Origin of the sequence: Streptomyces sp. NPDC021212 (genome assembly GCF_044332925.1) — a bacterium.
Lineage (GTDB): Bacteria > Actinomycetota > Actinomycetes > Streptomycetales > Streptomycetaceae > Streptomyces.
In genome coordinates, this window is sequence record NZ_JBIRPZ010000002.1 from 1 (window position 1) to 363,408 (window position 363,408).

General features: G+C 71.3%; 326 protein-coding genes, 13 pseudogenes and 1 riboswitch. Of the genes and pseudogenes, 143 read left to right on the plus strand and 196 right to left on the minus strand.

Going from position 1 to position 363,408, the window contains the following annotated elements:
* The 5 genes and pseudogenes from ACH4SI_RS04145 to ACH4SI_RS04165 form a co-directional block, all read right to left on the minus strand.
* A pseudogene (locus tag ACH4SI_RS04145) lies at positions 1–461 on the minus strand (electron transfer flavoprotein subunit alpha/FixB family protein); the annotation flags it as partial.
* Positions 462–545: 84 nt separating this feature from the next.
* Positions 546–1,331 (minus strand): electron transfer flavoprotein subunit beta/FixA family protein, encoded by a 786-nt coding sequence (locus ACH4SI_RS04150; RefSeq protein WP_398292387.1) that lies wholly within the window; start codon positions 1,329–1,331, stop codon positions 546–548.
* Positions 1,332–1,532: 201 nt separating this feature from the next.
* A complete protein-coding gene (locus tag ACH4SI_RS04155) occupies positions 1,533–2,039 on the minus strand; it encodes a flavin reductase family protein (protein WP_398292389.1) in 507 nt (168 codons plus the stop codon).
* Between the two features lie 56 nt (positions 2,040–2,095).
* A complete protein-coding gene (locus ACH4SI_RS04160; RefSeq protein WP_373689202.1) occupies positions 2,096–2,179 on the minus strand; it encodes a putative leader peptide in 84 nt (27 codons plus the stop codon).
* A 94-nt stretch (positions 2,180–2,273) separates the two neighbouring features.
* Entirely contained in the window at positions 2,274–2,645 is a 372-nt protein-coding gene (locus tag ACH4SI_RS04165) for a TlpA family protein disulfide reductase (RefSeq protein ID WP_398292391.1), read from the minus strand.
* Positions 2,646–2,836: 191 nt separating this feature from the next.
* Between ACH4SI_RS04165 and ACH4SI_RS04170 the strand changes: the two genes are divergently transcribed.
* Entirely contained in the window at positions 2,837–3,568 is a 732-nt protein-coding gene (locus ACH4SI_RS04170) for a lysophospholipid acyltransferase family protein (RefSeq protein WP_398292393.1), read from the plus strand.
* A 70-nt stretch (positions 3,569–3,638) separates the two neighbouring features.
* Here ACH4SI_RS04170 and ACH4SI_RS04175 read toward each other — a convergent pair whose 3' ends face one another.
* The 3 genes from ACH4SI_RS04175 to ACH4SI_RS04185 form a co-directional block, all read right to left on the minus strand.
* A complete protein-coding gene (locus tag ACH4SI_RS04175) occupies positions 3,639–4,700 on the minus strand; it encodes a threonine aldolase family protein (RefSeq protein WP_398292395.1) in 1,062 nt (353 codons plus the stop codon).
* Positions 4,697–5,482, minus strand: a complete 786-nt coding sequence (locus ACH4SI_RS04180) for an SDR family NAD(P)-dependent oxidoreductase (RefSeq protein ID WP_398292397.1) — start codon at positions 5,480–5,482, stop codon at positions 4,697–4,699. The genes ACH4SI_RS04175 and ACH4SI_RS04180 overlap by 4 nt, the downstream gene beginning before the upstream one ends.
* A gap of 71 nt (positions 5,483–5,553) precedes the next feature.
* Positions 5,554–6,954, minus strand: a complete 1,401-nt coding sequence (locus ACH4SI_RS04185; RefSeq protein ID WP_398292399.1) for a DUF6421 family protein — start codon at positions 6,952–6,954, stop codon at positions 5,554–5,556.
* A gap of 261 nt (positions 6,955–7,215) precedes the next feature.
* Between ACH4SI_RS04185 and ACH4SI_RS04190 the strand changes: the two genes are divergently transcribed.
* The gene (locus ACH4SI_RS04190) at positions 7,216–7,899 is read left to right on the plus strand and encodes a glycerophosphodiester phosphodiesterase (protein ID WP_398292401.1); all 684 of its coding nucleotides are present in this window, start codon (positions 7,216–7,218) and stop codon (positions 7,897–7,899) included.
* A gap of 18 nt (positions 7,900–7,917) precedes the next feature.
* Here the strand turns inward: ACH4SI_RS04190 and ACH4SI_RS04195 are convergent, their stop codons facing one another.
* The gene (locus ACH4SI_RS04195; protein WP_398293869.1) at positions 7,918–8,451 is read right to left on the minus strand and encodes a GNAT family N-acetyltransferase; all 534 of its coding nucleotides are present in this window, start codon (positions 8,449–8,451) and stop codon (positions 7,918–7,920) included.
* 150 nt (positions 8,452–8,601) lie between these two features.
* On the opposite strand from ACH4SI_RS04195, the gene ACH4SI_RS04200 reads away from it, so the two are divergent.
* Positions 8,602–8,994 (plus strand): VOC family protein, encoded by a 393-nt coding sequence (locus ACH4SI_RS04200; RefSeq protein WP_398292403.1) that lies wholly within the window; start codon positions 8,602–8,604, stop codon positions 8,992–8,994.
* A gap of 111 nt (positions 8,995–9,105) precedes the next feature.
* Here ACH4SI_RS04200 and ACH4SI_RS04205 read toward each other — a convergent pair whose 3' ends face one another.
* Both ACH4SI_RS04205 and ACH4SI_RS04210 read right to left on the minus strand, forming a co-directional pair.
* Complete coding sequence (locus tag ACH4SI_RS04205; protein ID WP_398292405.1) at positions 9,106–9,429, minus strand: AzlD domain-containing protein; 324 nt, start codon at positions 9,427–9,429, stop codon at positions 9,106–9,108.
* On the minus strand, positions 9,414–10,091 hold the full coding sequence (locus tag ACH4SI_RS04210) for an AzlC family ABC transporter permease (RefSeq protein WP_398292407.1): 678 nt from the start codon (positions 10,089–10,091) through the stop codon (positions 9,414–9,416). Before ACH4SI_RS04210 ends, ACH4SI_RS04205 begins: the two co-directional genes overlap by 16 nt.
* A gap of 96 nt (positions 10,092–10,187) precedes the next feature.
* On the opposite strand from ACH4SI_RS04210, the gene ACH4SI_RS04215 reads away from it, so the two are divergent.
* The 5 genes from ACH4SI_RS04215 (at position 10,188) to ACH4SI_RS04235 (ending at position 14,264) form a co-directional block, all read left to right on the plus strand.
* Complete coding sequence (locus ACH4SI_RS04215) at positions 10,188–10,784, plus strand: helix-turn-helix domain-containing protein (RefSeq protein WP_398292409.1); 597 nt, start codon at positions 10,188–10,190, stop codon at positions 10,782–10,784.
* Between the two features lie 126 nt (positions 10,785–10,910).
* Positions 10,911–11,498 carry a DUF5134 domain-containing protein gene (locus tag ACH4SI_RS04220; RefSeq protein ID WP_398292411.1) on the plus strand — a complete coding sequence of 196 codons (588 nt, stop codon included), beginning with the start codon at positions 10,911–10,913 and terminating at the stop codon, positions 11,496–11,498.
* A 108-nt stretch (positions 11,499–11,606) separates the two neighbouring features.
* Positions 11,607–12,542: a M56 family metallopeptidase gene (locus tag ACH4SI_RS04225; protein WP_398292414.1), complete on the plus strand. Its 936-nt coding sequence runs from the start codon at positions 11,607–11,609 to the stop codon at positions 12,540–12,542.
* Positions 12,543–12,609: 67 nt separating this feature from the next.
* On the plus strand, positions 12,610–13,299 hold the full coding sequence (locus ACH4SI_RS04230; protein ID WP_398292416.1) for a phosphatase PAP2 family protein: 690 nt from the start codon (positions 12,610–12,612) through the stop codon (positions 13,297–13,299).
* Complete coding sequence (locus tag ACH4SI_RS04235; RefSeq protein WP_398292418.1) at positions 13,296–14,264, plus strand: pirin family protein; 969 nt, start codon at positions 13,296–13,298, stop codon at positions 14,262–14,264. Before ACH4SI_RS04230 ends, ACH4SI_RS04235 begins: the two co-directional genes overlap by 4 nt.
* Before the next feature lie 137 nt (positions 14,265–14,401).
* On the opposite strand, the gene ACH4SI_RS04240 is transcribed toward ACH4SI_RS04235, so the two are convergent.
* Both ACH4SI_RS04240 and ACH4SI_RS04245 read right to left on the minus strand, forming a co-directional pair.
* On the minus strand, positions 14,402–15,046 hold the full coding sequence (locus ACH4SI_RS04240) for a DedA family protein (protein WP_398292420.1): 645 nt from the start codon (positions 15,044–15,046) through the stop codon (positions 14,402–14,404).
* The gene (locus ACH4SI_RS04245; protein ID WP_398292422.1) at positions 15,043–15,768 is read right to left on the minus strand and encodes a class I SAM-dependent methyltransferase; all 726 of its coding nucleotides are present in this window, start codon (positions 15,766–15,768) and stop codon (positions 15,043–15,045) included. Before ACH4SI_RS04245 ends, ACH4SI_RS04240 begins: the two co-directional genes overlap by 4 nt.
* 132 nt (positions 15,769–15,900) lie before the next feature.
* Here ACH4SI_RS04245 and ACH4SI_RS04250 point away from each other — a divergent pair, with 132 nt between their 5' ends.
* The 6 genes from ACH4SI_RS04250 to ACH4SI_RS04275 all read left to right on the plus strand — a co-directional run bounded on the left by ACH4SI_RS04250 (position 15,901) and on the right by ACH4SI_RS04275 (position 21,414).
* Positions 15,901–17,052 carry a sensor histidine kinase gene (locus ACH4SI_RS04250; protein ID WP_398292424.1) on the plus strand — a complete coding sequence of 384 codons (1,152 nt, stop codon included), beginning with the start codon at positions 15,901–15,903 and terminating at the stop codon, positions 17,050–17,052.
* Positions 17,049–17,696: a response regulator gene (locus tag ACH4SI_RS04255; RefSeq protein WP_398292426.1), complete on the plus strand. Its 648-nt coding sequence runs from the start codon at positions 17,049–17,051 to the stop codon at positions 17,694–17,696. The genes ACH4SI_RS04250 and ACH4SI_RS04255 overlap by 4 nt, the downstream gene beginning before the upstream one ends.
* A 139-nt stretch (positions 17,697–17,835) precedes the next feature.
* Positions 17,836–18,342: a nitroreductase family deazaflavin-dependent oxidoreductase gene (locus tag ACH4SI_RS04260; protein ID WP_398292428.1), complete on the plus strand. Its 507-nt coding sequence runs from the start codon at positions 17,836–17,838 to the stop codon at positions 18,340–18,342.
* Between the two features lie 148 nt (positions 18,343–18,490).
* Positions 18,491–19,552 carry a DUF3500 domain-containing protein gene (locus tag ACH4SI_RS04265; RefSeq protein WP_398292430.1) on the plus strand — a complete coding sequence of 354 codons (1,062 nt, stop codon included), beginning with the start codon at positions 18,491–18,493 and terminating at the stop codon, positions 19,550–19,552.
* A 330-nt stretch (positions 19,553–19,882) separates the two neighbouring features.
* Complete coding sequence (locus ACH4SI_RS04270; RefSeq protein WP_398292432.1) at positions 19,883–20,977, plus strand: cation diffusion facilitator family transporter; 1,095 nt, start codon at positions 19,883–19,885, stop codon at positions 20,975–20,977.
* A gap of 47 nt (positions 20,978–21,024) precedes the next feature.
* A complete protein-coding gene (locus tag ACH4SI_RS04275; RefSeq protein ID WP_398292434.1) occupies positions 21,025–21,414 on the plus strand; it encodes an aldehyde dehydrogenase family protein in 390 nt (129 codons plus the stop codon).
* A gap of 21 nt (positions 21,415–21,435) precedes the next feature.
* Here the strand turns inward: ACH4SI_RS04275 and ACH4SI_RS04280 are convergent, their stop codons facing one another.
* Positions 21,436–21,795, minus strand: coding sequence for an ArsR/SmtB family transcription factor (locus tag ACH4SI_RS04280; RefSeq protein WP_398292437.1), 360 nt, complete (start codon positions 21,793–21,795; stop codon positions 21,436–21,438).
* A gap of 215 nt (positions 21,796–22,010) precedes the next feature.
* Between ACH4SI_RS04280 and ACH4SI_RS04285 the strand changes: the two genes are divergently transcribed.
* Complete coding sequence (locus ACH4SI_RS04285) at positions 22,011–22,895, plus strand: DNA/RNA non-specific endonuclease (protein WP_398292439.1); 885 nt, start codon at positions 22,011–22,013, stop codon at positions 22,893–22,895.
* 20 nt (positions 22,896–22,915) lie between these two features.
* On the opposite strand, the gene ACH4SI_RS04290 is transcribed toward ACH4SI_RS04285, so the two are convergent.
* The 10 genes and pseudogenes from ACH4SI_RS04290 to ACH4SI_RS04335 all read right to left on the minus strand — a co-directional run bounded on the left by ACH4SI_RS04290 (position 22,916) and on the right by ACH4SI_RS04335 (position 31,518).
* On the minus strand, positions 22,916–23,878 hold the full coding sequence (locus ACH4SI_RS04290; protein ID WP_398292441.1) for an LLM class flavin-dependent oxidoreductase: 963 nt from the start codon (positions 23,876–23,878) through the stop codon (positions 22,916–22,918).
* Between the two features lie 214 nt (positions 23,879–24,092).
* Positions 24,093–24,308 (minus strand): hypothetical protein, encoded by a 216-nt coding sequence (locus ACH4SI_RS04295; protein ID WP_398293971.1) that lies wholly within the window; start codon positions 24,306–24,308, stop codon positions 24,093–24,095.
* Positions 24,309–24,388: 80 nt separating this feature from the next.
* Positions 24,389–24,568, minus strand: a pseudogene (locus ACH4SI_RS04300) (GDSL family lipase); the annotation flags it as partial.
* 63 nt (positions 24,569–24,631) lie between these two features.
* Positions 24,632–26,205 (minus strand): annotated as a pseudogene (locus ACH4SI_RS04305) (FAD-dependent monooxygenase).
* 173 nt (positions 26,206–26,378) lie between these two features.
* Positions 26,379–27,503, minus strand: a complete 1,125-nt coding sequence (locus ACH4SI_RS04310; RefSeq protein WP_398292444.1) for an FAD-dependent oxidoreductase — start codon at positions 27,501–27,503, stop codon at positions 26,379–26,381.
* Positions 27,500–27,835: a hypothetical protein gene (locus tag ACH4SI_RS04315; RefSeq protein ID WP_398292446.1), complete on the minus strand. Its 336-nt coding sequence runs from the start codon at positions 27,833–27,835 to the stop codon at positions 27,500–27,502. The genes ACH4SI_RS04310 and ACH4SI_RS04315 overlap by 4 nt, the downstream gene beginning before the upstream one ends.
* Positions 27,832–28,823, minus strand: a pseudogene (locus ACH4SI_RS04320) (ATP-binding cassette domain-containing protein). Before ACH4SI_RS04320 ends, ACH4SI_RS04315 begins: the two are co-directional and overlap by 4 nt.
* A 75-nt stretch (positions 28,824–28,898) precedes the next feature.
* Entirely contained in the window at positions 28,899–29,741 is an 843-nt protein-coding gene (locus tag ACH4SI_RS04325; protein WP_398292448.1) for a DUF4097 family beta strand repeat-containing protein, read from the minus strand.
* Positions 29,742–29,825: 84 nt separating this feature from the next.
* Positions 29,826–30,344 carry a hypothetical protein gene (locus ACH4SI_RS04330; protein WP_398292450.1) on the minus strand — a complete coding sequence of 173 codons (519 nt, stop codon included), beginning with the start codon at positions 30,342–30,344 and terminating at the stop codon, positions 29,826–29,828.
* 271 nt (positions 30,345–30,615) lie between these two features.
* Positions 30,616–31,518, minus strand: coding sequence for an EamA family transporter (locus tag ACH4SI_RS04335; RefSeq protein ID WP_398292452.1), 903 nt, complete (start codon positions 31,516–31,518; stop codon positions 30,616–30,618).
* Positions 31,519–31,588: 70 nt separating this feature from the next.
* Here ACH4SI_RS04335 and ACH4SI_RS04340 point away from each other — a divergent pair, with 70 nt between their 5' ends.
* The gene (locus tag ACH4SI_RS04340; protein ID WP_398292454.1) at positions 31,589–32,449 is read left to right on the plus strand and encodes a LysR family transcriptional regulator; all 861 of its coding nucleotides are present in this window, start codon (positions 31,589–31,591) and stop codon (positions 32,447–32,449) included.
* Positions 32,450–32,581: 132 nt separating this feature from the next.
* The gene (locus ACH4SI_RS04345) at positions 32,582–33,214 is read left to right on the plus strand and encodes a TetR/AcrR family transcriptional regulator (RefSeq protein ID WP_398292456.1); all 633 of its coding nucleotides are present in this window, start codon (positions 32,582–32,584) and stop codon (positions 33,212–33,214) included.
* Here the strand turns inward: ACH4SI_RS04345 and ACH4SI_RS04350 are convergent.
* A complete protein-coding gene (locus ACH4SI_RS04350; RefSeq protein WP_398292458.1) occupies positions 33,205–34,686 on the minus strand; it encodes an LVIVD repeat-containing protein in 1,482 nt (493 codons plus the stop codon). The two genes, ACH4SI_RS04345 and ACH4SI_RS04350, sit on opposite strands and share 10 nt — an antisense overlap.
* A gap of 136 nt (positions 34,687–34,822) precedes the next feature.
* On the opposite strand from ACH4SI_RS04350, the gene ACH4SI_RS04355 reads away from it, so the two are divergent.
* Together ACH4SI_RS04355 and ACH4SI_RS04360 are read left to right on the plus strand one after the other, a co-directional pair.
* Positions 34,823–35,497 carry a DUF305 domain-containing protein gene (locus ACH4SI_RS04355; protein ID WP_398292460.1) on the plus strand — a complete coding sequence of 225 codons (675 nt, stop codon included), beginning with the start codon at positions 34,823–34,825 and terminating at the stop codon, positions 35,495–35,497.
* 171 nt (positions 35,498–35,668) lie between these two features.
* On the plus strand, positions 35,669–37,012 hold the full coding sequence (locus tag ACH4SI_RS04360) for an FAD-dependent oxidoreductase (RefSeq protein WP_398292462.1): 1,344 nt from the start codon (positions 35,669–35,671) through the stop codon (positions 37,010–37,012).
* Positions 37,013–37,018: 6 nt separating this feature from the next.
* Here the strand turns inward: ACH4SI_RS04360 and ACH4SI_RS04365 are convergent, their stop codons facing one another.
* Positions 37,019–37,390 (minus strand): ArsR/SmtB family transcription factor, encoded by a 372-nt coding sequence (locus ACH4SI_RS04365; RefSeq protein ID WP_398292464.1) that lies wholly within the window; start codon positions 37,388–37,390, stop codon positions 37,019–37,021.
* 128 nt (positions 37,391–37,518) lie between these two features.
* Between ACH4SI_RS04365 and ACH4SI_RS04370 the strand changes: the two genes are divergently transcribed.
* The 6 genes from ACH4SI_RS04370 to ACH4SI_RS04395 all read left to right on the plus strand — a co-directional run bounded on the left by ACH4SI_RS04370 (position 37,519) and on the right by ACH4SI_RS04395 (position 43,833).
* Entirely contained in the window at positions 37,519–38,634 is a 1,116-nt protein-coding gene (locus ACH4SI_RS04370; RefSeq protein ID WP_398292466.1) for an NADH:flavin oxidoreductase/NADH oxidase, read from the plus strand.
* Between the two features lie 140 nt (positions 38,635–38,774).
* Positions 38,775–39,866: a WD40/YVTN/BNR-like repeat-containing protein gene (locus ACH4SI_RS04375; protein ID WP_398292468.1), complete on the plus strand. Its 1,092-nt coding sequence runs from the start codon at positions 38,775–38,777 to the stop codon at positions 39,864–39,866.
* Between the two features lie 67 nt (positions 39,867–39,933).
* Positions 39,934–40,611 (plus strand): uracil-DNA glycosylase, encoded by a 678-nt coding sequence (locus ACH4SI_RS04380; protein WP_398292470.1) that lies wholly within the window; start codon positions 39,934–39,936, stop codon positions 40,609–40,611.
* Between the two features lie 39 nt (positions 40,612–40,650).
* A complete protein-coding gene (locus tag ACH4SI_RS04385; RefSeq protein WP_398292472.1) occupies positions 40,651–41,538 on the plus strand; it encodes a phospholipid scramblase-related protein in 888 nt (295 codons plus the stop codon).
* A gap of 22 nt (positions 41,539–41,560) precedes the next feature.
* Positions 41,561–42,643 (plus strand): N-acetylglucosamine kinase, encoded by a 1,083-nt coding sequence (locus ACH4SI_RS04390; RefSeq protein WP_398293871.1) that lies wholly within the window; start codon positions 41,561–41,563, stop codon positions 42,641–42,643.
* Positions 42,644–42,831: 188 nt separating this feature from the next.
* Positions 42,832–43,833: a hypothetical protein gene (locus tag ACH4SI_RS04395; protein WP_398292474.1), complete on the plus strand. Its 1,002-nt coding sequence runs from the start codon at positions 42,832–42,834 to the stop codon at positions 43,831–43,833.
* Between the two features lie 103 nt (positions 43,834–43,936).
* Here ACH4SI_RS04395 and ACH4SI_RS04400 read toward each other — a convergent pair whose 3' ends face one another.
* Positions 43,937–44,980: a lactonase family protein gene (locus ACH4SI_RS04400; protein WP_398292476.1), complete on the minus strand. Its 1,044-nt coding sequence runs from the start codon at positions 44,978–44,980 to the stop codon at positions 43,937–43,939.
* Positions 44,981–45,118: 138 nt separating this feature from the next.
* Positions 45,119–46,600, minus strand: coding sequence for an FUSC family protein (locus ACH4SI_RS04405; protein WP_398293873.1), 1,482 nt, complete (start codon positions 46,598–46,600; stop codon positions 45,119–45,121).
* A gap of 259 nt (positions 46,601–46,859) precedes the next feature.
* On the opposite strand from ACH4SI_RS04405, the gene ACH4SI_RS04410 reads away from it, so the two are divergent.
* The 6 genes from ACH4SI_RS04410 to ACH4SI_RS04435 all read left to right on the plus strand — a co-directional run bounded on the left by ACH4SI_RS04410 (position 46,860) and on the right by ACH4SI_RS04435 (position 51,483).
* Positions 46,860–47,363, plus strand: a complete 504-nt coding sequence (locus ACH4SI_RS04410; RefSeq protein ID WP_398292478.1) for an Lrp/AsnC family transcriptional regulator — start codon at positions 46,860–46,862, stop codon at positions 47,361–47,363.
* Positions 47,364–47,479: 116 nt separating this feature from the next.
* Positions 47,480–48,031, plus strand: coding sequence for a hypothetical protein (locus tag ACH4SI_RS04415; RefSeq protein WP_398292480.1), 552 nt, complete (start codon positions 47,480–47,482; stop codon positions 48,029–48,031).
* On the plus strand, positions 48,031–49,179 hold the full coding sequence (locus ACH4SI_RS04420; RefSeq protein ID WP_398292483.1) for a hypothetical protein: 1,149 nt from the start codon (positions 48,031–48,033) through the stop codon (positions 49,177–49,179). Before ACH4SI_RS04415 ends, ACH4SI_RS04420 begins: the two co-directional genes overlap by 1 nt.
* A 12-nt stretch (positions 49,180–49,191) precedes the next feature.
* Positions 49,192–49,686 carry a hypothetical protein gene (locus ACH4SI_RS04425; RefSeq protein ID WP_398292485.1) on the plus strand — a complete coding sequence of 165 codons (495 nt, stop codon included), beginning with the start codon at positions 49,192–49,194 and terminating at the stop codon, positions 49,684–49,686.
* A gap of 51 nt (positions 49,687–49,737) precedes the next feature.
* Positions 49,738–50,445, plus strand: a complete 708-nt coding sequence (locus ACH4SI_RS04430) for an HAD family hydrolase (protein ID WP_398292487.1) — start codon at positions 49,738–49,740, stop codon at positions 50,443–50,445.
* 78 nt (positions 50,446–50,523) lie between these two features.
* Positions 50,524–51,483, plus strand: a complete 960-nt coding sequence (locus tag ACH4SI_RS04435; protein WP_398292489.1) for a D-alanyl-D-alanine carboxypeptidase family protein — start codon at positions 50,524–50,526, stop codon at positions 51,481–51,483.
* A 148-nt stretch (positions 51,484–51,631) separates the two neighbouring features.
* Here the strand turns inward: ACH4SI_RS04435 and ACH4SI_RS04440 are convergent, their stop codons facing one another.
* The 5 genes from ACH4SI_RS04440 to ACH4SI_RS04460 form a co-directional block, all read right to left on the minus strand.
* Positions 51,632–52,750 (minus strand): hydantoinase/oxoprolinase N-terminal domain-containing protein, encoded by a 1,119-nt coding sequence (locus tag ACH4SI_RS04440; protein ID WP_398292491.1) that lies wholly within the window; start codon positions 52,748–52,750, stop codon positions 51,632–51,634.
* 107 nt (positions 52,751–52,857) lie between these two features.
* Positions 52,858–53,982: an XdhC family protein gene (locus tag ACH4SI_RS04445; RefSeq protein WP_398292493.1), complete on the minus strand. Its 1,125-nt coding sequence runs from the start codon at positions 53,980–53,982 to the stop codon at positions 52,858–52,860.
* Positions 53,975–56,113, minus strand: coding sequence for a xanthine dehydrogenase family protein molybdopterin-binding subunit (locus ACH4SI_RS04450; RefSeq protein WP_398292495.1), 2,139 nt, complete (start codon positions 56,111–56,113; stop codon positions 53,975–53,977). Before ACH4SI_RS04450 ends, ACH4SI_RS04445 begins: the two co-directional genes overlap by 8 nt.
* A complete protein-coding gene (locus ACH4SI_RS04455; protein ID WP_398292497.1) occupies positions 56,110–57,102 on the minus strand; it encodes an FAD binding domain-containing protein in 993 nt (330 codons plus the stop codon). Before ACH4SI_RS04455 ends, ACH4SI_RS04450 begins: the two co-directional genes overlap by 4 nt.
* The gene (locus ACH4SI_RS04460) at positions 57,099–57,698 is read right to left on the minus strand and encodes a (2Fe-2S)-binding protein (protein WP_398292500.1); all 600 of its coding nucleotides are present in this window, start codon (positions 57,696–57,698) and stop codon (positions 57,099–57,101) included. The genes ACH4SI_RS04455 and ACH4SI_RS04460 overlap by 4 nt, the downstream gene beginning before the upstream one ends.
* A 246-nt stretch (positions 57,699–57,944) precedes the next feature.
* On the opposite strand from ACH4SI_RS04460, the gene ACH4SI_RS04465 reads away from it, so the two are divergent.
* Positions 57,945–58,532, plus strand: coding sequence for a TetR/AcrR family transcriptional regulator (locus ACH4SI_RS04465; protein WP_398292502.1), 588 nt, complete (start codon positions 57,945–57,947; stop codon positions 58,530–58,532).
* Here the strand turns inward: ACH4SI_RS04465 and ACH4SI_RS04470 are convergent.
* Positions 58,529–59,320 carry a LysR substrate-binding domain-containing protein gene (locus ACH4SI_RS04470; RefSeq protein WP_398292504.1) on the minus strand — a complete coding sequence of 264 codons (792 nt, stop codon included), beginning with the start codon at positions 59,318–59,320 and terminating at the stop codon, positions 58,529–58,531. The two genes, ACH4SI_RS04465 and ACH4SI_RS04470, sit on opposite strands and share 4 nt — an antisense overlap.
* A 73-nt stretch (positions 59,321–59,393) precedes the next feature.
* Here ACH4SI_RS04470 and ACH4SI_RS04475 point away from each other — a divergent pair, with 73 nt between their 5' ends.
* Positions 59,394–59,798, plus strand: a complete 405-nt coding sequence (locus tag ACH4SI_RS04475) for a DUF5997 family protein (protein WP_398292506.1) — start codon at positions 59,394–59,396, stop codon at positions 59,796–59,798.
* A gap of 19 nt (positions 59,799–59,817) precedes the next feature.
* Here ACH4SI_RS04475 and ACH4SI_RS04480 read toward each other — a convergent pair whose 3' ends face one another.
* Positions 59,818–60,609 (minus strand): class II aldolase/adducin family protein, encoded by a 792-nt coding sequence (locus tag ACH4SI_RS04480; RefSeq protein ID WP_398292508.1) that lies wholly within the window; start codon positions 60,607–60,609, stop codon positions 59,818–59,820.
* Positions 60,610–60,758: 149 nt separating this feature from the next.
* Here ACH4SI_RS04480 and ACH4SI_RS04485 point away from each other — a divergent pair, with 149 nt between their 5' ends.
* Positions 60,759–62,402, plus strand: coding sequence for a PucR family transcriptional regulator (locus tag ACH4SI_RS04485; RefSeq protein WP_398292510.1), 1,644 nt, complete (start codon positions 60,759–60,761; stop codon positions 62,400–62,402).
* Between the two features lies 1 nt (position 62,403).
* On the opposite strand, the gene ACH4SI_RS04490 is transcribed toward ACH4SI_RS04485, so the two are convergent.
* Together ACH4SI_RS04490 and ACH4SI_RS04495 are read right to left on the minus strand one after the other, a co-directional pair.
* Positions 62,404–64,719, minus strand: a complete 2,316-nt coding sequence (locus ACH4SI_RS04490) for a glycosyl hydrolase family 95 catalytic domain-containing protein (protein ID WP_398293876.1) — start codon at positions 64,717–64,719, stop codon at positions 62,404–62,406.
* A 174-nt stretch (positions 64,720–64,893) separates the two neighbouring features.
* Entirely contained in the window at positions 64,894–65,202 is a 309-nt protein-coding gene (locus tag ACH4SI_RS04495; protein WP_398292512.1) for a hypothetical protein, read from the minus strand.
* A gap of 156 nt (positions 65,203–65,358) precedes the next feature.
* Here ACH4SI_RS04495 and ACH4SI_RS04500 point away from each other — a divergent pair, with 156 nt between their 5' ends.
* The 4 genes from ACH4SI_RS04500 to ACH4SI_RS04515 all read left to right on the plus strand — a co-directional run bounded on the left by ACH4SI_RS04500 (position 65,359) and on the right by ACH4SI_RS04515 (position 70,953).
* Complete coding sequence (locus tag ACH4SI_RS04500; RefSeq protein ID WP_398292514.1) at positions 65,359–66,642, plus strand: SGNH/GDSL hydrolase family protein; 1,284 nt, start codon at positions 65,359–65,361, stop codon at positions 66,640–66,642.
* Between the two features lie 136 nt (positions 66,643–66,778).
* Positions 66,779–68,074: a hypothetical protein gene (locus ACH4SI_RS04505; RefSeq protein ID WP_398292517.1), complete on the plus strand. Its 1,296-nt coding sequence runs from the start codon at positions 66,779–66,781 to the stop codon at positions 68,072–68,074.
* A gap of 150 nt (positions 68,075–68,224) precedes the next feature.
* Positions 68,225–68,845, plus strand: a complete 621-nt coding sequence (locus ACH4SI_RS04510) for a DUF4255 domain-containing protein (RefSeq protein ID WP_398292519.1) — start codon at positions 68,225–68,227, stop codon at positions 68,843–68,845.
* Positions 68,842–70,953: an ATP-binding protein gene (locus ACH4SI_RS04515; protein ID WP_398292521.1), complete on the plus strand. Its 2,112-nt coding sequence runs from the start codon at positions 68,842–68,844 to the stop codon at positions 70,951–70,953. Before ACH4SI_RS04510 ends, ACH4SI_RS04515 begins: the two co-directional genes overlap by 4 nt.
* 73 nt (positions 70,954–71,026) lie before the next feature.
* Here ACH4SI_RS04515 and ACH4SI_RS04520 read toward each other — a convergent pair whose 3' ends face one another.
* Complete coding sequence (locus ACH4SI_RS04520; protein WP_398292523.1) at positions 71,027–72,571, minus strand: helix-turn-helix domain-containing protein; 1,545 nt, start codon at positions 72,569–72,571, stop codon at positions 71,027–71,029.
* Positions 72,572–72,896: 325 nt separating this feature from the next.
* Between ACH4SI_RS04520 and ACH4SI_RS04525 the strand changes: the two genes are divergently transcribed.
* Positions 72,897–73,514, plus strand: a complete 618-nt coding sequence (locus tag ACH4SI_RS04525; protein WP_398292526.1) for a LuxR C-terminal-related transcriptional regulator — start codon at positions 72,897–72,899, stop codon at positions 73,512–73,514.
* A gap of 37 nt (positions 73,515–73,551) precedes the next feature.
* Here ACH4SI_RS04525 and ACH4SI_RS04530 read toward each other — a convergent pair whose 3' ends face one another.
* Entirely contained in the window at positions 73,552–74,898 is a 1,347-nt protein-coding gene (locus ACH4SI_RS04530; protein ID WP_398292528.1) for a ricin-type beta-trefoil lectin domain protein, read from the minus strand.
* Between the two features lie 359 nt (positions 74,899–75,257).
* Between ACH4SI_RS04530 and ACH4SI_RS04535 the strand changes: the two genes are divergently transcribed.
* From ACH4SI_RS04535 to ACH4SI_RS04600, 14 genes are all read left to right on the plus strand, one after another.
* A complete protein-coding gene (locus tag ACH4SI_RS04535; protein ID WP_398292531.1) occupies positions 75,258–76,865 on the plus strand; it encodes a phage tail sheath family protein in 1,608 nt (535 codons plus the stop codon).
* Between the two features lie 66 nt (positions 76,866–76,931).
* Entirely contained in the window at positions 76,932–77,375 is a 444-nt protein-coding gene (locus ACH4SI_RS04540; protein WP_398292533.1) for a phage tail protein, read from the plus strand.
* On the plus strand, positions 77,375–77,875 hold the full coding sequence (locus ACH4SI_RS04545; protein ID WP_398292535.1) for a hypothetical protein: 501 nt from the start codon (positions 77,375–77,377) through the stop codon (positions 77,873–77,875). The genes ACH4SI_RS04540 and ACH4SI_RS04545 overlap by 1 nt, the downstream gene beginning before the upstream one ends.
* A complete protein-coding gene (locus ACH4SI_RS04550; protein WP_398292537.1) occupies positions 77,872–78,033 on the plus strand; it encodes a DUF6760 family protein in 162 nt (53 codons plus the stop codon). The genes ACH4SI_RS04545 and ACH4SI_RS04550 overlap by 4 nt, the downstream gene beginning before the upstream one ends.
* Positions 78,034–78,040: 7 nt before the next feature.
* Positions 78,041–81,118 (plus strand): hypothetical protein, encoded by a 3,078-nt coding sequence (locus tag ACH4SI_RS04555; protein WP_398292539.1) that lies wholly within the window; start codon positions 78,041–78,043, stop codon positions 81,116–81,118.
* 52 nt (positions 81,119–81,170) lie between these two features.
* Positions 81,171–81,608 carry a phage tail protein gene (locus ACH4SI_RS04560; RefSeq protein ID WP_398292541.1) on the plus strand — a complete coding sequence of 146 codons (438 nt, stop codon included), beginning with the start codon at positions 81,171–81,173 and terminating at the stop codon, positions 81,606–81,608.
* On the plus strand, positions 81,608–82,333 hold the full coding sequence (locus ACH4SI_RS04565; protein ID WP_398292543.1) for a LysM peptidoglycan-binding domain-containing protein: 726 nt from the start codon (positions 81,608–81,610) through the stop codon (positions 82,331–82,333). The genes ACH4SI_RS04560 and ACH4SI_RS04565 overlap by 1 nt, the downstream gene beginning before the upstream one ends.
* Before the next feature lie 82 nt (positions 82,334–82,415).
* Positions 82,416–84,323: a VgrG-related protein gene (locus ACH4SI_RS04570; protein WP_398292545.1), complete on the plus strand. Its 1,908-nt coding sequence runs from the start codon at positions 82,416–82,418 to the stop codon at positions 84,321–84,323.
* Positions 84,324–84,389: 66 nt separating this feature from the next.
* Positions 84,390–84,860 (plus strand): GPW/gp25 family protein, encoded by a 471-nt coding sequence (locus ACH4SI_RS04575; RefSeq protein ID WP_398292547.1) that lies wholly within the window; start codon positions 84,390–84,392, stop codon positions 84,858–84,860.
* Positions 84,860–86,890 carry a putative baseplate assembly protein gene (locus tag ACH4SI_RS04580; protein ID WP_398292549.1) on the plus strand — a complete coding sequence of 677 codons (2,031 nt, stop codon included), beginning with the start codon at positions 84,860–84,862 and terminating at the stop codon, positions 86,888–86,890. Before ACH4SI_RS04575 ends, ACH4SI_RS04580 begins: the two co-directional genes overlap by 1 nt.
* A gap of 1 nt (position 86,891) precedes the next feature.
* A complete protein-coding gene (locus ACH4SI_RS04585; RefSeq protein WP_398292551.1) occupies positions 86,892–87,458 on the plus strand; it encodes a phage tail protein in 567 nt (188 codons plus the stop codon).
* Positions 87,455–88,699 (plus strand): NADase-type glycan-binding domain-containing protein, encoded by a 1,245-nt coding sequence (locus ACH4SI_RS04590; protein WP_398292553.1) that lies wholly within the window; start codon positions 87,455–87,457, stop codon positions 88,697–88,699. The genes ACH4SI_RS04585 and ACH4SI_RS04590 overlap by 4 nt, the downstream gene beginning before the upstream one ends.
* A gap of 88 nt (positions 88,700–88,787) precedes the next feature.
* Positions 88,788–89,513, plus strand: a complete 726-nt coding sequence (locus tag ACH4SI_RS04595; RefSeq protein ID WP_398292555.1) for a DUF4157 domain-containing protein — start codon at positions 88,788–88,790, stop codon at positions 89,511–89,513.
* 9 nt (positions 89,514–89,522) lie between these two features.
* Positions 89,523–90,749, plus strand: coding sequence for a hypothetical protein (locus tag ACH4SI_RS04600; RefSeq protein ID WP_398292557.1), 1,227 nt, complete (start codon positions 89,523–89,525; stop codon positions 90,747–90,749).
* On the opposite strand, the gene ACH4SI_RS04605 is transcribed toward ACH4SI_RS04600, so the two are convergent.
* From ACH4SI_RS04605 to ACH4SI_RS04615, 3 genes and pseudogenes are all read right to left on the minus strand, one after another.
* The gene (locus ACH4SI_RS04605; protein WP_398292559.1) at positions 90,734–91,363 is read right to left on the minus strand and encodes a LuxR C-terminal-related transcriptional regulator; all 630 of its coding nucleotides are present in this window, start codon (positions 91,361–91,363) and stop codon (positions 90,734–90,736) included. The two genes, ACH4SI_RS04600 and ACH4SI_RS04605, sit on opposite strands and share 16 nt — an antisense overlap.
* Positions 91,364–91,464: 101 nt before the next feature.
* Positions 91,465–92,439 (minus strand): annotated as a pseudogene (locus ACH4SI_RS04610) (AAA family ATPase); the annotation flags it as partial.
* 20 nt (positions 92,440–92,459) lie between these two features.
* Positions 92,460–92,597: an Ldh family oxidoreductase gene (locus ACH4SI_RS04615; RefSeq protein WP_398292561.1), complete on the minus strand. Its 138-nt coding sequence runs from the start codon at positions 92,595–92,597 to the stop codon at positions 92,460–92,462.
* A 100-nt stretch (positions 92,598–92,697) separates the two neighbouring features.
* Here ACH4SI_RS04615 and ACH4SI_RS04620 point away from each other — a divergent pair.
* Positions 92,698–94,217, plus strand: a pseudogene (locus ACH4SI_RS04620) (non-reducing end alpha-L-arabinofuranosidase family hydrolase).
* A 31-nt stretch (positions 94,218–94,248) separates the two neighbouring features.
* Here ACH4SI_RS04620 and ACH4SI_RS04625 read toward each other — a convergent pair.
* On the minus strand, positions 94,249–94,932 hold the full coding sequence (locus ACH4SI_RS04625; protein ID WP_398292563.1) for a TetR/AcrR family transcriptional regulator: 684 nt from the start codon (positions 94,930–94,932) through the stop codon (positions 94,249–94,251).
* 102 nt (positions 94,933–95,034) lie between these two features.
* On the opposite strand from ACH4SI_RS04625, the gene ACH4SI_RS04630 reads away from it, so the two are divergent.
* Genes ACH4SI_RS04630 through ACH4SI_RS04640 form a run of 3 tightly spaced genes read left to right on the plus strand, consistent with a single transcriptional unit; the run spans position 95,035 to position 100,037 of the window.
* A complete protein-coding gene (locus tag ACH4SI_RS04630) occupies positions 95,035–96,621 on the plus strand; it encodes a methylmalonyl-CoA mutase (protein WP_398292565.1) in 1,587 nt (528 codons plus the stop codon).
* Between the two features lie 12 nt (positions 96,622–96,633).
* On the plus strand, positions 96,634–98,229 hold the full coding sequence (locus ACH4SI_RS04635; RefSeq protein ID WP_398292567.1) for an acyl-CoA carboxylase subunit beta: 1,596 nt from the start codon (positions 96,634–96,636) through the stop codon (positions 98,227–98,229).
* Positions 98,230–98,285: 56 nt separating this feature from the next.
* Complete coding sequence (locus ACH4SI_RS04640; protein WP_398293878.1) at positions 98,286–100,037, plus strand: acetyl/propionyl/methylcrotonyl-CoA carboxylase subunit alpha; 1,752 nt, start codon at positions 98,286–98,288, stop codon at positions 100,035–100,037.
* 6 nt (positions 100,038–100,043) lie between these two features.
* On the opposite strand, the gene ACH4SI_RS04645 is transcribed toward ACH4SI_RS04640, so the two are convergent.
* Together ACH4SI_RS04645 and ACH4SI_RS04650 are read right to left on the minus strand one after the other, a co-directional pair.
* Positions 100,044–101,513: an ATP-binding protein gene (locus ACH4SI_RS04645; protein ID WP_398292569.1), complete on the minus strand. Its 1,470-nt coding sequence runs from the start codon at positions 101,511–101,513 to the stop codon at positions 100,044–100,046.
* Positions 101,510–102,244 (minus strand): response regulator transcription factor, encoded by a 735-nt coding sequence (locus tag ACH4SI_RS04650; RefSeq protein WP_398292571.1) that lies wholly within the window; start codon positions 102,242–102,244, stop codon positions 101,510–101,512. Before ACH4SI_RS04650 ends, ACH4SI_RS04645 begins: the two co-directional genes overlap by 4 nt.
* 147 nt (positions 102,245–102,391) lie before the next feature.
* Here ACH4SI_RS04650 and ACH4SI_RS04655 point away from each other — a divergent pair.
* From ACH4SI_RS04655 to ACH4SI_RS04665, 3 genes and pseudogenes are all read left to right on the plus strand, one after another.
* Positions 102,392–103,756 (plus strand): annotated as a pseudogene (locus tag ACH4SI_RS04655) (ferric reductase-like transmembrane domain-containing protein).
* A 165-nt stretch (positions 103,757–103,921) separates the two neighbouring features.
* Positions 103,922–104,119, plus strand: coding sequence for an FMN-binding protein (locus ACH4SI_RS04660; RefSeq protein ID WP_398293880.1), 198 nt, complete (start codon positions 103,922–103,924; stop codon positions 104,117–104,119).
* A 43-nt stretch (positions 104,120–104,162) separates the two neighbouring features.
* Positions 104,163–104,342, plus strand: a pseudogene (locus ACH4SI_RS04665) (FAD:protein FMN transferase); the annotation flags it as partial.
* On the opposite strand, the gene ACH4SI_RS04670 reads toward ACH4SI_RS04665, so the two are convergent.
* The 5 genes and pseudogenes from ACH4SI_RS04670 to ACH4SI_RS04690 all read right to left on the minus strand — a co-directional run bounded on the left by ACH4SI_RS04670 (position 104,273) and on the right by ACH4SI_RS04690 (position 107,473).
* Positions 104,273–104,437 (minus strand): hypothetical protein, encoded by a 165-nt coding sequence (locus ACH4SI_RS04670; protein ID WP_398292573.1) that lies wholly within the window; start codon positions 104,435–104,437, stop codon positions 104,273–104,275. The pseudogene ACH4SI_RS04665 and the gene ACH4SI_RS04670 overlap by 70 nt on opposite strands.
* Before the next feature lie 550 nt (positions 104,438–104,987).
* Positions 104,988–105,171: pseudogene (locus tag ACH4SI_RS04675) on the minus strand (helix-turn-helix transcriptional regulator); the annotation flags it as partial.
* A 211-nt stretch (positions 105,172–105,382) separates the two neighbouring features.
* Positions 105,383–106,246: an alpha/beta fold hydrolase gene (locus ACH4SI_RS04680; RefSeq protein WP_398292575.1), complete on the minus strand. Its 864-nt coding sequence runs from the start codon at positions 106,244–106,246 to the stop codon at positions 105,383–105,385.
* Between the two features lie 60 nt (positions 106,247–106,306).
* The gene (locus ACH4SI_RS04685; protein ID WP_398292577.1) at positions 106,307–107,128 is read right to left on the minus strand and encodes an alpha/beta fold hydrolase; all 822 of its coding nucleotides are present in this window, start codon (positions 107,126–107,128) and stop codon (positions 106,307–106,309) included.
* Positions 107,129–107,209: 81 nt separating this feature from the next.
* Positions 107,210–107,473, minus strand: coding sequence for a VOC family protein (locus ACH4SI_RS04690; protein ID WP_398292579.1), 264 nt, complete (start codon positions 107,471–107,473; stop codon positions 107,210–107,212).
* A 459-nt stretch (positions 107,474–107,932) separates the two neighbouring features.
* Here ACH4SI_RS04690 and ACH4SI_RS04695 point away from each other — a divergent pair, with 459 nt between their 5' ends.
* Positions 107,933–109,288 carry a trypsin-like serine protease gene (locus ACH4SI_RS04695; RefSeq protein WP_398292581.1) on the plus strand — a complete coding sequence of 452 codons (1,356 nt, stop codon included), beginning with the start codon at positions 107,933–107,935 and terminating at the stop codon, positions 109,286–109,288.
* A gap of 265 nt (positions 109,289–109,553) precedes the next feature.
* Here the strand turns inward: ACH4SI_RS04695 and ACH4SI_RS04700 are convergent, their stop codons facing one another.
* The 4 genes from ACH4SI_RS04700 to ACH4SI_RS04715 all read right to left on the minus strand — a co-directional run bounded on the left by ACH4SI_RS04700 (position 109,554) and on the right by ACH4SI_RS04715 (position 115,205).
* Complete coding sequence (locus ACH4SI_RS04700) at positions 109,554–112,778, minus strand: BTAD domain-containing putative transcriptional regulator (RefSeq protein ID WP_398292584.1); 3,225 nt, start codon at positions 112,776–112,778, stop codon at positions 109,554–109,556.
* Between the two features lie 513 nt (positions 112,779–113,291).
* Positions 113,292–113,798 carry a hypothetical protein gene (locus ACH4SI_RS04705; RefSeq protein WP_398292586.1) on the minus strand — a complete coding sequence of 169 codons (507 nt, stop codon included), beginning with the start codon at positions 113,796–113,798 and terminating at the stop codon, positions 113,292–113,294.
* 465 nt (positions 113,799–114,263) lie between these two features.
* A complete protein-coding gene (locus ACH4SI_RS04710) occupies positions 114,264–114,473 on the minus strand; it encodes a hypothetical protein (protein WP_398292588.1) in 210 nt (69 codons plus the stop codon).
* Between the two features lie 330 nt (positions 114,474–114,803).
* On the minus strand, positions 114,804–115,205 hold the full coding sequence (locus tag ACH4SI_RS04715) for a cupin domain-containing protein (RefSeq protein ID WP_398293883.1): 402 nt from the start codon (positions 115,203–115,205) through the stop codon (positions 114,804–114,806).
* A gap of 484 nt (positions 115,206–115,689) precedes the next feature.
* On the opposite strand from ACH4SI_RS04715, the gene ACH4SI_RS04720 reads away from it, so the two are divergent.
* The gene (locus ACH4SI_RS04720; RefSeq protein WP_398292590.1) at positions 115,690–116,913 is read left to right on the plus strand and encodes an MFS transporter; all 1,224 of its coding nucleotides are present in this window, start codon (positions 115,690–115,692) and stop codon (positions 116,911–116,913) included.
* A gap of 206 nt (positions 116,914–117,119) precedes the next feature.
* Here ACH4SI_RS04720 and ACH4SI_RS04725 read toward each other — a convergent pair whose 3' ends face one another.
* From ACH4SI_RS04725 to ACH4SI_RS04735, 3 genes are all read right to left on the minus strand, one after another.
* Positions 117,120–118,550: a BTAD domain-containing putative transcriptional regulator gene (locus tag ACH4SI_RS04725; protein ID WP_398292592.1), complete on the minus strand. Its 1,431-nt coding sequence runs from the start codon at positions 118,548–118,550 to the stop codon at positions 117,120–117,122.
* An 84-nt stretch (positions 118,551–118,634) separates the two neighbouring features.
* Complete coding sequence (locus ACH4SI_RS04730) at positions 118,635–118,778, minus strand: hypothetical protein (protein ID WP_398292594.1); 144 nt, start codon at positions 118,776–118,778, stop codon at positions 118,635–118,637.
* A 475-nt stretch (positions 118,779–119,253) separates the two neighbouring features.
* Positions 119,254–119,673 (minus strand): YjbQ family protein, encoded by a 420-nt coding sequence (locus tag ACH4SI_RS04735; RefSeq protein ID WP_398292596.1) that lies wholly within the window; start codon positions 119,671–119,673, stop codon positions 119,254–119,256.
* Between the two features lie 101 nt (positions 119,674–119,774).
* Here ACH4SI_RS04735 and ACH4SI_RS04740 point away from each other — a divergent pair, with 101 nt between their 5' ends.
* The 5 genes from ACH4SI_RS04740 (at position 119,775) to ACH4SI_RS04760 (ending at position 123,783) form a co-directional block, all read left to right on the plus strand.
* Positions 119,775–119,858, plus strand: a complete 84-nt coding sequence (locus ACH4SI_RS04740; RefSeq protein ID WP_361476881.1) for a putative leader peptide — start codon at positions 119,775–119,777, stop codon at positions 119,856–119,858.
* A gap of 100 nt (positions 119,859–119,958) precedes the next feature.
* The gene (locus tag ACH4SI_RS04745) at positions 119,959–120,774 is read left to right on the plus strand and encodes an ABC transporter permease (RefSeq protein WP_398292598.1); all 816 of its coding nucleotides are present in this window, start codon (positions 119,959–119,961) and stop codon (positions 120,772–120,774) included.
* Positions 120,747–121,514 (plus strand): ABC transporter ATP-binding protein, encoded by a 768-nt coding sequence (locus tag ACH4SI_RS04750; RefSeq protein ID WP_398292600.1) that lies wholly within the window; start codon positions 120,747–120,749, stop codon positions 121,512–121,514. The genes ACH4SI_RS04745 and ACH4SI_RS04750 overlap by 28 nt, the downstream gene beginning before the upstream one ends.
* A gap of 56 nt (positions 121,515–121,570) precedes the next feature.
* A complete protein-coding gene (locus ACH4SI_RS04755) occupies positions 121,571–122,608 on the plus strand; it encodes an ABC transporter substrate-binding protein (RefSeq protein ID WP_398292602.1) in 1,038 nt (345 codons plus the stop codon).
* Positions 122,608–123,783: an LLM class flavin-dependent oxidoreductase gene (locus tag ACH4SI_RS04760; protein WP_398292604.1), complete on the plus strand. Its 1,176-nt coding sequence runs from the start codon at positions 122,608–122,610 to the stop codon at positions 123,781–123,783. The genes ACH4SI_RS04755 and ACH4SI_RS04760 overlap by 1 nt, the downstream gene beginning before the upstream one ends.
* Before the next feature lie 28 nt (positions 123,784–123,811).
* Here the strand turns inward: ACH4SI_RS04760 and ACH4SI_RS04765 are convergent, their stop codons facing one another.
* From ACH4SI_RS04765 to ACH4SI_RS04780, 4 genes are all read right to left on the minus strand, one after another.
* On the minus strand, positions 123,812–124,105 hold the full coding sequence (locus ACH4SI_RS04765) for a DUF1330 domain-containing protein (protein ID WP_398292606.1): 294 nt from the start codon (positions 124,103–124,105) through the stop codon (positions 123,812–123,814).
* Positions 124,106–124,193: 88 nt separating this feature from the next.
* A complete protein-coding gene (locus tag ACH4SI_RS04770; protein WP_398292608.1) occupies positions 124,194–124,688 on the minus strand; it encodes a hypothetical protein in 495 nt (164 codons plus the stop codon).
* A 335-nt stretch (positions 124,689–125,023) separates the two neighbouring features.
* Positions 125,024–125,245 carry a DUF397 domain-containing protein gene (locus ACH4SI_RS04775; RefSeq protein ID WP_398292610.1) on the minus strand — a complete coding sequence of 74 codons (222 nt, stop codon included), beginning with the start codon at positions 125,243–125,245 and terminating at the stop codon, positions 125,024–125,026.
* Between the two features lies 1 nt (position 125,246).
* The gene (locus tag ACH4SI_RS04780) at positions 125,247–126,077 is read right to left on the minus strand and encodes a helix-turn-helix domain-containing protein (RefSeq protein WP_398292612.1); all 831 of its coding nucleotides are present in this window, start codon (positions 126,075–126,077) and stop codon (positions 125,247–125,249) included.
* 234 nt (positions 126,078–126,311) lie between these two features.
* On the opposite strand from ACH4SI_RS04780, the gene ACH4SI_RS04785 reads away from it, so the two are divergent.
* Together ACH4SI_RS04785 and ACH4SI_RS04790 are read left to right on the plus strand one after the other, a co-directional pair.
* Positions 126,312–126,623 carry a hypothetical protein gene (locus ACH4SI_RS04785; RefSeq protein WP_398292614.1) on the plus strand — a complete coding sequence of 104 codons (312 nt, stop codon included), beginning with the start codon at positions 126,312–126,314 and terminating at the stop codon, positions 126,621–126,623.
* A gap of 7 nt (positions 126,624–126,630) precedes the next feature.
* Positions 126,631–127,710 carry an NAD(P)-binding domain-containing protein gene (locus ACH4SI_RS04790; protein ID WP_398292616.1) on the plus strand — a complete coding sequence of 360 codons (1,080 nt, stop codon included), beginning with the start codon at positions 126,631–126,633 and terminating at the stop codon, positions 127,708–127,710.
* 78 nt (positions 127,711–127,788) lie between these two features.
* Here the strand turns inward: ACH4SI_RS04790 and ACH4SI_RS04795 are convergent, their stop codons facing one another.
* The 9 genes from ACH4SI_RS04795 to ACH4SI_RS04835 form a co-directional block, all read right to left on the minus strand.
* Entirely contained in the window at positions 127,789–128,808 is a 1,020-nt protein-coding gene (locus tag ACH4SI_RS04795; RefSeq protein WP_398293885.1) for a LacI family DNA-binding transcriptional regulator, read from the minus strand.
* 120 nt (positions 128,809–128,928) lie between these two features.
* Positions 128,929–130,437, minus strand: coding sequence for a glycoside hydrolase family 28 protein (locus tag ACH4SI_RS04800; protein WP_398292618.1), 1,509 nt, complete (start codon positions 130,435–130,437; stop codon positions 128,929–128,931).
* Positions 130,438–130,568: 131 nt separating this feature from the next.
* On the minus strand, positions 130,569–131,597 hold the full coding sequence (locus tag ACH4SI_RS04805; RefSeq protein ID WP_398292620.1) for a LacI family DNA-binding transcriptional regulator: 1,029 nt from the start codon (positions 131,595–131,597) through the stop codon (positions 130,569–130,571).
* A gap of 4 nt (positions 131,598–131,601) precedes the next feature.
* Positions 131,602–133,038: a BNR repeat-containing protein gene (locus ACH4SI_RS04810; protein WP_398292622.1), complete on the minus strand. Its 1,437-nt coding sequence runs from the start codon at positions 133,036–133,038 to the stop codon at positions 131,602–131,604.
* Positions 133,039–133,057: 19 nt separating this feature from the next.
* On the minus strand, positions 133,058–133,396 hold the full coding sequence (locus ACH4SI_RS04815; protein WP_398292624.1) for an L-rhamnose mutarotase: 339 nt from the start codon (positions 133,394–133,396) through the stop codon (positions 133,058–133,060).
* 11 nt (positions 133,397–133,407) lie between these two features.
* Positions 133,408–134,493 carry a rhamnose ABC transporter substrate-binding protein gene (gene rhaS / locus ACH4SI_RS04820; RefSeq protein WP_398292626.1) on the minus strand — a complete coding sequence of 362 codons (1,086 nt, stop codon included), beginning with the start codon at positions 134,491–134,493 and terminating at the stop codon, positions 133,408–133,410.
* Between the two features lie 64 nt (positions 134,494–134,557).
* Positions 134,558–135,520 (minus strand): ABC transporter permease, encoded by a 963-nt coding sequence (locus ACH4SI_RS04825; RefSeq protein WP_398292628.1) that lies wholly within the window; start codon positions 135,518–135,520, stop codon positions 134,558–134,560.
* Positions 135,517–136,551, minus strand: coding sequence for an ABC transporter permease (locus ACH4SI_RS04830; RefSeq protein ID WP_398292630.1), 1,035 nt, complete (start codon positions 136,549–136,551; stop codon positions 135,517–135,519). The genes ACH4SI_RS04825 and ACH4SI_RS04830 overlap by 4 nt, the downstream gene beginning before the upstream one ends.
* The gene (locus ACH4SI_RS04835) at positions 136,548–138,074 is read right to left on the minus strand and encodes a sugar ABC transporter ATP-binding protein (RefSeq protein ID WP_398292632.1); all 1,527 of its coding nucleotides are present in this window, start codon (positions 138,072–138,074) and stop codon (positions 136,548–136,550) included. Before ACH4SI_RS04835 ends, ACH4SI_RS04830 begins: the two co-directional genes overlap by 4 nt.
* 235 nt (positions 138,075–138,309) lie before the next feature.
* On the opposite strand from ACH4SI_RS04835, the gene ACH4SI_RS04840 reads away from it, so the two are divergent.
* The 12 genes from ACH4SI_RS04840 to ACH4SI_RS04895 all read left to right on the plus strand — a co-directional run bounded on the left by ACH4SI_RS04840 (position 138,310) and on the right by ACH4SI_RS04895 (position 157,135).
* The gene (locus ACH4SI_RS04840; protein WP_398292634.1) at positions 138,310–141,528 is read left to right on the plus strand and encodes an alpha-L-rhamnosidase; all 3,219 of its coding nucleotides are present in this window, start codon (positions 138,310–138,312) and stop codon (positions 141,526–141,528) included.
* Between the two features lie 32 nt (positions 141,529–141,560).
* The gene (rhaI, locus tag ACH4SI_RS04845) at positions 141,561–142,721 is read left to right on the plus strand and encodes an L-rhamnose isomerase (RefSeq protein ID WP_398292636.1); all 1,161 of its coding nucleotides are present in this window, start codon (positions 141,561–141,563) and stop codon (positions 142,719–142,721) included.
* Between the two features lie 108 nt (positions 142,722–142,829).
* Positions 142,830–144,869, plus strand: a complete 2,040-nt coding sequence (locus tag ACH4SI_RS04850) for a bifunctional aldolase/short-chain dehydrogenase (protein WP_398292638.1) — start codon at positions 142,830–142,832, stop codon at positions 144,867–144,869.
* A 203-nt stretch (positions 144,870–145,072) separates the two neighbouring features.
* A complete protein-coding gene (locus tag ACH4SI_RS04855; protein WP_398292640.1) occupies positions 145,073–146,623 on the plus strand; it encodes a rhamnulokinase family protein in 1,551 nt (516 codons plus the stop codon).
* Complete coding sequence (locus ACH4SI_RS04860; protein ID WP_398292642.1) at positions 146,614–147,366, plus strand: (Fe-S)-binding protein; 753 nt, start codon at positions 146,614–146,616, stop codon at positions 147,364–147,366. Before ACH4SI_RS04855 ends, ACH4SI_RS04860 begins: the two co-directional genes overlap by 10 nt.
* 29 nt (positions 147,367–147,395) lie before the next feature.
* On the plus strand, positions 147,396–148,868 hold the full coding sequence (locus ACH4SI_RS04865) for a LutB/LldF family L-lactate oxidation iron-sulfur protein (protein WP_398293887.1): 1,473 nt from the start codon (positions 147,396–147,398) through the stop codon (positions 148,866–148,868).
* Positions 148,865–149,521 (plus strand): lactate utilization protein C, encoded by a 657-nt coding sequence (locus tag ACH4SI_RS04870; protein WP_398292644.1) that lies wholly within the window; start codon positions 148,865–148,867, stop codon positions 149,519–149,521. The genes ACH4SI_RS04865 and ACH4SI_RS04870 overlap by 4 nt, the downstream gene beginning before the upstream one ends.
* 109 nt (positions 149,522–149,630) lie before the next feature.
* The gene (locus tag ACH4SI_RS04875) at positions 149,631–150,221 is read left to right on the plus strand and encodes a hypothetical protein (RefSeq protein ID WP_398292646.1); all 591 of its coding nucleotides are present in this window, start codon (positions 149,631–149,633) and stop codon (positions 150,219–150,221) included.
* Positions 150,221–154,861, plus strand: coding sequence for a putative T7SS-secreted protein (locus ACH4SI_RS04880; protein WP_398292648.1), 4,641 nt, complete (start codon positions 150,221–150,223; stop codon positions 154,859–154,861). The genes ACH4SI_RS04875 and ACH4SI_RS04880 overlap by 1 nt, the downstream gene beginning before the upstream one ends.
* A gap of 731 nt (positions 154,862–155,592) precedes the next feature.
* Positions 155,593–155,844: an aldo/keto reductase gene (locus tag ACH4SI_RS04885; RefSeq protein WP_398292650.1), complete on the plus strand. Its 252-nt coding sequence runs from the start codon at positions 155,593–155,595 to the stop codon at positions 155,842–155,844.
* Complete coding sequence (locus ACH4SI_RS04890) at positions 155,823–156,296, plus strand: aldo/keto reductase (RefSeq protein ID WP_398292652.1); 474 nt, start codon at positions 155,823–155,825, stop codon at positions 156,294–156,296. The genes ACH4SI_RS04885 and ACH4SI_RS04890 overlap by 22 nt, the downstream gene beginning before the upstream one ends.
* 122 nt (positions 156,297–156,418) lie before the next feature.
* Positions 156,419–157,135: a haloacid dehalogenase-like hydrolase gene (locus ACH4SI_RS04895; RefSeq protein WP_398292654.1), complete on the plus strand. Its 717-nt coding sequence runs from the start codon at positions 156,419–156,421 to the stop codon at positions 157,133–157,135.
* A 5-nt stretch (positions 157,136–157,140) separates the two neighbouring features.
* Here the strand turns inward: ACH4SI_RS04895 and ACH4SI_RS04900 are convergent, their stop codons facing one another.
* Complete coding sequence (locus tag ACH4SI_RS04900) at positions 157,141–158,031, minus strand: aminoglycoside phosphotransferase family protein (protein WP_398292656.1); 891 nt, start codon at positions 158,029–158,031, stop codon at positions 157,141–157,143.
* Positions 158,032–158,314: 283 nt separating this feature from the next.
* On the opposite strand from ACH4SI_RS04900, the gene ACH4SI_RS04905 reads away from it, so the two are divergent.
* From ACH4SI_RS04905 to ACH4SI_RS04935, 7 genes are all read left to right on the plus strand, one after another.
* Positions 158,315–158,470 carry a hypothetical protein gene (locus tag ACH4SI_RS04905; RefSeq protein WP_398292658.1) on the plus strand — a complete coding sequence of 52 codons (156 nt, stop codon included), beginning with the start codon at positions 158,315–158,317 and terminating at the stop codon, positions 158,468–158,470.
* Positions 158,471–158,509: 39 nt separating this feature from the next.
* Positions 158,510–160,111, plus strand: coding sequence for a penicillin-binding transpeptidase domain-containing protein (locus ACH4SI_RS04910; RefSeq protein ID WP_398292660.1), 1,602 nt, complete (start codon positions 158,510–158,512; stop codon positions 160,109–160,111).
* A 138-nt stretch (positions 160,112–160,249) separates the two neighbouring features.
* Positions 160,250–161,497, plus strand: coding sequence for an ROK family protein (locus ACH4SI_RS04915; RefSeq protein ID WP_398292662.1), 1,248 nt, complete (start codon positions 160,250–160,252; stop codon positions 161,495–161,497).
* A 175-nt stretch (positions 161,498–161,672) separates the two neighbouring features.
* Entirely contained in the window at positions 161,673–162,929 is a 1,257-nt protein-coding gene (locus tag ACH4SI_RS04920) for an ABC transporter substrate-binding protein (protein WP_398292664.1), read from the plus strand.
* A gap of 20 nt (positions 162,930–162,949) precedes the next feature.
* Positions 162,950–163,933, plus strand: coding sequence for a carbohydrate ABC transporter permease (locus ACH4SI_RS04925; RefSeq protein WP_398292666.1), 984 nt, complete (start codon positions 162,950–162,952; stop codon positions 163,931–163,933).
* A gap of 41 nt (positions 163,934–163,974) precedes the next feature.
* Positions 163,975–164,790, plus strand: a complete 816-nt coding sequence (locus ACH4SI_RS04930; protein ID WP_398293889.1) for a carbohydrate ABC transporter permease — start codon at positions 163,975–163,977, stop codon at positions 164,788–164,790.
* A 12-nt stretch (positions 164,791–164,802) separates the two neighbouring features.
* On the plus strand, positions 164,803–167,724 hold the full coding sequence (locus ACH4SI_RS04935; RefSeq protein ID WP_398292670.1) for a glycoside hydrolase family 2 TIM barrel-domain containing protein: 2,922 nt from the start codon (positions 164,803–164,805) through the stop codon (positions 167,722–167,724).
* Between the two features lie 24 nt (positions 167,725–167,748).
* Here ACH4SI_RS04935 and ACH4SI_RS04940 read toward each other — a convergent pair whose 3' ends face one another.
* The 4 genes from ACH4SI_RS04940 to ACH4SI_RS04955 are packed head-to-tail and all read right to left on the minus strand — an operon-like array spanning position 167,749 to position 170,795.
* On the minus strand, positions 167,749–168,501 hold the full coding sequence (locus ACH4SI_RS04940) for an amino acid ABC transporter ATP-binding protein (RefSeq protein ID WP_398292672.1): 753 nt from the start codon (positions 168,499–168,501) through the stop codon (positions 167,749–167,751).
* A gap of 17 nt (positions 168,502–168,518) precedes the next feature.
* Positions 168,519–169,169, minus strand: coding sequence for an amino acid ABC transporter permease (locus ACH4SI_RS04945; RefSeq protein WP_398292674.1), 651 nt, complete (start codon positions 169,167–169,169; stop codon positions 168,519–168,521).
* Positions 169,169–169,909, minus strand: coding sequence for an amino acid ABC transporter permease (locus ACH4SI_RS04950; RefSeq protein WP_398292677.1), 741 nt, complete (start codon positions 169,907–169,909; stop codon positions 169,169–169,171). Before ACH4SI_RS04950 ends, ACH4SI_RS04945 begins: the two co-directional genes overlap by 1 nt.
* 49 nt (positions 169,910–169,958) lie before the next feature.
* Positions 169,959–170,795 (minus strand): transporter substrate-binding domain-containing protein, encoded by an 837-nt coding sequence (locus ACH4SI_RS04955; protein WP_398292679.1) that lies wholly within the window; start codon positions 170,793–170,795, stop codon positions 169,959–169,961.
* 217 nt (positions 170,796–171,012) lie between these two features.
* On the opposite strand from ACH4SI_RS04955, the gene ACH4SI_RS04960 reads away from it, so the two are divergent.
* Together ACH4SI_RS04960 and ACH4SI_RS04965 are read left to right on the plus strand one after the other, a co-directional pair.
* Positions 171,013–171,861 carry an IclR family transcriptional regulator gene (locus tag ACH4SI_RS04960; RefSeq protein WP_398292681.1) on the plus strand — a complete coding sequence of 283 codons (849 nt, stop codon included), beginning with the start codon at positions 171,013–171,015 and terminating at the stop codon, positions 171,859–171,861.
* Between the two features lie 48 nt (positions 171,862–171,909).
* Positions 171,910–172,704, plus strand: a complete 795-nt coding sequence (locus ACH4SI_RS04965; protein WP_398292683.1) for a maleylpyruvate isomerase family mycothiol-dependent enzyme — start codon at positions 171,910–171,912, stop codon at positions 172,702–172,704.
* Here ACH4SI_RS04965 and ACH4SI_RS04970 read toward each other — a convergent pair.
* The 7 genes from ACH4SI_RS04970 to ACH4SI_RS05000 form a co-directional block, all read right to left on the minus strand.
* Positions 172,691–174,616, minus strand: a complete 1,926-nt coding sequence (locus ACH4SI_RS04970; RefSeq protein WP_398292685.1) for a DUF2264 domain-containing protein — start codon at positions 174,614–174,616, stop codon at positions 172,691–172,693. The genes ACH4SI_RS04965 and ACH4SI_RS04970 overlap by 14 nt on opposite strands.
* Positions 174,613–175,671: a rhamnogalacturonan acetylesterase gene (locus ACH4SI_RS04975; protein WP_398292687.1), complete on the minus strand. Its 1,059-nt coding sequence runs from the start codon at positions 175,669–175,671 to the stop codon at positions 174,613–174,615. The genes ACH4SI_RS04970 and ACH4SI_RS04975 overlap by 4 nt, the downstream gene beginning before the upstream one ends.
* Positions 175,672–175,842: 171 nt before the next feature.
* Positions 175,843–176,298, minus strand: a complete 456-nt coding sequence (locus ACH4SI_RS04980) for a peroxiredoxin (RefSeq protein ID WP_398292689.1) — start codon at positions 176,296–176,298, stop codon at positions 175,843–175,845.
* A 74-nt stretch (positions 176,299–176,372) separates the two neighbouring features.
* A complete protein-coding gene (locus tag ACH4SI_RS04985; RefSeq protein ID WP_398292691.1) occupies positions 176,373–177,569 on the minus strand; it encodes a Gfo/Idh/MocA family protein in 1,197 nt (398 codons plus the stop codon).
* 14 nt (positions 177,570–177,583) lie between these two features.
* Positions 177,584–178,963 carry an ABC transporter substrate-binding protein gene (locus tag ACH4SI_RS04990; RefSeq protein ID WP_398292693.1) on the minus strand — a complete coding sequence of 460 codons (1,380 nt, stop codon included), beginning with the start codon at positions 178,961–178,963 and terminating at the stop codon, positions 177,584–177,586.
* Positions 178,964–178,972: 9 nt separating this feature from the next.
* Positions 178,973–179,920 carry a carbohydrate ABC transporter permease gene (locus tag ACH4SI_RS04995; protein WP_398292695.1) on the minus strand — a complete coding sequence of 316 codons (948 nt, stop codon included), beginning with the start codon at positions 179,918–179,920 and terminating at the stop codon, positions 178,973–178,975.
* Between the two features lie 16 nt (positions 179,921–179,936).
* On the minus strand, positions 179,937–180,833 hold the full coding sequence (locus ACH4SI_RS05000) for a carbohydrate ABC transporter permease (protein ID WP_398292697.1): 897 nt from the start codon (positions 180,831–180,833) through the stop codon (positions 179,937–179,939).
* 174 nt (positions 180,834–181,007) lie between these two features.
* On the opposite strand from ACH4SI_RS05000, the gene ACH4SI_RS05005 reads away from it, so the two are divergent.
* A complete protein-coding gene (locus tag ACH4SI_RS05005) occupies positions 181,008–182,177 on the plus strand; it encodes an ROK family protein (RefSeq protein WP_398293891.1) in 1,170 nt (389 codons plus the stop codon).
* A 46-nt stretch (positions 182,178–182,223) separates the two neighbouring features.
* Here the strand turns inward: ACH4SI_RS05005 and ACH4SI_RS05010 are convergent, their stop codons facing one another.
* The 4 genes and pseudogenes from ACH4SI_RS05010 to ACH4SI_RS05025 form a co-directional block, all read right to left on the minus strand.
* Positions 182,224–182,532 carry a hypothetical protein gene (locus ACH4SI_RS05010; RefSeq protein WP_398292699.1) on the minus strand — a complete coding sequence of 103 codons (309 nt, stop codon included), beginning with the start codon at positions 182,530–182,532 and terminating at the stop codon, positions 182,224–182,226.
* Between the two features lie 36 nt (positions 182,533–182,568).
* Positions 182,569–183,837, minus strand: coding sequence for an amidase (locus tag ACH4SI_RS05015; RefSeq protein WP_398292701.1), 1,269 nt, complete (start codon positions 183,835–183,837; stop codon positions 182,569–182,571).
* A gap of 46 nt (positions 183,838–183,883) precedes the next feature.
* Positions 183,884–184,717, minus strand: a pseudogene (locus ACH4SI_RS05020) (family 16 glycosylhydrolase); the annotation flags it as partial.
* Between the two features lie 143 nt (positions 184,718–184,860).
* Positions 184,861–185,280: an ankyrin repeat domain-containing protein gene (locus ACH4SI_RS05025; protein WP_398292703.1), complete on the minus strand. Its 420-nt coding sequence runs from the start codon at positions 185,278–185,280 to the stop codon at positions 184,861–184,863.
* A gap of 210 nt (positions 185,281–185,490) precedes the next feature.
* On the opposite strand from ACH4SI_RS05025, the gene ACH4SI_RS05030 reads away from it, so the two are divergent.
* A complete protein-coding gene (locus tag ACH4SI_RS05030) occupies positions 185,491–185,685 on the plus strand; it encodes a hypothetical protein (protein ID WP_039936790.1) in 195 nt (64 codons plus the stop codon).
* Between the two features lie 7 nt (positions 185,686–185,692).
* Positions 185,693–187,297 (plus strand): hypothetical protein, encoded by a 1,605-nt coding sequence (locus tag ACH4SI_RS05035; protein WP_398293893.1) that lies wholly within the window; start codon positions 185,693–185,695, stop codon positions 187,295–187,297.
* Between the two features lie 17 nt (positions 187,298–187,314).
* Here ACH4SI_RS05035 and ACH4SI_RS05040 read toward each other — a convergent pair whose 3' ends face one another.
* The gene (locus ACH4SI_RS05040) at positions 187,315–188,877 is read right to left on the minus strand and encodes a PLP-dependent aminotransferase family protein (RefSeq protein WP_398292707.1); all 1,563 of its coding nucleotides are present in this window, start codon (positions 188,875–188,877) and stop codon (positions 187,315–187,317) included.
* Between the two features lie 195 nt (positions 188,878–189,072).
* Here ACH4SI_RS05040 and ACH4SI_RS05045 point away from each other — a divergent pair, with 195 nt between their 5' ends.
* Positions 189,073–189,693: a YitT family protein gene (locus tag ACH4SI_RS05045; RefSeq protein WP_398293895.1), complete on the plus strand. Its 621-nt coding sequence runs from the start codon at positions 189,073–189,075 to the stop codon at positions 189,691–189,693.
* 256 nt (positions 189,694–189,949) lie between these two features.
* Complete coding sequence (locus ACH4SI_RS05050) at positions 189,950–190,327, plus strand: RNA polymerase-binding protein RbpA (RefSeq protein ID WP_009713547.1); 378 nt, start codon at positions 189,950–189,952, stop codon at positions 190,325–190,327.
* 72 nt (positions 190,328–190,399) lie between these two features.
* Here ACH4SI_RS05050 and fxsA read toward each other — a convergent pair whose 3' ends face one another.
* Complete coding sequence (fxsA, locus tag ACH4SI_RS05055; protein ID WP_398292709.1) at positions 190,400–191,005, minus strand: FxsA family membrane protein; 606 nt, start codon at positions 191,003–191,005, stop codon at positions 190,400–190,402.
* Positions 191,006–191,133: 128 nt separating this feature from the next.
* Between fxsA and ACH4SI_RS05060 the strand changes: the two genes are divergently transcribed.
* The 6 genes from ACH4SI_RS05060 to ACH4SI_RS05085 are packed head-to-tail and all read left to right on the plus strand — an operon-like array spanning position 191,134 to position 194,959.
* Complete coding sequence (locus ACH4SI_RS05060; protein WP_398292711.1) at positions 191,134–191,298, plus strand: hypothetical protein; 165 nt, start codon at positions 191,134–191,136, stop codon at positions 191,296–191,298.
* Positions 191,295–191,750 carry an MrpF/PhaF family protein gene (locus tag ACH4SI_RS05065; RefSeq protein ID WP_398292713.1) on the plus strand — a complete coding sequence of 152 codons (456 nt, stop codon included), beginning with the start codon at positions 191,295–191,297 and terminating at the stop codon, positions 191,748–191,750. The genes ACH4SI_RS05060 and ACH4SI_RS05065 overlap by 4 nt, the downstream gene beginning before the upstream one ends.
* Entirely contained in the window at positions 191,747–192,028 is a 282-nt protein-coding gene (locus ACH4SI_RS05070) for a Na(+)/H(+) antiporter subunit B (protein WP_398292715.1), read from the plus strand. The genes ACH4SI_RS05065 and ACH4SI_RS05070 overlap by 4 nt, the downstream gene beginning before the upstream one ends.
* Positions 192,025–192,768 carry an MnhB domain-containing protein gene (locus tag ACH4SI_RS05075; RefSeq protein WP_398292717.1) on the plus strand — a complete coding sequence of 248 codons (744 nt, stop codon included), beginning with the start codon at positions 192,025–192,027 and terminating at the stop codon, positions 192,766–192,768. The genes ACH4SI_RS05070 and ACH4SI_RS05075 overlap by 4 nt, the downstream gene beginning before the upstream one ends.
* A 27-nt stretch (positions 192,769–192,795) precedes the next feature.
* Entirely contained in the window at positions 192,796–193,140 is a 345-nt protein-coding gene (locus tag ACH4SI_RS05080; RefSeq protein WP_055556990.1) for a sodium:proton antiporter, read from the plus strand.
* 4 nt (positions 193,141–193,144) lie between these two features.
* Positions 193,145–194,959 (plus strand): complex I subunit 5 family protein, encoded by a 1,815-nt coding sequence (locus ACH4SI_RS05085; protein WP_398292721.1) that lies wholly within the window; start codon positions 193,145–193,147, stop codon positions 194,957–194,959.
* A 12-nt stretch (positions 194,960–194,971) separates the two neighbouring features.
* On the opposite strand, the gene ACH4SI_RS05090 is transcribed toward ACH4SI_RS05085, so the two are convergent.
* The 5 genes from ACH4SI_RS05090 to ACH4SI_RS05110 all read right to left on the minus strand — a co-directional run bounded on the left by ACH4SI_RS05090 (position 194,972) and on the right by ACH4SI_RS05110 (position 200,813).
* The gene (locus tag ACH4SI_RS05090; protein WP_398292722.1) at positions 194,972–195,163 is read right to left on the minus strand and encodes a Rho termination factor N-terminal domain-containing protein; all 192 of its coding nucleotides are present in this window, start codon (positions 195,161–195,163) and stop codon (positions 194,972–194,974) included.
* An 86-nt stretch (positions 195,164–195,249) separates the two neighbouring features.
* Positions 195,250–195,972, minus strand: a complete 723-nt coding sequence (locus tag ACH4SI_RS05095; RefSeq protein WP_398293897.1) for a polyprenol monophosphomannose synthase — start codon at positions 195,970–195,972, stop codon at positions 195,250–195,252.
* Positions 195,973–196,307: 335 nt separating this feature from the next.
* On the minus strand, positions 196,308–198,047 hold the full coding sequence (lnt, locus tag ACH4SI_RS05100) for an apolipoprotein N-acyltransferase (protein ID WP_398292729.1): 1,740 nt from the start codon (positions 198,045–198,047) through the stop codon (positions 196,308–196,310).
* A gap of 600 nt (positions 198,048–198,647) precedes the next feature.
* Complete coding sequence (locus ACH4SI_RS05105) at positions 198,648–200,294, minus strand: amidohydrolase (protein WP_398292731.1); 1,647 nt, start codon at positions 200,292–200,294, stop codon at positions 198,648–198,650.
* Between the two features lie 78 nt (positions 200,295–200,372).
* A complete protein-coding gene (locus ACH4SI_RS05110; RefSeq protein WP_009713557.1) occupies positions 200,373–200,813 on the minus strand; it encodes an Lrp/AsnC family transcriptional regulator in 441 nt (146 codons plus the stop codon).
* A gap of 217 nt (positions 200,814–201,030) precedes the next feature.
* On the opposite strand from ACH4SI_RS05110, the gene ACH4SI_RS05115 reads away from it, so the two are divergent.
* Positions 201,031–201,405: a hypothetical protein gene (locus ACH4SI_RS05115; protein WP_398292735.1), complete on the plus strand. Its 375-nt coding sequence runs from the start codon at positions 201,031–201,033 to the stop codon at positions 201,403–201,405.
* Between the two features lie 71 nt (positions 201,406–201,476).
* Here ACH4SI_RS05115 and ACH4SI_RS05120 read toward each other — a convergent pair whose 3' ends face one another.
* Positions 201,477–202,649 (minus strand): acyl-CoA dehydrogenase family protein, encoded by a 1,173-nt coding sequence (locus ACH4SI_RS05120; protein ID WP_398292737.1) that lies wholly within the window; start codon positions 202,647–202,649, stop codon positions 201,477–201,479.
* A 348-nt stretch (positions 202,650–202,997) separates the two neighbouring features.
* On the opposite strand from ACH4SI_RS05120, the gene ACH4SI_RS05125 reads away from it, so the two are divergent.
* The 4 genes from ACH4SI_RS05125 (at position 202,998) to adh (ending at position 207,657) form a co-directional block, all read left to right on the plus strand.
* Positions 202,998–204,251, plus strand: coding sequence for a glycoside hydrolase family 18 protein (locus tag ACH4SI_RS05125; RefSeq protein WP_398292739.1), 1,254 nt, complete (start codon positions 202,998–203,000; stop codon positions 204,249–204,251).
* 260 nt (positions 204,252–204,511) lie between these two features.
* Complete coding sequence (locus tag ACH4SI_RS05130) at positions 204,512–204,667, plus strand: hypothetical protein (protein ID WP_398292741.1); 156 nt, start codon at positions 204,512–204,514, stop codon at positions 204,665–204,667.
* Between the two features lie 46 nt (positions 204,668–204,713).
* Positions 204,714–206,066, plus strand: a complete 1,353-nt coding sequence (locus ACH4SI_RS05135) for a GAF domain-containing protein (RefSeq protein WP_398292743.1) — start codon at positions 204,714–204,716, stop codon at positions 206,064–206,066.
* 67 nt (positions 206,067–206,133) lie between these two features.
* Positions 206,134–207,657 carry an aldehyde dehydrogenase gene (gene adh / locus ACH4SI_RS05140; RefSeq protein ID WP_398292745.1) on the plus strand — a complete coding sequence of 508 codons (1,524 nt, stop codon included), beginning with the start codon at positions 206,134–206,136 and terminating at the stop codon, positions 207,655–207,657.
* Between the two features lie 64 nt (positions 207,658–207,721).
* Here adh and ACH4SI_RS05145 read toward each other — a convergent pair whose 3' ends face one another.
* Positions 207,722–207,958 carry a DUF3311 domain-containing protein gene (locus ACH4SI_RS05145; protein ID WP_398292747.1) on the minus strand — a complete coding sequence of 79 codons (237 nt, stop codon included), beginning with the start codon at positions 207,956–207,958 and terminating at the stop codon, positions 207,722–207,724.
* 86 nt (positions 207,959–208,044) lie between these two features.
* Between ACH4SI_RS05145 and ACH4SI_RS05150 the strand changes: the two genes are divergently transcribed.
* The gene (locus ACH4SI_RS05150; RefSeq protein WP_398292749.1) at positions 208,045–209,544 is read left to right on the plus strand and encodes a sodium:solute symporter; all 1,500 of its coding nucleotides are present in this window, start codon (positions 208,045–208,047) and stop codon (positions 209,542–209,544) included.
* Between the two features lie 19 nt (positions 209,545–209,563).
* Here the strand turns inward: ACH4SI_RS05150 and ACH4SI_RS05155 are convergent, their stop codons facing one another.
* The 12 genes from ACH4SI_RS05155 to ACH4SI_RS05210 form a co-directional block, all read right to left on the minus strand.
* On the minus strand, positions 209,564–210,820 hold the full coding sequence (locus ACH4SI_RS05155) for an MFS transporter (protein ID WP_398292751.1): 1,257 nt from the start codon (positions 210,818–210,820) through the stop codon (positions 209,564–209,566).
* Complete coding sequence (locus ACH4SI_RS05160) at positions 210,817–212,076, minus strand: GNAT family N-acetyltransferase (protein ID WP_398292753.1); 1,260 nt, start codon at positions 212,074–212,076, stop codon at positions 210,817–210,819. Before ACH4SI_RS05160 ends, ACH4SI_RS05155 begins: the two co-directional genes overlap by 4 nt.
* Before the next feature lie 35 nt (positions 212,077–212,111).
* Complete coding sequence (locus tag ACH4SI_RS05165; protein WP_398292755.1) at positions 212,112–212,804, minus strand: aspartyl/asparaginyl beta-hydroxylase domain-containing protein; 693 nt, start codon at positions 212,802–212,804, stop codon at positions 212,112–212,114.
* Between the two features lie 49 nt (positions 212,805–212,853).
* The gene (locus ACH4SI_RS05170) at positions 212,854–213,507 is read right to left on the minus strand and encodes a class I SAM-dependent methyltransferase (protein ID WP_398292758.1); all 654 of its coding nucleotides are present in this window, start codon (positions 213,505–213,507) and stop codon (positions 212,854–212,856) included.
* Entirely contained in the window at positions 213,504–215,651 is a 2,148-nt protein-coding gene (locus ACH4SI_RS05175; protein WP_398292760.1) for an aminotransferase class V-fold PLP-dependent enzyme, read from the minus strand. Before ACH4SI_RS05175 ends, ACH4SI_RS05170 begins: the two co-directional genes overlap by 4 nt.
* The gene (locus ACH4SI_RS05180) at positions 215,633–216,817 is read right to left on the minus strand and encodes a phosphonoacetaldehyde reductase (protein WP_398292762.1); all 1,185 of its coding nucleotides are present in this window, start codon (positions 216,815–216,817) and stop codon (positions 215,633–215,635) included. The genes ACH4SI_RS05175 and ACH4SI_RS05180 overlap by 19 nt, the downstream gene beginning before the upstream one ends.
* Positions 216,814–217,977 (minus strand): thiamine pyrophosphate-dependent enzyme, encoded by a 1,164-nt coding sequence (locus tag ACH4SI_RS05185; RefSeq protein ID WP_398292764.1) that lies wholly within the window; start codon positions 217,975–217,977, stop codon positions 216,814–216,816. Before ACH4SI_RS05185 ends, ACH4SI_RS05180 begins: the two co-directional genes overlap by 4 nt.
* On the minus strand, positions 217,974–218,873 hold the full coding sequence (locus tag ACH4SI_RS05190) for an isocitrate lyase/phosphoenolpyruvate mutase family protein (RefSeq protein WP_398292766.1): 900 nt from the start codon (positions 218,871–218,873) through the stop codon (positions 217,974–217,976). Before ACH4SI_RS05190 ends, ACH4SI_RS05185 begins: the two co-directional genes overlap by 4 nt.
* A gap of 16 nt (positions 218,874–218,889) precedes the next feature.
* Positions 218,890–220,080 (minus strand): pyridoxal phosphate-dependent aminotransferase, encoded by a 1,191-nt coding sequence (locus ACH4SI_RS05195; protein WP_398292768.1) that lies wholly within the window; start codon positions 220,078–220,080, stop codon positions 218,890–218,892.
* Positions 220,077–221,189 carry an Ldh family oxidoreductase gene (locus ACH4SI_RS05200; protein WP_398292770.1) on the minus strand — a complete coding sequence of 371 codons (1,113 nt, stop codon included), beginning with the start codon at positions 221,187–221,189 and terminating at the stop codon, positions 220,077–220,079. The genes ACH4SI_RS05195 and ACH4SI_RS05200 overlap by 4 nt, the downstream gene beginning before the upstream one ends.
* A 93-nt stretch (positions 221,190–221,282) precedes the next feature.
* Positions 221,283–222,431: a glycerate kinase gene (locus tag ACH4SI_RS05205; protein WP_398292772.1), complete on the minus strand. Its 1,149-nt coding sequence runs from the start codon at positions 222,429–222,431 to the stop codon at positions 221,283–221,285.
* Positions 222,428–223,321 carry a TauD/TfdA family dioxygenase gene (locus ACH4SI_RS05210; RefSeq protein WP_398292775.1) on the minus strand — a complete coding sequence of 298 codons (894 nt, stop codon included), beginning with the start codon at positions 223,319–223,321 and terminating at the stop codon, positions 222,428–222,430. Before ACH4SI_RS05210 ends, ACH4SI_RS05205 begins: the two co-directional genes overlap by 4 nt.
* Before the next feature lie 193 nt (positions 223,322–223,514).
* On the opposite strand from ACH4SI_RS05210, the gene ACH4SI_RS05215 reads away from it, so the two are divergent.
* The 4 genes from ACH4SI_RS05215 (at position 223,515) to ACH4SI_RS05230 (ending at position 226,459) form a co-directional block, all read left to right on the plus strand.
* Positions 223,515–225,077, plus strand: a complete 1,563-nt coding sequence (locus ACH4SI_RS05215) for a sodium:solute symporter (protein WP_398292777.1) — start codon at positions 223,515–223,517, stop codon at positions 225,075–225,077.
* Positions 225,074–225,664: an RNA polymerase sigma factor gene (locus tag ACH4SI_RS05220; protein WP_398292779.1), complete on the plus strand. Its 591-nt coding sequence runs from the start codon at positions 225,074–225,076 to the stop codon at positions 225,662–225,664. Before ACH4SI_RS05215 ends, ACH4SI_RS05220 begins: the two co-directional genes overlap by 4 nt.
* Positions 225,661–225,966, plus strand: coding sequence for a hypothetical protein (locus ACH4SI_RS05225; RefSeq protein ID WP_398292781.1), 306 nt, complete (start codon positions 225,661–225,663; stop codon positions 225,964–225,966). The genes ACH4SI_RS05220 and ACH4SI_RS05225 overlap by 4 nt, the downstream gene beginning before the upstream one ends.
* A gap of 115 nt (positions 225,967–226,081) precedes the next feature.
* Positions 226,082–226,459 carry a DUF779 domain-containing protein gene (locus ACH4SI_RS05230; protein WP_398292783.1) on the plus strand — a complete coding sequence of 126 codons (378 nt, stop codon included), beginning with the start codon at positions 226,082–226,084 and terminating at the stop codon, positions 226,457–226,459.
* A 78-nt stretch (positions 226,460–226,537) separates the two neighbouring features.
* On the opposite strand, the gene ACH4SI_RS05235 is transcribed toward ACH4SI_RS05230, so the two are convergent.
* The 3 genes from ACH4SI_RS05235 to ACH4SI_RS05245 all read right to left on the minus strand — a co-directional run bounded on the left by ACH4SI_RS05235 (position 226,538) and on the right by ACH4SI_RS05245 (position 229,998).
* Positions 226,538–228,715 (minus strand): putative bifunctional diguanylate cyclase/phosphodiesterase, encoded by a 2,178-nt coding sequence (locus ACH4SI_RS05235; protein WP_398292785.1) that lies wholly within the window; start codon positions 228,713–228,715, stop codon positions 226,538–226,540.
* Between the two features lie 365 nt (positions 228,716–229,080).
* On the minus strand, positions 229,081–229,683 hold the full coding sequence (locus tag ACH4SI_RS05240) for an Hsp20/alpha crystallin family protein (RefSeq protein ID WP_398292787.1): 603 nt from the start codon (positions 229,681–229,683) through the stop codon (positions 229,081–229,083).
* 12 nt (positions 229,684–229,695) lie between these two features.
* Positions 229,696–229,998: a UBP-type zinc finger domain-containing protein gene (locus ACH4SI_RS05245; RefSeq protein WP_398292789.1), complete on the minus strand. Its 303-nt coding sequence runs from the start codon at positions 229,996–229,998 to the stop codon at positions 229,696–229,698.
* Between the two features lie 178 nt (positions 229,999–230,176).
* Between ACH4SI_RS05245 and ACH4SI_RS05250 the strand changes: the two genes are divergently transcribed.
* The 4 genes from ACH4SI_RS05250 to ACH4SI_RS05265 all read left to right on the plus strand — a co-directional run bounded on the left by ACH4SI_RS05250 (position 230,177) and on the right by ACH4SI_RS05265 (position 236,109).
* The gene (locus ACH4SI_RS05250; protein WP_398292791.1) at positions 230,177–231,871 is read left to right on the plus strand and encodes a PucR family transcriptional regulator; all 1,695 of its coding nucleotides are present in this window, start codon (positions 230,177–230,179) and stop codon (positions 231,869–231,871) included.
* A gap of 80 nt (positions 231,872–231,951) precedes the next feature.
* A complete protein-coding gene (locus ACH4SI_RS05255; protein ID WP_398292793.1) occupies positions 231,952–232,599 on the plus strand; it encodes an endonuclease in 648 nt (215 codons plus the stop codon).
* A gap of 273 nt (positions 232,600–232,872) precedes the next feature.
* Positions 232,873–234,039: an acetyl-CoA carboxylase biotin carboxylase subunit family protein gene (locus tag ACH4SI_RS05260; protein ID WP_398292795.1), complete on the plus strand. Its 1,167-nt coding sequence runs from the start codon at positions 232,873–232,875 to the stop codon at positions 234,037–234,039.
* A 39-nt stretch (positions 234,040–234,078) separates the two neighbouring features.
* A complete protein-coding gene (locus ACH4SI_RS05265; RefSeq protein WP_398292797.1) occupies positions 234,079–236,109 on the plus strand; it encodes a hypothetical protein in 2,031 nt (676 codons plus the stop codon).
* 206 nt (positions 236,110–236,315) lie between these two features.
* On the opposite strand, the gene ACH4SI_RS05270 is transcribed toward ACH4SI_RS05265, so the two are convergent.
* Positions 236,316–236,768 (minus strand): MarR family winged helix-turn-helix transcriptional regulator, encoded by a 453-nt coding sequence (locus ACH4SI_RS05270; protein ID WP_398292799.1) that lies wholly within the window; start codon positions 236,766–236,768, stop codon positions 236,316–236,318.
* A 180-nt stretch (positions 236,769–236,948) separates the two neighbouring features.
* On the opposite strand from ACH4SI_RS05270, the gene ACH4SI_RS05275 reads away from it, so the two are divergent.
* The gene (locus ACH4SI_RS05275) at positions 236,949–237,137 is read left to right on the plus strand and encodes a hypothetical protein (RefSeq protein WP_398292801.1); all 189 of its coding nucleotides are present in this window, start codon (positions 236,949–236,951) and stop codon (positions 237,135–237,137) included.
* Here ACH4SI_RS05275 and ACH4SI_RS05280 read toward each other — a convergent pair.
* Positions 237,112–237,390 carry a hypothetical protein gene (locus ACH4SI_RS05280; RefSeq protein WP_398292803.1) on the minus strand — a complete coding sequence of 93 codons (279 nt, stop codon included), beginning with the start codon at positions 237,388–237,390 and terminating at the stop codon, positions 237,112–237,114. The two genes, ACH4SI_RS05275 and ACH4SI_RS05280, sit on opposite strands and share 26 nt — an antisense overlap.
* A 31-nt stretch (positions 237,391–237,421) precedes the next feature.
* Here ACH4SI_RS05280 and ACH4SI_RS05285 point away from each other — a divergent pair, with 31 nt between their 5' ends.
* Positions 237,422–238,186, plus strand: coding sequence for an amidohydrolase family protein (locus ACH4SI_RS05285; RefSeq protein ID WP_398293899.1), 765 nt, complete (start codon positions 237,422–237,424; stop codon positions 238,184–238,186).
* A gap of 578 nt (positions 238,187–238,764) precedes the next feature.
* Here the strand turns inward: ACH4SI_RS05285 and ACH4SI_RS05290 are convergent.
* From ACH4SI_RS05290 to ACH4SI_RS05300, 3 genes are read right to left on the minus strand one after another with little or no spacing between them, the layout of a single operon-like run.
* A complete protein-coding gene (locus ACH4SI_RS05290) occupies positions 238,765–239,673 on the minus strand; it encodes a M56 family metallopeptidase (RefSeq protein WP_398292805.1) in 909 nt (302 codons plus the stop codon).
* Entirely contained in the window at positions 239,670–240,038 is a 369-nt protein-coding gene (locus ACH4SI_RS05295) for a BlaI/MecI/CopY family transcriptional regulator (protein ID WP_398292807.1), read from the minus strand. Before ACH4SI_RS05295 ends, ACH4SI_RS05290 begins: the two co-directional genes overlap by 4 nt.
* The gene (locus ACH4SI_RS05300) at positions 240,022–240,579 is read right to left on the minus strand and encodes a hypothetical protein (RefSeq protein ID WP_398292809.1); all 558 of its coding nucleotides are present in this window, start codon (positions 240,577–240,579) and stop codon (positions 240,022–240,024) included. Before ACH4SI_RS05300 ends, ACH4SI_RS05295 begins: the two co-directional genes overlap by 17 nt.
* Before the next feature lie 132 nt (positions 240,580–240,711).
* On the opposite strand from ACH4SI_RS05300, the gene ACH4SI_RS05305 reads away from it, so the two are divergent.
* The 4 genes from ACH4SI_RS05305 (at position 240,712) to ACH4SI_RS05320 (ending at position 243,243) form a co-directional block, all read left to right on the plus strand.
* The gene (locus tag ACH4SI_RS05305) at positions 240,712–241,164 is read left to right on the plus strand and encodes a DUF6153 family protein (protein WP_398292811.1); all 453 of its coding nucleotides are present in this window, start codon (positions 240,712–240,714) and stop codon (positions 241,162–241,164) included.
* A gap of 86 nt (positions 241,165–241,250) precedes the next feature.
* Positions 241,251–241,961: a DUF305 domain-containing protein gene (locus ACH4SI_RS05310; RefSeq protein ID WP_398292813.1), complete on the plus strand. Its 711-nt coding sequence runs from the start codon at positions 241,251–241,253 to the stop codon at positions 241,959–241,961.
* Positions 241,962–242,098: 137 nt separating this feature from the next.
* Complete coding sequence (locus ACH4SI_RS05315) at positions 242,099–242,959, plus strand: F510_1955 family glycosylhydrolase (protein WP_398292815.1); 861 nt, start codon at positions 242,099–242,101, stop codon at positions 242,957–242,959.
* A 143-nt stretch (positions 242,960–243,102) separates the two neighbouring features.
* Positions 243,103–243,243, plus strand: a complete 141-nt coding sequence (locus ACH4SI_RS05320; RefSeq protein ID WP_398292818.1) for a hypothetical protein — start codon at positions 243,103–243,105, stop codon at positions 243,241–243,243.
* A gap of 30 nt (positions 243,244–243,273) precedes the next feature.
* On the opposite strand, the pseudogene serA reads toward ACH4SI_RS05320, so the two are convergent.
* The 4 genes and pseudogenes from serA to ACH4SI_RS05340 all read right to left on the minus strand — a co-directional run.
* Positions 243,274–244,864 (minus strand): annotated as a pseudogene (gene serA, locus ACH4SI_RS05325) (phosphoglycerate dehydrogenase).
* A gap of 132 nt (positions 244,865–244,996) precedes the next feature.
* Positions 244,997–246,322 carry an MFS transporter gene (locus tag ACH4SI_RS05330; RefSeq protein WP_398292820.1) on the minus strand — a complete coding sequence of 442 codons (1,326 nt, stop codon included), beginning with the start codon at positions 246,320–246,322 and terminating at the stop codon, positions 244,997–244,999.
* The gene (locus tag ACH4SI_RS05335) at positions 246,322–247,467 is read right to left on the minus strand and encodes a PLP-dependent cysteine synthase family protein (protein ID WP_398292822.1); all 1,146 of its coding nucleotides are present in this window, start codon (positions 247,465–247,467) and stop codon (positions 246,322–246,324) included. Before ACH4SI_RS05335 ends, ACH4SI_RS05330 begins: the two co-directional genes overlap by 1 nt.
* 1,662 nt (positions 247,468–249,129) lie before the next feature.
* Positions 249,130–249,276: pseudogene (locus ACH4SI_RS05340) on the minus strand (peptidase C39 family protein); the annotation flags it as partial.
* A 378-nt stretch (positions 249,277–249,654) separates the two neighbouring features.
* Between ACH4SI_RS05340 and ACH4SI_RS05345 the strand changes: the two are divergent.
* Positions 249,655–249,840, plus strand: coding sequence for a helix-turn-helix domain-containing protein (locus ACH4SI_RS05345; RefSeq protein WP_398292824.1), 186 nt, complete (start codon positions 249,655–249,657; stop codon positions 249,838–249,840).
* 102 nt (positions 249,841–249,942) lie between these two features.
* On the opposite strand, the gene ACH4SI_RS05350 is transcribed toward ACH4SI_RS05345, so the two are convergent.
* The 3 genes from ACH4SI_RS05350 to ACH4SI_RS05360 form a co-directional block, all read right to left on the minus strand.
* Complete coding sequence (locus ACH4SI_RS05350; RefSeq protein WP_398292825.1) at positions 249,943–252,585, minus strand: NACHT domain-containing protein; 2,643 nt, start codon at positions 252,583–252,585, stop codon at positions 249,943–249,945.
* Positions 252,586–254,789: 2,204 nt separating this feature from the next.
* The gene (locus ACH4SI_RS05355; protein WP_398292827.1) at positions 254,790–255,389 is read right to left on the minus strand and encodes a DUF5710 domain-containing protein; all 600 of its coding nucleotides are present in this window, start codon (positions 255,387–255,389) and stop codon (positions 254,790–254,792) included.
* Between the two features lie 540 nt (positions 255,390–255,929).
* Entirely contained in the window at positions 255,930–256,706 is a 777-nt protein-coding gene (locus ACH4SI_RS05360) for a hypothetical protein (RefSeq protein ID WP_398292829.1), read from the minus strand.
* A 41-nt stretch (positions 256,707–256,747) separates the two neighbouring features.
* Here ACH4SI_RS05360 and ACH4SI_RS05365 point away from each other — a divergent pair.
* Both ACH4SI_RS05365 and ACH4SI_RS05370 read left to right on the plus strand, forming a co-directional pair.
* Positions 256,748–257,689: pseudogene (locus ACH4SI_RS05365) on the plus strand (type IV secretory system conjugative DNA transfer family protein); the annotation flags it as partial.
* Positions 257,686–258,060: a tyrosine-type recombinase/integrase gene (locus tag ACH4SI_RS05370; RefSeq protein WP_398292831.1), complete on the plus strand. Its 375-nt coding sequence runs from the start codon at positions 257,686–257,688 to the stop codon at positions 258,058–258,060. The pseudogene ACH4SI_RS05365 and the gene ACH4SI_RS05370, both read left to right, overlap by 4 nt.
* On the opposite strand, the gene ACH4SI_RS05375 is transcribed toward ACH4SI_RS05370, so the two are convergent.
* Complete coding sequence (locus tag ACH4SI_RS05375) at positions 257,966–259,360, minus strand: peptidase C39 family protein (RefSeq protein WP_398292833.1); 1,395 nt, start codon at positions 259,358–259,360, stop codon at positions 257,966–257,968. The two genes, ACH4SI_RS05370 and ACH4SI_RS05375, sit on opposite strands and share 95 nt — an antisense overlap.
* Positions 259,361–259,526: 166 nt before the next feature.
* Between ACH4SI_RS05375 and ACH4SI_RS05380 the strand changes: the two genes are divergently transcribed.
* Both ACH4SI_RS05380 and ACH4SI_RS05385 read left to right on the plus strand, forming a co-directional pair.
* Positions 259,527–260,159, plus strand: coding sequence for a uridine kinase (locus tag ACH4SI_RS05380; protein WP_398292835.1), 633 nt, complete (start codon positions 259,527–259,529; stop codon positions 260,157–260,159).
* Between the two features lie 407 nt (positions 260,160–260,566).
* Positions 260,567–262,465, plus strand: a complete 1,899-nt coding sequence (locus ACH4SI_RS05385; RefSeq protein ID WP_398292837.1) for an AAA family ATPase — start codon at positions 260,567–260,569, stop codon at positions 262,463–262,465.
* A gap of 8 nt (positions 262,466–262,473) precedes the next feature.
* Here ACH4SI_RS05385 and ACH4SI_RS05390 read toward each other — a convergent pair whose 3' ends face one another.
* From ACH4SI_RS05390 to ACH4SI_RS05440, 11 genes are all read right to left on the minus strand, one after another.
* A complete protein-coding gene (locus ACH4SI_RS05390) occupies positions 262,474–263,628 on the minus strand; it encodes a hemolysin family protein (RefSeq protein ID WP_398292839.1) in 1,155 nt (384 codons plus the stop codon).
* Positions 263,625–265,025, minus strand: a complete 1,401-nt coding sequence (locus ACH4SI_RS05395; RefSeq protein WP_398292841.1) for a hemolysin family protein — start codon at positions 265,023–265,025, stop codon at positions 263,625–263,627. Before ACH4SI_RS05395 ends, ACH4SI_RS05390 begins: the two co-directional genes overlap by 4 nt.
* Positions 265,026–265,223: 198 nt before the next feature.
* Entirely contained in the window at positions 265,224–265,679 is a 456-nt protein-coding gene (locus ACH4SI_RS05400) for a PH domain-containing protein (RefSeq protein WP_398292844.1), read from the minus strand.
* A 53-nt stretch (positions 265,680–265,732) separates the two neighbouring features.
* Positions 265,733–266,581 (minus strand): ATP phosphoribosyltransferase, encoded by an 849-nt coding sequence (hisG, locus tag ACH4SI_RS05405; protein ID WP_391175666.1) that lies wholly within the window; start codon positions 266,579–266,581, stop codon positions 265,733–265,735.
* A 46-nt stretch (positions 266,582–266,627) separates the two neighbouring features.
* Positions 266,628–266,912, minus strand: a complete 285-nt coding sequence (locus ACH4SI_RS05410; RefSeq protein ID WP_009713585.1) for a phosphoribosyl-ATP diphosphatase — start codon at positions 266,910–266,912, stop codon at positions 266,628–266,630.
* A gap of 35 nt (positions 266,913–266,947) precedes the next feature.
* Positions 266,948–267,421 (minus strand): 6,7-dimethyl-8-ribityllumazine synthase, encoded by a 474-nt coding sequence (gene ribH, locus ACH4SI_RS05415; RefSeq protein ID WP_398292847.1) that lies wholly within the window; start codon positions 267,419–267,421, stop codon positions 266,948–266,950.
* A gap of 38 nt (positions 267,422–267,459) precedes the next feature.
* Complete coding sequence (locus tag ACH4SI_RS05420; protein WP_398292849.1) at positions 267,460–268,812, minus strand: bifunctional 3,4-dihydroxy-2-butanone-4-phosphate synthase/GTP cyclohydrolase II; 1,353 nt, start codon at positions 268,810–268,812, stop codon at positions 267,460–267,462.
* On the minus strand, positions 268,809–269,486 hold the full coding sequence (locus tag ACH4SI_RS05425; protein ID WP_398292851.1) for a nicotinamide riboside transporter PnuC: 678 nt from the start codon (positions 269,484–269,486) through the stop codon (positions 268,809–268,811). Before ACH4SI_RS05425 ends, ACH4SI_RS05420 begins: the two co-directional genes overlap by 4 nt.
* Positions 269,483–270,091, minus strand: coding sequence for a riboflavin synthase (locus ACH4SI_RS05430; protein WP_398292853.1), 609 nt, complete (start codon positions 270,089–270,091; stop codon positions 269,483–269,485). The genes ACH4SI_RS05425 and ACH4SI_RS05430 overlap by 4 nt, the downstream gene beginning before the upstream one ends.
* 1 nt (position 270,092) lies before the next feature.
* Positions 270,093–271,190 carry a bifunctional diaminohydroxyphosphoribosylaminopyrimidine deaminase/5-amino-6-(5-phosphoribosylamino)uracil reductase RibD gene (ribD, locus tag ACH4SI_RS05435; RefSeq protein WP_398293901.1) on the minus strand — a complete coding sequence of 366 codons (1,098 nt, stop codon included), beginning with the start codon at positions 271,188–271,190 and terminating at the stop codon, positions 270,093–270,095.
* A 202-nt stretch (positions 271,191–271,392) separates the two neighbouring features.
* Positions 271,393–271,523: riboswitch (FMN riboswitch) on the minus strand.
* Between the two features lie 343 nt (positions 271,524–271,866).
* Positions 271,867–273,171, minus strand: coding sequence for an alginate lyase family protein (locus tag ACH4SI_RS05440; protein ID WP_398292855.1), 1,305 nt, complete (start codon positions 273,169–273,171; stop codon positions 271,867–271,869).
* Positions 273,172–273,328: 157 nt separating this feature from the next.
* Here ACH4SI_RS05440 and ACH4SI_RS05445 point away from each other — a divergent pair, with 157 nt between their 5' ends.
* A complete protein-coding gene (locus tag ACH4SI_RS05445; protein ID WP_398292858.1) occupies positions 273,329–274,555 on the plus strand; it encodes an MFS transporter in 1,227 nt (408 codons plus the stop codon).
* Here the strand turns inward: ACH4SI_RS05445 and ACH4SI_RS05450 are convergent.
* On the minus strand, positions 274,552–276,027 hold the full coding sequence (locus tag ACH4SI_RS05450; RefSeq protein WP_398292860.1) for a hypothetical protein: 1,476 nt from the start codon (positions 276,025–276,027) through the stop codon (positions 274,552–274,554). The two genes, ACH4SI_RS05445 and ACH4SI_RS05450, sit on opposite strands and share 4 nt — an antisense overlap.
* 170 nt (positions 276,028–276,197) lie before the next feature.
* Between ACH4SI_RS05450 and ACH4SI_RS05455 the strand changes: the two genes are divergently transcribed.
* Positions 276,198–277,583, plus strand: coding sequence for a uracil-xanthine permease family protein (locus ACH4SI_RS05455; protein ID WP_398292862.1), 1,386 nt, complete (start codon positions 276,198–276,200; stop codon positions 277,581–277,583).
* A 434-nt stretch (positions 277,584–278,017) separates the two neighbouring features.
* Here the strand turns inward: ACH4SI_RS05455 and ACH4SI_RS05460 are convergent, their stop codons facing one another.
* On the minus strand, positions 278,018–278,863 hold the full coding sequence (locus ACH4SI_RS05460) for a helix-turn-helix transcriptional regulator (RefSeq protein WP_398292864.1): 846 nt from the start codon (positions 278,861–278,863) through the stop codon (positions 278,018–278,020).
* 144 nt (positions 278,864–279,007) lie between these two features.
* On the opposite strand from ACH4SI_RS05460, the gene ACH4SI_RS05465 reads away from it, so the two are divergent.
* Positions 279,008–279,892: an NAD-dependent epimerase/dehydratase family protein gene (locus tag ACH4SI_RS05465; RefSeq protein WP_398292866.1), complete on the plus strand. Its 885-nt coding sequence runs from the start codon at positions 279,008–279,010 to the stop codon at positions 279,890–279,892.
* An 86-nt stretch (positions 279,893–279,978) separates the two neighbouring features.
* Positions 279,979–280,680 carry a DUF5995 family protein gene (locus ACH4SI_RS05470; protein WP_398292868.1) on the plus strand — a complete coding sequence of 234 codons (702 nt, stop codon included), beginning with the start codon at positions 279,979–279,981 and terminating at the stop codon, positions 280,678–280,680.
* A gap of 6 nt (positions 280,681–280,686) precedes the next feature.
* On the opposite strand, the gene ACH4SI_RS05475 is transcribed toward ACH4SI_RS05470, so the two are convergent.
* From ACH4SI_RS05475 to ACH4SI_RS05490, 4 genes are all read right to left on the minus strand, one after another.
* Positions 280,687–282,396, minus strand: a complete 1,710-nt coding sequence (locus ACH4SI_RS05475) for a flavin monoamine oxidase family protein (RefSeq protein WP_398292871.1) — start codon at positions 282,394–282,396, stop codon at positions 280,687–280,689.
* 52 nt (positions 282,397–282,448) lie between these two features.
* The gene (locus ACH4SI_RS05480; protein ID WP_398292873.1) at positions 282,449–283,249 is read right to left on the minus strand and encodes a carbon-nitrogen hydrolase family protein; all 801 of its coding nucleotides are present in this window, start codon (positions 283,247–283,249) and stop codon (positions 282,449–282,451) included.
* 175 nt (positions 283,250–283,424) lie between these two features.
* Positions 283,425–283,880, minus strand: coding sequence for an Lrp/AsnC family transcriptional regulator (locus ACH4SI_RS05485; protein ID WP_009713600.1), 456 nt, complete (start codon positions 283,878–283,880; stop codon positions 283,425–283,427).
* A gap of 10 nt (positions 283,881–283,890) precedes the next feature.
* Positions 283,891–285,363: an amino acid permease gene (locus ACH4SI_RS05490; RefSeq protein ID WP_398292876.1), complete on the minus strand. Its 1,473-nt coding sequence runs from the start codon at positions 285,361–285,363 to the stop codon at positions 283,891–283,893.
* Between the two features lie 368 nt (positions 285,364–285,731).
* On the opposite strand from ACH4SI_RS05490, the gene ACH4SI_RS05495 reads away from it, so the two are divergent.
* Together ACH4SI_RS05495 and ACH4SI_RS05500 are read left to right on the plus strand one after the other, a co-directional pair.
* Positions 285,732–285,908: a hypothetical protein gene (locus tag ACH4SI_RS05495; RefSeq protein WP_398292878.1), complete on the plus strand. Its 177-nt coding sequence runs from the start codon at positions 285,732–285,734 to the stop codon at positions 285,906–285,908.
* Positions 285,905–286,744, plus strand: coding sequence for a DUF2637 domain-containing protein (locus ACH4SI_RS05500; protein ID WP_398292880.1), 840 nt, complete (start codon positions 285,905–285,907; stop codon positions 286,742–286,744). Before ACH4SI_RS05495 ends, ACH4SI_RS05500 begins: the two co-directional genes overlap by 4 nt.
* A gap of 85 nt (positions 286,745–286,829) precedes the next feature.
* On the opposite strand, the gene ACH4SI_RS05505 is transcribed toward ACH4SI_RS05500, so the two are convergent.
* From ACH4SI_RS05505 to rpe, 4 genes are all read right to left on the minus strand, one after another.
* Positions 286,830–288,293 carry a GuaB1 family IMP dehydrogenase-related protein gene (locus tag ACH4SI_RS05505; protein ID WP_398292882.1) on the minus strand — a complete coding sequence of 488 codons (1,464 nt, stop codon included), beginning with the start codon at positions 288,291–288,293 and terminating at the stop codon, positions 286,830–286,832.
* Positions 288,294–288,841: 548 nt separating this feature from the next.
* Positions 288,842–289,630 carry an SDR family NAD(P)-dependent oxidoreductase gene (locus ACH4SI_RS05510; RefSeq protein ID WP_398292884.1) on the minus strand — a complete coding sequence of 263 codons (789 nt, stop codon included), beginning with the start codon at positions 289,628–289,630 and terminating at the stop codon, positions 288,842–288,844.
* Between the two features lie 386 nt (positions 289,631–290,016).
* A complete protein-coding gene (locus ACH4SI_RS05515; RefSeq protein ID WP_398293903.1) occupies positions 290,017–291,006 on the minus strand; it encodes a sugar-binding transcriptional regulator in 990 nt (329 codons plus the stop codon).
* A 112-nt stretch (positions 291,007–291,118) separates the two neighbouring features.
* Positions 291,119–291,817, minus strand: coding sequence for a ribulose-phosphate 3-epimerase (gene rpe, locus ACH4SI_RS05520; protein ID WP_398292886.1), 699 nt, complete (start codon positions 291,815–291,817; stop codon positions 291,119–291,121).
* 172 nt (positions 291,818–291,989) lie between these two features.
* Between rpe and ACH4SI_RS05525 the strand changes: the two genes are divergently transcribed.
* Positions 291,990–293,066 (plus strand): serine hydrolase, encoded by a 1,077-nt coding sequence (locus tag ACH4SI_RS05525; protein ID WP_398292888.1) that lies wholly within the window; start codon positions 291,990–291,992, stop codon positions 293,064–293,066.
* On the opposite strand, the gene ACH4SI_RS05530 is transcribed toward ACH4SI_RS05525, so the two are convergent.
* Positions 293,038–295,257: an NADP-dependent isocitrate dehydrogenase gene (locus ACH4SI_RS05530; protein WP_398292890.1), complete on the minus strand. Its 2,220-nt coding sequence runs from the start codon at positions 295,255–295,257 to the stop codon at positions 293,038–293,040. The two genes, ACH4SI_RS05525 and ACH4SI_RS05530, sit on opposite strands and share 29 nt — an antisense overlap.
* Before the next feature lie 258 nt (positions 295,258–295,515).
* On the opposite strand from ACH4SI_RS05530, the gene ACH4SI_RS05535 reads away from it, so the two are divergent.
* Positions 295,516–296,739, plus strand: coding sequence for a hypothetical protein (locus tag ACH4SI_RS05535; protein ID WP_398292892.1), 1,224 nt, complete (start codon positions 295,516–295,518; stop codon positions 296,737–296,739).
* A gap of 27 nt (positions 296,740–296,766) precedes the next feature.
* Positions 296,767–297,543, plus strand: a complete 777-nt coding sequence (locus tag ACH4SI_RS05540; RefSeq protein WP_398292894.1) for a hypothetical protein — start codon at positions 296,767–296,769, stop codon at positions 297,541–297,543.
* 10 nt (positions 297,544–297,553) lie between these two features.
* Here the strand turns inward: ACH4SI_RS05540 and ACH4SI_RS05545 are convergent, their stop codons facing one another.
* The 3 genes from ACH4SI_RS05545 to fmt form a co-directional block, all read right to left on the minus strand.
* Entirely contained in the window at positions 297,554–299,002 is a 1,449-nt protein-coding gene (locus ACH4SI_RS05545) for an RsmB/NOP family class I SAM-dependent RNA methyltransferase (protein ID WP_398292896.1), read from the minus strand.
* Positions 299,003–299,055: 53 nt separating this feature from the next.
* A complete protein-coding gene (locus ACH4SI_RS05550) occupies positions 299,056–300,957 on the minus strand; it encodes an ABC transporter ATP-binding protein (RefSeq protein ID WP_398292899.1) in 1,902 nt (633 codons plus the stop codon).
* 139 nt (positions 300,958–301,096) lie between these two features.
* Entirely contained in the window at positions 301,097–302,026 is a 930-nt protein-coding gene (gene fmt / locus ACH4SI_RS05555) for a methionyl-tRNA formyltransferase (protein ID WP_398292901.1), read from the minus strand.
* 224 nt (positions 302,027–302,250) lie between these two features.
* Between fmt and ACH4SI_RS05560 the strand changes: the two genes are divergently transcribed.
* Positions 302,251–302,772 carry a hypothetical protein gene (locus ACH4SI_RS05560; RefSeq protein WP_398292903.1) on the plus strand — a complete coding sequence of 174 codons (522 nt, stop codon included), beginning with the start codon at positions 302,251–302,253 and terminating at the stop codon, positions 302,770–302,772.
* Positions 302,773–302,837: 65 nt separating this feature from the next.
* On the opposite strand, the gene ACH4SI_RS05565 is transcribed toward ACH4SI_RS05560, so the two are convergent.
* From ACH4SI_RS05565 to pyrR, 14 genes are all read right to left on the minus strand, one after another.
* Positions 302,838–304,988, minus strand: a complete 2,151-nt coding sequence (locus tag ACH4SI_RS05565; protein ID WP_398292905.1) for a primosomal protein N' — start codon at positions 304,986–304,988, stop codon at positions 302,838–302,840.
* An 87-nt stretch (positions 304,989–305,075) separates the two neighbouring features.
* Entirely contained in the window at positions 305,076–306,284 is a 1,209-nt protein-coding gene (gene metK / locus ACH4SI_RS05570; protein ID WP_398292907.1) for a methionine adenosyltransferase, read from the minus strand.
* 309 nt (positions 306,285–306,593) lie between these two features.
* Positions 306,594–307,811: a bifunctional phosphopantothenoylcysteine decarboxylase/phosphopantothenate--cysteine ligase CoaBC gene (gene coaBC / locus ACH4SI_RS05575; protein ID WP_398292910.1), complete on the minus strand. Its 1,218-nt coding sequence runs from the start codon at positions 307,809–307,811 to the stop codon at positions 306,594–306,596.
* A gap of 118 nt (positions 307,812–307,929) precedes the next feature.
* The gene (gene rpoZ, locus ACH4SI_RS05580) at positions 307,930–308,190 is read right to left on the minus strand and encodes a DNA-directed RNA polymerase subunit omega (RefSeq protein ID WP_020867048.1); all 261 of its coding nucleotides are present in this window, start codon (positions 308,188–308,190) and stop codon (positions 307,930–307,932) included.
* Positions 308,191–308,248: 58 nt separating this feature from the next.
* Positions 308,249–308,815 carry a guanylate kinase gene (gmk, locus tag ACH4SI_RS05585; protein WP_398292912.1) on the minus strand — a complete coding sequence of 189 codons (567 nt, stop codon included), beginning with the start codon at positions 308,813–308,815 and terminating at the stop codon, positions 308,249–308,251.
* Between the two features lie 39 nt (positions 308,816–308,854).
* Complete coding sequence (locus ACH4SI_RS05590; protein ID WP_009713618.1) at positions 308,855–309,178, minus strand: integration host factor; 324 nt, start codon at positions 309,176–309,178, stop codon at positions 308,855–308,857.
* Between the two features lie 204 nt (positions 309,179–309,382).
* Positions 309,383–310,240: an orotidine-5'-phosphate decarboxylase gene (gene pyrF / locus ACH4SI_RS05595; RefSeq protein WP_398292915.1), complete on the minus strand. Its 858-nt coding sequence runs from the start codon at positions 310,238–310,240 to the stop codon at positions 309,383–309,385.
* A gap of 352 nt (positions 310,241–310,592) precedes the next feature.
* Complete coding sequence (locus ACH4SI_RS05600) at positions 310,593–311,693, minus strand: quinone-dependent dihydroorotate dehydrogenase (protein WP_398292917.1); 1,101 nt, start codon at positions 311,691–311,693, stop codon at positions 310,593–310,595.
* Between the two features lie 91 nt (positions 311,694–311,784).
* Entirely contained in the window at positions 311,785–315,096 is a 3,312-nt protein-coding gene (gene carB, locus ACH4SI_RS05605) for a carbamoyl-phosphate synthase large subunit (RefSeq protein ID WP_398292919.1), read from the minus strand.
* Complete coding sequence (carA, locus tag ACH4SI_RS05610) at positions 315,089–316,228, minus strand: glutamine-hydrolyzing carbamoyl-phosphate synthase small subunit (RefSeq protein WP_398292922.1); 1,140 nt, start codon at positions 316,226–316,228, stop codon at positions 315,089–315,091. Before carA ends, carB begins: the two co-directional genes overlap by 8 nt.
* Positions 316,225–316,803 (minus strand): hypothetical protein, encoded by a 579-nt coding sequence (locus tag ACH4SI_RS05615; RefSeq protein WP_398292924.1) that lies wholly within the window; start codon positions 316,801–316,803, stop codon positions 316,225–316,227. The genes carA and ACH4SI_RS05615 overlap by 4 nt, the downstream gene beginning before the upstream one ends.
* The gene (locus ACH4SI_RS05620; protein WP_398292926.1) at positions 316,800–318,095 is read right to left on the minus strand and encodes a dihydroorotase; all 1,296 of its coding nucleotides are present in this window, start codon (positions 318,093–318,095) and stop codon (positions 316,800–316,802) included. Before ACH4SI_RS05620 ends, ACH4SI_RS05615 begins: the two co-directional genes overlap by 4 nt.
* A gap of 2 nt (positions 318,096–318,097) precedes the next feature.
* Positions 318,098–319,078, minus strand: a complete 981-nt coding sequence (locus ACH4SI_RS05625; RefSeq protein WP_398292928.1) for an aspartate carbamoyltransferase catalytic subunit — start codon at positions 319,076–319,078, stop codon at positions 318,098–318,100.
* A gap of 145 nt (positions 319,079–319,223) precedes the next feature.
* Entirely contained in the window at positions 319,224–319,808 is a 585-nt protein-coding gene (gene pyrR, locus ACH4SI_RS05630; RefSeq protein ID WP_398292930.1) for a bifunctional pyr operon transcriptional regulator/uracil phosphoribosyltransferase PyrR, read from the minus strand.
* 221 nt (positions 319,809–320,029) lie between these two features.
* On the opposite strand from pyrR, the gene bldD reads away from it, so the two are divergent.
* Positions 320,030–320,530, plus strand: a complete 501-nt coding sequence (gene bldD, locus ACH4SI_RS05635; protein ID WP_014056259.1) for a transcriptional regulator BldD — start codon at positions 320,030–320,032, stop codon at positions 320,528–320,530.
* Between the two features lie 124 nt (positions 320,531–320,654).
* Here the strand turns inward: bldD and nusB are convergent, their stop codons facing one another.
* From nusB to rpsD, 14 genes are all read right to left on the minus strand, one after another.
* Positions 320,655–321,116: a transcription antitermination factor NusB gene (gene nusB, locus ACH4SI_RS05640; protein ID WP_398292932.1), complete on the minus strand. Its 462-nt coding sequence runs from the start codon at positions 321,114–321,116 to the stop codon at positions 320,655–320,657.
* Between the two features lie 2 nt (positions 321,117–321,118).
* A complete protein-coding gene (efp, locus tag ACH4SI_RS05645; RefSeq protein WP_055557542.1) occupies positions 321,119–321,685 on the minus strand; it encodes an elongation factor P in 567 nt (188 codons plus the stop codon).
* Positions 321,686–321,781: 96 nt separating this feature from the next.
* Positions 321,782–322,888 (minus strand): M24 family metallopeptidase, encoded by a 1,107-nt coding sequence (locus ACH4SI_RS05650; RefSeq protein WP_398292935.1) that lies wholly within the window; start codon positions 322,886–322,888, stop codon positions 321,782–321,784.
* Positions 322,889–322,974: 86 nt separating this feature from the next.
* Positions 322,975–323,862: an AAA family ATPase gene (locus ACH4SI_RS05655; RefSeq protein WP_398292937.1), complete on the minus strand. Its 888-nt coding sequence runs from the start codon at positions 323,860–323,862 to the stop codon at positions 322,975–322,977.
* Between the two features lie 277 nt (positions 323,863–324,139).
* Positions 324,140–325,246 carry a 3-dehydroquinate synthase gene (gene aroB / locus ACH4SI_RS05660; RefSeq protein WP_398292939.1) on the minus strand — a complete coding sequence of 369 codons (1,107 nt, stop codon included), beginning with the start codon at positions 325,244–325,246 and terminating at the stop codon, positions 324,140–324,142.
* Positions 325,243–325,725 carry a shikimate kinase gene (locus ACH4SI_RS05665; protein WP_398293905.1) on the minus strand — a complete coding sequence of 161 codons (483 nt, stop codon included), beginning with the start codon at positions 325,723–325,725 and terminating at the stop codon, positions 325,243–325,245. Before ACH4SI_RS05665 ends, aroB begins: the two co-directional genes overlap by 4 nt.
* Positions 325,726–325,772: 47 nt before the next feature.
* A complete protein-coding gene (gene aroC, locus ACH4SI_RS05670) occupies positions 325,773–326,957 on the minus strand; it encodes a chorismate synthase (RefSeq protein ID WP_398292941.1) in 1,185 nt (394 codons plus the stop codon).
* Positions 326,958–327,122: 165 nt separating this feature from the next.
* The gene (locus tag ACH4SI_RS05675; RefSeq protein ID WP_398292943.1) at positions 327,123–327,968 is read right to left on the minus strand and encodes a shikimate dehydrogenase; all 846 of its coding nucleotides are present in this window, start codon (positions 327,966–327,968) and stop codon (positions 327,123–327,125) included.
* A gap of 8 nt (positions 327,969–327,976) precedes the next feature.
* Positions 327,977–329,761, minus strand: coding sequence for an endolytic transglycosylase MltG (mltG, locus tag ACH4SI_RS05680; protein ID WP_398292945.1), 1,785 nt, complete (start codon positions 329,759–329,761; stop codon positions 327,977–327,979).
* Positions 329,762–329,852: 91 nt separating this feature from the next.
* A complete protein-coding gene (ruvX, locus tag ACH4SI_RS05685; protein ID WP_398292948.1) occupies positions 329,853–330,317 on the minus strand; it encodes a Holliday junction resolvase RuvX in 465 nt (154 codons plus the stop codon).
* 2 nt (positions 330,318–330,319) lie between these two features.
* Positions 330,320–333,007 (minus strand): alanine--tRNA ligase, encoded by a 2,688-nt coding sequence (gene alaS / locus ACH4SI_RS05690; protein ID WP_398292950.1) that lies wholly within the window; start codon positions 333,005–333,007, stop codon positions 330,320–330,322.
* On the minus strand, positions 333,007–333,336 hold the full coding sequence (locus tag ACH4SI_RS05695; protein ID WP_361474997.1) for a DUF6167 family protein: 330 nt from the start codon (positions 333,334–333,336) through the stop codon (positions 333,007–333,009). The genes alaS and ACH4SI_RS05695 overlap by 1 nt, the downstream gene beginning before the upstream one ends.
* Before the next feature lie 8 nt (positions 333,337–333,344).
* Positions 333,345–333,791, minus strand: a complete 447-nt coding sequence (locus ACH4SI_RS05700; RefSeq protein ID WP_398292953.1) for a DUF948 domain-containing protein — start codon at positions 333,789–333,791, stop codon at positions 333,345–333,347.
* A gap of 242 nt (positions 333,792–334,033) precedes the next feature.
* A complete protein-coding gene (gene rpsD / locus ACH4SI_RS05705; protein ID WP_398292956.1) occupies positions 334,034–334,645 on the minus strand; it encodes a 30S ribosomal protein S4 in 612 nt (203 codons plus the stop codon).
* A gap of 193 nt (positions 334,646–334,838) precedes the next feature.
* Between rpsD and ACH4SI_RS05710 the strand changes: the two genes are divergently transcribed.
* Complete coding sequence (locus ACH4SI_RS05710; protein ID WP_398292959.1) at positions 334,839–335,585, plus strand: DUF2470 domain-containing protein; 747 nt, start codon at positions 334,839–334,841, stop codon at positions 335,583–335,585.
* Between the two features lie 43 nt (positions 335,586–335,628).
* On the opposite strand, the gene ACH4SI_RS05715 is transcribed toward ACH4SI_RS05710, so the two are convergent.
* The 4 genes from ACH4SI_RS05715 to ACH4SI_RS05730 all read right to left on the minus strand — a co-directional run bounded on the left by ACH4SI_RS05715 (position 335,629) and on the right by ACH4SI_RS05730 (position 339,964).
* Positions 335,629–336,996: a replication-associated recombination protein A gene (locus tag ACH4SI_RS05715; RefSeq protein WP_398292962.1), complete on the minus strand. Its 1,368-nt coding sequence runs from the start codon at positions 336,994–336,996 to the stop codon at positions 335,629–335,631.
* Between the two features lie 62 nt (positions 336,997–337,058).
* The gene (locus ACH4SI_RS05720; RefSeq protein WP_398292965.1) at positions 337,059–337,706 is read right to left on the minus strand and encodes a vitamin K epoxide reductase family protein; all 648 of its coding nucleotides are present in this window, start codon (positions 337,704–337,706) and stop codon (positions 337,059–337,061) included.
* A gap of 261 nt (positions 337,707–337,967) precedes the next feature.
* Positions 337,968–339,230 (minus strand): histidine--tRNA ligase, encoded by a 1,263-nt coding sequence (gene hisS, locus ACH4SI_RS05725; RefSeq protein ID WP_398292968.1) that lies wholly within the window; start codon positions 339,228–339,230, stop codon positions 337,968–337,970.
* 14 nt (positions 339,231–339,244) lie between these two features.
* Positions 339,245–339,964 (minus strand): MBL fold metallo-hydrolase, encoded by a 720-nt coding sequence (locus tag ACH4SI_RS05730; protein ID WP_398292971.1) that lies wholly within the window; start codon positions 339,962–339,964, stop codon positions 339,245–339,247.
* 156 nt (positions 339,965–340,120) lie between these two features.
* Between ACH4SI_RS05730 and ACH4SI_RS05735 the strand changes: the two genes are divergently transcribed.
* Positions 340,121–340,981 carry a peptidylprolyl isomerase gene (locus ACH4SI_RS05735; RefSeq protein ID WP_398292973.1) on the plus strand — a complete coding sequence of 287 codons (861 nt, stop codon included), beginning with the start codon at positions 340,121–340,123 and terminating at the stop codon, positions 340,979–340,981.
* Positions 340,982–341,195: 214 nt separating this feature from the next.
* Entirely contained in the window at positions 341,196–342,425 is a 1,230-nt protein-coding gene (locus tag ACH4SI_RS05740) for a DUF349 domain-containing protein (RefSeq protein WP_398292975.1), read from the plus strand.
* A gap of 99 nt (positions 342,426–342,524) precedes the next feature.
* Here ACH4SI_RS05740 and ACH4SI_RS05745 read toward each other — a convergent pair whose 3' ends face one another.
* A complete protein-coding gene (locus tag ACH4SI_RS05745) occupies positions 342,525–345,059 on the minus strand; it encodes a RelA/SpoT family protein (protein ID WP_398292977.1) in 2,535 nt (844 codons plus the stop codon).
* Positions 345,060–345,238: 179 nt separating this feature from the next.
* On the minus strand, positions 345,239–345,586 hold the full coding sequence (locus tag ACH4SI_RS05750) for a hypothetical protein (RefSeq protein WP_398292979.1): 348 nt from the start codon (positions 345,584–345,586) through the stop codon (positions 345,239–345,241).
* Between the two features lie 435 nt (positions 345,587–346,021).
* On the opposite strand from ACH4SI_RS05750, the gene ACH4SI_RS05755 reads away from it, so the two are divergent.
* Positions 346,022–346,222, plus strand: coding sequence for a hypothetical protein (locus tag ACH4SI_RS05755; RefSeq protein WP_398293907.1), 201 nt, complete (start codon positions 346,022–346,024; stop codon positions 346,220–346,222).
* Here ACH4SI_RS05755 and ACH4SI_RS05760 read toward each other — a convergent pair.
* The 14 genes from ACH4SI_RS05760 to pgsA all read right to left on the minus strand — a co-directional run bounded on the left by ACH4SI_RS05760 (position 346,212) and on the right by pgsA (position 358,992).
* Positions 346,212–346,784, minus strand: a complete 573-nt coding sequence (locus tag ACH4SI_RS05760; protein WP_398292981.1) for an adenine phosphoribosyltransferase — start codon at positions 346,782–346,784, stop codon at positions 346,212–346,214. The two genes, ACH4SI_RS05755 and ACH4SI_RS05760, sit on opposite strands and share 11 nt — an antisense overlap.
* A complete protein-coding gene (gene secF, locus ACH4SI_RS05765) occupies positions 346,781–347,908 on the minus strand; it encodes a protein translocase subunit SecF (RefSeq protein ID WP_398292983.1) in 1,128 nt (375 codons plus the stop codon). Before secF ends, ACH4SI_RS05760 begins: the two co-directional genes overlap by 4 nt.
* A gap of 1 nt (position 347,909) precedes the next feature.
* Positions 347,910–349,667, minus strand: coding sequence for a protein translocase subunit SecD (gene secD, locus ACH4SI_RS05770; RefSeq protein ID WP_398292985.1), 1,758 nt, complete (start codon positions 349,665–349,667; stop codon positions 347,910–347,912).
* A 148-nt stretch (positions 349,668–349,815) separates the two neighbouring features.
* Positions 349,816–350,334, minus strand: coding sequence for a preprotein translocase subunit YajC (yajC, locus tag ACH4SI_RS05775; protein WP_398292987.1), 519 nt, complete (start codon positions 350,332–350,334; stop codon positions 349,816–349,818).
* Positions 350,335–350,539: 205 nt separating this feature from the next.
* Complete coding sequence (ruvB, locus tag ACH4SI_RS05780) at positions 350,540–351,643, minus strand: Holliday junction branch migration DNA helicase RuvB (RefSeq protein ID WP_398292989.1); 1,104 nt, start codon at positions 351,641–351,643, stop codon at positions 350,540–350,542.
* Positions 351,644–351,710: 67 nt separating this feature from the next.
* Positions 351,711–352,331, minus strand: coding sequence for a Holliday junction branch migration protein RuvA (gene ruvA / locus ACH4SI_RS05785; protein WP_398292992.1), 621 nt, complete (start codon positions 352,329–352,331; stop codon positions 351,711–351,713).
* Positions 352,328–352,888, minus strand: a complete 561-nt coding sequence (ruvC, locus tag ACH4SI_RS05790; RefSeq protein ID WP_398292994.1) for a crossover junction endodeoxyribonuclease RuvC — start codon at positions 352,886–352,888, stop codon at positions 352,328–352,330. Before ruvC ends, ruvA begins: the two co-directional genes overlap by 4 nt.
* 163 nt (positions 352,889–353,051) lie before the next feature.
* The gene (locus ACH4SI_RS05795; protein ID WP_398292996.1) at positions 353,052–353,804 is read right to left on the minus strand and encodes a YebC/PmpR family DNA-binding transcriptional regulator; all 753 of its coding nucleotides are present in this window, start codon (positions 353,802–353,804) and stop codon (positions 353,052–353,054) included.
* Positions 353,805–353,868: 64 nt separating this feature from the next.
* Complete coding sequence (pdxT, locus tag ACH4SI_RS05800; protein ID WP_398292998.1) at positions 353,869–354,471, minus strand: pyridoxal 5'-phosphate synthase glutaminase subunit PdxT; 603 nt, start codon at positions 354,469–354,471, stop codon at positions 353,869–353,871.
* A 91-nt stretch (positions 354,472–354,562) separates the two neighbouring features.
* Positions 354,563–355,495: a pyridoxal 5'-phosphate synthase lyase subunit PdxS gene (gene pdxS, locus ACH4SI_RS05805; RefSeq protein WP_398293000.1), complete on the minus strand. Its 933-nt coding sequence runs from the start codon at positions 355,493–355,495 to the stop codon at positions 354,563–354,565.
* Positions 355,496–355,672: 177 nt separating this feature from the next.
* The gene (locus ACH4SI_RS05810) at positions 355,673–356,215 is read right to left on the minus strand and encodes a hypothetical protein (protein ID WP_398293002.1); all 543 of its coding nucleotides are present in this window, start codon (positions 356,213–356,215) and stop codon (positions 355,673–355,675) included.
* A gap of 46 nt (positions 356,216–356,261) precedes the next feature.
* Positions 356,262–357,422: a glycosyltransferase family 4 protein gene (locus tag ACH4SI_RS05815; protein WP_398293004.1), complete on the minus strand. Its 1,161-nt coding sequence runs from the start codon at positions 357,420–357,422 to the stop codon at positions 356,262–356,264.
* Positions 357,419–358,327, minus strand: a complete 909-nt coding sequence (locus tag ACH4SI_RS05820; RefSeq protein ID WP_398293006.1) for a phosphatidylinositol mannoside acyltransferase — start codon at positions 358,325–358,327, stop codon at positions 357,419–357,421. Before ACH4SI_RS05820 ends, ACH4SI_RS05815 begins: the two co-directional genes overlap by 4 nt.
* On the minus strand, positions 358,324–358,992 hold the full coding sequence (pgsA, locus tag ACH4SI_RS05825; protein WP_398293008.1) for a phosphatidylinositol phosphate synthase: 669 nt from the start codon (positions 358,990–358,992) through the stop codon (positions 358,324–358,326). The genes ACH4SI_RS05820 and pgsA overlap by 4 nt, the downstream gene beginning before the upstream one ends.
* A gap of 204 nt (positions 358,993–359,196) precedes the next feature.
* On the opposite strand from pgsA, the gene ACH4SI_RS05830 reads away from it, so the two are divergent.
* Positions 359,197–361,407, plus strand: coding sequence for an elongation factor G-like protein EF-G2 (locus ACH4SI_RS05830; RefSeq protein ID WP_398293011.1), 2,211 nt, complete (start codon positions 359,197–359,199; stop codon positions 361,405–361,407).
* A gap of 197 nt (positions 361,408–361,604) precedes the next feature.
* Entirely contained in the window at positions 361,605–363,260 is a 1,656-nt protein-coding gene (locus tag ACH4SI_RS05835) for a hypothetical protein (protein WP_398293013.1), read from the plus strand.
* Positions 363,261–363,408 lie beyond the last annotated feature (148 nt).

Genomic DNA, 363,408 nt, shown 5'->3' on the forward strand with positions numbered 1-363,408 from the left:
TTGGGCTTGACCGTGATGACCGGCGTGCCCTTGGAGACCCGGGACTTGGTGGTGTACGCGGCCGCGAACACCGACTGCGTCGCCACCGGACCCTCGGCACCGGCCTCCAGATCAACGGCGTCGGTGATGATGCCCGACCCGATACGGACCGCCAGACGGGCCGCGATCTCCTTGCCCTCCGCCGAGGAGGGGACCAGGACGGCGGCCGGGTTCACGGCCTCATACGCCGCCTGGAGCGCGTCCACCTTCGGTACGACGAGGTAGTCGGCGAACTCCGGGGCGTCGGCGGTCAGCACCCGCACCGCGCCGTACTCGGCGAGGGTGGCGGCGGTGTCCGCGGCACCGGCGCCCAGGGCGACGGCGACGGGCTCGCCGACGCGGCGGGCCAGGGTCAGCAGCTCCAGGGTGGGCTTGCGGACGGCACCGTCCACGTGGTCGACATAGACGAGGACTTCAGCCATGGGACTTCTTCTCTCCTGCGAATGCGAGGGGGCGGGGGGCGGCGGTGGCGGTCAGATGAACTTCCGACCCGCCAGGCTGCCTGGTCAGACGAATTTGCGCTCCGCGAGGAAGGCGGCGAGCTGCTTGCCGCCTTCGCCCTCGTCCTTGACGATCGTGCCCGCCGTGCGGGCCGGGCGCTCCTCGGCGCCGTCGACCTTCGTCCAGGCGCCCTCAAGACCCACCTCCTCGGCCTCGATGTCTAGGTCGGACAGGTCCCAGGAGGTCACCGGCTTCTTCTTCGCCGCCATGATCCCCTTGAACGACGGGTAACGGGCCTCACCCGACTGGTCGGTCACCGACACCACCGCCGGAAGCGACGCCTCCAGATGCTCGGTCGCGGTGTCACCGTCCCGGCGCCCCTTGACGATGCCGTCCTCGACCGAGACCTCCGACAGCAGCGTCACCTGCGGCACACCCAGCCGCTCGGCCAGGATCGCCGGCAGCACGCCCATCGTGCCGTCCGTGGACGCCATACCGCACACGACCAGGTCGTAACCGGCCTTCTCCACAGCCTTGGCCAGCACCAGCGAGGTGCCCAGCGCATCCGTGCCGTGCAGATCGTCGTCCTCGACGTGCACGGCCTTGTCGGCACCCATCGACAGCGCCTTGCGCAGCGCGTCCTTGGCGTCCTCCGGACCCACGGTCAGCACCGTGATCTCCGCGTCGTCCGCCTCGTCCGCGATCTGGAGGGCCTGCTCGACCGCATACTCGTCCAGCTCCGAGAGCAGGCCGTCCACATCGTCACGGTCGAGCGTCAGGTCCTCGGCGAAGTGCCGATCGCCGGTGGCGTCGGGCACGTACTTCACACAGACAACGATCCTCAAGCTCACGCCGGCTCTCCTACTGCATCGTCTCTTCCGGGCTGCCTTGTGCTGGCAGCATAGGCGCCCTCGGGGGCTCTTCCCGGTCGGTTGGCGGCCGGGGGCGGCCCATGCACCGAACGAAATATTACTCGCCAGTACACCCAGGGTGTTCCCCGTACGCAACCCGGTTGAACTGTGACCTTGCCAACGGATGATCAGCGGGACGGATCAGTCGCGCAGCGCGTTGAAGCTCCCCTGGTGGTACAGGAGCGGACGGCCGGCGCCCGCCGGGTCGCCCGCGACCACCTCGCCGATCACCACGCGATGGTCCCCGGCGGGTATCCGGGCCACCACCCGGCACACCAGCCACGCCAGCACCCCGTCCAGCACCGGCACCCCCTCGGGCCCGGTGCGCCAGCCGGTGCCGGGACCGAAGCGGTCCGCGCCGCTGCGCGCGAAGGTCGCGGCCAGCTCCCGCTGGTGCTCGCCCAGGACGTGCACGCCGACGTGCTCGGCCTCGGCGATCACCGGCCAGCTGGAGGAGCCCTTGCCGACACCGAAGGAGAGCAGCGGCGGCTCGGCGGCGACGGAGGCCAGGGAGGTCGCGGTGAAGCCGACGGGGTGCGTCCCGTGCGCGGTGATCACCGCGACACCGGCGGCGTGCCTGCGGAAGACGGAGCGGAAGAGTTCGGGGGCGCTGAGCCTGGGCGCGCCGAGGCTGGGCGAAGCGGTCATGAACGTGTCCTTCTGCGGTGGGGTGCGAGCGGGGGGAGCCGTACTGTCGTCGTCGCTCACCCGCCCGGACACCGCGCACTCGCGGTCCGCACGAGATCCACGTGTACGCGTCCGTAGAGAAGAAGAAGTCCAGGCCGCATGACGTCACCTTGACGATGCCCGCAGCGCACCGTCAAGTACGGACCGGTGGGCGGAAGTCCGCCACGGGGTCATCTGTCGTGATCTCACGCCGGATCAGACCGCTTCGCCCAGGGCGGCGATGACGTCCGCGGTCCGCGGCTGTCCGGCCGCCCGGCGCACGACCCGGCCGTCCGCGTCGAGGACCAGCACGGTGGGCGTCCGCACGATGTCCAGCATCCGTACGAGTTCCAGATGCGCCTCGGCGTCGATCTCGACATGGGCCACGCCATCGACCATGTGGGCCACCTCGGCCAGGACCCGCCGGGTGGCCCGGCAGGGCTGGCAGAAGGCGCTGGAGAACTGGACGAGGGTGGCCCGGACGCCCAGATCCGCTCCGAGCTGGGCGGCTTCGAGCCGTCCGCCCTGGTCCGCCTCGCCCTGTCGCTGCTCGTTTCGCACGCTGCCCTCCGCATCGGATGCCGTCATAGGGTGCAGCGACATGGGCCTTTAGGGGATTCCCCAGAGCCCGACGTGATGAGGATCTCGCGACCGGGCGGGGACCCGCGCTAGCACAGAGAGATGACATAGGGCACCATCTGCCAGAAGCCGGGAAACCTACGGCTGCGTAACTTCCGCCGGGAGAGCCCTCCCAGGGAAAACGATGAAGGGTCCCCTCTATGGCAGAGCTCGTCTACCCGCCGGTGATCGGCGCGGCCCGCACCATGTTCAAGGTGCTGGACCTGCGTATCGACATGAAGGGCACCGAGAATGTCCCGGAGCGGGGTGGCGCGGTTCTGGTGAGCAACCACATCGGCTATCTCGACTTCGTGTTCGCCGGGTTCGCCGCCCGTCCGTCGAAGCGGCTGGTGCGATTCATGGCGAAGGAAGCGGTCTTCCGGCACAAGGTCTCCGGGCCGCTGATGCGGGCCATGAAGCACATTCCGGTGGACCGGGCCGCGGGCATGGACGCGTACAAGCACGCCCTGAAGGCCCTGCGCTCCGGCGAGATCATCGGCGTCTTCCCCGAGGCGACCATCTCGCGCTCGTTCGCCCTGAAGAACTTCAAGTCGGGCGCGGCCCGGCTGGCCCAGGAGGCGGGCGTACCGCTGCTGCCGATGGCGCTGTGGGGGACGCAGCGGTTGTGGACCAAGGGCCACAAGCGGGCGCTGGGCCGCAACCACTTCCCGATCACGATGCGCGTCGGTGAGCCGATGGAGGCCGACCCGACGGAGCCGTCGGACACGCTCACCGAGCGGGTGCGGGGGCGGGTGCAGGAGCTGCTGGAGGCGGCGCAGCGGGCGTACCCGGTGCGGCCGAAGGGCCCGGACGACACCTGGTGGGTCCCGGCCCACCTGGGCGGTACGGCCCCCACCCCGGCGGAGGCCATCGCCCTGGACCGCGGGCGGTGATCCCCGGGGCCCCGGAAATCCTCTTGGGCCCCGGCGGCCGTGCACCGCTGGGGGCGGCCGCCGGAAGCGCCTAGCGCCTCATCTCCTCCCGGAGGGCCGCCACGAAGCCGTCGACGTCCTCTTCCCGGGTGTCGAACGAGCACATCCACCGCACGTCGCCCGCCGCCTCGTCCCAGAAGTAGAAGCGGTACCGCTTCTGGAGGCGTTCGCTCACGTCGTGCGGCAGCCGGGCGAAGACCGCGTTGGCCTGGACGGGGTGCAGGATCGTGACGCCGTCGACCGAGCGCACCCCCTCGGCGAGCCGCCGCGCCATGGCATTGGCGTGGCGCGCGTTGCGCAGCCACAGGTCACGGGCGAGCAGGGCCTCCAGCTGGACGGAGACGAACCGCATCTTGGACGCCAGCTGCATGGACAGCTTGCGCAGATGCTTCATGGCGCGCACCGCGTCCGGGTCGAGGACGACGACGGCCTCGCCGAAGAGCATGCCGTTCTTGGTGCCGCCGAAGGAGAGCACGTCCACGCCCGGCACATTGGTGAACGACCGCATCGGCACGTCCAGTGCCGCGGCCGCGTTGGCTATCCGGGCCCCGTCGAGATGGACCTTCATGCCGCGCTCATGGGCGTGCTCGCAGATCGCGCGGATCTCGTCGACCGTGTAGACCGTGCCCAGCTCGGTGTTCTGGGCGATCGAGACGACCTGCGGCATCGCCCGGTGCTCATCGTCCCAGCCGTACGCCTCGCGGTCGATGAGGTCGGGGGTGAGCTTGCCGTCCTCGGTGGGCACGGTGAGCAGCTTCAGCCCGCCGACCCGCTCGGGCGCACCGCATTCGTCGACGTTGATGTGCGCCGTGTCGGCGCAGATGACCGCGCCCCAGCGGTCGGTGAGCGCCTGGAGCGCGACGACGTTGGCGCCGGTGCCGTTGAACACCGGGAACGCCTGCGCGTAGGGGCCGAAGTGGCTGCGCATGACGTGCTGGAGATGCGCGGTGTAGTCGTCCTCGCCGTAGGCGACCTGATGGCCGCCGTTGGCGAGGGCGAGCGCGGCGAGGATCTCCGGGTGGCCGCCCGCGTAGTTGTCACTGGCGAAGCCGCGTACCTCGGGGTCGTGGTGACGGCGGGCGTCGGTGCTCACGGCTTGGGGGTCAGCCACTGGCGGGTTCCGTTCACTTCCCGGGCGGGCCGCTCCCAGACTCCGGTGATGGCCTCGGCCAGCTCCGTGACGTCGGTGAAGCCCGCGAACTTCGCGTTGGGGCGCTCCGCGCGCATGGCGTCGTGCACCAGCGCCTTGACCACCAGGATGACAGCCGCGGCCGGGGGGCCGCTCTCGCCCCCCAGCTTGCGGAAGGAGTCGCCGAGCGCAAGCGTCCACGCCTCGGCGGCGGCCTTGGCGGCGGCGTACGCGGCGTTGCCGGCGGTGGGCTGGGACGCGCCCGCCGCGCTGATCAGCACATAGCGGCCGTTGCCGGTGCGCCTAAGGGCGTCGTGGAAGGCGAGCGAGGTGTGCTGGGCGGTGCGGATCAGCAGATCGTGCAGGGTGTCCCAGTCGGCGAGCGGGGCGTCGGCGAAGGTCTTGCTGCCGCGCCAGCCGCCGACGAGGTGGACCAGGCCGTCGACGCGGCCGAACTCCTTCTCGGTCCGGTCGGCCCAGGCGCGGGTGGCGTCGAGGTCGAGCAGGTCGACGGTCTCGCCGGTGACGACCGCGCCGCCGTGGGCGTAGCGCGCCGCGTCGACGGCCTCGGCCAGCCGCGCGGGGTCGGAGTCGGAGGCGACGACGGTGGCACCGGCCTCGGCGAGGCGGAGCAGCGCGGCACGGCCCGCCGGGCCCGCCGCACCGGCCACCGCCACCACGGCGCCGTCCAGCGGTGTCCTGCCGCTCGGCTCGTTGGGGGTCGGGCTCGACGTCGGTGTGGTCATGCTCGCTGTCTCCTCGTCATCCGGTGCGGTGCGTTCGTCCGGTGGGCGGCGTGGGCGGTCCGCCGCGGGGCTCACGCCGCCGCTCGTAGGTCGTCCTCGCCGGCCGTGATGCCCTTGGTGGAGGCGACCACGTCCCGCAGCTTCTTGGCGAGCGCCTCGTAGAACATGCTCAGCGGAAACTCGTCGGGGAGCACGTCGTCGACGAGCTTGCGCGGCGGCTGCGTCAGGTCCAGCGCGTCGGGGCCCTTGGCCCAGACGGAGCCGGGGTGCGGGGCGAGATAGGTCGACACCAGCTCGTACGCCTTGAACCAGTGCACGAGCTTGGGCCGGTCGATGCCGTCCCGGTACAGCTTCTCGATCTCGCCGCACAGCTGGTTGGTGACCTGCGAGGCGCGCGACCAGTCGATGTGCAGGGTGTTGTCCGTCCAGCGTACGACGTCGTGCTGGTGGAGGTAGGCGAAGAGCAACTGGCCGCCGAGCCCGTCGTAGTTGCGGACCCGCTCGCCGGTGACGGGGAACCGGAACATCCGGTCGAAGATGACGGCGTACTGGACGTCACGCGCCTGGGCGAGCCCCTCCGCGTCGAGCTTCACGGCCTCCTTGAAGGCGGTGAGGTCGCAGCGCAGCTCCTCCAGGCCGTACATCCAGAACGGCTGGCGCTGCTTGATCATAAAGGGGTCGAACGGCAGGTCGCCATGGCTGTGGGTGCGGTCGTGGACCATGTCCCACAGGGCGAACGCCTCCTGGCAGCGCCGCTGGTCGGCGAGCATGTCCCGGATGTCGTCGGGGAGTTCGATGCCCAGCGCCCGGACGGCGGCCTCGCTGACCCGGCGGAAGCGGGCGGCCTCGCGGTCGCAGAAGATGCCGCCCCAGGAGAAGCGCTCGGGGGCCTCGCGCACGGCGATGGTCTCCGGGAAGAGCACCGCCGAGTTGGTGTCGTAGCCGGGGGTGAAGTCCTCGAAGGCGAGACCCAGGTAGAGCGGGTTGTCGTAACGGGTGCGCTCCAGCTCGGCCAGCCAGTCGGGCCAGACCATGCGCAGGACGACCGCCTCAAGGTTGCGGTTCGGGTTGCCGTTCTGCGTGTACATGGGGAAGACGACGAGGTGCTGGAGGCCGTCGGCGCGCTGCTTCGCGGGCTGGAAGGCGAGCAGCGAGTCGAGGAAGTCGGGGACGCCGAAGCCGTCGTCGGCCCAGCGGCGCAGATCGGCGACGAGCGCGCGGTGGTATGCGGCGTTGTGCGGGAGAAGCGGGGCCAGCTCCTCGATGGCCGCGATCACCCTTTCGAGCGTGTCGCGGGCGCGGTGACGTGGTGGCGCCCCCTCGGCGTCGAAGTCGATGGAACCGTCCTTGGACTGCCAGGGGCGAATCGTTTCTACAGCGCCTTTGAGGGATGGCCAGGCCGGGTGTTCGATCACACGCTCCGCAGGCAGAATGCCACCGTCCGCTATCACGGACGAAAGAATTTCCGTCATGACGACTCCTTCACCGGAGAACCTTCTGTATAGACACCGTATCCGTGGATGATCCCCCACTCAAGGCCGGGCAACGGAAATCGTCCTGCGTCACCTCCGCACCACCGCCGTTTTTCCTGCCCCATCCGCCCCGGACCATGCCACGGCCCCGCTTGAGCGGTCCTGCCGGAGGCGGCCGTTAGGCTGAGCGCCGGTCCGGCCAGCCCGTGCCTCCACACAGCCGAAGAGCGACGAAAAGCCCGACAGAAGAGCGAGATCACGTTGACCTTTCTCACCATCGGACACCGCGGAGTAATGGGCGTCGAACCGGAGAACACCCTGCGCTCCTTCGTCCGGGCCGAGCACGAGGGCCTCGACGTCATCGAACTGGACCTCCACCTCAGCAAGGACGGCGCGCTCGTCGTGATGCACGACGCCGAGGTCGACCGCACGACCGACGGCAAGGGCCCGATCAGCGACTTCACCCTCGCCGAGCTGCGCGAGCTGGACGCCGGGGACGGGGAGCGGATCCCGGTCTTCGAGGAGGTCGTGGACGCGGTGAAGGCGCCGCTGCAGGCCGAGATCAAGGACGTGGCCGCCGCACGGGCCCTGGCCGACGTGCTGACCGACCGCGATCTGCTCGGCCGGGTCGACGTGATCTCCTTCCACGACGAGGCCCTCGCCGAGATCCGCACCCTCCTGCCCAGCGCCCGCACCGCCCTGGTGGCCAGCCGCTACGGGCTCGACGCCATCGACCGGGCACACGCCGTCGGCGCCGGGATGCTGGTGCTCAACATCCGCCGGCTGACCCTGGAGCTGGTGGAGCGCGCCCACGCCGCCGACCTCAAGGTCATCGGCTGGACGGTGAACACCCCGGACCATCTGAAGCTGGCCCGCGGCCTCCGCCTCGACGGCGGCACGACCGACTTCCCGGAGATCCGCCGGGCGGCGCGCTACACGGCGTGAGCGCCGCTGTGACCACGCTCAGCCCAGCGGCTTGATCAGCAGCTCGAACTCGAGGTCAGGGCGGTGCGGCACGCCGAAGCGCTCGTCGCCGTACGGGAACGGGGTCATCCGTCCCGTACGGGCGTAGCCGCGCCGCTCGTACCAGGCAATCAGCTCCTCGCGGGCGGTGATCACGGTCATGTGCATCTCGCGGGCGGCCCACTCGGTCGCCGCGAACCGCTCGGCTTCGGCGATGATCATCTTCCCGAGGCCGCCGCCCTGCAGCCCGGGCCGCACGGCGAACATGCCGAAGTAGGCATATTCGCCGCGGCGCTCCAGCTGGCAGCAGGCGATCAGCTCACCGCCCCGCTCGACGACCGTCATCCGGCTGTCCGCGCCCCGTACGACGGCCCCCACGCCCTCGGGATCGGTGCGCTGCCCGCCCAGGATGTCCGCCTCCGTCGTCCATCCGGCCCGGCTGACGTCCCCGCGGTACGCCGACTCGATCAGCGCGACCAGCGGCTCGATGTCGGCCTCGGTGGCCCCTCGGTAGGTGAGCTCGGCGGTGTTCATGGCGGGCGTGTTCACGGCGGCGGTGTCCTTACAGGTCGACGGGCGGCACAGGTCGACGGGCGCCGGGCGGCGGGCGGCCGGAACCGGCGGATGACGTGAAGATGACCCTAACCCTGCCCCGCCCGGCGCGGGGTGCGTAGGGTCGCGGTCATGGTGCACCCACTGAGCAGCCGCACACTGCTGCGGCCGACGGATCCCGAGCGCTCGCGGGCCTTCTACGGCGAGGCGCTGGGCCTGGCGATCTACCGCGAGTTCGGGACCGGCCCCGAGCGCGGCACGGTCTTCTTCCTGGGCGGCGGCTTCCTGGAGGTGTCCGGCCGCTCCGAGACCCCGCCCGCGCCGGGGCTCCAGTTGTGGCTCCAGGTCGCGGACGCGGAGGCGGCCCACGCGGAACTGGCGGCCCGGGACGTGGAGATCCTGCGGCCGCCGAAGAAGGAGCCGTGGGGACTGATCGAGATGTGGATCGCCGACCCCGACGGGCTCAAAATCGTTATCGTGGAGGTCCCGGAGGATCACCCGATGCGCTATCGGCCGGGGATCTAGCAGCGGAGCACCGACCCCGACGGCGTGCGCATCGCGGTCGTGGAGGTCCCCGAGGACCCCAGCCCCTGCGCTACCCCGCCCCTGACGCCCCCCGCCGCCCCCCAGGGGCCTCTAATGCACACCGAGCAGGCGCAGCCCGGCAGCGGTGGCGGCCGCGGCCAGGACGACGACCAGGAACGGCGCCTTGCGCCAGGCGAGCACTCCGGCGACCGCGACCCCGGCCGGACGGGCGATCCCGGCGGGGCCGTGGTCCTCGGTGAGCGCCGTCGTCGCCGCGACGGCGGCCAGCAGGACGATGGCGGCGGTCTCCATCAGCTTCTCCGTCCGCGGCGGAAGCGTGATCCGGCTGCGCAGCAGCGGTCCGGCGATGCGGAGGGCGTACGTACCGGCCGCGAGCGCGAGGATCGCGGCGGCCAGCGTCAGGGGGCCGGGCACGGGCGCTCCTTCTCGGGATCGTTCGTCCTCCCCGGTACGGCGGCGAGCGCCACCCCGGCCAGGGCGAGCAGGACGGGCACTCCGGCGGGCAGGAACGGGGTGGTGGCCAGGGCGATGGCGACGCCCGCCGGGACCGCCAGGCGCTTGTCCCGGTCGCGCAGCGCGGGCAGGACCAGGGCCAGCAGGATGGCCGGGAACATCGCGTCGAGCCCGAACAGGTCGGTGTCGTCGATGACCGTGCCGATCAGGCCGCCGGCCACCGCACCCAGCGGCCAGCAGAGCAGGACGCCCAGACCACAGGCCCAGTAGGCGGCGCGCTGCCGCGCGATGCCGTCCTGGGCGAGCGCGAAGACGACGCTCTCGTCGTTCATCAGATGGCTGCCGAGGAGACGCCGCCGGCCGCGGCCGAGGACATCGGGCAGGGCCAGCCCGAACGGCAGGTGGCGGGCGTTGACCACCAGCCCGGCCAGCACCGCCGCGATGGGGCTGCCGCCCGCGGCGACAAGGCCGACGAACAGGAACTCCGAGGCTCCGGCGAGCACCAGCACGCTCAGTGCCGCCGGAACCCACAGCGGGAGACCGGACGCGACGGCGATCGCCCCGTACGACAGGCTGGTGACGCCGATGGCCAGGCAGACGAGCGCGATGTCCCGTAGCAGCACACGATCGAGCGTTCTCCATATCGAATGCATGACGCATAGAATGAACACCGCGGGGCTCGTTCGTCAAACCGAACACATCACGTATGGAGCGAACGGATGGCACAGGAAGTACCGGCAGCGACTTCGGCGGCCTCGGCGGCTTCGGCCAAGGTCCCGATGGACTCGATCGCGGCCGTACTGCGACGCGAGCGCGGCCGGGCCGGGCTGTCGCTCACCGAGGTGGCCCGGCGCGCCGGAATCGCGAAGTCCACGCTCTCCCAGCTGGAGTCGGGCAGCGGAAACCCCAGCCTGGAGACCCTGTGGTCGCTGTGCGTCACCCTGGACGTGCCACCCTCGCGGCTCCTCGACCCGCCGCGGCCCCGCGTCCATGTGATCAGGGCCGACGAGGGGGTGACGCTCGCCTCCGCGCAGGCCGACTACCAGGCCGCCATGCTGTCCGCGGGCCCGCCCGGCGCGCGCCGGGACATCTACCGCCTCACCGCCGAGCCCGGCGCGGTGCGCGCCTCCGATCCGCACATGCCCGGCGTCGTGGAGCACGTCGTGCTGGCCACGGGCCGGGCCCGGGTCGGCCTCGCCGACGACCCGGTCGAGCTGCGCCCCGGTGACTACGTCGCCTATCCGGGCGACCTGCCCCACATCTTCGAGGCGCTCGAACCGTCCACGCGGGCGGTACTCATCTCCGAGCACAACTGACCCGTCCGTACCGCCCGCCGGGCGTCCGCGCGCTCCCCCGCTGCGCCCGTGCGCTCCCGTAGGCCGGTTCGCGCGCGGGCAGTCTCCCGGCAGACGTCCGCCGCGTTCCGGACCGGGAGGTGTGCCGTGCACGGACCTCCGCTGATCGGCTGGCTGCTGGTCGCGCTGTGCGCCGCCACCGGCACGTACTGCCTGCTGAATACGCGCGGCGAGCCGCCCGGGCCGGGCCGCCGGGTCGCGCGCGCGGAGGCGCTCATGGGGTGGGGGATGGCGGCGATGGCCGTGCCGTCCGCCGCCCTGGACCCCCGGCCGTGGGGCCCGCCCGTTTTCGCGGCGGTGTTCGGCGTCGCGGCCGTACGGGCGGTGGGGCACCATCATCTGCACCACGCCATAGGGGCGTTGGCGATGGTGTACATGGCGTGGGCGATGATGACGGCCTCCCCGGGCGGCCACGGCCATGACGCCGCGATGGCCGCGAGCGGAGACATGGCGGCGGGCGGCATGGCAGGCGGCATACCGGTGCTCACCGGCGCGCTCCTCGCCTACTTCGCGGTCTACGCGGTCCGATCCGGTCTGCGGCTGCTGCCGATGACGGACGGCGCGGTGGCGGCGGTCGGCGCGCCGTCCGCCGACTGGTCGCGGCGGCCCGAACTGCGCCATGCGTGTCGGCTCACGATGGCCATAGGGATGTTCGCGATGCTGCTGACGCTCTGAGCCCTCCGCCGGGCATGCCGGGCGACGACGCCAGGCAAACCGTGGCGTACGTCACTTCGCCCGCGCGGACGTACCCGGGCCGACCGCGCCGACCATAGGGTGACGGCCATGATGGTCCCGCTCGCGCTGATGGGCCTCGGCGCACTGGTGGCGGCAATGGCGCCGCGCCTGATGTCCCGTTCCACATGGGTCGACCGCGAACCCGTACTCGCACTGTGGGTATGGCAATGCGTCGTCGTCGGAGTGCTGCTGTGCTGCGCGCTCACCATGGCACTCACCGCCGCGGCGGCCTCCGAGGCCGTCCGCGGGAACGTCTTCGCCCCCGCGCCCAACGGCGTCGTGGAGGCGTACGCGCTGTCCGGCTACGGCCCCTGGGCGGCACCCGTCGCCCTCGCCCTGGCCTTCGGCGCCGTATGGTCCGCCGTCATGCTGACCCGCGAGATCGGCCGCGCCCACGCCTGGCGCAGGCAGCACCGCGCCGAACTCCTCGTCCGCTCCCCCGTCTTGCCCGGCGAGGAGCCCGCCGGGGAGCGGCTCGTGGTCCTGGAGGGCGACAAGCCCGACGCCTGGTGGCTCCCGGGCGCCACGCCCCAGCTGGTCATCACGACCGCGGCCCTGCGCCGACTCAAGGGGCGCCGGCTGGACGCCGTGATCGCCCATGAGCAGGGCCACGCGCGAGCCCGCCACCACTGGCTGCTGCACTGCGCCGCCGCGCTCGCCGGGGGATTTCCGCAGGTGCCGGTGTTCGCGGCGTTCCGGGACGAGGTGCACCGGCTGGTCGAGCTGGCCGCCGACGACTCCGCGTCACGGCGGTTCGGGCGGACGACGACCGCGCTGGCGCTCGTGGAACTCAACGAGGACCGGGGGGTGTTCGGCCCCTGCCCCAGCGGACTCACGCAGGTCCCGCAGCGCGTGGACCGGCTCCTGGCCCCCGCGGCGCGCTTCTCCCCCGTACGCCGTCTGCAGCTCACCGCCGCGGCCGCGCTGGTCCCCGTCGTCCCGCTGCTGGTCACCCTGATCCCGGCGCTGCGGGTGCTGGGCTGACCCGCCGAGGTACGGCGCCCTCTCGCGTGCTGGCCCCGCGCACCCGGCATCGGCGATCATCGACACCATGCAGCCGCAGATCCACCACCCCCACGCCCTCCGCATCGCAGCGGTGCTCAGCGTTCTCTCCGTCGCGCTGCTCGCTCTCGTCGCCGCCCGCTGGGGGCCGCTGACGGGCGCGGACCGGGACATCGTCGTCCCCCTGCACCGCTCCGCGCTCGACCATCCCGGCTGGACCGAGACCAACAGAGTGCTGACGGACTGGTTCTGGGACCCCTGGACGATGCGCGCCCTGACGGCCGTGATGGTCCTCTGGCTGCTGCTGCGCCGGGAGCGGACGCTCGCCCTGTGGATCGTCGTCACCGCGGCCTCCGGTACCGCCCTCCAGCAGGGCGTGAAGGCACTCCTCGACCGCCCCCGCCCGCACTGGGCGAATCCGGTGGACTCGGCGCACTACGCGGCCTTCCCCTCCGGCCACGCCCTCACCGCGACCGTCACCTTCGGACTGCTGCTGTGGATGCTGAAACTGCACGGCGCGCCCGCCCCCTGGCAACGCCTGGCCACCGCCGTGGCCGCCGTCTCCGTGCTCGGCGTCGGAGTCACCCGGCTGTACCTGGGCGTCCACTGGCCCACCGATGTCCTCGGCGGCTGGCTGCTGGGCGCGGCGCTGGTCGCCTGGGCGGTCGCCACCTGCCCGTACTCCGTTATCCACAGGGACGAGCGGAAATCCTCCTCCGATGGGAGAGTTCGTCCATGAGCAATCTCGATCCGCGCCCCACGGCGACCGTGTGCGGCGGCCGTGCCGACGTCACCGCGCGGCCGGTGCGCGAGCTGCTGACCTCCAAGCAGGTTCCGCTGGGCGAGTCCACCGTGGTGCGCCGCCTGCTGCCGAACCTGGGCCGGCGCATGATCGGCGCCTGGTGCTTCGTCGATCACTACGGCCCGGACGACATCGCCGACGAGCCGGGCATGCAGATCCCCCCGCACCCCCACATGGGCCTGCAGACGGTGAGCTGGCTGCACGACGGCGAGGTGCTGCACCGGGACAGCCTCGGCAGCCTGCAGACCCTGCGCCCCGGCGAGTTGGGGCTGATGACCTCGGGCCGGGCCATAGCGCACTCCGAGGAGTCCCCCCGCGCCCACGCCCCGCTCCTGCACGGCGCCCAGCTATGGGTGGCCCTCCCCGACAGCGATCGCCACACAGCCCCGACCTGGGAGCACCACGCCGCCCTGCCGCAGATCACCGGCGGCGGAGGCCTGCGCGCCACCGTCATCCTCGGCGACCTCGACGGCGCGGCCTCGCCCGGCACCACCTTCACCCCGCTGATGGGCGCCGACATCACCCTGGCGGCAGGCACCGACGCCCACCTGCCGGTTCGGCCCGACTACGAATACGCGGCCCTCACGATGTCCGGCGAAGCCGAGGTGGACGGCGTCCGCCTGGCCCCCGGCTCACTCCTCTACCTCGGCTGCGGCCGAAGCGAGCTTCCCCTGCGGGCGGACGTGGACAGCGCGTTCATGCTGCTGGGCGGCGAGCCGTTCGAGGAGAAGATCGTGATGTGGTGGAACTTCATCGGCCGCTCCCACGACGACATCACCCAGGCCCGCGAGGACTGGGCGGCGGGCCGCCGCTTCGGCGAGGTGCAAGGCTACGACGGTCCTCCGCTCCCCGCCCCCGACCTCCCTCCCGTCCCCCTCAAACCCCGCGGACGCACGCGCTGACCTGGGCTTTCATCAGAGGCGAGGAGTTCCGACCGCTTGATCATCCCCGGGGTCGGTGACGAGTCCCGGGATTGGCCGCCTGTGACAGCCTCTGGCAGACCTTTTGCTGACCCAATGCCGACTTTCCTGACTACCCGTCAGGGACACTTGATCCGTCGGCTGAAGCGACGGCCTAGGTGTCGCGAACGCCTGGACCGCCGCCTTCGGAACACGACCACGCCCCCGGCCGCGATCACGCCTGCCGCGGCGAGCGCGGGGCCACCGAGCGCGAGAACCCGGTGCAGAGATGTCGCGGCGGCATACCCGGCGCCAACCTCGGCTGTGGCCCACACGCAAGCGCCGGCGACGCTGTAGGGAGCGATCCGGTGGTACGGCAGGCGGGTGGCGCCCGCGAAATGGGGCGCCAGGGTGCGGACCACGGGAAGGAAGCGGGCCAGGAAGACGGCTCGGCCACCGTGGCGGGTCATCAGTGCCTCGGCGTGCCGCCAGGCCGTTCCGGGGATTCGACGGCCCAGGCGCCCCGCACGCAGCTGATGGCCCAGGAGTCTTCCCGTGCGGTGGGCGAGGAAGTCACCTGCGATCACCGCGCAGGCCGCAACCGCGATGACGGGAAGGAGGCTGACGTGACCGGTGCGGGCCAATGCGCCGGCGGTCAGCAACAAGGTGAGCGTGGGGATGAAGGCGCCGATCAGCAGGACCGACTCGGCCAGGACGGCGAGGACCACCACCGCGTACGCAGAAGTGGGGGAAGGGTGGTCGAGGAGGCCGGGAAGCGCGTTCACCGCCTCGCTCCGGTCGGGGGATGCTCCTGCTCACGGTGGGAGGCGAGGGGGCGTCGCAGGTGCCAGACGTGGGCCGGGGGCAGGTTGGCCCACACGGTCCAGCAGCCGGTGGCATAGCGGCGCTGGTAGGAGCCCATGACCTCGCCGACCGCCGCGTGCCGGCGTGCCTCGGCGCGAGAGGCCAGCAGAGCGCGGGCCTTGAGCGTGCCGCGGTAGGCGAAGTAGGTCAGTGTGCCGCCGGGATGCAGCAGTTCCATGTAGCGACTCATGATCGTCTCGACCTGGTGGGGGGCGAAGTTGGTCAGCGGCAGACCGGAGACGATCACGTCGTAACGCTGAGCGGTGTCGAGTTGCTCGATGAAGGTCTGGTGCACCCGCACCTGCCGGGGCCTGCCTGCCAGATGCGGGTGCGTGGCGACAAGGTGGCGCAGCCGTGCGGTGAAGCGCGGGTTGGCGTCGACGATGTCCAGGCGGCTGCCCGAGGAGAGCTGTGGAATCAGAGCGCGGGTGACCGCCCCCGTGCCCGCACCGGCTTCCAAGATGGCCAGCGGGCGGGGGCCAAGCACCCGTACCGGGTCGGTCAAGGCGCGGGCCAGGGCCGGACCGCTGGGGGCTATGGCACCGGTGGTCCGTTGATCACGAGCCGCTTCGAGCAGGAACATCCAGCCTTCGGCATGACGCCGCGCGAGGACGCGGTCGTGGGAGGTGGTCCGATCGTTCATGGGAATTGACGCTAGGCAGCCGCGCCCGGCACTGAATCCGCCGTTCTACGACGGTGTCCCCCTACGAAAGTAGAGGGCGAGGATCGCCGATCGTCGGACGGATCGGGAGAGGGGCTGCCTAGGATTGTGTGGGTGAGCAGAAGCACGGTCTCGGGATGGGCAGCACTCGTCGGGCGCGTGGGGCTCGTGGTGTTTCTTGTGCTGATCGCCGGGTTGAACGGTGCATCGATCAGTGGCGGTCGGTACCGGGCCCCGATCATCGCGTCGGCAGTGGTCTGCGGTGTGGCCCTGCTCGTGCCGAGGCTGCGATGGCCTCTCGCACCGTTTTTGGTCACCGCGGTGACGGTGTGGTGGGGATGGCTCACGGTGTTGCTGCTGGCGATCGTCATGTTCGACCTGGCCCTGGCTCGCAGGATGCGGGTGGCGGTGGGTTGCACTGCCGTCGCGCTGGGCGCCAACCTCATCGGTTACCCGGAAACCCGGCTGTGGGCAGAGCAGAGGTATGTCTCAGCACTGGCCTTCATGCTCTTGGCCTTCGTCGTCGGGCTGTGGCTCGGTAACCGTCGGCGCCTGGTCCGGGCACTGGCCTCCGAGGTCGAGCATCTGCGCACCGAGGCGCAGTTGCGCGAGGAAGCGGCCCGCGCCGCGGAACGTTCCCGCATCTCCGCCGAGATGCACGACGTCCTGGCCCACCGGCTGAGCCTGATCGCCCTGCACACCGGTGTCCTGTCCACCAGGAAGGACACGTTGCCCGGACCGGTCGGCGAACGGCTCGGGTTGCTGCGGGAAACGTCCGTCGAGGCTCTCGCCGACCTGCGCGATGTGCTCGGGGCTCTGCGCGAGCCCGACTCCACTCGGGCAAGCGCCACGCGCACACCCATGGTGAGAGAGGTACAGGGCCTGGCGGACGAAGCCCGCGCCGCCGGTCAGCACATCGAGTGGACCACGGACGGTCTTCCCGAACACGCCCCCACAACCCACCGGCTGGCCGTCTACCGCATCGTCCAGGAAGGGCTGACCAACGCCCGCAAGCACGCCGACGGTGCCCCGGTGACCGTACGCGTCGACTACCGGCCCCCGGCCACACGCGTCGAGATCACCAACCCCCCTGGTAGTCCCCGCGCGGACACCGTCGGCAGCGGATACGGACTCGTCGGCCTCCGCGAACGCGTGACCGCCCTCGGTGGCCACCTGAGCGCCGGACCGGCCGGTGCGGGCGCCTGGCGGATGACCGCCCGCATCCCCCACCCGTCCAGCATCGAACAGAACGGCACCCCCACATGATCCGCGCCATGATCGTCGACGATGACGCGCTGGTCCGACTCGGCCTGGCCGACCTCCTCGACGGCGACGAGGGCATCGAGACCGTCGCTCAGGCCGCGGACGGCCTCCAGGCCATCGAACAGGCCACCGCGCACCGCATCGACGTCGCGCTCGTCGATGTACGCATGCCCCGCATGGACGGCATCAGCGCCACCACCCGGCTCCGCGCCCTCCCCCACCCCCCGAAGGTGATCACCCTCACCACCTTCGACCTCGACGAATACGTCTACAACGCCCTCGCCGCCGGAGCCGACGGCTTTCTACTCAAAGACACCGACCCCGCCGAAATCCTGCGCGCCGTCCACCTGGTGGCGGCCGGTTCCGCCATGCTCCACCCCACCGCGGCCCGCCACCTCCTCGACCGCTACCACGCCACCACCCAGCCCAAAGCCACCGCCGCCCAGGCCCGGCTGGAGCGGCTCACCCCCCGCGAACGCGACGTGCTCGGCCTCCTCGCCCGGGGCGAGACCAACGCCGATATCGCCACCCGCCTCACCATGCGCGAAAGCACCGTCAAAGCCCACGTCAGCCGCATCCTCGCCGCACTGGAGGTCACCAACCGCGTCCAAGCGGCCCTCCTCGCCCGCGACGCGGGACTCAACTGACCCCCCTGACCCACCGGCGCGTCTCTTGCCATTGTCGGGGTCATCCGGTTCTCTATGGGGCCACGGCCTCCTGCCGCGCTCCGGCCCACCCGCGGACCTGCCCGTTCCTGACCACTGCGCCGAACGGAATCGAGAGGACATGCCCGAACAGGACCCCGCCTCGCCGATGACGGTCCAGCGCCCGAAGGGCCTCGACTCACCGGTCGTGACGAAGATCATGAAGCTGATGTCCCGGCTGAACGTCCTCGTCTACCGCGCCACCGGGGGCCGGATCGGCGGCACCTGGCGGTTCGGCAGCGCCTTCCCGCGCGGTGTGCCCGTCTGTCTGCTCACCACCAAGGGCCGCAAGACCGGGCGGCTGCGTACCCTGCCGTTGCTGTGTCTGGTCGACGGCGACCGGGTGGTGCTCGTGGCCTCTCAGGGCGGCCTGCCCAAGCACCCGCTCTGGTACCTCAACACGCAAGCCGATCCCCGGGTCACCCTCCAACGGCGAGGCACCATCCGCAGGATGCGCGCCCGCACGGCCGGCCCTGCCGAGCGAGCCGAACTGTGGCCTCGCCTCGTCGCGATGTACGCCGACTTCGACAAGTACCAGGCGTGGACCGCCCGGCAGATTCCCGTCGTCATCTGCGAGCCCGCCCCGTAGGCCGGCCTGCCCGGCCCGGCCTTCGCCGCACTACCCGTCCTCGCCGACAGCGACCTGGACCGGGCGTCGTTTCTGCCGAGGAATCCGGAGAACCCGTACCGCTGATGAGCATCAAGACCACGGTCAGCCGGGAGATCCCCGAGGAGAAATGATGACGGGACGGAATCCGGCCGAGCGCATGGCCGAGGCCGCGAAGACCTGGCTGGACAGCCTCGACGACGAGCAGCGCGCGGCGGCCGCGCTGCCGTGGCCGTCCGAGGAGGAGCGCCACCGCTGGAACTACACCCCGACCGACCACGGCGGTCTCCCGCTGCTCCGGATGCGCCCCGCGCAGCAGCGCCTGGCGATGCGCCTGGTCGCGACCGGCCTCTCCGAGGCCGGCTATGTGACGGCCTCGGCGATCATGGGCCTGGAGAACGTCCTGGACCGGGTGGAGGGCTGGCAGGCGAACTGGGGGCGGGAGCGTGGCCGCGACCCCCAGATGTACTGGCTGCGGATCTTCGGCGAGCCGAGCGCGGACGGCCCGTGGTCCTGGCGGTTCGGCGGCCACCATGTGTCGGTGCAGCACGCGGTCACCGACGGGCGGGTAGTCGGCAGCACCCCGTGCTTCCTCGGGGCCGACCCCGCGGAATCCCCGCTGCTCGGCCCGCACCTCCTCCGCCCGCTCGGCGCAGCGGAGGACCTGGCGCGGGACCTGGTGCGCTCCCTCGACGAGGAGCAGTCGGCCCGCACCCTCCTCTCCCCCATCGCCCCGGCCGACATCGTCGGCGGCAACCAGCCGCGCATCGGCGACGGCGACCTGGTGATGCCGCTGCCGGAACTGACGCGTGGGCGGCCGGAGGACCACCAAGCCGTCGAGCTGACCACGGCGCCGAAGGGGCTTCCGGCCGCCCAAATGTCCGGTGAACAGCGGGATCAATTGCGGGCGCTGCTGGATGTGTACCTCGGCCGCATCCCCGAGGAACTCGCCGAGCGCGAGGCGGCGAAGTTCGCCGACGACAAGCTCCACGACGTGCACTTCGCCTGGGCCGGCGGCATCGAGAAAGGGCAACCGCACTACTACCGCCTCCAGGGCCCCCGCCTGCTGGCGGAGTACGACAACACCCAGCGCGACGTCAACCACATCCACACGGTCTGGCGCGACCCCGAAGGCGACTTCGGCGACGACGTTCTCGCCCGACATCTCAGGGAGTTCCACGGCCGCCGGTAGCGCTGTCGCCAGGCTGCACTCCGCGGTGCTGCCCTCAATCTCGCGGTCGCGGCCGCGTGGCGGTGGCCGGCACTGCTCGCCGCGTGGACCGCGTTCGGCGCCGCGTGCTCGATGGTGCTCACCCCACCGGCCTTCTGATCCACCGCTCGGCGCCCGGCGGCACAGCCACAGCCATGTCGTCGACGACCTCCACGCCACCCGACCCATGGCCTGGCCGCCCCGTCGCCACTCCTTGACAGCGAAACCATTCTGTGCGATTCAATAGGTGCTTTGGTGCACTCGTATGCACATGAGAAAGCAACGGCGACGTCCCTGGAAGGTGAGCCATACGTGAAGGCCCACGAACACCCCCACACACCGGCTCACCGCGACGGGCACGGGCACGGCCACGACCATGGGCACAGCCACGACCACGACCATGGCCACGGCAAGAGCCCGTGGTCGCGCTGGAAGCACCAGGTCACCCACCTGGTGAAGCCGCACTCGCACGAGGCGGCGGACAAGGTCGACTCCGCGATGGAGTCGTCGGCCGAGGGCATGCGCGCGCTGTGGCTCTCCCTGGCCATCCTGGGTGCCACCGCGGTGTTCCAGACCGTGGTCGTCCTCACCTCCGGTTCGGTGGCGCTGCTGGGCGACACCATCCACAACTTCGCCGACGCGATGACCGCGCTGCCGCTCGGCGTCGCGTTCGTCCTCGGGAGGCGCGCGGCGAACCGCAAGTTCACCTACGGCTACGGCCGCGCCGAGGATCTGGCCGGGATCGTCATCGTCCTCACCATCGCCGCCTCCGCGGCCGTCGCCGCCTACGAGGCCATCGACCGGCTGATGAACCCGCGCGACATCTCCCATCCGGGCGTCGTGGCCATCGCGGCGGTCGTCGGGTTCATCGGCAACGAATGGGTGGCCCGCTACCGCATCGGCGTCGGCCGCAAGATCGGCTCGGCGGCGCTGGTCGCCGACGGGCTCCACGCCCGCACCGACGGCTTCACCTCGCTGGCCGTGCTGGCCGGAGCCGGCGGCGCCGCACTCGGCTGGCGGCTGGCCGACCCCCTCGTCGGGCTGCTCATCACCGCCGCGATCCTGCTCGTCCTCAAGGACGCGGCACGCGAGGTCTTCCGCCGCCTCATGGACTCCGTCGACCCCGCCCTCGTCGACACGGGAGAGGCCGCGACACGCGACGTACCCGGCGTACTGCGCGTCTCGGAGCTGCGGATGCGCTGGATAGGCCACAAGCTGCGCGCCGAGGCAACGGTCGAGGTGGACGGCGGACTGAGCGTGCAGGAGGCGCATGCCGTGGCGGTCGAGGTCGAGCACGCGCTCATCCACGCGGTACCACGGCTGACCGCCGCGCTCGTGCACACCGACCCGGCCCTCGGACCGGGCGTACATGATCCACACCTGAAGCTCGCCCACCACACGACGTGAAGGAGGGCCCCGGCCGCGCCGCCGGGGCCCCTCCCAACGACGCCGTCGTGCGTACCGGAGGGCGCCGCGACGGCGCGTTCCACTGGCCGACCGCGCTCACGAACGTGCCGGCCGACGCGAAGGTGATGACCGAGGAGGTCTTCGGCCCGGTGCTCGTGGTCGAGCCGTTCGACACGGTGCACGAGGCCGTCGTCCGCGCCAACGACACCCCCTACGGCCTCCAGGCGGGTGTCTTCACCACGGCGCTGGAGAGCGCCCTGGACATCGCGGAACAGCTGCGGGTGGGCGCAGTGATGATCAACGACAGCAGCGACTTCCGGATCGACGCCATGCCCTTCGGCGGGCCCAAGCGATCGGGCGTCGGCCGTGAGGGCGTGCGCTACCCAGTGGAGGCCCCGACCGAGCCCAAGATCGTCGCCGTACGCCGCGGCGCGTGACCGCTCACGAACCGCCCGGCCTCAATCGTGGGACGGGGCTCCGGTGATCATGTGATCGGCGTGGTTGACGGCCTCGACGACCAGGCGGCGCAGATGGCCGTCGTGGAGGGAGTAGACCGAGCGGCGCCCCTCCTTGCGCACCTCGACCAGCCCGGCCAGCCTCAGCTTGGCCAGATGCTGGCTCACCGCCGGGCGGGCCGCTCCGCTGGCCGAGGTCAGGGTGTTCACATCGGCCTCCCCCCGGGCGAGGGACCACACCAGATGCAACCGGGTCGGATCGGAGAGCAGCGAGAAGACATTGGCGGCCGCGGAGAACTGCGCCGCACCGCTGGGATGGGTATGCGCTGTCGCCGCAGTCGCGGATTCTTCACTCACCGGCATGCACCCATCGTAGAGCGCGCCCCTGATGCGGCGGCCATGATGTCCCGCCCATGGCGGCGCCCAAAAGATATACATGTGCATTCATAAGCACATAGTCGTAGCCGAGAACCGCACGCCGTCCAACGCCCTCGTCAGCCCGGCCGCCCTTCGACCAGCCGGGTGAGTCCGCCCGCCGGGCCCGTATGTGAGCCAAGGCTGCGCGGTACGACAATAATATGTCCACACATCCTGACCCGAATTCGCACACGGAGGCCGCCGGCCGCGAGTCCCTGGCGGATCGCAAGGGCTACAACGACCGCTTCCTGGGGCCGGCCGTACCGCTGCCCGCACCCGCCGATTCGGGCATCAAAACCGTGATCCTCCCCTACACCAACTTCAGCGTCGTCTTCCGTCCGGACCGGCGGCTGGCCGCCGCAACAGCCGTCACGATCGACGGCGCGAACCTCGTCGATGTGCCACGCACCGACGACTGGCGCTTCGACCCCCGCCTCCCCGAAGCCCAGCAGACCGGCGACCCCGTCTACCAGGACAACCCCCTCGACAAAGGCCACCTGGTCCGCAGGCTCGACCCGGTATGGGGCCTGCAAGCCTCCACGGCCGACCAGGACACGTTCCACTACACGAACGCCGCGCCCCAGATGAACGTCTTCAACCAGGGCAAGCAGCTGTGGCAGGGCCTGGAGAACTTCCTGCTCGAACACGCCGAAAACTTCGCCCGCAAGCTGACGGTCTTCACCGGGCCCGTGCTCGAGGACTCCGATCCGCCCTACCGGGGCATCCAGGTGCCGCTCCGGTTCTGGAAAGTCGCGGCGTTCATGCAGGACGGGGACCTGGCGGCCAGCGCCTACGTGCTCGACCAGAGCCCCGACCTCACCAAGGCCGCCGCGGCCGAGGCCATGGCGGAAGCCGCGCGAGTAGGAGACCCTCCCCCGCTCGGCGCCTTCCGCACCTTCCAGGTGCCCGTCCTGGACATCGCCCGGATCACCGGCCTGAACCTGGGCCCGCTGCCGGCCGCCGACCGGCTCCCCATCGGAGTGCGCACAGCACGGCCCTGGACCCTCCTGGAGTCCTACGACGACATCGCCATGGACGAATCATGAGCCCGGGAAAGGCGCCCTGTTCACAGCACCGCGGCCAGCGAGTCCAGTGACGCGAGGCAGTCGGTGCCCACCGGGGTGAGGACGGCGCTGCCGACGCCCGCGGCGAAGAGGTCCGTCAGCCGGGACCGTGCCTGGTGCGGCGTGCCCGCCACGGCGAGCTGACGTACCCACTCCTCCGGCAGGGACCGGGCGAACTCCCGCGGGCTGTCGCAGCGCGAGCGCAGGGAGACGAGGTCGTCGTGGAAGGGCAGTGGGGTGATGTGGGGGCGCCAGTCGGGCTCGCCGACCACCGCGAGGGCGGGGCGGACGGCCTCGTATGCGGCGGCGGGATCCTCGTCGACCGACGCGACGTTGTAGGCGACCATGCGGTGCGGACGGTCGGGGGCGATGTGCGTGAGGGCCTGTCGTACGTAGGCGGGCGTCACCGGTTCCGCGAGCAGGGTGCCGTCGGCCACCTCGCCGGACACGGCCAGCGACCGCGGGCCGCGCACGCCCGCCAGGACGGCGGGGACCTGCGCCGGGAGGGCGCTCGCGTCCAGTCGCAGCCCGTCGACGCGGACGTAACGCCCGTCGTGATGGACGAGTTCACCGCTCAGCAGGCGCTTCAGCACGGTGATGTATTCGCTCAGGAGGGTGAGGGGGCTCGCCGGCCACACACCGAGGTCACGCATCCAGGACGGCATGCCGTGCCCGACGGAGATGTCGATGCGGCCGGGGTGCAGCTGGGCGAGGGTGGCGATCTCCATGGCGGCGAACGCCACGTTACGGGCGGCGGCAGGCAGCAGCCCGACGCCGACGCGGATCCTGGTCGTGGCGCCGAGGACGGTCGCCGCCTGGGCCAGTCCTCCCCGGTAGCCGAGGTCTTCGACGACCCACAGTTCGCCGAAGCCGTGCGTCTCCGCGCGCTGGGCGAAGGCGACGATGTCGCCCGCCGGGATGTCGCGGGGCATGAGGACGCCGATCGTGCCGTCCTGTGTCGTCATGGTGCTCCCTCGTTCGTCGGGTAGCCGACGGTTGCGCCGGCCGGTCTCGCATGGTCCCTACCCGTCAAGGGCTGCTCGGGTACGGATCGTCGGGCAGGCATTCGCGGGCTCCGCGGGAGCGCACGCGAATGCCTGCCGGAAGGTGTGCGAGTGAGTGTTCGCCGTCAGCCGGCTCCTCGCGATCGCCGGTGTCGCGGGTGATCGCGAGGACCGGTCACGCGACGAGGCGCAGCCAGGCCGCCGCGAGTGCGGCGTGGCCGGCCGGCGTCGGGTGTACGCCGTCCGCGGCCCAGTACTCCGGCCCGGTCGTCGCGGCGAGTTCGGCGAACATGCCGTCGGCGGCGAGCAGTTGCGCGCCGTACGTGCGGGCGAGCTTGCGCACGGCCTGGATCTTCGGGTCCAGGTCGATGCGCCATTCGTCTCGCTCCATCTCTCCGATGAGCGCGGCATCGGCCTCGATGACGCCGTGGATCGGCTCAGGAACGGCTCGATGGGGATCAGCCGCGTGCCCGCCTCGGCGAGGGGCGCGAGCAGACGGTCATAACGCGCTTCGAACTCCTCCACGGGGATCACGTACCCCTGCGGGTCCAGCGTGTGCCAGCCCATGTCGTTGACCCCGACGAGGATCGACACCACGTCCGGGCGCGCGTCGAGTACGTCCGTCTGCCATCGCGCTTCGAGATCCCTCACCTTGTGGCCCCCGATCCGAATCGCCGGTGCACATCACGGTGCTTCCCGGCCGGAGAGTGATCGTCATGTGTGCTCCTTGAACTCCGGTGAGGAGAGGAAAGGAAAGGGGACGAGACCGGTCTGGCTTTCCGGGCCACCGAACCAATGACCGGCGGCCCGCTCGAACGCCTCACGATCGGGGGTGCGCTCGCCTGCCCAGGCGACCACGCCGTCGGGTCGGACGAGCACGGCGCCCAACCCGAGGTCGTTCCTCGCCGGACCCGCCGCATACCGCATCCGACTCCCCCAGCCCCTCGCGGAACCGCGCAGGCATCCGTCGGTGCTGAAATCGAGCGCGACGCCCCGTCCGTCCCGCATCAGGTCGCCGAGGCGAGTGCCGTTTTCGAGGCGAAAGTCCGGGGCGTTGCGGCCGACCAGTGGGTGCTCGCCGCCGAGGTCGTAACGGATCGACGATCCCGAGATCCTCTCGAACACGTAGGTCGAGCCGTCACGGGTCCCGATCAGGTCGCGAAACACTCCTTGGACCGCCTGGCCATGCGGGTCCGGCCGCATGGCCGCCACTTGGGCGCGCGACCAGTCGAGCACCGCCGCGCCGGCCGGACGGCGCTCGCGGGTGTAGGTGTCGAGCAGCCCGTCCGGCGCGTGCCCGTGCACGGTCGCCGCGAGCTTCCAGCCCAGGTTCATGGCGTCGCCGATGCCGGTGTTGAGCCCCTGCCCGCCAACGGGCGAGTGGATGTGAGCGGCGTCGCCCGCGAGCAGGACGCGTCCCCGCCGGTAGGTCGTCGTCTGCATCGCCCGATCGGTGAAGCTCGAGGCGAGACGCACCTCGCTCAGCGTCACGTCGGTGCCGGACACCCGGCGCAGAACCGCCTGGAGATGTCGCGCGTCGGCAGCTGCGAGCGATCGAACGCGCCGCCGTCGAAGTCCATCATGCTGATGTGCCCTTCGGAGGGCTGGAGGTACATGCCTGTCGGCGTCAGGTTGAACCCGAGGCGCAGCTTCTCGGCATCGGCGACGGTGGCGTGCATGGTGTAGCCGGTGAACTGCGGCCCGGTGCCGACGAATTCGAAGCCCGCGAGGCCACGCACCGCGCTGCGTCCGCCGTCGCAGCCGACGACCCAGCGCGCCGGATACTCGTCCTCGCCGGCGTGCGCGACCACGCTCTCCTCGTGCTGGGCGATGGCTGAGACCGTGACGCCGTGCCTGATGTCCACGCCGAGCCGGGATGCCCGCTCGGACAGCAGCGTCTCGACCGCTTCGAGGTAGGTCAGCACGCCCTCCATCGCCGGGCCGGGAAGCCGGTACGGCAGGGCGGCGACGTCGACCTGTGCCGGATCGAGCATCATGCCCGCGAAATGGCCCACGCCACGAAGGCGTGACGGCTCGTGCGCGTCGGCGTCCGCGCCGGGATCGCCGTCGACGCCCGATGCCGTCAGCAACTGGTGCAGCATCCCACGGCGGTGGAACGCCTCGACCGATGCGGCGGACAGGCCCCGCATCCCGAGCGGCTTCGCCTTGAACGGGGAGCGGAGCTCCGGCTCCCGCTCGAGCACCAAGACGGAGCAGCCCGCAAGGCCGAGTTCGCAAGCGAGTAACAGACCGACCGGGCCGGCGCCCACGATCACTACATCATGCACAAGAGATCCCCTTCGCAAACCCACAGCCGGATGCGCACCCGGCAGGACCTCTCGAAAGGTGTCAGACCCCGCCAACATCGGACCGACAGTCCCCGATACGGCACCGACACCGGACTGACAGCCCCGACATGCCGCCGACACCACCACGATCGCCGGACACCCGCACCCGGCCACTAAGGGTGTTCGCCGAACGCGGTGACCAGGCTGTGGGGTGCGTTGTCGCCGAACATGACCTCGTAGAGGTCATCACCTTCGGTGGCGGCTTCGGCGCTGCGGGGGAACATGGCCTGCTCGTACTCGGCGAGCGCGGTCTCGATGTCATCGGGGTGCGCCGCGAGGGCCTTGCCGAGTTCGGCGCCGTCGTACATGGCCAGGTTGGCGCCCTCGCCATTGGGGGCCGAGACGTGGGCGGCGTCGCCGAGCAGGGTCACCCCCGGTACCCGATCCCACCGGTGCCCGACCGGCAGGGCGTTGAGGAGGCGCAGGACCGGCGCGGTGTCGCCGTCGGTGATCAGCGCGGTGAGTTCCGGTGCCCAGCCGTCGAACTCGGCCGCGATCCGTGCGGTGGCCGCGGTGGAATCGGTGAAGTCGATGGCAGCGAACCACTCCTGGGACCGGTCGAGCATCACGTAGGTGTGCAGGGTGCCGCCGCGCTCCCGGTGACCCAGGAATCCCTTTCCCGGCGCGAGCGCGAACAGCGACCCGCCGCCGGCCGCTTTCGCACTGGCCGGGTGCCGGGTGTCGGCGTCGAACAGGTAGGTCTCGACGAACGACATGCCGGTGTACTCAGGCGTGGCGGCGGAGAGCAGCGGCCGGACCCGTGACCACGCGCCGTCCGCGCCGATCAGCAGACTCGTGGCGACGCTGCTGCCGTCGGCGAAGGTCACCTCGTGGCGGCCCTCGCCGAGGGAACGGGTGATGCTGACCTTGTGTCCCCACCGAACGGTGCCGACGGGGAGCGAGTCGAGCAGGATCTGTCGCAGCTCGCCGCGCTGCACCTCGGGGCGTCCGCCCGTGCCGTCGTCGGGTGTGTCGACCAGGACGGTCCCGTCCCGGTCGAGAATGCGCATGGACTGGCGGCCGTCCAGAATGAGGCCACGGAACTCGTCCATCAGGCCGGCCGCCTCGAGGGCGAGCTGCCCGTTGTAGTCGTGGATGTCGAGCATGCCGCCCTGCGCACGCGCCGTCGGTGAGGCCTCCGCCTCGTAGACCGTGGCCGGGATGCCGTGGACGTGGAGGACGCGGGCGAGCGTGAGGCCGCCGAGTCCGGCGCCGATGATCGCGACCGGAGTGGTCATGGTGATTCCTTCCTGGTGCGCTGATGGCAGGCGCCAACCAGCTCCAAGGTCCCGGCAGCCATCGACAGATCACCGATGGATCGCCGCCCGCCGCCGACAGCCCACCGACACCGACCTCGGTAGCCGGGGGGCAGGTAGTTCACGTACACGTCCCGGCCGCCGCCGCCCATTCCGACGCCGATTGAGCCTCCGAAGGCGTATGCGAACAGCAGAAGCATCAGGATCGGCATCATGGCGCTGCCGAACCCCACGGCCGGATAGCGGATCGCGTGCTTCAGGTTGCGCCGTAGCATGATCCTCGAGTCGTGCACGGCGTAGGCGAGGGTGCTCATCGCAGGGTCTCCTTGACGTGAAGCGGGGCGGCGTCGTTGCTGTCGCCGGTCAGGGCGAGGAACACGTCGTCGAGGTCGGGGGTGTGCACGGAGAAGTCGGCGGCCCGGATACCGGCGGCGTCGAGCCGGTCGAACAGGGCGCGCAGCGCGTCGAGGCCGCCGTCGCCCGCCACGCGCAGGGCGAGGTTCTCCTCGTCGCGGGTCGCGCCGGAGAAGGCCGCGGCCGCGCGCTCGTACGCGTCGGGCTCGGTGAACCGCAGCCGTACGTGGCTGCCGGGGATCTGCGCCTTGAGCTCGTCGGCGGTGCCCTCTGCGACGATCCGGCCGCCGTCGAGCACGGCGATCCGGTCGGCCAGCTGGTCGGCCTCTTCGAGGTATTGGGTGGTGAGGAAGACGGTGGTGCCGCTGGCAACCAGCGAGCGCACGGTCTCCCACATGGTGCGACGGCTGCGCGGGTCGAGCCCGGTCGTCGGCTCGTCCAGGAAGATCACCTGGGGGTCTCCGACCAGCGTCATGGCGAGGTCGAGCCTGCGCCGCATACCGCCGGAGAAGGTCGCGGCCCGGTTGCCCGCGACGTCCGCGATGTCGAACCGCTCGAGCAGTGCCGTGGCGCGCTTCTTGCCCTCGCGCTTGCCGAGGCGCAGCAGGTCGGCCATGAGAAGCAGGTTCTCCTCGGCGTTCAGCAGGTCGTCGAGCGCGGCGAACTGCCCGGTGACGCCGATCGCGGCGCGCACCCCGTCCGGTGACGTGGCGACGTCGTGGCCCGCGACCTGGGCCTGCCCGCCGTCGGCGGCGATGAGCGTGGAGAGGATCTCCACGGTGGTGGTCTTGCCGGCGCCGTTGGGCCCGAGCAGCGCGAACACGGACCCGGCCGGGATGCGCAGATCGATGCCGTCGAGCACGGTCTTGTCGCCGTACGACTTGCGCAGACCGATTGCGGAGACGGCGGCGGGCGACCGTGACCCGCCGGGGCTTTGGATGTGGGCATGACAGATGCCCTGGAGCCCTCCCCTATGAAGGCTGAGGTGATCAGTGGAGTGTGGGTGAGCCGACGGGGTGGCGCTCAGGGCCGGGCGCGGCGCACGTCGATGGTGCCCCAGCGGGTCCGGGCGCGGATCGTGACGCTGTCCTCGGTCTCCCCCGGCGCCTCGGAGGAGGCGAGCGTGTTGCGCACCTGCCCTCGCTCGGAACTGGCGTCGAGCCAGGCGGCGGTGCCCTCGCGGACGCCGACCTCGATGCCGCCGTAGCCGGTCTCCAACTGGACGGTGCCGCAGGAGACTTCGCCGACGCGAAGGGTGCCGTGGGCGGTGGTGGCGGTGACCGAGCCCTCGGCACGCTCGATGTCGATGCCGCCGTGGGCTCCGCTCACCCGCAGGTCACCGGTCACGGTGCCGACGGTCGTGGTGCCGTGCGAGTTCTTCAGTACGGCGGGGCCGTCGACGATGCCGACGCGCAGGCTGCCGGTGCTGGTGGTGATCTCGGACGTGCCCTCGATCCGGTCGACGGCGATCGAGCTGTGGGAGACGGTCATCTGGAGCGGCCCTGTCGTGTCGAGGCGGACATCGCCGCCCGAGGTCTTCACGCTGACCTCACCGAGCCGGCCCTCGCCGAGCACCGGGGTCCAGGAGCCGGTCACGTCGAGGCGCGAGCCCGTGGGCAGGTCCACCGTCACGTCGACGGCGCCGGAGGGCCCGATGAGGCGGCGCTCCTTCGTCCTGACGGTCAGCACGCCGCCCGCGTACGTGACCTCGGTCTGCTCGGCGGCCCGCACGTCCTTGTCCCGCTTCGAGCTGCTGGGCCGCACCTCGACGACGGTGTCGAGGCGGTCGCTCGCGGTGATCCGGAGGGACCCGGCGCCGATGTGCGCGTTGACCGCGATCGGTTCGGGAGTGTCGAAAGAAGGCATGGCTGTACCGTCCTCATGGGTCCTTGGGGCGTCCCCGCTGGTGGGACGCGGTGTGGGTGAGGTGCCTTTCGGGGGCGGGCGCGGTCAGCGCACCCAGCCCGTGAAGCTCTGTCCGACGGTGCGGGTCTTCTCCGCCGTACGCGGCCGTGCGCCGCCGTCGACCGCGGCCGACACGGCCCGCACCAGCCACGCGTTGACCGACAGGCCCTCGCGGCTCGCGGCCTCCTCGGCGCGCGCCTTGAGGTGGGCCGGAAGACGCAGGTTCACGCGGGCGGTGCCGCCCTCGTCGCCGTCGGCGGCTGCCTGCGCCTGGTGCGGTTCGACGGGCGCGGCGGCCGCTTCCATGGGGCCGCTGTCGGCGGGTGGCAGCGTCACCACGAAGTCGGGGTCGAGCCCGCGCAGCCGTACGTCGACCGAGCCGGGGGCGAGCTCGCGGGTGATCTCGTCCATCGCGGCGGAGAGCACATTGAGCATGGTCAGCCGGGTCGCCGACTCCAGCGGAGCGGTGAGCCGATCGGCCAGCTCGCGGGCTTCTTCCCCGCCAGCCTCGGCGGCCACCGCGAGTTCACGGCGGAGGATGTCGACATACGGGGCGAGGTCCATGACGCCATGATGGCACCATCGTGGCGCCATAGGCAAGTCCGGGTGACACCATGCACGCTCACACACCTTGAGGAACGCGGAATGGCACCGGATGGCACCGCGTGGCGCCATCCGGCACCATGTGGCACCACAAGGGAGACCCGCCTCCGACTGGAGCATTCCGTGGCCGACCCCGGATTCAGGGGGTGCTTGGCACACTATTTGCTGTGCCGGGGTGGCGGCCGGGGCGGGGCGCGTGGAACCCCGCCCGGCTCCTGCGTTGCGTTTCGGCTCAGCGGTGGCCCGTACGTACGGCACCCGCGCTCGCCGTGACCACCATCGCGATCGCGGCGCACTGCGGCAGCGACAGCCCCTGGTCCAGCACCAGGTAGCCCGCCGCAGCGGCGGCGGCCGGGGCCAGGCTCGTCAGGACCGCGAAGGTCGCCGCGGGCAGCCGGCGCAGGGCGAGCAGTTCCAGGGTGTAGGGCACGCCCGAGCTCATCACCGCGATCGCCAGGCCCAGGCCGAGCGCCGCCGGTTCCAGCAGCGCCCCGCCCGATGCCGCGACGCCCAACGGCAGGCTGAGCAGCGCGGCGACCGTCATCGCGATCGCCAGGCCGTCCAGGCGCGGGAAACGGGCGCCGGCGCGGGCGTTGAGGACGATGTACGCGGCCCACATCACCCCTGCGCCGAGCGCGAAGGCCACGCCCGAGGCGTTGAGCTGTCCGAAGCCGCCGTACCCCAGCAAGTACACCCCGGCCAGGGCGAGACCCGCCCACAGCAGGCTGACGGCGCGGCGCGAGGCGACGACCGACAGCAGCAGCGGTCCGAGCACTTCGATGGTGACCGTCGCGCCCAGGGGGATACGGTCGATCGCCTGGTAGAAGAGGATGTTCATCCCGCCGAGCGCGAGCCCGAACCCGCAGCCCACCGCCCAGTCGGTGCGCGTGTGGCCGCGCAGCTGGGGCCGGGTGACGACCAGGAGCAGCAACGCGGCGATCGTGATCCGCAGCGCGACCGTGCCGAGCGCCCCGGCCCGCGGGAACAGCAGCGCGGCGACCGCCGATCCGAACTGCACGGACACGGTGCCGGCCAGCACCAGGCCGACGCCGCCGAGCGTGCCGCGGCCGTGGGCGTGGCGCAGGAGGACAGGAGCGGTCGTCGTCTCTGAGGAGCTGTGCACCGGGGATGTCATGGCCCTCACGCTAGGAACCCGGCACACGCCGTGTGAAATGCGGATTTCCCCGCGGTTATGCTTCTCGGACATGACCATCGAGCTGCGGCACCTGCGCGCCTTCCTCGCCATCGCCGAGGAGGGCAACGTCACGCGTGCCGCCGCCCGCCTCCATCTGAGCCAGCCCGCGCTCTCCCGCACGCTGCGCCAGGTCGAGGATCACTTCGGCGCCCGCCTCGTGGACCGCTCGACCCATCACCTGGAACTGACCGCGGAGGGCCGTACGTTCCGCGACAAGGCCCGCGCCGCACTGGCCGCCGTCGAGACCGCCCTCGACCCCCGGGGCCTGCGGAGCCGGCCGCTACGGCTGGGCCACCCCTGGGCGGCGCTCGGCGACCACACCGTCCCGCTGCTGCGCCGCTGGGACGAGACGCACCCCGGCACTCCGCTGGAGCTGCTCCGCATCGACGACCGTACGGCGGGCCTCACCCAGGGGAAGGTCGACGCGGCCCTGCTGCGCGGCGAGGTCACCGCGGCCGGGCTCCGCACGGAGCTGCTGATGTCGGAGGAGCGGGTGGTGGTCATGCCGGCGGACAGCCCGCTGGCGGCCCTCCCCCGGGTCACCCTGGCGGACCTCGCCGCCCATCCGATCGCCGTCAACACCGTCTCCGGCACCACGACGATGGACCTGTGGCCGCCGACGGCCCGGCCCGTCGCGACGATCGAGGTGACCAACACCGACGAGTGGCTCATCGCCATCGCGGCGGGCCGCGCCGTGGGCATCTCCACGTCGGCCACGCCGAGCCACCACACCCACCCGAAGCTGGTCTTCCGCCCGCTCATGGACGCGCCGGCCATTCCCGTCGCCCTCGCCTGGCGCGAGGGTCTTGGGCACCCGGCCATCCCGAACCTGGTGGCACTCGCCCACCAGGTCATCGGTCGGCGGAGCTGAAACCACCGGTTCGGACGATCCCCCGCGTCGCCCGAACCGGCGGCGGTAACAAGCCATCCTCAGTGATCGTCGGACAGCGTCCTGCCACCTGAGTATATTGGCTCGCAGCCAGCCAACGCAGGAGTTAACAGGATGTCCCCCCGCAGCCCGTCGGTCAATGAGGAGTTGCGCCGCCGTTCCCAGGCCCGCCTGTTGCAGGCGACGGTCGAACTGGTCGGTGAGCGCGGCTACGAGGCGACGACGCTCGCCGACATCGCCGACCGGGCGGGGGCCGCACGCGGGCTGGTCTCGTACTACTTCCCGGGCAAGCGCCAGCTGTTGCAGACCGCCGTGCACCGGCTGATGCACGTGGAGCTGGCCAGGGCCCTGGAGCGCGAGCCGCGCCCGGAGGGTGCGGACGCCGGCCGCGAGCTGCTGGCGCGCGCGATCGACGCGATCCTGGGGCTCGCCGGGGACCAACCACGGCTGATGCGTACGCACATGGCGGGGATCCTCATGGCGGAGGGGTTCATCCAGTGCCCGGAGCAGCAGCGGCTGGCCGCCCTGCTGCGCGACACGGTGACCCGCTACGGCTCCCGGGACCCGGAGGCCGACTACCGGCTGCTGCGCGCGCTGTTGATGGGCGCGGTGGTGGCGGTGCTGCTGCCGGGGGCGCCGATGGAGCCGGAGCGGCTGCGGGCGGAACTGTTCCAGCGGTACGGGCTGGACTGGGAGTTGGGTGTCCCGCCGGGCGGGGAGCCGCCCGGCGGGAGCGGTCAGCGGTAGTCCGGCTGCGTCTGCACGTTCAGCTCGGGCAGCCGTACCGACCGGGCGCTGTCCGTGCGCCGGTCGTCGATCTTCAGGACGTCGAAGCCCTTGGCTATGTCGTTCGAGTAGATGTAGCCGTTGTAGTAGTACGCGGACCAGGCGCCGCCGGTGACCAGCGTGTCGGACGAGAGCGGGCCGCGTTCGAAGTAGCCGATCTCCCGGGGGTGGTCGGAGTCGGTGAAGTCCCAGACGGACACGCCGCCCTGGTACCACGCCTGGACCATGATGTCGCGGCCCTTGGCGGGGATCAGCGAGCCGTTGTGGGCGACGCAGTTCTCGGTGTCGGCCTGGTGACGCGGGATCTTGTAGTAGCTACGGAATTTCAGCTTCCGCTTGTCGCCCTTGCCGACGATGTCGTAGATCCCGTCGGCGCCGCGCGTCGGGCCGGTCGCGTCGTTGCAGGTCGCGGCCCCGCCGCCGCCCAGCTCATCGGTGAACACGACCTTGTTTCCACGCTCGTTGAAGGTCGCCGAGTGCCAGAAGGAGAAGTTGACGTTGTCCTCGACCCGGTCGATGACCCGTGGCTTCGCGGGGTCGGCGATGTCGAGGAGGATGCCGTCGCCCATGCACGCGCCCGCCGCCAGCTTCAGCTCGGGGAACGTGGTGAGGTCGTGGCAGCCGGTGGTCTTGCTGACGCCCGGGTTGGTCGGGGCGCCGGGGTTGCCGCCGTCCGGGAAGAGGACGGGAAAGTCGATGACCGCGGCCTTCTCGGGCGCCTTGCGGGGCACCTTGATGACGGAGATGCCGTCGTGCGGCGGCTGGCAGTCCGGGAAGGTCTCGCTGGGCGCGTACGAGGAGACGTAGATGTAGACGTTCCGGCGGTCGGGCGCCAGGGTGTGGGTGTGCGAACCGCATGAGGTCTCGACGGCGGCGACGTACCGCGGGTTGCGCTTGTCGCTGATGTCGAAGACCTTCATGCCCTCCCAGGAGGACTTCTCGGTGGCGGGCTGCGTGGTGCTGTTGCAGGAGTTGTCGCTGCGCGAGGAGTCGGTGGACAGGAAGAGCAGGTCCCCGGAGACCGAGACGTCGTTCTGCGAACCGGGGCAGAGCACCTGGCTGACGATCTTCGGGCTCTTCGGCCGGCTGATGTCGTAGACGACGAAGCCGTCGTAGTTGCCCGCGAAGGCGTACTTGCCCTGGAAAGCCAGGTCCGAATTGGTTCCCTTGAGGTCCTGCTTGGGGATGTTGGTGAGGTGACTGACGTTGTCGCTGTGAACGATCTCGTCCACCCCGGGGATCTCGCCGTTCTCGATGGCGGCCCTGGTGCCGGATGCCTGATCGTTCGTCACCCGCTTGCTGTGCGGCGCGTCACCGGGGTCCGGTGTCGCGGCCGCGGGACTCGCCGCCAGCAACGAGGCCACCAGGCCGAAGGCGGCGACGGCCGCACCGAGATATCCGCGCCGCTGCGGGGATCTTTCCCACGGCTTCACTGCGTCCTCCCTTATGCCCCTTGCCCGCTCGGAGTTGAACGGTCCATCGGGACGTGGGCAGTATCGCGCCTCTCATGTACACCACAACAGACGGCACCCATGGTCGTCACCGAATTCCCGACTCTCCCTGGAGGCAATGGTGTTGCACCGGCGTACGAGGCTTCACGCCGCATCCCTCGCGTTCGCGGCGACCGCCGTCGCCGCGGCGCTCGCCCTCACCGGCTGTGAGTCGGAGGACGGCAGGGCCGACACCGGCAAGGGGAAGGACGGGAAGCCCGCGGTGATCGCCCCGGGGCGGCCGGGCGAGGCGGCGAAGAAGCTGTCGGCCGAGGAGGCGGCGAAGGCGGGCGAGGACGACTCCCCGAACGCGGCCGACCGCGCCTATGTCGCCATGATGATCGAGCACCATCGGCAGGCCCTGGTCATGACCCGCCTCGCCCCGGACCGCGCGAGATCGGCCAAGGTCAGACGGATGGCCGAGCGCATCGCGGCGGCGCAGGGGCCGGAGATCGACGCGATGCGGGGCTGGCAGAAGACCACCGGCGGCCCGACGGCCGGCGAGCACCACCATGGCGGGACGGCGGACATGCCCGGCATGGCCACGCCGAAGCAGCTGGACGCGCTGCGCGCCGCCGAGGGCGCGGACTTCGACGCGCTCTTCCTCAAGCTGATGATCGCCCACCACCGGGGCGCGGTCTCCATGGCCACGGACGTGCTCAGCCGCGGCAACAACATCCGGGTGGAGGAGATGGCCACCGATGTGATCGCGCAGCAGAGCAGCGAGATCCAGCGGATGCGGCGGCTGGCGTGAGCGGCTGCTGTGAGCTGCTCGCCTGAGCGGGCCTCGTGAGCGGCTTGCGCCGGCGTCCCACGTACACCAGGAGCCCCTTCCGTCACTCGTCTTCGTCGCCCGGCGCGTAGTGCCGCACGCCGTCGCCCGCCGGGTGCGATGCTGGAGACAGCCTGCGGAAGGAGTTCCTCCGTGCTTCGCGTCGCCGTCGTGGGATCCGGGCCGAGCGGCGTCTACGCCGCCCAGGCCCTCGTCCAGCAGCAGGCCGTGCCCGAGGTGTCGGTGCATGTGCTGGACCGGCTGCCCTGCCCGTACGGGCTCGTGCGCTACGGCGTCGCCCCCGACCACGAGAAGATCAAGTCGCTGCAGAACACCCTGCGCGCGGTCCTAGAGCACCCGCGGGTCAGCTTCCTCGGCAATGTGCACGTGGGTCCCCCGCCGCTGGTGCCCGAGCGGCTGCTCGGGCTCTACCACGCGGTGGTCTACTGCGTCGGCGCGGCGACCGACCGGCGGCTCGGCGTGCCCGGCGAGGAGCTGCCCGGCAGCTTCTCCGCCACCGAGTTCGTCTCCTGGTACAGCGCCCATCCGGACGCCCCGGGCGACGCCTTCGCGCTCGGCGCGCGCTCGGCCGTCGTCGTCGGGGTCGGCAATGTCGCGGTGGACGTGGCGCGCATCCTGGCCCGTGGGGCCGAGGAATTGCGGCCCACCGACGTGCCCCATCTCGCCCTCGGCGCGCTCGCCGACAGCCGGGTCGCCGATGTGCACGTGGTCGGCCGCCGCGGCCCGTCGCAGGCGAAGTTCACCACCAAGGAGCTGCGCGAGCTGGGCTCGCTGACCGGTGCCGATGTGGTCGTACGCCCCGAAGAGCTGGCGCTGGACCCGGCGTACGGCGACCCCTCGGGGCTGCCCGCGGCCAACCGGCGCAATGTCGAGGTGCTGCGCGACTGGGCGCGGCGCGAGCCCATGGGCCGTCCGCGCCGCATCCATCTGCGCTTCTTCCTGCGGCCCGCGGCGCTGCTCGGCGAGGGCGCGGTGCGCGCCGTGCGGTTCGAGCGGACCGCGCCGGACGGCCGGGGTGGGGTGGGCGGCACGGGCGTCTTCGAGGACATCGAGGCGCAGCTGGTGCTGCGGTCGGTGGGCTACCGGGGCGTGCCGCTGCCCGGGCTGCCGTTCGACGAGCGGCGCGGCACCGTGCCGAACGAGGCGGGGCGGGTGCTGCGCGGCGGTGTGCCCGCGCCCGGTGAGTACGTGGCGGGGTGGATCAAGCGCGGGCCGACCGGGGTGATCGGCACCAACCGTCCGTGCGCGAAGGAGACGGTCGCCTCGCTGCTCGCCGACGCGGACGTGCTGGCGGCGCGGCCGGTGGCCGAGGACCCCCTCGCCGCGCTGCGCGCGGCGGGTGTGGAGCCGGTCGAGTGGACCGGCTGGCTGCGGATCGAGGCGGCGGAGGCGACGCTCGGGGAGGCGCTGGGGCGTACGAAGGTGAAGATCCCGGACTGGACGGAACTGCTGGACGCGGCCCGTGCGGAGGACTGACCGGGCTCAGCCCTGGTCGCCCGCCCGGTCTTCCTGGCGGGCGACGGCGGTCAGAACGCTGTCGAGCAGCCCGGGGAACAGCGCGTCGAGGTCCTCGCGGCGCAGCGCGTTCATCTTGGCGGTGCCCCGGTAGATCTGGTGGATCACTCCGCATTCGCGCAGCACCCGGAAGTGGTGGGTGGTGGTCGACTTGCTGACGGGCAGGTCGAACACCGAACAGGACAGGTCGCAGCTCTCGTCGGCCAGGGTGCGCACGACCCGCAGCCGCATGGGGTCGGACAGTGCGTGCAGCACGTCCTCCAGGCGGATCTCCTCGCGCCGCGGATGCTCCAGCGAACGGCCGGTCGCCTGCGCCTGAGGGGTGATCTGCGTCTGCACGACTGCTGCTCCTCGTCGCGTCGTTCCGGGATCCTCATTGTACGAGGACAATCGTAGTTTGACACCCACCGTACTACGACGGCTATCGTACGAGGCATCCATGGTGGAGACATGAGACGGAGCCTGCCGTGAGCGCCCTTTTCACGCCCTTTTCCCTGCGGTCGCTGACCATCCCGAACCGGATCTGGATGGCGCCGATGTGCCAGTACTCCGCCGAGGTCTCGGGACCGGCCGCGGGCGTGCCCGGTGACTGGCACTTCTCGCACTACACCTCGCGGGCCACCGGCGGCGCCGGGCTGATCCTCGTCGAGGCGACCGCGGTCGGCCCCGAGGGCCGGATCAGCCCGGCGGACCTGGGGATCTGGAACGACACCCAGGTCGAGGCGTTCCGGCCGATCACCGCGTTCCTCAAGGAGCGCGGTACGACGCCCGGCATCCAGCTCGCCCATGCCGGGCGCAAGGCATCGACCGACCGGCCGTGGCGGGGCGGCGCGCCGCTCGGGGTCGGCGAGGAGGGCTGGCGGCCGGTGCTCGGGCCCAGCCCGGTGCCGTTCGACGCCGGGCACCCGGTCCCGGAGGAGCTGACCACCGCGCAGATCGAGGAGGTCGTCGGACAGTTCGCGGACGCGGCGCGGCGCGCGCTGGCGGCGGGTTTCGAGGTCGCGGAGATCCACGGCGCCCACGGCTATCTGATCGGCGAGTTCCTCTCCCCGTACAGCAACCACCGCACCGACGAGTACGGCGGATCCTTCGAGAACCGGTCGCGCTTCGCGCTCCGGGTCGTGGACGCGGTGCGTGCGGTGTGGCCGGACGAGCTGCCGCTGTTCTTCCGCGTCTCCGCCACCGACTGGCTCACCGAGACCCGCCGGGACCGGAACGCGGACGCCGACGAGCGGGACGGCTGGACGGCCGACGAGACCGTACGGCTCGCCGCGGCGCTGCGGGCCCGCGGCGTGGACCTGCTGGACGTCTCCAGCGGCGGCAACGCGGCGCGGGTCCCGATCCCGACGGGCCCGGGCTACCAGGTCCCGTTCGCCTCGCGCGTCCGGGCCGAAACCGGGCTGCCGGTCGCCGCGGTCGGACTGATCACCGAGCCGGAGCAGGCCGAGAAGATCGTGGTGACCGAGGAGGCGGACGCGGTGCTGCTCGGCCGCGCGTTGCTGCGCGACCCGTACTGGGCGCGGCGCGCCGCGCGCGAGCTGGGCGCGGACGTGCCGGTTCCGCCCCCGTACTCCTGGGCCTGAGACACCCGCTCCTACCTGCGGGAAGACGCTTCCACGGGCCGTTGTCGGTGGTGGGGTGCAGACTCTGTGATGCCGGACACATCCTTCATCGCATCTCTTTCCCCCTCCCCTCCCGCTACGTCCCAAGGAGTGAGTCCGTCATGGACGATGTTCTGCTCGCCGTCGGCACCCGCAAGGGTCTCTTCCTCGGCCGCCGCCGCTCCGGCCCGGACTGGGATTTCACCGGGCCGCACTTCCCCATGCAGGCGGTGTACTCCGTCGGCATCGACACCCGCCGCTCCGGTGCGCCGCGGCTGCTGGCCGGCGCGGACAGCTCCCACTGGGGCCCGTCGGTCTTCCGCTCCGACGACCTCGGGGAGAGCTGGCACGAGCCCGCCCGGCCCGCGGTGCGGTTCCCGGAGGGGACCGACACCTCGCTGGAGCGGGTGTGGCAGCTGCACCCGGCCGGACCCGCCGCGCCCGGGGTGGTCTACGCGGGCACCCAGCCGGGCGCGCTGTTCCGCTCCGAGGACGGCGGGGAGACGTTCACCTTCGTGCGGAGCCTGTGGGACCACCCGCAGCGGGCCGAGTGGGGCGCGGGGTTCGGCGGCCAGGCGGTGCACACGGTGGTCACCGACCCTCGGGACGCCGACGCGGTGACGGTGGCCGTCTCGTCGGGCGGGGTGTACCGGTCGGCGGACGGCGGGGCGAGCTGGGCGCCGTCGAACAGCGGCCTCAGGGCGGAGTTCCTGCCCGATCAGTATCCGGAGTTCGGGCAGTGCGTGCACAAGATCGCGCAGGACGCGGCCGACCCCGACCGGCTGTATCTGCAGAACCACGGCGGGGTGTACCGCAGCGACGACCGCGGGGCGCACTGGTCGGAGATCGGCCAGGAGCTGCCCGCCGACTTCGGGTTCGCGGTCGCCGCCCATCCGCGGCGCGGCGGAGTCGCCTATCTCTTCCCGGTGTCCGACGGCTCGGACCGCTATCCGCCGGACTACCGCTGCCGGGTGTTCCGCACCCAGGACGCGGGCGCGTCCTGGGAGGAGCGGTCCGCCGGGCTGCCGGGCGAGCCGCACTACGGGGTGGTGCTGCGGGACGCGCTGCGTACGGACGACGCGGACCCGGTCGGGGTGTACTTCGGCAATCGCAACGGGGAGGTGTACGCGAGCGCGGACGAGGGTGAGAGCTGGCAGCAGATCGCCCGGTACCTTCCCGATGTGCTCTGTGTGCGAGCGGCGGTGATCGGTTGAGATCGATGCGGCCGTGACCGGGTGAGACGGCGCGCGGCCACGGGCTGAGCCACTAGAGTGACGCGGTGTGGCTGCACGACCGTTGAACGAAATTGTGGAACCGGGCTGGGCCAAGGCACTTGAGCCCGTGGAAGAGCGCATCGCGGCGATGGGCGACTTCCTGCGGGCCGAGATCGCGGCGGGCCGCACCTATCTGCCCGCCGGACCGAATGTGCTGCGCGCCTTCCAGCAGCCCTTCGACGAGGTGAAGGTCCTCATCGTGGGCCAGGATCCGTATCCGACGCCCGGTCATGCGGTGGGGCTGAGCTTCTCGGTGGCGCCGGAGGTGCGCCCGCTGCCCGGCAGCCTGGAGAACATCTACCGCGAGCTGCACACCGACCTCGGTCTGCCGCGCCCGTCCAACGGCGACCTGACGCCCTGGACCAGGCAGGGCGTGCTGCTGCTCAACAAGGCGCTCACCACGGCGCCGCGCCGTCCCGCGGCACACCGTGGCAAGGGCTGGGAGGAGGTCACCGAGCAGGCCATCCGGGCGCTCGCCGCGCGCGGCCGCCCGCTGGTGTCCATCCTGTGGGGCCGCGACGCGCGCAACGTGCGGCCGCTGCTGGGGCCGCTGCCCTCGGTCGAGTCCGCGCACCCCTCTCCCATGTCGGCCGACCGGGGATTCTTCGGTTCGCGCCCGTTCAGCCGGGCCAACGAGCTGCTCGTGCAGCAGGGAGCGCAACCCGTCGACTGGCGCCTTGCCTGAGCGCTTCTTTCCAGGTGGGCGACGGGTAGTCTGCCCGCCATGACGACACATCCGAACACCCCTGCGGGCTGGTACGCGGACCCGCAGGGCACCCCTAACCAGCTGCGCTGGTGGGACGGTGCCCAGTGGACCGAGCACACCCACCCGGGGCAGCAGCCGGGCCAGCTCCCGCCGCAACAGGCCGCCCAGCCGGGGCAGCAGGGCCACCCGGGGTACGCCGCCCAGCCTGGGCAGCCAGGGCAGCCGGCTCAGCCGCACCCCAACCCGGCCAAGGTCCAGCAGCAGGTGCAGCAGCAGGCGCACGTCGCCCCGGCCGCCGGGGGCGGCGGCACGCTGTTCACCGAGCCGGTGCTGGTGGTGAACCAGAAGGCCAAGCTGATCGAGCTGACCAATGAGTACAGCGTCTTCGACCAGCACGGCCGCACCATCGGGTCGGTGGTCCAGGTCGGTCAGAGCACGCTCAAGAAGGTCGCGCGGTTCGTGTCGAGCCTCGACCAGTTCATGACGCACAAGCTGGAGATCCGGGACGCGGCCGGGCAGCCGCATCTGGTGCTCACCCGGCCCGCCAAGTTCATCAAGTCCAAGGTGCTGGTGGAGCGCCCGGACGGCCAGCCGGTCGGCGAGATCGTCCAGCAGAACGCCATCGGCAAGATCAACTTCGGGATACAGGTCAACGGCCAGCAGATCGGCGCCATCAAGGCGGAGAACTGGCGGGCCTGGAACTTCGCCATCGTCGACCACACCGACACCGAGATCGCCCGGATCACCAAGACCTGGGAAGGTCTGGCGAAGACCATGTTCACGACGGCGGACAACTACGTCCTGCAGATCCACCGTCAGCTGCCGGACCCGCTGCTGAGCCTCGTGGTGGCCACCGCCCTGACCGTGGACACCGCGCTCAAGCAGGACGCGCGCGGGTTCGGCTGAGCCGGTGGACGATGCGACACATGTGCTCGGGATCGACTCGGGCGGATCGGGCGTACGGGTGGCTGTGGCGTGCGCCGAACCCCGGCTCGGCGGCGCCGCGGAGACGCCGCTGACCTGGTCCTCCGCCGCCCCCGCCGCCGTCGGCGACCGGGGCATCGACGCGGCCGGGCTGCTGGAGCGGGTGCTGCCGGCCGCCCATGAGCTGCTGCGCCGGGCCGGGACGCGGCGGCCGGCGGCCGTCTGCGTGGGCGCCGCGGGGATGGCCTCGCTCGGCGACGATCTGCGGGCGACGCTGCCGGGCGCGCTCGCGGAGGAGTTCGGGGTGCGCCGTCTCGCGCTCGCGGCGGACGCGGTGACCGGCTATGCCGGGGCGCTCGGCCAGCGGCCCGGCGCGGTGGTCGCCGCGGGCACGGGCATGATCGCGCTGGGCGCGGTGCCGCTGCCGGAGCCGCTGCCCTTGGCCGGGGGCGCGGCACCCGACCGTACGGGCGGCCCGGACGGGCCGGACGATCACACGCCCGGCGACCGTACGGCCGTGGGGCGCGCGGCGCCCGGGTGGCGGCGGGCCGACGGGTGGGGGCATCTGCTGGGCGACTGCGGCGGCGGGGCCTGGCTCGGGCGGGCCGGTCTGGAGGCCGCGATGCGCGCGTACGACGGGCGCGAGGGCGGCTCACGGCCGCTGCTGGCCCGGCTGGAAGCGGTCTTCGGCCCGGCCGCCGAGCTGCCGGGACAGCTGTATCCGCGGGCCGACCGGCCCGCCGTACTGGCCTCCTTCGCGCCGGAGGTCGGCCGGTGCGCCACCGAGGCCGATCCGGTCGCGGAGGCGATCCTGCGGGACGCCGCCCGCCACATCGCCCAGGCCGCGAAGGCGGTCTGCCCCCGGCCGGAGCCCGGTGAGGTCGCGCTGACCGGCGGCCTCTTCCGCATGGGCGCGCCCCTGCTGGCGCCCCTGCGCGCCGAGTTGGCCGCACGGCTGCCGGGGGTCCGGGTCACGGAGGCGACCGGGGACCCGCTGGACGGCGCCCTGCGCATCGCGGCGGCGCTCGCCGCCGGGGAGCTGCGGCTGCCGCCGGCCGCGGGGCTGCTGAGTATCAGCACCGAGTGATGAACGACGGCAACGGCCGATAACCGGGACGGCGGTTCCGGATGACGAACACCCTATCGGCTGTACGGGCAGCTCTGTTCGCCCACCGCACAGCAACGAACAGCAAGGCTCGGCAAAAGGGGACAGAAAACGCCCAGTCGCCCCCCTCCCGAACAGCCAACCCTATAGAGCGACTAACATGCGGCGCCATGAGCTCCCCCACAGGGCCCGCGTCCGGCCTGCCAGTACGAATGCCGCGTCCCCGCCAGCCCGGACGGCACCGCCGCCCGGAGCCGGCGGCCGCACCCCTGGGCGCACCGCCGCTGGTGCTGGCGGTTCCGGGGGCCGCGGAACCCGCCACCCGGAGCCTGGCCGAGGAGGTCGTGAGCATCGCCCGCTCCGAGCTGCCCGGCCTCGACGCCCACGTCGGCTATGTGGACGTGGAAGGTGAGAACGAGGAGTTCCCGCAGCTCGAGGCCGTGCTCGCGCGCGCCGCCCAGGACCGCAGCGAGCGGCTGCGCCAGGCACGGGAGGCCGCCAAGGCCACCGCCGCCGCCACCGCGGAGGCGATCGCCGCGGCCGAGGCCGCGGGCGAGGAGATCCCGGAGATGCCTCCGCCGCCCTCCGTCCCGACCGACGGCCCGTCGGCCGTGGTGGTCCCGCTGCTCGCGGGCCCGGACAACGCGCTGCTGCGGCGGATACGCCAGGCCGTCGTGCACAGCGGCTCGGCCGCCGACCTCACCGACGTCCTCGGCCCGCACCCGCTGCTCGCCGAGGGGCTGCACGTCCGTCTGTCGGAGGCGGGCCTCGCCCGCGCCGACCGGGCCCGCCTCTTCACGGTGGCGACCGCCGCGGACGGCATCATCCTGGCCACCGTGGGCGGCGGCGAGGCGGCCGACGCCGGTGGGATCACCGGCATGCTGCTCTCCGCGCGCCTCGCCGTGCCGGTGATGGCCGCCGCGCTGGACGAGGACGGGGCCGTGGTCCGCGTCGCCGAGCAGCTGCGCTCCGCCGGTTCGGCCCGGCTCGCGCTCGCGCCGTACCTCATCGGCCCGGAGGTGTCCGCCGAGCTGACCAAGGCGGCCGCCGAGGAAGCGGGCTGCGCCGCGGCCGAGGCGCTGGGCGCGTACCCGGCCGTGGGCAAGCTGGTGCTGTCGAAGTACGCGACGGCGCTGGGCATCACGCTTCCGGCGTCCTCGGGGCTGCGCTGAATCGTCTCGGCACCCGGGGAGATGGCGATGCGCGGGGCGTGCGGCCCCGCGCCCGCCCCGCCTCCCCCGGCGGGCCCCTGCGGCCCCCTCCGGCCCCCTGCGGTCAGCCGAAGAGCACGCAGGACGCGGCCGATGCCTCGATCGAACCGCCACGGCCCGGCACCCCGGTGGTGGGGTCGAGGCCGAACCAGGTGACCTCGCCCGAGCGTTCGTTCGCGACGTAGAGACGGCTGCCCGAGGGATCCAGGGTCAGGTCACGCGGCCAGTGGCCGCCGCAGGGCGTGGTGGTGACCAGCTCCATGCGGTCGCCCGGGGTGTCGAGGGCGAGCGTCGCGACGCTGTCATGGCCGCGGCTCGCGACCCAGACGAAGCGTCCGTCCGGGGAGACCACCGCCTCGGAGGGGAAAGTGGCGGTTTCCGTGCCAGGCGGAACGACGCGGGTCTCGCCGAGCGGTTCGAGGGTGCCGGACGCCGCGTCCCAGCGGCACACCGTGACCGTCGGATCCAGCTCGTTGACGACGTAAGCGCGGTCGCCACGCGGATGGAACGCCAGATGCCGCGGCCCGCTCCCCGCCCGCAGCCGGACCTTCCGGTGCGCCCGCGGCCCGGCGGCCTCGTACACCCACACCGCGTCGGCGCCGAGGTCGACGCTCAGCAGCCAGGCTCCGGACGGGTCGGGCAGCACCTGGTGGGCGTGCGGCGCGCTCTGCCGCTCGCGGTCGGGGCCGCTGCCCTCGTGCCGCAGCACCGTCGTCGGCTCCCCGAGCCCGCCGTCGTCGCGGACCGGCAGCGCGCTGACGCTGCCGGAACCGTAGTTGGCGGTGAGCAGATGCCCGGCGGCGAGCGCGAGATGAGTGGGCGCCGCGCCCTGCACGGGGACGGGGCCGCCGAGGAGGGTGAGCGGGCCGTCGGGGTCGTCGCCGGCCCGGAAGGCGGCGGCCGCGCCGTCGTCCGTCTCGCTCACGGCGTAGAGGACGTCCCCGCCGGGTGAGAGCGCGAGGTAGGAGGGGTTGGTGACCTCGTCCGTGGCGTACCGCGGTGTCAGCGCGCCCGTGTCGCGGTCGACGTCCACGACGGTGACCCCGGCTCCGCCCGCCTCGGTGAACGACCCGATGTACGCCCTGTACGCCCGTTGCTCCGTGCTCACCCCGTGCCGCCTCTCCAGCGGTTCCGCTTGCGGCCGACGCTAACAGCCCGGTCCGGACCAGGACTCTGGAATGGCCGATTCCGTGGCGGACGCGCCGTCGGCGCGCCCCGGTTGGGGGAATCGCGGCCGGTACTGCGCTCAGGCCCGCAGCGGGTCCGCGAGCCCCGTCAGGGCGGCCTCCAGGCCGTGCAGATGGGCCAGGGCGCGGTCCGTGGCCGGGTGGTGGGGCGACGGCCCGGCAGCGGGCGCGGGGGCGGCGGCCGACGGGGTGACGGGGGCGGTCAGGCGGCTCACCGCCGCCTCGACCCGCGCGCACGCCGCGGTCAGCCGGGCGTCGTGGGACGCCACCGGGTCGGCGGCGAGCGCGGCGAGGCCGCGCGCCTGGCGGGCGCAGTCGTCGAGGGCCAGCATGACCCGCCGGGCCCGGGCCCGGCGGGCGCGCAGCGGGCTGAGCGGGTGCAGCAGCGGGGCGATCGACATCCGCAGGCCCCGCAGCGCCGACTCCAGCTCGGCGACGTGCGGCGCGGGGGCCGCGGCCGGGTCGCCCGCGAGCCGCCGTGCGGCGTCGGCGGCGCAGTGCCGTACGGACTCCAGGGCGCGCCGGATCCACGCGTCCGTCGTGGCGTGGGTGGTCACCGGGAGCACGAGCGCCACGGCCAGGGCCGCCCCGGCCGCGCCGACGGCGGTCTGCTCCAGGCGCAGCGCGAGCAGCCCGGGGTGCAGCACGCCGAGCAGGCCGTACAGCAGCCCGGCCATGAGCGTCACGAAGAACACCATCCAGCTGTACGACAGCGGCGCGGTGTAGAAGATCCCGAAGACGCAAGCCGCGACCAGGACGGCCGTGGGCGCCGGGGCCCCGTGCAGCGGTACGGCGACGGCGAGCCCGGCCGCGATGCCGCCGGCGGTGCCGAGGACCCGGCGGAAGCCGCGTACCAGCGTCTCGCCGCGCGAGGCGGTGTTGACGAAGATCCACCAGGCGGTGCCGACGGCCCAGTACCACCGCTCCCCGGAGACGGCCTGGCCGACGGCGAGCGCGAACGCGCAGGCGGCGGCCGCCTGGAACGCCTGCCGGGTGGCGGGCCGCGCCAGGCCCTGCCCGGCGGGCGGCGCGGGCGCGGCGGCGGGCGCCCCGGGCGTGCGCCGCTCGACGCACCACACCCCGAACCGGACGAGAGCGGCGACCGCCACGCCCAGGGACACCGCGACCGCCAGCACGGGCAGCTCCCGCCGCTCCGCCTCCAGGAACTGGGCCGCGAAGAACATCATGAACGCGAAGATGCCGAGGGCGTTGCCGCGCGGCCCCCACCGCCGGGCCGCGACACCGCAGAAGACCACCGCGAGAAAGGCGGCGTCGCGCCCGGCCGGATCCCGGTGCAGTACGGCGGCCAGCGCCAGCACCGGGAGGCCGACGGCCGGGAGCAGCGCGGTGGTGACGGCCTGCCGCCGTACCGTCGGGTCCGCCACCGTGAAGAGCGCGAGGAGCGCCGCGAGGCCGCCCACGACCGCGGCGGACAGGGGCAGCCCGGCCCACGCCACCGCGGCGACCGCCGCGCCGACGCCGAGGACGGCGCGCGCCGAGATCCGCAGCCGCCGCAAGCCCGGATCCGGGGCGGCGAACATCGTGGCGCACAGCCCCGCCACCGTCCGAAAATCGCGCAGCACCGCCGTGACCTGTCCTTTCACGTCGATAAGTCCGGGCATGACAAAGGCGCTGCGGGGACCCGGATGCGGCTTCCTTGCCGTCCGGCGCAGCCCAGCGCAACGCCATCTACCCACAAGAGAAGCACCCCGCCGCCATCGGCTCAAGCGATCGCCGTATCGCTGGGCCATTGGTACAGTCACCGGGCGAATGGACCGACCATGAGGGAGCCGATGGCCCATGTCCGCACCGGGGGACGCGGTGGACGCGCTCGACGCGAAGATCCTTCGGCTGCTGCTGGAGCAGCCGCGCACCAGCGTGCGTGAGTACGCCCGGCTCCTGGGCGTCGCCCGTGGCACCGTGCAGGCGCGGCTGGACCGGCTGGAGCGGGAGGGCGTGATCACCGGCTACGGGCCGTCGCTCTCCCCCGCCGCGCTCGGCCATCCGGTGCTGGCCTTCGTGCACATCGAGGTCACCCAGGGCCATCTGGACGACGTGGGCGACGCGCTGGCCACTGTCCCGGAGATCATCGAGGTGTTCTCGACCACGGGCGCCGGAGATCTGCTGACCCGGGCCGTGGCGCGGGACAACGAGCATCTGGAGGACGTCGTGCAGCGGGTGATCCGGCTTCCGGGGGTGGTCCGCACGCGCACCGAGATGGTGCTCCGGGAGCGGGTGCGCCATCGGATGCTGCCGCTGGTCGACGCCGTGGGGCAGACCGCCGGGACCCGCCGCCGGTCCTGATCACGTCGTTGACTTGCCGCCCCCTACCGTGTGCGCGACGCCGTACCCTCCCACAGTCAGACCGAAGATCGGCTTAACATATAGACAGCTTTGCCGTGCTCAAAACCGGGGGATCCATGAGCAACGAGGACCTGCCCGAGCCGAAGGACAGTGAGCTGCCGCTACCGCCGGGCAAATCTCCGGTCCGCGACGGCTTCTTCGCACCACCACCTCTGGCTTCCCAACCGGGCCGGAGCAACATCTACGACCCCACCGCACCCGCCCCCAAGCGGCCCCTTGCCCCCGGTGTGCAAGGGCCGGTGCCGCAGAACCTGGCGATCGCGCCCAGCGTGCTGCGCGGTGCGGCCGGCAAGGCGGACGAGGTCTACGACACGCTCCACAAGCAGGCGGCGTCCCTGGAGGAGCCGACGGCCACGGCGGCCAAGGCGGTGGACGGCCTCCAGGCGCAGAGCGCGCTGAAGCGTTCACACAAGCACTGGGAGGAGCAGGCGGGTACGGTCACCGCCTGGCTCGCCCACATTTCCGAAAGCCTGCGCCTGGCGGCCAACACGCATGTGAAGCAGGACAAGGACACGGGAGACTCTTTCGGCGGGGGAAAACAGAGCCCCTATCTCAAGGACCAGAGTCTGCCCCAGGATCCTTCGACTTCCTCCATTTGGAGGTACTGATGGTTCACTACTACGAGGACTTCTACCAGGATTTCAGTACGGCCGACTTCGCCGCCCTGGACACTCTGGCGACGAAGTGGAAGGGCGTCCACGAAAAGATCAAGAACCTCGACGACAAGATCCACGACGAGGTACTCAAGCCCCTACGGGACAAGGGGTATTGGGAGGGCATGGCCGCCCCCTACGCCTGGGCGCAGATCGACGATATCCAGCGGCAGGCGACCGCCGCCGCCAAGGTCGTCGACGCGGTGCGCAGGTCCATCGAAGATGGCGCGGGAGAGCTGAAGGCGATTCAGAAACGGCTGCACGAGGCGGTGAAGGGATTCGGCGAGGAGGGAATGTACGTCGGGCCGAAGGCCAAGGTGATCCTGGGGAGCGCCTGCGATGTACAGGAAAACCTCTCCGACAAGGAGGGCAAGAAGCTCGACGCCGCCCAGAAGAAGCTCGATCTGATCCTCCGCGACGCATTCGAGGCCGACCAGAACCTGTCCGTCACCCTGATGGACAATATCGGCACCGACCTGTGGTTCAACACCAAGAAGCTCCGCACGGACATCAACCACACCGGCGGCATCAGCACGGACCGATTCGACGAAATCGGCCGCGAGCTGAACGGCCTGGACCCCACCCCGGGGAAGAACCACCTCACCCCCCGCACCCTCCTGGCCAACTGGGTCGCCGGGACGGGGGACGACCAGTACCAGTTCTCCCAGCACGACCCGTTCGTCAAGCAGCTCCGCGAGAGCGAGAGCATGAGCAAGATCCGGAGCGAGACCGTAGAGGCGTGGAACGGGGGCCATGCGGAGGGCAGGCTGCACCACAGGATCGCCGGGAAGTCGTTCCTCGGACAGGTGGGTACGTACGCGGGTGACATGGCCGGGCTGTCCGGAATAGACAACCTCTGGGGCGGCGACACCAACGAGGCGCAGTCCCTGCTCGGCTCCTACGACATCGACTACGAGGTCAAGGGCACCGACGCCGACGGCAAGCTGATCGTGCAGTACACCGTGAAGAACGACACCAACATGGAGTCGTTCATGCCCGGCTACCAGAAATGGCAGGAGGGCTTCAACCACGACAGCGGGCCCACAGCGGACATCAAGGAACGGATGGTCTGGACCGAGCGCATCGATCCGGCCGAGCACTGACAGGCTGATCACGTGACGAAGACCGAGGAGCCAGGACGCTTCCGGAAGCTCTGGCGCAACCGCCCGCTCCGTTTCACGCTGATCGGGATGGTATGCCTGATGTTTCCGGTGGGGTGCATCGGGGTGCTGAACGCCGTGTCGGGGGAATGTCCGCGACCCAACGCCAAGGTGTCCGAGACCGCCCTGCCCGGGGCCTACCGAGGCCCCGACGGCATGCGTGTCACTCTCCACCCCGATGGGCAGCTCGCGGTGCGCCACTGGCCGTACGACCCCTTCCTGGACGACGAACGCCGCTTCGACGGCCGCGGCAGCTGGGCCTACGAGGCGACGGAGGCCACCAACGGGGAGCGCATCCCCGAAGTGGAACTGAGCTTCGACGGGGGCAGCCTCGACGAGGACGTGCCGACGGAGGACCAGCGCCTGGTGGTGAGCGGCACTCCGCAGGAGCCCGTGCTCTTCGAGCAGGACGACCCCGACAGCTGCCCCGACGCGGAGTTCCGGCGCTAGCCGATCATGCCGGGTGCGGCGCGCCGGTCCGTACCCGGCATGCTGGTGCCCATGGACATCAGCACTTCCGCGCCGTGTCTCCCTTCCGTGATCTTCGACCTTGACGGCACGCTCGTGGACAGCGAGCCCAACTACTACGAGGCGGGCCGGCGCACCCTCGCCCGGTACGGCATCACGGGCTTCACCTGGGAGGAGCACACCCAGTTCATCGGGATCGGCACCCGCGAGACCCTGGAGACCCTGCGCGAGCGGTACGCGATCGACGCGCCGGTGGACGAGTTGCTCGCCGTCAAGAACGGCCACTACCTGGAACTGGTCCGCACCGCCACCACCGTCTTTCCCGAGATGCGGGCGTTCGCCGAGCGGCTGCACTCCGCCGGGCATTCGATCGCCGTCGCGTCCGGCTCCTCCCGGCCCGCGATCGAGGCCGCGCTGACCGCCACAGGTCTGGACGCGCTGCTGCCGCTGTATGTCTCCGCGGAGGAGATCGGGCGCGGCAAGCCCGAACCGGATGTGTTCCTGGCGGCCGCGCGCCTGCTGGCCACCGATCCGGCCGACTGTGTGGTGGTCGAGGACGCCGGGCCCGGGGTGGAGGCGGCGCGGCGGGCCGGGATGCGCTGCATCGCCGTTCCGTACCCGGCGAGCCCCGAGGACCCGGGCGACGGTTCGTGGTACGACTCCGCCGGGCTGATCTTCCGTGGCGGGCAGCGGGAGTTCGACGCGCGGGCGGCCTACGACTGGGTGATGTCCAAAAGGTGACACCTTGACACATCGCCATTTCTCCTGCGGTGAGACGATGCGGGCGCCCAACCCATCATGTGAGGAGAGCGAAGGCGTATGGGAAGACATGGGGGTGTAGCGGTCCGCCGCTGGGGAGCGGCGGTCATCGCATCCACGGCGGCGCTGGCCGTCGCCTTACCGGCGGGCGCCGCGCAGGCGGCACCGGCCGCCCCGGCGGCGCAGGCCGCCGCCGGACCGTCCGGCATCAGCGCCAAGGGCGCGTATCTGCTCGACAGCGGCGCGAACAAGAAGCTGTGGAGCAAGGGCCCGGACGCCAAGCGCCAGATGGCGAGCATCACCAAGCTCATGACGGCGGTCGTGGTGCTCGACACCCGCGGGGTGAACCTCAACAAGAAGGTCACCGTCAAGCAGGCGTACCTGGACTACATCAGGACCAGCGGCGGCAGCGCGGCGGACCTGAAGAAGGGCGACAAGCTCAACGTCAGGCAGCTGCTGTACGGCATGCTGCTGCCGTCCGGCTGTGACGCCGCGATGGCCCTCGCCGACACCTTCGGCAGCGGGAGCACCACCGCCAAGCGCACCAAGTCGTTCATCTCCAAGATGAACAAGAAGGCGGACGCGCTGGGGATGACCAGGACCCGGTACGACTCGTTCGACGGCATCTCCACGCACGGCTCCAACTACACGACCGCGCGCGACCTGTCGAAGCTGGCGCGGCACGCGCTCGGCAACGCCACCCTGCGCAACGTCGTCAAGACCGTCGACACCGAGCAGAAGGCCCCGGCGGCCAACGGCCGGACCAGGTACTACTACTGGACCAACAGCAACAAGCTGCTGGGCTCGTACAACGGCGCCATCGGCATCAAGACCGGTACCGGCACCGCCGCCGGCAAGTGCATCGTGTTCGCCGCCAAGCGCAGCGGCCGGACGGTCGTCGGGGTGCTGCTCGGCGACAGCAAGCGGTACCCGGACGCGAAGAAGATGCTCGACTGGGCGTTCCACACCCGCACCACGGTGACCTGGCGCGAGCTTCCCGCCGGCACCCCACAGGACTGACGTGACGCACGCCCGGCGCCCCCGCGGGGGCGCCGGGCGTGCGTCACGTCGCTCAAGGGGCGCCGCTCAGGAGACCCCGCTCAGGCGCGCTGCGCGAAGTCCCGCCAGGGCTTGCCCGCGACCGGCTCCGTGTCGACCCACAGGGATGTCACACAGTGCGGGCAGACGTAGGCGACGGCGGTGAGCGCGTCGTGGACCCGTACGGAACGCCGAGCCCTTGCCGAACCGGCCCTCGTAGGTGTCGATGAACCGCTCGACCAGGGCGTTCACGCCGTCGCCGGTGACCGGGCCGCATGCGAAGCCGACGGGTGGTGTGGGACATGACGGGACGCTCGTCCAGCACCAGCCCGACGTCGAAGCTGGTGCCGCCCATGTCGGTGGTGACGATGTTGCGGTGCTGGTCGCGGCTGCCCAGGGACTGGGAGGCGACCACCCCGCCGACCGGCCCGGACATCACGGCCGCCGCCGCGCGCTTCTCCGCCTCGGCGAAGGTCGCGAGCCCGCCGCCCGACTGCATGAGCAGCGGTCCGGTCCGCAGGCCCGCCGTGGCCAGGGTGGATTCGAAGCTGTCCAGCGACGCCCCCAGCAGCGGGCGCAGGCCCGCGTTGACCGCGGTGGTCAGGGTGCGCTCGTACTCCCCGATCCGCGGCAGGAACTCACTCGACAGCGTGACGCTCGCCCCGGGCACCTCCTCGGCCACGATCTCGCCGACCCGGCGCTCGTGCGCGTCGTTGGCGAAGGACCAGAGCAGCGAGACGGCGAACACCTCGGCCCCGGCGTCCCGCAGCCGCGCCACGGCGCGCCGCACGTCGTCCTCGTCCAGCGGGCACACGACCCGGCCCGCGTAGTCGATGCGCTCGGTGACCTCCTCGGTCAGCGAACGGGGCACGGCCGGAGGCTGTTTGACCAGCGTGCGGAACCGCTTGATCTCCTCCTCTTCGAGTCCGGTCCCCTTGAACCCGCGCATGGTCGTCAGGGTGTCCCCGAAGCCACGGGTCTGGATCAGGCCGACCTTCTTGGTGCGGCCTTCGAGCATGGCGTTGGTGGCGATCGTGGTGCCGTGGGCGAACATCTCGACGTCCGCGAGCAGTTCGCCCAAGTCGACGCCGCGCTCCTCGGCGGCGTCGACCAGGGTGCCCAGCACCCCTTCGGCGGGGTTGTCGGGAACGGTGGAGGATTTGTACCGGCCGACGCGTCCGGTGCCGTCGATCACGACGGTGTCGGTGAAGGTGCCACCGATATCGGAAGCCACGTAGTACGAAGGCATCCGGGAAGGATCACTCCGTGGCATTCAGGCGATACACGACGTGACGAGCCTTTCCGTCACGCCGGATCGCTGTCAACCAGAGATGATCTTCATCGGGTGCCCAGGAGTCACGCGGCCACGTGTGCCCCCGCCTCCCCGTCGTGGTGGATGGGCGTCCCCGAGCCGGTCAGCGGCACGCCCGTGCCACCCCGCCGCGCCGCGACGATCTCCGCCGCGATGGACAGGGCGGTCTCCTCGGGCGTACGGGCGCCGAGGTCGAGGCCGATCGGCGAGCGCAGCCGGGCCAGTTCACGGTCGGTGAGACCGGCCTCGCGGAGCTTGCGGGTGCGGTCCTCGTGGGTGCGGCGCGAACCCATCGCGCCGACGAACGCTACCGGCAGCCGCAGGGCCTCCTCCAGCAGCGGAACGTCGAACTTGGCGTCATGGGTGAGCACGCACAGCACCGTGCGGCCGTCGGTCGCCGTGCTCCGCAGATAGCGGTGCGGCCAGTCGACCACGATCTCGTCGGCCTCGGGGAAGCGCACCCGGGTGGCGAAGACGGGGCGGGCGTCGCACACGGTCACGTGATAGCCGAGGAACTTGCCCGTGCGCGCCAGCGCCGAGGCGAAGTCCACCGCACCGAAGACGATCATCCGGGGCGGCGGCACGCTCGACTCGACGAACACCGTCGGACCAGGATCCTCCGGCAGGGTGAACGCGCCGGTGCGGCCCGCGGCCAGCAGTGCGCCCGCCTCGTCCGCCGCCGTACGGTCCAGCTCCGGAGCGCCGCCGAGGCCGCCCTCGTACGAGCCGTCGGGGCGGACGAACAGCGCCCGGCCGAGGAGTTCGGCCGGGCCCCGGGACACCCGGGCGACCGCGGCCGTCTCCCCGCGGGCGGCGGCCGCGAGGGCCGCCGCGAACACCGTCCGGCCCGGCGCGTCCGCCCGCACCGGCGTGACCATGACCTCCAGCACCCCGCCGCAGGTCAGCCCCACCGCGAAGGCGTCGTCGTCGCTGTATCCGAACCGCTCCAGGACCGTCTCGCCGTCCTGGAGCGACTGGACGCAGCGGTCGTACACCGCCCCCTCCACACACCCGCCGGAGACCGAGCCGATGACCGTGCCCTCGCCGTCGACGGCGAGGGCGGCGCCGGGACCCCGCGGCGCGCTGCCACCGACGGCCACGACGGTGGCGACGGCGAAGTCCCGGCCCTCCTCGACCCACCGGTTCAGCTCGGCGGCGATGTCAAGCATCCCCGTCCCCACCCGGGGCGGTGCCCGCCAGCAGGACGCGGTCGGGACGGATGGGCAGGTTCCGGTGGCGTACCCCGGTCGCGTGCCAGACGGCGTTGGCGATCGCCGCCGCCGCTCCGACGATCCCGACCTCGCCGATGCCCTTGATGCCGACCGGGTCGTCCGGGTCCGGGTCGTCCACCCAGCCCACCTCGATGGGCGGCACGTCGGCGTGCGCGGCGACGTGGTAGCCCGCGAGGTCGGGGCCGACGTGGCCGCCGAAGGCCCGGTCCCTGACCGCCTCCTCGTGCAGCGCCATGGACAGGCCCCAGACGATGCCGCCGCGGAGCTGGCTGCGCGCGGTCAGGGGGTTGACGATCTTGCCCGCCGCGAAGATGCCGAGCATGCGGCGCACGCGGACCTCGCCCGTGGTGGTGTCCACGGCGACCTCGGCGAACTGCGCTCCGTAGGAGTGCCGTTCCTTCTGGGCGAGGGCGCCGATGGCCTCGGCCGTGTTCGACCGCGCGGTGATGCCCTGCTCCGGGATGCCGCCGCCGAGGGCCAGTTGCTCGCGCAGCTCCTTGGCCGCGGAGGTGACGGCCCAGGCCCAGGAGCGGGTGCCCATGGAGCCGCCGGCGATCATCGCCTGGCCGAAGTCGCTGTCCGCGATCCGCATGTGGACGCGGCCCGGCTCCACCTCCAGCGCGTCCGCCGCGATCTGGGTCAGCGCGGTCCTGGCGCCGGTCCCGATGTCGGCCGCGGTGATCCGGACCGTGAAAGTGCCGTCCACCTCGGCGGTCACGGCCGCCGTGGACGGCATGGCGTTCGAGGGGAACGTGGCCGCCGCCGTGCCGGTCCCGAGCAGCCAGCGGCCCTCGCGGCGCAGCCCGGGACGCGGGTCGCGGTCCGCCCAGCCGAACCGGCGGGCGCCCTCCTCGAAGCAGTCGATCAGCCTGCGGGTGCTGAACGGCAGCCCGGATACGGGGCCCGCCTGGGGTTCGTTGCGGGCCCGCAGCGCGATCGGGTCCAGGCCGCACTTCTCGGCGAGTTCGTCGAGCGCGGACTCCAGCGCGAACGAGCCCGGGGCCTCGCCCGGCGCGCGCACGAAGGTCGGCGTCGGCACGTCGAGGGCCACCACGCGGTTGACGGTGTGGTGCGCGTCGGCGTCGTACATGGCGCGCCCGTAGTCGGCGCTGCGCTCGATGAATTCGTGCACGGTCGAGGTGAGGCTGAGGGCCTGGTGGTCGAACGCGCACAGCCGCCCGTCCGCGTCGGCGCCGAGCCGGACCCGCTGCACCGTGGGGCTGCGGTAGCCGGTGATGGAGAACATCTGGCGGCGCGTCAGGACCACCCGGACCGGGCGGTGCAGGACGGTCGTGGCCATCACCGCGGCCACCTGGTGGGGGCGGAGCCCCTTGGAGCCGAAGCCGCCGCCGACGTGCTCGGACCTCACCCGCACCGTGCCCGGGTCGAGGGAGAACATCTTCGTCAGCTCGTCGGCCACCCACATGCTGCCCTGGTTGGAGTCGACGATCTCCAGCCGGCCGCCCTCCCAGCGGGCGGTGGCCGCGTGCGGCTCCATCATGGCGTGGTGCTCTTCCGGAGTGGTGTACTCCGCGTCCACGACGGTGGCCGCCGCGGCGAGCCCGGCCTCGAGGTCCCCCTTCTCGGTCTCGGCCCCGGCGTCCTCCGGCTTGTGCGCACCGGGGTGCCCGGCGGAGAACGCGACGTCGTGCGGCTCCTCGTCGTAGTGGACGACCAGCGCCTCGGCAGCCTCCCTGGCCTGCTCCGGCGTCTCCGCGACGACGAGCGCCACCGGCCAGCCCACGAACGGCACCCGGTCGTTCTGGAAGAGCGTGACGGTCGGGTCGGGCTTCCCCAGCAGGCCGACGTACTCGCCGTCGACCTGGGGCGCGTTCCCGTGGTGCAGGACGGTGACGACGCCGGGCATCGCCTCGACGGCTTCGGACTCCACCGAGCGGATGCGGCCACGGGCGATGGTGGACACCACCAGCCAGCCGTGGGCCAGGTCGGCGAAGGGGATCTCACCGGCGTAGCGGGCCGCTCCGGTGACCTTCTCCCGGCCTTCCACGCGGGTGCGCGCGGCTCCGACGGACGGGGTGACGGCGGCGGTTCCGGTCGTCGTGGTCATCGGACGGCCTCCTCGGAGAGTTCGGTCAGTATGGCCACGACGAGGTTGCGCATCAGCGTCACCTTGTATCCGTTGCCGGGCAGGGTCTCGGCGGCCGCCAGTTCGGCGTCCGCGGCGGCGGCGAACGCCTCGCCGGTCGCCGGGCCCCCGGTCAGCACCCGCTCGGCCTCGCGGGCGCGCCACGGCCGGGACGCCACCGCGCCGAAGGCGAGGCGCACTTCCTGGACGACACCGTCCCGGATGTCGAGGGCGGCGGCGATCGAGCCGATGGCGAACGCGTAGGAGGCGCGCTCGCGCACCTTGCGGTAGCGGGAGTGGGCCGCGACCGGGGTGGGCGGCAGCGTGATGCCGGTGATCAGCGCGCCGGGCGGCAGGGCGGTCTCCAGGTGCGGGGTGTCCCCCACCGGCAGATAGAACTCGCCGAACGACAACTCGCCCGGCCCGCCCGCCGTTTCGTAGTGGACGACGGCGTCGAGGGCGGTCAGCGCCACGCCCATGTCCGAGGGGTGGATGGCCACGCAGTGCTCGGAGGCGCCGAGGATCGCGTGGTTGTGGTTCTCGCCCTCGACGGCGGGACAACCGCTGCCGGGAATCCGCTTGTTGCACGGCTTGGCGGTGTCGGTGAAGTAGCCGCAGCGGGTGCGCTGGAGCAGGTTCCCACCGACCGTGGCCATGTTGCGCAGCTGGCCGGAGGCTCCGGCCAGCACGGCCTGGGCCAGCGCCGGGTAGCGCGTACGGACGTCGGGGTGGGCGGCGAGGTCGCTGTTGGTGACGGTCGCGCCGATCCGCAGACCCCCCTCCGGCGTGGCCTCGATCCGGTCCAGGGGCAGGTCACGCACGTCGATGAGCCGCGCAGGGCGCTCCACCCCGGTCTTCATCAGGTCGACGAGGTTGGTGCCGCCGCCGAGGTAGCGCGCGTCGGGGTCGTCGCCGAGCAGGGCCACCGCCCCGGAGACGTCGTGCACGCGCTCGTATCCGAATTCCCTCATACCGCTGCTCCCGCTTCCGCCGCGCCGATTCCGTCGATTCCGTCGCCCGAGCCGCCGGGCCGCGCGGCCTCCGCCGCCCGCGCGACCGCCTCGACGATCGAGACGTACGCGCCGCATCGGCACAGGTTGCCGCTCATCCGCTCCCGGATCTCCTCCGCGGTGAGCGGCTGCACTTCCGCCTGGGGTTTCACATCCTGGGTCGCGGCGCTCGGCCAGCCCGCCGCGTGTTCTTCGATCACGGCGATGGCCGAGCAGATCTGCCCGGGGGTGCAGTAGCCGCACTGGTAGCCGTCCAGGTCGAGGAACGCCTGCTGCACCGGGTGCAGGTCCTCCCCGTCGGCCACGCCTTCGATGGTGGTGACTTCACGCCCCTCGGCGGCCACCGCGAGCTGGAGACACGAGACGGCTCGGCGACCGTCGATCAGCACGGTACAGGCGCCGCACTGACCTTGGTCACATCCCTTCTTCGTGCCGGTCAGATCGAGGCGTTCGCGCAGGGCGTCGAGCAGGGTGGTGCGATGGTCGACGGGCAGCGTGTGCTTCTCGCCGTTGATGTTCAGCGTGATGGCGCTGGACGTCGAGGGGGCTGGGGCCATGATCAGCCTTCTTTCGCGTAGCTGGTGCGCGTCGAGCGAGATGATCGGGGCAGACGACGGTGCGGGAGGTCCCGGGAAGGTCCGGGCAGAACGAACGGTGGCGACCGGCACCCGGCCATTCGCTCTGGCCAGGCGCCGGTCGCTATGGTAGCTCTAAGCGGACAGCTGTCCGGTGGCTTTGAATCTATCGGACAGCTGTCCGGTCGAACAAGGGCGGCCCGGCGGCGATTCCCGAGAGGAGGACGAGTGCGGGAGCGGAAGGACAACCCACTGCGCTCGGACGCGCAACGGAATCGCGAGCGCATCCTGGAAGTGGCCCTGGTGGAGCTGACGCGCTCGGCGTGCGCCCCACTGAGCACGATCGCGAAGAAGGCGGGCGTCGGGCAGGGCACCTTTTACCGCAACTTCCCCAACCGGGAGGCCCTTGTCCTGGAGGTCTACCGCTACGAGGTGCAGCAGGTCGCCGACGCCGCGGCCCAGCTGCTCCGGACCCGCGCACCGGACCGGGCGCTGCGGGAGTGGATGGACCGCCTCGCCCAGTACGCCATGACCAAGGCGGGCCTGGCCGCCGCGCTGCACAAGGCCACCAGCGCGCACGGCGGCCTGGTCAACCTGGCACGCGGCCCGCTGACCTCGGCCGTCACGCTCCTGCTGACGGCGAACGAGGAGGCCGGGACCATCCGTCCGGGGGTCACCCCCGACGACTTCATGCTCGCCATCGCCGGACTCTGGCAGATCGATCCGCACGGGGACTGGCAGTCACGCGCCGGACGGCTTCTGGACCTGGTCATGGACGGCCTGCGCTCCGGCGCGCCGGGCCCCGGACCCGGCTAGGAACGGCGGCGGGGCCTGCCGCGCCTGCCGCCGCTCTTGGGGGCCGCGGAACGGCCCCGCGGGTTCTTCCCGGCCGCCTTGCCGGACCCCGGCTTGCCCGCCGCTGTCTTGCCCGCCGCCTTGCCGGAGGCCGTCTTCCCCGCCGCGGGCTTGCGCTTCGGCTGCGCCGGGGGCGGCGTGCGGCCCCGGGTGCTGTTGACGGTCCGCCCGCGGACGATCCCGATGAAGTCCTCCACCAGGTCGGTGGTCGCGTCCTCCGGCCACGACAGCGCGACGCTCGACTCGGGCGCGTCCGTGACCGGCCGGTACGTGAGATCCCTGCGGTGGTGCAGCCGGGCGAGCGACTGCGGCACGACCAGCAGCCCCACCCCGGCCGCCACCAGCTCGATGGCGTCCGCCGTCGTGGCGGGGCGCTCGATCGCGGGCCGCCCCGGCGGCCGCTCCCAGCCGAGCACGTCATCGAGGGGGTGCAGCACGATGTCCTCGGCCAGATCGTCGGCGGACACCTCGTCGACCGCCGCCACGACGTGGTCCTTCGGCACCACGACCACCGTGGTCTCGGTGTAGAGGGGGATCGCGCTGAACACCGTACGGTCGACCGGCAACCGCACGAGCCCCGCGTCGGCGCCGCGGTCGCGCAGCACCTCGGGCGCTTCGGCGGCGGTCACCGGGACGAGGGCGAGCGGGACGTCGGGCAGGCGCTCGTTCCAGATCCGCACCCACTTGGCGGGCGTCACCCCCGGGACGTACGCGAGCCGGAACGAAGGGGATTCTTCCGAGCCTGTCACCCCGCCAGGCTACCGGTCGCACGGCCCCGGGCCGTGGTCCGGGGCCGCCTACGCGCTCGATACCCTTGACACCATGAAGTCGCACCAGACCACCCAGACGATGAAGCCCGCGACCGCGGCGAAGAAGCTGGGTGTGTACCTCCAGGCCACCCCCGCCGAGTTCCAGGAGGGTGTCGTCTCGCGGGCCGAACTGAACGCCCTCCAGGCCGATCCCCCCGAGTGGTTGCGGGAGCTGCGCCGCAACGGCCCGCACCCCCGGCCGGTGGTCGCGGCGAAGCTGGGCACCTCCATCGCGGGTCTCGCGCGCGGCGGCATCACCGACCCCCTCACCACCGAGCAGATCGACGCCCTGAAGGCGGAGCGGCCCGAGTGGCTGGAGAAGGAGCGCGCCACCCAGGCCGAGGTGCGGAAGGAAGCGGCGCGGATCAAGGAGAAGAAGGCGGAGCGCGCCGCCGAGTCCGGCCAGCCGCACTCCTGACCCTTCTCTCCGTCCTTTCTCAGTCCTTGCAGTCGGGCGCGATGCGTTCGACGAGCCGGAGCATCGCCGACCAGGCCAGGTCGTACGCCTTGTCGTCCCGGAGGTCGGAACTCTCGTCCTCACCACCGAGTTGACGGGCGGTCAGCTCGCAGATGTCCGGATGAGGGGTGATCGGTTTCGCGCCCCCGGCCGTCGCCGCGACCTGGATCTCGCACGCCTTGTCCAGGTAGTACATGCGCAGGAACGCCTGGCCGGGGGTTTCCCCGACGGTCAGCAGGCCGTGGTGGCGCAGGATCATCGCCGGGTGGCCGGCGAGATCGGCGACGAGCCGTCGTTGTTCGGCGAGGTTGAGGGCGACGCCCTCGTAGTCGTGGTACCCGAGCCTGCCGTAGAACTCCATCGAGATCTGGTTGAGCGGCAGCAGGCCGTCCTCCTGGGCGGCGACGGCGCAGCCCGCCCTGGTGTGGGTGTGCAGGACGCAGTGGGCGTCGGCCCGGGAGGCGTGGACGGCGCTGTGGATGACGAACCCGGCGGGGTTGACGGGGTGAGGGGTCTCCTCGACCGGGTGGCCGGACAGGTCGATCTTGACCAGGTTCGACGCGGTGATCTCCTCGAAGAGCAGACCGTAGGGGTTGATCAGGAAGTGCTGTTCGGGGCCGGGCACGCGGGCGCTGATGTGCGTGAAGATCAGGTCGGTCATCCGGAAGTGCGCCACCAGGCGGTAGACCGCGGCGAGCTCGCGGCGCAGCCGTCGTTCCTCCGCGGAGGTGTTCCCGGCGGCCTGGTCGGTGCGGCGGGGCGAAGCGGTCACTGAGTCAATTCCTTCGGTCGTGGGGTGATACATGACGCTATCCAGGTGCACACTGGCGCTGAACCCGAGGATTCGGCCGATGGGCGGCCGTCCATTGGACGAATCCGACACCCCGGCGCGGGGCCGGAGGATGAGAGGATCCCTGCCTTGTGATCGAGCGCGAACCATGCCGTACGACGGGCGCCGACCCGGCCGCCGATGAGGCCGCCGATGAGGCGTCCGTCCCCCTCGGCGTGCTGCTCGCCGACCCCTCGCTGGGTTTGCGCCAGGTCGCGGGCCCCGCCGAGGACCGGCGCATCGGGACCGTCGGCACCACCGAGATCGAGGACCCCACGCCCTACCTGGTCGGCGGCGAACTCCTCCTCACCGCCGGAGTGCGGCTGCCGCAGGACGCGGACGGCGTCGACACCTACGTGGCGCAGGTGGTGGCCGCCGGGGTCGCCGCCCTCGGCTTCGGTGTCGCCCCGGTGCACGAGGAGGTGCCGGCCGCTCTCATCGCCGCGTGCGACCGCCATGGGCTGCCGCTGCTGCGGCTGCCGCGCCACACCCCGTTCGTCGCCGTGGGCCGGGCGACCTACGCCGCCATCGCCGAGGCCCGCAACCGCGATCTGAAGACGATCTCCCGAGCGCAGTCGGCCCTCGCGTCGGCCGCCGCCCGTCCGGACGCGCTGCAGGCCGTACTCACCCAGCTCAGCACCCACACCGGCACCTGGGCGGTCCTCTTCGACGGCCAGGGCAACGAGCTGTTCCGCGCGGGCCGGCGCCCCCCGGAGCCCGCCCCCGGCCGCTTGCGCGACCTCGCGGTGCGTACGACCGCCCGTACGGCCGCCCGCCCCGCCACCGGCCGGGCCGCGGGCGGGCCGCCGCCTCCCGCGGCGGCGGCCGACCACCACGACGGTGTGCATCTGACCGTACACACGCTGCCCGGCGCCGACGGCACCACCACGCCACTGGCCCTCGGCCAGGCCGCCGCCACCGCCCCGTCGCTGGTCCACCGCCAGGTGACCAGCACGGCGACCGTCCTGCTGGCCCTGCTCACCAGCCCTCGGCACGCCCTGAGCACCGACAGCCACGGTGTCGGAGCCCTCGTACGGCTCATGCTCGGTGCCACCCCGGCCGAGGTGGCACCCGCCCTCGTACCCTCGGAACACCCGGCGCACGACCACTGGGTCGTCGTGCACGGTCGGCAGGATCCCCGCGGGCCCGCGCGAGCGCCCCGGCCGGGCGCGGACCCCGCACAGCTCGCCGCGCTCGGCACGGCCCTCGGCACCCCGTACGTGCACATCGACGGCCCGGCCCTGCGCGCCCTCGTCCCCGGCGCACCGGGAACCCGCGCGGCCGCGCCCGCGCAGGCCGGCGCCCTCGGGTGGACCCTCGGCTTCAGCAGCCCCTCCCCCGCGGACGAGCTGCCCCGCGCCGACGCCCAAGCCGGGCAGGCGCTGCAACGCGCGATCGCCGCCGGTGCGGCGGCCGTCGTGCACGAGGCCACGGCGCCGGCCGTGCACAGCCTCGTCCCGCCCGCCGCCGCCCGCGAGTTCGCCCGGGCCCGCTTCGCCGCGTTCGACGGGGCCGGTACGCCGGGTGGCTCCGTACTGCTGGGCACCCTGCGCACCTGGCTGACGTTTCACGGCAGTTGGGACCGTACGGCCACCGAGCTACAGGTCCACCGCAACACCGTGCGCCACCGCATGACGCGGGTCGCCGACCTCCTCGGCGCCGACCTCCAGGACCCGGCCGTCCGCATGGAACTCTGGTTCGCCCTGGAGTGGCATTCCGGCGAGGGGGACGGATAGCTCAGTCCGGGAGCCCCCACGGCTCGGCGTCGCCGACGGCCGGTACGTCGCGCGGCCCCGGGTCCGGATGGGCGCCGCGCGGGGCGACGAGCGCCGTCCCCTCCCGGCCGAGCGGGATCTCGATCCGGCCCGGCCCGGTCTCCCGGTACCGCAGCCGCCGGCCGCGCTCGTCCGTTACGTCCACGGCACCGCGGATGCCGTGGTCCAGCACCAGTGGCGCGCCCGCCTCGCTGTGGACGCGCACCCACCGGGTGCGGCCGCCCGACCGGTCGGCGTCGATGAGGAACGCGCCCTGGGCACGCAGGGACTGGAACGAAGCGTCGGGCCAGCGCCGCGACACGGAGGGGAAGACCCGAACGACGCCGCCGTGGCTCTGCACGGCCATGTCGAGCACCGACTGCGTCGCCGTCAGGGGGCTCTCGATGCCGAGGTTTCCGCCCTCGACGTACATGGTGTTCGGGGTCATCCAGGCGTTGTTGATGACGTTGCCGCCGGTGAAGAAGGTGAGGAAGTCGAGGGCCTCCTCGGGGCGGTTCATCCGCGAGGCCATCGACGAGGCGGCGGCGTAGCTGTAACCGGCCCACAGGGCACGGTCCTTGATCCAGTGGTCGAAGGTGGTCCGCATGATGTCCCGGTCGCCCGGCCGGTCCCGGTCCAGCTCGTGCAGCGGATACAGCCACAGCATGTGGGAGAAGTGGCGGTGGGATTCGGTGAGCGGTTTCCCGGCGCCGATCATGACGCCGGTCGCGTCGCGCGGGTAGTCCACCAGGCGTTTCAGGATCTCGCGCCAGCGCGCGGCGCGCGGATGGTCCGTACGGAGGATCCGCAGGCAGTCCAGGAGCGTGGCGCAGCCCCAGCGGAGCAGGGAGAGGTCGTAGGTGCAGTCCTCGGCGTCCGCCCACTCGGGTGAGCGGGTGAGCGGCAGGTGCAGCTTTCCGTCGGAGCCCTCGTGGAGGAAGTGGTCGTAGAAGTTCACCGCCTTGACCAGGATCGGGTAGAGGACGTCGCGCACGATGCGGGTGTCCATGGTGTGCCGGTAGCTGAGCCAGACGTTGTGCATGGCCCAGATGAGGTTGCCGTTGTTGTCGGTCTTGGTGGCGGTGCCGGGGATGCCGACGGTCTTGGCGCCGGGGCGCAGCATCCAGTCGGAGGGGTGGGCGAGGGCGTAGGTCTGCCCGTCCTGGTACTCCGGCGGGACCGAGAGCGGCAGATTCTTCTCGAAGTCCTTGAAGGTGGAGGTGACGGAGTCGAGTTCGAGGTGGTTGGACCCCTGGATCAGCCAGGTGGCGATCTGCACGTTGAGGTTCCACCAGACGGCGGTCCAGCTGCCGCCGGTCTCCGGGTACCACGGCCCCCACTCGGACATCGAGGGCCCGCCGGCCCGGGTGGCGCAGGCCGCCTTGTAGAGCTGGATCCAGTAGAAGTCCTGGAGGCGTTTGTCGGGTACGGACAGCAGGCTGCGCCGGTAGAAGCGGTGCCACCAGGCGCGGTGTTCGCGCACCAGGCCGTCGGGGTCCGCGGACAGTGTGCGGGCCACTTCGGCGACGGCCAGCTCCGTGGTGCGCGACAGGTCGCCGGGGTACCGGTAGACGATGTGTGCGGCCAGCAGCCTGCCGGTGCCGACGCGCCGTTCGCGCCAGGCGGTGGTCCACCCGCCGCCCGCGACGAGCGGCTGCTCCACGTATCCGGTGTCCCCCGCGGAGCCGGTGCGCGGGTCGGGGTTGCCCGTGTAGTCGGCGGGCTTGTCCTTGGTGCGCGGCGAGGCGGCGGGCAGCCACGTGAACGACCAGGCCGCTTCCCGCTCGCCCGCGCTGGGCCGGGTGGAGATCAGCAGCGCGGTACGGGCGTTGTGCACCAGCATCGAGAAGCGGACGCTGCCCCGGGTGGTGGTGACGGTGCCGCGCAGCTCGGCGTCCCAGAGGTCGAGGGTCCAGTCGACGCCGGTCACCTCGCCGGCCAGGGTGAGGTCGAAGTGGCCGATGGGCAGCCGGGAGAAGCCGTACGGGGCGCGCCACTGCGGTCGCTGGTCCTGCACCTGGCTGTGGCTGACCATGACTTTCACGGAGTTGGGCGTCGCGCCCCGGTAGACCTGCGCGCCGAGGAGTCCGTTGGCGAGGAACGGGCCGTCCTTCCAGTCGCCGGGCATCCGGCGCCACCGCAGCGCCGCGGCCCTGGCCATGCGTTCGGCCGTGTCCTCCGACCCGCCCGAGTGCTGGGGCGCGGCCCAGGCGGTGGCGGATCCGGTCAGTAAGCCCGCGGTGCCGACGGCGGCCGCCGAGCCGATCACACCTCTTCGAGAGATCCCGTTCCCTGTCATCGGGGTCACGTATGTGCCTCCCATGCCTGGTGATGAACTACCCGGCATGGTGCAGGGGTTGGAGCAGCTAGGGAAGACCTCCGACGTATCGGAACTGGACGCGTTTCATATGCGCAGGTGAATGAGGCGTGCGCGATCGCATCGCGACGAGAGGGGTGCCAGTCAACCGATCTCTCAGACGCTGACCATGAAGAGGAGAGCGACCACGCCCCCGAAGCCGAGACCGCCGAGAGCGGTTCCGGCGATGGCCGTCCACAGACGGCCCGCGCCCCGGCGGGCGTGGTGGATGCCCATGACACCGAGGGCGACGGCGAGGCCCCCCGCGATGGGCACCAGGGGGAGGGTGAAGGACAGCAGGAGGGACGGCAGTACACCGACGATGGCGAGGACACCGACGACGGAGAAGACACCGAGGACCACGGCGGTGGGCCCGAGCGCGACGGCGGGCGTGTCGGTGCGGCGGGCCGTAGCCGGTACAGGCATGAGCGTCCTCCTTGCGAAGCCCCCGGAGGGGGATCATCGACGTACCGATCGTAGCTGGGGTACCTCGGCGCTCCAGTGGGCAGGGTCGGTGCGTCAAGTCCCCCTGATGGAGAGGACGTTGCAGTGCGAGGAATTCTTCGAAGACTTGGTCCGCCGGTGGCGGTTCTCCTCGTCGTGGCGCTGGTGTCCATCGCCCAGGGTGCCGCGCGGAGCCGGACGGGCGGCGCGTCGGCCGACGAGGGAAGCGGGCCCGGTCCTGGCAGCCACTGGGTGGGGACGTGGACGTCCATGCCGCAGCTGACCGAGCCGGGCAACATGCCGCCCCCGCCGTACACCCAGGACGGCGTGGTGTTCGCCGACAGCACCCTGCGGCAGACCGTTCATGTCTCGGTGGGCGGCCGCCACCTGCGGCTCCGCTTCTCCAACGCCTTCGGCGGGGCGCCCCTGCCCCTCTCCCGCGTCTCCGTGGCCCTTCCCGCGGGCGGCAGGGCCGGCGCGAGTGGGATCGAACCGGGCACTTCCCGGCCCGTCACCTTCGACGGGCGCCCCGCCACGACGGTGCCGACGGGCGCCCTGATGGTCTCCGATCCGCTGGACTTCCGGCTGCCCGCGGGCTCGAACCTCACCGTGACGGTGTACCTGGCCGCCGGACAGCAGTCGACCGCCCTCACCTCCCACCCCGGCTCGCGCACCGCCTCCCACATGGTGCGCGGCGACCAGGTCGACGCGGCGGACCTGAGCGGCGCGGCCTCGGTCGAACACTGGTACTTCCTGAGCGGCATCGAGGTGTGGTCACCGGCGCGCACCAGGGCCACCGCCGTGCTGGGCGACTCGCTCACCGACGGACGCGGCTCCACCAGCAACCACAACGACCGCTGGACGGACCAGTTGACGGCCCGTCTGCGCGCCGACCACAGGACGGCCGATACCGCGGTGCTCAACCAGGCGGCCGGCGGGAACCGGATCCTCCAGGACGGTCTCGGCCCGAACGGCCTGGCCCGGCTGGACCGCGACGTCCTGGCGCAGAGCGGTGTCACCTCGCTGGTCGTCTTCGAGGGCATCAACGACATCGGGACCGCCCCCACCACCCCCGACGCCCAGCGGGACGTCGCGGACCGGCTCATCGCCGCCTACGGCCAGATCATCGTGCGCGCCCACGCGCAGGGGATCCGCGTCTACGGCGCCACCCTCACGCCGTTCGGCGGCAACACCCCCTACGACGACGCGGCCGGCCACCGCGAAGCGACACGGCAGCGGGTCAACGACTGGGTACGGACCAGCGGCCGCTTCGACGCGGTCGTCGATCTGGACCGGGCGACCCGGGACCCGGCCGATCCGCGACGGCTGCGCCCGGACCTCGACACGGGCGACCATCTGCACCTCAACCCCGAGGGCTACCGCGTGATCGCCGACGCCTTTCCACTGCGCCTCTTCCTCTGAATGCGGGGCAGCGCCCGTTGCCCGCGTGGCCGCCCCCGCGTTCCTTGTCGTCCCTCGTTCCCGTCCCCTACCACTGGAGGGTCCTGCGCCTGTCGGCGGAGGACGAGCGAACGAACGGCGAATCAGGAGCATGCGCATGCAGACCGACCGCACGGTCGAGGCCGGGACGTCCAGTGGGCAGGGGCGGCTGTCGCGCCGGTGGTTCCTGGGCGTCTCCGGTGCGGCCCTCCTCACCGCGGGCTGTAAGGACACCGAGGCGAAGGGCGAGGGCACCGGAGGGAAGGGCGAGAGCACCGGGAACACCTCCGGGCACCGGGCCGTCGTCCCGAGCGGCGCCCTGGGCGCCAACTTCAACGAGGACCCCTCCACCATGGACTTCTCCATGCTGGAGGGCCTCTCCGCGGGCTGGCTGCGCGGCTTCGTGCCCATGCCGCAGCTCGACGAGACCGCCGCCGGACAACAGGCCGCGATCAAGGCGCTTCTGAGCGCGCACGACAAGGGGTACGGCACGATCCTGTCGCTGAAGTTCCCCTACAACCACCGCCCGATGCCCGCCGTGGACAGCTCGGAGATGGACGCCGAACTCGCGCGGGTGGACAAGGTGCTGGACGCCGCCATGGACAAGGCGGACATCCTCGCGCTCGCCAACGAGCCCTTCATCGAGAGCCTGAAGAAGGACCACGACGACGGGACGCTGAACGCCTTCTACGAGAAGGTCGCGCAGCACGTCATCGCGTACCGAAAGAAGCACTTCGGGAAGCGCTGCCGGACACGGCTGTACATGGGCTCCCTCAACCATCTCGACAGGCCCGACTGGCGTACACCGGCGACCGATCGGTGGATGGAGTTCACCCGGAAGACCCCGGAGATCGAGGGCGTGGACATCCACCCGCATGTAGCTGCCATCGAGGACTCGCAAAAGTACCTGGACTACATCCTTCCCACGCTCCGCCACGACCAGAAGTTCCTGGTCACCGAGTTCTCCCTGGTCCTGTGGTGGGAGCAGCACCTGCGCGACACCATCCCCGCCGAGTTCGCCCGGCGGTACCAGCTGCCCGCGGACACCAAGGTGTGGCAGGTCATCAAGCAGGCGACCGAGCTCCCCTTCTCGCAAGCGAAGTGGCAGGACTTCCTGTCCATGAGTCCGTGGTACGAGACCCACAAGCATTACCTGCGGAACCAGATGAAGAAGTTCCGTGACACGGGACAGCTCGCCGTGGCCACCTACGGCGTGGCGCAGGCACCGGCGATGGTGAAGGACTTCGGGCCCGGCAAGCAGCCGTGGCTGCTGAACAGCCTGTACTCCAACCTGACCGTCAAGGAGGGCGAGGACGGGAAGCCCGCGCGGAGCTATGGCTTCTTCGACGACTTCCGTGCCCTGCAGCGTGCCGAGGACCGCCGCCCGGTGCGCACGGCCGAAACGACGACGTGAGCCGCACGCGGGGACACCGGCCGCTGCCCCCGATGGGGAACGTGCGCACATGGTGAACCCCGTGGAGGTCCCGCAGGATGGCTGCCCGCGGACCGGTGCCACGGTCCGGGGGGGGGCAGGACGTACCACCGGCACGAGGAGCGGCAGCACGTGATCCACGAGATCGATGAGGCGATGCGCGGCCTCCTCCGCTCACCACTGTCGGGTTCGGGCGCCGAACTGGTCCTGGACGCGCCCACCAAGGACTGGGCCGCGCGGCGCACCGGGCCCGCGGTCAACGCATATCTGTACGACATCCGGGAGGAGCTGTCACGCCGCGAGCGGGGCCCGATGGCGCTGCGGGACGATCGCGGTGTCGTGGTCAGGCACCGGCAGCCCTACCGGTGGTTCCGGCTCTCCTACCTGGTCACGGCGTGGACGGCCAACCCGCAGGACGAGCACCGGCTGCTGTCGGCCGTACTGGCGTGTCTGCTGCGCAACGAGTTCCTTCCACCGGACGCGCTGGGCGGCGTGCTGGCCGAGCTGGGCGTCCCGGTGCCGGTGAGCGCGGCGGTACCACCGGCGGAGTCGCGTTCCATCGCGGACATCTGGTCCGCCCTGGGAGGAGAGTTGAAGCCGTCCCTGGACGTGGTCGTGACGACCCCGTTCCCGGTGTCGCCCGAGTTCGAGGCCGCTCCCCCGGTCACCCAGGCAGGGGTCCGGGTCCGCAGCACGACCGGCTCTCCGGACGACTCGGCCCTGCGCACCGGCCCCCGCACGGAGCTGCCATGACGGCGGCCGCGGGTACCGATCCGGCCGGTCCGCTGCTGTCGCGGCTGGCGCTGCTGCGTGAGCGGATCGCGGCGCTCGTGGCGCGGCGCGGCGAGGGCGACCCCACGGCGGGCGACCCGATGCGGGGCCTGTACGTCTCGCCCGAGGCGGCCCACCACCTGCTGCACGCGCCGCCGGTGCGGGAGCAGGTGGCGGACGACGACGCCTACGCACCGGTCCTGCGCGGGCAGGCCGGGGGCGAGGAGCACGCGGGGCGGGACCGGGTGGCCGAGGTGGCGGAGCGGTTCGGGCTGCTGCCGCTGGACGTGCACATCCTGCTGGTGGCCGCCGCGCCCGAGGTGGACCGGTCGCTGGAGCCGCTGTACGGCTACCTCAACGACGACGTGGGCCGCCGGCGCGCCTGCGTCTCCCTCGCCGTCGAACTCGCGGGGCTGCCCGCGCACTCGGCCGCCGCCCGGGCGCGTTTCCACCCCTCCGCTCCGCTGCTGCGGCACCGGCTGCTGGACGTCGCCGACGAGGACCGGCCGCTGCCCGGACGGGCGCTGAGGGTGTCGGAGCGGGTGGTCGCCCATCTGCTCGGGGACGACGCCCCGACCGGGGAACTGCTCGGCGCCGTGGAGGCGTTCGACGCCCCCGGCGGGGGGCGGGAGCGGCAGCGCGCCTCCGGTGAGGGGTTCTTCCCCCGGCTTGCCGGGCTGGCCGCGCGGGTCAGGGACGAGGGCTCCGCGTCCCTCCCGGCAGTGGTCCACGTACGCGAGACCGGGCCCGCTGCGGTGTCAGGGCCGGTGATCTCGGCGCTGAACGGCGCCGGGCTGCCCGTGCTGCGTCTCGATCCGTCCTCCCGGACCGCCGATGAGGTGGCGGCGCTGGTCGGTCCGCTGCTGCGGGAAGCGCGACTGCGGGGTGCGGGCGTGGTGGCGGGGCCGCTTCCGCGGGAGGCGGGGGCGCTGGTGCGGGCGCTGTGCGCCGCGGCGCCCGGCGATGCTTCGGACGGGCCCGCGGCGGTGCCGGTGCCCGTCGTGCTGTTCGGCCCGCACCCGTTCGACCCCGGCTGGACCTCCGTGCCCGTACCGCCCTTCGACGCCCCGGACACCGGGGCGGCCCCGGACGCCTGGGCGGACGCGGTCCCGGCGGAGGAGACGGCCGGGTTCGATCTCGCGTCCGCCGTCTCCGCCTACCGCCTCGACCCGGAACGGGCCGGGCGCGCGGTGACGGCCGCGCGGGGGCTCGCCGCGCTGGACGGCGGGCGGCTGACCGCCGACCACGTGCAGCGTGCGGCGCGCCAGCAGTCCGCGCCCGCCCTCGAACGCCATGCCCGGCGCGTGGAGCCCGGCGTGGACTGGTCGGACCTGGTGCTGCCCGCCGAGCCGCTGGAGCGGCTGCACGAGCTGGTGTCCCGGGCGCGGCACCGGGACCGGGTCCTGCGGGAGTGGCGGCTGCGCCCCGGCGGCGGGCGCGGACGCGGTGTGGTGGCCCTGTTCACGGGTGACTCGGGGACGGGAAAGACGCTCTCGGCGGAGGTGGTGGCCGCCGAACTGGGGCTCGACCTCTACGTCGTGGACCTGTCGGCGCTCGTGGACAAGTACATCGGAGAGACCGAGAAGAACCTCGAACGTGTCTTCACGGAGGCCGACCGGACCGACGCCGTCCTGCTGTTCGACGAGGCGGACGCGGTGTTCGGCAAGCGCGGTGAGGTGAAGGACGCGCACGACCGGTACGCGAACCTCGAGAGCGCGTACCTGCTCCAGCGTCTGGAATCCTTCGACGGCATCGCCGTGCTCACCAGCAACTTCCGGGGGAACATCGACGAGGCGTTCACTCGGCGCCTCGATCTCGTCGTCGACTTCCCGTTCCCCGACGCCGAACACCGCCTCGCCCTGTGGCGGGGCTTCCTGAAGGACGCCCCGTGTGCGCCGGATCTGGAGCTGCGGGCTTGCGCGGCCGAGTTCGAGCTGGCGGGCGGCGGCATCCGCGGAGCGGCGGTCACCGCGGGCTACCTCGCGGCCGCCCGCGGCGGCCCGCTGAGCACGGACGACCTGCTGGAGGGCGCGCGGCGCGAGTACCGGAAGGCGGGACGCCTGGTCGTGAGCGGTGGCGCCCTGTACTGACCTTTGGGGCCCGACAGCATGCGCTCAGCGGTGCGGCCGTCCGATGGACCCCGCACACCGCCCCGGGCCGTGTCTACACGGCGGCGGCACGGGTACGAGCGGGTCCGCTGCCCGATGCGGCGCCCGCCGATGCGATCCCCGGTACAGCCCCTGGTGCGGCGCCCGGTGCGGAGCGCTCTTCCGGGAGCGGGGGCGGTGCACCGGCGTGATGGTCCGCCGCGGCGACGAGATGCGCCTGTTCCCGTCTCAGCCAGCGGCGGGCCAGTGCGATCTCCTCGGCGTGGGCCTCGCGGGACATGCCCGCCGCCAGCAGCCGCCGGAGGTACCCGTGTAACGCCATGCGCAGGGCCGCGGTGCCGGGCTCGGCCAGTCGCTCGCGGGCGTAGAGGCGCAGCAGGTCGTGGAGCCGGTACCGGCCGGACGTGGTGGCGGGCTCCACGAGCCCCAGGTCCGCCAGCTCTTCCAGCGCCGCCACCGCGCTGCGCCGGTCGCACCCGGCGGCCGCCGCGATCACACAGGCGTCGAAGTCCGGTATCTGGACGAGGCCGAGCCGGTCGAAAACCGTCCGCGTAACCGGGCTGAGCTTGTGGCGGGAGCGCGCGAACGCGGCGGAGACCTCCAAGTCGCCGGAGCGCAGCCGGGTCAGCCGCCGCCCTTCGTCGCGCAGCTCCTCGGCGAGCGGAGCCAGGCCCCACGAGGGTCGCGCCGCGAGCCGGTTGGACACGATGCGCAGCGCGAGGGGCAGATGTCCGCACAACTCCGCGAGGTCCCGGGCAGCGCCGGGTTCGGCCCGGAGCCGGGCGCCGCCCACGCCCTGGCGCAGCAGGTCGTGGGACTCCTCCGGGGTCATCGGGCCGGGCCGCAGACGGACGACGCCATGCAGGCCACTGAGCGGGCGGCGGGAGGTGACCAGGGCGAAACTGCGCGACCCCACCGGTAGCAGGGGGCGCACCTGGGCCTCGTCCGCCGCGTCGTCGAGGAGGACGAGGACCGACCGCTCGCGGGTCACCGACCGGTACAGCGCTTCCCGTTCCGCCCCGTCGGCGGGAATGTGCTCGGCGGGCAGTCCCAGCGCCCGGAGCAGGGAGCCCAGCAGACGTTCCGGGCTCGGCGGCGCGTCGCGCGTGCCCCCGAGGTCGAGCGCCAGCTGTCCATCGGGGAACAGGGGCGCGGCCTCCTCGGCGGCCCGTACGGCCAGCGTGCTCTTGCCGGTGCCCGGCTGACCCGAGACGACACAGGCAGCCGTCTCGGCCAGCCCGCCGCCGGACGCGCGCTCGGCGAGGTCGCGCACGGTGCGCAGCTCGGCGGTGCGGCCGGTGAAGCCGGCGAACCGGCCCGGAAGGGTGCAAGGGGCGGCGGGTTCGGGCACGTCCGGCGCGTTCCGCCGCCCCGTCAGGGCGCGGTACTCCCGCTCGTCGAGACTCAGCGCGTCGGCCAGCATGCGCAGGGTTCTTCGCTGGGGGCTGCGGCTGCGGCCGCTCTCGATGTCGCGAAGCCCGCGGACGCTGACGCCCGCTTCCTCCGCGAGTTCCCGCTGGGTGAGACCGACGGCCTCACGCCACTCACGGACCATGTCGCCGAGGGGCACGCGTGCCGCGCCCGCTCCCCCGGCCCTCATCCCTTCGTGTCCCCCTGTGCGTTCGTGCCCGACCATGTGTCCCTCATCCCACCCCGTCGCGACGATTTGCTGACACCTCGCCGGTGTTCGTCCCACCGAACAGGTGAGTTCTCGTGAGCGTAACGCGATCACATGCCGCCTCCCCTGACGCACCACGCCGACCGGCAGTCATCTGCGGTTTTCTGCCGCAGACTGCCGGTCGCACTGCCTGCTCGTTGTAGTGCCCATGTGGTTGCCTGGCCATGTCCCGGCAGGGCCACGGGACTCGATCCGAGTGGAAACACAACAACAAACGGGGAGAGTGAACGGAGCGATGTCGACACATATGACGTCACCGCCCATCGAGGTGGCGGTCCACGCCGCGGACCCGGTGTCCCGGGCCGGAGCGATGGAACTCATCCGCCACCAGCCGGATGTCGAGGTGAAGGCGCGAGGCGACGCATCGGTGGCGGTGCTGCTGGTGGAGTCCCTCGACGAGGAGATCCTCGGCACACTGCGCCGCCTGGTCCGCAACGGGGCCCGCGTGGTCCTCGTCGCCCGCGGCCTGCGCGAGGCGGACCTGCTCACCGTGGTGGAGTGCGGGGTGTCCGCCATCCTGTGGCGGCACGAGGCGACCGGGGAACGCCTGTCCCGCGTGGTCCGCTCGGCCCACCGCGGGGACGGCGACCTTCCGCCCGACCTCCTCGGACGGCTGCTGGAGCGGCTCGGGCAACTCCAACGCAGCGCCTCACAGGGAACCTCCGCCCCGGCCACCGGCCTGACCTCCCGTGAGGTCGATGTGCTGCGGCTGGTGGCCGAGGGCCTGGAGACCCGGGAGATCGCGTCCAAGATGGCGTACTCGGAACGCACGGTGAAGAGCGTGCTGCACGATCTGATGGCGCGGCAGCTCCTGCGCAATCGCGCGCACGCGGTGGCGTACGCGCTGCGCGAGGGCTACATCTGAGGGTCCCGGGGCGGACTCGCCACGAGGGCCGGGGCCCTCATGCGGAAAAGTCCCACTTCTGGTTGTCGTGCCCGGTGCAGTCGAACAGCTCGAGCTTCGTCAGGTTGTCGTCCTTGCCCCCGGTGGGATCCACGCACTTGCCCGACTGCGGATTCACCAGGGTGCGCTCCTTGGTGTACTGGAACTGCTGGGCCGGCTCCCCGTTGCAGCGGGCGAGCTGCACGGCCGTGCCGTTCTCCCGGCCACCGCCTGCCGCGTCCATGCACTTGCCCAGCGACCGCAGGGTGCCGTTCTTCTCCATGGTCCACTTCTGCCCGTCCGGACCGTTCTGCTTGCAGTCGAAGATCTGCAGTTGCGGGAGATGGTCGAGGTCGGCGCTGCCGGGGACGTCGATGCACCGCTTCGACGTCACGCCCACGATCGTGCCCGTCTTGGGCTGCTCTTCCTTCTTCTTGTCGCCACCCGCGGCCGGTGGCGGGGCCGGCGCCGGGGCTGCGGGAGGGGGCGGTGTGGTCTTGGGCGTCTTCGGAAGCTCCTGCTTCTTGTCGCCGCCGTCGTCGCCACTGTCGCCGCTCTCGCCGCCCTTGTCGTCGCCCTCGTGCACGGGCTCGTGCGTCGCGGCCGCGACCTGCCGCGCCTTGCTGCCGGGAGTCCGGTCGACCGCGAGCCACAGCCCGACGAACGCCACGGCGAGGACGAGGGCGAAGGCCCCGACGCTGAACAGCCAGCGCGGGAAGACCGGCCGCTGGACGAACGTGCCCGCGACATCGATCGGGGTGGCGGCCGACCGCTGCACCGCGACGGTCAGGGCGTGGCTCTCCTTCTGCCCCGTCCACATGATGTTCGAGGGCCGCAGTCCCACCTTCACGAACGCCGCACGGCCCGGCTCGATCTGCACGGCGCCCGGCCGCACGTCGAACTCCAGCGCGCTGCCCTGGTCCCGGCCGGAGAGGGAAGCGGTCAGCTTGGTATTGCCGTAGTTGTCCACCGCCAGCTTGGGCCTCGCCCGGAACCGGCCGCGAGTGGTGGGCGGCAGCAGCTCCGCCTTCGCCTCCACGAACGGCGCGATGGTGAGGTTGCCCTCCACCACCGTCGTCAGCTCGGGGTTCTCGGTCGGCACGATCTGCACGCCGTACGGGTTCGCGCCGGCGTGGGCCTCGGGCGAACGCGGCGGGGAGAAGGTCAGCTCCACACTCCCCGTCGCCCCCGGGTACAGCCGCAGCGTGGCCGGTTCCACCGAGCACCACAGGCTCGGGTCCCCGACGGGGACGACACGGTACTCCTCGACGACGTCCGCCGTGTTGCGCAGCCGCAGCGTGACCGTGGTGCTGCCACCCGCCTCTACCGGGGTGGATTCGGGTTCCAGGGAAGTCCAGATGCTCACGCCCCGCACGCTAGGAGGCGGAGGCGGCGCCGTCACCGCACGCGGGGGAAGCACCGCGGGAAGCCCGCGGGGACCACAGGGGCAGCGGAGCGCCTTCGGCGTGGTGGCGCGGCCTCTCCCTCCCTGGCCGGGGCCGCCGCCGTGATCACGCGGGGCCGTGATCACGCGGGGCGGGGCCGGGCCCCTCGTCCACACCGCCGCGAGGACGAACCGCCGTCGTCCGGGCAGCGGCTCCTTCCCTCGGGGACGCCCGCCGCCGCCCCGGACCCTGCACGGCCACCCCTCCCCCCCCGCGTCCGCCGAACACCGACGCTGGGCTGCGCAGTCTCGTACACCGCCTTGTCCTTCAAGGAGCATGCATGCCCACGTACCTGTCCCCCGGCGTCTACGTCGAGGAGGTCGCCGGCGGCTCACGTCCCATCGAGGGGGTGGGCACATCCGTCGCCGCCTTCGTCGGGCTGGCACCGACAGGCCCGCTCAACGAGCCCACACTGGTCACCAACTGGTCCCAGTACGTGGCGGCGTTCGGCGAGTTCACGGACGGGTACTACCTCGCGCACTCCGTCTACGGCTTCTTCAACAACGGCGGCTCCGCGGCGTATGTGGTGCGGGTCGGCGGCGCCACGGACGGCCAGAGCACTCCGGCCGAGGGGCGCGGTGCCACCTCCCAGAACGCCCCCGCGCAGATCACGGCGGGCGAGCCGGCCACGCTCGGCGCGTTCAAGGTGGCGGCCCTGGCCGCCGGTTCGGCGAGCGAGGACGGCTCGCTGCGCGTCGAGGTGACGCACCCCGAGGGGGACGGGCCCGCGGACCGCTTCACGCTCACGGTGAAGGACGGTGACCGTACGGCCGAGACGTTCGAGGTGAGCGCGAAGAAGACCTCGCGCACCTACGTCGTCACGCAGGTCAAGGAGCGGTCCAAGCTCATCGCCGTGGAGGAGGCGGCGCAGGGCGGGCAACTCGCCCGGCCCGACGCGCAGAGCGCCGTCCTGGCCGCTCCCGCGAAGGCCAAGGCCCCCGCGCCGGCGCGCGGCGGCGCGCCCGCGCAGGAGGGGAGCGCGAGCGCGTCGCAGTACATCGGCGATCCCGCCGACCGCACCGGTTTCGGTGGCCTGGAGGCCCTGGACGAGGTCAGCATGGTCGCCGCGCCGGACCTGATGGCGGCCTACCAGAGCGGAGCCCTGGACCTGGAGACCGTCAAGGCCGTCCAGCTCGCGATGATCTCGCACTGTGAGCAGATGGGCGACCGGATGGCGGTCATCGACCCGCCCCCCGGGCTCAACGCCCGCCAGGTGCGCGAGTGGCGGCAGGACACCGCGGGCTACGACTCCCGGTACGCCGCCCTCTACTACCCCTGGATCAAGATCTTCGACCCGTCCACGGGCCAGGGCCGCACCGTCCCGCCGAGCGGCCACATCTCCGGCGTGTGGGCGCGCAACGACTCCGAGCGCGGTGTGCACAAGGCCCCGGCGAACGAGATCCTGCGCGGCGCCGTCGACCTCGAACTGCAGATCACCCGGGGCGAGCAGGACCTGCTCAACCCCGTCGGCGTGAACTGCGTCCGCGCCTTCGCGGGCCGCGGCATCCGTATCTGGGGCGCGCGCACGCTCTCCTCGGATCCGGCCTGGCGGTACCTGAACGTGCGCCGGTACTTCAACTACCTGGAGGAGTCGATCCTCGTCGGCACCCAGTGGGTGGTGTTCGAGCCCAACGACCAGGCGCTGTGGGCCCGGATCCGGCGCAACATCTCCGCGTTCCTGGTGAACGAGTGGCGCGAGGGCGCCTTGTTCGGCGCGAGCCCGGAAGAGGCCTTCTACGTCAAGTGCGACGAGGAGACCAACCCGCAGGAGTCCGTCGACGTGGGCCGGGTGGTCTGCGAGATCGGCATCGCGCCGGTGAAGCCCGCCGAGTTCGTGGTCTTCCGGCTGGCCCAGTTCTCCGGTGGCGGCGGTGAGCTCGACGAGTAACGGCCGACGGCCGACGAGCCGTGGCACCCACCGCCCCACCCACGACGAAGCAGAGGAAGCCCCAGCATGTCCCTCCAGCCCGGTGACGCCCTCACCTCGCACAACTTCGGCCTGCAGATCGACGGCGTGATGGTCGAGTACCTGCAGGAGGTGAGCGGCCTGTCCATCGAGCAGGACGTCATCGAATACCAGCAGGTCTCCGCCAACGGCAAGCCCGTCACGAAGAAGCTGCCCGGTGTGAAGAAGGCCGGTGAGTGCACGGTCACCCGCGGTATGACGTCCTCCGCCGCGTTCACCCAGTGGATCAACAACTCCATCTCGGGGAACATGGGCAGCGCCCGGAAGAACGCCTCCATCATCATGATGGACTACCAGAACGCGCCGGTGAAGCGGTACAACCTGCGCAACGCCTGGTGCAGCAAGGTCGAGGCCGGTGGCGTCAAGGCCGGGGACGCCTCCGCGCTCACCGAGCAGGTCACGATCGTCTTCGAAGAACTGGTCATCGAGTGATGCGTCGCTCGGCACCCAGGGGGGCGGCCGCGGCCGCCCCCGCCGCCCCCTCCTCCCCGGAGCTTCCGGTCGACCCGGCCTCCCCCGCCGAGGCGCCCGCCCAGCCCGCTCCTTCCGCTCAGCAGGAAGCGCTGCGGACGGAGTTCGCCTTCGAACTGCCGCGCGGCTACATGGACGAGAGCGGCACCGTCCATCGCTCCGGGACGATGCGCCTGGCCACCGCACGGGACGAGCTGATCCCGCTGCGCGACGTGCGGGTGCAGGAGAACCCCGCCTACCTGTCCGTGGTGCTGCTCGGCCGGGTCATCACCCGGCTGGGCACGCTTCCCGTGGTGCACGACGGCACCGTGGAGAACATGTTCGCTTCCGACCTGGCCTTCCTCCAGGACTTCTACCGGCAGATCAACGCCGAGGGCCACACCCGCGCGGCCGTGGCCTGCCCGCACTGCGAGGAGTCCTTCGAGGTCGAGCTGGCCGGGAGCCGCCTGGGGGAATCGTGACGTACGCGGCCGAGCGCATCCACGAGGAGGTCGCGTACCTCGCCTACCACTTCCACTGGAGCATGGCGGACATCCTCGACCTCGAACACCGGGACCGCGGCCGGTACGTGGAGCAAGCCGCGGCGCTGGTCGCCCGCGCCTCCGAGGGGAGCCGGTGACCTGACCATGGGCATCAGGGACGTATGGAACAGCCTGCGGCGTGGCACGCCCGCGGGGCACGGCGGCACGGAACCGGCGGCGGCCGGTGCGGAGTCGCCCGTGGAGGACGCGGCCGGCGGCTCCGGAGCCCGCACCAGGGGTGCGTGGGCCACCGCCGGGCCGGTACAGCGCGTGCTGAGCGCGCCGCGGACCGTCTCGGCGCCGGACTTCGCGTCCCGGCTCAGCGCGCACCAGAACCCGTCGTTCCGCAGCGAGCCCGCCCACGTGGTCGCCCGTACGGCACCGTCGGGCATCATCCACGGTCTGGTCACGCCGAGCCCGCGCACCTCCGACGTCCCGCCGCCGCCCCTGCCGGTCGTACCGCCCCCCGGCACCGAGGACGGCGGCGGCGACGCGGCCGGAGGGCCGTCGGGCCCCGGCCTGCCGGGCACGCGGCCGACGGTGCGGCGACGCACGGCCGAGCCGTCGCTCCCCGGCCCGGCCGGTACGCCGCGGCCGAGTGCCGTCCCGGAGACCCGCCGAACGACACCGCACCCGGCCGCCACGGGCGACGCCCCCGTGCAGCGGACGCCCGCGCCCGGCGACGTCACGGGCAGCACGGCACCACCCACGGCCGGGGCCCCCACGGCACACCACCGCAGCAGCGGCTCCCCCGCCGCACGTCCCCGGTCCGCAGCCGGCCACGGCGGTCCATCGCAACGCGACGGCGCGTCCCCGACCAGGCCGGGTGCCGCCTCGGGCAGGACGGGGACCTCGCAACCTTCCGGCACCCCGGGCGGTGCGCGTCCTACCCCACGGCCCGCAGCCGCCACGGGTGACACCACCGTGCGGCGCTCGCCCGCGCCCGGCGACGCCGCGGGCAGCCGGGAAGCTGCCGTCGAGCCGTCGGCTCCTTCCGGGGAACCGCATGCCTCCGGGGCCCCGAGGCGCAGCGAGCCCACCGCCCCGGTGGCGCACCGCGCACCGGGCACCCGCGCTTCCGGGCCCTCCATGACCACCGCGCCACGCCAGGTGACGCCGCGTCGGCTCGGCGCCGTCCAGCGGGCGACGACAGCACCGAAGGTCGAGCGGCAATCCGCGGAACCCTCCGCGGACGGCCGCGCCGGAGCGGGCTCCGCCCGCGCGGGTGCGGCGCGCACTCCGTTCACGGGCCCGACGCCCGAGAACACCGACGGATCCGACACCGCCCCACCACCGGCCGAACCGGTGCAGCGGGCAGCGGCAGCGAAGCCCACGCCCGGAGACGGCGATCCCGCACCATCGGCACGCGCCGACACGCCCTCACCGAATCCGGGCGAGCGGACACCGACGACACCGCCCCCCACCCAGCCGGCACCGTCCCCGCACACCCCGATCCAGCGAGCCACGGCACGGCCGAACGCCCAGCCGCAAGAGTCCGCGGAATCCTCGGCGGATGGCCGCGCCGGAACGGGTCCCGCCCACGCGGGTGCGGCGGGCACCCCTTTCACGGGCCCGACGCCCGAGAACACCGACGGATCCGACACCGCCCCACCACCGGCCGAACCGGTGCAGCGGGCAGCGGCAGCGGCAGCGGCAGCGGCAGCGGCAGCGAAGCACACGCCCGGAGACGGCGATCCCGCACCATCGGCACGCGCCGACACGCCCTCACCGAATCCGGGCGAGCGGACACCGACGACACCGCCCCCCACCCAGCCGGCACCGTCCCCGCACACCCCGATCCAACGGGCCACGGCACGGCCGAACGCCCAGCCGCAAGAGTCCGCGGCCGGCCGTAGCGGGGCGAGCCCCGCCACCGGGGGCCCGGAGCGTGCTGCCGCGAACCCCGTCCCGGGAGGCCCGGACGCCGCCTCGCGACCGGCCGAACCGGTGCAGCGGGCGGCGACGACGGCGAGGCCCCTGCCCGGCGGCGTTCCGCTGCCCACGGCAGACGCGGGCAACACGCCGTCGCCGAGCCCGGGTGAGGAGGCACCGCGGTCGGAAACGCCGACGCACGCCCCGATCCAGCGGGCCACGCCGCCCGGCCCGGCCCGGCAGGTGCCCGGTCCGGTGACGCCGCGTCGTACGGACACGGCCCCGGGCAGCGGCCCGGCCACCGCGGGGCCCGCTGCCGCGCCGCGCGTCCAGCGCAGGCGGGCGGGGCTCGGCGCGCCGCTTTCCAGTGCCCCGGCGCCGCCGGAGGCCGCGTCGGCCCCTCGCGCCGCCCCCGTACCGCCCACGGCCGGGACCCCGCGTCAACGCCCGCTGTTGGGCGATCCCGTCGCCGCGGAACCCGCTCCCCGGACGCCGAAGCAGGACTCCGGGCCGGTGACGGCGCAGCGCCCGGCCTCCCCGGCCGCGGGGCAAACACCGAACGGCGCGGCGGGCGGGCGCCCGGCCGTCACGCCCCCGGTCCAGCTCCGCCGGATGCCCGGCGTCGCACGGACACCGGAGGCTCCCTCCGCTCCGTCCGCGCCGCTCGCGACGGCGCGCGCCCTGACGGCACCGGACTCCGCGACACCCGCCGGGCCCGGCCCGTCGTCGCACGCGCCGGGCGGCGGACCGGCACCTGCCGTGAGGCCTCGTGCGGCGCGGCGCCCCGCCGCTTCGGCCGGGCAGGAGCAGGGTGCTCCCCGTACCGCCGCACCCGTCGTACGGCCCGGTCCGGTGACGTCCGGCCCGCGTTCGTCTCCCGCGCCTCGTGCGGAGGCCGCCGCGGCGGCGGCTCCGGCGGCCGTGCGGCGGAGCGCAGGCGCCCTCGGCGCGCTGCCCACCGCCGCGCCCGCGCCGAGGGCGGGAACCGGGGCGGGCGCGTCTGCACCCGCGCCTGCCCCGGTGCAGCGCCGGACCGCACCGCCCCCGGCGGCCGCACCGGCCGCGCCCACCGCCGTGCAGCGGCAGGCCACACCGCCCCCGGCACCTCCGCCGCGCCCGGCGGCGGCCCCCGGCACGTCGTCGCCGGCGGACCGGCCCGCCGCACACGCGGCCGCGCCCGCGCGGCAGCAATCCCCGGCGGAGCTGGACGAGTTGGCGCGGCGGCTGCTCGGGCCGCTGTCCCGGCTGCTGCGGGCCGAGTTGCGGACCGACCGCGAACGGGTGGGGCGTCTGCGCGACCCCCGCCGCTAGCCCGCCCGCCACCTCAGCACCACCACCCACCTCCCGGAGAAAACAGTCACCGATGACCACCACCCAGGACCCCGGCTCCACCATCTACTTCAAGCTGACCATCGACGGCCAGAACCTCGGGCTGTTCAACGGTTGCGAGGGCCTGTCGTCCGAGGTGCAGGTGGAGCAGCGGGAGGAAGGCGGCAACAACGGGTTCGTGTGGCAGCTCCCGTCCCGGGTGACGTTCTCCTCCATCCGGCTGACCCGTCCGCTCACGCCGGACACCGCGAAGGTGGCCGCGTGGATCTCGTCCGTGGCCACCGGGATACGACGGCCCACCGCGCAGATCGCCGCGTTGCGCGCGGACGGTTCGCTGGTGGCCCAGTGGGGTCTGGTGGATGTGCTGCCGATCCGCTGGCAGGGGCCGACCCTGGATCCGGCCAGCCCGGCCGTGGCCACCGAGACGCTGGAGATCACGCACCACGGCTTCACCGACGCCGGAGGGGCCTGATGCCCGCGATCGGTTCCCGTGGCGGGGGCGCCAGCCTGGTCCGTGCCTCGCTCGCCGTGCACCAGCCGCCGACCAGCCTGGAAGCCGGGATCGGCGGGCGGGTCGGGCAGGTGGAGTTCCAGTTCAACCCGAGCCAGCTCCAGTTGACGCGGTCGGCGTCGTGGAGCGCCCAGCCGTCCGTGGGCTACGCGCGGGGCGCGCCACCGGAGTTCGTGGGCGCCCAGCCGGCGTCGCTGGAGCTGGAGGTGTTCCTCGACGCCTCGGCGAAGCCGGGGGCGTCGAAGGTGCAGAAGCAGGTGGACCTGCTCCTGTCGTGCTGCGAGGTGTATCCGCCGTCGCTGTCGACGAACCGCCCCTCACCGCCCTGGGTCAGGTTCTCCTGGGGTTCGTTCAACACCGTGCAGTTCGTGGCGCACGTCGACAGCGTCAGCGCCACGTACACCCTCTTCAGCCCCACCGGGGAGCCGACGCGGGCGACCTGCCACCTGACGCTGACGGAAGTGCCGCTGCCGACGAAGGGGCAGAACCCGACCTCGGGCGCACTGTCCGCACGGCGGGTGCACCGGGTGGTGGCCGGGGACACCCTCCAGTCGCTGGCCTGGCGGGAGTACGGGGACGCGACGGCGTGGCGGGTGATCGCGGAGGCGAACGGGATCGACGACCCGATGCGCCTCGCCAACGGCACCGAACTGCTGCTGCCCGCGATCGACGACTCCGGGGGGTGATCCCGGTGCCGTTCCGCCCCGACGCCCGCGACACCCGAAGCGCGCGCACCGCCCGAAGCCCGAGAGAGGAAAGACCACTGCGATGAGCCAGAAGACGTACACCAGCGTGCTGCACGTGGAGGTGGAGGGCGCCAAACTCCCCGACGGGCTGGCGCGGTTGCTGGTCGACGGCTGGGTGGACGCCAGCGTCAACGTCCCCTCGGCCTTCCAGCTCACGTTCAGCAACGTCGGCAGCGACGTGCTGAAGACGTTCCCGCAGCTCTCCATGGGCGCGAAGGTGGCGCTGTTCCCGGTCACCGACGGGCGCAAGGGCAAGGCGATGCTGACCGGTGAGATCACCGCGATGGAGGTGGACAAGGACGGGGCCGGCAGGTCACTGGTGGTGCGCGGTTTCGACCCGGGCCACCGGCTGCTGCGCAATCGCCGGGTCGAGGGCTACCCCAACATGACCGCCGGGGACATCGCCCGCCGCCTCGCGACGCGCAACAAGCTGACCCCGGGGCGCATCGACAGCACGCGCTCGGTGTACGAGCTGGCCACCCAGCCCAACATCACCGACTGGGACTTCCTGTCCCGGCTGGCGCAGGAGAACGACGTCCATCTGTACTTCGACAACACCGGCAAGATGTGCTTCACGGACCTGGTGTCCGCGTCCGGTGCGCCGTCCGACTCCACCCCGTCGTCGCGCAGCCCGTACGTCCTGGAGTTCGGCACCAACGAGCTGCACAGCCGGGTCGGGGTCACCTCCGCCGGGCAGGCGCGGACCGTGCGGGTCCGGGGCTGGGACGTAAAGACGAAGCGGCCGCTGCGGGGCCAGGCGAGCGCGGGGACCACGCAGGAGGCGCGTACGGACCTCACCCCGGCCAAGGCCACGGCCCGGTTCGGAAAGGCGGAGCTGGTCGGTACGGACGTGCCGTACGGGACGCAGTCCCAGGTGGGGCACGCGGCGCGGGCGCTGGCCGAGGACGTGGCGTCCTCCTTCACCGAGCTGGAGGTGGCGGTCACCGGCAATCCGGATCTGCGGCCGGGCGTGCCGGTGGCGTTGAACGGCGCGGGGTTTCCGTTCGAGGGCAAGTACACGGCGACGGGTGTGCGCCACGTCTTCGCCAGTGGCAGCCCGTACACGACCTGGGTGTCGGTGACGGGCCGTCAGTTCCGTTCGCTGTACGGGCTGGCCTCGGGCGGCGGCGGGGCCGAGGACGCGCAATCGCTTCCCGGTGTGGTCAACGCGATCGTCACCAACATCACGGATCCGCTGCGGATGGGCCGCGTCAAGCTGCGTTTCCCGTGGCTCTCCGACACCTACGAGAGCGACTGGTGCCGGGTGGCCCAGTTCGGCGGTGTGCGCGGTGGCGGGCTGCTGCTGCCGGAGGTCGAGGACGAGGTGCTGGTGGCGTTCGACCGCGGTTCGCTGGAGCATCCGTACGTCCTTGCCGGGCTGTACAACGGGAAGGACAAGCCGACCGACGACCCCGACGGCGTGCAGCCGGTGGACCGTACCCGGGGCCGGGTCAACTACCGCAGCCTCGCCTCGCGCAACGGCCACATCGTCGAGCTGCTGGACCGGCAGACCCCGCCCAAGCAGGGCATCCGGCTCCAGACGGGGAACGGCAAGGTCACCGTCCACCTGGACCAGACCCGGACGTCGGTGACGATCAACAGCAGGGGCGAGGTGTCGATCGAGGGCACCCGGTCCGTCCAGGTCAAGAGCGGCGGAAACCTGAGCCTGCGGGCCGGGGGCGCGGTGAACATCCGCAGCGGTGGCGCGGTCAACATCCAGGGCGGTGGCGGAGTGAACGTCCGGGCGGGCGGCCAGATCGGCATCCAGGCCGGCGCCGCGCTGAACATGAGCGCGGGCGCCGCGGCCACGCTGCAAGCGGTCGGCACCCTCCAGCTCTCGGCGACCGTCTCGGCACAGCTCCGGGCGGTCTCCGTGATGCTCCAGGGCGCGGTCACCGCGAACGGGATCCCGGTCCCGCCGATCCCGTGACGGGGCCACGGAACGAGCGGCGGCAGGCGAGGCGCGGCGTGTACGGATCGGAAGGACGGAGCGGACATGGGTGAGCAGTTCGTCGGCGCGGGCTGGGGTTTCCCGATGCGCACCGACGCGTCCGGGGGCATCGCCCTCGTACAGCGCGAGCGGGAGGTCGAGGAGGCGATCCGGCTGGTGCTGTCCACCGCGCCCGGGGAGCGGCCGATGCGGCCGGAGTTCGGCTGCGCCATCCACGACCTGGTGTTCGCGCCGGTCAACGAGGCGACGGCGGGCCGCATCCGCCACGAGGTGCGGGCCTGCCTCGACCGGTGGGAGCCGCGGATCGAGGTGAGCGAGGTGGGCGTCGCCCCCGCGCCGGACGAGCCCGCCGCGCTGCTGATCGACGTCCGTTACGAGATCCGCGGCACCAACAACCCCCGCAGCCTGGTCTTCCCCTTCTACGTCATCCCCTCGCACGAGGGCCCGGACGACGAGGAGCCGGGCGGCGAGGGACCACGCGACGAGAACAACACCGCTTTGGAGAACCACCGCTGATGGCCCTGCCCTCCCCCCACCTGGACGACCGGCGCTTCCAGCAGTTCGTCGACGACGCCAAGCGGCACATCCAGCGGCGGTGCCCGGAGTGGACCGACCACAACGTGTCCGACCCGGGCGTGACGCTCGTGGAGACGGTGGCGGACATGGCCGACCAGCTCGTGTACCGGCTCAACCGGGTGCCCGAGAAGAACTACCTGGCGTTCCTCGACCTGATCGGTGTGTCCCTCTTCCCGCCCGCCGCCGCCCGCGCGGACATCACCTTCTGGCTTTCCGCGCCGCAGCCCGAGACGGTGCGCCTGCCCGCCGGTACGGAGGCGGCGACGGTGCGCACCGAAATGGAGGACGCCGTGGTCTTCGCCACGGAAGAGGACCTGCCGGTGGTGCCGTGTGAGCTGTCCCGGGTCCAGACGCAAGGCGGCACCGGGCAGCCGCCCTCCGAGTGCACCTCGGACATCCTCGACGGCCAGGACGTGATGGTCTTCGCCGAGGCCCCGAGGCCGGGTGACACGCTGCTGCTGGGGCTCGACACCGCCGTCCCCTCGTGCGCCGTCGTCCTCCGTCTCGACAGCCGCGTCGACGGTGTGGGCGTGGACCCGCGCAATCCGCCGCTGGTGTGGGAGGCGTGGACACCGGAGGGGTGGCACCCCTGTGAGGTGGAGGAGGACTCCACCGGTGGTCTGAACCGCCCCGGACAGGTGGTGCTGCACATTCCGGCAGGCCACGAGGTCTCGCGCGTCGGCCGGTTCGACGCGGGCTGGGTCCGCTGCCGCGTGGTGGCGGCCGACCCGGGCATGACGTCGTACACCACGTCGCCCACGGTCCGCGACGCGTCCGCGTTCACCATCGGCGGCACGGTGCGGGCGGTGCACGCCGAAACGGTGGCCGACGAGCCGCTCGGTGAGTCCACCGGCGTGCCGGGGCAGCGCATGCTGCTTTCGCGCACCCCGGTGGCGGCCGGTGATCCGCCGCTGCAGCTGGAGGTGTCGGACGGCGCGGGCTGGCAGCCGTGGTCCGTGGTGCCGCACCTGTCCGCGTCCGGCCCCGACGACCGGCACGTCACGCTCGACCACGCGACCGGCGAGGTGGCGTTCGGCCCCGCGGTGCGCCGGCCGGACGGCACCCTGCGGCAGTACGGGGCCGTCCCGCCCAAGGGCGCGACGATCCGCGCCACCCGCTACCGCACCGGCGGCGGCAGGATCGGCAACGTGGCCCGCAACTGCATCACCGTGCTGCGCAGTTCGATCCCCTACGTGGCGAGCGTGGACAACCGGGAGGCGGCGCGCGGCGGTGTGGACGCCGAGACCGTCGACGAGGCGAAGGTACGCGCGCCGATCACGCTGCGCGCCCAGGACCGGGCCGTCACGCGGCGCGACTACGAGGAACTGACCCGGCAGGCGGCCCCCGAGGTGGCCCGTATCTCCTGCCAGGCCGCGGATCCGGCCGCGGCGGGCGGTACCACGGGCACAGGCGGCGCTGACGGTACGGCCCTGCGGGGCGGGGCGGACACCGGCGGAGGCGACGCCGGGGAGAACGCCGTGCGCGTCCTGGTCGTTCCCCAGGCGGTCCCGGACCTGGGCGGGCGGCTGCGCTTCGAGCAACTGGTGCCCGGCGACGAGCTGCTGGAGAAGATCACCCGCTTTCTCGACGAACGCCGCGCGATCGGAACCCGCCTGGCCATCGGCCCGCCCTACTACCAGGGCGTGACGGCGGTGGTCACGCTGCACGCCTACCGCAGCGCCGACGCCGACACCGTGCGCAGGGCCGCGCTCGACGCGCTGTACGCCCACCTCGACCCGCTGACCGGCGGCGTGGACGGCACCGGCTGGCCGTTCGGGCGGCAGGTGCAGGCGGGCGAGTTGTTCGCGGTGCTCCAGCGCGTACCGGGTGTCGAGCTGGTGGACGAGGTGCTGCTGCACCCGGCCGACCCGCTCACCGGGAAACGCGGTGACGCCACCGACCGCATCCGGCTGTCCGGTCCGTCGCTGGTCTTCCCGTTCGACCACCGCGTCCGCGTGATCGGAGGCTGATGTGAGAGGCGCACTCGAAGGGCTGGAGTCGCCGCACCCGCTGGGTGAACGGCTTCCGTCCGTCTTCGCCGACGACGATTTCGCCCAGCGCTTCACCGGCGGACTCGACGCCCTGCTGGCGCCGTTGCTCAACGTCCTCGACTGTCTGGACGCCTACTTCTCCCCCGCCCTGGCGCCCGAGGACTTCGTGGACTGGCTCGCGGGATGGGTCGGCGCCGAACTCACCGGGGACGAACCGGAACCCCTGCTGCGGCACACCGTCGCCACGGCGGTGGACCTGCACCGCAGGCGCGGCACCAGGAGCGGGCTGCGGGACGCCGTCCAGACGGCGTTCAACGCCCGGCCCGAGATCACCGAAAGCGGCGGGGCGTCCTGGTCACCCCGCCCGCTCGGCCCCTTCCCCGGCGATCCCCGCCCCGGCGTCCATGTGGTGCTGCGGGTGCCGGACCCGGACGCCGTCGACGTGACGCGACTTGACGACCTGGTGGCCGCGGCCCGGCCCGCACACCTGCCCTACACCGTGCGCGTGGAACACGCGGAGAGCACCGAGAGGAATACCCCATCGTGAATGCCAGTCCCCACCGCACCTGCACGGAGTGCGGCGCGGCCCGTCAGGACAACCAGTCGTTCTGCGACGAGTGCGGCGCCTTCCTCGGCTGGGAGGAGGACACCGCGCCTCTGCCCGGGGCACAGCGGGAGCAGAGGCCGACACCGCCCGCACCGGACCGGGACGCGCCCGGGGCCGGCCGGCCCCAGGACACCACGCCCGCCGCCCCGCACAACGCACCGCACGCCGCCGCCACCAGGGCGGACGACACGACCGGCGACACACCGGCCACCGCTCCGGAGACCGCGGCCGGTGCCGCCCAGGCCACCGCCCCGGACGCCGCGACGCCCGGACAGGACGCCGACGAACGGGCTCGTGCCCTGATCGTTCCCGTGGCGGACCCGTCGGCGCCGGAGCCCGCCGCCGACCAGATCGCCCCGGTCCTCCCCGGAACGCCGCGGGCCGACGCGCCGCGAGCCCGCGCCGTGGCCCCCGAGGAGGCACCGCGGAACGGCATCGCGTGCCCGTGGTGCGACACCTCCAACCAGCCCCACCGGCACTTCTGCCGCCAGTGCGCCATGCGGCTCGCCGAAACACCCGCCCAGCCGGTGCGGCCCCGGCTCCCCTGGTGGCGCCGCCTGCTGGGACTGCGCGGCGACGAGACGCCGTTCGCCGGCGACCGGCCGCGGCTGCGCCGGGGCGTGAGCGGCGTAGTGTCCACGGTGGTGGGTCTCCTCGTCGTCACGGCCGTGGTCATCGGCGCGGTGATCTGGACCAAACCGGCCGTGTCCGCCGTTCAGGACCACTTCTCCAAGCGCGCGCTCATCCACCCGAGCACCGTGACGGCCACGCACTCCGACTCCAGTCACCTCCCGGAGAAGGCGGACGACGGCAAGTCCAACACCTGGTGGGGGACCGGCTACTCGGGCGACTCCGCGGGGCAGGCCTGGGAGGCCAACTTCTCCGGACCGACCCGGCTCCTGGACGTCGTCATCACCCCGGGCGTCTCCACCAAGCCCGACGAGGGCCGCGACCAGTCACGTCCGCGCCAGATCGAGATGCAGCTGACGCGGTCCGACGGGAAGACCGAAAAGCGCGAGCTGAACCTGAACGACGGCGAGGTGCAGAGCTTTCCCCTGCGCGCCCAGGACGTGGTCAGGGCACGGCTCCAGATCAAGTCCGCGTACGCGGAGCCGGACAAGCAGGTCGCGGTGGCGGAGGTCGAGTTCTTCGGACCGTCCACCAACGGCAACACGGCGTGAGAGCCGCCCGAGTGACCCACCCCGGTGGCGGGGCACCCCGCCCCGCCACCGGGTGACCAGGTTCCCACCCCACGGAGACGCACCCACCATGCACGCACGGGACACCGCCAAGACCGCCGACGACGCCACCCGCGCCCCCGCGCCCGAGGTGGCCCGGACCAGGCCCGGGATCACCTCGGCCCAGTCGCTGGCCGCCCTCCAGCGCACCGCGGGCAACGTCGCCGCCGTCCGCTCGCTCCAGCGGGCCCAGGAGCAGGCCGAGGAGCAGGAGCGGCACCAGCACGGCCCCGGCTGCGACCACGGCGCGGTGCAGCGCTCGGCCGTCCCCGACGTGCTGAGCAGCGAGGGCAAGGCCCTGGACGAACCGATACGCAACGAGATGGAATCCCGTCTCGGCGCCGACTTCTCCGGCGTCCGGCTGCACACCGACAGCGCCGCCCGCGCCTCCGCGGCGGAGATCGGCGCCCGCGCCTACACCTCCGGCAACCACGTCGTGCTCGGTGACGGCGGCGGCGACAAACACACCCTCGCCCACGAACTCACCCACGTCATCCAGCAGTCCCAGGGCCCCGTCGCGGGCACCGACAACGGATCGGGGCTCAAGGTCTCCGACCCCTCCGACCGCTTCGAGCGCGAGGCCGAAGCCAACGCCACCCGCGCCATGGCGGGCCCGGTCCCACGCGACACAGCCCCCACGGAACCCGCTGGGCACCACCGAACCGCAGGTCCGGCCGACATCCAGCGTGCGCCGGGAAACGGGCCCACGGACAAGCCCGGTGGCGCACGAGAGGCGACCGCGAACCGCACCGCCTAGAACGACCTGGTGCGGAATCCCGAGCAGTTCCTCAACCGTTCCGCCCTGGCCCTGGACTTCACGGTGGGCATGACCGAGCGCACACCGGGACTGCCCCTGGACTTCGCCGCGTTCGCGAAGCGGATGGGCAGCCGGCCCCGGCACTGGTTCGTCCTGGTCCCCGACCGCCGGCGCACCAGGGAGGGTATGCCCGCGTACGTTCTGACCCCGGCCGTGGAGAAGTACGTCGAGGAGTTCGGCGGCAGTGACGACCTGCTCTCCCCCCTTGTGGGGCACCCCGCGCTGCCCGCGGTTCTGCCCCCGAAGGGATACCTCGCCTCGTCGTACGTCCCCTATCTCTCAGCGGGTCCGAAAGCCCCCGACACGTCCGTCGGCCACACCGAGATCCCGCACGACGCCGGGGCGCAGGGCCACGGTTCCGAGTTCGTCTTCACAGCCACGATGAACGGCTGTGCCTTCGCCGTGACCGGCAGCGCGCGGCAGGGCCACTTCACCGCATGGCACTATCAGTCCCCCAGCAGCCTCAGCAACCGAGGCCCGGCCAAAGACTTCCGACGGGACCGCGCCCCCACCGACTGGTTCGGTCCCGAGGAATACGAGAGCCCCGTGCAGAACGGGCTCTTCGAGACGACCGACATGCTGTGGAACGGCCCGGCCGGCTGGGAGGTCCTCAGCCAGGAGACCCATGTCAGCTCGCACGACATGGGCGACGCCCAGATCAAGTCGACGCGCCGCCGTCCCTTGCGCTTGACCGCGGGAGGTGAGGCCCAGTACACCGCGAGGATCTACGCCGGTCTCGCGAGGAATCAGCTCAAAGAGTTCATGCGGCTCCTCGCGCAGGCCAAGGGCAACAGCGGCGAGCAGTCCGCGGAGTTGGACAAGAACGTCTTCAAGCCTCTTGAGATCACCATGGCGAGAGAGCCTTTGGAGGTCGAGGACTGGGAAAGCTTCGCGGCTCTCTACAAGGTCGCGGACATGCTCCTACGGCAGCGCTTCGAGGTGCGGGACCGGGTCGGGGAATGGGTGGAGGCCCACCTCGGCGACGACACCGCGGCGCGCGGCGGCAAGTTCGCACTGGGCGGCGAGGAAAAGCTCCGCAAGCGCCGGAAGGGTGTCTCCGACCTGATCGCCGAGTTCTCCAAACTGTCCTGGATCAAGAGTCTCCTGGAGGAAGCGGCGGACCACCCCGCCGACCCTGCCACCGGGGCGGGCCCCCAGGGTCACCCCCGCGGGTAGGCGAGAACCGCCAGCACTCGGCGATGCGTCGCGTCGGCCGGGGGAAGGTCCAGCTTGCCGAGGATGCTGCCGATGTGCTTGCCCACGGCCGCCTCGGACACCACCAGTTGGCGGGCGATCGCGCCGTTCGACCTGCCCTCCGCCATCAGGGCCAAGACCTCCCGCTCGCGCGCGGTGAGCCGCTCCAGCGGGTCGCGGCGGCGGCGCAACAGCTGGCGCACCACTTCGGGATCGACGACCGTGCCGCCGTCCGCCACCTCGCACAGGGCCTCCACGAACTCCTCGACCCGCCCGACGCGTTCCTCCAGCAGATAGCCGACGCCCGTTCCGTCGCCGGAGTCCAGCAGCTCCGCGGCGTAACGGCGCTGCACATACTGGCTGAGGACCAAGATGGGCAGGGTGGGCCGCGTCTCGCGCAGCCGCACCGCCGCGTGCAGTCCCTCGTCCCGGAGCCCGGGCGGCATGCGGACGTCCGTGAGGACGATGTCGGGGGCGTGTTCCTCGACCGCGGCGCGCAGCGCCGGAGCGTCGCCGACGGCCGCGACCACGTCGTGGCCGCAGCGGCCGAGCAGTCCGATGAGCCCTTCCCGCAGCAGCACGCTGTCCCGTGACACCCACGACGGCCGCCACCACCACGACCCCGGCAACCCAGCCGACGGTCCTCTTGCCGTAGCTCTCTGACATGCTTTCAGGAAGCCTTCCCATTTGCGGCGTCTCAGGGCCGATGCACCGGGGCGGCCGCACCAGGCCGGAAGGCCAGTTGTCCGTCCGCAACCTCCACCCGGATCCGGTCCCCGGCGGAAAGAGCGCCGTCGAGAAGCATCCGGGACAGCCGGTTGTCGACCTCCCGCTGGATGGTGCGGCGCAACGGCCGGGCTCCGTACTCGGGTTGGTGGCCGTGCCGCGCGAGCCAGTCGATGGCCTCCGGGGCGAACTCGACGGCGATGTCCTGGGCGTGCAGCCGCCGCCGGGTCTCCTCCAGCATCACGTCGGTGATCCGGCGCAGCTGCTCGTCGTCGAGCTGCCGGAAGACGACGATCTCGTCGATGCGGTTGAGGAATTCGGGGCGGAAGTGCTCGCGCAACGGGCGCAGGACCCGCTCGCGCCGGGCCTGCTCGTCGGACTCGGCGTCCGTGGCGCCGAAACCGAGAACGGCACCCCGTCCGCCGATGGCCTCGGAGCCGAGGTTGCTCGTCATCACGACGACGGTGTTGCGGAAGTCGACCGTGCGGCCCTGGGCGTCGGTGAGCCGGCCATCGTCGAGCACCTGGAGCAGGGTGTTGAAGACATCGGGGTGGGCCTTCTCGACCTCGTCGAGCAGCAGCAAGGAGTACGGGCGGCGGCGCACGGCCTCGGTGAGCTGTCCGGCCTCCTCGTGGCCGACGTACCCGGGCGGGGCGCCGACCAGGCGGCTGACGGTGTGCCGCTCCTGGTACTCGCTCATGTCGAGCCGCACCATCAGCTCTTCGCTGCCGAACAGCGCCTCGGCCAGCGCCCGCGCGAGCTCGGTCTTGCCGACGCCGGTGGATCCGAGGAAGAGGAAGCTGCCGATCGGGCGGCCGGGGTCGGCCAGTCCGGCCCGGGAGCGCAGTATCGCCTCGGCGACGGCGCCGACGGCCTCGTCCTGCCCGATGACGCGCCGCCGCAGGTGCTCCTCCAGGCCGAGCAGGCGGTCCTTCTCCTCCTGGGCCGCGTGTGCGCCCGGATCGATCAGCCGCGGTCGACCTCCTGTGCGTACTGGGGCAGCCGCAGCACTCCGTGGCTCGCGTGGCCGGACAGCTCGGCACGGACGAGGTGACGCGCCACCTCATCGGCCACGTCGTCGTCCGCCCCCAGTCCGACGGCCACGGCCCGGATCCGCGGTGCGGGAGCACTTCCTTGACCGCCGTGTTCATGTCACTATTCGTGGGAGCGCTCCCATAACGCTCCCACACCCCCAAGGAGAGACATGGCTCTCACACCACGACGCGGCCGACGCCGAGCCCCGCTGCTCGGGTTAGTGGCCGCCACCGTCATGACGACGGCCGGGCTGGCCGGAACCGCGGGTGCCGCGACCGGCTCCGTGAAGGCTTCCACCCTGGGTGCTCAAGCGGCCCAGTCCGGGCGGTACTTCGGGACCGCCGTGGCCGCCGGCAAGCTCGGGGACGCCACGTACGCGACCATCCTGAACCGCGAGTTCACCATGGTCACCCCGGAGAACGAGATGAAGTGGGACACCATCGAGCGGTCCCGCGGCTCGTTCAACTTCGCCCCCGCCGACCAGATCGCGAACCAGGCCACCTCACACGGACAGCGACTACGGGGACACACCCTGGTCTGGCACTCCCAGCTGCCGAGCTGGGTCAGCTCCATCGGCGACGCCAACACCCTGCGCAGCGTGATGAAGAACCACATCACCACCACGATGACCCACTACAAGGGCAAGATCTACGCGTGGGACGTGGTGAACGAGGCGTTCGCCGACGGTGGCGGCGGCCAGCACCGCCCCTCGGTGTTCCAGAACCTGCTGGGTGACGGCTTCATCGAGGAGGCCTTCCGCACCGCCCGGTCGGCCGACCCGGCGGCCAAGCTCTGCTACAACGACTACAACATCGAGGACTGGAGCGCCGCGAAGACCCAGGGCGTCTACCGCATGGTGCGCGACTTCAAGGCGCGCGGGGTGCCCATCGACTGCGTCGGCTTCCAGGCCCACTTCGGCACCGGCGGCCCGCCGGCCAACTTCCAGACCACGCTGTCGAGTTTCGCCGCCCTCGGCGTGGACGTGCAGATCACCGAGCTGGACATCGCGCAGGCCCCGACGGCCGCGTACACGAACACGGTCAGGGCCTGCATGAACGTCCCGCGCTGTACCGGCATCACCACCTGGGGCATCCGGGACAGCGACTCCTGGCGCTCCGGGGAGAACCCGCTGCTCTTCGACCGCAACGGCAACAAGAAGGCGGCGTACAACGCCACGCTGACCGCGCTGGGCGGCACACCCACGGCGACGTAGGCCACCGCCTCACCGGCCGCCGCGCTGCCCACCAGCTACCGGTGGAACTCCAGCGGGATCCTGATGTCCCCGAAGCCGGACGCCACCCACAACATCGCCGGGTTCAAGGACCCGACGGTGGTCCACCACAACGGCAAGTGGCACGTACTCCGCCATGCCGGACGTCATCAAGCAGAACATCGGCTGCGGCTACTGGGTGGACATGTGGGTGATCTGTGACAGCGCCCTGTTCGAAGCGAGCAACATCTACAAGGTGCAGGGCGGCAACCAGTATCTGCTGATCGTCGAGGCGATCGGGTCGGACGGCACACGCTACTTCCGGTCCTGGACCTCGGGCAGCCTCGCGGGCTCCTGGACACCGCCAGCCGCCTCCGAGAGCAACCCCTTCGCGCGGGCCGGACCCCAACGCCGGCGGCGACTACAACAGCCTGCCGTGGCGGCTCGGCCTCCTCACCCAGACCAACTCCACCTGCTGACCCACCGAGAACACCGGCCCGGAGGCGCGGTTCACTTCTCCGGGCCGTCCTCGACGAGGCGTCGCAGTGAGGGGAGCAGGGCTTCAAGGTCCTGACTGGTTCTGAAGGCGACGACCGTGGTTCCGGCGCCGGTATCGGCCGGAGAGCCGGGCGCCGGAAAGAGGGCGAGCACCTCGCGCATTGCCTCGTCCATCTCGGCGACCGGGTCGGAGGACTCTCCCCGGAGCCATCGCCGCAGTACGTGGTTGTGGGCGGCGACCACGTTCGCCGCCATGAGTTCGGCCCGCAGCGACGCCGACTCCGTGGGGTCGCCCATCCAGTCCGCGATGAACTCCCTGAAGAGCCGCTGGTAGCGGGCCACGCTGGCGATCTCGCGGTCGCGGAGCGCGGCGACCTTGCTGGTGAGCGCATACCGTCGGCGCGCGAGGTCGCCCTCCTCGAGGTAGTGCAGCAGTACCAGGCGGACCGCGTCGGAGACGGTGACCAGGGCGGTGCTGTGGCTGGAGGTGGCCAGCCGGTCACGGATCAGCTCGAGCAGCCGGTCGTGATCGGGGAAGATCACTTCTTCCTTGGACCGGTAGTGCCGGAAGAACGTCGTGCGCCCCAGCCCGGCCCGTTCGGCGATGTCGTCGACTGTCGTCTGCTCATATCCACGCTCGTCGAAGAGGGCGAATGCGGCGTCCGCGAGGCGAATCCGCGCAGGTGGCTTGCTCATGAGTGCCCATCCTTCCCTGTCCCGGGCCCCAGAGGCCACTTGCCACCATCCATGGTACTGAGTACCGTCATAGCGACATCGAGTACCAGGAGGGAGTCCGGCGTGGATACCGTTGCGCAGAGCGAGTCCGGTCTGCCGATCCAGCCGCTCTACGACGGCTCGGCGCTGGAGGGCTTCGACGCGGACGCCGAGCTGGGTGCTCCGGGGAGGTTTCCGTACACCCGTGGTGTGTATCCGACGATGTACACCGGCCGACCGTGGACGATGCGGCAGTACGCCGGATTCGGCACGGCCAAGGAGTCCAACGAGCGCTACCACGAGCTGGTGGCCGCGGGCACGGGCGGCCTGAGCGTGGCCTTCGACCTCCCCACACAGATGGGCTACGACTCCGACGAGGCCATCACCCGCGGTGAGGTGGGCAAGGTCGGCGTGGCGATCGACTCGATCGAGGACATGCGGACGCTGTTCCAGGGCCTGCCGCTGGACAAGGTGTCGACGTCGATGACGATCAATGCCCCCGCCTCGACGCTGCTCCTGCTGTACCAGCTGGTCGCGGCCGAGCAGGGCGTCGCGGGACATCAGCTCACCGGCACGATCCAGAACGACGTGCTCAAGGAGTACATCGCCCGCGGCACCTACATCTTCCCGCCCCAGCAGTCGCTGCGGCTGATCAGCGACATCTTCGCCTACTGCCATCAGGAGCTGCCGCGCTGGAACACGATCTCCATCTCCGGCTACCACATGGCCGAGGCCGGGGCCACGCCGGCTCAGGAGATCGCCTTCACCCTCGCCAACGCGAAGGAGTACGTGCGCGCCGCGATCGCCGCGGGCCTGGACGTCGACGACTTCGCGCCGCGTCTGTCGTTCTTCTTCGTGGCCCGGACCACGTTGCTGGAGGAGATCGCGAAGTTCCGCGCCGCCCGTCGCATCTGGGCGCGCCTCATGCGCGACGAATTCGGCGCCAAGAGTCCCAAGTCGCAGATGCTGCGCTTCCACACGCAGACCGCCGGCGTGCAGCTGACCGCACAGCAGCCCGAGGTCAACCTCGTCCGGGTCGCCCTCCAGGGCCTCGGCGCGGTCCTCGGCGGGACGCAGTCCCTGCACACCAACTCCTACGACGAGGCCATCGCCCTGCCGACGCAGAAGGCCGCCCGGCTCGCGCTGCGCACGCAGCAGGTCATCGCCTACGAAACCGACGTGACCAAGACGGTCGACCCCTTCGCCGGGTCCTACGTCATGGAGTCGTTGACCGATGACGTCGAGGCGGCGGCCCTCGATCTGATCCAGGCCGTCGAGGATCGCGGCGGCGCGGTGGCGGCGATCGAGCAGGGCTTCCAGAAGTCCGAGATCGAGAAGTCCGCGTACAAGATCGCGCTGGAGATCGACAACCAGGAGCGGACCGTTGTCGGGGTCAACACGTACACCCTCGGCGAGGAGGAACCCTACGAGCCGCTGCGCGTCGATCCGCAGATCGAGGCCGACCAGTGCGAGCGCCTGGTCGCCCTGCGCGAGGAGCGCGACAACGACGCCGTCGAGCGAGCGCTGGACGCCCTGCGCGACGCCGCGCGAGGCACCGACAACGTGCTGCACCCGATGCGCGAGGCCCTGCGGCGACGCGCCACGGTCGGCGAGGTCTCCCACGCACTGCGCGACGTGTGGGGCACGCACGTCCCGCACGACACCTTCTGACCGGAGCCCGGGGTGGAACAGCCAGTGAACGACATCAACACGCATACGACAGCGGGCAAGCTGGCGGATCTCCGGCGCCGCATCGAAGAGGCCACGCACGCCGGTTCCGCGCGCGCGGTGGAAAAGCAGCACGCGAAGGGCAAGTTGACCGCGCGCGAGCGGATCGACCTGCTGCTGGACGAAGGGTCCTTCGTCGAGCTGGACGAGTTCGCCCGCCACCGCTCGACGGACTTCGGGATGGCGGCGAACCGCCCGTACGGCGACGGCGTGGTCACCGGCTACGGCACCGTCGACGGCCGCCCCGTGGCGGTGTTCAGCCAGGACTTCACGGTCTTCGGCGGGGCGCTGGGCGGGGTCTTCGGCGAGAAGATCGTCAAGGTGATGGACTTCGCGCTGAAGAACGGCTGCCCGGTCATCGGCGTCAACGACTCCGGCGGCGCGCGCATCCAGGAGGGCGTCGTCTCGCTCGGCGCGTACGGCGAGATCTTCCGCCGCAACACCCACGCCTCCGGCGTCATCCCGCAGATCTCGCTGATCGTCGGCCCGTGCGCGGGCGGTGCGGTCTACTCCCCTGCCATCACCGACTTCACGGTCATGGTCGACCAGACCTCGCACATGTTCATCACCGGGCCCGACGTCATCAAGACCGTCACCGGCGAGGACGTGGGCTTCGAGGAGCTGGGCGGCGCCCGTACGCACAACAGCACCTCGGGCGTGGCGCACCACATGGCGGGCGACGAGAAGGACGCCATCGAGTACGTCAAGGCGCTGCTGTCGTACCTGCCGTCCAACAACCTCTCCGAGCCGCCGTCCTTCCCCGAGGAGGCGGACCTGGAGACCTCCGACGAGGACCGCGAGCTGGATGCGCTGATCCCGGACTCGGCGAACCAGCCGTACGACATGCTCACCGTGATCGAGCACGTCCTGGACGACGGGGACTTCCTGGAGGTCCAGGCGCTGTACGCGCCGAACATGGTCACCGGCTACGGCCGCGTCGAGGGCCACTCGGTGGGCATCGTCGCCAACCAGCCGATGCAGTTCGCCGGCACCCTGGACATCAAGGCGTCCGAGAAGGCCGCCCGCTTCGTGCGCACCTGCGACGCCTACAACATCCCCGTCCTCACCTTCGTGGACGTGCCCGGCTTCCTGCCGGGTACCGACCAGGAGTGGGACGGCATCATCCGGCGCGGCGCCAAGCTGATCTACGCCTACGCCGAGGCCACCGTCCCGCTGATCACGGTCATCACCCGCAAGGCGTTCGGCGGCGCGTACGACGTGATGGGCTCCAAGCACCTGGGCGCCGACCTCAACCTGGCCTGGCCCACCGCCCAGATCGCCGTCATGGGCGCCCAGGGCGCGGTCAACATCCTGCACCGCCGCACCCTCGCCGCGATCGAGGACCCGGCCGCGCGGGAGGCGAGGCGCCAGGAGCTGATCGCCGAGTACGAGGACACCCTCCTCAACCCCTACGCGGCGGCCGAGCGCGGCTACGTGGATGCGGTGATCATGCCGTCCGAGACCCGCCGCCACATCGTCCGCGGCCTGCGCACGCTGCGCGACAAGCGCGAACAGCTGCCCCCGAAGAAGCACGGCAACATCCCGCTGTGAGGAGCCTCCGTGAGCAAGGTCGTACGCGGCAACCCCACTACCTCGGAGGCGGCATGCTGAGCAAGGTGCTCATCGCCAACCGTGGCGAAATCGCTGTCCGCGTCGCCCGTGCGTGCCGGGACGCCGGGATCGGGAGCGTGGCCGTCTACGCCGAGCCGGACCGGGACGCCCCGCACGTCCGCGCGGCGGATGAGGCATACGCCCTGGGCGGTGACACTCCCGCCACCAGCTACCTGGACATCGCCAAGGTCCTGCGGGCCGCGGCCGACTCCGGCGCGGACGCCGTGCACCCCGGCTACGGCTTCCTCTCCGAGAACGCCGAGTTCGCCCAGGCGGTGCTGGACGCCGGGCTGATCTGGATCGGCCCGCCGCCGCACGCCATCCGCGACCTGGGCGACAAGGTCGCGGCGAGGCACATCGCCCAGCGCGCCGGCGCGCCGCTGGTGGCCGGCACCAAGGACCCGGTCGCCGGAGCGGAGGAGGTCGTGGCCTTCGCCGAGGAGCACGGCCTGCCGATCGCCATCAAGGCCGCCTTCGGCGGTGGCGGCCGCGGGCTGAAGGTCGCCCGCACGCTCGAAGAGGTCCCCGAGCTGTACGACTCGGCCGTCCGCGAGGCGGTCGCCGCCTTCGGGCGCGGCGAGTGCTTCGTGGAGCGCTACCTGGACCGCCCCCGGCACGTGGAGACCCAGTGCCTGGCCGACAAGCACGGCCACGTCGTCGTGGTCTCCACCCGTGACTGCTCCCTCCAGCGGCGCCACCAGAAGCTGGTCGAGGAGGCCCCCGCACCGTTCCTGACCGAGGAGCAGAACGCCGATCTCTACCGCGCCTCCAAGGCCATCCTGAAGGAGGCCGGGTACGAGGGCGCGGGCACGTGTGAGTTCCTGGTGGGGCAGGACGGCACGATCTCCTTCCTGGAGGTCAACACCCGTCTCCAGGTCGAGCACCCGGTCACCGAGGAGGTCACCGGCATCGACCTCGTCCGGGAGATGTTCCGCATCGCCGACGGCGAGGAGCTGGGCTACGACGACCCGCCGGTGCGCGGCCACTCCTTCGAGTTCCGTATCAACGGCGAGGACCCGGGCCGCAACTTCCTCCCGGCTCCGGGGACGGTGGCCGTGTTCGCCCCGCCGTCCGGCCCCGGCGTCCGGCTGGACGCGGGGGTCGAGTCCGGCTCGGTCATCGGCCCGGCGTGGGACTCCCTCCTCGCCAAGCTGATCATCACCGGCGCCACCCGCGAGCAGGCCCTCCAGCGCGCCGCCCGCGCCCTGAACGAGTTCACCGTCGAGGGCATGGCCACCGCCATCCCCTTCCACCGGGCCGTGGTCGCCGATCCCGCCTTCACCAGTGACCCGTTCACGGTCCACACCCGCTGGATCGAGACCGAGTTCATCAACGACATCGAGCCGTTCGCCGCACCGGGCGAGGAGGACGCCGAGGCCGATGTCCGCGAGACGGTCGTGGTGGAGGTCGGCGGCAAACGCCTGGAGGTCTCGCTGCCCGCCTCACTCGGCATTCCCCTTGCCCGTGCCACGACGGCCGGTGGCTCCAAGCCCAAGCGGAAGGCCGCCAAGAAGTCCGGCTCCGCCGCCTCCGGCGACGCCCTCGCCTCGCCGATGCAGGGCACCATCGTGAAGATCGCGGTGGTGGAGGGCCAGGAGGTCGCGGAAGGCGACCTGGTCGTCGTCCTGGAGGCCATGAAGATGGAGCAGCCGCTGAACGCGCACCGCTCCGGCACCATCATGGCGCTCTCCGCCGAGGTCGGCGCCTCGATCACCTCCGGCGCCGTGATCTGCGAGATCAAGGACTAACCTCGTCTAAGCCCGGACCGGAGCGGGCCCCGCGGTACGGCGCGGGAGCCGGGCCCGGAAGACGGTGGCTCCCGGCCCGCTGGTCAGCGTGATCGTGCCGCCGTGTGCCGCGACCACGGCACGGACGATCGCCAGCCCCAGCCCCGTACCGCCGCCCGCCCGCGACCGGCCGGGATCGGCGCGGGCGAACCGGTCGAACACCTCGCCCTGGAGCGTGCCCGGGACGCCCGGCCCGTCGTCCGCCACCGTCAGCTCGGCATCGCCGTCCGCCACCGCGAGCCGCACCGTGACCCGGGTGCCGGCCGGGGTGTGGACCCGGGCGTTGGCCAGCAGATTGCCGACCACCTGCTGGAGCCGGTGCTCGTCGCCGAGCACGGTCACCGGCTCCTCGGCCAGCTCCAGCGTCCAGCGGTGGCCGGGACCGGCGGCCCGCGCGTCGCCCGTCGCGTCCAGCACCAGCCGGGTCAGATCGACCGGCCGGCGGGCCAGTGGCCGCCCCGCGTCCAGCCGGGCGAGCAGCAGCAGATCGTCGACGAGCGTGGACATCCGCTCCGACTCGGCCTGGATCCGCTCCAGCGCGTGCCGCACCTCGTCCGGCACCGGCCCCGGGTGGCGCAGCGCCAGCTCGGCGTGGCCGCGGACGGAGGCCACGGGGGTGCGCAGCTCGTGGCTGGCGTCCGCGGAGAAGTGCCGCAGCCGTTCCTCGCTCGCCTGGCGACGGGCCAGGGCGTCCCCGACATGGCCGAGCATCCGGTTGAGGGCGGTGCCCACCTGCCCCACCTCGGTGCGGGGATCGGTGTCCGGTACGGGCGGCGGCATGGCCACCTCACCACTGGCGAGCGGCAGCTCGGCCACTCCGGCGGCGGTCGTGGTCACCCGTCGCAGCGGCCGGAGCGACAGCCGTACCCACAGCGCCCCGGCCACCCCGGTGACCAGCAGTGCGCTGCCGAAGACCACGGCTTCCACGGCCTCCAGCCGGTGCACGGTCTCCTCCACCGGGCGCAGCGGCAGCCCGGTGATCAGGACGTCGCCGTCGTCCCCGCTGACCGCGGCCACGCGATAGCCGCCGAGCGCGGACAGACGCACGTCGTGGCCGGCGCCGTCCACCGGCACCCCCGCGAGGACCCGCCGGTCGGCGCCGGTCAGCGGTACAGGGGCGTCCGTATCGTCGCGCACCACCGCCGCGTCGGTCGTCGTGCCGTGCAGCAGCCGGGCCCCGAAGGTGCGGTCCGACTGGCCACGGGTGTCGGGCCGGTTGTCGGCGTCCGGGGGCCGCTCACCGTGCTCCAGGCTGGCCGGGAACCGGCCACCGGCCGCCGTGAGCTGCTGGTCCAGCCGGCGCACCAGAAACCCCTCGAGGGCGAACACCGTGGTCAGCCCAACCGTGAGGGACGCCACCGCCAGCAGCACCACGAGCCCGGCGGTCAGCCGGGCGCGCAGCGTACGCGGCAGCCATCCGCGCGGCCGGCGTCTCACGCGGCCTCCGCCTTGAGCACGTAGCCGACCCCGCGCACGGTGTGGATCAGCGGCGCCCGCCCCGCGTCGATCTTCTTGCGCAGATAGCTGATGTACAGCTCGACCACATGGGCCTGGCCGCCGAAGTCGTAGCTCCACACCCGGTCCAGGATCTGCGCCTTGGACAGCACCCGCCGCGGGTTGCGCATGAGGAACCGCAGCAGCTCGAATTCGGTACGGGACAGCTCCACGGCCACGCCCCCGCGGGTCACCTCCCGGGCCTGCTCGTCCATCACCAGATCGCCGACCACCAGCCGGTCGTCGCCGGGCTCCCGCGCCATCCCGGCCCGGCGCAGCAGCCCGCGCAGCCGGGCCAGCACCTCCTCCAGGCTGAACGGCTTGGTCACGTAGTCGTCGCCGCCCGCCGTGATCCCCGCGATCCGGTCCTCCACCGCGTCGCGCGCGGTCAGGAACAGCACGCACACGTCCGGCAGCTCCGCCCGCAGCGCGCGCAGCACCGCGAGCCCGTCGGTGTCCGGCAGCATCCAGTCGAGCACCACCGCGTCCGGGTGGAACGCCCGCGCGGCGGCCAGCGCGGAGACGCCGTCGGCGGCGGTACGGACCTCCCACCCCTCGTAGCGCAGCGCCCCCGACAGCACCTCGGTGAGATCGGGCTCGTCGTCGACGACGAGGACGCGGACCCGGGTCCCGTCGGGCCGCAGCAGGAAACGGCTGGTGGTGTGCGCATCCATGATGAGTCCAGCATCCCTCGCACCGAACCGTGCCGAGGTCCGCCCTTCCTCTGAGTTTCCTCTGAATGTTCGGCGCCCGGCCCCGCTCATAGGGTCCTCAGAGCTTCGCCGGGGAGTCTGGCCGGGCCATTCGCCGAGAGGACTCCCATGACCACGACGACACCGCCGGTCCCGGCCATGACCCGCCCCTCCCGGTCGGCACCGCGTCGGCCCAGCCCCGTCCCGGCCCTGGCGCACCTGCTGATCTGGGGCGGGGCCGCCGCCGTCCTGGCGCTGTAGTGGAGCGACACCACCTCCGTGGTCGGCGCCGCGGGCTGGCTGACGGGCGCCGGACGGATCACCGGGCTGCTGGCCGGTTACGCGTGCGCGGTCCTGCTGCTGCTCATGGCGCGCGTACCGCTGCTGGACCGCTCGGTCGGCACCGACCGGCTGGCCCGCTGGCACGCCATGGGCGGCCGCTACACGATCTCGCTGGCGTGCGCCCACGTCCTGCTGATCATCTTGGGTTACGCCCTGGAAGCGCACACCGGCATCGTCGACCAGACCACCGCCCTGGTCCTCCACTACCCGGACCTGCTCAAGGGCACGATCGGCTTTCTGCTGTTCCTGATCACCGCGATCATGTCCGCACGTGCGGTACGCCGCAGGGTGGCGTACGAGACCTGGCACTTCCTGCACTTCGCCACCTACCTGGCGGTCTTCCTGGTCTTCGGCCACCAGCTCTCCAACGGCGCCGACTTCACCGGCAACCGCCCCGCCCAACTCGCCTGGTACGCCCTCTACATCGGGGTGGCGGCGCTGCTGGCCTGGTACCGGTTCGCCGTCCCGGTACGCCGGGCGCTGCGCCACCGGCTGTACGTCGCCGAGGTCCGGCCCGAGGCGCCGGGCGTCGTGTCGGTGTACCTGTCGGGCAGCGGGCTGGAGCAACTGCGCGCCGAGTCCGGCCAGTTCTTCCGCTGGCGATTCCTGGCCCGGGGCATGTGGTGGGCGGCCAACCCCTACTCCCTGTCCGCCGCCCCGCACCCGGCGTACCTGCGCATCACGGTCAAGGCGTCCGGAGGCCACAGCACGGCCCTCGCCCGGCTGGAACCCGGCACCCGGGTGCTGGCCGAGGGGCCGTACGGGGCCTTCACCGCCCGTCGCCGGCGCTCCCGTAAAACCCTGTTGCTCGGCGGCGGCGTCGGCATCACCCCGTTGCGGACCCTCTTCGAGACGCTGCCAGGTGAGGTGACGCTCGTCTACCGGGCCCGGCGCCCCGAGGACCTGGCGCTGCGCGCGGAGCTGGACGCGCTCGCCGCCGCGCGCGGGGCGGCCGTCCATTACGTCGTGGACGAGCCCGCCGCGTACTCCTCCCCGCTGACCCCGGAGGCGCTGCGCGGTCTGGTGCCCGACCTCGCCGAGCGCGACGTCTATCTGTGCGGGCCGCCCGCGATGACCGGGGTCGCGCTCACGGCCCTGCGCGGGGCCGGGGTGCCGCGTCGGCACATCCACCATGAGTCGTTCTCGTTCTGACCGCTACGAACAGGAGCCGGGCCGTGCGCAAAGCCGCCGTGACCACCGTCTCGACAGTGGCGGGAGTGATCCTTCTGCTGTCCCTCAAACCGCACCAGAACCCCACCGTGACCGCGGCGGAGCCGTCACCGCCATCGCCGTCCCATCACGCTCTCGCACGGCAGAATCGCCAAGGTCACGGCGCTCCGGACACCGTCCGACCGCCCCCGGTCCCAGCAGATCGCCGCCTCCGCCGTGCCGCAGCTGACCCGTGAGGCGCTGAGCGCCCAGAGCGCGCACATCGACGCGGTCTCCGGCGCCACCTACACCAGCGAGGGCTACACCCGGTCCCTGCAGAGCGCACTGGACGAAGCCGGTGTCTGAGGCGTCCGCCCCCGCGCGCGGACTGCGCCACGTCGAGCACGCCATGGGCACGGTGTTCTCGTTCGACCTCCGCGACCCGGTCACCCCGTCCGTCCACCGGGCCCTGAAAGCGGCCGTGACCTGGCTGCACCACGTGGACGACGTCTTCTCCACCTACCGCCAGGGCAGCGCGATCAGCCGCCTCGGCCGCGGCGAACCGGTCCCAGCGCCGTACCGGACCGAGGTGGCCGAGGTGTTGGCGCTCTGCGAGGAGGCGGCGGCCGCCACCGGCGGCTGGTTCAGCCACGCCCCGGGTGGCCGGCTCGACCCGTCCGGCATGGTTCTCCGCCGCAGCCAGGACGGCCGAGAGCGCCGCGTTCCGTTCCTCGCTCCGCACGGCCGAATCGCTCCCAGCGAGTGCCTCCGGCCAGGGGCCACCGCCGTCGTGTGCGTCGCTGCGTACTTCCCCAGCGGACGGATACGGAAGCTGCTCGGCGTCCAGGGACACTGCCGACCGCTCGCGCGCTGCGGCCTCGCAACGGGCCAGCACGGCGAGACGGTCCACCTTCCGGTGTTCAGCTGCGGCAGGGCTGTCAGTACGACGACCGACCCTGTTCGTCTGGAACCGCTGCACCGTCGACGGCTCGCGTCGAGAACCGCACCCGCGCCGCCCGGCCCTCGCGTCTCGGAACAAAAAATGGCACTCTCGTACACTCCTCGCTTCCCCTTCGTCGGCTCGATACGCCGCCTGCTGGAGCCCAACCTGCCTCCTCGGGAAACGGGCGCCTACCTGCTGAGGCGTGGCAACGGCTGCCTGTGCGCCGCCGGAGCGGACCTTCTCGACCCAAAGCCGTACCCATGGCTGTCCGCGGAGCCGCCGTCGGCGCCGTCACAGGTATCCCTCCCGCAGCGCGAACGCCACCGCGTGGGCCCGATTGCGCAGCTGCATCCGGGTCATCAGACCGTGCAGGATGTTCTTGACGGTCCGCTCCGAGTACGCGAGCTTCCCCGCGATCTGGCAGTTCTCCAGCCTCGGCCACGAACCGCAGTACCTCCACCTCGCGGTCGGCGAGCACGGTGGTGTTCATGTGATGAAGGGCAGGCATGCCCGCACGCACGGGAGGGCCGCCGCACGCGGATGCGCAGCGCATACCGGCGTGCGCCCTGTGGACCTGCGCACGGAACGGTGTCTGCTTCCGCACCCGGCAGCAGTGGCCGGCCGGGGCGTTCACGGTGCGGGGCGCCGAGGCCGGTACCGATGCCGGCCCAGTCGCCCGGCCCGGTTCAGAGGTTGGCTGTCAGGAAGGTGCGGATCAGTGCTGCCGCCTCGTCGAGTGCGCTCTCGAGGAGGAAGTGGCCGCCGTCGAGGAGGTGGATCTCGGCGTTCGGCAGGTCGCCCGAGAAGGCGAGCGCGCCTTCAGGGCCGAAGATCTCGTCGCCGCGTCCCCAGACGGCGAGCAGGGGCACCTGGCTCTCGCGGAACCAGCGGTGCACAGCGGGGTAGAGCGGCACATTGGTGGCGTAGTCGAGGAACAACTTGAGCTGGACGAGGTCGTTGCCGGGGCGGGACAGCAGCGCGTAGTCGCGCTGCCAGGTACCGGGATCGACCAGGGTTTCGTCGGCGACGCCGTTCAGGTACTGCCAGCGGGTGACCTCCGGGGTGAGCGCCTGACGGGCGCCCGCCTCGGTCTCCGGGCTCTGCTCGTTCCAGTAGTCCCGGACGGCCTTCCAGAACGACTCCACGAACCCTTCCTGGTAGGCGTTGCCGCTCTGGCTGATGACGGCGGTGACAGCCGCCGGGTCGCGCAGCGCGAGCCGCCAGCCGATCGGGGCCCCGTAGTCCTGTACGTACAACGCGTACCGGTCGACACCGAGCTGTCCGAGCAGGTCCTGGGTGAGATCGGTGAGCGCGTCGAAGGTGTAGTCGAACTCGGTGACCGGCGGCGCGTCGGAGTGCCCGTACCCGAGGTGGTCGGGGGCTATCAGGTGCCACCGGTCGGCCAGCAGCGGAATCAGGTTGCGGAACATGGACGAGCTGGTCGGGAAGCCGTGCAGCAGGACGAGCGTGGGGGCGTCGGCCGGACCGGCTTCGCGGTAGAACAACCGCCGGCCGCGGACGTCGGCGTAACGATGGTGGATTTCTGCCATGGTTTTCTCCTCTGGTAGCGGTCTGGGCTCTGGTCTTCTCGACCAGCGGGATCAGTTCGGTCAGGACCGTATGAAGGCCAGCAGGTCGGCGTTGATCGTGTCGGCCTGCGTGGCCGGCATTCCGTGCGGGAAGCCCTCGTACGTCTTGAGCGTGCCGTTCTGCACCAGTTCGGCTGTCCGTGGCGCCGTGGCGGCGTAGGGAACGATCTGGTCGTCGTCGCCGTGCATCACCAGGACCGGGACACTGATCTTCTTGAGGTCCTCGGTGCAGTCCTCCTGCGCGAACGCCGAGACGCAGTCGTAGTGGGCCTTCGCGGCGCCCGCCATGCCCTGGCGCCACCAGTTGTCGATGAGCGCCTCGGACGGCTCGACGCCCGGCCGGTCGAAGCCGTAGAACGGGCCTGATGCCACGCCACGGAAGAACTCGGCGCGGCCCGCGGCCAGTCCGGCCTGCAGGCCGTCGAAGGCTTGCTGGGGCAGGCCGTCAGGGTTGCTCGGCGTCTGCCGCATGGACGGCGTCACGGCGCTGATCAGGGCCACCTTCGCCACCCGGGCGTCGCCGTGGCGGCCGATGTAGCGTGCCACCTCGCCGCCTCCGGCGGAGTGCCCGACGTGGACGGCCTCCCGCAGGTCGAGCTGCTCGGTCAGGGCGGCCAGGTCGTCGGCGTAGTGGTCCATGTCGTGACCTTCGCCGGCCGCCGACCGGCCGTGCCCGCGCCGGTCGTGGGCGATCACCCGGTAACCGTGACGCAGGAAGAACAGCATCTGGGTGTCCCAGTCGTCGGACGACAGCGGCCACCCGTGGCTGAAGACGATCGGCTGACCTGAACCCCAGTCCTTGAAGAAGATTTCCGTGCCGTCCGAGGTCGTGACCGTGGGCATGCCACACCTCACTCACTATTTGTTGGCGGAAGAATGTGCGGGGCATGGCGTGAACCTGCGGGACAGCCGGCTCACACCGGGTCAGATGTCGAGGGCGACGACTTCCAACTGAATGTTGTCGATGTCCCGGAAGACGATGGCCGAGAAGACGAACGGCTCTGTCCTGCTCTGAATGCCGGAGTGTGCGACGCCGATACTGTCCAGCCAGTCCGCCCACGCCTGAAGCCCTTCGCGCCCCTCCACCCGCAGCGAGACGTGGTCGAGTCCGGTACGCGCCTCGTCGAACTCCTCGTCGTTGTTGTTCTCGTTGGTGCATCCCGCCGATGGGCGGAGCGGTCGAATCACCCTTTTCCGGCCTCCTTCCCTTACAGGGCGGAAAATCCGCAGCTACGAAATGCGGCGGTTCGTATTCGCAGTCTCTTGGTTCTCACGTTAGGGATATCTACTTGATTGCGAGTGAGTGCCTTGTGGATCGACGACTGAATATTCTGTGGCGGTGTACGCCCGCAGCCTCCGCGGCAGGTCCCACTGCTCGTCATCTGGGGAAGGGTGACCCGATCCTCGGACGCGCCGGGGCGCTCGCCTTCGCCACCGACCTGCCGGGACGGCGCGGTTCACAGATTGGTCACTGATCATCCACTGCTCCCCCCTAGCGTGGTCAGCGGTGGCAGACGCTCTCCACAGGGATGTCGGGTGGTAAGCACATCAGCCGATTCTTCGTTTTCGCGGCACGGAGTTCGCGGAGGCGGAAGACCCATTGAATGGGCGCCTTCAGGTGAATCCGAAAACCCGAACGGAGTATTAATGCTACGCAAGATTACGGTCATGGTCGGCTCCTTCACGTTATCCGCCCTGACGCTTTTTCCCGGGGTGGCGTCGCAAGCCGCTGACTTTTCCGAAGCGCCACGGGTCGCGCAGGTCGATATGGCTGCCGAGGAAAAGCTGCGCTCGGACGGTCTGGCCGCATACAAACTCATCGAGGAGCTCCCTGAATCCGACCGTTCCAACTACTCGGCCCTCTACACCGACATCAAGACTGGAAACGTTTCGATCTACTGGAAGGGGGAGAGGCCGGAGAGGCTCGTCCAAGGTATCCAGGCGCGCGGTCTCGATGACCGCGTGGTAATCAAGTCGGCCCCTTATAGCTATGACGAACTACAATCGGCTGTCCGGGACGTGGTGGGCTCCAGCGCCCCTGTCGAACTTTCGGTCGGGGGCAAGCATTTTTTGTCATCCGCACAAGTCGTTCAAGGCGCCCCGAAGGAGGATGGATCGGGGATCTCCCTTACCATAGAGTCCGCGTCGGTCCCTGCAGGGGAGAAGCGTTCCATGGCAACTCTTGAGGAGGGAAATGTTCGGCTGGGCAAGAAGGAAATGCCCATAACCGTCTCTTTCGGGGAAAGGCCGAAGCAGCTGGACCTTCGAGATAGTGTGCCTGCTCGTGGCGGCGCCGGAATCAAGGTCCCCGGCACGTCGGAAACCACCAATGCCAGTGAATGCAGCACCGCGTTCTCCGTCTTCAATTCAGCCGGGCAGCGTCGGATGATGACTGCTGCTCATTGCGCCCGGAAGGGGCAACAGGTTTCGTACTGGAGTGGGGCGGGTTACGGTGTGGTTGAGACGTCCAACAAGGGGAAGGACGTCGCCATCTTCGACAACCGCTACCAGGGTGATCCGATGATTCCCTTCATTGTAGGCGGCGCGGCAATATACAATACCCGGCAGGAAGCCTATCCAGTTGTACGCGGCGCCGGGACCAAACGCGAGGATCCCGTTATCAATGGGACGCTGGCCTTCGTATCTGGCGCCCAGACAGGTGAACAGGGCTCAGGCCGCATAGCCTCCAAGGGGTCATGCGTCACATACCAGGGCTGGGAGAGGGTATGTGATTTGTATGTGATTTCCCAGGTGGTTAATCCCGCATGGGCACTTGCAGGTGAAGGTGATAGTGGCGGTGCCGTATTCTGGAAGCAGTCGCGTGTGGGCGGCGGCTATGAAGCGATAGCACAAGGAATTCTCTCCGGCGCCTCTGGTGGAACCAAGGAAGAGTGCCCCCACAACGGGTGGAATGACGGCCGCATCTGCAGCACGATTGTCTTTGCCGAGGATCTGCGCAAAGCAATGGACGTCATCGGTGTCAGTCGTGTGGACACCCTCTGAGCTCGACCTGGCCTGAGGGTCCGTCAGCTCGCTGACGGACCCTTTCTGCTTGTCCGGACCGTGTCCACGTATGTGGCCCTCTCGGGAAGCGGTCCCGCCAGGATGTTCGCGTAGGCGTTGGTGATCTCGTCGACGCCCGAGCCCGCCGTACGAGTGGGATCGGCCCGGGTGGGGCAGGCCCTCTCGATGACAAGTGGACACCTACTGAAATCGTCACCGGCCAGCCGGGGAACGGCTTGGGACCCGGCGCGGACGCGGTGCGCGATCACCGGCCGACGGGCTTTTCCATCTCTGCCATGAACGTTTCGGCACGGCGAGCGAACAGGTGAGCCCCGCGTTCGGTGGACAACTCCCGGGCCTTTTCGGCGGCGGCCCGGACAACGGCGGCCGGTTCCCCGCGAGCCTGCAGCAGCCGCGCCCGCAACAGAAGGATCAGGCCCTCCGGATAGCGTTGGCCACGGGTTTCGAGGAACAGGTCGGCCCGGTCAAGTGCGGCGGCGGCCTCGTCTGTCGCCCCGCCCGCCAACCACATCTCACCGAGCAGCCCGTACCACGTGGCGACACAAGAACGCGGCGGGTTGAGGAGGTTCGCCGTGATGATCCGCTGGGCCTCCACCGCGGCGCCGACCGGATCGTCGCCGGTCATGGCCAGCGCCCAGCAACGGGCCAGCCGTTGGTAGGTGCCGAGGAAGACGAAGGAGAAGTCGGGGTCCACGGCGATCCCCCGTTCCGCCCCGCGTAGCGCCTGAACCGGATCACCGACGTTCGATGCGATCCTCGCCGCGAAGGTGGCCCAGATCGTGATCAGGTACGGGTCCTCGCCCGCGACGTCCTTCAGCACGTCGAGCAGAGCCCGCGCCCCCTCGACGTCACCGTGCAGCGCGGTTACCTCCGCGATCATCCCGGTCATGAGCAACTGGAGGTCGTGCCGGACCGGATTCTCCCCGCGCTGGGCGAGATCGAGGACTACGGCCCTGGACCGGTTGAGGTACCCGAATGCCTCTTCGATGTTGCCGACGTCCCATTGGTGAATGCCCCATGCCTGCAGGCCACAAGCGAGCACGAACGGATCGGAGGACGTCTCGCCCTGCTCCAGCAACCGGCGCGCGAGCGGACCGCTGCGGTCGAGCTCGATGGCCTGGGCGTGGGCGGCCCAGCGGGAATAGAGGAAGCCTGCCGCCTCTGCCTCCCGGCCGAGGCCACGGGCCACATGCTCGGCTCGCTCCAGCAGGTCGAGCGACGAGAAGCCGTACATCGACCGCATCCCGACAACGGCGGTGAGCTGCGACAGGGCCGTCAGCTCCAACTCCGTGAGGCCCGCCGTCCGCGCCACCTGCGCGGCCGACCGCAGCTGGCGCTCGGCAGCCTCCAGCGCGGATTTGCCCGCCGCGCGCCGGCCCGCACGCACCAACGTGGCCGCGGTGCGGGCGGGGTCAGCGAGCGGGCCGGCAGCCCACAGGTGATGGGCGAGGCGCTCGGCGACGGACTCGCTGTCGGGGCCTGTTCCGTCCAGAGCGTCCGAGACGCGCAGGTGCAGCCGGCTTGCCCGCGATGGCGACGTCGTCGCGGAGACAGACTCACGGACGAGGTCGTGTGCGAACCGGAACGCGAACGGATTGTCCGGCCTGGACTCGAGCAGGCCGAGTGCTTGCACGGCCTCAAGGCGTTCCAGGCAGCTCTCGGCGTCGAGACCGGCAACGCGGACGAGCAGGCCGAGTTCGACGTCGCGGCCGATGAGCGCGGCGATCTGCAAGAGGTCCCTGGCGTCGCCGTCGAGGCCGGCCATCCGGTCGAGGACGACATCCCGCACGGTGGCCGGCACCCCGGCCCGGGCTGCGGCGTCGTCGGTGAGCGCGTCGCCGTCGGCGAGCAGCCTGGACAGTTCCCGGACGAAGAAGGGGTTGCCTGCGGTACGCGTGTAGATGCTATGGGCAACGCTGGGGCCGGTCTTCCGGCCGGATTCGCGGCGGACCAGTTCGGCCACCTCGTCCGGGCCGAGCAGGCCGAGCCGGAACCGGCGGTGGCCGGGGGCCCGGCTGACCGCGGCGAGCATCCGGGACAGCTCCGAGCCGGGTGCCGGTGCGCGGTCGCGCAGCGCGCCAAGGACCACGGTGTTGGCCGGTAGCCGGGCCGCCACGTGCCCGAACAGGTGCAGAGAGGTACCGTCCGCCCACTGGAGATCGTCGATCACGAGCACCACCGGCCGCTGGGCCGAGGCCTGGCCGATGACGGCGACGACCCGCTCGAACAGGCGGAACCGGAAGCCACTGTCCGGCAGCACAGGTGCGGCAAGGACGTCATCGCGCGGTTCGAGGAGGCGGCCGAGCTCACCGGCGAGCCACTCCTTCCGGGCAGGGGAAGGCAGGCCGTCGAGGACCGTGCCGATCGCCTGCACCCACGGCCACATCGAGGGAGTCCCGTCGCCGTCCAGGCAGCGGCCCCACACGACGAGCGCCCCGCGCAGGTCTGCCTCAGCGGTGATCTCCTCCAGCAGGTGGGTCTTCCCCACGCCCGGCTCGCCCTCGACGACACCGATCGCTGTACCGCCGGTGAACGCCGACTCCATGGTCTGCCGCAGCACAGCGAGTTCCTCGGCCCGACCGACCAGGCTTCCTGCCGTACTCGCCTGCGCGCCGCCCCCGGTGTTGTCCGTACCCGTCACGGTCGCCGACGGCGGAGTGGGCATCAACACCCGCCGATGTGCGGCCTGAAGCGCTGGACCAGGGTCGATACCGAGCTCTTCGGTGAGACGTGCACGGACCGCGCTGAACAACGACAGTGCCTCCGCCTGCTGCCCGGCCGCGGCAAGGGTGGAGATGAGGCCGGCCTGAACGGGTTCGTGCAGGGGCGCCAGCGACGCGGCCAGGTGCAACGCGGGGAGCACCCGCTCCGGCCGGGCCAGCGACACCGCGAGTTCAGCCGCTGCCGCGCACGCGTCGTACCACTCGGCATCGAGGGCCGTGAAGATCGGTATCGCGGTGGGCCCGTGGGTCAGGCCGTCGCCTGCCGGACCATGCCATAGACCCAGCGCTTCAACATAGTTGTCGAACGCCGCATCGTGATGCCGCTGCGCGAGGGCGGTTTTTGCCCTCGCCACGCACTCGCGAAAGGTGACCAGGTCGAGCATTCCGAGGCCGGCGGTGAACAGGTAACCGTTGCCGCGGCGATGGAGGTACGAGCCGGTGCCGCGGGCAGGAAGTCCGGGTTCGAGCAGGCGCCGTAGGGCGCCGACGTATTTGTGGATGATATTCAGGGCGCTGGCCGGAACGTCGTCGGCCCACATCAGGTCGATCAGCTCGGTGATGCTGACCGGCCGGCCTGCGCGGGCGAGAAGCAGGGCGAGCAGATAGGCCTGCTGTCGCGGGCCTGCGTCCAGTTCGACACCGCCGCGCCAGGCCCGTAACGGACCAAGGATCTGCAGACGTAAGGAAACGTCATCAGTCGGCCGATCGTCGCCGCCGGACAGAACAGAACGGATTGCCACAGTCACGCCTACAGCCCCCGGGTACACCGATACGGATTTGTTTACCGTGCGAAGTGCGTCTGCTCGAGACCTCTGCAGGACAGAGCTTGAACGCAAGGATCGATTCAGCAGAGCCGTCACTCCTCAGGTCGAACCCACGTGTGACGACGCCAAGGCTCGGCTCGCAGGGCCGCGCACGGCAGTGCGGAGGGGATGCGCGTCAGGCGCGCGGGGGCGGTCGAACACCCACCGGAATCACCGCATCCGGACAGCAGCAGCGTCCTGCTCAGTGCTGCGCCCCTTCCGCAAGACGTACATGAATGCGACATCTTGTTCCTCCTGTTGATGTTCACACGGTGGCTGGAGGCCCGGTGTGAGGGTGTGGCGCATCGGGCCGGAACGGCGTGGGCCGCTGCCTGACCAAGGCAACCGGTTGGGTGTCTACGGCCCGTTTACGGATCGTAGACGTCCGCTTCGACGCGTATTTCGCGATACGGGCCAGGCGGGACACGGACTGCGGGCCGTAGGGTCAGACGACCGTCAAGGCCTCGGCCGGGACGCCCGTACAACCGGGAAGACCCCGCGCCATACCGTCGCGGGACACACAGCACGACGGACAGGATGAGGCACCGGACACCCCAGATCCCCCGTGGCAAGGGTGAGACCGTCGTGGGCATGGCCCTGTGCGGTCCGGTCGCCCAGCCGACACGCCGCGTCCACGGCGGCGCGGCGCACGGCTTCCTTCTCCCGCCACAGGCCACGCCAGTGCAGATGGTGGCCCATGGACCAGCTGAGTTGCCAGGTGTGGACGTCGTACCGGTGGGCGGCGGCCTGTTCGACGGTCGCGAGCAGCACCGCCTGCTCGGCGGCGAACCAGGCCGTGGCCTTCGCCGTGTCTCCGGCGAATTCCTCGGCGCGCGCCCCGTCGGCTGCAGAGGCCAGGGAGAGCAGTAGCCGTGAGGAGGTCAGCGCGGCCGCCTCACGGGCGGTGTGCAGATAGTGGTCGAACATCCGGTGCCGGGCCGCCCTCGTCTGCTGGGGCGGCACGACGGCTTCGGCCAGCTCGGTGGCGTAGGCGCGCAGCAGGTCGTGCGAGGAGTAGCGGCCGGGGACGCATCGTCCACGAGGTGGGCCTGGATGAGTTCGGACAGCAACTGCCGGGTGTGCGGGACGGTGAGCCGGGCCAGGCCGGCCGCTGCGGCAGTGCGATGTCGGGGCCGGGGGGGCAGGCCGAGCAGCCGGAACAGGCGGGCGGCATCGGGGGTGAGGGCGTCAGCCCCGGCAGGCGAGGCCGACTTCTGCGCCAAGCGTGTGGAGCACCAGGAGTTGAAGCGACTCGCCCGGCCCGGTGGTGTGCCCGCTTCCGCACGCAGGGCCAGGCTTCACATCGCTGACAGCGGCAGGTCCTGCCCTTCCTCGTTGCCACCCCCGGGCCGTGCCCGGCCTCGGGCCCGCTGTAGGCCTCGCCGAACTCGTCGCCGGTCTCGCGTGCGGCACGTAGCGCCACGCGCATCAGATTCTCCCGTGCTGGATGTCGCCGGCCCGCTGAAGATAAGGCTGCGGGGTGATGGCGAGTTGACACGCGGTGGTGCCGTGCCCGGCCTCGGCCGCCACCCGGACTGCCTCGGCCGGCGCGTCCAGCTGTCCCGCGAACCACGTGACCGCCTCGTCCTGTGTCGCCGGGCTTTCCGGGACGACGCCGGCCGGCGTCGTCGGCGGCACCGCAGGCCGGTGATGCGGTTCCCCGCACGAGCTGCGCGTAGATGCTGCTGTGCAGGTAGCACTGCAGCAGGCGGGTGAGCACCGCCTGGCGGTCCGCCGCCGGGTCGGTTGCGAGGAAAAGCCCTGCCGTGTACGCGCGCACGAGCACGTGCGACGTGCGGCGGCCAACAGACTTTCGCCCGGCTGAAACTTCGGCAGCCGTGATGAGATGAACTCAAAGAGTTGTGAACGATCACTGAACCGTCGTGACGGACGCGCGTCGGTCCGGCGGCGCCGAACCGGCGCACGTCCCTTTCATCGTGCCCGGATCAGCTCATGCGAGGCGGCCGATCACTGGAATCCGCACCCGGGATTCTCTGCGTCGACCGACAACGGGGAGCCGGTCGGCAGGATGTAGAGGACCTCCAGTACCACCGGGGTGGAACCGCGGTTGATGCCTATATGTACTTGATCCGCACCGCTCGGCTCCTGGATGAGGCTGCCGCGCGGATAGACCCCGTCAGGCTTGCACGTCGCGTCGAAGTGGCTCAGCGTGCCCTCCTTGACCCGGCCGTAGAGGGTGCCGGTGTGGTAGTGCCACCCGGTGGCCTGACCTGCCGGGATCGTGATCTCGCGCAGGATGTAGTCGGTGTCGCCGACCGTCTTCTGGGCGATGATCGTGCCGACCACGCCGGGCCCTGGCGGCGTCGCCTGCGCGGGCGTGCCAAGAACCAGCGATGCGCCGGCCGCCATCGTGGTGACGGCGGCACCGATCGCCTTCCGTTCGCTGAACAAGGCATTCCTTTCGCTCTTTCGATCACGCGCGGCCGGCCGAGGCTGCCTGCAGAGATGTCCGATCAGAGAACAGCCTCGGCCGCACCGATCACCGGTGTCACCAGTCAGGGGACTTCGTCATGATTCACCTCCCTCGTGATCGGAGACATAAAGGAGCCAGGGTGCGTCAGAACGACGTCCGATCAGAGAACAGCCTCGGCCGCACCGATCACCGGTGTCACCAGTCAGCGAGCTTCGTCATGATTCACCTCCCTCGTGATCGGAGACATAAAGGAGCCAGGGTGAAAGCGTCAGAACGACTCGAAATCCTGGCGTCCGCCCGAACCGCGTTCTATTGAACAGGCCGCGACTTCCCTCCGACTGGATCGGAACTTGCCGTCAGTGAATACATGCCGGGCGGCCGGAAGTGGATTTTCACTTCGTTGTGGAACCGTTCGATCCCATGTCGCTGATAGGCAATAGAGAGTTTCGCGCGATCGCGGTGGCCGAGACGCTGTCGGTGGTCGGCGACCAACTGTCGCGGGTGGCGCTCGCCCTGCTGGTCTTCGAGCGGACCCGGTCCGCAGGGCTCAGCGGACTGACGTACGCACTGACCTACCTGCCCACCGTCGCCGGAGGATTTCTGCTCTCCCCGCTGGCCGACAGGAGGCCGCGGCGCGAGGTCTCCGTCACGATCGACGTGGTGCGGGCGGCGATCGTCCTGGCGATGGCTGTTCCCGGTGTCCCGTTGGGCGCATTGTGCTGCCTGGTCGCCGTGTCATCGTTCCTGAGCGGGCCCTACACCGCCGCGCGCCTGGCTCTCCTGCGCGACGTCCTGCCACACGAGCAGTACGGCGCCGGCATGGCCGTGCGGCAGTCGCTGTCCCAAGGCGGGCAGCTCGTCGGGTTCTGCGTCGGCGGTTTCATCGCCACGGCGTTCGATCCGGCCACGTGTCTCCTCGTCGACGGGCTCACCTTCGGGGCGGCGGCGCTGGTGGTGCGGTTGTTCGTGAGGTCGCGCCCGCCCGTGACGACCGCCTCGGCCGCCGGCAGCGCGGCCTCGACGTTCGGGTTCATCTGGCGGTCGCCGGCGCGGCGCGCGATCCTGCTGTCCACCGTCACCGGTGTGTTCCTCACCGCGCCCAAGGCGCTCGCCGCGCCACTGGTGTTCGAGCTGGGGCTCGGCGGCGGCTGGGCCGGGCTGTTCATGGCTTCGGAGGGTCTGTTCTCCGTGGTTGCGCTGGCGGTCTTCGCCAAGTACGTGACCGCGGATCGGTACGCGCGGATCTTCCCGGTGGCCTGTCTGGCGCCGTGCGTACCGTTGCTGCTGGTCTTCACGGCGAGCGACCCCCTTCTGATCATCCTGGCCTTCGGCTTCAGCGGAGCCATGTGGGCCGTGCTGACCGTGGTCGCGGCGTCCTCCTTCGTCGACCTGCTCCCCGACGACCAGCGCGGCCGCGGCATGGGAATCGCCGGATCGATGAACGCGACGGCGCAGGGCGTGGGAGCGTTCCTGGCCGGGGTGGCCGCGGACCGGGTCGGCGCCGGCTGGTCCATCAGCCTCCTCGGCCTGGCCGGCATCCTCTTCGCACTGCTTCCCGCGTTCCTGTGGCGTTCCGCCCCCGCGGTGGGCGGTCAGGTGAATGAGGTCCAGGTCTCCACCACGCGGAGTCGCACCGACTCGTAGAGCGGACGGCTTCCCCGGGTGGAGTCAGAGGGTCGTCAGGTCCTCGGCAGGGGCAGGCCGGGACGCCGTAAAACCGCCGGGAAGAACCCCGCGCGCCATACTCGTCGGTCCTCGGCCCCGTGGGCTCCTTGTTTCCCGGGACGGCACGACGGCACCCCGACATGGCACATACGCGACCCGTCCGCGTGACCTGAGCGGCCGATGGATCAGGTGACCGCGCTCCACTTCTGGTTCTGGGCGCCCGTGCAGGTCCAGAGCCGGAGCGGTGTACGGTTGCTTCCGCGCGGGTCCGTGGCCTCCACACATTTGTGAGCCTGAAGGTTGACCAGGTCGTGGGCGGGGTTGAGCCGGAACCTCTGGGAGCCGCTGCCGTTGCAGTCGGCCAATTGGATGGCCGCGCCGTTGTCTGTCGAACCGCCCGCGACGTCCAGGCACTTGCCCGAGATCCGGATGAGCCTGTCCTCGGACACGATCTGCCAGAACTGTCTGTCGCTGCTCGAGCAGTCCAGGATCTGCAGCGGCGCGCCCCCGAGGGTACCGCCGTCAATGCACCTGTCGGAGGCGTGACTTTGTATTGCCACGCCTGAAGCAGGTTTGGAGGGGGAAGGGCTCGCTGTCGAAGAACCCGCTGTCGAATCGCCCTCGTCGGAGTCCGAGCCCGGTACGAGGAAGGGGATGCACGCGAGCAGGGCCGTCGCCAGGCCGGAGCCGGCCAGCAGCATCCAGCGGAGCCGACGGGTACGGGTACCCGGACCTCCGGTTTCCTCTCCTGAGGAGTCCCGGCCAACGAACACCGTCGTACCGGCGGGCAGCTGGTCAGGAACGGCCGGGACCGAGGCGGACACGGGGTCGGGCTCGACCGGAACCGGGGGAGCGAGGAGACCGGCGTCGGCCTGTAAAACGCGCTGGTACGTCGCCTGAAGCGCCGGCCCAGGATCGACGCCCAGCTCGCCCGCGAGCAGCGTCTGCGCCTCGCGGTAGGTGGCGAGGGCCGCGGCCTGCCGCCCTGAGCGGTACAGGGCGAGCATCAGCATGTCCCGGAACCGCTCGTCCAGCGGATGCTCGGCGACCAGACCGGTCAGCTCCGAGACCGCCTTCTCATGGCCACCCAGGTCCAGTTCGACCGCCAGCCGGGCCGCCTCCGCCGACAGACGCAACTCGTTCAGCCGCTGCCGCTGGCTGTCCGCGTACTCGCCCCGGATACCGGCCAACGCCGCCCCCTGCCACAGACCGAGCGCATCACCCAGGCACTCCGCCGCGCCTTGGGCGTCTCCCGCACCTCGCGCCCGCTCGGCCTGGGCGAACAGCTCCCGGAAGACGCTCAGATCCAGCTCGGCCGGCGAGGTGAGTTGATAGCCGTCCCCCGCGGCACGGATCATGGACGATGGCGTGTCCCCGGCGGGCTCCAACACCTTCCGGAGCCGGTGAATGTAGGTACGCAGAATGCCACGCGCGGAGGCCGGCGCTTCGGTCCCCCACACCGCGTCGACGAGTCTGCCCACCGACACCTGCGAGCCTTCGGCCAGCAGCAGCACGGCCAGCACCGCCCGCTGCTGGGGCGGGCCGAGCGCAATCTCGTCCTGGCCACGCCACGCCCTGACCGGTCCCAGAAGCGAGAACCGTAATCGCTCTTTCAACTAGCGCCCTCTTTCAGGGATGCTTGTCCGAAGCTGGCAGGCGCGGTCAGGTTTCGGGGGGCAACCGCGCGGATCACCCGAAGTCTAAACCTTGACTCCGTCGGGGACCTTGGTGTTCGGCTGCCAGTGATCATGGTGGTGCGTGGCTTTTCCGACCGCGATGCCGCCGAGGCCGTGCGCTACCGCATCGCCCTCGAGTACGCACTCGGCCTCGGTCTCGACGTCCACGGTTCCGGTATCGGCGCTGGATGGCCCGCAGTTCCATCTGCGCGCCCCAAGCCTCCATGGTGAAACGGTTCTCGTCGACCAGGTCGTCCAGATGCCAGGGACCGTCATGGCCGTAGGTGACGAGCAGCTTCCCTTCGTCACCCATCTTGTAGCCAGTGTTCAGGCAGTCCACGACATTGCGGCCGAGCCGGTCCGCGGCTGCAGCCACCAACCCGTCGTATGGGCCCCTCTCATCGCGCAGCCAAGGACCCAGCTACGGCCGGGTCATCGGGTCAGTGGCGCCCGACACTTCCCAGTCGTCGGCCCAGCCGGTGATGTGGCCCCCCCGACAGGCCCGGCGACGGTCAGCACGTCCTCGCGTTGCCGCTCCGGAGACGACGTGACGAGCTTCATCCGCGACCCGTACCGCGCAAGACTTCTCCTTTCCACCACGCAAGGTGCGGAGATTCGGCGGCCACACTCAGGACGATCCAGCTCAGCCGAGGAAGGTCAGCCGGACCTGACGGTTGGGGTTGTCCCGGTTGGTGTCGACCAGGCACACCGACTGCCACGTGCCGAGCGCCAGGCTGCCGCCGAGGACCGGGAGGGTGGCGTGGGGCGGGACGATGGCCGGGAGGACGTGGTCGCGGCCGTGGCCCGGGGAGCCGTGGCGGTGGCGCCAGCGGTCGTCGGCGGGGAGGAGGTCGCGAAGGGCGGCGAGGAGGTCGGTGTCGCTGCCCGCGCCCGTTTCCAGGATCGCGATACCGGCAGTCGCGTGCGGGACGAAGACATTGAGCAGGCCATCGGCGCCCGGGGCCACCTCGCGCAGATACGCCTCACAGTCGGCGGTGAGGTCGGCGACGGTCTCGCTGGTGCCGGTGGTGATGTCGAGCGTGTGGGTGCGGAAAGTAGCCATGACTCCATCCTCGCAAGGGCGCGCTTAAAACTCCCGCAACAAAGGTCCGAGGGGCAAGACACGGTTGACCGATTCTGGACGGCCTCGCTAGCTTCGGGGCCATGTCTACGTCAGCCCTGCTCACCACGCGCGGTCACATCGACCTGCTGCGGGTGGCGTCCGCCGCGTGTCCCGGCGCCTGCTGACCGTTTCTCACCCCTCTCTCCCCCTTCTTCTCGTTTTCGTCGTGCCGCGCTGACCCACGTGCCGTGCGGGCGCCGAGGCGTCCCACTTCATGGAGTCCCCATGTCCTCCCCGGTTCTTCTCGAACCGGTCGTGCCCCTGTCCGCGCGCCGCCGCGCCGTACCCCGCTGGCTGCGCCGCACGACCGGTCCCTTGTTTCTGCTGGTGCTCTGGCAAGTGTCCAGCGCCACCGGTGTGCTGCCCTCCGACACACTCGCCGCGCCCGGCACCATCGCCAGTACCGCCGCCGGACTGATCCAGGACGGCACGCTGCCGCACGCCATGCTGGTGTCGGTGCAGCGGGTGCTGAACGGCCTGGTGATCGGCGGAGTCGTCGGTGTCGGGCTGGCGCTGATCTCCGGTCTGTCGCGGCTCGGTGAGGACCTGGTCGACGCGACCGTGCAGATGCTGCGCAGCATCCCGTGGGTCGGGATGATCCCGCTGTTCATCATCTGGATGGGCATCGGCGAGGCGCCGAAGATCGCGCTGATCGCGCTCGGCGTCGCCTTCCACCTCTATCTGAACGTGTACGCGGGCATCCGCGGCGTGGACGACCAGCTCATCGAGGCCGGGAACTCACTCGGGCTCGGGCGCTGGGGGCTGATCCGCCATGTGGTGCTGCCGGGGGCGCTGCCCGGGGCCATGACCGGGCTGCGGTACTCGCTGGCCACCGCGTGGCTGGCGCTGGTCTTCGGCGAGACGATCAACGCGGACGACGGGATCGGCTTCCTGCTCAACCGTGCGCGGGAGTTCTTCCAGACCGACGTCATCGTGGTCTGCCTGATCGTCTACGCCGCCCTCGGCCTGCTCGCCGATTTCATCGTCCGCACTCTGGAGAGGCTGCTGCTGCAATGGCGACCGACCTTCACGGGCAAGTGACACACCGGGAGACGACTGACGCCGCCGTAAAGGTCGGGTCGCTCACCCGCTCCTTCGACGGCCGCGCCGTCATCGACAACCTCGAACTGACCGTTCAGAAGGGCGAGTTCGTGGCGCTCCTCGGCCGCAGTGGCTGCGGCAAGTCGACGCTGCTGCGCGTACTGGCCGGGCTCGACCGGGAGATCGAGGGCGAGGTGCTGGTGCCGCAGCGCAAGGCCGTCGCCTTCCAGGCGCCGCGGCTGATGCCGTGGAAGAGGGTGTGGCGTAATGTGCTGCTCGGGCTTCCCGGCCGCCCCGGGCGGGAGGTCGCCGAGAAGGCGCTGGAGGAGGTCGGTCTCGGCCACCGGACCGACGCCTGGCCCAAGACCCTGTCCGGTGGCGAGGCGCAGCGCGCCTCGCTGGCCCGGGCGCTGGTGCGCGAACCCGATCTGCTCCTGCTCGACGAGCCGTTCGGCGCGTTGGACGCGCTCACCCGGATCACCGCACAGCGGCTGGTGGCCGACTTGTGGCAGAGCCGCGGCTGCGCGGTGCTGCTGGTGACGCACGACGTCGAAGAGGCGTTGCTGCTCGCCGACCGGGTCCTGGTGATGGACGGCGGTGTCATCGCGCACGAGGTCCGGGTGGACCGGGACCGGCCGCGTGACATCGGCGACCCGCTGATCGCGCGGCTGCGGGCCGAACTGCTGGACCGGCTGGGCGTGGAAACCCCGGAGCCGGCCGAGGTCGAGAAGGTCGCGTAACACCGCCCCCCCCTGCTTTCCCCCCGTACCAACCCTCACGAACGGAAACCGCTGACATGAGACGGCGATTCGCCCCGGCCCTGCTCATCTCCCTCGCCCTGCCGCTGTCCGCATGCGTCAGCTCGAACGCACAGAACGGGTCCTCCGGCTCCGGCGGCCACGTCGACGGCAAGGGCGATGTGACGCTCAACGTCGGCGACCAGAAGGGCAATGACGAGGCGGTGCTGAGCGCCGCCGGTGAGCTCAAGAACCTCCCGTACAAGATCAAGTGGTCGACGTTCACCTCCGGCCCGCCGATCCTGGAAGCCGTCAGCGCCAAGGCCGTGGACATCGGCGGCGTCGGCAACACCCCGCCCGTCGTCGCCGCGGCCGCGAAGTCCAAGATCAAGATCGTGGGCGCCAAGCACGGTACGGCCGACGGCGAGGCGATCGTGGTGAAGAAGGGATCGCCGCTGAAGAAGACCGCCGACCTCAAGGGCAAGACGGTCGCGGTCGCGCAGGGCAGTTCGGCCCACTTCCAGCTCGTGGCCTCACTCCAGAAGGCCGGGCTCTCGATCAAGGACGTCAAGGTGAGCTACCTCCAGCCCGCCGACGCGCTGGCGGCCTTCAAGAGCGGCAAGGTCGACGCCTGGGCCATCTGGGACCCGTACACCGCCCAGGCGCAAGACCAGGCGGACGCGCGGATCCTCACCACGGGCAAGGGGGTGACCAACGGCCTCAACTTCCAGGTCGCCAACCCGTCCTCACTCGACGACAAGAAGAAGACGAAGGTCATCAAGGACTACCTGGAGCGGCTGCGGCGCGCCCAGAACTGGGTCTACAAGCACCCCGAGGCGTGGGCCAAGGTCTGGGGCAAGGAGACCGGGCTGCCGTACAAGGTGGCGCTGGACTCCGTGAAGCGGACCAACGGCACCCGGGTGTACACCGCCGTCGACAAGCCTGCCATCGCCTCCGAGCAGCAGATCGCGGACACCTTCGCCAAGCTGAAGCTCACCCCGCGCCGCTTCAACTTCGCCGACTACGTGGACACGCGCTTCAACGGCGGTCTGCCGCCGTCCAGCACCGCGCCGCGCACCTTCGGGAAGGGCTCCTGATGTCCGTCCGCCTGCACTGGTTCCTGCCGACGGGCGGCGACGGGCGCACCCTTGTCGACCGGCACGCCTACAGCGGCGGTGGCCGCTCGGGCGTCACCCCGGTGTCCGGCGTCCGGACGCCGGACATCGACTACCTCACGCAGATCGCCAAGGCCGCCGAGCATCTGGGGTTCGAGGCGGTGCTCACCCCGACCGGCACGTGGTGCGAGGACGCGTGGCTGACGACGGCCGCGCTCGCCCAGCACACCGAACGGCTGAAGTTCCTGGTGGCCTTCCGGCCGGGGCTGATCTCACCAGTGCTGGCCGCGCAGATGGCCGCGACGTACCAGCGGATCACCCGCGGGCGGCTGCTGCTCAACATCGTCACCGGCGGTGACTCCACCGAGCAGCGGCGCTTCGGCGACCATCTCGACCACGACCAGCGGTACGCCCGCACGGCGGAGTTCCTGGAGGTCGTACGGGGTGTGTGGGGCGGCAAGCCCTACGACTTCGACGGCGAGCACTACCAGGTCGCGGGCGGGCTGACCGCGGTGCCGCCCGACCCACTGCCGCAGATCTTCTTCGGCGGCTCCTCCCCGGCCGCCGGGCCCGTCGCCGCCCGGCACACGGACGTCTATCTGACCTGGGGCGAACCGCCCGCCCAGGTCAAGGAGAAGATCGACTGGATCCGGGGCCTGGCGGAGCGGGAGGGCCGCGAGGTCCGCTTCGGCATCCGGCTGCACACCATCGCGCGCGACTCCTCGCGCGAGGCATGGGCCGTCGCCGACCGGCTGCTGGACGACCTCGATCCGGAGGCGATCGCCGGGGCCCAACAGGCCCTGGGACGCAGCGAGTCGGTGGGACAGCAGCGGATGCTGGCGCTGCACGGCGGCTCACGGGACCAGCTGGAGATCTCGCCCAATCTGTGGGCGGGGGTCGGGCTGGTGCGCGGCGGCGCGGGTACGGCCCTGGTCGGCAGCCATGCGGAGGTGGCCGACCGGATCGAGGAGTACCACGCGCTGGGCATCGAGCACTTCGTGCTGTCGGGCTATCCGCACCTGGAGGAGGCGTACTGGTTCGGCGAGGGCGTGACCCCGGAGCTGGCGGCGCGCGGCCTGCTGGCGGACACCCCCGCGGACGGCCGCCCGGCCCCGGGGACAGGCGCCGCGCCGCTGCTGGTCGCCGGGGGCCGGTAGGCCCCATGGATAGGCGGCCGGTTGTCGGTCAGGGCCCGCCGTCGACGAACAGCAGCCTGCGGTCCAGGGCGTCCTTGCGGATCTCCAGCGCCTCGGCGTACTCCGGGGACGCGTACCAGCGGCGGGCCTCGGCCATGGAGTCGAACTCGAGGATCACCATCCGCCGCTCGTCCGGCCACTCCCCCTCCACCGCGTCCGGATGGCGGCCCCGGGCGAGGAAGCGGCCGCCGTACTGGGCGATCGAGGCAGTGGCCAGCTCTCGGTAGGCAGCGACGCGCGACTCGTCGACCACATCGACCTCGGAAATGACATACGCAGGCATTCCGCCCCCATGCCTCTCGCCGGACAGTTTTCCTGGAAGGTACCACCGGCCCGGCCGAAGGGATCACGCTGTCGGCATCCGTCCCGGCCTAGCCGTCGGTGATCGAGCGTACGTTGGCCCGCAGCGTGTCCAGGTCCCGTCGGACCACTTCGTAAGCGGCCTTGTTCCGGCCGATGTCGGCCCGCTGACGCTTCGCCATCACGGACCACCACACCCCGAGGGTGTTGTGCTTCCGCTTGCACTCGATGTCCGCGACGGCAGTGCCCACTTCCCGCTGGGTATGGGCGGTGTTGCCGTCGCGGCCCCGGCCCCAGGCCTTGTCCTCCTGCGCCGCTTCCGGGTCCCCGTACCGCTTGAAACCCTTGTCCACGACGCAGTCCGACCAGGTCGCGAACGCCTTCCGCATGCGCGGTTCCTTGGCCACCGCCTTCTCCAGCCGCTCCGCGCGGCGGCTGGGATACGCCCACATATGGGTGGCGTCTGCGACCCCCTTGAGCAGCCGCCGGTCTCCCTGCCCAGCGCAGCCGCCCTTCGGGGCAGCGCCGGACCGGCCGTACAGGGCCGCGTACTCCTTGTCCGTCATGGCGCGGCCCTTCGGCCCGGCCCCGCCCAACGGCCTTTCCTCGGAGCCCAGCCGTACCCCCACCGTTTCGCCCGGTCGAGGTCGAGCGGCCCCAAGGGCGTCTCGCTCAAGCGGAGCGTCAGGAGCGGCGCCCCCGACGACCCGAAGCTCTTCGGGGGCTTCGAGTCCAGGGGAAAGTCGGTGCCGAGCTTGTACCGGTCGACGGGCAGCGGCGGCAGATCGTCCGCATCCTTGACCTCCGACACCTTTCCACCTCCGGATGGGGAGGAACCGGAGCCGCAGCCCGCCACGACCGCCATCAGCAGCAGTGGGGGCGACGTGCCACCGCACCAACCTCATGCCTGATGGGCCCTTCTGACGTCGCTGACGAATGCGGCCCAGGCGGCGGCCGGGACGACCAGGGCGGGGCCGGTCTTGTCCTTGGAGTCGCGGATGCCGACCTCGGCGGTGAGGGTGAGGTGGGCGATCTCGACACAGCCGGTGCCGTTCGCTTCGCTGTAGGAGGACTTGAACCAGGCCGCCTCGGGTGCGACGTCGGTTGCTATGCCGTGGGTCATGTCAGATCTCCCGTGCTAGTCGTTGCAGGAACGCCGGTGTCTCGCCAGGAGCGAGAGCCGCGGCCCGCAGGTTTTCGAACCTGCGGGAGAAGGACCAGATCGTCGTTTCCTTGTCGCTGATGTCGGATCCGTCGACGGCGTCGCTCTGCACCACGGACGGCAGCGGGGAACCGAACTCCCACAGGTTGAAGTTCGTGTGCGGCCGATAGGCGGGTGTGGCCATCGGGACGATCTGGACCGTCACATTGTCGAGCCGCAGCAGGGTCTGGATCTCCTCGTATTGCTCGCGCATCACTTCGGGGCTGCCGACCACGCGGCGCAGCGAGGCTTCGTCCTGGATGACCCAGAGTTCCATGGGGTTGTCCCGGCGCGTCAGGGCCTTCTTGCGTTCCATCCGGATCTGGATGTGCCGTTCGACGAACTCGGTCGTCGTCTCTTCGACCGGCTTGGCGGACTGGAACAGTTCCCTCGCGTAGCGATCGGTCTGCAACAAGCCGAAGACCACGTTCGGTTGCCACGTCCGGCTGGTGCGGGCGCCGCTCTCCAAACCGATGTGCATCCCCATGCCGGACGGCAGCACACTGCGGTAGACGGACCACCAGCCCCGGTTGAGGGAATCACGGTGGATCTGCATGAGGAAGTCGATGTCTTCCTCGTCCTCGACGCCGTACCGGTCCAGGAGGGCTTTCAGGTCTGCGGCCTTGGGCAGGGCCGAGAGCCCGTTCTCGACGCGGAACAGCTTCGTGGTGGAAAACGTCAACCCGTCCACCGCCTCCGCGAGGGTGAATCCGGCCTTGTCCCTCAACCGCTTGAGCTCCCAGCCGAGTTGCATGCGACGGACCGTCGGTCCTGTTGGTGCTGCCACGAGTATGCCTTTCGTCGGGTCGAGCCTGCCATGCCGTGATGCGGGTCCTGAGTCTGGCAGCGGGAGACCCGCACATCAGGCCAATTGCCCACTCGGTCACATATGCCATCTGAAGCGGAAATTAGCTGTCATCTTGCGCGCCAGCTTCCGCGCCCCCGAAGCTGATTCCGCCATCACATCCCCCTCCCATGGAGCCGCGCCATGCCCTCCCCACGCCCCCGCCTCCTGCCCTGGCCGAACGAGAACGGCAAGCCCTGCTACCTCGTCGGCGACGACTCCGGCGCGGGCTACATCTCACGGCTCGCCGACGAGATGGAGACCGTGCAGCTCCGCACCGGAGCCGAGCTGCTGGCGCACGCGCGCCCGCTCCTCCAAGACCGCAAGACGCACACCGGTGAGCTGCGCTTCGTGGGACATCGGCTCGCCGAGGCGCTGCATGACGCGCTGCGGGTGGCGGAGAGCCGGGGCATGCGGCTGGAGGACCGGGAAGAACCGGCGCCGGAGCCGAGTTAGTAGAAGCATGAACAACGTGGACGTCGTGGTCGTGGGCGCCGGGCAGGCGGGGCTGTCCGGGGCGTATCACCTGCGCCGGGCGGGGTACGAGCCGGGCGCCGGGTTCGTGGTGCTCGACCACTCCCCCGCCCCCGGCGGGGCGTGGCAGTTTCGGTGGCCGTCGCTGACGTACGGCAAGGTGCACGGGATGTACGACCTGCCCGGCATGCGGCTGGCCGGCGACGATGCCGACCCCGGGCGGCCGTCGTCCGAGGTGATCCCGGCGTACTTCGCACGCTACGAGCGCGCCTTCGACCTGCGGGTCGTACGGCCTGTGCACGTCACCGCCGTACGCGGCTCCGGCGACGGCAGGCTACGGGTCGAGACCTCGGCCGGGACGTGGTCCGCCCGTGCGCTGATCAACGCCACCGGCACCTGGGACCGCCCCTTCTGGCCGCGCTACCCGGGGCAGGAGACCTTCCGGGGGCGGCAGGTGCACACCGCGCAGTACCCGGGTCCGGAGGCGTTCGCCGGGCAGCGGGTGATCGTCGTCGGGGGCGGTACGTCCGGTGTGCAGCATCTGCTGGAGATCGTCGAGGTGGCGGCCTCGACCACCTGGGTCACCCGGCGCCCGCCGGTCTTCCGCAGCGGGCCGTTCGGCCAGGACCAGGGGCGGGCCGCCGTGTCGCTGGTGGAGGAGCGGGTACGGCGGGGGCTGCCGCCGCAGAGCGTGGTGTCGGTGACCGGGCTGCCCATGACGGAGGCGATGGAGCGGGCCCGGGCGCGGGGCGTGCTGGACCGGCTGCCGATGTTCGAACGGATCACCCCGGACGGGGTGAGCTGGGCGGACGGCCGCACGGTGGCGGCGGACGTCATCCTCTGGGCCACCGGTTTCCGCGCCGCGATCGACCACCTGGCCCCGCTGCGGCTGCGCGAGCCGGGCGGCGGCATCGCCGTCGAGGGGACCAGGGCCGTCCGCGACCGCCGCGTGCACCTGGTCGGCTACGGGCCGTCGGCGAGCACGATCGGCGCGAACCGGGCGGGCCGGGCCGCCGTACGGGAGATCCGGGCGCTGCTGGACTCGGCCCCCGTCCCGGTCGCGGTCTGACACGTACGCGGACGCCGCCGGCGCGTACGGCGAGGGGCCGCCCGTCGCGGGCACCACGCCCCCGGAGCAGCCCACGGCTTACGCGCCCGGCTTGGCCCCCAGCGTCGAGTCCCGTACGACCAGTTCCGGCTGGAGGACGATCCGCCGGTGGCGGTGGGCGTCGGCGTCCTCGCCCGTCTCCTCGATCAGCAGCTCCGCCGCCGTACGCCCCATCCGGAACGCGGGCTGGCGCACCGAGGTCAGCGGCACCGCCGCGGCGGCCGCGAACTCGATGTCGTCGTAGCCGACCAACGCCACTTCGCCCGGCACCGACACCCCGGCCGCGAAGAGCGCCTGGAGCACACCCAGCGCCAGCAGGTCGTTCGCACAGAACACCGCCGTCGGACGGGGTGAGACGCCCAGCAGCCGCGCCCCCGCGTCGCGGCCGGCCGCCACGTCCAGCCGCTCGGCCTCGATGTGCAGCAGCGCCTCCGCTGGCAGGCCCTCCTCGGCGAGCGCGGCGAGCGCCCCGGCGCGGCGGTCCTGGCACTGCGGCAGCTGCATCGGGCCGCTGACGTACAGCAGGCCGCGGTGTCCCTGGGCGAGCAGATGGCGGACGGCGAGCGTGCCGCCCTCGATGTCGTCCACCGACACCGAGCAGCCCTCGGTGCTGGGCACCTCGCGGTCGACGAGCACGAAGGGGATGTCGTGTCGGCGGAAGTTTTCCAGGTTGGCGCCGGTGGCGTCGGCGGGGGTCACCAGGACGCCGCGCACCCGGTGCTCGGCGAAGAGCGAGAGGTAGTCGGCCTCCTCGTCGGGGCTCTGCGCGCTGTTGCACACCATGACGCCGAGGCCCGCGTCCCGGGCGGCGCGCTCGGCGCCGCTGGCCACGTCCACGAAGAAGGGGTTCGCCATGTCGAGCACCAGCAGCGAGATGATCCGGCTGCGCCCGGCGCGCAGCTGGCGCGCGGATTCGCTGCGTACGTAGCCGAGCCGCTCGATCGCGGCCTGCACCCGGTCGCGGGTGGCCTCGGCAACCATCTCCGGCCGGTTGATCACGTTCGAGACGGTGCCGACGGACACTCCCGCCTGCCGTGCGACGTCCTTGATCCCCACCATGCGTCCCACGACCTCGGCCTCCGCCTTTCCGCGACCCACCTCGGCCGCGGGACCCATGCTATGGCGTGCGCGGCGCGGATTTCCTCCACCCCGCCGCGGGTGCCGGTCCGCGGAACCGTTCTACGGGCAGTTCTCGGTGGAGCCGGAGGCGCTGATGCGCAGGGCGCCGCCGGAGGTGTTGGCGCCACCGGTCTGGCAGTAGCCGCTGACGTTCTGGAACATGAGGTCGGCGGGGCTGTCGTCGCCGCGCTGCGCGGTGAAGTGGTCCAAGCGCAGCCCGCTGCCGCCGCTGGCGATGACCGCCGGACGGCCGTCGTCCTTCGCAAACCGCACCGAACTGTCGGTGAAGGTGACGCGGTCGGTGTTGTGGAGGTACCAGCCGAAGGCGGGGCGGGTGCCGATGCTCTTCGGGTTGTAGTCCTTGGCGTCGTTGCCGGGCACGCTGGTGGACATGGTGTCGTTGCCGCCGGGCACGGTCAGGTCGACCCCGGTGAAGGTGACGTCGGTGATGTGGTTGCTGCCCGACTCGCCCCACAGGGTGGGGCTGAAGGAGGGGCTGTTGCCGGTGCCGGTGACGTTGTCGTAGGTGATGTCGCTGATGTGGCCGACGCCGGGGTTGTTCCCACAGCGTTTTCTCGTCCCGATCTTCTGCATGATGGGCGAGTGGACGTTCTTCATGGTGATGTCGCGGTAGTGGACGTCGGAGATGTCGCCGCCGTCCATGGACACCATGCCGAGACCGGACTTGTCCGCGCCGTTGATGCTGATGCCCTGGAAGTCGTAGTCCGTGAAGTCGCCGCAGGTCTCGGAGCCGAACATCAGGGCGTTGCAGCACTTCGCGGAGAGCTTGCTGTCCCGCACCTTCACATGGCCGTTGGGGAGCTTGGCGCCGAGGGCGTAGTCGCTCTTGAAGACGAGCGCGTCGTCGTTGGCGGCGATGTTCGCGTTCGTGATGGTGGCGTTGGTGGTGCTGATGACGTTCCAGCCGTCGCGGTCGCTCGCGGTGTCGATCGTGAGGTGGTCGGAGGTCACCCCGTCACAGCCGTTGATGAGCGCCGCGAAGTGGCCGCCGCGGCGCAGGGTGATCCCGCTGAGGGTCAGCCCCTTGCAGCGGGTCAGCGAGATGATCTTGTCGGCCTCCCCGGAGTCCGGGTTGCCGGTGATGAGGTTGCCGGCGCCGTCGATCGTGCCGGAGCCGGTGAAGCCGATGTTGGTGAGCTTGTCGCCGTAGAACATGGCGTTGTGGAAGTGGCTGTGCCCGTAGTCCTGGTAGTCGTCGTACGGGTTGGACTCGGGCTTGTCGTACGTGTCCGCGCTGGACCCGAGGATGGTGGCGCCGGAGTCGAGTTGGAGGGTGACGTTGCTCTTCAGGTGCACCGTGTTCTTGGACTTGTACTGCCCGGACGGGAACTCGACGGTTCCGCCGCCCGCGGCGGCGGCCGCGTTGATGGCCTTCTCGACCGCGCCGGTGTCATTCGTCGACCCGTCGGCCTTGGCCCCGTAGTCCTTGACGTCGAAGGTGGCGGCCCCGGGGTGCGGGGCGGGGGCCGCGGCGGCCACGGTGCTCGCCTGAACGGGCCCGAAGACGACGGTGAGCACGAACACCGCTAATGCGGCGATTTTTCTCATCGTTCCTTCTCCTTCGCATATCGGGGGTGATTGCTTCAAGGAGATCCGATGTATCTGCTCGATAGGTTCAGACCATGCTGGAATGTACTCAGCGCGCCGAAGCTGTCAATGGATGCCGGGAAACCGCGTGGTCAGCCGCGTAACCGGGACAGGCTCGATCCGCGGACGACGAGTTCGGGGCGGAGTACGATCCGCTGATGACGATGGTCATCGGATCCCTCCCCCGTCTCTTCGAGCAGCAGCTCCGCCGCCGTACGCCCCATCCGGAACGCGGGGCGGCGCACCGAGGTCAGCGGGACCGCCGCGGCCGCCGCGAACTCGATGTCGTCGTAGCCGACCAGCGCCATCTCCCCCGGCACCGACACCCCGGCCGCGTACAGCGCCTGCAACACCCCCAGCGCCAGCAGGTCGTTCGCGCAGAACACCGCCGTCGGGCGCGGCGCCATGCCCAGCAGCCGCGCCCCCGCGTCCCGGCCGCCCGCCACGTCCAGCCGCTCCACCTCCACATGGCGCAGCGCGGCCTCGGCGACGCCCTCCTCCCGCAGGGCGGTCAGCGCGCCGGTGCGGCGGTCGCGGCACTGGGCGAGGTGCATCGGGCCGCTGACGTACGCCAGCGTGCGATGCCCCTGGGCGAGGAGGTGGCGGGCGGCGAGCGTGCCGCCCTCGATGTCGTCCACCGACACCGAACAGCCCTCGGTGCTGGGCACCTCGCGGTCGACGAAGACGAACGGAATGCCGTGGCGCCGGAAGTTCTCCAGGTTGCCGCCGGTGGGATCGGCGGGGGTGACGAGGACGCCGCGTACCCGCTGCTCGGTGAAGAGCGAGAGGTAGTCGGCCTCTTCCTGGGCGTTCTGGGCGCTGTTGCACACCATCACCCCGAGGCCCGCCTCGCGCGCCGCGCGCTCGGCACCGCCCGCCACGTCCACGAAGAAGGGGTTGGCCATGTCCAGCACGAGCAGCCCGACGATGCGGCTGTGGCCCGCGCGCAACTGGCGCGCCGACTCACTGCGGACGTACCCCAGCCGCTCGATGGTGGACAGCACCCGGGCCCGGGTCTCCTCGGCCACCGAGTCCGGGCGGTTGATGACGTTGGAGACCGTGCCGACCGACACCCCGGCCTCCTTGGCCACCTCCTTGATCCCTACCGCATGGGCTCGCAACCCCCTACCCCGGCAGCCGGAAGTCGATGACGCGGAGGGCCGAGGGCGTGGTGCCGCTCGACTTCCGCTGGTACATGAACGACAGCACGCCGTCCTGGGCGAGGCGGGTGTCGTCCACGACGACCTCGCCGAAGGCGTTCAGCCCGCTGCCGTCGAAGAGGGTCTTCCAGTCGGTGTATCCGGACGCGCTGGACGCGGCGACGATGCGGCCGTACGGCATGACGGCGTAGGCGTTGTCGTACTTGTCGAAGGCCAGGTGGGTGCGCTGGCTGGAGTTCAGCGCCACCGGGATCTCGGTCTTCTTCCAGGCGCCCGCGGCGTCCTTGAAGAGGTGGAAGGCGCGGCCGTTCGCCGTCCGGTCGGCCACGTAGTCGGTGGTGCACTGGCCGAAGCGGCCGGGGACGTAGCTGATGACGGCGTGCGGGAGCCCGGCGGAGTCGGTGGCCTGGCTCTCCTGGTTCATCAGCGAGTGGTCGGGGCCCAGGGGATCGACGACCGTGCCGGTGTCGTTCACGGTCACCTTGTCGGCGCCGCCGGTGGTGCCGACGACGGTGCCCGCCGCGTTGCGCCACGTGCGGCCGCGGTCGGTGCTGTAGACGTAGCCGGTGTCGTGGTTGGTGAGGCCACCGGCGTTGCACATCACGGCGTTGTTCTGCTCGCGCCAGGTGTAGAAGGCGTGCAGCCGGCCGTCCGAGCCGTAGTCGATGCCGTGCAGATACATGTTGCGGGCGGTGCTGGAGCCGTGCTCGCTGGTGTACGTACCGGTGGACGCGGACCATTCGCCGAGCGCGGTCCACTTGGTGCCGTCGTACTCGGCCAGCGCGTTGCGGCCGTTGCCGGAGACGCCGACACGGTAGCTGAGCTGGAGACGGCCCTCGGGGGTGGCCACGAACTGCGGATACGTGAACTGGGAGGTGAGCGCGAGCCCGTCCAGGGTGGTCTGCACGGCGCCGAACTGCGCGCTGTTCCACGGGTGTCCGGCGGGGTCGTCCAGCAGCCCGGCGACCGACTTCACGTAGAAGAAGCCGCTGCTGTGCGAGTCCATGTTGAGGTGCAGCCGGCCGTCGACGCGCGAGATCCCCATGGAGATCACGTTGTGGGAGTCGTCGGCGGTGAGCTTGTGCGGCAGCCGGACGGTCCCCCAGTCCGCCCGGCCCAGCGCGCGGCGGCCGATGACGGCGGTGCGGTCGCCGGTGTACCAGACGGCGTACTGGTAGCCCTTGTAGGTGAGCAGCCCGTTCTTCTGGAACGCGTTGTTGTTGACCAGGCCGTTGTACGACTCGAAGTAGAGGGCCTGGGAGTCGAGCTGGGTATCGGCGACCTTGCTGACCGCCGGGCCGGGGGCACGCGGGGCCGCTGCGGTCGTGGCCGCCGCGTTTCCGGCCGGGGTGGCGGCGGTGAGGAGGGCGGTGGCCAGCACGGCGACGGCCAGGGGTCTCATATCCGTATGTCTCCGTGTCCTAGGCGAGGTGGAACACTTCGGTGAGCGGTGTCATGGCCTCATCCGGCTTGGCGCCGTCCAGGGCCTCAAAGCCCCCCTCATTCTCAAAAAATGGCGCCATCTCCGCCTGCCACCGCGCGTTGACGTCGGTGGCCGCCATCGCGGCCTGCGCCGCCGCGAAGTCCTCGGTCTCCAGATAGCCCACCAGGAGCCCGTCCTCCCGCAGGAAGAGCGAGTAGTTGTGCCATCCGGCGGCCGAGAGCGCGTCCAGCATCTCCGGCCACACGGCCTCGTGCCGCTCGCGGTACTCGGCCAGCCGCTCCTGGCGGACCTTCAGCAGAAAACACACACGCCGCATCGTCGGCCGCCTCAGAAGTGGAACTTGTCGATGTTGGACTTGTCGAAGACGGTGGGCGGGCCGAGGATGATCTCGCCGTCCTTGCCGACGGTGTACTCCCCCAGCTGCCCGGCCTTGAACTTCTCCCCCTCCGCGCCGGTGATCTGCCCGGAGGCGAGCGCCGCGGCGGCGTACGAGCCCAGGTAGCCCAGCTTCTTGGGGTCCCACAGCGCGAACTGCTCGACGGTGCCGTCCTTGACGTACTTGCGCATCTGGTTGGGCGTGCCGAGGCCGTTCAGCACGACCTTGCCCTTGTAGGAGGAGTCGCTGATGTAGCGGGCGGCCGCGGCGATGCCGACCGTGGTGGGCGAGATGATGCCCTTGAGCCCCGGGTACGCCTTCAGCAGGCCCTGGGTCTCCTGGAACGACTTCTGGTCGTCGTCGTCCCCGTACACCGTCTTGACCAGCTTCATGTTCTTGTACGCGGGCTTCTTCAGCTCGTCCTTCATGAACCCGATCCAGGTGTTCTGGTTGGTCGCGTTCTGGGTGGCCGAGAGGATCGCGATCTCGCCCTTGTAGTCGAGCTGCTTGGCCAGGTGCCGGACCTGGCTGCGGCCGATCTCCTCCGAGCCGGCCTGGTTGATGAACAGCTGGCGGCAGGCCGGGGCGGTGTCCGAGTCGTACGCGACGACCTTGATGTTCTTCTTCATGGCCTGCTTGAGCGGGCCGCACACCGCGTTCGGGTCGTTGGCGGCGATGAGGATGGCGTCCTGCCGCTGCTGGATCAGGGTGTTGATGTACGACACCTGGGAGGAGGCGCTGGCGTCGGACGGGCCGACCTGCTTGCCCTTGCCGCCGAACTCCCGGGCGGCACCGATCCCGGCGGTGTCCAGGATCTTCAGGTACGGGTTGTTGATCTGCTTGGGCAGGAAGGCGAGCTTCAGGCCCTTCTTCAGCGGGGCGTCGGGGTTGGCATTGGCCTGCGATCCGCTGTCGGCCTTACCGCTGTTGTCGGTGTCCTTCTTGGTGGTGCCGCCGCAGCCGGCGAGGGTGACGGCGAGGGCGCAGACCGCGGCGGCGGTGGCGGCGCGGTGCCGCGAGGAATGGCGCTGGATCATGGCTGACCTTTCACCTGTATCAACATCTGAAAGTCAAAATCTGAAATCTGTCATCTGTCGACCGTCATCCGCCGACTGTCCGCTGACGCCAGGCGCTCACGGTGGTGATCATGCGCGGGGTGAGGACCGACGCCACCAGGAGCAGTCCGGTGACGATCACCTGGACCTCGTTGGCCACGTCGTTGAGCGTCAGCAGGTTCTTCAGGACGCCGATGAGCAGCACCCCGGCGACCGCGCCGAACAGGGTCCCCTTGCCGCCGTCGAAGTCGACGCCGCCCAGCAGGACGGCGGCGATGACCAGCATCTCGAAGCCCTGGCCGTTGTCGGCGCGGGCGCTCCCGTACCGCAGGGTGAACACCACCCCGGCGAAGGCGGAGACGAGCCCCGCCACGACGAACAGCAGCAGCTTGATCCGCTTGACGCGGATGCCCGCGAAGTACGCCGCGTCCTCCTGGGCGCCGATGGCGAACAGCGACCGGCCGAGCCCGGTGGAGTGCAGCACCACGGCGGCGACGACGGCCAGCACGATGAACAGCGCCACCGGATAGGTGAGGAAGGTCCCGGGCACGGTGGTGGTGTCGACCGCCCACTTCGCGTACGTCTCCGGGAAGTCGGTGATGGCGTTCGAGCCGAGCACCACCGACGCCAGCCCCCGGTACAGCGCGAGGGTGCCGATGGTGACGGCGAGCGACGGCAGTCCGACCCGGGTGACCAGCCAGCCGTTGAGCAGCCCGCCGGCCACGCCGACCAGCAGCACGACCGGCACGATCGTCTCGAACGCCCAGCCCTTGTCCCACAGTTCACCGGTCAGCGCGCTGGACAGACCGAGCATCGAGGCCACCGACAGATCGACCTGCCCGGCCACCACCAGCAGCGTCATCGGCAGCGCCATCAGCGCGACCTCGGCGATGTCGTTGAAGGCGAAGGCGAGGTTGTCGCGGCTCGCGAAGCCGTCGGTCGTGGCGAGCCCGGTGACGAACACCGCCACCAGCAGCACCCCGACCGCGGTGTCCCACCTCAGCTTCATCGTGCGCTCCTCTTCCTCAGCGCACGGGTCATGCGCACGTTCACGATCCGGTCCACGCTGATGGCGGCCAGCAGCAGCGCACCCGCGATGGCGTCCGCCCAGAACGAGTCGACCTTCAGCACGGCCAGCGCGCTGCCGATGGTGGTGAGCAGCAGCGCCCCCAGCGCCGCGCCCCACACCGTGCCGGTGCCGCCGACGATGGCGACACCGCCGACCACGACCGCGCTGACCACGGTCAACTCCCAGCCGTGCGCGTTGTCCGCGACGACGGTCCCGAAGCGGGCCAGCCACAGCGCGCCGGCGAAACCCGACACGGCACCGGAGAAGAGGTACGCGCCGAGCACCCTGCGCCGGATCGGCACACCGGCGAGCCGGGCGGCCTCGGGGCTGGAGCCGATGGCGTACAGCTCGCGGCCGCTGCGGTACGTCCGCAGGAAGTACGCGGTCCCGGCGAGCACCGCTACGGAGATCAGCGGCAGATACGGCAGCCCCAGCACGCTGCCGCTGCCCAGGTCCAGCACGGACTGCGGCACGTCGGCGGCGCCGATCTGCTCGCCTTGCGCCCACCAGTAGTCCAGGCCCTGGATGATGTAGAGCATCCCGAGGGTGACCACCAGCGCGGGCACCCGGCCGAAGCTGACGAGCGATCCGCTGACGAGGCCGCAGACGGCGCCGACGACGACGCCGAGCAGCAGCACCGTCAGCAGCCCGTGGTCCGTCCCCGAGACGAACTTCCCGCAGGCGAAGGCGGACAGGCCCACCACGGACCCCACCGACAGGTCGATGTTGCGGGTGATCACCACGACGGACTGCCCGACCGCGAGCAGCACCAGGATCGCGGAGTTCAGCAGCAGGTCCTTGATGCCCTGGCCGCCCAGGAAGCGGGGCTCGGCGGCCCAGGTGAACAGCACCAGCAGCACCAGCGCGCCCGCGATGCTGATCTCCCGCGCCCGGAAGACGGCGTCGACCAGCGAGCGCGCCGAGCGTTCCGTGTCCGGCGCCGGTGCGGGTTTGTCGACCGTGACCGTCATGCCGCCCTTCCCTTCGTGCCCAGCCCGGTGGCCGCGGCCATCACCGACTCCTCGGTGGCCTCGGCGCGCGGGATCTCGGCCACCAGCCGCCCCTCGTGCATCACCAGCACCCGGTCGGCCATGCCGAGCACCTCGGGCAGATCGGAGGAGATCATCAGCACCGCGAGCCCGTCAGCCGCCAGCGACGACAGCAGCCGGTGCACCTCGGCCTTCGTCCCGACGTCGATGCCGCGCGTCGGCTCGTCCACGATGAGCACCGCCGGCTCGGTGGCCAGCCACTTGGCGAGGACGACCTTCTGCTGATTGCCGCCGGACAGCACCCCGACGTGGTCGCCGAGGCTGCCGTACTTCAGCTGGAGCCGTACCGCCCAGTCCGACGCCCGCCCGCGCTCCAGCGCGCGCTTGACCATCCCCGCGCGGCCCAGCCGGTCCAGGCCGGTCAGCCCGATGTTGCGCTCGATGGACATCTCCATGACCAGGCCGCGCTGGCGCCGGTCCTCGGGGACGAGCGCGAGCCCGGCGTCCATCGCCGCGGTCGGCGAACCGGGCCGCAGCACCGTGCCGTCCACCCGCACCTCGCCCGCGTCCGCCCGTTCCACCCCGAAGACGGCCTGCGCGACCTCGCTGCGCCCGGCGCCGACCAGCCCCGCGAGCGCGACGATCTCCCCGCGCCGCACATCGAACGACACGTCCCGGAAGACGCCCTCCCGGGTCAGCCGGGACACGGACAATGCGGTCTCCCCGACCCGGGTCGGCTGCTTGGGGTACAGCTCCTCCAGGTCCCGGCCCACCATGCGGCGTACGAGGTCGTCCTGCGTGAGCCCGTCCAGCGGCTCCGATGCCACCCAGCGCCCGTCCCTGAGCGTGGTGACCCGCCGGCACAGCTCGAAGATCTCCTCCAGCCGGTGCGAGATGAACAGCACCGCCGCGCCCTCCGCGCGCAGCGCCTCGACCACCGCGAAGAGCCGGGCGGTCTCGCTGCCGGTCAGCGCCGCCGTCGGCTCGTCCATGATCAGTACGCGGGCGTCGAAGGAGAGCGCCTTGGCGATCTCGACGATCTGCTGGTCGGCGATGGACAGCCCGCGCGCGGGCCGGTCCGGGTCGAGGTCGACACCGAGCCGCGCCATGAGACCGGCGGTCGCGGCCCGCACCGCCTTGTGGTCGATCCGGCCGAACGGCCGCCGGGGCTGACGGCCCATGAAGATGTTCTCGGCGATCGACAGATCGGGGAAGAGCGTCGGCTCCTGGTAGATCACGGCGATGCCCACGTCACGGGCGTCGGCGGGACCGTGGAAGACCACCGGCCGCCCGTCCAGCAGCACTTCACCCGCGTCCGGCCGGTGCACTCCGGCCAGCACCTTGATGAGCGTCGACTTGCCCGCGCCGTTCTCCCCGGCAAGGGCGTGCGCCTCACCGGCGAAGAGCTCCAGCGAGACGTCCCGGAGGGCCCGTACGGCGCCGAAGGACTTGTTCACCCCCTTGAGGGCGAGGACCGGAACTCCGGTCTGATCGGACTGGCTCACGGAGTCTCCTGATGCGTGCCGATGATGCGTGCCGAAATTGCCGAGTGTCGCGCGAATGAAATGTTTCAATGCGGATTCCGGGAAGCTAGCCCCGCGCCATGCACCCGTCAAGGGGGTGTGCGGCAGGTAAATCCCCTGCCTGCGCGACCACTTGACGCACCCCGGACACCGGCCCTACGGTCCAGGCGCCTGTTCGATTGAATCGTTTTCATCCAGCCGTCCCTGGAGGAAGCTCGTGATCAGCAGACGCCACCTGCTCGCCACCACCGCTGCCACCGGTACGGCCCTCACGGGTCTGCCCGCACTCGCCCCGTCCGCCGCCGCGCAGAGCACCGCGGAGAACCGCCCCACCGCCGGACTGCGGATCCGGAGCACGACGGTGGAGTACGCCACCCACCCGCTGGGCCTGGACACACCCCACCCCCGGCTGAGCTGGATCCTCGAATCCGACGCCCGCGGCCAGTCGCAGAGCGCCTACCGCATCCGGGTCGCCACCTCCCCGGACCGGCTCGGCGCCCCGGACGTCTGGGACAGCGGCAAGCGGACGTCGAACCAGTCGGTCCTGGTCCGCTACGACGGCCCGGCTCTGCGCCCGCGCACCCGCTACCACTGGTCCGTCCGCGTCTGGGACGACCGCGGCCGCCCCTCCCCGTGGTCCGCCCCCGACTGGTGGGAGACCGGGTTGCTGGGTGCGAAGGAGTGGCGGGCGCGCTGGATCACCGCGCCCGCCGCGGTGACCGCGCCCCCGTCGCTGGACGGCACCACCTGGATCTGGTTCCCCGAAGGCGATCCGGCCGCCGACGCCCCCGTGGCCACCCGCTGGTTCCGCACCACCGTCCGGGCCACCGCCACCGTCCGGCGCGCCCGCCTGGTCGTGGCGGCCGACGACGGCTTCAACGCCCATGTGAACGGCGCCGAGGTCGCCGTCCGCGAGGCGCTGGGTGTGGCCAAGGCGTGGGCCCACCCGGTCACCGTCGACATCACCGAACACCTGCGGCACGGCGCGGCCACCCTCGCCATCGCGGCCACCAACGCCGAGCAGGGCCCGGCCGGTCTGCTGGCCACCCTGGAACTCACCCACGAGGACGGCACCACCCACCACCACACGGACCGGACCTGGCGCACCACCAACAACAGGCCGCCCACCGACTGGACCTCCCCCGACCACGACGACAGCGGCTGGACCACCGCCGAGGAACTCGCCCCCTGGGGCAGCGGACCCTGGGGCCGGATAGTGCCCCAGCAGTCGCCCGCCCAGCTGCGCCACACCTTCCGGCTCGCCGGAAAGCGCATCGCCCGCGCCCGGCTGTACGCCACGGCGCTCGGCCTCTACGAGGCCCGCCTCAACGGCGTCCGCGTCGGCCACGACCAGCTGACCCCCGGCTGGACCGACTACCGCAAACGCGTGCAGTACCAGACGTACGACGTCACACACGCGCTGCGGCGCGGCGCCAACGCCCTCGGCGTGACCCTCGCCCCCGGCTGGTACGCCGGAAACGTCGCCTGGCTCGGCCAGCACCAGTACGGCACCCACCCCGCGCTGCTCGCCCAGTTGGAGGTCACGTACGCCGACGGCAACACCGAGCGCGTCACCACCGGCCCCGAGTGGCGCGCCGCCACCGGCCCGCTGGTGGCCGCCGACCTGCTGATGGGCGAGGCGTACGACGCCCGCCTGGAGACCGCGGGCTGGACCTCACCGGGCTTCGACGACACCGGATGGCAGCCCGCCACCGCCGCCGCGGACATCACCACCGAGGTGGTGGCCCAGGTCGACGCGCCGACCCGGGTGGAACGCGAGCTGACCCCCCTCAAGCGCACCGAACCGGCCCCCGGCGTCCACCTCTTCGACCTGGGCCGGAACATGGTCGGCAGCGTCCGCCTCACGGTCTCGGGACCGGCCGGCCGCACGGTCCGGATCCGCCACGCCGAGGTGCTGAACCCCGACGGCACCGCGTACACCGCCAACCTGCGCACCGCCCACCCCGTCGACACGTACACCCTGAAGGGCGGCGGCACCGAGACCTACGAGCCGCGCTTCACCTTCCACGGCTTCCGCTACGTCGAGGTCACCGGCTACCCCGGCACACCGCCCCTCGACGCGGTGACCGGCCGGGTCATGCACACCGCAGCCCCGTTCACCATGTCCTTCCGCACCGACGTGCCGATGCTCAACACGCTCCACTCCAACATCACCTGGGGCCAGCGCGGCAACTTCCTGTCCGTCCCCACCGACACCCCGGCCCGCGACGAACGGCTCGGCTGGACCGGGGACATCAACGTGTTCTCCGGCACGGCCGCGTACACCATGGAGTCGGCCCGCTTCCTGACCAAATGGCTCCAGGACCTGCGCGACGGACAGGGCAGGGACGGGGACTTCCCCGATGTGGCCCCGGTCGTCAGCGGCCTCGGCAGCGGCACCGCGGGCTGGGGCGACGCCGGGGTGACCGTCCCGTGGAACCTGTACCAGCGTTACGGCGACATCCGGGTGCTGCGCGAGAACTGGCCCGCCATGCGCGCCTGGGTCACGTACCTGGAGAAGCACAGCTCGGGCCTGCTGCGCCCCGCCGAGGGCTACGGGGACTGGCTCAACGTCGACGCCGAGACCCCCAAGGACGTCATCGGCACGGCCTACTTCGCCCACGCCACCGACCTCGTCGCCCGCACGGCACACGTCCTCGGCGAGGCCCCGGGCCCCTACGAGGACCTGCTGGCCCGCATCAAGAGCGCGTTCACCGCCGCGTACGTCTCCGCCGACGGCAAGGTCAAGGGCGACACCCAGACGGGGTACGTCCTGGCGCTGTCCATGGACCTGCTGCCCGCCGCCCTGCGCCGCCCGGCCGCCGACCGGCTCGTCGCCCTGATCGAGGCCCGCGACGGACACCTGTCCACCGGCTTCCTCGGCACCCCGCGGCTGCTCCCGACGCTCACCGCGACCGGGCACACCGACCTCGCCCACCGCCTCCTCCACCAGCGCACCTTCCCCTCCTGGGGGTACCAGATCGACCGGGGCTCCACCACGATGTGGGAGCGCTGGGACTCCATCAAGCCGGACGGCGGCTTCCAGGACGTCGGGATGAACTCCTTCAACCACTACGCCTACGGCTCGGTCGGCGAGTGGATGTACCAACACATCACCGGCATCGCCCCCGCCGCCCCCGGCTTCCGCCGGATCCTGATCCGGCCCCGCCCCGGCGGCGAGGTGCGTTCCGCCGAGGGCCGCCACGACTCCCTCTACGGGCCGATCGCCACCCGCTGGGCACAGCGGGACGGGGAGTTCACGCTTCAGGTCTCGGTACCGGTCAACACCACCGCCGAGGTCTGGGTGCCCGCGCGCCGCGAAGCCGACGTGACCCAACGGGGCGCCCGGTTCCTGCGGCTGGCCGACGGCTGCGCGGTGTACGCCGTGGGCTCGGGTTCGTACCACTTCTTGACGCGTGCCCACGGGCGCGATTAGGTTTCTTGAATCGTTTCACATCGAGGAGACCCATGTCTGACGTTCCGGCCGTGAAGGCGGCCCTCAAGAGCCAGGCGGTCGAGACGCCGTCATGGGCGTACGGCAACTCCGGAACCCGTTTCAAGGTATTCGCCCAGCCCGGTGTCCCCCGCACCCCGCAGGAGAAGCTGGACGACGCCGCTCAGGTGCACGCCCTGACCGGCGTCGCCCCCACCGTGGCCCTGCACATCCCCTGGGACAAGGTCGACGACTACGCGGCACTCGCGAAGTACGCCCAGGAGCGCGGGCTGAGGCTCGGAGCGATCAACTCCAATGTCTTCCAGGACGACGACTACAAGCTGGGCTCGGTCACCCACCCCGACCCGGCGGTCCGCCGCAAGGCCGTGGGCCACTTGCTGGAGTGCGTCGACATCCTGGACGCCACCGGCTCCCGCGACCTGAAGCTCTGGTTCTCGGACGGCACCAACTACCCCGGCCAGGACGACATCGCCGCCCGTCAGGACCGTCTCGCCGAGGCCCTGAGCACCGTCTACGACCGTCTCGGGGACGACCAGCGCATGCTGCTGGAGTACAAGTTCTTCGAGCCCGCCTTCTACACCACGGACGTCCCGGACTGGGGCACCGCCTACGCCCACTGCCTGAAGCTCGGCCCCAAGGCCCAGGTCTGCGTCGACACCGGCCACCACGCCCCGGGCACCAACATCGAGTTCATCGTCGCCCTGCTGCTGCGCGAGAAGAAGCTCGGCGCCTTCGACTTCAACTCCCGCTTCTACGCCGACGACGACCTCATGGTCGGCGCCGCCGACCCGTTCCAGCTCTTCCGCATCATGTACGAGGTCATCCGCGGCGGCGGCCTCACACCGGACATCGCCTTCATGCTCGACCAGTGCCACAACATCGAGCCCAAGATCCCGGCGATCATCCGCTCCGTGATGAACGTCCAGGAGGCCACCGCCAAGGCCCTCCTGGTCGACCGCGACGCCCTCGCCGCCGCGCAGCGTTCGGGCGACGTCCTCGGCGCCAACGCGGTGCTGATGGACGCGTACAACACGGACGTACGCCCGCTCCTGGCCGAGGTCCGCGAGGAGCTGGGCATCGGCCCCGACCCGATGGCCGCGTACCGGGCGTCCGGCTGGGCGGAGCGGATCGTCGCGGAGCGCGTGGGCGGTCAGCAGGCGGGCTGGGGCGCGTAGCGCCTGCGGCGTGCCGTATCCCCACCCCGAGCCCCCGGGGCTCCGCGACAACCAGCGGCGGCGGGCGTCCCGGCAAGTCCGCCGCCCCATCACACACATGAGGACGACATGACCGCAGAACTCCACCCCCAGGCGGCCACGCTGCTGGAGCGGAGCCACCGGCTCGGTGCCGATCCGCGCAACACCAACTACGCGGGCGGCAACACCTCCGCGAAGGGCACCGACACCGACCCCGTCACCGGCCAGGACGTCGAGCTGATGTGGGTCAAGGGCTCGGGCGGCGACCTGGGCACCCTCGCCCCCGCGGGCCTCGCCGCGCTCCGCCTGGACCGCCTCCGCGCGCTCACCGGCGTCTACCCGGGGGTGGAGCGCGAGGACGAGATGGTCGCCGCGTTCGACTACTGCCTCCACGGCAAGGGCGGCGCGGCGCCGTCCATCGACACGGCGATGCACGGCCTGGTCGACGCCGCCCATGTGGACCACCTCCACCCCGACTCCGGCATCGCCCTCGCCTGCGCCGCCGACGGCGAAGCGCTCACCAAGGAGTGTTTCGGCAACCAGGTGGTCTGGGTGCCCTGGCGCCGCCCCGGTTTCCAGCTGGGCCTGGACATCGCCGCCATCAAGAAGGCCAACCCCCAGGCCATCGGCTGCATCCTCGGCGGCCACGGCATCACCGCCTGGGGCGACACCTCCGACGAGTGCGAGGCGAACTCGCTCCGCATCATCCGCACCGCCGAAGCGTTCCTCGCGACACGCGGCAAGGCGGACCCGTTCGGCCCCGTCGTCCACGCTCCCCTCCCCGAGGCCGAGCGCCGCGCCCGCGCCGCCGCCCTCGCGCCCGTGATCCGCGGCCTGGCCTCCACGGACCGCCCGCAGGTGGGCCACTTCACGGACAGCGACACCGTCCTGGACTTCGTCTCCCGCGCCGAACACCCCCGCCTGGCGGCGCTGGGCACGTCGTGCCCTGACCACTTCCTCCGTACGAAGGTCCGCCCCCTGGTCCTGGACCTCCCCCCGGACGCCCCCCTCGACGAGACGATCGACCGGCTCAAGGCGCTCCACGCCACCTACCGCACCGACTACGCGGCCTACTACGAACGCCACGCCACCCCGGACTCCCCCGCGATACGCGGCGCGGACCCGGCGATCGTGCTGATCCCCGGCATAGGCATGTTCAGCTACGGCAAGGACAAGCAGACGGCCCGGGTCGCGGGCGAGTTCTACGTCAACGCGATCAACGTGATGCGGGGCGCCGAGGCGGTGTCGTCGTACGCGCCCATCGAGGAGTCGGAGAAATTCCGCATCGAGTACTGGGCGCTCGAAGAGGCCAAGCTCCAGCGCATGCCGAAGCCCAAGCCCCTCGCCACCCGCGTCGCCCTCGTGACCGGCGCGGGCTCGGGTATCGGCAAGGCGATCGCGCACCGCCTCGTGGCAGAGGGCGCCTGCGTCGTGGTGGCGGACCTGAACGCCGACTCAGCAGCCACAGTCGCCACCGAGCTGGGCGGCCCGGACAAAGCAATCCCCATCACAGCGGACGTCACAAACGAAGAAGACATCAAGGCGGCCTTCAGCGAAGCGGTCCTGGCCTTCGGCGGCGTGGACCTCCTGGTCAACAACGCCGGGATCAGCATCTCCAAACCGCTCCTGGAAACCACCACCAAGGACTGGGACCTCCAGCACGACATCATGGCGCGCGGTTCCTTCCTCGCCTCCCGCGAGGCGGCCCGCGTGTTCATCGCCCAGAACATGGGCGGCGACATCGTCTACATCGCCTCGAAGAACTCCGTCTTCGCGGGCCCCAACAACATCGCGTACTCCGCCACCAAGGCCGACCAGGCCCACCAAGTACGCCTCCTCGCAGCCGAGTTGGGCGGACACGGCATCCGCGTCAACGGAGTCAACCCCGACGGCGTCGTCCAGGGCAGCGGCATCTTCGCGGGCGGCTGGGGCGCACAGCGCGCAGCCGTGTACGGCGTGCCCGAGGAGAAGCTGGGCGAGTTCTACGCCCAGCGCACCCTGCTCAAGCGCGAGGTGCTCCCGTCCCACGTGGCGAACGCGGTCTTCGCGCTCACCGGCGGCGACCTCTCCCACACCACGGGCCTGCACATCCCGGTGGACGCGGGAGTCGCGGCGGCGTTCCTGCGCTGACGCGCGCGTGAGGGGGACGGGGTCGCAGGGGTGGGGTCCTGGACACCACGTGTATGTGTGGCGCCGTGGACTTCCGGCCCACCCCACGTCTCCGAGCACCGGCGCCGTAAACAGACGGTCCAGGGCCCTGCCCCGGAGGCCCCGGCCTCCGCCCATACGGAACCACCGCAACCACAAACCGCCCACCCCACCACGAGGTCAACGTGTCCACAGAACACCGCTTCGCCGCCGTGGACCTCGGTGCGTCCAGCGGGCGCGTCATGGTCGGCCGGGTCGCCCCGGACACGCTGACGCTCCACGAGGTGCACCGCTTTCCCAATGAACCGGTGCGCCTCTCCGGCACCCTGCACTGGAACATCCTGTCCCTCTACCAGGGCGTCCTGACCGGCCTCAAGGCAGCCGCAACGGCAACCACCGAGGCCACCCCCCTCACCAGCATCGGAATCGACAGCTGGGCAGTCGACTACGGCCTCCTCGACGCCACCGGGGCGCTCCTCGCCAACCCCGTCCACTACCGCGACCCCCGCACCACCACCGGCACCGTCGCGGACACGGTCTCGACAGCGATCCCACCCCCGGCCCTCTACGCGGCCACGGGCCTCCAGCACCTCCCCTTCAACACGATCTACCAGCTCGTCGCCGCCCAGGGCACCCCCGCCCTGGCCGCCGCCCACCGCCTGCTGCTGATCCCGGACCTCATCTCGTACTGGCTGACGGGCGAGGCGGGCACGGAGCTGACGAACGCGTCGACCACCCAGCTCATCGACCCGCGCACCCGCACCTGGTCCACCCAGGTCGCGGACGCCCTCGGCATCGACCTGTCCCTCTTCCCACCCCTGCGCCACCCCGGCACCCCCGCCGGGACCCTGCGCGCGGACGTCCTCGCCGAAACCGGCCTCCCGCACCCCACCCCCGTGACGGCGGTCGGCTCGCACGACACCGCATCCGCCGTCGTCGGTGTCCCCGCCACGAGCCCCCGCTTCGCGTACATCGCCACCGGCACCTGGTCGCTGGCGGGGCTGGAGCTGGACGCGCCGGTCCTGACCGAGGAGAGCAGGCTGGCGAACTTCACCAATGAGCTGGGCGTGGACGGCACGGTGCGCTATCTGCGCAACATCATGGGCCTGTGGCTGCTCCAGGAGTGCCTGCGCACCTGGGAAAACACCGGAACGGCCAAAACCGACCTCCCGGCCCTCCTCGAAGCGGCGGCCGAGGCCACCCCGCTCCGCTCCGTCGTGGACGCGGGCGACCCCGCGTTCATCGCCCCCGGCGACATGCCCGACCGCATCGCCGCCGCCTGCCGCCGCACCGGCCAGCCCGCACCCCGCAACCCCGCCGAGACGACCCGCTGTGTCCTGGATTCCCTCGCCCTGGCTCACCGCCGCGCGATCGAGGACGCCGTCCGCCTGTCCGGCCGTACGGTCGACACCGTGCACATCGTCGGCGGCGGCGCGCACAACACCCTGCTGTGCCGGCTCACCGCCGATGCCTGCGGCCTCCCGGTGGTCGCGGGCCCGGCCGAGGCGGCGGCCCTCGGGAACATCCTGGTGCAGGCGCGTACGGCCGGAACGGTCGGCGGCGGGCTGTCCGACTTGCGCGCGCTGCTTCACAGCACCCAGCCGCTGAGGCAGTATGAGCCCAGGGGTGATCATTCGGCGTGGGACAGGGCAGCCTCCCGCCTGGAAGCAGCTTCCCGTCTGGAAGGCGCACAGGTCACCGAGACTCAGGCAGCCGAGGAGGAACGGTGCGGGTAGCGCTCTTCATCACCTGCGTCAACGACACGCTCTATCCGCGCACCGGCCAGGCCGTGGTCACCCTGCTGGAGCGGCTGGGCGTGGAGGTGGGATTCCCGCCCGAACAGAGCTGCTGCGGCCAGCCACAGTTCAACACGGGCTACCGCCACGACACGGAACCCCTCCTCCGCCGCTACGCCACCGCCTTCCGCGGCTACGACTACATCGTCACGCCCTCCGGTTCGTGCGCCGCGATGGTGCGCGACAACTATCCGAGGATGGGTGCGAAGGCCGCCGCCGAGGGACGTGGCGAGGAGCTGGCGGACCTGGCGGCCACCGTCGTCCCGAAGACGTACGAACTCACCGAATTCCTGACCGGCATCCTCAAGGTCACGGACGTCGGCGCGTACTACCCCCACACCGTGACGTACCACCCCACCTGCCACGGGCTGCGCATGCTCGGCCTGGGAGACCGGCCGCGCGCGCTCCTCACCGCGGTCAAGGGGCTGGACCTGGTGGAGCTGCCGGGGGCGGAGGAGTGCTGCGGTTTCGGTGGCACGTTCGCCGTCAAGAACGCGGCGGTGTCGGCGGCGATGGGCGCGGACAAGGCGCGCAACATCACGGCGACCGGTGCGGAGGCGGTCTGCACCGTCGACAATTCCTGCCAGATGCACATCGGTGGCACGCTCGCCCGCCAGGGGTCGGCGGTCCGCCCGGTGCACATCGCCGAGATCCTGGCCAGCACGGAAGGAGACGTCTGGTGAGCGGAACCCACCAAGCCACCTACCTGGGGATGCCCGCCTTCCCGGCGGCGGCCGACGCCTCCACCCGCAACACCCAGCTGCGCGCCAACCTGCGCCACGCCACCCACACCATCCGCGCCAAGCGCGCCACGGCCGTCTCCGAGCTGGACGACTGGCAGCGGCTGCGCGCCGCGGGCGCGGCCATCAAGGACCGTACGCTGCGCCATCTCGACCAGTACTTGGAGCAGTTGGAGAGCACGGTCACGGCGGCCGGGGGCCAGGTGCACTGGGCGGCCGATGCCGACGAGGCGAACCGGATCGTCACCGAGCTGGTGCGGGCCACGGGCGAGCGCGAGGTCGTCAAGGTCAAGTCGATGGCGACGCAGGAGATCGGGCTGAACAACGCCCTGTCGACCGCCGGGATCACCGCGTACGAGACCGATCTCGCCGAACTGATCGTGCAGCTCGGCGACGACCTCCCGTCCCACATCCTGGTCCCGGCGATCCACCGCAACCGCGGCGAGATCCGCGACATCTTCACGGAGCGGATGGCCGAGTGGGGCCGCCCGGCCCCGGAGGGGCTGACCGACGCGCCCGCCGACCTGGCCGAGGCCGCGCGCCTCCACCTGCGCGAGAAGTTCCTCAACGCCAAGGTGGGGATCTCCGGCGCCAACTTCATGATCGCGGAGACCGGCACCCTGGTCGTCGTCGAGTCCGAGGGCAACGGCCGGATGTGCCTGACCCTCCCGGAGACGCTGATCTCCGTCGTGGGCATCGAGAAGGTGGTCCCCACCTTCCAGGACCTGGAAGTCTTCCTCCAGCTCCTCCCCCGCTCCTCGACCGCGGAGCGGATGAACCCGTACACCTCCACCTGGACCGGCACCACGGACGGCGACGGCCCGCGCACCTTCCACCTCGTCCTGCTGGACAACGGCCGCACCGACACCCTCGCGGACACCGTGGGCCGCCAGGCGCTGCGCTGCATCCGGTGTTCGGCGTGCCTGAACGTGTGCCCGGTGTACGAGCGGGCCGGCGGCCACGCCTACGGCTCGGCGTACCCCGGCCCGATCGGGGCCATCCTCACCCCGCAACTGCGCGGCACCCAGAGCGAGTTGGACGCCTCGCTCCCGTACGCCTCCTCCCTGTGCGGCGCGTGCTACGAGGTGTGCCCGGTGGCCATCGACATCCCCGAGATCCTGGTCCACCTGCGCGAGCGGGTGGTCGAGGGCGGCCCGGCGTCGGTGCGCGGCACCCGCGCGGTCGTCAAACCCGCCAAGGGCCACGCCGCGGAACGGGCCGCCATGCGGGCCGCGGGCTGGGCCCTGGACCACCCCGGCGTGCTGCGCACCGGCCAGCGCCTGGCCGCCCGCACCCGCCGCTTCCACCCACGCCGCCTGCCCGGGCCGGGGCGGGCGTGGAGCGACACCCGGGAGCTGCCGAAGGTGCCGGCGGAGTCGTTCCGCGACTGGTGGCAACGCACGCGGGGCGCGACGCAGTCCGCCGACACAAGGAAGACCTCATGAGCGCTCCGTCCGACTCCCGAGCCCTGGTGATGGCCCGAATCCGCCGCGCCCTGGCCGACGTTCCGCGCGCCGAGACGCCGTCCGAGGTCGCGGTCGACCGTACGTACCACCGCGCACACGGCGACCGCACCACCGACGAGACCGTCGACCTCCTCGCCGAGAACCTCGCCGACTACCGCGCGATCGTCCACCGCACCACGGCCGCCGACCTGCCTTCTCTCATCGCGAACCTGCTCACCACACGCGGCGCGACGAGCGTGGTCCATCCGTCCGGCCTGCCCGCCGAGTGGCTGTCGGCGACGGACGTCGTACGACTGACGGACTCCCCCGACCAGACGCCCCACGATCTGGACGACGTGTCCAGCGTGATCACCGCCTGCGCGGTGGCCATCGCCGAGACCGGCACCATCGTCCTGAACGCCGACACCGACCAGGGCCGCCGCCGCATCTCCCTCGTTCCCGACCACCACATCTGCGTGATCCGCGTCCCGGCCCAGGTCGTGGACTCGGTCCCGCAGGCCCTCGAACGCCTCGACCCGGCCCGTCCGTTGACGTGGATCTCGGGCCCCTCGGCGACGAGCGACATCGAACTGGACCGCGTGGAAGGCGTCCACGGCCCCCGCACCCTTGAGGCAGTCCTCGTAGTGGACTGAGACGCTCGCCACGCATTCGAACACGCCGCATACCCTCCGTCGCTCGCGGTGACCAAGTGTCGTACGGTGCTGGTTGGATGGAGGCCGTGTCGAACGGGGAGGGCGAGCGGTGAGCGGCGACGGCGGCGGCGCCAAGGGCGGCAACGTAGACCTGGCCCTCGACAAGGATTCGCAGGCCGAGATCGTCAAGGGCCTGCGGTCGGCGATCGGCGAACTGAAGGAGATCGCCTCGGCGTCGGACGCCGAGCTGGGGGCGGGGTTCGAGGAACTGTCCATGACGTCCATGGAGGCCGGACACAACGGCCTGGCCAAGGACTTCGAGGACTTCTGCGAACTGTGGGACTGGGGTGTGCGCGGCCTGATCGAGGACGCCGGCAAGCTCGCGGAGAAGGTGGGGCTGGCGGCCGGCTCGCAGTGGGAGCAGGAGCAGTACATCCAGGGGACGTTCAAGGTGGCCGCGAACTCGATGCTGGGCAATCCGCACCTGGATGAGAAGACGGTCGTGAAGAAGGACATGGGGGAGCTGATCTCGGTCGACACCTGGACGCCGGACTACAGCGAGGAGTCCTTCGACAAGAGCGCGGCCGACTCCGAGAAGGCATGGGACGCCGCCGGTGAGGAGACGTCCCACAAGGCATCCGGCCTTCAGCACTTCGTCGACCAGGCTGCCGCGGAAAGCGCCAAGAGGGGAGCGCGCTGATGGGTTTCGACCTGATACCCGACTCCGTCGACAACGCCCTCGAGAAGGGCACCGAGGCCCTCGGCGACGGCATCGAATGGGCCGGTAACAAGACCGCGGACGGTCTGGACAAGGTCGGCTGGGAGAGCGGGGCGGACGCGGTCCGTGACACGTCCCGTTCCGCCGCGAACTACCTGGGCGCGAACGTCGCCGAGATGCGGCTCGGGGAGACCGAGGACCCCAAGAAGCTGATCTACGGCAGCGTGCAGAGGATCCGCTCCACGGTGAAGCATCTGAAGGACTTCCAGTCGGCGTTCGAGAGAGTCGGCGACGGTCTGAAGGCGCTGGACTCCTCCCACTGGAAGGGCGAGGCCGCCGACGCCTTCCGGGACGAGGTGTCGGTCAAGCCGAAGGGGTGGTTCAAGGCCGCGGACGCGTGCAAGAAGGCCGCCGGGGCGCTGGAGGACTTCGCCGGGACGGTGGAGTGGGCGCAGGGCCAGGCGCAGGAGGCGATCGACGCGTACAAGGCGGCCAAGACCGCCTCGGAGAACGCCCGTTCCGCACACAACGACAAGGTGGACGCGTACAACGCCGCCGCCAAGGCGTACAACGCGAAGGTGGACGACGGCAAGGACCCGGGCACGAAGCCCACCAAGCCGGGCGAATTCCACGACCCGGGCGCGGCCAAGGCGGAGGCGGCGCAGGAGAAGCTGGACGAGGCGCGGCGCCAGCGGGACGAGGCGGTCATCGCGGCACGCAAGGCGGTCCAGCAGGCCAAGGACGCGGCCCCACCCAAGCCGTCGTACGGCAAGCAGTTCAGGGACGGCCTGGAAGGGCTGGACGCGGACGCGATGCACTTGACCGGCGGAGTCATCAAGGGCGTCGCGGGGCTGAACTCGTTCGCGCGCAGCCTGAATCCGATGGACCCGTACAACGTGACCCACCCCGCCGAGTACCTCACGGGTCTGAACAGCACGGCGGCCCAGCTCCACACGGCGGCCAGCAACCCGGGCGCGACCCTCAAGACCATGTTCAGCGAGTTCTCCAAGGACCCCTCGGAAGGTTTTGGCCGGGCCCTCCCCGAGTTGTTCGGCACGAAGGGGCTCGGTGCCGTTCGCAAGGGCGCCAGGCTGGGTAAGTCCGGTGGTCTCCTGAACAAGGCCCGCGAAGCGATAAAGGGCCGCAAACGCGGCCATAACACCACCGAGCACAAGGATAAATGCAGCGACGGAACCGACCCGGTCGACCTGGCGACGGGGAAGATGTACCTCCCGCAGACGGACGTCGCCCTGCCGGGTGCGCTGCCGCTGGTGTTCCGCCGCCAGGTGGAATCCGGCTACCGGGTCGGTCGCTGGTTCGGGCCGTCCTGGTCGAGCACGGCGGACCAGCGGCTGGAGATCGATGCCGGGGGTATCGTCTTCGTCAGCGAGGACGGTCTGCTGCTGGAGTATTCGCACCCCGCACCCGATGTCCCGACCTTCCCCGAGGCGGGCCCCCGCTGGCCCCTCGAACGCGACCCCCACGGCGACTACACCCTCACCGACCCCGCCACCGGCCGCGTCCGCCACTTCAACGGCCCACGGGACGTGAACCCCGGGGGCGACGGGATCGCACCGCTGGAGCAGATATCCGACCGCTCCGGCCATTGGATCACCTTCGAGTACGACGCCGAGGGCACCCCGACGGCCATCGCGCACAGCGCCGGATACGAGCTGAAGCTCAGCACAGCCGAGGGCCGGATCACCGCCCTCCACCTGGCGGGCGCGGCCGAGGACGGCGGCGATCAGGAGCTGATCCGCTACGCCTACACGGACGGCAACCTCACGGGCGTGACGGGCTCCTCCGGCCTGCCCCTGCGCTTCGAATACGACGAAGAACGCCGCGTCATAGCGTGGATCGACACCAACGACCGCCGGTACGACTACGCCTACGACAACCAGGACCGCTGCATCGCCGAGGGCGGCGAGGCGGGCCACGTGTCCATCCACATCTCGTACGACGAGGTGGATCAGGCCACCGGCCACCGCGTCACGAAGGTCACCACGCCCGAGGGCCACACCACGCGGTATCTCGTCAACGAAGCGGGAAAGGTGGTCGCCCAGACCAACGCCCTGGGCCACACCACCCGCACCACGTACGACCGCCACGACCGCGTCCTGTCCCGCACCGACCCTCTTGGCCGCACCACGGCCTTCGCCTACGACGAGGCGGGCCACCTCACCCGGATCACCGCCCCCGACGGCAGCGAGTCGGCAGCCTCGTACAACGACCTCGGCCTGCCGACGTCCATCACCGGCCCGGACGGTGCCACCTGGACCCAGACGTACGACGAGGCGGGCCGCCGCACCTCGACCACCGACGCGGCGGGCCACACGACCCGCTACGCGTACGACGCGTACGGCCACCTGTCGACCGTCACCAACGCCCTGGACGAGACCACTCTGGTCCGCTGCGACAAGGCGGGCCTGCCAGCAGAAATCACTGACCCGCTAGGAGCGGTGACCCTCTACGAGCGCGACCCCTTCGGCCGCCCGGTGAAGATCACCGACGCCGTCGGTTCCACGACCCACCTCAGCTGGACGGTGGAAGGCAAGCTCACCCGCCGCACCAACCCCGACGGCTCCACGGAAACCTGGACGTACGACGGCGAAGGCAACTGCACCACCCACACCGACGCCATCGGCGGTACGACGACCTTCGAGTACACCCACTTCGACCTGCTGGCGGCCCGCACCGGCCCGGACGGCGTCCGGTACGAGTTCGAGCATGACGCGTCCCTACGTCTCACACAGGTCACCAACCCGCAGGGCCTGACGTGGCACTACGCCTATGACCCCGCTGGCCGCCTCACCTCCGAGACGGACTTCGACGACCGCACCGTCACGTACGAACACGACGCGGCCGCCCAGTTGATCCGTCGCACGAACCCCCTGGGCCAGAGCGTCACGTACGAGCACGACACGCTAGGCCAGATAACCCGCAAGAGTGCCGAAGACCAGGTGACCACCTTCACCTACGACCCAGCAGGCCGCCTGACGTCGGCTGCCGGCCCCAATACCGAAGTGGTCTACCAGCACGACCGCCTGGGCCGGATCAAGTCAGAAATGATCAACGGCCGCGTACTGGCCCACTCGTACGACCCCCTCGGCCGTCGCACCCGCCGCGTCACCCCGACCGGCGCGACGACGACGTACGCGTACGACGCAGCAGGCAACCGCACCGCGCTGACGGCGGGCGGCCACACCCTGGCCTCCGAACACGACGAGGTGGGCCGCGAGACGTCACGCCGCGTAGGCGACTCTCTGACACTGACCAACGCCTGGGACCCGCTAGGCCGCCTGACCGAACAATCCCTCACAGGCACCTCCAACGAGTCCCCCATCCAACACCGCGCCTACACCTACCGCGCAGACGGCAACGTCACCGCCGTAAACGATGACCTGTCCGGTCGACGCTCCTTCGACCTGGATGCCGCAGGCCGCGTAACAACTGTTTGCGCCAACGACTGGATCGAGACCTACGCCTACGACGAGGCGGGCAATCAAACCCAAGCGGCCTGGCCCACCAACGGTGCACCCCAGGAAGCCACCGGCCCCCGCACCTACACCGGCACCCGAATCACCCGCGCCGGCGCCATCCGCTACGAACACGACGACGCGGGCCGCCTCACCCTCCGCCAGAAGACCCGCCTCTCGAAGAAGCCGGACACCTGGCACTACGCCTGGGACCCCGAAGACCGCCTCACCACCGTCACCACCCCCGACGGCACCCCCTGGCGCTACCTCTACGACCCCTTCGGCCGCCGCACCACAAAACAACGCCTCGCCGCCGACGGCGAAACCGTCCTGGAGCAGACCGACTTCACCTGGGACGGCCCGACCCTAGTCGAGCAAACAACCACCACCCCAGATCTCCCCCACCCCGTCACCCTCACCTGGGACCACGACGGCCTCCGCCCCATAGCCCAGACCGAACGCATCACCGAGGCCACCACCCAGCGCGAAATCGACGCCCGATTCTTCGCCATCATCACCGACCTCGTCGGCACGCCCACCGAACTGGTCGATGAATCGGGCACCATCGCCTGGCACACCCGCTCCACCCTCTGGGGCACCACGACCTGGGCCGCCAACAGCACGGCCTACACGCCCCTCCGCTTCCCGGGCCAATACTTCGATCCGGAAACCGGCCTCCACTACAATTTCCACCGCTACTACGACCCGGATTCCGCCCGCTACCTCTCCCCCGACCCCCTAGGCCTAACCCCCGCCCCCAACCCCGCCACCTACGTCCACAACCCCCACACCTGGGGTGACCCACTCGGCCTCGGCCCCTGCCCTCCGAAGGAAACTGTTCTCGAGCCATTCGATCACTTCGAACAGGCACGCAATAAGGCTCTTGATCTGCTTGGGAATGTAGATTCCGGTACCCGAGTGCCGCTTGTAGGCCGACTCGAGAAAGCAACATCGACCTACGGCAAGGTCGTTGGGTTCACAACAAGAGCTGATGGAGTATTCAAACAGTTCAGAATGGACTTCGACCCAGAAAAGGGTCCACACATCAATATCATGATCGGCAAGGGTGTATCTGGCCAGAAGTGGGCTGTGCCATGGAATGGCTCAGAAGCTGACTTCATCAAGATACTTGAGAGGAACACATGACAAAGGGAAGCTCGTACGGAACTCGCCGAGACCTTCTTCCAAAATTCATGAGGCACAACACAGGAGATGGAGGTTCAATTAAGATTCTAGATCTCCATGAAACCCGGGAATTCGAATCGATCAGCTTGAATCGGTTCCCCCATAAATCTGCAGGGACAATCGAATGGGAGGATGCTCATTACATCGATCGCTCATTCTTTACGGACGAAGAGGACGGTGCACGGAAAGTAAGCGAGCTACTTGCGAGTCTACTGCGACCCGAATCGGAAGTAACGATCTTCTGGGGTACGCTACTAATGCCGTCAGTAACCCTTTCCGCAAAAACTGCGGCCGACCACTCGCATGAAATCCTAGAGGTGGGTCCAGATTTTTGGATATTCTCTTCCGATCGACAACTCCTCTTCGAATTTCTCCAGGACGGGCAAGTAACTGTCGCCAACATTCCCTGAGGAGACGAATAAAAATAACCGTAAAACCCACAACCCTTAAATACTTGGGCCTGAGGCGTCGATAAGGTTGGGTACATCCATGCCGGGGACGAGGCAGGGAAGTACATCAAGATCCAGGAACTGCCTGACTCCCCCACTGAACTATCTGATCTTGATGGCCCGCGATCAAGACTTCCGGGATGGCTGCGGCGACTACCTTCCTCCCTCAGGCCGGCCTCGGGAAGAGGTGACGCTGTCGACGAAGTCGGCAGACTGCTGGTCCCGCAGGACGCAGCGGGCCGGATGGACGAGAGCTTAGCGGTGCCCGCCACGCACCGCCGGGTGTGGGACTTTACGCGGGACGGTGTGCTGCGCAGCGTGGAGGACTCGCTTGAGCGGATGGGCGTCGACCATATCGACCTGCTGTTCCTGCACGATGCTGAGGAGCGTTTCGATGATGCGTTACGCGAGGGCTATCCGGCTCTCGCGGAACTGCGTGCCCAGGGGGTGGTGGGGGCGATTGGCGCGGGGGGATGTACAACCCCGGCAAGCTGACCCGGCTGGTCCACGAGTCGGATGTCGATGCAGTGATGCTCTCCGGCCGTTACACGCTTCTGGACCAGAGCGCCCTCGACGAACTGCTGCCCGCGTGTATGGACCGGGCCGTCTCTGTTCTCGCGGCGTCGATCTTCAACTCTGGCCTGCTCGCCACGGCCCGGCCCGGCCCGCCGAGGGTGCCACCTTCGACTACGCGCCCACCGAGCCGCGAATGGTGGCGCGCGCATCGTATGGCTGATGTCTGCGAGGCACACAGTGTGACGCTCCCGGAGTTGGCGATGGCCTTTCCGCTCCGTCATCCGGCCGTTTCGGGGATCGTGGTCGGCATGCGCACTGCGGACGAAGTACGCCGCAATGTGGCGGCGTTCGGCGTGGAGATCCCGTCACAGGTCTGGGACGACCTGCGAAGCGAAGGTCTCCTGGACGAGCGGGCACCGGTGCCCGACTGACGATCACCGAACCAGGACCCGCCCGGCTGCTTCCTCTGGACTTCCTGCGGGCGGCGGCGGCCGACCGCACCGGCAGGCGGTGGTCCCGCCGCACGCCCCGGGCTCACGTCTATGCTGCCACCATGCCTACCGACGGCGCCCCCGAGCCCGCTCTCATCCTCTGGGATGTGGACCAAACGTTGGTCAGCATCAAGGGTGGAGTGAGCCGCAGCCTCTACGAGCGTGCCTTCGCGAAGGTGACGGGGCAAGCCCTCGGAGATCTGGCGGGCATGGCGGGGCGCACGGAGCAGGCCATCATGGTGGAGACGCTCCGCCTCAACGGCATCGATGAGCCGGACGCGCTGTTCGACGACTTCTACGCCGCCCTGGCCGCAGCCGCCGAAGAGTTGAAGGGGCACATGCGGGAGGTCGGGGTCGTGTTGCCCGGGGCACGGGAGGCCATCGCTTCGTGTGCCGGTCGGCACGTCGTCCAGTCGGCGGTCACCGGCAATCTGCTCCCGGTCGCCGTCGCCAAGCTGGCCACGCTCGGCCTGGGCGAGGGGCTCGACTTCGAGGTGGGTGGCTATGGCGACGACGGCAGCGATCGAGCCGAGCTCGTGCGGCGGGCGCGCAAGCGGGCGTCGGAGAAGTACGGACACGGCTTCGAGGGCAAGCTGACCGTCGTCATCGGGGACACGCCGCACGATGTGCGTGGTGCCCTCGATGCCGATGCCCTGGCCGTGGGCGTCGCCAGCGGTCGCAGCTCCGCCGAGGAACTACAGGAAGCCGGAGCGGACATCGTGCTGGCCAGTCTCAACGACTTCAACGGGCGCTGCGGGGAAGCCCTCGGCTGGGCGTAGCGGCCTCAGACCTCCCCCAGCACCGCCCGGATCACGTGGCGGGCGTTGCGCGCCATCGCCGGGGTCCTCGTCCGGTGGTACGGCAGCGCGATCAGCGCCTGGGAGAGGGTCCGGGCGCGGCCGCGGGTCCAGGTTGCGTCGTCCACGCCGAGCGCCTCGCGGAAGACCGCCCGCGCATCGGTCGGCAGCAGGTTCCACGCCGGGAAGAGGTCGCAGGCCGGGTCGCCCACCCCCATGCAATCGAAGTCGATGACCGAGGTCAGCCTGCCGGTGGCATCCACCAGCAGATTGCCCGGCATCAGATCGGCGTGCAGCCATACCGGCGGGCCGTCCCAGGGCGGGGTTCGGAGGGCGTCGTCCCAGATGGCGAGTGCGGCGTCGCAGTCGACGCCCTCCTCCGGGATGGCGCGCAGTTGCTCGATCGCCGCCCGGGTCTCCGCGTCGAGCGTGGCGAGGGGCCCGCCGCGATAAGCCTCAGGAACGTCGTCCGACAGCGGGATGCTCCGCATGGCCGCAACGAACTCGGCCAGGTCCTTGGCCAGCAGGAGGGGTTCGCTCAGCGCGCCCTCCTCGGGGTTCTCCCCCGCCAGCCACCGGTGCACCGACCACGGCCACGGAAACCATTCGGCGGGTTCCCCGGTGCCGAGCACCTCGGGGATGGCCACGGGCAGCCGGGGCGCGAGGCGGGGCAGCCACGTCCGCTCCGTCGAAACGTCCGGGGCTTCGTCCTGCACCAGCGGCAGCCGTACGGCCATGGCGTCGCCCAGCCGGTACACGGCGTTGACGGTGCCGCCGGACGGGAATCGCTGCACCGGCAGCCCCGCCCACTGCGGGAACTGACCGGCGATCAACCGCCGTACAAGGGAGTCGTCGAGGTGCGGTCGCCCTGGGCTCATGGGGCACCATCCCACCGCCGGACGGCGACGGGGGCAACTGATTTCCGGAGCACCGGCCCGAGCCGATCGGCTCTGACCTGCGGTTTTTCCGAGTGCCGCGCACGACGAGAGCCGGGCATATGCCAAGGAGGCGCGGGAGGGAACACCCCTGCGCCCGATGCGTCGTTCCTCACATACCGCGGGTAACACCCCAGTTGAGAGGTTTGGGCCACAGCGATTGTCGGTGGCTGCCCCTACTCTGTTTGTCATGCGTCCGACTCCTACTCCCCAGAGCCCTGCCTTAGTGACCACCTCCACCGACCAGGCCAACGAGGCGATCCGCGTGTTTCTGCGGGCCCGGGCCGGGCGGGCTTTGCGGCCTGCCGAGCGGGCGGAGTACGGGCGGCTGCTCAGGGTGTACACGCGGGCGCTGCGCGGTGAGATGGAGCAGGCGGCCTGAGAAGCGGGGCGCCGACCACACCTGGGGGCGGGCGACGCCATGCGTACAGCGGGGAGAGTCGTACTCGGTACGGCGTTAGCGGGATTCATCGGGGTTGCGGGGATCGGGGGATACAACCTCTACGTGGGGGTGACCGGCGGCAGTGGGCCGTCGGTTCCGGACGGCGCGGTGACGCCGGCCGAAGTGAAGGACACGGCGCGGGAGTTCCTGACCGCTTGGGCGGACCAGAACGACCTGCGGGCCGCCGCGTTCACCAACGATGCCCAGAGCGCGGGCGCCGCGTTGAGCGGGTACCGCGAGGACGGCCGGGTGGAGAAGGTGACGCTCACGGCGGGCGAGGCCCGCAGCAGCACGGTGCCGTTCCGGGTCAAGGCGGAGATCGTCTTCGGGAAGACCCGTTCGACCTGGACGTACGACTCGAAGCTGACCGTCGTGCGGGGCCGGACGACGGGGAAGCCGTTGGTGGACTGGAAGCCGGCGGTCCTCCATCCGAAGCTCACGGCCGGTGAAACGTTGCAGACGGGCATGGCGGACGAGCAGCCGGTCCGGGTGCTGGACCGGAGCGGCAAGGTGGTGAAGCAGGGCAGCTATCCATCCCTCGATCCGGTTCTGAACACGCTGCGGGCGAGGTACGGCGCCAAGGCCGGTGGCGCGGCCCGGGTCGCGGTGGCGGCGGTCAAGGCCGACGGGACGGCCGGGGCGACGCTGCATGTGGTACAGAAGGGCAAGCCCGGGAGCCTGCGTACGACGCTGGATCAGAAGGTGCAGCGGCGCGCGGAGTCAGCCGTGACCGGGCTGAACGGGGCGTCGGTGGTGGCGCTGAAGCCCAGCACCGGGGAGATCCTCGCGGTGGCCAACGCGGACAGGGCCGAGTTCAACGCCGCGTTACAGGGGCAGACGGCGCCCGGGTCCACGTTCAAGATCATCAGCGCCGCCACGTTGCTGGAGTCGGGCAAGGTGACGCCCGCCCAGCCGGTGCCGTGCCCGAAGACGGCCGCGTACGCGCAGGGCATGACGTTCCACAACGTCGAGGACAGCGAGAACCCGGGCGCCACCTTCGCGCAGGACTTCGCGGCCTCCTGCAACACCGCGTTCGTCTCGCTCGCGGGCTCCATACCCGACGGCGGGGTGGCGGAGGAGGCACGGGCGGTGTTCGGCATCGGGCTGGACTGGCAGGTGGGCGTCACGACGTTCGACGGATCGGTGCCCACGGAAGGCGGGGACAGCAAGGCCGCCGCGGTCATCGGGCAGGGCACGGTGCAGATGAATCCGCTCACGATGGCCTCGGTGGCGGCCACCGTGCGGACGGGCGCCTTCAAGCAGCCTGTGCTGGTGCCGCCGTCGGTGGACGACCGGAGCATCGCGGCCACCGAGCGCGCTCTGAGCCCGGCGGCCATGCGGCAGCTCCAGGGCATGATGCGGCTGACGGCGACGAGCGGCACGGCGGCGAGGGCGATGGCGGGCCTCAGCGGTGACATCGGCGCCAAGACCGGCTCGGCCGAGATCGACGGCCAGGCGAAGACCAACGCCTGGTTCACGGCCTACCGGGACGACGTGGCGGCGGCGGCCGTGGTCACGGAGGGTGGACACGGGGGCGACGCCGCCGGGCCCGTCGTACGGCAGGTGCTCGGACCCCGCTGAGAGGCGCCACGCGTGCTCACCAAGTCTCCTCTCGCCTCCGACGCTTCGTACAAGGGTTGTGCTAAGGGGTTGTCCATGGTCAGGCGCACGCTCTAGCCTGGCGCGGCATCAGCCGAGAGAGCCACGGAGGGGATCGGCGTGAAGCGCACGTCCCGCGACATACGCACCGCCAACCGCTACGGGGTACTGCGCCACATCGTCGCCGAATCCCCGGTGTCCCGGCAGGAGGTGGCCGCGGCGACCGGGTTGAGCCTCGCCACGGTCGCCAACCTTGTCGGCGAGCTGCTGGAGCTGGGCATGCTCGTCGAGGTCGGTTTCGAGGACTCCGACGGCGGCCGGCCGCGCGGACTGGTCGCCGTCAACTCCTCCGGGGGCGCGCTGATCGGGGTGGACGTGGCGGAGACGTACGTCCATGTCGAGCTGTTCGACCTCGCCCTGACCGTGCTCGCCCGCGCCGACCAGGAGTTGCGCCCGGAGCGCCCCGAGGAGAACGACCCGACCAAGGTGGTGGCGCACATCGCCGCCGCCGTGGCGTCCGTGGTCGGGCAGGCGGAGATCGCGCCGGACCGGGTGCTGGGCGTCGGGGTCAGCATGCCGGGGCAGGTGGACCGGGAGGGCGGGGTGTCGGTCTTCGCGCCCAACTGGGACTGGCACGACGTACCGCTGCTGCGGATGCTGGCCGATCACATCCCGTACCCGCTGTACCTCGACAACCCGCTGCGCGCGTGCACCGTGGCCGAGCAGTGGTTCGGCGCCGCGCGCGGGCGGGGTGACGCGGTGGTGGTGAACCTCGGTACGGGCGTGGGCGCCGGGCTCGCGCTCGGCGGGACGCTGCACCGCGGGGTCAGCAACAGCGCCGGGGAGTGGGGGCACACCACGCTCATCCTGGACGGGCGGCAGTGCCACTGCGGCAACCGGGGATGCGTGGAGACGTACGTCGGCGCGCCCGGCATCATGCGGAATCTGCGCGAACTGAGCCCGGACAGCCCGCTGCTGCACCCGGACGACCAGACGGCGACCATCGAGGCGCTGGGGCGGGGGCTGGCGGCCGGGGACCCGGTGGCCGTGCGGGTGGTCCGCGACACCGCCCGCTATCTCGGCGCGGGCCTGGCGGACCTGATCAATCTGCTCAACCCGGAGGTGATCGTGCTGAGCAGCTGGGTCGCGGCCGGGCTGGGCGAAGGGCTGCTGGCCGAGGTGCGCGAGGCGGTGGCCGGGCGCGCGCTGGGCCGTCCGCTGGCGAGCACCGAGATCGTACTGTGCCCGATCCCGTCGAACCCCGTGAGCCTCGGGGCGGCGACCTTCGTCCTGGAGGGGGCGCTGACGTCCGTGGGGCTGAAGCACCGCCGCGCGACGACCGCGAGGAGCCGCGGCACCTCCCCGTAACGGGCTATGGGAGCGTTCCCACTCCCCCGTCCGTTCGAAGCCTCGAACCGTCCCGGAAGTCGCGCCGCCCACTTCGTCCAACCCCTTGCCGAAGACTTCGTCTATGGCTAACGTCCCGCTGCACCAAGGCACTTGGCCGTGCACCCGAGAACGTGAACCGAGACAAGGACGTCATATGTCGGCAATGAACAGAGCCAGGGACTGGGACCGCCGCAGCGTGCTGCGCGCCGTCGGCGGGGTGGCCGCCCTGGGCGGGCTCGCCGCCTGCGGTTCGAACACCGGGCGTTCCAGCGGCGGCGGCAAGTCGATCAAGCAGATGTACCACGCCTACGGAGAGCAGGGCACGCAGCAGGCCGCCAAGAAGTTCGCCGACGCGTACGACAAGGCGAAGGTCACCATCGAATGGGTGCCGGGCGAGTACGAATCCAAGCTGGCGACCTCCCTGCTCGGCTCGGGCCGCCCGGATGTCTTCGAGTACCACCCCGATCTGCAATTAGTGCGCTCGAAGCAGATCGTCCCGCTCGACGACATCATCGCCGACGTCAAGGACGACTTCCTGCCGGAGGACATCACCGCGAATTCCGTGGACGGAAAGATCTACGGAATCCGCATGATCGACGACCCGCAGTTCTTCTTCTACCGCAAGTCCCTCTTCGAGGATGCCGGGGTCAAGCCGCCGACCACGTTCGACGAACTGATCGACATCGCGCACAAGCTGACGAAGGGGAAGGTCAAGGGGCTCTACATCGGCCAGAACCTGAAGACCATCAGCAAGCCGCTCGTCTGGTCCAACGGCACCCATTACCTCACCGAGGACCACAAGATCGCCTACCACACGGACGAGCTGGAAGAGACGCTCACCAAGGCGCGGGAGCTGTACAAGAGCAAGTCGCTGCTGCTGGGCGCCCCGACCGAGACCTGGGACCCGACCAGCTTCGTGCAGGGGCTGTGCGCGATCCAGTGGTGCGGCATATGGGCGATACCGGCGATCCAGAAGGCGTTCGGAGACGACTTCGGAATCTTCCCCTTCCCCAAGTCGGGGAAGAAGGGGCGCCCGGTGGTCTACAACGGCGGCTGGTCCACCTATGTGTCCGCCAAGGCCAAGGACGTCGACGGGGCCAAGGAATTCGTCAAGTGGCTGTGGATCGAGCAGAAGAAGTACCAGCAGGAATGGGCGCTGGACTACGGATTCCACATTCCCGCGCGCAAGAGCATCGCCGCCGGGGCGGACAAGCTCAAGGACGGCGTCGCGGCCGAGGCGATCGAGCTGTTCAACAGCCACGGAATCTTCGACGACCCGTACTGGACCGAGGGCATGTTCAACATCGTGCTCGACGCGGTGGTCAACTCGGTGCGCGACAGCAAGAATCCCGCGTCCGAACTCGACAAGGCCGATAAGAAGATCGAGCGCGAGCTGAAGAAGCTCGGCTAGGCCGACGGTCCGGAACTGACATGGCGACCACCACACCCACCCAGAGCACCGCCCCCGGCCGCGCGCCCCACAAGGCGGCCCCGGCCGGGCGACGGCTGCGCGGACTTGGCGGCGCACGCGGCCGCGCCCTCAACTTCTGGCTGTTCACCGGCCCGTTCCTCATCGGGCTGATCGTCTTCGTCTACGTACCGATCGGCTGGAGCCTCTGGCTGAGCCTCTACAACGCGAAGGGCACCGTCGCTCCCACCGAGTTCGTCGGGCTCGGCAACTACGCCGACATGCTCGGCGACGGCGACTTCGTGGACAGCCTCGTCAACTTCACGATCTTCGCGGCACTCATCGTCCCGGTCACCTACGCGCTCTCCCTCGCCCTCGCGCTGCTGGTGCACCGCATCCGCTTCATGAAGGCGTTCTTCCGCTCGGTGTTCTTCCTGCCAACCGCGTGCAGCTTCGTCGTGGCCTCGCTGGTCTGGAAGATGTCGATGTTCAACGGGCTGCACTACGGCATGGTCAACACCGCCTTAAGCTGGTTCGGCGTCGACTCCGTCGCCTGGCTCGCCTCGCCCCATCCGCCCTGGTACTGGCTGGTGATCTGCACCGCCCGGCTGTGGCTCCAGTGCGGCTTCTACATGATCCTTTTCCTGGCCGCGCTGCAGAACATCCCGCGCGAGCTGTACGAGGCGGCCGCCGTCGACGGCGCCAAGTCCGGCTGGCAGACGTTCCGTCACATCACCCTCCCGCAGCTGCGCGCCACCTCGGTGGCGGTCGTCCTGCTGCTGCTCATCGCCGCCTACCAGGCGTTCGACGAGTTCTACAACATCCTGGACGAGGGCCGTGCCACCTGGGGCCGGCCGCCGCTGGTCGAGCTGTACCTCCAGGCGCTCGGCGCCAACCAGGACTACGGGCACGCCAGCGCGGGCGCCCTCATCCTCGCCCTGCTGATCGCCATGGTCACCCTGGTCCAGGGCAAGCTCCTCGGCTTCGGAAGGGGCGACGAGAAGTGACCATCACCGCACCGGCCAGGAAGCGCACCCCGCGCTCCGTCATGAGCAGCACCGGGCTCTACGTCGCGCTCGGCGTGGCGACGCTGCTCTTCCTCGTCCCCTTCTACTTGATCATCCGCAACGCCCTGTCCACGGACCCGGACATCACGGGCGAGAACTGGACGTTCTTCCCCACCGATCTCCAGTGGGGGAACGTCAAGGAGCTGTTCGACGATCCCTCCGTGCCGTTCGCCCGGGCGCTGTGGAACTCCACCGTGGTGGCCGTGCTGCACACGCTCGGGACCCTGCTGGTGTGCTCGCTGGCCGGATACGGGCTGGCCCGCATCCCGTACAAGCACGCCAACAAGGTGCTCTACACCGTGCTGTTCACCCTCATGGTCCCGGCGGCCGTGACCTTCGTACCGAGCTATGTCCTGGTCTCGTCCCTCGGCTGGGTCTCCTCGCTGCGCGGTCTGATCATCCCCGGCCTGTTCAGCGGCTTCACCGCGTTCCTCTTCCGCCAGTACTTCCTGGGGTTCCCCAAGGAGCTGGAGGAGGCGGCGCGGGTCGACGGGCTGGGCTACTGGGGCGCGTACTGGCGCATCGTCGTGCCCAACTCGCTCAACTTCTTCGCGGCGATCTCGGTCATCACCTTCATCAGCGGCTGGAACGCCTTCCTGTGGCCCCTGGTGATCGGCCAGGATCAGAACTCGTGGACCGTGCAGGTCGCGCTGTCCTCGTACATGACCGCACAGACGATCAACATCCACCTGATCTTCATGGCCACGGCCGTATCGATCCTGCCACTTGTGCTCGTCTTCGTGTTTCTGCAGCGCTGGCTCGTGCAGGGTGTGGCACAGACCGGTATCAAGGGCTGACCGAGGAGAACGATGCACTCCACGCAGCACACGCCGCCGCTTCCCTACTACGAGGACGTCTCCCCCGGCACCGGATGCCTGCCGCCGCGCGCCTGGGCCCCCGGCTCCGACGCCGCCCGGCTGAGCCTCGGCGGCACCTGGGCGTTCCGGCTGTCGCCGACCGCGGCCGCCGAGGACGACTCCTTCGCGCGCCCCGGCTACGATGCCTCCGGCTGGGACGAGATCCCGGTGCCGGCGCACTGGGTGCTGCACGGCCACGGTGCGCCGATCTACACCAATGTGAACTATCCGTTCCCGGTGGACCCGCCGCGCGTGCCCACCGAGAACCCGACCGGTGACCATCTGCGCGTCTTCGACCTGCCCGGCGACTGGCCCGCGACCGGGGACGCGGTGCTGCGGTTCGAGGGCGTCGAGTCCTGCGCCCGGGTCTGGCTCAACGGGGAGGAGCTGGGCACCTTCAAGGGCAGCCGGCTGCCGCACGAGTTCGCGGTCGGGAACCTGCTGAAGCCGTCGGGGAACGTCCTGGCGGTGCGCGTGCACCAGTGGTCCTCCGGCAGCTATCTGGAGGACCAGGACCAGTGGTGGCTGCCGGGGATCTTCCGCGAGGTGACGCTGCTGCACCGGCCCGCGGGCGCCGTGGCCGACTTCTTCGTCCACGCCTCGTACGACCACGTCAGCGGCGCCGGCACGCTGCGGGTCGACGCCGAGCCGGGCGGCGGCCGGGTCACCGTGCCCGAGCTGGGGCTCGACCTGGCCACCGGGGAGAGCGCCACCGTCGCCGTCGAGCCGTGGACGGCGGAGACGCCGCGGCTGTACGAGGGCGCGCTGACCACCGGGGGCGAGGCCGTGTCCTTGCGGATCGGCTTCCGTACGGTCCTGGTCGAGGACGGGGTGTTCAAGGTCAACGGCCGGAGGGTGCTGTTCCGGGGTGTCAACCGGCATGAGTTCCACCCGGAGACGGGGCGCGCGCTGGACCTGGCGACCATGCGCCGCGATCTGGAGCTGATGAAGCGGCACAACATCAACGCCGTGCGCACCAGCCACTATCCGCCGCACCCCGCCTTCCTCGACCTGTGCGACGAGCTGGGTCTGTGGGTCATCGGCGAATGCGACCTGGAGACCCACGGCTTCGTCGACCTCGACTGGCGGAACAACCCGGTCGACGACGACCGCTGGACGCCCGCGCTGGTCGACCGCGCCGCCCGGATGGTCGAGCGCGACAAGAACCACCCGTCCATCGTGATGTGGTCGCTCGGCAACGAGTGCGGCACCGGGCGCGGGCTGTCCGCGATGGCCGACTGGATCCGGGAGCGCGACCCGTCCCGGGTGATCCACTACGAGGGCGACCTGTCCTGCGCCGACACCGGGATCTACTCCCGGATGTACGCGCCGCACGAGGAGGTCGCGCAGATCGGCACGCGAACGGAGGCGCCGTGGGGCGACCCCGCGCTGGACGCGCGGCGCCGGGCCCTGCCGTTCATCCAGTGCGAGTACGCGCACGCCATGGGCAACGGACCGGGCGGACTCAGCGAGTACCAGCGGCTGTTCGAGACGCATGAGCGGCTGCAGGGCGGGTTCGTGTGGGAGTGGATCGACCACGGTTTCGCCCAGCACACGCCGAACGGCACGCTCTACTACGCGTACGGCGGGGACTTCGGCGAGGAGCTGCACGACGGCAACTTCGTCTGCGACGGGCTCCTCTTCCCCGACCGCACCCCGTCCCCGGGGCTGATCGAGTACAAGAAGGTCGTCGAGCCGGTGCGGTTCGAGGGCGACGGGGCTTCGGGGACGGTCCGGATCACCAACGGCCATGACTTCACCGACCTGTCCCATCTCGCCTTCACCTGGACCTACGAGGCCGGGGGCGTGGCGGTCGGCTCCGGCGAGCTGACGGTGCCGCCGCTGGCCCCCGGCGAGTCCGCCGACCTCAAGCTGCCCGCGCCCGTGGCCACCGCGCCGGGCGACGAGACCCGCTGGACGATCGAGGCGCGGCTCGCCGCCGCCACGGCATGGGGCGAGGCGGGGCATCCGGTGGCCTGGGCCCAGCTGCCCGGCACTCCCACCTCCTCCGCCACTGCCTTTGAGGCCACGGTGGCGCCGCGCCGCGACGGGGACCGGATCGCCCTCGGCCCTGCCGTCTTCGACGCCGCCACCGGCACCCTGACCGCACTCGGCGGGCTCACGCTCGCCGGCCCCCGGCTCGACCTCTGGCGCGCCCCCACCGACAACGACAACGGCGCGTCCTGGCAGCCCGACGAGCGCTATGGGCTGATCTGGCGGCAGTTGGGCCTGCACCGGCTGCGGCACCGGGTCGAGACGGTCGATGTCGCGGACCGGGAGCTGACCGTCCGTACCCGGGTCGCCCCGGCCGCGACCGATATCGGGCTGACGGCGGTCTACCGCTGGACGGCGGACGGGGACCGGCTGCGGCTGGCCGTCTCCGTCACCCCGCTCGGCGAGTGGACGTGCCCGCTGCCCCGGCTGGGCGTACGGCTCGGGGTGCCGGCGGAGCTGGGCGCCGCGGAGTGGTTCGGCGGCGGTCCCGGCGAGGCGTACCCGGACACCCGGGCCGCCTCCCGGCTGGGTCGCTGGGCGCTGTCGGTGGACGAGTTGCAGACGCCGTACGTGCGGCCGCAGGAGAACGGGGCGCGGGCCGATGTGCGCTGGGCGCGCCTGACCGCCCCGGACGGCACGGGCCTGCGGATCGAGGGCGCGCCGCCCTTCTGGTTCACGGCCCGCCGCTGGACCTCGGAGCAGCTGGACGCGGCCGAGCACACCCCGGATCTGGTCGCGTCGCCCGACACGGTGTGGGTCAACCTCGACCACGGCCAGCAGGGCATCGGCAGCCAGTCCTGCGGGCCGGGGGTGCTGGAGCCGCACCGGCTGCTCGCGGCCCCGGCGGAGTTCTCGTTCACGTTCAGTCCGCTGGGCTGAGCCGCCCGATCCCGGGGGCCGGGGTCAGGTGTCCAGCACCCGATGCAGGAACTGCTGGGTCCGGGCCTCGGCCGGGCTGCCGAAGACGCGCTCGGGCGTGCCCTGTTCGAGGACGACACCGCCGTCCATGAAGACCACCCGGTCGGCGGTGTCCCGGGCGAACCGCATCTCGTGGGTGACGACCACCATGGTCATGCCCTCGTCGGCCAGGGACCGCATGACGCCGGTGACCTCGCCCACCAGCTCCGGGTCGAGGGCGGAGGTGGGTTCGTCGAAGAACATGACGGCGGGGTCCATGGCGAGCGCGCGGGCGATCGCCACGCGCTGCTGCTGACCGCCGGACAGCTGGGCCGGGTAGGCGTCCGCCTTGTCGGCGAGCCCGACCCGGGCCAGCGCCTCCCGGCCCCGCTCGTCGGCCTCCTTGCGGCCGGTCTTGCGTACCTTGAGCAGCGCGAGGGTCACATTGCCCAGCGCGGTGCGGTGCGGGAACAGGTTGAACTGCTGGAAGACCATGCCGACGTGACCGAAGATCTCGGGTGCGCGCCTGCGGTCGTGCAGCGGGACGCCGTTGACCCAGACCTCGCCGCGGTCGGCGCGTTCCAGGTCGCACATGATCCGCAGCAGGGTGCTCTTGCCGGAGCCGCTGGCCCCGATGAGCACCACGACCTCGCCGGAGCCGACCTCGATGTCGACTCCCTTGAGGACCTCCAGTTCGCCGAAGCGCTTGTGGACCCCGGCCAGGGAGACCTGGGCGGTGGTGGCGGGGGTCCGTTCCATGGGGGACTTGGTGATCATCAGGCGGTCACGGCCTTTCTCTCCATCCGCCGGACGACGATCGACAGCGGGGAACAGATGACGAAGTACAGGACGGCGATGGCCAGGTACGTCACGCCCGGGTGCCCGCCCCGATCCACGATGGCCTGGCCCTCGCGGAGGAGTTCGGCGTAGCCGATGACGACGGCGATCGAGGTGTCCTTGACGAGCGAGAGGTACTGGCCCACCAGCGGGGGCAGCACGATGGCCCGGGTCTGCGGGAGGATGACCGTCCCGAAGGTCTGGGTGCGGCTCAGGCCCAGGACCCGCGCCGCCTCCCACTGGCCGCGCGGGACGGCCTCGATGCCGGAGCGGAAGATCTCCGCGACGTAGGCGCCCTGGAAGAGGGTGAGCGCGAGGAGGGCGGCGCCGAAGACGGAGATGTTTCCGATGCCCAGGTAGGCGGCGCCGAAGTAGATGAAGAGCATCTGGACCAGCAGCGGGGTGCCCCGGAAGACCTCCAGGTAGCAGCGGGCGAGCTGGGCCAGGACGGGGATGCGGCTGGTGCGGATGGCCGCGATGACCAGGCCGAGCAGGGTGCAGGCGACGATGGCCGCGGCGGAGAGCTCGACGGTGGACCACAGGCCCGAGCCGTACAGGTCCCCGTTGGACCACAGGACCGACCAGTCCATCACGCCTCCTTGCGGATCAGGACGAGGCGGCGGGCCGCGGTCCGCAGGCCCGCCAGGACCGACTGACGGGTGCGGATCGGGCGCAGCGGCGGCTTGAAGGCCGCGCGGCCGATCAGCTCCGCCGCCAGCACGACCAGGTTGGTGAGCACCAGGTAGAGCACGGCGGCGATGCCGAATACCTGGATGGTGAGCAGGCTGCGGGAGTTGATCACCATGGCGGTGCCGGTGAGTTCGGGGACGGAGATGGCCGACAGCAGGGACGAGCCCAGGATGATCTGCACGAGCTGGTTGATCACGGCCGGGTACACGTTGCGCAGCGCCTGCGGGAGCACGACGTGCAGAAAGGTCCGGAAGGGGCTGAGGGCCAGCACACGGGATGCCTCGCGCTGGCCGCGCGGCACGGCCTGGATGCCGGCCCGGAAGATCTCGGTGAGGTACGCGCCGACGTTGAGGCCGAGCGCCGCGATGCCCGCCTGTACGGGGCTGAGGCGCAGCCCGGCCGAGGGCAGGGCGAAGTAGGCGACGAACATCTGGAGCAGCACCGGGGTGTTGCGGATGACCTCGACGTACACGGCGGCGGGGGCGCGGACGAGGGCGTGGCGCGACCGGCGCGCGAGGGCGCCCAGCAGCCCGAGGGCGCAGGCGAGGACGAAGGCGGCGAGGGACAGCTTCAGGGTCAGCCAGGCCGCGCCGAGGTAGGTGGGCCAGTCCTGGAGGGCGTAGGTCCAGTCGGCGAACATGGGGTTCCTCCACGGGGGCGGCGGCCGGAGGGCCGCCGCCCGGCAGGGCTCAGTAGGACGGGTTGAGCGGGTATACGGGCTTGACGCCGAACCACTTCTTGTAGAGGGCCGCGTTCTCGCCGGAGTGGTTGAACTCCCGCAGCCAGGTGTTGATCCACTGCAGCCAGTCGGGGTCGCCCTGGCCCACCCCGATCGCGTTGTACTCCAGCGGTACGACGGACACCTTGGTGACCTTGAGGGAGGGGTCGTTCTTGGCCTGGTAGTTGAGGAAGTTGGAGTCCTCGACCATGGCGTCGGCCTGGCCCTGCTTGACCGCGAGCACGGCGGCCGCGGAGGTGTCGTACTCCTGGATCTGCGCCTTCGGGTTGCCTTCCTTCACGGCGGCGCCGTTGGTGGAGCCCTTGGTGACCGCCACCTTCTTGCCGGAGAGGTCCTTCAGGCTCGCGATGTTGCTGGACTTCTTCACCATGAGCACCTCACCGGCGACGATGTACGGATCGCTGAAGGCGACCTGCTTCGCGCGCTCGGCGGTGGTGGTGAAGTTGCAGATCACCGCGTCCACCTTGTGCGTGCGCAGATTGGGGATGCGGTTGGCGGAGGTCGTGTCGACGATCTTCGCCTTGACGCCCAGCGCCTTGGCCATGGCCTTGGCCACGTCGACGTCGAAGCCCTGGGGCTTGTTGCCCTTGTCCGTCGAGCCGAAGGGCGGGAACGTCAGGCAGCTGGCCACCCGCAGCGTGCCGCTGCGGGTCACTTTCTGCAGGGTGGAGTTCTGCGACTGGGAGGCCGGGCTCTGGCTCGAGGAGCAGGCGGCGAGCAGGGAGGTGGCGGCGAGGGCGCTCACGGAGATCGCGGCCATTCTGCGGGCATGGGGGCGTCGTCCCATGACGGGACTCCCTTCGGGGGTGAAAAAGAGCGAGACAGATCATCGAGGCCGCGATCGGCGATGACCGTCGGGCTCTGGGGATTCTGCAATGCAGAATCGAATTCCGTATTGAGTGCGCACAAGCTAACCGAGACAGTGAAGGCCGTCAATGGCCGATTTCAAATTCCGGCATCCGATGCTGCTATGCAAAAACGAGGAGGTCGGCTACCGTCCCCGCATGACTTCTCGGCCGGACACCGCCCACGGCGGCCAGGACGACCGGCCCACCGGGTCCGGCCCTGGACGCAACACCTCGTCGTCGCTGCGCCGGGCGCTGTCCATCGTGATGTTCCTGGCCGAGGGCCGCGGGCATCCGCGCGGCGCGACGCTCACCGATCTGGCCGAGGGCCTGTCCTTGAGCAAGAGCACCGTCCTGCGGCTGCTGGCACCGCTGCGGGAGGTGCGCCTGGTGGACCAGGACGCCGAAAGCGGGCGCTACCGGCTGGGCCCTCAGAACGCTTTCCTCGGCCAAGTCTATTTGGAACGGCTCGACTTCCGTGAAACAGCCGCCCCGCATCTGCACGAACTCGCCGAAGGCATAGGGGAAACGGTCCACTTGGTGGTCTTCGATCCACCGGAGATCGTTTATATCGACAAGGTCGAAAGTCCCCAACCGGTGCGCATGCATTCACGCATAGGCAGCCGCCAGCCCGCGTACTGCACCGCCGTCGGCAAGGCGTTTCTCGCTTACGCCTCCCACGCCGTGGTGGATCAGGTGATCGCGTGGGGCATGCCGCCCCGCACCCCGGCCACCATCACCACCGCGGAGCGGCTGCGGGCCGAACTGACCGCCGTGCGGGAGCGGGGGTACGCGATCGACGACGTGGAGAACGAGGAGGAGATCCGCTGCGTCGCGGCGCCGGTCTTCGACCACAGCGGGGCGGTCGCCACCGCGATCAGCGTCTCCGGGCCCGCCTCCCGCGTCACCCGGGAGCGCGTCGCCGAGATCGGGGAGAGCCTCCTCGCCTCGACCAGGGCCCTGTCCGAACGCCTCGGCGGGACGCTGCCGCACCCGTCGGCGCCGTAAGACGCCCGGCACCGTCCCGTTGTCGGTGGCGGCCTCTAGGGTGACGCCATGACTCTGCTGAGCTTTGACCGCATGTGTGCCGAGATCGTCGCGCAGACCGGGCTGCTGGCGTCCGGGATCGAGGGCGCGGATCTGACGGTGCCGGTGCCGTCCTGCCCCGGTTGGAACGTGGGCCAGTTGCTCCGGCATCTCGGCGGCGGCCAGCGCTGGGCGGCGGACATGGTGCGGGCGCGGGCCACCGAGGCGCTGCCCGACGAGCACTTCCGCGACCTTGGTCCGTATGCCGACGAGGACCCGGCCGTGGTCGGGCCGTGGCTGGCCGAGAGCGCGGCAGAGCTGGCGGATGCGCTACGGGAGGCCGGGCCCGACGCGCCTGTGTGGGTGCCGGTGCCCGGGGCGGACACGGCGGTGTTCTACGCGCGCCGGTTCACCCATGAGACGGTGATGCACCGGGCCGACGCGATCCTGGCCCTCGGTGCGGAGTTCACGCTCGACCAGGAGGTGGCGCTCGACGCCATGGACGAGTGGATGGAGCTGGGCTCGCTGCCGTTCCACTTCGAGGTCCACCCCTGGATGCGCGAGCTGCTCGGCCCCGGCCGCACGCTCCACCTGCACGCCACCGACACCGCGCCGCAGGCGCATGCGGAGTGGGTGGTCGACCTCACCGGGGAGGTCATCACCTGGCGCCGGGCGCACGAGAAGTCGGCCGTCGCGGTGCGGGGGCCGCTGACGGAGCTGCTGCTGCTCGTCTACAAGCGGCGCCCCGCGCACGGCGAGGGCGTCGAGGTGCTCGGCGACGCCAAGCTGCTCGACTTCTGGCTGGAGCGGGTCAGCTTCGGCTGAGCGGCGCGGGGATCGACGGGTCGACCCGTATCGCCTCCTCCGACAGGTGGGCGCGGTAGGCGGCGCCGTCCCACCAGGCGACCCGGACCTCGTAGCCGTCGTCGGCGGGCGCCACGTCCACGCGGGCCAGCGTCTCCAGCGGGGGCGGGTCCGGTTCGGCCGTCAGCCGGGCCAGGCAGACGAACAGGTCACCGGCGGCGCAGCCGGTGGTCTCGCCGGTGAGGGCGGGGGCGACGGCACGGCCGGTGAAGGCCGTGTCGGCGGCGGGCAGCGGGTCGGCCGTCAGCAGGCCGTGCAGCGGGAGGAGTTCGGAGCGCGGGCCGTCGACCGGGGCCGCCCAGCCGGTCTGGCGTACGGCGTGGCCCGGGGGCGCCCCCGCCACCAGGTGGACGCGGACCTCCGCGGCGCCGTGCGCCAGCACCAGTCCGGTGATCCGGACCTCGCCCGGCCGCTCCTCCCCCACCACCCGGGCGCGATGGCGGGAGGCGGCCCAGCCCTCCCCCGTGCCCAGGGGCTCCAGCCGGGTGCGCAGGGAGACGCGGTCGCCGCTCAGCAGGCCGAAGTGGTTGTCGGGCGCGGCACCGTACGGGACGGGGCCGGTGGCCGTGGAGTAGGCGAGCCGGGCGTAGTACGGGTCGTCCTGATCGGGGTCGCCGGGCGGCGGAAGGTGTTCGCTGCCGTGGTTGTGGAGGCGTACGAGGCCGTCGGCGGCGGTGGCCTGGAGCAGCCAGTTCGGTCCGGGCACGGGGCGGAGGACATCGGTGCCACCGGTGGTGGGCCCCGGCTCCTCGCGCGCCGTCCACACGGCGTGGTCCTCCGGGAGCAGCAGCCCGAGGAATCCCTTGGCGGCCCAGTAGGGGGACGCGGGGCCGGAGTAGGGCTGCGCCAGGCCCTCGTACCGGCCGTGCCAGCCGGGCGACAGCAGCCCGCTGCCGGACGCGGCGCCCCGGTCGAGGAAGTAGCGCAGGGCGCCGGAGGCGAGGCGGCGGGTGGCGCCGGGGGCGAGCGGGGTGTGCCCGGTGAGGGCGCCCAGCCACAGCGGGGCGGCGGCCGCGAAGCGGTAGATGAGCGAGCGGCCCTGGTGGAGCGGGGCGCCGTCGCCGCCGAAGAGGTGGGCGTAGTCGGCGAGATGGGCGGCCAGCCGCTGCCCGTAGCGGGCGAGCCGCTCGGCGTCGCCGGACAGCCATGCCTCCAGGGCCGGATAGAGGTGCAGGGCCCAGCCGTTGTAGTAGTCGAAGGCGCGGTTCGCGCCGTCGCTGTACCAGCCGTCGCCGGTGTACCAGGGCTCGATGCGGTCCAGGCCACGGGACACGGCGGCGCGCGCGGCCTCCGGCTCCACGCCCGCCTCCGCGAGGAAGCCGCCGACGGCCACGGGGAACAGCTCCCAGTTGGTGGGCACGGGCCTGGCGGTGAGCGCGTCCGTGAGCCAGGCGCCGACGCGCTGCCGTACGCCGTCGTCCAGCCGGTCCCACAGCCAGGGGCGGGTGAGCCGCAGCCCGAGCGCGATCGAGGCGGATTCGACCAGGGGCTGGCTCCGGTCGGCGATCCGGGGCCAGTCCTCGGGGCCGTCGCCGCCGGGCCGCCGGGTGCCGGTGGCGAAGCCGTCCGCGTACCGCTCCAGCAGGCCGTGCGGGTCGGCGCCGCGCGCGCCCGCGACGCGGAACGCGGCCAGCAGGAAGGTGCGGGCGAACCCTTCGAGTCCGTCGGAGCGGGCCCCCGACCAGCTCGGCCGGAGGCCCGGCAGCCGGTAGAGGGCCCGGCCGGGGGTGGCGTACGGGGTGACGGCGGCGAGCAGCCCGTCGGCGGCGGCCTCCCAGTGGGCCCGGGTCCAGCCGGTGTACGGGCTGGTGGCGCGGTCCTCGGCAGGCAGCGGGAAGGGGTGGGGCCCCTGGGGCCCCTGGGGGCGCGTCACCGGATCACCCCGTCGGGGACCAGGGCCAGTGCGCGCAGCTCGCCGAGCACGAGTCGGGCGAACTCGGTGGCGCCGTGGGTGGAGGTGTGGGTGTTGTCCCGGGCCTCTTCGGTGAGGTACAGCGCCTTGGAGCCCTCCGGTCCGAGCCGTTCCACCAGCTGCCGGGTGAGGGCGGTGAGGTCGATGAGAGGGACGCGCTGCGAGGCTGCGAGGGCGCGCATCTCGGCGGGCAGGTTCACGCCGAGGCCGTTGATGTGCAGTGCGGTGCCGTTGTCGAGGGTGCCGTCGTCGTTGAACCAGCGGCGCACGATGGGCGTGACGAGGACGGGCTCGCCGCCGCGCGTCCGCACCCCGTCGAGCAGCGCGGTGAGGTTGGCGCGGTAGTCGGCGGCGGTCGTCTGCTTGTCGTTGTGCGCGAACTGGATGAGGACGGTGTCGCCCTTGCGGATCAGCGGCCGCATGGTGGGGAAGAGCCGGGGGTCGGCGAGGAAGGAGCCGGAACCCTCGCCGGAGTCGGCGTAGTTGGCGACGGAGAGACCGCCGCGGCCGCCGCGGAAGAACTGCGGAAGCTGCTGCCCCCAGCCGGTGTACGGGGCGGCGATCTGGTCGCAGACGGTCGAGTCCCCGGCGAGGAAGAGCTGCGTCCGGCGGCTCGCGGTGACCCGCAGATCGGCGAGGCGGGGCGCGTCGCCGCCGAAGAAGAGGTCGAGCCCGGGGGATCCGCTCGGGCCGGTCGGCTCTCCTTCGGGCTCGCGCACATTGACGGAGAAGGTCCTGGTCAGCCGTTGCCCGGCGGCGGTGGGGGTCGCGGGCAGCAGCGTGCGCCGCGACTCGGCGGTCACGGCGGTGCTCCCGGCGTCGGCGCCGCCGAGGACGGCCGTGACGTCGTACGTCCCCGGGGCGACGGCGAAGTGGCAGGTGATGGGGGCGGTGCCGGTGCAGTCGCGGAGGGCGTGGCCGGGGTGGTGGCCGGAGGTCCCGGCCCAGGCCGGGGCGCCGGGCAGCAGGGCGAGGCAGGCGGTGGCGGCCAGTAATGCGGTACCGGCGCGTCTCATGTCGGGCTCCTCAGCTCGGCACGTGCGGCGTGGGTCGGACGGCCCGACCCTACGCCGCTCAGCAAGCGCTTGCTAGAGGTCTCACCAAGGTTTGCGGGGCGGTGCGACGCACCGCCCCTGCAAGTGTTTTCGCGCCCGCGCCGGGCAGCCGGTTCGCCGGACGGCCCCGGGCTACCCCGCCCGGCGCCGGAGCGCGTCGAGCGCCCGGTCCGCGTGCACCGCCATCCGGAACTCGCTCTTGACGATCTCCAGCACCCGGCGGTCGGTGTCGATCACAAAGGTGACCCGCTTGGTCGGTACGGCCGCGATACCGCGCTTCACCCCGAACCGCTCCCGCACCGTCCCCTCCGGATCCGACAGCAGCGGATAGCCGAAGGAGAACGCACGCGCGAACTCCGCCTGCTTCTCGACCGCATCGGCGCTGACGCCGACCGGTTCGGCACCCAGTTCCCTGAACTCCGCCGCGATGTCGCGGAAATGGCAGGCCTGCTTCGTGCAGCCGGGCGTGAAGGCCGCCGGATAGAAGAAGAGCACGACCGGGCCCTTCGCGAGCAAACCGCTCAGGGTGCGGATGTCACCGCTCTCGTCGGGAAGTTCGAAGTCCTCGACCACATCACCGATGTCCATGAGGATCAAGCTATACGGCCGGACCGCCGGCGGGTGGGGAGATCCCTCCGGCGGTCCGGGGCACCGGTCAGGGCTTACGCGGGGGCGTCGCCGAAGTCCGGGATGTCCAGGCGGGCGCCGCCCCGGAGCGCGGACTGGTGGGCGACGATGCCCGGCAGGGTGTAGCGGGCCGCGACCCATGCGTTCACCGTGGGCAGAGTGCGGGTGTTGACGGCGGTGACGAAGTCGTCGACGAGGAAGTGGTGGCTGCCCTCGTGCCCGTTGGGCAGCTCGGCGAACTCCTTCGGCAGCCGCGAGCGGTCGTGCACGGGCGCGCTGCCCGAGGTGAAGGCGTCCCGCAGCGCGGGGGCGACCTCGGCGAGCGACGGATCGTCGGCGGACAGGGTCGGCGCGGGCTGGAGGTGTGCGGAGACGTCCTCGACGCCCTTCTTGTCCTGCCAGAAGCTGACGGTCGCGAGCTGTTCGAGACTGCCCTCGGTGCCGAAGAAGCGGAACCGCGACTCACGGATGTGCGAGGGGTAGCCGACCCGGCGGAACTCATTGATGCGGAACGACCCGCCCCCGGCGGCCTCGAAGAGCGCGGTCGCGTTGGAGAAGTCGTTGTCGAACTGGCTGACCTCCCGGTCGAAGACGCCGTCTCCCCGCTCGTCACGGACGCCTATCGCGGATACGCTCACCGCGTGCGTCTGCCAGGCGCCCAGCACCCCGCCGACCGAGTGGGTCGGGTAGTGCAGCGGCGGATAGCTGGCGGTGGACTTCCAGTTCTCGCCGCCGCTGTACTGGTACGCCTCGTAGAAGCCGAGATCCATGTCGTGGACGTAGTCGCCCTCGGCGTAGAAGAGCCGCCCGAAGCCGCCCTCGGTGATCTTCTGCCGGGCGTAGACGGTGGCGGGGTTGTACTGGCTGGTCTCGCCCATCATGTACGTCAGCCCGGTCTCCCGGACGGCGTCGATGATGGCGGCGATCTCCTGCTCGCTGACCGCCATCGGCACGGCGGAGTACACATGCTTCCCCGCACGCAGGGCCTGGACGACGAGGGGGCCGTGGGTCCAGCGCTGGGTGAACAGCGCGACGGCGTCCACGTCGGACTCCAGCATGGCCTCGAACGTGGGGTGGGTCCCGGCCAGCCCGTACTGGGAGACCAGCCGGTCCGCGCGCTCGGGCAGCAGATCGGTGACGGTGACGTCCCCGACGCCCGGGTGGGCCTGGAAGAGCTTGGCGAACTGGCCGGCGAACTGCCCGGCGCCGACGATGCCAAGGGTGAACGGCATGGAGGGCCCTTTCATCAGGAGTGATCCTGGTCGAAGAGGAAGTTGATCTGGTCGTTGGTGCGGTCGAGCACGCCCGACACCGACGCGCCGTTGGCGTAGATGTCCTGCATCGCGGGGGTCATCATGGCCTGGATGTCGGCGGCGTAGTCGGTGATGGGGAAGGGGAAGGTGGTGCGGTCGGCGACCGGCTTGGTGAAGGCGGTGGTGTCGATGCCTTCCTTCTTGTACGCGGCCACGGCCTTCGCCGTGCCCGCCCGGGTCGCGGGGAAGACGATCCCGTGTTCACCGACCGCCTTCTGGCACGCGTTCGAGGCGAGATAGGCCACCCACTTCTCGGCCCCCTCCTTGTTCTTCGCGTGTTTGCTGATGGAGTCGGCGAGGCCGTTCATCATGGTGGCGCGGTGGCCGGACGGCCCGACAGGGGTCAGGGCGGTGCCGACGTCCACGCCCTTCAGCCCGGCGAAGGTGGAGATCATCCAGGAGCCGTGCATCGCGATGGCGGCCTTGCCCGAACCGAGTTGCACGTCGGGGCCGTTGGAGTCGGAGAAGTCCGTGAACGGTGCGAGGTATCCCTTCTTCGCCAGCCCGAAGTACCAGCGGATGGCGTTCTTGAAGGTGGGCTGGTCGTAGTTGTAGTGATCGCCCCACATCCGCTTGTTGGTGTAGAACCAGCCGGCCGAGCCGGCGAAGGCGCTCCACTGGGTCTGGCCGTCGGACTGACCCGCGTCATTGGTGGCGAGGCCGTAGGTGCGGACGTGGTTCTTGTCGAAGCCCGGCTCGTCGCCCCGGACCCCGTTCCGGTCGACGGTGAGGTGGGCGATGGTCTTCTCGAAGCTGCCGCCGTCCTCGGGGTTCCAGGCGAGCGAGTTGAGGTCCTTGGCGGAGACCCCGGCGGCCTTGGTCATCTTCTTGTTGTAGAAGAGGCCGACGGTGTCCCAGTCCTTCGGGGCGCCGTAGCGATGGCCGTCCTGACCGATCCAGGAGGCGCCGAGGCTGGGCTGGTAGTCGGCGTTCTTGATGCCCTTGGTGGCGGGCAACTCGTCGAGCGGGGCGAGCACGCCGAGGTCGGCGAACTGGCCGAACTTGGAGACGTGGTCGGTGAAGACGTCGGGCTGGGTGCCCGCGATGAAGGCAGCCGTGAGCTTGGTCCAGTAGTCGTCCCAGCCCATCTGGGTGATCTTGATGTTGAGCCCGGGGTTCTTCTTCTCGAAGTCCTTCGCGCACGCCTGGTAGGCGGGCAGCTGATTGGCGTCCCAGAGCCAGTAGCTGACGGTCCGCTGCGCGGAGGCCGAGGTGGAGCCCTGGGGTGCGCAGCCCGCCGCGAGGGTGAGCGCGGCGGCTCCGCCGAGCGCGACCGCGGTGCGGAGGGTGCGGAGGGTTCGTGCCGTGGCCATCGCTGCCTCCTACTTGATTCCGGTGAAGCCGACGGAGTTGATGACGCGCCGGGCGAACGCGGCGAAGAGCAGGAGCATGGGGAGCGCGGCGACCAGTGTCGCCGACATCAGCCCGGCCCAGTCCATGCCGGTCTGCGGCGACTGGGCGCGGAAGACGCTCAGCGCGACGGTGAGCACCCGGGAGCTGTCGCTGTAGGACACCATGAGCGGCCAGAAGTAGTCGTTCCATGACGTCATGTAGGTGAGGACGGCGAGGGTCGCGATCGGCGCCCCCGCCATGGGCAGGATGACCCGGAAGAAGACCCGCACCTTCCCCGCGCCGTCCAGCAGCGCGGCCTCCTCGATCTCCGCGGGGATGTTCATGAAGAACTGGCGGAGGAAGAAGACGGCGAACGGCGTCATGAACATCGTGGGCAGCGCGATGCCCAGCAGGCTGTCGATCAGGCCGAGCTGCTTGATGAGGACGAAGTTCGGCAGCAGGGTGAAGACGGCGGGCACCATGAGCCCGGCGAGCACCAGCCCGAACACGGTGTCCCGGCCGCGCCATTTCAGGCGGGCGAAGGCGTAGGCGGCCATGGCGGAGAACAGCACCTGGCAGCCGGTGATCAGGGTCGAGACGAATATCGAGTTGAGCAGATAGCGCCAGAAGTTGAGGCCGGCGCCCGAGCCGCCCTGGGCGAGGGCCTCCTTGGTGCTCTGGAGGCCGAAGACCCGGGCGAAGCCGCCGAGGCTGATGTCGACGGGCAGCAGGGAGGAGGGGTGGGCGGCGAGCGCGGTGTTGGTGGACAGCGCGGTGCGCAGGATCCAGTAGAAGGGGAAGAGCGTCACCACCATGACCCCGCCCATGAGGATCCAGGCGAGGACGCGGCCGGGTGTGGGCCTGCGCCGCGCCCTGAGCGCTGGCCGGGTGGTGGCCGGGCTGGGGGCACCGAGTTTCGTGGATGTCGCCAATGCCATGACGGGCTCCCTGGGCTTAGCCGAGGTCGGTCTGGCCGGCCTTGGTGAGCCGGTACTGGACGATGGTGATCACGCTGAGGACGATCAGCAGCGCGACGGACATCGCCGAGGCGTAGCCGAACTGGAAGCGCCCGAACGCGGCGCCGTAGATGTAGTACTGGAGCACGTTGGTGTCGTTGGCCGGGCCGCCGGCGGTGGTGACCGCGACGGTGTCGAACACCTGGAACGACCCGATGACGGTCATGATGAGCACGAGCGCGAGGATCGGCCGCAGCAGCGGCAGGGAGATCCGCCAGAACATCCGCCACTCCCCCGCCCCGTCGATCCGGCCCGCCTCGTACATGTCCTTGGGGATCGCCTGGAGCCCGGCGAAGAGCAGCAGGGCCGTGTAGCCCACATGCCGCCAGACGTTGACGAGCGCGATGGTGGGGATCGCCCACCCCTGGCTCCCGAAGAAGGCGATGTGGCCGAGGCCGAGGGCGCCGAGGATCTGGTTGCCGATGCCGAGCTGGGTGTCGAGCATCCACAGGAAGACGATGCCGGTGACGACGTTCGACACCAGATACGGAGTGAGCACGATGCCGCGCACCAGCGCCGACTGGGTCAGCCGCTGCATCAGGACGGCGATGAGCAGGGCGACGACCGTCTGCACGCCGATGTTCATGACCACGTAGAGGACGGTGACGCGCAACGAGTCCCAGAAGACGGGGTCGTTGACCATGCGCACGTAGTTGTCAAGTCCCACCCACTCCGGCGGGGTCAGCAGGTTGAACCGGGTGAAGCTCAGATAGATGCCGCGGAGGGTCGGCCAGAGGAGGAAGACGAGGAACCCGAAGAAGGCGGGTGCGATGAACGCTGCCGCGAGAAGCCCGTCGCCGCGGGCGCCCTCGCGTTGGGGCGAGGCGATGGCCATAAGACTCCTTTGTCCATGACGTGGTCCATGGCCGATTAGTTTCGTGACGAAAAAATAGAGCTGTCAAGACCTGTGCATAAGTCGCCGTGAGGCCGTTGTCCACAGCCCTCAGCCCCGCCATTGTTTTCGCCAGGAAACATATATAGGCTCCAGGATGTGAATGACGACGGCTCGATGAGTGCGCTGGCGGCCAGTTGGGCACCACTGAGTCCCGCCGAGCGGGCGGTGGCGATCGAAGTGCTGATGCACGGCCCGCTCTCCCGCGGTGAGATCGCCAGACGGCTGGATCTGTCGGCGGGCAGCCTCACCCGGCTGACCAAACCGCTGATCGAGTCCGGGCTGCTGATCGAGGAGGCGTGGCCGTCCTCGTCCCGTCCGGTCCGGCCCAGCGGGCAGGGGCGTCCCTCCCAGCCGCTGGACATCGTGGCCGAGTCCCGTTACTTCGCCGGGTTCAAGATCACCGGCGATGCGGTGTACGGGGTGGTCACCACGCTCAAGAGCGAGGTCGTGGCCCAGCGGACCCGTCCGCTCGGTACCCATGACCCCGAGGAGATCGCGGATCTCCTCCAGGACCTCGTCCGGGACTTCAGGGGCGACTTCCCCCGGCTGGCCGGGATCGGCGTCGGCGTGGGCGGCCATGTCCGGGGCCGGTCCACCGTCGTCGACTCCGCCTTCCTGGACTGGGACGACGTCCCGTTCGCCGACCTGCTGGAGCGGCGCACCGGGCTGCCGGTGGTGGTGGAGAACGATGTCGTGGCCCTCACCGAGGCCGAGACCTGGTTCGGCGCGGGGCGCGGGCTGGACCGCTTCGTCGTGCTCACGATCGGCGCGGGCATCGGATACGGCCTGGTCATCGGCGGCACCCTGGTCCGCGGTTCGGAGGACGGCCACGGCGTCGGCAAGCGCTGGATCATCGATCCGAACGGCCCCCTCACCCCGGACGGGGAGCGCGGCAGCGCGGTGGCCCTCCTGTCCATCCCGAGCATCCGCTACCAGGTGCAGGCCGCGCTGGGCCGCGAGATCGACTATCCCGGCATCCTCGCCCTCGCCGCATCCGGCGACCCGGTCACCGGCCGGGTGATCGACGAGGCGGCGCGGGGGCTGGGCGTTCTGGTGGCGCAGATCGCGAACTTCGCGATGCCGCAGAAGATCCTGCTCGCCGGGGAGGGGGTCGGCCTGGTCGACGTGGCGGGCGAGACCATCCAGCGGGCCATCGCCGCCCATCGCCATCCGCTGGCGGATCCGGTCGATCTGGAGACCAAGGTCTCCGACTTCAACGACTGGGCGCGGGGGGCCGCCGTGCTGGCCATCCAGGTGCTCGTCCTCGGCAAGACGGACGGCTAGCCGGCCCCCGGCCCGGTCGCGGGCGTTTCAGTAGCAGAGACGGGGGTCAGTAGCGCAGCCGGGCCGTGTGACCGTCGATCCGCAGGATGCACTCCGTGAACAGCGCCATCGACGGGCTGCCGTCCGCGGGGACCAGCCGCAGTTCGAGGTCCATGATGGATCTGATGACCTGGGCGGTACGGCTGCCGTCAGGGTCCGGGCCGCGCAGCGCCGACCACGACTCGAACTTGTCCCGCGCGTTCTCCCACGCCGGGCCGGGCGTGAAGTGGCACAGGAATACCGGCTGGTCGACTCCGTACTGCCGTAACTCGCCGACCGTGGCCTCGCCCTGCATAAGCCACCACGTGGCAGACATCGCGCCCCCAACTCGGTACATGGGACTGGATACCGATCATACGGGTGCGCAAGGGCCGCCGAGGACCAACTCGATTCCGGGGCCCCACTCCAGCAGCCGCTCGTCCGCCCCCGGCCGGGCCACGCACTGCACGCCCAGCGTGAGGGAATTGGCGGCCCGGCCTGCGGGCAGGCCGAGGACCGGCACTCCGGCGACGCTCCAGGGGAGGGACATGATCGATTCACCGGTGCTCGCGAGGCCGCGCGGCGCCGGGCCCGTGGCCGCCGGGGCGATCCACAGGTCGATGCCCTCCTCGTCCATCGCGGCGAGCAGCCGGTCCCGGTACTGGTCGCGGTCGCGCAGGGCCGACGCGTACGTCTCGGGGCCGATCCGCTGCCCCCGCCGGATCTTCGCGGCGGTCTGTTCCCGGTACAGCTCGCCGTAGCGCGGGAACCACTCGGCGTGGGTGCGGGCGGCCTCGTAGCGGCCGATCACCTGCTGCCAGGCGACCAGGGTGGCGAAGTCGGCCGGGAAGGGGACCCGGCGCACCGGGAATCCGGCGTCGGCCAGCCGCCGCGTCTGCTCCTCGAAGGCGTCCGCCGCCTCCGTCTCCGCCCGCGCGAGGTACGGGCCGGTCGGCACGGCGAGCGTCGGCCGCCGCCCCTCCCCCGGCCGCCCGCCGTCCCCTGGGCGCCCGCCGTCCGGGCCGGGCCGCCAGTCGTCGCACATGACGCCCGCCGCCGGGCTCAGCCCGGCGGTGTCCGGGGCGAAGAGGCCCACCGTGTCGAAGGTCGGTGCGTTGGGGATGACGCCGTCGGCCGGGATGCGGCCGTGGGTCGGCTTGAAGCCGACGACGCCGCAGTACGCGGCCGGGCGGATCACCGAGCCGATCGTCTGCGTACCGATGGCGAGCGGCACCATGCCCGCGGCGACGGCCGCCGCCGAACCGCTGCTGGAGCCGCCGGGAGTGTGGCCCACGTCGTGCGGATTGCGGGTCGGACCGGGCGCGGTGACGGCGAACTCGGCGGTGACGGTCTTGCCCGCCACCAGCGCGCCCGTCGCCCGCAGCCGGTCGATCAGCGACGCCTGCGGACCGGCCAGCGCCTCGGCGGGGACGGCCGAACCGGCGCGCGTGGGCAGCCCGTCGACGCGCACGATGTCCTTGACGCCCACCGGCACCCCGTACAGCGGCGGCCGGTCGGCGGGATCGGGCCACCGCTCGGCCGCCGACCGCGCCTCGCGCCGCAGCCGTGTCCGACGGCCGGGCTCGGGGACGAAGGCCCGTATGCGGTGATCGGCGGCCTCGATCCGGTCGCAGGTGTCCATGAAGGGCCAGGTTACGGCCGCTTGGGGCAGGGCGTCAGTTGCCGCCCGTCACCTTCACGTAGTCGACCACCAGTTGCTGGGGGAAGGTGGTGCCGCCGTCCGGGTCGCCGGGCCAGTAGCCTCCGACCGCGAGGTTGAGGATGAGAGAGAAGCGGTGGTCGAAGACCCAGCGGTTGCCGTTCAGATCGCCGGGGGTGCGGGTCTGGTAGACGTTGCCGTCCACCGACCATGTGATCTTGTTGGGCGACCAGTCGACGGCGAACGTGTGGAACGCGTCGGCGAACTTCGCCCCGCCCGGCAGGGTGTACCCGGCGCCGATGCCGCCCGAGCCGGAGTAGCCGGGGCCGTGGATGGTGCCGTGGACGGTGCTCGGCTCGTAGCCGACGTTCTCCATGACGTCGATCTCACCGCAGTTGGGCCAGCCCGCGCTGCCGATGTCGTTGCCGAGCATCCAGAACGCGGGCCACATGCCCTGGCCGCGCGGCAGTTTCATGCGCGCCTCGACATGGCCGTAGGCGGTGGTGAAGGTGCGGGCGGTGGAGAGGCGGGCGGAGGTGTACTCGCAACGGCCGTACCAGCAGTTGTAGTTGGCGGGGTTCTCCTTGCGGGCGGTGATGACGAGGTTGCCCCGACCGTCGAGCGCGGCGTTCTTCGTGCCGTCCGTGTAGTACTGCCGCTCATGGTTGTTGACGTTGTCACCGGTCTCGTAGCCCCATCGGGCGCCGTCGACCGCACCGCCCGCCGGGCCGTCGAAATTCTCGGTGAAGGCGGCGGTGGGGGTGCGCGCCCCCGCGGCCGCCGGGGCGGTGAACCACGGGGTGGCGGCGAGCGCGGTCACCGAGAGCAGACCGGCCAGGGTGGTGCGCAGCGTTCTTCGCATGGCGCCGATCGCCTTCCTGTGTGGGGGATCCCGGAACCGGCGCGGGGCCGGTTCCGGGAGGGAAGGTGCGCGCATAATCTCCAGCGCGGCGCCATTCATGTCAACAGGTCTGGACCAACCTCGCCCAATCGGCCCGACAAAAACTACGAGCCCGCGGGCCCGAACAGTTCGAGCAGGTCCGCCCGCCCGAACATGCGCGCCGTGTCGACCGCCGAGGGGGAACCCGCGCGCGGGTCGGCGCCGGCGGCGAGCAGAACCCGCAGCACCTCCTCCTCCCCCTTGAAGGCCGCCCCGGCGATGGGCGTCTGCCCCCGGTCGCTGACGCGGTTGGGGTCGGCGCCGCGCTCCAGCAGGGCGGACACGGCCGCGGCGTGGCCGTGGTAGGCGGCCAGCATGAGCAGCGAATCACCCTTGTCGTTGGTGAGGTTGGCCGGCACGCCCGCGTCCACGTAGGCGGCGAGCGTATCCGTGTCACCGTGCCGGGCCAGGTCGAAGACCTTGGCCGCCAGTTGCAGCACCTCCGGGTCGTGAGCGGGTTCGCTCTCGGGGTTCGGTGCGCTCATCGCGTATCGCCTCCGCCTTCGCTAGCTGTGCGTTCACTGCCTGTGCATGCCGCTACCCGCGCACGCGCCACGTGTGCATGTGATCACCGGCACGTGACCATTGTTGCGCTTGCGCCGCCAATCCCCCCATTTGCACCTTTCCCCGGATCGATACATGCTGTGACCCTGGAATGACTCACGGTGAGAGCCCCCACCAGCCAGGAGACCGAGATGATCCTGTCCATTTCCGGTGTCGTCCTGCTCGGCATCGTCGTCTTCATCTTCTTCCGCAAAGACGGCCTCAAGGCATCCCACGGCGTCGTGTGCGCCCTCTTCGGCTTCTACCTCGCGAGCACCGCCATCGCCCCGAGCATCAAGGCCGGCGGCGCGAGCCTCGCCAGTTTGCTGGGCGGGATCAAGATCTGACGTGGGCCTGCCATCGCTCCCCCGGCTCCGCATCGGCGGCGCCGGGCATGCCCCGTTCCGCCGCGGCCGTGAGTTCGTCCGCACCGCGGCCGACAGCGCCGCCGACGTGTTCCATCCGCTGCTCGCCCTCTCCCGGGGCTTGCGGGTGCTCGCCGCCGGCGCGCGGCGCCGGTGGGCAGAGCTTCCGGGCGAACAGCGGGGGCCCGCGTTCTTCGTCGCGGCCGCCTGCGTGTTCGTCGTCTTCCTGCTGCCGTACGGGCCGCTGGCCTCCGCGCTCGGCCTGCTCGGCGCCGCGGGCTGGGCCGGGCGGACGCGCGCCCCCGCCTCCCCCGGGCCCTGCGCCGAGGGGACCGAGCGGCTGCGCCTGATCTACGAGGCGCTGGTGCCGTACTTCGCCGCCGCCGAGGATCCGGACCCGCTCTACCGCCACGGCGGGGAGTGGTCGCACCCCTTCGAGTCGTTCGACTTCGACGAGGACGGCCGGCTGACCCGGCTGCGGCTGCGGTACCCCGCGTACTTCACGGACGGCGAGCCCGATTCGCGGGCCCGCGTCGAACAGCTGCTGTACGCGAAGTCCGGGCGCGACCGGGAGTACCTGTTCACCTGGGACGAGGAGGCGAACCGGCTCACCCTGACGGTGCTGCCCGCCCTGTCCACCGCGATCTGCGCCCAGCGCTTCGTGACCGCGCCGGGCGAGACGGTGCTCGGCTTCACGGACGCGTCATCCGTGCCGCTCACGCTGCCGGTGCTGGAGGGCGTCGACGACGAGACGACCGAGGCTCAGGACGGTTCCGGCGCGGGCGATACGGCCGACGCGGCGACGACCCGGGACGTGCCACCCGTCGTCTGGCGCACCGGGCCGCGCTCCACCGAACCGCATCTGCTGGCGCTCGGCCGCCCCGGCAGCGGCACCACCACGCTGCTCCGCTCGATCCTGCTCCAGGCGCTGCCGCACGGCGATGTGCTGGTGGTGGACGGCAGCGGAACCGGCGAGTACGCATGCCTCGGCGGCCGGGCCGGGGTGCTGGCCGTCGAATGCGGGCTCGCCGGGGTGCTGGCAACGCTGGAGTGGGCCGGGCACGAGACCGAACGGCGGCTGCTCGCCGCCAACCGCGCCCGCCAGTTCGGCCACCCGCCGCCGGAGGACGTCCAGCGCCCGCTGTGGATCGTGCTGGACCGGCCGTCGGCGCTCAGCCATGTGGCGGCGGCGGACGGCCGTACGGATCCGCAGGAGCTGCTCCAGGTGCCGCTGCGGCACGGGCGGGCGGCGAACGTACGGGTGGTGGTGGCCGATCAGCTCGACGCGGCGGAGACCCTGAGCGAGGCCGTACGCTTCCACACCCGCGCCCGGGTGGTCCTCGGCCCGGCCTCGCTCGAACAGACCACCGCCGTGCTGGGCGCCCCGCCGCCCACCACCCCGGTGCCGGAGGTACCGGCGGGCCGCGGGTACGCGCGGCTGGGCGCGGGCCCGGTGCACCGGCTCCAGGTACCGGCCACGCCCGATCCGTACGACGACGCGACGAGCGAGGGGCAGCGGCGGGCGGTGCTGCGGCTGCTGCCGGAGCCGGAGGCGGGCTCCCCGGGCGAGCGGGTGGTGGCCACGAAGGGGTGACCCCGCCGCGGCGGCTGTCAGGCCACCCAGGTGCGCGGGGTCTCCGCCTCCGTCGTGGCGCCCGTCGCCACCAGGTCCGCGGCGGCCGCCAGACGCTCGGCGGCCTTGTCGGCCACCGCGCCCGCCACCGTGAACGGCAACCGGACGTAGCCCTCGAAGGCGCCGTCCACGCCGAAGCGCGGGCCCGAGGGGACCCGGACGCCCAGCCGGGCGCCGACCTCCGCGATGCGGGAGCCGGAGAGTCCGCCGGTGCGGGCCCAGAGGGTGAGGCCGCCGTGCGGGACGGTGAACTCCCAGTCGGGGATGTGCCGTCGTACGGCGGCCACGAGCGCGTCCCGGTTGTCGCGGGCGAGCGCGCGGCGGATCCGAATAGCCTCCTCCCAGCCGCCGGTGTTCAGCAGCCAGGCGACGGCGAGCTGTTCGATGACGGGCGTGCCCAGGTCGGCGTAGGCACGCGCGGCGACGAGGCTGCGGATGACCTCGGGCGCGGCCCGGACCCAGCCGATGCGCAGGCCCGCCCAGAAGGATTTGCTCGCGGAGCCGACGGTGACGACGGTGCTGCCCGCCGGGTCGAACGCGGAGACCGGGCGGGGCAGCTCGACGTCGTCGTCCAGCCGCAGCTCCGCCATCGTCTCGTCGGCGATCAGGACGGTACCGGCCGCGCGGGCGGCGTCCACGAGGCCGCGGCGCTGCTCCTCGGTGGCGAGCGCGCCGGTGGGGTTGTGGAAGTCCGCGACGACGTAGGCCATGCGGGGCGCGGCGGCGCCGAGGACCTGGCGCCAGGCGGGGATTTCCCAGCCCGTGAGGTGGTCGCCCATCGCGACGGGCACCAGCCGGGCGCCCGCTTCCCGCATCAGCTGGAGCACATTGGCGTAGCTGGGCGATTCGACGGCGACGCGCTCACCAGTGCGGACCATGAGCCGGCAGGTGGCGGCGACGGCGCCCATGGCGCCGGTGGTGACCATGATCTGTTCGGGCATGGTCGGTACGCCGCGTGCGGTGTAGCGGTCGGCCAGGGCCTGGCGCAGGGCGGGCAGGCCCGCGGGGTAGTCGCCGTGGGTGTGGGCGTACGGCGGCAGCTCGTCCAGGGCACCGCGCGTCGCGCGGGTCAGCCAGGGCTCGGGGGCGGGGAGCGCGGCGCAGCCGAGGTCGATGACGGAGGCGGCGGCCTCCGGGGGCAGCGGGTCGAGTCCGCGGGTGGGCAGCGGGCTTCCGGCGGGCATCGCCGTCCAGCTGCCGGCGCCGCGCCGCGACTCCAGGAACCCTTCGCCGCGCAGCGCCTCGTAGGCGGCGGCGACGGTGGTGCGGCTGACGGCGAGCGCCGTGGCGAGTTCGCGCTCGGCGGGGAGGCGGGCCGCGACCGGAACCCGGCCCTCCAGCAGGAGCAGCCGTACGCCGTCGGCGAGCGCGCGGTAGGCGGGGACGCGGCGGCCGCCGCCCAGCGAGGCGGCGGGCCTCGCGGCCGGGCCGGTGGCGGCGGGGGCGGCCGCCGGGCTCGCGGCCGTCGCGTCGCGGATGTGCTGGGAGCCGAGCAGGCGGGCCAGTTGAGGTGCCCCTACCGCGGAGGTCCACGGGCTCATCGAATGCGGTCCACCTTTCCCGGATTGGCCATGGAACTGGCCTGTTTCCAGGCATCAGAGTGACATGCCACCGACCAATGGCACCAGTCCACTCACACCTGGGAGTACGCGTTGTCCAAGGAACCCTCGGGGGGATCCCGGCTCGCCCGTCGTCTCGTCCAGCTCTACGGAGGGCTCGTGCTGTACGGCGTGGGCATGGGGCTCCAGGTACGCGCCGCGCTGGGGCTCGACCCGTGGGACGTGTTCCACCAAGGGATCGTCAAGCGCACCCCGCTGTCGTTCGGCACGGTGACGATCATCGTCGGGGCCGCGGTGCTCCTGCTGTGGATTCCGCTGCGGCAGCGGCCGGGGCTCGGCACGGTGTCGAACGTGATGGTGATCGGGATCACGGTGGACGCCACCCTGTGGCTCCTGCCGCAGCCGGACGCGTTGGCGCTGCGCATTCCCCTGCTGGTGGCCTCGGTCGTGGTGGGCGGCGCGGCCACCGGCCTCTACATCTCGGCGCGCTTCGGCCCGGGGCCGCGGGACGGCCTGATGACAGGGCTGCATCAGCACACCGGCCGGTCGGTCCGGCTGGTGCGGACCGGGATCGAGGTGGCGGTGCTGGCGACGGGATTCGCGCTGGGCGGCTCGGTGGGGGTGGGTACGGTACTGTACGCGCTGGCCATCGGACCGCTTTCGCAGTACTTCCTGGGCCTGTTCGCGATACCCTCGGCCACCGGCGACGCGGCCGGGGGCGCTCCCGGCGGGACGACGGAGAGTTCAGCGGTGGTCGCGCGGGGCGGTTCACGGAGTCCGATCCGTGACCTGATTTAGCCCTCGCGGACGTGGAGCGGTAGTGTACGCCCTTGGCCCACCAGGCGGACCGTTACTGCGCGCTTAAGCATGAGAAACGCTGGGTGACATCTGCTGCCAGATGTGACAAACCGGGCGCCTGTGGGTAGAACAACGGGGCGGCACGACGGGCGACGCATGTCCCAGTACGGGAATCTTCACCGCCGACCGGACGTTGACCGGATGACGACGACAGCGACACCTGTCCTGTGGGCGAGAAGCCCGGGAGGCACGATTCATGAGTGAGCGAGCTCTTCGCGGCACGCGACTCGTGGTGACCAGCTACGAGACCGACCGCGGCATCGATCTGGCCCCGCGCCAGGCGGTGGAGTACGCATGCCAGAACGGACATCGATTCGAGATGCCCTTCTCGGTAGAGGCGGAGATTCCGCCGGAGTGGGAGTGCAAGGCGTGCGGCGCCATGGCACTCCTGGTGGACGGCGAGGGTCCTGAGGAGAAGAAGGGCAAGCCCGCGCGCACGCACTGGGACATGCTCATGGAGCGGCGTACCCGTGAGGAGCTGGAGGAGGTGCTGGCCGAGCGGCTGGCGATCCTGCGCTCCGGTGCCATGAACATCGCCGTGCATCCGCGCGACACTAGCCGTAAGTCTGCCTGAGCCGCACGGCAGTACTGACGCACAAGGGCCGGGGCCACTGCTTGCGCAGTGGCCCCGGCCCTTGTCGCGCCCTCACTCCTTGTCGTCGCGGACGACCTCGTTCCGGCTCGCGCCGTGGTTCCGGCTCCCGTCGTCATCACGGACCACCTCGCCCTGGATGACCTGGCCGTCAGGCGAGCCCTCGGCCGGACCCGCACCCGGCTGCCGCCCCGGCCCGCCCGGCCCGAAGGCGACGCCCAGCGAGCCCGGCGTGTAGCCCATCCGGCGCGACAGCGCGGCCTCGGTGCGCCGCCGCAGCAGCGCCGCCGTCGGCGGGAACAGGCACAGCAGCGCGGCCACGTCCGAGAGCAGCCCCGGGATCATCAGCAGCAGCCCGCCGAGCATGGTGAACGAGTTGCCGGTGCGCCCCGGCTGCTCGGCGGGCTCGGCGCCCGACTGCATGGTCCGGGCCAGGTTCTGCCAGGCCCGGCGCCCCGCCCGCTTGACGACGGCCGCGCCGCCGACCGCGCCCGCGACCAGCAGCAGGAAGACGGTGAACCCGCCGGCCGCCCCCGCGACCAGGGTCAGCAGCCAGATCTCCAGCACCAGCCAGGCGGCGATGCCCAGCGGTACGAACGTGCGGGCACGGCTGCGCTTCGGGCGGGTCGGGTCGCTCTGTGGGGATGCGCCGGTCATCATGCCTCCAAGTGTGCCCGGGCCCGGGCACCGCACGGACCCCGGGGCCGTGGATCCGTAAAGGCCCGGACGTGAATCCACAGGGAATCGGCGGCGGCGGTCCGGGTACCCGCCGCCGCGGAGGTGGCGGAATGGCCGGTGTGCTCGAAGTGCTCGCCTGGTGGCTGGTGCTGACCGGGGTCTGGCTGGTGCTCATCAGCACCGTCGACTCCCTGGAGGTCATGGTGGGCGCCGCCGCCGCGCTGCCCACCGCCCTCGTCGCCCGCGCCGCGCGCCGGGTGGTGACGGGGCGGTGACCGCGGCCGACGGCTGGCTGCTGGTGGCGCTGGTGCCCTTGCTCGCCCTCGTACCGGTGCTGTGGTGGATCTCCCGCGGAGCGCCCGGGGACCGGCTGATCGCCCAGAACCTCAGCTCGCTGCTGGGCGGTCTGGCGCTGCTCCCCGCCGCGCAGGGCTTCGGCCGCCCCGCGTACGTGGACGTGGCGCTCGTCCTGTCCGTGCTCGGGCCCACCGGCACGCTGATCTACGCCCGCTTCCTCGGCGTCCTGCCCAGCTCCCGGCTGGTGCGCCGGACGGCCCTGCTCGGGGTCCCGGCGATCGTGCTGCCACTGTGCGTGGCGACCGGGCCCGGCCGGGCCATGGGGAAGCTGCTGCTCATCGGGGCGCTGCTGATCGCGGGCAGCGTGGTGACCAGCGCGGGCGGCGGGCGCCCCGGCAAGGGCCCGGCGAACGGGGGCCGTACGGCATGACCGATGCCCTGATCGTCGTGGCGCTGCTGCTGGTCGCGGGCGCCGCCACCGCCGCCGTGCTCAACCGCGACCCGGTGCGGCAGGCGCTCGTGCTCTCGTTCCTCGGGCTGGCGCTGGCCCTGCTGTTCACGTTCCTCCAGGCCCCGGACGTCGCGCTGTCCCAGCTCGCGGTCGGCTCCGCGGTGACCCCGCTGATGATCCTGCTGACCGTACGGAAGGTGCGCCGCCGCCCCGGGGACGAGCCGGGCGATCCCGGCGAACGCGAGCGCGGGCGATGAGCGCCCGCGGCCGGCTGTGGCTCTTCCTGGCGGGAGCGGCCGTCTTCGCGGCGCTGTTCGCCACCGCCTGCTTCGCCCTGCCGCCGTTCGGCAGCGCTCACCATCCCTACGGGGAGCGGGCCGTGCGCGCCGCCCTCGGCCACCACACGGCCAACGTGATCGCGTCCGTCAACTTCGACCTGCGCGCCCTGGACACGCTCGGCGAGGAGACGATCCTGTTCGGCGCGGTGCTCGGCACCATCGTCCTGCTGCGCCAGACCGCCGACGAGGAGCGCAAGCGGCCCGCGCCCGACGTGGTGCATCCCCGGGTGCGCTGGTTCGCGCTGCCGATGCTGCCGCTCGCGATGCTCGTCGGCCTCTATGTGATCGCGCACGGCCAGGTCAGCCCGGGCGGCGGCTTCCAGGGCGGGGTGGTCACGGCCACCGCGCTGCACCTCCTCTACCTCGCCGCCGACTACCGGGCGCTGGAGCGCGTCCGGCCGGTCGCCCTGTACGAGATCGGGGACGCCGTCGGCGAGGCGGCCTATGTCGTCACCGGGCTCGGGGCGGTCCTCGCGGGGTCGGCGTTCCTCGCCAACGTCCTCCCCCTCGGCACCTTCGCCACCCTGTCCTCCGGCGGCACGGTCATCCTGCTGAACGCGGCCGTCGGCATCGAGGTCACCAGCGGGATCGTCGTCCTGCTGGCCCGGTTCCTGGACCAGGCCGTGGAGATCGAAAACGCCAGTGACAAACACCAGTGACAACGGAGACGACGGAAAGGAGCGGGTGTGACGGTCCTGCCGTACCTGATCGCCGGATGGATCTTCCTCATCGGGGTGTACGGGCTGGTGACCAGCCGGAACCTGATCCACGCCGTGGGGTGCCTGGCCGTCGCCCAGTCCTCCACGTACGTCCTGCTGCTCGGCGTCGGCTACCGCCGCGGCGGCACCGCCCCGGTGTTCTCCGACGCGCCCACCGACAGCCGCGTCGTCGACCCGGTGGTCCAGGCGCTCGCCCTCACCGACATCGTGGTGGGCGCGACGGTGACCGCGCTGCTGCTCGCCCTCGTCGTCCAGCTCCGCAAACGGCACGGCACGGTCGACCCGGACGCGCTGTCCGAGCTGAAGGGCTGACCGGATGGACACCGCGCGGCTGCTGCCGCTGGTCGTCGCCGTACCGCTGCTCGGCGCGGCGGTGCTGGTGGCCGCCGGGCGGCGGCTGCCCCGGCTCGCCTCCGACGTCCTGGGCTGCGCCTTCGCCACCCTCACGGCGGTACTGGCGCTGATCCTGGCGGGGCACTCCACGGACCGGCCCGTGGAATGGGTGGGCGGCTGGCACCCGGTGCACGGCGAGGGCGTGGGCATCGTGCTGGTGGGTGATCCGCTGGGCACCGGGCTGGCGGCGCTGGTCTCGCTGCTGGTGGTGGCCGTCCTGGTCTACTCCTGGCGCTACTTCGAGGAGCCGCCCGCCCACCACGCCGGCTCCTTCCCGGCGCTGATCCTGCTCTTCCAGGCGGGCATGTGCGGCTTCGCGCTGACCGGGGACCTGTTCAACGCGTTCGTCTTCTTCGAGCTGATGGGCGTCGTCGCGTACGCGCTGACCGGCTTCCGGGTGGAGGAGCCGAAGCCGCTCCAGGGGGCGCTGGCCTTCGGCGTGGTGAACTCCCTCGGCGCGTACTGCATGCTGCTGGGCATCACGCTGCTGTACGCGCGCACCGGGGAGCTGGGCTTCGCCCAGCTCGGGCGGGCGCTGGACACGCGCCCGCCGGACGCCCTGGTGCTCGCCGCGTTCGTCCTGGTGACGACCGGTCTGCTGGTGAAGGCGGCCGCGGTGCCCTTCCACTTCTGGCTGCCCGACGCGCACGCGGTCGCCCCCACGCCCGTGTGCATGCTGCTGTCCGGCGTCATGGTGGAGCTGGGCGTGTACGGGGTCGGCCGGGTCTACTGGACGGTCTTCGCGGGCCCGGGCGGCCTCGCGCACCCCGCCGTCACCCACGCGCTGCTGGCCCTCGGCACGCTCACGGCCGTGCTGGGCGCGCTCATGTGCTGGCAGCAGCGCCATCTCAAACGGCTGCTGGCGTTCTCCACGGTGGCCCACACCGGGCTGTTCCTGACCGGTCTGGCCGTGCTCTCCCCCGACGGCGTCTCCGGGACGGCGCTGTACGTCGCCGGGCACGCGGGTGTGAAGGCGGCCCTGTTCGCGTGCGCGGGCATACTGCTGGACCGGTACGCCTCCGTCGACGAGCACGAGCTGTACGGGAAGGCCCGGGAACTCCGCCTGGTGGGGGTCCTGTTCACGGTGGGCGGCCTGGCGCTGTCCGGGCTGCCGCCGTTCGGGCCGGGGCTCGGCAAGGCGGTCGCGGAGGAGGCCGCCGTCCATACGGCGGGCTGGCTGCCCGCGCTGTACGTGCTGGTGTCGGCGGTGACCGGCGGCGCGGTGCTGCGGGTGGGCCTGCGGGTCTTCGCCGGGGCGGGCCGGCCGCCGCACGACGAGCGGGGCGCGGGCCCGGAGACCACGGGCGAGGAGGAGCCGGAGACCGGCGGCCGCCTCGTGCGCGTCCCGGTGCCGATGCTCGCCGTCACGGCGGCGCTGCTGGCCGGGGCGCTGGCGGTCGGGCTGGTCCCGCCGCTGGCGTCGGCGACCGGCCGGGCCGGGGCGCTGTTCGCCGACGGCTCCGGCTACCGGCACGCGGTGCTGGACGGACGCGCGGCGTCCGCCCCGGCGTTCGCGCCGCCGCACTGGTCGGCGGCCGGGATCCTGCTCGGGCTGCTCTCCACGGCCCTCGCCGTCACCCTGGCCACCCTGGCGGTGCGGCGGCCCGCCCACACCGGGGCGGTCGCGCTGTTCGCGCCCGTACGGCGGCTGCAGTCCGGGCACGTCGGCGACTACGTCGCCTGGATGGTCGCCGGGACGGCACTGCTGACCGCGCTGACCGTCCCGGGGATCCGCTAGGGGTCCGAAGTGTCAGCGGTTGCGGCGCAGCGCGGAGATCAGCTGACTCTTCGACATCTGCGACCTGCCCTCGATCCCTGCCTTCCGGGCCTCGCGGTACAGGTCCTCCTTGGTACGCGCCTCCATGCCGCCGGACTTCGCACCCTTGGGGGCCATCGTCCTGCGCTGTGCGCTCTTGCTGCTCTTCATGGGCGTCTTGGGCATGTTCCGCCTCCTTCCGCCTTCAGTGTCCGGCAGGTGACGGACCGCCGCCCGTGGGACTACTCCGAGCGCGCACGGCCCCGGGGCGGCTACGGCTCCTTGCGGCCCAGCAGCTTGTTCACCCGCGAGCCCACGCCCCAGGACATGACGCGCCAGGCCGCCTCGGTGACGATGTCCCGGCTCATCTTGCTCTCACCGCGCTCGCGCTCGATGAACGTGACGGGGACCTCGATGACGTGGAAGCCCGCCTTGACGGCGCGCCAGGCCAGGTCGATCTGGAAGCAGTAGCCCTGGGAGGCGACGGCCTCCATGCCGAGCCCCTCCAGGGTCTCCTTGCGGAAGGCCCGGTAACCCGCCGTCATGTCGCGGATCGGCACGTCGAGCATGAGCCGGGAGTACGTGCTGCCGCCGCGGGAGATGAACTCGCGGGACTTGGGCCAGTTGACGATCCGTCCCCCCGGCACCCAGCGCGAGCCGATCACCAGGTCCGCGCCCTTGAGCGCGGTGAGCAGCCTGGGCAGTTCCTCGGGCTGGTGCGAGCCGTCCGCGTCCATCTCCACCAGGACGCCGTATCCGTGCTCGATGCCCCAGCGGAAGCCCGCCATATAGGCGGCGCCCAGGCCCTCCTTGCCCTTGCGGTGCAGGACCTTGACGTGGTCGTCCTCCACCGCCAGCTCGTCGGCGACCTTGCCGGTGCCGTCCGGGCTGTTGTCGTCGGCGACGAGGATGTGGGCGTCCGGTACGGACTCCCGGACCCGGGCGACGATCGGCGCGATGTTCTCGGCCTCGTTGTAGGTCGGAATGATCACCAGGACGGTGCCGAGCGGACCGTACTTCCGCCGTCCCCCGTCGTCCCGGGCGGTGCGGCGCGGCTCCGGACCCTCGTCCTCGGTACCGGGCCCCCCGGCCTCGGTGGTCGGCTCCTCGGCCTCGCTGCGGCGCGGCTGGTCGGCCTCGCGTGCGTCGCTCACGGCATCCGACTGTTCGCTTCTCCGCCCGCGAGGCGATTCATCAGGTTCGTTGCTCCGGCGCGGCTGGTCGGCCTCGCGTGCGTCGCTCACGGCATCCGACTGTTCGCTTCTCCGCCCGCGAGGCGATTCATCAGGTTCGTTGCTCCGGCGCGGCTGGTCGGCCTCGCGTGCGTCGCTCACGGCTGCTGCCCCTTCTTGTCCGTACGTCCCCGACGGCCGATCATGATCGCGGCCGCGCAGGACAGAACGCCCACCATAGCGAGCACCCACTCCGGGGTCGCACCGACGCGGTCGGCGAGGGTCGTGCCGTCACGCAGCGGGATGCGCGCGGTGAGCACATCTTGCGTGAATTCTTTCGTCCGCTGCTCGATCGTGCCATCCGGCGCGACGACCGCGCTGATCCCGCTGGTGGCCGCGGTGATCACCGGCCGACCGTGTTCGATGGCCCGCAGCCGGGACATGACCAGCTGCTGTTCGGGCTGGCCGCTGCGGCCGTAGGTGGCGTTGTTGGTCTGGACGACGATCGCGCGGGCGCCCGCGTTGACCGTGTCGCGGACGATCTCGTCGTACGCGACCTCGAAGCAGATCACGTCGCCCAGCCGGGCCGGACCGACCTTCAGCAGCCCGGGGTGGTCGCCGGGGTAGAAGTCGCGGGGGACGCGCTGGAGCCGGGTGATGATCTTGCTCAGTTCCTTGCGGAACGGCACGTACTCGCCGAAGGGCACCGGGTGCTGCTTGGTGTACGAGGCGCCGGGGCCGCTCCTGGGGTCCCAGACGATGCCCTCGTTGAACACGTACCCCTGCTTGGAGGGATGGTCGACCAGGGCTCCGACCAGCACCGGGACACCGATGGCCTTCACCGCCTCGTCGATCCGGGCGTAGGCCTCCCGGTACTGGAAGGGGTCCAGGTCGGAGGAGTTCTCCGGCCATATGACGAGGTCGGGCTTCTTGATCCGGCCGGCCTTGACGTCCTTGGCCAGGTCGAGCGTGGCGTCCACGTGGTTGTTGAGGATCTTCATGGGGCGGCCCAGGAAGTCCATGCCCGCCTGCTGCACATTGCCCTGCACGACGGCGACGTCCACGCTGTCGTCCGCGCGCGTCGGGATCGGCACCGCGTATCCGGCCGCGGTCACGGCGGCCGCGACGACGACCGCGCCGGCGACGGGCAGCGCGCCCCGCGCCGAGGGGCCGCCGTCCGCCCGCAGCCGCCACAGGGCGAGCGCGGCGGAGGCCAGCAGCCCACCCGTCAGCGCGACGGCGAAGGTGACCAGCGGGGCGCCGCCGAGCGCGGCGAGCGGGGTGAACGGCGACCCGGTGTTGGCGAAGGCCAGCCGCCCCCAGGGGAAGCCGCCGAACGGCACCCGGTCCCGGGCCAGCTCCTCGGCGACCCACAGACCGGCCGTCCACAGCGGCCACAGGGACGGCACCGGCAGCCGGGAGACCAGCGCGAACCCGGCGCCCATCAGCACCAGGAAGAGCGATTCGATGACGGACAGGCCGATCACCGCGTCCCAGCCGATCACGCTCAGCCACTTCAGCAGCAGCAGGAAGAACGGCAGCCCGAACGCGAACCCCGTCCAGGCGCCCTGGCGGGCGGTGCGGCCGTACGTGAGCAGGCTCAGGGCCGCCGCGGCCAGGAGGGACAGCGGCCAGACCCCGAACGGCGGGAAGGCGAACCCGAGCGCGAGCCCGGCGACGGCCGCGAGCGCGCTGCGCCCCGCCTCGCGGCGGGCGAGCCGGCCCAGGCGGCGCCACCGGCCGGGACGGTCCCCGGCGGGGGCCGCGGGCGCCTCCGCCGCGACGTCGCCCCGGTCGTCCGCACGAGGCGCGGCGGCGGGCGTCCGCGGCCCGTCCGGTCGTTCTTCGGCCGGGCCGGACGAGGCGGCTTCGGCGGTGGTGTCGGAACCCGAGGGCACGGTGCGGCCTTCCTGCAAATCAAGCTGTGATGAGGTGACCGTATAACGCGGGCGCGCGGCTGTGTCCCCGAGGTGTGGAACGCAGGGAAATCGCGGGAAAGCAGACCGGGGTTCCCTGTGTGGACCTGTTCGGATCGCTATCAGATCGATGTTCCTGGTTTCGGCGGATGCCGCCCCCTCGCGGGGGGGCGGTCCGCCGTGTGCGTGCGGATGGGGGCCCGGCGCCCTTCGGGCCGGCCTGGGACCCGCTGGCTGCGGGTCGACCGAGAGCCGTTGTCTACTGAGCGTCCGGGCCCCTCCCGGGTCGCACCTGCCGACCCGGCGACCCTTCCTCGCCCCCGTGCGCTGGACCTGGCTCCCAGTGGTGACGGCCTGGGCGGCGCGTCTCCCTCTGGCCCAGCGGCGTTCGACGACTGCGTGAAGATTCTCCGGTCGGGTGTCCAGTGGTGGACGGGGCCGAACCTACCGGCCACCGACCGGACCCTGTCAACAGTTGCATGACCTGCGCCGTTTCCTCAAATGACCAGGTCAGTACGGACAATGTTCAGCTGCCGCGACAGGCCGGTGGCACATCGTTCGGCGGTACGCGAACGCGTAGCGTCACTCGTCCGGACGGCTGTGCACGGTGCGTCCGCCCACCACCGTGCGCACGCACACGGGCAGTTGGCCGCCCGGGGTGAGGTCGGGCAGCCCGGGCGTGCCGGAGCGCGGATCGGTCGACCAGCCGGCCACCCGCGTGTCGGGGACCTGGACGACGAGTTCCCCGGTCCGCCACACCGCGTAGTCGGCGGGCGCGCCGGGCACGAGGACGCCCGCGTCGTCCCGTCCGATGGCCCGCCAGCCGCCGCGGGTGTGGGCGGTGAAGGCGGCGCGGGCGGAGACGCGGTGCTCGGGGGTGCGGTGGAAGGCGGCGGCGCGCACGGTGCCCCACGGGTCCAGCGGGGTGACGGGGCTGTCGGAGCCGAGCGCGAGGGGCACCCCGGCCCTCAGCAGCGCCGCGTACGGGTTGAGGGTGCGGGCCCGCCCGGGGCCGAGCCGCTGGGCGTACATGCCCTCCTCGCCGCCCCAGGCGGCGTCGAAGGCGGGCTGGACGGAGGCGGTGAGGCCGAGGTCGGCGAAGGCGGCGATGGTCTCGGGGGTGAGCATCTCGGCGTGCTCGACGCGGTGCCGGGCGGCGCGGACCCGGGCCAGGCCCACCTTGTCGGCGGCGGCCCGTACGCCCTCGACGACGGCGGACACGGCGGCGTCGCCGATGGCGTGGAACCCGGCCTGGACGCCGCCCTCGGTGCAGACGGCGACATGGGCGGCGACGGCGGCCGCGTCCAGGTAGGCGGTGCCGGTGGTGTGGGGCGCGTCGGCGTAGGGCTCGTGGAGGCAGGCGGTGTGGGAGCCGAGGGCGCCATCCACGAAGAGGTCTCCGGCGGCTCCGGCGGCGCCCAGCGCCCGTACCTTCTCCAGGCCGGCGGAGCCGGTCACGGCCTCGGCCCAGTAGCCGTGGACGCGGGGGCCTGGTTCCGCGGCGGCGAGCCGCAGCAGCGCGGTGAGGTCGTCCTCGCCGGAGATGCCGGGGCCCGCGCATTCGTGGACCGAGCCGATGCCCACCGAGGCGGCGTGGGCGAGGGCGGCGCGCTGGGCGTCCTCGCGCTGCCGCGCCGTCACGCTCGCGTACGCGGCGGCGCGTACGGCGTGGTGGGCGTCGGCGGTCAGCGGCGCGTCGGGGTGGTAGCCGGTGCGTCCGGTGATGTCCGGGACGCGGTCGAGCAGCGCGGTGGTGACCACCGCGGAGTGCACATCGGCGCGGCTGAGGTAGAGGGGCCGACCGCCGGTCGCCTCGTCCAGCTCGGCGCGGGAGGGCGGGCGGCCGCCGGGCCAGCCGCTGGCGTCCCAGCCATGGCCGAGAAGCATCTGGTCGGCGGGGTGGGCGGCGGCGTGCGCACGGACCCGCTCCAGGGCGTCGGCGAGGGTGGGCGCGCCCGTCAGATCGAGGCCGGTGAGGGCGAGTCCGGTGGCGGTGGTGTGCACATGCGCATCGGTGAACGCGGGGGTGACCAGCGCCCCGTCAAGCCGCACCACCTCGTCCACGCCGTCCGCGAAGCCGTCCGCGGCGCCCTCGGAGCCGACCCAGGCGATGGTGTCCCCCTCGACGATCATCGCGGTCGCGAACGGGTCGGCGGGGCTGTGCACCTCGCCCCCGCGCAGCAGGACGGTACGGCCTTCGTCGGCCTGGGCGGGGGTCGGGTCGTTCACGGCGGGCTGCCTCGCGGGTCGGTTTTCGGACGTTTCAGGGCACCGGGGAGCTATGCGTCCGGCCGGGTACGGGGTCGGTCAGACGCGCGGCGGGCGCGCCTCGTACGGGGTGGACAGGACGACGGTGGTGCGGGTGGAGACGCCCGCCAGCGAGCGGATCCGGCTGAGCAGATGCTCCAGCTCCAGCGGGGTGGCGACCCGCACCTTGAGGATGTAGTTCTCGTCGCCCGCGACGCTGTGGCACGCCTCGATCTCGGGCACCTCGGCGAGCCGGTCGGAGATGTCGTCCGGCGCGCTGGGGTCGAAGGGTTTGACCGAGATGAAGGCGGTCAGGGGCAACCCCACGGCCTCCGGGTCCACGACGGCCGCGTAACCGCGGATCACACCCCGCTGCTCGAGACGGCGGACCCGCTGATGCACGGCCGATGTGGACAGGCCGGTGGCCTTGCCCAGGTCCGTGTAGCTCATCCGCCCGTCCTTGACGAGCAGCTCCACGATTTGTCTGTCCAACTCCTCCACAGCCGATCACCTTATGTGGTCGGAGGCGTCCCGGCACAGCGGGCACACCCCGCGGACCGGCTCCGGAGACACAGCATCTGCACGGGGCATGTGACGAACGCCACATCTCTTCATGAGTGTCCTATGGGATGGGGCGATTACCTATGCGACGGCAAGGGAAATGCTTGCTGTGGCCGAGGCCGACGCGCCTGGCCAGCCCACCCGAGGGGGAAATCTCATGCCCTACGTTGAGCGCCTCGACGAAGGCGACATCGAAACCTACGAGACCTACGAAATGTTCCGGGTCTTGTGCCCCGACTGCGCGCAGCCAATCGCCCTGCTCGCGGACGAGGATGTTCTGCCGGAGCACGCGCTGTGCCCGTCTCCGTGGAACCCGTTCGGCCTGACGGTGTGTGCCGGCACCGGGCGCGGGGTGGCGGACGCCGCCGCCGCGGACGCCTCGCTCGACGCGCAGGAGGGGGACGCGGCGCTGCTGCTGACGCTGCCGGAGGGCCTGGACTGGCGGAAGCAGCCGTTCTCGCACATCGGCGGCCCGGGCTCGCGCCCGATCAGGACGCCGATGACGCTGCGCCCCGCCGCGTCCCACTCATAGCGCCCGTAAAGCCCGCAGCGCGCACGCGAACACGGCGGGGGCCCGGCAGTGCCGCGCCCCCGACCGCTCTCCTACCGGCTCTCCGGACCCGCGATGCTGCGTGCGATGACCACGCGCTGGATCTGGTTGGTGCCCTCCACGATCTGCAGGACCTTGGCCTCCCGCATGTAGCGCTCGACCGGGAAGTCCGCCGTGTAGCCGTAACCGCCGAACAGCTGGACCGCGTCGGTGGTGACGCGCATCGCGGTGTCGGTGCAGAACAGCTTGGCCATGGCCGCCTGCTTGGAGAACGGCCGGCCCGCGTCCCGCAGCCGGGCGGCGGCCAGGTAGAGGGCGCGCCCGGCCTCGATCTGGGTGGCCATGTCGGCCAGCATGAAGCGCAGCCCCTGGAAATCGGCTATCGGACGGCCGAACTGCTTGCGCTGCGCGGTGTACGCGAGCGCCTCGTCCAGCGCCGCCTGCGCGAGGCCGATCGCGCAGGCCGAGATGCCCAGCCGGCCCGCGTCGAGGGCGGAGAGGGCGATGGCGAAGCCCTGGCCCTCCTCGCCGATCCGGCGGCTGTCGGGGACCCGGACCCGGTCGAGGTGGATCTGTGCGGTGGGCGACCCGTTCATGCCCATCTTGCGCTCGGGGGCGGCCGCGGAGAGCCCGGGGGCGTCGCCGGGCACCAGGAACGCGCTGATGCCGCGGGTGCGCTCGGGGCCGGTGCGGGCGAGGACGGTGTAGAAGTCGGCGATGCCGCCGTGGGTGATCCACGCCTTGCCGCCCTCCAGCGCCCAGCTGTCGCCCTCCCGGGTGGCCCGGGTGGTGAGGGCGGCGGCGTCGGACCCGGAGGAGGGCTCGGAGAGGCAGTACGCCCCGAGCAGCCCGCCGCCGAGCATCGCCGGAAGGTGCTCGGCCAGCTGCTCCTTGCTGCCGTACCCGGCGAGGCCGTGACAGGCCAGGGTGTGGACGCTGACGCCGAGGCCGACGGTGAGGCGGGCCGCGGCCAGCTCCTCCAGGACCTGGAGGTAGACCTCGTACGGCTGGTCGCCGCCGCCGAACTCCTCGGGGTACACCAGCCCCAGCAGCCCCGATTCGGACAGCAGGGTGAACAGTTCGCGGGGGAAGTGCCCGGCGGCCTCCTCCTCGGCGGCGCGGGGGCGGATCTCCCGCTCGGTCAGCTCGCGGACGAGCGAAATGAGGTCGCGAGCTTCCTCAGTGGGCAGTTCGCGTTCCACCGGCTGCGGGCCGTGGTCGGTCATGACGGCGCTCTCCTCTCCCCGTAGGGCGCGATGGCGGCGTACGCGCCCTGTGGGGCGGCGCCGCCCGTGTCCTGCCTCGCCGCCGGTCCTCCCGTCGGATCGCGAACGGGTGATGACCTGCACCGTGGCGGTTGGAGTATGCCCGATCCGAGGGCCCGCGTCACCGATGTGTCGATCTTCAACAAAGTTCGTTCCGTCCGGCTGCCACCCGGACGGAATTGGCCCAGACCATTGACCCCACTGGTCTAGTCCTTCTACCGTTCTCCCACCCTGCCCTGCGCGTGCATGTCAATATCGGGGCAGGTCGTCGGGCACTGCACCTCCCCTCACCCCCACCGAGGAGAATCCATGCTCAGACCACGCGGAATACGGACGGCCGTCGCGGCCCTCTCGACGGCGGTACTGACCGCCACCCTGCTGGCGGGCGCGGCGACGGCCAGCCCCGGCACCGCCACCGCGACGGAGTCCCCCGCCACCGCCACGGCTCCGGAGGCGGCCGGAGCCAAGGTCGTCGGCTACTTCACCGAGTGGGGCATCTACCAGCGGAACTACCACGTCAAGAACGTGGAGACCTCCGGCTCCGCCGCCAAGCTCACCCACATCAACTACGCCTTCGGCAATGTCACCGGCGGCAAATGCGCGATAGGTGACGCGTACGCCGACTACGACAAGGCGTACGACGCGGCCGGCAGCGTCGACGGCAAGGCCGACACCTGGGACGCAGGGGCCCTGCGCGGCAACTTCAACCAGCTGCGCAAGCTCAAGAAGCTGCACCCGAACCTCAAGGTCCTGTGGTCGTTCGGCGGCTGGACCTGGTCGTCCGGGTTCGGCGAGGCGGCGAAGAACCCCGCGGCGTTCGCCGAGTCCTGCTACAACCTGGTCGAGGACCCGCGCTGGGCGGATGTCTTCGACGGCATCGACATCGACTGGGAGTACCCCAACGCCTGCGGCCTGAACTGCGACACCAGCGGCCGGGCCGCGTTCCGAGACGTGATGGCCGCGATGCGCGCCAAGTTCGGCCAGAACAACCTGGTCACCGCCGCGATCACGGCGGACGCCTCGTCCAGCGGCAAGATCGACGCCGCCGACTACGCGGGCGCCGCACAGTACGTCGACTGGTACAATCCGATGACGTACGACTTCTTCGGCGCCTGGGACGCGCAGGGCCCGACCGCCCCGCACTCCCCACTCACCTCCTACAGCGGCCTGCCCAAGGCCGGCTTCACCACCGACGCCGCCATCCAGAAGCTCAAGGGGCTCGGCGTCCCGGCCTCGAAGCTGCTGCTGGGCATCGGCTTCTACGGACGCGGCTGGACCGGCGTCGGCCAGGCCGCCCCCGGGGGCACCGCGACCGGCGCCGCGCCGGGTACGTACGAGGCGGGCATCGAGGACTACAAGGTGCTCAAGACCAAGTGCCCGGCCAACGGCACGGTCGCCGGAACGGCCTACGCGCACTGCGGCAACGAGTGGTGGAGCTACGACACCCCCGCCACCATCGCCGGGAAGATGACCTACAAGCAGCAGCAGGGCCTCGGCGGCACCTTCTTCTGGGAGCTGAGCGGCGACACCGGGAACGGAGAGCTGATCAAGTCCATCAGCTGACTCCCACGGGCAGTCGGCCACGGAGCCGGGAGCCATGCGCTCCCGGCTCCTTCGTACCCGCCAGTAGCCCAGCGCGCAAGCGCCTCACGCACATGCGTCACGCATGCGCCGAAATCCCGCGCTCCGCTGAACCGATCCGACATCGGAGCCGTATCGCAACGCGGCTTGTTCTGACTATTGCGGGGCATCCGCCTCACAAGGAAATCTGAGCGCTGGGGTGGCCCTGACCGGCCCGTTGCGCATGAACCAAAGGATCGATCATGAGTTCCGAGCAGTGCCCGAGCTGTGGCGGCCAACTCGCCGTCAACCAGGACGGGTGGAAGATCTGCCACTCCTGCGGCTACGCCTCACCGCCCGGCTTCGCGCCCGCCCCCGCGCCCAGCAGCTACGTCGTCCCCCTCGCCCCTCCCACCTGACCCTCCTCCGTCCCACCCGACCCTCCGTACCGTTGAGCGAGGCCCCGTGGTCAATCCCTGGCTGGCGATGGCATCCGGCACCGATCCGGCGGAGCGCACCCGTGCGGTGCGCCGTGCCCACGAGGCGTTCCTGACGGAGGGGGCCGTCGGCCCGACCGTCCGCCCGGTGGTGGCGGACTCCTGGCGCCGCTCGGCCGACGCCCGGGTGGCGCAGGAATGCGTGGCGCCGATCGACCTGGCGGACGACGCGCTGGAGGCGTACCGGGCGGACCATCCGCTGGCCGGGGTGATGCCACTGTTCCGCGAGTTGCTGGGGAGCATCGCGCACGACGGCGCCCATCTCCTCGCGGTCTGCGACGACCTCGGCCGCATGCTGTGGGTGGAGGGGCACACGGGCGTACGAAACCGGGCCGAGCGGATGAACTTCGTGGCCGGGGCGCGCTGGGACGAGCGCCACGCCGGCACCAACGCCCCCGGCACCGCGCTCACCCTCGACCACGCCGTGCAGATTTTCGCCACGGAACACTTCAACCGCAGCGTGCAGCCGTGGACCTGCGCCGCGGCCCCCATCCACGATCCGCACTCCGGGCGGCTGCTGGGGGCTGTGGACCTCACCGGCGGCGACCATCTGGCCGCCCCGCACAGCCTCGCCCTGGTCCAGGCGACCGCCCGCGCCGCCGAGGCGCAGCTGGCCGCCCTGGCACCCCCGGCGCGCGGACCGCGCGTGTCCCTGACGGCGCTGGGCCGCGACGAGGCGCTGCTGGTCACCGAGGGGCGGCGGCTACGGCTCGGGCGGCGGCACAGCGAGATCATGGTGCTGCTCGCGGGCCATCCGGAGGGGCTGAGCGGCGACCGGCTGGCGCTGGAGCTGTACGGGCCGCGGGCGGACCACCGGTCGCCGGTGACGCTGCGCGCCGAGATGTCCCGGCTGCGGCGGCTGGTGGGCCCGCTGCTGGGCTCGCGCCCGTACCGATTGTGCGCGCCGGTGCGCACCGATGTGAGCGTGGCGGCCGAGGAGTTGGCGGCCGGAGCGGTGTCGACGGCGCTGCGGGCGTATCCGGGGCCGCTGCTGCCGATGTCGGAGGCGCCCGGGGTGTGCCGGATGCGGGGGACGCTGGAGGACGGGCTGCGGCGGGCCGTCCTGTCCCACGGGGACGCGGAGCTGCTGCGGCGCTGGGCGCAGACGCCGTGGGGCGAGGACGACTTGGAGGTGGCGGAGGCGCTGCTGGCCGCCCATCCGCCGCACTCCCCCGGCCGGACGGCCCCGGCGGCGCGGGTGCGGCGGCTGCGCGAGGTGTACGGCCTGGAGGGCGGCGGCGCGGAGGACGGCCACCTGAACAGCGGTCACAGGGACGGCGGTCACAGCGACGCAACGTTGCCGCAACGTTGCCGCGTCTAGCCTCCCCCTCATCTCCGCCCGTCCCGTGACGGGCGGAGCCCGCAGGTACGACAGGGAGGGCCGCCCCATGACGCGTTACGCAAACCCCGGCTCCGAGGGATCGGTTGTCACCTACCAGCCGCGCTACGACCACTGGATCGGCGGGGAGTACGTACCCCCCGCCAAGGGCCGGTACTTCGAGAACCCGACCCCGGTCAACGGGCAGCCGTTCACCGAGATCGCCCGGGGCACCGCCGAGGACGTCGAGCGGGCCCTGGACGCCGCGCACGCGGCCGCGCCCGCCTGGGGCCGTACCGCGCCCGCCGAGCGCGCCGCGGTGCTGCTGAAGATCGCCGACCGCATGGAGCAGCACCTCGAAGAGCTGGCGGTCGCGGAGAGCTGGGAGAACGGCAAGCCGGTACGGGAGACCCTGGCCGCCGACATCCCGCTGGCCATCGACCACTTCCGCTACTTCGCGGGGGTGATCCGGGCCCAGGAGGGCAGTCTCTCCGAGATCGACGACGACACGGTCGCCTATCACTTCCACGAGCCGCTGGGCGTGGTCGCCCAGATCATCCCGTGGAACTTCCCGATCCTGATGGCCACCTGGAAGCTCGCCCCGGCGCTGGCCGCGGGCAACGCGGTGGTCCTCAAGCCCGCCGAGCAGACGCCCGCCTCGATCCACGTCTGGATGAACCGGGTCGCCGACCTGCTGCCGCCCGGCGTCGTCAACATCGTCAACGGCTTCGGGGTGGAGGCCGGAAAGCCGCTGGCCTCCAACTCGCGCGTCGCCAAGGTCGCCTTCACCGGCGAGACCACGACCGGCCGGCTGATCATGCAGTACGCGAGCGAGAACCTGATCCCGGTCACGCTGGAACTCGGCGGCAAGAGCCCGAACATCTTCTTCGACGACGTCTCGGCCGCCGACGACGACTTCCTCGACAAGGCCCTCGAGGGCTTCACGATGTTCGCCCTCAACCAGGGCGAGGTGTGCACCTGTCCGTCGCGTGCGCTGATCCAGGACGGCCACTACCAGGACTTCATGGACGCGGCCGTGGCCCGTACGGAGAAGATCGCGCAGGGGCATCCGCTGGACACCGACACCATGATGGGCGCGCAGGCGTCCAACGACCAACTGGAGAAGATCCTCTCCTACCTGGACATCGGCAAGCAGGAGGGCGCCCGCGTCCTCACCGGCGGCAGCCGCGCCGAGCTGGGCGGCGAGCTGGAGGGCGGCTACTACGTACAGCCGACCATCTTCGAGGGCGGCAACCACATGCGCGTCTTCCAGGAGGAGATCTTCGGTCCCGTGGTGGCCGTGGCCCGGTTCGCGGAGTTCTCGGACGCGATCGAGATCGCCAACGACACGCTGTACGGGCTGGGCGCGGGCGTCTGGACCCGCAACGGCACGGCCGCCTACCGGGCCGGCCGGGCGATCCAGGCGGGCCGGGTGTGGACGAACTGCTACCACGCCTACCCGGCCCACGCCGCCTTCGGCGGCTACAAGCAGTCGGGCATCGGGCGCGAGACCCACAAGATGATGCTGGACCACTACCAGCAGACCAAGAACCTGCTGGTGTCGTACTCCCCGAAGAAGCTCGGCTTCTTCTAGACACCCGAAGAGGGCGCCTGACCCGGGCCGTTGCCCGGGTCAGGCGCCCTTCGCGCGCACCGGGTCAGCGGTCCCGCGGGGGCCGGACGAGCAGATGCGCGGCGAGCATGGCGACGATGCAGCCGGGCACCCAGGCCAGCTGGTACCAGTAGAAGAACGGCACCCCGGCCAGCCGCGGCCGGTCCTGCGCGTACCAGGGGACCCACAACAGCGCGACGACGGGGGCGAGCAGGCACCCGGCGGCGGCGAAGCGCCGCCATGGCCGTCGCCGCCCGGGGGCCGCGAGCGCCGGCTCCGTCACCAGGACCTCCTCATTTCTGCCGGTCTGTGCGAGAGTTGCCGTTGCCTGCGATTCGGTTGACAGGTTCGGCGTCCAAGGGGGGGACGATGGTTGACGGTCCATTGGCCGCGGCGTTCCTCGCCGTCGTCGGTGGGGCCTCGCTGCTCGCCCTGACAGCCCGCCGGCTGAACCCGAACGACGACCTCCCCTCGCTCGAACGCTGGGCACTGGCCGACCGGAGCCTCGGCACCGGCTGGGCCTGGCTGCTGCTGGGCGGCACGGTGTTCACCGCGTACACCTTCACCGCCGTCCCCGGCATGGTCTACGGGCGCGGCGCCTCGGCCTTCTTCGCGCTGCCGTACACGGTGATCGTCTGCCCGCTGGCGTTCGTCCTGCTGCCCCGGATGTGGAGCGTGTCGCGGGAGCACGGGTACGTCACCGCCGCCGACTTCGTCCGCGGCCGGTACGGCTCGGCGCCGCTGGCCCTGGTGGTCGCCCTGACCGGCATTCTGGCCGCCATGCCCTACCTCGCGCTGCAACTCCTCGGGATTCGCGCGGTGCTGAACGCCACGGGGCTCGTCTCCCGGGCCGGCCTCCGCGACCTGGCGATGATCGCGGTCTTCGCCGGACTGGCCGTGGCCACCTACCGGCACGGACTCCGCGCGCCCGCCGTGATCTCGCTGCTCAAGTGCGTCGCGGTCTTCGGCTCGACGCTGGCGGTCTGCTGGCTGGTCCTGGTCCGCCTGGGCGGCCCGGGCGCCGTCTTCGAGCGGGCCGCGGACCGCCTCTCGGACTCCTCGGCGCACGGCTCCCTCATCCTCTCCTCCGGCCAGCAGCCCGCGTACGTCACGCTCGCCGCCGGTTCGGCCCTGGCCCTGCTGATGTATCCGCACGTCCTGACCGCGGCCTTCGCCGCCTCCAGCGCGCCCGCCCTGCGCCGGGTCAGCATCGCGCTGCCGCTGTGGACCAGCGTCCTCGCGCTCTTCGGCATGCTCGGTATCGCCGCCCTCGCGGCGGGCGTGCACGTCCCCGCGAACAGTGCCGAGACGGCCGTCCCGATGCTGGTCGACCGGCTGCTGCCGGGCTCGCTGGCCGGGCTGGTCCTCGGCGCCATCGCGATCGGGGCGATGGTCCCGGCCGCCGTGATCTCGATCGCGGCCGCGACGTCCTTCGTGCGGAACGTGTACGTCGAGTACTTCCACCCCACCGCCACCCCCAAGCGGCAGGTGCGGATCGCGAGGATGGTCTCGCTCATCGCCAAGGCCGGGGCGGTCGTCTTCGTCCTCGGGCTGCGCCACCAGGACGCGATCAACCTCCAGCTCCTCGGCGGCGTCTGGATCCTCCAGGTCTTCCCCGCCGTCGCCATCGGCCTCTACACCCGTTGGCTGCACCCGCACGCGCTGCTGACCGGCTGGGCCACCGGGATGCTGTTCGGCACGGTCATGGTGATACGTGGGGGCTTCTCCCCCGTCGTGCCGCTCGGCTTTCCCGGCAGCTCGCTGGAGATCTACGCCGGTCTCGTCGCCCTCCTGCTCAACCTCGCCGTCACGGTGACCGGCACCGCCCTGCTGAACCGTTTCGGTACGGGATGGCGGCCCTGCCGCTGACGGCCACTCAGTCGCGGCCTCAGCCGCGGCCTTCGCGTGAACGGCCCGATCCGGACGCCGCCGCCATCGACAAGGTCACCGTGGCGAGCGCCAGCAGCTCGACCCCGGATCCGGCCAGCGCGAGCGTCGTGACCGACCCGTGCTCCATGGCGAGGCCACCCAGCGCGCCCCCGACCGCGAGGCCCAGATAGGACGACGAGCCGTTCAGCGAGAGGGCGACCGTCGGTTCGGGAATGTCCATGCTCGCTATCCGGTGGTTCTGGGCCGGAGGAAGGGCCCACGACGCCAGGCTGATCACGCACAGCAGCAGTCCGAACAGCACCGTCGTGCCCCAGGAGCCGTCCGGGGCGAAGGCGGCGACCGGCACCATGGCGGCCAGCCCCACCAGGAGCACGGCGACGGCCCCGTGGTACGCCCGGCCGCCGCCGTACTTGTCGGCCGCCCTGCCGCCGACGGCACTGCCGAGGAGCGCCGCGAGCCCCGACACCAGCAGGAACGCGCTGACCCCGGCGGCTCCCACCCCCGTGACCTCCCTCGCCAGCGGCGCGACGTAGACGACGACCGTGAACTCGCCCGCGCACGCGAGGACGTTGGACAGCAGCGCGGTGAGAACCCCGGGGTGGGCCGCCGCGGTGAGCCGCTGCCGGAGGGTGACCGCCGACGGTGCGGGCACCTGGGGAACGGCCACCGTCAGCACGGCGGCCGCGACCGTGGCGAGAACCGCCACCAGGACGAGCGTCGCCCGCCAGTCGCCGATGGCGCCGATCAGGGTGCCGAGGGGGACGCCCAGCGCCGTGGCCGCCGACATACCGCCCGCGACGATGGCGAGTGCGCGGCCGCGCCACTGCTGCGGGGTGACGCTCACCGTGATGATCATGGCGCACGGCAGATAGAGCCCCGCCCCGACGGCGGCCAGGACGCGCGATGCCATCAGGGTCGGGTAGCCGGGAGCCAGGGCCCCCAGCAGATTGGCGGCGATGAAGACCGCCAGCGCGATCAGCAGCAGCCGTTTGCGCCCCAGCGCGCCGGTGACCGCGGCCAGGACCGGCGCCCCTATCGCGTACACCAGGGCGAAGACGCTGATCAGCTGGCCCGTCGTGGCCGGGGACACGTCGAAGTCGGTCGCGATCCGGTCGAGCAGTCCGCTGATGATGAGACTGTCCGTGCCGATGCTGAAGGCGCCGAGGGCGAGCGCCAGGAGCAGCACCCGGTTCGGTCCGTCGTGCGGGGCGCCCGTCTTCGTACCCGTGTCGCCGGCGGTCCCATTCGCCGTCATGGCAGTCCCACCGCTCCGTGTCCGCTCGTGTACCGCTTCAGGAACGCGGCGTTCCGTTCGTCCACCAGGCCGAGCAGATCCCCGAGTTGCCCCAGCGCGGTCGCGTCCGGTGTCCAGACCCACAGCTCGCGGGCCTCCGTCACGGCGCCCCGGCGCGTCTTCGCCTCGAATCCCTCGAGACCGAGCCGCACCGTCGCGGCGCCGCTCGCGATCGCCGTCCGGACCGGGTGGTAGAACGCGGCCCAGGGATACGACGCGCCGCGGTCCTCGACCCCGTAGTCGCAGCCGTAGGTCATGAAGACGACGCTCTTGCCACCTTGCAAGTGCAGGGCGCACGCGATGATCCGGCCGTCCTTGCGCACGGCCGGAACGCGCACCGCGTCCGGCAGCCGGCCCGCCAGCTCGATCCGCGCCCGGCGGATCGCCTCCGGGTCGGCCAGACCGCCGTGCTTGACGAGCGTCCTGGCCTCCAGCTCGGCGATCCGCTCCGCGTTGCCGGCCAGGTCGACCTCCCCCGCGGACAGACCGGGGATGTCCCGTAACCGCCGCTCCTCCAGGCGGTACAGACGGCGCCTGCGGCTGGGCAGGGCGGCCAGGAACTCCTCGTAGTCGCCGAACCCCGCGGTCTTCATCTCGGACGCGCCCGTCATGGCCCCACCACGGAAGCCGGCCTCGGCGAGCACGGCCCGCAGCACGCCGTCCCGGGGCCTGACGAACGGAAAGGCGACCGCCCCCGCGCCCCGTGCCGCCGCCTCGGCCTGCGCCGCCCCGACCAGCCGCCTGACCAGCTCCTCGGACTCGGCCGGTGCCGCCTCGGGATGGCACAGCACCTCACTCCGGTCGAATTCCCTGACCACGAGGCAGGGCCCGACCGACCGGGTCAGCACCTGCCAGAGCGGCTCCGCGCCGTCGCGCTCCTCCCGCTCCCCCGCCGCGCCGTGCACGAGCGCGCGCTGCGCCCGCCGGAGGGAACGGGCCCGGTCCTCGTCCTCGCCGTCGTCGATCCGCAGGACCGCCTCCGAGCCGAGGAACTTCCACGGATCGCTGGTCAGACCGCTGCCCGGGACGGCGAGGACGCCACGGAGGGCGCCCCGCAGCCTCCCCGCGGCCGACCGCGCCGTGATCAGCACGCTCTCCCCCGGCTCCAGATACTCGCGGAACTGGAGGAACCCGCGGCTGGAGTCGATGTCCGCCTCCCGGGTCAGTTCCTCCCACTCGGCGGGCTCGATCTCGTCCACGCTGCGCAGAACGCTCAAGCGCGGCACGTTGACGACCACCGGCCCTGCGGGCACTAGATGTCACCGCCCGACTGCTTGATGAACTGGGCCGACCACTTGCGCTTCGACCGCAGGCTGAGCCGGTTGACCGCGTCGGGAACCAGACCCATGGGGCGGCGGATGTCGACGATCAGCATGACCCTGCGGCCGTCGCTCTCGTTGTAGACCTCGTGCTCGAAGGTGTCGTCGATGAGGATGCCCTCGCCCTCTTTCCACGTGTGGATCTCCTGATCCACACGGAGCCGGGGAGGGTTGTTCTCCGGGACCGTCAGCGGCAGGTGGTATCGCAGAATACCGGCGTACGGGCCCTCATGTGCCTTGAGTGTGACACCGGGTTCGAGGATGGCGATGATCGCGTTGACGACGCGCGGGGTGCGCTCGGCGAAGTCCACGAACAGCGGGCAGTCCCGGTAGGCGTCCGGGTTGGTCTCGCCCAGCATGTACGCGTAGTACAGCCGCCAGTCGGTGGAGACCTCCGCGGCCCGCAGTGGGTCGATGTCGCCGTACGGACGGACGTTTCGCGACTCGATCAGCTTGGTCACCTCGGCCTTGATCTGGTCGAACTGGTGGTCAAGCTTCCGCGACTCCGGGAAGAGCACGTGCGGGGACATGATCCGGAAGCGGGTGCGGCCGCCGCCGCGCCGCAGGAAGTAGCGGTTGAGCGCGTTGCGCACGCCTGGGTGGTTGATGCTCAGGGAACCCTTCACGGCTGTCTCTCCTTCGGTCGCTGTGCTGTGCGGTGGTCGTGTCCGGGCGTCATCGCGCGGCGGGACGGCAGGTGGCGTAGAGGAAGCCCGGGTGCACCTCGTCTATCCGGCACGTCCAGCCCAGGGCGGTCAGCCGCTCCTCCAGCTGTGCCGGGCTGCGGAAGACCTTGACGATGCGGAAGCTGCGCCCGTCCTTCAGGTTCCGGCGGACGGCGACCTCCGGCTCCTGGTCGTCCTTCTGCTCCAGGCGCCGTTCGTGGTCGGTGACGTCCACGAACTCCACGACGCCGTCCGGCCGGAGGGCCCGGCCCACGGCCGCCCAGAAGGCGTCGAACTTGTCGTCGGGCACATGGGCGAGCCAGTGGGCGAAGAACACCGCGTCCCAGCGGCGTTCGGGGGTCCAGTCGAACAGGTCCTGCTGCCGGAAGTCGACGTTCGGCAGCGCGTACCGCCGGGCCTCGGCGATCATCTCGGCGGAGCCGTCCAGCGCGGTGACGCGATCGGCGAGCCCGGAGAGATGACGCGTCCAGTAGCCGGTGCCGCTCGCCAGCTCCAGGACCTCACCCCGGATGTTCTTCGCCCGCAGTCGCTCCAGCACGGAGTCCAGCGCGGGGTCCATGTACGGCACGAAGGTCGCGTCGTATTCCGCGGCCCGGGCCCGGTAGTAGTCGAGCTGGCTGTCGATCAGGGAATTGCCGGTCATATGCGTTCCTCTTCCAGGGTCGTTGAGTTCCGGGGTCGGTGAGTGGGGCCGATCATGGCGACCAGGCGGTGCGATGAAAGGAGCATCTTTTCCTTGAATGTCTCGTTCAGCCGTCCGCACTCGATGGACTCGGCGCCCGAGGACCGCATCAGCTCGACGATCTCCCACCACAGTGCGTAGTACGGGCTGAACTTGAGGTCGGTGCGGCCTCGCACATAGCCCCCGGCCCACGCCTGGAGCCGCTTCTCCTCCAGGAAGCACACCGCCACCGCCAGCGGCTCGCCGCTGTTCTCCCGTATCTCCACCACCCGCACCGGCTCGTCGAGTTCGCGCAGGAAGGCGGCCAGCCGCAGCGGGTCGTAGTACTTCGGCGAGCCGGTGCGGGCCGCGCTGGCGGCGATGAGTTCGAGCAGCGGCACCAGCCCCTGGTAGCCGGCCCCGTGCACCCGGACCTGCCCCCGCTCCCGGTAACGGCGCAGCTGACGCTCGTAGTCGCGCCGCACCGATCTGCGCATGCCGGCCAGGTAGGTGGCCTCGTCGGGCGCGTCCGACCGGTGCAGCGTCCAGCGGGGCACCAGGTCCTGGCGCCGGAACCCGTTCCGCTCCAGCGTCCGCAGCATCGGGTTGTCGGCGCTGAGGTTGACGAACCCCCAGACCGGCGCCCCCAGTTCCGCGGCGCGGGCGGCGAACGCCGCGCTGAGCGTGGCGAGCGCTTCGTCGTCGTCGGCCAGCAGCCGGGAGTCCGGGGAGTGCCACATCGGCGAGAGCAGGGCCTGCTCGCCGTCGGCGAGTCCCAGCAGGCCCAGCGGATCGCCCTGAAGGTAGGTGGGGGCGGCGGCGACGAGTTGGCCGCCCCTGCGGACCTCCAGATACCGCGGCTCGCTGATGCGCTGCACGGGATGGTGCTCGTACGCCGTGAGGAACGCCCGGGTGTGGAAGAGCGGGGCGTCCAGCCGGGCGACCAGGCCGTCCCAGTCCGGGGCCAGGTCCTCGGCGGTGCCGACCGCGCGGACGACGGGTGCCGCGCCGGAGGCGGGGGCGGCGGGAGTGGCTCCCGCGCGGCGGGCGGCGGATGGCGGCGCGGCCGTGGCCAGCCCGATCGCCCGGGCGCACGCGTCGATGTCCGCGGCCGCGACGGGCCCCATGTGGCCGATGCGCAGCACCTCGCTCTTCCACGGGCCCCGCCCGGAGGACACCCACACGTCGTGCTCGGCGGCCAGGGTCCGGCGGATGTGTTTCGCGCTCCCCCCCGGCACCCGTACGGCGGTCACCGTCGGGGAACTGTGCGCCTCGTCGGGGACGATCGTCAGCCCCTGGTCGCGCAGCGCCTCCCGGCATCGCCGTGCGGTCCGCGCATGGCGCTCCCAGACGGCCTCGACGCCCTCCTTCTCGATGGCGGTGAGGGCCGCGTCCAGGGCGTAGAGCACGGACAGCGCGGGGGTGTAGGCCGTCGTCGCCTCCCGGGCGTGCTCGGCGGCGCGCGCGAGGCTCAGGTAGTACGAGCCCTCGCCCGGCTCCGCGGCCCGGTCCAGCGCCCGCTCGGAGACGGCGACGAGCGCCAGTCCCGGCGGGCAGGCGAGCGCCTTCTGCGTCACGCTCACGGCGACGTCGAGACCCAGGGCGTCGAAGCCGATCTCGGTGGCGGCGAGGCCGCTGACGGTGTCGACGAGGATCAGGCAGTCGCTGACCGACCTGATCGCCCGCGCCCATTCGGCGAGCGGTGCGACGACCCCGGTGGACGTCTCGTTGTGGGTGAGGAGGACGGCGTCGTAGCCGACCGCGAGGCGGTCGATGATCTGCCCGGTGGGCACGATCTCCCCCCAGGGAGCGGCCAGCACGTCGACCACCGCACCGTGGTGTGCCGCGATCTCCGCGAACCGCTCGCCGAAGTAGCCGAGTTGCACGGACAGCACCCGGTCCCCGGGACGTAGCACGGAGGCGGCGGCGGCCTCGAGCCCGCCCGTACCGGAGCAGGTCAGCGTCAGGACGGGCCCGGTGGTGCCGAACAGCGTGCCGAGCCGGGGCCCGAGGCCGCCGAAGAGGTCCCGGAACCCGGTGGAGCGGTGGCTGATCATCCGGCCGTTCATGGCCGCCAGCGTGGCCGCCGGCACCTCGACCGGACCGGTCACCCGGTAGTTGCGCATATCGCGTCCGCCTTTCCGCCGGTGTCGCCGCACAGGATCGCGTCCAGCCCCGTCCGCACCTGGTGGCGCTCCAGGCGTACGGGCGTGCCGGTCATCCGGTCCGAGGACATGCCCTCGGCCACGAGCAGGTCGAGCGGTGTCCCGCCCCGGGCCGCGTACGGCCCCGGGGCGCGCCGGTCGAGCAGGGACCGCAGGACTCCGGCCAGGTCCGTGTCCCGGGCGTCGGCCCCGAAGAGGGCGCGCAGCGCGTCGACCGCTTCCCGTACGGCCGCGGGGCCGCGCGGGTCGGTCACCCGCCCGGGCTCCGCGCCCTCCACCAGGGGGGCCAGCCAGGTGAGGTTGAGCGCGCAGGCCAGGCCGTGCGGGATGCCCAGATGGGCGGTGAGGGGATAGGACATGGCGTGGGCGGCCGTCGTCCGGGTGATGTCGATGGCCCGTCCCGCCAGCGTGGCGGCCCGGCTGAGGGCGTCCCGTTCCGCCCGGCCCGGCAGGTCGTCCGCGTTCCGCAGTACGGGGACGAGTGCGCGCAGGGCCTGCGCCGCCCACTGCCGGGACCCGGGCGTGGAGCGGACCGACCACAGCGATTCGACGGCGTGCGCGAGGGTGTCGAAGGCGCAGGTCCAGGTCAGATCCGCAGCACAGGTCTCGGTCAGCTCCGGGTCCACGACGGCGATGTCGGCGCGCGCCGCCGGGGTGTCGAGGGAGACCTTGCGGCTCCCCCGGTAGAGCGTCGCGAACTGCGTGACCTCGCTGCCGGTGCCGGCCGTGGTGGGGACGAGCAGCAGTTCGGGTCCGTCCGCCGGGGCCGGCCTGCGGCCGGCGATGACGTCGTCGGCCTCGGTGGCGTCGCCGGGCAGCGCCCGTGCGGCCTTGGCGACGTCGAGGGCCGAGCCGCCACCGATGCCCACCACCAGGTCGGCGCCCGCGGCATGGCGTGCCCGGGCCGCCTCGACGGCCTGGCCGACCGTGGGGTTGGGATGGAAGGCGGTGAACGTCCGGGCGTCCGGGGGCAGCCAGGCGGCGACCGGGGCCCGGTTCAGCGCCCCCCGGCTCGCGACGACCAGCACCCGGCGTCCCGTGCACAGGCCGGGCACCTCGGCGAAGCTGCCCCGGCCCGCCAGCAGGGTGGTGCCGGTCCGGCTCCGGCCCCCCGCCGTCCGGCTCATCGCGTCCCCCGGGCCGGGCCGCCCGTTCCCGGGCGGGCGTCCGTGTCCGCGGGGGCCGTTGCGGCCTTGCGGAAGCGGTCGGCGATCTCGACCGGGCCGGTGGACGCGGTGGCCCTCGGGTGCACCTCGTCCGGGGTGGGCACGACGGAGAGGGCGAGGAGCACGGGGCCGTCGGCGGTCAGGGCGGTGCGGATGCTCCCGACGAGATCCGTTGCGGAGTCGCAGGTGAGCACGGTGCGATAGCCGAGCCCTCGGCCGAGCGCCGCCCAGTCCATGCTGCCGGAGGTGGTGGGCTGGCAGCCGGTGGATTCGTAGCAGCCGTTGTCCAGGACGATGTGGGCGAGGTTGCGGGCGCCGCTCGCGCCGATGGTGGCCCCGGTCCCCAGGTGCATGAGGAAGGCACCGTCGCCGTCGAGCACGACCGCGCGCCGGTCCGGGTGCGCGGTGGCGATCCCGGCGCCGACGGCCGACGCGTGTCCCATCGAGCCCTGCATGTAGAAGGTGCTCTCCCGGTCCCGCTCGTGGTGGACCTGGCGCGAGACGTATCCGGTGGTGGTGACCAGCAGTTCGTCCGTCAGCTCCGCCATGAGGGCGGACACGACGCCCGGCCGGGTGAGCCGGTCGCCGGCGGCCGGCTCCGGGGCGCGGTACGCACCGGAGACCTTGCCGATGGCGCCCCGGGGCACCAGCAGGAAGAACGGGCGGCCCTGGGACCGTGCCTCGGCGGCCCGGCCGAGCGCGTCCTGAAGCGTGCCCGGCCGCAGCACGGCGTGCGGCACGTCCAAGGTCTCCAGCAGCCCGATACTGGACGCGCCCATGGACGCGTGCTGCGGCTCGTCGTCGGCCGGATCCGGCCAGCCCCGCATGGTCATGACGATGAGCAGGGGCACCCGGTAGGGCAGCAGGAGGGAGGTGAGCGGGTTGATCAGGTTGCCGAACCCGGAGTTCTGGCAGAGGACGGCCGACGTCCGGCCCGCCAGTTCCCAGCCCGCCGCCAGGGCGAGGGCGGCCCCCTCGGAGGCGGCGGGCGTCAGGTCCCCCGCCCTGTCGAACAGCGCCCACGGACCGGCGAGGTGACCGCACGGGACCCCCGCCACGCCGCGCACGCCGTGCGCGCGGAGGGCGTCGACGAACTCCTCGGCGGTGAGCTGCCCGCTCATCGGTCCATCTCCAGCCATGCGTCCATCCCGGAGATGGCGAAGATGTCCTTGACCGAGGCGATACGGGGTTCCACCGCGGCGGTCGACCCCTGCGCGAGGACGGTGGCCCAGGTGTCCCTGATGGCGGTGATCGCCGCCCGCATCCCCTGGTTGGCGTAGATGACCATGGCGATGCCCGCCTCTCGCGCCTCGTCGGCGGAGAAGTCGGCGTACGTGGTCGGGACCACCACGACCGGCGCCCGGTGCTCCCATTCCCGCATGAACGACATGACCTCGTGGGAGTCCACGGCCTTCGAGTGGACCAGGACGGCGTCGGCCCCGGCGTCGACATAGGCGTGGCAGCGGGTCAGCGCCTCCTGGAGGCCGAGCCCGCAGATGAACGCCTCGGTCCGGGCGATCAGGACCGTGTCCGTCGATACCTGGGCCCTCTTGGCGGCCTCCAGCTTGGTGGCGAACTCCTCCACGCCCAGGAGCTTCTGACCGGAGTTCACGAAGCTGTTCCGCTTGGGGAAGATCTTGTCCTCGATGCAGACGCCGGCGACGCCCGCCTCCTCGTAACGCATCATCGTGTACGCGGCGTTGAGGCTGCCGCCGAACCCCGTGTCGCAGTCGGCGACCACCGGCACCTCCACCGAACGGTGCATGGCGACGGCTCCGGCCAGGTACTCGGCCATGCCGAGCAGGCTGACGTCGGGCAGGCCGTGCGCGGCGGAGATCTCGAGACCGGACGCCCACACGGCGTCGAACCCGGATTCCTCCGCGAGCCGGGCCGACAGGCCGTCGTGTGCGCCGGCCGCTCTGATCAGACGGCCGCTCGCGAAGGCGTCTCTGAGCGCGGCCGCGCGCGGGGCGGGCAGGGTGGTCGTGGTGGATGGAGCGTACGGAGCGATGCTCATCGGGTTCCCCCTTCAGTCAGTCGGCAAGGTGATCCGCGGCCGCCGTCAGACAGGCGGTCAGCCGGCGGGCAGCGGTGAGCAGGACGTCATGACTTTCGGCGACGCACAGCCGCAGGTGACCGGGCATGCCGAACGTCGAGCCCGCGCGGAGGCCGACGCTTGCCCGGCGCCGCAGCGCCGCACACAGTTCCTGGTCGTTCCGGGCCCCCAGCAGCCCGCGCGCCAGGGCTTCCGAGGCGTCGAGGCAGAGGTAGATGCCCCCGGCGGGCGGGACCGGCCGCAGATACGGCACCGCCGTCATGGCCCGCACCGCCCGGGCGCGCTGCCCGGCCAGTTCTGCCACGCGCCGGGCGACGCCCACCCCCGTCGGGGCGTCGCCCGTGCACGTGTCCGTCTCCTGACGCAGCACGGCCGCCGCGGCGGTCTGCGCCGGTCCCGAGACGGGTCCGGTGGTGTGCTCGACGGTGTCCCGCACCGCCTCGGCCCGGTCCGGATCCGCCCACACCCAGCCGATGCGCAGGCCCGCCAGGGCGTGCACCTTGGAGACTCCGCCGACGACGATCTCGGTGGGCCCGGGCCGCAGATCCGTGTCGATCTCGTCGCCGTACGCCCAGTAGATGTCGTCGACGATCAGGCATACGCCGCGCTCGGCCGCCCAGGCGCGCAGCGCGCGCATGCGCTCCGGGCCGTAACAGGCGCCCGAGGGGTTGACCGGGCTGTTGACCAGGACGGCCGCGGTGCGGGGCGTACGGGCGGCCTCCAGGCGCGCCGGGTCGGCGAGCAGGGCGTGCCCGGGGTCGCCGGGCACGGTGACCGGCGAGCCGCCCGCCTGCCGCACGACGGCGGGGTAGTGGCTCCAGTGCGGGGCGGGCACGAGGACCTCGCGCCCCCGCGCCACCGCCGCGAGGGCGGCGAACAGGCCGTGCCGCGCCCCGGCGGTGATCGTGACGCCCTCGGGGTCCACCACCGCGCCGGTGCGGTGCGCGTAGTGGCCGGCCACGGCGGTACGCAGCTCCGGCAGGCCGGGCCCGGGGGGATACGCGGAAGCGCGCGGGGAGTTCATGGCCCGGGTGATCGCGTCCCGGACCGGGCCGGGCAGCGGCTCCACGATCTGGCCGGACGCCAGGTCTATCAGCGCCGGCGCCGGGCCGTCCGGCCGGTGGTGCGGGGAGAGGGCGAGCGGGGCGCCGCCGGGGCCGCTGTTCACGGGCGGCCGTCCCGCGCGCCGAGCGGCTTGATCCCGATGAGTTCCGCGATCTTCCCCAGGTCCCGGACGACGGGCGGCAGCAGCGGTATGCCGTGCGCCGACCGTTCCCGTGACGACCGGTGGCGGCGCTCCCCGGGCAGCCGCACCGGAACGTCCGCGTCGGCGGGCCGGGCGGCGCGGATCTCGTCCGTCATCGCCGTGACGGCCCGGGCGATGTGCCCGGCGTCGCCCAGCGCCGCGAGGTCCAGGCACAGCACGAACTGCCCGAGGTCGGCGCCCTGCGGGCCGTAGGTGTGCCGGCTCCAGCTGGCTCCGGTGAGGGGTCCGCAGAGCAGTTCGGCGAGGAGGCCGATGCCGGAGCCCTTGTGGCCGCCGTGCTCCTCGCCGAGCCCGCCGACGGGCAGCAGCGCGTAGCCCTCCCTGGCCTTGAGGCCGGCGACGACCCGGGGGATGTCGGTGGAGGTGGCGCCGTCCGGGCCCACGGCCCAGCCGGCGAGCATGGGGCGGCCCTCCCGTTCCAGCCGTTCCAGCTTGCCGCGCGGGACGATGCTGGTCGCCGCGTCGTAGACGAGCGGTTCGCCCGTGGTGGGCAGTGCGTAACTGACCGGGTCCGTCCCGAACATGGGCTCGGCGGCGCCGGTGGGCGCGACCTGGGGTGTGGCGTTGGTGGTCACCAGGGCGAAGGCGCCGGCCCGGGCGGCGCGTTCGGTGTACCAGCCGGCGATGCCGATGTGGTTCGAGCGGCGGACGGCGACGGCCGCGACTCCGTGTTCCCCGGCGCGTTCGACGGCGAGGTCGAGGGCGAAGCACAGGGCGGGCTGGCCCAGTCCGTTGTCCGCGTCGACGACGCTCACACCGCCGGTCTCCTGGACGACTCGGGGCCGGGCGGCGCCGTTGATCGTGCCGTTGCGCAGTCCTTCGACGTAGCGGCGGAGCCGGGCGACGCCATGGCTGTCGACTCCGGCGAGGTCGGCGGCGATCAGGACGTCGGCGGTGAGCATGGCGTCCGCCTTGTCGGCGCCGACCGAGACCAGCGCCTCGACGACGAATTCGGTCAGCGGTTTCCTGCCGACCACCAGAGCCCGGTCGGTGCCGTCACTTCGGTTCATGTCGCTCCAGGGAGGAGAGGTGTCACGGGTTGTCACAGCGCGGTGCGGTGCCGCGTCGGTGAGTGATCGCCTGGTGCTTCGCCCGGCGGCTCGTCAGGTCGGGCGGTCCGCCCAGGTCCGGCAGGCGGCCTCGGCGGCCCGCGCGAGCCCTTCCCGGAGCGCGTCCCCGGTCACCGGGTGCGCGGGCGGCGGGTCGGCGATCAGGTGGGTCGTGATCAGCGGGTCGGCCCCGGTCCCGGTGGCGCGGGCGGCGACCAGAGCGGTGGGCAGCCCCCGCTCCCGGCGCAGCCGGGCGACGGTGCCGGGCAGCTTGCCCTGCCAGGTCGCCGCGTCGACGGCGCCCTCGGCGGTCAGCGCCAGCGGTGCGGTACGGATGCTGTCGTGGGGATCGGTGATCTCCAGCAGCGTCTCCGCGCCGCTGCCCGCCGTCGTGTCCGCCACCGCCGACAGTCCGAAGCCGATGCCGCCGCCCGCCCCGTACCAGGGGTTGCGGAACCGTGTCCCGGCCCCCGGATCACCGGCGTCGGTGAGCAGCGCGGCCAGGTGCCGCAGGGCCCGGACCGCCACGGGACGGTTCGCTTCGGTGATGCCCTTCTGGGCGCCGAAGGAGTCCAGATTGCCCGACAGGGGCGTGCGCACGTCGGCCAGCAGACGCAACGTCACGCCGGACATCAGGCGGCGCGCGGGCGCCAGGTCCACACGCACCGCCTCGACCATGCCCGCCGGTCCGGGCGCCACGTCGCGGCCGTCGCGGTCCAGGAAGCGTGCGCCCAGCGCGGCGAGCGCGCCGCCGCCGCCGTCCACCACGGCCGTGCCACCGAGCGCGAGGAGAACGGTGGTGGCCCCGGCCGCCACGGCGGCGGCGATCGCCTGGCCCGCCCCGGTCGAGGCCGCCTCCAGCGGCCGCAGTTCGTGGGGCCGCAGCGCCCCCAGGCCGCAGACCCCGGCGGTCTCGACCGCGGCGGTCCGCCGGTCCAGGGCCAGCCACTGGGCCTTCCGGGTCCGGCCGAGCACATCGACGGCCTCGACCGGGTGGCGGCTGCCCCCGCACGCCGCGTACAGGGCGTCGAGGGTGCCGTCACCGCCGTCGGCGAGGGGCCGGAGCGCCACGTCCGCTCCGGGCCGGGCCCGGCGGACCCCCGCGGCCAGCGCCTCGGCCACCTCGGCGGCCGAGGCGTATCCCCGCATGCAGTTGGGGGCCACGACGACGTCCGGGGCGGACGGTATCCGTCCGGCCGTCATGACGCTGCGGTGGTGCGACGTATCCAGGTGCGCAGGAGGAGCCTGGTGTGGTCGGGCTCGTCCGTGAACTCGGTGCGGCCGTGCAGCAGCGAGAGGTTGTCGAACAGAGCGAGTTCGCCTTCCCGCAGCTTGCCGGTCAGGAGCGTGGTGCTGGAGGCGATCAGGGCGTCGAGCGCGTCGAGCGCGGTGCGCTGCGCACCGGTGAGCGCGGGCACGTGCGGATGGTCGTGGCCGTGCTCGATGTAGCTGCGCAGGTAGGTGATGGCCGGGCGATCCCGCTGGGTGAACAGCACGGGCTTGGCGGTCGTAGGGTCCTCGCCGGGCTGCTGGTCGCCGCGCCGGTCGAAGCGGAAGGGAGCGCGCAGCGTGTCCAGCACCTCCGGCTCCAGCGCCCGCACCACGTCCCGAACGTGGAGGCACTGGAGGGCGCCGCCTCGCAGGGACTGGCGTACGCAGAAGAGGGTGAACACGTCCGGGGCGGGCAGCGGTGCCTCCGCGCCGTCGGTGTGCAGGTCGCCGCCGAAGCGGGAGTCCGAGTACCGGGTGCGCCCCCGCTGGCTGATGCTCATCCCCCGGTCCCGTACCTCCCGGACGAGGGTGCCTTCGCGGTTCTGCGGGAGGGGCTCGCCGATCAGCCGGGTGGCGCGCAGCACGGCCCGCTCGGCGCGCTCCCGGTCGGCGGGGAGCCCCGTCAGGACCAGCACTCCGGCCCCGTCGTCGAGGTGTTCGCGCACCAACGGCGCCAGGTCGGCCCGTGCGGCCTCCCGGTCGGCGGCGCCTTCGTCGGCGCTGGTCAGGTAGTCCCTGAGAGGCCCTGCCGCCTCGACGCGCACGCCGTCGAAACCGTCCTCCGCCGTCACCCGGGTGAGCCGCTGCCCGCTGACTGTCACTGGCGCCCCCTGCTTCCTCCGCCCCTGCCGCTGGCCGGTTGCCCCACGGTCTGTGGAGAGGGTTGCTCAACGAGGCGAAGAGGTTGACAGGAGATTTCTCGGAACTTTCGCCGAAGTTTCCTGTCATCGAACCGGCGTCCTCGCGCAACTGGGTAGGGACGGCTCGTGGACATGGCCATCGAAACGGGGATGAATGACGGAAACTTCCATGTTTGTGGCCTTCGCTTCGGTCATCGGCGCCGCATCGCTGCTGGCCGCGCCGGCGGGGAGGTTCCACCGCAGCGACGACCTGCCCTCGCTCGGCGGCTGGGCACTGGCCGACCGGAGCCTGGGGCCCGGGTGGACATGGCTGCTGCTGGGCGGCACGATCTTCACCTCGTACGCCTTCACCGCGGTGCCGGGCCTGGTGTACGCCGAGGGCGGCTCGGGCTTCTTCGCCCTCGCCTACACCGTGATCGTCTGTCCGCTCGCCTTCGCCCTGCTGCCCCGGCTGTGGCGGGTGGCCCGCCGCCATGACTACGTGACGGCGGCCGACTTCGTCCGGGGCCGCTACGGTTCGCCGCGGCTGGCGCTGATGGTCGCCCTCACCGGGATCCTGGCGACCATGCCGTATCTGGCACTGCAACTGCTCGGCATCCAGGCCGTGCTGGCGGCCGGCGCACTCGGCCCGGGGGGCCTGTCCAGCGATCTTCTGGTGGTCGCCCTGTTCGCCGGGCTCGTCGTGGCGACCTGCCGCCATGGACTGCGCGCCCCCACCGTGATCTCGGCCTGGAAGGGGCTGGCCGTCCTGTGCTCCGTCGTCGCCCTGGTAGCGCTCGCCCTCACCCGGCTGGGCGGCGCCGGGCCGATCTTCGACTCGGCGGCGCACCACCTGGCGGCGCGGGCGTCCGGCGACGTGTCGCTGACGCTCGCCCCGCATCAGCGGGGGGCGTTCGCCACGCTGGCGCTGGGGTCGGCGCCGGCCCTGCTGATGTACCCGCACGTGCTCACCGCGGGTTTCGCCGCCGCGGACCCCAAGGCCCTGCGGCGGGCATCGGTCGCCCTGCCGGCCTGGACGGCGGTGCTCGGCCTGTTCGGAACGCTCGGCCTCGCGGCCCTCGCCGCCGGAGTCCGCACGCCCCCGGGCCGGGCCGAGGCGGCCGTCCCCTTGCTGGTGGGCCATCTGATGCCCACGGCGCTGACCGGCCTGGTCTTCGGGGCGTTCGCCGTGGGGGCACTCGTGCCGGCCGCGGTATTGTCGATAGGAGCGGCCACCTCGTTCGCCCGCGACATCTACGCCGAGTACTTCCAGCCGACCGCCACGCCCAAGCGCCAGGTGCGGATCGCCCGGGTGGCGACACCGACCGTCACGGCGGCCGCGGTCGCCGTCGCGTTCGGGCTGCGGGACCAGGGAGCCGTCAACCTGCAGCTGCTGGGCGGAGTCTGGATCCTGCAGATCTTCCCCGCCGTGGCCATCGGTCTCTACACCCGGCGGCTGCACCACCGGGCCCTGCTCGCGGGCTGGGGCGCGGGCATGGTGTCGGGCACGGCGATGGCCGTCACCCAGGGCTTCTCCGCCGTTGTGCCCCTCACGTTCGGCGGCCACGATCTGGAGGTCTACGCGGGGCTCGCAGCCGTCCTGCTCAACCTCGGGGTCGCGGTCGTGCTCACCGTGGTGTTCGACCGCGCGGGGACCCCCCGCGGCACGGACGCCACCGCGCTACCGCCCCGGCTGATCGCCAGGCACCACACCGAGAGAGGAACGAGCGGTTCATGAAACGGACTCGTCAGGACGGGCAACCCACCCTGTTGCCGGCCGTCGCGGGAGCCGTGCCCACCACGGACGGCGAACTGCCCTTGGCCGGCGACACCGAGGAGTTGGAGCGCGAGGCCGCGCTGTCCCGGCTGTTCGATCTCCACTACATGCCCATGCTCCGACTCGCCACCCTGCTCGGCGCCGACGATCCGGAGAACATCGTGGCCGAGGCGTATTACCAGATCTACCGCAAATGGCGTAAGTTACGCGATTCTTCGTGCGCGGAGTCCTATCTGCGCTCCGTCGTCTGCAATCTGAGCCGTATGCGCATCCGCCATCTCCAGGTCACCCGGAAGCACATCGAGCCGCCGGCCGATTCGGCGATCTCCGCGGAGGCCTCCGCGCTCCTCCGCGACGACCAGCGCATCCTCGTCGCGGCGCTGGGGAAGCTCCCGCGCCGGCAGCGCGAGGCGCTGGTGCTGCGCCACTGGCTCGGCCTGAAGGAGGGAGAGATAGCGGAGGCGATGGGAATATCGTCCGGCTCGGTGAAAACGCACATCTCCCGCGGTATTGCCGCCCTCACCCAGGTCATGGAGTCCCGACGATGAGCGATTCCCCTTCCCCGCCCTCCCCCGTCGGCGTGGAACAACAGCTCAGCGAAGCCCTGGGGGCGCTGGCTCAGGGGGTGTCCCCCACGCCCGGCGCCTATCGCGCGGCGCGCGGCGACTGGCGCCGCCGGGAACGGCGACGGCGACTGGTCCTCGCCGTGCTGATCACCGTGGTTTTCACCCTGGCCACGCTCATCGGTCTGTGGGTGCTCAACCACACACCGTCGAAGCCCGGAGTGATCTTCAACGACACGGACGCCACGGGACAGCACCAGCCCGCGCGCCACGCCGGGCCCCCGTGACCGGACATGGCGCGGCGGACTCCCGTGCAACCCTCTCGCAACGTACCGGGGAGTTGACTGGGCGGAGACACCGCCACGAACTTACTGGCACGAGACGGGAAGGCGGGTGCCTGTGATGACGGAGATCTCACGCATCGCCCTGACGGAGTCCGCCGCCGATCTGATCCGCCGACTGCGGGCGGAACACGGGCCGCTGATGTTCCATCAGTCGGGCGGCTGCTGCGACGGCAGCGCGCCCATGTGCTATCCGCTGGGCGAGTTCCGTACGGGCGCGTCCGATGTGCTGCTCGGCGAGCTGGAGGTGGCCGGGGTCGGGGAGCCGGTGGGCTTCTGGATGTCCGCGTCGCAGTTCGAGCGGTGGCGGCATACGCATCTGACGGTGGACGTGGTGCCGGGGCGCGGCAGCGGCTTCTCGCTGGAGGCGCCGGAGGGCGTCCGCTTCCTGATCCGCTCCCGGCTGCTGGAGGCGCCGGAGCGGGACGCGGCGGAGTAGCGCGTACCGGAGCAGGACGCGGCGGAGCAGGGGCGCGCGGCGTGGGCGGGCCGGGCGGCCGACCCGCCCGCCGGGCGCTCAGCTGGCGTCGGCCAGTGCCAGGGTGTGCAGCCGCTCCGGCGGGCCGGGGCGGGCGTAGTACCAGCCCTGCGCGGTGTCGCAGCCCAGCGTCCGCAGGTGCTCGGCCTGCACCGCCGTCTCGACTCCCTCCACCGTGACCGCCAGGTCGAGCGTGTGGGCCAGCGAGACGATGCCCTCCACGATCTTGACGTCGACGGGGTCGGCCGGGGCCCGCTGCATGCCACGGGTGAAGGAGCGGTCCAGCTTGAGGGTGCTGACCGGGAGGCGGCGCAGGTAGGAGAGGTTGGAGTAGCCGGTGCCAAAGTCGTCCAGGGCGATGTCCACGCCCAGGTCGGCGAGTTGCCGCAGCGGCCGCAGAGCGTCCTCGTCGGCGCCGATGAGGTCGTTCTCGGTGACCTCCAGGCACAGGGCGCTCGGGCACAGCCCGGCGTTCTTCAGGACCGCCACGGTGTCGGACACCAGGGTGGGATGGCTCAGCTGGCAGGGCGACAGATTGACGTTGACCCGCAGCCGCTCGGCGTCGCGCTCGGCGTCCTGCCAGGCGCGGGCCTGCCGGGCGGCCTGCTCCAGCACCCAGCGGCCGAGCGGCACGATGAGTCCGGTGTCCTCGGCGAGCGGAATGAACTGGTCGGGGCCGAGCACCCCGTGCACCGGGTGGAGCCAGCGCACCAGCGCCTCGGCGCCGCGTACGGTGCCGTCGGTGAGCCGCACCAGCGGCTGGTACTCGATGAAGAACTCGCCGTTCTCCAGGGCCGACGGCAGCCCATTGCTGAGGCTGTGACGGGCGATCACCCGGGCGCTCTCGTCGGCGTCGGCGAGTTCGTAGCGGTTTCCGCCCGCGGCCTTGGCCCGGTACATGGTGATGTCGGCACTGCGCAGCACCTCGGCCCGGGACAGCTCGCCGGCCCGCCCGTCGACGACGCCGATGCTGGCCCGTACCCGCAGTTCACGGCCCTCGACCTGGACGGGGTCGGCGAGCGCGGCGAGCATCCGGCGGGCCATCGACGTGCCGTCCGCCTGCGCGGCGGGCCCGGTGACCAGCGCCAGGAACTCGTCGCCGCCGACCCGGGCGATCAGCTCGTGCGGGGAGGTCACGCACCCCTGGAGCCGCTCGGCGACGGCCCGCAGCATCCGGTCCCCCGCCACGTGCCCGAGGCTGTCGTTGACGGCCTTGAAGCCGTCGAGGTCCAGGTAGCACACGCCGAAGCGCTGGGCGTCGGCCGCGGCGGCGAGCACCTGGTCGAGGTGTTCCAGGAACAGCGTGCGGTTGGGCAGCCCGGTCAGCTCGTCATGGGTGGCCTCGTAGCGCAGCCGCTCGCGCAGCAGTCGGTGCTCGGTGATGTCCTCGGCGAGCGCGAGTTGGTATTGGGGCGCGCCGCCGGAGTCGCGGAGCAGGGTGACGGTGAGATTGGTCCACAGCACGCTGCCGTCGTCGCGGTAGTGCGGCTTCTCGATGCGGAAGTGGTCGCGCTCTCCCATCACCAGCTCGCGGTACATCTCGTGGACGCCCGGGGCGTCGTCGGGGTGGACGAACTCGGTGACGTTGCGGCCGGGGCGGAAGAAGGAGGCACCGCCGAACATCCTGGCCATCGCCTCGTTGACCACGAGGACTTCGCCGTCGAGCCCGGCGATCCCCACACCGATCACCGCGCCCTCGAACACGGCCTGGAACTTGGCCTCGCTCGCGTGCAGCGCCTTCTCGGCCTCCATGCGCGCGGTCAGCGCGGCGCGGGAGACGGCCTTCCGCTCGTCGCGCTCACGCTCGCGCAGCTCCCGGACGAACCCGGCGGCGAGCGCGTGCTGCAGCCGGGCGCAGCGGGCCCGTACGTCCTCGTCGCTCATCGCCGGGTCCGGCGGGGAGTAGGGCGCCAGATACGCGTCGATGATGCCCAGGATCGCGGGCAGCGCCTCGGGCTCGTCGCACTGGGCGTTCACCAGGGCGGCGCCCACCTCGTAGGCGTCGGCGGTGTCGAAGGGCTCGGTGTGCAGGGCCTCGCTCAGCCGGTGGGCCAGCGGCAGCAGATAGCTCTCGAACGCGTCAAGGCTCATGGCGGTGGCCGCCATCGGGTGGACGGCCCGGCTCCAGATCGCCGCGAACCGCCGCAGCCTGTCGTGGTCCGCCTCGGCGTCCCCGGCGCCGTCCCGACGTCTCGGCCCGCCCGGCGTGGAGGTCATATCGCACGCCTCGCCGGGGGGACGCCGCCTCGGGCTGGTTCGTCCTCGCCCGTGGCGTCGATGTCCGCGCTTGTGGCGTAGATGCCCGCCGGCCGCCAGGTGGCTTCCAAGTCCCGCACTTCCTTCGCCCTCTTCCGGCTTCCGGGGCCGCCCTCGGGGTCGTCCGCGTCCTCGGGGCAGTGGAGCACGACGACGAGCGGCAGGGCAACCCGCTGCTGAGGCGAGATTACTGATCAACCGTTGGCTGGGGAAAGGAAAAATGGACATTGGCCATCCGGATGTACCCGCGGAGCCGGGAGAAGCCGGGAGAAGCCGGGCATCGGTCGGCGGCGCCCGGGTGGGGCGCCGCCGTGAAGAGGTGGGGTTCAGCGGTCGCGGCCGCGGAACCCCCAGCCGGATGTGCGGGACTTATCGGCCCCTTGGGCCTCGGTGCCCTCAGCGGCCTCATCCGTCACGCGCGTTCTCCCGGCTTCGGCCTGCCGCCCGCCACCGGTCTCCCCGCTCTCGGTGATCTCGACATGACGGGGCTTCACGGCTTCCGCCTTCGGGACGGTGATGGTGAGCACACCGTCGGCCATCCCGGCCCGGACGGCCTCGGTGTCGACCTCGGCGGGCAGCAGCATCCGGTACTCGAAGCGGCCGGTGCGGCGGGTGCTCCGGCGCAGCACGCCCTCGCGCTCGCGTTCGCCGATCTCGCCGGAGACGGTCAGCTCCTGGCCGCTCACCTCCACGTCCACGTCGTCGCGCCGGACGCCGGGGAGGTCCACTTCGACCCGGTAGGCGTCGTCGGCCTCGGTGACGTCGGCGGCGGGCGCCCACACCGAGGGGCCGGGTGCGGCGGCGCCGACGGTGGATTCGAGGAGTCCGCCCATCTGGCTGAGCAGTTCGTCGAATTCCGCCAGCGGGTTGCGGCTCCAGCCCCGGGGGCGTTCGAGGGGGCCTGCGCCCCGGTTTCGTCGGACGGGCATGCTCATCGTCCTTCACCTCCGTGATCCTGCGTGGTGATGGTTTTCTGCGGGTCGGACCAGGGCCTCGTGGACGTAGCACCACCGCCATTCCTCGCCCGTTTCCAGGGGCTCGACGATGGGATGGCTCGCCGCGGCGGCATGGGCGCGGGCGTGCTCGAGCGGGGAGGAGTCGCAGCAGCCGACGTGTCCGCAGGTCAGGCAGAGCCGCAGACGCACCCAGGGCGATCCCAGGCGCAGGCACTCCTCGCATCCCTCCGGGGTCCGCGGGGCGACCGGGCGCACCATGGACAGATGGGGGTCGGGATCGATGGCCATGGCGTTCACCCTCCTTGCCGTAGCGGGCGACATTGGCCGGACCATTGGCGGGACCGAGGCCCACCCCGTCAGGGTGGCAAGGCGGGACGACGGTGCGCCTGCGTCCCCGAGGTCGAAATTACGGTCCCTAATTTGCCCTCTTGCGGTGATTCGCCCGGATACGGGTACTCCGGACCGCATGGCCCCCTCAGGTGTCGCCGATGAGCTGATGCTGCGCTGTCTGGCCATGTTCGACAGCCGGGACGAGGCGGAGATACTGCGCCGGGCGATGGCCCAGGTCAGTACCGTCGGCGCGGGCCGCGCCGAGGCGGGCTACCTGCTGCTCGGCGACGGCCTGGTGCGCTGCCCCGGCGACGCTTTCCGGGCGACCCCGGCCCTGGACGCGCGGGTCCGGGAGCTGGCGGGCCGGGACGGGCCGGTGCGCTTCCCCCGGCGGGGCTGGGGGTGGGCGTTCGCCCTGCGCGAGCCGGACGGGCCGCACGAGTCCGACGGGCAGCACGCGCCGAACGGGCTGCGGGGCGCGCTGGTGGTCAGTTCCCGTGACCGGCCGGGCGAGGACGAGCGGTTCCTGCTGTCCCTCCTGGTGCACCAGACCTCCGCGGCGCTGTCCATCGCCGCCGCCCACCGCCGGGAGCGCGCCCAGGCCGCCGAGCTGCGCCGGGCCCGGGGCGAGCGGGAGGCGATCCGGCGGCGGCTGGACCGCGCCCTCTCCGACCTGGGCCATCTGCACGAGGTGCACGACGCCCTGGCCCGGGCCGGCGCCCGCGGCGACGGCGAGGCGGGTATCGCCCGGGCGCTGCACCGCGTCACCGGCCTGCCCGCCGCCGTCGAGGACCGGTTCGGCAATCTGCGGGCCTGGGCGGGCCCCGGGCGCCCCGATCCGTACCCCAAGCCGGATCCGGCGCAGCGCGAGGAGCTGCTGCGCGAGACCGCCCGCCGGTCCCGCCCGGCCCGGGTACGGGACCGGCTGGTCGCGGTCGCCACGCCGCGGGGCGAGCCACTGGGCGCGCTGTGCCTGCTGGACCCCGAGGGCCGGGCCGACGAGCGGGCCGTACGCGCCCTGGACCAGGCCGCGTCCGCGCTCGCCCTGGAGCTGGCGCATCTGCGGGAGCTGGCCGAACTGGAGCTGCGGCTGCGGCGCGAGCTGGTGGACGACCTGCTCACGGGCGCGGACGACACCAGCGCCTACGCCCGAGCCGAGGCGGTCGGCCACGATCTGCACGGTCCGCACCATGTGGTCGCCGTGCGCTGGGCGGACGGACCGGCGGACGACGGCTTCCTGCGCGCCGTCGGCCGGGCGGCCTCGGGGCTGGGGCTGCGGGTGCTGCCGACCCGCCGCTCCGGTACGGCGGTGCTGGTGGCGCGGGGCCGTCCGGCCGAGCGCGCGCTGCACGCGGCGCTCAGCCGGGAGCTGGGCTCACCGGCCGGGGCGGTCGGCGTCGGCGGCCGCTGCGACGCCCCGCACGAGGTCCCCCGTTCGTATCAGGAGGCGCTTCGCGCGCTGGAGGTCCGGCAGGGTTCGCACAGCGCGTACGGCATCACCTTCTTCGACGACCTGGGCCTGTACCGCATTCTGCGCACCGGAAAGGATCAGCGGGAGGTGGAGCAGTTCGTACGGGAGTGGCTGGGCCCGCTGCTGGACTACGACGCGCTGCACCGGACGGCCCTGGTCGAGACGCTGACCGCGTATTTCGACCGCGGCGGCAACTACAGCGAGACGGCCGCCGCCCTGGTCATCCACCGCTCCACGCTGCGCTACCGGCTCCAGCGGATCCGCGAGATCAGCGGCAGCGATCTGACGGACGTGGACAGCAGGCTCAACCTCCAGGTGGCCACCCGCATCTGGAAGATCATGCGGAGCGGGCCGGAGTGACCGGAGTGAACCGCTCCGCGGCGGGCACTCGCGGGGGCCGTCCGTCGCCACAGGACCTCAGCGAGGAGGTGGGCTCCGACATGAGCGAGAAGGACAAGAGCGACAAGAACGCGAGCGTGGTACGCAGTCTGCTGGACCGGCAGGGCACGACCTACGCGGCCGAGGCCGGAATCACCCTGCGGAACACCCCCGGCTCCCTCTACCAGCTGCTGGTGCTGGCCCATCTGCTGTCCGCCCGGATCAAGGCGGACATCGCGGTGGCCTCCGCGCGCGCCCTCTTCGACGCCGGGATGCGCGATCCACGGAAGATGGCCGACGCCACCTGGCAGCAGCGCGTCGACGCGCTGGGCGAGGGCGGCTACCGCCGTTACGACGAGCGGACCGCGACCCAGCTCGGCGAGGCCGCCGAGCTGCTGCTGCGCGAGTACGGCGGGGATCTGCGGCGGCTGCGCGACGCCGGGGACCCGCGGAAGCTGCTGCGGGAGATCACCGGCATCGGACCGGCCGGGGTCGACATCTTCCTGCGGGAGGCGCAGGGCGTCTGGCCGGAGTTCGCCCCGTACTTCGACCGGAAGGCGCAGGAGGGCGCCGAGCGCGTCGGCCTGCCGAAGAGCGCCGCGTCCCTGGAGAAGCTGGTGTCCGGCAAGGACCTCCCCCGGCTCGCCGCGGCCCTGGTCCGCGTGGCGCTCCACGGCGACGCCGCCGAGGAGGTGCGCGCCGCGGCGTAATGGGCGCGATGGCGCGCTTGGCACATTATTTATCAGGCGGCCCGGCCCCGAGGGGATGCCGACGCGGACCGGCGGTGCCGGTCCGCGTCGCTTCGCCGCGAAACCCCACACACGGAGGTGAATTGCTTGCGCGGCAGATCACCGGGTAGGCGCACGTCACGCCGTCGATGAGCGCACGCGCCGAAGGAGAAACTGCCTATGCCACAAGTCGAACCGACCACCAAGAACCCGGACAAAGGATATGTAGCACTACTTGGCTGGAGTCTCAACGCGGTGGAAGCCCTCGACCGGTTCGACCGGCGATACGTCGTCGTGGCGCCGGAGTGGGCCGAGGAGTACTGCGTCGAGCACGGCATCCCCTACGTGCCGTGGAATTTCGAACGGCTCAACGACCGCTCCATGGAAATCGCCGAGACTCTTCAGAACGAGGGGGTCGACGTCGCGATCCCGCTGTTCGAGGAAACGGTGGAATGGGCAGGGGCGATCAACTCCGTCCTGCTGAACAACCCGCGTTTGTACGGTCAGGCCATGCTCCTGCGGGACAAGGCACTGATGAAGCGCCGCGCGCAACTCGGCGGCATCCGGGTCGGGATATTCGAGGAAGCCCACGACCGGGACGACGTGATCCGCTTCCTCAAGCGCGTCAACCAGACCCTGCTCAAGCTGGACGGCGACCCGAACGACCCGATCCATCTCAAGGCGTTCGACAAGGCGGGATGCCTCGGGCACCGCGTCATCCGCACCCCGGACGAGATCGACACGATTCCGGACGAAGAGTTCCCGGTCCTCATGGAATCCCACCTCGATGGCTGGGAGTTCGCGGTCGAGGCGTGGGTACACAACGGGAAGATCAAGTTCCTCAACATCTCCGAATACGTCACGCTGGGTTATTCGGTGTTCGTGCCGGCAACCCCGGAACTGGAGCGGTACCGCCCGCAGATCACGGCGCAGATCGAGAAGCTCATCAAGACCTTCGACATCGAGTTCGGCTTCGTACACCCAGAGTATTTCGTCACCAGTGACGGCGAGATGTACTTCGGCGAGGTCGCCTACCGGCCGCCCGGATTCAAGGTGTTCGAGTTGCTGGAGCGGGCATACGGGTTCAACGCCTACCATGGGCTGGTGCTGGCCTTCGACCCGAAGACGACCGAGGAGGAGATCGACGCCTTCTTCCCGCGCGAGGTGGTCGACGCGTCCGGGGTCGCCGGCTGCTTCGGGGTCTACCCGCGCCGCCGCGTCGTCAGCGACCTGGAGATCCCCGAGGAGACCGAGGACGACGACTACTACGAGTCGCACGACCTCTCGACTCCGCTCGAGGAGACCGTCACCAAGAGGACCGCGTTCGGCACCCACTGGGGTCTGGTGTACTTCTTCGGTGAGGACCCCTACCGGATGCGCGACCTGTTGAAGAAGCAGGAAGAGCTCGACTTCTACGTCTGACGACCCCGTGGACGCAGGAGCCCTACCCGAGGAAACCCTTTGAAACCGACCGTCGACGTCAACGGTGAGGCCACGACGCTGGACAAGCGCGTGACCTCACTCGACGACGCCATCCAGGCCATGGCCGAAACCCGCGACTTCGGCAAGCACACGAAGCTGCGGCGGGTCCTGGAAGCAGTGCGGCGAGTGCTCATGCAGCCGGGCGGCGCCGCGGCGGTCCAGGGCAGGGCGCAGGCCCTTGAGGAAGCCGGGCTTTTCCAGGGGACGGACTGGGCATCACCGGAGATCCTCATCCCGGCGTTGGTCGGCCCGGGTCTGCACAGCGGAGACGCGGACACCGTGGTCATGGAAGCGACCAGCGAGCTGCGGATGCTCGCCGTCGCCCGCGGCGACTTCGCGCACCCGAAGTTGCCCGCCGAGGACGCCCGCCAGTTCCTGTCCCAGGTGCTGGCGATGAACCTGGAGCTGTTGTTCACCCCGCCCAGCGAGGCGGAGCGAACCCAAGCGGGCCGGACCGCACAGCTCATCCGGGACCTGTTCCGCCACCTCGCCGAAGGGATCGGTTACGACAGCGTCCTGGACAACCTGGTCGACGAGATCTGGCGGATCCTGCGCCAGCGTCCGATCCAGGTCGAGGCGGTGAAGTCCCTGATCACCCGGATCTCGATCTACCTCGACGATCCGGACGTCGCTCTCGGTGGGTCGTCGGGGCTGGGCATCGACCGGCTCATCACGAGCCTGTTCGGGACCACCGAGGCGTGCCGGGAGGACCCGGGCATCGAGGTCTTCCGCTCCCGGCTCGAGGCGATGGACACCGGCGGCCTGCAGTACGAGGCGGCGGGGTTCGCGCGGGCGATGCACGACACCGGTCTGGTGTCGCCGTACCATGCGGAACTGCTCCGGTTCCTCCTGCGCGAGAGCGACTACCTCGTCGGCGAGGCGCTCGGGCTTTCCGACACCGGCCGGAACTGCCTGATGCGCTACAGCGAACTGGTGCACCGGCTGATCGAGGTGGCCGTGCACCCGCAGACGGCGCAGAGCGTCTACGGGCTGGCGCTGCTGCTCGACCGCGGCATCCTCTACGAGCCGCCGGTGGTGCCCGCGCTGTGGCGCCAGCTGTCGCTTGAGCTGTCCCCGGCCGCGCGGGAGCGGTTGACGACGGTTTTCGGCGACGTGCCGGGGCCGCGGGCGCGGCTGGTCGCCGGGGTGCTCTCGATGCTGGGCCAGCCGCTCGGCGTCGGTCAGGGCGACAACCCCACCTGCCAGTCGGCCCGCGCGCTGTCGATGTGGTCCTACAACGACCCGGACTACCTGCTGCAAATGGTGGTCTGGGCGGCCCGCGACGACGAGGTCCTCATGCACTTCGAGGGTCAGCCGATCTCGTCGAAGGACAGCGCGATCGGAGTGGCGAGCACGCTGCCGATGGACCTGGACCCCGTGTCGCTGCTCGTGGTGCCCCACCTGGACCGGATCTACGCCGAGATGGGACGGCGCTGCGCAGCGCGGCCAGGGGACCCGCACCGGTGGGTCAACCCCGAGTTCCACGGCTGGTGGGCGGGCCGTGGGTTCCACATCAACGTCGACGTCGCGACCGGAAACCTGGTCGACCTCGACGCGTTCCTGCGGCAGTTCCACGCCACCTATCACCCGACCTACAACGGCGAGCAGCCGCTGATCCATCCGCAGCCGGCCGGCGTCGCCGTCACCGACAGCGCCGCCCGCTACGTCGGCTGGCACGCGATCACGATCCTGCGGGCCGCGCCGGACCCCCAGGACGTCATGAGGGTGTATTTCTTCAACCCGAACAACGACAGCGGCCAGGACTGGGGCGACGGCGTGGTCGTCTCCACCGCGGGCAACGGCGAGCGGTTCGGCGAGGCCTCACTGCCGTTCGACCAGTTCGCCTCGCGGCTCTACATCTTCCACGCCGACCCGCTCGAGCAGGGCGAACCGGAGCGGGTGCCCGCCGAAGACATCGCGCGGATCATCGGCTACATCGAGCGCAGCTGGGGCAACGACCGGCTGCCCGCGGGGACGCTGCAAGCCCTCGAAGGGCCCACGAGCCTGTGAGGCCGACCTCCGGCGGCTGTCCGCCGCCGGAGGGAATGCGTCCCGCAGAACCCGGTGCCAACTGGGCGCCGGCGCCTCCGCCACTCGACCACAGCGCGCCATCTCGGCGCCCGGCAACGGTGTCTGCCGCCTATGCCCGTCGTCGGCGCTTCCCCCGTCCAAGCACCGCAACCTCAACGCGCCGGGCTCGGGGACGGCCGTGGTGGCTATCGGAGCTCGCCCGGGCGGTCCGGGTTCTGGGCGAGCCGGGCCTCGATGCGCTGAAGGGTCGAAATCACCGTGGCAATCTCGTCGGTATCGGTGACGGCCCCGGCGAGCAGGCGGCTCCATGCCTCCCGCAGCCGCCGCAAGTTCTCCTCCGCCTTGTCGGTGGGGTAGAGGCGTACTCGGCGTGCGTCGTGTTCGTCCACGTCTCGCCGTACCAGGCCGTTCTTCTCCAGCCCTCGTAGCGCCCTGCTGAAGTTGCTGGAGATCAGCTGGGTGGCCTCGGCCGCGGCACCGGGAGTCGTGCCCGGGTGGCGGTCGATGAAACGCATCACGGCTCCTTGCAGGGGCGTCCCCGACTCGGCTGCAGCCTCCTTGGATGCCTGGATATGGCGGCCCACCGCCAGGATCAGGTCAGCGAGCTCGAAGAGCTGTGAGGTCTGTTTCTCGTCCACCACGTCAGGCTAACTTGCCTACCCTCAGATAGTTATCAATTGACAGCTATGTGCCGGCTTCGTACATTGCCTGTCAAGTGATAGGTAACTGATGCGGCTCAGACCGGTGCCGAGCCCGCCGGCGCATGAGGTCAGCCCTTGTGCTGATGACGCATGTGAACGAACGACGTAGGAGCAGTCGTGACAGCAGCCGACGGCAGGACCGCTTTGATCATCGGGGCATCCTGCGGGCTGGGCTGCGCACTGGCTGCCGCATACCTGAGGCGGGGCCGGCAGGTGACCGCCACGGTCCGCGGCACGGGTGAGACCGAGCTGCACCGCCTGGCCGCCGCCGACGGCCGCCTCACCGTGGAAAGCGTCCGTTGGTGACACCAGCCCCTACGCCCGACGAGCGGAAGAAAACGAGAACATGAAGATCATCGCTATCGAGGAACACTGGAACAGCGTCGCCATCCGCGACGCGCTCGACCGTCTCCAGGGCTCCGAACGGGACGAAAGCACCGCCTTCAACACCATGGGCGACAACCAGGCCCGGCTCGAAGACATCGGCCCGGGCCGCATCGAGACCATGGACGCCGCCGGCATCGACCTGTCCATCCTGTCGGTCGTCACCCCCCGCCACCCAGGCTCTCCCGGCCCGCGAAGCCGTTGTCCTGGCTCGCGACGCGAACGACGAGGCCACCGACGCGGTCACCGCGCACCCCACCCGGCTCCGGGCGTTCGCGACCCTGCCCACCGGCGACCCGCAGGCGGCGGCCACGGAACTGGAACGGTGTGCCACCCGCCTGGGGCACGTAGGCGCGATGGTGCACGGGCGTGCCGGCAACCGCCCGCTGGACGACGACGCGTACGACGATCTGTTCGCCACCGCGGCCCGCCTCCACCAGCCGATCTTCATCCATCCGCAGATCCCGTCCCACCAACTGCGCGATGCCGCCTACCGGGGTCTGAGCCCCCAGGTCGACCTCGGCCTGGCGACCTTCGGCTGGGGCTGGCACATGGACGCCGGCCTCGCCGCGCTACGTCTGATCCTGCGCGGCACCTTCGACCGCCACCCCGACCTCCAGCTCGTCCTCGGCCACTGGGGCGAGATGCTGCTGTTCTGGATGGACCGGGTCGACAGCCTCTCAGGTGTCGCCACGCACCTCGAACGCCGGATCTCGGACTACCTCACCACCAATATCCACATCACCAGCAGCGGAATGCTCCACGAACGCCTGCTGCGTCACACGCTCGACTTCACCAGCACCGACCAAGTGCTGTTCTCCACCGACTATCCCTTCCACCGGCCCGACGCGGCAGCAGTCCGGAATTTCTTCGACGCCGTCCCCCACCCCACGGACCGCTCCAAGATCGCCTTCGGGAATGCGGAAGCTCTGTTCCCACTGACGGGACAGATCGGGCCCGTACGCACCTGACCCTCTGACGGTGAACCCGGCGGCCCCGGCGCACCGCAAGGCCCGCCGCGAGTACGGCAACCCGCTTCGGCGTCGCCGCGGTCAACGACGGCCGGATCTACTGGTTCGCCTGCGAGAGCGCCCCTGAGCACGCCACCCCTGCACACGACCTGGACCAGTTGTCCGATCGATTCCGGGACTGGCACGACCCCATCCCCCGACTTCTCGCCGCCGCCCCGGGAGACAGCCTGCTGCGTTTCGCCTGGACGCCGCCCCTCGGTCGAGCCGGGTGTGTTCGGCGGGGAAGGCGAGGGCGATCCTGCGCAGTCCGTTCTCGTCGGGCAGGCGCGTGGTGACCGGCGCGGTGCCGCTGCCGCACGGCTCGGAGTCGAGGAACCGGCGGCCGGTCGGGGCAGTTCCAAGCCTGACAGCACGCCAGAACGCCGCCCGCGCTCATCCCAGGCCCCGCTAAGCGGCATAGCAGTACGGTGTCGGCAGCACCTCGCGAACCGGGAGCCTCTGCTCGAGCGGCGCCCCTGGCGCAGGCAGGAAGGCGGGCGGGGGCTCCCGGACAGGAGTGGGGGCAGGGATTGGTGTGATCAGGGTCCGCAGGCCACCAGCAGGGGCAGCAGTGGAGCCGCGGCACTGGCCGCCACGACACCCAGCCACGTCGCGCGGTGCGGCCGGGGTTGCGGTGTGAGGACGCGGCGCAGCCGGATGAGGGCACCCGGCCCGCCCACGCCCAGTGTTCCCTGCGGCGCCTGCCCCGCGGCTACCTCACACAGGGCGGTCGCCAGCGCGTCCCTGGAGTGGCTTCGCAGGGCCCTGTCATCCGCGATCATCTCTACCAGCAGTGTGATCTGCTCCTTGGCATGCCGGGCGAGCGGCAGGCCGGGGAAGGCGCGGGAGAACGCGTCCGCGAGCAGTTGGAGAAGGTGGTGCCTGCCCTCCATGTGAGCGCGCTCGTGCTCCAGTGCGGCACGCATCTGCGCATCGGACAGAACGTCGAGGGCTCCCCGGGTGATGACGACACGACGCCGACGCCCGGGGAGGCAGTACACGGCGGGGGCGCCATGGTCCACGACCGTGGCGTCGTACCCGGGGGCAGGCTCACCGATCAGGGCGAGCATGTCGAGGTGACGCTGCCTCGCTCGGCGGGCCCGCCAGGCACAGAGCACGAACCAGCCGAGAGGCAGCAGCACGATCACGGCGGGAGAGCTGAGCGCCAGGGCATCCCCGAGGGTGGGCGCGGACTCGCTCACCGGTACGTCGGCGGTCAGAGCGCAGACGCCGAGCAGTCCGACGAGACCCTCATGTACATGCCGCTCGGTGAGAACCAGGTGGTACACCGTGAGCGCGGTGGCGACGACGAACGTCACCATCAGTCCCTGCCATGCGAGGGCCGCCAGGACCGGAGCACGGTGGGGCCATCGCGCCCGTGACAGCAGAGGTGGCATCGCGGCGCCCACCAGGGCCGCGTATCCAGCCAGCGCCACAGCCGTGATCACACATCACTCCGCTTCCTGGCCGCTCGGAGAGCCGAGCGCAGGGCGTCTGCCTCTTCCGGCGTGATCTGTTCGATGAAACTGACCAGAGTTCCGACCGGATCCGGGTTACCGCCGAGCGCCTCCTGCATCCGCGACGCCGTGTACTGCTGTCGGGTACACGTGGGCTCGTACACCCACGCCCGCCCCTCCTTGTGCCGTTTCAGCATGCCTTTACCGTGCAGAATGTCGGCCACGGTCTTCACCGTGCTGTAGGCGATGGGCCGCTTCTTGCTGATGTCCAGCAGTACGTCGCGCGCGGTCGCCGGCCGCCCCCAGGCCCACAGGCGGTGCATGATCTCCGCCTCGAGCTCACCCAGCTGACGCACGATCGCTCCCTTCGCCCCCGGAACGCGAAGCCTCCGGCACCAGTGATCGCTCATCGTAGGGGGCAGAGTCCTGGAGCCCCGCGGAGCCTCGGCGAGAGGGCGCGGTGGGCACGGGGCAAGCGGCAGCCGTGCGCAGACGCCGTACCAGGGCATGTGCGAGCAGCCCCAGCCAGGCCATGGCCAGGACGGGCTGTGCGGGTGCCCAGTACGAGAGGGCTCCGCTCACCCCGAGGGCCAGCACCACCAGTTTGTTGCAGATCGGGCAGCCGACGGCGAACGCGGACAGCACGCCCGCGAGCAGCGCCCGGCGCCCTCGTGGCCCATCGGGCCGCGCGGCCCGAGGCGCATGCACATACGTCGCCACCAGCAGCCCCATGAGCAGCGATGACGCCACCCAGACCGGATAGTTCCACCACAGCACCGTGGTCATCCGGGTGTAGAGGGGCGTGGGCACCACTCCGGTCGGCACACCGATAGCGACTCCGGCGACGAGGGCCACGGCCATCGCCGCCACCCACTGACGTGGCGTCCAGGTGCGCATGCGTCCGCCTCCCTGCCGTTACCATTACTGCCAAACAGCTTAGTAGGTCACCCCGGCGCCCGACCCGCGCGGCATGATCCCATCCGCTTCGGTACTGTCGGGGAGCGGAGCGACCACAGAGGGAGTCACGACGTGCAGGTGAGCCGACGCGTACGAACAGGAGGTGCCCTCGGGCATCTGCTGCTCGTCGTCGTGCTCGCGCTGGGCGTCTTCGTGATGCACTCGATGGGCCATCCCGACAGCGCCTCCCACACGAGCATGGGAGCGGCTCACGCATCGGCCACGACCGCCCACAAGGGCGCCGGCATGTCCTCGTCGCAGGATGTTGTCGCCTCCTCGCACTCTTCGGATTCCCATCAGGACGGCAAGGCGACCTCCCACTCCCCGGCCATGGGGATGAACATGGCCTCGCTGTGCGTGGCCGTGCTCGGCACGTGGGTTCTCGCCGGCCTTCTCCGCGCGGTCCTGAGCCGCAGGACGGAGTGGCTGACACGGCTTCGCGATGGCGCCGTGGCGGCCCTGCGTCCCAATCCTCCTCCGCGCAGACCGCCCGACCTCGCTCAACTGTCAGTCCTGCGGATCTAGGCCGAACGCCACCGTGGGCAGCTTGTGCTGCCCGCGCACCCCGTTCGACAGACCTTCCGCAGAACAGACACCACGAGGTTTTCGACATGACCGCCATCAAGCGCAGCACGCTCCGTCCGCGCGTCCGCCGCATCGCTCTCGTCAGCACCGTCGCCGCCGCAGGCTTGGTCCTCGCCGCCTGTGGCAACGACGACGACATGAGCGGCATGGACCACGGGAGCAAGAGCAAGAGCTCCGCCTCGGCGAGCGCGACCACCGGGGAGAACCCCGCACCGGGCGCGTTCAACGACGCGGATGTGAAGTTCGCGCAGATGATGATCCCCCACCACGAGCAGGCCGTCGAGATGTCCAAGCTCGCCGACGAGCGCGCCGAGGACGCCAAGATCAAGACCCTCGCCGGGGACATCGAGAAGGCGCAGGATCCCGAGATCAAGACGATGAAGTCCTGGCTCAAGGCATGGGGCAAGCCCGAGTCGGGCAGCGGCATGCCCGGCATGGACCACGGATCCGGCAGCAGCATGCCCGGTATGGATCACGGTTCCGGCAGCTCCGAGAACTCGGGCATGCCCGGGATCATGTCCGACAAGGACATGAAGGAGCTGACGGCCGCCAAGGGCACGGACTTCGACAAGATGTTCGCGCAGATGATGATCGACCACCACAACGGGGCGATCGACATGGCCAAGGACGAGCAGAAGAGCGGTAAGAACGCCACCGCCAAGAAGCTCGCCGACGATGTCGTCAAGAACCAGACCGCCGAGGTCAAGACGCTCCAGGGCATCCTCGACAAGCTCTGATCCGATCACACGCCGACCGCCCCGGGCTCAGCCGGTCACTCCGGGGAGCCCGGGGCGGTCGCCCCCTCGAACTCCTTACTTGGGCCGCGCCCGGTCATGTTCCGGCCCGCCCCCACAATTCCCGAGGACTCCTAAAGATGCACCGCGCCGTCCAGGCAGCCGCCGCCGTCGCCCTCGGCCTCACACTGGCCGCCTGCTCCAGCGGAGACGGCGACACGGACTCGTCCGATGCCGTCACCACCGTCAGCCACATCCACGGACTCGGGCTGGACCCATCCGACCAGCGCCTGTACGTCGCGACCCACGAAGGCATCTACACCCCCGGCTCCAAGGGCAATCCCAAGCCGGTGGGCGACAGCAAGGACGACTTCATGGGCTTCACGGTGGCCCAGGGCAAGACCTTCTACGCCAGCGGCCATCCCGCCTCCGGAGCGGACGGCCCCGGCAACAAGGGACTGATCAAGAGCACCGACGCGGGCAGGACTTGGAGGTCGCTCTCCCTCCCAGGGAAGTCCGACTTCCACGCTCTGGACTACGCACACGGCACCGTCTACGGCTACGACTCCACCAACGGCCTGCTCCGCACCACCAAGGACGGCACCACCTGGAAGGACGGGGCGACGTTCCAGGCGCTCGACATCGCAGTCGATCCGGACGACGCCGGCCTCGTCCTCGCCACCACCGCGGAAGGAGTCGCCCGCAGTACCGACGGCGGCAAGACCTTCGCCAAGGGCAGGCAGCCGGTGATGGCCTTCCTCGCCTGGAAGGCCCAGAACGCCCTCTACGGCATCGACACCTCCGGCAGGCTGAGCCGCAGCACCGACGGCGGCGCCACATGGAAGAAGCTCGCCACCGTCCCCGGCGGACAGCCTCAAGCACTCACCGCCGTCGACGCCCAGCACGTCCTGGCCGCGACGCAGAACGGCGTGTACGAGTCGAAGGACAGCGGCAAAACCTTTACCAAGCGCCTCGCCGTCGAGTCGAGCGGCGGCCACTGACCGCTTCGGCAATGCTGCCGTGGTGGCGGCACTCCACATCGTGGGGTTCCGACTGTTCGCGTACTACAACGCGCGCCACCACGGCCTCACCGACAGCCAGGGGCGGTCGCCGACGCGGGGGCGGCGGGGGTGGCGTACACGTCGTGTTCGGCCTCTCCGTCGTCATCGCCTTCGCCGCTCAGGCCGCGAACCGCCTCCAGGCCGGGTTCGCGGAGATCGGCGGCGCCCACGGCAGCTCGTCCTGTCCGCATGCGGCCTCGGGCCGCCCACCGCCGAAGCAGTGAGCGGCCCGGGTTCTGCGACCTTGATGTGGGTCAGCCGAGGCTGACCGAGCGGGCGAAGGTGGCGTCGATCTCCTGGGCGATTTCGTTGAGTACGTCGGCGGGGACGTTGCTGTCGACGTTCAGGACGGCGAGCGTCCCACCACCCGGCACGGACCGCGAGACCTGCATCCCGGCGATGTTGAGGCCCGCCTCGCCGAGTACGTGGCCGACGGTGCCGACGACGCCGGGCCGGTCCTTGTACCGCAGGAAGATCAGGTGGTCGCTGACCGCGAGGTCGAGGGTGTGCTCACCCACCGACACGATCTTCTGGATGTTCCTGGGGCCGGTCAGGGTGCCGGACACCGCGACCTGTTCACCGCTGTTCAGGGTGCCGCGGACGGTCACCATATGGTGGTGGTCGGGGGACTTCGAGCTGGTGGTGTGGCGCACGTCGACCTTGCGTTTCCTGCGCGAGCAGGGGTGCGTTGACGTAGGAAACCGCCTGGTCGACGACGTTTTCGAAGACGCCCTTGAGTGCGGAGAGTTCCAGCACCTTGACGTTGTGCCGGGTGATGTCGCCATAGACCTCGACGTCGAGCCGGACCGCGACCTCACCGGCCAGGGCGGTGAAGATCCTGCCGAGGTTCTCGGCGAGCGGCACGCAGGGGCGGATGTCCTCGGCGATGACGCCGCCCTCGACATTGACCGCGTCCGGGACCAGCTCCCCCGCGAGCGCCAGCCGCACCGACTTGGCGACGGCGATGCCCGCCTTCTCCTGGGCCTCATCGGTCGAGGCGCCCAGGTGTGGGGTGGCCACGACGTTGTCGAACTCGAAGAGCGGGGAGTCGGTGCACGGCTCCTGGGCGAAGACGTCCAGGCCCGCGGCGGCGACGCGGCCCTCCTTGAGCGCGCTGGCCAGCGCCTGCTCGTCGACGATCCCGCCGCGCGCGGCGTTGACGATCCGCACCTCGGGCTTGACCTTGTGCAGTGCCTCGTCGCCGATCAGGCCGACGGTCTCGGGAGCCTTCGGGAGGTGGACCGTGATGAAGTCGGCGACCTCCAGCAGCTCGTCGAGCGAGAGGAGTTTGACGCCCAGCTGCGCGGCGCGCGCGGGTTGCACGTACGGGTCGTAAGCGACGACCTTCATGCCGAAGGCGGACATCCGCTGGGCGACCAGCACGCCGATGCGGCCGAGGCCGACGACGCCGAGGGTCTTCTCGCTCAGTTCGACGCCGGTGTACTTGCTGCGTTTCCACTCGCCGTTCTTCAGCGCCGCATCGGCCTGCGGGATGTTCCGCGCGGTGGCGATGAGCAGGCCGCAGGCGAGCTCGGCGGCGGTGACGATGTTGGACGTCGGGGCGTTGACGACCATGACGCCGGCCTTGGTGGCGGCGGAGACGTCAACGTTGTCGAGGCCGACTCCGGCGCGGGCGACGACCTTCAGCTTTTTGGCGGCGGCGATGGCCTCCGCGTCGACCTTGGTCGCGCTGCGTACCAGGATCGCGTCGACATCCGCGACAGCGGAAAGCAGTTCAGCTCGATCGGCGCCCTTGCAGAGCCGGATCTCGAAGTCCGGGCCCAGGGCGCCGATAGTGGCGGGCGACAGCTTCTCAGCCAGGAGTACGACAGGTTTCGAGCTCACGGTGAATTTCCATCCCTACGGGTTCGTTGAGGAAGCGGCCGCCCCGGCGGCCGTTCCTACGGCGGCGGCTTCGACGCAAGGGCCGCAGGGAGGACGAAGGAAAGCTCGTCCCCCCTGCGGCAGGACCATCGGTCAGGCGGACACCGACTCGGGTTGTGTCTCGCGCACCGGCGGCGCGAGGCGGCCGGTACGCTGCAGTCCGTACAGGGCGGCGGCACAGACCAAACCGAGCGCGCAGAGCACGATCCACGGGAGCGCGGAGAGGCCGGCCGCGCGGGCGGCGTCCAAAGAGGCCCCGGTCAGCAGGTTCCCGAGCGTGATGCCGACGCCGCAGATGGTGTTGTAGAGCCCGTAGTGCGTGGCGACAAGGCGGTCACCGGAGAGCCGGACGATGGTGTCCATCTCGAACGGGTAGGCGATCATCGTCCCCACCGCCAGGAGCAGAGCGGAGAGCGCGGGCGGCACGGCCGCGAGCAGCCACAGCCCCACTCCGCCCTCCGGCACGGGCACGGCCGTCGGTACCAGCAGGGGCAGGAACGCCACGCCCATGGTGAACAGCCCCCAGGCAAGTGCCCGGCCCGGCTCCATGTGGGCCTTGCACCACGCGGTCACCTTGGTCTGGAAGAGGATCGTACTCAGGCCCGAGACGGCGAAGAGCATCGCCACCGCCGCTGTCCCGGACGTTCCGTCGCCGCCCAGGCGCCGCACTTCCAGCGGCAGGGCGAGATAGACCTGGAACTGCATGACGTAGAAGCCGATCATGGCGGCCGAGAACAGCAGGAACGGCCGGTTGGCCACGATGGTGCGCCACTGGGACAGCACGCCGTCCGGCCGGCCGCCTCCCTTGGTGGTCGGCGCGTCGTTTGCCCGGCGGGCGGGCAGACTGCGGAGCTGCACGATGCTCAGCAGCGCGAAGATCCCGGCCGACACCAGGCAGGCGACGCGGAAGTCGACACCGGTGAGCACCATGCCGACGAGGGGGCCGAGCAGGATGCCGGCCTGGTAGAAGATGTTGAACAGCCCGAACGCCTCGACCCTGCGCTCCCCGGCGTCCGCCGCCAGATAGGCCCTGACCGCCGGGTTGAACAGGGCGCCCGCCAGCCCGGTCGCCGCGGACGCGGCGAGCAGCGCGGGCAGCGCGTCCACCAGCCCGAGGGTCGCGAAGCCGACGATGCGGAGCATCAGCCCGGCGATGATCAGCGGCTTGTAGCCGAGCCGGTCGGCCAGGGTGCCGCCGACCAGGAACATCCCCTGCTGGCTGAAGTTGCGTATGCCGAGCACGAGTCCGACGGCCCAGCCGGCCAGCCCGACCGTGCCGGACAGGTGCGCGGCCAAGTACGGCATCAGCATGTAGAAGCCGAGGTTGATGGCGAACTGGTTCACCATCAACAACTGGACGCTGCGGGGGTAGGAGCGCATCTGCGCCAGGGCTCCCCCGGACTGTGACTGCCGGTCCATCACCGGTCTCCCTCCACCTGGGTGTCGAACTCGGCGAGCTCGGCAGCGTCGTGCTCCTGCACCGGATCGGACAGGGTAAGCGGGTCGACCACGGTGGTGCACCGGGTCCAGCGGCTGACTTCCTTCTCGTCCAGGCGGCCGATGGTCTCCGGTTCGACGGGCGGCGGGGAGTCGAGCAGACCGTGGGCGGCGCAGTAGTCGTCGTCGTAGACCGTGCCGAGATAGCGTTGCGGGCCGTCGGGGAAGATCGCCGCGATCTTCGTATCCGCGGGCAGGGTGCGGGCCAGCCAGCCCGCCACCAGGGAGACCGCGCCGACGCTCCAGCCGCCGCTGGCGTAGTGGGAGGCGGCGAGCCGGCGGCAGGTCCACACCGCCTCGGCCGGGGCCACCCAGTGCACCTCGCTGAAGTTGTCGTAGGCGACATTGCGGGGGTAGATGCTTGAACCCAGGCCGCGCATCAGCCGGGTGCGGGCGGGCTGCCCGAAGATGGTCGAGCCGATGGTGTCGACGCCGACGAGCTTCAGGTCCGGGTACAGGGCCTGCAGCACCCGGGAGACACCGGCGGAGTGACCGCCGGTACCCACGCTGCACACCAGCACGTCGAGGTGGCCCAGTTCGGAGGCCAGCTCCAGCGCGAGCGGGGTGTAGGCGGTGGTGTTGTCGGGGTTGTTGTACTGGTCGGGGCACCACGAGCCGGGGTGCTGCGCCATGAGCTGAGCCACTCGCTCGCGCCGCGCCTGCTGCCAGCCGCCGGTGGGGTGGGGTTCGGAGACCACGTCGACCTGGGCTCCGTAGGTGGACAGCAGCTGGGTCATGGACCGCTCAAGGCCCGGGTCGGTGACCAGGGTGACGGGGTGGCCGTGGACCATGCCGGCCAGCGCCAGTCCCAGGCCGAGGGTGCCGCTGGTGGATTCGATGATCCTGGCGCCGGGGCGCAGATCACCACGGGCGCGAGCGCGCTCGACCATGTACAGGCCGGGCCGGTCCTTGATCCCGCCGGGGTTGAAACCCTCCAGCTTCGCCCAGAACCCCCGGTCAGCGGGGGTGAGGGGATCGGAGATCCGGAGAACCGGGGTGTCGCCCACGAGCCCTGACAGGGCCGAGCGGGCGGGCAGTGTGATCTCGGTTGTGGTCTGCGGGTGCATCTTCCGCTCTCATCGGTGGTGTGACGGGGTTTCGTCGGGCGCGCCGTCCGGCCCAGGAAGAGGCATCCGCCTCGGGAACCTGGTGACAGCACGCGCGGCCCGTGTCGATGGCCGCGAAAGGCCCGTCTAGATCCGCCACCGGCAGACGACGGCGAGGGTGGCGCGGCCTGAACGCCGTATCCGGGGTCTGCTTCCTCCGTGTCGAGCGGCCCACTGTGGGCCGGCCACGGCGGCAGTCACTCCGGCCGACACTCCGGCGAAGACGGCCGGGGCCGCGGTGTCCGTGACCAACGGCCGTTCCTGCGAGGGTAGTTGGCCGACCACGTACGGCGCGCAATGCGCACCGGAGTGTGGATGCGGTCCGTGTGGCATCGCACGCTCGGTGTCCCCCGACGCGGGCGGGACGAGATCGGCCGAGACCGAGGGCCGGTCCTGCGTGCGACTGTCGTCAGCGTGCGTGACGGAACAGTCGAACGCCCACAGCAGTAAGACTCCGAGGACGAGGACAAGCAGCCGCAGCAGCCGAACCCTGGTAGCCGGGCGGCTGATGTGAGCGTGGGAAAGGGGGTGGAACGGCACGGTTCCCCCGGGTAGCGGCCGCCGCTCCCACGGCGTGGGGAGGGAGCGGCGGATCGGGGCCAGCAGGCATCCGAAGAGGCAGGCTCCGGGCAGCGGTCCGTTCAACGCGAGGAAGCGTGGCTACGGACGCCCAGGAAGCCGGGAACTGACCGCACGTGGCCGACCCGTCCCGCAGGACGGGGCTGTCATCTCTCAGGAGAGCGGCGGTCAGTCGGGTACGCCGGAATCTAGACCTGCTGCACCACGGAGACTCTCGAAGCCCTCAACGAAGGAACGGCCGACTCCGACCGGAAGGGGGCGGACTTCCCCAACGCAAATGAGTGGGTCGATGGCGTACGGCCCCGTGTGGACAGACTTGGAGCGGCCAGACACAGGTCTTGCTGGGGCTGGCCGGAGACGCAGTCTTCAACCGGGTGATGCGAGCCGTCACCCTCGTGCTGGCCATCGGCTGCCGCAACGTCAGGCGACGCGCTCGCGGCAGCGCCGCCACCCGCGGCCCCGCTCGTGTGACCTTCCTGCATCACGGCGGACGCGTGTACGGGCGCGGTGACACCGGCACTTGCGTGCCCCTGGGTGCTCTCAGCGCTCGCGCCGTGCGTGACCAGGACGCCGAACACCAGCACGGCCAGCCACAGCAGACGCAACGGCCCCGCGGAGCGGGGCCGCAGCATGCCGGAGCGCGACCAAGCCGTAACCATGCCGTGATCGTAACCATTGCTCGACGGCGCGGTGCAAACTTCTGTCCGAAACAGCGAGTTAACAGCTGTACACAGGTTTCACGCAATGGATCAAGCTGATGCGTCGGGCCTCATGAAACGGCAGGTCGCCCCCCTCCTCGGCGCCCTTTCGCACGAGCCGCGGTCATCTGGCCGCCGTCAGACGTGATCCGCCTCACGGCTCCGCCGACGGCCTCATGGTCTCACTCGTGCTGTGGAGCATCGCCGACCGATGGCTCGGGCACCGGTCGATCAAGATCACGGTCGGTCGCTACGGTCGCCTCACCACCGACGGCCGGGAGCGGCGCCGCCAGGTGGTGGTGACGACCTATGGGGACTACCTGCCGCCGGAGCGGTGCGGGTCCGGTCACAGGATTCCCAGCTCCCGCAGCACCCGGTGCTGACTCGGTGCCGGCTTGGCCGGGAAGTACAGGTAGCACACACCACCCGAACCGCCCTTGACCTTGCCGTTCGCGTCGTAGCGCTTGGTGCGCAGCCAGATGTTCTCCAACTGTGCTGCGCGCCCCTAGCAGACGTCGAAATCGATGACAAACATACAGGTCAACGGCTTGGGCTCACTCACTCCGAGTGAGCCCAAGCCGGGTCGTGCTGACTTCGTGCTGAGTTCCGCTGCCGCCCGTTCCGGACCGTTCGAGTCCGTCGAGCTGGATCTGTGCTGACCCAGGGGCAACTGGTGCGCGCCCACCCATCGGCAGCCCACCACGGCGACACACATCCGTCACTCACAGTTACAGCTGCATCTCTTCATTCCCCCTCGGAGATCATCGTCCGCCAGGAAGAACGCTTGGCATGGCAGGCGGGCCCGTTTGGCGTCGCCGCCATTCATCCATACCTTGTGTCGCATCCCCGAAGGCTAAGGAAGTGGACGCCAATGAGTCAACAGATGTGGAATGTGTCGGACCTCGCCGACTATCTCGGCAAGCCTGCCTCCTGGGTCTACGACAATCACGCGAGGGAAGCTATACCCAGCTTCCGTGTGGGCCAACAACTACGGTTCTCCCCCACCGAGATCGAAGATTGGCTGGAAAATAAATGCCGCGAGAGGGCGGCCGCATGAAGCCCACCAAGGACACTGCACGGGACGTGTCGACAGAGAGTTCATCGACGCACTTATCAGACCAGGCCCGGGACCACAAGGGACTTACACAATCACGGACTGCTATCCATTGAGGTCTTCCCGGACAATCTTCACGGCAGGTGGCAGCTTCTCCGCCCCAACGATCACTGCTCCCGCAGGAACACGGACCTCATTTAAATGCACATTACTTAGGGAGGACACATCAATACTGCGTAGCGAGCTTTCGATCGTTACCACTCTGAGGTTGGGGAACATCGAAAGCCATTCCCATTCCCAGCCGAGATCCGTAGCCACCCAAAGATGAGTGAGCCGATCGCGGGAAATCGCGTCAATAAACTCCTCCAGCGAGATGGGTCCGATAATTTTGATACGAGACCTTCCCCCGTACCTATGCAGCTCCTGCAGCTCTCGAATATTAGATACCGGGAAGTAGAGGTCCGACTCGCCGAGATAGGCAATCACTTCCTCACCAAAATGCACGGTATCAAATCTGCCCCACACTCGGACCAATTCGGCCCGGACCCTCAGTTTCTCGTGACTGCGGTAGCGAGCCAGAACGGGAATCGCCGCATCTGTCCCAATGCGACCTGCCGTCAGCACTGTAAAATAAGCTTGGTCTGCGCTCTTATCGCCTGAAAGCTCTTCGGGGCCAGGCAACAATTCGAGAGCCACAGGACCCACGTCCGCCAAGTTTCGTGCCTGCTCTGCCGAACGGGGAGGAATCAAAGCTGCCGCACGCTCTTGCACCGCACCCCTCACAACTGGATCCAACTCCGTCGCATGCTCAAGACATGCCGCCGCCAACAAGTGCAGCCGGTGACGACCATCCATTGAGGAGTCGCCTCGCTCGAGCAAGCCACTAAAAAGTCGAATGCGTTCTGCGGGCCGAGCGTGAGCAACGGCCATCCTGATCACATCCTCCCACTGATCAAGATGAGCATTAGCTATAAGGAAGTCGAAGTCAAGCCCCTCAACGGCAGCTTTCGCCCCTAGATAATCCTGAAAGGTGCGGTGAATGAAATCCATTGTCCCCACACTGGGCTCACGCAGGAGGCCACTTCGAATCAGCAAGTGCCGATAAATCTCCTCAGGTGCGCCTTGCTCAGCCACTTGCGGAATCGCAGGAAGAGACTGAGACAGCAAATCGATCGCATCAGCCCGCCCCATCTCCACTCGCCCGTTTCTAATCATCCAGTAAGCAAGCTTTTGGATGAGCTGAATATGATGCGCTTCGCCAATGCGAATCATCCCTGGCTTATAGACTCCACGCTCACGATCACGGCGCGAGAGAAGCATGGAGAGTGCGGCGTCATAAAGCTCCTTACGCCCATCGGGGAGATAGCCACGCCGATCCTGATGCAGAGCGCAAATAAGAGCGCACATGAGAGGATTCGCGGCAAGCCGACCGAGGGCTTGTTTAGCTTGCACCTCTCTAAGTAATTCAGAAGCATATTGATCTCCAACGCCGGCAGCCTTGTGCCACCGCTTGACAAACGATGCCACATTATCCCGGCTCATGGGAGCCATATCCAGTTCGATGAACTCCTCGTTGGCCAGCCATTCCTCACGCACCGCCGAGGGCCGAGAGGTGATAAGCCAACGATTCTTAGGGTAAGCCGCAAGGAGATCTTGTAACCAACGACGCGCCTCTTCTCGCTCACCTTCTGGAACTTCATCAATTCCGTCAATAAGGATCAACCCACGCCCTGAACTCAACACGCGATCGAACCAGCCCGTAGGCTGCAGTCCCGCAATTGGGCACCCTGCAGCCGAAAGAAATTCATGCGGAGCAGGGAAGGACGCCCCGTCTCGGGTAAGGGCTCGCAGTGGAAGCACGAACGGCACAAGACCACAAAGGTAGAGCAGGCGTTCGTCGGGTGACTTCTGCGCCGCAGTAATCGCTAGCCATTGCACGAGGGTCGTTTTTCCGGACCCCGCAACACCTCTGAGGAGAACCCGACTACGCCCCGCCAACACATGGTCAGCCGGCAGGAGCAGGGGAACTTCGCTTGTACCCCTTGAAGCAGCATCTAAGCTTAAGTACGCGGCATCAAGAGGCCAAACGACGTGGGAGCCCGGAAGGTCGAGCCCGAAAATAGTCAACCTGCCATGCTTAGACGTAATGTAGTCCGCATAACGATCTTCGAAGGGACTGTCTGCCGGCGACGGAGTGCGAACAATCAGTGAATCAATCTTCGCCGACAATTCTTCGAGTCTGCGACTTTGCTCAACTAGCGTCCTGGAAACAAAAGTCGATCGCTGAGTAAAGAAGTGCAATACGTGGAGACACGCAGTGTCCAAAACGTTGGCATGGAGCGTGATGGCGTCGCTCGACAGTCCAATTGTCGCACTCTGACTCTGGGAACGAAGGCGTCGAGACAAGGCTATATGCCCAAGGTTCACTGCTTGCACGTCGTCCATATCCAGGTCACCCATGGCACGTAAAGAGTCAGCGACGGCATGAGATACGGCTCGTTGCTCGTAGGACGGCATCCTCCCCTCGACACCGGTTGACTGCGCAGCACGCCGCACCAATTCGTCTGCAATTTTTTGCAGTTCGCGGTCTGACAGCGTGCGCTTCTCCCCCTTAAACGAGACCAGTCCTGAGATTCGCACGGGTTTGCTGATCAGCCCGGCTCCAGGACCCGCTGCCACGAACAGTCTTCTGACCAACGGAAAGACGACGCCTGATGCTAAGCGAGCGCCGATGGCTGCAGGCTCCACATGCCCCCCAAAAAAAGTATGAAGTACAGCATAGGGCACAAGGTAGGCGTGTAACTCCCTTTCGGCGGAGGTACCTGAAAACCGATAGCGCCACAGAGGCACGGCACTCGCACATTTGCACGAGAACTCCCCAAGTCCCCCTCTGGCGGCATGGGCGGAGGACGTCTCCCCTGTAAACCGGCGTACGCGGCTCGTACAACGCCCAAACGACCCACTCCTAAGGCGTCCATGTGGGTGGCAACCGCGGAGCAGTCGCCCCGCGCCTCGAGATGTCCAGACGGGCGTGCGCGTTGACCAGGCCCGCTATGACCTCGTTCAAGGTCGGGATGGAGAAGTGCCGGTTCGCGGCCAGCGACCGCTCGTGCCCGCCCACACCGGGGGATGGCAGGCGGCCTCGTAGGGGCCCAGGTTGGTGCCCTTGACGAAGGTGGTGATGACGCACCCGGCCGAAGGCGTCCTTGAGCTTCGGCTCGTTGCCGGAGGCGGGCCTGAAGCGGCCCCACCACTCAACACAGTTCGCGGTGCGGGAGATGATCCCAAGCAGTGAGCGCTCCGGCATCCTCGCCTTGATCTCCTGCTCCAGGCCTTCGCCGAGGCCCGCTGGCCCTCGGAGCGGTGGGCCTTGAGGGAGGGGGCGCCTGTCTCCGGGGCGATGGCCCCGACTCGCCCCTTTCCGACGGGAAGGCCAGCATCCGCTCCGGGTGTGCCTCGCTGAGCTGGTCGTAGATGCCCGTGCGGGTCGAGGCGTTCACCTCGGTGCGGATCTTCGCCGCGAGCGTGTCCAGCGTGGTGAAGCCCGGCAGCTCCAGCCCGGACTCGACGATCTTCTCCACCGCGATGTTAGGTCCGCCGGGCGTTCTTCGAAACGGCCTCGCTCCGCATCACCACCTCGGCGATCTTCCGGGGCTCCGCCTGCTATACGACAGGGCCATCCGCTGCCGCACCGCAGTTCGCTGCCGCCTCGACGCACGGTCGGCGGGCCGCGGCACCACGCGAGCCGACGCGCTATCGCCTGCTGTTGAGCCGAAGGTTTCAGGTCGCTTGGCACACTATTTCTGGGCAGTGTGTCCCACGCTGGCCTCCCTGTACGTCAACTACCCTGAGCGAGATGCAGCCTTCGAAGCCCTGCCTTCCCTTCCCGGGGAGCAGGCATTGTGCCTCGCTATCTCCGAGATTTGTACCGCCCTGGGCCAGCGGTCGACCCCGCTGGCCTCAGCGTCCGAAGACCTGCGCATTACGAGTTCAAGACGGGTGATGACAACTTGCACACTGGTGAACTGGGTTCACGAGGTGACTCGTGAACTCAGTTCATCGGACTGGGTCACTGCTCGAACAACGCCCCTTGCTCGGCTTCCTCACTGAGGTCGAACAGCGCGCCGTCGGCCGGCGCCTGCCTCGCCATGCCTCGGCGGATGGGGCGGGGTGAGCACCGCCGGAGAACGTGAGCCCCTCGGCGTCGACGACCTTGCTCACTGTGGCAACGCTGCGCTCGATCGTCCGGGCGATCTCGTTTCGGCTCGTGGCTTCGGAGCGCAGGCGGTGCGCTGCCTCGCAGTCTCGGGCGTTGATTGGTTCGGTCATGCGCTCACCTCCACAACTCACCGGGGTCAGCTCCACACAAGATCGTCTTGTTATCAGATTGAGACCATTTCACTCGAATGGAATTCACGGCCGGTTCCCTGCGACCCTGCTTCGCAGGCTCGGGTTACAGGCGCGCTTTCAAAGGTGAATCGGCGCCATGACACAGGCTAGGGGGTCTGTTCGCTGGTCGCGGGTTTGTGTTTTCCCGGTAGCGCAGCTGGAATGTCTTTCAATCGAAGAGCACCCAATATCAGGGTTCAGCCCAAAAGTCCCGCTTGTGTCGAATGGGGTATAGCTATGTCTGACGGTAGGTCTGCAAGTCGTTGCGTCACCTCGCGTGAGCGCGCATGGGGCAAGAGCTGGCCCGCGCTTGGGGTCCTCGTGGTTGTCATCGTGCTTGCGCTCGCGGCCCCCCAGATGGCTCCGGGGGCGCTCTCTGTGCTGGTGGCAGGGTTCACGGTGCTCACGCCGTACTGGCTGGCTCGTGGTCCGGTCCGGGTACGCATCTGACGCAAGTGCGCCCCGCCACGGAGGGAGTGGCGGGGCGCGCGAGTGTAGGGGATTCCGGGCACGCCGGAGGTGCGCCCAACATTAGTCGCGAAATGCGCAAGGGGGTTCGGAACTCACCCCTCGTTTGTGTCCCCTAGCCCGAGCCGCGGCGGGTGAGGGCCTCGCACCTGATACTGCATGAGATCAGGCACCGGCTCCTCGATGAACCAGAGTCTGTAGTCGGCATCCCAGCGCGCACCGAACTCCTTCGCTCGACCCTTGAGATCGTACGGGACCTGTAGCCAGATCCGCCCCTCGTAACGACGATTGAAGATGGTGCCGATGCGCTCGCGCGCCTGCTTCCGCTCCTGAGCCACTATGGCTTCCACAACGGGGCTGGCGGCTTCGCTTGCGAGTGTGGCGGCGAGCTGGGCGTTCATCAGCTTCGGGTCGTGCCCTGTCAACCGGATGGCCAGGTGATCCCCGGCATCATTCCGCGGCCCTTCGGAGATGTCGTGTAGGGCGTGGGGCGCGCCGTCTTCCTCCTCACCAACTGCCAGGAGCCACAAGGCGTGGACAGCGTCCGCTTCTTGCTCAGGCGTAGTCCGGGGATGTCGGGTAGCGAGGACTTCCACCAGGGCGTCAACGACGTGCCAGTTCGGAAGACGCTTACTGGCGAACGCGTCGTAAATCGTGCTGCGGGAAATCCCGGCGCCCTTCAGCTCCGTGGCCACCGTCGCTAGTGACGGCAGCCCGGCTCCCTTGTGCAACTCGTGCAAGGCCCTGTTGAGCTCCTTGTGGCTGCCGCGCAGCTCAGGCTTGCGAAGACGACCAGCTCGTCCCACCAATGCCCCCACCGTTTGAAACCGTTTGAAACCGTCCGGGAATCATCGCAGCCGTTTGAAGCCATCGTCAGTTGTTCGACGACATTGGCCTCTGTCGCTCGACGTCCAACCCAACACATGTGCCGGTGACAGTGGTTGAAGCCGCCCAACAGGGGTGGCCTTGACGACGCCACGGAGGGAAGCAATGGGAAAGAGCGAACGACGCAGCGCACGCCAGTTGACGCGGGCGGCCGCTTTCGCAGCCGTCAAGGGCGCTGCCGCAGCAGCAGGCAGCACCCTCGTGACGGTCGTCGTCTACTGGATGGCGCACTGAGCTCGCTGGCCCGCGCGCAGCGTGGGCGGTGTCTACGCGGTGGGCATGTGCTCGGCACCCTCGGCAAGTGCGGCGACCAGGCGGACGAGGCCGACCCACTCCCATACGCGCCGCCGCTACTCGTCGAGCGGCACGGGCGCGGCGCACTCTGCCCCGGTTGAGCACGTCACGCTCGGCGCTGTGTCCGGCCCGGTGTGCAGTTCGAGGTCGCCGGCGCACCCCAGGCACGCGTGGTCCGGTACCGGGGTGCTGCGGGCGTCGAGACCGAGGGTGCGCAGCAGCCGGCCCTTGGCCATGCTGGCAGTACGCCGTGCCTCATGCAGCAAGTGCGCCGGCAGCAGCGTAAAAGGAGCCGCGGCGAGGCAGCCGTCGTCGAGCAGCTCGGGCTCGGCATCCTCGACCACCAACCTGCCCTCGGTCCACACCGCGGCCCAGTGCAGCCCATACGCGCGGCTGCCGGGATCGGTGGCACTGCGGTAGTTCCACCGTCGGGGCTCGTCGAGCCGGGCGTGCTGAACGACCGCCGCGAGGGTGTCGTCGAGCTCGAACACGGCGTGCTCGATGGCGAGGCCGGCGTCGAGCACGTCGAGGTTGAGCGGGTCGGGGTGCTCGCGCAGCACCAAAGGCGCGCGGTCCTCCCACCCGCACGCGCCGCAGCCGTACGGGGCGTCAGTCTCGATGTCGTACCCGAACGGGCTGCTCGTCCAAGCGAGGTCAAACTCGGCCAGCTTCACGCGCAGTGCCTCCCACAGCTTGCACACGCGGTTGCTCGCATGGGTGTCTTCGCCGAAGGTCACGCCGCAGTACGCGCTCGACGTGCCCTCGATCAGGTAGTGCCCCACGGCCGTAGTGCTGCGCGCGGCCGCAAGCAGCCGCACCTCAGGATGCAGCACGCGCGAGCGCAGAACGGCCGCACCCCGCTCGCAGGACTGGCGCGCGGCAGTACGCGAGCTGCCTGCTCGATCCGCGCATCGCCGCCTGGGTCACTCCGCCCCAGGGCCACACGAAGCTGCGGGAGTTCAAGCCTGAGGCGTTCTCCGGCAGTACCGACACGCTCTATCTGCTCTCCAAGGACGGCGGTGGCTCCGCCTCGGCGATCATCGCCGCAGCTGCCGACGCGGTGATGCGCGCGGCCGTCATCCAGGCCGAGCGCGACGGCGGACGCCTCGATCCGCCCCTGCTGGCGATCCTGGATGAGGCCGCCAACGTGTGCAAGATCCAGGACCTGCCCGACCTGTACTCCCACTTGGGCTCGCGGGGCGTCATCCCGATCACGATCCTCCAGTCCTACCGGCAGGGTCAGCGCGTATGGGGCGAGACCGGGATGGATACCCTGTGGTCGGCGGCGACGATCAAGCTCATCGGCTCCGGGATCGATGACGCGGACTTCGCCGACAAACTCTCCCGCCTGGCCGGGGACCACGACGTGCAGACTCTCTCGGTCTCCACCAGCGAATCCGGCAAGTCCTCCTCCGTGAGCATGCGGCAGGAACGTGTGCTTCCGCCGGACGCGATCCGGGCTCTGCCCAAGGGATCGGCGCTGCTGCTCGCGACCGGGGTCCGTCCGGCTTTGCTGGATCTCAAGCCCTGGTACCGGGAGCCGGACGCCGACCGGCTCGGCGCCGCCTCGAAGCAGGCGACCGCCGCCATCACCGAGCGCGCTCTGGCCAAGGAACGGCCCGGTCGCGACAAGTACGGACCGGCTTTGCGAGTACGACGTCAGATCGTCCGGTACCAAGGTTCGGACCGTCGCTATGTCGCTCGCTATGCGCCACTGAAACATCGCACAGAGGAAGAGTGGCGCGACGTTCCCGTGCCGGATAGTCTGTTCGTTTTACTGCGCGGCTCCCCATCCGCAATCATGCCGGTGGGATGACGCACCCGGGGCTCGTGCGTAATTCGTCGGACCGTGCGATCAAACAGCTCGGGCTCCCCGCGTACACGCCCCACGATCTTCGACATAAATGGGCGACCGTGACCCTGACGAATGGTGTGTCCATCCACGAGGTGTCCCGATGGCTCGGACACCGATCGATCAAGGTCACAGTCGACCGTTACGGTCACCTCACCTCGGACGGCCGGGAACGGTGCCGTCAGGTGGTGGAGTCGACCTTCGGCGGCTATCTGCCGCCGGAGCGGGATGCGGGTCCGGTCACAGGATTCCCAGCTCCCGCAGAACCCGGTGCTGACTTGGTGCCGGCTTGGCCGGGAAGTACAGGTAGCACACACCACCCGAACCGCCCTTGACCTTGCCGTTCGCGTCGTAGCGCTTGGTGCGCAGCCAGATGTTCTCCCACTGCCTGCGCTTGTAGACCCGGCGGACGGACGGGTTGTCCGGGGAGGCCGGGTCGTTCGCGATGACGTCCCCGGTGGCGGTGAAGCCGATGACGGTCATGAGGTGGCCCGCGGTGCCGTATCCCGCGCCGTCCAGCTCCGTCTTGAGGAAGGACTGCGAGGTGATCACCGGAATGCCCGCGGCGATCAGCTTCTCCACGTCGTTCAGCGAGCCGAGCCGGGTGACCACGCCCTGCATGTCGCGGTACGTGGCGGCGTAGGCGGCGTTGAACGGCCAGTTGCCGCAGCCGTCGTACTGGTAGTCGAACGTGGCCCGGGCCGCGTGGCAGACCTGCGGGTCGGCGTAGTCGGGGTTGACCCAGGCCAGGTCCTCGGCGGTGGGCTTGCGGCCCCAGAACTCGATGATCATCTGCGAGGAGGTAGGGCTGCACCAGGCCTCGCCGCCGTTGTCGTACTCCGGGTACTGGCCCTTGTGGATCTCCTGCGAGTAGCGCGGTACGGAGAGTTCGCGACCCTTGGGCAGGCCGGGCTTCGAGGCGGGCACCTCGAAGCGGTCGGGGACGTCGGAGCCCATCGCGCCGACCCGCCACACGGTGGGGGTGGCGGTGGTGCCGGGCGTGCGATAGAGGGTCAGGCGCAGCTGGTACGCCGTCAGCCGGAGCCCGCTCGCCGGGTCGTCGACGGCGAGGGTGTCGGTCCACACCGAGCTCTTGTCGTCGCTCTGGTCGTCCACCGAGGTGCGCCGGATGGAGTCCGCGCCGTCCCCGGAGGTCCAGCGGCCCATCACGTACCAGGGGGTCGCCGTGCCGTCGGAGTAGGTGCCCTTCAGTTCGGCCTGGATCCAGGTGCCCGCCGGGGTGTGGGCGTTCCAGGAGACGATGGCCTCGGTCGCGGGGACGGAGAGTCCCCGCACCGGGGAGGTCCAGGTGGCGTACTCCCAGGCGGCCTTGGTGCCGGTGTGCGGGTCGGTGTAGTCGACGGTGCCGGCCGGGCGGGAGATCACGATGCCGGGCCGGGCGCCGGCCTCGGCGCGGACGCCCTTGGCGGCGCCGGTCAGCCAGTCGGCGTGGCCGGCCCAGCCGTGGTACTCGGCGGTCGCCTTCTGCGCGGCCGGGCCCGTCGGCGCCGCCGCGCCCGCTCGGGCGGGCCCGGAGGCGGCCGCGGTGGTGGTCGTCTGTACGGCGGCCGCGCCCGCGACTCCGAGGGCGGCGGCGAGTACGGAGCGGCGGGGCGTGAATCCGGAACTGGTCATACGGGGCTCCCCCAGTCGTCTGTCCAGTGGCGGCGGATGCGCGACAGTCGCACAACTATGGCCGCTGCGAGTGGTGTCAGGCCAGTGCTTCCCGTCCCGCCCGGATACCAATATTGGTGTGGACCAATGGAGTGAATACTCCCGGGTAGTCGTAGAGTGGCCCTCCATGGAGACCGCCGACCGACCGGCCGAGACCCTTCGCGCGTTCGCGCGGCGGCTGCGCGCCCTGCCGCCGTCGTGCGGGCCGGTGCGGCTCGTCGCGGTCGACGGACACGCCGGTTCCGGGAAGACCACCTTCGCCGGGCGGCTGGCGGAGGCGCTGGGCGGCGCGCCCGTCGTCCATACGGACGATCTCGCCACGCACGAGGAGCCGTTCGGGTGGGCCGGGCGGTTGCAGGAGCACATCCTGACCCCGCTGAGCCGTGGCGACGCCGCCCGGTACGCCCCGTATGACTGGGTCGAGCGCCGCTTCGCGGACACCCGGCGGCGGCTGGACCCCGCGCCGGTGGTTCTCCTCGAGGGCGTCGGCACCGGGCGCCGCGCCGTGCGCCCGCAACTGGCCCATCTGGCATGGATGGAACTGTCCGACCGGGACTCCTGGCGGCGCGGAAGGCGGCGCGACGGCCCCGAATTGTCCACATTCTGGGACGGCTGGCAGCCATTCGAGCGCGCGCATTTCGCCGCCGACCCGTCGCGCCCTCATGCGGAAACTTTGATAGCGCAGCGAAAAGAGGGGTACGCGTTACTCACGGGGCCCGCCGCGACCACCCGAATCGCACCGGGCCGTCACCCAGCGTGAACACGAGGGAGCGGACCGGCCACACCCCCGCCCGGCCCGCCGCGCACACCCCAACTCGGCTTGACCTGGCGCCCATACAGGTCTTACGTTCTCAATGTGCGACTCGTACGAGTCGCCCCAGTACGCGAAGCCCCCGGTTGTTCCCCCGTGATCGGGGGCTTCGTCCTGTCCGGACCCGGTTCGAGGCCATTTTCCCGCTGCCGTACGGCACCGTATCGTCACCCTCGGTCACCTAGCCCATCCGGTCGTGCGCGCCCCTTACACGCCCCCGCGCACGCCCGCCAAGCCTTGTGCGATTGCGACGAACAACAGTGCGGCGCCCTCGGCTGGTGTGGCCTGCGCAGGTACGATGCGTAAAGGGCAGCCGCCCCGGCGGCATCCACGGGGGCAGGGTTGTGGGGGACGTGATGGATTTCGGCACGCAGGGTTCGCACACCCCGGCCGATCTCGCCTGGCTGCGTGCCGTGGACGCCTACACGATGGGCGCCTACGCACAGGCCGAGGAGGAGTTCCGGGCCGCGGTGCGGCACGATCCGGGCATGGCCGACGCATGGCTCGGCCTGCACGCGCTGCGTGCCGACACGGCGACCGCGCTGTTACGGATGTACCGGCACCGCGATCGCTTCGGCGAACAGCGCACCCGGCACCGCCGTACCCTCAACTCCTGGTACTGGCTGGGCTGGTGGGTCCAGCCCGTGCTGGAGACCAGCCGGGACCTGCTGCTGGCGCACGCCTCGCACTGGCTCGACGGCCGCCATGTCCCCGAGCTGGACCGGGCGCTGGCCGGCTGCCCGCCCGTGGAGGCCGATCCGCAGGCCCGCTTCCTGCACGCCTGCCGCGCGTATCTGGTCAAGGACTGGGAGCAGCTGGTCCGGCACACCGAACCACTGCTGGACGACCCCTTCCTCGGCATCGAGGCCGGGCTCTTCGGCGGCATGGCCCGGGTCCGGCTGGAGATGTACGGCCAGGCGGAACCGCTCCTGTCCGCCGCCCTGATGCGCTGCCGCAGCGAACAGCCCCAGCGCAAGGAGCTGCGCTACTGGCTCGCCCGCGCCCATGAGGGCACCGGGCGCAGCGCCGCGGCCCTCCCCCTGTACCGCGCGGTGCACCGCATCGACCCCACCTTCATGGACACCTCCGCCCGGCTGGCCGCGATAGCGGAGTCCGACGGCCTGGACGAGACGGCCGACCTCGCGGCCGTGACCCTGTCCGGGATCAGCACTCAGGACGCCACCGACGGCGCCGTCGGCGACCCCGCGGACACGCTGTCGGCCGCCGTCGATCCGGCCGACGGCCGTGATCTGCGCACCGGCGGCGACGGCGCCGAGGGCCCGCCGCTGATGACGCCTCCCGTGTCCGGCGCCGGCACCACCCGCGAGCGGGGCGGCCCGCCCGCCCAGCCCGGACCGTCCGACCCCGCCCTGCTGGAGAGCGCGCTGCAGGAGCTGGAGCGCATGGTCGGCCTGGAGCCGGTCAAGCGGCAGGTGCGGGCGTTGTCCGCGCAGCTCCACATGGCCCGGCTGCGCGCCGGGCAGGGCCTGCCGGTCCAGCCGCCGAAGCGGCACTTCGTCTTCTCCGGCCCCTCCGGCACCGGCAAGACCACCGTCGCCCGCATCCTCGGGCGGGTCTTCTACGCGCTCGGGCTGCTCGGCGGCGACCATCTGGTCGAGGCCGGGCGCGCCGATCTGGTCGGCGAATACCTCGGTCAGACCGCGGTCAAGGCCAACGAGCTGATCGACTCGGCGCTCGGCGGGGTCCTCTTCGTCGACGAGGCCTACAGCCTGTCCAACTCCGGCTACAGCAAGGGCGACGCGTACGGCGACGAGGCGCTTCAGGTGCTGCTCAAGCGCGCCGAGGACAACCGCGACCGGCTCGTCGTCATACTCGCGGGCTACCCCGAGGGCATGGACCGCCTCCTGGCCGCCAACCCCGGCCTCGGCTCCCGCTTCACCACGCGCGTCGACTTCCCCAGCTACCGCCCGCTCGAACTCACCCGCATCGGCGAGGTACTGGCCGCGGAGAACGGCGACGAGTGGGACGAGGAGTCCCTGGAGGAGCTGCGCAGCATCAGCGGCCACGTGGTCGACCAGGGCTGGATAGACGAGCTGGGGAACGGGCGCTTCCTGCGCACCCTGTACGAGAAGAGCTGCGCGTACCGGGATCTGCGGCTGTCGGGGTGGACCGGCGTGCCGACCCGGGACGACCTGGCGACGCTGCGGCTGCCGGATCTGATGCAGGCGTACGGGGAGGTCCTGTCGGGCCGCGGTCCGATGTACCGCGACCCGGAGGACCCCCCGCTGCCGTAAGGCCCGCGCTAGCGGGAGACCATCGCGGGCTCCTCCGGGGCCGAGGCCGAAGCCGGGGCCGTAGCGGAGGCGGAGGCCGGGACCTGGACCGGTGTTCCGCCGCGCGGCCCGGCCGCCGGGCGGCCGCGGCCGCTGTCCCGGTGGGACGGGTCCCGGACCTCGCCGACCAACATCTCCAGCACGTCCTCCAGCGCGACCAGCCCCAGCACCTTGCCGGACGCGTCGGCCACGGCGGCCAGGTGCGAGGCCGCCCGCCGCATCGCGGTGAGCGCGTCGTCCAGCGGCAGCTCGGCGCGCAGGGTCTCGATCGGATGCCAGACCCGCTGGGGGACCGCCCGTTCGGGGGCCTCCAGGTCCAGGACGTCCTTCACGTGCACATAGCCCATGAAGGCGCCACCGGCGCCGCGCACCGGGAAGCGCGAGTAGCCGGTCCGTACCGTCAGCTCCTCGATCTGCCGGGGCGTGACCGAGGGGGCGACGGTGACCAGGCCCGCCGGGTCGAGCAGGACGTCGGTGACCGGGCGGCTGCCCAGCTCCAGGGCGTCGGCGAGCCGTTCGTGCTCCTCGTCGTCGAGGAGCCCGGCCTGCCGGGAGTCCTCGACCAGATGGGTCAGCTGCTCGCTCGTGAAGACGGCCTCCACCTCGTCCTTGGGCTCGACCCGGAAGAGCCGCAGCACCAGCCGGGAGCACGCGCCCAGCATGGCGGTGACCGGACGGCACAGCCGGGCGAAGCCGACCAGGCCGGGGGCGAGCCACAGCGCGGTCTTCTCGGGCGCCGCCATGGCCAGGTTCTTCGGCACCATCTCGCCGATCACCAGATGCAGGCAGACGACGACGGCGAGGGCTATGGCGTAGCCGAGGGGGTGGACGAGCCCCTCGGGCAGGTGCACCAGGTGGAAGACCGGCTCCAGCAGCTTGGCGACGGTCGGCTCGGCGACCGCGCCGAGGGTCAGCGAGCAGACGGTGATGCCGAACTGCGCGGCGGCCATCATCTGCGGCAGGCTCTCCAGCCCGGTGAGCACCGTACGGGCCCGCGCGGAGCCCTCGGCCGCCCGCGGCTCGATCTGGCTGCGGCGTACGGAGACCAGGGCGAACTCGGCGCCGACGAAGAACCCGTTGGCGAGGACCAGAAGAGCGGCGAAGAGGAGTTGGACGAGGCTCATCGCTCAGTTTCCTTCTCGGTTACGGCGGCTGCGCCGGCAGAACCGGCACCGGTCGCGGAACCGGCTCCGGCACTCGTACCCGCTCCGGTCCTGACGATCCGTACCCGCTCCGCCCGGTGGTGGCCGACCTGCCGGACGGCCAGCTTCCAGCCGGGCAGCTCGGCGGTGTCCCCGGGGGCGGGGATCCGGGCGAGCAGATCGGCGACCAGACCGGCCACCGTCTCGTACGGCCCGTCGGGCACCTCCATACCGATCCGGCGCAGGGTGTCGACGCGGCAGGCCCCGTCGGCGTCCCAGGCGGGCCGGCCGTCCTCGGCGACGGTCTGGGCCAGGTCGGGCGTGTCGGCGGCCTCGTCGTCGTGCTCGTCGCGGACCTCGCCGACCAGCTCCTCGACGATGTCCTCCAGGGTGACGACGCCGGCCGTGCCGCCGTACTCGTCGACGACCACGGCTATCGGCTGCTCGCTGCGCAGCCGCTCCAGCAGCGGCTGGACGGGCAGCGTCTCGGGGACGAGCAGCGGGAGCTGGGCGATGGACTCGACGGAGGTGCGCAGCCGGTCGTCCGCGGGCACCGCGAGGGCGTCCTTGAGGTGGACCATGCCGATGACCTCGTCCAGGCGGTCGCGGTAGACCGGGAACCGGGAGAGTCCGGTGGCCCGGGTGAGGTTGAGCACGTCCACGGCGGTCGCCGTGGACTGCAGCGCGCTGACCCGCACCCGCGGGGTCATCACGTGCTGTGCGGTGAGGTCGCCCAGCGAGAGGGTGCGGACGAACAGATCGGCGGTGTCCTGCTCGATCGCCCCGGCCAGCGCCGAGTGGCGGGCCAGCGAGACCAGCTCACCGGGGGTACGGGCGGACGCCAGCTCCTCGGTGGGCTCGACGCCCAGCGTCCGCACCAGCCGGTTGGCGACCGTGTTGAGCAGGGCGATGACGGGCCGGAAGAAGTGGGCGAAGGCGGACTGCGGCCCCGCGACGAAGCGGGCGACCTGGAGCGGCCGGGAGACCGCCCAGTTCTTGGGCACGAGTTCGCCGATCACCATCTGGACGGCCGAGGCCACCAGCATGCCGATGACGACGGCGACGCCGGAGACGGCGCCCTGCGGCAGCCCCACCGCGGACAGCGGCGCGGTCAGCAGATGGCCGAGCGCGGGCTCGGCGAGCATGCCGACCACCAGGGAGGTGATGGTGATGCCGAGCTGGGTGCCGGAGAGCTGGAAGGACAGCTCGCGCAGCGACTCGACGACGGTACGGGCGCGCCGGTCGCCTTCTTCGGCGGCCCGCTCCGCGTCCGGCCGCTCGACCGTGACCAGGCCGAATTCGGCGGCCACGAAGAAGCCGTTGGCGAGGATGAGGACGAGTGCCGCGGCGAGCAGCAGGAGAGACAGGGTGACGCTCATGCCGCCGCCTCGGGGTCGGCGGCGGCGCAGGTACTACAGGACGATCCGTCCATCTCTGGAGGGAGTCACTCCTCGGGTCGCAGGGGAGGCCCGCCGGCTGCGCGCGCGGCGCGCGGGCAGGTCGAGGCGGGGCGGGGCATCGTTCGGCCCCGGCAACAGAGTAAACAAGGTTGGGCGGTTACGGGCAGGCCCCCAGGCTCAGGACCTTCCGCCGCCCGTGCCGTGGCGTTCGGCGAGGGCGCGCAGGGTACGGGCGTCGTCGATCGCCCGCGCCTTCGCGACGCCCACCTGGATGCCCATCGCGGGCAGGCTGGTGCCGTCGGCGAGGTCCAGGTACACCCAGGCGTCACCGGGCCGCAGATTGACCCGCAGCACCTCGGCCCACTCCAGCCGGCGGGTGGTGATGAGGTTGACCACGGTCACACCGGCCTCGTCGGCCACCACCTTGGGGCGGCTGAACAGCGCCAGTGCCGCGAGGAACAGCAGTCCGGTGATGATGAAGCTGGCCTGCTCGCCCGGGGACAGGTTCTCCAGGAGCAGTGCGATCGCGGTGAGGGCGACGACGAGGGCCGCGCCGGTGGTCAGCAGGACGATCCGGGTGACGGTCGGCCGGAAGGTGACCGGAAGGACGGGCGGCTGGGCGGCGGCGGACACGTGTGATGGGTCTCTCTCGGGAGAGGCGGAGTGAGGAGGGGTGAGCCGGGCGCTCAGAGGCGGCAGGCGTGGATGCCCGTGGTGAGGATGGCCCGCGCCCCCAGCTCGTACAGCTCGTCCATGATCCGCTGGGCGTCCTTGGAGGGGACCATCGAGCGGACCGCGACCCAGCCCTCGTGGTGCAGCGGGGAGACGGTGGGCGACTCCAGGCCGGGGGTGAGCGCCACGGCCCGCTCGACCTGCTCGACCCGGATGTCGTAGTCCATCATCACGTAGCGCCGGGCCACCAGGACGCCCTGCATCCGGCGGAGGAACTGGCGCACCTTGGGGTCGTCGGTGGGCGCGCCGGTGCGGCGGATCACGACCGCCTCCGACTCCAGGATGGGCTCGCCGATGATGTCCAGACCGGCGTTGCGCAGGGTGGTGCCGGTCTCCACGACATCCGCGATGATCTCGGCGACGCCGAGCTGGATGGCGGTCTCCACGGCGCCGTCCAGGTGGACGACGGCGGCGTCCACCCCGTGGTCGGCGAGGTGCTTGGTGACCAGGCCGGAGAAGGAGGTGGCGACCGTCATCCCGCCGAACTCGCTCACATCGGTGGCCGTGCCGGGCCGGGTGGCGTAGCGGAAGGTGGACCCGGCGAAGCCGAGCTGCAGGATCTCCTCGGCCTGGGAGCCTGAGTCGAGCAGCAGGTCACGGCCGGTGATGCCGATGTCCAGGCGGCCGGAGCCGACGTACACGGCGATGTCGCGGGGGCGCAGGAAGAAGAACTCGACGTCGTTGTCGGAGTCGACCAGGACGAGTTCCCTGCGGTCCTTGCGCTGCCGGTAGCCCGCCTCATGGAGCATCGCCGACGCAGGCTCGGACAGTGAACCCTTGTTGGGGACGGCGATGCGCAGCATGAGAGGTGTTTCCTTCGTACGAGGGGTGGGGTTGAGCGGGGGTGGTTCAGAGGTGGGCGTAGACGTCGTCGAGGGTGAGTCCCTTGGCGACCATCATCACCTGGAGGTGATAGAGGAGCTGGGAGATCTCCTCGGCGGCCGCCGCGTCGCTCTCGTACTCGGCGGCCATCCACACCTCGGCGGCCTCCTCGACGACCTTCTTGCCGATCGCGTGCACACCGGACTGGAGCAGCTCGGCGGTACGGGAGGTGGCGGGGTCGGCCGTGGCGGCCTTCTGCTGGAGCTCGGCGAAGAGCTCCTCGAACGTCTTCTTGGACATGGTGTGCGCCATCCTACTTGTGTCGGACGACTCACCTTCGCGCAGGTCTACGCCACCGACCTCAGGGTGACGGCGGTGGCGACGGCGGCGGTGACCGCCTCATGCCCCTTGTCCTCGCTGGAACCGGCGATTCCCGCCCGGTCCAGGGCCTGCTCCTCGGTGTCGCAGGTCAGCACGCCGAAGCCGATGGGCACACCAGTGTCCACGCCGACCTGGGTGAGGCCCTGGGTGACGCCCTGGCACACATAGTCGAAGTGGGGCGTGCCGCCCCGGATCACGACGCCCAGCGCCACGATCGCGTCGTAGCCGCGGTCGGCGAGGACCTTGGCGACGACCGGCAGCTCGAAGCTGCCGGGCACCCGCAGCACGGTCGGCTCGGCGATGCCCAGCTCGCCGAGGGCCCGCCGGGCGCCGTCGACCAGGCCGTCCATCACCTTCTCGTGCCACTGCGCGGCGATGACGGCCACGCGGAGGTCCCCGCAGTTCTCCACGGACAGTTCGGGGGCACCCTTACCGCTCACGTCACTCCTCAAGTTCTTTGGTACGTACGGGTGGTTCTCTACTGGTTGCCGCAGGCGGACACGGGCTCCGGGCTCTGCGCGCGGCGGTCGCCCTCCAGCCAGGGCAGGTCGTGCCCCATCCGGTCCCGCTTGGTCCGCAGGTAGCGCAGATTGTGCTCCCCGGCCTGGACGGGCATCGGCTCCCGGCCGGTGACCCGCAGCCCGTGGCGGACCAGGGCGGTGGTCTTCTCGGGGTTGTTGGTCATCAGCCGCAGGGAGCGCACGCCCAGGTCGGCCAGGATCTCGGCGCCCGCAGCGTAGTCGCGCGCGTCGGCGGGCAGGCCCAGCTCCAGGTTGGCGTCCAGGGTGTCCCGGCCCAGCTCCTGGAGCTGGTACGCGCGCAGCTTGGACAGCAGCCCGATGCCGCGCCCCTCGTGGCCGCGCAGATACAGCACCACGCCGCGGCCCTCGGCGTTCACCCGCTCCAGGGAGGCGTGCAGCTGGGGGCCGCAGTCGCAGCGCAGCGAGTGGAAGACGTCGCCGGTCAGGCACTCGGAGTGGACCCGGACCAGCACGTCCTCGCCGTCGCCGATGTCGCCCCGGACGAGGGCGATGTGCTCGACGCCGTCGGCGGTCGCGCGGTAGCCGTACGCCTGGAAGTCGCCGAAGGCGGTGGGCAGCCGGGTGGTGGCCTCGCGCCGCACGGCGGGCTCGGCGGCCCTGCGGTACGCGATCATGTCGGCGATGGAGATGATCGCGAGGTCGTGCTTGTGGGCGAACGCGACCAGGTCGGGCAGGCGCAGCATCACGCCGTCCTCCCCCGCGATCTCGCAGATCACGGCCGCCGGGCGCAGTCCGGCCAGCCGGGCGAGGTCGACCCCGGCCTCGGTGTGGCCGTCGCGGGCGAGCACGCCGCCGGGGCGGGCCCGGAGGGGGAAGATGTGGCCGGGGCGCACGAAGTCGCCGGGGGTGATGTCCGGGTCGGCCAGCAGGCGCAGCGTGGTGGCCCGGTCGGCGGCGGAGATGCCGGTGCTGACGCCGTGTTCGGCGGTGGCGTCGACGCTCACGGTGAAGGCGGTCCGCATGGACTCGGTGTTGTCCTCGACCATCTGCGGGAGCCGCAGCCGGTCGAGGTCGTCGGCCTCCATGGGGGCGCAGATCAGTCCGCGGCACTCGTTCATCATGAAGGCGACGATCTCCGGGGTGATCGTCTCGGCGGCGGCGATGAGGTCGCCCTCGTTCTCCCGGTCCTCGTCGTCCACGACAACGACGGGGCGGCCCGCCGCGATGTCGGCGATCGCCCGCTCGACGGAGTCCAGCGCCAGTTCGTCGGGCGGCCATGCGGCGGCGGAGGCGTCGGCGTCGTTCTCGGCTACCGGTCGCGGCTGTGTCTCCACGTAGACCTCGCTCATGACACTGACGCTCCTTCCATTGCGGGTGTGGTCGCGCTCGGGGACGTCCGGGGGTTCTCGGTGCGGGAGCGCAGCCACCAGTCGCGCGCGCCCCACAGGACGAGTGCGAAGTAGATGACGTAGACGAGGCCGGAGAAGGCCAGTCCGCTGCTGAAGGCGAGCGGGACGCCGACCACGTCGACCAGCATCCACGCGAACCAGAACTCGATCAGGCCGCGGGCCTGGGCGACCATCGCGGCGAGGGTGCCGACGAAGATGTAGGCGTCGGGCCAGGGGTTCCAGGACAGTTCGGGGACCGCGGTGAACAGGGCGCCCACCGCGAGGGTGCCGACCGCCAGGCCGGTGAGGAGCGCCGCGCGCTCGCGGCCGGTGGCGAAGCGGACGGTGACCGCGCCGCCCTCGTCGCGGCGGCCCCGCCGCCACTGCCGCCAGCCCCAGGCGGCGACGCCGATGACCAGGAGCTGCTTGCCGACGCCGCCGCTGAGGTGGGCGGTGGCGTAGGCGGCGACCAGGACGACGCCGGAGGCGAGCTGGGCGGGCCAGGTCCACAGGGAGCGGCGGCGGCCGAGGGCGAGGGCGATCAGGCCGATAGTGTTGCCGATCGCGTCCGACCACAGGATGTGCTGGCCGAATATCTGCCCGGCCTCGGCGCCCAGCCAGTCGAGGGACATCATTCGATCGCCTTCTTTTCCCCATGGGTGAGCAGGCGCTCGACGTATTTGGCGAGGACGTCCACTTCGAGGTTGACCGGGTCGCCGGACTGCTTGACCCCGAGGGTGGTGAGGTCGAGCGTCGTCGGGATGAGGCTGACGCTGAAGTAGTCGGGGCCCGCGTCCACGACGGTCAGGCTGATGCCGTCGACCGTGATCGAGCCCTTCTCGACCACATAGCGGGCGAGTTCGGACGGCAGCGAGATCGTGACGATCTCCCAGTGCTCGGACGGCTTGCGCTCGATGATGGTCCCGGTGCCGTCCACATGGCCCTGGACGAGGTGGCCGCCGAGCCGCCCGCCGAGCGCCATGGGGCGCTCCAGGTTGACGCGGGAGCCGACGGTGAGCGCGCCGAGGCTGGAGCGGTTCAAAGTCTCCGCCATCACGTCGGCGCTGAACTGGCCGTCCCCGGTGTCGACGACGGTGAGACAGACGCCGTTGACGGCTATCGAGTCGCCGTGGCGCGCGCCCTCGGTGACGACGGGGCCGCGCACCTGGAAGCGGGACGCGTCGCCCAGGTTCTCGACGGCGACGATCTCACCCAGTTCTTCGACAATTCCGGTGAACACTTCAGTTCTCCTCGGCGAGGGTGGTGGTGGGTGCGACGGGGGCGGTGGGGACGGCGGTGATGCGCAGATCGGGGCCGAGCCGGGTGACGTCGGCCGTATTCAGCCGCAACGCCTGCGCGATCGTGGTGATTCCGGCGTCGGCGAGGACGGCGGGGCCCGCGCCGAGCAGTACGGGGGCGAGATAGCCGACGACCTTGTCGACGGTGCCCGCGGCGAGGAACGCCCCGGCGAGGGTGGGCCCGCCCTCCAGCAGGACGGAGCGGACGCCGCGGTCGTGGAGGGCGGCGAGGAGCGCGGCGATGTCGAGCCCGCGCCCCGCTTCCGCGCGGGGCAGCCGTACGGTCTCCGCGCCGGCCGGCAGCCGCCCGGTGTCGGCGTCCTCGGCCACGGCGACGAGCGTGGGCGCGGCGTCGTCCAGGATGCGGGCGTCCGGCTTGAGCGCGGTCGCGTCGGTGTCGACGGCGACCCGCAGCGGCTGGGTGACGCCGTCCCGGCCGCGTACGGCGAGGTGCGGATCGTCGGCGCGCAGGGTGCCGGAGCCGACGAGCACGGCGTCCGCCTCGGCACGCAGCCGGTGCACATCGACGCGGGCGGCGGACGAGGTGATCCAACGGCTGGTGCCGTCGGCCGCGGCGCTGCGGCCGTCCAGGGTGGCGGCGTACTTCCACAGCACGAAGGGGCGGCCGCGGCGCATCGCGGTCAGCCAGGCCTCGTTGACCGCCTCCGCCTCGTCGGTCAGCGGCCCGGCCGCGACGGCGAGCCCGGCTGCGGCGAGGGTCGCGGCGCCGCCGCGCGCCTGGGCGGTGGGGTCGCCGACGGCGTAGCGGACGCGGGCGATCCCGGCGTCGATGAGCGCCTGGGCGCAGGGGCCGGTGCGGCCGGTGTGGTTGCAGGGTTCGAGGGTGACCAGTGCGGTGCCGCCGCGGGCCCGCTCCCCCGCCGCGCGCAGGGCGTGCACCTCGGCGTGCGGGCCTCCGGCGCGCTGGTGCCAGCCCTCGCCCGCCGGCTCGCCCTCGGCGTCGAGGATGACGCAGCCGACGACGGGGTTGGGGCTGGTGTGGCCGAGACCGCGGGCGGCGAGCGTGATGGCGCGGCGCATCGCGCGGGCTTCGGCCGCTGCGGTCGCCGTTGCTCCGGCTGCGGGGGCCACCGGGTCCTCCTGCCTCTTCGGGCACGGACTCCGGGGCTGTCGGAACGACATGGAGCGGAAACGCCGCCGCCGGGGCGCCGGGATGCTCGCGTACGGTCCGCGCCGAGAGCGCGGCCGCCGCGAAGACGGCGCACCGGTGAAGTCGCTACCGCCGCGCACTGCCTCCCATCCGGACTTTCACCGTCGGTCCAGGAATTTCACCTGGTCAACCGGCCGCTGGCGGCGGACGGGTCGCGGACTGTAACCGCCGGTTCGGATTTTCACCGACCCCGGAGTGCGCTGACGTCACTGGTACGGCTTCAGTGTGCCACGGCGATCAGCGCAGGTGCAGGCGGGGCCGGTGTGGGCTGGCTCACCCGGCCCGGCGCCCGGTTGCCCATCGCCCGCCCCTCCCCTTCCCGAACCGGGGCCCGACCCCGTGCCCCTGGCGAACACCACGCCGGCCGGGTCGGCGCCCCACCCCATGCGGTGAGGGCTCCGCCGTTCCCGGGCCGGGAGTCCGGACAGGGCTCGCCACCCGATGCTCCCGAACCGGCGGACGGGATCGGCCCGGTGGGGCCTCCCCGGGCCGGGGGCCCGGGGGCTTGCCCCCGGTTCGGGAAGGGGCGGGGTGGGGGAAAGCCCCCTAGCCCTGCGCGATGCTGTCGAGCTGTTCCACCGCGGGGCGCAGCGACCACAGGTCGCCGCCGGGCGGGGCCGGGAGCTTGCCGAGGGCCGCGCGGGCCCGGCGGTCGCCCGCGTCGGCCGCCGCGTGCACCAGGTCGCTCGCGGCGTACGCCTTGAACTCCAGGTCGGGGTACGGCCATGGCTTCGCCCCCGTGGCGGCGGGCAGCAGGAAGTCGACGGCCTTGAAGAGGTTCGAGCCGGTAGGTCCTGTGTAGCGCCACAGGTCGACGCCGACGTGCCGCCCCACGGCCGCCATCCGGGTGTAGGCGACGAGGTTGAACGTGGAGTAGTGGAAGCTGCGGGTGCGGGCGAGTTCCTGGGGCTGGCTGCCGTCGGCCGCGATCTGGGTGTCGACGCGCTTGGTCCGGGCGTCGCGGACGACCTTACGGGCGAGGTCCCGGTCGCCCACGGCGGCGGCGATGGCGGCGATCTGCATGTCGGCGAAGGTGCCGTGGTTGTTCTCGGCGGCGCTCTCCTCCTTGCCGAAGTCGCTGTTCACCAGCCAGTCCAGGAACTGCTTGTTCCAGGTGCGGAAGCCCGCGTGGTCGCCCTTGGTCCAGCCCGGGGCGCCGGTGTCGAGGATGGCGGCGGCGTCCAGGAGGCTGGTGAAGCCCTGGGAGAAGTCGATGATGCCGATGGAACGGCCGTCGAACTTGCAGGGGATGAACTGGGCATGGTTCAGGCTGGGGTTCATCCGGGTCGCCGGGGTGACGAACCAGGTCCGCAGGATGTCGGCGGCGTGCTCGGCGTAGTCGCGCTTACCGGTGTAGTACCAGGCGAGGGACAGCTCGTAGGCGGATTCGAAGACCTTCCCGACCTCGGGGCGGTCCGTCATCTTGTCCACATCGGGGTTCCGTTGGCCATCCTTCTGAACGTAGGGGCAGCCATACGGGTTGTCGTCGGTCTTGGGCTCGCTCGGCCACCAATAGGGGGCCTGGCTGAAGTAGTCGTGCTTGTCGCCGCTCGGCGGCACCTGGTCCTTGTCGGTGACGGTCCACGGCCCCTGGGTCATCCACTGGTCGGCCTGGGTGGTCAGATCACGCAGGGTCCGCTTCAGCCCACGGTCTCCGAGCTGCAGTTTCAGCTTCGTCTGGGCCAGTCTCGGGCCGTCGAGCACCACCGTGTCCGGCACCCGGCCGGACCCCCGGCCGCGGTCGGCGCCCTGGGCGGAGGGCGCCGCCAACGCCACCAGGAGGGCGAGCAGGGCGGCGAGGACGACGATCGCGCGGGTGGGTCTCCCGCGCACCGCTGGAGTCGCAACCATCGAGCACTCCAATCAGCTATCTGAACGGAATTCAGAATCGAGATTGGAGGTCAGAGTAGAGACGGACCATGACCACGACAAGAGATCGCGCGGAAATGGCCTTGAGCCGGCCCGCCGGGCATGCGCAGAGTACGGACATGAGCAGCGATGAGCAGCGATGAAAAGCAGCGCGGAACCGCCCCCGCGTGACGTACGGCGCGCCCGCATGGCCGTCGCCACGGTGTTCGCGGTCCACGGCGCGGTCACCGGCAACTTCGCCACCCGTATCCCCTGGGTGCAGGAGCAGTTGGGCATCAGCGCCGGTCAGCTCGGGATCGCCCTCGCCTTCCCGGCCATCGGCGCCTCCTGCGCGATGCCACTGGCCGGGGCGGTCAGCCACCGCTTCGGCGCCCGCGCGGGCTTGCGCGGGCTCATCGCCCTGTGGTGTCTGGCCCTGGTCCTGCCCCCGCTCTCCCCCGGCCCGGTGTGGCTGTGCGGGGCGCTCTTCGTGTACGGGGCGACCGCCGGGATGGCCGACGTCGCCATGAACGCCCTCGGCGTGGAGATCGAGGAACGGCTGGGCCGGTCGATCATGTCCGGGCTGCACGGCATGTGGAGCGCGGGAGCGCTGCTCGGCTCGGCGGCGGGCACGGTCGCCGCCCACGCGGACACCGACGCCCGGGTGCACCTCGGGATCGCCGCCGCCGTGCTCACGCTGCTGGGCACCGGCGCCTGCCGGTGGGTCCTCGACCTGCGCGGCGCGCCCGAGGAGCATCCGCCGCCCCGCTTCGCCCTGCCGCCCCGCTCCGCGCTGGTCATCGGCGCGGTGGGGCTCTGCGCGGTCTTCGCCGAGGGCGCGAGCCTGGACTGGTCGGCGGTCTATCTGCGGGAGGTGCTGGACTCCTCCCCCGGCGTCGCCGCGGCCTGCACCACGGCCTTCTCCTGCATGATGGCCGCGGCCCGGTTCGCCGGTGACGCGGTGGTGGGCCGCATCGGTCCGGTGCGGACGGTGCGGGCGAGCGGCGTGCTGGCCACGCTCGGCGGGGTGCTGGTGGTCACGGCCGTGGGTCCGCTGCCGGCGATCGCCGGATTCGGCCTCATCGGCCTGGGCATCGCGGTCGTCGTTCCCCTCGCCTTCGCCGCCGCCGGGCGCAGCGGCCCGGCCCCGAGCCAGGCGATCGCGGGCGTCGCGACGATCATGTACACCTCTGGGCTGATCGCCCCGGCGGCCATCGGCTCGATCGCCGACCTGACCTCGCTGACCGTCTCGTTCGGCCTGGTCACGGCGCTGTCGCTGGGGCTGGTGGCCGGGGCCGGGGTGCTGCGCGGATCCGCCGCGGCGGCCCCGGGCGCCACCCCCGAGCCCGGCCGGGCGGACCGCGCCCCCGATACGACGGCTCCCTAGCGCCTCACGAACTCCGTGGTAGTGAAGGAGGTCTTGTCCCGGGAGGTGGTGCCGTCGGTGATCCACCAGCGGGTGGGCTGCTCGCCGTAGAGGCCGAAGTAGGTGCCGGACCCCCAGTTCAGGATCAGTTCGTCCTTGCCGTCGCCGTCGAAGTCGGCGGCCCCCGCGGGCCGGGCGTGCCGCCACTTCTCGGGCGTCTTCTCGCCGTCGGCCTTCGCGGGCCCCCGCCGTGTGACCGGGGTGCGCTCGTCGCCGTCGATGAGCGTGGCCCCCTCGTACGTGGCGACCAGGATGCCGTCGCGGCCGTCTCCGTCGGGATCGGCCGCCGTGAAACCACCCGGTCCGTACGGGGTGGACGCGCCCTTGGGCGCCTCCGGCAGCCGGTGCGTGACCGGTGCGCCGCCGCTGCCCGGATACACGGTCAGCTTTCCGTCGACGTCCGCCGGTTCGGTCCCCTCGCCGGGCTCGTCGTTGCGGCTGCCGTCGTCCCCGACGGCCACGTCGCGCTGCCCGTCGCGGTCGAAGTCGCCGAAGGCGTGGGCGTTCCCGCCGCGCAGCTTCCGGCCCTCGGCGGACAGGCCGGTGCCGCGGCTGGCCGGGTACAGGGTGCTGGGGGACTGCTCGCCGTCGCTGATGCCGTGCACGAGCAGGGAGGTCGCGCGGCCCTTGCCGGACGGGTCGATCTCGTCCGCGGCCAGGTCCCCGTCCGTGAACGGCAGGCTGGTGTCGGTACGCTTCGGCTCGCCGGAGCGGGTGAACGGGCCGTACAGCACCACCGTGGAGGACTGGTTCTGGGCGAGCCCCGCGAGGTCGTGGTGGCCGTCGCCGTCGAAGTCGCCGCGCACCACCGAGGTCACGCCCAACTTCGACGCGCTCTCCGGCAGCCGCACCGGGATCGCCCCGGCGCCCTTCGCCGGATCGCCGGACCCGCCCCAGGTGACGTACGGGGCCGACCGCGCGGCGCTGATGTGCCCGTCCCCCACAGGCTCCCCCGTCGCCGCGGTCGTGACGACGTCCGCGAAGCCGTCGCCGTCCAGGTCGGCGGTGACCACGTCCTTCGTGGCGACGGAATCGCGTCCGGCGGCGCCGACCGGGGGATTCGCCGGAGGGCCTGGCAGGCCCAGGTCACGGCGGCCCAGGACGGTGCGGGTCGCGGGGTCGAGCCCCTTCGCCGAGCCGTAGACCACCCCGACCCTTTCGTCGGTGCCTTCGGCGGGGTCCTGACCGGGCTGGGTGAAGAGGGGCAGCACGAGGTCACGGTGGCCGTCCCCGTTGAGGTCGTCCGGGTCCTTCGACCCCTTCCCCCGGGATGGCGCCCGGCTCTCGGTGGGCGCACTGGGCTGCCCGGCGGCCGAAGTCCCGCCCTTGGAGGAGGACGGCTCGCCGCCGTCCGAACCGCAACCGGTGAGCGCGGCGAGGGCCAGGCAGAGGGCGCCGACGGCGAGGGCGTGGAGGGTGGATCGAGGTGCCATGCGGGCCACCCTCACACCCGGCGCGGCGCCAACTCCAGGGCGGCGGGGGGACTGTTGCCCAGTTGTCGAGCAACCGTCGGGTTGCGGATCCGGGCGAGGCCGGGCGGCGTGTTTTCGGCCAACTAACATTGCTCCGATCCCCCTCTATTCAGAAGAGAAGTGGAGCAGTCATGGGCCTCGGTGTGCGCTGGACCCTGCACGGTGACGGGCGCACCCCCGCCCCGGGAGCCGTCGTCCGGCCGGATGAGCGGCTCTCGTGGCCGAGGACGGCGGGCCTCGGCGCCCAGCATGTCGTGGCGATGTTCGGGGCCAGCTTCGTCGCCCCCGTGTTGATGGGCCTCGACCCCAACCTCGCGATCATGATGTCCGGGGTCGCGACCATGCTGTTCCTGCTGGCGACCCGCGGCCGGGTGCCCAGCTATCTGGGGTGCAGCCTATCGTTCGTCGGCGTGGCCGCGGTCATCCGGGCGCAGGGCGGCGGCAGCGCCGCCGTCACCGGGGCGATTCTGGTGGTGGGCGGCGTGCTGCTGCTGAGCGGGCTCGCGGTTCGGCGCTTCGGGGCGCGCATCATCCACGCGGCGATGCCGCCCGTGGTGACCGGTGCGGTGGTCATGCTGATCGGCTTCAACCTCGCGCCGGTGACCGCCTCGACGTACTGGCCCGCCGACCAGTGGACCGCGCTGCTGACCATGCTGCTCACCGGGGCGGCCGTGGTCTGTCTGCGTGGCTTCTGGTCGCGGATCGCGATCTTCCTCGGGCTGGTCTTCGGCTACGCGGTCTCCTTCGTCTTCGACCGCCTCTTCGGCAAGATCCACTCGATCGGCGGCGGCGGACGGGTCACCGACCACTGGCGGCTGGACCTGTCCGGCGTCGCCAAGGCCGACTGGGTGGGGCTGCCGTCCCTGCACGCTCCCGAGTTCCACTGGTCGGCGATCCTGGTCGCGCTGCCGGTCGTCATCGCGCTGATCGCCGAGAACGCCGGGCATGTGAAGGCCGTCGGCGAGATGATAGGCGACCCGCTCGACGACCAGCTGGGCACGGCGATCGCGGCGGACGGCGCCGCGACCGTGCTGTCGACCGCGGTCGGCGGCCCGGCCACCACCACGTACTCCGAGAACATCGGCGTCATGGCCGCCACCCGCGTCTACTCCACCGCCGCCTACTGGGCCGCGGCCGGCTTCGCCCTCCTCTTCGGCCTGTGCCCGAAGTTCGGCGCGGTCGTGGCGGCGGTGCCGGGTGGGGTGCTGGGCGGCATCACGGTGATCCTTTACGGCATGATCGGGCTGCTCGGCGCGCAGATCTGGGTGCACAACGACGTGGACCTGCGGAACCCGCTGAACCTGGTGCCGGTGGCGGCGGGTGTGGTCATCGGCGTCGGCGGTGTGAACCTGAAGCTCAGCGACAACTTCGAGCTGAGCGGGATCGCGCTCGGGACGATCGTGGTGATCGTCGGCTACCACGCGCTGCGGGCGCTGGCGCCGGACCATCTGAAGCCGGCGCGGGAGCCGTTGCTGGACGCGGGGACCAGCGCGTACGACGACGACCGCGCGCCGTAGGGTCCTTCCCCCACCCCGCCCCTTCCCGAACCGGGGACACCCCGGGCCCCCGCGGGCGTGCCCCCGGCATGCCGCTCGGCTGCGCCCGGCTTACGCCGTAGGACCCTTCCCCTACCCCGCCCCCTCCCGAAACCGGGGACACCCCGGCCCCGGCGGGCATGCTCTCGGCTCCCCCCCGGCCACCGCCAGGAGCTACCCCCACTCTCGCTGCCTTGCCGGGCTCGTCCGAGGCCCCCGCGCGGACGCCCCGGGCACGCGCCCGAGCCCGCGCCCGGATCACGGCCCCGACAGGGCCTGCCGCCACGCGGCGCGGCCGGGGACGGCACCCCGTCCCGAGCCCGGGCGCGCCCCGGGCGGAGGCGCGGATCGCCGCCGCATCCCGCGGACCGCGCACGGGGCCGAAGGGGCGGGGTCGGGGATGAACCTCGGCGCGCTCAGCCGCTGGGGGTCAGGTCCTGCAGGCCCACCACCCGCAGCAGTTCCAGCCGGGCGGCGGACTCGCTGCCCGGGGTCGCCGTATGGACGATCAGGCGCTGGGCGTGTTCCGCGCTCAGCAGGACCTCGCACTCCAACTCCAGCGTGCCCACCACGGGGTGGACGAAGCGCTTGACGACCGAGCGGCGTACCGCGACCTCGTGGGTCTCCCACAGGGCCGCGAAGTGCGCGCTGGTCGCGCGCAGTTCGGCGACGAGGGCCGCCGGGCCCGGGTCGTCGGGGCGGGCGGCGACCACGGCGCGCAGGTTGGCCACGTGGGTGCGGGCGTGCCCGTCGAGATCCTCGGGCGGGAAGATCCAGGAGTCATACTGCCGGCTGAAGAAGCTCCGCACGATGTTGCGGTCATCGGGTGGGCGCGCGGTGATGTCGCCGACCAGGGCCGCCGCCATCGCGTTCTGGGCCAGCACATCGCCCCAGTCGGTGATCACCTGTGCCGGGGTGTCGTACAGCCGGTCCAGGACCCGCAGCAGACCGGGGCGCACATGCCCGGACGTGGTCCCGTCGCGTGGCGGCTCCTCGCCGACCAGGTGGAACAGATGGTCGCGTTCGTCGTCCGTGAGTCGGAGCGCACGCGCGAGCGCGGTCAGCATCTGGCGGGAGGGGCGTGGGCCGCGGGCCTGTTCCAGCCGGGTGTAGTAGTCCGGGGACATGCCGGTGAGCTGGGCGACCTCTTCCCGGCGCAGCCCGGGCGTACGCCGCCGCGGGCCGGGCGTCAGCCCCACGTCGGCGGGGCCGAGGCGGGCGCGGCAGCGGCGCAGGAAGTCCGCGAGTTCCGTACGGTGCACGGCTCCATGGTCGCGCCGCGGCCGTTCCGTATCCAGCCCGTATCCAGGGACTGTCGATCCCTGGATACGCAGGTCTCTCCCGTCGCTCCACCGCCCGCCGCAGGCTGACCACCAAGCGATCGAGAGCGAAGGGTGGATGGTCGAATGCCGTTGATTCTGGTGACGGGTGTGACGGGACGCGTGGGGCAGCGGTTCACGAAGCGGCTGCTGGAGGGGGCCCGGTCCGGTACCGAGGTACGGGTGCTGGTCCGCGACGAGGGGCCGGGCGCACCGTTCGCGGCGCTCGGCGCGCAGGTCGCGGTGGGTGATCTGCGCGAGGAGAAGGATCTACGGAAGGCGATGGACGGGGCGAACGCCGTCGTCAACATCGCGGCGGCCTTCCGCGGGGTGCCGGACGAGGAGGCGTGGGCGGTCAACCGGGACGCCGCGGTGGCGCTGGGCCGGGCCGCGGTGGAGGCGGGCACGAGCCGGTTCGTCCAGGTCAGCACCAATCTGGTGTACGGCGCCTCGCGCGGGCGTCCACTGGTGGAGGACGACGAGAGCGTGCCCGGCGGCGTGTTGTGGGGCGCGTACCCCGCCTCGAAGGCGGAGGCCGAGCGGGAACTGCTGGCGCTGCATCGCGACCACGGGCTGGACCTGCGGATCGGCAGCCTGTCCTTCGTGTACGGGGACGGCGACCCGCATCTGGCCGAGGCGCTCGGGCTGGCCGCGGGCTGGGCCGGGAACCAGCGGCTGGCCATGGTCCACCACGCGGATGTGACCCAGGCGCTGCTGCGGCTGCTGCGCGCGCCCGGCGGTACGGCGGGCGGCTCGGTGTCGGGGCGGAAGTACAACATCGTGGACGACGCCCCGGCGACCGCCGTGGAGCTGCACCAGATCCTCGGGGCGCCGCTTCCCGAGGGCATGACCGAGCGGACGGACGGCGACACCTGGTGGGGGTGCACCTCCAACCTGCGGCTGCGCGAGGAGCTGGGCTGGCGTCCGCTGTATCCGACGATGTGGACGGCCCGCGACGCGGGCGCGCTGTAACGGTCATGCCGATACGTTGAGCCGTCCGGGGGATGCGACGGCACACCAACGGCCGGCAAGGGGTGCGCGCTGCCACGCTGTTCCCCATGACGATGCCCGCCCAGCGGCTGGAGACGCCGCGCACCGTGCAGAGCGTCGTGGCGCGCATGAGCGCGCTCGGCGCGGCGCTGCCGCCCGAGGACGGGGTGGCGGTCTTCAACCGGGTGTATCTGTCGGTCACCGAGGAGGTCGGCCGCCGCCTCGGCACCGGCTACTTCGAGGACGCGGCCGCCACCGAGGAGCTGGACGTGCGGTTCGCCGGCCGCTATCTGGCGGCGGTCGACGCGGGGGCGGCCGGGCGGCGGCCGCCCGCCTGCTGGCGGCCGCTGTTCGAGCTGCGGGCCCACCCGGCCGTCCGCCCGGTGCAGTTCGCGATGGCCGGGATCAACGCGCACATCGGGCACGACCTGGCGCTCGCGCTGGTGGACACCTGCCGGGCCCGGCGCGCGGAACCGGCCACCCTGGAGGGCGACTTCGACCGGGTCGGGGCGCTGCTGGCCGGGATGGAGGAGCGGATCCGGGAGGAGCTGATGCCCGGCCCGGATCCGCTGGAGGCAGCCGATCCGCTCACCCATCTCGTCGGCTCCTGGAGCCTGGACAAGGCGCGGGACGCCGCGTGGGCGGCGTTCCGCGCCCTGTGGGGGCTGCGGGCGCTGCCGGAGCTGGTCGAGGAGTTCGCGGAGCGGATCGACAAGAGCGTGGGGCTCGTCGGGCGCTGTCTGCTCACTCCCCTGCCGCCCACGGGATGAGCGCGCTCAGTCCTCGGGGAGTTCCACGGGCGCGATCTCGTCGTACATATCGCCCGGCCCCGGGTTGCCCGGATCGGTGGCGCCGCCGAAGCGGTGCATCACCCCCCACACCACGTTGAGCGCGGTCTGGACGGCGCCCTCGGCCCAGCCCGCGGTCCAGGAGATGTCGTCGCCCGCGAGGAAGATGCCGCGCTGCCCGGCCGGCAGCCGGTCCTGCATGAAGTGGGTGAACAGCCGCCGCTGGTAGCGGTAGTGGCCGGGCAGGTTGGCCTTGAACGCGCCCATGAAGTACGGCTCGTTCTCCCACGACACCGTGACCGGGCTGCCGATGATGTGCTTGCGGATGTCGACCTTCGGATAGATCTCCGACAGCGACTTCAGCATGACCTCCATCCGCTCGTTCGCGGACAGCGGCAGCCATTTGAGGCTGTCGTCGCACCAGGTGTACGAGAGGCAGATGACGGCGGGCCGGTCCGGGCCGTTGTCCAGGAGGTACGTACCGCGGGTCATCCGGTCGGTGAGCGTCATGCTCATCGTGTCCCGGCCCGTCTCCTCGTCGCGATCGAGCCAGAAGGGCCGGTCCACGGGCACGAAGAGCTTGCTGGACTCCATGTAGTGGGTGCGCTCGATCGCCGTCCAGTGGTCGATCGGGAAGAGCGAGTCATCGCAGTCGATCTTGGAGAGCAGCATCCAGGACTGCGCGGTGAAGACGACCGCCCGGTACGAGCGGATGTCACCGTCGGCGTCCGTCACCACGATCCGGTCGCCCGCGGCGCGGTGCAGCCGGGTCACGGCCGGGCGCGGCGCGCCGTCGTGCAGGGAGGACAGCGAGGTGCCCGGCGCCCAGTGGACGATCTTCTGCGGCTCGCGCTCCCATAGCCGCAGCGGAAGCTGCTGGCTGCCGCCGACGATGCCGCGGTGGTGGTCGTCGGCCTCGGTGTAGACGACGCGGAGGATCTCCAGGATGGAGTTGGGGAAGTCGGTGTCCCATCCGCCGGTGCCGAACCCGACCTGGCCGAAGATCTCCCGGTGGCGGAAGGAGGTGAAGGCCGAGGAGTCGCAGAGGAAGCCGTAGAACGTCTGGTTGTCGAGCTTCTCCACGAGCCGCGCCCAGATCTCGCGGATGCGCGGGACGTCGCGCTCGCGGATGGCGCGGTTCATGTCGGAGAAGTCCGCGCCCTCCTCCAGGCAGGCGTTCCAGGCGTCCGCGACCTCGCGGTACACCTGCGGCAGGTCGTCGATGGTGCGGGCGTAGTGGGACTCGCCCTTGAGGTCGACGACGGTGGAGGGGGTGTCCGGGGCCAGCGGGTTGGGGAACGGCTCGGTGGCCAGGCCCACCAGGTCGATGTAGTGCTGGAGCGCGGTGGAGGACGGCGGGAACCGCATCGCGCCCATCTCGGCGGTCAGCTCTCCGTCGCAGCCCTCGAACCCGACGGTGCGCAGCCGCCCGCCGATCCGGTCGGCCTCGTACACGACGGGCTTGAGGCCCATCTTCATGAGCTCGTACGCGGTCACGATGCCGGACAGCCCGCCGCCGATGACCGCGACCTCGCTGCCGTGCTCGGTCGCCGGTATCTGGCCGAGGCCCGCGGGGTGGTTGAGGAAGTCGTCGTAGGCGTACGGGAAGTCCGGGCCGAACATGGTGACCGGCGGGAGGGTGTCGGTGTGCTCGGACTCGTGCTCGTCGTGGACGGCGGTGGGCACCGTGGACGTCATCGGGTACGGACTCCTTGCGGATGCGGCGGTGAGGGTGGGGAGAGGTGAAGGGTCAGCCGAGGGACCCGTACAGCCCGGGGCGGCGGTCGCGCAGGTAGGTGTTGATCCGGCGCGAGGTGGCCAGCAGCCTGGGGTCGGCGTCGCCGAGGACCAGTTCCTCGGAGCGCCCGGCGCGGGCGCGCATGGTGCCGTCGGGCCCGGCCAGACAGCTCAGCCCGATGAAGTCGAACTCGCCCTCGGGGCCGCTGCGGTTGACGTACGCGATGTACATCTGGCTCTCGAAGGCCCGTACCGGGACGAGGGATTCGGCGACGAACTGGAAGGGGTGCATCTGGGCGGTCGGCACGAGCAGCAGATCGGTCCCGGCCAGGGCATGGGCCCGGACGTTCTCCGGGAACTCCACGTCGTAGCAGATCATGATGCCGATCGTGAGCCCGCCCAGCTCGGCCTGGACGACGGGGGTGTCACCGGGGGTGAACCAGTCGTTCTCGAAGCAGCCGAAGAGGTGGGTCTTGCGGTAGTTGGCGAGCGGGGTGCCGTCGGGGCCGACCAGGCGGGCGGAGTTGTGGACGGCCTCGCCGTCGCCGCGCTCCGGGTAGCCGTACAGGACGGCGATGCCGTGCTCGGCGGCGATCTCGGCCACGGCCCGGCCGCTCGGCCCGTCGGCGGGTTCGGCCAGCCGGTGCACGCCGTCGCCGATGGCGTAGCCCGTGAGGTACATCTCGGACGTGACCAGCAGCCCGGCCCCGTCCGCCGCGGCGCGCTCGGCGGCGGCGTCGAGGGCCTTGAGGTTGTGGGCGGGGTCGCCGGGGTGACCGGAGCTCTGGAGCAGGGCGGTGCGCAGCGGCGGCATGGAGACCTCTGGGGAGACGTGACGTACGCAGAAAACGGTACGTTGCGCCGAGAACGACCGACAAGCCGCGATCGTTGCGCGCTCGCCGTGGATCCGTTACGCGTTTTCGACCCCGTACGGCGATTCGTTGCGCGGGTCCCGGAGCGGCGATGTCGCCGCTCCGGGACGGGGCGCGTTACGTCGGGGCGCCCGAGGTGTAGCGCCGCAGGAGCGGCGACAGCACCAGCACCGACTTGGTGCGCTCCACGAACGGCTCGCCCGCTATCCGCTCGAGCACCCGCTCGAAGTGGCGCATGTCGGCGGCGAAGACCTGGACGACGGCGTCCGCGTCGCCGGTGACGGTCGACGCGGACGCCACCTCGGGGTAGCGCGACAGACCCCGGCGGATGTCGTCGGGCGAGGTGTTGTGGCGGCAGTACAGCTCGACGAACCCCTCGGTCTCCCAGCCCAGCGCCGCCGGGTCCACCCGTACGGTGAAGCCGGTGATGGCGCCGTCGGCCCGCAGCCGGTCCACCCGCCGTTTGACGGCGGGGGCGGACAGGCCGACCAGTTCGCCGATGTCGGCGTAGGAGCGCCGGGCGTCTTCGGCGAGGGCGTGGACGATGCGTTCGTCGAGGTCGTTCAATCGCACTGCGGGGGAATCACTTCTCTGCTGTGGCCAGTCGGGATCGGCGCATGCCGTATGCGAAGTACAGCACAAGTCCGACGGCCATCCAGACACCGAAGACCACCCAGGTCACGAACTCCAGACTGTTCATCATCCACAGGCACAGCCCGAGGCCGATGAGCGGGAAGAGCGGCGACAGCGGCACCCGGAAGGTCCGCGTCATCTCGGGCCGGGTCCGGCGCAGCACGATGACGGCGATGTTGACCAGCCCGAACGCGAAGAGCGTGCCGATGCTGGTGGCGTCGGCGAGCTGGCCCAGCGGGATGGCGGCGGCGAGGACGCCGCAGAAGAGGGAGACGATGACGGTGTTGGCGCGCGGCACCTGGGTCCTGGGGTGGACCTTGGAGAAGACCGGGGGCACCAGCCCGTCGCGGGACATCGCGAAGAGGATGCGGGTCTGGCCGTAGAGCACGGTCAGCACCACGGAGGCGATCGCGATGACCGCGCCGGCCGCCAGCACCACGGCCCAGAAGCTCTGCCCTGTGACGTCCTTCATGATCCCGGCGAGGGCGGCCTCGGTGCCCGCGAACTTCTTCCACGGCAGGGCGCCCACCGCCACGGCCGCGACCAGGCAGTACAGCGCGGTGACGATGACCAGCGAGAGCATGATCGCGCGGGGCAGGTCGCGCTGCGGGTTCTTGGCCTCCTCGCCGGCCGTGGAGGCGGCGTCGAAGCCGATGTACGAGAAGAAGAGGGTGGCCCCGGCGGCGCTGACGCCCGCCATGCCCAGCGGCATGAACGGCGTGTAGTTCCCGGCCCGGATGCCGGTGAAGGCGACGGCGCAGAACAGGATCAGCGCGGCGATCTTCACCGCGACCATGATCGCGTTGGCCCGGGCGCTCTCCTTGGCACCGCCCAGCAGGAAGACCATGGCCAGCAGCACCACGAGCAGCGCGGGCAGGTTGAAGACGCCGCCGTCGCCGGGCGGGGCGGCGAGCGCGTCGGGGATGGTGAGGCCGAGCGTGCCGTCCAGCAGCTCGTTGAGGTACTGGCCCCAGCCGACGGCGACGGCCGCGACCGAGACGCCGTACTCCAGGATCAGGCACCAGCCGCACACCCAGGCGATCAGCTCGCCCATGGTGGCGTAGGCGTACGAGTACGAGGACCCGGAGACCGGGATGGTGCCCGCCAGCTCCGCGTACGAGAGCGCGGAGAACAGCGCGGTGAGCCCGGCTATGACGAAGGACACGATGACCGCGGGGCCCGCGTCCGGCACGGCCTCACCGAGGACGACGAAGATGCCGGTGCCCAGCGTCGCGCCAATGCTGATCATGGTCAGCTGCCACATGCCCATGGAGCGCCGCAGGCTTCCGCCCTCACCTTGTCCGCCCTCGGCGACCAGCCGCTCCACCGGTTTGCGCCGCATCAATCGGGCGCCGAACCCGCCGGCCGGAGGCTTGCCCTCCGGTCGCTGGGCGGTGGGAGGGGCTGTGCCGTGCTCCAACACGTGGGTGGCTCCTTAATCGCTGCCATCGGCTTGGCGTACGGGGTGTGGCGGACCGAACGCGGGCATAGGGATGCCCGGTGACACATCCGCAGAAGGGAATCGCCGAGCGCGCGGTCTGGCGCCACTCGGCGTCAGCGCAAGACCCTACGAGTCGTCCGGCCACGGCCGTAATGCACCATCCTTGCGCATACGTGTCCGAACATTGCGCGCGGGGGCGCCCGCCAGGTAATCATTGCGACACCCGTGCGCGCGTCACCCCCCGGTTCACCCGAATGCCGCGATACGGCACCAATTTGGCGGTCGTTGGTGGGGACGTGACGACTGACAGGCTGCAGCCCCCTGACCACGCTCCGCTTACGGCCGAACCCGTGTTCCGGGCCCGGGACCACGGGATCGAGGAGGAGCGGTTCCCGCACGATCACCCCCTCGAATACTGCTCGAGGGTCTGGGAGGACTTCCTCACGACCCTGGGCAGGATCGAGGACGACTTCCTCCAGCGCTCCGGTACGGCGGAGCCGGGCGTCGAGGCGGGCGTCCAGGCATGACGTACACCGAGCCGAGGCCGGGCGGCTTCGGGCCCCCTCCCACCGGCCACCGCCCGCCGCCCGCCCCGTTCGAGCGGTTCGAGGCCGGCGTCGACTACTCCGGGGCCGACTATCCCGGCGTCGACTACCACGGCATCGACTACGAGCGGAATCCTTTCCCCCTGCCGGACCCGGATTCCCTGGAGGGCCGCTGGGACCTGGAAGGAGACCTGGCGCGGCTGCTCCAGAGCACCGGAGCCATCCCCACCGTCCCCCCTCCCGCCGCCGCGCCCGTCTCCGCCCCCCTCGAGGAGCCGGTGCACTCCACCGGTCCGATCCCCATCCGGTCACCCTCCCCCGCCCATGTGCGCGGGCGCGGTAAGCGCCGCCGGGTCCGCCTCCGGCTGCCGACCATGCCGTGGCTCCAGCTGGTCAGCCTGCTCTTCGCGGCGATGACCACCGTGATCGTCGCCATGCTGAGCGTGCTGGGCGGGATGATCTCGTACCGCCCGCTGCGCTATCTGGCCTCCCCCAGCACCTCGGAGTCCATGGCCGCGTGGTGGCCCCTGCTGGTCTACGGCCCCTGGCTGGTCGCCTCGCTGTCCGTGCTGCGGGCCGCGCTGCACCGCCGCGGGGCCGCGCACTCATGGGCGGTGGTCGTGCTCTTCTCCACGATCGCGGTGTTCCTGTGCGTCGCGCACGCCCCCAAGAACGCGCCCAGCATGGCCGTCGCCGGTCTCCCGCCGGTCGCCGCGCTGGTCTCGTTCCACCAGCTGGTACGCCAGATCACCCTCACCAGCCCACCCCGGCACGCCCTGCCCCGGCGGGGCGGTGACCCCCGCGGCGTCATGCGGTGACGTCGCGGCACACACGACGGTGGCCCCACTCACCCGAGCCGAGTGGGGCCACCGTCGTGCGATGCCCTCGCGGGGCGCCGCCCGCTCACTCCCAGCTGGCGTGCATCGGCTTGCCCTCGGCGTAGCCCGCGGCGCTCTGTACGCCGATCACCGCGCGCTCGTGGAACTCCTCCAGCGAGCCCGCGCCCGCGTAGGTGCAGGAGCTGCGCACCCCCGCGATGATCGAGTCGATCAGGTCCTCGACGCCCGGACGGGTCGGGTCCAGGAACATCCGCGAGGTCGAGATCCCCTCCTCGAACAGCCCCTTGCGGGCGCGCTCGTAGGGCGACTCCTCGCTGGTGCGGTTGCGCACCGCGCGCGCGGACGCCATGCCGAAGCTCTCCTTGTACGGCCGCCCGTCGGCGGCGTGCTGGAGGTCGCCCGGGGACTCGAACGTACCGGCGAACCACGAGCCGACCATGACGTTGGACGCCCCGGCCGCGAGCGCCATCGCCACGTCGCGCGGATGCCGGATCCCGCCGTCCGCCCAGACGTGCTTGCCCAACTTCCGCGCCTCGGCGGCGCATTCCAGCACCGCGGAGAACTGCGGGCGGCCCACGCCGGTCATCATGCGGGTGGTGCACATGGCGCCCGGTCCGACGCCGACCTTGACGATGTCGGCGCCCGCCTCGATCAGATCGCGCACACCCTCTGCGGCGACCACGTTGCCCGCGGCTACGGGGACGCGCGGGCCGAGGGCGCGGACCGCCTTCAGCGCGGTGATCATCGACTCCTGGTGGCCGTGCGCGGTGTCCACGACCAGGGTGTCCACCCCGGCGTCGAGCAGCGCCTTGGCACGCCCCTCCACATCACCGTTGACGCCCACGGCGGCGGCGATCCGCAGCCGCCCCTCACCGTCCACGGCGGGCTGGTACAGCGTGGCGCGCAGCGCGCCCTTGCGGGTCAGGATCCCGGCCAGCTTGCCGTCGGCGTCGACGGCCGGGGCGAACTTGCGGTGCGCCGCGTCGAGGCGGCCGAAGGCGTCCTGGGGGTCGATGTCGGCGTCGAGCAGCAGCAGTTCCCGGGACATCACCTCGGACAGCTGCGTGAACCGGTCCACCCCCGTCAGGTCGGACTCGGTCACCACGCCCACCGGGCGGCCGTCCTGCACCACGACGCCCGCGCCGTGCGCCCGCTTGGGCAGCAGCGAGAGGGCGTCGGCGACGGTGCCGGAGGGGGCGAGCACGATCGGGGTGTCCAGGACCAGGTGGCGGCCCTTGACCCAGCGGATGACATCGGTGACGACGTCGATCGGGATGTCCTGCGGAATGACGACGAGGCCGCCGCGCCGGGCGACCGTCTCGGCCATCCGGCGCCCCGCGATCGCGGTCATGTTGGCGACGACGAGCGGGATGGTGGTGCCGGAGCCGTCGGGTGAGGCCAGGTCGACACCCTGGCGGGAGCCGACCGCGGAGCGGTTCGGCACCATGAACACGTCGTCGTACGTCAGGTCGTAGGGAGCCGGAGACGACTTCACATAGCGACCGGTTCCAGGCTCAAGGAATTGCATACTTCCACGTTTCCACGCGCAGGGGCGCAGGTCACTCCCATGAAGCCCCAGCAAAACACCCCCGCGATCATGTAATCCTCCAACGGGGAGCCTCATTCATGATTGAACTGAAGTGAGTTCGCCACCCCGAGAGGGTCGATCATCACCGGTAAATCTCACCTTCGACCGGCATTGCGCAGTCATTGTCTCATCAAGTTCAGTTTGGCAGCTTCACGAAATCCCAGCCAACCTCCCGCTACCCCACACAAACTACCCGATCACGGGCATATCGGTTCGGCTGGGAGCCACGCTGTTGCTCGCCGCCTGCGGCGGCACCGGCGGAGACGGCGACAAGCCCAGGGCGTGCCCGCGTCCGCCGGCATGGTCGCTGCCAGCTTGTCGATGTGCTCGGGCCCTCCGCCGACCGATCGCCGCCGGCACCACGAAAACCGCCACCAGCGAAACAATCACAGCGCCGATGGCGTATCCAGTCACCATTGCGGAGTTGTAGAAGTAGCGACGATCGCGCGGCGCGCATTCCACAACCAGTGCGAGCGCCAGTGGAACGGTCAGACCGTGAACCGGCCTCCATTGCTCAGCAGCACCGCACCCACCACATTGGATGCGGCAGGCGACGCCAGAAAGCAGATGTTGTCGGCCAGCTGCTCCGGCGTCGCGTATCCGCCCGACTCGGCCATCTTCTGGCGGACGGCGCCCGGGGTACGCGCCGCCATCGGCGTATCCACTGGCCCAGGAGCGACGGTATTGACGCGGATACCGAAAGCGATGGCCTCTTTCGCCACGGCCTGGGACAGCGCGTGCACGCCGGCTTTGGAGGCGGCGTAGTGGGGATATCCCGTGAGCGTGTCGAACGCCGCGGACGAGCCCACCGTCACGATGGCGCCTCGGCCGCGTGTGCGCATGGCTCGCACAGCGGCTCGCAGGACGTGGAAAGTGCCGTCGAGGTTCACGGCCATCACCCGGCGCCAGGCGGCGTCATCGAGTCGGGTCAGCACGTCCACCGGCTCGCCCGACTCCTGAGCCTCGAGGATGCGCGTCTTGGCGTCAGGGTCGTCGACCCCGGCCGTGTGGATGACCACGTCGATACGGCCTTCGGATTCGACGACGGACGACACGACGGCATCGACGGCCTGCGGATCCGTCACATCGACAACGTGAGCAACCCCTTCGACGGCGGACGCGACGGCGCGAGCACCGTCCGCGTCGAGGTCGCCCACGTGCACGGCCGCACATCCTTCGGCGGCGAGCCGGCGGGCCACCGCGGCCCCGATCCCTGACCCGCCCCCGGTGACGAGCGTGACCTGTCCCGCGAAGCGGTGCTCAGGGGGCGTGGCCATTGGGCTGTCTCCTCTTCTCGTGCAGCGACGATTCCATGCTGATCGAATCGATGTTGCCGGAGCAGGCGAACCTTCAAGGGTCTCGCTCGAAGACCAACTCGCGACGACTGTCCGAAGGGGACGTGCCGGCGAGTTCCAGGTCACCCGAAGGTACGCACCAGGTGTCCCGCAGCTGATCTGTCGAGGTTAGATGCGACCAGCATCAAACCTAACTGAACTCATGTCAATACCTGGTCGCGCGGTGGGCGAAGAGGAACGGTGAGCGAAGATCGCGCGGCGGAGAACGGTCGGTGCCCCGAGGGGAGCCGGGTCGGACGGCTCGCGGTCCGAGGACTCGCTACCGCTACGCCCGTTCCCGGCGCCCGAGGGCACCGGGAGCGGGCTCGTCAGTCGCCGTCGGGGTCGGCCCGGTCGAGCGCGGGGCGGGGGCCCGGGTCCGCCTCCAGCAGGAGGTGGTCGGCCGCCGTCGTGTCCGTCACCAGGCTGGTGACCAGCCCCGACCGCAGCACCGCGCCGATCGCCACCGCCTTGCGGCGGCCGCCCGCGATCGCCACCACCTCGGGGATCCGGCGCAGCCGGTCGGCCTCCACCGTGATGCACCGTTCGCCCAGGTCGCGGCCGATGCGGCGGCCCTCGACGTCGAAGAGGTGGGCCGACATCTCGGCGGCGGCGCCGAGGCTCTCGTAGTGGGCCCGCTCCTCCTCGGTGAGCATGTCGTGCACGGTGGAGATCCCGGCCTCCCAGGAGCCGATGGACACGCAGGCCACGGTGACCTTGTCGAAGTACTCGAAGGCGCGGGCGATCCCGGTCTGTCCGCGCAGCGCGTCGGCCGTCGCCGTGTCCGGCAGCAGCATCGGCGCGTAGATCGGGTGGGCCTCGCCGCCGGAGACGGCGGCGGCGCGGCGCACCGCCTCGACCGAACCGCGCTCGGCCGTGCCCGCGTCGTACACGCCGGTGAGCTGGACGACGGTGCACGGGGGCAGCCGGTGCAGCGCCGCGGCCATGTGGATGGTGGAACGGCCCCAGGCCAGCCCGAGTACATCGCCCTCGTTCACCAGCTCGCCGAGCAGGTCCGCGGCGACCTCGCCCAGGTTCTCCGGGTCCGGGGTGTCGGCCTCGGCGTCGGCAGGGGACTCGACGACGACCGCGTGGCGCAGCCCGTAGCGGGCGCGCAGCGCGTCGGAGCGCTCCGCGTCGAGTTCGGCGGGAACCCGGATCTCGATCCGCACCAGGTCGCGTTCGAGCGCGGTCTCCAGCACCCGCGCGACCTTGAAGCGGCTGACCCCGAACTCCTCGGCAATCTGGATCTTGGACTTGCCCTCGAGGTAGAAGCGGCGCGCCATGGCCGCCGCCTGCACCAGTTCGGCGGGTCCCATCCGCGTGGCTGAACGGCCCGTCGACACCGCGGTCTCCTCACTTGTCAATGTTCCGGCCTCACCGTTCATCCTGTCAGAAACGGCTGAGTTGGTTCGCGCTTTGCTGTGACGTTCACCGACCGGCAGCTTCGTGGCCGCACAGCCCGGTGCCGCCCGCCGCGTTCTCGGCCAGGGCGCGCAGCTCGCGTACGGCCTTGTCCGGGTCCTGCGCCCCGTAGACCGCGGAACCCGCCACGAACACATCGGCGCCCGCCTCCGCGCACCGCTCGATGGTCGAGGCGGACACCCCACCGTCCACCTGGAGCCACATCTCCAGGCCGTGCCGGGAGATCAGCTCACGGGTGCGGCGGATCTTGGGCAGCATGATGTCGAGGAACGCCTGCCCGCCGAAGCCGGGTTCCACGGTCATCACCAGCAGCATGTCCAGCTCGGGCAGCAGGTCCTCGTACGGCTCGATGGGGGTCGCGGGCTTGAGCGCCATCGCCGCCCGCGCGCCCTTGGCCCGGATCTCGCGCGCCAACCGTACGGGCGCGGCCGCGGCCTCCACGTGGAAGGTGACCGAGCCCGCCCCCGCCTCCACGTAACCCGGGGCCCAGCGGTCCGGGTCCTCGATCATGAGGTGGCAGTCCATCGGCGTGTCCGTCGCCTTGCCCAGCGCCTCCACCACCGGCACCCCGAGGGTCAGGTTGGGCACGAAGTGGTTGTCCATGACGTCGACATGGAGCCAGTCGGCACCCTCGACGGCCTTGGCTTCGTCCGCGAGGCGGGAGAAGTCCGCGGACAGGATGCTGGGATTGATCTGCACGGCCATGGGACCAGCCTGCCACGCCCGCCGCCGGGCGAGAGACCCGGGATGATCACGAACCGGTCGCCGCCCGATCGACCCGCCCCGGTTGTCCCCGCTTGCCCTCGCTTGCCCCCGGTTGCCTCGTTCCGCTTGCTGCCCCGCGGGCGGCGCGATGTCGTGATCAAGGATCTTGAAAATGGCGAAGGCGAAGGCGACGATGCGACCGATCACGACAGGGCAGCCCCTCCACGCGCGCTCCCGCGCGGCCCTCTCCCTCGCGCTGGCCGCGGGGATCCTCACCGCTCCCCTGACCCGGGCGGGAACCGCCACGGCGAGCCCGGCGGTGGCCTGCGCCTCGGCCAGGCCCGGGCTCGCCACCAGGCTGTCCCGGGACGTCACCGCCGCGCTGCGCGGCAGGTCCGTCACCGCGGCGGTCGCCCTGCACGACCACACCACCGGCACCCGCTGCACGCTGCGCGGCGACCAGTGGTTCGACTCGGCGAGCGTGGTGAAGGTGACCGTGCTGGCCGCCCTGCTGCGGGACGCGCGGACCCATCACCGGCTTCTGACGCGCCACGAGAGCCAACTGGCCACCGCCATGATCACCAGGTCGGACAACGCCGCCACGACCGTCCTGTGGCGCCGGCTCGGGGTGACGAGGGTCAGGGCGCTCCTGCGGCTCGCCGGGATGACGAGGACCGTGCCGGGCGACGGCGGCCACTGGGGGCTGACCCGGATCACCGCGAAGGACGAGCAGAAACTGCTGGAACTGCTGACCCACCGCAACCCGGTGCTCGGCAGCAGGTCCCGCGCCTACGCCCTCGGGCTGATGCGCAGGGTCGTCGCGTCGCAGCGCTGGGGCACCCCGGCGGGCGCGCCGCGCGGCACCACGATCCAGGTGAAGAACGGCTGGCTGCCCCGCGCCACGCACGGCTGGCGGGTGCACAGCATCGGCGCGTTCACCGGCCGCGGCCACGACTACACGATCACGGTGCTCACCCAGGACAACGCCACCATGGCCGCCGGGGTGGCCACGGTCCAGGCCGTGGCCCGGGCGGTGCACCGCGGCCTCGGCTCGACGGCGGGCGCGGTGGAGCCGTACGCCCCGGCCCGGGTCCCGCGGGAAGCGCCGCCCGTGGTGCCGTGGTCGTTCGTACCCGGATACGGGACCGCCCCGGCAGGGCGCGAGCACCTGCCGGGGCGGTCGCGTACGGTCCGCGGACCGTACGGTACGGCGAGGACCGTCAGCGCAGGGCGGCCAGCGCCTGGTTGAGGGTCTTCGACGGGCGCATCACGGCCGACGCCTTGGCCCCGTCGGGCTGGTAGTAGCCGCCGATGTCGGCCGGCGAGCCCTGGACGGCGAGCAGCTCGTCCACGATTGTCCGCTCCTGCTCGGTCAGCGTCGCGGCGAGCGCCTTGAACGACTCCGCGAGCTGGGCGTCCTCGGTCTGCTTGGCCAGCTCCTGCGCCCAGTAGAGGGCCAGGTAGAAGTGGCTGCCGCGGTTGTCGATGCCACCGACCCGGCGGCTGGGCGACTTGTTCTCGTGGAGGAACGTGGCGGTCGCCCGGTCCAGGGTGTCGGCGAGCACCTGGGCCCGCGCGTTGCCGGTGGTCTGCGCGAGGTGCTCGAAGCTGACCGCGAGCGCCAGGAACTCGCCCAGGCTGTCCCAGCGCAGGTAGTTCTCCTTGATCAGCTGCTGCACGTGCTTGGGCGCGGAGCCGCCGGCGCCGGTCTCGAACAGCCCGCCGCCGTTCATCAGCGGCACGACCGACAGCATCTTGGCGCTGGTGCCCAGCTCCAGGATCGGGAACAGATCGGTCAGGTAGTCACGCAGCACGTTGCCGGTGACCGAGATCGTGTTCTCGCCGCGGCGGATGCGCTCCAGGGAGAACGCGATCGCGTCGACGGGCGACATGACCTCGATGCGCAGCCCCTCGGTGTCGTGCTCCGGGAGGTACTGCTCGACCTTGGCGATGAGGTTGGCGTCGTGGGCGCGGCCCTCGTCCAGCCAGAACACCGCCGGGTCGCCGGTCGCGCGGGCGCGGGTGACGGCGAGCTTGACCCAGTCGCGGATCGGCGCGTCCTTGGTCTGGCACATCCGGAAGATGTCGCCCTCGCTGACCGTCTGCTCCAGGACCAGGTTGCCCTGGCCGTCGGTCACCCGCACGGTGCCGGTGGCCGGGATCTCGAAGGTCTTGTCGTGGCTGCCGTACTCCTCGGCCTTCTGCGCCATCAGGCCGACGTTGGGCACCGAGCCCATGGTCGACGGGTCGAAGGCGCCGTTGGCGCGGCAGTCGTCGATGACGACCTGGTAGATGCCCGCGTAGCTGCTGTCCGGGATGACCGCGAGGGTGTCGGCCTCCTCGCCCTTGGTGTCCCACATGTGGCCCGAGGTGCGGATCATGGCGGGCATGGAGGCGTCGACGATGACGTCGCTCGGGACGTGCAGGTTGGTGATGCCGCGGTCGGAGTCGACCATGGCCAGCTCCGGGCCCTCGGCCAGCTCGGCCTCGAAGGACTCCTTGATCTTCGCGCCCTCGGGCAGCGACTCCAGGCCCTTGAGGATGCCGCCGAGCCCGTCGTTCGGGGTGAGCCCGGCCGCGGCCAGCGCCTGGCCGTACGCGGCGAACGTCTTCGGGAAGAAGGCCCGTACGACATGGCCGAAGATGATCGGGTCGGAGACCTTCATCATCGTGGCCTTCAGGTGCACCGAGAACAGCACGCCCTCGGCCTTGGCGCGGGCGACCTGCTCCTTCAGGAACTCGCGCAGCACCGCCACGCGCATCACGGACGCGTCCACGACCTCGCCCGCGAGCACCGGCACCGACTCGCGCAGCACGGTGGTGGAGCCGTCGTCACCGGTCAGCTCGATGCGCAGCGCACCGTCCTCGGCGATCACCGCGGACTTCTCGGTGGAGCGGAAGTCGTCGCCGGTCATGTGGACGACGTTCGTCTTGGAGTCGGCCGACCAGGCGCCCATGCGGTGCGGGTTGGCCTTGGCGTAGTTCTTGACCGACGCCGGGGCGCGGCGGTCGGAGTTGCCCTCGCGCAGAACCGGGTTGACGGCGCTGCCCTTGACCTTGTCGTACCGGGCGCGGATGTCGCGCTCCTCGTCGGTCTTCGGGTCGTCCGGGTAGTCCGGCAGCGCGTAACCCTGCTCCTGCAGCTCGGCGATGGCCGCCTTCATCTGCGGGATGGAGGCCGAGATGTTCGGCAGCTTGATGATGTTGGCGCCGGGCGTCTTGGCCAGCTCGCCCAGCTCGGCGAGGGCGTCCTCGATGCGCTGGTCCTCCTGGAGACGCTCGGGGAACTGAGCGATGATGCGCCCGGCCAGGGAGATGTCCCGCCGCTCCACGGAGACCCCGGCCGTCGAGGCGTAGGCCTCGACCACGGGCAGGAACGAATACGTCGCCAAGGCCGGGGCCTCGTCGGTGTGCGTATAGATGATGGTCGAGTCAGTCACCGGGTGCTCCGCTCCACGTCTGTAACATTGCTCGACATCAAGATATCCCGTGACCGGCCTGTGTTCGAACGCCCCCCGCCCGCTCGTCCCCGACCCCCTCGTCCCCGGCCCGGGAGGACGCGGGCCGTGCGCCGTCTTCACCACCCCTTCGCGCCGATGGTTCCCCAAGGCCATGGGACCGGGGCATGCTGAGGGGCGTACGCACCGGTTCTGGGGGGACGTGTGGACGATACGGCGAGCGCCGCGAGCTCTGGGAGAGTGGAACCCGGTCTGCGCATCGCGCGCCCGCCGCGCCCTCCCCTCCTCCACCGCCTCCGCACGCTGGCCCTGCCCCTGGCGTTCGCCCTGGTGGTGGCCGGGACGGTCCGGCTGGCGTCGGCCGGACATCTGTTCCTGCCGTTCCAGCCGGTGACGACGCTGGAAGGACGGCTCGGTTCCAAGGCCGTGCTCTTCGAGGACCCGGAGGTCACCCGGATCCTGCTCCGGAACGGCATCCGGGTGCACACCCTCAGCGCGGGGTCCCGCGAGGTGGCGGTGGGAAGCCTGGACGGCTACGACTTCGCCTTCCCCTCCGGTCCGGCCGCCGGGCGGCTGATCACCGATGCGCGGGAGGCGCGCGGCCAGTACAGCGATTCGAAGTGGCCGCTGGAGACGCCGCTGGTCCTCGCCACCTACCGGCCCTACGCCGAGACCCTGCGCAAGGCGGGTATGGCCACCCCGCAGTCCCCCTCCGGCGGGGGCAAGCCGCTCTACTACTCGCTCGACATGGACAAGTTCCTCGACACGACCGAGCGCGGCGAGACGTGGAACGACCTGGGCATCGGCAAGCAGGGCATCCGGAACGGGAACGTCGTCCTCGCCCGGACCTCCGACCTCTGCCAGTCCAATTCGGCCGGCACCTATCTGAGCCTGGTCGCCTACACCCGCAACGGCGGCAAGGTGCCCGCCGGGACCGCGGAGGCCGAGAAGGTCGCGCGGAGGATCAAACCGCTGCTGACGGCCCAGGGCAGCGCCGGCGCCGACCTGTTCCAGCAGTACTCCGCCCACAAGGACCCGACCCGCGACCCGATCGTGGTGGTCTACGAGCACCAGTACCTCGCCTACCAGGCCCGGTACGGCGCCGCGCGGCACCGTTACGACTCCGACCGCGTGCTGCTCTACCCCAGGGTTCCGATGATGACCCGGCCGCAGTTCATCATGCTCAGCCACAAGGCCGACCGGCTCGCCGAACTCCTCGTCGGGGACCCCGCGTTGCGCAGCCGTGCGACGGCGCTGGGCTTCCGCGTCCTCGGCTCCGGGAGCGACGGCGGCGGCAGCCTCGGTACCGAGGCGCTGAGGACGTATCTGCGGCGGCAGGGCGTGCCGCCCCCGCCCGCCGAACCCGCCGGCCACGACGAGACCAAGGCGGGGACGCCCAAGCCCACGGTCCTGGAACGGATGCTCCGCATCGTCGACGACTGCCCGGCGGCCCCAACGGACTGACCGGCCCGGACACATCGAGGTGGAACCGTGCCCCTCTTCCATGACGGCCTGTGGTGGGACATCTGGTGGCCGTGGATGCTCCTCTGGCTGACGACCGCCGCGAGCCTCGTGACGGCCGTGGCCCTGCTGGCCGGCGCCCGGCGGCGGCACAGACGCCCCTCGGAGCGGCTGATGATCGACTGGACCTGCCGCTACCTCGACAACACGGCGATCATGGACAACTTCCAGCTGAACCGCTACTCCGTGTCGCTCAGGAAGGAGGTCGAGCTGCGGACCACCAAGAGCAGGGCCCTCGGCCTCACGCTCCAGCTCATTCCGTTCCTCGGACCGGACGCGGGCATCGAGACCAGCCGTGACATGGTCGTCAAGTACATCGAGGCGGCCGAGCCGATCTCGGCGATCGGCGTCATCGTGGACGGCCTGGAGCGCAGTGACGCCATCGTCCACGCCGATCTGTGGCAGGGCACCGTACGGCGGAACGCGGCGCTGAGGAAGGCCCTGGCGGGGCGGCCACGGGGCGGGAGCGCCCTGCTCAGCCGCACGAAGGGGATGTTCGTGCTGCTCTCCGGGAGCTTCCGGAAGGACGCCGGGGACCGGGCGGAGGGCCGGACCGTCTTCGTCGCCGACTACGAGTCCGCCCCGGGCGCCCGGGTCCGGATGTCGTGCGTCTCCGCCGGGCTGCGCGGGGACGGGGAGCCTCCCGGCTCCTCCGGCTCCTTCCCCGGGCTTTGCCTGGGCAAGGTGCAGAGCTGGGAGGTGGCGGAGGGCGTACTGGAGGTACGCCCTCTGGCGATCTTCAGCTGACGTCCGGGGGTCACCCGGTGCGGCGCAGCAGGGCCAGGTACATCGCGTCCGTGCCGTGCAGATGCGGCCACAGCTGGACGTCGGGGCCCTCGCCCAGGGCGGGGACGCCCGGCATCAGGGGGCGGGCGTCGATCCACTCCGCCGTCGCGCCCTCGCCCTTGCGGGCCTCCCCCAGCACGTCCTCGACCACGGCGCGGGTCTCGGCCGGGTGCGGGGAGCAGGTCGCGTAGCCGACGATGCCGCCGATCCGTGACGCGGCCAGCGCCTCGCGCAGCAGCCCGCGCTGGAGCGGGGCGAACCCGGCCAGGTCCTCCGGGCGGCGGCGCCAGCGCGCCTCGGGACGGCGGCGCAGCGCGCCGAGGCCGGTGCACGGCACGTCGACCAGCACCCGGTCGAAGCTCTCCGGCCGCCACGGCGGGCGGGTTCCGTCGGCGGCGATCACCTGGTACGGGCCGGGGTTGCCGGCGAGCGCCCGCTCCACCAGCCGGGCCCGGTGCGGCTGCTTCTCGGCGGCCAGCAGGGACGCGCCGCGCCCCGCGGCGAGCGCGCCGAGCAGGGCGGCCTTGCCGCCGGGACCGGCGCAGCCGTCCAGCCAGCGCCGGTCGGGGCCGTCGAGTGGGGCGTTCGCGAGCGCGAGGGCGACGAGCTGGCTGCCCTCGTCCTGCACTCCGGCGCGTCCCTCGCGGACCGCGTCCAGCGCGCCGGGCTCGCCGCCCTCGGTGAGCCGCACGGCGTACGGGGACCAGCGGCCCGGCAGCGCGGACTCCTCGCCGACGGCGGCGACCAGCTCGTCGGGGCGGGCCCGGCCGGGGCGGGCGACGAGGGTGACCTCGGGCCGTTCGTTGTCGGCCTCCAGCAGGTCCTCGATCCCGGCCCGGCCGCCGCCGAGCGCGTCCCACAGCGCCGAGACGATCCAGCGCGGATGCGCGTGCACGACGCCGAGATGGTCCTCGGGATCCTCGTCGTACGGCGGGGCGACCCGCTCCAGCCAGGTGTCGAGGTCCGCGGCGGCGATCTTGCGCAGCACCGCGTTGACGAACTTGGCGCGCCCGTCGCCGAGCACCACCCGGGCCAGTTCGACGCTCGCGGAGACGGCGGCGTGGGTGGGGATGCGGGTGCCCAGCAGCTGGTGGGCGCCCAGGCTCAGCACGTCGAGGACCGGCGGGTCCACCTCGCGCAGCGGGCGGTCCACGCATTCGGCGATGATCGCGTCGTAGGTGCCCTGGTGGCGCAGGGTGCCGTAGACCAGCTCGGTGGCGAGCGCCGCGTCCCGGGCGTCGAACCCGTCGCCCTCCCGCGCCTTGCGGAGCATGGGCGGGAGGACGAGGTTGGCGTACGCGTCCCGTTCGTCGACGGCCCGCAGCGCCTCGAAGGCGAGGATCCGTACGGGGTCCTTCTTCGGCCTGCGGTAGGGCTTGCCGGGGCGGCTGCGACGGGGAGGGTCGGGCTGGGGGCTCACGGGAAATGTGCTCCGGAAGGTATGGGATTGATCAGCCCCCCAGCCTACGCGGCTCAGCTCAGCGCCCCCGCCGCCTCCTTCGGCCCCTCGGGGTCCTGGGTTTCGAACTGGGTGCGGTACAGCTCCGCGTAGCGCCCCTCGGCGGCGAGCAGCGCGGAGTGGGTGCCGCGCTCCACGATCCGGCCGTCCTCCACGACGAGGATGAGGTCCGCCGCCCGCACCGTGGACAGCCGGTGGGCGATCACCACCGCGGTCCGCCCGTCCAGGGCTTCGGCGAGGGCCTCCTGCACGGCGGCCTCGGAGGTGGAGTCGAGATGGGCGGTGGCCTCGTCGAGGATCACCACCCGGGGGCGGGCCAGCAGCAGCCGGGCGATGGTCAGCCGCTGGCGCTCACCGCCGGAGAGGCGGTAGCCGCGTTCGCCGACGACCGTGTCGAGACCGTCCGCGAGCGACGCGATCAGCCCGTCGAGACGGGCCCGGCGCAGCACTTCCCACAGCTCCTCCTCGGTCGCCCCGGGGCGGGCCAGCAGCAGGTTGGCGCGGATCGTGTCGTGGAAGAGGTGGCCGTCCTGGGTGACCATGCCGAGGGTTTCGCGCAGCGAGGCGGCGGTCAGGTCGCGGACGTCCACGCCGGACATCCGCACGGCGCCCGCGTCGGTGTCGTAGAGGCGCGGCAGCAGCTGCGCGATGGTCGACTTGCCCGCGCCGGAGGATCCCACCAGCGCGACCATCCGGCCGGGTTCGGCGCGGAAGGACACGTCGTGCAGCACCTGGACGCCGCCGCGGGTGTCCAGATGCGCGACCTCCTCCAGGGAGGCGAGCGAGACCTTGTCGGCGGACGGGTAGCCGAAGTCGACGTGGTCGAACTCCACCGACACCGGACCGTCCGGGACCTCCCGGGCATCCGGCTTCTCGGTGATCAGCGGCTTCAGGTCGAGCACCTCGAAGACCCGCTCGAAGCTGACGAGCGCGCTCATCACCTCCACCCGCGCCCCGGCCAGCGCGGTCAGCGGCGCGTACAGCCGGGTGAGCAGCAGCGCGAGGGAGACGACGGCGCCGGGGTCGAGGCTGCCGCGCAGCGCGTAGTAGCCGCCGAGGCCGTAGACGAGGGCGAGGGCCAGGGCGGAGACGAGGGTCAGCGCGGTGACGAACGAGACCTGGACCATGGCCGTACGGACGCCGATGTCCCGCACCCGGCGGGCCCGCGCGGCGAATTCGGCGGACTCCTCCGCCGGACGCCCGAAGAGCTTCACCAGCGTCGCGCCGGGCGCCGAGAACCGCTCGGTCATCTGGGTGCCCATCGCGGCGTTGTGGGCCGCCGCCTCGCGCCGCAGCCTGGCGAGCCGGCGGCCGACCCGGCGGGCGGGCAGCAGGAAGACCGGCAGGATCAGCAGCGCGAGCAGGGTGATCTGCCAGGAGATGCCGACCATCACGACGAAGGTGAGCAGCAGCGTCACCGCGTTGCTCACCACTCCGGAGAGGGTGTCGCTGAACGCCCGCTGCGCGCCGATCACATCGTTGTTGAGGCGGCTGACCAGCGCACCGGTGCGGGTGCGGGTGAAGAAGGCGACCGGCATCCGCTGGACGTGGTCGAAGACGGCGGTGCGCAGATCGAGGATCAGTCCCTCGCCGATGTTCGCGGACAGCCGCCGGGTCAGCAGCCCGACGCCCGCCTCGGCCACGGCGATGGCGGCGATGAGCCCGGCCAGCCCGAGGACCGTGGACTCGTGCGCATGGCGGTCGATCGCGTTCACCACCCGGCCCGCGAGCAGCGGGGTGGCGACCGCGGTCACCGCCACCACCGTGCTCAGCAGGACGAACCACAGCAGCGGGCGCCGGTGCGGGCGGGCGAAGCCCCCGATGCGGCGCAGGGTCGCCCGGGAGAAGGGCCGCCGGTCGTCGCTGGCGTGTGTGGCCTGGTACAGGGAATGCCACGCGGTGACTTCCATGCTCATCGCGCACCTCCGAAGGGTTCGGGGTGCCGCCACGGGGATTACGCCGGTGGGTCCGGACCGGCGGCACGTATCAAGGACCGTAGAACTTGAACAAAGGTTGAGGTCAACGACCGGCGCCAGGGCGCGCCGGGCGAGGCTGTCAGCCGAGCCGCTCGCCCTCGGCGATCCGCACCCCGCGGGCCCAGTCCGCCGCGCGCATCGGCTTCTTGCCCTGCGGCCGGACCCAGGTCAGCTCCACGGCATGGCTGCCCGTGCCCGCGTACACCGCCTTCTTGGTCGCGGCGAGCGCACCGGCGGCCAGATCCGTACGGTCCGCCGCCGGCGCCGCCGAGACCACCTTCAGCCGCTCCCCGCGGAACGTCGTCCACGCGCCCGGCGCCGGGGCGCACGCCCGCACCAGCCGGTCGACCCGCAGCGCGGGCGCCGACCAGTCGATCTCCGCGTCCTCGACGTTGATCTTCGGGGCGAGCGAGACGCCCTCGGCGGACTGCGGCACCGCCCGCAGCGATCCGTCCTCGATGCCGTCCATCGTCGCCGCGAGCAGCCCGGCCCCGGCGAAGGCCAGCCGGGTCAGCAGATCGCCGCTGGTGTCGGCGGGCCGTACGTCCTCGGTCACCACCCCGTACACCGGCCCGGAGTCCAGCCCCTCCTCGATCTGGAACGTCGATGCCCCGGTCACCTCGTCGCCCGCGAGCACCGCGTGCTGCACCGGCGCGGCGCCGCGCCACGCGGGCAGCAGCGAGAAGTGCAGATTGACCCAGCCGTGTGCCGGGATCTCCAGCGCCGCCTTGGGCAGCAGCGCACCGTAGGCCACCACCGGGCAGCAGTCCGGGGCGATCTCGGTGAGCCGGGCGAGGAACTCCGGATCGCGCGGCTTGGCGGGCTTCAGCACCTCGATACCCGCCTCGTCGGCCCGCTCCGCGACCGGGCTGGCCACCAGCCGGCGGCCGCGCCCGGCGGGCGCGTCGGGACGGGTCACGACGGCCACCACCTCATGCCGGTCGGACGCGATCAGTGCGTCCAGCGCGGGCAGGGCGACCTCGGGGGTACCGGCGAAGACGAGCCTCATGGGTGGCGAACTACCTCTCGTACAGGGCGGGGAACGGCGGAAAGGCCGCCTCAGTCTATGGTCCGGCACCCCAGGGGGCGTACGGGCCGACTCCCGCACGCCCCGGACCGTGACCGACGGGCGGGTGTCGCGTTGGTCAAGAGAGATTGACCTCGCCGGGCCGCGACCGCGGCCCGGTTCCCTTCCCGCCCACCCCCTTCACCGCCGGTTCGAGAGGCTTGTTCATGGCCGACCACGCAACTCACGACGCCCAGGCACGGGCCAGCCTGCACCTCCTGGTCCGGGACATCGAGCGGGTCCGCCGACAGGTGGACGCGCTGCGCACCCTCACCGCCCAGCTCGGCAACGTCTACCGGCCGCGGCGTACCGGACCGTCCGCGGGCTTCGTGGTCTACGGGCGCGCCCCGGCGCCCACCGTGCGGCTCGCCCAGGAACTGCGGGACAGCGTCGAGACCCTGGTCACCGCCGCGGTCGACTTCGACCGCTCGCTCGGCTTCTCGTGGGACGCGGTGGGCTCCGCGCTCGGCGTCACCAAGCAGGCGGTGCACCGCCGTTACGGCTCCCGCCGCGCCGCGACGGCGAGCCCGGCGGAGGGCGGCGAGCCGCCGGCGGCGCACAGCCCCGAGCCTGCCGCCGTGCCGCCGGTCCCGTCCGTACCGGCCGCCCGCTCCGCCCCCCCGCAGACCGCCCAGCCCCTCCGCGAAGACCCCCGCCCCAGCGCCTTCCCGAGCCCCCGCAACAGCTGAGACCCCCCCCCTTTTTTCGGGGCTCGGTTCTCCCCCAGCTACCGCTGGGAGGTGCCCCTAGCCGGTCAGCCGATGTCGAGGGGGTCGACGCGGACCGTCGGGTCCTTGTCGCCGCGGGCCAGCCGTAGCGCCTTGGCCTCCTTGACGGCCGCGGCCAAGGCGCGGCCCTGGCCCGGGGGCACCCGCAGCAGGGCGCGCTCCCACTGGGCTCCGGGCGGCGGGTCGCCGGGGCGGCGCGGGCGGCCGGGCGGGGCGGGAGGCAGCGGGACGGGGCCCAGGGTCTCGGTCCCCTCCGGCAGCGGCGCCGAGGCGATCAGTTCGGCCACCGACTCCGCGGGCCCGGCCACCGCCGCCATCCGGGAGACCGGCGGGAAGCCCAGCTGGGACCGCTCGGCGAGTTCGCGCGCCGCGTAACCGGCCGGGTCCCACCGCACCAGCGCCTGGACGGGCCGCTGCGTCGGCTCGGCGGTCACCACGACGAGGCCGCCGTCCTCGTGTCCCCGGACCAGCGCGGCCGCTTCCAGCCAGCGGCGCAGCGCGTCCTCGCCCGCGCGCAGGTCGGGGCGACCGAGCAGGGCCCAGCCGTCGAGCAGCAGGGCGGCCGCGTAGCCGCCCTCGGCGACCGGTTCGGCGCCCGGGGTGCTGACGACGAGCGACGGGCGGTCGGGCACGGTGTCCAGGACGTGGTCCCGGCCCGAGGTGCGGACCGGGACGGCGGGGAAGGCGCGGCCCAGCTCCTCCGCGGTGCGCCGGGCGCCGACGATGCTCGCCCGCAGCCGTACGCCCCCGCACTCGGCGCAGTGCCAGGCGGGCTCGGCCCGCCCGCACCAGCCGCAGGCCAGCCGGTCCGCGTCGCGCGCCTCCAGCGGGCCCGAGCAGTGCCGGCAGCGGGCCGGCTCGCGGCAGCGCTCACAGGCCAGCCGGGGTACGTAGCCCCGGCGCGGCACCTGCACCAGCACCGGGCCGCGGGTCAGCGCCTCCCGCACGGTCTGCCAGGCGAGCGTGGGCAGCCGGGCGGCACGGGCCTCGGCGTCCCGGGCCACCTCGCCCTCGTCCACGGTGCGGATCAGCGGGGCCGCCGCGCGGACCTGCTCGCGGTCGGCCTCCAGGGGCCGGGCCCAGCCGTTCTCCACCAGTTGGGCGGCCTCCACGGTGCGGCCGAGGTCGCCCAGCAGGAAGCCCGTCTTCTCGTGCACGGCGCGCAGCAGCAGGACGTCCCGGGCGTGCGGCTGCGGGGCGTGGTCGTCGCTGTGGCTCTGATCGCCGTCGTCCCAGATCCCCACCAGGCCGAGGTCATGGACCGGCGCGAACATGGCCGCCCGGGTGCCGACGACGGCCCGCATCGACCCGCGGCTGACGGCCAGCCACCGCCGGTAGCGCTCCTCGGGCCCGAGGTCCGCGGTGAGCAGCACATGCCGCCCCGCGCCGCCCAGCGCCCGGGTGAGCGCCGCGTCGACCCGGGCGGCGGTGCGCCCGTCCGGGACGACGACGAGCGCGCCGCGCCCGGAGGAGAGGGTGGCGGCGACCGCGGCGGCCCACTCGTCCGGCCAGTGCGGTCCGGGCAGCGCGGTCCATACGGCCCGGGGCGTGCCGCCGCCCGCGAGCGCGTCCAGGAAGCCGGGCCCGGCCGGGTAGCGGGCCCAAGCGCCGGGCGCGGGCGGTCCGGGCGGGGGCAGCGGCGGCGGGGACGCCTCGGACTCGGCGCGGACGTGGCGCTTGGGCATGGCCAGCTGGAGGACGTCGGCGAGCGATCCGGCGTACCGGTCGGCGACGGCCCGGCACAGCGCGAGCAGCCCCGGCCCGAGCACCGGCTCGGGCGAGACGACCTGGGCGATGGCCGCCAGCGGGCCGCGGTAGTCGGACTCGGCGACCCGCTCGACGATGTACCCGTCGAGCAGCCCGCCGCCCTCGCGGCGCCCCTCGCGCACCTTGCCGGTCCCGGCACCGAACCGCACCCGCACCCGCACCCCGGGCCGCGCCTCGGCGTCCATCTCGGCCGGGACCGCGTAGTCCCACAGCTTGTCGAGGTGCACCGGCCCCTTGTCCACGAGCACCTTGGCCACCGGCCGCTCCTTGGCCAGCGCGGCCCCCCGCCAGGTGCGCGGCTTGGCCCGCGGCACCTTGGCCTTGCGCACGCTGTCCCGGATGAGCGCGAGCTGCTCACCCCCCTGCGGCTCTCCCTCCGGGGCCTTGCGCTGCTCGTCGTCCCTGCTCACAGATCAAGTCTTAGCAGAGGAGTCGGACATGCGACGGCCCGGACGCCGCGCGGGGCGTCCGGGCCGTCGCTTCAGGCCGTGGCCGGCTTACAGGCCGGCCGCCGCGCGGAGGGCGTCGACGCGGTCGGTGCGCTCCCAGGTGAAGTCGGTCTCCTCACGGCCGAAGTGACCGTAGGCCGCCGTCCGGGCGTAGATCGGACGCAGCAGGTCCAGGTCGCGGATGATCGCGGCCGGGCGCAGGTCGAAGACCTCGGAGATGGCCTTCTCGATCTTCTCCGCGTCGACCGTGGCGGTGCCGAAGGTCTCCACGAACAGACCCACCGGCTCGGCCTTGCCGATCGCGTACGCGACCTGCACCTCGCACCGCTGGGCCAGGCCCGCGGCGACGACGTTCTTGGCGACCCAGCGCATCGCGTACGCGGCCGAGCGGTCGACCTTGGACGGGTCCTTGCCGGAGAAGGCGCCGCCACCGTGACGGGACATGCCGCCGTAGGTGTCGATGATGATCTTGCGGCCGGTCAGACCGGCGTCACCCATCGGACCGCCGACCTCGAAGCGGCCGGTCGGGTTGACCAGCAGCCGGTAGCCCTCGGTGTCCAGCTTGATGCCGTCCTCGACCAGCTGGTTCAGGACGTGCTCGACCACGAACTCCCGGATGTCGGGAGCGAGCAGCGAGTCCAGGTCGATGTCGGAGGCGTGCTGCGAGGAGACGACGACGGTGTCCAGGCGGACCGCCTTGTGGCCGTCGTACTCGATGGTGACCTGCGTCTTGCCGTCGGGGCGCAGGTACGGAATGGTCCCGTTCCTGCGGACCTCGGACAGCCGGCGGGAGAGCCGGTGCGCCAGGTTGATCGGCAGCGGCATCAGCTCGGGCGTCTCGTCGCACGCGTAGCCGAACATCAGGCCCTGGTCGCCCGCACCCTGCTTGTCCAGCTCGTCCTCGTCGCCCTCGACCCGCAGCTCGTAGGCGGAGTCGACGCCCTGGGCGATGTCGGGGGACTGCGAGCCGATGGACACCGAGACGCCGCAGGAGGCGCCGTCGAAGCCCTTCTTCGACGAGTCGTAACCGATGTCGAGGACCTTGTTGCGGACGAGCGTCGCGATATCGGCGTACGCCTTGGTGGTCACCTCACCGGCGACGTGCACCAGGCCGGTGGTGATCAGGGTCTCGACGGCGACCCGGGAGGTCGGGTCTTCCTTCAGAAGCGCGTCGAGGATGGTGTCGCTGATCTGGTCAGCGATCTTGTCGGGGTGACCCTCGGTCACAGATTCCGAGGTGAACAGGCGGCGGGACACATCGCTCCCTGGGGTTGCAGCGGCTGCTGGCTGATCATGGGCGGGACCGCCCGGGGGCTGCGCCCGATGCGGTTCCTGGGCCAGTTTATCCGGCGTATCCGCCGGTCAAGCATCCCCGTCCCACGGGACGGGCAGGCCATGACCTGGAACATACCTCGCTTCGAGCCGAAATACAGCACGGCCCCCATGACGGATCGCCGTCATGGCCCGATCGGGCGCTCCCTGCCATGGATCAACCCATGGTGGCGGCAATGCCTACCCACGTACGGCCGAAGGTCACGCGAATGTCCTGTGAAGATCGCGCGAAGGTCACCCGAGACGGGTCGCCACCAGGTCCCAGACGGTCTCGGCCAGGGCTTCCTTCGGGCCGTAGGGGACGGGCGTCTCGGCGCCGTCCGCCGCGAGCACCACCGCCTCGTTCTCCTCCGAGCCGAAGGTCTTGTGCTCCCCCACCTCGTTCACCACGAGCAGATCGCAGCCCTTGCGGGCGAGCTTCGCGCGCCCGTTCACAAGAACGTCATCCGTCTCGGCGGCGAAGCCGACGATCACCTGGCCGGGGCGGGCGCGCTCGGCGGAGATTTCCGCCAGAACATCCGGGTTGCGCACCAGAGCGACCGGTTCGGGCTCCCGCCCGTCCTGCTTCTTGATCTTTCCCGGGGCGTACTGGGCGGGCCGGAAGTCGGCGACCGCGGCGGCCATCACCACGGCGTCGGCGTCCGCGGCGGCCTTCAGGACCGCCTCCCGCAGCTGGACCGCGGTCCCCACCTGCACCACATCGGCACCGGCCGGGGCGGGCAGCTCGCTGTTGGCCGAGACAAGAGTCACCCTGGCGCCCCGGGCCACGGCGGCGCGGGCCAGGGCGTACCCCTGCTTGCCCGTGGACCGGTTGCCCAGGTAGCGCACCGGGTCCAGCGGCTCACGGGTGCCTCCGGCGCTGATCACCACATGGCGTCCGGCCAGATCGGCGCGGGTCGCCTCGGGGCCACGGGCCAGCACCCGGCGGGCGACCTCGAAGATCTCCTGGGGGTCCGGCAGCCGCCCCTTCCCGGTGTCCACACCGGTCAGCCGGCCGACGGCGGGCTCGATGACCACACAGCCGCGGCGGCGCAGGGTCGCCACGTTCTCCTGGGTGGCGGGGTGCTCCCACATCTCGGTGTGCATGGCGGGCGCGAAGACGACCGGACATCGGGCGGTGAGCAGCGTATTGGTCAGCAGGTCGTCGGCGAGGCCGTGGGCGGCCTTGGCGAGCAGATCGGCGGTGGCGGGGGCGACCACGACCAGGTCCGCGGACTGGCCGATGCGCACGTGCGGCACCTCGTGGACGGACTCCCACACCTCGGTGCCCGCCGGATGCCCGGAGAGCGCCGACCAGGTCGCCTCGCCGACGAAGTGCAGCGCTGAGGCGGTCGGCACGACGCGGACGTCATGCCCGGACTCCGTCAGCCGCCGCAGCAGCTCACACGCCTTGTAGGCGGCGATCCCGCCGCTGACCCCCAGCACGACCCTGGGCTTGTCCGCCATGGCCATCGCTCGCCTCTTCCCCGCCGATTACGGATCCCGCCGATTACGAACGGATACGTACCCATGACACACCACGAGCCCGGCAGCGAGGCCGCCGGGCCGGTGATGAGCGATTTTCCGGACCTTACTGAGCCGGGCCCTCGATGGCCTCGGAGGTCAGCAGACCCGCGTTGATCTCACGGAGCGCGATCGACAGCGGCTTCTCGTGGACGTGGGTGTCCACCAGGGGGCCGACGTACTCGAGCAGACCCTCACCGAGCTGCGAGTAGTACGCGTTGATCTGACGGGCACGCTTGGCCGCGTAGATCACGAGGCTGTACTTCGAGTCGGTCGCCTCGAGCAGCTCATCAATCGGAGGGTTGATGATGCCCTCGGGCGCGGTCATGGGAGAGGACACTCTCTAGCCTTCCTTATTACGCCTCATGGCAAGAATGAATTGAAGATCAAGCCACTCGCATCAAGGCTAGCAGCTCACTCGCCACGTCCTCGACGGAGGTATTGATCAGGGTCGTATCGAACTCGGATTCGGCGGCCAGCTCGATACGCGCCGCCTCCAGCCGCCGCTCGATGACCTCGGGCGCCTCGGTCCCCCGCCCGGTGAGCCGGCGGACCAGCTCCTCCCAGCTGGGCGGGGCGAGGAAGACCAGCTGGGCCTCCGGCATGGACTCGCGGATCTGCCGCGCGCCCTGCAGGTCGATCTCCAGCAGCACCGGCTCGCCCGCGTCGAGCCGGTCCATGACCGCCTCCCGCGGGGTGCCGTAGCGGTTGCCGGCGAACTCGGCCCACTCCAGCAGCTCGCCGTTGGCGATGAGCTTGTCGAACTCACCGTCGTCCACGAAGAAGTACTGGACACCGTGCCGCTCACCGGGGCGGGGCTTACGGGTCGTGGCGGAGACCGAGAGCCAGACCTCGGGGTGTGCCTTGCGCATATGCGCGACGACCGTGCTCTTGCCGACCCCGGAGGGGCCGGAGAGCACGGTCAGCCGCGGGCGTACTGGATGTGCTGCCATGCAGCAGATTATCCAGGTTCCCGAGCGTGCCGGGAAACGTCAGCCGGCGGCGCCGCCGAACTCACGCTCGAGGGATGCGATCTGGTTGGAGCCGAGCCCGCGCACACGACGGCTTTCGGAGATGCCGAGCCGCTCCATGATCTGCTTGGCGCGGACCTTGCCGACGCCCGGCAGGGACTCCAGGAGGGCGGAGACCTTCATCTTGCCGATGACATCGTTCTCCTGGCCCTGCTTGATGACCTCGTGCAGAGACGCGCCGGAGTGCTTGAGCCGATTCTTGACCTCGGCGCGCTCCCGGCGAGCCGCGGCGGCCTTTTCGAGCGCGGCTGCGCGCTGTTCAGGGGTAAGGGGCGGAAGAGCCACGCCTACGTCACCTCGGATGTCGAACTGTCGGATAGGGACCGGTGAGGAACCTAGTCGGCCCTCACCTGCGGAGCAACGCGCAACGCAACAGCGCGTTCGCTCTCGTCGGAGACTAGCGGCCGATCCCGCTCCAGTCAGCGAGAACAGACGAAAAGTCCTGGTCAGACTCTCTCGACTGGGACATTCATGGACAAAATAGCCCGGTTATTCAGCCACGGCACGCACGTCATCAGCCATTCGGGCCGCCGCCTCGACCAGCGCGGAGGCATCCGGCCCGTGCTTGAGGACCCCTCGGCTGACGCTCGGAACGACGTTCCGGACCGCCGTTCCGAAGACCTCCGGAAGGTCCGCGGGGGTCGCGCCCTGGGCGCCGATGCCGGGTGCCAGCAGCGGCCCGTCGATCGCCAGCTCCGCGCCGATCCGCTCCGCGGTGGCGCCGAGGGTCGCCCCGACGACCGCGCCGTACGAGCCGAGGGCACCCCTTTCGGCCTCATCGGCGTTCTCGGCCTTCAGGTGGGCCAGCACGGACGCGGCGACGGTCGTCCCGTCGGGCCGCGCCGCGTGCTGCACCTCGGCGCCCTCCGGGTTGGACGTCAGCGCCAGCACGAAGACCCCCGCGCCGCTCGCCCGCGCGGCGTCCAGCGCGGGGCGCAACGAGCCGAAGCCGAGGTAGGGGCTGACGGTGACCGCGTCCGAGAACAGCGGGCTGGTGGGGTCGAGGTAGGCGGCGGCGTACGCGGCCATCGTGGACCCGATGTCGCCGCGCTTGGCGTCCATCAGCACCAGCGCCCCGGCGTCCCGGGCGTCCGCCACGGCCCGCTCCAGCACGGCGATGCCGCGCGAGCCGAAGCGCTCGAAGAAGGCCGACTGCGGCTTGAGCACGGCGACGCGCCCGGCGAGCGCGTCCACGACGGTCCGCGTGAACCGCTCGAGCCCCGCGACATCGTCCCCGAGCCCCCAGTCGGCGAGCAGGGAGGCATGCGGGTCGATGCCGATACAGAGCGGCCCGCGCTCGTCCATGGCCCGGCGCAGGCGCGTACCGAAGGGGGTGGGCGTGGTCATGGTTCTCTCCTCGAGTACGTGCGGGATACGGGCTGCGGCCGTCGGCGGTGGTGCAACGGGGTTCCGGGGCGGGGATGCCCCACCACCCAGCCTGTCCGGCGTACGGAACGGGGGCCAGTGCGAAGATGCCCCCACCGTCCAGCCCCTCGGGCGGGCGGGACGGGGCCGGGCGGAGATGCCCCACTACCCAGCCCCTCGGGGGGGCACCTCCCAGCGGTAGCTGGGGGCGATTGAGGAGCGGGGTCCGGGGCGGAGCCCCGGCGGGGGCCCGGGGGCTTGCCCCGCCACGCGGCGGAGCCGCATATCCGGTGCTGCGGGAAGGGGCGGGGTGGGGAACAAGGCGCCGCAGGCGTTACGCCCCGCTCTCCGCCCCCACCGCGTCGGCCAGGGTGTCGTACGGGGAGGCCGCCAGCCGGGCGGCGAGCCCACGGTGGATCTCGCGGGCCCAGAACGGCCCGCGGTAGATGAACGCGCTGTAGCCCTGCACCAGCGTCGCCCCCGCGAGGATCCGCTCCCACGCGTCGTCGGCCGTCTCGATCCCGCCCACGCCCACGAGGGTCAGCCGGTCCCCCACCCGGGCGTACAGGCGGCGCAGCACCTCCAGCGAGCGGGCCTTCAGGGGGGCGCCGGACAGGCCGCCGGTCTCGGCGGTGAGCGCCGAGGGGGACGTCAGCCCCAGCCCCTCCCGCGCGATCGTCGTGTTGGTGGCGATGATGCCGTCCAGGCCCAGTTCGACGGCGAGGTCGGCGACCGCGTCCACGTCCGCGTCGGCGAGATCTGGCGCGATCTTCACCAGCAGGGGCACCCGGCGCCCGGTGACGACGCGGTCGGCGGCCTCGCGGACCGCGGTCAGCAGCGGGCGCAGCTGGTCGACGGCCTGCAGGTTCCGCAGTCCGGGGGTATTGGGCGAGGAGACGTTGACGACGAGGTAATCCGCGTGGGCGGCCAGTCGCTCGGTCGAGGTCACGTAGTCGGCGACCGCTTCCGCCTCCGGGACGACCTTCGTCTTGCCGATGTTGACGCCGACCGTCGTACGGAAGGCGGCGCGGCGGGCCGCGAGACGGGCGGCGACCGCGGCCGAGCCCTCATTGTTGAAGCCCATGCGGTTGATCAGCGCACGGTCGCCGACCAGCCGGAAGAGCCGCTTCTTGGGGTTGCCGGGCTGCGGCTGACCGGTGACGGTGCCGATCTCGACATGGTCGAAGCCGAGCATGGCCATGCCGTCGATCCCGGCGGCGTTCTTGTCGAACCCGGCGGCGAGCCCGAACGGCCCGTGCATCCGCAGGCCCAGCGCCTCGGTGCGCAGCGCCTTGTCGCGGGGGGCGAGGAGGGCCGCGAGACAAGTGCGCAGGACGGGGACGCGGGCGGCCAGCCGGATCCAGCCGAAGGCCAGGTGGTGGGCCTTTTCCGGGTCCATGCGCCGGAAGAGCAGGTTGAAGAGCAGCGAGTACATGAGGGGCTTTCTGCGGGCGGCGGAAGCGGGGGGGGGAAGAGGGGGCGGCTCGCGAAGAGGGGGACACCGGCCGGTGTCCCCCTCCCTCGCCTCACTCCTCGCGGGCGGCGGTCAGATGTTCCGCGTGTTCCTGGAGCGACCGCACGCCGACCGTGCCCCGGCCGAGCGCCTCGATGCCCTGGACGGCGGCGGCGAGCGCCTGGACGGTGGTCAGGCACGGGACGCCGCGGGCGACGGCCGCCGTACGGATGTCGTAGCCGTCGAGCCGGCCGCCGGTGCCGTACGGGGTGTTGACGATCAGGTCCACGTCCCCGTCGTGGATGAGCTGGACGATGGTCTTCTCACCGGCCGGCCCCTCCCCCTCGCTCTGCTTGCGGACGACGGTGGCGTTGATGCCGTTGCGCTTGAGCACCTCCGCCGTGCCCGAGGTGGCCAGCAGTTCGAAGCCGAGGCCGACCAGCTCCCGGGCTGGGAAGATCATCGAGCGCTTGTCGCGGTTGGCGACGGAGACGAAGGCGCGCCCCTTGGTGGGCAGCGCTCCGTACGCCCCGGCCTGCGACTTGGCGTACGCCGCGCCGAAGACCGAGTCGATGCCCATGACCTCGCCGGTCGAGCGCATCTCCGGGCCGAGGATGGTGTCCACCCCGCGCCCCGAGGCGTCGCGGAACCGCGACCAGGGCATCACGGCCTCCTTGACGGAGATCGGCGCGTCCAGCGGCAGGGTGCCGCCGTCACCGGTCGCGGGCAGCAGGCCCTCGGCGCGCAGCTCGGCGATGGTCGCGCCCAGCGAGATCCGGGCGGCGGCCTTGGCCAGCGGTACGGCGGTGGCCTTGGAGGTGAAGGGGACCGTGCGGGAGGCGCGCGGGTTGGCCTCCAGGACGTACAGGATGTCCCCGGCCATCGCGAACTGGATGTTGATCAGTCCGCGGACGCCGACACCGCGCGCGATGGCCTCGGTGGAGGCGCGCAGCCGCTTGATATCGAAGCCACCGAGGGTGATCGGGGGCAGCGCGCACGCCGAGTCGCCGGAGTGGATGCCGGCCTCCTCGATGTGCTCCATGACGCCGCCGAGGTACAGCTCCTGGCCGTCGTAGAGCGCGTCGACGTCGATCTCGATCGCGTCGTCGAGGAAGCGGTCGATGAGCACCGGGTGCTCGGAGATGAGGCCCGCGTGGCGCTCCAGGTACTCGGCGAGGGAGGGCTCGTCGTAGACGATCTCCATGCCGCGGCCGCCCAGCACGTACGAGGGGCGGACCATGACCGGGTAGCCGATCTCGGCGGCGATGCCCTTGGCCTGCTCGAAGGAGAAGGCGGTGCCGTACTTGGGGGCGGGCAGCCCGGCCTCGGTCAGCACGCGGCCGAAGGCGCCGCGCTCCTCGGCGAGGTTGATGGCCTCGGGCGAGGTGCCGACGATGGGCACGCCGTTGTCCTTGAGGGCCTGGGCGAGGCCGAGCGGGGTCTGGCCGCCGAGCTGGACGACGACGCCGGCGACCGGGCCCGCCTGCTGTTCGGCGTGGACGATCTCCAGGACGTCCTCCAGGGTGAGCGGCTCGAAATAGAGCCGGTCGGAGGTGTCGTAGTCGGTGGAGACGGTCTCCGGGTTGCAGTTGACCATGACGGTCTCGTAGCCCGCGGCGCTCAGCGCGAAGGAGGCGTGGACGCACGAGTAGTCGAACTCGATGCCCTGGCCGATGCGGTTGGGCCCGGAGCCGAGGATGATCACGGCCGGGGTCTCGCGCGGCGCGACCTCGGTCTCCTCGTCGTAGGAGGAGTAGAAGTACGGGGTCTTCGCGGCGAACTCGGCGGCGCAGGTGTCGACCGTCTTGTAGACGGGCCGGATGCCGAGCGCGTGCCGCACCTCGCGGACCACGTCCTCGCGCAGCGAGCGGATTCCGGCGATCTGGTGGTCGGAGAAGCCGTGCCGCTTGGCCTCGGCGAGCAGCTCGGGGCCGAGCTTGTCGGCGGCGGCCAGCTCGTCCGCGACCTCCTTGATCAGGAAGAGCTGGTCCACGAACCACGGGTCGATCTTCGTGGCGTCGAAGACCTCCTGCGGGGTGGCCCCGGCCCGGATGGCGCCCATGACGGTGTTGATCCGGCCGTCGGTGGGGACGTCGGCCCGCTCCAGCAGGGCGGACTTGTCCCCGGGCTCGCCGGTGAAGTCGAACTGGCTGCCCCTCTTCTCCATCGAGCGCAGCGCCTTCTGGAGCGCCTCGGTGAAGTTGCGGCCGATGGCCATGGCCTCGCCGACCGACTTCATGGTGGTGGTGAGGCGGGCGTCGGCGGCCGGGAACTTCTCGAACGCGAACCGCGGCACCTTGACCACGACGTAGTCGAGCGTGGGCTCGAAGGACGCCGGGGTCTTCTCGGTGATGTCGTTGGGGATCTCGTCCAGCGTGTAGCCGACGGCCAGCCGGGCGGCGATCTTCGCGATCGGGAAGCCGGTGGCCTTGGATGCCAGCGCGGAGGAGCGGGAGACGCGCGGGTTCATCTCGATGACGATGACCCGGCCGTCCTCGGGGTTGACCGCGAACTGGATGTTGCAGCCGCCGGTGTCGACGCCGACCTCGCGGATGACGGCGATGCCGATGTCCCGCAGCACCTGGTACTCGCGGTCGGTCAGCGTCATCGCCGGGGCGACGGTGATCGAGTCGCCGGTGTGGACGCCCATGGGGTCGAAGTTCTCGATGGAGCAGACGACCACGACGTTGTCGTGCTTGTCGCGCATCAGCTCCAGCTCGTACTCCTTCCAGCCCAGGATCGACTCCTCCAGCAGCACCTCGGTGGTCGGGGAGAGCGTCAGGCCCGTGCCCGCGATGCGGCGCAGCTCCTCCTCGTCGTGGGCGAAGCCGGAGCCGGCGCCGCCCATGGTGAACGAGGGGCGGACGACGACGGGGTAGCCGCCGAGCTCCTCGACGCCCGCGAGGACATCGTCCATGGAGTGGCAGATGTACGAGCGGGCGGACTCGCCGTGGCCGATCTTGGCGTTGACGGCCTCGACGACCTCCTTGAACAGGTCGCGGTCCTCGCCCTTGTTGATCGCCTCGACGTTGGCGCCGATCAGCTCGACGTCGTACGCGTCGAGGGTGCCCGCCTCGTGGAGGGAGATGGCGGTGTTCAGGGCGGTCTGGCCGCCGAGGGTGGGCAGCAGCGCGTCGGGGCGCTCCTTGGCGATGATCTTCTCGACGTACTCCGGGGTGATCGGCTCGACGTACGTGGCGTCGGCGATCTCCGGGTCGGTCATGATCGTGGCCGGGTTGGAGTTGACCAGGATGACCCGCAGGCCCTCGGCCTTCAGCACCCGGCAGGCCTGGGTGCCGGAGTAGTCGAACTCGGCGGCCTGGCCGATGACGATCGGGCCGGAGCCGATGACCAGGACGGACTGGATGTCGGTGCGCTTAGGCACGCTGGCCCTCCATCAGGGTGACGAAGCGGTCGAACAGGTACCCGGCGTCGTGCGGGCCCGCAGCGGCTTCGGGGTGGTACTGGACGCTGAATGCGGGGCGGTCGAGCAGGCGCAGCCCCTCGACCACGTTGTCGTTGAGGCAGACGTGGGAGACCTCGGCCCGCCCGTAGGGGGTGTCGCTGGGCGCGTCGAGCGGCGCGTCCACGGCGAAGCCGTGGTTGTGCGCGGTGACCTCGACCTTGCCGGTGGTGCGGTCCTGCACCGGCTGGTTGATGCCGCGGTGGCCGTACTTCAGCTTGAAGGTGCCGAAGCCGAGCGCGCGGCCCAGGATCTGGTTGCCGAAGCAGATGCCGAACAGCGGGGTGGACCGCTCCAGGACGGCGCGCATGAGCGAGACGGGGTGCTCGGCGGTGGCCGGGTCGCCCGGTCCGTTGGAGAAGAACACGCCGTCCGGGTTCACCGCGTAGATGTCCTCCACGGTGGCGGTGGCGGGCAGGACGTGCACCTCGATGCCGCGCTCGGCCATCCGGTGCGGGGTCATGCCCTTGATGCCCAGGTCGATCGCGGCGACGGTGAACCGCTTGGTGCCGATCGCGGGGACGACGTACGTCTCCCGGGTCGCCACCTCGCCGCTCAGGTCGGCGCCCTTCATCTGCGGGGCGGCCTGCACCCGGGCGAGCAGCGTGGCCTCGTCGGCGACCGCCTCCCCGGAGAAGATGCCCACGCGCATGGCGCCGCGCTCGCGCAGATGGCGGGTGAGGGCGCGGGTGTCGACGCCGCTGATGCCGACGACGCCCTGGGCGGTCAGCTCGTCGTCCAGGGAGCGGCGGGAGCGCCAGTTGGACGGCGTACGGGCGGGGTCGCGCACCACATAGCCGGAGACCCAGATGCGCCCGGACTCGGGGTCCTCGTCATTGACGCCCGTGTTGCCGATGTGCGGGGCGGTCATGACGACGACCTGACGGTGGTAGGACGGGTCGGTAAGGGTCTCCTGGTAGCCGGTCATCCCGGTGGAGAACACGGCCTCGCCGAAGGTCTCCCCCACGGCCCCGTAGGCGCGGCCACGGAAGGTGCGGCCGTCCTCCAGGACGAGAACGGCGGGGGTCTGGGCCCCCCTGGTGGAGGTCGTCATCGTGCGCCTTCCTGGTTGTGCTCTGCGTTCTTGACGTCTTCGGTGGCGTCGAGGGCTTCGACCCAGGCCGCGTGCTCGGCGGCGTGGTCGGAGCGGAATCCGGAGTCGATCTGCCGGTCGCCGAGCTGCCAGGTGACGATCAGCAGCCCGCCCTCGGCGAGGACCTTGCCCGCGATGCCCTTGTCGAGCCGGGCGCCGCGGAGGCTTGCGGCCGGGATGAAGAAGTCCTGGGCGCCGGGCCGTACGACGCTCACGCCCGCCTCGGTGAGGGTCAGCTCGACGCGGCTGCGGGTACCGAGGCCGTGGGCCACGATGCGGTCGAGCCACTGTCCGGCGGTGGTGGAGCCGTGGTAGCGGCCGGTGAGGGTCAGCGTGGCGGGGCCCGGCTCGGCGGGGGGCTCGGGCAGCTCGGGCAGATCGCCCTGGAGGGTGCCGCGCCACTTCCAGCCCTCGCGCATCAGCCAGTAGACCAGCGCGATGACGAGCAGCAGACCGACGACCCAGCCGATGCGGGCGGCCCAGTCGGTGACGTCCTGGGAGCGCTGCTCGGCTGCCAATGGGGTCAGAGGTATCACGCGAGTTTCCCGTCCACGACCGTCGCCCGGCCCCGCAGGAAGGTGTGCGTCACCCGGCCCGGCAGTTCCCGGCCCTCGTAGGGGGTGTTGCGGCTGCGGGAGGCGAAGCCCGCGGGGTTCACCTCACCACGGTAGGCGGAGTCCAGCAGGGTGAGGTTGGCGGGCTCCCCGGCGGCGACGGGACGGCCCTGGCCTGTGAGCCGGCCGATGGCGGAGGGCCGGGTGGACATCCGGTCGGCGACGCCCGCCCAGTCCAGCAGCCCGGTGTCGACCATGGTGTGCTGGACGACGGACAGCGCGGTCTCCAGGCCGACCATGCCCATGGCCGCCGCGCCCCACTCGCAGTCCTTGTCCTCGTGCGGATGCGGGGCGTGGTCGGTGGCGACGCAGTCGATGGTGCCGTCGGCCAGCGCCTCGCGCAGCGCCATGACGTCCGCCTCGGTGCGCAGCGGCGGGTTCACCTTGTAGACCGGGTTGTACGAGCGGACCAGCTCGTCGGTGAGCAGCAGGTGGTGCGGGGTGACCTCGGCGGTGACGTTCCAGCCCTTGGACTTGGCCCAGCGGACGATCTCGACCGAGCCCGCGGTGGAGAGGTGGCAGATGTGCACCCGGGAGTCGACGTGCGCGGCGAGCAGCACATCGCGGGCGATGATCGACTCCTCGGCGACGGCCGGCCAGCCGCCCAGGCCCAGTTCGGCGGAGACGATGCCCTCGTTCATCTGGGCACCCTCGGTGAGCCGCGGCTCCTGGGCGTGCTGGGCGATGACGCCGCCGAACGCCTTCACGTACTCCAGGGCGCGGCGCATGATCACGGCGTCGTCGACGCACTTGCCGTCGTCGGAGAAGACCCGGACACCGGCGGCGGACTCGTGCATGGCGCCCAGCTCGGCGAGCTTCTTGCCCTCCAGGCCGACGGTGACGGCGCCGATGGGCTGCACGTCGCAGTAGCCGGACTCCTTGCCGAGCCGCCACACCTGCTCCACGACGCCCGCGGTGTCGGCCACGGGGAAGGTGTTGGCCATGGCGTGGACGGCGGTGAAGCCGCCGACCGCGGCGGCCTTGGTGCCGGTGAGGACGGTCTCGGAGTCCTCCCGGCCGGGCTCGCGCAGATGGGTGTGGAGGTCGACCAGGCCCGGCAGCAGGATCTGCCCGGCGGCGTCGATCACGGTGGCGCCGTCCGCGTCGAGGCCGGTGCCGACGGCGGCGATGCGCTCGCCCTCGATCAGCACGTCCTGCGGCTCGCCGCCGAGCACCTTCGCGCCGCGCAGCAGCGTCTTGTTCGTGTCGCTCATGGTTATTGGTTCTCCTCGGTGCGGGCGGCGGTGACGGCGGGCTCGTTGCCGCCGAGCAGCAGGTACAGGACGGCCATGCGGATCGAGACGCCGTTGGCGACCTGCTCGACGGCGGTGCAGCGGTCGGAGTCGGCGACCTCGGCGGTGATCTCCATGCCGCGGTTCATCGGGCCGGGGTGCATGACGATGGCGTGCTCGGGCATCCGGCCCATCCGGTCGGCGTCCAGGCCGTAGCGGCGCGCGTACTCCCGCTCGGTGGGGAAGAAGGCGGCGTTCATGCGCTCGCGCTGGACCCGCAGCATCATCACGGCGTCGGACTTGCCCACCACCGCGTCCAAGTCGTACGAGACGTCGCAGGGCCAGCTCTCGACGCCGAAGGGGACGAGCGTGGGCGGGGCGACCAGGGTGACGTCGGCGCCGAGGGTGGACAGCAGGTGGACGTTGGAACGGGCGACCCGGCTGTGCAGCACGTCGCCGACGATGGTGATCCGGCGGCCGGACAGGTCCTGGCCCACGCCGGAGGCCCCGGAGGCCAGCCGACGGCGCATCGTGAAGGCGTCGAGCAGCGCCTGGGTGGGGTGCTCATGGGTGCCGTCACCGGCGTTGACGACCGAGCCGTTGATCCAGCCGGAGGTGGCGAGCCGGTGCGGGGCGCCGGAGGAGTGGTGGCGGATGACGACGGCGTCGGCGCCCATCGCCTCCAGGGTGAGCGCGGTGTCCTTCAGGGACTCGCCCTTGGAGACCGAGGAGCCCTTGGCGGAGAAGTTGATGACGTCGGCGGACAGCCGCTTGGCGGCCGCCTCGAAGGAGATGCGGGTGCGGGTCGAGTCCTCGAAGAAGAGGTTCACGACGGTGCGGCCGCGCAGGGTCGGCAGCTTCTTGATCGGCCGGTCGGCGAGCCGGGCCAGCTCCTCGGCGGTGTCGAGGATCAGGACGGCGTCGTCGCGCGAGAGGTCGGCGGCCGAGATGAGGTGACGCTTCATCCGGTTGCTCCGTGGGTGAGGAGGTGTGCGGGCGTACGGGCGGGCAGGCGCCTGGTGCGGTGCCGGGCCGTCAAGCCCCGCACCACGTGCCCGACGGGCCGGGTACCCGGGATCGCCGGGAGCCGTCGCCGTCGGTGCCGGGGCGCTACTTTCCGTCCGCGGGGGTGGTCTCGCGCAGGCCGAGGAGCACGCTGTCGCGCCCGTCCTCCTCGGTGAGCTGGACCTTGACCGTCTCCCGCAGCGACGTGGGGAGGTTCTTGCCGACGTAGTCGGCCCGGATCGGCAGCTCCCGGTGACCGCGGTCGACGAGGACCGCGAGCTGGACGGCGCGCGGCCGCCCCAGGTCACCGAGGGCGTCGAGTGCGGCGCGGATGGTGCGGCCGGAGAAGAGCACGTCGTCGACGAGGACGACCAGCCGGCCGTCGACGCCGTCGCCGGGGATCTCGGTGCGGGCCAGCGCGCGGGCGGGCCGCAGGCGCAGGTCGTCGCGGTACATCGTGATGTCGAGCGAGCCGACCGGCAGCTCACCGGGGGCCCTGCCGGTGATCTCCTCCAGCCGGGCGGCCAGCCGCCGGGCGAGGAAGACACCGCGGGTGGGGATGCCGAGCAGCACCACGTCGTCGGCGCCCTTGGCGCGCTCGACGATCTCGTGGGCGATGCGGGTCAGAACGCGCGCGATGTCCGGTGCTTCCAGCACGGAGCGCGCGGCGTCCGAGGTACGAGCGTCCATCGGAACGGACCTCCTTCTCCGCCTCACGGGACGGACCTTAAAGGACGTCGGATTTGCGCCATTCACAGTAGCAGGGGCGCATGGGGCGCTCGTCAACACCCCTGGCGAGAGCCCCTCCGCTCCATTCGGCTTGACGAACCGAGATTACGCTACGTAACCTTCACAGTGAGTTACCAGCCGCGCGGCGGAGCCGCACGTCGATTCAGTGTCCGGGGAGCTTTATGTCCAGCGAATACGCCAAACAGCTCGGGGCCAAGCTCCGCGCCATCCGCACCCAGCAGGGCCTCTCCCTTCACGGCGTCGAGGAGAAGTCCCAGGGCCGGTGGAAGGCCGTGGTGGTGGGATCGTACGAGCGCGGTGACCGCGCCGTGACCGTCCAGCGTCTCGCCGAACTGGCGGACTTCTACGGCGTCCCGGTGCAGGAGCTGCTGCCGGGCACCAGCCCGGCCGGGGCGGCCGAGCCGCCGCCGAAGCTGGTGCTGGACCTGGAGCGGCTGGCCCATGTGCCGGTCGAGAAGGCGGGCCCGCTCCAGCGCTACGCCGCCACGATCCAGAGCCAGCGAGGCGACTACAACGGCAAGGTGCTCTCGATCCGCCAGGACGATCTGCGCACCCTCGCCGTGATCTACGACCAGTCGCCGTCCGTCCTTACCGAACAGCTGATCAGCTGGGGAGTGCTGGGCGCCGACGCGCGCCGCGCGGTCCAGCACGAGGATGTGTGACGCGCGCCCGTCGCGCCCTCGCACCCTCTCCACCAGCAGAAACGTGCCGCCGGGGGCGGTGGAAGTGCCGTACGGCCTCCACCGCCCCCGGCGGCTTTGTGCTGGCTTGCGCCTGGGTCTCGCCTTATGCCTGGGTCTCGCCCGACGCCCGGGTCTCCGAGTCGCGGCGCAGCCCCGGCTTCAGCTCCTTGAGCCGGCCCAGCAGGCCGTTGACGAACGACGGCGAGTCGTCGGTGGAGAACTCCTTGGCGAGCTGCACCGCCTCGTCGATCACCACCGCGTCCGGAGTCGCGTCCTCCCACACCAGCTCATAGGCGCCGAGCCGCAGGATGTTCCGGTCGACGACCGGCATCCGGTCCAGCGTCCAGCCCACCGCGTAGGTGGCGAGCAGCTCGTCGATCCGGGCGGCGTGCTCCGCATACCCCTCGACGAGCTGCATCGTGTATTCGCTGACCGGCGGCTGCCGATCGTCGGTCCGGGCGTGCCGTATCCAGTCCGCGAGGACGGTCTGCACGGAGCTGCCACGCTGATCGGCCTCGAAAAGGATCTGAAAGGCTCGCTTACGGGCCTTGTTGCGGGCAGCCACGGTTAGTTGTTCACCCGACCGAGGTACTCGCCGGACCGGGTGTCGACCTTGATCTTTTCACCGGTGGTGATGAACAGCGGGACGCCGATCTCGTAGCCGGTCTCGAGCTTGGCGGGCTTGGAGCCACCGGTCGAGCGGTCACCCTGGACGCCCGGCTCGGTGTACTCGATCACCAGCTCGACGGCGGCGGGCAGCTCGACATACAGAGGGTTGCCCTCGTACATCGCCACGACCGCCTCGAAGCCCTCGAGCAGATACCGGGCGTTGTCGCCGACGACCTCGGGGGTGACATAGATCTGGTCGAACGTGTCCATGTCCATGAACACGAAGCTCTCGCCGTCCTTGTACGAGAACTGCATGCCGCGCTTGTCGACATTGGCCGTCTCGACCTTCACGCCGGCGTTGAAGGTCTTGTCGACCACCTTGCCGGACAGCACGTTCTTGAGCTTGGTGCGCACGAAAGCAGGGCCCTTGCCGGGCTTGACGTGCTGGAACTCGACGACGGACCAGAGCTGGCCGCCGTCGAGCTTGAGCACCATGCCGTTCTTGAGGTCGTTCGTGGATGCCACGGTTGCGGGATCTCCTGGACTACAGCTGGTGGAGACCAAAAGGCCGCGGCGCGCCATTATCAGCCAGGGCCGTCAGCGGAAAACCGTCAGCCAGAACTACAGCGCGAGCAGCTCTTTGGTCGTGATGGTGAGTAGCTCGGGTCCGCCGTCCGCCTCGGGGCGGACGACGAGCGTGTCGTCGATCCGGACACCGCCTCGTCCCGGGAGGTGGACCCCCGGTTCGACGGTGACCGGCACACAAGCGTCCAGTTTACCCATGGCCGACGGCGACAGCCGAGGGTCCTCGTCGATTTCAAGGCCCACACCGTGTCCGGTGCGCGTCTCCAGCCCCTCCCCGTACCCCGCGGCGTCCAGTACCTGACGGGTCACCCGGTCCACGTCCCGGTACGCCGTGCCCGGCAGCAGCGCCTCCCGTCCGGCCCGCTGAGCGGCGAAGACGAGGTCGTACAGCTCCACCTGCCAGTCCGCGGGCGAGGGCCCGATGACGAACGTGCGGCCCACCTGGCAGCGGTACCCGCGGTAGTCGGCGCCCAGGCAGATGGTGAGGAAGTCGCCCTCCTCCACGCGGCGGTCGGTGGGCAGATGCGCGGCCCGGCCCGCGTGCGGTCCCGCCGCGACCACGGTGGGGAACGCCGCCCCGTCCGCCCCGTGGTCCACCAGCCGGCGCTCCAGCTCCAGCGCGAGATGGCGCTCGGTACGGCCCACCAGGATCGACTCCAGCAGCTCGCCGAGCGCCTGGTCGGCCAGCTCCCCGGCGATCCGCATGCAGGAGATCTCCTCGTCGTCCTTGACGATGCGCAGCTGCTCGACGGCCCGCCCCAGGTCGGCGAGGAGCAGCCGCGGCACGGCGGCGCCGACCGCCCGGTGGCGGGCCACGGTCAGGTCGTGCTCCTCGACGGCCAGCGACTCGGCGCCGTCCGCCGCCGCCAGGTCGGCCGCGACCACGGCCGGGTCGCCGTCCGGCCCGGACAGCACCAGGAGCCGCAGATCCTCCGGATGCGGCCCCGGCACCGAACCCCACGAGAACGCCTCGGGCGCCACCAGGACGTCCTGGACGGGCCCGAGGAGCAGTGCGGCGCCCGGGGGCGCGTCGCCGCACAGATAGCGCACGTTGGGGGCCCGGGAGACCAGGGCGGCCTCGCTCCCGGCCGCCGCGTACTGGTCGCGCAGGCGGGCACGTCGGGCCGCGTACACCTGGGACATGCCCCCGAGCGTACGCACTGCGTCCCGCCCCGGCCGTCCGGAAGGGGCCGGATGGGGTCCCGGCGCCCCGGATGCCCTGACTGTCGTCAGAAGGCGGGCGGGCTCGCGATGGAGCGGGCCACCACCTCGTCCAGCATGCGGGCGGTGGTCTCCACGTCGTACGTGGAGTTGTCGATGATCGGCAGGCCCGAGCCGTACCAGCCGGCCATCCGGCCGTGGATGCGGGCGACCTCTTCGTCGCTGAGGCGGCGGTTACCGCTGCGGGCCGCGTTCCGCTCCAGGACGATTTCGAGGCCGGGCAGCACGACCACGGGGAGGAGACCGGGGCCGACGTGCCGCTTCCAGCCGCCGAGGCCGACGACGGGGCGGTCCGGGAAGACCGCGTCGTCGAGGATGCAGGAGATGCCGTTGGCGAGGAAGTTACGGGCGGCGAAACCGCAGGTGCGGCGGGCGAGACGATACTGCGCCTCGGAGTTCTCGTTCCAGCCCGACTGGGGGTTGGCGAAGCCCGACCTGACCCACTCCCGGACGTCGTCGAGGCTGATGTGGGCGGTGGGCACCCGGCGGCGGTCGGCCCAGTAGCGGGCGACGGTGGTCTTGCCCGCTCCGGCCGGTCCGATGAGCAGCACGGCGACGGCGGTGTGCGAGGCGTCGGCCATCGCCGGGTCCGCGGGCGGGTGGGGCAGCGGGACGGGCCCGCCGGGCGGGAGCTGGATGTGGCCGGTGGTGTTGGCGCGGTCGACGGGCGGCGCGGGGGGCGGCTGCGGAGTGGGGTGCCCGCCGGCCTGCGGATGGCCCGCCACCGGGGGTACGGGCGCGGGCGGGGCGGGCACCGGCGGCATGGGCGCCGCGGGGTGGACGGGGTGCGCGGGCGGGGCCGGTGCTGCGGGCACCGGAGGTACGGGCGGGGCCGGCCGGTGCGGGTGGGGACCGGGGGGCTGACTCGCGCTCTGGGCCCAGCCTGCGTCCTGCATCCGGTGGCACTCCGTCTCGTACAGGCGGCAGTCGTGACGGACAACTGTCGCGTGGTGACGCGGCGCTGAGGCCGCTCCTACCGAACGGTACCTGCCCAGGCCGCCGCTGTGTGAACGCCCGGGAAACCCGATGAGTGCCCGTCTTAAGGCGCCAGCCAGGCAATTCGTCCGCGGGGACGCCCAACTGCGGGCGCTTTCAGGGGCGTTCGAAAGCCCGCGGCGGTGCCGCGGGCTTCGATGGCGCTACCACAGATGACACAGCTGTGACGGAATCAGGTCAGCTCGGCGAGGTCTCCCGGGAGATCTCCCCGTACGCCGCGAGCAGCACCGCCGGGTCCGGCCCTTCCAGCACGGTCGGCTTGGCGATGCCGTCGAGCACGATGAAGCGCAGCAGGTCACCGCGGGACTTCTTGTCGACCTTCATGGTCTCCAGCAGCTTGGGCCACTGGTCGCCGCGGTAGGTGAGCGGCAGGCCGACGGACTCCAGGACGGCGCGGTGCCGGTCGGCGGTGGCGTCGTCCAGGCGGCCCGCGAGACGGCCCAGTTCGGCGGCGAAGACCATGCCGACGGAAACGGCGGCGCCGTGCCGCCAGTTGTAGCGCTCGTTCTTCTCGATGGCGTGCGCGAGCGTGTGCCCGTAGTTGAGGATTTCGCGCAGGCCGGATTCCTTGAGGTCGCTGGAGACGACCTCGGCCTTGACCCGGATGGAGCGTTCGATCAGCTCGGCGGTGTGGGCACCGCCGGGCGTGCGGGCCGCGGCCGGGTCCTGCTCGATCAGCTCCAGGATGGCCGGGTCGGCGATGAATCCGGCCTTGATGACCTCGGCGAGGCCGCTGATGTAGTCGTTGACGGGCAGCGAGTCCAGCGCGGCCAGGTCGCACAGCACCCCGGCCGGGGGGTGGAAGGCGCCGACGAGGTTCTTGCCCTCGGCGGTGTTGATGCCGGTCTTGCCGCCGACCGCCGCGTCGACCATGCCGAGCACGGTCGTCGGGATGGCGATCCAGCGCACCCCGCGCAGCCAGGTCGCGGCGACGAAGCCGGCCAGGTCGGTGGTCGCGCCGCCGCCGACGCCGACGATGACGTCGCTGCGGGTGAAGCCGGTCTGGCCGAGCGCCTTCCAGCAGTACGCGGCGACCTCGGCGGTCTTGGCCTCCTCCGCGTTCGGCAGCTGGATCGCGATGGCGTCGTACCCCTGGTCCGCGAGGTCCTGGCGGATCGCCTCACCGGTTTCGGCCAGCGCCTCGGGGTGCAGCACGGCGACCCGCTTGGAATCGCCGATCAGGCCGGGCAGCTCGCCGAGGAGCTGCCGGCCGACCAGGACCTCGTACGGCGCGGTGCCCGCGGTGCCGCCGACCTGGATGCGCGTGGGGGTTTCGGTGCTCATGCCTTCTTCAGCTCCAGTGCGTCCATGACGGCGTCGGCGACCTCGTCGGGGGTGCGGCCCTCGGTCGTCACGACGGCCCGGGCGACTTCGGTGTACAGCGGGCGGCGCTGTTCCATCAGCTCGCGCCAGCGCTGGCGGGGGTTGACGGCGAGCAGCGGGCGGGGCGCGTCCAGGCCGGTGCGCTTGACGGCCTCGGCGACGCCCATCTCCAGGAAGATCACCGGGAGGCCGGCGAGCAGGGCGCGGGTGTCCGGGTCGAGGATCGCGCCGCCGCCGAGCGCCAGCACGCCGTGGTGACCGGCGACGGCGGTCCGTACGGCCTGCTTCTCCAGCTCGCGGAAGTGGGGCTCGCCCTCGTCGATGAAGATCTCGGAGATTTCCTTGCCCGCGGTCTCCACGATGTCGGTGTCGGTGTCCCGGAACGTGGTGCCCAGCCGCTCCGCGAGCACCCGTCCGACGGTGCTCTTCCCCACGCCCATGGGTCCGACCAGGACGGCGGCGGGACCCTCCGGCGTGCCGGCGCCGCTCACCGGATGGCCAGGCTGTCGAGGAAGCCCCGCACGTTGCGGCGGGTCTCGCCGACCGAGTCGCCGCCGAACTTCTCGGCGACCGCGTCCGCCAGCACCAGGGCGACCATGGCCTCGGCGACGATGCCTGCGGCGGGCACCGCGCACACGTCCGAGCGCTGGTGGTGGGCCTTGGTGGCCTCGCCGGTGGTGACATCGACGGTGGCCAGCGCGCGGGGCACGGTCGCGATCGGCTTCATCGCGGCCCGTACCCGCAGCAGCTCGCCCGTGGTCAGCCCGCCCTCGGTGCCGCCGGAGCGGCCGGAGGAGCGCTTGATGCCCTCGTCGGTCGACACGATCTCGTCGTGCGCCTGGGAGCCGGGCACCCGGGCGAGGTCGAAGCCGTCGCCGACCTCGACGCCCTTGATGGCCTGGATGCCCATCAGCGCGGCGGCCAGCCGCGCGTCCAGCCGGCGGTCCCAGTGCACGTGCGAGCCGAGGCCCACCGGTACGCCGTACGCCAGCACCTCGACGACGCCGCCGAGGGTGTCGCCGTCCTTGTGGGCCTGGTCGATCTCGGCCACCATCGCCTTGCTCGCGTCGGCGTCCAGGCAGCGCACCGGGTCGGCGTCGAGCCGCTCGACGTCGGACGGCTTCGGGTAGACGCCGTACGGGGCCTTGGCGGCGGCCAGCTCGGTCACATGGGAGACGATCTCGATCCCGGCCGTCTCCTTGAGGTAGGAGCGGGCGACGGTGCCGAGGGCGACGCGGGCGGCGGTCTCACGGGCGCTGGCGCGCTCCAGGATGGGCCGGGCCTCGTCGAAGTTGTACTTCTGCATTCCGGCGAGGTCGGCGTGGCCGGGGCGGGGGCGGGTCAGCGGCGCGTTACGGGCCAGCCCCGCCAGGATCTCGGGGTCGACCGGGTCGGCGGCCATGACCTGCTCCCACTTGGGCCACTCGGTGTTGCCGACCATGATCGCGACCGGGGAGCCGAGGGTCAGACCGTGCCGGACGCCGCCGATGAAGGTGACCTCGTCGCGCTCGAACTTCATCCGCGCCCCGCGGCCGTAGCCGAGCCGCCGCCGCGCGAGGGCGTCCGTCACCATGTCGGTGGTGATCGGCACCCCTGCGGGCAGCCCCTCCAGCGTCGCCACAAGCGCGGGGCCGTGCGACTCCCCCGCGGTCAGCCAGCGCAACCTGCTCAACGGTGCTCCCTCATGCTCATGCTCGCGCCTCGACGTCCAGTGGCTCGGCCCGGTGCGCGGCCCGGGCCGGCCACCTCCGATCCTCCCACGGCCCAGATTCTGCGAGGGCTCACGTCCAGCGTACGGACGTGCGACGACCAGGCGGACGACCCCGACTGCGCCTGGTCACCCTCCGCGGGCCGCGAGGGCCGCCTCCCCCGCCTCGCGCATCGCGGCGAGCGGCGCCGGGGCGCGCCCGGTGATCTGCTCGACCTGCGGTACGGCCTGGTGGACCAGCAGGTCGAGACCGCCGACCACCGCGCCGCCGCGCGCCGACCAGGCGGCGGCCAGCGCGGTCGGCCAGGGGTCGTAGAGGACGTCGAAAAGGGTGCCGGGGCGTTCGGGGACGGTCGCCGCGAGCGCGTCGGTCGTCCCGGCGGGGGTGGTGGCGATCACCAGCGGGGCGTCGAACGCCTCGGGCGCGGCGTCCCAGTCCGCCGTGCGGACCGTCACGCCCAGCCGCTCGCCCCACTGCCGCATCTCGGCCGCCCGGGCGTCGCTGCGGACGTACGCGGTGACCTCGCCGTCGCAGACGCGGGCGAGCGCGGCCAGGGCGGAGGAGGCGGTGGCTCCGGCACCCAGGACGGCGGCCCGCTCCACCCGCTCGAGGCCGCGCTCGGCGAGCGCCGCCACCATGCCCGGGATATCCGTGTTGTCGCCGATCCGCCGTCCGTCGTCGGTCAGGACGACCGTGTTGACCGCCTCCACCGAGGCCGCCGTGTCGCTGACGCTGTCCAGCAGCGGGATGACCGCGCGCTTGAGCGGCATGGTCACGGAGAACCCCGCCCAGTCCCGCTCCCCCGGCTCGCCGATCCGCTCGAAGAACCCCGGCAGCGCGGCCTCGTCCAGTGCGACGGCGCCGTAAGTCCAGCCGTCGAGGCCCAGCTTCCGGTACGCGGCGTTGTGCAGCGCCGGAGACAGGGAGTGGGCGACCGGCGAGCCGAGCACGGCCGCGCGGCGGGTGTGCGACATGTCTTTCCTCAGCGGTTCCTGCGCTGCTTGTTGAACTTGTTGACCAACTTCTGGTGCTCCGCGTAGGTCTTGGAGAACTCGCTCGTCTTGCCGTCGAGCGAGATGAAGTAGAACCACCCGTTGTCGGTCGGGTTCATGGACGCCTTCATCGCATCCGCACCCGGATTGCCGATCGGCCCGGGCGGCAGCCCCTTGTAGAAGTAGGTGTTGTACGGGTTGTCGTATCCCTTGATCTCGCTGATCGGGATATCGAGCTTGCTCTGGTTCTTGATGTAGTTGTACGTCGAGTCGAATTCCAGCTTGCCATTGGTCTGGGTGTTACCGACCTTGAGCCGGTTGTAGACCACCTCGGCCATCTGCCGGAAGTCGCTGTGGGTGACGCCCTCCGCCTGGACCAGGCTCGCCACGGTGAGCAGCTGGAGCGGGGAGTCCAGGCCCTCTTCCTTGGCCTTGGCCTCCAGGTCGTACCTCGCGTAGTTCCGCTTGGCCTCGGCCACCATCTTGCGCAGCACGTCCACGGGCTTGGCGTTCTTGCCCACGCTGTACCGGGACGGGTAGAGGAATCCTTCCAGCGGATCCTTGATCTTTGAATTGTCATTCGCCCAGGAAGGCAGCCCGAGGTTCTTGGCCTCCTTCTTGGCAATGCCCGCCGTGGTACCCGTCTTGACGCCGGTCTTCTTGTCGATCGCCGCGTAGACCGTGGCGTCGCGCATGCCCTCGGTGACGATCAGGGCATTGCTGCTCGCGGGGCTGAGCATCAGCTTCACCGCGGCCGCGCCGGACATTTCCTTGCGAAGGGTGTAGGTGCCCGGCTGGACGAACTTGCCGCTGTCCTCGACGGCTTCCACAAATGCGCCGCCACTCTTGACCACGCCCTTTTCGGCGAGGAGGCTGCCGATTTCGGCATTGCCCGAACCGCCGGGAACCTCCACCTCGACCTGGCCGCTGCCCTGGCCCTCGTAGTCCGGCGCCGGGCCGAAGCGGGTCTGCCAGAAGTCATAGGCGAAGTAGCCGCCTCCGCCGACGGCGCCCACCAGGACGACGGTGACGAAGAGGCAGGCGACCCCGCTGCGGCGCTTGGTGCCGGACTTCGACTTCGCCTTCTTGGACTTCTTGTCCTTCTGGGAGCGGCCCTCGGAGTCGGCGCCCCCGGCGCCTTCCACGTCGTTGACGTCGTCGTCCGAGGTGACTCTGCCCGCGGGACCGCTTCCGTTCAGGAAGAAGGGATGGTCCTCTTCCGGTTCCGGGCCGTCCTGCTGGAACGCCTCCGGCTCCTGTTCCTGCTGTGGCTCCTGTGCCTGCTGCGGCACCTGGGGCATCTGCTGGGTCTCCCCCGGCATCTGCGCGCCCTGCGGCGGCGGCTCGTGCGCCATCTGCTGCGGGAAGCCGTCCTGGGCGCCGCCCTGGGACGTGTAGCCATACGGATCGTTGGGGTCCATCCCCACGCCGTACGAGCCGTCCCAGCCGCCGTTGCCGTATCCCTGCTGGTCCCAGTGCTGCTGTTGCTGTTGCTGCTGTGGGAACGGCTGGGCGTCCTGCGGGTATCCGTGCGGGTACTGCTGGTGCCCGTAGGGGTCCTGCCCGTAGACGTTCTGCCCGTAGACGTTCTGGCCGTAGCCCTCCTGCGGGTAGCCCTCCGGGGCGTAGGGGGCCTGCCCGTAGGGATCGTTCGGGTCCTGCGGGTACGGCTCCTGACCGGTCACGGCCTGATGCCCGCCCCACCCCTGGTCCCCGAACAACGGGTCCTCGGGATGCCACGGTTGGGAGCCGGGTCCCCGGCCGTACTCAGTCATCAAACCCCTAGCGATGGCGGTGGCGGCCGCCCCGTGCGCTCGCGGCACAAGCGACGGCTGCCATGTCGCGCGGAACGTTACCGTATCGCGATCAGATGACCACTTCGACGGCCTCGCCCGGCGCCCGGCCGGAGGTCCGCTCGGTCTCCAGCGCGCTCTGCAGAATGATCACCGCGGCTGCCTGGTCAACGACCGAGCGGCCCTTCTTGGACGACACCCCGGACGCCCGGAGGCCGTGCGCCGCTGTGACGGTCGTCATACGCTCGTCGACCAGCCGCACGGACACCGGCTGGACCCGCCGCGCCAGTTCCCTGGCGAAGGTGCGCACCTTGGCCGCGGCCGGCCCCTCGCGCCCGTTGAGCGAGCGCGGGAGGCCGACCACCACCTCGATGGGCTCGTACTCCTCGACGATGGCCGCCAGCCGCTTGTGGGCGGCCGGGATGTCGCGTCCCGGCACGGTCTCCACGGGGGTGGCGAGGATCCCGTCGGGGTCGCACGAGGCGACCCCGATCCGGGCGTCCCCGACGTCGATGGCGATGCGCCGGCCGCGCCGCACGGCTACCGGCCCGATTCCGCGACGAGCCGCTCGACGGCCTCGATGGCGTCGCCGACGGCGGCCGGGTTCTGGCCGCCGCCCTGGGCGACGTCCGGCTTGCCGCCGCCTCCGCCGCCGAGCGTCTTGGCGGCGGTGCGGACCAGGTCACCGGCCTTGAGGCCGCGCTCGCGGGCCGCCTCGTTGGTGGCGATCACGGTCAGCGGGCGGCCGCCTCCCACGGTGAACAGGGCGACGACGGCGGGCCGGTCGACGGCCCCCGCCTTCTGGTCGAGCCGCCCGCGCACGTCCAGCACCAGCTTGCGCAGGTCGTCGGCGGTCGTGCCGTCCGGCACTTGGCCGGCGGCCAGGGCGACGCCCCGGACGTCCTTGGCGCCCTCGGCGAGCCCGGCGGCGGCCTGGAGCACCTTCTCGGCGCGGAACCGCTCGATCTCCTTCTCGGCGTCCCTGAGCTTGGTGAGCATGCCGGAGATCTTCTCCGGAAGCTCCTCCGGGCGGCCCTTGACCAGGTCGGTGAGCTGGGAGACGACCGTGTGCTCACGGGCGAGGAAGTTGTACGCGTCCACGCCCACCAGGGCCTCCACGCGGCGCACACCGGAGCCGATGGAGGACTCGCCGAGCAGCTTCACCAGGCCCAGCTGGGCGGTGTTGTGGACGTGCGTACCGCCGCACAGCTCCTTGGAGAAGTCGCCGATGGTCACCACGCGCACCCGGTCGCCGTACTTCTCGCCGAACTCGGCGATGGCGCCCTGCTTCTTGGCGTCGTCCATGCTCATCACCTCGGCGGTGACGTCGAGTTCGCGGGAGAGCACCTCGTTGATCTTCTGCTCGACGTCGGTGAGCACCGTGCCGGGGACGGCGGTCGGCGAGCCGAAGTCGAAGCGGAAGCGGCCGGGCGAGTTCTCCGAACCGGCCTGGGCGGCGGTCGGGCCCAGGGCGTCGCGCAGCGCCTGGTGGGTGAGGTGGGTGGCGCTGTGGGCGCGGGCGATGGCCCGGCGGCGCTTGATGTCGATCTCGGCGTACGCGCCGGACCCGACCGTCACCTCGCCGACCTGCACGACGCCCTTGTGCACGCTGACGCCGGGCACCGGCTGCTGGACGTCCCGCACCTCGACGACGGCGCCGGAGGCCAGCTTGATCTTGCCGGTGTCGGCGAGCTGGCCGCCGCCCTCGGCGTAGAACGGGGTGCGGTCCAGGACGACCTCGACGTCGTCGCCCTCGGAGGCGGCGGGCGAGGAGACCCCGTCGACCAGCAGGCCGACGACGGTGGACTCACCGGAGGTGTCGCTGTAGCCGGTGAAGACGGTCGAGCCGGAGGTGTCGGCGACCTCGCGGTAGGCCGACAGGTCGGCGTGACCGGTCTTCTTGGCCTTGGCGTCGGCCTTGGCGCGCTCCCGCTGCTCCCGCATCAGGCGGCGGAAGCCGTCCTCGTCCACCGAGAGGCCCTGTTCGGCGGCCATCTCCAGGGTGAGGTCGATCGGGAAGCCCCAGGTGTCGTGGAGCAGGAACGCCTTGTCGCCGGGGAGCACGCTGCCGCCGGCGGCCTTGGTGTCGGTGACGGCGGTGTCGAGGATGTTGGTGCCGGCCTTGAGGGTCTTCAGGAAGGCCGACTCCTCGGCGAGCGCGACGGTCTCGATGCGCTTGCGCTCGGTCAGCAGCTCCGGGTACTGCTGGCCCATCGTCTTGAGGACGGTGTCCACCAGCTCGCCGACGACCGGCTCGGCGGCGCCGAGGATGCGCATGTTGCGGATGGCGCGGCGCATGATGCGGCGCAGCACATAGCCGCGGCCCTCGTTGCCGGGGGTGACGCCGTCGCCGATGAGCATGACGGAGGTGCGCATGTGGTCGGCGACCACGCGCAGCGACACGTCGCTGTCATGGGCGGCGCCGTAGGCGACCCCGGTCAGCTCGGTGGCCTTGTCCATCACGACGCGCAGGGTGTCGGTCTCGTACATGTTCTGCACGCCCTGCAGGATCATCGCGAGGCGTTCCAGGCCGAGGCCGGTGTCGATGTTCTTGCTCGGCAGCTCGCCGAGGATGGGGAAGTTCTCCTTGCCCTCGCCCGGGCCGCGCTCGTACTGCATGAAGACCAGGTTCCAGATCTCCACGTAGCGCTCGTCGTTGACGGCCGGGCCGCCCTCCACGCCGAACTCCGGACCACGGTCGTAGTTGATCTCGGAGCAGGGACCGCAGGGGCCGGGGACGCCCATGGACCAGTAGTTGGGGCCCATGCCCAGGCGCTGGATGCGCTCCGAGGGGACGCCGACGACGTCGCGCCAGATGCGCTCGGCCTCGTCGTCCTGCTCGTAGACGGTGATCCAGAGCCGCTCGGGGTCCAGGCCGTAGCCACCGTCCGCCACGGAGCCGGTGAGCAGCTCCCAGGCGTAGGTGATGGCGCCTTCCTTGAAGTAGTCGCCGAACGAGAAGTTGCCGCACATCTGGAAGAACGTGCCGTGCCGGGTGGTCTTGCCGACCTCTTCGATATCCGGCGTCCGCACGCACTTCTGCACGCTCACGGCGCGCTTGTAAGGCGGCTGGACCTCGCCCAGGAAGAACGGCTTGAAGGGGACCATGCCCGCGTTGACGAGCAGCAGGGTCGGGTCGTCCGCGATGAGCGACGCCGACGGCACGACGGTGTGCCCGCGCTCCTCGAAGAAGCGCAGCCAGCGGCGGCGGATTTCAGCCGACTCCATCAGTGGTCCTCATTTCGGGCGTTCGGGTTGGGGTAGGGGGACGTGTGGGTGAGCTGGGCCCGGCCGCGCTGGGCCGGCAGCTGCGTGAGGTCGTTGGCGGGCGCCGAGGTCAGGCCCAGGGCGTCCTTGAGCGCCGCCTCGCGGTCGGCCATGCCGTCGCGCACGTCGAGCGCGAAGACCTTGATCCGCCGTCCGGCGAGCACCGCCCGGTCGGCGGCCTGCGCCGCCAGACTCTCGGGGGTGAGCTGATTGAGCTTGCGCTGGACCTTGGTGGTGGCCCACACACCGGCTGCGACGCCGGTGGTGAACCAGAATGTGCGGCGGAACATCCGGTCTCTCAGCCCTTCGATCCACGGTTGCGGCGGCCGCCCCGACGGGCGGACGGCAGGGTCTTGCCGATAACAACGCTGCCGTTGCGCGCGGGCGCGTCTTCGGGCGTCGCCTTGCGGCCGATCGCGCGCCGGACGCCGTAGCCGAACGCCGCCACCTTGACCAGCGGTCCGCCGAAGGCGGAGGAGACGGTCGAGGACAGCGCGGAGGCGTTCGAGGTGACCTCCTGGACGTCGGAGGCGATCGAATCCACGCGGGCGAGCTGGGTGTTGGCCTCGCGCACGGTCGCGGACGCCTCGCTGAGCAGCGGCACCGCCTGGTCGGTGACCTCCGCCACCAGCCGGGTGGCCGCCTTGAGCGTCTGGGCGAGCCTCACCAGGGCGAGGGCGAGAAAGGACACCAAGATCGCCCAGAAGACGGCCACGAGGATCCCGGCCACTTCTCCACCGGACACGTTGCACCGCTCCCTGCTGCCGATCACGTCGGTCGTCGTCGTTCAGGTCGTCCGTCGTTCGAGTCGTCCGTCGCCCATCGGTCTCGGGCGGTCATCCGGGCGCGGGCGGCAGGTATCGACCCTATCGCGCCCGGCAGGCCCGGCTGAAACGCATTCCGCTCGGCCAAACAGCCCGCGGGCTCCCCCCGACACACCGGTCGACGGGGAACCCGCGGGCTGTTGAGCAGAAACGGTCCGCTGGATCAGCGGGCGTAGTACTCGACGACGAGCTGCTCGTCGCAGATCACCGGGACCTCCTTGCGGTTCGGGTCCCGGTCGAGGCGGAAGGCGAGCGCCTTCAGGTTGACCTGCAGGTAGCGCGGGGTCTCGCCGTCGGGGGCGTAGCCGCCCTCACGAGCCACCTGGAAGGGGTGCTTCTCGCGGCTGCGCTCGCGGACCATCACCACGTCGTCCGGGCGGACCCGGAAGGAGGGCTTGTCGACCTTGCGGCCGTTGACCTCGATGTGACCGTGGACCACCATCTGGCGGGCCTGGTAGATCGTGCGGGCGATTCCCGACCGCAGGACGAGCGCGTCCAGACGGCGCTCAAGCTCGATGATCAGGGCTTCGCCTGTCTTGCCTTCGACCTTCCGAGCGCGGTCGTAGGCACGGGCCATCTGGCGCTCGCTGATGTCGTACTGAGCGCGCAGACGCTGCTTTTCCAGCAGCCGGACCTTGTAGTCACTGGTCTGCTTGCGGCCACGGCCGTGCTCGCCGGGCGGGTAGGGACGGGCCTCGAAGTACTTGACGGCCTTCGGCGTCAGCGCGATGCCGAGTGCGCGCGACTTCTTGACCTTGGGACGCGACTGGTTCACGTGGAACGAACCTCCATGTAAGTTAGGTATGCCTTACCTTAGCCGAGGAGAACGCATGTTTCGACCTGGGATCCCCCTGCCCGGTACTGGTCAGAGCCTTCAGGAGGGTCAGCCGCGTCCCAAGGAAGACGCCCTGCGGCCGACGGCGGCAGAGCGTGTACGGACTCTCGTTGAATGCAAGGCTACGGCGTCATTGACGATTCCCGGAATCGAGGTCCCCGACGATCTCGGCATGGACGAACCGGCCGCCCGCGCCGTCACCCCGGACGGCGATCTGCTGTTGCTGGTGTCCGGCGGCTCACCCGCGGCCCGCGCCGCCGCCTACGCGCAGGACGACGATCTGACCTGCGTGATGGAGATCACGGACGTCGCCCCGGTCTCGGTGCCCCAGCGGATCCGCGGCCGCGCCTGGGTGGCCGGCTGGCTCACCCCCGTACGCGGCGGCGACCGCGCCGCGAGCGCGGCCCTGCTCGCTGCGGCCCATCCGGTCGGGGAGCTGCTGGGCCTCGGGGAGGCCCTGCAGCCCGACTCCGCCGGCGGTCCGCGCGCGCGGACCGCCGCTTGGACGCTGCTGCGGCTGGAGGTCGCCGAGGCCTGTGTGGACGATCTGTGGGGCGCGGACGGCGTCGAGCCGGACGAGTTCGCTCAGGCCACCCCCGACCCGATGGCCCCGCACGAGGCCGAGCTGCTGCAGCATCTGCACGCGGCCCACAGCGACCAGGTGCGCGGGCTCTGCGCCCTGCTGGGCGAGCGCTCGTCCGTGGTGTGCACCCGCGGGCCCGCGATCCCCGTGGCCCTCGACCGCTTCGGCCTGCGCGTCCGCTTCACGGACGACGCCGACCAGCCGTTCGACGCGCGCTTCGACTTCCCGGAGCCGGTGCGGAGCGTCACCGAACTGCGCCACGCGATGCACGCCCTGTTCGAGGCGGCCGCCGACTAGGCCGGGGTCCGGGTCCGGGTCCGGGCTTTACGAGCCTTCCGCCTTACGAGGTCTCCGGCGGCGGGTCACCGCGCAGCCGCGCCCGGACCCGCTCGACCACATCGGCGTACCGGGCCTCCGCCCCGTACCGCGTCGGCTCGTAGTAGCGCTTGCCCTGGATCTTGTCCGGTGCGTACTGCTGCGCCGCGATGCCGCCCGGCAGATCGTGCGGATACAGATACCCCTGGGCATGGCCGAGCTTTTCGGCGCCCTTGTAGTGCCCGTCCCGCAGATGCGGCGGCACCGGGCCCGCGAGCCCGGCCCGGACATCCGCCAGCGCCGCCCCGATCGCCGTCGTGGCCGCGTTGGACTTGGGCGCGAGCGCCAGCGCGATCGTGGCGTGGCTCAGCGTCAGGGCGGCCTCGGGGAAGCCGATCAGCGCGACCGCCTGCGCCGCCGCGACGGCGGTGGGCAGGGCGGTCGGGTCGGCCAGCCCGATGTCCTCACTCGCGGAGATCATCAGCCGGCGCGCGATGAACCGCGGGTCCTCCCCCGCCTCGATCATCCGCGCCAGATAGTGGAGCGCGGCATCCACATCCGAGCCGCGGATCGACTTGATGAGAGCGCTTGCCACGTCATAGTGCTGATCACCGGCCCGGTCGTAGGTGACCGCGGCCCGGTCGACCGCCTCCTCCAGCGTGGTCAGCGTGATCTCCGCCTCGCCCTTGGCGATCGCCGCCCCGGCCCCCGCCTCCAGGGCGGTGAGCGCCCGCCGGGCGTCGCCACCCGCGATCCGCAGCAGATGCCCCTCCGCCTCCTCGGGGAGGGTGACCGCGCCGCCGAGCCCCCGCTCGTCGGCCAGCGCACGGCGCAGCAGCCCGCGCAGGTCGTCGTCGGTGAGCGGCTCCAGGGTGAGCAGCAGCGAGCGGGAGAGCAGCGGGGAGATCACCGAGAAGTACGGGTTCTCCGTGGTGGCCGCGATCAGGGTGACCCACCGGTTCTCCACGGCGGGCAGCAGCGAGTCCTGCTGCGCCTTGCTGAAACGGTGGATCTCGTCCAGGAAGAGCACGGTCTCCCGGCCGTACGCCCCCGAGGAGCGGCGGGCCCCGTCGATGACGGCCCGCACCTCCTTCACCCCCGCGGTGATCGCCGACAGCTCCACGAACCGCTTCTGGGTGGCCTGGCTGACCACGTACGCGAGCGTGGTCTTCCCGATGCCGGGCGGGCCCCACAGCAGGACCGAGGACGGCCCGGCCGGGCCTCCGCTGCCCTCGCCCACCAGTCTCCGCAACGGCGATCCGGGGCGCAGCAGATGCTGCTGGCCCACGACCTCGTCCAGCGTGCGCGGGCGCATGCGCACGGCCAGCGGACTGCTGGACGGGTCCTTCTCCTGGCGGTCCTCGGCGGCGGCGGTGAACAGGTCTGGCTCCACCCGGAAAGCCTATGGCACCGCACCGACAGTGCCCTTTTCCGGGGCTGGGGCCAGGGGGTGTTCTAGCTGGTCCAGAAATCCCACCAGCGGGTCAGGATCAGCATCCCGATCACGCCGATCCACATCACCGGCACCACCCAGTGGAACTCCAGCAGCCCGCGCCGCAGCCCGTCCGGCGCCGGGAGGTATCCGTGCTTGAGGTTGTGGCCGGTGACGTAGCAGAACATCACGATGGTGGCGACCCAGGCGAGGCAGCACCACAGGCACAGCGAGCCGATGACGTACAGCGACTCGTACTGGAGCCAGGTCACGAAGCCGACGCCGAAGAGGGTGCCCGCGTTGAACGTCAGCCAGTACCAGCGCGGGAAGCGCGCCCCGGCCAGCAGGGACATGCCCACGCAGATGACGATGCCGTAGGCGACGAGGCCGAGCATCGGGTTCGGGAAGCCGAACGCCTCGGCCTGCTTGCTCTCCATGATGTTGCCGCAGGAGACCACGGGGTTGAGGCTGCAGCCGGGGGTGAAGATCTTGCCGTCGGCCTTGTACTCGAGGATCTTGTTCTTGTCGAGCGTGATGACCCAGGCCGCCAGCAGCCCCATCGCACCGGTGATCACGAGCAGGAGCGCGAAGGCGCGGCCGCCTCCCGTTCCGGTCCGCGCGCCGTCCCGCGCCTCGTCGGACTCCACGTCGTCCATCAGTGTCGTCGCCATATCGCCGTCCGTCGCTCTCCACACTGTCCGGCCCCGTCGGGCACGGCCATTGTGCCCCAACCCACGGCGCCGCAATGTCCTGTTGTCAGGGCCCGACCATCCTCCCGGGTCCCCCGTTCAGCGGACATAAGGACGGCCCGGCAGGGCCGAAATCCCGCCCCGGGCGGGGCGGGACCGGCAAGCGTGGGGCGGCCTCGATTGGCAGGATGAATCGGTGCCATCCCGTTGACGAACGCTGACGAACGCAGCGCGCCCGGGCGGTCAGCCCAGCTTCGCCTGGACCGTGGTCACGATCTTGGACAGCGGAACGGCCTCCTGCTCGCCCGATTCCATGTCCTTCAGCTGGACCACGCCCTCGGCGAAGTCCCGCTCGCCCGCCACGATCGCGTACCGCGCGCCGCTGCGGTTCGCGGCCTTCATCGCGGCCTTGAGCCCCTTGCCGCCGTACGCGAAGTCCGTCGCCACGCCTTCCTTGCGCAGCTCGCCGACCACGCCGAAGAGGACCTTCCGGGCCTCCTCCCCCAGCGGCACGGCGAAGACGCTGGTCGCGTCGGGCAGGTCCAGCCGGACGCCCTCGGCCTCCAGCGCGAGCACCGTACGGTCGACGCCGAGCGCCCAGCCGACCGACGGCAGGGCGGGGCCGCCGATCATCTCGGACAGGCCGTCGTACCGGCCGCCACCGCCGACCGCGGACTGCGAGCCGAGCCCGTCGTGGACGAACTCGAACGTGGTCCGGGTGTAGTAGTCGAGGCCGCGGACCAGCTTCGCGTCGTCCTCGAATTCCACGCCCTGCGCGGTGATCAGCTCCCGCACCCGCGCGTGGTACTCCCGGCACGCGTCGCACAGGTAGTCGCGCAGCAGCGGCGCACCGGCCAGCTGCTTCTGGACGGCCTCGCGCTTGTCGTCGAGCACCCGCAGCGGGTTGATGTCGATGCGCCGCCGGGTGTCCTCGTCCAGGTCGAGCCCGCGCAGGAAGTCCTGGAGGGCGGCCCGGTAGACGGGGCGGCACTCGGCGTCGCCGAGCGAGTTCAGCAGGATCCGGAAGTCGCGCAGCCCCAGCGACCGGTACGCGTCGTGCGCGAGGATGATCAGCTCGGCGTCCAGGGCCGGGTCCTCGGCGCCGATCGCCTCGGCGCCGACCTGCGAGAAGTGGCGGTAGCGGCCCTTCTGCGGGCGCTCATAGCGGTAGTACGAGCCGGAGTACCAGAGCTTGACCGGCAGGCTGCCGGCCTTGTGCAGGTTGGCCTCCAGCGCGGCGCGCAGCACCGACGCGGTTCCCTCGGGGCGCAGCGCCAGCTCGTCGCCGCCCTTGGTGGTGAGGGTGTACATCTCCTTGGTGACGATGTCGGTGGACTCGCCGACGCCGCGCGCGAAGAGTTCGACGTTCTCGAAGCCGGGTGTCTCGACGTAGCCGTAGCCGGACCGCCGGAGCGGGGTGGCGATGGCGTCCCGCACCGCGAGGTAGGTCGCGGAGACCGGCGGGATCAGGTCGTAGGTGCCCTTGGGGGCCTTGAAGGTGCTCAACGTGGGTTCTCTCGTCACATTCCTCGTCGCGGAGGCGCGGCCGCGTCGGCGGAGCCTCCGGGGCCGGCGGCCACCTCCCGCAGGAAGGGGTTGGTGGCGCGCTCGCGGCCGATGCTGGTCTGGGGGCCATGGCCCGACAGCACCACGGTCGAGTCGTCGAGCGGCAGGCACACACGGGCCAGGGACTCGAGGATCTCGGCGTGGTCGCCGCCGGGCAGATCGGTGCGTCCGATGGAGCCGGCGAAAAGCAGGTCGCCCGAGAAGAACACGGAGGGGATGTCCGCCTGTTCGGGCAGCCTGAACGTCACCGACCCCTTGGTATGGCCCGGCGCGTGCGCAACGGTGAACTCCATTCCGGCCAGCTTCAGTTCGGAGCCGTCGGCCAACTCCTTGACGTCGTCCGGTTCGCCGACCGTCAGCTCGCCCATCAGCTGCGTACCGATGGACCGTCCGAGCGCCTTGGCCGGGTCGCTCATCATGTAGCGGTCGGCGGGGTGGATCCAGGCCGGTACGTCATGGGCGCCGCAGACCGGGACCACCGAGGCGACGTGGTCGATGTGGCCGTGGGTGAGGATGACGGCGACGGGCTTGAGCCGGTGTTTGGCGACGGCCTCCTCGACGCCTTGGGCCGCTTGGTGGCCCGGGTCGATGATCACGCACTCCTCGCCTGCGGCGGGGGCGACCAGGTAGCAGTTGGTCCCCCAGGCCCCGGCGGGGAACCCGGCAATGAGCACGATCGTCCTTAAATGTCGTCCGGAAGAGTCGGCCGGCGGAAGAATGTCGGCAGTTCCAGAGCCTACCGGCGGCGGCCCCGGCACAGCGAACCCGTATACGGTACGGCCGAGCCCTCCGGCAGGACCCGATGACATACGGCGTGAGGAGACGACCCGGTGGTCAGTAGCGAGCAGCGGCGGCGGCAACTTGCCCGGGAGAAGTACCTGCGGCAGCAGCAGCGGCGCGAGACGGCACGGCGCAAGTCCCGCCAGCGCAACGTGGTGATCGCCGCCGTGCTGGCCGTGGTGCTGGCCGGCGGCGGGGCGGCGGCGGCCGTGGGCGCGTTCTCCGGGAACGACAAGGACAAGAAGAAGGACGACGCGGCCGCGTCCAGTCCTTCGGCCCCCACCAGCAAGGCGCCGGACCCGTGCGCCAAGGCGGCGAAGGCGGTCGCGGGCGAGAAGCCGAAGAAGATGTCGTTCAAGAAGGAGCCGGCGGTCTCCATCGACAAATCGGCCTCGTACACGATGAAGCTGGAGACGACCTGCGGGGACATCTCCGTCGACATGGACGCCGGCAAGGCACCGCACACGGTCAACTCGTTCGACTTCCTGGCGGGCAAGGGGTACTTCGACCACACCAAGTGCCACCGCCTGGTGAACCAGGAGATCTACGTGCTGCAGTGCGGCGACCCGCAGGGCACCGGCGCGGGCGGCCCGGGCTACACCCTGCCCGACGAGAACCTCAAGGACCCCGCGCTGAAGGGGAACAAGTACCCGGCCGGCACGGTCGCGATGGCGAACCAGTACAACGCGCAGACCAAGCAGGGCCGGAACAGCGGTGGCAGCCAGTTCTTCCTGGTCTACCAGGACAGCCCGCTGCCGCCGGACTACACCCCCTTCGGGAAGATCTCCCAGGACGGCATGAAGGTCCTGAAGAAGATCGCCAAGGCGGGAGCGGCGGCCCCCGACCAGATGCAGAACACCGCCCCGAACGCCAGCGTGGTGATCAACAAGGCGACGGTCACCAAGTCCTGAGGTCGCCGGGCGTGCGCTTGCGAAATTTCGGTCGCGCAGGATACGGACAGCCGGGGCACCGGTCGCCTATGTTGGCGTTGTGCAGGGTGCCTGCCGCGATGGCCGCACCACCCTGCCGGGAGAAACCGCCCGGGCGTCGCTGCCCGGCCGGAAGAAACTGTGGACGATGCCCGCGGGCCGCACGCCCGCCCCGGCATCATGTGGAGGAGGCGCTGTGAGCAGCGAGCCTTGGGGCCGCGTCGACGAGGCGGGGACCGTGTACGTGCGTACGGCCGACGGTGAACAGGTCGTCGGATCGTGGCAGGCGGGATCGCCGGACGAGGCACTCGCCTACTTCGAGCGCAAGTACGACGGTCTGGTCGTCGAGATCGACCTTCTCGAGCGCCGGGTCAAGACCACCGACCTGTCGGCCAAGGACGCGACGGCGGCCATCGAGCACATCCGGCAGCAGGTCGACGAGCACCATGTGGTCGGCGATCTGGACGCGCTGCGCAAGCGGCTCGACCAGCTCGCCAAGGACATCGAGGCACGCCGTGAGGAGCGCCGGGCGGCCAAGGCGGTCCAGGCCGACGAGGCCCGCCAGGCCAAGGAGGCGCTGGTCGCCGAGGCCGAGGAGCTGGCGGCCAGCGAGCAGTGGCGGGCGGCCGGGGAGCGGCTGCGCGCCCTGGTCGACACCTGGAAGGGCCTGCCGCGGCTGGACCGCAAGACGGACGACCAGCTGTGGCACCGCTTCTCGCACGCCCGCTCGGCGTTCTCCAAGCGGCGCAAGGCGCACTTCGCGGCGCTGGACGCGCAGCGCGAGGAGGCCCGGCAGACCAAGGAGAAGCTGGTCGCCGAGGCGGAGGCGCTGTCCGGCTCCACCGACTGGGGGCCGACCGCGGCCCGCTACCGGGAGCTGATGTCCGACTGGAAGGCCGCGGGCCGCGCGCAGCGCGAGCACGAGGACGACCTGTGGAACCGGTTCCGGGGCGCCCAGGACGTCTTCTTCCAGGCCCGGGGCGCGGTCTTCGCGGAGCGGGACGCCGAGCAGCGGGAGAACCTGACGCGCAAGGAGGAGCTGGTCGTCGAGGCCGAGAAGCTGCTGCCGATCTCGGACCTGAAGGCGTCCCGCGCGGCGTTCCGGTCGATCAACGAGCGGTGGGAGGCCGTCGGCCATGTGCCGCGGGATGCCCGCTCCCGCATCGAGGGCCGGCTGCACGCGGTCGAGCGCGCCTTCCAGGAGGCCGAGGAGGCCGAGTGGCGGCGTACGAACCCCGAGGCGCGGGCGCGCGCCCAGGGGCTCACAGGCCAGCTCCAGGACGCCGTCGACAAGCTCCGTTCCCAGGTCGACGCGGCCCGCGCGGCGGGGAACAACGCGAAGGCCGACAAGCTCTCCAAGGAGCTGGAGGGGCGGCAGGCGCTGCTCGACCAGGCGCTGAAGGGCCTGGAGGAGTTCGGCGGCTGAAAGACGCCCCTCGGAGCCGCCCCTGAAGCGCTCCGCACGTGAAACGCCGATGGCGGCCCCGGGAGACCGGGGCCGCCGTTCGCGTTCTGTGGCGCTTTCTCAGCGTGCGCGGGCCGAAGTGACCCGGTAGACGTCGTAGACGCCCTCGACGCCGCGTACGGCCTTCAGGACGTGTCCCAGGTGCTTGGGGTCGCCCATCTCGAAGGTGAAGCGCGAGGTGGCCACCCGGTCGCGGGAGGTCTGGACGGCCGCGGACAGGATGTTCACGTGCTGGTCGGACAGGACGCGGGTGACGTCCGACAGCAGCCGGGACCGGTCCAGCGCCTCGACCTGGATGGCGACCAGGAAGACCGACGACTGGGTGGGCGCCCATTCGACGTCGAGGATGCGCTCCGGCTGCTGGGACAGCGAGTCCACGTTGACGCAATCGGCCCGGTGGACGGAGACGCCGCTGCCGCGGGTGACGAAGCCGATGATCGGGTCGCCCGGCACCGGCGTACAGCAGCGGGCCAGCTTGACCCACACGTCCTCGACGCCCTTGACGACCACGCCCGGGTCGGCGTTGGAGCGGCGCTTGGAGCGCCGGATGGGCGGGGCGGTCTCGGCGATGTCCTCGTTGGCGGCCTCCTCGCCGCCGAGGGCCGAGACGAGCTTGCCGACCACGTTCTGCGCGGAGACATGGCCCTCGCCGATGGCCGCGTAGAGCGAGGAGATGTCCGGGTAGCGCATCTCGTGGGCGAGGGTGACCAGCGAGTCGCCGGTCAGGATCCGCTGGATCGGCAGGTTCTGCTTGCGCATCGCCCGGACGATCGCGTCCTTGCCCTGCTCGATGGCCTCGTCGCGGCGCTCCTTGGAGAACCAGCCGCGGATCTTGTTGCGGGCCCGCGGTGACTTGACGAAGCCCAGCCAGTCGCGGGACGGCCCGGCACCGGCCGCCTTGGAGGTGAAGACCTCCACCAGGTCGCCGTTGTCGAGGGTCGACTCCAGCGGCACCAGCCGCCCGTTGACCCGGGCCCCGATGGTGCGGTGGCCGACCTCGGTGTGGACGGCGTACGCGAAGTCCACCGGGGTGGCCCCGGCGGGCAGCGCTATGACGTCGCCCTTGGGCGTGAAGACGAAGACCTCGTTGCGGGACAGGTCGAAGCGCAGCGACTCCAGGAACTCGCCCGGGTCCTCGGTCTCCTTCTGCCAGTCCAGGAGCTGCCGCAGCCACGCCATGTCGTTGACGGCGTCGTCCTTGCCGGCCTTGCCCCGAGGCACGTCGGTGCGCACCTTGGAGGTCCCGGCGACCGCCTCCTGCTTGTACTTCCAGTGCGCGGCGATGCCGTACTCGGCACGGCGGTGCATGTCGAAGGTGCGGATCTGCAGCTCGACCGGCTTGCCGCTGGGCCCGATGACCGTCGTGTGCAGCGACTGGTACATGTTGAACTTGGGCATCGCGATGTAGTCCTTGAACCGCCCGGGCACCGGGTTCCACCGCGCGTGGATGGTCCCCAGCGCCGCGTAGCAGTCGCGGACGGTGTCGACGAGCACCCTGATGCCCACCAGGTCGTAGATCTCGGCGAAGTCCCGGCCCCGCACGATCATCTTCTGGTAGACGGAGTAGTAGTGCTTGGGTCGGCCGGTGACGGTCGCCTTGATCCGGGCCGCCCGCAGATCGCCCTGGACCTGGTCGGTGACGACGGCCAGGTACTCGTCGCGCTTGGGGGCGCGCTCGGCGACCAGCCGGACGATCTCGTCGTACATCTTGGGGTAGAGGATCGCGAAGGCGAGGTCCTCCAGCTCCCACTTGATGGTGTTCATGCCCAGCCGGTGGGCGAGCGGGGCGTAGATCTCCAGCGTCTCGCGGGCCTTCTTCTCCTGCTTCTCCCGCTTCAGGTAGCGCATGGTGCGCATGTTGTGCAGCCGGTCGGCGAGCTTGATCACCAGGACCCGGGGGTCCTTGGCCATCGCGACGACCATCTTGCGCACGGTCTCGGCCTGGGCCGCCTCGCCGAACTTGACCTTGTCCAGCTTGGTGACGCCGTCGACGAGCAGGGCGACCTGGTCGCCGAAGTCGCGGCGCAGAGTGTCGAGGCCATATTCGGTGTCCTCGACGGTGTCGTGCAGCAGCCCGGCCATCAGCGTGGCCGGATCCATCCCCAGCTCGGCGAGGATCGTGGTCACCGCGAGCGGGTGGGTGATGTACGGATCGCCGCTCTTGCGCTTCTGGCCGCGGTGCCAGCGCTCGGCCACCTGGTACGCGCGCTCGATCTGGCGCAGCGTGGCGCCGTCCGCCTTGGGGTCGTTGGCGCGCACGATGCGCAGCAGGGGCTCCAGGACGGGGTTGTACGGGCTGGAGCGCTGCACGCCGAGGCGGGCAAGGCGGGCGCGGACGCGGTTGGACGAGCCGGAGCGCGGAGCCGGGCTCTGTGTGGGGCGCGCGGGGGGCGTGGTGGCGGGCAGGCTGTTGCCGCGGCCCGCGGCGGGCTGCGGGCTGGTCTGCTCGGGGCCGCGCCGGACCGCGCCGTCACCGCTGTTCCTGGGCACGCCTGGGGCCGCCGTCTGCTCGGCGGCGGTGGGCGCGTCCGGCTGTGCGGAGGGGGTTCCACCCGGACGGACTTTGGGCGAGAGCGGCTGGGCCTCGTCTGGCAAGAGCACTCCTAGCGGTCCGGACCCGAAAGGGTCGGGCTGCCATGGTATCGATCCCGCCACTCCGCTTGCCTCTCGACCGCCAAGCCAGCCGCGGCCACCGCACATGCAAAGCGCGCCCGGCGGGGATTTCCCCGCCGGGCGCGCGGCCAGGCGCTACGAGAGCGACCTCACGAAAGGCATCACTTCCACTTGAAGAGCGAAGCTCCCTTGACCTTGATCTTCTTCGCGGCGAGCACGTCGCCCCACTTAACCGTGATCCGTCCCGTGGCCCCGCAGCCGGCGTTGTACCACTTCGCCCGGCCGCCCACGAAACCCTGGACCTTGATACAGGGCCTACCCCGCTCGGCAGCCCAGGAGTAGCCCATCTTGAGGCCGGGGCGGCCGAAGTGGCCGCAGTCGTCGCTCAGGGTCTGCCAGCGGCCGGGAACCCCGACCGCCCTGATCCACTCATTGCAGCTGGCGGTCTGGCGGGTTTCGGCCGACGCACTGGGCGTGCTCGCGTTCGCCGGCACCGCGGCCACACTCATGGCAGCGAGGGAGACGAGAGACGCTGCCCCCACAGCGATCTTGCGTGATGTTCCCATTTTCCCCTCCGTTGATGATCGCCCCGGTCACGGGCGCTCACGGAAGATCCAAACAGTGGACCAAGACCCCAACGAGATGATTTTCAGACAATCCGACCATCAACACCGCTGTGTTTGACTGATCGGCTGTTCGCCAAGCCGCCGATGGCAAAGGACGGGACCTCTGGTAGATCACTTGCGTTGAGCAAGATGATCAAGAACCAGGGGTCCCGTTGCAGGAGAAGCCCGCCATCACGCGCACGATCGAGACAGCCTCGGGTGTCCATGCGCCGGGTCACCTGAGCGAACTGACCCACATCGTGTCGCGCTGGTGGATGAGGTGCTGGAGGAGACCGGGGCGTGGGAGAGACGGGTGGGCGGCTGCTACCCGCGCGCGTGGTGGTCTACTTCACCCCCGCCCTGGCCCTGTTCGAGCACTGTTCCTACCGGGCGGTGTGGGGCAAGCTCGCCGCGGCCCCGGGCCCGCTCTCTCTGTGGATGCCGACGCGCAGTCCCCGCACGCAGGGGGCCTTAGGAGATCCTCTCCCAAGGCCCCCTGCGGGGATGACACACGCGGTGCGCCGTCATGTCAGACCGTGATCAGGGCCTCCAGCGGGGCGCTGTCCAGCGCGCTCAGCAGGCGTCTGCGGCCCTCCAGGAAGCCCAGCTCCATGAGCACGGCGACTCCGGCGACCTGGGCACCGGCCCGCCGGATGAGCTGGAGTGACGCCTCGGCGGTGCCGCCGGTGGCGAGCACGTCGTCGATGACCAGGACCCGGTCCCCGGGCTCCAGCGCGTCCGCGTGTATCTCGATCTCGGCGGTGCCGTACTCCAGCTCGTACGCCTGCCCCAGGGTCGTCCCGGGGAGCTTGCCCGCCTTGCGGACCGGTACGAAGCCGATTCCGGCGCGCACGGCGGCCGGGGCGGCGAGGATGAAGCCGCGCGCCTCCAGGCCCACGACCTTGTCCGCCCGGTGCCGCACGCACAGCTCGGCGAGCGCCTCGGTGAGCGCCGAGAAGGCCGCGGCGTCGGCCAGCAGCGGGGTGATGTCCTTGAACATCACGCCCGGCTGCGGGTAGTCCGGTACGTCCTGGATCCGGCTGAGCAACAGCCCGCGCAGTTCCTCGGCGCCCGGCTCCCCGGACACGCTCGTCCCGCTCATCGGCGCTTCCCCGACGGTCGGCCGCGGCCCCGGTTACGGGAGGGCTGGCGGCGCTGGCCGACGACTCCGGCCGCGGCGGCGTCCTCCAGGTCCGGTTCGTCACCGTCGGCGGCCCCGTCGCCGTCCTTGGCCTCGCGCTCGGCCTCGGCCTTGGCGGCCGCAGCGCGCTTGGCGCGCACCCGCTTGGCCAGCGCCTTCATCTGCGGGTCACGGCTCTTGAAGTCGGAGACCAGCGGGGTGGCGATGAAGATCGAGGAGTACGCACCGGCGGCGAGGCCGACGAACAGGGCGAGCGAGATGTCGTTGAGCATGCCCGCGCCGAGCAGACCGCCGCCGATGAACAGCAGCGCCCCGACCGGCAGAAGCGCCACGACCGTGGTGTTGATGGACCGCACCAGGGTCGAGTTGAGGCTGCGGTTGGCGATCTCCGGGTAGGTGAAGCGGCTCTGCTTGGTGATGTCCCTGGCGCCCTCCTTGAGACCGTCGAAGACCACGACGGTGTCGTAGAGCGAATAACCGAGGATCGTGAGCAGACCGATCACGGTGCCGGGGGTGACCTCGAAGCCGACCAGCGCGTAGACACCGACGGTGATGGTGAGGTCGTGGATCAGGGCGACCAGGGCGGCCAGCGCCATCCGCCATTCGAAGGCGATGGCGAGGTAGATCACCACCAGGACCATGAAGATCGCGAGGCCCTGCCAGGCCTTTCCGGCGATCTGCTCACCCCAGCTCGGGCCGACCAGCTGGGTGTCGATCTTGCTGGCCTTGACGTCCAGCTTCTGGGCGAGCTTCTCCTGGACCGGCACGGCCTCCTTGGTGCCCAGCTCGCTGATCTGGATCCGCAGGCCACCGCGGCCCAGCTCCTGGACGACCGCGGTGTGGCCGCCGGACGCCTTCTGCGCCACCTCTTGGGCCTGGGAGGCCGAGACCGAGGTGTTGGGAGTGGTGAAGACCGCGCCGCCGGAGAACTCGATGCCCATGTTGAGGCCGCGCACCGCCAGGCCCGCGATGGCCGTGATGGTGATCAGTATCGAGATGGCGTACCAGATCTTCCGCTTGCCGACGAAGTCGTAGCCGACCTCGCCTCGGTAGAGCCTGGCGCCGAGACTGCCGAGCTTCGACATCTCACGCCTCCTTCGTGTCGGCGGGGCCGGGGGCGGCGGGACGACGGCGGCGCAGCGGCGGTTTGGCCCCGAGACGCTTGGGATCCAGACCGGACCACGGATGGCCGTTCCCGAAGAACGGGCGGCGGGCGAGGATCGTCATCAGCGGCTTGGTGAACAGGAACACCACGACGACGTCGAGCAGGGTGGTCAGCCCCAGGGTGAAGGCGAAGCCCTGCACCTTGCCGACGGTCACGATGAAGAGCACCGCGGCGGCGAGGAACGACACGAAGTCGGAGACCAGGATGGTGCGTCGGGCCCGGGGCCAGCCGCGCTCGACGGCCGGGCGCAGCGAGCGGCCCTCACGGATCTCGTCACGAATCCGCTCGAAGTAGACGATGAACGAGTCGGCGGTGATACCGATCGCCACGATCGCACCGCAGACCGCCGGAAGGTTCAGCGCGAAGCCGATGCCCGGGCCCAGCAGCACCATGATCGTGTACGTCAGTATGGCGGAGGCCGCGAGGGACGCCATGGCCACCAGGGACAGACCGCGGTAGTAGACGACCAGGTAGATCACCACGAGCGCGAGACCGATGGCGCCGGCGATCAGACCGGCCTGCAGCTGCTCGCCGCCGAGGGCCGCGGAGACGGTGGTCTCGTCCGCGATGTCGAAGGACAGCGGCAGCGCACCGTAGGACAGGATGTTGGCCAGTTCCTCGGCGGACTGCTGGGTGAAGCTGCCGGAGATCATGCCGTCACCGCCGGTGATCGCGCGGTCGACCGTCGGAGCCGAGGCGACCTCACCGTCGATGACGATGGCGAACTGGTTGGGCTTCTGACTGGACACCTTGCGGGTGAAGTCGCCGAACTGGTCCGAGCCCTTGCCAGTGAACTCGAGCGAGACGATCCACCCGTAGCCGCCCTGGGTCTCGTACCTCGCCTTAGCGTTCTTGACCTCGGTTCCCGCCACCTCGGAGGGGCCGAGGACGAACTTGGAGTCACCCTTCTGGCTGCAGGCCAGCACGGGCTCGGTCGGCTTGCTGTTGGCCGCCTTCTCCGCCGCCGCGGCACGCCCCGCCCGGGTGGTGCAGTCCAGTGCCGCGAAGTCCTTGGCCAGCCTCTCCTGGCCGGAGGTGTCCGAGGGCTTGCCGGTCTCGCCGCCCTTGGGGGTCTTGGACGGGGTGGGGGTCGGCGTCTTGTCGGCCTTCAGCGCCTCGGGGACGGCACGGCCCTGGGTGGTGGCGGTGGGGCTGGGCGAACCCGACTGCTGCTTGCCCTTGTCGCCGCTCTGGCCGCCCTTGTCCGGCGCGCCCTTGGACGCGCTCGCGGAGGGGCTCGGGGTGCTGCTGGGCTGCTTGGTCTTGCCGCCGGTCGTGGTGGTCATCACCGGCCGGAAGTACAGCTGGGCGGTGGTGCCGACCTGCTGCCGGGCCTGTTTCGCGTTCGTCCCCTTGGGGATGTTCACGATGATGTGCTTGGGGCCCTGCGTCTGGACCTCGGCCTCGGACACACCCAGGCCGTTGACCCGCCGCTCGATGATGCCGACGGCGGTGTTCATGTTGGCCGTGTTGATCGCGTTGGGCTTGCCCGGCTGGTTCTTGGCCTCCAGCGTGAAGCTGGTGCCGCCCGCGAGGTCGATGCCCAGCCGCGGTGTGGTGTGACCGGAGAGGAACATCCCCCCGATGAGCGCCACCATGGCGATCACGATCACGGCCAGCGCGCGCCCGGGCCTACCCTGTGACCCGGGGGATTTGCGGCCCTTCTTCGGTGCTGCCACCTTGTCGTATCTCCCTGTCCAACCGCCCCGCAGCGGATGTGCGCGGGGCGGCCACGAAGTCTTGTGGGGGTGTGCCCCCGCCGGAGCCTAGAGCCTCCATGAATCACGGCGCGCCGAGCGGTGGCACGCCGTGGTTCACACTGCAGGACTACTTCGCGTCGGCGCCGCCGTCCCGCTTTTCGTCCTCGGGCGCGTCGGCCGCGGCGGCGTCGTCCTTGCCGAGGTCGATCTTCTTGGCGTCGGCCTTCTCGCCCTCCGGCTCACCGGCCGCCGGCGCGTCGGCGGCGGCGTCGTCGCCCGCGGGCGTGGTCAGCGAGGAGGCGTCGTCGGGGACGACCGGGGTGGCCGCGCCGTCGACGGCGTCGGCGGTGTCCGCATCGGGGTCGATGCCGTGGACGATGTGGTTGTACTCGGCGTCGGAGAGGACGGCTCCGATCGCGTTCTTCGCGTAGATCGCGTGAACGGCGGGCGCCACCTCGAGGAGGACCGTGTCGTCGTGGACCTCCTTGACCGTCGCGTACATGCCGCCGATGGTCCGCACGCCGGTACCCGGCTGCATGGTGTCCCGCATCTGTGCGGCCTGGCGCTGCTTGTTCTTGGCCGACCGAGTCATCAGGAACATGGCCCCGATGAGCACGATGAACGGCAGGAGAGTCACGATATTCACGGGACGGAGATCCTTCACACGACCGCTGGGGCGCGGCCTGGTCTACGGGGGTGGGTATGCCGGACCGAAGTACGGACGGCATACGGACGGCATCGGCGGAGTCTAGGCGAGCCCGCACCTATGGAACAACGCCCGGCGTGGCACCCGGGTTCCTCACCCCACCATTATTCGCTCTTCACGCCATGATGCCGGAGAATACTCGCCTTCACGCCTCGAACAGGCCGCTCTGGCCGCCCCCGGTGCCGCGCTGCGGCGGGGTGAGACCCAGGTGCTCCCAGGCCGCGGGGGTCCCGATCCGGCCCCGGGGCGTACGTGCCAGCAGGCCCTCGCGCACCAGGAACGGCTCGGCGACTTCCTCCACCGTCTCACGCTCCTCCCCCACCGCGACCGCCAGGGTCGACAGGCCCACCGGGCCGCCGCCGAACAGCTTGAGCAGGGCGCTGAGCACCGCCCGGTCCAGCCGGTCGAGACCCCGGCCGTCCACGTCGTAGACCGCCAGGGCGCTCGCGGCGATCTCCCGGGTGATGAGGCCGTCCGCCTTGACCTGGGCGTAGTCCCGCACCCGGCGCAGCAGCCGGTTGGCGATCCGGGGCGTGCCGCGCGAGCGCCCGGCGATCTCGGCCGCGCCCTCGGGCTCTATGGTCACCTCCAGGAGCCGGGCGGAGCGGTGGATCACCCGCTCCAACTCGACGGGGGCGTAGAACTCCATGTGGCCGGTGAAGCCGAAGCGGTCGCGCAGCGGGGGCGGCAGGAGCCCGGCCCGGGTGGTCGCGCCGACCAGGGTGAACGGCGGCAGCTCCAGCGGGATGGCGGTGGCCCCGGGCCCCTTGCCGACGATGACGTCGACGCGGAAGTCCTCCATCGCCATGTACAGCATCTCCTCGGCCGGCCGGGACATGCGGTGGATCTCGTCCAGGAACAGCACCTCGCCCTCGGTGAGCGAGGAGAGGATCGCGGCGAGGTCGCCCGCGTGCTGGATGGCCGGTCCTGAGGTGATACGGATCGGGGCGCCCATCTCCGCCGCGATGATCATCGAGAGCGTGGTCTTGCCGAGCCCGGGCGCGCCGGAGAGCAGCACGTGGTCGGCGGTGCCGCCGCGCTGCCGGGCCGCCTTGAGGACCAGGTCCAGCTGCTCGCGGACCCGCTCCTGGCCGACGAACTCCCCCAGGTCCTTGGGGCGCAGGGCGGCCTCCACCGCCTGGTCGTCCCCGTCGGCGTCGGCGCCCACCAGCCGGCTGCCCGCGCCGCCGGGCAGGGCGCCGGAGAGGGCGTCGTCGGCGTCGGCCGGTGCGGTCTCGTCCCAGTTCACTGCGTTTCGCCTCGCGAGATCTCATCGAGCGGTCCGGCCGGGCACGGCATCGCGCGCCGGCGGCCGGTCAGCGGGTGCGGTTCAGGGTCTGCAGGGCGGCCCGCAGGAGCTGCGCCACCTGCGGCGCACCGCCCTCGGCCAGGGCCGCCTCGGCCTGCGGGGTGACGGCGGCCACCGCCTCGTCGGCCTCCCGGGTGGCGTAGCCGAGGCCGACCAGGGCGGTGTGCAGCTGATCGCTCCAGCCCGCGGCCGCGGGCGGGCGGGCGGCGGGCACGGTCCTGCCGACCGGCTCGCCGAGCCGGTCCTTCAGCTCCAGCAGCAGCTTCTGCGCCCCCTTCTTGCCGATGCCGGGGACGGCGGTGAGCGCCTTCTCGTCGCCGGTGGAGACGGCGAGCCGCAGCGCGTCCGGCGCGTGCACGGCCAGCATGGCCTGGGCGAGCCGGGGGCCGACCCCGCTGGCGGTCTGGAGCAGCTCGAAGACCTGGCGCTCGTCGTCGTCCGCGAAGCCGTACAGCGTCAGGGAGTCCTCGCGGACCACGAGCGAGGTGGCGAGCCGGGCCGGCTCGCCGATCCGCAGCCCGGACAGGGTGCCCGGGGTGCACTGGACCGCCATCCCGACGCCGCCGACCTCCAGGACGGCGCTGTCCGGGGCGAGGGCCGCGACCGGACCGGAGACGAACGCGATCATGTAATACGGCCTTTCGTGGAACGCGGGGCGCGTGGGGTGTGCGAGGTGCGGTGGGCGGCGACGGCCTGCTGCAGCCGGTTGGTCGCGGGGGCGCGCCAGATGTGGCAGATGGCGAGCGCCAGGGCGTCGGCGGCGTCGGCCGGCTTGGGCGGGGCGTCCAGCCGCAGCAGCCGGGTGACCATGGCGCCGACCTGCGCCTTCTCGGCGCGACCCGAGCCGGTGACGGCCGCCTTGACCTCGCTGGGGGTGTGCAGCGCGACGGGCAGCCCGCGGCGCGCGGCGCAGAGCATGGCGACCGCGCTGGCCTGGGCGGTGCCCATGACGGTCTGCACATTGTGCTGGCTGAACACCCGCTCCACCGCGACGAATTCGGGCCGGTGCGCGTCCAGCCACTCCTCGATGCCGCGCTCGACGAGGACGAGGCGGTCGCCGATCCCGGCGTCCGCCGGGGTCCGTATGACGCCGACGCCCAGCATCCGCAGCGGGCGGCCCGCGACCCCCTCGACCACGCCGATGCCGCACCGGGTCAGCCCGGGGTCCACGCCCAGCACCCGCACCGCGCCCCTCCCCTCGTCGCCCTGGTCACGCTTCGGTCATCTGTTCCTGCAGGCTAGCGGCTGCCACCGACAGCACCGACCGACAACGCCGACGGGCCGGTGGGGTGTGTCCCCGCCGACCCGCCCGCCATACGTGTGCTGATGTGCCCTCAGGCGATGTGTCTCAGGCGTCGACCTTGGCCATGACCTCGTCGGAGACGTCGAAGTTGGCGAAGACGTTCTGCACGTCGTCGCTGTCCTCGAGCGCGTCGATCAGCTTGAAGATCTTGCGCGCGCCGTCCTCCTCCAGCTCCACCTGCATCGTGGGCACGAAGTTGGTGTCGGCCGAGTCGTAGTCGATGCCCTCCTTCTGGAGCGCGGTGCGGACGGCGACCAGGTCGGTGGCCTCGCTGAGCACCTCGAAGGACTCGCCGAGGTCGTTGACCTCCTCGGCGCCCGCGTCGAGCACCGCGGCCAGCACGTCGTCCTCGCTCAGCTCGCCCTTGGGGACGATGACGACGCCCTTGCGGTTGAACAGGTACGACACCGAGCCCGGGTCGGCCATCGAGCCGCCGTTGCGGGTCATGGCCACGCGGACGTCGGAGGCGGCGCGGTTGCGGTTGTCGGTGAGGCACTCGATGAGCACCGCGACGCCATTGGGCCCGTAACCCTCGTACATGATCGTCTCGTACTCGGCGCCGCCCGCCTCGAGACCGGCGCCGCGCTTGACCGCGCTGTCGATGTTCTTGTTCGGAACCGACTGCTTCTTCGCCTTCTGAATGGCGTCGAAGAGCGTCGGGTTGCCCTCGATGTCGGCCCCGCCCATCCGGGCCGCAACCTCGACGTTCTTGATCAGCTTCGCGAAGAGCTTGCCGCGCTTGGCATCGATCACGGCCTTCTTGTGCTTCGTCGTAGCCCATTTAGAGTGGCCGGACATCCGCCTGTCTCCTTCGCGTTACCCATTCCTGTACGAACGCCTGAGATCCTACCGGGATCCTCGCTCAGCGTGACCCGCGGACCATTTCCACGAACAGCGCGTGCACCCGGTGGTCGCCGGTCAGCTCCGGGTGGAACGACGTCGCGAGGACATTGCCCTGCCGGACCGCGACCGTGTGGCCCTCGTACGTCGCCAGCACCTCGGCGCGGGCGCCCACCGACTCGACCCACGGCGCGCGGATGAAGACGCCCTCCACCGGGCCGCCCTCGATGCCCTTGATGTCGACCGCGGCCTCGAACGACTCGTTCTGGCGGCCGAAGGCGTTGCGGCGCACGATCATGTCGACGCCGCCCAGGGTCTCCTGGTCTTCCCGGCCGTCGAGGATCTTGTCCGCGACCATGATCATACCGGCGCAGGTGCCGTACACCGACAGGCCCGCCCGGACGTGCTCGCGCAGCGGCTCCAGCAGCCCGAAGACGACCGCGAGTTTGGACATGGTGGTGGACTCGCCGCCGGGGATCACCAGACCCTCGACCTCGGCCAGCTCCTCGGGCCGGCGCACGGGCCGGGCCTGGGCGCCGGCCGCGGTGAGCGCGGCCAGATGCTCACGGACGTCGCCCTGGAGGGCGAGCACGCCGATGAGGGGAGTCTCGGACGTCTCGGACACGGTACGGGGACCTCTCGGATGTCAGGATGAACGCGTCGGTGGACGGCCCGCGGGCGGCGCGGGCCGTCCACCGGACGAGGTGACGCGGTGCTTACCAGCCGCGGTTGGCGTACCGCTCGGCCTCGGGGAGGGTGTCGCAGTTGATGCCGACCATGGCCTCGCCCAGGTCGCGGGACGCGTCCGCGATGACCTTCGGGTCGTCGTAGAAGGTGGTCGCCTTCACGATCGCCGCGGCGCGCTTCGCCGGGTCGCCGGACTTGAAGATGCCCGAGCCCACGAAGACGCCCTCCGCGCCGAGCTGACGCATCAGCGCGGCGTCGGCCGGGGTGGCGACCCCACCGGCGGAGAACAGCACGACGGGCAGCTTGCCGGTCTGCGCGATCTCCGCGACCAGCTCGTACGGGGCGCGCAGCTCCTTGGCCGCGGCGTACAGCTCGTGGTTGTCCAGGCCGCGCAGCCGGGCGATCTCGCCCTTGATCTGGCGCAGGTGACGGACCGCCTCGACGACGTTGCCGGTGCCGGCCTCGCCCTTGGAACGGATCATCGCCGCACCCTCGGCGATCCGGCGCAGCGCCTCGCCCAGGTTGGTGGCGCCGCACACGAACGGGGTGGTGAAGGACCACTTGTCGCTGTGGTTGACCTCGTCGGCCGGGGTCAGCACCTCGGACTCGTCGATGTAGTCGACGCCCAGGGACTGCAGCACCTGCGCCTCGACGAAGTGACCGATGCGGGACTTCGCCATGACCGGGATGGAGACCGCGCCGATGATGCCGTCGATCATGTCCGGGTCGGACATCCGGGCCACGCCGCCGTCCTTGCGGATATCGGCCGGAACCCGCTCCAGCGCCATGACCGCGACGGCACCGGCGTCCTCGGCGATCTTGGCTTCCTCCGGCGTGACGACGTCCATGATCACGCCGCCCTTGAGCTGCTCGGCCATGCCGCGCTTGACGCGGGCGGTGCCGGTCGCGGGAGCCGCCGGGTTCTCTGCGGACGGGGACGTGCTGGCGGACGTGGTGGACACGGTTTGACCTCACTCGATAGTGAAAAGTGCGATGAACCCATCGTAGGGCCGTTCGATACCTGTTCATGACCCGGCCATCCGGCTCGGGTCATGGACGTGTGTGGTACACGCATCAACCAAACCCGCTCGGGACGGGCTCCGGCAAGGGCCAATCGAAGGCCGGTGGCTCCAACGCCCTCAGTGCGCCGCGCGTGCCACCAGGGCCGCCGGAGGCTCGTCGTCCATCTCGAACGCCAGCGGGAACGGGGCGTGGCCCGCCAGCCGGAACCAGCGCACCTTGCGGTGGCGGCGCAGCGCCCGCGCCGCCCGCACCGCGTCGTTGTGGAACCGCCGCGCCATCGGCACCCGGCGCACCGCCTCCGCCAGCTCCTCCAGCGCCGCCTCGCCGCCCGGCGCCTCCCGCACCGCCTCGACCTGCGCGGGCTCCTCGAAGACGGCCCGCAGCGCCTGGCTCAGCTCGCTCTCGGCGACCTCGCGGTGCTCCTCCTCGGCCTGCCGGGCGGCGTGCGCGGCCTGATAGAGCACCATCGAGGAGGCGGGGTCGAGCACTCCGGCGGTGCCCAGCTCCTGGGCGATCGAGGCGCGGCGCAGCAGCTGCGCGTCCAGCGCCGCCCGCGCCGCGTCCAGACGGCTGTGCAGCCGGTCCAGACGCCCCGCGGTCCAGCTCAGATAGACGGCGACGATCACCAGTGCGACCGCGACCCAGATCAGTGTGCTCACGCCGCGCCACGCTACCGCTTACCGCCTACCGCCCGGGGCCTCCGCCCTAGTCGCGGGTCAGGCGGAGCCGGGTCAGCAGGCCGACGCGGTCGTCGGCGTCGACGGACGACGTACCGTCCGTCACCGTCTCGTAGACCGACAGAACGTCCGCCCCCACGGTCGACCAGTCGAAGCGCCGCACATGGCTGCTCCCGCGCTCGCGCAGCTCGGCGAGCCGGTCCGGGTCGCCCAGCAGCCGTACCGCCGCGGCCGCCAGCGCGTCCGCGTCCTCGTTCGCGAACAGCTCACCCGCCGCTCCCCCGTCCAGCACCTGCGCGAAGGCGTCCAGGTCGCTGGCGAGGACCGGTGCGCCCGCGGACATGGCCTCCACCAGGATGATGCCGAAGCTCTCCCCGCCCGTGTTGGGCGCGACGTACACGTCCACGCTGCGCAGGAAGCGCGCCTTGTCCTCGTCGCTGACCATCCCCAGGAACTCGACCCGGTCCCGCAGCTGCTCCGGGAGGCCCGCGACCGCCTCCTTCTCGTCGCCGCGCCCGGCGACCAGCAGCCGGGTCCCGGGACGCTCGGCGAGGATCCTCGGCAGGGCACGCATCAGCACCGGCAGCCCCTTGCGGGGCTCGTCGATGCGGCCGATGAACCCGATCGTCTCCCCCTGCCACTCCTCCTTCGGCTCGGCGTCGGCGAAGAAGTCCACGTCGACACCGTTGGGGATGACGACGGCGTCGCCGCCCAGGTGCTCGACCAGGGTCCGCCGCGCGTACTCGCTGACCGCGATCCGCGCGCTGATCTTCTCCAGGGCGGGCTGGAGGATCGGATACGCGGCGATCATGGCCCGCGAGCGCGGGTTGGAGGTGTGGAAGGTCGCGACGATCGGCCCCTGGGCCGCCCAGCAGGCGAGCAGCCCGAGGGAGGGCGAGGTGGGCTCGTGGATGTGGATGACGTCGAAGGCTCCGTCGTGCAGCCAGCGCCGCACCCGGGCGGCGGACAGGAAGCCGAAGTTGAGCCGGGCGACGGAACCGTTGTACGGCACCGGGACCGCGCGCCCCGCGGAGACCACGTAGGGCGGCAGCGGGGTCTCGTCGTCCGCGGGGGCGAGGACGGAGACCTCGTGACCGCGCCGGACGAGGTGCTCCGCCAGGTCGCGGATGTGGAACTGCACTCCACCCGGGACGTCCCAGGAGTAGGGGCAGACGATCCCGATCCTCAACGCTGCTCCATTCCAGGACCGTTGTCCAGGTCGGCGAGCCACAGCCGCTGGAGCATGTGCCAGTCCTCCGGGTGTTCGGCGATCCCCGAGGCGAAGGCGTCGGCGATGTGCTGGGCCATGACGGCGGTCTGCTCCTTGCGCGTGCCGCTCTCCGGCACCTCGACGGGCGGGTGGACCCGGCCCTGCATGACCGGGGACTCGTCGTACCAGAGGGTGGCCGGCAGCAGCAGCGCGCCGGTCTGCGCCGCGAGCCGCGCCGGGCCGGCCGGCATCTTCGCGGACTCGCCGAAGAACGACACCTCCACGCCGGAGGCGGACAGGTCCCGGTCGGCCACCAGACAGACCAGACCGCCCGCCCGCAGCCGCCGCGCCAGCGTCCCGAACGCGCCGGCGCCCTCGTGCGCCAGCACCTCCATGCCCAGCCCCTCGCGGTACGCGACGAAGCGGTCGTACAGCGACTCCGGCTTCAGCCGCTCCGCGACCGTGGTGAACGGCACCCCCAGCTTGGTGGTCACCCAGGCCCCGGCGAGGTCGTAGTTGCCCATGTGCGGCAGGGCGAGGACCACGCCCCGGCCACTGGCCAGCCCGTCGATCAGATAGTGCGCGTCCTTGATCTCGACACCACCGCGGATGCGCTCCGCGCTCCACGTCGGAAGCCGGAAGGACTCCATCCAGTAGCGCATGTACGACCGCATGCCCGCCCGGGACAGCTCGGCCAGCCGCCGCGGCGAGGCTTCGGGGACGACGCGCGCGAGATTGGCCTCCAGGCGGAGCACGCCCTTGCCTCGCCGCTTCCACGTCTGGTCGGCGATGCGCTGCCCGAGACGGACGGCGACCGGCTCCGGGAGCTTCTTGACCGTGCTCCAGCCGAGCCCGTACAGCGCGTCGGTCAGCCTGTCCTTCACCGTGTCTCGCCCCCCTGGGGCACCGCGCGCTCCGCGGCGTCCGCCTCGGCGGCCTCCCGGCGCACGGTGACCACACGCTGTACGAGGGTCACGGCACTCCCTACGGCCACGATCCACAGCGCTATCGGAAGCAGGATCTCGATGTGCGGCACGCCGAACATGGCAAGCCCCGAGAGGCCGCAGGCGACCAGCGAGATCACCAGTCGCTCGGCACGCTCCACCAGCCCGTTGACGTTCACCGGCAGCCCGATGCTCTCGCCGCGCGCCTTGGTGTACGAGACCACCTGGCCGCTGGTGAGGCAGAAGATCGTCACCGCACACAACACATTGTCGTCGCCCCCGCCCGCGTACCACAACGCCAGACCGCCGAAGATCGCCCCGTCGGCGACCCGGTCCAGCGTCGAGTCGAGGAACGCGCCCCAGCGGCTGGACCGGCCCAGCTGCCGCGCCATATTGCCGTCGACCAGGTCCGAGAAGACGAAGAGCGTGATGACGACGGTGCCCCAGAAGAACTCGCCACGGGGGTAGAAGACCAGCGCTCCCGCGATCACACCACCGGTTCCGGTGAGGGTCACCGCGTCCGGGCTGACGCCGAGGCGGATGAGCAGGGCGGCGAACGGTGTGAGAACACGCGTGAAGAATGCACGCGCGTACTTGTTCAGCATGGCCTTCCCGGTGGTCGATTCGGGCCGGATGGTCAAAAGGCCCCCGGCGGGCCCATCGTAGCCAGGCGCCACCGGGGCACCGCGCACCTGTCGGACAGCTCCCACGCCCCCTCGCGTGATGTCCGGATGTGCGACGTATGGACGTGTCGTGACCACGGTGGAAAGCTCGAAGTATCGCAAGGTGTCGACCGGGAGGCGAGACACATGGGCGAGAAGACGAACACCCACCCCGGGGCCGCCGGAAGGGCAGCGGCGGCCGACCGGCCCAGCTCCCTGCGGAACGTGGTGCTGGTCGGCCACAGCGGGTCCGGGAAGACCACGCTGGTGGAGGCCCTCGCGCTGGCGACCGGGGCGATCAACCGGGCCGGCCGGGTCGAGGACGGCGGCTGTCTCTCCGACCACGACGAGATCGAGCACCGGCAGCAGCGCTCGGTGCAGCTGTCCCTGGTCCCCGTCGAATCGGACGGGGTGAAGATCAATCTCCTGGACACCCCAGGTTATGCCGACTTCGTCGGGGAGCTGAGGGCCGGTCTGCGGGCAGCGGACGCGGCCCTCTTCGTCGTTTCGGCGGCCCAGGACGCGGTGGGCATCGCGGGCGCCACCCGCATGGTGTGGGAGGAGTGCGCGGCGGTCGGGATGCCGCGCGCCATCGTGATCACGCACCTGGAGGCGGCCCGCGCCAGCTTCGAGGAGATGACCGAGATCTGCCGCCGGACCTTCGGCGGCGACGACCCCGACGCCGTCCTGCCGCTGTACCTGCCGCTGCGCGGCGAACCGGCACCGGACGGGCACGCCCCGGTGACCGGGCTGATCGGCCTGCTCTCCCAGCAGGTCTACGACTACTCCTCGGGGTTGCGGACCGAGACCCCGCCCACCGACGGCCAGGTCCCGCTGGTCTCGGAGGCCCGCGACCGGCTCATCGAGGGGATCATCGCCGAGAGCGAGGACGAGACCCTCATGGACCGCTATCTGGGCGGCGAGGAGATCGACGTCAAGACGCTGATCGACGACCTGGAGAAGGCCGTCGCCCGCGGCAGCTTCCACCCCGTGCTGGCCGCCGCGCCCGCCGCCGACGGCTCCCGGCAGGGCCTGGGCACCACCGAGCTGCTGGAGCTGATCACCCGCGGCTTCCCGACCCCTCTGGAGCGCGAGGCCCCCGCGGTCACCACTCCGCAGGGCGCCGCGTGCCCGGCACTGGTCTGCGACCCGGACGGGCCGCTGGCCGCCGAGGTCGTCAAGACCTCCTCCGACCCGTATGTCGGCCGGATCTCGCTGGTCCGGGTCTTCTCCGGGACGCTGCGCCCGGACGAGACGGTGCACGTCTCCGGGCACGGCCTGGAGGACCGCGGCCATGAGGATCATGACGTGGACGAGCGCATCGGTGCCCTGTCCACGCCGTTCGGCAAACAGCAGCGCACGCTGTCCCAGGCCATCGCGGGCGATCTGGCGTGCGTCGCCAAGCTGACCCGCGCCGAGACCGGGGACACGCTTTCGGCCAAGGATCGGCCGCTGCTCATGGAGCCCTGGCAGATGCCCGACCCACTGCTGCCCGTCGCCATCGAGGCGCACAGCAAGGCGGACGAGGACAAGCTGTCGCTGGGCCTGTCGCGGTTGGTGGCCGAGGACCCGACGATGCGGCTGGAGCAGAACCCGGACACCCACCAGGTGGTGCTGTGGTGCCTGGGCGAGGCCCATATGGACGTCGCCCTGGAGCGGCTGCGCGCCCGGTACGGGGTGCAGGTGGACGCGGTGCCGTACAAGGTCGCGCTGCGCGAGACGTTCGGCAGCAAATCCTCCGGGCGCGGGCGGCACGTCAAGCAGTCCGGCGGGCACGGCCAGTACGCGATCTGCGAGATCGAGGTGGAGCCGCTGCCCGGCGGCTCGGGCATCGAGTTCGTGGACAAGGTCGTCGGCGGCGCGGTCCCCCGGCAGTTCATCCCGTCCGTCGAGAAGGGCGTACGGACCCAGGCGGCGCGCGGCGTCTCCTCCGGGAACCCGCTGGTCGACGTGCGGATCACGCTGCTGGACGGCAAGGCGCACTCGGTCGACTCCTCCGACGCCGCGTTCCAGACGGCGGGCGCGCTCGCGCTGCGCGAGGCGGCCGCCGACACCTGGATCGAGCTGCTGGAGCCGGTGGTCAAGGTCGGCGTCCTGATCTCCGACGACTACGTCGGCGCCGTCATGAGCGACCTGTCCGGGCGGCGCGGCCGGGTCGTCGGCACCGAGCAGTCGGGCGGCGGCCGGACCCTGATCCAGGCGGAGGTCCCGGAGATCGAGATCGGCCGGTACGCGATCGACCTGCGGTCGCTGTCGCACGGCACCGGTCGGTTCAGCCGCTCGTACGCCCGGCACGAGCCCATGCCGCCGCAGGTGGCCGAGCGGGTGCGCGGCGAACGGGCCGAGGCCGGGACGTAGTTCACGGCCCGTCGAGGCGCCGCCCGCCCCAACTCCACCCGGGGCGGGCGGCGGTCCGTGCACGTCTTTCGCGGGCAGGCGGGCGGGAGGTGGGACCGGGAAGTTTTCCACAGGCCACCACGCCCTGGCGACAGGCGGTACGCACCCCGGATACGCTGAGGTCGCAGCGCAAGCGGCGTGCGGTATTGGGGGCGTTGGTGACGGACGGATTCGATTTCAGTCCCGGGGCACAGGTGCCCCTGTCCGGGGCGGCGGGAGAGACGGCGGCGACACAGGCGCTGGCCTCCGCCGCCTATCGTGACGACCCGGTGGCGAAGCTGCTGGAGGCCAACTCCGAGTGGACGGTCTCGGAGGTGAAGGCGCCGAAGATCTCGCTGTTCGAGCCGAACCTGGGCGAGGCGTTCTCGCGCGCCGTGCAGCTGCGCATGCTCGGCGGCGGCCGCAAGCAGGTGATCCAGTCCTTCGGCACCGAGCCCCAGACGATCGTCGAGCACTGTCTGGCCGCCAACCGGATCCGCAAGGTCCGCGACGCCCGCCTCACCGTCGTCATGGTGATCTTCGGGCTGTTGTTCCTCCCCGGGGCGCTGCTCTGGCTCGGCGCCTTCCAGCTCCGCCGCTCGGTGGCCGGCGCCCAGGACAAGCGGATGGGGGCCCTGGGCACGGCCCTGATGGTGGCGCTCGGCATCTTCGTCGTCATCTTCCTGATCAAGCTGCCGTTCCACGGCTTCTGGGGCATATACCTGCGCGGCGTGGTGGTCGCCCCGGTGATCGGCTGGTACGTGGCCAAGCAGATCTGCGAGCGCACCGCCAAGGAGCTGCGGGACTACTGGGGCGGGCTGGTCTCGGGCACCGGAGTGGGCGCCAAGGTGCCCGAGACGGTGCCCAACCACCCGGGCCAGACGTCCGCCGAGGTGCTGCGCAAGTCGCTGCACAAGCTCACCGCCGAGCAGTACAGCAACGTGGCCTTCTACGCCGGCGCCAAGGGCATACTCGGCATGGGCACCCGCTGGGGCAGCTGGCAGCTCGCCGAGGACCTGGTGTCGGCCGACCCCGACAAGGAGATCGACCCCTTCCGCAGCTGGGACGTCATACGCGCGATCCACGACCAGCTGCGCATGCTGGAGCGCACCCCGCTGCACACCGGCGGCTTCACCAGCCCGCCCCAGGTGCGCCACTGGGTGGTCTCCGCCGTCACCGAGGGCGCCAAGGAGGTCCAGCGCGGCGGCACGTCCGAGGAAGAGGGCTTCCAGATAAAGGGCGTCGAGCTGCAGCGGATCTGCGACCAGCAGCAGTTCGGCTCCGGTGACCGGCACTACCTGGGCGTGCAGTTCGTGCTGTGGGACGGCCAGTTGGTGATCACGTTCATGATCACGGTGACGCTGCTCCACAAGACGCTGCGGATCGAGGTCACCGGACATGCGCTGGGCCCGGTGCACCCGCTGTTCTTCGGCAAGCCCTCGGCGCCCTCGAAGACGGTCGCCAAGACCTTCCGGTTCTGGGAGACCAAGTCGGTGCCGCTGCCGCTCGTGAAGCCCGCGGAAGTGGTGCGGCTCGCCGCGCGCGCCCCCTTCACGTGGTACCCGCCGGTCCTGGACCACCTCGGCGGCAAGCTCGTGCTGCCGGAGCCGTTCGGGCTGCGCCACGCCTGGGCCGACAAGCCCTGGCGGCACCGCTTCATGGCGGACGACGCGCTGCGGACCGCCACCCCCGTGCTGCGGGTGGTCCACGAGGCGGCGATCGGCGTGCTCAAGCATCACGGTGTGGACACCGAGCGCTTCGGCAACCGCTCGCTGGCCCTCAGCGGCCAGGTCCAGGACGCCTCCCCGAGGAAGGCCGACCTGTACGACGCGTAGGGCTCGGCGTACGACGTGACAGGGGCGTGGGGGGGGGGGGGGCGCCGCGGGGGCCCCCCCCCGCGGCCCCCCGGGGGGGGGGGGGGCGCGGGGCGGGGGGGGGGGCGGCGGCGCCGAGGAGGGGCGCGCGGGGGCGGGGGGTCGGAGG

Excerpts from the sequence above, each read along its gene's own strand:
- ACH4SI_RS04565 (WP_398292543.1), top strand. The coding sequence starts at position 81,608 with ATGCCCGCGATCGGTTCCCGTGGCGGGGGCGCCAGCCTGGTCCGTGCC.
- ACH4SI_RS04165 (WP_398292391.1), bottom strand. The coding sequence starts at position 2,645 with ATGACGGCATCCGATGCGGAGGGCAGCGTGCGAAACGAGCAGCGACAG.
- ACH4SI_RS04415 (WP_398292480.1), top strand. The coding sequence starts at position 47,480 with ATGAGCAACGAGGACCTGCCCGAGCCGAAGGACAGTGAGCTGCCGCTA.
- ACH4SI_RS05075 (WP_398292717.1), top strand. The coding sequence starts at position 192,025 with ATGAGCGCCCGCGGCCGGCTGTGGCTCTTCCTGGCGGGAGCGGCCGTC.
- ACH4SI_RS04455 (WP_398292497.1), bottom strand. The coding sequence starts at position 57,102 with ATGAGGGAATTCGGATACGAGCGCGTGCACGACGTCTCCGGGGCGGTG.
- ACH4SI_RS04545 (WP_398292535.1), top strand. The coding sequence starts at position 77,375 with ATGCGTCGCTCGGCACCCAGGGGGGCGGCCGCGGCCGCCCCCGCCGCC.
- rhaS (WP_398292626.1), bottom strand. The coding sequence starts at position 134,493 with ATGATCCAGCGCCATTCCTCGCGGCACCGCGCCGCCACCGCCGCCGCG.
- pgsA (WP_398293008.1), bottom strand. The coding sequence starts at position 358,992 with ATGCTGAACAAGTACGCGCGTGCATTCTTCACGCGTGTTCTCACACCG.
- ACH4SI_RS04580 (WP_398292549.1), top strand. The coding sequence starts at position 84,860 with ATGGCCCTGCCCTCCCCCCACCTGGACGACCGGCGCTTCCAGCAGTTC.
- ACH4SI_RS04575 (WP_398292547.1), top strand. The coding sequence starts at position 84,390 with ATGGGTGAGCAGTTCGTCGGCGCGGGCTGGGGTTTCCCGATGCGCACC.
- ACH4SI_RS05025 (WP_398292703.1), bottom strand. The coding sequence starts at position 185,280 with ATGAGCGCACCGAACCCCGAGAGCGAACCCGCTCACGACCCGGAGGTG.
- ACH4SI_RS04515 (WP_398292521.1), top strand. The coding sequence starts at position 68,842 with ATGACGGCGGCCGCGGGTACCGATCCGGCCGGTCCGCTGCTGTCGCGG.
- bldD (WP_014056259.1), top strand. The coding sequence starts at position 320,030 with ATGTCCAGCGAATACGCCAAACAGCTCGGGGCCAAGCTCCGCGCCATC.
- ACH4SI_RS04865 (WP_398293887.1), top strand. The coding sequence starts at position 147,396 with ATGCCCGCCTTCCCGGCGGCGGCCGACGCCTCCACCCGCAACACCCAG.
- ACH4SI_RS04990 (WP_398292693.1), bottom strand. The coding sequence starts at position 178,963 with ATGGCCACGGCACGAACCCTCCGCACCCTCCGCACCGCGGTCGCGCTC.
- ACH4SI_RS04770 (WP_398292608.1), bottom strand. The coding sequence starts at position 124,688 with ATGACGGACAAGGAGTACGCGGCCCTGTACGGCCGGTCCGGCGCTGCC.
- ACH4SI_RS05475 (WP_398292871.1), bottom strand. The coding sequence starts at position 282,396 with ATGACGTCCACGGTGCCCACCGCCGTCCACGACGAGCACGAGTCCGAG.
- ACH4SI_RS04160 (WP_373689202.1), bottom strand. The coding sequence starts at position 2,179 with ATGCGGCCTGGACTTCTTCTTCTCTACGGACGCGTACACGTGGATCTC.
- fmt (WP_398292901.1), bottom strand. The coding sequence starts at position 302,026 with ATGAGGCTCGTCTTCGCCGGTACCCCCGAGGTCGCCCTGCCCGCGCTG.
- ACH4SI_RS04340 (WP_398292454.1), top strand. The coding sequence starts at position 31,589 with ATGACCATCGAGCTGCGGCACCTGCGCGCCTTCCTCGCCATCGCCGAG.
- ACH4SI_RS05410 (WP_009713585.1), bottom strand. The coding sequence starts at position 266,912 with ATGGCGCACACCATGTCCAAGAAGACGTTCGAGGAGCTCTTCGCCGAG.
- ACH4SI_RS04310 (WP_398292444.1), bottom strand. The coding sequence starts at position 27,503 with ATGACCACTCCGGTCGCGATCATCGGCGCCGGACTCGGCGGCCTCACG.
- ACH4SI_RS04540 (WP_398292533.1), top strand. The coding sequence starts at position 76,932 with ATGTCCCTCCAGCCCGGTGACGCCCTCACCTCGCACAACTTCGGCCTG.
- ACH4SI_RS04200 (WP_398292403.1), top strand. The coding sequence starts at position 8,602 with ATGGTGCACCCACTGAGCAGCCGCACACTGCTGCGGCCGACGGATCCC.
- ACH4SI_RS05130 (WP_398292741.1), top strand. The coding sequence starts at position 204,512 with ATGAGTTCCGAGCAGTGCCCGAGCTGTGGCGGCCAACTCGCCGTCAAC.
- ACH4SI_RS04180 (WP_398292397.1), bottom strand. The coding sequence starts at position 5,482 with ATGACCACACCGACGTCGAGCCCGACCCCCAACGAGCCGAGCGGCAGG.
- ACH4SI_RS04450 (WP_398292495.1), bottom strand. The coding sequence starts at position 56,113 with ATGACCACGACGACCGGAACCGCCGCCGTCACCCCGTCCGTCGGAGCC.
- ACH4SI_RS04995 (WP_398292695.1), bottom strand. The coding sequence starts at position 179,920 with ATGGCATTGGCGACATCCACGAAACTCGGTGCCCCCAGCCCGGCCACC.
- ACH4SI_RS05070 (WP_398292715.1), top strand. The coding sequence starts at position 191,747 with ATGACCGATGCCCTGATCGTCGTGGCGCTGCTGCTGGTCGCGGGCGCC.
- coaBC (WP_398292910.1), bottom strand. The coding sequence starts at position 307,811 with ATGGCCATGGCGGACAAGCCCAGGGTCGTGCTGGGGGTCAGCGGCGGG.
- ACH4SI_RS05125 (WP_398292739.1), top strand. The coding sequence starts at position 202,998 with ATGCTCAGACCACGCGGAATACGGACGGCCGTCGCGGCCCTCTCGACG.
- ACH4SI_RS05205 (WP_398292772.1), bottom strand. The coding sequence starts at position 222,431 with ATGACGGCCGGACGGATACCGTCCGCCCCGGACGTCGTCGTGGCCCCC.
- ACH4SI_RS04595 (WP_398292555.1), top strand. The coding sequence starts at position 88,788 with ATGCACGCACGGGACACCGCCAAGACCGCCGACGACGCCACCCGCGCC.
- ACH4SI_RS05420 (WP_398292849.1), bottom strand. The coding sequence starts at position 268,812 with ATGAGCGAGGTCTACGTGGAGACACAGCCGCGACCGGTAGCCGAGAAC.
- pyrR (WP_398292930.1), bottom strand. The coding sequence starts at position 319,808 with ATGGACGCTCGTACCTCGGACGCCGCGCGCTCCGTGCTGGAAGCACCG.
- ACH4SI_RS05180 (WP_398292762.1), bottom strand. The coding sequence starts at position 216,817 with ATGAGCCGGACGGCGGGGGGCCGGAGCCGGACCGGCACCACCCTGCTG.
- ACH4SI_RS04790 (WP_398292616.1), top strand. The coding sequence starts at position 126,631 with ATGAACAACGTGGACGTCGTGGTCGTGGGCGCCGGGCAGGCGGGGCTG.
- ACH4SI_RS05235 (WP_398292785.1), bottom strand. The coding sequence starts at position 228,715 with ATGACCTCCACGCCGGGCGGGCCGAGACGTCGGGACGGCGCCGGGGAC.
- ACH4SI_RS04950 (WP_398292677.1), bottom strand. The coding sequence starts at position 169,909 with ATGTTCGCCGACTGGACCTACGCCCTCCAGGACTGGCCCACCTACCTC.
- ACH4SI_RS05600 (WP_398292917.1), bottom strand. The coding sequence starts at position 311,693 with ATGTACTCGCTGCTCTTCAACCTGCTCTTCCGGCGCATGGACCCGGAA.
- ACH4SI_RS05560 (WP_398292903.1), top strand. The coding sequence starts at position 302,251 with ATGGCCGACCACGCAACTCACGACGCCCAGGCACGGGCCAGCCTGCAC.
- ACH4SI_RS05675 (WP_398292943.1), bottom strand. The coding sequence starts at position 327,968 with ATGTCGCACACCCGCCGCGCGGCCGTGCTCGGCTCGCCGGTCGCCCAC.
- ACH4SI_RS04385 (WP_398292472.1), top strand. The coding sequence starts at position 40,651 with ATGACGACACATCCGAACACCCCTGCGGGCTGGTACGCGGACCCGCAG.
- ACH4SI_RS04315 (WP_398292446.1), bottom strand. The coding sequence starts at position 27,835 with ATGAGCACCCTCGCCTACGCCGTGCACGACTCGAGGATCATGCTACGG.
- secF (WP_398292983.1), bottom strand. The coding sequence starts at position 347,908 with ATGTCGAAGCTCGGCAGTCTCGGCGCCAGGCTCTACCGAGGCGAGGTC.
- ACH4SI_RS05155 (WP_398292751.1), bottom strand. The coding sequence starts at position 210,820 with ATGACGGCGAATGGGACCGCCGGCGACACGGGTACGAAGACGGGCGCC.
- ACH4SI_RS04185 (WP_398292399.1), bottom strand. The coding sequence starts at position 6,954 with ATGACGGAAATTCTTTCGTCCGTGATAGCGGACGGTGGCATTCTGCCT.
- ACH4SI_RS05240 (WP_398292787.1), bottom strand. The coding sequence starts at position 229,683 with ATGCCCGTCCGACGAAACCGGGGCGCAGGCCCCCTCGAACGCCCCCGG.
- ACH4SI_RS04420 (WP_398292483.1), top strand. The coding sequence starts at position 48,031 with ATGGTTCACTACTACGAGGACTTCTACCAGGATTTCAGTACGGCCGAC.
- ACH4SI_RS05345 (WP_398292824.1), top strand. The coding sequence starts at position 249,655 with ATGAGTCAACAGATGTGGAATGTGTCGGACCTCGCCGACTATCTCGGC.
- ACH4SI_RS05795 (WP_398292996.1), bottom strand. The coding sequence starts at position 353,804 with ATGTCCGGCCACTCTAAATGGGCTACGACGAAGCACAAGAAGGCCGTG.
- ACH4SI_RS04560 (WP_398292541.1), top strand. The coding sequence starts at position 81,171 with ATGACCACCACCCAGGACCCCGGCTCCACCATCTACTTCAAGCTGACC.
- ACH4SI_RS05625 (WP_398292928.1), bottom strand. The coding sequence starts at position 319,078 with ATGAAGCGTCACCTCATCTCGGCCGCCGACCTCTCGCGCGACGACGCC.
- ACH4SI_RS04890 (WP_398292652.1), top strand. The coding sequence starts at position 155,823 with ATGTACAACCCCGGCAAGCTGACCCGGCTGGTCCACGAGTCGGATGTC.
- ACH4SI_RS05050 (WP_009713547.1), top strand. The coding sequence starts at position 189,950 with ATGAGTGAGCGAGCTCTTCGCGGCACGCGACTCGTGGTGACCAGCTAC.
- ACH4SI_RS04960 (WP_398292681.1), top strand. The coding sequence starts at position 171,013 with ATGACTTCTCGGCCGGACACCGCCCACGGCGGCCAGGACGACCGGCCC.
- ACH4SI_RS05470 (WP_398292868.1), top strand. The coding sequence starts at position 279,979 with ATGACGATGCCCGCCCAGCGGCTGGAGACGCCGCGCACCGTGCAGAGC.
- ACH4SI_RS04980 (WP_398292689.1), bottom strand. The coding sequence starts at position 176,298 with ATGGACATCGGTGATGTGGTCGAGGACTTCGAACTTCCCGACGAGAGC.
- ACH4SI_RS05395 (WP_398292841.1), bottom strand. The coding sequence starts at position 265,025 with ATGAGCGTCACCCTGTCTCTCCTGCTGCTCGCCGCGGCACTCGTCCTC.
- ACH4SI_RS05175 (WP_398292760.1), bottom strand. The coding sequence starts at position 215,651 with ATGCGCAACTACCGGGTGACCGGTCCGGTCGAGGTGCCGGCGGCCACG.
- ACH4SI_RS05150 (WP_398292749.1), top strand. The coding sequence starts at position 208,045 with ATGGTTGACGGTCCATTGGCCGCGGCGTTCCTCGCCGTCGTCGGTGGG.
- mltG (WP_398292945.1), bottom strand. The coding sequence starts at position 329,761 with ATGACTGAGTACGGCCGGGGACCCGGCTCCCAACCGTGGCATCCCGAG.
- ACH4SI_RS04685 (WP_398292577.1), bottom strand. The coding sequence starts at position 107,128 with ATGCCCACGGTCACGACCTCGGACGGCACGGAAATCTTCTTCAAGGAC.
- ACH4SI_RS04680 (WP_398292575.1), bottom strand. The coding sequence starts at position 106,246 with ATGGCAGAAATCCACCATCGTTACGCCGACGTCCGCGGCCGGCGGTTG.
- ACH4SI_RS04280 (WP_398292437.1), bottom strand. The coding sequence starts at position 21,795 with ATGCCGGTGAGTGAAGAATCCGCGACTGCGGCGACAGCGCATACCCAT.
- ACH4SI_RS04555 (WP_398292539.1), top strand. The coding sequence starts at position 78,041 with ATGGGCATCAGGGACGTATGGAACAGCCTGCGGCGTGGCACGCCCGCG.
- ACH4SI_RS04850 (WP_398292638.1), top strand. The coding sequence starts at position 142,830 with ATGACCGCAGAACTCCACCCCCAGGCGGCCACGCTGCTGGAGCGGAGC.
- ACH4SI_RS04405 (WP_398293873.1), bottom strand. The coding sequence starts at position 46,600 with ATGTTCGCCGCCCCGGATCCGGGCTTGCGGCGGCTGCGGATCTCGGCG.
- ACH4SI_RS05650 (WP_398292935.1), bottom strand. The coding sequence starts at position 322,888 with ATGTCCCAGGTGTACGCGGCCCGACGTGCCCGCCTGCGCGACCAGTAC.
- ACH4SI_RS04345 (WP_398292456.1), top strand. The coding sequence starts at position 32,582 with ATGTCCCCCCGCAGCCCGTCGGTCAATGAGGAGTTGCGCCGCCGTTCC.
- ACH4SI_RS04255 (WP_398292426.1), top strand. The coding sequence starts at position 17,049 with ATGATCCGCGCCATGATCGTCGACGATGACGCGCTGGTCCGACTCGGC.
- ACH4SI_RS04490 (WP_398293876.1), bottom strand. The coding sequence starts at position 64,719 with ATGACAGGGAACGGGATCTCTCGAAGAGGTGTGATCGGCTCGGCGGCC.
- rpe (WP_398292886.1), bottom strand. The coding sequence starts at position 291,817 with ATGGCCGTGCAGATCAATCCCAGCATCCTGTCCGCGGACTTCTCCCGC.
- ACH4SI_RS05830 (WP_398293011.1), top strand. The coding sequence starts at position 359,197 with ATGGGCGAGAAGACGAACACCCACCCCGGGGCCGCCGGAAGGGCAGCG.
- ACH4SI_RS05500 (WP_398292880.1), top strand. The coding sequence starts at position 285,905 with ATGACGTACACCGAGCCGAGGCCGGGCGGCTTCGGGCCCCCTCCCACC.
- ACH4SI_RS04285 (WP_398292439.1), top strand. The coding sequence starts at position 22,011 with ATGTCCACACATCCTGACCCGAATTCGCACACGGAGGCCGCCGGCCGC.
- ACH4SI_RS04155 (WP_398292389.1), bottom strand. The coding sequence starts at position 2,039 with ATGACCGCTTCGCCCAGCCTCGGCGCGCCCAGGCTCAGCGCCCCCGAA.
- hisG (WP_391175666.1), bottom strand. The coding sequence starts at position 266,581 with ATGCTGCGCATCGCCGTCCCCAACAAGGGTTCACTGTCCGAGCCTGCG.
- ACH4SI_RS04750 (WP_398292600.1), top strand. The coding sequence starts at position 120,747 with ATGGCGACCGACCTTCACGGGCAAGTGACACACCGGGAGACGACTGAC.
- ACH4SI_RS04780 (WP_398292612.1), bottom strand. The coding sequence starts at position 126,077 with ATGCAACTCGGCTGGGAGCTCAAGCGGTTGAGGGACAAGGCCGGATTC.
- ACH4SI_RS04290 (WP_398292441.1), bottom strand. The coding sequence starts at position 23,878 with ATGACGACACAGGACGGCACGATCGGCGTCCTCATGCCCCGCGACATC.
- ACH4SI_RS04335 (WP_398292452.1), bottom strand. The coding sequence starts at position 31,518 with ATGACATCCCCGGTGCACAGCTCCTCAGAGACGACGACCGCTCCTGTC.
- ACH4SI_RS05090 (WP_398292722.1), bottom strand. The coding sequence starts at position 195,163 with ATGCCCAAGACGCCCATGAAGAGCAGCAAGAGCGCACAGCGCAGGACG.
- ACH4SI_RS04895 (WP_398292654.1), top strand. The coding sequence starts at position 156,419 with ATGCCTACCGACGGCGCCCCCGAGCCCGCTCTCATCCTCTGGGATGTG.
- ACH4SI_RS05010 (WP_398292699.1), bottom strand. The coding sequence starts at position 182,532 with ATGTCTGCCACGTGGTGGCTTATGCAGGGCGAGGCCACGGTCGGCGAG.
- ACH4SI_RS05455 (WP_398292862.1), top strand. The coding sequence starts at position 276,198 with ATGGGCCTCGGTGTGCGCTGGACCCTGCACGGTGACGGGCGCACCCCC.
- ACH4SI_RS04955 (WP_398292679.1), bottom strand. The coding sequence starts at position 170,795 with ATGGGACGACGCCCCCATGCCCGCAGAATGGCCGCGATCTCCGTGAGC.
- ACH4SI_RS04870 (WP_398292644.1), top strand. The coding sequence starts at position 148,865 with ATGAGCGCTCCGTCCGACTCCCGAGCCCTGGTGATGGCCCGAATCCGC.
- fxsA (WP_398292709.1), bottom strand. The coding sequence starts at position 191,005 with ATGATGACCGGCGCATCCCCACAGAGCGACCCGACCCGCCCGAAGCGC.
- ACH4SI_RS05480 (WP_398292873.1), bottom strand. The coding sequence starts at position 283,249 with ATGCCGCCGCTGCGCACCGCCCTGCTCCAGAGCTCCGGTCACCCCGGC.
- ACH4SI_RS05665 (WP_398293905.1), bottom strand. The coding sequence starts at position 325,725 with ATGGGCGTGGGGAAGAGCACCGTCGGACGGGTGCTCGCGGAGCGGCTG.
- ACH4SI_RS04920 (WP_398292664.1), top strand. The coding sequence starts at position 161,673 with ATGTCGGCAATGAACAGAGCCAGGGACTGGGACCGCCGCAGCGTGCTG.
- ACH4SI_RS05525 (WP_398292888.1), top strand. The coding sequence starts at position 291,990 with ATGGCGAAGGCGAAGGCGACGATGCGACCGATCACGACAGGGCAGCCC.
- ACH4SI_RS05250 (WP_398292791.1), top strand. The coding sequence starts at position 230,177 with ATGGCCCCCTCAGGTGTCGCCGATGAGCTGATGCTGCGCTGTCTGGCC.
- ACH4SI_RS04940 (WP_398292672.1), bottom strand. The coding sequence starts at position 168,501 with ATGGAACGGACCCCCGCCACCACCGCCCAGGTCTCCCTGGCCGGGGTC.
- ACH4SI_RS04260 (WP_398292428.1), top strand. The coding sequence starts at position 17,836 with ATGCCCGAACAGGACCCCGCCTCGCCGATGACGGTCCAGCGCCCGAAG.
- ACH4SI_RS04460 (WP_398292500.1), bottom strand. The coding sequence starts at position 57,698 with ATGGCCCCAGCCCCCTCGACGTCCAGCGCCATCACGCTGAACATCAAC.
- ACH4SI_RS04795 (WP_398293885.1), bottom strand. The coding sequence starts at position 128,808 with ATGGTGGGGATCAAGGACGTCGCACGGCAGGCGGGAGTGTCCGTCGGC.
- ACH4SI_RS04880 (WP_398292648.1), top strand. The coding sequence starts at position 150,221 with ATGGGTTTCGACCTGATACCCGACTCCGTCGACAACGCCCTCGAGAAG.
- ACH4SI_RS04245 (WP_398292422.1), bottom strand. The coding sequence starts at position 15,768 with ATGAACGATCGGACCACCTCCCACGACCGCGTCCTCGCGCGGCGTCAT.
- ACH4SI_RS05510 (WP_398292884.1), bottom strand. The coding sequence starts at position 289,630 with ATGGCCACGCCCCCTGAGCACCGCTTCGCGGGACAGGTCACGCTCGTC.
- ACH4SI_RS04325 (WP_398292448.1), bottom strand. The coding sequence starts at position 29,741 with ATGCCTTCTTTCGACACTCCCGAACCGATCGCGGTCAACGCGCACATC.
- ACH4SI_RS05255 (WP_398292793.1), top strand. The coding sequence starts at position 231,952 with ATGAGCGAGAAGGACAAGAGCGACAAGAACGCGAGCGTGGTACGCAGT.
- ACH4SI_RS05750 (WP_398292979.1), bottom strand. The coding sequence starts at position 345,586 with ATGAGTGTGGCCGCGGTGCCGGCGAACGCGAGCACGCCCAGTGCGTCG.
- ACH4SI_RS05220 (WP_398292779.1), top strand. The coding sequence starts at position 225,074 with ATGAAACGGACTCGTCAGGACGGGCAACCCACCCTGTTGCCGGCCGTC.
- ACH4SI_RS05085 (WP_398292721.1), top strand. The coding sequence starts at position 193,145 with ATGGACACCGCGCGGCTGCTGCCGCTGGTCGTCGCCGTACCGCTGCTC.
- ACH4SI_RS04800 (WP_398292618.1), bottom strand. The coding sequence starts at position 130,437 with ATGAGAAAAATCGCCGCATTAGCGGTGTTCGTGCTCACCGTCGTCTTC.
- ACH4SI_RS04965 (WP_398292683.1), top strand. The coding sequence starts at position 171,910 with ATGACTCTGCTGAGCTTTGACCGCATGTGTGCCGAGATCGTCGCGCAG.
- ACH4SI_RS05370 (WP_398292831.1), top strand. The coding sequence starts at position 257,686 with ATGACGCACCCGGGGCTCGTGCGTAATTCGTCGGACCGTGCGATCAAA.
- ACH4SI_RS04745 (WP_398292598.1), top strand. The coding sequence starts at position 119,959 with ATGTCCTCCCCGGTTCTTCTCGAACCGGTCGTGCCCCTGTCCGCGCGC.
- ACH4SI_RS05315 (WP_398292815.1), top strand. The coding sequence starts at position 242,099 with ATGCACCGCGCCGTCCAGGCAGCCGCCGCCGTCGCCCTCGGCCTCACA.
- ACH4SI_RS04930 (WP_398293889.1), top strand. The coding sequence starts at position 163,975 with ATGAGCAGCACCGGGCTCTACGTCGCGCTCGGCGTGGCGACGCTGCTC.
- ACH4SI_RS05115 (WP_398292735.1), top strand. The coding sequence starts at position 201,031 with ATGCCCTACGTTGAGCGCCTCGACGAAGGCGACATCGAAACCTACGAG.
- ACH4SI_RS04670 (WP_398292573.1), bottom strand. The coding sequence starts at position 104,437 with ATGCCGGACGGGTCGAGCCGGCCACCCGGGGCGTGGCTGAACCAGCCG.
- ACH4SI_RS04885 (WP_398292650.1), top strand. The coding sequence starts at position 155,593 with ATGGACGAGAGCTTAGCGGTGCCCGCCACGCACCGCCGGGTGTGGGAC.
- ACH4SI_RS05120 (WP_398292737.1), bottom strand. The coding sequence starts at position 202,649 with ATGACCGACCACGGCCCGCAGCCGGTGGAACGCGAACTGCCCACTGAG.
- ACH4SI_RS05230 (WP_398292783.1), top strand. The coding sequence starts at position 226,082 with ATGACGGAGATCTCACGCATCGCCCTGACGGAGTCCGCCGCCGATCTG.
- ACH4SI_RS04985 (WP_398292691.1), bottom strand. The coding sequence starts at position 177,569 with ATGCCGTTCACCCTTGGCATCGTCGGCGCCGGGCAGTTCGCCGGCCAG.
- ACH4SI_RS05655 (WP_398292937.1), bottom strand. The coding sequence starts at position 323,862 with ATGCAGGACGCAGGCTGGGCCCAGAGCGCGAGTCAGCCCCCCGGTCCC.
- ACH4SI_RS05045 (WP_398293895.1), top strand. The coding sequence starts at position 189,073 with ATGGGGCTCCAGGTACGCGCCGCGCTGGGGCTCGACCCGTGGGACGTG.
- ACH4SI_RS05015 (WP_398292701.1), bottom strand. The coding sequence starts at position 183,837 with ATGGACACCTGCGACCGGATCGAGGCCGCCGATCACCGCATACGGGCC.
- ACH4SI_RS04765 (WP_398292606.1), bottom strand. The coding sequence starts at position 124,105 with ATGCCTGCGTATGTCATTTCCGAGGTCGATGTGGTCGACGAGTCGCGC.
- ACH4SI_RS04525 (WP_398292526.1), top strand. The coding sequence starts at position 72,897 with ATGACGTCACCGCCCATCGAGGTGGCGGTCCACGCCGCGGACCCGGTG.
- ACH4SI_RS04945 (WP_398292674.1), bottom strand. The coding sequence starts at position 169,169 with ATGGACTGGTCGGTCCTGTGGTCCAACGGGGACCTGTACGGCTCGGGC.
- ACH4SI_RS04495 (WP_398292512.1), bottom strand. The coding sequence starts at position 65,202 with ATGCCTGTACCGGCTACGGCCCGCCGCACCGACACGCCCGCCGTCGCG.
- ACH4SI_RS04520 (WP_398292523.1), bottom strand. The coding sequence starts at position 72,571 with ATGAGGGCCGGGGGAGCGGGCGCGGCACGCGTGCCCCTCGGCGACATG.
- ACH4SI_RS05190 (WP_398292766.1), bottom strand. The coding sequence starts at position 218,873 with ATGAGCATCGCTCCGTACGCTCCATCCACCACGACCACCCTGCCCGCC.
- ACH4SI_RS04435 (WP_398292489.1), top strand. The coding sequence starts at position 50,524 with ATGGGAAGACATGGGGGTGTAGCGGTCCGCCGCTGGGGAGCGGCGGTC.
- adh (WP_398292745.1), top strand. The coding sequence starts at position 206,134 with ATGACGCGTTACGCAAACCCCGGCTCCGAGGGATCGGTTGTCACCTAC.
- ACH4SI_RS05425 (WP_398292851.1), bottom strand. The coding sequence starts at position 269,486 with ATGATGTCCCTCGACTGGCTGGGCGCCGAGGCCGGGCAGATATTCGGC.
- ACH4SI_RS04935 (WP_398292670.1), top strand. The coding sequence starts at position 164,803 with ATGCACTCCACGCAGCACACGCCGCCGCTTCCCTACTACGAGGACGTC.
- ACH4SI_RS04910 (WP_398292660.1), top strand. The coding sequence starts at position 158,510 with ATGCGTACAGCGGGGAGAGTCGTACTCGGTACGGCGTTAGCGGGATTC.
- ACH4SI_RS04775 (WP_398292610.1), bottom strand. The coding sequence starts at position 125,245 with ATGACCCACGGCATAGCAACCGACGTCGCACCCGAGGCGGCCTGGTTC.
- ACH4SI_RS04815 (WP_398292624.1), bottom strand. The coding sequence starts at position 133,396 with ATGCGGCGTGTGTGTTTTCTGCTGAAGGTCCGCCAGGAGCGGCTGGCC.
- ACH4SI_RS04650 (WP_398292571.1), bottom strand. The coding sequence starts at position 102,244 with ATGGATGCGCACACCACCAGCCGTTTCCTGCTGCGGCCCGACGGGACC.
- ACH4SI_RS04810 (WP_398292622.1), bottom strand. The coding sequence starts at position 133,038 with ATGAGACCCCTGGCCGTCGCCGTGCTGGCCACCGCCCTCCTCACCGCC.
- ACH4SI_RS05060 (WP_398292711.1), top strand. The coding sequence starts at position 191,134 with ATGGCCGGTGTGCTCGAAGTGCTCGCCTGGTGGCTGGTGCTGACCGGG.
- ACH4SI_RS04625 (WP_398292563.1), bottom strand. The coding sequence starts at position 94,932 with ATGAGCAAGCCACCTGCGCGGATTCGCCTCGCGGACGCCGCATTCGCC.
- ACH4SI_RS05310 (WP_398292813.1), top strand. The coding sequence starts at position 241,251 with ATGACCGCCATCAAGCGCAGCACGCTCCGTCCGCGCGTCCGCCGCATC.
- ACH4SI_RS04740 (WP_361476881.1), top strand. The coding sequence starts at position 119,775 with ATGTCTACGTCAGCCCTGCTCACCACGCGCGGTCACATCGACCTGCTG.
- ACH4SI_RS05505 (WP_398292882.1), bottom strand. The coding sequence starts at position 288,293 with ATGCAATTCCTTGAGCCTGGAACCGGTCGCTATGTGAAGTCGTCTCCG.
- ACH4SI_RS04215 (WP_398292409.1), top strand. The coding sequence starts at position 10,188 with ATGGCACAGGAAGTACCGGCAGCGACTTCGGCGGCCTCGGCGGCTTCG.
- ACH4SI_RS05450 (WP_398292860.1), bottom strand. The coding sequence starts at position 276,027 with ATGGCACCTCGATCCACCCTCCACGCCCTCGCCGTCGGCGCCCTCTGC.
- carA (WP_398292922.1), bottom strand. The coding sequence starts at position 316,228 with ATGACGACCTCCACCAGGGGGGCCCAGACCCCCGCCGTTCTCGTCCTG.
- ACH4SI_RS04225 (WP_398292414.1), top strand. The coding sequence starts at position 11,607 with ATGATGGTCCCGCTCGCGCTGATGGGCCTCGGCGCACTGGTGGCGGCA.
- ACH4SI_RS04825 (WP_398292628.1), bottom strand. The coding sequence starts at position 135,520 with ATGAAGCTGAGGTGGGACACCGCGGTCGGGGTGCTGCTGGTGGCGGTG.
- ACH4SI_RS05200 (WP_398292770.1), bottom strand. The coding sequence starts at position 221,189 with ATGAACCGAAGTGACGGCACCGACCGGGCTCTGGTGGTCGGCAGGAAA.
- ACH4SI_RS04355 (WP_398292460.1), top strand. The coding sequence starts at position 34,823 with ATGGTGTTGCACCGGCGTACGAGGCTTCACGCCGCATCCCTCGCGTTC.
- ACH4SI_RS05330 (WP_398292820.1), bottom strand. The coding sequence starts at position 246,322 with ATGGACCGGCAGTCACAGTCCGGGGGAGCCCTGGCGCAGATGCGCTCC.
- ACH4SI_RS04265 (WP_398292430.1), top strand. The coding sequence starts at position 18,491 with ATGATGACGGGACGGAATCCGGCCGAGCGCATGGCCGAGGCCGCGAAG.
- ACH4SI_RS05380 (WP_398292835.1), top strand. The coding sequence starts at position 259,527 with ATGGAGACCGCCGACCGACCGGCCGAGACCCTTCGCGCGTTCGCGCGG.
- ACH4SI_RS05695 (WP_361474997.1), bottom strand. The coding sequence starts at position 333,336 with ATGTTCCGCCGCACATTCTGGTTCACCACCGGCGTCGCAGCCGGTGTG.
- ACH4SI_RS04900 (WP_398292656.1), bottom strand. The coding sequence starts at position 158,031 with ATGAGCCCAGGGCGACCGCACCTCGACGACTCCCTTGTACGGCGGTTG.
- ACH4SI_RS05720 (WP_398292965.1), bottom strand. The coding sequence starts at position 337,706 with ATGGCGACGACACTGATGGACGACGTGGAGTCCGACGAGGCGCGGGAC.
- ACH4SI_RS04445 (WP_398292493.1), bottom strand. The coding sequence starts at position 53,982 with ATGCTTGACATCGCCGCCGAGCTGAACCGGTGGGTCGAGGAGGGCCGG.
- ACH4SI_RS04735 (WP_398292596.1), bottom strand. The coding sequence starts at position 119,673 with ATGGCTACTTTCCGCACCCACACGCTCGACATCACCACCGGCACCAGC.
- ACH4SI_RS05445 (WP_398292858.1), top strand. The coding sequence starts at position 273,329 with ATGAAAAGCAGCGCGGAACCGCCCCCGCGTGACGTACGGCGCGCCCGC.
- pyrF (WP_398292915.1), bottom strand. The coding sequence starts at position 310,240 with ATGACCACGCCCACCCCCTTCGGTACGCGCCTGCGCCGGGCCATGGAC.
- ACH4SI_RS05225 (WP_398292781.1), top strand. The coding sequence starts at position 225,661 with ATGAGCGATTCCCCTTCCCCGCCCTCCCCCGTCGGCGTGGAACAACAG.
- ACH4SI_RS04375 (WP_398292468.1), top strand. The coding sequence starts at position 38,775 with ATGGACGATGTTCTGCTCGCCGTCGGCACCCGCAAGGGTCTCTTCCTC.
- ACH4SI_RS05245 (WP_398292789.1), bottom strand. The coding sequence starts at position 229,998 with ATGGCCATCGATCCCGACCCCCATCTGTCCATGGTGCGCCCGGTCGCC.
- ACH4SI_RS04440 (WP_398292491.1), bottom strand. The coding sequence starts at position 52,750 with ATGCCTTCGTACTACGTGGCTTCCGATATCGGTGGCACCTTCACCGAC.
- ACH4SI_RS04505 (WP_398292517.1), top strand. The coding sequence starts at position 66,779 with ATGCAGACCGACCGCACGGTCGAGGCCGGGACGTCCAGTGGGCAGGGG.
- ACH4SI_RS05620 (WP_398292926.1), bottom strand. The coding sequence starts at position 318,095 with ATGAGCGACACGAACAAGACGCTGCTGCGCGGCGCGAAGGTGCTCGGC.
- ACH4SI_RS05005 (WP_398293891.1), top strand. The coding sequence starts at position 181,008 with ATGAGTGCGCTGGCGGCCAGTTGGGCACCACTGAGTCCCGCCGAGCGG.
- ACH4SI_RS05185 (WP_398292764.1), bottom strand. The coding sequence starts at position 217,977 with ATGAGCGGGCAGCTCACCGCCGAGGAGTTCGTCGACGCCCTCCGCGCG.
- ACH4SI_RS04570 (WP_398292545.1), top strand. The coding sequence starts at position 82,416 with ATGAGCCAGAAGACGTACACCAGCGTGCTGCACGTGGAGGTGGAGGGC.
- ACH4SI_RS04195 (WP_398293869.1), bottom strand. The coding sequence starts at position 8,451 with ATGAACACCGCCGAGCTCACCTACCGAGGGGCCACCGAGGCCGACATC.
- ACH4SI_RS05000 (WP_398292697.1), bottom strand. The coding sequence starts at position 180,833 with ATGGCCATCGCCTCGCCCCAACGCGAGGGCGCCCGCGGCGACGGGCTT.
- ACH4SI_RS04755 (WP_398292602.1), top strand. The coding sequence starts at position 121,571 with ATGAGACGGCGATTCGCCCCGGCCCTGCTCATCTCCCTCGCCCTGCCG.
- ACH4SI_RS04975 (WP_398292687.1), bottom strand. The coding sequence starts at position 175,671 with ATGAGACGCGCCGGTACCGCATTACTGGCCGCCACCGCCTGCCTCGCC.
- ACH4SI_RS05440 (WP_398292855.1), bottom strand. The coding sequence starts at position 273,171 with ATGGTTGCGACTCCAGCGGTGCGCGGGAGACCCACCCGCGCGATCGTC.
- ACH4SI_RS04295 (WP_398293971.1), bottom strand. The coding sequence starts at position 24,308 with ATGGAGCGAGACGAATGGCGCATCGACCTGGACCCGAAGATCCAGGCC.
- ACH4SI_RS04925 (WP_398292666.1), top strand. The coding sequence starts at position 162,950 with ATGGCGACCACCACACCCACCCAGAGCACCGCCCCCGGCCGCGCGCCC.
- ACH4SI_RS04830 (WP_398292630.1), bottom strand. The coding sequence starts at position 136,551 with ATGACGGTCACGGTCGACAAACCCGCACCGGCGCCGGACACGGAACGC.
- ACH4SI_RS04475 (WP_398292506.1), top strand. The coding sequence starts at position 59,394 with ATGAAGTCGCACCAGACCACCCAGACGATGAAGCCCGCGACCGCGGCG.
- ACH4SI_RS04715 (WP_398293883.1), bottom strand. The coding sequence starts at position 115,205 with ATGGCGGCCGGCGCATCGCTGGTTCTTGGCACGCCCGCGCAGGCGACG.
- ACH4SI_RS05040 (WP_398292707.1), bottom strand. The coding sequence starts at position 188,877 with ATGAGCCCGTGGACCTCCGCGGTAGGGGCACCTCAACTGGCCCGCCTG.
- ruvA (WP_398292992.1), bottom strand. The coding sequence starts at position 352,331 with ATGATCGCGTTCGTCTCCGGTCCGGTCGCGGCCCTCGCCCCGGACAGC.
- ACH4SI_RS04760 (WP_398292604.1), top strand. The coding sequence starts at position 122,608 with ATGTCCGTCCGCCTGCACTGGTTCCTGCCGACGGGCGGCGACGGGCGC.
- ACH4SI_RS05465 (WP_398292866.1), top strand. The coding sequence starts at position 279,008 with ATGCCGTTGATTCTGGTGACGGGTGTGACGGGACGCGTGGGGCAGCGG.
- ACH4SI_RS04695 (WP_398292581.1), top strand. The coding sequence starts at position 107,933 with ATGCTACGCAAGATTACGGTCATGGTCGGCTCCTTCACGTTATCCGCC.
- ACH4SI_RS04395 (WP_398292474.1), top strand. The coding sequence starts at position 42,832 with ATGAGCTCCCCCACAGGGCCCGCGTCCGGCCTGCCAGTACGAATGCCG.
- ACH4SI_RS04785 (WP_398292614.1), top strand. The coding sequence starts at position 126,312 with ATGCCCTCCCCACGCCCCCGCCTCCTGCCCTGGCCGAACGAGAACGGC.
- ACH4SI_RS05515 (WP_398293903.1), bottom strand. The coding sequence starts at position 291,006 with ATGGGACCCGCCGAACTGGTGCAGGCGGCGGCCATGGCGCGCCGCTTC.
- ACH4SI_RS05375 (WP_398292833.1), bottom strand. The coding sequence starts at position 259,360 with ATGACCAGTTCCGGATTCACGCCCCGCCGCTCCGTACTCGCCGCCGCC.
- ACH4SI_RS05385 (WP_398292837.1), top strand. The coding sequence starts at position 260,567 with ATGGATTTCGGCACGCAGGGTTCGCACACCCCGGCCGATCTCGCCTGG.
- ACH4SI_RS04230 (WP_398292416.1), top strand. The coding sequence starts at position 12,610 with ATGCAGCCGCAGATCCACCACCCCCACGCCCTCCGCATCGCAGCGGTG.
- aroB (WP_398292939.1), bottom strand. The coding sequence starts at position 325,246 with ATGAGCACCGAAACCCCCACGCGCATCCAGGTCGGCGGCACCGCGGGC.
- ACH4SI_RS04235 (WP_398292418.1), top strand. The coding sequence starts at position 13,296 with ATGAGCAATCTCGATCCGCGCCCCACGGCGACCGTGTGCGGCGGCCGT.
- gmk (WP_398292912.1), bottom strand. The coding sequence starts at position 308,815 with ATGGCAGCACATCCAGTACGCCCGCGGCTGACCGTGCTCTCCGGCCCC.
- ACH4SI_RS05760 (WP_398292981.1), bottom strand. The coding sequence starts at position 346,784 with ATGAGCGGGACGAGCGTGTCCGGGGAGCCGGGCGCCGAGGAACTGCGC.
- rpoZ (WP_020867048.1), bottom strand. The coding sequence starts at position 308,190 with ATGACCGCGCCCGAGGGCATCATCAACCCTCCGATTGATGAGCTGCTC.
- alaS (WP_398292950.1), bottom strand. The coding sequence starts at position 333,007 with ATGGAGTCGGCTGAAATCCGCCGCCGCTGGCTGCGCTTCTTCGAGGAG.
- rhaI (WP_398292636.1), top strand. The coding sequence starts at position 141,561 with ATGTCTGACGTTCCGGCCGTGAAGGCGGCCCTCAAGAGCCAGGCGGTC.
- ACH4SI_RS04330 (WP_398292450.1), bottom strand. The coding sequence starts at position 30,344 with ATGGACCTCGCCCCGTATGTCGACATCCTCCGCCGTGAACTCGCGGTG.
- ACH4SI_RS05390 (WP_398292839.1), bottom strand. The coding sequence starts at position 263,628 with ATGAGCCTCGTCCAACTCCTCTTCGCCGCTCTTCTGGTCCTCGCCAAC.
- ACH4SI_RS04720 (WP_398292590.1), top strand. The coding sequence starts at position 115,690 with ATGTCGCTGATAGGCAATAGAGAGTTTCGCGCGATCGCGGTGGCCGAG.
- ACH4SI_RS04170 (WP_398292393.1), top strand. The coding sequence starts at position 2,837 with ATGGCAGAGCTCGTCTACCCGCCGGTGATCGGCGCGGCCCGCACCATG.
- ACH4SI_RS05170 (WP_398292758.1), bottom strand. The coding sequence starts at position 213,507 with ATGACCGGCAATTCCCTGATCGACAGCCAGCTCGACTACTACCGGGCC.
- ACH4SI_RS05215 (WP_398292777.1), top strand. The coding sequence starts at position 223,515 with ATGACGGAAACTTCCATGTTTGTGGCCTTCGCTTCGGTCATCGGCGCC.
- ACH4SI_RS05030 (WP_039936790.1), top strand. The coding sequence starts at position 185,491 with ATGATCCTGTCCATTTCCGGTGTCGTCCTGCTCGGCATCGTCGTCTTC.
- ACH4SI_RS05300 (WP_398292809.1), bottom strand. The coding sequence starts at position 240,579 with ATGCGCACCTGGACGCCACGTCAGTGGGTGGCGGCGATGGCCGTGGCC.
- ACH4SI_RS04430 (WP_398292487.1), top strand. The coding sequence starts at position 49,738 with ATGGACATCAGCACTTCCGCGCCGTGTCTCCCTTCCGTGATCTTCGAC.
- ribD (WP_398293901.1), bottom strand. The coding sequence starts at position 271,190 with ATGCGCCGCGCCATCACGCTCGCCGCCCGCGGTCTCGGCCACACCAGC.
- ACH4SI_RS04410 (WP_398292478.1), top strand. The coding sequence starts at position 46,860 with ATGTCCGCACCGGGGGACGCGGTGGACGCGCTCGACGCGAAGATCCTT.
- ACH4SI_RS05335 (WP_398292822.1), bottom strand. The coding sequence starts at position 247,467 with ATGCACCCGCAGACCACAACCGAGATCACACTGCCCGCCCGCTCGGCC.
- ACH4SI_RS05550 (WP_398292899.1), bottom strand. The coding sequence starts at position 300,957 with ATGAGCATGGAAGTCACCGCGTGGCATTCCCTGTACCAGGCCACACAC.
- ACH4SI_RS04535 (WP_398292531.1), top strand. The coding sequence starts at position 75,258 with ATGCCCACGTACCTGTCCCCCGGCGTCTACGTCGAGGAGGTCGCCGGC.